Source organism: Pseudoduganella albidiflava (genome assembly GCF_004322755.1).
GTDB classification, from domain to species: Bacteria; Pseudomonadota; Gammaproteobacteria; order Burkholderiales; family Burkholderiaceae_D; genus Rugamonas; species Rugamonas albidiflava.
In genome coordinates this window covers 3,553,950-4,015,322 of the sequence record NZ_CP036401.1, presented here as the reverse complement: position 1 = coordinate 4,015,322, position 461,373 = coordinate 3,553,950, and the positions used below count along the sequence as shown (strand labels likewise).

The window sequence follows — 461,373 nt, the reverse complement described above, 5'->3', positions numbered from 1 at the left end:
CGCAGCCGATCGGGCGCATGGCGAAGCCGGACGAGGTGGCGGCCCTGGCGCTGTACCTGTGCAGCGACGAAGCATCGTTCATCACGGGCACCGATTATCCGATCGATGGCGGGTTCATCACGCTCAATACCTGAGGCTGGCGATCGATCGGGAGGTCGCCGATCCGCGCTACCTCGGGAGGGCATAGGCGACGATTTTCGTGCTGAGCCTCGCGCTCATGCCCGGCCTGCCGCCGGCGGCGACCACGACGAACTGCCGGCCGCTGCGCGGCGACGCATAGGACATCGGCGTTGCCATGCCCGACCCGGGCAGATCCGCCTGCCAGAGCTGTTCCCCGGTTGCGGTATCGAAAGCACGGAACATGCTGTCGACGGCGAAGCCGGTGAAGACAAGCCCGCCCCGCGTCGTCACCGAACCGCCACTGCCGGGTACGCCCATCGTCACCGACAGACGGGAGCGTATCCCGAATGGGCCACTGTCCCGGCCGGTTCCCAATGGCCTGCTCCAGATGGCCTGGCCCGTTTTCAGGTCCACGGCAGTGATGAGTCCCCATGGTGGATTGACGCACGGGATGCCCAGCGGCGACACGAATGGCTTGACCGTCGCCGCATACGGCGTGTTTTCCATTGGCGCCTGTGGGCTACCCTGTCCGGTACTGCCATCGAAACGGCGGAAGCCCCTCGCGGTTGCCTCGGCGCGCGGCATCAGTTCGATACGGGTCGGCATCCGCATCCAGTTGACGATCATGACGTTCTGGTCGATATCGACCGATATGCTGCCCCAGTTGATGCCCCCGCCGTAGCCCGGATCCAGGATGATGGAGCGCCCCGGCGTCGGCGGCGTGAGCGTTCCCTCATAGCGCGCCCGCTTGAACATGATGCGGCACATCATCTGGTCTACAGGGGTCAGCCCCCACATGTTCGACTCGCGCAGCATGGCGCCACGGAACGACGGCATCGCGGTCGAGAAGGGCTGGGTGGGCGACAATCGTTCGCCCGGGGCGATTCCCCCCTGTGGTACCGGAAGCTCGCTGACGGTCTTTAACGGCGCGCCTGTCAGACGGTCCAGGACGAAAATTTCGCCCCGCTTCGTTGGCTGGATCAGTGCGCGCCGCACGCCGCCGGGCGTGGGCAGGTTGACCAACGTTGGCTGGGATGGGACGTCGTAGTCCCAGATGTCGTGGTGCACGGTCTGGAAACGCCAGCGCAGCGCGCCCGTCTCCGCGTCGAGTGCGATCACCGAGCTGGCGAGGTCATCGTCGAACGGCCGTCGTTGGGCGCCATAGAAATCGGGTGTGGCATTACCGGTCGGAAGATATACCAGCCCAAGCTCCTCGTCTGCACTGATGGGCGCCCAGCTGTTCGGCGTCGAGCGCGTGTAGGTTTCGCCAGGAGGCGGGGCGCCGCGGCGGTCCGGCCGTCCCGCATCGAACGCCCACGCCAGGCGGCCAGTGACCAGGTCATAGGCGCGAATGACGCCAGAGGGCTCGCCCCAGTATTGCCCGTCCATGATTGCGCCGCCGAAGACAGCATTTCCACGGACGATCTGCGGCGCAGAGCTGACGTAATGGTACCCGGTCGGAACGTCGCCCATGCCCTCCAGCAGCGGTACGCGGCCGTTCTCGCCAAAGCCAGGACAGGGGCGGCCGGTCGACGCGTCAAGAGCGAACAGTTCGGGTGTCTGGTTTGTCGCGATAATACGCTCGGCACACATGCCGGTCGCATTCGTAACGCGAAAGTAGGAGACACCACGGCAAGGCTTGCCTGACGGCGCGACGCCCGTGTTCAGGTCGTAGCGCCAGCGTTCCTTGCCCGTCTCGGCATCGAGTGACAGGACCATGTTGTGGCCATTGCAGACGAAAAGCGCATCGCCGATATTGATGGGCGTAACCTGCAGGCTGGCGCGTGGGCCGGGCGACGGGGGGCCGACGTCGGCTTCCCACGCTACTTCCAGCTTGCGTACGTTGGCTGGCGTGATCTGGGCCAGCGGACTGAAACGCGAGCCCCCTGCGTCATTGCCATAATGTGGCCAGTCCTTGCGGTCCGCGCCGGCCGAAACACCGGAACGTGCCGCTACGGCCGGTGCCTTGCCGCGCGCCCATAACGGATCGATTGCTTGCGCCGGCCCCAAGGCACGGGTCCCCGCACCGCAGAGTATTGCCGCTGCAAGGGCGAACGCGACGTGTCGAAGGCGGAGGCGTCTTGGCGCCGCCGTACGCAGCGCGCGCTTTGGTCCGCGCTGGAGAAGGAATGGCGCCCCAATGACCGACAATGCGCCGAGCCGGGCGATCAAACCCCATGCTTCGAATCCGACCTCGTAGATCGACCAGGCGAGGGTGGCCAACAGGAACACACCGTAAACCCTGGCGGATCGTGGATCGTGGCGCCATGCGAGCAGGCCGCTGAGTGACATTGCCGCGCCGGCGGCCAGGTAGTACAAGGAGCCCCCCTCGCCAGCCAGCATGGTGCCGCCGGCCAGGAGGACAAGGCCAATGGCTGTCAGCACAGCGGCATGGGCACGTCCAAGCCAGGTATTCATCATCCATTCCTTGTGTGTTGGCGAATTGCCCGATCAACCTGGCCACAGTACTGCTTCAGATACCTGCGTCCGCCGCAACTGCCAAAATACGCACCCACATCATTCGTCATCGCCCACCACGCGCAGTGAACGAACGTCGCGCATGGGCGACTGGCCAAAGAACCGGCTGTACTCGCGGTTGAACTGGCTGGCGCTTTCGTAGCCGACCTCGAAGGCCGCATGCGCGGCGTCGAGGCCGTCCACGAGCATGCGCCGCCGCGCTTCCTGCAGGCGTAACTGTTTCTGGTATTGAAGCGGGCTCATGGACGTCAGCGCACGAAAATGGTGGTGAAGTGTCGACACGCCCATGCAGGCGACCTTGGCGAGCATGTCCACGCGCAGTGGTTTGGTGTAGTTGTCCCTGATCCACTCGACTGCCTTGGCCGTTCGCTGGCTGTTCTCCCCGATCGTCGCGATCGAGCGTAGACGTTGCCCTGCTGCGCCTTGCAGGATCCGATAGATGATTTCACGCTTGATCAGCCCGCCCATGTAATCGATGTCCTGCGGAGCATGGTGGAGATCCAGCAGCCGGCCGAACGCATCGAGGAATTCGGCAGTCGTCTCCGCGGTGGTCATCGCGGGTTTGCCCGAGCGGGCCAGCCCCGCCTTGTCCGGCTCGCGGCCGAGCAGTTCGCGAACCATTGCAATGTCCAGTTTCAGCCGCATGCACAGGTAAGGAACCTCCCGGCTGGCCTCGACGACCTGGCTTGTCACGGGCAGATCCAGTGAGGTCAGCAGAAACCGCGAAGGGTCGTAGTCGAAACTCGTCCGACCCAGGGTAACGCGCTTTCTTCCCTGTACGACCAGGGCCACGCTGGGTTCATAGGTCGCTGACTCGGGAAGCGTCGGCGCGCAATAGCGATACAGCGTCACGCCGGGAATCGACGTCTGCAGGCTCGCCTCGGTGCCGATCAAGGCGCCCACGCTGCTGACCAGCTGCGTTCGCAAGTCTTCGCGGCGATCCGGCACGGACAGGGAAAACGGCAAAGCGGTAGGGGAAGTTTGATGCACGGTAGGGGTCTCCATTTCCGGCCCAAGGATAAGGCGAGACGGGACGGATGCCAACGGATTTGCGGCTTGCTCAGAGAATCAGGCAATGAGCCGACAGAATGAGGATACCGCTTCAATCGTGCTGGCCGCAAGCTTGTCGAATCCGCTGAAGCGCAACGCAATCTTGTCAAAGGAAAGCACATGAACATCGCACCCGACATGCGAAGCTGGCTCGTGGCAGCCATGATCGCCATGTTCGCCACGGCAGTTGTCCACGCACAGGAGGCGCCCGCAGCCAGGCCGCGGGCGTTCTACATCTCGGAATTCGTGGTGACCGACCGCGAGGGCATGAAGCCCTACAGCGCGCAGGTCGAGTCGACCTTCCTGCCGTTTGGCGGACGATACATCGTGCGCGGAGGAAGCATCGACACGCTCGAGGGCGATGGCCCGAAAGGCGGCATGGTCGTCATCGAATTCGATAGCAGGGAGCGCGCCCAGGCATGGTATGACTCCGCCGCTTACCGGAAGATCATGCCCTTCCGTCATCGGTCGGCCACCTCGCGTGTGTACATCGTCGAGGGGGCAGTGATTCCGCCCAACCACTAGGCAACGCAGCCTGGCGCAGGCATCGGCGCCTCTTTGCCGAAGGATACGAAGCGCCGAGAGCCTGCGCGCACGGCTCACCTGAGCAATTGCAATTGATTGGAGATTTACGCATGAATAGTCCAGATAGTCTTGAATTGTCGCGACGGGAATTCCTGCTGGCCGGTTCGGCCGCCGCGGCAGCCAGTGTCATGCCGCTCGGCGCCGCCGCACCGAATGCTGCTGCCGGGCAGGGCGCCGTGGCAAAGCTCACGCTCGAGGTGAATGGCCGTACCCATGAGCTCCAGGCGGACACGCGCACGACCCTGCTCGACGCCCTGCGCGAACACCTGCGCTTGACGGGCACGAAAAAAGGATGCGACCAGGGCCAGTGCGGTGCGTGCACTGTTCTCGTGAATGGACGCCGCATCAATGCCTGCCTGACGCTGGCCATCATGCACGAGGGCGACAGCATTACCACCATTGAAGGCCTGGGCACGCCCGAACGCATGCATGCCATGCAGGCGGCCTTCGTCAAGCACGACGGCTACCAGTGCGGCTATTGCACACCAGGACAAATCTGCTCGGCGGTGGCGGTACTCGGCGAGATCAAGGCCGGCATCCCAAGCCACGTCAGCGAGAATCTTGCGGCCCAGCCGATGCCGAGTGCCAGCGAGCTCCGCGAACGCATGAGCGGGAACATCTGCCGTTGCGGTGCCTATTCGAACATCATCGATGCGATCACGGAAGTAGCCGGTGCGAGCGGCATGAGAGGCATGCCATGAAAGCCTTTACCTATGAACGCGCGCAGTCCCCGGCGCAGGCCGCAGCGGCCATCGAGCGCAACCCCGACGCGAAATTCATTGCAGGCGGCACGAACCTGCTCGACCTGATGAAACTCGAGATCGAGACGCCAGCCCATCTGGTGGACGTGAATGTTCTGGGCCTGGACAAGATCGAGCAGACTCCGGAGGGCGGCTTACGGATCGGCGCACTGGTGCGCAATACCGATCTCGCCGCGGACCAGCAGGTGCGCCGCGATTACAGCCTGCTGTCGCGCGCCTTGCTTGCCGGCGCGTCCGGTCAACTGCGCAACAAGGCGACGACGGCCGGCAACCTGCTGCAGCGTACACGCTGCCCCTACTTCTACGACACGAACCAGCCGTGCAACAAGCGCCGGCCTGGCAGTGGTTGCGGCGCCATAGGCGGTTTCAGTCGCCTGCATGCGGTCATCGGCACCAGCGACGCGTGCATTGCGACGCATCCCGGCGACATGTCCGTGGCGATGCGGGCCCTGGACGCCACCGTCGAGACGGTAACGGCCGATGGCGCGACACGCAGGATTCCGATTGCAGACTTCTACCGCCTGCCGGGCGATACACCGCAGCGGGAAACCACGCTCCAGCGTGGCGAGCTGGTTACCGCAGTCACCTTGCCCCCTCCGATCGGCGGCACGCACATTTATCACAAGGTGCGCGACCGCGCTTCGTACGCCTTCGCACTGATCTCGGTCGGCGTCATCGTGCAGTCCGACGGCAGTGGACGCGTGGCCCTGGGAGGCGTGGCCCACACGCCGTGGCGGGTCGAGGAAGCCGAACGCGAGATGGCGCGAGGCGCCAAAGCCGTGACGGCGCGCCTGCTCAGGGGCGCCAGGACGACGCACGAGAACGCATTCAAGCTGACGCTGGTCGAGCGCACGCTCGGTTCGGTGCTCGCGCAAGCACGGAGCATGAAGTCATGAGATTCGACACCCCTGCCACCACCAACCCGATCGACCAGCTCAAGGTCGTCGGCCGACCGACCGACCGCGTCGAGGGGCCGCTCAAGACCACCGGTACCGCTGCCTACGCCTACGAGCAGAACGCCGCGGCGCCGGGCGCGGCGTACGGATACATCGTCGGTGCCGCCATCGCCAAGGGGCGTATCGAGGCGATCGATACAAGGCCTGCCAGCCGGGCTCCGGGCGTGCTTGCCGTAGTCACCGCCGGGAATGCGGGCAAGCTCGACAAGGGCGAGTTCTATGCGGCGCGCGCGCTCGCCGGACCGGAGGTCGATCATTACCACCAGGCGGTGGCGATCGTCGTGGCGCAGACCTTCGAGCAGGCCCGCGCCGCCGCGCAGCTGGTGCGCGTGCGCTATGCCCGGACCAAGGGCGCGTTCGATCTGGCTGCAGCGAAGGAGGGCGCTCCGCTGTCGAAGGTGGCGCCGTTCGCGCCGCCGCCTGAAACCAGGGCCGGCGATTTCGAAGGCGCCTACGCCAGGGCAGCCGTGCAACTCGATGCGAGTTTCACGACGCCGGACCAATCGCACGCGATGATGGAGCCGCACGCGACCATCGCGGCATGGGACGGTGGCAAGCTCACGCTCTGGACGGCCATCCAGCAGGTCAACTGGGGCGTTCGCGACATTGCAAGGACACTCGGCATCGCCAGGGAGGATGTCCGGATTGTCTCGCCGTATATCGGCGGCGGATTCGGCGGCAAGGGAACGATCCTGTCGGATGCGGTACTGGCGGCCGTGGCGGCCCGCAAGGTGGGACGGCCCGTCAAGGTGGCCCTGCAGCGCGCGCTCATGTTCAACAACGTGACGCACCGCCCGGCCACGATCCAGCGGCTTCGTATCGGGGCCGACAGCAATGGCCGGATCACGGCAATCGGGCACGAGAGCTGGTCGGGTAATCTTGCCGGCGGCAGGCCGGAGGCAGCCACCGCAGCGACCCGCCTGCTGTATGCCGGTCCGAACCGGATGACGCGGCTGCGGCTGGCGCACCTCGACCTACCGGAAGGCAGCGCAATGCGCGCACCCGGGGAAGCGCCAGGCATGATGGCGCTCGAGATTGCCATGGACGAAATGGCCGAGAAGCTCGGCATGGATCCGGTCGCGTTTCGCGTGCTCAACGATACCCAGGTGGATCCCGAGGATCCCAGGCGCCCGTTTTCGAAGCGCCAGGTGGTCGAATGCCTGCAGACTGGGGCAAGGCGTTTCGGCTGGAGCGAACGCCCGGCACGTCCCGGCAGCCGGCGCGATGGCCGCTGGCTGGTCGGCATGGGCGTGGCCGCAGCGATCCGCGGCGCACCCGTGATGAAGTCTGCTGCCCGCGTTCGTCTCGACAATCGCGGCATCGTGACCGTCGAGACCGACATGACCGATATCGGCACGGGTACCTACACCATCATCGCCCAGACCGCCGCGGAAATGCTGGGTATCGGCGTGGACAGGGTGACCGTAAAGCTGGGTGACTCACGCTTCCCCGAGTCCGCCGGCTCGGGCGGGCAATGGGGGGCAGCTTCCTCGACGGCCGGCGTCTATGCCGCCTGCGTGAAGCTGCGCGAGGCCGTGGCGCGGCAACTCGACATGGATCCGGCAAGTGCCGAATTCGCCGATGGCATGGTGCGCGCAGGGAGCCGCACAGTGCCGCTGACACATGCTTCGCGATGGCGCGATCTGGAGGCCGAGGATGTCATGGAATTCGGCGATCTCACCAGGCGTTATGCGGTACAGACCTTCGGCGCCCATTTCGTTGAAGTCGGGGTCCATGCGGCCACTGGAGAGATCCGCGTGCGGCGCATGCTCGCCGTTTGTGCGGCGGGCCGCATCCTGAACCCCAAGGCGGCACGCAGCCAGGTCATCGGCGGCATGACCATGGGCGTGGGTGCGGCATTGATGGAGGAGCTCGTCGTCGACAAGCGCGCCGGCTTCTTCGTCAATCACGATCTCGCCGGCTATGAAGTCCCGGTCCACGCCGATATCCCGCACCAGGAGGTCATTTTCCTCGATGAGGTCGATCCGGCCGGGTCACCGCTGAAAGCCAAGGGAGTAGGGGAACTCGGCATCAGCGGCGTCGCTGCCGCGGTCGCGAACGCGGTCTATAACGCGACGGGGGTACGTGTGCACGATTACCCCATCACTTTGGACAAGTTCCTCGACCGCTTGCCAGACGTCGTTTGAGAAAGCAGTCGATTCGGAACGTCATTAACGTATCGGCTCGGCACGCGTTGCCGGGCCAGAGGCTTGAAAGGATAGGCATGAAGATGATTGCCGCTGCAGTAATGTCACTCACGCTGGGTGCGTCGGCGCTTGCTCAAACCGGTGCTGCGGGAACGGCATCCGCCGGCACTGCGCCTGGCAATGCGAACGGCAACCCGGCCCAGATGGTCATCGCCCGCGCGGGTAGCCAGGCGTCGACCAAAGGACCCGCGCAGAACTTCACGGGCAGCGTGCGCGTCGATCCACTGTTCGGCGTGCGCGCCCCGTCCACCGTGTCGGGCGGTGCGGTAACCTTCGAACCGGCTGCACGTTCGGCCTGGCATACGCACCCGATGGGACAGGTACTGATCGTGACTGCGGGCGCGGGTCGCATACAGCAGTGGGGCGGTGTCGTAGAGCAGATTCGTCCGGGAGACGTCATCTGGACGCCGCCGGGCGTCAAGCACTGGCATGGCGCCGCGCCAGCGACCGCACTGACACACATTGCCATCCAGGAGAGCGCCAATGGCAAGAATGTCGAATGGATGGAGAAAGTCAGCGATGAACAATATGGGAAATAAGCGCGCGCGTTCGACGTGGGCAAGGGCCGCTGGCGTCGCGCTATGCGGCTTGTCGATATTTGCGTTCCTGGGCGATGCCGCCGCACAGGCGTCCAGGCCGGCCAGCAGTTCCTCATTCTCATCAAAGGATATTCAAATGGTTGCTCCCCCACTCGACAACTACACCCAAGGCCTGCTGCTCGGCGAGGTCTGGGCGCGTCCTGACTTGTCACAACGAGACCGGAGCATTGTCACGCTCGCTGTGCTGATCGCCAGGAACCAGCCTTCGGAGTTGCCGTTTTACCTGAACCGGGCGCTCGACAACGGTGTCAAGCCTGAGGAGATCTCGGAAATCATCACGCACCTCGCATTCTATTCGGGCTGGCCGAACGCCATGGCGGCCGTCAGCGCTACCAGGCCTGTCTTTGAGGAACGCAAGATCACCGGCAAACAGTTACCCTCGGCGAAAGTGCAACTGCTGCCGCTTGATAAAGAGACGGACGACAAGCGTGCGAAGTCGGTCGATGAAAATTTCGGCAAGGTAGCGCCGGGCGTGGTCCAGTACACGACCGATGCCTTGTTCCGTGACCTCTGGCTGCGCCCCGGCCTGGCGCCACGCGACCGGAGCATGGTTACCGTGAGCGCGCTTGTCGCTTCTGGCCAGGTGGCGCAGATCACGTACCACCTGAACCGGGCAATGGATAGCAGTCTTACCGAAAGGCAGGCCTCCGAGATGCTTACCCAGCTGGCCTTCTACGCAGGCTGGCCGAATGTGTTTTCTGCCATGCCGGTCTTCAAGGACGTATTTGCGAAGCGCACCGTGGGCGCGGCGGATAAGTGAAGAGAGGCGACATGTCAACGAGCGCTGTACCTGTGCAGCGACGAAGCATCGTTCATCACGGGCACCGATTATCCGATCGATGGCGGGTTCATCACGCTCAATACCTGAGGCCCCGGGATTGACTGAAAAGCATCGCCAGCGGTAAGATCGCCGATCCAGCCAGCCTTCAGCAACAGCGCCAGCCGACAATCGCCTTCCTGGCCCCGTACCGCTGAAAGATCCGCATGCAGTCAATCCTCCCGCCGCGCCGGCGTTTCGCCGCGATGCTCGCGGCACTCGCCGCACAGGGCGCTTTCGCCCAGCAGGCACCGGAATCCGAACCTGAAACCGTCGTCGTCTCGGCCACGCGCTCGCACCTGACCGCCGACGATGCGCCGCAAACGGTGCTCGTCATCGGCAAGGAAGACATCGCGCGGCAGCTGGCGATTTCCGGCAATTCCTCCGACGTGCTGGCCAGCCTGCTGCCATCGTTCGCGCCCAGCCGCGGCAAGATGACGGGCAGCGCCGAAACGCTGCGCGGGCGCACGCCGCTGATCCTGGTCGACGGCGTACCCCAGTCGAACCCGCTGCGGCCGACCGGGCGCGAAGCGCACACCATCGACTACGCGCTGGTCGATCGCATCGAGGTGATCCAGGGCGCCAACGCCGTCAATGGCCTGGGCGCCACCGGCGGCACCATCAACATCGTCACGCGCCGGCCCGGCCGGGGCACGCTGAGCCAGTCCGTCGACGTGCAGGCCACCTTGCCGACGTCCGATATCGGCGCCGACACCGCGAACTACAAGGCGGCCTACCGGCTGGAAGGGCGCGGCGAAGCGTTCGACTACCTGTTCGCGCTCAGCTACGAAGACCAGGGCCTGCACCTGGACGGGCGGGGCCGGCCGCTCGGCACCGACAATACCCAGGGCGACCTGATGGATTCGCGTGCCTACGACGTGCTGGCCAAGCTGGGCTACGACATCGATGCGGACCAGCGCCTGCAGCTGTCCGTCAACCGCTACCGGCTGAAATCGAAGGCCGGCTACCTGGCGGTGGCGGGCGACCGTGCGCGCGGCATTCCAACGCTGTCGGTGGAGGGAGAGCCGCCGGGCACGCCGCCGTGGAACGATGTCTGGACCACGGCGCTGACCTACCGGCATAGCGACCTGGCGGGCATGGAGTTGTCGGCGATGGTGTTCAACCAGGAGTTCGAAGGCCTGTTCGGTGCCGATAACTCGGCAACCTTCCAGGATCCGCTGATCGCGCCGGCCGGCACGCTGTACGACCAGTCGCGCATCACGGCGTCGAAGTACGGCAGCAAGGTGGGGCTGACGAAGGCCGGCCTGCTCGATGGCCGGCTGAAGCTGACCGGCGGTGTCGACACGCTGTACGACGAGGGCGAGCAGGACCTGTACGGCACCGGGCGCACCTACGTGCCGCCGTCGACCTTCCGCAACGTCTCGCTGTTCCTGCAGGGCGAGGCGCAGGTCACGGATACGCTGGCACTGCACGCGGGCGTGCGCCGGGAACGCTCCGACGTGCGCATCGACAGCTATACGACGCTGGCCTCGTTCCGCCGCGTGGCCGTCGAGGGCGGCAAGCTCGATTTCAACGAAACGCTGAGGAACGCGGGCCTGGTGTTCAAGCCGCTGCGCCAGGTCAGCCTGTTCTCCAGTTATTCGGAAGGCTTCGGCATGCCCGACATCGGCCGCGTGCTCCGCTCGATCAATACGCCGGGCGTCGGCGTGGCGCGCATGCGCGACCTGCAGCCGATCCTGACCCGCAGCGCGGAAGCCGGGGTGCGGGTACGCGAAGGCGCGTGGGACCTGGACGCCAGCTGGTTCCGTTCCCGTTCGGACCTGGGCGCCCGGGTCGCCACCGTCAACGGCGCGTTCGTGATGGCGCGCGAAAAAACCCGCATCGACGGCTTCGACGCCGCCGCGGCCTACCGTTTCGGCAAGGCGCACCGGGCGCGGATCGCCTATGCGCGCACCAACGGCCGCTACGACAGCAACGCCGACGGCACGCTCGACGCCAGGCTCGATGGTCTGAACGTGGCGCCGGACCGGGTGATCGCCAGCTGGACGGCGGACTGGAACGGCCGGCTGTCGTCGTTCGTGCAGGCGCAGCACGCGTTCAGCGCGACCTTCGACGATCCGGCCATGAAATTCAACGGCTACACGCTGCTCGACGCCAGCGCGAACTGGAAGCTCCCGAAGGGCGAGTTGCGCTTCGCCGTGGCCAACGTGTTCGACCGGATGTACATCACCTACTTCTCGCAAAGCGCGCTGGTCGAGCCGAAGCGCTACTTCGCCGGGCGGGGCCGCACGGTGAGCCTCGGGTATGCGCTCCGTTTCTGACGGCCCGCTTGCCGTGGCGCGCATTGCGCTGCGGGCCGTCGCCATCGTCGGCGGCGGCTACGCCTGTACCGCCGTGGCCGTGACGCTGGGCGCGGCGCTGCTGGCCAGGGCCGGCATGGTGCGGTCCGAGGCGGTGGTGCTGATGGCGATGCTGGGCTTTCCGCTCTACCTCGGCCTGCTGCTCTGGGGCTTTTCGTTGCGGCGGGTGAGCACCTGGTGGCTGGTGCCCGGTGCCGCTGCCGCGACGTTCGCACTGTTGCGCATCACCCTCGGCTGACCATGGAGACGACGTTCCGCAAGTCGATGGCGCCACTGCATACCTGGGCCGGCGTGCTGCTCGGCGCGGTGCTGTTCGCCGTGCTCTGGACCGGCACGCTGATCCTGTTCCGCGGCGAGATCGACCAGTGGATGATGCCGCAAACGCGCCTTGCCGCCGCGCCGGCACCCTTGTCGCTGGACCGCGCGGCCCGGCTGGTACTGCCCCTGGTGCCGGCCGGCGCCACGCAATGGCGCATCGACCTGCCGACCGCCCGTACGCCGGTGGCGGTGTTCAGCTACCGGCTGCCCGATGGCGAGGAATATACCCGGCTGTTCGACCCGGTGCGCTACCGGCTGTTGCCGCAGCCGGGTACGGACGGCGCCTCCGGCTTCCTGGTGCCGCTGCATTACAGCCTGCACCTGGCATGGGCCGACACCGGCAAGTGGCTGGTAGGCCTGGCCGGCATGGCGATGCTGGTGCTGCTGGTCTCGGGTGTCGTGATCCACGCCAGGCTGGTTGCGCAGCTGTTCACGTTCCGCCCGCGCAAGGGGCTGCCGCGCAGCGCGCTGGACCTGCACAACCTCTCGGGCGTGCTGCTGCTGCCGTTCCATTTCATGCTGGCCCTGTCCGGGCTGGCGATCTTCATCACGGTGTTCTTCCCGCAGGCGCACGTGGCCACCTACGGCGCCAAGCCGAAGGCCAAGGCCGCGTTCATGGCCGAGGCCTACGGGCGGCATGCCGGCAGGAAGACCGGCGAGCCGGGCACGCTGGCTTCGCTGGACGCGATGCGGCGCGAGGCCGAACGGCTGTGGGGTGGCGAACAGCCATACTTCGTGCGCGCCTGGCAGCCGGGCGATGCGGCCGGGGTCATCGAGTTCCGCCGCTCGTATGCGCGCGAGGTGACGATGAACCTGGACCAGCTGTACTTCGACGCCGCCACCGGCCGCGTGGTGCGCCGTTTCGAAGCCGGCCCGGTAATGACGGCGCAGCGCGTGCTGTCCGGCGTGCATTTCGCCCGCTTCGAGCATGGCACGCTGCGCGCCCTTTACTTCGCCGGCGGCCTGGGAGGATGCGTGCTGGTCGCCACCGGCTTCCTGTTCTGGCTGGAGTCGCGCCGCAAGGGGCACGCGCGCCATGGCCTGGGCGGCGTGCGGCTGGTGGAGATGCTGGCGGTCGGCGGGATGACGGGGCTCGTGCTCTCCACGCTGGCTTACCTGGTCGCGAACCGGCTGCTGCCGGCGGATGCCGGTTTGCCGGAGTGGGACCGTGCCGCGCTGGAGCGTGCCACGTTCTACGCTACCTGGTCGATCGCCTTCCTGCATGCCTGGCTGCGGCGCACCGCCGCCTGGCGCGAACAGTTGCTGGGCATCGCGGCACTGGCGCTGGTGGCCATGCTGCTGAACTGGCTGACGACGGGCGAGCACCTGTTGCAGACGCTGGCGAACGGCCGGCACGCGGTCGCCGGTGTCGACCTTGCGCTGCTGGCGTTTGGCGGCGCCGCATGGCATGCGGCGCGCCGCATCGGTGCTGGCCGAGGCAGTGGCACCGATGGCAGCAAGAGTACTGGCGGCAGCGACGGTACGGCGGGCACGAACGGTGCCCGTGATACCAGCCGTGCGCGGGCCGGGGAGGGGACCGGTGCCTGAACTGCTGGCGACTCTCGCAGCCTTCGCCATGTGCGCGCTGGGCTGCGCCGTGCTGGCCCTGTCGCAGCGCGAGCACTGGCACGCGACGGGCAAGCTGCCGCCGTATCCCGGCCCGCGCGCGTTGCGCAGGCTGCGCACGGCCGCCTCGCTCCTCCTGGCCGGCGCGCTGGCTCCTTGTGTTGCCGCACATGGCGCCGGCTTCGGCACGCTGCTGTGGGCGCTCCTGGTGTCCGCTGGCGGGATATCCGTGGCGTTCGTGCTGGCGTGGCGGCCGCGCTGGCTGGCGCCGCTGGCGATTTTGGCGGCGACCCTGTTTGCCTAGACAGGCTGCCGCCTGGCGCGCTGCTTGTGCTGTGCAGTGGATGCCGCAACCGGCCCGGTTGCCGGTCCGTTAAGGGTCCTTTAAAGCCTTGCTCCCATAATGCCTATTGTTGTAATGAGAATTATTCGCATTTAATATGGTATTTGGCGTTCGAGCCAGGCTTCAGAAAAGGATCACAGATGCATGCAACCGCCGACAACTTCGACCAGCTGCTACAGGAACATGCCGCATTGTTGCGGACCCATGGCGAGGTACAGGCGCGCTGCTCGGAATTGATCCGGGCGCAGGCGCTGGAAATCGCCCGGCTCGATGCGCAGGCGATGCGGCTCCGCGCCGAACTGGTCAAGCGGGACACCGCGCTGGCATGGGCGAAGGATGACCAGGCCGCGCTGGAACACGCCATCCCCGGCTTGCCGAAGCGCGCGGCGCTGGCCCGGCACGTCGAAGCGCTGCAGGCGCGCGTGCGCGAGCTGTCGGACGAACTGCAGCAGCGCGACGTACGGCAGGCATTCGCGCCCGTACTGGCCTCGCACGCCGACGACCTGGCCGGCCTCGAAGAAGACCTGGCCGCCGCCGACCTGGTGATTTGCCAGACCGGGTGCATGAGCCACGGCGCCTACTGGCGCGTGCAGGACCATTGCAAGCGCACCGGCAAGGCCTGCGTGCTGGTGGAGAATGCCGATGCGCTGCACATCGTGCGCATCCAGCGCAGCGGCGAGGGGGAGGGCGCCGCGCTGGTGGCGTCGCAGCAGGGTTGATGGCGGTGGATCAGCGCCGCTGCCGGCGGAGGGAAGCGCCGAGCAGCGCCAGACCGCCCAGCATCATCGCCCAAGTGTGCGGTTCCGGTACCACCGCCACCGGATAGCTTTCCAGCAGGGTGGCATCGTTGAACCGCATTCGCAGCGTCTGCGACGAATCGACGACGCCGCCGCAGCACACGTTCGCGTCGAGCATGGAACCCACATAGAAGGTCTGGCCGGGATCGAGCACGGTCGAGATCGAAATCGTCAGCGTGCCGGTGTCATACAGGAACTGCTGGTCGCGGGCGAAGATATCGGGCAGCGTCGCGCACCCCCATCTGGGTACCGTGGCAATCATCGGGCACTGGCTGTTGCTTGCCGCGTTCTGGTCGTAGTCGAACACGTAGCCGCCTGTGTCGAACAGGCTGACCGCCACCATCGAATGGTTTTGCGTGCCGCCGCCGGCATCTTCCGAAAACTGCGAATCGAGCGTGACCGTCAGCGTCAGCGCAAACGGCGTGGAACCCGTGTACCGATAGCCTTGCACCGCCCAGATGGTCGCGTCGACCATCGACGAGCCACCATGCGGGCCGCCGGACTGGTAGGCGGGAGCGCTCGATGCATACGCCTTCAGCACCGGCAAATAGGAGCCCGCGTCGGCTTCCGCCAGCGTCCATGACGATCCGCGCGCATCGGCGATGCTGGAACCGGCACCCGTCGGGGAGTAGGTATTGGTGCCGGTATGCCAGTTGTCGTAGGAGGCGCATTCCGTTTGCGCGGCATCGTACGCACAATCCGCTGTGAAAGTGAAGGTGTCTGCGGCGAAGCTGGACTGGGTGGGCACGGCACTGGCGGTGCTGGCAGCCATCCAGGTCAACATGGTCGTGGCAAGAAGTGGAATCCGCATGATTGGTTTCCCATGAATGTTGAGGTGTGGTTACAGCAGAGGCCGATTCTAGCAGCGCCGCCGTCACTCCTTATATGCACGCGAATATGCACATGACAAAAAAACATGGGCGCCGCAACGCTATCACCGTGCAAGCAACCCATGGTCCTGATCCCACGCAAGGTCGTGCCAGGGAAAAAGTATCTGTAGTAAGCTCCCCGCTTCACACAACGGATACGACATGCAGGACCAGACCCCCACATTCGAAGAGGTTGCAGCGGCCGCGGGCGCCCTGCACAACGATGGCAATCCAGTGACGGTCGAGGCGGTTCGCGACGCCCTCGGCAGCGGTTCGCCATCGGTCATCCACAAGCATCTTGCCGCCTGGCGTGCCGACAACGTGCCGCCACCGGAGCCGCCCAAGGCGGAGATTCCCGAACCCCTGGCCGCCGCGCTGGCCGATTGGGCCCGGCAGTTCGCCGAGCAGTCCGGTGCCGGCAACCGCGACCGGCTGGCGCAGGCCGAGAGCGACCTGGAAGCGCTGGCCCGCTCGGGCGAAATGCTCGAGGCCGAGCGCGACGATCTGCTGTCGCAGCTGTCCACGGCGAATGCGCTGGCGGCCGAGCGTGCCGAGCAGATCGAGCGGCTGACGATCGAATTGCGCGATGCCCGCGAAGTGGCCACCAATGCGCTGGTCGGCAAGGCCAAGGACCAGCTGGCGATCGATGGCAAGGACCGCCAGCTGGCGGACCTGCGTGCGCAACTGGAGCGCAGCGTCGCGTCCGCCGCGTCGGATTCGGACGCCCGGCTGACCGCGGAGATGGAACTCGTCGGTGCCGTGACGGCGCGCGACAATTACGCCTCCGAGCTGAAGGCGTTGCGCGCGCAGCTGGAATCGCTGAACGCGGACCGCACGGCCCTGCGGGCCGAGGTGGATGGCTTGCGGACCCGCCGGGCGTAAATTGCCGGCAGGGGCTTGCGGAGGGGCAGGCGGTTTGCTATAGTTCTGTCCCTCGCAGCAACGTGCCTACACGAAAGTGACAATGGCAAATTGATGTGGGATAAAAAGAGAGGTTGACGAGCTGCACGAAACACCGCATAATCTCATCTCTCTGCTGCTGACAAACACAACGATTTGTCGCCGGGTCGAACGAAAGTTCAACGAGATCCGCAGCGTGCCTTCAAGGGCAGAATTCTTTAACAATCAACAGTCGATAAGTGTGGGCGTTTGATGTGATGTGCCCAGGACTTCGGTCCTGAAGCTCAAAATATATAGCATCAAACGCTTACACAAGAAATAAACGTGATCATCTTCGGATGATTCGTCAGTATTCTTGAGTAAGTGACCCCGACAGAAATGTCGGACAACAGAGATTAAACTGAAGAGTTTGATCCTGGCTCAGATTGAACGCTGGCGGCATGCTTTACACATGCAAGTCGAACGGCAGCGCGGGCTTCGGCCTGGCGGCGAGTGGCGAACGGGTGAGTAATATATCGGAACGTGCCCAAGAGTGGGGGATAACGTAGCGAAAGTTACGCTAATACCGCATACGATCCAAGGATGAAAGCAGGGGACCGCAAGGCCTTGTGCTCCTGGAGCGGCCGATATCTGATTAGCTAGTTGGTGAGGTAAAGGCTCACCAAGGCGACGATCAGTAGCTGGTCTGAGAGGACGACCAGCCACACTGGAACTGAGACACGGTCCAGACTCCTACGGGAGGCAGCAGTGGGGAATTTTGGACAATGGGGGCAACCCTGATCCAGCAATGCCGCGTGAGTGAAGAAGGCCTTCGGGTTGTAAAGCTCTTTTGTCAGGGAAGAAAAGGGTACGGCTAATATCCGTGCCTCATGACGGTACCTGAAGAATAAGCACCGGCTAACTACGTGCCAGCAGCCGCGGTAATACGTAGGGTGCAAGCGTTAATCGGAATTACTGGGCGTAAAGCGTGCGCAGGCGGTTTTGTAAGTCTGTCGTGAAATCCCCGGGCTTAACCTGGGAATGGCGATGGAGACTGCAAGGCTAGAGTTTGGCAGAGGGGGGTAGAATTCCACGTGTAGCAGTGAAATGCGTAGAGATGTGGAGGAACACCGATGGCGAAGGCAGCCCCCTGGGTCAAGACTGACGCTCATGCACGAAAGCGTGGGGAGCAAACAGGATTAGATACCCTGGTAGTCCACGCCCTAAACGATGTCTACTAGTTGTTGGGTCTTAATTGACTTAGTAACGCAGCTAACGCGTGAAGTAGACCGCCTGGGGAGTACGGTCGCAAGATTAAAACTCAAAGGAATTGACGGGGACCCGCACAAGCGGTGGATGATGTGGATTAATTCGATGCAACGCGAAAAACCTTACCTACCCTTGACATGTCAGGAATCCTGGAGAGATCTGGGAGTGCCCGAAAGGGAACCTGAACACAGGTGCTGCATGGCTGTCGTCAGCTCGTGTCGTGAGATGTTGGGTTAAGTCCCGCAACGAGCGCAACCCTTGTCATTAGTTGCTACGAAAGGGCACTCTAATGAGACTGCCGGTGACAAACCGGAGGAAGGTGGGGATGACGTCAAGTCCTCATGGCCCTTATGGGTAGGGCTTCACACGTCATACAATGGTACATACAGAGGGCCGCCAACCCGCGAGGGGGAGCTAATCCCAGAAAGTGTATCGTAGTCCGGATTGTAGTCTGCAACTCGACTGCATGAAGTTGGAATCGCTAGTAATCGCGGATCAGCATGTCGCGGTGAATACGTTCCCGGGTCTTGTACACACCGCCCGTCACACCATGGGAGCGGGTTTTACCAGAAGTAGGTAGCTTAACCGCAAGGAGGGCGCTTACCACGGTAGGATTCGTGACTGGGGTGAAGTCGTAACAAGGTAGCCGTATCGGAAGGTGCGGCTGGATCACCTCCTTTCTAGAGTCGGCACTGATCGCAAGATCGTGCATCAAACGCTCACACTTATCGGCTGTTGTTAGAGAAACAGTAGAAGCGCGCGGGTCTGTAGCTCAGCTGGTTAGAGCACCGTGTTGATAACGCGGGGGTCGTTGGTTCGAGCCCAACCAGACCCACCACGAACACGGGGGATTAGCTCAGCTGGGAGAGCACCTGCTTTGCAAGCAGGGGGTCGTCGGTTCGATCCCGTCATCCTCCACCATCGCTTCTGTTAAGAAATCAAATCTAAGCCCTGCGGTTTAAATTTGATCTTTTAGAGATCACTGCTGTTTCGCTCTTTAACAATCTGGAAGAAGTAAAGTTTTATTAAGCGTATTCAGCAATGAATACACTTAGGGTAGTGTTCCGAAAGGAACGCATACAAAAACTCATCAAACACAGTAGTAAATGCTTGCGCTATAGCCGTCAAGGTTATAGGGACAAGTGAATAAGTGCACATGGTGGATGCCTTGGCGATTACAGGCGATGAAGGACGTAGAAGTCTGCGATAAGCTTCGGGGAGCTGACAAACGAGCATTGATCCGAAGATTTCCGAATGGGGAAACCCGGCCTTATAGGTCATCACTCACTGAATACATAGGTGTGTGAAGCGAACGCGGCGAACTGAAACATCTAAGTAGCTGCAGGAAAAGAAATCAACCGAGATTCCCAAAGTAGTGGCGAGCGAAATGGGAAGAGCCTGCATATGATAGTCGGACTGGTAGTGGAAGCCTCTGGAAATAGGCGCCATAGTGGGTGATAGCCCCGTACGCGAAATCAGACCGGTGGTACTAAGTATGCGACAAGTAGGGCGGGACACGAGAAATCCTGTCTGAATATGGGGGGACCATCCTCCAAGGCTAAATACTCGTAATCGACCGATAGTGAACCAGTACCGTGAGGGAAAGGCGAAAAGAACCCCGGGAGGGGAGTGAAATAGATCCTGAAACCGTGTGCATACAAACAGTCGGAGCGGACTTGTTCCGTGACGGCGTACCTTTTGTATAATGGGTCAGCGACTTACATTCAGTAGCGAGGTTAACCGAATAGGGGAGCCGCAGAGAAATCGAGTCCGAACAGGGCGTTAGTTGCTGGGTGTAGACCCGAAACCAAGTGATCTATCCATGGCCAGGTTGAAGGTGCGGTAACACGCACTGGAGGACCGAACCCACTAATGTTGAAAAATTAGGGGATGAGCTGTGGATAGGGGTGAAAGGCTAAACAAACTTGGAAATAGCTGGTTCTCTCCGAAAACTATTTAGGTAGTGCCTCAAGTATCACCATCGGGGGTAGAGCACTGTTATGGCTAGGGGGTCATCGCGACTTACCAAACCATTGCAAACTCCGAATACCGATGAGTGCGAGCTTGGGAGACAGACATCGGGTGCTAACGTCCGGTGTCAAGAGGGAAACAACCCAGACCGCCAGCTAAGGTCCCAAAGATTGGCTAAGTGGAAAACGAAGTGGGAAGGCTAAAACAGTCAGGATGTTGGCTTAGAAGCAGCCATCATTTAAAGAAAGCGTAATAGCTCACTGATCGAGTCGTCCTGCGCGGAAGATGTAACGGGGCTAAGCCAGTCACCGAAGCTGCGGATATGTACTTGTACATATGGTAGGAGAGCGTTCTGTAAGCCTGCGAAGGTGTCTTGTAAAGGATGCTGGAGGTATCAGAAGTGCGAATGCTGACATGAGTAGCGATAATGCGGGTGAAAAGCCCGCACGCCGTAAGCCCAAGGTTTCCTGTTCAACGTTCATCGGAGCAGGGTGAGTCGGCCCCTAAGGCGAGGCAGAGATGCGTAGCTGATGGGAAGCAGGTTAATATTCCTGCACCGTCGTATGATGCGATGGGGGGACGGATCGCGGAAGGTTGTCTGACTGTTGGAATAGTCAGTTTCTGGTTCATAGAAGGTGCTTAGGCAAATCCGGGCACATAATTCAAGGGACTGGGACGAGCGCCCATGTGGCGCGAAGCAATCGGAAGTGGTTCCAAGAAAAGCCTCTAAGCTTCAGTCATACGAGACCGTACCGCAAACCGACACAGGTGGGCGAGATGAGTATTCTAAGGCGCTTGAGAGAACTCGGGAGAAGGAACTCGGCAAATTGGTACCGTAACTTCGGGAAAAGGTACGCCCCAGTAGCTTGACTGCTTTACTGCAGAAGGGTGACAGGGTTGCAATAAAATGGTGGCTGCGACTGTTTAATAAAAACACAGCACTCTGCAAACACGAAAGTGGACGTATAGGGTGTGACGCCTGCCCGGTGCTGGAAGATTAAATGATGGGGTGCAAGCTCTTGATTGAAGTCCCAGTAAACGGCGGCCGTAACTATAACGGTCCTAAGGTAGCGAAATTCCTTGTCGGGTAAGTTCCGACCTGCACGAATGGCGTAACGATGGCCACACTGTCTCCTCCCGAGACTCAGCGAAGTTGAAGTGTTTGTGATGATGCAATCTACCCGCGGCTAGACGGAAAGACCCCATGAACCTTTACTGTAGCTTTGCATTGGACTTTGAACCAATCTGTGTAGGATAGGTGGGAGGCTTTGAAGCGGGGACGCCAGTTCTCGTGGAGCCAACCTTGAAATACCACCCTGGTTTGTTTGAGGTTCTAACCTTGGTCCGTTATCCGGATCGGGGACAGTGCATGGTAGGCAGTTTGACTGGGGCGGTCTCCTCCTAAAGTGTAACGGAGGAGTTCGAAGGTACGCTAGGTACGGTCGGACATCGTGCTAATAGTGCAATGGCATAAGCGTGCTTAACTGCGAGACCGACAAGTCGAGCAGGTACGAAAGTAGGACATAGTGATCCGGTGGTTCTGTATGGAAGGGCCATCGCTCAACGGATAAAAGGTACTCTGGGGATAACAGGCTGATTCCTCCCAAGAGTTCATATCGACGGGGGAGTTTGGCACCTCGATGTCGGCTCATCACATCCTGGGGCTGTAGCCGGTCCCAAGGGTATGGCTGTTCGCCATTTAAAGTGGTACGTGAGCTGGGTTTAAAACGTCGTGAGACAGTTTGGTCCCTATCTGCCGTGGGCGTTGGAAATTTGAAGGGGGCTGCTCCTAGTACGAGAGGACCGGAGTGGACGAACCTCTGGTGTACCGGTTGTCACGCCAGTGGCATTGCCGGGTAGCTAAGTTCGGAAGAGATAACCGCTGAAAGCATCTAAGCGGGAAACTTGCCTTGAGATGAGATTTCCCGGAGCCTTGAGCTCCTTGAAGGGTCGTTCGAGACCAGGACGTTGATAGGTCAGGTGTGGAAGTGCAGTAATGCATTAAGCTAACTGATACTAATTGCCCGTACGGCTTGTCCCTATAACCTTGACGGTTATGAATCAATCATGATTCCTCGCATTTACTCTTTGATGAGAGTTACCCTCGCTTTACTTCTTCCGGATTGAGCAGTGACGTTGCCCCACAGGGGACGGCACTGCGTACAAGTCATGCCTGATGACCATAGCAAGTCGGTCCCACCCCTTCCCATCCCGAACAGGACCGTGAAACGACTTTGCGCCGATGATAGTGCTGCAACCAGTGTGAAAGTAGGTTATCGTCAGGCTGTTATACCGAGAAAAGCCCACCAGTGATCTGGTGGGCTTTTTTCATTTGTGCTTATGGATTGCAGCATGCTGTCGGGCTCCGCTTCAAGCTGTCGAATGCGCCGATTGCTCCGCCGGGCACTGCCCGACGTCGCTACTGCAACCAGTGTGAAAGTAGGTTACCGTCAGGCTGTTACATAGAAAAACCCCGCTAGCGTGTGCTGGCGGGGTTTTTTGCTTTTGACCATTCAAATTGTTACCGAAAAAACCGGGGACAGGCTCCGATTTCGTCGAAAAAACCGGGGACAGGCTCCGATTTCGCCGCGAAACCTGTAACGAAACCGGTGACAGGCTCCGATTTCGCCGCGAAACCTTTATCGAAGCCGGGGACAGGCTCCGGTTTCGAGAACCTTTCGAACATAATTGGAGCCTGTCATAATCGGAGCCTGTCACCGGTTTTCAGGAAGCTTCCGAAAGGAATCGGAGCCTGTCACCGGTTTAATGTTCTTCGGGGACAGGCTCCGATTCCGTCGCGAAACCTGTAGCGAAACCGGGCACTGCCCGACCTCGCCTCACGACCACGATGCCTGCTTCAATGCCGCCACCATCGCCAGTCGGTCACGTAGTTGGTCTACGGCCCGCGCCCGCCGCGGCGCGAGTTCGCGTCCGTGCGGAACACGATCGGCTGGACCTGCTGCTGCCGCGTCGCTTCCTGTTCCCGTTGGGCCTGCATGACGATGGCATGCACGTCGGCGTGTCGCGGCGACCGAGAGCATACCGGGTCGGCATTTGCGGCGTCCCCGGTCAGTGCGTAGGCCTGGCAGTGGCAGCCACCGAAATCCTTGTCTTTCTCGGGGCAAGCGCGGCAGGGTGACTTCATCCAGGCATCGCCGCGGTAGCGATTGAAGGCGCCGCTGGCGTACCAGATGTCCTTCAGGCTGTATTCACGAACGTTGGGAAAAGCGATGCCCGGCAGCGAGCGGGCGGCGTGGCAGGGCAGGGCGGTGCCGTCCGGGGCAATGCCGAGGAAGACGGAACCCCAGCCGTTCATGCATGCCTTGGGGCGCTCCTCGAAATAGTCGGGCACCACGAACAGGATCCGCACCTTGTTGCCGATCCGGGAGCGATAGTCGTTGACCACGACCTCGGCACGCCGCAGTTGCTCGCGCGTGGGCATCAACTGTGCCCGGTTGACCAGGCCCCAGCCGTAATACTGCGTGTTTGCCAGTTCCAGGTAGTCGACGCCCATCTCCAGGGCCATGTCGATGATGCGGTCGACATGGTCGAGGTTGAAGCGGTGCAGCACGACATTGAGCACCATCGGATAGTCATACTGCTTGATCAGCCTGGCTACCCGTGCTTTCAGGTCGAAGGTCCGGGTGCTGGACAGGAAATCGTTGATTTCCCGGGTCGAGTCCTGGAACGACAGCTGGATATGGTCCAGCCCGAGTTCCTTCATGCGGGCCAGGCGCGTTTCGGTCAGGCCGATGCCGGAGGTGATCAGGTTGGTGTAGAACCCGAGCCGGCGGCCTTCGCCGACCAGTTGTTCGAGGTCGTCGCGCACCAGTGGCTCGCCGCCCGAAAACCCTAGCTGCGCGGCACCGAGCTGGCGTGCCTGGCGCATCACGTCGAACCATTGCTCGGTGGAGAGTTCCGCGCGGTCCCTGGCGTAATCGACAGGGTTGTAACAGAAGGCGCAGTGGAGGGGGCAGCGATAGGTCAGCTCCGCCAGCAGCCAGAGTGGCGCCGCGATGGCCTGGCGGGGTTCGGGGGCGTTCATGGCCGCGGGCTCAGGCCAGCCAGCCACGTGCGCAGGCGGTGCGCAGGAATTCATCGACATCGGCCCCCAGGCCGCTGGCCTTGAACGCCTGTTCCAGCTCGTCGACGATGGCCGGTACGCTGCGCTGGCCGTCGCAGCGTTTCAGGATCTCGGCCGCGCTCTGGTTGAGCTTCACCATGCCTTCCGGGTACAGCAGGACATACTGGCCTTGCGCTTCCTCCCACTGCATGCGGAACAGGCGGGAAAGAAGCGGCTTGTCGGGAATCGTCGTCATCGTGGCACCTGAGGTCAAGGGTAGGCTTTTTCGATCGCATCGAGCATGGACCACAGGATGTCGAGCTTGAACTGCAGGATCTCGAGCGCACGCTCCTGCTGGGCGCGCGTCGTGAAATGATCGAGCGTGACCTGCAGGCCGTGCTCGACGTCGCGTTCGGCCAGCGAAATACGGCCGCGGAAATACTGCAGGCCCGCCTGGTCGATCCAGCCATAGTGGGCAGGCCAGTTGGCCAGGCGGTCCTTGTGGATCTGCGGTGCGAACATTTCCGTCAGTGACGAGCAGACCGCCTCCTGCCAGGGCGCCTGGCGCGCGAAATTGACATAGGCATCGACAGCGAAACGGACACCGGGCACCACGTGGCGTTGCGACCATAACACCCCGTCTTCGAGGCCGACCGCTGCCCCGAGCCGCAGCCAGGCCTCGATGCCCCCATCGTTGCCGTCCCAGCCGTCATGGTCGAGGATGCGGCGCACCCATTTGCGGCGAGTTTCCCGATCGGGGCAGTTGGCGATGATCGCGGCGTCCTTTTGCGGGATGTTGACCTGGTAATAAAATCGGTTGGCAACCCAGCCGCGGATCTGGTCCTCGCGCAGCAGGCCGCTGTTCATCCTGACGTTGAACGGATGATTGATGTGGTAGCCGGCGCCGCGCGCGCGCAATTGCGCTTCGAACTCGGTGCGGCTCCAGGCCGGTGCGCTCGTCACAGGACGATCTCCATGCCGTCGAAGGCGACTTCGATACCGTGGCGCGCCAGCAGCGCACGCTGCGCCGAGCCGTCGTCCAGGATCGGGTTGGTGTTATTGATATGAATGAGGATCTTGCGCCGTTCCGTCTGGCGCCGTGCATCCCCGTGCGCATCCAGGCTATCCAGGCTATCCAGCACCGCGATCATCCCGGCCTCGCCCGACTGCGGCAAATGGCCCATGTCGGCCGCGCTTTTGCTGGAAAAGCCCAGTTCGATCATCTCGTCGGCGCGCCAGAACGTGCCATCGACCAGCACGCAGTCGGCCTGGCGCATGGCGGCATCGACCTGCGGTTCGATCATGCCCAGCCCCGGCGCGTAGAACAGCGACCTGCCGCTGTCGGTATCCTCGATCAGCAGGCCGATATTGTCGCCGATGCCCGGCTGCGCGCGGTGCGGCGAATACGGCGGCGCCTTGCTGGACAGGGCCAGCGGCGTGAAACGGAGGCCGTCGATGCCCGGCACCTGGACCGCCTGCATTCCGGGGCCGTCGCCGATGGTGTGCAACGGGTGCCAGTGCACGCCGCAGTAGTGCGACAGCACCGGCGCCAGGGGCAGGCTGGTGTTGAGATCGTTCCATACCGATGCGGTGCAGTAGAGTGGCAGCGGCCTTCCCTCGCGCAGCATCAACAGACCGGTGACATGGTCGATCTGCGCATCCATCAGCATCACGGCGGCGATGCCGGAATCGCGCTTTGCCCGCGACGGCTGCAGCGCCGGCTCGCGCGGATCTGCGCCAGGATGTCGGGAGACGCGTTGATCAGCACCCAGTCCTTGCCATCGCCCGAGACCGCGATCGACGATTGGGTACGGGCCGTGGCGGCAAGCGTGCCGCTGCGCACGCCCGCGCAATTGCGGCAGTTGCAGTTCCACTGCGGGAAGCCGCCCCCAGCTGCCGAACCCAATACGATGATTTTCATGGTGTCGTTCAGTGGACGGAAACCTGTGCCCGGCTGACCCTGCGGCACGGTTTCCTGGGCAAGGCCCTAGCGGTTTGCGATATACATCGTGATTTCAAATCCGAAACGCAGGTCGGTAAATTCCGGTTTGCTCCAGGTCATGATAGGTCTCCTCCAGATTGGTGTGATGAGCAGGCCGGTTACGCGGACGGACGGCTCAAGGGCTTACCGCACGGTTCGTGCAGTCACAGGCATAAAGCGATAATCGTGCCAAAGAGCGCGATGCGGGGCGATGCGGGGCGAGGCGGGACCTGGCGCCCAGCGGGCACAGGCGGGAAGCCGATTGCGCCACCGGATGCGGAAGGGCTTTGACGCAGGTGGGCGCAACAGTGTGTCAAAACCGAACAGTGTATTTGCCCCGATGACGCACTGTGCCAGTCGATGGCCGGAAGGTCTGCACTACTGATGTATCGTCGGCCGGTTTGCAGGTGGGGGAGCCCTTCCTGCCGGCTTGTCACAGCAAGGGCAGCTTGACGATCACCTCCAGGCCGTGCGGCTCGACATCTTCCAGCGCCACGCTGCCGCCATGCTGCATGACGATCTCCTGCACGATCGCCAGGCCCAGCCCGCAGCCCAGGCCCTGGTCGGTGGCACGTACGAACCGGTCGAACACGCGCGCATGGTCGGCGCGGGCGATGCCGGGGCCGTTGTCGCTGACGCTGATGCGGGCATGGCCGCCATCGCGCCGCAGGGCCACGGTGATCTCGCTGCCCGAGCCGGCATATTCGATGGCGTTGTCGAGGATGTTGACGAGCGCCTCGGTCAGCAGCATCGGATTGGCCAGCACCTGAAGACCAGCCGGATCGTCCGCCGCGCCCTGGTCGGCGATGCCGAGATCGGCGCCGGCACGCAGCGCCTTCGGCACCATGTCCGCGACCACCTGCTCGACCAGCGCGCTCAGTTCGACGGGCGAGCGCTCCCGCACCATGGCCGCCTCGGGCTCGGCGCGCGCCAGCATCAGCATGCGGGAAATGAGGTGGGCGCTGCGCGTGGCGCTCTGGTGCAGCATGGTCAGGCGCGCCACCAGGGCCTTGTCGTTGGTCGCGCCCAGTGCCAGTTCGGCGTGGCTGATCAGGCCCGCCAGCGGCGTGCGCAACTGGTGGGCGGCATCGGCGATGAAGCGCTTCTGGGCATCGACATTCTGGCGCACCGCGGCCAGCAGGGCGTTCAGCGCGCGCACCAGCGAGCGCAGTTCGCGCGGGGCCGCTTCGGCGCGCAGCGGGGTGAGGTCGTTCGGCGAGCGGCCTTCCACTTCGCGGCGCAGGCGCAGCAGCGGCGCGAGTCCGGCGCCGGTGCCGGCCCAGACGATCACCGTCATCAGCATGATCAATGCCGACAGCGGCAGCAGGGTGTCGAGCAGGATCCGCTTCCAGATGGACTCGCGCGCCGCCACCCCGCGCGCCACCTGTACCAGCATCCATTGCTGGCGGCCATTCACTTCGCCATTCTTCAGGTACAGCGCCGCCACCCGCACCTTGGCCGGGCCCGGCGTGGATCCCGACTCGTCCGGCACCATTTCACCGTCGTAGAAATAGGGATCGTTCGGGCGCGGCCGCATGTGGGCGGGCGGCAGCGGAATGGCATTGTTACCGAGGATGAACCGGCCGGGCGGCGTGCTGACGGTGTACAGGAAGCGGTCGTTCGGGTCGGCTTCCAGGATATTCTGCGCGGCGCGCGGCAGGTCGATCAACAGCCCGTTGCCGATCGGCTTGACCTGGCGTGCCAGCGTGCGCGCGGCCTGCGACAGGGTGGCGTCGGCCGCTTCGTTGACGTAGTTCACCGCCAGGCGATAGGTGGCGGCACCGCCGGCGACCCACAGCACCAGTTGCGGCAGCAGCACCCAGGCCACCAGCTGCGAACGCAGCGACCAGTCGACCGCAGGCCTCGGGCGCCTTGGCCAGGGCATCAGCCGCGCGTGCCTGCCGGGTCGGCTTCCAGCAGGTAGCCCAGGCCGCGGATGGTGCGGATCGCCACGCCGGAACTATCGAGCTTGCGGCGCAGCCGGTAGATGTGGACTTCCGCCGAATTGCCGCTGCCGTCGTCGTTCCACAAGGCGGCGATCTGGTCCTTGCGGACCACCTTGCCCGTGTTGGCGAGCAGCAGGTCGAGCAGGATCGCTTCGCGCGGGCTCAGGTCGACCAGGTCGGAATTGACCATGGCGCGGCGCGTCTCGCGGTCGAAGCGCAGCGCGCCCGCGGTCAGCTCGGCGAAGGGAGCGGCGCCGCTGCCGGCATGGCGCGAGCGGCGCAATACCGCGCGCAGCCGCGCTTCCAGTTCGGAAAAGATGAATGGCTTGGTGATGAAATCGTCCGCGCCGCCGTTCAGGCTGGCCAGCCGCGCATCGAGCTTGTCCAGCGCCGTCAGGATCACCACCGGCAACTCCGGGCGCACCGCGCGCACCTTCTTCAAGACACTCAAGCCGTCGACCATCGGCAGGCCCAGGTCGATGATCGCGATATCGTAGGGCTGGCTGGTCAGCAGGTATTCGGCGACCGGGCCATTCGGCGCATGCTGCACCGCGAATCCGGCCTGTGCCAGCTGGGCGCCCAGGCCGGCTGCGAGAATCTGGTCGTCTTCGGCGAGTAATAGTTGCATGGCGCGATATTAACGGGTTATGGCAGGCGCTTCAACGCCGGCGCATCCCCGCCGCGGCTTTCCCCCGGAGCCCTTTGCGTGATAATGTCCGGCTCTTCCGTTACGAAGGAACCGATCTTGACGCCACCCCGGAATCCGCTTCGTTCATGCACCCGCGCGGCGATCCTGCTCGCCACGCTGGCGTGCGGTGGCGTCCGGACGGCGATGGCCGCCGAGCTCGAGGTCCTGCACTACTGGACCGGTGGCGAATATGCCGGGGCGCTGACGCTGCTGCATGGCCGCATGGCGGAACAGGGCCACGACTGGCGCGATGCCGGTGGCGGCGACGCCCAGGCCGATGCCATCACGCTGCTGCGCAAGCGGATCGCGGCCGGAAATCCGCCGGCCGCCGCGCAAATGATGCCGGTGGATGCCATCGGCCAGTGGGGGCGCCAGGGCGCGCTGGGCGGCATCGACCGGCTGGCCAGGGACGAAGGATGGGACAAGCTGCTGCCGGCAGCGGTCGCCGCCACGCTCAAGTACCGCGGCAGCTATGTCGCGGTGCCGGTCCACGTGCACCGCAATAACTGGCTGTGGATGAATGCCGCCGTGCTGGCGCGTGCGGGGGTGCGCGCGCCCGGCACGTGGCAGGAATTCTTCGCGGCCGCCGAGGCGATCCGGCGCATAGGCGTCGTGCCGCTGGCGCACGGCGGGCAGCCGTGGCAGAACCTGCACCTGCTGGAAACCGTGGTGCTGGGCAGCGCCGGGCCGGCGTTCTATCGCCGGGCGCTGGTGGAGCTCGATCCGGCCGCGCTGGCCAGTCCCGACATGGAGCGCGCCCTGCAGACCTTCCGGCGGCTGAAGCGGTACACCGACATCCGCCGGCCAGAGCGCGACTGGACCACCGCGTCGCAGGAGGTGATCCGCGGCGTGGCAGGGATGCAGCTGATGGGCGAATGGGCCGGTCCAGTGTTCGCGGACGCGCAGGCGGCGGGCCGGCTGGACTATGCCTGCGCCGCCGCGCCGGCCAGTGCGCCAAGCTATATCTTCGCCCTGGACTCTGTCGTGACGTTCAAAGTCGCGGCGGCCAAGGCCCCGGCACAGCGCGATTTTGCCTCGGCCCTGATGTCGCCACCGGTGCAACGGCAGCTGAACCTGGCCAAGGGCGCGTTGCCGGTGCGCCTGGACGCCGACCTGGCGCCGTTCGGGCGCTGTGCGCAGGCATCGGGGGCGGCTTATCGCCTGGCTGCCCGCGGCGGCACGCTGGTGCCCAGCATGGGCGTGGCGGTGGCGCCGGCCGTGGTGGAAGCGCTGCAAGCAATCGTCACCGACTACTGGCGCGACGACCGGATGGCGCCGCGCACGGTCGTGGCGCGCATGATCGCCGCCACCGGACGCAGGCCATGACAGTGCGCGCACGCATGCTGCTGGTGCCGGCCCTGGCGCTGGCCCTGGCCGGCGGGGCCGTCCCTGGCAGCGCGGCGGTGCTGGAAGTGCTCAACCATCTTGAAACAGGCCCCGACCAGCAGGCCGCCCAGGTACTGCAGGCGGCGCTGCAAGCGCGCGGGCACGAGTGGGTCGATTTCGCGGTGGCCAACGGCGCCGAGGGGCTGGCCGCGGCACTGCTGGATTCGCGCGTGCGGCTGCGCAACCCGCCGGCGGTGGCGCAGATCAAGGGCCCCGTCATCGCCGCGATGGCCCGGCGCGGTCTCCTGTTGCCGCTCGACGACGTGGCGCGCGCCGAACGCTGGGACGAGGCGCTGCCCGGCGTGGTGGCCGGCGCCATGAAGCACCAGGGCCGCTATGTCGGCGTGCCGCTCAATATCCACCGCATCAACTGGCTGTGGATCAACCAGCGCATCCTGAAGCAATCGGGCGCGCGGGTGCCGGCCAGCTGGGACGAATTCTTCGCCACGGCCGAGGCCATGAAGCGTGCCGGCCATACCGCGCTGGCCTACGGCGGCCATGCGTGGGAAGAGCAGCTGCTGTTCGAAAGCGTGGCGCTGGGCGTGGGCGGGCCGGTGTTCTACCGGCAGGCGCTGGTGGCGCACGATCCGGCCCAGCTGGCCGGGCCCACCATGGCGCGGGTGCTGCGTACCTTCCGCCGCATCCGTGCCTACACCAGCGCCGGGCAGCCGGCATCGCCGCAGCGGGAGGCCGCCGTGGCGCTGGCCAGTGGCGGCGCCGGCATGCTGCTGATGGGCGACTGGGCCAACCCGCAGCTGTATCCGGAAGCGCGGCGGCTGGGCGACAGCTTCGCCTGCGTGCCGTCGCCGGGATCGGCCGGCAGTTTTTCCTTCGTGGTCGATTCGTTCGCCATGTTCAAGGGGCCCGCCGCGCAGCGCCGCGGCCAGCTCGATCTCGCGGCGCTGGTCATGTCGCCCGCCATCCAGCACGACTTCAACCTGCGCAAGGGATCGATCCCGGCCCGCGCGGGCGTGGCCCTGGATGGCTACGGCCCGTGCGCGCGCCAGGCCGCCGGCGCATTCCAGGCGGCTGCGCGAGACGGCACGCTGGTGCCGGCACTGGCCATGGCGCTGCCACCGGAACTCGAACAGGCCTTCCGCAATGTGCTCAGCGAATTCTGGAACGACGAGCGCATCGCGCCGGAAACCACCATGCGCCGCCTTGTCGCGCTGACGCGCAAGGCGCCGGTGCCGGCAGCCGCATCGCGCCCGGCCAGTGTTCCCTGAACGCGCATCCGGCCCGGTCGGCGGCCGCGGTCACCGGCTTCAGCAAGCGGGCCAGGTCAGCGTCTTCAGCCAGCGCGCTCGTTCAGCGGGCTCACTCATGGGCTCAATCACGGGCTCATTCACGAGCTCAATCAGCGCACGTTCAGCGCGTTCATGCGAAATTCATCTAGCTGAACAGGTAAGCCGCCGCCGCATGGCTGGCGGTCCACTTGTTCCAGCATTTTTCCTCCCGCCACAGCCCAGCGTTGCTATCCAGGCACGCTTGTTTAGTAAGCGCCGCGAAATAAAGCCCCATCCGCCGGGCGCCCTTGACGCTGCAGAGGCCATGATTCATCGTTCCGTTTGAAATCTTTCGTATATCTGCCGTTCAGGTTGATGTCGAAAACAGGAACGGCATGCACGGGCACGCCGTAAAAAAAAACAGACCAGGCGCACCGTCGCTCGGCGCCTGGCCCATCAGGAGGGGACAACATGAATCGAACCAGCAGGACCGCCATTGCCCTGGCGGTAGCCCAGCTCGCGTGGACGGCCGGCGCCGCGCATGCGCAGCAATCCGACGCCAGTGCAGTGGTGGTGGTCACCGGCCAGCGCGCCGCGCTCAATTCGGCGCAAAAGATCAAGCAGGATTCCGACGAGATCGTCGATTCGGTGGTTGCCGACGACATCGGCAAGCTGCCCGACCGCTCGGTCACCGAGGTGCTGCAGCGCGTGGTCGGCGTGAGCATCAACCGCCAGGCTGGCGACAATGAACGCTTCTCGGTGGAAGGCGCCGGCGTGAACATCCGCGGCCTGAACTACGTGCGCTCCGAACTCAATGGCCGCGAGGCCTTCGCCGCCAACGGCGGGCGTTCGCTCAGCTGGGGCGACATTCCGCCCGAACTGATGTCCGGCGTGGACGTCTACAAGAATCCTTCGGCCGAGCAGACCGAAGGCGGCATTTCCGGCCTGGTCAACCTGCGCACCGCGCTGCCGTTCGACTTCAAGGCGCAGCGTGTCGGCGGTTCGCTGGAAGTCACCCATTCGACACTGCGCAAGGGCAAGCCGGACCTGTCGGGCTCCCTGCTGTACTCGAACCGCTGGAAAAGCAGCCTGGGCGAGTGGGGAGTGCTGTTCGACGTGGCCTCGTCGGACAGCTCGACCCGCACCGACACCTTCCAGTTCGAACCATTCTACCCGCGCACCGGTATCGAGCCGGGGCGCACCGTATGGATCCCGAAGGGCGCGCAGTGGCGCACCTACGAGTACGACCGCAAGCGCCAGGGCGCCTACGGTGCCCTGCAATGGCGCATGAAGGACGTGCGCAGCCACCTGACCCTGTTCCAGTCGCGCTACAAGGACAATGCGCTGGAACAGTCGATCTTCTCCTCGGCCGCCCCGTACGACCTGCAGGTGTCCGACGCCACGTACGATGACCGGGGCGCGCTGCTGACCGGCACCATCAGCGACCGGACCAATGGCGGCATCCCGTTCAGCAACGCGGGCGGCTTCAACAAGGGCAACTCGAAAACCACCGACATCGGCTGGAACCTGCAGTGGAAAGTGTCGGAAGACTGGACGCTGTCCAGCGACCTGCAGCGCACCACCTCGAAGGCGGATGCCTTTTCGTCGGCGGTGGGGCTGGGCATGCTGATGCCGAGCCAGCGCCTCGATTACCGCGGCAAGCTGCCGAGCATCATGTTTACCGACGACCAGCGCGCTTTCCTTGCCAACCCCGCGAATTACTACTGGGGCAGTACGATGGAGCACATGCACCGCAATACCGGCGAGCTGAAGGCGTGGAAGGGCGATGCCCGCTATACCTTCGACCATCCGGTGCTGCGCGACCTGCGCTTCGGCGTGCGCCTGACCGACCGCGAGGCGCTGACGGTCAACTCCGATCCCAGCTACAACTGGAAGGGCGTGACGCAGCCGTGGATGGTGGACTGGGACATCGGCAAGCTGGCGTACCTCAGCGATCCGCGCTTCAACGCGCCGACGGTGACGAACAGCTTCCCGAACTTCTTCGGCGGTGACATCAGCGTGCCGGCGGTGGTGTTCCCGGCGCCCAGCGTGGCCGCCGGCTATCCCGACTCGTACCAGCTGCTGCACTCCTATCACATGCTGCTTTGCCAGGAGCAGAGGGTGGTCCTCGGCGGCGGCACCTGCGAGGCGTGGACGCCCGCGCGCTTCGGCGGCGACAACCCGGCCGGCACCAACGACCAGCGCGAGAAGACGCGCGCCTTCTACACCCAGCTGCGCTTCGGCTTCGACAACCTGGCTTACCCGGTCGACGGCAACCTCGGCGTGCGCTATGTGCAGACCCGTTCGCGCTCGCGCGGCTACACCTCGTTCCGGCCCGGCGCGGCGCCACCCCAGGGTGCCCAGGTCACCGGCCTGCCGGTGCCGATCATCCCCGCGTTCGAAGAGCGGCGCGACGTGAAGAACGACTACAACAACGTGCTGCCCACCTTGAACCTGCGCCTGAAGGCCAGCGACAAGCTGCAGTTCCGCGCCGCGTTCGGCACCTCGATGTCGCGCCCGGACTTCGACGACCTGCAGGCCTACACCAGGATGTCGCAGGACGTCGACTCCGTGCTCAACGAAGCTACCGGCGTCACCACTGTGACCGCGGTGCGCCGCACCGGCACCGCGGAAGGCAATCCTTCCCTGAAGCCGATCACCTCGCGCCAGCTGGACCTCACAGCCGAATGGTACTTCGCCAATTCCGGCTCGCTGACGCTGGCCGTGTTCGGCAAGCGCCTGAAGGATGTGATCATCGACCAGACGGTGTCGATCGGCCTGCCGGACGTGCAGGGCAACCTGCAGCAGTTCCTGGTAACGTCACCGGTCAACGGCGCGCGCGGCACCGTGCGCGGCGCCGAGATCGCCTACCAGCAGTACTTCGACGGCCTGCCCGACTGGCTGAAGGGGCTCGGCCTGCAGGCCAACTACACCTATGTCGACAGCCATCGCAAGCTGTACAACCCGGTGCGCAGCGAGTTCTGCTCGGGCAGCGAAGGCGGGGCCGCCAACATCAACCTGAACATGAACGGCTGCGACATCGACGGCCGCACCTTCGGCGACCTGCCACTGGCGCAGATGTCGAAGAACGCCTATAACGTGGCGATCCTGTTCGACCGGGGACCGTGGTCGGCACGCCTGGCCTACAACTGGCGCTCGCGCTACTTCCTCAGCACGAACACCAACGGCACGCGCGGTTCGGACGGCACCGACACCAACCCGGCCAGCCCGGACTTCGGCGAACGCAACGTGGCCTGGGGCCTGCCGCTGTGGGCCGACGACTACGGCCAGCTCGATGGCGGCGTGTCGTACAAGTTCAGCGAGAACTTCAAGATCGACTTCCAGGCGCAGAACCTGAGCGACGCGCGCTATGGACAGACCATGCACCAGGGGATCGGCGACAAGCGCCGCGCCCACTTCGTCTCGGGGCCGCGCTACAGCCTGCGCGCCGGATATTCGTTCTGAACCACCTTACCAACCAGAAGAGCCATGATGAAAGCACTACTGCCACAGCTGATGCTCGGCGCACTGTTCGCCGCCACGTCCTCCCTTGCACCGGAAGCCCATGCCCAGGCCAGCGTCAAGCCCGCAGCGGCCGCGCCGGCCAAGTTCACCGAACTGGCCAAGACCCCGCAGATGGGCTGGAACACCTGGAATACCTTCGCCTGCGACATCGACGAACAGCTGATCCGCGAATCGGCCGACGCGCTGGTCTCGTCCGGCATGCGCGAGGCCGGCTATGTATACGTCAACATCGACGACTGCTGGCACGGCAAGCGCGACGAGAATGGCTTCATCCAGCCCGATCCGCAGCGCTTCCCGTCCGGCATGAAGGCGCTGGCCGACTATGTGCACGCCCGCGGGCTCAAGCTGGGCATCTACTCGGATGCCGGCGCGCACACCTGCGCCGGCAAGCCGGGCAGCCGCGGCCACGAATACCAGGATGCGCTGACCTACGCGCGCTGGGGCATCGACTACCTCAAGTACGACTGGTGCGACACCGAGGGATTGAACTCGAAGGGCGCCTACACCACCATGCGCGACGCCCTGCGCGCCGCGGGCCGGCCAGTCCTGTTCGCCATCTGCGAGTGGGGCGACACCAAGCCGTGGGACTGGGCGGCGGACGTGGGGCACTCGTGGCGCACGACGGGCGATATCTATCCGTGCTGGGACTGCGACTTCAACCGCGGCACCTGGTCGTCGTGGGGCGTGCTGCCGATCCTCGACAAGCAGGCCGGCCTGCGCAAGTTCTCCGGGCCGGGGCGCTGGAACGACATGGACATGATGGAAGTCGGCAAGGGCATGACGGAGGACGAGGACAAGGCGCACTTCTCGATCTGGGCCATGATGAATTCGCCGCTGATCGCCGGGAACGACATCCGCAAGATGTCGGCGGCCACCCGCAAGATCCTCACCAACCGCCGCGTCATCGCCCTCAACCAGGACGAGCGGGGCATCCAGGCGTGGCGCTTCATGAACGACGGCCAGCTGGACATGTATGCCAAGCCGCTGGCCAACGGCGAGTGGGCGCTGATGTTCCTGAACCGCGCCGACAAGGCGCGCAGCTACCGGTTCGACTGGAACGAGCATGAACTGAAGGACGAATTCACCCACAACCAGGTCCACTTCGGCAAGGTGCGGCACAGCTTCACCGAACTGTGGAGCGGCGACACCGGCGATACCGGCAAGCCGTATGCCATGAATGTGCCGGCGCACGGCGTGGTGGTGCTGCACCTGCGGCCGCAAAGCCCCCGTTAAGACCTGGCTCGTACCGTGTCTCCTCTTCGGCGCCCCTCGGGGCGCTATTTTTGAGAAGGCCCGGCCTACTCACCGATCCACTCATCCACGGAGACCGCATGTGGCATTCGTTCAAACGCGCCTTGCTGGCGCTGTCGCTGCTTGCCTGGCTGCTGCCGGCCGGCGCCCAGGCGCCGCGCGAGCGCATCAATCTCGACCGGGACTGGCGCTTCGCCCACGGCCACGCCCATGACGCCCGCCAGGACTTCGGCCATGGCCTGCGGGCGTTCTTCTTCGCCAAGGCGGGCTATGGCGACGGCCCGGCGGCACCCGGCTTCAAGGATGCCGGCTGGCGCAGGGTCGACCTGCCGCACGACTGGGCGGTGGAACTGCCGTTCGATGCGCGCGGCGATACCAACCACGGCTCGAAGGCGATCGGCCGCGCCTTCCCGGAAAACAGCGTGGGCTGGTACCGCAAGACCATCGAGATCCCGGCCAGCGACCGGGGGCGGCGCATCGCGCTGGAGTTCGACGGGGCCTACCGCGACAGCGTGGTATGGGTCAACGGCCACTATCTCGGCAGGGAACCCAGCGGCTACTCGGGCTTCCGCCACGACATCACCGATTACCTCGACTACGGCGGCACCAACACGATCGTGGTGCGGGTCGACGCCACGATGGAGGAGGGCTGGTTCTACGAAGGCGCCGGCATCTACCGGCACGTGTGGCTGACCAAGACCGCGCCGCTGCACGTGCCGCAATGGGGCACGTTCGTGAAGACCACCGTGGCTGGCGGGCGCGCCGCGATCGAGGTGGACCTGAGTGTACGCAACGATGCCCGGCAGGCCGCACGGTTCACGGTCGAACACCGCATCCTCGACCCGGACGGGCGCACGCTGGCGCACACCCGTGCCGCCGGCCTGGCCGCGGGCGGCGCCGCCACGGCCGATTCCCGCCAGCGCCTGATATTGGCCAAGCCGCGCCTGTGGTCACTCGACGATCCGCACCTGTACCTCCTGCGCACCACGCTGTCGCAAAATGGGCGGGTAGTCGACACCTACGACACCCGCTTCGGCGTCCGCACCGTGGCGTTCGACCCTGACCGGGGCTTCATCCTGAACGGCAAGCGCATCAAGCTGCAGGGCACCAATAACCACCAGGACCATGCCGGCGTGGGCGTGGCGCTGCCGGATGGCTTGCAGGATTGGCGCCTGAAACAGCTCAAGTCGTTCGGCGTCAACGCCTACCGCACGGCGCACCATCCGCCCACCCCGGAGCTGCTGGACGCCGCCGACCGTCTCGGCATGCTGGTCATCGACGAGCACCGCATGATGGGGACCTCGCCGGAGATCGTCTCGCAGCTCGAGCGGCTGGTGCGGCGCGACCGCAACCATCCGAGCGTGATCCTGTGGTCGGTCGGGAACGAGGAATGGGCCCTGGAGGGCAAGCCGCTCGGCACCCACCTGGCGCGGGAAATGCACGCCATCGTCAAGCGGCTGGACCCGACCCGGCGCACCTCGGTGGCCACCAGTTCGTCCGGCCGGGGCACCTCGCTGGGCGCCGACGTGATCGGCTTCAACTACGGCGCCCAGCACGATGTCGACGCCTTCCACCGCGCCCATCCCGACAAGCCGGCCACCATGAGCGAAGAGGGCTCCACGCTGACCACGCGCGGCATCTATCTCGACGACCGCGCCAGGGTGCACCTGAATGCGTACGACCGGCAGGGGCGCCCGGGCAACAGCCTCAGCATCGAGGAAGGCTGGCGGCGCGTGCAGGAGCGCGACTGGATGTCCGGCATGTTCATCTGGACCGGCTTCGACTACCGCGGCGAAACCACCCCGTTCGGCTGGCCGGCCATCTCGTCGCAGTTCGGCATGACCGACACCACCGGCGTACTGAAGGACACCGCCTACTACCTGAAGGCGTGGTGGCGGCCGGAGCCGATGGTCCACATCCTGCCGCACTGGAACTGGCCGGGCCGGGAAGGGCAGCCCGTCGACGTGCGCGTGTACAGCAACGGCGACGAGGTCGAACTGCTGCAGGATGGACGCTCGCTGGGCCGCCAGCCGATGCCGCGCGATTCGCACCTGCGCTGGAGCGTGCCGTATGCGCCCGGCCGGCTGGAAGCCGTGGCGTACCGGCGCGGCGTGCGCATTGCCGATACCGTGGTGGCGACCACCGGCACGCCGGCGACCGTGCATCTTTCCGCGGACACGGAGCGGCTTGCGGCGGACGGCCGCGCCATCGCCGTCGTGTGGGTCAATGTCCGGGATCGCGAAGGACGGCTGGTGCCGGCCGCGTCAAACCGCGTGGACTTCGCCGTGAGCGGGCCGCTGCGCATCATCGGCGTCGGCAACGGCGATCCGGGTTCCCATGAGGCCGACCGGCCGGCCGAACGCCACGCATTCATCCCGCTGTCGGGCTGGCGCACGCTGGCGCTGGACGGGGCGGATGCGGCTTCGGCGCCGGCCGCGCCGGATGTCGTTTCCGCGCTGGCGCCCGATGCCGACCTCGCGCGGTGGCGCGATCCGGCGCAATGGCTGCCACCCGAGCGGCAGCCGGCACGTACGCCGTACCTGGTGCTGCGCGGGCAGTTCGACCGTCCCCGCCTGGCCGCCGGCCAGCGCGCCATGTTGTTCGTCGACCAGCTCGAACCGGGCCAGCAGGTGCATGTCAACGGCGTGCCGGTGAAGCCCGGGATCGTCGACGGCAGCCCGGCGGTCTTGCTGGACCCGGCACTGCTGCGCGACCGGAACAGCGTGGCCTACGTGCTGCCCACGCCGCCCGATGGCGTGGCGGGGATGTTCGACCGCTCGGCCGGCACCAGCCGCTGGGGCAGCGTGCGCGTGACCACGCCCGCCGCGCCGTGGCGGCGCAGCCTGTTCAATGGCTGGGCCCAGGTGATCGTGCAGTCGACCGGGGAACCGGGCACCGGGACGCTGACGGCGGCCGCTCCGGGCCTGCCGCCGGCAACGCTGCAGCTGGACGTGCGCTGACTCGGGCGGGGCCGGAATGCAGTGCGAGCCGCGTCATCTCACTCCGGCTTCGCCTGCCCCGGCAACGTCAGCACCATCGAGAAAAACATCTCGTTGGTATCGTTCCACAGCTTGAGGAAAATCCGGTTGCGGCCCTTTTTGAAACGCACCAGCATCCGCCGCTCGGTGCGATTGAATTTGGCATCGTATCCCTGCCGGTTTCGATACACGGAATCGAAGAACCAGCCCTTGTTGCTGTCGTCGCTCTTCCACATGATCCTGTCGTTCAGGTACACCGTGGCGTCGTCGTCCACGCCCAGCCAGACCATCAGCTCGCGTTCCTCGTCCATCAGCACTTCGGTGTAGCCGTAATAGACGGCGTCCTCGACCGGCTCCCGCGGGATCAGCGGATAGGCCATGCCAGGCACGTATTCCCATCGGAGCAGCTGCTGGTCCTTGCCGCGATACACCGCATCGAGCAGCACGGCCTGCTCCGGCGGGTAGACCGGCGTCCCGGCAGTACCGCGATCCCGGCGGCCCGGGAAAGGCCCGATCAGGTACCAGCTGTTGAGGTGGATGCGGTCGGCGTACTGGCCGCCGGCGCCCAGCATGCGGCCTTCGCCCTTGGTGACAGGGCCGGTACCCACCCTGGGAATCTGGCCGCTGCCGTATCTGATCAGGCGGCCGACCGTGCTGCGGTGACGCGGGGCGCGCGTGGCATCCACGCCCTGGCCCAGGAAATCATCGATCCTGTCGGCCGCATGGGTCCCGGCACCCGCCCGATCCGGGCCTGCATGCCCGGACTGGCGATCGTGTCCATTTGCGCCGCTTCGCTCATCGGCTCCGTCCAGTCCCGTTGCAGGGCCGGTGGCGGCGCGTGCTTCGGCATTGCCGGATCCACCTTCGGCGCCAACGGGCAACGGGGCGGTGGGCGCTTCGCCGTGCGGGCCGCTGGCGCTGACCGCCACGCCTTCCTGCTTGCGCCGCAGGTCGTCGGCGCGCCGGGCCAGCAGCTCGCGCGCATGTTCTTCGAGTCCAGCGATTTCATCGGCCGGGTTGCCGGCCTCCGGTGGCGCAGGCGTTGTCGATGGCATTTCCGTATCGACCTCGGCGCGCGCCGCTTCCTTGCTCATCCCGGTCAGGCGCGCCAGTTCCTCGGCCTTGATATCGCGATGGATATCGTCGATGGCTTTCGACAGCACCCGGGCCCGGGCGAGCTGCTCGCGCGGATCGTCCGATACGGGCGGGAGAGCGGTCAAGGCTGCATCGGGTCCAGGCTCGGACCTGGTGGACTGCGCCATGAGCTCCTTGATCTTCTGCAGGTCGTCGACCCGGCGCACGGTGCGCGCGCGGTAGGTGGCCTGTGCGCTGTCGGCGACCTGCGTATCCTGGCGGCGCTGCTCCACCTGATACGCGCCGAACCAGTACAGGGTCCCGCCCAAGGCCGCATGCAGGGCCAGCGATACGGCCACGTAAGTGCGGAACGGCGCCCTGCGAAGCGCGAGCGGGGTATCGCCGAAGTTCATTGGCGGGTACGCATGGAGATCCGGGTGAAACCCTCGAACTGGCACAGGTCGAGCACGTGCACGATGTCCTGGTAGCGCGCGTCCTCGTCGCCGTCGATACGGATCGGGCGCTGCGCGTTCTTCGCCGCTTCGGCCTTCAGCCGGTCGTGCAGCTCCTGTACCCCGACCTTGCTGCCGTCGAGGTAATACTTGCCGCGCTTGTCGACGCCGATCGCCAGCGGGCTCGGGGCCGCGGCCGCGCGCGTCAGGCTCATCTGCGCGGCGGGCAGCACCACCGGCAGCTCCTTCTGCGGTTTCTCCTCCTTCTCCGGGGTCTTGAAGCTGGAGGCGACCATGAAGAACATCAGCAGGAAAAAGATACAGTCGATCAGCGCGACCAGGCCAATTTCCGGCGCTTCGTCCTCGCCCAGGTCAATGCGCATTCAGCACCTGGAGATGTGGCTGGACGGGCACCGGCACGAACCATTCGTTGAGCAGGGCATTGACCTGCTTTTCCAGTGCGAGGCTGAAGAACATCATGCGGTTCTTGAAGAAGTGGTGCATGCCCAGGGCCGGCAGCGCCACCGCCAGGCCGGCGGCCGTATTGACCAGGGCTTTCGAGATGCCGCTGGCCAGCAAGGCCGGATTGCCCATGCCCTCGGAATACGCGATCACGTGAAACGCCTCGATCATGCCGACGACGGTGCCCAGCAAGCCGACGATGGGCGCGACGGTGGCGATGATCGCCAGCGCGTAGAACTTCTGCTGGTGGTGGCGCAGCTCCATCGACGCGATGTCGCCGGCGCCGCCGCTGACGAAGGCGTGCGGCTGGTCGCGGTAGCGCGACATGAAGGCGATAATGCGCGCCAGCGTGCTGTCTTCCTGCTCGAGCAGGTTCGCCAGCGCAGCGTGATTGCGCGCCGCCCACAGGGGCCGGGCCTGCGCCACCAGCCCCGCGGGCAGGATCGCCCTGGCGCGGAAATGCACCAGCCGCTCGGCGGTGACGGCCACGAACAGGATCGACAGGGCGAGCGTCACCAGGATCGCCGCGCCGCCTTCCCGCAGTTGTTCCACCAGGTTGATTTCAGCGGCGCGAGTGCCGGTCGCACAGCACAACAGCGCCAGAAGCAGGACTGACCGATTGAATGTAAGCATTGGATGGGAGATTTCCAGGGATAGCGGTATGCAGCGATTGGCTAGCCACAGGATAGCAGCTTGCCAAGCGGGAAAATCCTCGGATTGTCACAACTGGCCTCGCGTGACGACACCCGCCGCGCCGTGGCCTGCCATCGGCAACGCTGCAGTTGGAAGTGCGCTGACCACGCGGGCGGTGCACGCAGTTTCCAGCCCTCCAGCGTGCACCGCATCTTTGCCAGCTCCTTATAGTGATGCCCTTCTTTTGATGTCATCACAGGAGAAGATCATGTCACAACCATCGCAACAGCAATCGCAACAGCAATCGCAGCAAAAGGCACAGCAGGAGGGGAAACAGGAGGCGCAGCAAGAAGCGCAGCAACAGCGGCCCCCCGGCACCGAGGACCAGATGCGTCCGGCCGCCGACCATGGCGAGGCCACCTATCGCGGCATGGGCAAGCTGCTGGACAAGGCCACCGTGATCACCGGCGGCGACAGCGGCATCGGCCGCGCGGTGGCGATCGCCTTCGCCCGCGAAGGCGCGGACGTGCTGATCTCCTACCTGAACGAAGACGAGGACGCCCGCGAAACGGCCAGGTGGGTCGAGGAGGCGGGCCGCAAGGCCGTGCTGGTGCGCGGCGACCTGGCCGACCCGGCGCACTGCCGCGCCGTCATCGCCAGGGCGGTGGAGGCGTTCGGCCGCATCGACGTGCTGGTCAACAATGCCGCCTTCCAGATGACCCGCGATTCGCTGGACGAGATTCCGGACGAGGAGTGGGACTATACGTTCCAGACCAACATCACCGCCATGTTCCACCTGTGCAAAGCCGCCGTGCCGCACATGCGGCCCGGGTCGTCGATCATCAACACCGCCTCGGTCAATTCGGATACGCCCAAGCCCAAGCTGCTCGCCTATTCCGCCACCAAGGGCGCCATCGTGAACTTCAGCGGCGGGCTGGCGCAACTGCTGGCGGAGAAGGGCATCCGCGTGAATTCCGTCGCCCCCGGCCCGATCTGGACCCCGCTGATCCCGTCCACCATGCCACCGGAACAGGTGGAGAGCTTCGGCCAGCAAGTGCCGCTGAAGCGCCCCGGCCAGCCTGCCGAGCTGGCGCCGACTTATGTGCTGCTGGCATCGAATGACGGCAGCTACATTTCCGGCGCGCGGATTGCCGTTACCGGCGGCGTGCCGGTGATCTGATCCAGCATGCCGAACGCTGGGGGATGCGTGATGCTGCCGGACCGCGCCATGGAACAAAGGTGCGTGGCGGTTTACTACGCGGTTCCTGGCTGCCGACGGGCGTTTCAGGACGGCGCCCGTCCATGCCTGCATGGTGTTTCCGGATTAGCCGTTGTTTCTTTGCACCAAGAGCGGGACTGGCCGCGGACCATTCAAAAGACTTTAGTCCCAGGTGCGCCGGCGTCGATGAAGAACTCCACCCTCACCGTGACTCAAGCGGTGCGGCGCATACCTCGACCGACCACGAGAAGTCGTATATATCTTGCTCGACTATCGCCACATAGCCGTTCTCTGCGCAAAAACGCGCATACCCTTGAGCTTCCATCTCGGAAAGACAGAACTCTATATGCCCGATCGTGGGCGCCTGTTGGCTCGGCCGAGACAGCAATACTGTACCGGCAACGGTCACGGATGGCGACTTTTCACTGCGTCCCCGAAAAATGGTACGGAAACCCTTTAGCAGTCCTGCCAGAAAAAGCATAGCCCGGCGCTGCAGTACGGCAGTCGTTGCAGGGGGAAGTTCAACCGGATTGCTTTGCATAAGTTTCTCCTGAGCAGGATGCATGTAGGAATAGTACTACAAGAAAATTGCATTATGCAAATAATAATTTTGAAGTGGAACAAAATATTTCCAAAATGGGCTGCTGTGTTGTTTATTATGTGTCGACGAAAAGCAAAGCTTGACACAATTTCTCAGTGGAAATATCAAGCGAAGCCAGTAACGGCAAGACAATTAATATGCCGGCATAATCCCGCGCGGATGATTTCTATTCATGCAGTTACTCATCCGTTTTTCGTGAAATGAATACCCTTTAAAGTGTGTCGGGGTGACGCGCTGCCTGGCCTGGCAAGAAGGTCCGATCCCGTGGCGTTTAACCGCGATATAGCGTGGCGAGCCCCGCCCCTTACAATCAGCTGACAGGCGGTGCCCGGGGCGGTGAAAGATTTTCACTTCAGGCGTCAATTCATTTCAACGCCCGGCGGCGGTTTTCACGCCGGGGCCGGCCGTACACTTTCCTCCGACATAACATAAAACCAATCGTCTGGAGGAGCACACCATGCAGGTCTGGAACCAAGTCTATGCACCGCTCGGCAGCCTGGGGCTGTCCGCCCTGGCGGCCGCCGTTCCCATCATCTTCTTCTTCCTGGCCCTGGCGGTCATGCGGATGAAGGGCCACGTAGCGGGCGCCGTCACGCTGGGCCTCGCGCTGCTCGTGGCGGTGTTCGCCTACGGCATGCCGGTGCCGCAGGCGCTGGCGTCGGCCGGCTACGGTTTCGCCTACGGCCTGTGGCCGATCGCGTGGATCATCATCACCGCCGTATTCCTGTACAAGGTGGTCGAGCGCACCGGACAACTGGCGGTCATCCGCGCATCGATCCTGTCGATCACCGACGACCAGCGCCTGCAGATGCTGCTGATCGGCTTTTCGTTCGGCGCGTTCCTGGAAGGGGCTGCCGGTTTCGGCGCGCCGGTGGCGATCACCGCGGCGCTGCTGGTGGGGCTGGGCTTCAACCCGCTGTACGCGGCCGGCATGTGCCTGATCGCCAACACGGCGCCGGTGGCCTTCGGCGCGATGGGCATCCCCATCATCGTGGCGGGGCAGGTGACGGGCATCGACCCGATGCACATCGGCGCCATGGCGGGCCGCCAGCTGCCGCTGCTGTCGCTGTTCGTGCCGTTCTGGCTGGTCTTCATGATGGACGGGCTGCGCGGCGTGAAGGAAGTGTGGCCGGGCGCACTGGTGGCAGGCGGCAGCTTCGCCGTCACGCAATACCTCACCTCCAACTTCATCGGCCCGGAACTGCCGGACATTACGTCGGCACTGGTCAGCCTCGTGTCGCTGACCCTGCTGTTGAAGGTCTGGCAACCGGCCACCGCCAAGAATGCCGCCCGCGGCGTGGTGGCGGCGGGTGGCGCGGCCGCGCTGTCCGGCATCGGTGGTTTCGGCGGCAACGCAGGCGGCGCGCCGCTGGCCGGCCGTACCCGCTCGCCGTACACGCTGGCGCAGACGGTGCGCGCCTGGGCGCCGTTCGGCATCCTGACCGCCATCGTCACGGTGTGGAGCCTGCCGTTCTTCAAGGCGCTGTTCGCCAAGGGTCCGCTGGCCTGGACGGTGATCAAGGTGCACGTGCCGTACCTCGACGGGATGGTCATCAAGACCGCGCCGATCGTCACCGTGCCCAAGGCCTATGAAGCCGTGTACAAGCTCGATATCCTGTCCGCGGTGGGCACGCCGATCCTGATCACCGGCATCATCTCGATGATCCTGCTGGGCATGAAGCCGGCCGACGGCCTGCGCGCCTTCCGGGATACGCTGGTGGAACTGCGCCGGCCCGTGCTGTCGATCGGGCTGGTGCTGGCCTTCGCCTTCGTCGCCAATTATTCCGGCATGTCGTCCACGCTGGCCCTGGTACTGGCCGGCACCGGCGTGGCGTTCCCGTTCTTCTCGCCGTTCCTCGGCTGGCTGGGCGTGTTCCTCACCGGGTCGGACACGTCGTCGAACGCGCTGTTCTGCTCCCTGCAGAGCACCACCGCGCACCAGATCGGCGTGTCCGACACGCTGATGGTGGCCGCCAACACCACCGGCGGCGTGACGGGCAAGATGATCTCGCCGCAGTCTATCGCCGTGGCCTGCGCAGCCACCGGCCTGGTGGGCCGCGAATCGGAACTGTTCCGTTTCACGCTCAAGCACAGCCTGTTCTTCGCCGTCATCGTCGGCATCATGACGGTGCTGCAGGCCTACGTGTTCACGGGGATGATTCCCCATTAGAATGGCTGGTCGGACGCCCAACGCCCGTGCCGGCAAGGACGGGCGTTGCGGCGTTCCTGAAGAACGCACCTATCCCGGACCGCCATGCAAAAACGTTTCCCTCCTGTCCACGCGCTGGTCGCCTTCGAAGCCGCGGCGCGCTCCAGCTCATTTGCGGTGGCCGCCAACCAGCTGTGCATCACCCCTTCCGCGCTGTCGCACCGCATCCGCCTGCTCGAAGAGTTCGTCGGCGACCGCCTGTTCATCCGCGACGGCCGGGCGCCTGCGCTGACACCGTTCGGCCGCAGCTACCTGGAGGTGGTCTGCACCGCGCTGCAGACGCTGACCGATTTCCCCATGCCGGGCCGTGCCTCGCCGGTGCAGCCGCGCATCAAGATCACCGTCCCGCCCACTTTTGCCCGCTACCTGCTGCTGCCGCGCCTGGCCAGCTTCACCAGCGCGCATCCGGAGATCGCGGTCGACGTGTTCCTGTCCGTGCCGCTGTACGACCTGGCCCTGTCGGAATCGGACCTGGAAGTGCGCTTCGGCGCCGGCAAGTATCCCGACCTGGAAACCCTCAAGCTGCTGGAAGAGCCGGCTTTCCCGGTGGCCAGCCCGGCCTACCTGGAGCGGATCGGCGGCATCGCCAGCCCGGCCGAGCTGGCGAAGGCCACTCTGCTGCGCTCCGCGCTGGAACCGTGGAAGTGCTGGTTCGAGGTGGCCGGGCTGGACTGGCCGGAACCCGCCACCGGCGTGCGCATCGACGATCTCGGCCTGCTGCTGGAAGCGGTGCGGCTGGGGCAGGGTGTCGGCCTCACGCGGCAGCACTTCTCCCAGGAGATGATCGCCAGGGGCGAAGTGGTCGAGCTGTTCGACATCCGGCTGGCCTCGCCGCCGCATGCGTATTACGTGGTGTACGAACAGGGCACCAAGCTGCGGCCCGAGGTGCAGCTGTTCGTCGACTGGCTGCTGGCGTCCTACGCCGGCGCTTGAATAATATCGGATGCAGCGGTGAATACTTTTCACCGCGTGCACCGGCGCTCTGCCGCTACACTGGTTCCAGTGAATAAAAGCCAGCAGGAGACGCCACATGAACGCCCCTCATCACGCCAGTGAAATCAACGCCGTGAGCGCGAATGACACCATCGGCACCATCGGCAGCATCGGCAACATCGGCACCATCGGAACCTTCGACGCCAACGGCCAGCTCGCCGCGGAGCGCCAGCGCGGCAGGGTTGCCGCGCTGCGCGCCGCCTTGCACGCCGTACTCCCCCCGCACTGCCTGCTGTTCGACGAGGAAGATACCCGGCCATACGAGTGCGACGGCCTGACCGCCTACCGCCAGTTGCCGCTGGCGGTGGCCCTGCCGGAAAACGAGGCGCAGGTGATCGCCGTGCTGCGCGCCTGCCGCGCATTGGGCGTGCCGATCGTGCCGCGCGGCGCGGGCACCGGCCTGTCCGGCGGCGCGATGCCGGTCGCCGAGGGCATTGTGCTGTCCACCGCAAAGATGAGCCACATCGTCGCCATCGATGCGCAGGCTCGTACGGCCACCGTGCAGCCCGGCGTGCGCAACCTGGCGATTTCCGAAGCGGCCGCCGCCCACGCGCTGTACTACGCGCCCGATCCGTCGTCGCAGATCGCCTGCACCATCGGCGGCAATATCGCCGAGAATTCCGGCGGCGTGCATTGCCTGAAGTACGGCCTCACCCTGCACAACGTGCTGCGCGTGCGCATGGTGACCGCCGATGGCGAGATCGTCGAGCTGGGCGGCTGCGCGCCCGACGCGCCCGGGCTCGACCTGCTGGCCGTGTTCATCGGTTCCGAGGGCATGCTGGGCGTGGTGACGGAAGCCACCGTGAAGCTGGTGCCGAAGCCGCCGCTGGCGCGCGTCATCATGGCCTCGTTCGACAGCGTGGTGCAGGGCGCCGACGCGGTGGCCGAGGTGATCTCGGCCGGCATCATCCCGGCCGGGCTGGAAATGATGGACCGCACCAGCGCGCGCATGGTCGAGCCGTTCGTGCGCGCCGGCTACGACACCGACGCGGCCGCGATCCTGCTGTGCGAATCGGATGGCCTGCCGGAAGAGGTGGAAGAAGAGATCGGCCGCATGAGCGCCGTGCTGGCGCATTCCGGCGCCACCGCCATCGCCGTCTCGCGCGACGAAGCCGAGCGGCTGCGCTTCTGGTCGGGCCGCAAGAACGCGTTTCCCGCCGCCGGCCGCATCTCGCCCGACTACTATTGCATGGATGGCACCATCCCGCGCCGCAAGCTGGCCGAAGTGCTGACGGGGATTGATGCGCTGGCCGCCGAGTACGGGCTGCGCTGCGCCAACGTGTTCCACGCCGGCGACGGCAACCTGCATCCGCTGATCCTGTTCGACGCCAACGCGCCCGGCGAATTCGCCCGCGCTGAAGCCTTCGGCGCAGCGATCCTGGTGCTGTGCGTGGCGGCCGGCGGCACCATCACCGGCGAACATGGGGTAGGCATCGAGAAGCTCGATTCGATGTGCGAGCAATTCACCGTGGCGGAGATCGCCGCGTTCATCGCTGTCAAGGGCGCCTTCGATCCGGCGCGTCAACTCAATCCGGACAAGGCGATCCCCACGCTGGACCGCTGCGCGCAATACGGCCGGCGCAAGGTGGAAGCGGGCCTGTTCCGGTTCGCGCAAGCGCCGCTGGTCCGCCACGCCAAAGGAGAACAGGATGAATGACATGCTCGAGACCTTCCGCGCACGGGTGCTGGACGCCACGCGGGACAGGCTGCCGCTGCGTATCCGCGGCGGCGGCAGCAAGGACTGGTATGGCAGGCCGCCGGAAGGGGCGCTGCTGGAAACGGCGCTGCACCGCGGCATCACCAGCTACGAGCCCACTGAACTGGTCATCACGGCGCGCTGCGGCACCCCGCTGCGCGAGATCGAGGCGGCGCTGGCGGCGCAGGGGCAGATGCTGGCGTTCGAGCCGCCGCACTTCGGCGATGCCGCCACCATCGGCGGGGTCGTGGCGAGCGGGCTGGCCGGGCCGCGCCGCCAGGCCGCCGGCGCGGTGCGCGACTTCGTGCTGGGCGCCACCTTGCTGAACGGGCAGGGCGACGTGCTGCGCTTCGGCGGCCAGGTCATGAAGAACGTGGCGGGCTATGACGTGTCGCGCCTGCTGGCCGGGTCGCTCGGCATGCTGGGCCTGATCCTGGATGTCTCGCTGAAGGTGCTGCCCCGGCCGGCCATGGAAGCAAGCTTGCGCCTCGCGTGCGACGAGGAAGCCGCGCTGCGCCATGTGAATGCCTGGGCCGGCCAGCCCTTGCCCGTGTCGGCGACCGCCTGGCACGCCGGCGAACTGACAGTGCGACTATCCGGCGCGGCCGCCGCGGTCGATGCCGCCGCACGCCGCATCGGTGGCGACGCATTGCCCGCAGCGGCCGCGGAGTCGTTCTGGCACGACGTGCGCGAGCAGCGCCACGGCTTCTTCACCGGCGAACCCGCCACGCCGCTGTGGCGGTTGTCGGTGCCCACCGTGGCGCCCCCGCTGGCGTCCGGCACGGAACAACTGATCGAATGGGGCGGCGGCCAGCGCTGGCTGCGCACGAACGATGCGCCGGATAGCGTCCGCGCGCTGGCGGCGCGGCTCGGCGGCCACGCCACGCTGTACCGCGGCGCGGCCCGGCACGACGTGTTCCATCCGCTGGCGCCCGCCGTCCACGCCATCCACCGCAACCTGAAGAACGCTTTCGACCCGGCCGGCATCTTCAACCCGGGCCGCATGTACGGAGACCTGTGACCATGCAAACCAATCTCGCTCCCCAATACCAGGGCACGCCGGAAGGCCAGGAAGCCGAAGCCATCCTGCGCAGCTGCGTCCATTGCGGCTTCTGCACGGCCACCTGTCCCACCTACCAGTTGCTGGGCGATGAACTCGACGGCCCGCGCGGGCGCATCTACCTGATCAAGCAGGTACTGGAAGGCACGCCCGCCGGGCCGGGCACGCAGCTGCACCTGGACCGCTGCCTCACGTGCCGCAACTGCGAAACCACCTGTCCCTCCGGCGTGGAGTACGGCCGGCTGCTCGATATCGGGCGCGGCATCGTCGAGCAGCAGGTGCCGCGGCCAGCCATGCAGCGCGCCGCCCGCACGCTGCTGCGCGAAGTGCTGCCGCGCGGGTGGATCTTCAAGCCGGCGATGAAGGCCGGGCAGTGGCTGCGGCCGGCGTTGCCCGCCGCGCTGCGTGCCAAGGTGGCGCGGCCGGTATCGCCGGGCCAGTGGCCGAAGTCGCGGCATGCCCGCACGATGCTGCTGCTCGACGGCTGCGTGCAGCCGGCCATGGCGCCGAACATCAATGCCGCCACCGCACGGGTGCTCGATGCCCTCGGCATCGAACTCGCCATCGCGCCGAGAGCCGGCTGCTGCGGCGCGATCCGCTACCACCTGAACGACCAGGCCGGCGGCCTGGACGACATGCGCCGCAATATCGACGCGTGGTGGCCGCTGGTGGAGGCCGGCGCCCAGGCGATCGTGATGACATCGTCCGGCTGCGGCGTCACCGTCAAGGAATACGGTCATTTGCTGCGCCACGATGCCGCGTATGCGGCCAAGGCGGCCCGCATCTCGGCGCTGACCAGGGATGTCAGCGAAGTCCTGTGCGACCTGCAGGCCGAGCTGGTCGACAAGGTCGGCGAGCGCAACGCTGACGGGCCGGGGCAAAAGGTCGCGTTCCATCCGCCCTGCACCCTGCAGCACGGCCAGCAGATCCGCGGCAAGGTGGAAGGCTTGCTGCGCGCCGTGGGTGTCGACGTGCGGCTGTGCGCCGACAGCCACCTGTGCTGCGGCTCGTCCGGCACCTACTCGCTGCTGCAGCCGGAACTGTCCACCCAGCTGCGTGACCGCAAGCTGGCGGCGCTGCACGCCACGGGGGCCGGCGAGATCGTCTCCGCCAACATCGGCTGCCAGAGCCACCTGCAGGGCGGTACCGCCACGCCGGTCGGGCACTGGATCGAGTTGCTGGACCGCTTGCTGCGGCAGCCGCGGCAGGCGCGGCAGGAGCGGAAGCCGGCGGCGCAAGCCGCGGCCTGACATCGCCACGCGAATGACGGAGACCACCATGCAACCCCGCCCGTATCCCGCGACGCCGCCATCCCACGTCTACCTGTTCGGCACCTGCGTCATCGACCTGTTCATGCCTCAGGCCGGCCTCGATGCCGTGCGGCTGCTCGAACGCGAAGGCGTCACGGTGCATTTCCCCCGTGGCCAGAGCTGCTGCGGCCAGCCCGCCTGGAGCAGCGGCAACCCGCAACAGGCGCGCGACGTGGCGCTGGCGCAGATGGCGCTGTTCCCGCATGACTGGCCGATCGTGGTGCCGTCCGGCTCCTGCGCCGGCATGATGCGCCACCACTGGCCCGAACTGTTCGCCGGCGATGCGGACCTTGCCGCGCAGGCGCAGCAGCTGTCGGGACGCATTTATGAACTGAGTGAATTCCTGCTGAACGTGCTGCACGTGCGCTACCCGGCCGCGCGGCTGAACGACGAGGCGGTGGTGCTGCACACCTCGTGCGGCGCACGGCGCGAGATGGGAACGCGGGGGCATGGCGTGGCGCTGGTCGACGGCCTGCCGGGCGTGCGCCGGCTGGAACATGCGCGCGAATCCGAGTGCTGCGGCTTCGGGGGCACGTTCTGCCTGAAGCATCCCGATATTTCCGGCGCGATGGTGGCGGACAAGATCGCCGCGGCCTGCGCCACGGGCGCGCGGCGCGTGGTCTCCGCCGATTGTGGCTGCCTGCTCAACATCGGCCACGCGGCCACGGCGAGGAACGCACCGCTGGAGGTGGAGCACATGGCCAGCTTCCTGTGGCGGCGCGCCAATGGCATCGCGCCCGGCGGGGAGGGCGCATGATGAATCGACACGAATCCCGTCGAAGCCAACCCCATGCACGCGAACCCCATGCACTTGAACCGGATGCCCGCGAGCGCATGCTGGGCCGCCTGCGCGCCGCTGCGCCGGTGCCTTCCGAACACGATGCCTTCGCGCTGGATGAACGCATAGCCGCGCACTATGCGGCTGTTGAGTCGGACCCGGCGCCGGATCAGCTGCCCGATGCGCTGGTGGAGGCGATGGAAGCCGCCATGCGCGCTTCGCGTGCCGACGTGTGGCGTGCCACGGCCGATGAATGGCCGGCGCAGCTCGCCGGAAGGCTGGCGCGGCATCGCGTCAGCCGGCTGCTGCTGGACCCCGCCAGCGCCGAGGGCGCGGCGCTGGCCGCCGCGCTGCCGGCGGACATCGAAGCGCTGCCGTTCCGGGCGCCGCTGGAAGAGTGGAAGGACGAGCTGTTCGCCACGGTCGATGCCGGCTTCACGGTGGCCCGCTCCGGTATCGCCGCCACCGGCACGCTGGTCCTGGCGCCGGATGCGGGCACGCCGCGCACCGTGTCGCTGGTGCCGCCGCTCCATGTCGCGCTGGTATATGCCGATACGCTGCATGCCACGCTGTTCGACGCCGCCCGCGCCGAACGCTGGCGCGACGGCATGCCGGCCAACCTGGTGCTGGCCTCCGGACCGTCGAAAACCTCGGATATCCAGCAGACCCTGGCCTTCGGCGCGCACGGGCCGCGCTGGATGTGGGTGGTGATCGTCACGCCAGGGAGGCAGCCATGAGCACGCAGGCCATGCATTTCGTGGCGCCGCAAGATTTCCATGCGCGCTCCCGCACCGCGCTGGACGATCCCAAGCTGCGCGCCAGCTTCCGCGGCGCGATGGACTTTCTTCAAGCCAGACGCGGCGCCCAGTTCCCCGATGCGCTGGAACTGGAACGCCTGCGCGACCTGGGCGAGGCGATCCGCCGGCATGCGCTGGCCAACCTGCCGGAACTGCTGGTGCGGCTGGAAGAGAAACTGACCGCCGCCGGCGTGCACGTGCACTGGGCGGAAACGGGCGACGAAGCCAATGCGATCATCGCCTGCATCGCCGGGCGGCGCGGCGCGCGCAAGGTCATCAAGGGCAAGTCGATGGCCAGCGAGGAAATCGAACTGAATCATTACCTGGCCGAGCGGGGCGTCGAGTGCATCGAATCGGACATGGGCGAATACATCGTGCAGATGGCCGGCGAGAAGCCGTCGCATATCGTCATGCCGGCGATCCACAAGACGCGCGAGGATATCGGCGCCCTGTTCGAACGGCACATTCCCGGCACGCCGTACAGCACGGACGTCGACACGCTGATCCAGACCGGCCGGCGCGCCTTGCGCACCGCGTTCGCCGAGGCGGACATCGGCCTGTCCGGCGTGAACTTCGCCGCCGCCGATACCGGCACGCTGTGGCTGGTGGAGAACGAGGGCAACGGCCGGCTGTCGACCACGGTGCCGGACGTGCACATCGCCATCATGGGCATGGAAAAGGTGGTGGCGAAGCTGGAGCACATCGTGCCGCTGGCCAGCCTGCTGACGCGCTCCGCCACCGGCCAGCCGATCACCACCTATTTCAACCTGATTTCCGGCCCGCGCCGCGCCGGCGAACGCGATGGCCCCCGTGAAATGCACCTGGTCCTGCTGGACAATGGCCGCACGCAGGCCTACGCGGACGAGCAGCTGCGCGCCACGCTGCAGTGCATCCGCTGCGGCGCATGCATGAACCACTGCCCGGTGTACGGGCGCATCGGCGGCCATGCCTACGGCACCACGTATCCGGGGCCGATCGGCAAGATCATCTCGCCGCACCTGCTGGGGCTGGAGGCGACGGCCGACCTGGCCACCGCGTCCAGCCTGTGCGGCGCCTGCGGGGAAGTCTGCCCCGTGCGCATTCCCATCCCGGCCCTGCTGGTGCGCCTGCGCACCGAAGCGAACCGCGATCCGCGCGAGCGTGTGGCGCATCCGCTGAAGGGGCAGGGCGCGAAGTTCAGCCGTGGCGACAAGCTGGTGTGGCGCTTCTGGAGCGGCGCGTTCTCGCACCCGTCGGTCTATGGACTGTTCCGGAAGGCGGCAACCCGCCTGCGCGCGCTGACGCCCTCCGCGCAGCTGGGCTGGACGCAGCACCGCGCACCGCTGGAGCCGGCGCCGCGCAGCCTGGCCGACATGATGCGGGAACGGAACCAGCCTGAGTGACGCCTGCCGGCGCGGCCTGCAACAGCCGCGCTCGTTCCACCGAAAATCCGTCCTGTCAAAAACACTGGCGGCAAGTTTGATCGCGCCGTCATCGGCCGCCGATACCGCTCCTGCGCAGCTTGCATACGGCATCCCACTGACGATCATGGAGGGCACCGCTTGCCCGCGGCACCAGTCCGCCGTGGCCGTTTATCCACGTCACGGTCCATGAACATTGCGGTCCATGAACATTACGGTCCATGAACATTACGGCCGATGAACGTCATGGTCCATGAACGTCAACCACACCATTCGATGGGGGCGCCATGTCGAGTTTGTCACGCCGGGAATTCCTGGCCGCCGGCGGGGTAGCCGCCGGCCTCGTATTGTTGCAGCCGGGGAGCGTCGCGCAAGGCTGCGGCGCCACGCGGTACAGCCTGGTCACCGAGCAGGGCAGGAAGATGCTCCAGATCTATGCCGACAGCGTGCGCAGGATGGCCGTTCCGCTGCGGTACCCCGAGTCCAGCCCGCTGTCGTGGACGTTCCAGTGGTACACCCACATGGTGCGCGGCGACCGGACCAAGGCAGGCGAACTGGCCCGCATCTTTCCCCTCTTCGGCGGAGCGCTGGCAAACGAGATGTGGAACACCTGCCAGTCGCACCTCGGGCAGCCCGAGCAATACTTCCTGCCCTGGCACCGCATGGTCCTGAACCATTTCGAGCAGATCATCCGCGCGGTATCCGGGGAAGCCTGCTTCACCTTGCCCTACTGGGACTATACGGACCCGGCCCAGCAGGCGCTGCCCGTCGAGTTCCGTCAGAAAAAGCATGGCCGCTGGGGCGCGCTGTATCGCGACGAGCGCTACCCGGAAATCAATGCCGGCACGCCGCTGCCGCTGGGCCGGACCGGGCTGCGGCTCGATCTCGACTGCATGAAGTCGGCGACCTATAACCCCTTGAATGGCGACGCCGGCTTTTGCGCGAACATCGATGCGCTGGTGCATGGCGCCGTCCATCTCGATATCGGCACCCGGCTCGGCATGGCGACCGTGCCGTGGGCCGCCGACGATCCGCTGTTCTGGATCCATCACTGCAGTATCGACAGGATCTGGGCCAGCTGGAACCGCGCCGGCGGCAGGAATCCTGACGACGCGGCGTTCCTGGACAAGACGTTCGTGTTTGCCAACGGAAGCGGGGCGCGGGTCCAGCCCAGGATACGCGACGTGGTATCGCTGCCGGCGCTGGCGTATGACACGTATCTGTCCCGCCCGGCCGGCAGCCTGCCGTTCGCGCCGGCCAGGGGCGATGGCGCGGCACGGGAATGGGAACCGGCCGCACTGGAATCGAACGACAGCGGCGTGGACGGCGCCATTCGCCTCGGCAGCGAGCCCGCGACGATCCCGCTGGCCGCGGTTCCCGGCGGCGATTCCCTGGCCGGGGCACCGCCCTGGATGGGCCCCGGCGCGCAAGCGATCCTGTCCATCGAAGGGCGCACGGCGCGCACCTTCACCCCGACGGGTTTCGACGTCTACGTGCATGGCGGGCGCAATGGCGGCTTACGGCCCGGCAGCCCGGCGCACGTCGGGCAGGTGCACTTCTTCGGCCTGGAAGCCGGATATGGGCACGACGAGGGACATGGAGAGGGTCACGACGGGGGACATGAAGATCGGCACGAAGACCGGCATGGTGAGGAAACGGGGCACGCGCACCCGCCGTCCGGGCCGGAGGGCAGGGATGTCAGTTTCGTCCTGGGTGGTGCTGCCCGCAAGCACCTCGCGGCACTCGATCCGGGCAGCGTGGCGGTCACGTTCGTGCCGGTCGGCGTGCCGGACGGGATACCGGATGCCGCGCTGCGGCGCGTGGCGCTGGTGATCCGGTGAGCGATGCGGAGGGTGCCCGCGTGCCCGAATAGGTGGCTCGATTCCCGGCAACCTTGATCCAGCGTGCTTGGTGATCGTCACCTGCACACCGGTCGGACCGATCTAAGCACGTCGTGATGAAATTCCGAAGAATGTCGCGGTATGGCAATTCTGCAGTGAACGCAAATGAGTTCTAGTCGATCGTGTCCGGGACGGGGTTATGAAAAATGAGCAAGCCGATCTCGTCATCGACTTCAGCAATCTCGGACAGATCGCCAGGAAACAGTGCAATGACGGAAGGATCCATTGGTTCGATGACGCCGCGGCGCACCCACGCGCTGGATTTCATTCTTAGTGCCTGCGTATACGCCCATCGGGCGATAGGTGTGGCCAGCTCGTCGTCGGTCAGGAAGCCGGCGGTTTGCGCTTCTTCGCGCAGGCCTGCGCCGAAACGCTCATTGCGCTCCAGCCAGCGTTCGAGGTGCGCAGGGGCAGCCAGCAAATCCCGCTTGTCGTTGTTGCAGCTCGCATGCGCCAGCACAAAGTTCAGCGCATTGTCGCGGGGATAGCGGGACCAGGGAATGAAATGATCAACGGCGCTGTCGGCGCCGCAGCGCCCGCTGCAGAAGAAGCATTTCCCGTCCTGGATCGTGGAAAGCGGGAGAACAAGGGAGCCGAGGGCGGCACGCCGCGTGCCGAACATGAAGACCTCGAGGTCGGTCGCACGGCCGAGTGCGGGGGCATTGCGTCCATTGCCGCGCACGTGATTGAGCCAGCCGGCACGTACCAGTTGCTGGACGAAGCCCTGGTAGCTGCGCAGATTGCAGGCCACGCCGGAATGCAGGCGAACCGAACCCCCGCCTTTGAATGGCTCGAAAAGGAATGGATTCACGGTTTTATCGACGTTCTGCAGGTATTTCACCGGCATGTCGCGAACGGTCCGGGCAATGAGTGTGATGGTCCGCTGCCACTGCGGGTGCTGCCGCGCGAGCGACCAAGTAGGCGCCACCACGCGAAGCTCGACTAGGTGGCCGACAATCGCCGCCTGCTTGCCCAAGTTCTGCGACAGGATCACGGTTTCGCCGGGTATACCGGTTGCGGTAAAGGGTGCCGACTGGGGCCAGTAATACAGAGCGAACTTCTCGGCGATCTTGCGCAATGGGACGTCAAGCGGTGCGCCCGAGTCGTCACCCAGCTCGACCGAAAGTTCTGCCAATGCCATCAGCAGCGCATACTTATAGGTCGAAGTGAAGTCGCCGTCGTTCAGCAGACGTTGCAGCGAGCGCAGGAACGCGATCTGCTCCTCCGGCGATGGCGGCCGCCCAACACTCATCGGACGCTCCAATAATCGGCCTTGTCGGGAATGATCCAGCGCACACCTCCGCGCGGATCAGTCAGGTCGCCGCGGTAGCGCGGTATTAGGTGAATATGCAGGTGGGGTACTGTCTGGCCCGCTGCAGCGCCATCATTCACGCCGATATTGTAGGCATCGGGATGAAGTTCCTTGTCCAGCTGGCGTTTCTGTTCGTCGAGCAGGACGAATAGTGCGGCACGCTCGTCTGGCTCGAGTTCGAAGAACGAGCCGATGTGGCGGCGGGGGATCACCAGCGTATGGCCGGGCGAAATGGCAAAACCGTCGCGGATCACAAGCCCGTGCCGGCACGACGCGACGATACGTTCAGAAGGCAAGGTGCAGAACGGGCAGGATGATGTCATGGAATTCGCGATTTATGAAGGGAATGGCTGCGTAGCAAGCGGTTCATCCTGGCTTGCCTTCAGCGCAGGTGCGCCTCGATCCACTCGCGCGCCGCCTTGATCACCGGGAAGTCGTTGTGGTGCGTCGCCACGCGGTCCAGCTGCGCGATGGGGACGAGGTGCACGGCCTGGGTTTCCCAGCCCATGGCGGCAGGGGTGCCACCGATACGGCGGGCGATGTAGTAGCGCGTATAGGTCAGCGTGCGGCGGCAGTCGGCAAGGAAGGCGACCAGCTGGACCTGCAGGCCCGCTTCCTCGAAGGTTTCGCGGATCGCCGTGCAATGGAGGGTGGCGCCGGAATCGGTGCGTCCTTTCGGGAAGGTGGCGCTGTAGCCGCCGAAGCGGTTCGACGGGGCGACCAGCCATACGCGCCCGTCGTCCTCCACGATCACCGCGCCGGCCGCGGCAGACATGCCGGCCGGGAGCACGAACGGTGGCTCCTCCAGCAGCGCCCGGTCGGCCAGCGCCGCCCATCCCGCCGGGCTGTCCGGTACCGTGCTCCACGGCGCAAGGGGAATGCCGTTGATGGCATCCGGCAGGGCGCCGCCGGGGATCACCGTGGCGAGGCGGGCGCTTTCCTGCCATGCGGCGAGCGCGGTCGGCGTGGAAGGCATGCGGATGACGACGGGATTGCCGTCGTCATCGGGGCAGGGGTGCAGTTGTGGCATCGGATCGCGCGCTCGGGTAAAAGGTTTGTCCAAGCGTCAGATAGTAGCAAAAACGATTAACTAGCGGAAAATTATGCTGCCGTAAGCGAAAGTTGCCCGGAAAATGGGGACGGACACCAAGGCCGCTCGGATAAGCGTACCCCGAGTGCAAGTTCCGGGGTCAGACCCGGCGGGTCTGACCCCAGCCGTTCGCTGTTGGGGTAAATGCATGCGCTATCCGGTCTCTTGGTGTCGGACACCGTTTTCGCGCGCAGATAGTGTCGGATAGTTAGTGAAACCAGTGTCCGACACCCCGAGGGTGTCCGACACCAGCGTCATCCGCCTTCCCGGCATATATCCGCTTACCGGCCCGCCGCCTGCCCCTTGCCCGTGACCGCCCAGTAGATCCCGCCCATCAGGTGCCCCAGGTATTGCGGATCCCGGTACATCTCGCCGTTGTGCCCCAGTGTGGTGACGAACACGCGGCCCTTTTCCACCTGGTGGTGCCACGCGATGGGATGGTCCTTGCCCATGCCCTGGACGGACTGGCCGGGCCAGATCTTGGTCGGGTCGTAGCTGCTTTCGTCCACGCCCAGCACCGTGTTGATCTTCACGTTGTAGGGATTGGTGGTCACGTAGAACTCGTCGCTCCAGATCCACCGGTCGGGCAGCCCGAAGGTGGCCGGGAAAGCCTTGTCGACGACGGTGACGACACCGGTCTGCAGCATCGGATGGGGCCCCACGCTGCGGCCTACCAGCTTTTCGTACCACACCCACCCGTTCGGCGGCGTGATCGCCGCGCGGTGCACCACGACCGCGTTGCCGCCGCCGCGCATGTAGGCCTCGAAGTTGGCGCGCTGCGCCGGGTTCAGTTCCTCGCCCGGGGTGTTCAGGAACATCACCGCGCCATACAGTTTCAGGTCGCCGTCGAACACGGCGGGCTTGTTGGTGTACGTGAACTCGAACGAATGCAGCTTCGCCAGCCGTTCGAGGCTGTCGCGGGCGATCGGGATGTACTCGTAGTGGTACTTGCCGGGCATCGCCAGCACCAGCAGCTTGAACTGGCTGTCGGCGTGGCTGGCGCCGGCGGCGAGCAGCGTGCAGGCGGCGGCAATGGTCGTCAATACGGATTTCATGAAAAAACCTTCAAGGGTGGATTCGGTATGTAACTCACGGCGCCGGCACGCCTTCCGGCGCCCGGCCGCCACGTGGGACCAGCCAGCCGCCATCGGCCAGCCAGTCGGACAGCCGGTCGGGCCAGTGCTGCAGCGAGATGCGCTCGCCGCGCTGGCCGACGTTGAAGGCGTGGTCGGTATCGGCATACAGGTGCAGCTCGGCGGAGACGCCGGCCGCCACCAGTTGCTGGTACAGCGCGATGGTCGGCGGCATGCAGCAGGTGTCGCGCGAGCCGGCCACCAGGAAGGCCGGCGGGGCGCCCTTGACGGCCTTCGCCGGCACGCCCAGCGGGCCAGGGTAGACCAGCACCTGGAAATCCGGCCGGGCGCTGGCACGGTCGACGGCGTCGCGCGCCACGAAGCCGGGCGGTTCCGGATTGTCGGCCACCAGCGAAACCAGTTCGCCGCCCGCCGAAAAACCCATCACGCCGACGCGGGCCGGATCGACGCCGTACTCGGCCGCATGCGTGCGCACCCAGCGCACGGCGCGCCGCAGGTCGGCCGCGCCGTCGCCTTCGATCGTGTAGCCGGAATCGCCGTCGCGCGCCAGCCGGTACTTCAGCACGAACGCGGTGACGCCGGCGCGGTTCAGGTTCTTCGCTGCGGCCACGCCTTCGTTCTGGAACACCAGCATGCGATGCCCGCCGCCGGGCACCACGATGACGGCCGCGCCGTTGGCATGGCGCGGATCGGCGCGCAGCACCGTCAGCGACGGGTTGTGCACGTTGCTGAAGTAGACGCCATCCTTCACGGTTTCCGGTTCGCCGCGGCGTTGTTCGGCGCCCGGTGCGCCGTTCGGCCACAAGGGGAAAGAGCCCTGCTGGGCCAGCGCGCCGGTGCACGCGAAGGCCAGCAGGAGGGCAGGGAAGCGCTTCAGTCGCATGGCTCAGATCCGCGTCGAGTACAGGCTGTGGTGCGTGAGGATGTACAGCGTGCGTTTGTCCGGGCCGCCGAAGATCAGCTGCAGCGGGCGTTCCGGCACGTCGATGCGGCCGGTCTGTTTGCCATCCTTCCCGTAGATGAAGACCTGGCCGTTCGCCACATACACGTTGCCGGCCGTATCCACCGCCGCGCTCTCGCCGCCGCGGTCGGCCACCTGCTTCAGGTCCGTCAGCGCGCCGCCGGCGCCCACCACGCCGCTGAACGTGCGGTTCTCGGAGCCGTTCGTGAACACTACCCGTTCACCGATCCGCCCGCTGACGAAGCCATGCGTGTTCAGCGCATCCGACCAGCGCCAGCCCAGGTGGTCCGGCGGACCCTGGCGCAGCACGCGATAGGCCGGCAGGGCCAGCGAACCGTCCGGCGACACGTACTCCTGCGCCTTCGGGATGGCCACGTCGCGCGCGAACATCTCGGCCAGCGTGGTGAACTCGTACGTCTCTGGATTCAGCTGGTCGCGGAATTCGCCGTTCTGCCAGAAATTGACGGGCACCGCCACGCGGGCCTTCGACCCTGCATCGGCGCCAACCTTCACCGGCGTCGGCTTGAGCATCGTGACCTCGGTACCCGGCGTTCCCGGCTTGAACGCATAGACGGATGCCTGCGGGCCGAACGACGATTGCACGATCACGTTGCCGCTGGCGTCGATCGCCAGGTTGACCGGATCGAGCGGGGCGTCGCGCACCACTTCCAGGCCCCGTTCCGGGCTGTAGGCGTGGATGCGGCGCCAGTGGCGGTCGACGAAATACAGCTTGCCCGCCGCATCGACGGCCGCGCCGGCGATCGACCAGAAGCCCGTTTCCAGCTTCTCGACCTTGCCCTGCGCCGGCGGCGCATCCTTTTGGCGGCCCGTGTAGTTGAACACGGCGAATTCGCGCTCGCGCACCTCGAGCCGGTTCGTCACGTCGCGGATGGCGTTCTCGTACGGGTATTTGGAAGCGCGCAGGTACGTCGTGCAGCCGTTGTCGTCGCAGGTGGAAAACCCGCTCTCGCCATTCACGTGCACGTTGCGGAAGCGGATGTCGGACGAATTGGCGATCGTCACCGCGGCCGGCATGGGCTTCAGCGACCGCGTCACGCGGTAGCCGTGGTAGTTGGCGAACAGGATATTCTTCGAATTGCGGATTTCCAGCGACACGGCATCCATGCCGTCGCGTACTTCCTCCTCGGTCTGCGGCGCGAGGAATTCCCAGTTTTCCACGCCATCGAGCACGATCTCGGCGCGCACATGGTGCTCGGCCGACAGTTCGTACACATGGCCCGGCGTCTTCGTGTTGGACACATGGAAGCCGGACTGCGCGTAGCCGCTGGGGGACCAGATGCCGGAGAACGTGCCGCCGCCACCGTCGGTCACCCACACGCTGGGATACTGGCGATCCCAGTGGGCCGTGGTGTCGAACCTGGCATCCTTCTTGTATGGATCGGCGCGGCTGCCGTCGTACAGGCGGGTGCCGTGGCCACCCTGGATGCGCACGTCGTCGACCAGCGACTGTTCGCCGGCGCGCCACAGCAGCGCCACGGCGCGCGGGTTCACTTCGCCCGTCGCCAGGCCGATGCCGGACACGATGGCGTCGCCGCCGCGCGCGCTTTCCAGCAGCGCCCTGGGCGCATCGACGCCCTGGTACTTCGGCGAGCCGTTCGGGATCAGCAGCTGCGTCAGGCCCGGGTGCAGGCCCACCAGCACGGTGTCCGGCTTCAGGCGGATCGTGTCGTTGACAACGTAGAAGCCCAGCGGCAGGTACACCACGCGGTGCGTGTCGATGGCTTTCTGGAGCGCCGCGGTATCGTCGGTGGTGCCGTTGCCGGCGGCGCCCAGGGTCTTCACGTTGACCCATTCCTTCGACGGTGGCAGCAGGCGCAGTGCCCGGTTGCGCGCCGGGGCGGCGGCGGGCAGCGTCGACGTCTTGTAGTTGGTCGCGAACTTGCCCGGTTCGCCCAGCTTGTCCAGCGTCAGCCCGTAGTTGAATTCGTCGACCCGGTAGTCGCGGCCCTTGCCGTCCAGCGCCTTGCCGCTGTCGCGGAAGCGGGCGAACACGGGCACGTTGCGGGCAATGGCGTTTTCAAAGCCCACCTGCGTGTAGACGTTGTTTTCGTTGCTGACGATGAGCGCGGCCTTCGACACGTTCTCGAAGCGCACGTCCTTGCCCCACAGCCAGTCGCCATAGCCGCGGTCGATCTCGACGCCGACCGGCGTGTTGCGGATGTCGACGTTGACCATCGTCAGGCCGGCCTCGTGCTCGCGGATCGCCGCGTCGCGCTGGCCTTCGAAGGTGGAATCGAGCAGCGTGAACTGCCATGCCGGCGAGGTCTTCTCGGCCAGGATGCCGTAGCGGCCGCCGTAGAAGCGCAGGTTGTAGGCGACGTTGCCGACGTGGTAGACGCCGGCCAGGCCGGAACCGATGTGGAAGTCGATGTGCGACAGGTTCGAGTGCTGCGCCGTGTGCATGCGCACCGCCGCGGCGGCCGGGTTGCCGTCGCCGATCTCGAAGTCCACGTTCGACAGCGCCGAATAGAAGGTCGACGAGTTGGCGTCGCGCACCGGCTTGTTCTTCGGATCGAACGGCACCGCGCTCGGCACCGGCATCGGCACCTTGCCGACCCGGTACTGGTCGCCACCCGTGAAGATCACCATGTTCGCCACGCCCTTCTGGAAGCCGGGCGTCTTCGGTGCCAGCACGAAGACCGGGCGGGTGGGACCCACGCCATACAAGCGCACCGCCAGCGGGATCGTCAGCGTGCGCGTCAGCCGGTAGCGCCCGGACGGCAGGAAGACCACGCCGCCCTGCTCATCGTTGGACGCCTTGTCGAGCGCCGCCTGGATCGCCGCGGTGTCATCCGTGGTGCCGTCGCCCTTGGCCTTGGCGATGACGGCACGCCCATCCTCGGGCATGGTCTGGTAAGCGGAAGTGGAAGCCGCCTGCGCCGCCGATACCGCCAGGGTGGCGGCCAGGGTGGCGGCCTGTAAGAGCTGGGTGTTCAATGCCTGTCTCCTGTTGTTGTGTATTCAGTCAAAACCTGGCCAGTGGGCCTAACCGCGTGCTTTCCCCCCAGAGCAAACCCAGGGGTCTGACCCGGCGGGTCAGACCCCAGCCTCTGCCGTTGGGTTAATCATGCGATCCCGCTTAGCCAATGGCCGCCGACAGCAGCAGCACGAACAGCAGCCCGAAGGTGCCGACCAGCGTTTCCATCAGCGTCCACGAGCGGAAGGTATCGCGCAGCGACAGCCCGAAATATTCCTTGAACATCCAGAAGCCGGAATCGTTCACGTGGCTGCACATCAGGCTGCCGGCGCCGACGGCAAGGACCATCAGGTTCGGGTCCACGCCGGTGCTCTGCACCAGCGGTTCGACGATGCCGGCCGCCGTCACGCCCGCCACCGTGGCGGAGCCGAGGCAGATGCGGATCAGCGTGGCCACCAGCCAGCCCAGCACCAGCGGCGGCACCGGCGTATCGGCCAGCAGGGCGCCCAGCTGCGCGCCCACGCCGGTCTCCACCAGCACCTGCTTGAGCGCACCGGCACCGGCGATGATCAGCAGGATCGGGGCAATCTCCCGCATCGCCTCGGCCGGCCCCTGCATCACGCGCGCCAGGTTCCAGCCGCGCGCCAGTCCCAGCGTGACGATGGCGACGGCATACGACAGCAGCATCACGATCAGCGGGTTCGACAGCACCGCCAGTGCCGGCGCCAGCGCCGGCTGCGCCATCGTCAGCAGCGTCGTCGCGCCCAGCAGCACCACCGGCAGCAGCGCCGTGGCGAAGCTGTTGAAGACGCCCGGCAGCTCGCTGTCCGGCACCTCGGCGCTGCGAAAGATCTGCGCCGGTTCGCCGCGGATGTGCTTCAGCGTGGTGGCGAACACGGGGCCGGACAGGATCAGCGTGGGAATCGCCACGATCAATCCATACAGCAGCGTGGTGCCCATGTCCGCGTGCACCGCCGCCACCAGCGCCACCGGCGAAGGATGCGGCGGCAGGAAACCATGCGCGATCGACAGGCCCGCCAGCACCGGGATCGCCAGCGCCACCGCCGGCCGGCCCGACTGGTAGACCAGCGAGAAGATCAGCGGCACCAGCAGCACGAAACCGACGTTGTAGTACAGCGGGATGCCGACCACGAAACCGGTGATCGTCAGCGCCACCGGCAGCCGGCGCGGCCCCAGCGACCCGATCAGGCAGGTGGCGATGCGCCGCGCGGCGCCGCTGTCGGCAATCAGCTTGCCGAACACGGCGCCCAGGCAGATGATCACCACCAGGGAGCCGAGCAGGTCGCCGATGCCCTTTTCGATCATCGCCGGGATGCGCGCCGGCGGCACGCCCAGCAGCAGGGCGGCGGTGAGGGCCGCCACAACGAAGGCCAGCAGCGGCTGCACCTTGCCCCAGGCGATCAGCACCGTCAGCAGGCCGACCGCGAACAGCACGGAGAGCAGGTTCAACACTGTGACGGTACCCGTCAGTACGTGCCGCGCAGGCCGATGCGGTAGGTGCGGCCGACCACGTCATACAGCGTGGGGTTGATCGCGAAGCTGGCGTTGGCCTGCGGCGCCGGTTCCGGATCGCGGTCGGCCAGGTTGTCGATCTTGAAGTACGCCTGCAGCTGCTTGGTGAAGTTGTAGCTGCCGCCGAAGTCGACGTAGGTCGCTCCCTTCATCTTGTTGTCGAAGATGGTCGGATGGATGATCGTCGAGGTCGGGCAGTTGGTCTGGCATTCGATGAACTCGTTGTTGTACACGCCATCGGAGAACCAGCGCTCGCTGAGCGTGAAGCTCATCTTGTCGTTTTCCCAGGTCTGCTGCGCCAGCAGCTTCCACTTCGGCGTGCCGCCCAGGTTGACGCCCGCGCCCTCGGCCGGGATGGTGCCGACCACGCCGGTGTTGGTGATGAAGTTCAGCGTGCGCGTGGCCAGGGCCCGCACCGTGAAGCGGCCCGGCAGGTTCAGCTTCGCGAGGCTGGTGCGGTAGGCCGCTTCCACGTCCACGCCCTTGGTTTCCAGCGACGCCAGGTTGAAGTTCTGCAGCGTGACCGAGTTGTTGCCCGGGCTGTTCAGCACCAGCGCGCCGCAGATTTCCTGGTTGCCGGCCACGCACAGGTCCACTTCCTGCTGCGCGGTCAGTGCCGAGATCACGTCCGTCACCTTGATGTCGAAGTAGTCCACCGACGCCGAGAAGCCGGGCGCCCACGACGGTTGCGACAGGATGATGCCGAACGAGCTGTTGCGCGCCACTTCCGGCCGCAGGTTGGTGTTGCCCACGGTGCGCTGCTGTACGGAGATCGTGTCGCCCTGGTACTGCACCACGTTGTTGATGACCACCGGCGCCGCGAACAGCTCCGAGAGGTTGGGCGCGCGCACGTCCTTCGACGTGACGGCGCGCAGCCTCAGGCCATCGACCGGGGTCTGCCAGGTGGCGCCGGCCTTCCAGGTATTCACGCTGCCCGCCGTGCTGTACTTCATCGGGCGGTCGGCCAGGTTCAGGTTGATCTCGCCCCAGCGGTCCGATTTCAGCAGTGGCATGTTCAGTTCCAGGTACGCTTCGCGCACGCTGTAGCTGCCGTCGCCGTTGTGGTAATTGCCCGCATACCAGTTGTTGCCGACGGTACTGTTCAGGATCGGGTCGGCCGGGTACCGCGCGCTGCTCGGCGACAGGTCGTCGACACCGGCGCCATACGGATCGCCGCGCACCTGGTACTTCTCGCGGCGGTACTCGGCGCCGAACGCCATCAGCACCGGCCCGGCCCAGCCCTCGAAGGCCTCGCCGTTCATGTTCAGGCTGGCCACGTCCTGGCTTTGCGTGGTGTGCTGGCGCGGGCCGTTCAGCGGCGCGATGTAGGCCCATGCGCCCGGCGAGATCGGGTTGTTGCCGATGATGTTGACCGGCACGCAGCCGGATGCCGCGGCCACCGGGTTGCGGCAGGCGATGCTGCCGTTCGGCAGGCGCACGGCGTCGATCGCCGCGTTGTAGCGCGCGTTCAGCGTGATGTCGTGGACGTTGATGGTGGTGGTGTTTTCGCCGCGCGTCACGTAGGCGTCGTACGACCATTCCTTGCCGAACAGCGGCACCTTGCCGTCCGCGCCGACCACGAAGCGGCGCTGGGTACGGGTCGGGTGCACGTTGATGTTGGCCGGGAAGTTGGCGTTCGCCGTGCCGTACTGGAAACTGGTGATGTTGTTCGCGGCGCAGGCGGCCTGGATCGATGCGGGCACGAACGGGTTGTCGCACTGGATCGTCAGGTTGGCGTTCTTGGCCGCGCCGGGATTGGGCGAGAAGTGTGACTTGACCTGCGCCCAGTTGGCCGTGAAGTAGATCTCGTTGTCCGCATCGAGGTCCCAGGAAACGCGCGTGTACGCCACCTTGCGCTTCAGGTCCATCGCCAGGTTGGTACCGGCGCCCACGCTGCCGGACAGGTCGCCGCCGATGCAGAACGGGTTGACGCAATTGGTCACGGCGCCGGTACCGGTCGGCACGCCGCCCGAACCGTACTGGAAGCGGTAGGGCGCGCCGCCTTCGCCGAACGCGGTGCCCTGCAGCGGGCCGTTGGTGATCAGGCCGTACTTCGCGTACTGGTACTGCTGCGCGTGGTGGATCACCGTGTACTGCGGGCGGCCATCGGTGGTCTGGGCCAGCGGGCGGATCTGGTAGGCCGAGTTCTGGAACCACGTGCGCCCGTTCGGCCCGACTTCGCCGAAGCCCGGCGAATCGATGCCGTTTTCCTTCATGAATTCGCCGGACAGCGTGACGTGCAGGCGGTCGTCGATGAAGCTCTTGCCCCACGCGGCCTGCAGCGTGCCGTGTTCATCGTCGTGGTATTTCGTCTGGCCGCCCTCGACGTTGAACTTGAAGCCCTTGAACTTCTTGTCGGTGATGAAGTTGACGGCACCGCCGATCGCGTCCGAACCGTACGACGCGGAGGCACCGCCCGTCACCACGTCCACGCGCTTGACCAGCAGCTGCGGGAACTGCGAGACATCGGTCACGCCGGTGACGTTGGCGCCGACCACGCGCTGGCCGTCGAGCAGGGTCAGCGTCCGGATCGTGCCCAGGCCGCGCAGGCTCAGGGACGACAGGCCCTGGATGCCGCTGCTGGTGCTGTTGGTGCTGGTGGTGCGGCCAGTGCTGCCCTGCAGGGCGGGCAGTTCGGCCAGCGTGTTGAACAGGTTGGGCTTGGCCGCCCGCTCCAGGTCCGCCGTGGACAGGCTGGTGGTCGGCGTGGGCTGCGAGAAGCCGCGCGCGGCGATACGGGTGCCGGACACCTGCACCACCTGGGTCGGCGTGCCGGCCGGGGGGCCTCCTTGCTCGGCACCTGGCGCCGTGCTCTGGCCGGAGGTTTGTGCCGCGGTGGCCGGCGCGGCGTCCTGCTGCGCGGCAGCGGTGCCTTCCTGTGCCGGCTCGGGCGTGGCCGCAGCCGCCTCGCCTGCAGGGGATGCGGGAGTGGCGGGGCTGGCGGGGTTGGCCGCTGTATCGGCGGCGCCGGTGGCCTGCCGCGCATGGCCCGGTGCCGCCAGCAGTGCGCAGGCGCCGATGACGGCCAGGTTGATCAGGGTCCTTTGGGTAGGTGTACGCATGTCTGTCTCCATTCTTTTGATGATCGGTGCGCTGCCCCGGACGGAGGGCGCGACACGCTCGCTTGCGACGACTGTGATGTGAAACCTGTTCCGTCCGTTCAGCCTTGGTCGATGATGCGTTCCACCAGCAGGGAAGGCGCCAGCGCGATGTCGAGGCGCAGGCCTCCCTCATCGTCCTGCAGCGGTTCCAGGTCGCGCAGCTGGCTGTCCAGCAGCGCCGGTGGCATGTAGTGGTCGGCGCGCCTGCCGAGGCGATCGGCGACCAGTTCGCGCGGCCCGTGCAGGTGGGCGAAGCGCAGCCCGGGGTCGGCCTGCCGCAGCAGGTCGCGGTAGCGCCGTTTCAGCGCCGAGCAGGACACCACCAGCCCCGCGTCGTGCTCGCGCGCCTTGCGGATCTCGTCGGCCAGCGCCTGCAGCCAGCCGGCGCGGTCGGCATCGTCAAGCGGAATGCCGGCCGACATCTTGGCCACGTTCTCGGCCGGATGGAAGCGGTCGCCTTCGATGAACGGCGTACCCAGCCGGTGGGCCAGGGCCGCGCCGACGGTGCTCTTGCCACAGCCGCAGACCCCCATCACGACCCAGCGGGCAGTGCGGGCAGGCAGGGGTTGTGGCGAGGTACTTGCTGGGGTCATCGATGTCTCCGTATTGGTTAAATGACTAGTTAGCGCTATCATCGCGCTGCTTTCGGCGCACGTAAAGCGCTTATTTGTGCTGCGGTGCAGCATGGAATCGTGATGCTCTGCGATCGCTGGCGGTTTTCGCTCCGGGATTTCCCTCTATCGGACGCCAGGAAAGCTGATAGCGCTATCAGTTTGTGCGGAGCGGAAATTGCGGGTTTGCTGTGGGGTTTTTTACAACAGGTCGGAGAGCGGCAATGCTCAGGATGTCGTTCACTGGGGGCTTTGCCGGCAAAATGCCAGCGCATGCCTGTACCCCAATGGCGAACTGCCGGGGTCAGACCCGCCGGGTCTGACCCCAGAATTTGCACCTGGGGTGGGCTTATCCCAGCGGCACCAGGGCCTCACCCTGGAATTTGCACCTGAATGGGTTCAGCTTGGGGACATTGTGGACGTCCCCGATCTCCTTAATGGATCGTCAGCACGGCCGGGCAATGATCCGGAAACTTGTGCCGGACCGCGGTATCGCCATCGAACGTGATGCGCGCATACGAGAGGTGGCCCAGCGCGGCCAGCGAGCGGCTGGCGAGGATGTTGTCGATCGCGGCGGGCGGGTGGCGGTCGAGCGGGGAGCAGCGCACGTGCGCCTGGCCGGCGGTGGCGCGCGCCAGCATGGCGCCTTTCGGCTGGTCGTCGCTGAGGGCCTGGAACATGGCGTCGGGCTTTGCTTCATCCGGGCCCGCGGGAAGGCCGGCATCGAGTTCGAGCCGCCGGTTGAAGTCGCCCAGCACGGCGAAGCGCGCGTTCTCGGCGGCGCGGGCATCGATCCACCGTTCCAGCACGGGAATCTGCTTGCGCAGCGCGCCGCAGGGCGCGCCTGGCGCGGCATCGGCCAGGGAGCCGGTGAAGCAGCCGCTCTTCAGGTGGATCGACAGCAGCCGCACCGCGCGCGGCGTGCCCGGGTGGAGCGTGATGTCGGCGCCGGAGCGCGTGGCGCCATCGATGTCGAGCGCCTTCACTTCTTCGTTGCAGGCGAACGGGATGCCGGCGCGCACGGCGAATCCCACCTTCTGCGGATGGGCGCGCGAGGTGAAGCAGGCCAGCTGCCAGCCGTCGCGGAACACCGTGGCCGCCGCTTCCGGGCCGTCCACCTCCTGCAGCGCCACCACGTCCGCGGGAATGCGGCGCGCCACCTCGGCCAGCGCATCGAAGTCGGCGGCCACGCGGCGGGGCAGGGGCGGGCGGTCCTTGTTGCACGGGATCGCCCGCGCATGCGAGGGCGGCGAGCCGGCCGTGCATGTCGCCTTCAGCGCGTCGTAGGTTGCCGTGGTCATCAGCCACTCCATGTTCCAGGTGGCCAGTGCGATGCGTTCCGCGGCCGGCAGCGCGGCGGTGTCCAGCGCCGCGTACTGGCCATCCAGCGTGCCCAGGCGTTCCATCCACGAGCCGTACATGGGATTCGGGATGACAAACCAGCGCCGGCCGATTTCCGCTTCGGCCAGCCTGGTCAGCTCGCGGTCGCGCGCATGCAGCGCGTGCGCCTGGGCCGGGGACACGAAGTCGCGCATGTCGTCGCCGACCAGCATCACGATGCGGTGCGTGGCCGCCACGTGCCGGCGGCGGCTGGTCTTGTCCGTGCGCCAGTCCGGCCGTTCGCCCTTGAGCAGGAAGGCTTCCGGGTCGTCCGCGCGGGGGAAACCCAGCTTCGCCATGTTCGCCATCGTGTCGGCTTTGGCCTTGCACGGGTTCTCTCCGGCGAAGCATTCGCGGTTCGTCACGTAGAACATGCGTGCGCCCGCCTTGTCGGCGGCCTTCGCGAACTCCAGCGCGCCGGGGACCGGGACGGCGCTGCGCATGCCGATCCAGCGCGCCCACGCCGCCTCGTCGAACGCCGCGCCGCTACGCACCATGTAGGCTTCGAAGGGGCTGTTGTCGAGCATCGTTTCATCGACGTCGACGATGACGGCGGTCGGCACGGTGGCGGCGGCTTGCTGGCCGCGCTGTTCGATGGCCGCGCTGTCCGGCGCGGCGATCGCCTTCTTCAGCATGCCGGTGGCGTTGCGGTAGATGGACAGCGTGGCCAGCCGCGCTTCGGGCGCCTGCTGCAGCCACAGCACGCCGCCCAGCAGTTCGCGCTGCTCGACCGGCGGCGGCTCGGCGCTGGCGGCCAGTGGCAACAAGGCCGCCAGCAAGAGGTTGAAAGGCATGAAGGGTCGCATCGGTTCTCCCGTTGTTCTTGAACAGGGAGGATGCTGGGGGCAGCGTGCGGAAATGTCCAGTATGCATGTGGCAGGCGTGGAACGTGCGGCCCCTGCCGGATGACTGGACATTCCCGCAATGCTACCCGCGGTGCTACCCGCGGTGCTACCATGATGGTTCGACACCACCGCCCGGGAGGCCACCATGCACAGCGCAACCGACAGCCAGGCAATCAAGCCATTTACCAGCCGCAATGTCCTGCGCGTGCTGTTCGTCACCGGCGCGCTCCTGCTGGTGCCCGCCGCCTCGATGCTGCTGGGCGGCGGATTCGACTGGGGCCCCGGCGATTTCGTCGCCGCCGCCATCCTGCTGGCCGCGACCGGGCTGGCGCTGGAACTGGCGCGGGCGACACTGCGCAGCCGCACGTCGCGCCTGGCCGCGGGCGGCGCCATCGTGCTGGCCCTGCTGACACTGTGGGCGGAACTGGCGGTCGGCATTTTCCACTAAACCAGCGCAGCAAATTTACACCAGAACACGGGGCCCGGCTTGTCATCCGCAAGCCGGGCCCCGCGCTTCCTGTGCGCGCAGGAAGGCAGGGAATCGTTAGCATGGCGGCTTGCCAACCCGACAATAGCCGCCCATGTCTTTCCTGATCGTCCTCGCCGCACTGGCATTCCTGATGTTCGCCGCCTACCGCGGCTACAGTGTCATCCTGTTCGCTCCCGTTGCCGCGCTGGGCGCCGTGCTGCTCACGGAACCCGGCGCCGTCGCCCCCGTCTTTTCCGGCATCTTCATGGAAAAGATGGTGGGCTTCGTCAAGCTGTACTTCCCCGTGTTCCTGCTCGGCGCCGTGTTCGGCAAGCTGGTCGAGATGGCCGGCTTCTCGCAGTCGATCGTGCACGCTGCGATCCGCTACATCGGCAGCACCCGGGCCAACGCCGTGATCGTGGCCGTGTGTGCGCTGCTGACGTATGGCGGCGTGTCGCTGTTCGTGGTGGTGTTCGCCGTGTATCCGTTCGCGGCGGAGCTGTACCGCCAGAGCGGCATCCCGAAGCGGCTGATGCCCGGCGCGATCGCGCTGGGCGCGTTCTCGTTCACGATGGACACGCTGCCCGGCACGCCGCAAATCCAGAACATCATCCCGACCACCTTTTTCCAGACCACCGGCTGGGCCGCGCCATCGCTCAGCATCGCCGGTGCGATCGCCACCGTGATCGCCGGCCTGGCCTACCTCGAATGGCGCCGCCGCACCGTGATGGCGACCGGGGAGGGCTACGGTGCCGACGACGGAAAGGATGCGGGCAAGGCCGGCGGGCCGGCCGCCGCCGACCTGCCGCATCCGCTGCTGTCGGTGGCGCCGCTGGTGCTGGTGGGCGTAGCCAACTTCGTGCTCACGGCCGCCATCGCCAACTGGTACGGCACCAGCTACACGCTGACGTCCGACCTGCTGCCGGGACTGAAGGCGCCGGTCGAAACACCGATCAAGACCGTGGTCGGCATCTGGGCCGTGGAGGGCGCGCTGCTGCTGGGCATCCTGCTGGTGTGCCTGACCGCGTTCCGGCGCATCAAGGCTTCGTTCGCCGAAGGCACCAAGGCCGCCGTCGGCGGCGCGCTGCTGGCGGCGATGAATACCGCCTCCGAATACGGCTTCGGCGGCGTGATCGCCGCGCTGCCCGGCTTCATCGCCGTCAGCGAGGCGCTGCGCAAGATCCCCGACCCGCTGGTGAACGCGGCCATCTCGGTGACCACGCTGTCGGGCATCACCGGTTCCGCATCCGGCGGCATGAGCATCGCGCTGGCGGCCATGGCGGACAGCTTCATCGCCGGCTGCAACGCCGCCGGCATCCCGCTCGAAGTGCTGCACCGCGTGGTGGCGATGGCCAGCGGCGGCATGGACACGCTGCCGCACAACGGCGCCGTAATCACGCTGCTGGCGGTCACCGGGCTGACGCACAAGCAGTCGTACAAGGACATCTTCGGCATCACCATCATCAAGACGGCGGCGGTGTTCTTCGTGATTGCCCTGTACTACCTGACTGGCCTGGTATAGGGCGCCCCGCGCGCGGCGCAAAGCGCAAAGTGCATGAGCATATGCGAATCCGTACGTGGCGGCGCGCGCGTGCCTGCGGCATAATCGAACGCCCATTTTCAGGCCCGACCCCGCATGGATAGCGCAGCCGACACAGACCGCCTCGTACACTGGCTGATCGACAGCATCGAGCTGGAAGCCGCCGCCTTCCACGTGGGCCAGTACTGCGGCCGGTGGCGCGCCTCGACGGCGGGCCGCGGCCTGGGCAGCTATCACCTCGTGCTGCATGGCACCTGCTGGCTGCATGTGGCGGGCCGCGCACCGCTGCGCCTCGGCCCGCGGGACGGTGTGTTCCTGCTGCGCGATATCGACCATTTCATCAGCTCCGATCCGGATCCGGCGGCGCCGCTGCCGTCCGGCGGGATGCAGCCGCTGCACGCCGCTGTGCCGGAAAGCACCGGGCTGGCCTGCGGCTTCTTCCAGTTCCATGGCGCCCTCAGCACGCTGGTGGTCGATTCGTTTCCCGATGTCGTCGAGCTGCGCGCCGACGATGCCTCGATCCGCGCCGCCGGCACCGTGTTCGACCTGATGCTGGCGGAAGCCCAGGCCGAAGGACAGAAAGGGGCGGATCCAGACCTGCCGCCGCCACTGGTCTCGCGGCTGGCAGGGCTGCTGTTCTTCTACGTGACGCGGCACGTGGCGCGGCGGCACGACGTACTGTCAGGCTTGCTGGCGCTGGCGCGCCGCCCGGACTTCGCCATGCTGCTGGAGCGCATGATGGCCGACCCCGGCCACGACTGGTCGACGGACGCGATGGCACGCGCGGTGCACATGTCGCGCTCCAGCTTCTACAAGCATTTCGTCGACGCCAGCGGCCAGCCTCCGGCTCAGTTCCTGCTGCTGTTGCGGATGAAGATCGCGGCCCAGCGGCTGCATGGGGGCGAGACGATCGAGCGCGCCGCCGAACACGTGGGGTACCGTTCACATGCGGCGTTCTCGCGGGCCTTCCACAGGGTGATCGGCGAGCCGCCGGGGGCCTTCCGGCGCCAGCGGCGCGCCCGCGACACGGCACCGCAGCTAAACTGACGCGCGGCGGCGGGGGCGCCGGAAACGGCTGCGCGATCTGGACGATGGAGCAGGAAATCGCGACGCGCGCGTCTTTTCGTCCACCGCACACGCCCCATATAATGCCAGGTCAAACTTCTTACCGAGAGTCCATCATGTCCCGTCTCACGCTGCATACCGTCGATACCGCACCTGAAGCGAGCCGTCCGTTCGTTGAAAAGGCCCTGGCCAACAATGGCTTCCTGCCGAACCTGATCGGCGTGCTGGCCAATTCGCCGCAGGCGCTGGAAATGTACATGACGGTGTCCGGCATCAATGCCAAGACCAGCCTGACGCTGGCCGAGCGCGAAGTGGTGCAGATCACCGCCGCGCGCATCCACGGCTGCGATTTCTGCGTGGCCGGCCACACGGCCGTGGCGCTGAAGAAGGCGCAACTGCCGGTCGAGACCGTGCGCGCGCTCCAGCAGGGCAACGCCACCGGCGATGCGAAACTGGATGCGGTGGCCGCCTTCGCGAAAACCGTGATCGCCACCCGCGGCGCGGTGGACGACGCGGCGCTGCAAGCCTTCCTGGCCGCCGGCTACAACGAACAGCAATCGCTGGAAGTGGTGCTGGGCGTGGCGCTGGCCACGCTGTGCAACTTCGCCAATACGCTGTCCGGCAGCGCGATCAATCCCGAACTGCAACCCTACGCGCCCGGAGCCATCTGATGGCCGTCGCGCCTTCCACGGCGGCACGTTCCATCGAGCTGCCGGCCGCGCTGGCGGACTGGCTGGCCACCCACGCCGATGCACTCGACACGTCGCCGGCACTGGCATCGGAAGTGGTGCCGCGGCTGGCCGGGGCGGGGCTGTTCGGCGCGGGCGTGCCGGAAGCGCTGGGCGGCAGCGGGGGCGACGTGCGCGATGCCATCGAAGCCATCGCCGCCGTGGCCGAACGGTCGCTGACGGCGGCCTTCGTGTTCTGGGGGCACCGCACCTTCATCGAATACGTGCTGCAAAGCCCGAACCAGGCCTTGCGCGAACGGTGGCTGGCGCCGCTGCTGCAAGGTGAGATCGGCGGCGCCACGGGGCTGTCGAACGCGATGAAGTTCCTGTCCGGGATCGAGTCGCTGCAGATCACGGCCACGCCGCTGGCGTCCGAGCAGGGCGGCTGGCGGCTGGACGGTGGCCTGGCATGGATCACCAACCTGCGCAAGGAAGGCTTCATCGCGGCGGCTGCGGTCACGTCGTCCGAGGGCGCGCCCCCCGCGGTGATCGCCTTCCGCAGCGATGCCGGAGGCACCGAGCGCAGCGCCGACCTGGACTTGATGGCGCTGCGCGGCAGCAATACCGCTGCCGTCAAGCTGGACGGCGTGCACATCGGCGAGGCCGACGTGATCACCCATGACGCGCGGGCCTGGCTGCCGGCCGTGCGCCCGGCGTTCCTGGGCATGCAGTGCGGCATGTCGATCGGCCTGGCGCGGGCCAGCCTGGGCGCGGCGCACCGGCTGTGCACCGTGACGCGCAGCGGCCTGCTGGGCCGGGTGGAATCGCTGCAGGCGGAACTGGCCCGTGCCGTCGGGCAGATGCACGAAGGCGTGGCGGATGGCCGCTTCAAGAGCGCCGCCGCTCCGCTGTTCCGGCTGCGCATTTCGCTGGCCGACATCGTGCAGCAGGCCGTGATGCTGGAGCTGCAGGGCAGCGGCGGCCGCGCCTACCTGATGAACCACGACCGCAACTTCGCGCGCCGCTGGCGCGAAGCGGCGTTCATTCCGATCGTGACGCCGAGCCTGACGCAGCTGCAGATGGAATTGCAGAAGCAGGCCGCTGCCGCGGGCGCGGCATGACGGTGGCCGATCCGATCACGGCGGCCGCGGAGCCGCGCGCCACGCCCGACCCCGCCCTCGACGCACGCGGCCTGCGCTTCGGCTACCAGGGCAGGGCGGTGGTCGACGGCGTGTCGCTGGCCATCGGCAAGCGCGAGATCGTCTGCCTGCTGGGCGGCAGCGGCAGCGGCAAGTCGACGCTGTTGCGCGGCCTGGCCGGGCTGGCGGCGCCGGACGGTGGCGCGGTGCATTTCCTCGGCCAGCCGCTGCTGGCGCCCCATCCGCGTGCGGCGCTGGTGTTCCAGCAACCGAGCCTGCTGCCCTGGCTCGACGTGAGCGCCAACGTGGGCTTCGGCCTCGACTTCGCGCGGCAGCCAGCCATCGACCGGCAGGCGCGGGCGCGGCGCATCCACGACGCCATCGAAGCCGTCGGCCTGGCATCGCACGCCCATGCGTATCCGGCCCAGCTGTCCGGCGGGCAGGCGCAGCGCGTGGCGCTGGCCCGGGCCCTGGCGCGCGAACCCGAACTGCTTTTCGCCGACGAGCCGTTCTCCGCGCTCGATGCGATCACCCGCGCGGAAATGCAGTCGCTGCTGGTGGACCTGGTGCACCGCTGGCACACCGCCGCGCTGCTGGTCACGCACGACATCGACGAAGCGATCCTGGTGGCCGACCGCATCCTGCTGCTGGCGGGCCGGCCGGGCCGCATCGCGCGCGAATGGCGCGTGGACATACCACGGCCGCGCGAAGAGCATGGCGACGAGATCGTGCGCCTGCGCCTGGACATCGTGGCCGAACTGCGCGCCGCGACCGCGCGCACCTGACAACCTTCCGGAAAATAACAACATGACGAATCAGAACAACCAGAACATCCACATCTGCGCTTCTTCCGACTGCGACTGCGGCATGTCGCGCCGTGATTTCCTGCGCATGTCCGCGCTGGCCACGGCCGGTGCCGCGGCACCGCTGCTGTTCGCCGGCGACGCCCGCGCGCAAGCCTTCAAGGGCGACGACCAGCCCGTCAAGATCGGCTACCTGCCGATCACCGACGCGGCACCGCTGCTGGTGGCGCATGGCCGCAAGCTGTTCGATGCGCAGGGCCTGAAGACCGAGGCGCCGCGGCTGTTCCGCAGCTGGGCGCAGATCGTCGAGGCCTTCGTGTCCGGCCAGGTGAACGTGATCCACCTGCTGTCGCCGGCCACGCTGTGGGTGCGCTACGGCTCGAAATTCCCGGCCAAGGTGGTGGCCTGGAACCACGTCAACGGCTCCGGGCTGACGGTGCTGAACGAGATCAACTCGGTGGCCGACCTGGGCGGCAAGACGGTGGCGATCCCGTTCTGGTATTCGATCCACAATATCCTGCTGCAAAAGCTGCTGGCGGCGCACAAGCTCACGGTGGTCACGCGCGGCCGCGGCGCGGACCTGAAGAAGAACGAAGTGAGCCTGGTGGTAATGGCGCCTTCGGAGATGGTGTCGGCGCTGGCGTCGAAATCGATCGCCGGGTACATCGTCGCGGAGCCGTTCAACGCGCTGGCGGAAACGGCCGGCGTCGGCAAGATCCTGCGCTTCTCGGGCGACGTGTGGAAGAACCACGCCTGCTGCGTGACCTTCCTGGCTGAGCGCGACCTGGCCGAGCGGCCGGAATGGTCGCAGCGCGTCACCAACGCGATCGTCAACGCGCAGCTGTGGTCGCGCTCGAACCAGGTGGAGACGGCCAAGCTGCTGTCCTCGTCCGGACCGAACCGCTACACGCCGCACCAGCTGCAGCCGCTGACGAAGGTGCTGGCCGTGACGGATTACTCGGACTATCAGAAGCGCGGCGTCATCGCGCATCCGCAGTGGCAGCAGCGCCGCATCGACTTCCAGCCGTATCCGTTCGCGTCGTACACCGAGGAGATGGTGCGCGCGCTGGTGCAGACCAAGGTCGAAGGCGACAACAAGTTCCTGGCCGGCCTCGATCCGAAATTCGTCGCGCGCGACCTGGTCGACGACCGCTTCGTGCGCAAGTCGATCGCCGCCGCCGGTGGCCCGGCCGCGTTCGGGCTGCCCGCGAACCTGCTGCGCACCGAGACGGTGGCCGTTTGACGATGCTGGCCAGGTTCCTCCTGCCCGTGGCGGGCATTGCGCTGGCGATCGTGCTGTGGGCGTTCGGTGTCGCCGCCCTCGAGGCACGCACGCCGATCGCCGCCGCGTTCGCGCCGCTGGCCACTGCGCAGGCCTTCATCGACATGGTGAAGGGGCCGGATATCTGGATCCACGTGGCGGTGAGCCTGAAGCGGGTGGGCATCGGCCTGCTGTGCGCGACCGTGGTCGGCGTGCCGCTGGGGATCCTGGTGGCGCTGTCGCGGGGCTTCGCCCTGGCCAGCACGCCGCTGTTCCAGCTGCTGCGCATGGTGTCGCCGCTGTCGTGGATGCCGCTGGCGGTGATGGCGCTGGGCGTCGGCGACGCGCCGGTGTACTTCCTGCTGGCCTTCGCCGCCACCTGGCCGCTGATGCTGAACACGGTGGCCGGCGTGGCGCAGCTCGACCCGAACTGGATGCTGCTGGCGCGCAGCCTTTCCGCCACCCGCTCCGAAGTCGTGTGGCGCGTGGTCCTGCCGGGCATCACCGCCCATATCCTCACGGGCGTGCGCCTGGCGATCGGCATCATCTGGATCGTGCTGGTGCCGGCCGAGATGCTCGGCGTGTCGGCCGGCCTGGGGTACTTCATCCTCGATACGCGCGACCGGCTGGCCTATTCGGAGCTGATGGCGGCGATCATCCTGATCGGCCTGCTGGGCTACGCGCTGGACTACGCGGCGCGCGCCGCCCATGCGCGGTGGCTGCACGCCAAGCCGGAGGCGCAGGGCGGGGCGGAATAAGTTGCCTGGAAAATGGGGTCCGTCCCCATTTTCTTGGAAACATTTCAAGTGAAACACCGCCGGCGTTGAGATAGAATTCCCGGCAGCCTGAAATCGTTGTCATAACAACTGGAGAGGAGCTGGGCATGACTGTGGATCTGGATCGACGTGGTTTCGTTCTTGCCGCTGGCGGCGCCATCGCGGCGTCGGCAATGGGGTCGTCCGCGCTGGCGCAAACGCCCGCGCGCAAGCTGGGGTATGCGATCGTGGGCCTGGGCGGTTACGGGCTGGGGCAGATCATCCCCCAATTCAAGAACTGCGAACACAGCCGGCTGGTGGCGCTGGTGTCCGGCGATCCGGCCAAGGCCAGGCGGGTGGCGGCGCAGTACGGGGTGCCGGAAAAGAATATCTACAGCTACGAGAACTACGACAGCATCCGCGACAATCCGGACATCGACATCGTCTACGTCTGCCTGCCCGTGTCGATGCATGCCGAGTACACGATCCGCGCGGCCAAGGCGGGCAAGCACGTGATGTGCGAGAAGCCGATGGCGCTGTCCTCGAAGGAATGCGAGGCGATGATCGCCGCCTGCCGGCAAGCCGGCAAGAAGCTGATGATCGGCTACCGCTGCCATTTCGAGCCGTACAACCTGGAGGCGATCCGCCGCGCGCGGGCCGGCGAGATCGGCAAGCTGCGCTACTTCCGCTCCGAACACGGCTACACGGCCGGCGATCCGACCGCATGGCGGCTGAAGAAGGCCATGTCCGGCGGCGGTTCGATCATGGACATCGGCATCTACGCGCTGCAGGCGGCGCGCTACATGACCGGCGAGGAGCCGGTGGCCGTGTACGCGAAAGAGACCACCGACCGCAACGATCCGCGCTTCCGCGAAGTGGAGGACATGATCGAGTTCCAGCTCGAATTCCCGTCCGGCGTGATCGGCTCGTGCATGTCGATGTACAGCGCCAACCGCAACCAGATCCTGCTGATGGGCGACAAGGGCCGCATCGAGCTGGAGCCGGCCACCAACTATACCGGCCAGCGGATGTGGGTCGGCAAGGGCCGGGAGAACGAGATCACGCCGCCGCCGGGACCGGGCAAGAACCAGTTCGCTGGCCAGCTCGATCACCTGTCGCAGTGCATCCGCGAGAACCGCGAGCCGATCGTGGCGGGCGAGGAGGGCTTGCGCGACATCCGCATCATCGAAGCCGTCTACCAGTCGGCACGGGAAAAGCGGCGCATCGTGCTGAAGGCCTGACGAACGTCGGCGGGAAGCGATGCGCCTAACCGAAACCGGAGCGAAACCGGTGACAGGCTCCGATTATGCAAACGAAACCGGTGACAGGCTCCGGTTTTGAACGAAACCCGTGACAGGCACCGACCGTGAAATCGAAAGCCGTGGCAGCTTCGATCAGGGAATCGAAAGCCGTGGCGAAGCCGATGTCTTGAAGGGCATCGTCCGTTCGCCTGGCGGAGCTTGCCTGCAGACGATCACTCCCCGCAGGCCCGATCTCGACAACGAGAACCGGTGACAGGCTCCGGTCAGGTACCTCCCCGGGGCTGTCATCGGGTTCTGGATACATCTCCTGAAAATGGTGCCTGTCACCGTTTTTCGAGAAACATTTCTTTGTAATCGGAGCCTGTCACCGGTTTTCGCGAAACATTTCCGCGTAATTGGAGCCTGTCACCGGTTTTTTTGCAAAGTTTCCGTTAAGCTAACGTCTCCGACAACGATAACAGTGGGAGACCATGCTGAAACGTACGACCCTGTCCGCTGCCATTGCGGTAGCGCTAGCATTTTCGTCCGCCGCGGCGGAGAAAACCAGAGCCGAGTGGGAGCAGCCGGAAGTGGTGGCCGTGAACCGCGAGCCGATGAAGGCCACGTTCTTCAACTTCGAATCGCCGGAGAAGGCGCTGGCGGGAGAGAAGGCGGATTCGGCCCGTTTCCGCTCGCTGGACGGCACCTGGTGGTTCGCCTACTCGCCGAATCCGGCGGCGCGGCCGAAGAACTTCTACAAGCCTTCGTTCGACATCGGCAAGTGGGCCACCGTGCAGGTGCCCGGCATGATGCAGGCGCAGGGCTACGGCAAGCCGATCTTCACCAACATCAAGTACCCGTTCCCGGCCAACGAGCCGCTGATACCGCACGAGCTCAACGAAGTGGGATCGTACCGGCGCGATATCGACGTGCCGGCCGACTGGAGTGGCCAGGACGTGTTCCTGCACATCGGCGCGGCCGGCGCGGCCTACTATGTGTGGGTCAACGGCGAGCGGGTCGGCTATTCGGAGGATTCCAAGCTGCCGTCCGAATTCGACGTGACGCGCTTCGTGCGCCCGGGCCGCAACACGGTGGCGATCGAGGTCTATCGCTGGGCCGACGCGTCGTACCTGGAAGACCAGGATTTCTGGCGCGTATCCGGCATCGAGCGCAGCGTTTATCTTTACGCGGAACCGAAGACGCGCCTGCGCGACTTCAAGGTCACGGCCCTGCTGGACAAGTCCAACTACCGCGACGGCGTCTTCGAGCTGGCGGCCGAAGTGGCCGGCCAGCCGGGCGCGGTCGAGGTGCGCGCCCAGGTGCTCGACGGCACGCAGCCGGTACTGGGCCTGAAAGGCACGCCGGGCGCCGACCGCAAGGCGGTGCTGTCCGGCGCCATCCCCAACGTGAAGCCGTGGTCGGCCGAGACGCCGAACCTGTACACGCTGCTGGTCGAACTGTATGACGGGCAGGGCAAGCTGCTGTCGGCCACCTCGCGCCGCATCGGCTTCCGCACCGTGGAAATCGCCGATGGCGAAGTGCGCGTGAACGGCAAGCGCGTGATGATCCGCGGCGTCAACCGGCACGAGCACGATCCGGTCACCTACCGCGTGATGTCGATGGAATCGATGCGCCGCGACGTGGAGCTGATGAAGCAGGCCAACGTCAACGCCGTGCGCACTTCGCACTACCCGAACGATCCGCGCTGGTACGACCTGGCCGACGAGTACGGCCTGTACGTGATGGACGAGGCGAACATCGAATCGCACGAGTACATGGAGAAGGGCGACCAGGCCGGCAGCCCGGAAGCGCGGGAGAAGATCCAGCTGGGCTACAAGCCGCACTGGCGCGCCGCCCACCTCGACCGCGTCAGCCGCATGGTGGAGCGCGACAAGAACCACCCGTCGATCATCTTCTGGTCGCTGGGGAACGAGGCCGGCACGGGCCCGAACTTCGAGGCCGCCGCGGCATGGATCCGCCAGGCCGACCCGAACCGGCTGATCAGCTACCTGGGCCATGGCACCCTGATCGAGCGGCACGCGCCGAACGACTACGTGGACATCTACGCGCCGATGTACGACGACATCACCAAGATGATCGACTACGCGCAGGATCCCGCGTTCAAGCAGCCGATGATCCAGTGCGAATACGCGCACGCGATGGGCAATTCGCTCGGCAACCTGGAAGATTACTGGGAAACCATCCGCGCCCACCGCAAGCTGCAGGGCGGCTTCATCTGGGACTGGGTCGACCAGAGCGTGTACGCACGGGATGCGCAGGGCCGGCAATACTGGGCTTCCGGCTTCGACCTGAACCCGGCGCGCGGCGACAACAGCGTGATCGGCGACGGCGTGGTGCGCGGCGACCGCACGCCCGACCCGGAATACTACGAGCTGCAGAAGGTTTATTCGCCGGTGGTCTTCGAAGGCAATCCGGAAAAGGGCCGCGTCACGGTCGTCAACCGTTACGACATGCGCGACCTGGACCACCTGGACTTCGAGTGGGAACTGCTGCATGACGGCATCGCCGTGGCGCAGGGCCGGCTCGACGGCGTGAAGGCGGCCGCCGGCGCCAGGAAGGATGTCAGGCTGGCGCTGCCGGCACGCACGCACGGCGAAGGCGAATACGTGCTGACGGTCCAGGCCCGGCAGCGAGCCGCCGAGCCGGGCGTGGCGGCCGGCTCGGTGGTCGGCTGGTCGCAGTTTATCGTGCCGCCGGCGGGCAGGGCGGCCACCGCGCGGGGCGCCGCCGTCAAGCCGCAGCGCGACGGCGACGCGATCGTGCTGGCCTCCCCGGCCGCGCGGCTGGAGCTCGATGCGCGCACCGGCACCGTCAGCTACAGTGTCGATGGCCAGCCACTGCTGACCGGCGGCACGCCGAACTTCTGGCGCGGCCTGACGGACAACGACGAAGGCACCGGCACCATGAAGAGCCACCAGGTCTGGGGCGACTTCACGCGCGAGCGCAAGGTGCGCGACGTGTCGATCGACGGCAACGCGGTAAAGGTGCTGTACTCGTTCGGGGCGGGTGCCGTGCACTGGGAGAACGTGTACCGGATGCGGGCCGACGGCAGCGTCGACGTGCAGGCCACGTTCACGCCATTGCGCGACGACCTGCCCGATCCGCTGCGCCTGGGCCTGCGCTTCGACAGTGCGCCGCGGCTGGACACGGTGAGCTGGTACGGCCGCGGGCCACACGAATCGTATGTCGACCGCAAGACCGGCGCGGCGCTGGGGGCCTGGACCGGCAAGGTCGCCGACCAGTACCACGGCTACATGCGGCCGCAGGAGAGCGGCAACAAGACCGACGTGCGCCGCTTCGAACTGCGCGGCGACGGCGTGCCCGGCGTGGTCGTGCGGGGCAGCAAGCCGCTGGCGTTCACCGCGCTGGCCTTCCCGTACGAAGACCTGTACCTGCGCCCGCGCGGCACCTGGAAGAGTTCCGAGATCCGGCCCCATGGCAATGGCAGCGTGCTGGTCGACCTGGCCCAGGCCGGGGTGGGCGGCGACGACGGCTGGAGCAGCAACGGCCGGCCACTGGTCAAGTACCGCATCCCGCTGGCGCCGGCCAGCTACGGCTTCACGCTGTCGCCGAAGCCGCCGGCGCCGTTGCCAACGCAGGCGCAGGCTCCTGCGCAGCAGTAGGAGCGGACGGCACCACGTTTCCGCTTCGGCGGGCGCGTGGTGCCAGGCCAGTCAGGCAAGCGACAGCAGCGCCTGGCCGGTGCTCCGGAAGGTGCCGCCGGCATCCAGTTTTACCTGCGCCAGCTTGCCCTGGTAGCGCAGCGCCACCGCATCGCCCGGCTTGCCGCCGATGCGCAGCGCCGTCAGCCGGCCCCGTTCCCACGTCATGTCGACCGTCAGCCCGCCCCGGGCGCGGATGCCCGCGACACGGCCCGTCGGCCAGGCGGCGGGCAGCGCCGGCAACAGCAGCACCTCGCCACCCCACGATTGCAGCAGCATTTCCATGATCCCCGCCGCGCCGCCGAAATTGCCGTCGATCTGGAACGGCGGATGGGCATCGAACATGTTCGGGTAAGTGCGCCGCGGTCCGGTCAACCCCTTCAGCACCGAATACGCATGTTCGGCGTCGCCCATCCGCGCCCACAGGCACAGGCGCCACGCGGTGCCCCAGCCGGTGGCCAGGTCGCCCCGGTCGACCAGGGTCTGGCGCACCGCCCGCGCCAGGTCGGGCGTGTCGCGCACGTTGATCTGCGCGCTCGGGTACAGGGCATACAGGTGCGACACGTGGCGGTGCTGGCGGTCCGGCGCGCGCGCATCCCAGTCTTCCAGCCATTCCTGCAACTGGCCCTGCTGGCCGATGCGGTCCGGCGCCAGCCGGCCGCGCGCTTCGGCGATGCGTTCCAGCAGCGCGGCATCCTGCCCGAGCAGGCGGCCCGCTTCCAGCGTGTGGCCGAACAGGTCGCGCACGATCTGGCGGTCCATCGCCGGGCCGGCGGCAAGCGACGATCCGTACGGGTGGCTGTTCTCGGGCGACATCGACGGCGACGTGACCAGCCCGCGGCCCTGCGGGTCCTCGACCAGCGTGTCGAGGAAGAACTCGGAGGCGCCGCGCAGCAGCGGATACAGCCGCCGCAGGACCTGGGCATCGCGGCTGTAGTCATAGTGGTCCCACAGTGAATTGCACAGCCAGGCGCCGCCGCATGGCCACATGCCGTACCTGGCCGCGTCGATCGGCGCGGCGGCGCGCCACAGGTCGGTGTTGTGGTGTGTCACCCAGCCGCGCGCGCCATACATCGTCTTCGCGGTTTTCGCGCCGCTCTGCGCCAGGTCTTCCACCATGCGCAGCAACGGTTCCACGCAGGCACCCAGGCCGGCCGGATCGGCTGGCCAGTAATTCATCTGCGTGTTGATGTTGATGGTGTACTTGCCGCCCCATGGCGGGTTGGTGCCCTCGTTCCAGATGCCCTGCAGGTTGGCCGGCTGCGTGCCGGGCCGCGACGAGGCGAGCAGCAGGTAGCGCGCATATTGCAGGTACAGCGCGTCGAGCGCGGGATCGTCCTGCTGGCCGGCGGCGGCGATGCGCTCGTCGGTGGGGCGGGCGGCCGCCGGGCTGGTGCCCAGGTCGATCGACATCGTGCCGAACAGCCGGCCGTGCTCCTCGACATGGCGGCGCTTCAGCGTGGCGTAGGGCGTGCCCGCCGCGGCTGCCGTCTGGCGGCGCACGATGGCCACCGGATCGCCGCTCACGTCCCGGTAGTTGACATAACTGGTGGCGGCGGCCACCAGTACCGTCGCGGCCGAAGCACCGGTCAGCGTCAACTGCCCGTCGGCGTAGCGCAGCTTGCCGTCGCCGAGCACCTGGATGCGCAGCGCATAGCGCAGGCCGGCCGGAATGCCGTGCATCGCCTCGTTGCGGCCCGTGATGAGGATCGCATCCGGACCATCCGCGGCGATGGCGGCATCGGGCGGCAGCGGGCCCGCTTCCTCGACCTGCAGCCAGTCGGTGGGCGGGGCGTTCGCCAGGTCGGTGGCCAGCCCGGGGTAGTTCGACGCAATGGATTTCACCTTGCGCGGCCCGCGCCAGCCCAGCGTGAAACCCAGTGTGCCGCGCGGTGCCTGCAGGCGCAGGGCAATCACCTGGTCCGGCGCCGACACGAAGCTTTCCCGCGTGTGCTGGCCGAGCGGGGTGCGGTAGCGTGTGGTGGTCACGGCGCTGGCCAGGTCGAGCGAGCGCTCGTAGTCGGCGGGCGCCTGGGCATCCCCCATCGTCAGCAGCACGTCGCCCAGGGTGCCGTACGACATCTGGCGGATCGGCTTGCCCATCATGGCGGCGCCCACTTCTTCCGTCGCTTCCGCGTACTTCCCCTGCGCGAGCAATTGCCGCACTTTCGGCAGCGCCGCCAGCGCGGCGGGGTTGTCCGGCGTGTACGGCGCGCCGGCCCACAACGTGTCTTCGTTCAGCTGCAGGCGCTCCTGCGCCACGCGGCCGAACACCATCGCCCCCAGCCGGCCATTCCCCAGCGGCAGCGCCTCTTCCCAGCGCGCGGCGCTATGGCGGTACCACAGCGTGTTCGCGCGGTCGCCCGCGCGGGAAGCGGGGGCGCGTGCCGGCGCTGCCAGCGCCACGCCCGGCGCCGCCGCCAGCGCACCGATACCCATGACGAGGCCGCGCCGAATGCGGTTGGGGTCGAATTGTCGTTTCATCGTTGTCTCCACTGTCTGGTTGGACCGGCAGGCCGGCGCCAGGCGAATTGTATTGGTATATATAAAAAACATCAATGCCGTCGAGACCGGGAACGCACGCCGCACTCTAGCGTTACACGGCAGGGCAACCGCGCAATCTGCTGAGCGTTTGGATGTTGATGCAATTTCACAACGTTGATGCATGTTACCCGTGACTTCCGCCGCGCTGTGAGTGCATACTCGGAACAACTGGTCCGGCCAATCCTGGGACTGGTCTACCAGTACGAGCAAGTGATCTAGCCAATTTAAAATAAGACCGGCGGAGGAGACACATGAAGTACGCACCACACCTGGCCAAGCGCCAACCCGCGCTGCGGCGCGCAACGATGGCGCTGGCCGTCGCTGTCGCCGTCTGCGAGATGAGCGGCCTGGCCCATGCCCAGAGCAGTACCCAGGACGCGCCGCAAGCGGAAGCGGTGCAATCGGTCGTGGTGACCGGTTCGCTGATCCGGCGCGTGGCCACCGAGGGGGCCACGCCGGTGACCACCATCAAGGCCACCGAACTGGAATCGCGCGGCCACACCGAACTGAAGGACCTGGTGCTGGAACAGCCGCAATCGCTGTCGCTGGGCACCAACTCGGGCGCCGCCGGCCCGATGACGAACCTGCGCGGCCTCGGCCCGATGCGCACGCTGACGCTGCTGAACGGCCGCCGCCTGGCCAACGAACCGCTGCAGGACCAGTACGTATCCGTCAACGTGATCCCGCGCATGGCGCTGGACCGTGTCGAGACGCTCTCCGGCGGCGCCGCCTCCACCTATGGCGCGGATGCGATCGGCGGCGTGCAGAACTACTGGACCAAGCGCGGCTACGAAGGCGTGACGCTGAAGGGCGAATACGCGCGGCCGGAAGAAAGCGGCGGCGGCAAGACCACCAGCTTCGGCGCCATCGCCGGTATCGGCAACCTGGCCCGCGATGGCTGGAATGCCTACATCGCCGTCGACCACCAGAAGAAAACCCCGCTGTTCCAGGGCGAACGCGCCGAACAGCACGATCCCGACGTGCTGCGCTCGCTGGGCCTGGGCCTGCTGCCGGACGCCCGCAATCCCAGCCCGACGGCCAACTTCGGCTTTGCCCGCAACGCCAACTCGAACTACAACCCCACGTACGCGAACGGCTGCGTGGACCCGTATTCCCGCCCGACGCTGGGCAACCAGAGCGCCAACACGCCGGCCGTGTACGCGCCGGGCTGCTACCGCAACCCGCTGTTCTACAACGCCGTCACCGACGGAAGCGAGATCCAGACGATCGCGGCGCGCTCCAGCTTCAACATCCCGGGCGGCCACAAGATCGACATCGACGTGCTGCACTCGAAGTTCACCGTGCAGAAATTCCGCGGCATGCAGGTCCCCGGCGGCACCAACCCGTTCACCACCTACTCGCTGCCATCGTCGAGCCGCTTCTACCCGGGCAACGGCATCACCCCGGCGGTGCAGGTGGTCGGCAACAACGACGGCACCAATGCGCCGGCGATGTACATCGACCCCACGCGCACGCCCGGCACGGTCAGCAACCTGAACATGAATGGCCGCACGCTGTACTTCCAGTGGGGCCCGGCCGAACTGGGCTCGGCTTACCGCAACGACGAGCAGACCAACGACCGCGTGGTGCTGACAGCCGAAGGCGAAGTGCTGGGCTGGGACTACCGCGCCGGCGTGAACTGGGGCATGAGCAAGCGCGACACGAAGGTGGGCGGCGGCTACATCCTGTATTCGAAGGCGCAGGAAGGCTTCAACAACGGCACGTTGAACCCGTTCGGCCTGCAGGACGAGGCGGGCGCGGAATACCTGCGCAGCATCGAGGCGAACAACTACACGTACCGCCTGAACAAGGCCTACAACAAGAGCGTCGACGTGACGCTGTCGAAAGCCCTGATGTCCCTGAAGGGCGGCGACCTGACGCTGGCGCTGGCCGCCGAGCTGCGCCGCGACGCCGCGCGCACCTACGATGCGCCGCTCGATTTCGTCTACAAGAAGGCCGATGGCAGCTACAACCTGGATGCCGCCGGCAACGTGCTGCAGCACGACCTGGTCGGCGAAACGCCGCAGGGCGTGGGCAAACGCCTGTCGCGCGACATCTCGTCGCTGCTGGCCGAGGTGGAAGCGCCGATCACCGAGACCATCTCGATCAACGGCGCCGTGCGGGCCGACCATTACGACGACCTGAAACAGACCACCGTCAATCCACGCCTGGCGGGCAGCTGGCGCCCGATGGAAAGCCTGCTGCTGCGCAGTTCCCTGTCGACCGGCTTCCGCGCGCCGTCGATCATGGACATCCAGAACCCCACGGCCGAAGTGCGCACGATCGACATGGATGATCCGGTGCTGTGCCCGAGCGCGCAGCCGACGGTGGCCGGCAGCGGCACGCCGGTGGCGGGCTACACGGCCGACCAGGTCTGCAACGTGAGCACCGAGTACTGGACCAAGTCGCCCAACAACAGCTTCCTGAAACCGGAAAAGTCGCGCGGCTTCTCGTTCGGCTTCGCCTACGAGCCGATCAGGAACCTGTCCGTCACGGTCGACTACTGGGGCCTGAAGATCAAGGACGTGCTGGGCGCGGTGACGATCGCCGAAGTGCAGCAGGACCCGGCCAAGTACGAGGAATTCATCCTGCGCCGCGCCGATGGCACGATCGACCATATCGTGGCCAGCCAGGCCAACCGGGGCATGAGCCGCATCCGCGGCGCCGACGTCTCGGCCAGCTACCGGTTCCCTGTCACCAGCTACGGCACCTTCGACGCGAAACTGGATGGCACCTGGTACCACAAGTACGAGTTCCAGTCCGAGAAGGATGGCCCGTGGCACACCAACATCGGCATCATCACCAACGATGGCCGCTTCGGCGGCGCGGGCCCGAACGCCGGCCTGGCGGGCATGCCGCAGATCAATCCGCGCTGGAAGCACACTGCGTCGTTCAGCTGGGGCCAGGGCCCGTGGCGCGCCACGCTGTCGCAGCGCTACCAGCGCGGCGTGACGGACCTGACGCCGCGCGTGGGGTCGACGCTGACCAAGGTGGACGACTACAGCCAGTTCAATGTGAACCTGCGCTATACGGGCATCAAGAACACCACCGTCAGCCTGGGCGTGAACAACATCACGGAGGAGTGGCCACCGCTCACCGCCAACAGCGTCTACAGCGGCGGCTACGTGACGAGCATGGCCGACATGCTGGGCCGCGTGTTCCGACTCTCGGTGGAGTACAAGTTCTGATGCACCTGGTGTGAGGTAGTTTCATCCGCGACGAAGCCGGCCATGGGCCGGCTTCGTCGCGTTGTTCGACATGCGGAGCGATCTGCGACAACCATGGAATCGCCATGACAGACAAGACCTTCCTGCAGCGCCGCCAGTGGATCAAGGGGACCGCCGCGCTGGGCACCGTGTCCTTCCTGGGCCTGCCCGCACCGGGCCGCGCCCAGGCCGCGGACCCGTGGGCGCGCGCCCGGCAGATCGCCGGCGTGTTCGCCAGGCCGCTGCCGTTTCCGAAACGCGACTTCGTGGTTACGGCCTACGGCGGCAAGCCGTGCAAGGTGCACAAGGTGGCGGGCTATCCGACCATCCGCGCCCGGGGGCAGGTGACGACGCCCGTGCCGGGTTCGCACGACAGCCATCCCGCGCTGCGCGCCGCGATCGCCGCCGCGCACAAGGCCGGCGGCGGTCGCGTGCTGGTGCCGGCCGGCGACTGGTACCTGAAGGGACCGATCGTGCTGCTGTCCAATGTGCACGTGCACCTGGCGAAAGGCGTGCACGTGTACTTCAGCGCCAACCCGGCCGACTACGCGCGCGATTATCCGGAAGCGCAGACGGTCGACTGCGGCGCCAACGGCAAGCTGGTGCTGTCGCGCTGGCAGGGCAACGACTGCTTCAACTTCGCGCCGCTGGTGTATGCGCGCGGCCAGAAGAACATCGCCATCACGGGCGAGGACTGGACCAGCATCCTGGATGGCCAGGCCGGCGTGCCGTACGAGGATGGCAGCGGGCCGGGCTGGTGGAGCATGAACCAGAAGGGCGCCGAGAAGGGCGCGCTGCACCAGGGCGTGGACAACCCCGCCAATCCGCCGCTGGCGACGATGGCGCCGCACCTGGACGCGGCCACGCTGGCGCGCATCGCCGGCGACCGGCCGCACGGGCGCTCCGATGAAAAATACCTGCCGGCGCTGTCCGAGGCCGGCGTGCCGGTCGACAGGCGCATCTTCGGGCTGGGCCACTACCTGCGGCCTTGCCTCGTCGAGTTCATGGATTGCGAGGACGTGCTGATGCAGGGCTACCAGGCGGTCAACGCGCCGTTCTGGATCCACCATCCGGTCAAGTGCCGCAATGTGCATTTTTCAAAGGTGAAGATGGAATCGATCGGGCCGAATTCGGACGGCTTCGATCCGGAATCGTGCGACACCGTGCTGGTCGACGGCTGCTGGTTCAACACGGGTGACGACTGCATCGCCATCAAGGCAGGCAAGAATGCCGACGTGGGCTACGGCCCCACGCGCAACGTGGTGATCCAGAACTCGGTGATGAACAGCGGCCATGGCGGCATCACGCTGGGCAGCGAGATGTCGGCCGGGATCGAGCACGTGTATGCGCAGAACATCGACGTGCGCAATATCCACTACGCCACCGATCCGATCAACACCGTGGTGCGGCTGAAAACCAATATGAACCGGGGCGGCTACCTGCGCCATTTCTACGTGCGCGACCTGACGCTGCCGAACGGCGTGCGGCTCAAGCCCGGCTTCTACACGCCGATCCCGGGCGGGCCGGTGCCGGCGAAAACCGTGCCCACCGGCGGCGGCGCGGTGATCACCTTCGATTGCGACTACACGCCATCGTTCGACCTGGTGCGCAGCCGGCCGCCGGAGGTGTCGGACGTGCATATTTCCGGCATCAGGGTGAGCAACGTGGACACGCCGGAAGGGCGCTTCGGCTGCTACCAGGCGTTCGTCGTGCTCGGCCCGGTGGCGCACAGCTACAACGGCGCGCCGGACAGGCCGGTGCTCCCGGTGCTGCCGGTACAAAGGGTGACGATCAGCGACTGCGACTTCGGCAACGCGGTGCGCGCCGATGCGCCGTGGTTCCTGCACAATGCGCGCGATGTCACCCTGCGCAACGTGACGATCGGCGGCAAGCGGTACGACGAAAAACTGGCGGGATAAGCCGCCACGCAACACCCATGGAGGAGACATGCAGATGAAGAGAACCGCGCTCGCGCTGGCGCTGGCACTGGCGGCGGGCTGGGGCCTGCCCGCTGCGCAGGCAACGGTGATCGGCACGATGACGCGTGCGCAGCCGGTCACGGAAGCGCGCATCGCCACGCTGGGCGAGACGGAGCGGGCGGCATGGCGCGCCTACCTGGAACGCTCGCGCGCGCTGATGGAGCGCGACAAGGCCACGCTGGCGGCGGAACGGGCCAGCGGGACGGCCCCGCCGGAAGCACAGGCGCGGCTGCACGGCGATTCCGGCATGCCGCTGAAGCAGCCGGCGGCGTGGTACGCGTCGGCCGAGGCGCGGCACGTGGCCGACAATATCGTCAGCTTCCAGACCCCGGCGGGCGGCTGGGGCAAGAACGTCAACCGCACCGGCCACCTGCGGCAGAAGGGCGAGCACTATGCGCCGATCGACGACGACCCGTCCGGCGGCGTGATCGTCGCGACCAAGGGCTGGAACTACGTGGGCACGATCGACAACGATGCCACCACCACCGAGCTGGCGTTCCTGGCCCGCGTGCAGGCGGCGCTGCCCGGCGCGCCCGGCGCCGCGTATCGGCAGGCCTTCGAGCGGGGCGTGAGTTACCTGCTCGACGCCCAATACCCGAACGGCGGCTTCCCGCAGGTGTATCCGCTGCAGGGCGGCTACCACGATGCCATTACGTTCAACGACAATGCGTTCGCCCAGGTGGCCGACCTGCTGGCCATGGTGGCCGCGCGGGGCGGCGACTATGCCTTCGTGCCGCCCGAGCTGGCGGCCCGGGCCGGGGCCGCGCATGGCCGGGCGATCAAGGTGCTGGTGGCCAGCCAGATCCGCGTCGATGGCCAGCTGACGGGCTGGTGCCAGCAGCACGATGCGCTGACCCTGGCGCCGGTGGGGGCACGCAATTTCGAGCCGGTGGCGCTGTCCAGCTCGGAAACGTCGCGGCTGCTCAGGCTGCTGATGGAGCAACCGCGGCCGACGCCGGAAGTCGTGGCGGCCATCGATGCGGCCGCCGCGTGGCTGAAGCGGGTCGCCGTGCGCGACGTGGGCTGGACCACGAAGGCCGAGAATGGCCGCTTCCTCGAAGCCCGGCCCGGCGCCGGCCCGATGTGGGCGCGCATGTACGACATCGCCACGATGAAGCCGATCTTCGGCGACCGCGACGGCACCATCCACACCGACGTCAACGAGCTCAGCAAGGAGCGCCGCGACGGCTACGGCTGGTATGGCAACGGGCCCGCCTCGGCGCTCGCCGCCTACGACAAGTGGTCGAAGAAGCGCTGACCAGCCCAGCCCCGCACTAAACAGTTGCCGCAAAAACGGTGACAGGCTCCAATTCTTTTGCAACAGGTGTTGCCCGAAAAATGGAGCCTGTCACTAATGCCGTTAAGCTAGCGCAATTCGACATAGTTCGCGGCGATGGCGTATTGGTGGCTTGGCAGGGGTTTCGCGAAGCGTGCTTCGCGCCTGCCAGGCGGCGATGGCATGCATGCCATCGCTCGTCCCGGACACCGGCTTTTCGGTGTCGGACACCGGTCTTCACATGAGCTTGCCGATTTCCTGAGCAAAAACCAGTGTCCGACACATTTTCCGGATGAAGCGCTCGGAAAAAATGTCCGACACCAAGCCCCCAAACGCCAACTCAAATAGTCATGTCGCCTTAACTTAAGGCATTAGAGCCTGTTACCGGTTTTTGTTTTTGGCTCTCCAGTTCACAACCGGTGACAGGCTTCGATTCTTTTGCAACACGTGTTGCCTGGAAAATGGAGCCTGTCACCGGTTTTTTGCCGAAGGTGTTCAGCTGGTGACGGGTGGCAGGTGCTTGCGGGCCTCGCGCACGGTCAGCGGCGAGAAGCGGGCGCCATGCGTGGCGAGGAAGGCGGTCACCGCGGGCGGATTCCAGCGCCCGTAGTCGCGCAGCGCCCAGCCGATGGCCTTGCGGATAAAGAAGTCGGGCTCGCCGGCCAGCGCCAGCGCATGGCGGAACAGCCGCGCCTCGTCCGTGTCCAGCCGCCAGCCGCGCTGGTGGATCATGGCGATACGCCGCACCCACAGTGATGGATGCGCCGATGCCGCATCCATCGCTTCGCACACGCCTGACTCCACGCCGCGCCGGCGGCGCACCACCGTGCCGATGACGGTGGCGAGCGGGTCGACCGTGTCCCACCAGGGTTCGCGCTGCGCCAGGTCGAGCAGCGGGTCCAGCGCCGTGCCATCGAGGCGGCCGGCCGCCTGGAGCAGCACATCGGCCGCCGTGTATTTGTACTCGCGCCCGGGCAAGTCCCACAAGCGGGCCGCCACCTGCAGGGCTTCCTCCCCGTTCAGGCCACTGCCGGGCTTGCCCACCGCCGCGCGCCGCGGCACTGCGGGAATGCCGAGGAAGGCGAATTGCCCGCGCTGGTAGGCACTCATCTCGCTAGCTAAGCCGTCGTCGGCCAGCGGCGCCAGCCCGTCGATGACATCCCTGACCGTTGCCCAAACCTTTGCCGTCATGACCGTTTCCCAGTGTGGTTGGCCATGCGCGCGGCGCAGGGCGGGAACGATTCTGCCATCAGCCAGCCTGGCTGGACAAGCACCGTCGCGCTGCTTGGCGTCGTTATATGTTTCGTATATAGTTCGTTTACGTTGCGTATATCAAGGAGTGAGCATGGAAATGGCAAGACTGTCGAAAAAGGATGGGCGACCCTGCCTGCGCGGAAGCCAGGGACCCGCCGGGAGCGCCGCATGACAAAGACACCCCACGAAGTGGCGCTGCTCGCCAAATCGGGCCGCCTGCTGGCGTCCGTGTTCGGCCTGCTGGACCGCACGCCGCTGGCCGGCAAGTCGACCCTGGAGATCGATGCCATGGTCGAGCGCTTTATCGTCGACGAACTGGCAGCGCGTCCCGCCAGCAAGGGGCAGTACGGCTTTGCCTTCGTGCTGAATTCATCCGTCAACCACGTCGTGTGCCATGGCGTGCCGTCGGCGGCGGACGTGCTGAAGGACGGCGATATCGTCAACTTCGACATCACGCTGGAAAAGAACGGCTACATCGCCGATTCCAGCAAGACCTACCTGGTCGGGGAAGTCGCTCCCGCTGCCAGGCGCCTGGTGCAGGCCACGTACGAAGCGATGTGGAAGGGCATCCGCGCGGTGCGGCCCGGCGCCCGGCTCGGCGATATCGGCTGGGCCATCGAACGCCACGCGAAGCGCAACGGCTGTTCGGTGGTGCGCGAATATTGCGGGCACGGCATCGGCCAGCAGATGCACGAGGCGCCGCAGGTGCGCCACTTCGGCGAGCGCGGCACGGGCATGGAGCTGCGTGAAGGCATGGTGTTCACCATCGAACCGATGTTCAACCGGGGCGGGCGCAGCGTGACGACGCTGAGCGATGGCTGGACGGTGGTGACGCGTGACGGCTCGCTGTCCGCGCAGTTCGAGCACACGGTGGCGGTAACGGCCACCGGCGTGGCGGTGCTGACCCTGCGGCCGGAAGAACACGGCATGGTCGCAATCCCGGCAGCGGCGGCTGCTGCCGGGCCGGCCATCATGGCAGCTTCTGGAACCCCTCGGCCTTGACGACCCACTTGCCATTGTCCGGGAACCCCGGCGCGGGCCGCTCCGGGCCGCCATCCCAGCCGCCCGCCATCATGCCGACGGCGGCCAGCAGGGCGCCGTTGCCGGGCAGGTAGACGGGCAGGCCCGTGTTGGGGTTATGGCCGGCCGCCGTGTAAGCATTGTTCGGGCCATCCGTTTTCAGCAGCACGTCCACCGCCAGCTCGGGCGCTTCCAGGCGGGCCGCGGTCATCGCCACCATCGGGTAATCCCAGCCCCAGATCTTGGTGGCCCAGTCCCAGCTGGCCAGCGTGGCATCGAGCGTGCGGCGCATCACGGCGCGGTCGACGCCATCGCCCGGCAACTGGCCCAGCGCCATCAGGAACGAAGGATGGTCATGGCGGCTGGCGATGTTGTCCCAGGTGTCCGGCGTGCTTTCGATGGCGACGTACTTGCCATCCTTCTGCGGCAGCGCCGACAGGTGGGTGCGGCGGTGTTCCCAGTCCTCGTCGCGCGGCAGGCCGAGGCGCTCGCGCCATTGCTGGGCGATCTCCAGGCCGCGGGCCCAGTAGCTCAGTTCATAAGTGGGGTTCATGCTGGTGGCCTGGTCGTAGATCTCCTGCGCGATCCACATCGGCGGCCCCAGTACATAGCGCTGGCGCGCCGCTTCCCAGTGCAGCATCGAGGCCATGCCGGCCGCGGTTTCCATCACCAGTTCGCGATAGCGTTCCAGCGTGGCCTTCGACGGATCGGCGCGGTACATCAGTTCCGCCAGGTGGATCGGGTGCGGCTGGTTCCATACGATCAGCGGATTGCCGCCCGGGCTTTCGCGGCCCTCGGGACCGGTCATCTTCATCCAGCGGGCGCCTTTCAAGCCCCGTTCGCCCGCCACGGCGCGTGCCGCGGGAAGGGTGCGCTGGAACCAGGTGAGTGTGCGGGCGGTATATTCCGGCCGGCCCCACAGCGCGAAGTGCGCCGTGTGCCACCACACCATTTCCGTGTGGTGCTTGCCGTACCAGGTGGAGGTCGTCAGGCCGCTTTCCTGCGCAGGCAGCGTGTCGCCCAGCTGGATGCCGGCCAGGTACTGCGACAGCACCACGCGCCGTTCCAGTTCGGCGGCGCGCGGGTCGGAGCTGCCGGCGAAATCGATCGCCGCGCCGCTTTCCCAGTAGCGCTTCCAGTGCGCCGCGCTGGCCGTGAACACGTCGGCACTGCGCGGCGCCGGGGCGCGGCCCTGCTGCGCGAACGACACCGTGATGTCCAGCGTATCGCCCCGTGCCGGCGCGATCATGAAGGCGTGCGCGTCGGCCCGGGTGATCGTCAGCGGCGCCGCGCTGGCCACCGTCATCGCATAGCGCGATGAATTGTCCAATCCTTCGCGCAGGTGCTCCACGGCCAGCAGCGTGGGTTTCTGTTCGAGCACGCTGGTGCGATGCGCCGCCGGCTGCGTCCAGTCCAGCGGCGGGTTGTGCTTGACCTTCAGGTCGTAGCCCAGCGGCAGCGCGATGCGTACCGCCAGCGCGCCGCGCGCCAGCAGCGGGGAGCGGATGCGCAGTGCCACCGTATCGGTCTTCGGATCGGCCGCGCTGGTGACCGACACGGGCTGGCCCACCAGTTTCAGGCGGCTGGCCAGCTCGCCCTTCCACAGGTCGAGCCGCTGGTCGACGTCCGTCGCATCGGCGGGAACCAGCGGCCGCGCGCCGGCACCGGCCAGCACGAAAGCGATGCGCGGCAGCGGCTGCGTATGGGGATTTTCACGCAGCCACTGGCCGGCCGGCGATCCCTGGTTGGTCGGGTAGCCCAGCGTGCGGCCGTGCGCCGTGAACGGACGGTTGGCGTCGGCCAGCTTGTAGTTGCGCGGGTTGGCATTGGTGTGCCAGCTCCAGCGCGCCTGCGTCTCGGTGGCTGTGCCGTGCCGCCAGTAATGGTCGGCGAAGGTCTGCAGGCCCGTCACATCGGCCGTGAAGGCAAAGCGGCCATTGCCGACCGACAGGGGCGACCAGGCGTCGACCTGTGTCAGGTGCGGGTTGTGGCGCGCGACGACGGCCTGGCGGTCGATCGGCGCGGCATGCGCGGGACTGGCTGCTGCGACCGTGGCCAGTACGACAGCGGCCACCACGAGATGAGCCGGAACGAAATCGGCCAGCCCGGAATCGGCCAGCACGGCGGGGCAGAAGGAAAGGGCGGTGCGGTTTGGCGGCATGGGTGTCCCCGGTATTGGTATCGGGCCATGGTAAGTCGCAAAAGGAAACGCTGCCATCGCCGCCCGCCATTTGCTCAACAGGATGAGCGGTGCTGGCCAGCGGCGCGGCGTTCGGCGTACACTGGCAGCCCGCCGTCATCGTCATCGTTATCGCCATGAAAAAATACCTGCTGCTCGCCTGTGCGCTGCCATTGCCCGCGCTGGCCGCTTCCTGCCTGCCCGCCGAGGCGCTGGTCGAGCGCGACCGACAGTACGAGGCGGCCCTCGCCACCGGCAACGCGGCGTTCCTGCGCGAGGCGCTAGCCGACGATTACGTATGGGTGCACACGCTGGGTTCGGAGATCGAGACCAAGCCGGTGCTGCTGGCGCGCATGGACAAGCCGGCGCGGTTCAAGTCGCGCACCACCACCGGCGTGCAGGCGCGGGCATTGGGCGATACGGCGGTACTGCATGGCGTGTCGATCGTCGAGCAGTGGAACGCCGATGGCCAGGGATTCAAGACCAACCGCTACCAGTTCATGCGTACTTATGTGAACGTGGATGGCCAGTGCAAGCTGCTGGCGGTACAGACCATGAACCTGTCGTCGAAGTAGGGAGGAGATGGCGATGCTGAAAGGAAGCTGCCTGTGTGGCGGCGTGGCGTACCGGGCCGACGGGCCGATCCACCATGCCAGCCATTGTTACTGCACGATGTGCCAGAAGCAGCATGGCGCGGCGGCGGGATCGTATGCGAACGTGCGCGCGGACGGCTTCGTGGTCGAGCGCGGGCAGGAACTGGTGGTGGAATATGCGTCGTCCGAGCACGGCCGGCGCGGCTTCTGCCGCGTCTGCGGTTCGACGCTGACCTGGCGCAGCACGCAATCGCCGGACACGATCGCGGTCACGCTGGGCACGCTGGAGCCGCCGTACGACGGCCCTGTCGAGCGTGAGTTATATAGTGAAACAAAACCGGCGTGGCTGCCGGTGAGGGAAACGTAGGAAGCACGGCTGCCGGTGAATTGCCGGCAGCGGCAAGCCATTAGCAGCAAGCCATCAGCAGCAAGCCATCAGCGATAGAACGCTTCGACCTTGCCCTTCAGCTTGATCAGCATCGGCTGGCCCTTGCGGTCCAGCGACTTGCCGGCCGGGACCTTGATCCAGCCTTCGCTGATGCAGTATTCGGAGACGTCGAAACGTTCCTTGTCGTTGAAACGGATGCCGATGTCGTGTTCGAACACGGCAGGCACGTGGAAGGAGCTGCGCGGGTCCGTGGACAGGTGGTCCGGCAGTTCTGGGCGTTGAGTGGTATCGTTCATGGGCGCCAATTATCCTTCAGATGGCGGCGCACGACAACACCATACCGCTGGAGAACCACCCCTTGGCTCATCAGGCTATCCTGGAATTTACCCTGTCCGGCCGCGGCACGCGCGACATTACCGACGCCGTCGGCAAGGTCGTGCGCGAGTCCGGCATCGCGTGCGGCGTGGCCCATGTGTTCGTCCAGCACACCAGCTGCTCGCTGACCATTACCGAGAACGCCGACCCGGACGTGCGGCGCGACCTGGAAACCATCGTGGCGCGCCTGGCGCCGGACGGTGACCCCGCATATCGCCACGACACCGAAGGGCCGGACGACATGGCGGCGCATGCCCGCGCGATGCTGACCGATACGGCGGTGACGGTGCCGGTGGGCGGCGGGCGGCTGCTGCTCGGCACGTGGCAGGGCATCTACCTGTGGGAGCACCGCGCGGCGCCGCACCGGCGCAGCGTGGTCGTCACGGTGCTGGGCTGACGCTCGCGCCTCTCCCGAATGGGCCGCTGACCCGGCGCGGACGCGGGGGTATGCTGGCGCTTCGTTGAACGGAGAATGCGATGAGCGACCAGTGCGAACATTTCAGCCAGATCCATACCCACGCGCCGCGCACGGACGGCTGCGAGGAATGCCTGAAGACGGGCGACACGTGGGTGCACCTGCGCACCTGCCTGGTGTGCGGCCATGTAGGCTGCTGCGACCAGTCGAAGAACCGGCACGCGACCAGGCATTTCCACGCGACGCGGCACGCCATGATGCGCTCGCAGCAGCCGGGCGAGACGTGGGGCTGGTGCTACGTGGACCAGCGGATGTTCGACCCGATCTGACGGCCGCGCTCAGGCCGTCCAGCGGCTGAACTGTTCGGCATCGACGCCGTTCGGCACGTACCACTTCTTGCGCGTGGGATCCCAGCGCGCGCCCAGGCGCTTGGCTTCATCCTTTTCCGCGAACGGCACGTTCAGGAAGACCTGCGCCTTGGCCGACGCGCCGCCACCACCGCCACCGCCATTACCGCCGCGTGGTGCGTTGTCCACGCGCGTGCCGGGCGGCGGCAACGTGGTGGCCGGCGGCGTGGTGTCGACCTGGCTGCCGTCGGCCAGCACTTCGACCCAGCGTTTGCCTTGCGGCGTGTCGAGGGCGAGCTTGTACGGTGGATCGAAGGGCAGGTCGGTGGTCATGGCGGCAGGTGCGTTGTCGAGGGCACGCATTATAGCAACGGCGCCACGCCATCCGGTCGGATTGGTGTTGTCAAAAAAACATTTCATACTTAGAATGCGCGTACCTCAACTCACCCCGGGTCCATCATGCGCGTTCGACCATTGTTTGCCCTGCTCTGCGGTGCCGCCGTTTCGCAAGCCGCTTTCGCCCAACTGAATGTCCGCGAAGTGAAGGGCGGGCAGGATCATCCGTTGCTGTCCCGCTTCGAGGGGGCGAGGATGGTCGGGTACAACGTGCTCCAGTATGAAGAAGCCGCGCTGCCAGCCAGCAAGCCCTACTTCAAGGATAACGAACTGGTGGTGGACAACCTGCTCAAGCCGGAAGGCAAGTACACCCGTATCGCCTACGTGTTTCCGAAGGACCGCTCCGGCCTCGAGGTATTCCGCAATTACCAGGCGGCGATCGCCAAGGCGGGACTGCAGGTCGTCTACACGTGCGACAAGGAGGCCTGCGGCAAGTTGCCCTCCTATTTCAATTCCAGCTACCTGATGCGCGATGGATTCCTCGACAGCAATCGCAACGTGTTCAATGCCGGCCTGCGCGAGCCGCGCTACCTGGTGGCCAAGGGCACGCGGCCGGACGGCACCGTGTTGCATGTCGCCCTGCTGGTGGCGCCGCCGCTGCGCGACGAACTGGGCGGCGTTTCCCTGCAGATCGTCGAAGGCAAGCCGATGGAAACCGGCAAGGTGACCACGGCGCTGAGCGCCGGCGACATGGCGAAGAGCCTGGCCGCGGAAGGCAAGGTGGCCGTGTATGGCGTGTACTTCGATACCGACAAGACCGCCGTCAAGCCCGAATCGAAGGAAGCGCTGGCCGAGATGGCCAAGCTGCTGCAGGCGGACCGCGACCTGAAGGTGCACATCGTCGGCCATACCGACAACCAGGGTTCGCCCGCGCACAACATGGACCTGTCGCAAAAGCGCGCCGAATCCGTGGTGAAGACGCTGGCCACGGATTACCGGATCGACGCGAAACGGCTGAGCGCGAAGGGCGTCGGCGCGTATGCGCCGGTGGCGTCGAACGATGCCGAGCCGGGCCGCGAAAAGAACCGGCGCGTGGAGCTGGTGAAGCAGTAAGTGGTTGTTGAGCTCGTGTCAGCGGGTCAGGCACCATGACACGAGCTCGGCGGCAGTAGCGGGGGCGGTTCAAACGCCGCGCCTGCCGGGAATCGCCGATAATCGGCCATCGGCCATCGGCCATCGGCGACCCAGGCATTCCATGGAACTGCAATTTCTCGGCACCTCATCGGGCACTCCCACCAGGACGCGCAACGTGGCCGGCGTGGCGCTGCGCACGGCGGGCGGCTGGGTGCTGGTCGATTGCGGGGAAGGCACGCAGCACCGCATCCTGCGCACGCCGCTGTCGCCGCACGACTTGCGAGCGATCTTCATCACGCACCTGCACGGCGACCATTGCTATGGCTTGCCGGGGCTGCTGGCCAGCGCCGGCCTGCTGAACCGCACGGCGCCGCTGGCGATCGTGGGCCCGGCGCCGCTGGAGCGCTACGTGCGCGGCGTGATGGAGACCACCGCCCTGCAGCTGCCGTATCCGGTCGAGTTCATCGACGTGGCCGGCGCGGCCGGCGGCCTGCTGGATGCCGGCCTGCTGTCCGACCTGGCCGTCGATACCGCCGCGCTGTCGCACCGTATCCCGTCGTATGCCTATGGTTTCACAGAAAAAACCGTCGAACGCCGGCTCGATGCCGCAAGGCTGGCGGCGGCCGGCGTGCCGCGTGGGCCGCTGTGGGGCGTGCTGCAGGCCGGGGACGACGTGACGCTGCCGGATGGCCGGCGGGTGCGCTCGGCGGATGTGCTGCAGCCGCCGCGCCGCCCGCGCCGCATCGTGATCGCCGGCGACAACGACACGCCCGGCCTGCTGGCCGATGCCGTGCGCGATGCCGATGTGCTGGTGCATGAAGCCACGTACACCCAGGCCATCCTGGATAAGGTGGGGCCCGGCCCGCAGCACAGTTCGGCGCGGATGGTGGCGCGGTTTGCCCGCGAGGCGGCCATTCCGAACCTGGTGCTGACCCATTTCAGCCCCCGCTACCAGGACCCGGAAAGCGTGCGCCCCGGTGCGCTGGCGCTGGCCGACGTGGAGGCCGAGGCCCGCGCCGAGTATGCGGGACACCTGTTCATGGCGCGCGACCTGGCCCGCCTCGCGCTGGACAAGCAAGGAATGTTGTCGGAAGTGCCTGGCGCTGGTGCATAATGCCGGCTCAACCGCCCACGCCACCATGCCGCCCAACCTCCAGACCCGCTACAGCGTCATCGCTTCCTACCTGCTCATCGCCCTGTTGCTGCTGCTCGTGCTGAAGAACGGCTTGCTGGGCGCACTATTCGCCGGCTTGCTGATGTTCTCGCTGATCCATGCGATCGCGCCCGCGCTGGGCCGGCGCATCAGCGACGTCCGGGCGCGGATGGTGGCCGCGGCCGTCATCGGCGCGCTGATCGTCGGCCTGCTCGGGCTGGCCACCTGGGGCCTGGTGGTGCTGCTGCGCCTCGATTCGCACAGCATCACGCACCTTTTCGTGCGCCTGGCCGACATCATCGATGCGTCGCGCGACCAGATCCCGCCGTGGATCAGCGAACACCTGCCGGTCGATGCCTATTCCTGGCGCGAGGCGGTCACCGCCTGGCTGCGCGAGCATGCCGGCGCGGCGCAGGCGGCCGGCGCGGAAGTGGGCAAGACGCTGACGCGCATCCTGCTCGGCATGGTGATCGGCCTGATGGCATCGCTGCACGATGCGAACGAGGATGGCGCGCCGCACCGGCCGTTCGCCGAAGCGCTGCTGCAGCGTGCCCGTTTCCTGTCGCATGCGTTCCGCAACATCGTCTTCGCACAGGTATGGATCTCCGGGATCAACACCATCATCACGGCGATCTTCGTGTTCATCGTGCTGCCGATGGCCGGCGTGCACCTGCCGCTGTCGAAGACGGTGGTGGCGATCACGTTCCTGGCCGGCCTGCTGCCCGTGATCGGCAACCTGATCTCGAACACGGTGCTGGTCGTGGTCAGCCTGTCGCATTCGCTGCACGTGGCCATTGCCGGGCTGGCGTTCATGGTGGTGGTGCACAAGCTGGAATATTTCCTGAACGCGCGCATCATCGGTTCGCACATCAACGCGCGGGCCTGGGAGTTGCTGGCCGCGATGCTGTTCGCCGAAGCCGTGTTCGGCGTGCCGGGCGTGATCGCCGCGCCAGTGTTCTATGCGTACGTCAAGGATGAGCTGCGGGCACGCGAGCTGATCTGAACGCTACAATAGCGGGATGACCAAGTTCATCCCCATCGTTCCCCAGGTGAGCAGGCCGGACGACAACAAGCCCGGCAATATCGAGCCACACCAGGACAAGCCATACAGGATTGCGCAAAGGATCGCGCAAAGGATCACGCAACAGCGCATCGAGCCATACAACAAGCCGGCAGGCGGCTTCGGCTCGCTGCACGGCACGGCCAAGGCGCTGATCGGCAATCCCGGCGCCCAGGCGCTGGCCACGCTGCCCCGGCTGAACCAGCCGCGCGGCGTCGACTGTCCCGGCTGCGCCTATCCCGACTCGCCGGACAGCAAGTCGGTCGACTTCTGCGAGCAGGGCGCCTGGGCGATTGCCCATGAATCCGGCAAGGCGCGGGCCACCCCCTCCTTCTTCGCGGCTAACACGGTCACCGCGCTGCGCACGCTGGAGCACGTCGAACTGGAAGCGGCGGGACGCCTGACCGCGCCGCTGCTGTACGACGCCGCCAGCGACACCTACCGCGAGATCGGCTGGGATGCCGCGTTCGCGCTGGCCGGCGCGGAACTGCGCGTGCTGGGCGATCCGGACCGGGCCGCGTTCTATACGTCCGGCCGCAGCAGCAACGAGGCGGCCTTCGCATACCAGCTGTTCGCGCGCGCCTTCGGCACCAACAACCTGCCGGATTCGTCGAACCTGTGCCACGAATCGTCCGGCCAGGCGCTGACCGCATCGATCGGCGTCGGCAAGTCCACCGTCACGCGCGCCGATTTCGCCCACGCGCAGCTGATCATGAGCTTCGGCCACAACCCCGGCTCGAACCACCCGCGCATGCTGGCCGACCTGCGCGAGGCGAAGAAACGCGGTTGCCGCATCATCGTCTTCAACCCGCTGCGCGAGCGCGGGCTGGAAGCGTTCGCCGACCCGCAATCGCCCGGCGAACTGCTGGGCGGCACGGGCACGCAACTGGCCGACGCCTATTACCGCGTGCGTATCGGCGGCGACCTGGCCGCCATTACCGGCATCGCCAAGGCGGTGGTGGAACGCGGCGGCGTCGACCGGGAATTCATCGACGCGCACACCGACGGCTTCGCCGCGTTCCGCGACCTGGTCAGCGGCCAACCCTGGCCGGACATCGAGGATGCCAGCGGGCTGACCCGCGCGCAGATGGAAGAGGCGGCCGGATTCTATATCGCCTCGCCGGCCACCATCGCCGCCTGGTGCATGGGGCTGACGCAGAACGAATTCGCCATCGAAACGATCCAGACCCTGGTCAACCTGATGCTGTTGCGCGGCAATGTCGGCAAGCCGGGCGCCGGCCTGATGCCGGTGCGGGGCCATTCCAACGTGCAGGGCGACCGCACGGTGGGGATCACCAGCCGACCCAAGCCGGCCTGGCTGGCCGGGCTGCAGCGGGTGTTCGGCTTCACGCCGCCGGCGGCGCCCGGGCGCGATGCGATCGGCACGATCGACGGCCTGCTGGACGGCAGCGTGCAAGCCTTCGTGGCGCTGGGCGGCAATTTCGCCGTCGCCGCGCCGGACACGCCGCGCGTGCTGGACGCGCTGTCGCGCACCCGGCTCACGGTCCACATCGCCACCAAGCTGAACCGCACGCACCTGTATCCGGGCCGCACCGGGCTGCTGTTGCCGTGCCTGGGCCGTACCGAGCTCGACGTTCAACCGTCCGGCCCGCAGTTCGTCAGCGTCGAGGATACCGCGTCGATGGTGCACGCTTCGATGGGCACCAACCGCCCGGCCGGCGAACTGCTGCGCTCCGAGCCCTACATCGTCAGCCAGCTGGCACGGCATGCGTTGACGGACTCGCCGATCGACTGGGACACCATCGGCACCGATTACGATGCCACGCGCACGCTGATCGAGCGCGTGGCCGACGGCGCCGTCGACGGCTTCGCCGGCTATAACGAGCGTATCCGCCACGACAAGGGCTTCCACCTGCCCAACAGCGCGGGGCGGCGCGAATGGCACACGGCCGTGCACAAGGCCCGCTTCGTCGCGCATGCGCTGCCGCGCGACACGGCCATGGCGCGCGCCCGGGCGCAATACGGCGACCGGGTGCTGTGCCTGGCCACGATCCGCGCGCACCGGCAGTACAACACGACCGTCTACCGCGACCCGAAAGGGGAGGTGGACCGCTATCGAGGCGTGCACGGTACGCGGCACCTTCTGTTCGTCGGGAACGGCACGCTGGCCAGGCTGGGCTTCGCCGATGGCGACATGGTGCGGGTCCGCGCCGCGTCGCCGGACGGTATCGAGCGCCACGTGGATGGCATCCGGCTGGTGGCCGCCGGCCAGGCGGGCGACGATGTGTTCGGCTATTTCCCGGAATTGACGCCGCTGCTGTCGCCGGCGCTGGTTGCGCGCGGCGCCAACACGCCTGCGTTCAAGCAGATTCCCGTGCTGCTGGAGCGGGCCGGCGTGGCGGTCCAGGCAAGCCAGGGTTAGCCACGAAAGACGGGTAAAGACGGGGCAGGACAGGACAGGACAGGACAGGAAAAGAAAAGACGAGGCAGGGCAGGGCAGGGCGGGCCTGACCAGGCGGCAGAAGGCCAGGTCAGCTCAGGCGGCGCAGCCGCCGTGCCTCGAAGGCCTTGTCGAAGAACGTGGCCAGCATCTGCTCCAGGCGCTCGGCGGTCAGCTGGGCGCAGGGAATCGTGCCGCCTTCCTTGCCGGAGCCATCGCGGGCGTGCCGGTCGAAGGCACTTTCCCATTCCAGCAGGCAGGTGCTTTCCAGCGCGGTGAAGGTCAGCGTGCAGGCATCGCGCCCCGCGTGCGCGGCCAGGCGGTTCTTGTCGGGCACGAAGGTGAGGCGCACGAAATCGTTCCAGCCGTCGTTACCTTCCTCGATCTTGCCATCGTAGTCGTGCTCGTACATCTGCTTGCGCATCGCGGCAAGCTGAGGGCGGATCACGTTCTCGAGCGTGTTGCGATATTGTTCGCGAAAGTCGAGCCGGGCCTGGCGCGCAGCCTGTTCCTGCTCGGCCTGCTGGGCGGCGGCCACGTCCGCCTCGTGCTTGATCGCGGCTTTGGAAAAGATGGACATCGGTGACATGGTCTGAAAAACATCAGTGTACACGGGCTGCCACGCATGCGATGCACGACCGCGCCCATGCTGGGAAATCACCCGCTTGTGTGCTATGATGTTGACGTGCGGCATCATTTTTACAACTGCCGCAACCCCCGTCAAAACTTCGTCAAAACTTCGTCAACAGTTCGTCACCAGCTCGTCGACACTTCGTCAACCCGCTCGTTCTTGAGACTCCCTCTTGAGACTGCTTCTTGCGACTTCCCCGGTCGCTTATCCTTCCCTGGCTCCCACACCATGAAATTCGCTGACCTGAAAATAGGCGTTCGCCTGGCCCTGCTTGCCGTCTTCTTCCTGCTGACCCTGCTTGCGGTCGGGCTCACCGGCTGGCGCGCCCTGGGCGACATGAACACCCGGAATGCCGCCGGTTTCGCCGAGGCCGGCGGCCTGATGCGTGCGGTCGATGGCGCCCGCTCGGCGCAGGTCGACTTCAAGATCCAGGTGCAGGAATGGAAGAACATCCTGTTGCGCGGCCGCGATCCGGCCCAGCGGGACAAGTACACGCGCGCCTTCACCGCCAGTGGCGCCGCCACCGCGGCCAAGTTGACAGAACTGAAAGGCACGCTCGGCACGCTGGGGATGGAGACCACGGCGGTCGATGAAGCCCTGCGGCTGCATGGCGAACTGGGCAAGCGATACCTCGATGCGCTGGGCCGCTTCGACGGTGCCGATCCGGCCGGCGCGCAACAGGTCGATGCGCTGGTACGCGGCATGGACCGCGGTGCCACCGAACATATCGATGCCATCGTCGACACGATCCGCAAGGACGCGGCAAGCCGCGTGGCGGCCGTGGCGGCGCGCAATGACGAGGTGTACCGCAATTCCGTGACGACGCTGCTGGTGCTGCTGGTGGCCACCGTGGCGATCGGCGCGCTGATTGTGCTGATGCTGGTGCGCGGCATTACCAGGCCGCTGTCGCACGCCCTCGGCATCGCCAGGGACGTGGCCGCCGGCGACTTGCGCACCGACGTGCAGAGTACCCGCGGCGACGAAATCGGCGACCTGTTGCGTGCGCTGGGCACGATGAGCGGAAACCTGTCGCGCATCGTGGCCCAGGTGCGCAGCGGCACCCAGTCCATCGCCGTGGCATCGGCCGAGATCGCCGCCGGCAATGCCGACCTGTCCGCCCGCACCGAGGCGCAGGCCGGCGCGCTGGAGGAAACCGCCGCGTCGATGAGCGAACTGACCGGCACCGTGCGGCAAAATCGCGACAATGCCGATGCGGCCGCCGGCCTGGCCGGCAAGGCCACCGACGTGTCCGCCCGCAGCAGCGCCACGGTGGCCGAAGTGGTGCGCACGATGGGCAGGATCGATGGCACGTCGGCGCAGATCGCCGACATCATCGGCGTCATCGACAGCATTGCCTTCCAGACCAATATCCTGGCGCTCAATGCCGCGGTGGAGGCGGCACGTGCGGGCGAGCAGGGCCGCGGCTTCGCGGTCGTCGCCAGCGAAGTGCGCAGTCTGGCACAGCGCTCGTCGGTGGCCGCCAAGGAGATCCGCGAGCTCATCACCGCCTCCGTGTCGGAAGTGGCGGCGGGCCGGGCGCTGGTCGACCGCGCCGGTTCCACCATGCGCGAAGTGCTGGACAGCGTGCAGCAGGTAGCGGCCGTGGTGCAGCAGATATCGCTGGCAAGCGGCGAGCAGCAGCAGGGCATCGAGCAGGTGGACGAGGCGATCGCCCACATCGACAGCACCACCCAGCAAAACGCGGCACTGGTCGAACAGGCCGCCGCCGCCGCCGAGTCGCTGCGCCACCAGGCGCGCCAGCTCGACGAATCGGTGGCCGTGTTCAAGTTGCGCGGCGCGTAGCGCCTCCCTGTTCCCTGGCCGGGGGGCCGTGCAACCCCGGCCTCCCCCTCTACGCTTCCCACCCCTCCCGGGTCCCCGACTGGCTCTTCCGGTCTTCCAGCATCCGTCAGGCTCCCACGCGGCGGCATCCGACGTGCATGGGAACTTTCATGTTGCGCTGCAGCGCGCCGCTGCTGCGACATTTTCCGCATTTGCTTTCATTATTCCGATTAGCTAAAGTATCGGAGTTGACCCATCGATAATAAATCAAAGCCTGCCAGCGTCACCGCGGCGGCACTGCGCTGCGGCGTACTGGAAAACTACACATGAAAGTATCGGGACAAGACGCCGCGGTGACCGGCGCCGCCGGCGCACCTGGCCTGGCCTCGGGCAAGGTGCCGCGCTGATGCCCTCGCTCGCGATGATCGTGGCCACCGCCGGCCTTGCCGTGCCCGCGCTGGCCGGCGGGCTGGCGCTGTTCACGCGGCAGGTCGAGCGCAAGGTCGAGGCGGCGCTCCCGCCGGAGGGCATCTTCATCGACGTGGCCGGCGCCCGGCTGCACGTGCGCGAACAGGGCGAGGGGCCGGCACTGCTGATGATCCACGGGCTGGGCGGGCACATGGCGCACTTCACCTACGAAGTGGCCCGGCAGCTGTCGCACCATCACCGCGTGATCACGGTCGACCGGCCCGGTTCCGGCTATTCGAGGAGAAGGCCCGGCACCGCGGCCGGCCTGCGCGAACAGGCCGCCGCGCTCGCCGAGCTGATCGACCGGATGGAACTGGAGTATCCGCTCGTCGTCGGGCACTCGTTTGGCGGTGCCGTGGCGCTGGCGCTGGCGCTGGATTACCCGGAACGGGTGGCCGGCCTGTCGCTGCTGGCGCCGCTCACGCACCTGCCCGACGACACGCCGCCGGCGTTTCGCGTGCTGGCCATGCGTTCGCCGCTGCTGCGCCGGCTGGCCGCGTGGACGGTGGCCACGCCGGGCGCCATCGCGCGGGGCGGCGCGGTGCTGGAACAGTTGTTCGGTCCGGATCCGGTGCCGCATGATTTCTCGACACGGGGCGGCGGCCTGCTGGGCCTGCGGCCGGGCCAGTTCCTGGCGGCGGCGGAGGACATGCAGGCGCTGGCCGGGCAATTGCCCGCCTACAGCAGCCGCTACGGCGAATTGCGCATGCCGGTGGCGGTGCTGTTCGGGCGCGATGACCGCATCCTGCCGTGGCGTGAACATGGCGAGGCGCTGGCCTGCAAGGTGCCGCATGCGGTGCTGGAAGTGGTCGAGGGCGGACACATGCTGCCCATTGCCCAGCCGGACTTGACGGTGCAGTTCATCCGGGCTGCCGCGGCGCGATAGGAAAGCAAGCCGGTCGGAAGCGCCAGGCGCCTTCATAAAGGCGCTGTTCGCGTTGAATAGCCTTGCCGGTGGTCACGGAACTTTTTTGCATGCCGAGCGCGACAATGAGCCGACGACCCTAAGCTGGTGCCACGGCAATGCGCAACCATTGCCGCGGTGTCGTCAGCTCGGCGGCATCGAGCACACGCAGCCAGCCGGTGTAATTGGCCAGGTAGCGGCTCGCCACGCCGTTGAACCGCCGCAGCCAGGTCTTGAAGCGGCTATGCCATCCGTTGACACCCTGGATATGCAGTGCGCCGCGCGCACGAATGCCGGCACGCACATTGATCGCTTCGTGCGTGATGCCGGCCTGCTTCGCGAAAGCACAGTAGGCCTTGGCGGCATCGGTCACGAGCAGCACATCTGGCGCCAGCACAGGCTTCAAGTGCTTCATCAACTGGCCGGCGCTGACCGGGCCGCGGCCCGTGACGAAGTCACACGTTTGCCGGTTGCGGTCACGCGCCACGAGGATGCAGTCCAGCTCGCTGCTGATGCCGCGCCGGCTGGCCTTGCCGCCGCGTTTGCGGGGCGGACGGTCCAGGTGGCGCGAGCCCTTTTGTGATTCCAACAAATAAGTTTCATCGGCCTCGACGATGCCTGATAGCTGCGGACGGGGCGCCCGGAGCAAGGCGGCGATGAAACGGTGGCGCCATCGAAAGCTGGTCGACTTGGCCACCGCGACGCGGCTAGCCGCCGAGCGTACGGGGATCGACTCGATCAGGCACTGAAGATAATGCAGCCATTTGTCGCGCAGGCGCAGACGGGCAAGGGGTGTGCCGGTCAAGGCGTTGAAGCTGCGCCGGCACAGCACGCAGCGATATCGCTGCAAGCCACTGGCCTGTCCGCAACGGTGGGAACGCTGGCATCCGCAATAGGGACATGGCGGCCTCCCGGCGGCTTCCTCGATCAGTCGATGGCACTGGCCTGGCTGCTCGACGCTGGCCAGAAAACCCTGCAGCAACGTGACCTGATCTTCTGAAAGCTGTTGCTGCATCAACGCTTCGATCAGTACTCCAACCTCCGCCGTGCCCATGTCGCCTCCTGATATACATGAAGTAACTCAACAGAAGGTCAGACAGTGATTCCGGCGGGAAGTTGCCCCAATTAGCGCGCACAGCGCCTTCATAAAAAAAGCCGGGCAAAGCCCGGCTCAGTGTAAAGATTTCCGACAGCGCGGCCGGAACAGCCGCCGGCAGGCGCCGGCGGCCGGTCCATCAACGCTGCTTGCGGCGGCGCAGTGCCGCCAGCGTCAGCATGCCGGCGCCCATCATCAGGTACGTGCTTGGTTCCGGAACCGGCGAGGTCAGGCCGTAGAAGTTGCCAGTGCCGACGACGTGGTTCATGTCGCCAGGATACGGCTGCGTGAAGCTGGTCGAGAACGACATGTCGGCGCCGTCGATCTGCGCGTTGGTGTCGAAGTATTGCGCAGCGACGCCGCCCACCACGTCCAGCTGGCCCAGGCCGCTCAGGTTCGGCGGCATTTGCGAATTCAGCGTGCCTTGCAGCGTGGCGCCGTTGTACTCGTGGCCTTCCAGGGACAGCCACAGGGTGCCCAGGCCGACGTTGCCGTCGTTCATGGTCAGCGGATCGTACGGGTTGATCGTCGACGGGCCGTCGTTCATGAAGATGTTGACGAAGCCACCGGTGTACTTGGTGATCGCGCCATCCATCGACACGGGCGTATAGCCGCCGAAGACGATCGTCAGTTCGCAGTTGGGGCAGAACTGGGCCTGGCCGGTGCCGTTCATCGTCGAGATGATGCCATAGCCGCGGGCCGTGCCATCTTCCTCGAAGATCTGGTGCATCTGCACCGACGACGACGAGAAGTCGATGCCGTAGTCGGGATCCCAGGTTACGCCACCGACGGTTTGCGGTGCGGCGGATGCGGCACCGATCGACGAAATTGCTACTGCCAATCCCAGCAGTGTAGTTTTCATTTTGCTCACGTATGGCTCCAAGTTGATTAGTTTAACTACGAACATTTTTTTATTTTTTGTATAAGCTTATGCAAAGTTCATGCCTTCGCTCAGCCGCAGCAAACTAAACCTTTGATTTTACGTAAGACGATTTCTTATAAATTCATTAAGGAAATTGAAGGATTGGCTGCACTGTAAAGTTTGTCGACAGCTGTTCAGCCCAGCCCTGCGACCGGTCCGACGGCCGGTAGCGCGATCCCTGCTCATCAATAAAATGGATGGGCTGAAATCGCTGTAAAATTTTTCGACACAGGTCAGCGCCCGCAGGCGTTGGCGGCCAGGTCCGCCAGCGTCACCTGGCCGAAACGTTCCAGCAGCAGCGCTTCGGCGGCGCGCATCGCGTCGCCCAGGGTGGCGTTGACGGCACGCTCGATGAGGCAATCGGCATGTTCGTCCGTGGTGCCCAGGGCGAACACCGGCGGGTCGCCCAATGCATGGTGGATGTCGCGCAACGTGATGGCGTGCAGCGGCCGGGCCAGCACCCATCCGCCGCCATGGCCCTTGCCCGACTGCACATAGCCTTGCTCTCGCAAGCCGGCCATCGTGCGGCGCACCACGACGGGATTGGTGTTCAGCATGGCGGCGATCGTGTCGGAGGTGGCGGGGGCGTCCAGGCTATCCATATGGATCAGCACATGGAGCATGCGGGAAAGGCGGCTGTCGTGTCTCATGCCGCGATGATACCAGCGGTGCAGGGTAGCAAAGGCTTGCCGGTCCACTGGCTTGCCAGCGTTCGGGCTTGCCGGCGTAGAGGCTCGTCCGTGTACAGCCTTGCCGGCTTCCCGCTAGTTGGGCAGCGCCGGCCAGCAAGCCTGCGCACGGGGGCCGGCGTGGCGCCCCGCATTGAGCGACAGGTCGTGGGCCGCGCGCTGCCGCGGAGCTGGAATGGCGGCGCTTGCCGGCGACGGTGGCAAATCCGGGGCCTTCGGCGGGGCCGTCGATGGTGCCGATGGTGCCGATGATGCCGATCGTGCCGGTGCCGTGACAAGCGCTGTTCCGGCCCTCGAGGCTGCCGCCGTTTCATGCGCTGCCGTATATTCCGCCGCCCCGGCTGGTTCATCCATCGCAAGCCGCCCGGCTGCCGGGCCGTCGTCGTCGAGCATGCCGCTGGCTGTCCAGCGAGCCGCCTGGCCGGTTCGGAACAGGCGCCCGCCCGGTACCAGCGGGTGCGTGGCGAAGCGTGCGGCCGTCAGGTCGGGGCGGTGCAGGTAGCCTCGTGCCAGCCCGGCGCCGCCCGCGTGCAATTCCCCCATGACGCCGAGCGGTGCGGGCTCGCCGTGAGCATCGAGCACGTAGGCGGCCATGTCCGGCAGCGGCTGCCCGATCGTGCCCGCCGCCTGCGCCGCGCCAGCCGGACCGGATGCGCGGCATGTCAGGTACACGCCGGTTTCGGCGCTGCCGCGCATCGCCAGCAGCCGCGGCCCGCCGCCCGGCGCCGCGTGCGGGGCGCTGGAAGGCCCGGCCGCCGCTTCGCCACGCACGATCACGTAGCGCAGCCATGGCGAATCGATGCCGTCGAACGCATGGCCTTCCCGGGTCAGGATGGTCACCCGTTCGTCGCGCACCAGGCGGGCGATTGCGGCCGGCGTGCGTTCCCGCGCGGCCACGATGACGGCGCGGGCCCCCGACACCAGCGCACCCCACAGCTCCCACAGGAACAGGTCGGCGGCCGGCGACGCGCACACTGCCCAGGCATCGGCCGGGCTGGCATCGATCCAGCGCGCCGCGGCATCGAACAGCCGGGTGAGGTTACGGTGCTCCAATGCCACGCTGGCGCCGCCGTCGCCACGGACGATCCAGGCCAGGTGCGCCGGCCCCACCGCCGACGCCGGGTTGGCGCGCGGCATCGATTGCCACGGACCCGGCCCGTCCAGCCGCAGCACGGTGGCGATGCTGGCCGGGGCGGGCACCTCCCGCACCGTCAGCAGGATGGTGGCGCGGGTATCGGCCAGCACCGCGCCGGTGTGCGCGGCACCGGCCGCGGCATCGATCGGCACGCAGGCGCCGCCGGCTTTCAGCACGCCCAGCGCAGCCACCACCAGGGCGGTGCCCGCCGGCATGCACAGCGCCACGGGCACGTCCGGCCCCACGCCCAGCGCCTGCAGGTGGTGGGCCAGCCGGTTGGCTTCGTCGTTCAGCGCGGCATACGTGACGGCGGCACCGTCGCCGGACAGCGCGACGGCGCCCGGCGCCCGCGCGGCTGCCGCCTCGACCTGGCGATGCAGGCAGCCGCGGTCCGGGAAGTCGACCGTCCCGGCCCAGCGCAGCAGTTGCGCGCGTTCCGCCGGCGGCAGCACGTCGAGTGCCGTCACCGGGGTGGCGGGTGCGTGCTCCAGCGCGTCGGCCAGGGCCGCCAGCGCGCACAGCATGAAGTCGCAGATGCGCGCCGGGCCGGCGCTTGCGGCGCATCGCGCGGTCAGCCGGAAGCCGTCGCCCAGGTCGTCCACCGCCAGCGCCAGCGGGTAGCCGGGTTGCGGCGGCGCCTCGGCACCGGCATGCCGGTAATGGAGCAGGGCCGCCGCGCCGGTCGCAGCGGCGTGGGGCGCATGGCGGTGGTCGACCAGCGTGGCGACAAGCTGGTGCATGCGGTGCAGCGCATCGGCCGCGCCGGTGTCATCCAGCATGACCCGCAGCGGCAGCATGCACTCGCCGATGCCGGTGGCGGTGTGGCAGGCCGGCAGCGCGGTCGTGAACACGACATCGCGCTGGCCGGTGCCGCGCGCCAGCACGCATGCCCACGCCAGGTGGAACAGGCTGGCCGGCATCAGCCCGCGCTGCCGCGCCGCGGCGCGCAGGCGCAGCGCCAGCGCCGGATCGACGTGGCGCCGCGACAGTTCCGGCACGGCGGCGCCATCGAGGCCGAACGGGGCGGGCGGCACGGTCCAGCCGTCGAGCATGGTGCGGAAGAAGTCGTGGCCGGTGGCGGCGGCATGCGGGCCGGGGGATGGCGAGGAAGCGGCAGGCAACGCGGCCAGGGTAGCCAGCGTCGGCCGGTGGCAGAAGGTGCGCATGTCGATGGCATGGCCCCGGTCGCGCAGCAGTTCCACCAGCCCGAGCGCGGTAGGCGCGTCGCCCCCCAGTGCGAAGAAATCCTCGTGCCGGCCCACGCGGGGCAATTTCAGCAGCGCGCACCACAGCGCCGCCAGTTCCCGCTCGGCCTCGCCCTGCGGCGCGTCGTAGTCCTGTGCCGGGAAGGCCGCGGCATCGGGCGCCGGCAGCGCATTCCGGTCGAGCTTGCCGTTCGCCGTGAGTGGCAGGGTTGCCAGCCGCACGTAGGCCGCCGGCACCATGTACGGCGGCAGCGCGGCGCGCGCCAGCGACTGCAGCTCGGCGGGATCCGGCGCGGTCGCGCCATCGGCCGGCGTGACGTAGGCCAGCAGCTGGCCCAGCGCTTCATCCGCCACCACCAGCGCGGCGCCCACGCCGGGGTGGCGCACCAGGCAGGCTTCCACGTCGCCCGGTTCGACCCGCTGGCCGTGCACCTTCAGCTGGCCGTCGATGCGGCCGAGGAAATCCAGGCTGCCATCCGGCAGTTGCGCGGCCAGGTCCCCGGTGCGGTACAGGCGCTCGCCATCCACATGCACGAAGCGTTCGGCGGTCAGGTCAGGCCGGTTCAGGTAGCCGCGCGCCAGGCGCGCGCCGCCGATATGCAGTTCGCCCGGTTCGCCCGGCGCCACCGGCTTGCCGGCGGCATCGAGCAGGCGCACGGTGGTACCGGCCAGGGGCCGCCCGATCGGCACGCGCGCGGCGCCGGGCGGCAGCATCGGCAACTGTTCCGCCGTGGCCGTGACGGTCGCTTCGACGGGCCCGTAGGCGTTCGCGATGGCCACCCGCATGCCGAAGCGGGCCTGCCATGCCCGCACGCTGCCTGGCTGCACGACTTCGCTGCCGACCACCAGCTGGCGCAGCGCCGGCAGCCGCACGTCGCCGCCGGCGGCCAGCACGTGGTCGCACCACGGGTGCCAGAACGAGGCCGGCAGGTTCAGCACCGTGATGCGGCGCGCCTCGACCTGCCGCGTGAAGGCGGCCAGCGCGTCGGCCGGGCCGGGGTCGCGCAGCACCAGCGTGGCGCCATGGAGAAGCGTGGGCCAGACTTCCTCGGCCAGCACGTCGAACGCAGGCGCGGCGAACTGCAGCACCCGGTCGCGCGGCGACAGGCCGGCCAGCGCGGCGAACGCGTCGACATGGCTGGCCAGCTGGCGATGTTCGACCAGCACCCCCTTCGGCTGCCCGGTGGAGCCGGACGTATAAATCACGTAGGCCAGGCTGCCTGCGTCGACGTCGCGCGGCAGGTTCGCGTCGTCTTCCGCTGCCCAGGGCGCGCTGTCGAGCCACAGCGCGGCAACCCGCGGGCACAGCATGCCGGCGCAATCCTGGCGTGTCACGGTGACCGCCGGATCGGCGTCGGCCAGCATGAAGGCGATACGCGCTGCCGGGTAAGCCGGGTCGACGGGCAGGTAGGCGGCGCCGGTCTTCAGCACCGCCAGCATCGCCGTCACCAGGGCCGCGCCGCGCTCCAGGCACAGTGCCACCAGCGCGCCGGGACGCGCGCCGCGCCGCTGCAGGTGCCGCGCCAGCCGGTTCGCGGCCGCGTTCAGGTCCGCGTACGTGACGCTGCCGTCGGGTCCCTGCAGTGCGATGGCATGCGGCGCCAGCGCGGCCTGGCGCTCGAAACGGCGATGGATGCACGGCGAAAGGGATGAGGTCATCGTCCTGGCTTGTCGAGTACTTATATGCAAGGGGCGTATATTGCCTTCCATTTAAGTCGAAGATGTGAAGAAATTGTAAGAAAGTGTCATCCGGAAATTGAACAATGGCAACTGACCGGAGGTAGGGGCGGGCTCTTCCGTGCCGAGCGGTCGCCACGCCTTGCTGGCGATCCACTAGAATGGCTAATCGTTCACTCATGAAGCAAATCAGATGAAACCGGAAATCCTCGTGATGGCGGCCAGTCCGTCGATGTCCGTCATGGCGCAGCTGGAACAGCATTTCGTTTGCCACCACGTGTGGCAGGTGGCACCGGACGGGCGCGCCGCCTTCATCGCCGGCGTGGCGCCAAACGTGCGGGGCGTGGCCACCACCGGCATGGCCGGCATCGGCGCGGCGCTGGCGGCGCAGCTGCCGCGCCTCGAGATCGTGGCCGTCAACGGCATCGGTGTCGATGCGGTGGATTTCGCCGCGCTGCGCCCGCGTGGTATCCGCGTGACGAACACGCCCGGCGTGCTGACGGACGACGTGGCGGACCTGGCGGTGGCGCTGTTGCTGGCAGCGGCGCGCCGCATCCCTTCGCTGGACCGCTACGTTCGCGCCGGCCAGTGGCAGGCCGGCATGCCGGTCAAGCCGGCGCGCGCGCTGCGCGGCAAGGTCGCCGGCATCTATGGTTTCGGGCGCATCGGCCAGGCGGTCGCCGCGCGGCTGGCGGCATTCGGCCTGCAGCTGCGCTACTGGCAGCCGAACGTGAAGGAGGGCGTGACGGTGCCGCGCGCCGCGTCGCTGCTCGACCTGGCGCGCGACAGCGATTACCTGGTGGTCTGTGCCCCGGGCGGCGCGGCCACGCGGGCCACCGTGGATGCGGCGGTGCTGGACGCGCTGGGGCCGGAGGGCACCCTGGTCAACATCGCGCGCGGCTCGCTGGTCGACGAACCGGCGCTGGCCGACGCGCTGGCCGACGGCCGGCTGGGCGCCGCCGCGCTGGACGTGTTTGCCGACGAGCCGTCGGTCCCCGCCGCGCTGACCGCGCTGCCGAACGTGGTGCTGACGCCGCACGTGGGCAGTCTTACCGTGGAAACGCGGCATGCGATGGGACAGCTCGTCGTCGACAACCTGCTCGCGCATTTCGGCGGGATGCCGCTGCTGACGCCTGTTGCCTGAGCTACTGCAAAGCTGGGGTATGCCGTAATACTGGTTTTCGCATGATGTTGCCGATTTCCTGAGCAAAAAGCCGGTCGGTCCGCCGCAGCGGTCCGACACATTTTCCGGATGAAGCGCCCGGAAAAAATGTCCGACACCAGGCACCCTGACGCCAACTCAAATAGTCACGTCGCCTTAACTTAAGGGCATCAGGGTATTTCCCCAATTTTTACGGGCGGACTTACTGCTTGCCCGGATCCTTCATATTCGGGAACTTGTCGAACTCGATGTTGTAAACCTCGTTCCCCACCTTCTTCACTTCGCGCACGTACACGGTCTGCACGATGTCGCGCGTGGCGGGATCGATGGCGATCGGGCCGCGCGGGCTGTTCAACTTGATGGTCTTCAGCACGGCCATCGCCTTGTCGCCGTCGATCGTGCCATTCAGCTTGCGCGACACTTCATAGATCGCCGCCATGCCGTCGTACGCGGCGACGGCCATGAAGTTCGGCCGGCCGCCCTGCGGGTTGGTGGCGGCGAAGCTCTTCAGGAACGCCTTGTTCTCGGGGGAGTCGTGCGCGGCCGAGTAGTGGAAAGTGGTGATGACGCCCAGCGTGGCATCGCCCATCGCCGGCAGCACGTGGTCGTCGGTCAGGTCGCCGGTGGCGATCACCTTGATGCCGGCGGCGGCCAGCCCCCGTTCGCGGTAGCCCTTCATGAAAGCGATGCTTTGCTCTCCGGCCGGCACGAACACGAAGATCGCATCCGGCCTGGCATCCTTGATGCGCTGGATGAACGGCGCGAACTCCGGATTGCGCAGCGGCACCCGGATCGATTCGGTCACCTTGCCGCCGGCGCCTTCCAGCGTCTTCTTGAACGCCGCCTCGGCATCGAGGCCGGGGCCGTAGTCCGCCACCAGCGTCACCACCTTGTTCAACTTGTTCTTCGCCGCCCAGGTGCCCATCGGCGCCGAGATCTGCGGCAGGGTCATCGAGAAGCGCGCGATGTAGTTCGACTTGGTCGTGATGGCCGAGGTGGCCGCGTTCATGATGATCATCGGCTTTTTCGCCTGCTGCGCGATGGGAGCCACGGCCAGCGCTTCCGGTGTCAGGCCGAAGCCCGCCAGGAAGTCCACCTTGTCGCGCACCACCAGTTCCTGGGCCAGGCGCTTGGCGATCTCCGGCGACGGGCCGGTGGTGTCCTTGAGGATCAGCTGGATCTTCTTGCCGGCCACCGTGTCGCCGTGCTGCGCCATGTAGGCCTTGATGCCGCCTTCCATCTGCTTGCCGTAGTCGGCGAACGGGCCGGAAAACGCGGCGATCACGCCGACCTTGATGGTGTCCTGCGCGTGGGCCGCTGGCAGGGCGAACAGGTGTGCGCCGGCCAGCACGGCGGCGATCGTGAATTTCATGCTTGTCTCCTTTTTTGTCGTGGGTACCGCGCCAATCATCAGGTTCCTTGAGATTCTTGACAAGGGCCGGTAACGGTCATAGTATCGGTTCAGCGTTCGATAGGCAATCGATTGTTCGCTGATCGAACGAGCAGTACGAACAAACATAACACTACACAGGAGACAGCATGAACCGAAACACTGGCGAACGGTCGCGCGCCCCCGGCATGGGCAAGGGCGGGCGCGGCGCAATGGCAACGGCGATGGCGGGCGCGCTGGCGCTGCTGGCCGCGGGCGCGGCGCACGCGCAAAGCAACGTCACGATCTACGGCATCATCGATACGGCGGTGGCGCATGTCGACAACACGAACGCCGCCGGCGATTCGGTGACGAAGGTGGCATCGCTGACGGGCTCCTTCCCGTCGCGCATCGGCTTCCGCGGCACCGAAGACCTGGGCGGCGGCCTGTCCGCCATCTTCACGCTGGAAAGCGGCTTCGGTCCCGATACCGGCACGATGGGGCAGGGCAACCGCCTGTTCGGCCGCGCCGCCAACGTGGGCCTGAAGGGCAAGTGGGGCACGCTGACCCTGGGCCGCCAGGTCAACATGACCTATATCGCCGGCCTGAAGGCGGACGTGCTGGGCCCGAACCTGTTCGCCATCGGCAGCATCGACCCCTACCTGCCGAACGCGCGCAGCGACAACGCCATCGGCTACCTGGGCAACTTCGACGGCATCGTGGCCGGCGCCACGTACAGCTTCGGGCGCGACACGTCGTCGTCCGGCGGCCCCGCCGCCACCGGCTGCGCGGGCGAATCGCCGGCCGACTCGAAAGCCTGCCGCCAGGTCACCGCGCTGCTGGGCTACGAAGTCAAGGCGTATGGCATCAATGCCTCGTTCGACAAGCTGTACGGGAACACCGGCGCGGCCGGCGGGCTGACCAGCAGCAGCAACTTCGACCGGCGCGTCACCGTCAACGGCTACTGGATGTTCGGCGGCACCAAGCTGGGCGCCGGCCTCATCGACCGCAAGACCAACGCCGTCACCGGCGTCACCGAATCCACGCTGGCCTACCTGGGCGTGAGCCACCCCATCACGCCACTGCTGACGGTCGATGCGCAGGTGGCGCGCAAGAACGTCAAGCACAGCGGCGACGATACCGACATGGCAGTGGCGCGGCTGACGTATTTCCTGTCCACGCGCACCGCTGTGTATGGGGCGCTGGGGCTGATGAACAACGACGGCGCCGCCGCCATCGCGCTCGATGCGGGCGGCAGCGTCGGCGTCGGCAAGCCTCAGCGTGGGCTCATGGCCGGCTTGCGGCACCACTTCTGAACTAGCCAGCAATGGCCGAGCACGTGTCAGGGTGGCATTGCAGGGGGCGACGCAGGGAATTCGTGAAGCACAGCTTCGCGCCTGCCGAGCGGCGCCGCCATGCAGGGCGGCGCCTTCAAGGAGCCCCGCTCCTTGCCTGCAATGCGGTGATGCCTTGCAAGGCATCACTCCCTCCAGGCACCGTGACACGAACTCAGCTGGATGGCGTCAGGGCAGCAGCACCGCCAGGTCCCGCGCGCCCTGCTGCAGCACGGGCAGGAACTGCTCTTCCATCTGCCGTGCGCTGACGCGGCCGGCCTGGGCGCCGACGTTCAGGGCGGCATGCACGATGCCTGAGGCGCCGCGCACGGGGACCGCGATGGAGCGCAGGCCCACTTCGAGTTCCTCGTTGTTGATGGCGAAGCCCTGCTCGCGCACCTGGGCCAGCACCGCGCGCAACTGTTTCTGGGTGGTGACCGTGTGTTCGGTGAGGGGCTTCAGGCGCACCTTGTCGAGGTAGGCCTGCAGCTCGGCTTCCGGCAACTGGGCCAGCATCACGCGGCCCAGCGACGTGCAGTACGCGGGCAGGCGGCTGCCGGTGTTGAGCGCCACGGACATCACGCGGGACGTCGCCGAACGGGCCACGTACAGCACCTCGTTATCGTCCAGCACCGCCAGCGAGCACGATTCGTTCAGCGTGCGGCTGATCTGGTTGAGGTAGGGCTGGGCGGACACGGTCAGCGGCGTCGACGACAGATAGGAATAGCCGAGCGTCAGCACCTTCGGCCGCAGCGAGTAATTGTTGACGTCCGAATCGGCATAGCCGAGCTGCTTCAGCGTGTACAGGCAGCGGCTGACGGCGGCGCGGGGGATGCCGGTCTTCTGGCTGATCTGCGCGATCGTCAGGCTGCGGCGCGAATCGGAAAACGCCTGCAGCACGGCGAGCCCGCGCGCCAGCGACGTCATGAAGCTGGGATCGGCCAGCGCATCGATCTGTTCGGCGATCGTCGGTTCGCGCTCGGCCGGGGCGTTGTTGGTGGTGGTTGTCGTCATCGGTCTCTTTCGAAGTGGACGGATTTTACTGGAACAGCCCGCGCCGCCGACGGTTTTTCTTGACCTTCGCCGGCGCCGGTGCGACACTGAGGCTGTTCGATTAACAGATTATAGTTCGATTATCGAACATTCGGAATCTAATTGAAGGCAGGAGGAAACACCCGTGATCGACAAGACTATCGAGACGATGGCGCAGGCCGTCGCCAGCATCCATGACGGCGCGACCGTCATGATCGGCGGCTTCGGCAATGCCGGCATGCCCGCCGCGCTGATCGACGCGCTGATCGAGCAAGGCGCGCGCGATCTCACCATCGTCAACAACAATGCCGGCAACGGCGAGACCGGCCTGGCCGCGCTGCTGAAGGCGAAGCGGGTCAGGAAGATCATCTGCTCGTTCCCGCGCCAGGCGGACTCGCAGGTGTTCGACGCGCTGTACCGCGCCGGCGAGATCGAGCTGGAACTGACCCCGCAGGGCAACCTGGCCGAGCGTATCCGCGCCGCCGGCGCCGGCATCGGCGGCTTCTTCTCGCCCACCGGCTACGGCACGCTGCTGGCCGAAGGCAAGGAAACGCGCACCATCAACGGCAAGCACTACGTACTGGAATCGCCGATCCACGCCGACTTCGCGCTGATCAAGGCGCTGCACGGCGACCGCTGGGGCAACCTGGTGTACCGGAAGACGGCGCGCAACTTCGGCCCGATCATGGCCACCGCCGCCAAGGTCACCATCGCACAGGTCACGCGCATCGTCGAACTGGGCGAGCTGGACCCCGAACACATCGTCACCCCGGGCATCTTCGTGCAACGCGTGGTGCAGGAAGAAGCACAGGGAGGCAAGCAATGACCATCCAGAAAATGAGCCGGGACGCTATGGCGAAACGTGTCGCGCAGGACATCCATGAAGGCGCCTACGTCAACCTGGGCATCGGCCTGCCGACGATGGTGGCGAACTACCTGCCGGCCGACCGCGAGATCTTCCTGCACAGCGAAAACGGCCTGCTGGGCATGGGCCCGGCGCCCGCGCCCGGCGAAGAAGACGAAGACCTGATCAACGCCGGCAAGCAGCCGGTCACGCTGCTGACGGGCGGCGCCTACTTCCACCATGGCGATTCGTTCGCGATGATGCGCGGCGGCCACCTCGATATCTGCGTGCTGGGCGCGTTCCAGGTGTCCGCCACCGGCGACCTGGCCAACTGGCATACCGGTGCGCCGGATGCGATCCCCGCCGTGGGCGGAGCGATGGATCTCGCCATCGGCGCGCGCCAGGTGTTCGTGATGACGGACCACCAGACCAAGTCCGGCGAAAGCAAGATCGTCGAGCAGTGCACCTATCCGCTGACCGGCATCGGCTGCGTCAACCGGATCTACACGGACCTGGCCGTGATCGACGTGACGTCCGACGGCCTCGTCGTGCGTGAAATGGTCGACGGCCTGACCTTCGAGGAACTGCAACAGCGCACCGCCGCGCCGCTCATCGCCGGCCTCGCCGGCACAGCAACGGAGAACACGAAATGACCGAAGCCTTCATCTGCGACGCGATCCGCACCCCGATCGGCCGCTACGGCGGTGCCCTGAAGGACCTGCGCGCCGACGACCTGGGCGCGCTGCCGCTGGCCGAGCTGGTGCGCCGCAATCCCACCGTCGACTGGGAAGCCATCGACGACGTGATCTACGGCTGCGCCAACCAGGCCGGCGAAGACAACCGCAACGTGGCGCGCATGTCGGCACTGCTGGCGGGCCTGCCGCAGGGCGTGCCCGGCACCACCGTCAACCGCCTGTGCGGCTCCGGCATGGATGCCGTGGGCCTCGCCGCGCGCTCGATCCGTTCCGGCGACACGGCGCTGATGCTGGCCGGCGGCGTGGAATCGATGACGCGCGCGCCGTTCGTGATGGGCAAGGCCGACAGCGCCTTCTCGCGCAACGCGGCCATCTACGACACCACGATCGGCTGGCGCTTCCCGAACCCGCTGATGAAGAAGCTGTATGGCACCGACTCGATGCCGGAGACGGCGGAAAACGTCGCCACGGACTTCGGCATCAGCCGCGAGGACCAGGACCGCTTCGCGCTCGCAAGCCAGCAGCGCGTGGTGGCGGCGCAGGAAGCGGGCTGTTTCGATGCCGAGATCATGGCGGTGACCATCCCCGCCAAGAAGGGCGAGCCGGTCGTGTTCTCCCGCGACGAGCATCCGCGTGCCACCACGCTGGAAGCGCTGGCGAAACTGAAAGGGGTGGTGCGCCCGGACGGTACCGTCACCGCGGGCAACGCGTCCGGCGTCAACGACGGCGCCTGCGCGCTGCTGCTGGCCAACGAGAAATCCGCCGCCGCGCATGGCCTGGTGCCGAAGGCGCGCATCGTCGGCATGGCCACGGCCGGCGTGGCGCCCCGCGTGATGGGCATCGGCCCCGCGCCGGCCACGAAGAAGCTGCTGGCCAACCTGGGCATGACGCTGGACCAGTTCGACATCATCGAACTGAACGAAGCGTTCGCGTCGCAGGGCATTGCCGTGCTGCGCGAACTGGGCCTGTCGCAGGACGACCCGCGCGTCAACCCGTGGGGCGGCGCGATCGCGCTGGGCCACCCGCTGGGCATGAGCGGTGCGCGCCTGGTGACAACGGCGATGAACCAGCTGCACCGTGGCGGCGGGCGCTTTGCATTGTGTACCATGTGTATCGGCGTGGGGCAGGGCATCGCCATCGTCATCGAGCGGGTTTGACGGCATGCATTTGAATGCGTGCTTTGACGAAGGTGTAAAGCGCATGTAAGCAAGCAGCGGTATCAGTAGCGTGGCCAGCCGACAGAGAGCGGCGGCCATGCGAGCGATCTTGGAGAATCGAGGAGACAACTATGCATATCCTTTACGGAGGCCGGCGATGATCGGCGTCCTGTTCGACGGCGTGGCGTACGGCAGCCTGCTGTTCATGATCAGTGTCGGCCTGTCGGTCACGATGGGCATGATGAATTTCATTAACCTGGCCCACGGCGCGTTCGCGATGCTGGGCGGCTATGTCTGCGTGATGCTGCTCGATCGCGCCGGCGTGCCATTCCTGGCCACCTTGCCGCTGGCGTTCCTGTCCGCGGCATTCGTCGGCTTCCTTCTCGAGCGCACGCTGTACCGCCGGCTGTACAAGGCCAGCCACCTGGACCAGGTGCTGTTCTCGATCGGCCTGACCTTCATGGCGGTGGCCGGGGCCACGTACTTCTTCGGCCCCACGCAGCAACCCGTCACGCTGCCGGAGTGGCTGCGCGGGCAGGTCTCGCTGTTCGGCCTGGACGTGGGCAGCTACCGGCTGTTCCTGATCGGCGTCGTCATCGTCGTCACCGCCCTGCTCGGGCTCCTGATCGAGCGCACCCGCTTCGGCGCGCAGATCCGCGCATCGGTCGACAACCACACCGCTTCCGAGGGCCTGGGCATCAATGTCAGCCGCGTGTTCAGCCTGACGTTCGCGCTGGGTTCCGGCCTGGCCGGCCTGGGCGGCGGCCTGGGCATCGACGTGCTGGGGCTGGACCCCAGCTTCCCCGTCAAGTACATGGTGTACTTCCTGCTAGTCGTCGCCGTGGGCGGCGCGGGTACCATCACCGGCCCGCTGCTGGCCGCCATCGTGCTGGGCGTGTTCGACGTGGCCGGCAAGTACTACGTGCCGGAAATCGGCGCGTTCGTCATCTATGCGCTGATGGTGGTGCTGCTGCTGGCCTTCCCGGCTGGCCTGATCAGGAGGAAAGCATGAGTGTTCTTTCAAAAGCGGCTCTCTCGAAGGTGGAAGTCGCCGGGGATGCGGCGCCACGCGCCGCGGCGGTTGTTCGTCCCCCGCGCCTGCCCGATGGCCGCTGGCATCCGCTGGAAATCGTCTTCTGGCTGCTGCCCGTGGCCAGCTGGTTCCTGTTCCCGCAATACCTGGTGCTGACCAGCCAGATCATGATCGTCGGCCTGTTCGCGCTGTCCTTGGACCTGATCCTCGGCTACGCGGGCATCGTGTCGCTGGGTCACGCGGCGTTCTTCGGCCTGGGCGCCTACACGGCCGGGCTGCTGGCGGTGCATGGCTGGGGCGAGCCGGTCACCGGCCTGCTGGCCGGCGCCGTTGTCGCCGGGCTGTTCGGCTGGATCGTCAGCTTCCTCGTGGTACGCGGCCAGGACCTGACGCGGCTGATGGTCACGCTGGGCATCGGCCTGATGCTGTTCGAAGCCGCCAACAAGGCGTCGTGGCTGACCGGCGGCGTCGATGGACTGTCCGGCATGATGGTAAGTAACCTGCTGGGCACGTTCGAATTCGACCTGGAAGGGAAGACCGGCTTCGTGTACAGCTACGTGGTGCTGTTCCTCGTGTTCCTGGTACTGCGCCGGCTGGTGAACTCGCCGTTCGGCCTGGGCCTGCGGGGCATCCGCGAAGGCGGGCGCCGCATGCCGGCCATCGGCGCGGACGTCAACTCGCGGCTGCGTGCGATCTTCACGGTGGGCGCCGTGGTGGCCGGCATCGCCGGTGCGCTGCTGGCGCAGACCACGCAATTCGTCGGCCTCGACATGCTGGGCTTCCCCCGCTCGGCGGAGCTGCTGATCATGCTGGTACTGGGCGGCACGGGGCGCCTGTACGGCGCGCTGATCGGCGCGGCCGTGTTCATGATCGCGCAGGACAAGATCGCCGGCATCAATCCCACCTACTGGCAATTCTGGATCGGCCTGCTGCTGGTGTGCATCGTGATGTTCGCCAAGGGCGGCATCGTCGGCGGCTTCGCCAATATGCTGGAACGCATGCGCGAACGGAAGGAGAACAAATGAGCGATACCACCGCATTCGATACCACCGCAGTTGATACTACATTGCGCACCGAAGGCCTGTCGAAGAGCTGGGGTGCCTTCAAGGCCAACAGCGACGTGTCGCTGACCTTCACGCCCGGCGCCCGCCATGCTTTGATCGGCCCGAACGGCGCCGGCAAGACCACTTTCATCAACCTGCTGACGGGCGGCTTCGCGCCGACTAGCGGCCGCGTGTTCCTGGGCGGCGAGGACATCACCGGGCTGGCCCAGCACCAGCGCGTGAAACGCGGCATGACCCGCACCTTCCAGATCAACACGCTGTTCGCCGGATTGACCGTGCTGGAATCGGTGGTGCTAGCCATCGGCGAGCGGCGCGGCTTGCAGAACGTATGGTGGAAAACCGTGGCGCGGCACCACGACATGGTCGACGAAGCGATGGCGCTGCTGCACTCGCTGCGCCTGGCCGACCAGGCCAACAGCATCACGCGCAGCATGGCCTACGGCAAGCAGCGGCTGGTGGAAATCGCGCTGGCGCTGGCCACGCAGCCGAAGATCCTGCTGCTCGACGAACCGGCGGCCGGCATCCCGCAGGCGGAAAGCCGCGAGCTGTTCGAAGTGATCGCCGGCCTGCCGCGCGACGTGACGATCCTGTTCATCGAGCACGACATGGGGCTGGTCTTCAAGTTCGCCGAGCGCATCACGGTGCTGGTGGGCGGCAAGGTGTTGACGGAAGGGACGCCGGCCGAAATCGCCGCCGACCCGCGCGTGAAGGAAGTGTACCTGGGGGAGGGTGGCCATGACTGAACTGCTGGCGGTGGACCGCGTGACCGCCGGCTACGGCGAATCCATCGTGCTGGAAGACGTGTCGTTCGCGCTGAACGAGGGCGACAGCCTGGCCCTGCTGGGCCGCAACGGCGTCGGCAAGACCAGCCTGCTCACCACGCTGATGGGCCTGACGCGCCTGCACAAGGGCGCGATCCGGTGGGCCGGCAAGGACATCGCCCGCGTGGCGCCCTACAAGCGGGCGCGCGCCGGTCTCGGGTGGGTGCCGCAGGAACGGCATATGTACCCGTCGCTGACGGTCGAGGAACACCTGACGGTGGTGGCGCGGCCGGGGCGGTGGGATGTGAAGAAGATCTACGAGGTCTTCCCGCGCCTGCAGGAGCGGCGCACCAATATGGGCAACCAGCTGTCCGGCGGCGAACAGCAGATGGTCGCGATCGCCCGCGCCCTGATGACCAACCCGCGCATGCTGCTGCTCGATGAGCCCATGGAGGGCCTGGCGCCGATCATCGTGCAGGAACTGCTGGCCGTCATCCGCAAGCTGGTGCGCGACGAGGGCCTGTCGGTGATCGTCGTCGAACAGCACGCCCGGCTGGCCCTGTCGCTGACGCAGCGCGCCATCGTGCTGGACCGGGGCTGCATCGTGCACGACTCGGACAGCCGCGAACTGCTGGACGATGGTGCGAAACTGGACCGGCTGGTGGCGGTGGCCTAGCACTTTTTAGCGGGCCATGGCGGCCGAGAACAACCCCACTGCAAACCTGGGGTCGGACCCGGCGGGGTGGAGCAGGGGTTTCGCGAAGCATGCGTCGCGCCTGCGGAACGGTACTGGCATGCAGGCCAGCACTCCTTTCTGACCCCGGCTTTGCTGTCGGGGTTGGACCTGCAGAACAGCGCGCCAGCCTAAAATTCAAACCGCCTCAGGCGGCGTCGGGCCGGGCCAGCGGGGCGCGGCTTTGCGCGTTGTTCTCGATGACGAGCTTGTCCAGCAGGCGCATGAACTGCGTCTGCTCGCGCTCGGTGAGCGGGGCGAGCAGGCGTTCGCGCAAGCGGTGCACGGCCGGGTCGAGCCGTTTCAGCAGGGCGGTGCCGCCGGCCGTGATCGTCAGCGCACGCTGGCGGCGGTTGTGCGGCAGGACCTTGCGCTGCAGGAGTCCCTTTTCCTCCAGCCGCGCGCACACGCTGGCGCCGGTCGACGTGTCGATCGCCACCAGTCCGGCCAGCGTCACCTGGTCGATACCCGGGCTGGCCGCGAGGGTGCGCAGCAGCGCATACTGCACGGGCGTCAGCTCGCCCTGGATTTCATCGTGGAAGATCGATACCGAGATCTGCTGCGCGCGGCGCAGCAGGTGGCCCGGATGTTCATGCAGGTCGAGCAGGTCGTGGTTGTCGTTGTCCATGGAGATCGATAAATATTTGTCGTGCCTAGTTTACTTCGGACGCCGCGTGCGCGAATATTCAGTGTACTGAATATCGAAGTTCAGCACCACAAAAAGGAGACAGCATGAACGCCCCCGTACCTTCCACCATCTACCCGAAGAACGCCTGGTATGTCGCCGCGACGCCGGAAGAGATCGCCGACAAGCCCTTGGGCCGCCAGATCTGCAGCGAGAAGATCGTGTTCTACCGCGCCGCGCAGGGCGTCGCCGCCGTCGAGGATTTCTGCCCGCACCGCGGCGCGCCCCTGTCGCTGGGTTTCGTGCGCGACGGCACGCTGGTGTGCGGCTATCACGGCCTGCAGATGGGTTGCGACGGCAAGCCGGTCGCCATGCCGGGCCAGCGCGTGCGCGGCTTCCCGTGCATCCGCAGCTATCCGGTTGCCGAACGCTACGGCTTCATCTGGGTCTGGCCCGGCGATCCGGCGCTGGCCGACCCGGCCACCATTCCGCACCTGCACTGGGCGGTGGACGAGGGCTGGGCCTACGGCGGCGGCCTGTATCACATCGGCTGCGAATACCGGCTGATGATCGACAACCTGATGGACCTGACCCACGAGACCTACGTGCACGCGTCGTCGATCGGCCAGAAGGAAATCGACGAGGCGCCCGTCACCACGAAGACCGTGGGCGACGAAGTGATCACCAGCCGCTTCATGGAAAACGTGATGCCGCCGCCGTTCTGGCAGGCGGCCCTGCGCGGCAACGGCCTGCCCGACGATGTGCCGGTCGACCGCTGGCAGATCTGCCACTTCACGCCGCCCAGCCACGTGCTGATCGAGGTCGGCGTGGCCCTGGCGGGCAAGGGCGGCTACGATGCACCGGCCGAGTTCAAGGCGTCGTCGATCGTGGTCGACTTCATCACGCCGGAAACCGATACCACGCACTGGTACTTCTGGGGCATGGCGCGCAACTTCAAGGCCGATGACCAGGCCCTCACCGACACGATCCGCACCGGCCAGGGCAAGATCTTCAGCGAGGACCGCGCGATGCTGGAGCAGCAGCAGGCCAACATCCTGCGCCATCCGGACCGGCGCCTGCTGATGCTCAACATCGATGCCGGCGGCGTGCAGTCGCGCAAGGTGATCGACCGCTGGCTGGCCCGCGAAGCGCCGGCTGGCCCGGCAGAGCCGGCGGCACCGGCCTCGGCGCAGGTGGCGGCATGAGCACGCTGCGCTTGAAGGTCGCGCGCCGCGTGGCCGAGGCGGACGGGATCTGCAGCTACGAGCTGGTGTCCGCCGATGGCGCGGCGCTGCCGCCCTTCACGGCGGGCGCGCACGTGGATGTGCATGTGGGCGAAGGCATCGTGCGCCAGTACTCGCTGTGCAACGCGCCGCATGAAACGCACCGCTACCTGATCGGCGTGCTGCGCGAACCGGCGTCGCGCGGCGGCTCCAGCGCGATGCACGAGCGGATCGCCGAGGGCGCGGAACTGGACGTCAGCGTGCCCCGCAACCATTTCGGCCTGGCCGACGGGCCGCACCACAGCGTGCTGTTCGCCGGCGGCATCGGCATCACGCCGCTGCTGGCGATGGCCGAACACCTGCACGCGAAAGGGCTGCCGTTCACGCTGCACTACAGCGTGCGCAGCGCGGCACGCGCCGCTTTCCGCGGCCGGCTGGAGCAGGCGCCGTTCGCATCCCGCGTGCGCCTGCACATCGACGAGGAAGGCACGGGGCTCGACGTGGCGGCCGCGCTGTCGGACTGTCCAGCGGGCACGCACGTGTACGTATGCGGGCCGGCCGGCTACATCGATCACGTGCTGGCCACGGCGCGCTCGCTGGGCTGGAGCGATGACCGCCTGCACCGCGAATACTTCGGTGCGGCACCCGCCGTGGCGGAAGAGGGCGGGGCGTTCGACGTGCGCATCGCCAGCAGCGGCACGACGTACACGATACCGGCTGGGCGCACGGTGGTGCAGGTGCTGGCCGATCACGGTATCGACGTGCCGGTGTCGTGCGAGCAGGGCGTGTGCGGCACCTGCCTGACGCGTGTGCTCGAAGGCATTCCCGAGCACCGCGACCTGTACCAGACGGAGGAGGAGCAGGCTGCCAACGACCACTTCACCCCATGCTGCTCGCGCGCGAAAAGCGCGCTGCTGGTGCTTGATCTATGACCCGATCCATGACCCGATCTGTAACCCTACCTGTAGTCCCGTAGTTCCGTAGTTCACGATAACAAGGAGGAGACATGACACACCAACCGAAACGCCGTACCCTGCTGGCCGGTGCGGCCGCCGCCGCAGCGACGGCCTCGCTGCCATCGTTCGCATTCGCCGCCGAGCCGCTGAAGGTGGGGCTGATCGTGCCGATGTCCGGCCCGTTCGCCTCGACCGGCCGGCAGATCGAGGCGGCCGTCAAGCTGTACCAGCAGAAGCATGGCGACAGCGCGGCCGGCCGCAAGATCGAGATCGTGCTGAAGGATGACGGCGGCGTGTCGCCGGACGTGACAAAGCGCATCGCGCAAGAGCTGGTGGCGCGCGACAAGGTGCGCGTGCTGGCCGGTTTCGGGCTGACGCCGCTGGCGCTGGCCGCGGCGCCGATCGCGACGCAGGCCAGGGTGCCGATGATCGTGATGGCCGCCGCCACGTCGATCATCCCGCAGCGTTCGCCGTTCATCGTGCGCACGGGCTTCACGCTGGCGCAGGTGACGGCGCCGCTGGCCGACTGGGCGGCGAAAAACAGGATCGGCCGCGTGATGACCTTCGTGGCCGACTACGGGCCGGGGCTCGATGCCGAGAAGGTATTCGTGAAACGCTTCGGCGCCGGTGGCGGCAAGGTGATCGATTCGCTGCGCGTGCCGCTGCGTAATCCCGACTACGCGCCTTTCCTCGCACGGGTGAAGGATGCGAAGCCGGATGCGCTGTTCGTGTTCGTGCCGTCCGGCGAAGGCGCGGCCGTGCTGAAGCAGTTCAACGACCGGGGCCTGGCCGCCGCCGGCATCCGCCTGATCTGCACCGGCGACGTGCTGGACGACGACCTGATGACCGGCATCGGCAGTGCCGCCAATGGCGTCGTCAGCAGCCACCATTACTCGGCCGCGCATCCCTCGGCGGACAACCAGGCCTACGTGCGCGCCTTCATGGCGGCCAACAAGGGCATGCGGCCGAACTTCCATTCCGTGGGCGCCTACGACGGCATGCACCTGCTGTACCAGGCGCTGGCGAAGACCGGTGGCGACGCCGATGGCGCGAAGCTGCTGGCGGCGATGAAGGGACTGGCATGGAACAGCGTGCGGGGGCCGGTCAGGATCGATGCCGCCACCCGTGACATCGTGCAGACCGTGTACATCCGCAAGGCGCAGCAGGCCGACGGCGGCATGTTCAACGTGGAGTTCGACCAGGTCGCCAACTTCGCCGACCCGGGGGTGTAATCAAGGGGCCGTCGGCTCCATTTACCCCAACAGCAGATGCCGGGGTCAGACCCGGCGGGTCTGACCCCAGAATTTGCCCTTGGGTGGCCTTAACTTAAAAGCACCGGAGCCTGTCACCGGTTTTCGAGGAACTCCTGCACGGCCCGGGCAAACGCGGCGGGCTGCTCGATGGCGGCGATGTGCGAGGCGTCCGCCAGCACGACCAGTTCCGCGCCGGGGATGGCGCCGGCGATGGTTTGCGACATCGCCACCGGGGCGCCCTGGTCGAGTTCACCGGCGATGACCAGCGTGGGTACCGCGATCGACGACAGGCGCGCGGTCGTGTCGACGTTGCCGACCGCATGGCAGCAGCCGGCATAGCCCACCGGATCGGTGCTGGTCAGCCGCCGCCGCCAGCGGGCCACGGTGCCGCCGTGCGTGGCGCGGAACGCGTCGTGGAAGTAGCGCCCCATCACGGTATCGGCGATCGCCTCGATGCCCTGTTCGCGCACGGTGGCGATGCGCTGCTTCCAGGCCTCGCGCGCCGCTTCCGGGTAGCCGGACGACGAGTTGGCGATGACCAGCGCCTGCACCAGAGCCGGGTGGCGAAGCGCCAGTTCCTGGCCCACCATGCCGCCCATCGACAGGCCGATCCACGTGACCGGGCCGGTGCCCAGTTCCAGCAGCAGCCGTGCCGCATCGTCGGCCAGCGCTGCCATGTCGTATGCGCCTTCCGGCGCCTCGGAACCGCCGTGGCCGCGGTGGTCGTAGGCGATCACGCGGCTGTCCTCGGCCAGCAGCGTGGCCAGGCCATCCCACATCGACAGGTCCATGCCCAGCGCATGGCTGAGTACCACGGTGCGGCGCGGTGCCTGGCCGTTGCGCGGCTCGCGGACCGTGTAGTGCAGGGCAGGGCGGCTGGCGGTACGGCGCTCATGGCCGACGCCCGGATGCGGCACGGCTCCCGGCTGGGCAAGCGGCAGTGGATGGTCCATCTCGCGCAGGATCGCCTGCGTGTGCGCGAACGCCGTGTTCGCGGCCGGCACGCCGGCGTAGATGGCCGACTGCATCAGCACTTCCTTCAGTTCATCCGGCGTCATGCCGCCGTCGGCACCGGGGCGCAGCGCGGCGCGCACGTGCAGCTCGAATTCTTCCCAGCGGCCCAGCGCGATCGTGATCGACAGCACGATGGCGCGGCGCGTCTTGTACTCGAGGCCGGGGCGGCCCCAGATCTCGTTCCACGCGAAGCGGGTGATCAGGTTCTGGAAGTCGGCATTGAAGGCGTTGGCGTTGTTCAGCGAACGGTCCACCCATTCGTCGCCGAGGATGGTGCGGCGGTTCTGCAGGCCGCGTTCGAAAGCGTGGTCGAAAGGATCGTAGGTCATGCGTTGGTATCCATGTTCAGTGGTCCTTGGAGAATGAGGCGGCCTGCTCGCGGAGCTGGGGCAGCCGGCGCGTGGCCAGTCGGCGGGCGGCACCGGCGGCGGCGACGGGATCGAACAGCGCCTGCAGGGATGCCAGGGCGGAGGCGTCGCAGTGTTCCCGCAGCGTGTCGTGTTCGCGCACGGCCTCGGGCAGCAGGTCGGCCAGGTGCCGGCCTTCCGCCACCGCGCGGCGCGTCAGGCCTTCGACGAATTCGTGGGCGGCCGGGCGACCGATGAATCCGGCCAGCCGGATCGACAGCGCCTCGGCAAAGATCAGCCCTTGCAGCGCATCGATGTTGCGGCCCATGCGCCCGCTATCGACAGCCAGTCCGCCGAACGCGTCGTTCAGCGCCTGCAGCGCGCCGTGCGCGCTGATGAACAGCTGCGGCCACTCGGCCAGTTCGGCCTGCCAGTTGCCCAGGCCCCGTTCGTGCTGCTGGCCCATCGTGTTCAGCAGCGACGCGGCATGCTGCGGCGTGCGCGCGGCGGCGGCCAGCGCGATCATCGCCGAGACGGGATTGCGCTTGTGCGGCATGGCCGACGAGCCGCCGCGGCCATTGCCGGACGGTTCGGCCAGCTCGCCGATCTCGCCCTGCGCCATCAGGGACAGGTCGGTGGCGATCTTGCCCAGGCTGCCCGTGAGCACGGCGACCTCGAGGCCCAGCCGCACCCACTCGTCGCGCTGGGTATGCCACGGCGCATCCGCCACCTTCAGGCCCAGCTCGTTCGCCAGGCGGTGTGCCACGGCGTCGGCCTCGTCGCCCATCACGGCCAGCGTGCCGACCGCGCCGCCCAGCTGCAACTGCAATGCGCGGCCGGCGGCCCCGCGCAGCCGCTCGCGGGCGCGCAGCAGCGGGGCGGTCCAGCCCAGTACCTTCCAGCCGAAACTGGTCACTTGGGCCGGCTGCATCAGCGTGCGCGCCAGCACGGGCGTATCGACGTGTGTTTCGGCCAGCGCCAGCAGCGTGTCCGCCAGCCGTGCCAGCCCGGCGTCGACCAGTTGCAAGGCCTCGCGCGTGGCCAGCACCAGCGCCGTGTCGACCACATCCTGGCTGGTACTGCCCCAGTGGACGAAGGCGGCGCTGTCCTTGTCGTACAGCGCGACGGTCCTGGTGAGTTCCTTGACCAGGGGGATGGCCAGGCTGCCGGCGCGGCGGCTGGCCGCGATCAGCGCCGGGATGTCATACAGCTGCGCGTTGCAGACGCCGGCGATGGCGCGCGCCGCCGCCGCCGGGATCAGGCCTTCCTCCGCCTGCGCGGCAGCCAGCGCCTGCTCGAAGCGGAACATGCCCTGGACGATCGCGGCATCGTCGAAGACCGCGATCATGTCGGTCGTCGTGAGGAAGCTGTCGAAGATCGATACGCTCATCCGTTTCTTCTCCCGTTTTTCCCGTTTATCACGTGTAGTCGAAGAAGACGGTCTCGCCATCGCCCTGCATGCGGATATCCCAGCGGTAGCTGCCGTCCGGCTGGCGGCGTGCCAGCAGCGTGCCGCGGCGTTCTTCCGGCACCTGTGCCAGCAGCGGCGACGGTGGCGCATCGTCCAGGAACACGGCGGTGAACTGGTGCTTCACCAGGCCGCGCGCAAAAATGGTGACGAAGGCGGCGGGCGCATCGGCCGGCGCATCGGCGGGGCGGGACAGGCGGAACTGGAATTCGCCCGCCTCGCCGCTGGGAATGCGGCGGAAGCCGGGAATGGCCTGCTGCGCCTCGGCCTGGGCCGCGTGCGGGGTCCACGCTTCCAGCTGGGCGTCGTTGATCGGTGTGCCGTCGCCGTCATAGATCACGCCGCGCACGGTCACGGTGGGCGCCGTCGTCTCGACGTCGGCGGTGGCATCGACGCTCCATTGCCACGCTTCATGGGAAAACGGGCCGATGGTCTGCGAGGTGGTGATTTTGCTTGATTCGTTGCTCGATTCGTTGCTTGATTCGTTGCTCGAATTGGTCGTCATGGTGCTCTCCTTACAGGCCCATCGGGGTGGCGTCGCGTCCGCGCAGGACGATGTCGAATTCATAGCCCAGCAGGTGTTCGTGCATGGTTTCCTCGATGCTGAAACGGGACACCAGGCGCTGGCGCGCGGCCGCGTCGGGCACGCTGTTGAAGATCGGATCGTAGTCGAACAGCGGGTCGTTCGGGAAATACATCTGCGTGACGAGGCGCTGCGCATATACGTTGCCGAACAGCGAGAAGTGGATGTGCGCGGGGCGGAAGGCCTTGTGGTGGTTGCCCCACGGATAAGGGCCCGGGCGGACCGTCACGAAGCGGTAGCGGCCTTCGCCGTCCGTCAGCATCTTGCCCCAGCCGTTGAAGTTCGGATCGAGCGGGGCGTTGTGCTGGTCCTTCTTGTGGCGGTAGCGGCCCGCCGCGTTGCACTGCCATACCTCGATGAGCGAGTTGCGCACGGGCTTGCCGTCCTCATCCGTCACGCGGCCGGTGACGACGATGCGTTCACCGATGGCTTCGCCGGCGCAGCCGTCCGGCCTGGTCAGGTCGATCTCGCCCGGCAATACCAGGCCCGACGGGGTGGCGATGTTGTCGCTGACGGGCAGCGCCGCGTCGAGGCGCAGCAGCGGCTGCAGCGGGCCGCGCTTGACGGTGGATTTGTATTCGGGATAGACGAGTTCCGGATACACGCCGGATGGGACGGAATCGAATTTCACTGGAGTCTCCTGGTGCGCCGGGCGCAATGTTGTCGGATGCTGGCCATGTTAGGCGCCCGGGCTGCTCCCCTCAACGGGGCAATGTCGAGCTGCATCCGCAATGCGCACGCTTTGTGCGATACTCGCACAAACAAGGAGATTTCGCATGGAACAGGGAATACCGCCGGACGCGCCGCATCCGCGCGACCTGGTCGCCGGGCTGGAAAAAGGCTTGCAGGTGATCGAGGCGTTCGACCAGGAGCGCTCGCGCCTGACGATCGCGGAGGTGGCCGTGCGCACCGGCCTGACCCGCGCGGCGGCGCGGCGCTACCTGATCACGCTGACGCACCTGGGCTACATGCGCCATGAGAACAAGCTGTTCTCGCTGACGCCCGCCGTGCTGCGGCTGGGCCAGTCCTACCTGCACTCGGCGCGCCTGCCGCGCATCGCCCAGCCGCTGCTGTACCGGCTGGCCTATTCGCTGGGCGAGGCGGCATCGTGCGGCGTGCTGGACGACCGGGAGCTGGTCTGCGTGGCCGCCGTCAGTGCCGGGCGGCTGGTGTCGACCACGCTGCAGCCGGGCACGCGGGTGCCAGCCTACTGCACCGCGAACGGCCGCGTGCTGCTGGCGCACCTGCCCACGGACGAAGTGGAAAAGTACCTGGCCAGCGTTGAGCCGGAACGCATCACCGCGCACACGATCGTGCATCGCGAACGGCTGGCGCTGGAAATCGCCCGCACGCGCGAGCAGGGCTACGCGCTGGTCGACCAGGAGCTGGAGCTGGGCTTGCGCGCCATCGCCGTGCCGCTGCGTAATTTCCGGGGCGAGATCGTGGCCGCGCTGAACGTCAGCGTGCACGAGGGACGCATGCCGCTCGAGGCGATGGTGGAGCGCTGCCTGCCGGCGATGGTGAAGATCCAGGCGGAATTGTCGGCGTTGCTGTGACCGGATCATGCCCTGGACAATGGGCGCGGCATATTAAAAAAATTGCGAATAATTATTTATATCGCGGCGTCATCGCCGATAGGCTTCCTGTTTTTGAATAGCGGCAGATAATCGTCACGCGCTGACATCTTATTACCCGCGTAGTGTCCGAATATTGTAGAACCTTGACCCGGCAATGGACAGCTGGCCGCATATTCCAGGACAAAGTCGCGACATCTTTCGACATCTTTCCTCCCTTGCCGCCGCGCCGGCGTGGCCGGCCGCGCTGCGCGGGAAAACCGCCCGGCAGACCGGTCGATACCGCCGATTCAAAAGCCGCTTGTATTCGCGCAGGCCTTGTCTATGTTGAATTGCCATGACAGCGCCGACCGCCCTTGTTCTCCATCGATATAGCCAGATCGATATTCAGCCGGTTTCTGCAGTCATGTCGCCAGTCCCGGCCGGATAATCGGCCGGGTAATCAGGGTATGTCCAAGGAGTTAATCGATGACCACCAATCTCATTCACCGCCCCGGCATGGCCGGGGCCGGCCAGGAGGGCGACACGATGCCCGCTTCCCCGGCCAGGTCCGGCCCGTATGCCGAGGCGATCCAGGAAGCGGACGGGCGCTCGGTCCGGCAGCTGTTCGGTGCTGCCGTGGAAGGCGGCGGGCCGCGCGCGGACGGCGGTTCCGGCAGCGGCCGCGGCGCCGCGTTTTCCATCAGCGAGCAGGATGTCGACAGGGACGCGGTGCGCCAGGTGATGGCATCCGGGGCGCCGGAGCCCGAACTGAGCGGCACCGGCTTTACCTACCGCCACGACTGGGGGCCCCGCCGCGGCCAGTGGACGCTGCGGCTCAACTGGCCGGCTGTCGGCCCGCAGTCCCACGTGTTCGTGTCGATCGGGGAGGGCGCGGCCGGCGGGCCGGATGCCGGCAAGTTCCTCGGCGCGGCGCGCTACACGCTGCACAACGTGGCGCCCCGTCCCGGCGGCGTCGACATCTGGGTCAACGTCGAGTGGGGGGCCGACATTCCGCTGTATGTCGACTACCTGGTGGTCAATCCACCCACGCTGGGCACCAGGACGGTGAGCGTGACGGTGCACCGCCACAGCGCCGTCGCGCTGACCGATGCCGAGGCGGACCGTATCCTGCGCGACATGGGCACCGTGCTGCAGGGCGCCGACACGGGGGCCGATATCGCGACGCGGGTGCAGTTCGTCCGTAACGGACCGGTGCGGCTGCTGCCGGCCACCGTGCCGGCCACCATCCAGACGCAGGCCGAATGGAACACGCTGATGGGGGCCGGCACCGGCATCAAGGTGGTGCAGGCGATCCGCTGGTGCGGCGGGCCGGGCGGCTCGATCATCGGCTGCGCGCCGGTCGGCAGCGCGGTCACGAACCTGGCCGTGGTGCGCTTTACCGCCAACCAGGAAGGCATCCTGTGGGTGCACGAATACGGCCACAACGCGGGCAATGGCCACCGCTCGGATGATACGAGGGCTGTCATGTTCCCCAGCATCGGTGCCGATCACAATGTCGTCGATGCCACCGAGTCCGGCCGCTACCTGGCCGGTCCCCTGGCCGGCACCGGCGCGGTCATGGCCGCCGGCGGCTGTTCCTGCCAGGGGCCCGCGGCCAGGCCGCCGGCCGACGTGCGCGCCTTCGTCTCGCAGCACTGGATCGAAGGCATTCCGTATGGCGCCGCGTCGCAATACCAGGCGGACGATGCGCGCAAGCTGCTGGAATGGCTGGTCGACGAACCCGAGCAGCACGAGGAATTCCTGCCCGAGATCGTCACCACGCTGTGCTTCATCGGCAGCGAGATCGCCGTGCGGCCGCTGATCGACTTCGTCGAGAGCCGGCGCGCCGGCCAGGCCGTGTTCAACGCCAAGAACGCCGCGCTGATCCACCTCGGCGACCTGGTCAACGCCTCCGGCAGCAGGGCGGCGCTCGACTTCCTGATGGGCGTGGCGAGCGACATGGAAAAGGCGAAATCCCTGGCATCGCCACAGGCGGCGATGGCGGCCGTCGATGCCACCATTGCCGGCGCTGCCGTGCCCACCGTCGAAGCGCTGGGCGCCGAACTGGCCGTGTCGGCCACGTTCGGGCTGTCGCTGGCGGGCCAGCCGGAGGCGGAGCAGGCGCTCGGCCGCCTCAGGAGCCATCCGGATGCCTATGCTTCCGTCAGCCTCGCCGCGGTCGAGGCGGCCGAGCTGGCCAGGACGGTGCGCGCCCGCGGCCAGAAGGAGTACTACCGGATGAAGGCCGAACACGGTAGCGCGCGCTAGCCCCTGGCGGTTAACTGCCCGGCATGCCGGCGGCGCCCGCCGCCGGCAGCGTCGCCAGGTCGGGATGCTGCCGGGTGCTGTTGCGGGTCTGCTCGCGGTACTGCTTCGGTGTCAGCCCCAGGCGCTTGCGGAACAGCCGGCTGAAGTAAGCCGGGTCCTGGAAGCCCAGTTCGTAGCCGATCGTGGCGACCGAGGTAGGCACGTAGGTGAGCTTGCGGCAAGCTTCCAGCATCAGGCGGTCCTGCGCCATTTCAAAGGCCGATTTCCCGGCCAGCTTCACGCACAGCCGGTTCAGCCGCGCCGCCGTCACGCGCAGCGCGTCCGCATAGCGGCCCACCAGCCACTGTTCGCGGAAGTGCTCTTCGACCAGCGCGCGGAAGCGGCTGAACAGTTCGAATTCCACATGGCCCGACTGGTCGGCCATGCGCCGCTCCGTTTCCAGCCGCACCAGCAACAGCAGCACGCTGCGCGCCAGCCATTCGACCATCAGCGCCTGGCCATAGCGGGGCCCGGCCGCTTCCTGCATCAGCTGGTGCAGCAGCGCGGCCAGGCGGTCCTGCACCATGGCGTTCTCGTGCAGCCGCATGGCCTGCGGGCGCAGGAACAGCGGCGCGAACAGGTCGACCGACAGCACCACGTTCTGGTCCATCGTCAGCACATAGCCCTGCGCCTCCGTGGAAAAGTCGAACGCGTGCACCACGCTCGGGTGGATCGTGATGACGGTCGGGCCATCGCATTCCCACAGCATGTTTTCCACCTGCGCGCTGACGTGTCCGCCCATCAGGAACAGTACCTGGAACAGGCCGCGGTGCGTGTGCGGGCCGATGTGCCAGTCGTGCAGGCGGCTGCGCGTCTCGATCAGTTCGATATGCACGAACTCGGCATTGTCGATCGGCGTATTCTCGCCGTACAGCGCGAACTGGGGAATCTCGTTGGGAAGGATGTTCATGGCGAATCGACCTGTTCAGGACAAGGCATTTGCAAAATAGTACAAGTTTTTTCGTGCTTCATCCATTTTTTTATCGCAAGCGCGGCATTACGATCCGTTCATCGTTCAAATTAATACCAGACGGAGACTTATCATGCGTACCCAGGCAGCCATCATCGGCGCCGGCCCCGCGGGCCTGCTGCTATCCCACCTGCTGCACCTGCAGGGCATCGAATCGGTCGTGCTCGAGAGCCGCAGCCGCGAAGACATCGAATCGACGATCCGCGCCGGCGTGCTCGAACAGGGCACGATGGATATCCTGAACGAGGCCGGCGTCGGCGAACGGATGCGCCAGCTCGGCGCAGTCCACCACGGCATCGAACTGGCGTTCGGCGGGCGCCGCCACCGCATCGACCTGGCCGACCTGACGGGCAAGGCAATCACCGTCTACCCGCAGCACGAGGTCATCAAGGACCTGGTCGCGGCGCGCCTGGCCGCGCAGGGGCAGATCCTGTTCGAGGTGTCGGACGTACGGCTGGACGGCATCGACAGCGCTTCGCCTTCGGTATCGTTCACGCACCGCGGCGAGCAAGGCCGCATCGACGCCGACTTCGTGATCGGCTGCGACGGCTTCCATGGCGTGTCGAGGAAGGCACTGCCGGAAGCGTCGCGCAGCGAATTCCAGCGTACCTACCCGTTCGGCTGGTTCGGCATCCTGGTTGAATCGGCGCCGTCGTCGGAAGAACTGATCTATGCCCGGCACGAACGGGGCTTCGCGCTGATCTCGACGCGCACGCCGGAAGTGCAGCGCCTGTATTTCCAGTGCGATCCGGCGGACCATGTGGACAACTGGTCGGACGACCGTATCTGGGCCGAGCTGCACGCCCGCGTGGAAACCAGCGATGGCTGGAAAATCAACGAGGGCCGCATCTTCCAGAAGGGCATCATCGGCATGCGCAGCTTCGTCTGCACGACGATGCGGCACCACCGGCTGTTCCTGGCCGGCGACGCGGCCCACATCGTGCCGCCCACCGGCGCGAAAGGCATGAACCTGGCCATCTCGGACGTGAAGTTCCTGGCCGAGGGACTCGATGCGTTCTACAGGAAGGGCAGCGGCGAGCTGCTGGACGGCTATGCGGAGCGTGCGCTGAAACGCATCTGGCGCGCCGAGTACTTCTCGTGGTGGATGACGCGCATGCTGCACACCTTCGCCGAAGCGACGCCGTTCGAGCGGGAAATGCAGCGGGCCGAACTGGAGAACGTGGTCGGCTCGCGCGCCCTGGCGCAGGCGCTGGCGGAAAACTACGTCGGCGCGTTCTGAGGCAAGGCCCGGTCGCCGCGCCGAAGGCGTGACGGGAAGCGTCCGGCAACCGGCCAGACAGATCAGAACTTGTGCACCACGCCCGCCTGCAGGCCGGTAAGCCGGCGGCCGTTGACGTCGTCGCCCGCCAGGTTGGCCGACGGTGCGCCCGAGCCGCCGAAGCGGAAGCCGGCGTTCGGCGCGTTCTTCATGCGGGCGGCGATGCCGTACAGCAGGGTACGCCGCGACAGGTCGTAGAAGCCGCCGATGCTGGCGCCGCGGGCCCCGGCATCGCCGCCCGACGTGTCGCGGATCACGCCATACAGCGCTCCCACGCGCAGGTTGGCGGCAATGCGGTAGTCGGCCGACAGCTGCCACATGTTGTAGTAGCGGCCGGCGTTGCGGTCCGTGCCGGCGAAATGGTTGTCGGGGCTGGCCACGTTGCTGAGGATGGACCCGGCGGTGTTGCCGTTGGCGTTCGCCGTCGCATTGTTGGTCCGCACGAACACCGCGTAGAGCGTCCCCTTGCCGTACCGGTAGTTGGCGTACACGTTGTGATAGCGGATCTTCTCGCGCACGGTGGCGGTCACGTCGTTGGGGCTGGCCTGCAGGCCAGCGTAGCCGAAGCGCCATTGTTCGCGCGTGTAGTCCACCGCGAATTGCACGAGCGCGCGGTTGCCGCGCGGTGTCTGGTTCGCGGCACCGTTTTCCGGCAGCGCATAGTGCAGCACCACCGACGCGCCACCGATGCGCGGGCTGCGGTACGAGATGTCGTTGTCGAAGCGCGATGGCACGCCGAAATTGTTGATCACGGAGCCGAAGGTGGTGCGGTCCGTGTAGTCGATGGCGTTGCCGATCAAGAAGATCTCGGTGTTCTGGCGGCCCGCGCGCCATTCGCCGGCTTTCGTGGCGATGCCGATCCAGGCCTGCCGGTCGAACAGCCGCTTGCCGTCGGCGGCGCTGCCACTGTCGGCATTGAGCCCCGCTTCCAGGTTGAACTTCAGTTCCATGCCGTCGCCCAGCGCTTCGGTGCCGCGCACGCCGAGCCGGCTGCGCAGCAGCGCGCCGTCGTTCAGCCCCGTGATGTGGGCACCATTGCTGCTGCGGATATGGCCGATGTATTGGTCGAAATTGCCGTACAGCGTCACCCCTTGCGCCCAGGCGAGGGCGGGGCACGCGAAGATGGGGCACGCAATGGCCCAGGCAGAAAGCCGCTTCCCTTTCATCGTATCTCCATCGAATCGTTATTCGTCGTTGGCGGCGGCTGGCCGCGCAACCTGGCAGGGCTGGCCTGCTGCAGCCAGTCGTGGCCGGGTAACGAGTATAGGAATTCGGCGTGAGCAAAAAAACACCATTGCGCGCCTGTTAATGCGACAATCGCGCATCCTGCGCGATTATCGCGCAAAAATGGAAATATTTTGCAATGAAGGACCTACCGCAGACCATTGCTGTCGCCAAGCGCGACATCATCGAGGGCCTCGTCACCGGCATCGCCGTGATCGGCGCGTTCGACGACGACACGGCGCGCCTGACGCCCAGCCTGCTTTCCGAGCGCATCGGCATCAGCCGCAGCGCGGCACGCCGCTACCTGCTCACGCTCGTCCATACCGGCATGGCGGCCACGGACGGGCGGCAGTTCTGGCTGACACCGAAGGTACTGACGCTGGGCCATGCGTACCTGGATTCGGCGCGCATGCCGCGCGCGATCGTGCCGTACCTGCAGCACCTGACGGCACAGCTGCAGGAATCCACCAATTACTCGGTGCTCGACGGCGACGATGTGGTGTATGTCAGCCGGGTCAACGCGCCGCGCCACCTGATACCGGGGCGCGAGCCGGGCACCCGCCAGCCCGCCTATGCGTCGACGGCGGGCAGGGTGCTGCTGGCCTGCCTGCCCGAGGCGGCGCTGGACGATTACCTGGCGCGCGTGGAACTGGTGCCCTACACGCACCTGACAGTGCAGGACAAGGGCGCCCTGCGGCGCGAGCTGGAGACGATTCGCGAACAGGGTTTCGGCATGACGGAAGACCAGTACGAGATCGGCCTGCGCGGCATCTCCGTTCCGCTGAAGAACCGGCACGGCATGGCGACCGGGGCGTTGTCCGTGCTGATGAGGACGTCGGGCAGTCCGGCGCCCGACGCCGCTGCGCGCTGCGTGCCGGCCCTGCAGGCTTGCGCCAACACGCTGATGCTGTGGGTGTGACGGCGCGCCACGCCGGCCGGCGCCGCGCTAGACTGGCCGCAACGGGGGTTTCATGGCGACGATCGATGGTCACGATTCATGGTGACGATGGATGATCACGATTCACGGCGACGATTCATGGTGACCATTCACGGCGACGATTCACGGCGAATCCCCTGCCGCCGGCCTCTTGACGATACTGACATGGATTGAACGATGCGACAGCTGCTGATCATTCTAGGAGCCCTCCTGCTGCTGGCCGGCCTGGCCTGGCCCTGGCTGAGCAAACTGCCGCTGGGCCGGCTGCCTGGCGACGTGCATGTCGTGCGCGAAGGGTTCAGTTTCCATTTCCCGGTCGTGACCTGCATTGTCGTGTCCATCGTGGTATCGCTGCTGATCTGGTGGTTCCGGCGCTGAAGGGAACGGGCGGCTTCGCCGCTGAACGCTGGAAATATTTTCAATTTGCTTGGGGCAGTTCCGACTGCCGCACGGCGTGTACTCCTACGTGCCATGCCTGTCGACGGTGCCAGAATGGCAATTCACCGAATGCACCCACAAGCAAAAGGAGATATGACATGAAGAGCAAACTCGCGGTCATCCTTGCAGCATTGTTCGTCAGCGCGGGCGTCGCGGCCCAGTCCACCAGTTCATCGACCAGCACGGGCGCGGACCAGCAGAAATCCAGCGACACCAAGAAACACAAGTCCACCAAGTCCAAGCAGCACAGCACCGGCAGCCAGGACACCACCACCTCCGGCGCCAGCGGCACGGCCGGCTCCAGCTCGACCGAAATGCGTTCCAGCAGCGGCACGAGCGGCACCAGTGGCAGCACCAGCGGCACGAGCACCAGCACCGGCACCGATACGTGGCGCGGCCCGAGCGGCACCGCCGGCATGAACAGCACAACGCCGAGCACAACGCCGAGCACGACGCCAGGCGCGACCAGCGGTTCGTCCACCTCGGGCACCAGCGGCTCAAGCTCGGGCTCGTCGATGGACAGCAGCGGTTCGTCGACGTCGGGCACGTCAGGCAGCAGCGCCACCGGCACCTCGTCCGGTACCTCGTCCGGTACCTCGTCCAATACCTCGGGCACGGGCATGACGCGCTCCGGCGCTGGCGCGACCGGCACCGGTACCACCGGCACCACCGGTTCCGGCACCACCGGCACGACCACGCCGCCGCTGCCGACCCGCTGATCCGTATCACGCCAGCCGCCCGCGGGCGGCTTTTTTACGCTCGTTCCCTCCGGCCCGGCCCGGGTATCCCGTCCGCGGCCGATGGGGGGCGAAGCGATTTCGACCTGGAACATGCCGGCGCCCTGTCGCGGGGCGCCACGGCCCAACAACAACAGGAGTCACCATGCTGGCAATGAACTACCGTGGACCGTTCCGCGTCCGCGCCGACCACAAACCCGATCCCGTCATCGAGCACCCTGGCGACGCCATCGTGCGCGTCACCCGTTCCTGCATCTGCGGTTCCGACCTGCACCTGTACCACGGCCTGGTACCCGATACGCGCGTGGGCACCACCTTCGGCCACGAATTCGTCGGCATCGTCGAGGAAGTGGGCTCGCAGGTCACCAAACTGAAGGTCGGCGACCATGTGCTGGTGCCGTTCAACGTGTTTTGCGGCTCCTGCTTCTTTTGCCAGAAGGAACTGTACGGCAATTGCCACAACACGAACCCGCAGGCATCCGCCGTGGGCGGTATCTACGGCTACTCGCACACGGCCGGCGGCTTCGACGGCGGCCAGGCCGAGTTCGTGCGCGTGCCGATGGCCGACGTGGGCCCGACCGTGATCCCGGCCGACATGGACCAGGACGACGCGGTGCTGCTGACCGACGCGCTGCCCACCGGCTACCAGGCCGCCGAAATGGGCGATATCTCGGAAGGCGACACGGTGGTCGTGTTCGGCGCCGGCCCGGTGGGCATCTTCGCCGCCAAGTCCGCGTGGCTGTTCGGTGCCGGCCGCGTGATCGTGGTCGACCACGTCGACTACCGGCTCGACTTCGTGCGCCGCTATGCCCAATGCGAGGTGGTCAACTTTCGCGAAGTGGACGATATGGCGCTGCATATCAAGAAGATGACCGACTGGCTCGGCGCCGACGTGTGCATCGACGCGGTGGGCTGCGAAGCGGCCGGCAGCGCGGCGCAGACCATTACCGGCGTCTACACGATGATGCAGGCCGGTTCGGCCACCGCGCTGCACTGGTGCATCAACTCCGTGCGCAAGGGCGGCAATGTGTCGATCGTGGGCGTGTACGGCCCCACCTTCAACGCGATCCCGATCGGCAATGCGCTGAACAAGGGCCTGACCATGCGCATGAACCAGGCCAGCGTGAAGCGCCACCTGCCGCGGCTGATCGAGCATATCCAGGCCGGCCGCATCGATCCCAAGCAGATCATCACGCACCGCGTGCCGCTCGAGGAAGTGTCGGATGCGTACCACCTGTTCTCGTCGAAGCTGGACAACTGCATCAAGACGGTGCTGATCCCCCCATCGGCGAACCAGGTACGCGCCGTTGCGTCCACCGCGAACCATTGAGGAGAACAGCATGGCACACGACAACGAACATACCGGACATACGCACCAGCACGACGCCCACGGCAACCACACCGGCGACCTCGCGGTGTTCCAGCATGGCCGCCCCCCGGTGGACCGCTCGGCGATCCAGGGCTGGGGCGCGGACCTCGACCGCAAGAACCGCCCCGGCGTGCCGATGGAGCGCACGCCGCCGCGCATCGATGCCCCGCTGACCCAGCCGGAGCAGCAGCGGCAGGACGTGGAAGTGCTGGTCTCGCTGGAGCGCCCGCACATGACACCACTGTTCGGCAGCCCGAATCCGCCGCGCGGCGTGTCGGGCATGGTGCGGCGCGCCGCCTTCAAGGAAACCGAAAACGATATCCGGCACTGGCTGCTGCTGATGCTGGCCGACCGGATCGACGTGGTCGAAGGCCTGGTCGAGGACCTGGCGCGCGGCCACGTGCCGAACATCCTCGGCGAGATGGGCATCAAGGCCGAATGGCAGCATAACAAGAAGGGGCTGGCGCAGAAGGTGGTGATCGGCGCGGCGGTGGCCGGCATCGCCTGCTACCTGCTGAAGCGCCGCGACCACCGGTACTGACGGGACCTTGCCATGCGGACCAATGCCGCCACCGTTTCACTGTGGACGGACACCGCCCAGGTGCCGTCGTTCGCGCCGCTGGCCGGCGACACGACGGCCGATGTGTGCGTAGTCGGTGGCGGCATTGCCGGCCTTACCTCGGCCTACCTGCTGCTGAAGGAGGGCAGGTCGGTGGTGCTGGTCGACGCGCTGCAGCCGGGCGCCGGCGAAACCGGCCGCACCACGGCGCATTTCTTCCCGCCCGACGAGCGCTATGCCGGGATCGCGAAACGCTTCGGCGACGCCCGCGCCCACCTGCTGCACGACAGCTACGAGCGGGCCACCAGCCTGGTCGAATCGATCGTGCACGACGAGCGGATCGCCTGCGATTTCCGCCGGCTGGACGGTTACCTGGTGCCGGCCGCCACGGGTGGCGGCGCGGAGGGCGTTGCAGTCATCGAGCGCGAGCATGAATGCACGCAGCGCCTCGGCATCGCGACTACCCGGCTGCCGCGCGTGCCGGGCCTGGCCTGGGATACCGGGCCGGCGCTGTGCTTCCACAACCAGGCGCAGTTCCATCCTGTGAAGTACCTGGCCGGGCTGGTGCGCGCCATCGAGCGGCTCGGCGGCCGCATTTACGGCGACACGCGGGCGCGCGATGTCGGCGGCACCAGCGTCGTCACCGAAAAAGGCACGGTACATGCCGCCGCGGTGGTGGTGGCCACCAACACGCCGTTCAACAACCGCTTCGTGCTGCACACCAAGGTGGCGCCGTACCACAGCTACGTCGTCGGCTTGACAGTGCCGCGCGGCGCCATCGAACCGTTCCTGCTGTGGGATACCGGCGACCCGTACTACTACGTGCGCCTCGACGACGCCCGGGTGGCGCGGCCCTACGACATCCTCGTGGTGGGCGGGCAGGACCACAAGACGGGCCAGGAGGGCATGCCCCAGCACCGCTGGGACGAGATCGAGGCCTGGACGCGCGCGCGCTTCCCGCAGGCCGGCGAAGCGATGTACCGCTGGTCCGGCGAAGTGATGGAACCGGCCGATGGCGTGGCCTACCTGGGGCGCAATCCGGCCGACCGGGGCAATGTGTTCGTCATCACCGGCGATTCCGGCAACGGCATGACGCACTGCACGGCGGGCGCCATCCTCGTCACCGACCTGATCGCCGGCCGCGCCAATCCATGGGAGGCGCTGTACGATCCGGGCCGGATGCCGCTGCACGGCCTGGGCGAGTTCGCCAGGGAACAGGCCAACGTGGCGGCGCAGTACACCGACTGGCTGCAGGGCGGCGAGGTGGCCTCGCCGGACCGCATACCGCCCGGCGAGGGAGCGCTGATCCGCGAGGGCCTGAAGCTGATGGCGGTGCACCGCGCCGGGGACGGCAAGCTGACCTTCCTGTCCGCGGCATGCCCCCACATGGGCTGCGCGGTGCACTGGAACTCGGCCGAGAAGTCATGGGACTGCCCCTGCCACGGCTCGCGTTTCGACATCGCCGGCCAGGTGCTGCACGGGCCGTCGAACGCGCCGCTGCCGCCGGCCGATCCGGGCGGGAAGGGAAGCCGCTAGGAGGCCGACGTTGCCGACCAGCGCCCCGCGCCTACCAGTCCAGCGCCAGCAGGCGCTGGGCCATCCTGGGCCAGCACAGCGTGCGCACCTCGTCGCGCGTGGCCCAGCGGAACCCGTCCGCCTCCGGGGTGGGCGCGCCGGTCACGTGGTGCGGGAAAAAGCTCGTGCAGGCCAGGTGGTCGAGCGTGCACAGCTCGTCGCCCGCCGCCACGCGGAACAGGTGCAGCCGCTTGTCGCGGCGATAGTCGAACACGCCAAGGTCGGTGAACCGGCCGGCATCGATGCGCAGGCCGGCTTCCTCGAACAGCTCGCGCCGCGCCGCCTCGAGCGGCGACTCGCCAGCGTCCTGCACACCCTTCGGGATATCCCAATGCTTCGTTCCGGTCACGTGGCACAGCAGCAGGCGGCCTGCCGCGTCGACGATCAGGGTGCCACAAGATGTATCCATTCGGTTCCTATCGCCTTCATCTCTATCGACATGTCCGATGCAACGGCGTGGCCAGCTTGCCCGGCGGCCCGCCATCGCGATGGCATGCGCCTTTCACAGCAGCGGGCCGCCGGGGCCGACCTGCTGCGGCGCGCCGCCGGCCACGCAGTCGGCCACGTACTGGGTGCGGCCCTGGCCATCGACGACGCGGCCGGTGACCACGGCCACGCCCTGCGCCGCCATCTCCGCCTGCAGCTCGCCATCGCAGAAGCGCCGCTGCCAGGCCGCCTGGCGCGCGGCATTGGCCGCGTCGTCGGCGGCCCTGGCCGGCTGCTGATCGGTGGTGCTGAACGTGACCTGGTAACCCTGGCCCGGCCGCGCCAGCGACGGCTCGGTGCCCACGTAGCGCATGCCGTGCGCGTCGCCGGCCAGGGCGCGGCCATGCCCGGCGATGCGCTCGGCGGCTGGTGCCACCGTGGCATCACTGGCGGCCGGGCGCGGCGCATCGGCGCTGAACGGCGGACCGAACAGCGCCCATCCGGCCAGCGCCGCCAGCACCACGGCCGCGGCGGCCATGGCGCCCGCGACATACGGTTTCATCGAGCCTCCCTCCGGTTCATGCGTCCTCCTCGTTCATGCGTCCTCCTCGTTCATCCGTGCCCCTTTCATGCGTGCTGCCACTCGGCTGCATTGTAGCCGCCGGCACGCGCACGATACGAATGGGTGATACGATAAATATTGCATCTTGTTAAAATATCCGGACCGTCCGAGCGGTCGTACTACTATAAGAAAGATAGCGAAAGATGAACTTTCAGCGAAACTTCGCGGAGGCACCTTCCATGCCGCACAGTGTGTCGAAACGGATCGCGGCGGCACGGCCGCTGGCCACCACCGCGATGCACGAGCGCGTCGACCTGCTAAAGCAGCGCGGCGAGGCGGTGATCGACTTTTCGATCGCGATCTCGCATTTCCCGGCGCCGGCTCCGGTGCGCGCCGCCGTGCGCGCCGCGCTCGACGAGCCGCTGCTGCCCTATACCGCCGTCGGCGGCCTGCCGGCACTGCGCGACGGGCTGGCTCGCAAGCTGCGCGCCGAGAACGGCATCGATGCGCAGGCCCAGCACGTGATCGTCACCAACGGCGCCAAGCAGGCGCTATACCAGACACTGTACGTGATGACGGATCCGGGCGACGCGGTGATCGTGATGCGGCCGCACTGGCCGGCCTACGTGGCCACGGCGCAGTTGCTGGGGCTGCGTGTCGAGCTGGTGGACCAGCCTGACGTGATCGATGCGGCGTTCCTGGACGGCCTGCCCCGGGCGAAAGTCCTGGTGGTCAACAATCCGCACAACCCCACGGGACGGGTGTACACGCCGGCGGAACTCGATGCCATCCGTGCCTGGCTGCGCGCGCGCGGCACCGCCTGCATCGTCGACGAGAGCTATGAAAAGCTGGTGTTCGATGGCGCGCACCACAGCCTGGCGGCCTGCCCGGACTGGCAGGCGCTGGGCATCGCCACGATCTTCTCGGCCTCGCAGAGCTACGCGATGATGGGCTGGCGCGCCGGCTTCGCGTGCGCGCCCGCGGCCTGGATCAGGGCCATGGAAGCGCTGCAGGGGCCGATCACGGCGGCCGTGCCGGCGCTGACGCAGGCCGCCGCCGCGGCGGCATTCGCGATCGGTGCCGTGCCCGACCTGCTGGCCGACTACCGCGCGCGGCGCGACCTGGTGGTGGACCTGTTCGCGCCGGTGCCGTGGATCGCGGTGGCATCGCCGGCCTCCGGTCCCTACCTGTGGGGCGACATTTCCGCGCTGACGCTCGACACCACGGCCTTCGCCGAAAGGCTCATCGAGGAATACCGCGTGGCGATCATGCCGGGCGAGGCGCTCGGCTGTCCCGGCTTCATCCGGCTTGGCTACATCGCCGACGACGAGGCCACGCTGCGGCGCGGCGTGGCGGCCATCATCGCGCTGGGCGACCGGATGGCGGCCGCCGGCGCCGCGGGCCGGGAGGCCGACCCGTGCCGCGCCTGAGCAGCCTGCGGGCCCGCCTGATCCTGCTGGTCGGACTGGCGATCACGCCGATGGCGGCGATGACGGTGCTGACCGGCGTGCGCGAGCGCGAGCATGCGATCGACGTGGCGCGCGAGAACCTGCAGCGCGTCGCCAACCTGGCCGCGGCCAACGAAGCCCAGTCGCTGGAAGGCGCGCGGCAGATCCTGCGCGACCTGTCCAGCATTCCCGACCTGCTGGACAACCAGGACGATTGCAGCGTGCTGCTGTCGGACATCCTGTCGAAGAATACCGATTACGTCAATTTCGGGCTGATCCAGATGAACGGCGACGTGACCTGCAGCGCCGTGGCGTCGGTGGGCCTGGTCAACCTGGGCGACCGGCCGCATTTCCGCCGCGCCATCGCGGAACGCCGCTTCATCGCCGGCAACTACGTATTCGGCCGCGTGATCGGCAAGCACACCGTCAACCTGACCTTCCCCGTCATCAAGAACGGCGATGTCAGGGCGGTGCTGTTCGCCGCGCTGGACTTGACCGAGCTGGACAAGTTCGTGCTCGACGTGAAGCTGTCGCCCGGCTCGCTGATGTGGACCATCGATGGCCAGGGCACGACGATCTCGCGCCGGCCCGACCCGGCCAGCTGGTTCGGCAAGCCGATCCCGCAGCACTTGCGGCAAGCGCTGGCGACGCGGCCGGCGGTGCCGGTGCTGCTCACCGATGGCGACGGGGTCGAACGCCTGTACGCGTTCGCGCGCGTCGGCAAGGCCGATGTCTCCGACTACACGGTGATCATCGGCATGCCCTACGACGAGATCGTGGCGGCCGCCACGCGCGACCAGCTGATCGCCGTTGCCGGGCTGGCGATGACGATCACGCTGGCACTGCTGGCGGCCTGGTTCGGCGGCGATATCCTGATCGTGCGCCGCGTGCAGGCGCTGGTGCGCACCGCCAACCGCATCGCCACCGGCTCGCTCGACACGCGCACCGGCCTGCGCTACGAGGACGAGGAAATCGGCGCTCTGGCGCGCTCGCTGGACGAGATGGCGCACGCGCTGCAGAAGAAGGAACTGGAGCGCGACGCGGCGGCCGCCTCGCTGCAGGCGGCCGACCGGCGCAAGGATGAATTCCTGGCGATGCTGGCGCACGAGCTGCGCAATCCGCTGGCGCCGATCAGCTCCGGCGCCCAGGTGCTGAAGATGGCGCACGCCGACAACCCGGCGGTGGCGCGCACGGCCGAGATCATCGCGCGCCAGGTCGAGCACATGACACGGCTGATCGACGACCTGCTCGACGTCTCGCGCGTCACGCGCGGGCTCGTCAAGCTGAACCGGCAGCCGCTGGACTTGCGCACCGTGGTGGAAGACGCGGTGGAGCAGGCCTATCCGCTGTTCAAGTCGAAGCGCCAGCAGCTCGAGCTGGACATTCCGCACGCGCCGATGGGCATCAACGCCGACCACAAGCGGATGGTGCAGGTGATCGTCAACCTGCTCAACAACGCGGCCAAGTACACCCAGGAATACGGCCATATCCGCGTGCGGATCGAGCGCGACGGCGCGCTGGTGCGCGTGGAGGTGGCGGACGACGGCATCGGCATGGCGCCGGAACTGGTGGCGCGCGTGTTCGAACTGTTCACGCAGGCCGAGCGCACGTCCGACCGCTCGCAGGGCGGGCTGGGCCTGGGGCTGGCGCTGGCGCGCACGCTGGTCACGCTGCACGGCGGTACGGTGCGCGCCGCCAGCGCCGGCGCGAACCAGGGCAGCACCTTCACGGTGGAGCTGCCGTATGCGGAACCGCCGCCGCAGGCACAGCCGGGCAGCGCGCCGGCGCCCGGCGCCCATGCCGCCCGGGCAGGCGGGCTGCGCTGCCTCGTCGTCGACGACAACGTCGATGCGGCGCAGACGCTGGCGCTGTTCCTCGAAGCGGCCGGCCATGTGGTGCACGTGGCGCACCGCGCCACCGAGGCGCTGGAACTGGCGCGCCGCCATGCGCCCCAGCTGTGCTTCCTCGACATCGGCCTGCCCGATATCGATGGCAACCAGCTGGCCCGGCAACTGCGCGCGCTGCCGCAGACGGCCGCCGCGCAACTGGTGGCGGTGACCGGCTACGGCCGCAAGGAAGACCAGGAAAAATCGATCGCCGCCGGCTTCGACCACTATTTCGTCAAGCCGATGGATACCGCCAAGCTGGTGCAGCTGCTGGCCATGGTGCGGCCCGAGGCGGTGAAGTAGGCGACCCGGAAAAGGGAGGAGCAGGACAGCACAGCGCCTGGCGGCGGCGCGCAGCCGTGCGCACCGCCGTGACGCCGCGCGCTAGACTGGCGCCATGAAACGCTATCGCAATCTCGAAGGCCATTCCGGCGTGGTTGCCTACGATATCCTGCCGGAAGCGATCGCCGTGAAATTCAGCGGCGGCGACGTGTACGACTACACGTACCGCGCCACCGGGCGCGCCCGCGTGGAAACCATGAAGGCGCTGGCCGAGGCGGGCAGGGGGCTGTCGACATTCATCTCGCGCTACGTGCGCGACGACTACGAGCGCAAGCACGAGGGCAGGCACTAGCTTTCCCCGGCCGCCGCGGCACGGCAGGCGCGCCACCGCTATAATGGCGGTGCCGTTCGCCCCCATGCCATGAGACTGACCACTTTCACCGACTACACGCTGCGTTCCCTGATGTACCTGGGCATGCACCGCGACCGCCTGTCCACCATCCAGGACATCGCGGACCTGCACGGCATCTCGAAGAACCACCTGACCAAGGTGATCCACCAGCTGGGCATGTCCGGCCTGGTCGAGACGGTGCGCGGCCGCAACGGCGGCCTGCGACTGAAGGGGGAACCGGCCGACGTCAATATCGGCGCCGTGGTGCGCGCCAGCGAATCGGACTTCCACATGGCCGAATGCTTCGATCCGGCCGGCGGCGGCTGCGCCTTCGCCGGCGCCTGCGGCCTGCAGGGCAAGCTGCGCGAAGCCACCGAGGCCTTCCTGGCGGTGCTCGACGGCGTCACGCTGGCCGACCTGCTGCCCGGCGCGCGCCGCCAGGAACACGCGATCCTGATGCACCTGCCGGAACGCCGGCCCGCGCCCTGACCGGCTCACTGGCCGGCTCTTTCACCGGCTCTTTCACCGGCTCTTTCACCGGCTCCCGTTGCCTGCCTGACACCTGGGACATTTTGTCCAATTCTTCCGGCGGCCTTAAAGATGCAAAATAAATGCATCTTTTAAACGAACACCGAAACCCAAGGGAGAACTCCATGCTGTCCGCCGAACACCGTGCCATCGTTACCGCCACCGTCCCCATCCTGGAAGTGGGCGGCGAGGCGCTGACCCGCCATTTCTACCCGATCCTGTTCCGCGACTACCCGCAGGTGAAGCCGTACTTCAACCAGGCGCACCAGGCCGACGGCGCGCAGCCGCGCGCACTGGCCAACGCCGTGCTGATGTATGCGAAAAACATCGACCGGCTCGAAGCGCTGGGGCCGCTGGTGGGCCAGATCGTCGCCAAGCACGTGGCGCTGAACATCCTGCCGGAACACTATCCGATGGTGGGCGCCAGCCTGCTGCAGGCGATCCGCGAAGTGCTGGGCGCGGAAGTGGCGACCGACGCCGTGATCGACGCCTGGGCCGCCGCCTACGGCCAGCTGGCCGACCTGCTGATCGGCGCCGAGGGGCAGACCTATGCGGCGATGAAGGCGGCACCGGGCGGCTGGAACGGCCTGCGCCGCTTCGTGGTGGCCGGCAAGCGCCGCGAGAGCGACGAGATCACGACGTTCGTGTTCCGTCCCGAGGATGGCGGCGCGGTGCTCGATTTCCAGCCGGGCCAGTACATCGGCCTGCGCGCCGTGGTGGACGGGGTCGACCAGCGCCGCAACTACTCGCTGTCGGCCGCGCCGAACGGCAAGACCTACCAGATCAGCGTGAAGCGCGAGCGGGGCGGGGCGATGTCGAACCACCTGCACGATGCGGTGGGCGAGGGCGACGTGGTGGAACTGCTGCCGCCGTCCGGCGTGTTCACGCTGGCACCGGCCGGCAGCCGGCCGATCGTCTTCATCAGCGGCGGCGTCGGCATCACGCCCACGCTGGCCATGCTGCCGGCGGCGCTGGCGAGCGGGCGCGAGGTGCACTTCATCCATGCCGCGCGCCACGGCGGCGTGCATGCGTTCCGCGCGCATGTCGATGAACTGGCCAGCCGCTACCCGCAACTGCGCCGGCGCTACGTGTATGCGGAACACGCCGGCCAGCAGCCCGGCCATCCCGCGCCGGATGCCGTGGGCCTGCTCGACAGCGAGCGCCTGGCGGCCTGGCTGCCGGCAACGCGCGACGTGGATGCGTATTTCCTCGGCCCGCAGCCGTTCATGAAAGTGGTGAAGCGTTCGCTGCGCGAACTGGGCGTGCCGGAAAGCCAGATGTACTACGAGTTCTTCGGCCCGGCCGCGGCGCTGGAGTAAGCGCCCGCGGGCGCCGGCGCGGTCAGACGAGCAGCGCCGCCGTCATGGCCGTGGCGTCGCGCTCGGCCTCGTCGAGCATGCCGGCGGCCATTTCCTCGTCGATGAACAGGTCGACCACGGACTCGGATTGCGGCAGTTCTTCGCGCGGCTGCGCCAGCGGCGAATCGACCGGGGCGAAGTGGTTCGCCAGCAGCAGCGTGTCGAGCAGGCTTTCCGGCGGCACGCCGAGGAAGCCGTCGCGCAGGCCTTCGATGGCGGCGGCCACTTCTTCCGGGATGGCCAGCTTGTTCATCACCTCGCGCGTGATGATCTCCTCGCTGGCGGGTTGCCAGTTGTCCGGGTCGGGATCGAGCAGGCCGGGGAATTCGTCGGCGCGCGACAACAGGTAGAAGCCGCCCACCTCGTGCACGATGCCGGCGAACAGCGCGGTGTCTCCGTTCACCTCGGTCACGTCGCGCGCGATGATGCGTGCCAGGCACGCCACATAGACGCAGTGCTGCCACAGCTGTTCAGCCTTGGCGCGCACGGCGGGATCGACGATCTTGGCGCCGAACTGGCGCACCACCATGGCGGCGGCCAGCGCATACAGATTATGGTAGCCCACGCGCGTGATCGCGGCGCGCACATTGGCGACGGTGCTGCCCGAGCGGTTGAACATGGCCGAATTGGCGAGCGCGACGGTGCGAGCCGCCAGCTGCGGCTCGGCCAGCACGAGGCGGATCGCCTCGTCGATGGGGGTTTCCGGGTTTTCGAGTGCCAGCTGCACCCGCAACGCTGCGTTGACGCTCGTGGGGAACACCAGGTCTCCCCTGATCGCCAGCGCGGCGATATGCCCGAAGGCTTCCAGTTTATTCATGGCGGAATTATACGCACGCGCTACATCCCGCACAATCGAGCCCGGGAGTGTCGCGCGCCGGCATCCCGCCGCGCGGGAGGGGCGTGGCGTGCCGGCGATCGCCCGGCTGGCGTGTCAGGCGCCGGCCAGCTGCGGCTGGCGCATGCCGCCGGCGCGCTGGTAGCGCTCCACCGACAGGTCGTCGGCGCGGATCGCCGGGCGCCGGGCGGACATGATGTCGGCCAGCAGTTGCGCCGAACCGCACGACATGGTCCAGCCCAGCGTGCCATGGCCGGTGTTGACGAACAGGTTGGCCAGGGGCGTGCGGCCGACCACCGGCGTGCCGTCCGGCGTCATCGGGCGCAGGCCGGTCCAGAACGACGCCTTCGCGGTGTCGCCGGCGCCGGGGAACAGGTCGTTGACCACCATCTCCAGCGTGGCGCGGCGGCGCGGGTTCAGGCGCTTGTCGTAGCCCGCGATCTCGGCCATGCCGCCGACGCGGATCCGGTCGTCGAAGCGCGTCACGGCGATCTTGTAGGTCTCGTCCAGGATCGTCGAGGCCGGTGCCCGCTGCGCGTTCACGATCGGTACCGTGATCGAGTAGCCCTTCAGCGGATAGACGGGCAGGTCGACGATGCCGCGCAGCAGCGGCGTCGAGTAGGCGCCCAGGGCCACCACGAACGAATCGGCGGTGACCAGTTCGCCGGCGCATTGCACGCCGCGTACTTCGCCGCCGGCCACGTCGAGGCCTTCGATATCGACGTTGTAGCGGAATTGCACGCCCAGTTCCTGCGCCATGGCGGTCAGGCGGGTAGTGAACAGCTGGCAGTCGCCCGTCTCGTCGTTCGGCAGGCGCAGCCCGCCCACCAGGCGCTCGCTGGCGATGCCCGGCTCGGCCGACAGCAGCTCGCGCGCGCCCAGCAGTTCGTAGGGCACCCCGGTTTCTTCCAGCACCGCGATATCCTTGGCCGCGTCATCCATCTGCTTCTGCGTGCGGAACAGCTGGGTGGTGCCCTGCTGGCGGCCTTCGTAGGCGATGCCGGTGGCGGCGCGCAGCGCCTTGAAGCAGTCGCGGCTGTACTCGGCCAGCCGCACCATGCGTTCCTTGTTGACGGCATAACTGTCGGCGTTGCAGTTGCGCAGCATCTGCCACATCCATTGCAGCTGGAACAGCGTGCCGTCGGGCGAGATCCACAGCGGCGCGTGGCGCTGCATCATCCACTTCACGGCTTTCAGCGGGATGCCCGGCGCGGCCCACGGCGACGCGTAGCCGGGCGAGATCTGGCCCGCGTTGGCGAAGCTGGTTTCCAGGGCAGGCCCCGGCTGGCGGTCCAGCACGGTCACGGAATGGCCGGCGCGGGCCAGGTAATACGCCGTTGTGACGCCGATAACGCCGCTGCCCAGGATGACTACGCGCATGGATGCCTCGAATATAAGAATTGGTATGGAAAATTGCGTGGGTCTTTCGCCTATGGTAAGTTTTGTTCGGTAGTGGTTGTTACTATATATCGCATCAAAAACAGGAAAAAGTCATGCGTACCCAAATACAGTCCGTGCGTACCCTGGACAAGCTCGACCGCAAGATCCTGCGCATCCTGCAAGACGACGGCCGCATCTCGATGAAGGACCTGTCGGAACAGGTGGGCCTGTCGGTCACGCCGGCGATCGAACGTGTCAAGCGCATGGAGCGCGATGGCGTGATCACCGGCTACCATGCGCGCCTGAATCCGGCCGCCATCGGCGCCACGCTGCTGGTGTTCGTGGAAATCACGCTGAACCAGAAATCGGCCAGCCACTTCGAGCAGTTCCGCCGCGAGGTGCTGCGCATCCCCGAGGTGCAGGAATGCCACCTGGTCTCGGGCGATTTCGATTACCTGATCAAGGCGCGCATCCACGAAATGGCCGAGTACCGCAAGCTGCTGGGCGACATGCTGTTGAACCTGCCGGGCGCCGCCCAGTCGAAAAGCTATGTGGTGATGGAGGAGATCAAGGAAACGCTGGTGCTGGCCACGGAAGCTTCCTGAGCGTCCCCGGCGCTCAGTAAAGCGTGTCCGGCCACAGTGTGACTTTCACATGGTGGTGGTGGTTCACCTGCGGGAAGTAGCTGAGATTGCTCCAGGTGCCGGTGCCCAGGTCGAACGGCATCCCGTCGACCGTCACGCGGCCCGTGGTCAGCAGCCGGGCGCCCCAGTCGGCACCGGCGATGCCCGCCGAGTCCGGCCCACCCAGGATATAGCCGACCGCGGCGACGTCCGCCTGCGACAGCCGGTCGATGCCGGCGCGGCTGGCCACGATCCACGCCTTCACTTCCGCCGCCGCGGCCTTGCCAAGGGCGACTTCGGCGGCATTCGCGCTGCGCTGCAGGCGCAGCTCGCGCAGGCGAGCGACCAGCTGGCGGTAGTTCGACGCGCCGCTTTCGGCATCCGCGCCGGCGAACTGGTGGAAATGGTACATGTGGAATTCCATGCCGTCGGCGTGGCCGGCGTGGCCCAGGTCCAGCCCGTGTTCGCCGGAGAAGTCGTCGACCCGGGTCAGCAGGCCCTCGTTCTGCTCCAGCCAGCGCAGCGTGCGGTCGGCAGCCCAGTCGTCGCCGCCCGGTTCGCGCATGCCGTAGCGTGGCAGGTGCGCGGGGGCGCGCCACAGGGGCCACCTGGCCGTTTCGATCCGCTCGGCGGTCAGCGCGGTGCCATCTTCGGCCGTGGCGGCCACGGTGACCCGGTACTGCGTCGGCCGCGGGTTACGGAATGCGTGCAGGTCCTGGTCCGGTTCGGCACGGTAGGTCAGGACGCTGTCGATCAGGGCGCCATGGGTCAGGGTGCCATGCATCAGGGCACCATCCACGGGCACGCCGGCGCCCGGCGCCTGGTCCAGCACCGTGACGGGATCCCAGCCGTCACCCCAGTCGAGCTGGACCTTCACATTGCCGAGCACCGCACCGGCCGGCTTGCCGGTGACGATGCGCATGGGCCGCTGGAACAGGTTGGCCGTGCCGGCGGCCGGCAGGCTGACCTGCCGGTTCGCGGCCGGGCCGGAGGCGGAGACGTCGGCCAGCGTCAGCGCCTCGATCGTCAGCGCCGTGCCGCTGCGCAGCGATGCCGCGATGCGCATGGGCTGGTACCAGGCATTGTCTTGCACGCCATAGGCCTGCAGCGTCAGTTCGATGTCGCCGTCGCGCGTCAGGTCGGCCACGTCGAGCTGACGCTCGATCCAGCCGGTCGTGGTGCTGGAATTGGTGCTGATGAATTCGTGCCACTGCGCGCCGACCTGGCGGTGCAGGTCGAACAGCGGCGTGCCCGCGGGGCCGGCCAGCACGCGCACGCCCCATCCGTTGGCGGCCAGGCCGCCGAACTCCCTGACCATCGGCATGTAGCCCAGCGTTACCCTGGCGGTTCCCTGCCGGACCAGCAGCGCCGCGGTCTGCGACGCGCCATCGCCGTCGGCGGCTTCGACGTCGAGTGCCACCGCGGATGCGGCCGGGTCCGCGGCCACATGTTCCGGCGCCTGGCCCAGGTCGAACGCGCTGGTCAGCTTCAGGGTCACGGGCTGGGACTCCGATTCGGGGGCGGCGGCGGCGGCCAGGTAGTGCCGGCCATTGCGCTGCGCTTCGGCCGAGACTTCGAACTGGCCGAAGGAAGCGGCCGGGAAGGTGAAGCTGCCGTCGGCATTCGTCACCGTGGTGAGGATCGCGCTGTAGGTGCCGAGCAGGGACAGGCGGCCGACGACGGTGATGCCGCCCAGGTCGAGTCCCGGATCGGACGGGGGCGGGACCAGCTTGCCCGTCCTGGCGGCCAGCGCGGTGCGCAAGGCAAGCCGCGCCCGGTAGGCGTTGCCGGCCGCGTCGAAGGCGGTCACCACCAGGTTCGTGGACGACCTCCCGATGGCGAAGCCAAGCGTGCGCAGGTTGGTGCAGCGGATCGTGCCATCCGGATTGAGCGCGAAGTGTTCGGTGAGCCGGAAGGCGCGGCCGCCGCCCGGCACGTGCACGGCATCGACGCTTGCCAGTTGCGTGAGGCGGACCGTGCTGCCGTCCTGGGCAATGAAGCGGCCGGTGAGCTTTGCAGCGCCGGCCGGGATGATCGATTGCACCGTCTCGTCGAAGCGGAAGGCTGCCTCTTCGTAGACTTCGCCTTCCTCGGCCAGGATCACGTCGGCGCTGTTGGCGCTACCAGCGATCAGGCCGAGATGGGCGATGCCGGTGCTGGTCGGCGCCTGGCGCGCGGCGACCGCCTGCTGGCCCAGCGGCACCAGCACGGTTGCCTGGCTGTCCGCGTCCGTCACGGCGCGCACCACGCCATCGACCACGATGGCCACGCCCGCACCGGCAGCGACGCCGCGCGGATTGGCCGTGTCGCCGGAAAAGCGCCAGGCGGTGACCGTCAGGGGCACACTGTTTTCCGGCGTCAGCAGCGTGCCCGAGGCCGTTACCTGATAGGTGAAGGGCAGGCGGCGCGGGTTGACGAAACGGACGGGCACGGCAATGGCGGCACCGGGCGCCAGGATGCCTTGCGGCAGTGCCACGTCGATGTCGACTTCCAGCGTGCGGTGCACCCTCGCCGGATGGGTGACGGCGACACCGGGGGCGGACAGCTTGCCGACCGTGAGCGTGAACGGGGCGGCGATCGGATGGGGCGAGGCATTGGTGATCGTGACAAGGCTGTCCGACACGGTGGCGGTGGCGTTCAGCACCGGGACGCTGGCGTCGATGGCGACATGCGGGGCCAGGTCGTGCGCCTGGGCCGCGCCCAGCAGGCCGGCCAGGGCGAAGGCGCCCAGCAGGCGGGCAGCCGAACGGCGGGCGCCGGCGAATAGTTCGAGCATGTGGTTCTCCGGAAGGGATTGGCGAGAGGTTCATCATATTGCCGTACAGCATCAGTGCTTTAAGGAAACTCAACAGCGGGCCGGACGCAGCGCAAGCGTGCCGGGCGTGGATGGCTTCCGCTAGAATGTTCAAAAGGCATCGCAGACCACCAGGGGACCGCCGTGAACCACACCGCAACGTCGCAAGTCACGCCCGCCGCGCCGGAATACACGCTGAAATTGCGCACCCTCGACGAGCACTTGTGCACCGACCAGAGCTTTGCCTCGGCGCTGGCGCGCCTGCTCGGCGCGCTGGCGGTGGGCGAGGACGGCGCGATGACGCTGGCGCAGTTCGCCGCGGTGACCGACCTGTCCGCCGAAGGCAAGGCATCGGCCGTGTTCACCGCACTGGTGCTGAACGCGATCGAGTCGGGCGTGACGGTCGACTGGGCCGCCAATGCGCTGTCGCGCAGCAGTGGTTCGGTGGAACCGTCGGCGCGGGAAGCGGCGTTCGCGATGATGAAACCGCTGCTGGCGCTGCAGGGCAGGCGTGCCCGCCCGCTGGCCGTGAAGGCGGCGCGCGCGCTCGGCATCCGCCTGGTGCCGGACCATTACTACGGCTTGCCGCCGGAAGAAGAGCGCCGGCTGCTGAACAATCTGGGCACGCAGGCGCGCAAGCTGGTCAGGGGCAGGGGACTGGTCGACGCGGTGGCCGATTTCGGCCGCAGCACGGGCCAGGTCGAGCTGCTCGACCATGCGCGCGGCTTCAACGGCGGCATGATGACCCAGGAACAGTTGCGCGACGTGGTGCAGGGCGCCGTCGACACGATCGCGCAGGGCATCGCCACCTACCAGGAAAAGGCGGCGCTGCCGCTGCAGGGCGATGCGGAAGCCAGCGCCCTGTCGGCCACCGCGGACCAGCTGCGCCAGCAGGTGCTGCAGCGGCTGGCGCTGGTGGATGCGCGCATCGCCTACGAACGCCGCATGCTGTGGCAGGACATCGACGACGCCGTGCACGATGCCGGCAACGCGATCGAAGTGGCGATCGCCGAGCGGCTCGACAGCGAGCCATGGAAGGATGAACAGGTGTGGTCCGGCATTGCGCGCGACCAGTTCGCCCGCGAGATGGAACACCGGCTCGACCGCGTGGCGCGCCGCAAGCAGGAAGCGCTGGACCTGCTGCATCACGATTTGAAACTGTTCCAGGCCGACATGCGGATCACCCAGGCCGATGCGTTCAAGCGCCAGCACCATGCCGCGCTGGCCCGGCTCATGCCGCGGCTGCGCATCGGCACGCGCCTCGTCAACAGTGTCGATACGGCGGCCAACCTCACGCTGATGGGCAGCGCGGTGGCGGCCGCCGGCACCAGCACCGCCGCCTATCTGTTCGGCGTGGCCGTCGTGGTGCCGGTGGTGGCGCCGGTGGTGCCGTTCGTCGGCGGCGCCGTGCTGCTGGCGTCCGCGTTCAAGTGGGCCACCGATACGAACAAGCGCAAGCGCGAGGAAATCCGCGACAAGCGCCGCGTGTTCGAGGAAGAATTGCGGCGCCGCCTGAAGGAAGCAGAACAGGGCTTCGTGGCGCAGCTGGACCGCATCGGCGGCGCCTTCTACGAATCGGCCAGCGCCCTGCTGACGCCGCTGATGCTGGAAGCCGAGGCGGCCGCCCGCATCGCCGGCGTGCGCAAGCGCATCGCCGACAAGGTGATCGCGCAGGCGCAGGGCGCCATCGGGCAGTTGCAGGCCGCGCTGGCGGCCGCAGCGCCGCTGGGATAACGCCATCCCTCGTCTTGTGGCGGGCAGCCCGCGCTCTCCAACGGTTAAGTTCGCCTGCGCACCTACGCGCGCTCGGCATCCCGCATACAATGGCAAGCGATGTCTTCCATTTACATTGCGAGGAGAGCCGTTTGCAGAGCAAATACGTGATCGTGGGAGGCGGAGCGGGCGGCCTGGAACTGGCCTGCAAGCTGGGCCGCAAGCTGGGGCCGGGCAAGGTGACGCTGGTGGACAGCCGGCTGTACCACATCTGGAAACCGTCGCTGCACGAGGTGGCGGCCGGCACGCTGGACATCCACGCCGAAGGCCTGTCGTACCAGATGCTGGCGCATGACAACGGCTTTACCTACGTGTACGGCGCGCTGGAAGCACTCGATGCCCAGGCGCGCACCATCACGGTGTCGCCGATCGAGACGCCGGCCGGGGAAACCGTGCTGCCGGCACGCACCATCGGGTATGCCTCGCTGGTGCTCGCGGTGGGCAGCACGTCGAACTACTTCGGCGTGCCGGGCGCCGCCGAACATACCATTTCATTGAACGGCACCGAGGATGCGGAACGCTTCCGCCTCACGCTGCTGAAACTGCTGGCCAAGGCGGCCACGGAAAAGGCCGGGCAGGGCGTCGACATCGTCATCATCGGCGGCGGCGCCACCGGCGTGGAGCTGGCGGCCGAACTGCGCGAGGCCAGCGGCGTGTATGCCGCGTACGGCTTCGGCGACCTGAAGCCGCTGCGCGACGTGCGCATCACCATCATCGAAGGCGCGCCGCGCATCCTCGCGCCGCTGCCGGAGCGCGTGTCCGCCGCCGCCGCGGGCTTGCTGGCCGAGCGGGGCGTGCGCGTGCTGACCGATACGCGCGTGACGCTGATCGACGCGGACCAGGTCACCGTGCAGAAGGGCGACGTCTACCCGTCCGACATCGTGGTCTGGGCGGCGGGCATCAAGGCGCCGGACCTGCTGAAGAACCTGGGCTTGCCGACCGTGAAGGGCGGCCAGCTCGATGTGACCGGCGAACTGGTGGTGAAGGGTTTTCCCGACATCTACGCTCTGGGCGATTGCGCGCTGTGCATCGGTGCCGATGGCAAGCCCGTGCCGCCGCGCGCCCAGGCCGCGCACCAGCAGGCCGATTACCTGCTCGATGCGCTGCTGCGGCGCGAGCGCGGCCAGCCGCCGCTGGGCAAGCCCTACGCGTACCGCGATTACGGCTCGCTGGTGTCGTTCGGCCAGCAGACCTCGGTCGGCAGCCTGATGGGTTCGCTGCAGGGCAGGAACTGGTTCGTCGAGGGCTTTTTCGCGCGGATGATGTATGCCAGCCTGCACCTGATGCACCACCAGGCGATCATGGGCACGCTGCGCACCGGCGTGCTGGCGCTGGCGCGCTTCCTGATCAAGCGCAGCACGCCGATGGTCAAGCTGCATTGAGGCCGGGGCATGGCGCGGCGCTGCCCGCCGTGCCCGTGCCCATGCTCTACAATCGGCCCGTCAGCCATTACGCCACGAGTTTCCCTTGATCGAGCCGGTCGCCGCATCAGACACCGCACCAGACGCCGCAAACAGTGCCGCAACCTCCGCCGCACACCCCGCACCGCCGTCCAGGCGCAAGACGCCCCAGCCCGGAGACCTGCTGGCCGCGGCCTGCCGCATCGTCGACGCCGGCGGACTGGCCGGGCTGACGCTGCGCCCCCTGGCGAAAACGCTGGGGGTGTCGGTCACGGTGCTGACCAATCACTACGGCGGGCGCGCCGACATCCTGGCGGCCATCTGCCGGGCGGCGGCCGAACGCGATGCGGCGCTGCTCGACGGCTGGCGCTCCATGCTGGCCGCGCTGGGCGCCTTGCCGCCGGGCGTCGCCGCCAGCCTGGCCGAGGCGATCCTGGACGACCTGTCGACCAGCGGGCGCGGATTGTCGGTGCTGTACCTGGAATGCCTGCATGCGTGCACCTGGGACGCTGCGCTGCGCCCGGGGTTCGCCGGGTGGGCCGGCCTGCGGCGCGCGTTCTGGGATGATTTCGCCGGCCGGGCGGGGTTGCCGGCGCCGCTGCTGGCATGCGGCTGGTGGCATGGCTATGCGATCGCGGAGCTGGCCTACGGCATGGCGCTCGATGGCGACGCATCGTACCGGTTGTTGCGCCGGCTGGGCGTGCAGCGCCTGTTTGCCGGCGCGGTGGCGGGGCCGGATGCCGCCGATGGCATCCTGTTCGGCATGCTGCGCGAACGGCTGTGCCGCGACGACATCGGCCATGACCTCGGCGGCGATGCGGGCAAGCTGGGCGAGGCAGGCGGGCCCGCCTGGGCGGCCCAGGCCGCGCGCGCCTGCGGCATGCAGCTGGCGGAGCGGGGCGTCGATGGCTTGACGCACCGGGCCGTCGCCGCCGCGATCGGCATCGCTCATACCACCCTCAGCTACCGGTTTCCCACCCAGCGCGACCTGGTCATCGCGGGGCTGGCGTACATCGCCCGCCATATCCGCGCCGCGGTGGAGGCCGACAGCCTGGCGGAATTGCAGCGGCGGCGCACCGTGGCGGACGGTCCCCGGCTCGACCTGGCGCGCGCCAGCTTCGCCGTGGCCCTTGCCGCCGCCCGCCTGCCGGAGCTGGCGCGCCATACCGGCACCATGCGCGGCCGGCGCGGCGCCAACCTGGCGACCGTGTTCGCCAGGTACCTGCCGGAGGCGCGCGGCATCGATCCGCTATGCGCCCAGGTGATTTCGCTGGGCCTGACAGGGCTGACGAACACCCTGCCGCCCGGCACCGGGGCCGACGAAGCCGTTGCCGCGGCCTACCGCGCCGCCGGCGAGTGGCTGCGCGGCAGGGGCTGACACTAATGCCGCTAAGTTAGGCGTCCTCCGGCACATTGAAAGCGCACGTATTCACCCCGACTGCGAAGAGCTGGGGTCAGACCCGGCGGGTCTGACCCCGGAATTTGCCCTTGGGGTGGGTCTAATTGAATGGCATTTGGCGCTCACACCGGCTTGGCGGCGGGAAACCTATTCCCGGAACGCCCACAGATCGACCGGCGCCGACTTGCCGGGCGCCACCAGGCGGAAGGCGGCCGGCGCATGGTCCGTGTCGGCCACCAGGTAACCGTCCGACTGCGCCGGCAAGTCGCCGCAACCCGCCGTGGCGAGCGTCAGCTTCAACGCGTTCGGCAGCACCGAAGGCGCGACCTTGCCGGTCAGCTTGCAGGCGGTGCCGCCCGCCACGAGATCGCCGCCAGCGGTCACGCTGAACAGCGCCACCGTCCGGTCGGCGAGGCGCACGGCATAGCTGCCGGCAAAAGGCGCGACGGCCAGCGCGGCCGCCGGGATGGCGTTGCTGTTCAGCAGCTCCACCGTGGTGCCCGCGGCGCTGCCCGGCGCGCCCTGCCAGCCGCCGTTGCCGTCGCGCCGGTACATGGCGCTGGCCTGGCCGGCGCTGTCGTCGAGCACGAGCAGGCGGCTGCCGTCCGCGCCGCCATAGTACGTGCCGCTGGAGGGATTGGCCGCGTCGCCGGTGGCCACCGCATAGGCGCCCGGCGCCAGTTCGGTCACCGTGAGCGCGGGCGGGGCGGGTTCTTCGGGCTGGTCATCGCTGCTGCCGCATGCGCTGAGCAACAGTAGCGGCAGCAGTGGCAGCAGCAGTGTCGAGCGCGCGGCGGGCAGCAGGCGGGAGGCGCCGGTCCGGTCGATGGAGGCGTGGGTGATGGCATGGATCATGGCGCGGCTCACTGGGCAAACAGGTCGCGAAGGCGCAGGCGCAGCCACTGCTGGGCGGCGGGACGCTGCTCGTAGCCCACCTGCATCGCGGTGACGGCAACCTTGCTCTTGTACACCAGCGCTTCATCCTCGGCCTGGTCGGCGGTCGGCGCACCGGGCGCGGCGCCGGACAGGCCCCACGGTGCCCCCGTATTGAATTTCAGGCGGTAGGTATCGTAGCTGCCCAGCCGCGCAAATGCCCAGCCCGTGCCGGCGGATGGCGCGTCCGGGAAATTGACATTCAGCGCGATGCCGGCGGGTAGCAGCGGTGCGCTGCCGGCCTTGGCCTGCAACGCGGCGATCAGCTTGCCGGTCAGCTGGGCGACGGTGCGCGACACCGGGTTGGCCAGGCCGGCGTTATCGGCGGTATTGGCGCCCGCGCTGAGGGCGATCGCCGGGATGCCCCGGCCGGCGGCGAACTGCGCATTGCCGATCGTGCCGGAATTGATCACCAGCTTGCCGACGTTCTGGCCCTCGTTCGGGCCGGACAGCACCAGGTCCGGCGCCTTGCCCCAGCGTGCCGGCGCCAGCACGTCGAGGCCGTACATCAGCGCCATGACGGGCGTGCCGTGCACGTAGTGGTAGTCGCCGCCCGTAAAGCCGGCCTTGGTGAACGGGCCCACCGCCGGCGCCCCCAGCGGTGCGGCGCCGTTGTGGCAGCCGCCTTCCGCGTCGACCTGCGTCCTGTCGTTGTCGGCCACGATGGTGGTCGTGCTGTACATGACGATGGCGGAACTGCGGCCGCTCTGGCCGGTGCACGGCACCGCGACGATGACGGAGTGCCCGGCCGCGCGGAGCTCTTCATACAGCGCCTTCACGTTGCTGGTCAGTCCATCGTCGTTGGCGAGCACTATATTGATGGCCAGGGCGGGGCTGGCGCACAGGGCCAGGGCGGCGCCGATTGTCACACGGTTCATAACTTCCTTTCCAGGATTGGCTGATGTCGAGAGCCGCGATGTTAGCCAGCGTTTATGACCCAGTAATTACACATGTACGAATCATGGGTGTAAAGTAGAGCCGAATGAATGAGTTTATATCGGTAGTGGTTCAGAATAAAGACAGTCGTACGAACCGGCATCAAAGATCGGGGGACGCGGCGAGAGATCGCGTGGCCAGCGACGGGCGCGCGCCGGCCGCCGGGCCGGCAGCCAGGTCAGGGGATGTCGTACAGGGGAGGTCGTGCAGGGAAGGGCGCGCCGCGAACGCGGCGCGGATAAGTCAGGCCGCCGGTGGTTTCGGCAGCACGACGGACAGCACCGCGCCGCCGTCGGGGTGGGTCGACAGGGTCAGCACGCCGCCCAGCAGGCGGGCCCGTTCGCGCAGCAGGCGCAGGCCGTACTGGCCGGTGCCGGCCGGCGTGTCGGGCGCCAGGCCGCGGCCGCCGCCCTTGCCATTGTCCCGTACCGTCAACATGATCTCGTCCTCGTTGTCGTCGACCACCACGTCGACCTCGGTGGCGCCGGAATGCGCGGTCACGTTCGACAAGCCCTGTTCCAGCACGCGCAGCAGCACCACGCCGTATTCGCGCGGGCACACCGGCTCTTCCTCGGGCAGGCTGCAGCGGGCCGTCAGCGCGTATTGCTGGGCGAACTGGCTGACCAGTTCCGAGAACGCGACCTTCATGCCGAGGAATTCAAGCTTGTCGTTCCACAGCTTGTGCTGCATCTGCCGGTTGTTCTCGATGATCGTGTGCAGCAGGTTTTTCATCTGCGCCGCGCGGTCGCGCAGCGGCTGGTCCGGCGGCAGCTTGGCCGTCAGCAGGCCCAGGTGCATCGTCAGCGCCGTCAGCGAGGACCCCAGGCTGTCGTGCAGCTGCCGCGCCAGCGCGCGGCGGTCGTTGTCCCAGCTGTTGACCACGTGGCCCAGCAGGTCGGAGAGTTCGGTGGCGCGCTCGCCGGCGTCGTTCAGTTCATCAGGCATGATTGATCTTGGTATGGGGGCCGATATGACAGGGCGGATGATACCTGAGGTTTTTCTAATGTGTCGCACCGGCATTATCGTGTGTTGTCGCACAGTCAGCGCCGGCGGGCGGGCGCACACTGCCTGCACGTTGTCAAACCATTACAAGGAGCAGCCATGAGTGCCACAGCCAAGCCGCGTGATGCCGTCGCCCTGTTGAAACAGGATCATGACGAAGTGAAAGCGATGTTCAAGCAGTATGAAGAGCTGGGCGACCGCGCGTTCGCCAGCAAGCAGAAGCTGGCCGAGAAAATCTGCCTCGAACTGACGAAGCACGCGATCGCCGAGGAAGAGATCTTCTACCCGGCCATGCGCGCCGGGGCCGAGGATGCCGACGACATGATCGACGAGGCAACCGTGGAGCACGCTTCGGCGAAGGACCTGATCGCGCAGATCCACGCGATGGACCCGCACGACGACCTGTACGACGCCAAGGTGAAGGTGCTGGGCGAGTACATCGAGCACCACGTCAAGGAAGAGGAGCAGGAAATGTTCAAGGCCGCCAAGGAAGCGGCCAATGGCAAGCAGCTGGACCTCGTGGCGCTGGGCGAACAGATCCAGGCGCGCAAGGACGAGATCGAGGAAATTCCCGCCATGCCCGTGCCGGGCAAGGTGGTGTATTCCAACCAGCCGGTGGCCTGACCCCGCGGCCCCGGGCCCGGCCCGGGGCGCCGGCCGCGACGACCGCTACGACCGCAGCGCGGCCGGGGCGGCCGGCGCAGCCTGCGCGGTCGCGGCGGCCTCGCCGCTGGTCAGGCTGGCAATGGCCTTCATCAGGCTGTCGATGTCGACCGGTTTCACGAGGTGCATGTCGAAGCCGGCGTCCAGCACGCGGCGCTGGTCTTCCGCCAGCCCGTAGCCGGTCAGCGCGATGAGCCGGATGTGCCGCATGTCCGGATCGGCGCGCAGGCGGCGTGCCACCTCGTAGCCGTCGATGCCCGGCAAGCCGATATCGACCAGCGCCACGCCGGGGCGGTAGTCGCGCGCCACGTCGAGACCCTGCAAGCCATCGGCCGCATGGCGCACCTCGTAGCCATAGCAGGAAAGCATCATCGCCATCATCTCGCGGCCGTCGTCGTTATCTTCGATCAACAGCACGGTGGGCTTGGCCTGTTCGTTTGTTTCCATGATTTGCAAGGTTGGTTCAGTGATTCGTTCGGTGCGCGGGAGGCGGATCAGGAAGGTGCTGCCCTCTCCAGGGCCGGCGCTGTCGGCTTCCACGCCGCCGCCATGCAGTTCGACCAGGCGGCGCACCAGTGCCAGGCCGATGCCGAGCCCGCCCTGGGCCCGGTCCAGCGTGCTCGTGCCCTGCACGAACACGTCGAACACGTGCGGCAGCAGCTCGGCATTGATGCCCACCCCGGTGTCGTGCACCGTGAGCACGACGTCTTCCTCATCCACTTCCAGCAGCACGTCGATGGCGCCGCCGGGCGGGGTGTACTTCAATGCGTTGTCGAGCAAATTCGAGAAGATCTGTTCCAGCCGCGTCACGTCGCCGTCGACCCAGCCGCTCTCCAGTTCCACGTGCACCTCGTAGTCGGCCGTGCGGCCCGTTGTGCGGTAGGTTTCCAGGCAGTTGCGGACCAGCGCGGCCACGTCGACCGGCGCCCGGTTCAGCAGGATCTTGCCGGACATCGCGCGCGACAGGTCGAGCAGGTCATCGACGATGCGGCCCAGGTGCTGGCTCTGGCGCTGGATGATCTTCTTGGCGCGGACCGCCGCGTCGCCCGTCACCGCCGGCAGCCCGAGCAGCGAGGCGGCGCTGCTGATCGCCGACAGGGGATTGCGCAGCTCGTGGCCCAGCATGGCCAGGAACTCGTCCTTGGCGTGGTTCTGCCGCTCGGCCACCTTGCGTTCCTCGATTTCCTGCAAGAGCCGCCGGTTGCTGCTGATGAGATCGGTGGTGCGCTGGTTCAGCTGGCGCGCCTGCCGCTTCAATTCCTCGTTCTTCATGGCCAGCGCCACGAAGACGGAAATCTTGGCGTGCAGGATCTGCGGGATCACGGGGGTGAACAGGAAGTCGGCCGCGCCTTTCTGGTAGGCCTTCAGGCGATCGAGTTCATCGGCCACGAAGGCGGTGATGAAGATGATCGGGATATTGGCCGAGCGGGCGCGCTGGTGGATCGCCTCGGCCGTCTCGAAACCATCCATGCCGGGCATGTTCACGTCGAGCAGGATGACGGCGAAATCATGCATCAGCACTTGCCGCAACGCTTCCTCGCCACTGCGCGCGGCAATGACTTCATAGGATTCCTGGTCGGCCCATTGTGCCAGCAAGCTTGTCAGTGCGAACAGGCTGTTGGCGTCGTCATTCACGACGAGGATTTTTGGTTTGTCTACTTTGGCCACGGCACGGTTCGGTGAAATGCACTCGGTGAAATGCACTGGTTGGATGCACTGATGAAATTGATTCTGTTAGACAAACATCTGGTCGATCATAACAACAGCCCCTCGCGCTGTCAAAAGTCCTGCGGGCAACAGGACGGACGCCGAATTGTTCGATTGCGCACATACATGGCCAGGATGGCATGCAATAGTGAAAGCACTGAATGAGCAATCAAAAAACGAAAGGATACGATCATGAATATCGATACCGTCGTCGGTAAAGATTATCTGGGCAAATGCTTCCGCGAACTGGCCGATGCGCCGATCAGCGCGCTGAACGGTGTCGGTGACGAGGGCGCCCAGGCCCTGCAGCAAGCCTTCGGTGTGACCACCGTGCGCGAGCTGGCCAACCTGAATTTCATCAAGTGGGCCTCCGCCATCGCCACCCTGGCGGCCGAGGAGCAGATGCTGCCGCAGGAAAAAGCCAAGGAAGAACTGCTCGACGACGCTGTCGAAATGACGTTCCCCGCCAGCGATCCGATCTCGGTCGATGCCGGCATCACCCGCATCGAGGTCTCGCCGGACAAGGTGGATGCGCATTCCGATCACCAGCACGCCAACAAGGTCGAGGAATGCACGGCCACCGGCCGCGAGAAGGAAACCGCCCAGTAAATTCCGCCCCGCCCGCCAATGGCGGGCCGCTACCCCGGCTGGTTTCGCCATGCCTGGACGACAGCCGCCTGTTTCCGTTCTCGGAAGCAGGCGGCTATTTGCGCTTGGCTATTTTCGTTTGTAGGGCTTGCGGCCGGGTCGGAATACTGCCGAGGACTGCCGAAACGGCTAGATGCCAGAGGCGTATGCCGTCGATCAGCCGCACCGTCCGGGGCGGCTTATACCGTCGTCGCCACGATCTTGTGCTGGTGCGGCGGCGCGGCGGCGGCGGCCAGCGCCGTGCTGCCCGGCGCCGAGCATACGCGGTTCTTGCCGGAGCGCTTGGCATCGTACAGGGCGTTGTCGGCCGCATGGATCAGGTCGCCCACCGATTCCGCATCGTCCGGGAACAGCGCGATGCCGATCGACGTGGACAGGCGCAGCGTGACGCCGTTGACCTGGTAGGGTTCGGACACGACGTCGATCAGTTTCGATGCCGGTTCGCGCGCGTCGTTCAGGCCGCTCACGTCGCCCAGCACGATGACGAATTCGTCGCCGCCCACCCGCGCCACGGTGTCTTCCTTGCGCGAGGAGCCGACCAGCCGCTGGGCGACCAGTTTCAGGATCTCGTCGCCGTACGCGTGGCCGTGGGTATCGTTGATGGGCTTGAAACCGTCGAGGTCGAGATACATCACGGCCGCCTTGCGCTGGTGGCGCAGGGCGTGCTGGACGGTGGTCTCGATGCGGTCTTCCAGCAGGCGGCGGTTCGGCAGGCCCGTCAGCGGATCGTGCAGTGCCAGTTCCTGCTGGCGCTTGCTGTACTGCGCCAGTTCCTTGTAGAGCAGGCGCACTTCCAGCATGTTATGGATGCGCTTGTGCACTTCGAGCAGGTCGAACGGCTTGCTGATGAAGTCGCGCGCACCCGCTTCCAGCGCGGCGATCTTGAAGCTCGGCTGGGCCGTCAGCGCCAGCACGGGCAGGTAGCCTTCCTGTTCGATTTCCTTCAGGCCCTTCATGACCTGGAAGCCGTTCAGCCCCGGCATCTGCAGGTCCAGCAGGATCAGATCGTAGTTGTGTTGCCGGTGCAGGGCGCACACCTGGTCGGGCAACATGGTGGCCGTGACGTTGGCGTAGCCGGCTTCGCGGAGGATCTCGAGCATGAGATCGACGTTATCCGCGCAGTCATCTACGACCAGTATCTTGGCATTCAGGATCTCATCCGGGCTGGGCATAATTGTCTCGCAATACTGGGCTCCGGCAATTTTTCGGCCGGGCAGAAAACTCAGTGTAGCGCCGAAGAATTTGCTGCGGCGCACGTAAAGGAAAATTCTTATCCTGAGGAAGAATTTTCACCCTTCGCAGTGTAGCAAACCCCCGACATGTTTCTTGTAGGAATTTGCCGCGTCATGCGGTAGGACACATTTTCTGGATTATAAATTACTTAATACATATCGAGTATTTTCTTGAGCAAACGTGTGGCATGCGCACACTTCAGTTGTACATATGCGAAAAATGCATATGGATCAGGAGGACAGGCCGCGGCGCCGGGCAGCCGCCAGCGCCACCGCCGCTACCAGCTCCGGCGGCTCCACCGGCTTGGCGATGTGGTCGGTGAAACCGGCCGCGAGCGTGCGCAGCCGGTCTTCGGAACGGGCGAACGCGGTGAGGGCGATGGCGGGGACGTTGCCGCCCGCATCCGGGCCCAGTGCGCGCACCCGGGCCAGCAGTTCGAAGCCATCCATTTCCGGCATGCCGATATCGGACAGCAGCAGGTCGGGAATCCAGCGCGGCAGCAGCGACAGGGCCGCCGACGCGCTGTCGGCGGTGACGACATCGGCATTGCAGTCCGACAGCACGCGCTTGATCAGCTCGCGCGTGTCCGGTTCATCGTCGACGATCAGGACGCGCAGGCCGCCCAGGTCGCGCAAGTCATCGGCGACCGGGTCGCGCGGTTCGCCATCGGGCAGGCCGCTGGGCGGCGCGGGGCGGGCAGGGCGTTCGGCGCCGGGCACGCGCGCCGCCAGCGGCAGCCGCACGGTGAAGGTGGCGCCGCGGCCTTCGCCGGCGCTGTCCGCCGCCACGGTGCCGCCATGCTGCTCGACCAGGTGCTTGACGATCGACAGGCCCAGCCCGAGCCCGCCGTGGCGCCGCGTGGACGAGGCATCGGCCTGGCGGAAATGCTCGAACACGTGGGCCAGGAAGCCGGCGCCGATGCCGATGCCGGTGTCGGCCACCACCAGTTCGGCCTGCCCATCCACTTCGCGCACGCCGATCCGCACCGTGCCATCCTGCGGCGTGAACTTGATCGCGTTCGACAGCAGGTTCCAGATCACCTGCTGCAGGCGGCCGGCGTCCGCCGCCACCAGCCCGCAAGGCTGGAAGTCCCGCTCGATACGCACCTTCCTGGCCGCCGCCGCCGGCCGCACGGTTTCGATCGCCGCTTCGGCGACGGCGGCGGGAGGGATCGCCTCGATGTCCAGCAGCACCTTGCCCGACATGATGCGGCTCATGTCCAGCAAGTCCTCGATCAGCTGGGCCTGGGCGCGGGCATTGCGCTCGATGGTCTGCAAGCCTTTCTGCAGGTCCGCCTCGCCGCGCCCGCCGCGCCGCAAGACCTGCGACCAGCCGAGGATCGCCGTCAGCGGCGTGCGCAGTTCGTGCGACAGCGTGGCGAGGAATTCATCCTTCATCTGGCTGGTGCGCTCGGCCTCGGCGCGGGCGCTGCGTTCGCTGTCGAGCAAGGCGATGCGTTCCTCGGCGGCCCGGCGCGCCGCTTCGTTCAGGCGTGCATTGTCGATCGCCACGCCGGCCTGGGCGGCGATGCCGCCGATGATCCGTTCGGTGCGCTCGCTGAACATGGCCGGTTCCGGGTGGCCGAACAGCAGCGTGCCGATGACGCTGCCGTCGCGCGACATCACAGGCGCCGCCAGGTAGCTGCGCAACAGCGCCGCCAGTTCGGCCGGCAGCGCCGGTGCGCATTCCGGGTGGCGCAGCAGGTCGCCGCAGCGGGTGATCGCCGTGCCGCGCAGCGTGTCGCCGAACAGCGCGGCCGCATGGCTCCGCGTCAGGTTGTCGAACAGCGGCGGCACCCGGCCGGACAGGGTGAATGGCGTGAGCGCATCGCTGCCGTGGCCTTCGTCCTCCGTTTCCCCGGCCGCGGCATCGCGCGCGCCCTTGTAGATGAAGGCGCCGAAGCGCGCGCCGCTGATCCGCGTGGCGGCATCGGTGACTTCCTGCAGCAGCGGCTGCAGGTCGCGGTGCCGGGCCAGCGCGTTGCCGGTACTGTTCAGCAGTTCCAGCACGGCCGTTTCATCGCGCAGCGCTTCCTGCGCGCGCTTGACCTGGTCGACGTCGGTGCTGGTGCCGAACCAGCGCAGCGTGCGGCCGTCCGCGCCGCGCACCGGGTTGGCGCGGGTCAGGAACCAGCGGTATTCGCCGTCCACGCCGCGGATCGGGAATTCCATTTCAAACGGCCGGCCCGATTCGATGGCCCGCTTCCAGTGCTGCGTCATCGCCGGGATGCACTCGGGGTCGTAGACCTGGCTCCAGGCGTCGCCGCGCAGGGCGTCGCTCGTCAGGCCCGTGTATTCGAACCAGCGGCGGTTATACCAGGTCATGCGGCCATCGTGGTGGGCGATCCAGGCCAGTTGCGGGATCGAATCGGCCAGCGCGCGCAACTGCTCTTCGCTGTCCTTCAGGGCCTCTTCGGCGGCGCGGCGTGCCGTGATGTCCTGCACCATGCCGGTCATGCCGAGCAGGCGGTCGCCCTCGCCGTAATTGCCGTGGCCGACCACGGACAGCCAGCGCGGCGTGCCGCCCGTGCCGTTACCGGCCTCGACGCGGCATTCGATATCGAAGTCGCGCTGGGCCAGGTAGGCATCGACAAATACCTGCCGTGCGGCGGCGCGGTCTTCCGGCACGATGCGTTCCTGCAGGGCCTGCCAGCTGATCGGCGTGCCCTCGGGCAGTTCGAAAATCTCGGCGGCGCGGCGGCCCAGCGTGACGATGTCGGTGGCGGCATCCCAGGTCCAGTCGCCCAGCCGGCCGGCGGCCATGGCCACCTGCAGGCGGTTGCTGCTTTCGCGCAGTGCCCGTTCATCGCGCTTGCGCCCGTCGATATCGAGCAGCGTGCACGTCAGTCCCTGCGGCGACGGCGATACCCGCACCTCCAGCCAGCGGCGGCAGGGCGCGTGGAACAGCTCGCAGGCGGCGGCAGTGCGGTCGGCCATGGCCTGGCGCAGCCAGGTCTCCAGCGCGGTGCCGGGCAAGCCGGGGAAGGCCTGCCACAGGTCGCGGCCGGCAAGGTTGGCGGTGCGCTCAGTGGTACCTTCAGTGGTACCTTCATTGTTATCTTCAGTGGTACCCTCGGCGGTACCCAGCAATCCTGCGGCGCGGGCGTTGATGTAGGTGATCGTCCAGTCCCGGTCGACGATGGCCAGTCCGTCGGCAATGCTGTCCAGCACGTCGCTTGTCCAGGCGCGGGTGCGGCGCAACTCTTCCTGCGCATCCAGCATGGCGCGCAGGAGGTCGGCTTCGGAAGGGGCAGCGCCGTTGGCGAGGATCATCGTGGATGGTTCAGGAGGATTGGTTTTGCCGGCCGCCCGTGCGGGCGCCGCTGCGGATTGTAGCGCTGTGCTCCGCCTTGTGCCCGCACCGTTGGCCCATCGGCGCGGTGCCGGTCAGGTCCGTGGAATACGTTCAAGGATGGCTTGCAGCTGTTCGATATCGTACGGTTTCTGGATCGCGTCGGCGGGGAACTCGAGTTGCTGCGTCAGCGTGCCGCTGTAGCCGGAAGCAAAGATCACATGCAGGCCCGGCCGCAGCGCCACGGCGCGGCGGGCAGCCTCGACCCCGGAGATGCCGGGCAGGCTGACATCGGTAAACAGCACGTCGTACTCATGCTCGTCGATGTATTGCAGCGCGCGCTCGCCATCGGCCACCGCGTCGACTTCGTGGCCGATGGCGCGCAGCATTTCGCAGACCAGGTATTGCGCATCGAGATTGTCTTCCACGACCAGCATCTTCAGTGCGCGCGATGCAGCCGGCGCGGCCGCCGCGCTGGGCGGTGCCAGCGTGCACAGCACGCCGAGCACGGCGCCGTCGCCATCGCGCAGCGGCGTGTAGTACAGGTCGAAGCGCTGCTCGCTGACGCCATCGGCGCGCCACATCTGGAGCGCCTGGCCGGGGAAGGCCAGCGACTCGCCCTGCCAGGCCTGTTCCAGCGCACCCGGGTTCCAGCTCCAGGCGGATGGCTGCATCGCCGGGATGCGGCCACCGGGCGGTTGCGTGGGCAGGCCGGACAATGCCGTATAGGCGCCATTGAGCAGCATCACCTGCTGCCGTCCCCACATCACCAGCGTGGGCAGCGGCGAGTTCAGCATGAGGTCGGCCGCCACGCGCAGTGTCACCGGCCAGCCGTCCGGATGGCCCACGTCGGTACGGGACCAGTCGACTTCCAGCGAGGACAGGTTGTTCGTGGCGCAGGCAATCATGCAGGGGTCTCCATGGTTGTGTGGTGAAGTGGAGGCATGCTACACCAAACCGCCGCCGGGGGCGGCCCTGCCTGGCGCTGGACAAATGGAAAACTTCTCCCTATAATCCTGCCTCCTTCGCAACGAACGCTGCGAAGGGCGGCGGAAGACCAGGCCATTGCGGCACGTGGAAAGCGAGCGTCGTACGAGAGCATTGTACGAAAATGCACTGTACGAAAAATCAAGCTTTCCCAACCGTAATGAGTTGTGTAAAATGCCGGTGCAGTAAATTGCGGCTGTAGCTCAGCTGGATAGAGTACTTGGCTACGAACCAAGGGGTCGTGGGTTCGATTCCTGCCAGCCGCACCAGATTTTTGTACCGTCGGCCGGAAGGCCGGCGGGAGAAGTAAAAGAAGATCACAGCAGGCGTGCGCTTGGCGTTGCGCCGGTTGTTATAATGCAGTAAGAATATGCATTGTAGAAGTTGAAGCGTTTTTTGCGGCTGTAGCTCAGCTGGATAGAGTACTTGGCTACGAACCAAGGGGTCGTGGGTTCGATTCCTGCCAGCCGCACCAGTTTTACCGATGGATGGAAGTCCGTCGTTTCGCAGGGGTCTCCTTGCGGAAGTAGTTTAGTGAGAAGTTTTGCGGCTGTAGCTCAGCTGGATAGAGTACTTGGCTACGAACCAAGGGGTCGTGGGTTCGATTCCTGCCAGCCGCACCAGTTTTGCCGATGGATGAAAGTCCGTCACGCCGCAAGGGTCGCCTGGCGGGAAGTAAGAAGTTTTAGTTGGAAGTTTTTGCGGCTGTAGCTCAGCTGGATAGAGTACTTGGCTACGAACCAAGGGGTCGTGGGTTCGATTCCTGCCAGCCGCACCAGATGTGAAGAAGGGACCGGAGCAATCCGGTCCTTTTTTTTCGTCGGTAGCCCTGGTTCCCGGATTCCGTGCATTGCCATCCCGGTCGATGCCGCTCTCTCGCGCGGTGGCTGCGGCAGCGTGCGTACGCTCAGCCGCGCACCTGGATGGCCACTTCGAACGACCATCGGCGCTGGTCCGGCTCGGCTTCGGTATCGGTCAGGAAGGTTTCGTACCTCGCCTGGAACACCTCGCCGTTCTCCGATACGTGGGCGATGGGCTGCTCTCCCTGCGCGGCGATCCAGTCGAGCAGCTGCGTGTTGGCCTCCACGCCGTTCTCCACCCCTGTGTACACCGCCGTGGCGTAACGACCAGCCGGCAGCACCTGGCTTTCCACCTCGCCCGCGGCGTTCTGCGCATGCTCCGTCGGAATGCCGAGCTCCACGTCCATGCGTTCCGGCATGTCGATGACGTGGAAGCGCAGGAAGGGCCGGCTCGCCGGGCGCACATGGTGGGAGTCCAGCCATTTGGACACGGTGGCCAGCATCGCGGGGATTTCCCGGTCGAAGTCGCGCATGGCCATGACCTGTCGGGTTCCCACATAGTGCCGCTCGGGCCGCAGCTCGATTTTTGGTTGGTTGTCCATGCCTGTTCTCCTTTCAACCGCCGGCGTGGCGGCACGCATGTCGAAGCTGTTCGTGAAGATCGGGATGTCCGCCCCGCGTCAGGTCGAAGCGGTCACAGGACGCGTCGAGTGTGCCATTTGCGCGAGTGGCCACGGCATCGGTCAGCGGGTCGTTGGCCGCACCCACGGCAGATCGCATCGGGCCAGTTCGCTTATATCAGTTCACTATAGGGGGACTATTTGCTGTGGCAAGGCAAACTCGCTCGAGGGGCGAGATGTCGGGGAACGCGTTCTCAGGTTGGCCGTGCTCAACCTGATCGATTCACCGACTGATGGGATGCGCAATTGCGCTCGACTGTTTCAAGCAAGCAAGCGGCAATCCGATTCAGGCCTGCAGCGATCGCCACCTTGAAGCATGAGTACCACCACTGATGTAGCGTTGTATGCTCGAGCGATATCGCACGCCGTGTCACCCTGGTGTGTCTTCGCGCCGGTATCCGCGCCGTGGGTCAGCAGCCATTGAATAGCCGCCGTTGCCTCATCCCCGGGCGATCCGCCACGCTGTATCGTGTTATCAATGGAAGCATCGACAGCGATGTGTAGAGCAGTAAATCCATGGTGATAAGCCCGATTGACGTCGGCCCCATGTGCGACCAGCAGTTCGAGGGCACACACGTCGTCGAGCGCAGCAGCAATCATCAGCGGCGACTCGCCAAGCCTGTTGGGTTCATTCGCGTCGGCCCCAAGGCCCAACAGTGCTTCAGCCTGCTGGATATTGCCATCGCCGATCGCTCGCGTAAGTGCAGTTTCAGCTTCCATACAGATGTCCGCAAGACCCGTCGCTGCTTGCCGATGGCAGCGGTCGCAATGACCCAGTATAGCATTTTGTTGCATTCAGGACATATCAGGACCGTTCCACCGGGTTCCCTCAGGCCCCCAGCCCCAGCGCGCCCCGCGCCGCGGCAACCACAATATCGTCGCGGTTATCGCCATCCTTCTCCGCCAGGTGCGTGAAGATCACGACCACCAGCGGTGCGCGGCCGGGCGGGTAGACGATGCCGATATCGTTCGTCACGCCATACGCGCCCGTGCCGGTCTTGTCGCCCACCTGCCAGCCGGCCGGCACCGCGGCGCGGATGCGCTTGCCGCCGGTGGTATTGCCCAGCAGCCAGTCCTTCAGCTGCTGCCGCTGCGGCGCCGGCAGGGCATCGCCGATCACCAGTTTTTCCAGCGTGCGCGCCATCGCCCACGGCGTCGTCGTGTCCCGGTCATCGCCCGGGATGGCGGTATTGAGTTCGGTTTCCCACCGGTCCAGGCGGAACTGCGTGTCGCCGAGGCCGCGCATGAACGCCGTCAGGCCGGCCGGGCCGCCCAGTTCCTTCATCAGCGCGTTGGCGGCGGTGTTGTCGCTGTATTGCACGGTGGCCGCGCACAGGTCCGCCACCGTCATGCCGGTGTCGACATGCTTGCCGGTGATGGGCGAATGGGACACCAGGTCGGCCTTTGCATAACGCAGGCGGCGAGCGAGGAAGCCCGGTTCGCGGGCCTCGCGCGCCAGCGCCTGGGCAGCCAGGACGGCCTTGAACGTGCTGCACATGGGGAAGCGTTCACCCAGGCGGTGGCCGGTGGTCTTGCCGGTGGCGGTGTCGATGACGGCCACGCCGAGGCGGCCACGCAAGTCGCGCTCGACGTCGGAAAAACCGGTGGGGGCGGACAGCGCGAGCGAAGGCGCGAACGGTGCGGCGGCGGCCGCGAGCAGCAGGGTACGGCGGGTGATGGTCATGAGGCTCCCGAGGATGATTGGTTCGGGAACGATTGTAGGCGCGGCACCCGGGCCGCACCATGGCCGGCGAACCCGCCGGCCGGGCATTTCATCCCATCATCGGCACCGCGGGCCGGCGCCGGCATGGGCGCGCTGGCGCGCACGGTGCCGTCAAGCCACCCGGTTAACCGGTTCGCCCCGCGCGAACGCTTCGATATTGCCGGTCAGCTGGTCCGCCAGGCCCTGCATCGCCTCGTGGCTGGCCCAGGCGTTGTGTGGCGTGAGGATGAAATTCGGCAGCCGGAGGCGCAGCAACGGGTTGCCGGGCACGGGCGGTTCCTGCGTCAGCACGTCGAAGCCGGCACCGGCGATCACGCCGCGCGCCAGCGCATCGGCCAGCGCCGCTTCGTCGACCAGGCCGCCGCGGGCGGTATTGATCAGCAGCGACGTCGGCTTCATGCGCGCCAGTTCCGCGGCGCCGATCATGTTGCGGGTGGCATCGGTGAGCGGCGCATGCAGTGACAGCACGTCCGACGTCGCCAGCAGTTCGTCGAAGTCCACGTTGACCACGTTCGCATCCTGCACCGGCGTGCGCGTGTGCACGGCGATTTCCATGCCGAACGCGCGGCCGATCTGCGCGACCTGCCTGCCCAGGGCGCCGTAGCCGAACAGGCCAAGGCGGCTGCCATGCAGGTCGCGGATCGGGTGGTCGAACAGGCAGAAGCGCGGCGCCGCCTCCCATTTGCCCGCTTCGACGTCGGCGCGATAGGCGACCAGGTTGCGGCGCAGCGCCAGGATCAGCGCGAAGGTGTGTTCCGGCACCGCCGCGAAGGCGTAGCCGCGGATGTTCGACACCACGATGCCCCGTTCGCGCGCGGCGGCCAGGTCGACGATGTCGGTGCCCGTGGCGGCCACCGCGATCATTCGCAGCTTCGGCAGCCGCGCCAGCGTGTCCGCGCGCAAAGGCACCTTGTTCGTGATGGCGATCGTCGCATCGGCCAGCCTTTCGGCCGCCTCGGCCCCGGTGCTGGCGGGGTATTCGGCCCAGGCGTGGTCGAAGGCGGGGCGGCGCACGTCGGCGATCACGCTGTCGCGGTCGAGGAAAACGATGGAATGGGATGCAACGGAATTCAAGCGGCCTCCTGTAATGGATGGGCGGGACTGCGCACGCGCATGCCCGGGTGGTTGGCAAACAGTTCGGCGACCCACTCGACGAACACGCGCACCTTGGCGGACAGGTGGCGGTTCTGCGGATACACGATGTGGACCGGCAGCGGATCGGTCGTCCAGTCGGACAGCAGTTGCACCATGCGCCCGGTGCGCACGTGCTCCAGCAGCAGGTAATCGGTCATCTGGATGACGCCCAGGCCGGCCAGGCCCGCCTGGATGTACGCGTTCGAGTCGTTCAGCGCGATCACGCCGGGCATCGGGATCTGGATGCGTTCGCCGTCCTTGGTGAAGTCCCAGTCATAGATCTTGCCCGTCTTGGCCGAAAAATAGTTCACGCAGCGATGCCGTTCCAGCTCGCGCGGGTGCTGCGGCGCGCCGTACTTCGCCAGGTACGCCGGCGCAGCGCAGGTGACGAAATGGATGATGCCGATGCGCCGTGCGATCAGCGTGGAGTCGCCCAGCGCGCCGCCGCGCACCGCGCAGTCGACGCCTTCCTCGATCAGGTCCACCGGGCGGTCCGAGCTGCCCAGTTCCAGCTGGATGTCCGGGTAGCGCTCGAAGAACGCGGGCAGGGCGGGCACCAGGATCTCGCTGGCCAGCCCGGTCGGCGACTCCACCCGCAGCCGGCCGCTGGGCGACAGGCGGGTGCGCGACAGCGATTCTTCCGCATCCTTCACGTCGGACAGGATGCGCAGGCAGCGTTCGTAGTAGGCGGCGCCGTCGGCCGTCACGCTCACCTGGCGCGTGGTCCGGTGCAGCAACTTGACTGAAAGTGATGTTTCCAGCTGCTGGATCAGGGTAGAGACAGTGGCTTTGGGCAACTGCATGAGGTCGGCCGCGCGCGAAAACCCGCCCGCATCCACGACCTGCACGAACACTTCCATCGCCTGTAATTTATTCACGATTCGCCTCCAAGACGCCAATTCCATTGCAAGGCAAGTATCGGGGTGCGCACCCGTCACGAAACTGTCATTGTTCGGATCCATGAACAATCAATTCGTCAATCCCGTATTTATCAGATTGTAGTTCAAGCCTATCATTACTGCACTGCATCAAAGAAACATCCGCCGCGCATCCGCGGCGGCAAGGTCAACGAAAGGCTCATCATGGAACTCCGGAACATCCTCGTCATCGTGGCAATCGCCCTGTATGCGCTGGCCATGGCCGGCATCGTCAGCACCGACGCCTACTCGCAGGCGGCGAGCGCCGAGGCGCGCGGCCTGCATGCGCTGATGGCCGAGGTCCGTTCCGGCGCCGGCACCGGCGCCATGCTGGCCGATGCGCCGCAGGCGGTGGCGCGATGAGCAACATGCAGGGCATCGTGCCGGTGGCCGCCGATCTGGTGCGGCGCGACATGGAGGTGTCCGGCGCCGAAGGCCCGCTGCCGGCGCGCCTCTACCTGGCCGGGGTGCCGGCCACGAAGCGCGATACGCTGGTGGTGTTCTTCCATGGCGGCGGCTTCGTGGGCGGCTCGATCGACGAGGCGGACGATTTCCTGGCGCACCTGGTCAGCGCGGACCGCGCCCAGGTGGCGCTGTCGGCCGGCTACACGCTGGCGTCCGTGAAGCCTTTCCCTGCCGCCGTGGAAGATGCCCATGCCCTGCTGCTGTGGGCCAAGAAGAACAAGTCGAAACTGTCGTGGAACGGCAAGCGCCTGGTGGTGGCCGGCATCGAGGCGGGTGCCAACCTGGCCGCCGTGGTCTCGCTGATGTCGCGCGACCGGGGCGGCCCGCCGCTGGCCGGGCAGGTGCTGATCATGCCGATGCTCGACCCGGCGCTGTCCACCTGCTCGATGCGTGAAATGCCGGTCTGCCGCGACAAGGCGGCCATCGCCGACAAGGTGGCCGACACCTGCGCCGCCGGCTACCGCGGCTATCTGCCGAACGCCGCGGACCGCAGCCACCCGTATGCGTCGCCACTGCAGTCGTCGCGGCTGAAGAACTTGCCGCCGGCCTTGATCCTGTCGGCCGAGGACGACCCATTGCGCGACGAGGCTGAACAATACGGGGCAAAACTGATCAAGTGCGGCATCACCACTACGGTCAAACGGCTGCCGCCGCCACCGCTCGAACAGCCGGGCGGGCGAAACGACTGCGCCTGTGTCTTTGCGTTGACTGAAATTGCCGCGTTCATCCGCGGTGTCGATGGGACGGAGACCCCACCAGCCTGAAGGATATATAAATAAAAACGTTTACTTATCGTCGGGCTGGCGATATAGTGAAATGATCAATTTCCAGTAACTAACAGTAAAAATCAGTAAAAATTCAGTAAAAACGCGCTGAAGAGCGTGGTGGGCCCGCTTTTGCTCCAACTTTGGCGAGTGAACGGCGGTGACGCTAGGTTATTACTATTTTTCATACAAAAAGGGGTTAACAATGAAAAACACGAAACCATTGTCCGCATTTGCGCGACCGATCGTGCTGGCGCTGGCAGCTGCCGGCCTGGCGATCACGCTGGCCGGCTGCGAAGATGCCACCGGCAAGACGGCCGAGGCACCCGCGGCCGCCGGCGGCCCGCCCATCTCCGCAGCGCTGGTGATTGAAAAGCCGGTGGCGGAAACCCAGGAGTTCTCCGGCCGCCTGGAAGCCATCGACCGGGTGGAAATCCGCTCGCGCGTTTCCGGCTTCATCACCGCCGTGAACTTCAAGCCGGGCAGCGAAGTGAAGAAGGGCGACGTGCTGTTCGTGATCGATCCCCGCCCGTACCAGGCGGAAGCCGATCGTGCCGCGGCCGCCGCCGCATCGGCCCGCGCCCGTGCCGAGCTGGCCCGCCTGGAACTGACCCGCGCCGAGCGCCTGCTGGCCGACAAGGCCATCGCGCAGCGCGAATTCGACGAGCGCGCATCAAGCCAGAAGGAACTGGAAGCCAGCGCCCGCGCCGCGCAGGCCCAGTCCGAAGCGGCCAAGCTGAACCTGTCGTACACCCGCGTGACGTCGCCGATCGATGGCCGCGTGTCGAAGGCCGAGATCACGCTGGGCAACCTGGTCGATGCCTCCGCCGTGCTGACGTCCGTCGTGTCGATGGACAAGATCTACGCCAGCTTCGATGGCGACGAGGACACCTACCTGCGCGTGGGCGCGCAAAACCACAAGGGCGAGCCGGTGCTCGTGAAAGTGGGCCTGGCCAACGAGGAAGGCTTCCCGCACGAAGGCAAGCTGGAATTCGTCGACAACCAGCTCGACACCCAGACCGGCTCCGTGCGCATGCGCGCCACGTTCGACAACAAGGACCGCGCCCTGGTGCCGGGCCTGTTCGCCCGCGTGCAGCTGGGCGGCGGCAGCGCCATCCGCAATGCGGTGCTGATCAACGACCGCGCCGTGGGCACCGACCAGAACCGCAAGTTCGTGTTCGTGGTGGGCGCCGACAACAAGGCCGAATACCGCGCCGTGAAACTGGGCCCCACCGTCGACGGCTTGCGCGTCGTGAAGGAAGGCCTGAAGGTCAACGAGAAGATCGTCGTCAACGGCCTGCAGCGCGTGCGCCCCGGCGCGCCCGTCACCCCGCAACTCGTGCCGATGGATGCGGAAGTGGCCAAGGCGCAGGACAACAAGAAGGATGCCAAGGTGGCCGCGCTGTAAGGCGCCGCCTGGCTAAAACCAAGGAATAACCATGAACTTTTCACGATTCTTTGTCGACAAACCGATCTTCGCGGCCGTGCTGTCGATCCTCGTGTTCGTCGCGGGCCTGATCTCGATCTTCAAGCTGCCCATTTCCGAGTACCCGGACGTGGTGCCGCCATCGGTGGTGGTGCGTGCCCAGTACCCGGGCGCCGATCCGAAGATCATCGCCGAAACCGTCGCCGCGCCGCTCGAGGAGCAGATCAACGGCGTCGAGAACATGCTGTACATGTCGTCGCAGAACACTTCCGACGGCGCGCTGCAGCTGACCGTCACGTTCGCGATCGGCACCAACGTCGAGCAGGCCGAGACGGCCGTGCAGAACCGCGTGCAGCGCGCGTTGCCTCGCCTGCCGGAAGAAGTGCGCCAGATCGGCGTGACCACCGTGAAGTCGTCGCCGAACCTGACGATGGTGGTCCACCTGAATTCGCCGGACGGCCGCTACGACGACCTGTACCTGCGCAATTACGCGGTGCTCAACATCAAGGACCAGCTGGCCCGCATCCATGGCATGGGCGAAGTGCAGCTGTTCGGCTCCGGCGACTACGCGATGCGCGTCTGGCTCGATCCACAGAAGGTGGCGGCCCGCGGCCTGACCTCGGGTGAAGTGGTCGATGCGATCCGCGAGCAGAACGTGCAGGTCGCGGCCGGCGTGATCGGCCAGGGGCCGTCGAAGGATGCCGACTTCCAGCTCACCGTGAAGACGCAGGGCCGCCTGTCGACCATCGAGGAATTCGGCGACATCGTCGTCAAGGCCGGCGCCGATGGCGCGGTCACGCGCCTGAAAGACCTGGCACGCCTGGAAATGGGCTCCAATTCGTACGCGCTGCGCTCGCTGCTGAACAACAAGTCGGCGGTGGCGATCCCCATCTTCGAGGCGCCGAACGCCAACGCGCTGCAGCTGTCGACCGATGTGCGGGCGACGATGGAGCGGCTGTCGAAGGATTTCCCGCAAGGCGTGGAATACAGCATCGTCTACGACCCCACCCAGTTCGTGCGTGAATCGATCGATTCCGTGATCCATACGCTGGTCGAGGCGGTGATCCTGGTCGCCCTGGTGGTGATCATTTTCCTGCAGACCTGGCGCGCTTCCATCATTCCGCTGCTGGCCGTGCCGGTCTCGGTGGTGGGTACCTTCGCCGTGATGATGATGTTCGGCTTCTCGATCAACACGCTGTCGCTGTTCGGCCTCGTGCTGGCGATCGGTATCGTGGTCGACGATGCGATCGTGGTGGTGGAAAACGTCGAGCGCAATATCGAGAACGGCCTGACCCCGCGCGATGCGACGATCCAGGCCATGAAGGAAGTGTCCGGCCCGATCATCGCCATCGCGCTGGTGCTGTGCGCCGTGTTCGTGCCGATCGCCTTCGTGTCGGGCCTGACCGGCCAGTTCTACCGCCAGTTCGCGCTGACCATCGCCATCTCCACCGTGATCTCGGCCTTCTCGTCGCTGACGCTGGCGCCGGCGCTGTCCGCTGCGCTGCTGAAGGGCCACCATGAACCGAAGGATGCGCTGACGCGCGGCATGGACAAGGTGTTCGGCGGTTTCTTCCGCATGTTCAACAAGTTCTTCAACCGTTCGGCCCACAAGTACGAAAACGGCGTGAAGGGCGTGCTGGCCCACAAGGGCGCGTCGCTGGTGATCTATGCGCTGCTGGGTGCCGCCGGCCTGTTCATGTTCAAGGCCGTGCCGCCGGGCTTCGTGCCGGCGCAGGACAAGCAGTACCTGATCGGCTTCGCGCAGCTGCCGGACGCCGCCTCGCTGGACCGTACCGATGAAGTGATCCGCAAGATGTCGACGATCGCCGAAAGCATTCCGGGCGTCGAGAACTCGATCTCGTTCCCGGGCCTGTCGATCAACGGCTTCACCAACGCGCCGAACGCCGGCATCGTGTTCCTGGGCCTGGCGCCGTTCGACCAGCGCAAGGACAAGAGCAAGTCGGCCGAGGCGATCGCCGCCGAGATGAACAAGCGCATGGGCGCCGTGCAGGATGCGTTCGTGATGGTGCTGCCGCCGCCGCCGGTGAACGGCCTGGGTACCACGGGCGGCTTCAAGCTGATGATCGAAGACCGGGGCAACCTGGGCTACGACGAACTGTTCAAGGCGGTGCAGGCGGTGCAGGCCAAGGCCTGGCAGGAGCCGCGGCTGCAGGGCGTGTTCTCCGGCTACCAGATCAACGTGCCGCAACTGTTCGCCGATGTCGATCGCGTGAAGGCGAAACAGCTGGGCGTGCCGCTGCAGACCATCTACCAGACCTTGCAGATCAACCTGGGTTCGCTGTACGTGAACGACTTCAACCAGTTCGGCCGCACCTACCAGGTGCGCGTGCAGGCCGATGCGCAGTTCCGCTCGCAGCCCGAGCAGATCGCGCAGCTGAAGGTGAAGAACGACAAGGGCGAGATGATTCCGCTGTCGTCGCTGATGCGCGTGAAGGATACGTATGGCCCGGACCGCGTGCAGCGCTACAACAACTACGTGGCGGCGGACCTGAACGGCGGCCCGGCACCCGGCATTTCGTCCGGCCAGGCGCAGGCGATCATGGACCAGATCCTGCGCGACACGCTGCCGAAAGGGATCACGTATGAGTGGACCGACCTGACCTACCAGGACATCCTGGCCGGCAACACGATGATCTTCGTGTTCCCGCTGTGCGTGCTGCTGGTGTTCCTGGTGCTGGCCGCGCAGTACGAAAGCTGGACCCTGCCGCTGGCGGTGATCCTGATCGTGCCGATGTCGATCCTGTGCGCGCTGATCGGCGTGAAGCTGACCGGTGGCGACAACAATATCTTTACCCAGATCGCACTGTTCGTGCTGGTCGGGCTGGCGTCGAAGAACGCGATCCTGATCGTCGAATTTGCCCGCGAACTGGAAGATCACGGGCGCAGCGTCGTCGACGCCGCACTGGAGGCTTGCCGCCTGCGTCTGCGCCCCATTTTGATGACGTCGATCGCATTCATCATGGGCGTGCTGCCGCTGGTGTTCTCCAGTGGCGCGGGTGCCGAGATGCGCCATGCGATGGGTGTCGCCGTGTTTGCCGGCATGCTGGGCGTGACGTTCTTCGGCCTGTTCCTGACGCCGGTGTTCTACGTCCTGCTGCGCACGCTGGCCAAGCGCATGGAACAGAAAAAGCAGCCGGTGCACGAAGAAGTGTCGCTGGTGAAAATGGAAGGAACCCACGGATGAACAAGCTGATTGCAAGGGGTGTAGCACCCCTGGTTGCCGCGCTGGTATTGACCGCCTGTGCCGCGCCCGAATTCAAACAACCCGCGGTCGAGGTGCCGGCGGCCTTCAAGGAAAACCAGTCGGCCGCGCAGTCTGCCGATCCGGTGAAGGTTGCCGCCGACGGCACGCGCTGGAAGGAAGCGCAGCCCGCCGAGCAGCAGCCGCGCGGCGAATGGTGGCTGGCCTTCAACGACCCGGCCCTGAACGAGCTGATGGCCGAGGCGATCCGCAACAACGCCAACCTCACCGTCGCCGCCGCGCGGGTGAAGCAGGCACGCGCCATCGCCGGCATCGCCGAGGCGGACCGCATTCCGCAGATCGGCGTGGGCGTCGGCGCCAACCGCTCGCAGCAGGCCCCGCAGGAAGCGGGTCTGCCGCAAGGCACGCGCATGTCGCCGGTCACCAGCTACAACGCCCGGCTGACGGCCAGCTATGAAGTGGACCTGTTCGGCCGCGTGTCGTCGAACGTGGCGGCCGCCCGCAACGACGCGGCGACGGTGGAAGCGAATTACCGCTCCGTGCTGCTGTCGCTGCAGGCCGACGTGGCCCAGACCTGGTTCCGCCTGCGGGCCACGGACGCCGAACTGGCGACCGTGGCGCAGACGGTCCGGCTGCGCGAGGAAAACGTCAAGGTCAACCAGCGCCGCTTCGACCTGGGCGATATCGGCGAATTCGACCTGTCCCGTGCCAAGACTGAACTGGCGACGTCGCGTGCCGAGGCCATCGGCCTGCAACGGCAGCGCACGACCGCCGAGCATTCGCTGGCGGTGCTGCTGGGGAAACCGGCGGCTTCCTTTAACGCGAGCGAGAATCCGCTGGCCGAAGGCGGCGTGCTGCCGGCGATCCCGGGCGGCCTGCCATCGTCGCTGCTGGAACGCCGGCCCGACATCGCCGCCGCCCAGCGCGCGATGGAAGCCTCCAATGCCCGCATTGGCGTGGCCCGTTCGGCGATGTTCCCGGCGCTGACCATCAGCGCCGACGGCGGCGGCGTCGGCCCGGCGTTCTCCGACGTGTTCCGCTGGAGCAGCCGCTCCTGGCTGCTGGGCGCGCTGCTGTCGATGCCTGTCATCGACGGCGGTCGCAACCGGGCCAACATCACCCGTAGCGAAGCGGTGCTGGAGGAGTCCGTGGGCCAGTACCGGCAAACGGTGTTGACCGCGTTCGCCGAGGTCGAGGACAACCTGGCCGGACTGCGCATCCTGTCCGGCCAGACGGCGCAAATCGACGACGCGGTGGTCTCCGCCCGGCGTTCCGCCGACCTGGCGCAGAAGCTGTACGACGCCGGCCGGTCCAGCTACCTCGAACTGCTGGACGCGCAGCGCAACCTTGCCGCCGTCGAACGCACGGCCGTGCAACTGCGCGGCGACCGGGCCATCACCACCGTCGCGCTGATCCGCTCGCTCGGCGGCGGCTGGGACGCCCCTGTCAGCACCGCCCAGGCCAGCAACTGAACGTGCCATCGAGAAGCAACTGAGTAACCCCGCGTAGTCCCTTGCGGCGGCTCCCCCCGGAGCCGCCGTTTTTTTTTGCCGAGAATGTTTCCTGAAACCGGGGTCTGACCCCGGTTTTTGGAAATATTTCTCAAAAACGGGGACAGTTCCGAATTCCGGAAATATTTCTTCGCTATCATGCGGCCGTCGATATCCAGGGGAAGTTCGTGATTACCAGTGAATTGCTCAGCAGTATTCCAAATGTCGTCCATGGCTTCGGGACGGAGGCCCAGCTGGTGCCGCACGTGCTGCAGCCCGTGTGGGAAGCGCGGCCGCAGAAGACGCAGGTCCATGGCACGCGGGCCGTGCGGATCGAGGTGGAACGCCAGCGGGCAGGGGAGGCCGATGCTTTCCACACCCAGAAGCAGGGCATCCCGGTCTCCATCATCACCGCGGACTGTGTGCCACTGCTGCTGGCGCGGAGGGATGGCGGACACGTGGCGGCGGTGCACGCGGGGTGGCGCGGGCTGGTTGACGGCATCATCCCCGGCGTGCTGGCCGATCTGGGAGGCGGGACCGACTGGGTCGCGGCGATCGGGCCGACGATCTGCGCGGCGTGCTATGAAGTCAGCGAAGAGCTGGCGCAGCAGTTCGCGCGGCGCTTCGACGGCATTCCCGCGGCCGAGCTGTTGCCGCGCCCGCGCCACCTGAACCTGCGCGCCGTCGCGCACGAGCAGCTGCGCCAGGCAGGTGTGGCGGCGATCGACCATGTCGGCGGCTGCACGTGCTGTGCGCGCGATGCGGCGGGCAACAGGCTGTTTCGCAGCTACCGGCGCGGCGACCGGAATTCGCAGCAGCATGCCGGCTTGTACATCGCAAGTTGAATGACGCCGGCGGCGCCCGCGTTCGGCTCTCCCGGTCGTGCATGGCCCGGTCCGTGCTGGTGCGTTGTGTGGATGTTTCAGCGGCCGCCACGCTCTTGAAAAAAATCCATCGCCCATGCGAAGATCGACGCACGTGCACCGGCACAGGCATCGGTCACCGACGTGCCGGTCCGCACGGAAGCGAGGGATGCCCGTCAGGCGAACCAGCGTCTGCCCGGCATCCCGTCCCCTGTCGCCAACCTCGCACCGGCGGCATTCACCAGTTTGCCGGCGCGCCATCGCAAGGAGAACACATGACTCAGCATATGACTTTCGCCGCTCCCGGCAAACGAGCCTGGTGGATCATCGCCGGCGTGATGGGCGGGCTCGCCGGACTGGCCCTCGACTTGTCCGCCGCGGGCGGGCTGTCCGGTGAAGCCGCCAAATGGGGCGGCATCGGCGCGCTGTTTGGCGTGACCGTCGGCGTCACGTCGCTGCTGCGCAACGCGTTGCACGGCCAGTAGTCACCACGCCGCGGCACGGCGGCATTCCCCATCCTCCATGCGGTGGGATGAACGGTCCCTTCGACGGGGCCACCGCCGTGGCCATCGGCCCATTTGGTCCCTAGAATGGCGTGGTCCATCCAACCCGACCGGAAAACATGAAAAACACACTGATCGCCATCGCCTGCCTCGGCATGACAACCCTTGCCCATGGCGGCGACTGGGACGAGCCGCAAGCCCCGTTCACCCTTTACGGCAATACCCACTACGTCGGCCCGAAAGGCGTCGGCGCCGTGCTGGTGACGTCGCCCGCCGGCCATATCCTGATCGATGCGGGCACGACGAAGTCCCCGGACGCCATCGCCGCCAGCATTCGCCAGCTGGGTTTCAAGATCGAAGACGTCAAGTACATCCTGACGTCGCACGAGCACGGCGACCACGTGGGCGGCGCAGCCCGCTTGCAGGAAATGACGGGGGCCACCGTCATCGGCAGCGCCGCCAGCACGGCCGTGATGAAGACGGGCAAGCCCAATCGGGCCGACCCGCAGTTCGGCAGCCTGTCCGACATGACGCCCGTCGCGAACACCCGTGCGGTGCGGAATGGCGATACCGTCACCGTCGGTCCGCTGGCGATCACGGCACACTACACGCCGGGCCACACGCCGGGCGGCATGTCGTGGACGTGGCAATCGACGGAGAACGGCCGCACCGCGAACATGGTCTACGCGGACAGCCTGAACGCCTTCGGGCTGAACGGCTTCCGCTACGGCGGCGACGCGCACTGGCCGGACGCGCGCCGGCAGCTGGAAGGGTCGATCGCGAAGATCGCGGGCTTGAAGTGCGACGTGCTGGTCTCCGCCCACCCGGAATTCGCCGGACTATGGGAGCGCAAGGCGCAGGTGGCGCAGCGCGGCAACGCGGCGTTCATCGATACCGGCGCCTGCTGGCAGTATGCGGAACGGGCCCGCCAGCGCCTGGACAAGCAACTCGCGGAAGAACAGAAACGGTAACGGACTGCTGCGCAGGCTGTCCGTCTTTCCGGAAACGTTGCAGAAAAATCGGACGCTGTCACCGGTTGATGAATCGGAGCCTGTTATAAATTGGAGCCTGTCACCGGTTTTTCCGATGCCGCGCCAGCGAGCAGGGAAGGCGGACATCGCAGGCGGCCCGCGAGCGGAACGCACAACGAAAAAAGCCCGTGCGCGAGGCACGGGCAAGGGAGCCGTTGTAGTTTGTGTGGTCCGCTCGTGTTGCCGTTATATGCTCTGAGAGTAGCTACGGTTTACTGTTATTTGGTCTGCGGCGCGTGCGTCAGGTTGGCGTGCGCATCTTCCTTGGCTTCGGCCTTCTGCTTGGCGGTCTTTTCCTGTGCATTGGCCTTCTTCACCTTGGCATCGGCCTTGGCTTCAGCGACATCCTTGTTCGCCTCGGCCTTTTCCTTCGCGACCTTGGCATCGGCCTTGGCGACTTCCTTGGACTCCTTGGCCTCGGCCTTGGCGACATCCTTCTGCTCTTTCGCCACTTCCTTCGCATGCGCCGCTTCGGCGTGCGCGGCGGCGGCAGGCGCCGTGGCCGGCGCGGTGGACTGGGCGAATGCGGCGCCGGCGAACAGGGTAGCGATCAGGGTGGCGGCTGCTTTGGATACGAATGCATTTTTCACGATTGCGTTTTTCATGGCGAAGTCCTTGTCTGCTGGGTTGTCTTGCTCATCGGTGCAACACGCTTTGTCGGTGTCACTGGGCAGAAAACGCCACCCGCTTGCACGACGTTGACGGGCTTTACATCTGTTACAAATCCGGCCACTCCACGCAGTTTCCGCGCTGCTTCTGCGCGTCTTCTGTTATTTGACGTACCGATTGGCCGGCGGGCGCGGGCCTACAGTATCGCCATGACCGACGCCCTCAAACTCTACAAGGCCAAGCGCAACTTCTCGATCACGCCGGAACCCGCGGAAGGCGGCGAGGAAGGACAGGAAGCGCTGACGTTCGTGATCCAGAAGCACTGGGCCACGCGGCTGCACTACGATTTCCGCCTCGAACTCGACGGCACGATGAAGAGCTGGGCTGTGCCGAAAGGCCCCAGCTACGACAGCCACGACAAGCGCATGGCCGTGCACGTGGAAGACCATCCGATCTCGTACAACGATTTCGAAGGGGTGATCCCGGAGAAGCAGTACGGCGCGGGCAAGGTGATCATCTGGGACAAGGGCACCTGGCATCCCATCGGCGATCCCCGCAAGGGCTACCGCGACGGCAACCTGAAGTTCGAACTGCGCGGCCACAAGATGCATGGCCGCTGGGCGCTGGTGCGCATGCGGCGCTCCGGCGAAAAGCAGGAACCGTGGCTGCTCATCAAGGAAAACGACGAACACGTGCGGCCGGCCGGCGAATTCTCCGTCATCGATGAAATGCCCGACAGCGTGAAGGCGCTCGGCATGCCCACGGCGGAGCGCCTGACGCCGGAAGCGGAAGAAGCCGAGAGTACCGCCGAGGAGCACCAGGGCAAGCCTGCGCGCAAGCGCGCGGCCGGGGAGAAGGGAAAAGCGACGAAGACCGCAGCGACGAAGGCCGCAGCGAAAAAGGCGCCGGCCAAGACCAAGGCAAAGGCTGCCGCGAAGGCCGCCGATCCGCTGGCGACGGTGCAACTGCCGGCCACCCTGTCGCCCGAGCTGGCCACGCTGGTCGACGCCCCGCCCGCCGACCCGGAAAACTGGATCTTCGAACTGAAGTTCGACGGCTATCGGCTGCTGGCCCGCGTCGAGGGCAAGTCGATCGAACTGTGGACCCGCAACGGCAACAACTGGACGCACAAGCTGGAACCGCTGCGCGCCACGCTGGAAAAAATGCGGCTGCCCGATGGCTGGTACGACGGCGAGATCGTGGTGCACGATACCAATGGCCGGCCGAATTTCGGCCTGCTGCAGCAGGCCTTCGATGGCGAGAAGACCAGGAACATCGTGTACTTCATCTTCGATGCGCCCTACCTGGATGGCCACGACCTGCGCGACGTGCCGCTGGCCCAGCGCCGCGAGCTGCTGCAGACGGTGCTCGGCGATGCCCAGGGCCAGGTGCGCTTCTCCGCCGAACTGGCCGCGCCGCCCGAGGAAATCGTCGCCGCGGCATGCCGGATGGGCCTGGAGGGCATCATCGGCAAGCGGCGCGACGCGCTGTACACGTCGCGCCGCTCGGGCGACTGGATCAAGCTGAAGTGCGCGCAGCGGCAGGAATTCGTGATCGGCGGCTATACCGATCCGAAAGGCTCGCGGGTGGGCATCGGCTCGCTGCTGCTGGGCTACTACGACGACGCCGGCAAGCTGCACTATGCCGGCAATGTCGGCGCCGGCTTCAACGACACCTCGCTGCGCGACATCATCGCCAAACTGAAGAAGGTGGCCAGCGATACCAATCCCTTCGCGCCCACCAAGGCGATCGAAAAGCGGGCGCACTGGGTGAAGCCCACCCTGGTGGCCGAAGTGACGTTCGGCGAATGGACCGGCAGCGGCTCGATTCGCCATTCCGTATTCCATGGCCTGCGCACGGACAAGAAGGCGGCGAGCATTCGTCGCGAGCAGGCCGTCCACGTGGAGGATGTGATGCAAACCCAAGCAGAGAGCAAGAGCGCCGGAAGGAAAACCAGTGCAAAGTCCGGTGCCAGGACCAAGGCCGATCCGGTAAGCGAATCGGACGTGGACAGCAAGCTGCCCGCCACGTTGAAGGTGACCAACGCCGACCGGCTGATCGACCCGGTCAGCGGCATGACCAAGATCGGCCTGGTGCGCTACTACGCGCTGGTCTCGGAACTGATGCTGGAACACCTGAAGGGCCGCCCGCTGGCGCTGGTGCGCGCCCCGGCCGGCGTCGGCGGCGAGCTGTTCTTCCAGAAGCATTCCGAGGTCGGCAAGCTGCCCGGCGTGAAGCAGTTGCCGCAGGAGCTGGACCCGGATCATCCGACGATGCTCGAAGTGCCCAACGTGCAGGGCCTGCTGTCGTGCGCGCAGTGGAACGTGGTCGAGTTCCACACCCAGAACGCGTTCGCGAAAACCTATGAAAAACCGAACCGCATGGTGTTCGACCTCGACCCCGGCCAGGGCGTGTCGTGGCAGCAGATCCAGGAAGCGGCGCAGCTGATGCGCGCCTTCCTCGAGCAGCTGGGCTTGCCGGCCTTCCTGAAGACCAGCGGCGGCAAGGGCCTGCACGTGGTCGTGCCGCTGAAGCCCCAGCACGGCTGGGATGCGGTGAAGGGCTTTTCCAGCTTCATCGTCGAGCACATGTCGCGCACGCTGCCGGACCGTTTCGCCTTCAAGAGCGGGCCGAAGAACCGGGTCGGCAAGATCTTCATCGATTACCTGCGCAACGGCCGCGGCGCCACCACGGCCGCCGCATGGTCGGCCCGCGCGCGGCCCGGCATGGGCATCTCGGTGCCCGTCGCCTGGAGCGAGCTGGATCACCTGAAAAGTGGCGACCAGTGGACCGTGGCCACCGTCCACACCCGCCTCGACCACGGCAACGAGCCGTGGGCCGACTACGCGAAGAGTGCCGTCACGCTGACCAAGGCCATGAAGCAGATGGGCTACAAGCCCGCCTGATCCGGTGCCGGCAGCAGGGCGTTGACGGTGCCGTAGGCCTCCGCTTCGTCCACCAGTGCCTGCGAGCCGCCGTGCGTGCCGAACTCCCGCGCCAGGCGCGCGGCGTGCGCCCACATCGCCTGCGGCAGCCACGAGCCGGTGCTGACGCGCCGCACGCCCAGCGCCGCCAGTTGCGCCACCGGCGGCAGGCCGGGCCAGGCGATCACGTTCAGCAGCAGATCGGTGCCCGCGGCCAGCGCGGCGATCTCCGCCGGGTCGGTCACGGCCAGCGGGAACAGCCCGTCCGCGCCGGCTTCGCGGTACAGGCGGGCCCGCTGCAGCGTCTCGCCGACCCGCGCGCCGGCAGGGGCCAGCTGCCGCGCGAACACGTCGCAGCGGATGTTGATGTACAGGTCCACGCCGGCGCCCAGCGCGGCGGCGCGCGCCGCGGCGATTTTCCGGCACAGCAGCGCCGGCGGCGCCGAACCATCCTGCAGGTTGATGCCCACCGCGCCCGCATCGACGAAGCGCGCCACCGCGGCGCCCACCGCCGCCGGGTCATCCGAATAGCCGCTCTCGATGTCGACGCTGAGGGGCACATCGATCACGCGGCGGATGCGGCGTACGCAGGCCACGTGCTCGTCGAGCGGCAGCAGGTCGCCATCCCGGTAGCCCAGCGACCACGCCACGCCGGCGCTGGTGGTCGCGATGGCCGCCGCGCCCTGGCTGGCGACCAGCCGCGCACTGCCCGCATCCCACGCGTTGGTGAGAACCAGCGGCCGGGGCTGGCGGTGCAGCGCCCGGAAGCGGGCATCCATCGGCAGCGCGGCGATCTCCGGATCTCCCATCGGCGGCGCATCCATCTTCAGCGTATCCATCGACTCTCCTTGGCAAAAAGCCTATTTTATGGATGGCGCCGCGCAGCGATAATAGCGGGGAATCACATAAATTCATTCCTGGGGAGACGTAATGCAACGGGTGCCCTTCAACCTGGTGGAAGCCTTCGGCGCGGTGGTGGAGCAGGGCGGCTTCGCGCGCGCGGCCACGGTACTGAACATGACGCCATCGTCCGTCAGCCGGCTGGTCAAGGCGCTGGAAGGGCAGCTTGGGGTGCGCCTGCTGAACCGCACCACGCGCGCCATGTCGCTGACCGAGGCGGGGCAGCGCTTCCATGCCGACAGCGCCGCCGCCCTGGCGCAGCTGCACGGGGCCTGCGAGCGCGCGGCGCAGCAGGCGGCCGAGCCGCAAGGCACGCTGCGCGTGAGCGCTCCGGTGGCCTTCGGGCGCAGCCACGTGGTGCCGCACCTGGCGGCGTTCATGGGCCGCTTCCCGCAGGTGCGCCTGGACTTGCTGATCACCGACCGGCTGGTCGATATCGTGGCCGAGCGCGTCCACGTGGCGATCCGCATCGGCCGGCTGGACGATTCCACGCTGGTGGCCCGCAAGCTGCTGCCGAACCGGCGCATCCTGGCCGCGTCGCCGGACTACCTGGCGCGGCACGGCATGCCGGCCGGCGTGGCGGAACTGGAAGCGCACGAATGCCTCGTGTCGACCGTCAATCACGACGGCGAAGTGTGGAAGCTGCACGGCGCCGGCGGCGAACGGGCAGTACGTCCGCGCGGGCGCGTGCGCTCGGACAACGGCGATGCGGTGCACCGGCTGGCCGTCGATGGCATGGGCATCTGCTTCCGCTCCGCCGTCAGCCTGGAAGAAGACCTTCGCGCCGGCCGCCTCGTGCAGGTGCTGCCCGGATGGACCGGCAAGGAAAGCGGCGTGTACGCGATGGCGCCGTCGCGGCCGATGAGCCCCGCCGCGCGGGCGCTGACGGATTTCCTGGTCGAGCGATGGGTGGCACGCGGGGGCGCGGGCTAGATGAGGCCCAGCGCCAGCGCTTTCAGCATCGCGGCCGGGCGCGTTGCACAGCCCAGCGTGCCGTAGATAGTGTCGAGATGCGTGCGCACGGCGCCGGTGCTGATGCGCAGCGCGCGCGCGACGTTCGCGAGGCTGTCACCGGTGCCGATCCGCCGCAGCACATCCGCTTCCCGTTCGGACAGGGGGCCGGCGCGCCCCGTGGCGGGCAGCCTGGCCGCGGCGGCGATCACCGCTTCGACCGCGCGCCTGTCGAAGCGTCCGGCCTGTGCCGCCAGCAGCGCGGTGGCGGCGGCCGGTTCGTACGGCGCGCGCCAGGGCCGCGGCGAGCGCAAGGCTGTCCACGCGGCCGCGGCGGCCAGCAGCCGGTGCGCGGGCGTGAGCGCCTGCGCCGTCAGGCCGCGGAAATAGCCGCTGCCATCGAGGCGCTCATAGGCATGGGCGGCCAGGTGCGCTTCATCGGCAAGCGCCGGAACCCGGTCGGCCAAGCGCACGGTCCAGTAGGGCACGTGGCGCACCTGTTCCCGTTCGGCCTTGCGCAGCAGGCCGGGGCGGTTCCACACCATGCAGGGAACCGCCGCGCGGCCGGCGCCATGGAGCAGCGCGGCGCGTTCCAGGCAGCGCTGCACCGCCGCGGGCAGGCCGGATAGCGCCGCTGCGTCGCGCGCGACGGCGGCCACGCGGCGAGCATGGCCCGCCAGCCACGGCAGCTTCAGTTCCAGCACGTCCGCCACCAGCGCCAATGGCACGTCGCCGCCCGGCACCGCCAGTAGCGCCGCGTCATCGACCGTGTCGAGCCAGTCGCGCGCATGCGGCACCATGTTCTTTACCAGATGCGCCGGATACTTGCGTCCGGCCAGGCGGCCGATCACCCGCAGGGCCGCGGGGAGTCCATGCGCGCGTGTCAGTACATCGAGATCGCCGGCCAGCGCCGCGTGGAACACGGCCGCCGGGACCGCGTCGCCGTGCAGCCGTGCCGGCAGGCCGTTGCCGTTGGCGTGTTCGAACAGGTGCCGCAGCGCTTCCTCGACGGCGAAGGGCAAGCCCAGCCTGCGGGCGATGTCGCCGGCCACCTCGCAGTGCACGCGTGCCAGCGGCAGCGCATTGGCGAACGTCAGCCGGTGGCCGGCCGGCAGCATGCGGGCCAGCATCGCGCCGCGGCCGGCCACGTCATCGCCCAGCAGCGCGGCGAAGCCGGGGGCGGTGGCGGTGCTGCCGGACCAGCGCAGCAGCGCCACCAGCCGTGCCGTCACGATGGCGTCCGGCGCCGCGCCGTCCGCTTCGGCTACGTGTCCGGCCAGCTGCGCCACGCGCACCGAATGACCGGGCGGCTGGCCCATCGCCAGGTCGCCGATCGTGGCCAGCGCCGCCACCGCATCGGCCGCGGTCACCATGTCATGTTGCGTCATGGCCGGTACTGTAGCGGCGCCGGGCAAGGCCGGCAAGGGCGGCTGGAACGGCCGCCTTGCTTACATGCCCGGCGGCGGGTTGACCGGGATCGGGCTGCGCAGCGACAGGTTGATCACGTTCCAGCCGCGGATCACGGCGACCGCGTAACCCAGTTCGGCGACCTGCGTTTCATTGAAATGCTCGCGCAGCTCTCCGTAGGCGGCATCGGTGTCATCGCGGTGGGGCAGGGCGTTCAGCGCGTCCGCCCAGCGCAGCGCCGCCCGTTCGCGGGCATCGAAGAACGGCGATTCGCGCCACGCCGCCACCGTGTTCAGGTGGCGCGGATCGGCGCCCTGGCGCACCAGGTCGCGCCAGTGCATGTCGACGCAGACGCCGCAGCCGTTGACCTGCGAGACGCGCAGGTTGACCAGTTCGACGATGCGCTCGCCCAGCGAGCTGCCCTTGGCGGCCTGGGACAGCGCGATCATCGCCTGCAAGCCTTGCGGGGCGAGGGAGTAGAGGGGGATTCGTGCCTTGGACATGATGGTTTCCTTGGTGGTGGCGGCGCACCGTGCGCCGCGTTCCCTCCTTAGACGGGACGCCGCGCGCAGTTGTGACAGCGTGCCCGGGAATTCCCTGCTGCCCGAGTTGTTAACAAAAACTGTGGATAAGCTTGTTAATCACAGCCGGGATCGCTTCATAAGTGGCTGATTATATTGATCATTTGCCCGCCGCCTGCTTATCGTGCACTGTGGAAGCGTGGTGCCATTGCCACAGGGAAAGTGATTTCCTTGCCCGTCGCTGGTAATATTGCCGGCTAGCACTTTCACGGTGCAATCCTTCGGTCCCCACCCCCGCCCGAATCGCGCGACCCTGCCGTCGCAACTTTTCCCGACCGACCATGCCTGAAACGACCCCGACGCGATTCGCGCGGCCATGTGCCGCCTTGACCCTTGCCTTGTTGCCGCTGGCTGCGCAGGCCGACCGGCCGCTGGTCACCGACGACGCCGTGGTACTGTCGCCCGGCACCTGCCAGGTCGAGGCCTCGGCCAGCCGCGGCCCGGGCCAGCGCTGGCTGGCGCCGGGCTGCAGCGTGGCCGAGCACTGGGAAGCGGGGATCGGCGTGGGCAATGTGCGCAGCGGCGGCAAGTACCACCGCGCGATCGTGATCGGTGCCAAGGCCGTGTTACGCCCGTTGTCGGAGGAGGGCATCGGCGTCGGCGCCGCGGTGTCGGAACAGCGCATCGCCGGGCCGGAAGCGTCGCGGGACCAGGCGGTCAGCCTGATCGTCAGCGTGCCGCTGGCACAGTGGGCGCGCGCGCACGTGAACACCGGCGCGGTGCGGCATGGCATCTCGCACCAGCGCGCGGCCACGTGGGCGGCGGCGCTGGAAGCCACGCGCGGGCGCGGCGCGCTGACACTCGAGACGTTCGGGGAACGGGGCGCGAGCCGCGGCTGGCAGGCGGGCGGGCGCTGGACGCTCGTGAAGGATGTGCTGGATGCCGACGCTGGTTACGGCGAGCTGCACGATCTGGACGGCCGCCGCCGCTTCGCGACGGTCGGCCTGACGTACACGTTCCAGCGCTGAGCCGGCAAGCGGCCGTCACGCGGTGCGGGTCATGCCGCTTTCCGGCGCGGCGCCGCGCCGGACTTCGCCGCCGTTTTCTTCGGTGCCGCCGGCTTCGACGCGGCAGCCTTGGCGGCGCCGGACTTCACCGTCGCCGGTTTCGCGGCCGCGGACTTCGATGCCGTGCCCGAACGGGCGCCGGACGCGCGTGGTGCCGCCTTCTTGGCCGGCCTGGCGGGTGCCGCTTCCTCGTCGTCCTGCTCCTCGACAGTGTCGTCCTCGTGGTCGTCGGCCGCCGCGGCCTTGCCCTTGCCGGGCCGGTTGCCCAGCGATTGCTTGAGCAGCGCCACCAGGTCGATGACGTTGGTGGACGGTTTCACTTCGGTTTCCTTCGACGGCATGGTGATCGACTTGGTCTGGCCGGCCTTGACCTTCTTCTCGACCAGCGCCAGCACGTCTTCCTTGTACGTGTCGTGGTACTGGCTGGGGTCCCATTCCTCGCTCATGCCTTCCACCAGCGACAGGGCCATCTTGAGTTCCTTGTCCGAGATGCCCACCCCTTTCAGGCCCTTGGCGGGCAGGTCGAGGCCCTCGGTATCGCGGATCTCGTCGGCATAGCGCAGCGTGTTCATGATGATGCCGTCCTCGCTGGCGACCAATGCGCACAGGTGCTGCTTGGTGCGGATCACCACCGTGGCGATGCCGATGCGGCCGGCGCGGCGCAGGGTTTCGCGCAGCAGCGCATACACCTTGGCGCCGCCGCGGCCCGGCGCCAGGTAGTAGGGCGTTTCGTAGTACGTCAGCGGCACGTCCTCGGCGTTGACGAAGGCGAGGATGTCGATCGTCTGCGTGGCCTTCACGTTGGCGCGCTTCAGGTCTTCGTCGGACAGCACCACGTATTCGCCGGAGGTGTATTCATAGCCCTTGATGATGTTGTCCCACGCGACTTCCTTGTTGTTGCCCTTGTTGTAGCGCTTGAAGCCGATGGGCGAGAAGTCGCGCTTGTCGAGCATGGTCAGGTCCAGCTCGTTCTGCTTCACGGCCGAATACAAGTCGACCGGGATGTGGACCAGGCCGAAGCTGATGGCGCCTTTCCAGAGCGAGCGGGCCATGGCTGTGCTCCTAGCCGACGCTGCCGGTGACCGGCAGCACGATACCGCTGATGTAGCTGGCGGTTGCCGGCGACGCCAGGAACACATAGGCCGGCGACAGTTCCTCCGGCTGGGCGGGGCGTTTCATGTCCGTGCTGGCGCCGAATTCCTTGATCTTGTCCGGCGTCTGGTCGGCCGGGTTCAGCGGCGTCCACACGGGACCCGGCGCCACCGCGTTGACGCGGATGCCTTTCTCGATCAGGTTCGACGCCAGCGACATCGTGAACGCATGGATCGCGCCCTTGGTCGACGAATAGTCGAGCAGCTTGGAAGACCCGCGCAGGCCGACCACGGAACCGGTATTGATGATCGACGCGCCTTGCTTCAGGTGCGGCAGCGCCGCCTTGGCCATGTGGAAGTAGCCGTAGATGTTGGTCTTCATCGTCAGGTCGAAGCGCTCTTCGGTGATGTCCTCGAGCGAGTCGGCATGTTCCTGGAAGGCGGCGTTGTTGACGAGGATGTCGAGCTTGCCGAATGTCTTCACGGTTTCCTCCACCGCGCGGCGGCAGAAATCGAATTCGCGTACGTCGCCCGGGATCAGCAGCGCGCGCTTGCCTTCGGCCTCGATGTGGCGCTGCGTTTCCTCGGCATCCTGCTGCTCGTCGGGCAGGTAGACCAGCGCCACGTCCGCCCCTTCGCGTGCATACAGCACGGCCACCGCGCGGCCGATGCCCGAATCGCCGCCCGTCACGATCGCGCTCATGCCTTCCAGCTTGCCGCTGCCCTTGTAGCCGGGGGCCAGGAATTGCGGCTTCAGTTCCATCTCGGCTTCGATGCCCGGCTTGTCGAGGTGCTGGTCGGGCAGCGGGGTTTCCGGGAACTCGTGGGTACCCGCCTGCACCGCCTGTTCTTCCTTCTGTTCGCTGCCGCCCTGCGACTTCGCCGCATCCTTGCTGTCCTGCTGCTGCTGGATCTCGCGCTGCAGGTTGCCGACGTCCTGCGCCTTGTTTTCCGAATTGCTCATTTGACTGTTCTCCCAAGGTTCGAGCGAACAGTATTGGCGCCTCCGGTGCCGCCCTCAGTGCGGTTGCGCACAGATGCGGGCACCGGCATCCTAAGGCACGCCGATCGGTCTCCGTGTGCAAAACCGGTGACAGGCTCCGATTCGTAAGCATTACGCGACATATTGAAAGCGCATGCACTCACCCCAACAGCGAACGGCTGGGGTCAGGGAGGAGTGCTGGCATGCATGCCAGCACCGTTGCGCAGGCGCGAAGCATGTTTCGCGAAACCCCTGCTTCACCCCGGCGGGTCTGACCCCGGAATTTGCACTTGGGGTGGACTCAAAAACGGTGACAGTCACCATTTCTTTTGCAATGTTTCCCGGAAAATGGTGCCTGTCACCGGTTTCCTGCAACATTTCTGGAGCGGAACGGCCTGCTGCGGCGGCCCGTCGCGATGTTCAGGCAACCGGCACCTTGCGCGGCAGCAGCAATCCCGGCTGGCCGCCGGCGATGGCGCCAGCCGTTTGCGCGATCGTGTCGTAGGGAGCGCCGAGCTGGATGGCGCTGGCGGCGTCGAGGCGGGCCAGCTGGTCCGGCGACAGCGTCACGTCCAGCGCGCCCAGCGTGCCGTCGAGCTGCGCCGGCGTGCGCGGGCCGAGGATCGGGACCAGCGCCGTCGATGACGCGGCGTCCCGGTGCAGCAGCCAGGCGATGGCCACCTGGGCAGGCGGTGCATCGACTTCGGCGGCGACGGCCAGCACCGCGTCGAGCGTGGCGGTCGCGCGTTCCGAATCCTCGCGGTGGACCAGCCGCCCGCCGAAGCCTTGCAGCCTGCCTTCCTCGTTGTTGCGGTACTTGCCGGTCAACAGTCCGCCGCCGAGCGGCGACCACAGCGCGCCGCCCAGGCCCAGGCCCTCGATCATCGGCAGAAGTTCGCGGTCCGCGCCCCGTTCGGCGAGGCTGTATTCCATCTGGACGCCGACCAGCGGCGCCCAGCCGCGCAGTTCGGCGATGGCGTCCGCGCGGGCAATGCGCCAGGCGGGGAAGTTCGACAGCCCCGCGTACAGGATCTTGCCGGAACGGACCAGGTCGTCGAACGCGCGCAGCAGCTCGTCCATCGGCGTGTGGTCGTCGGCGAAGTGCGCCCAGTACAGGTCGATGCGGTCCGTCTTCAACCGTTTCAGGCTGGCCTCGACCGATTGCACCATCGCCTTGCGGCTGTTGCCGGTGCCGCTGATACCGCCCGGGCCCGACAGCGTGAACTTGGTGGCCAGTACGAAATGGTCGCGGTCGGCGGCGATGAAGTCGCCCGTCAGCACTTCCGACTGGCCGCCCTGGTAGCCGTCCGCCGTATCGATGAAGTTTCCGCCCGCTTCCACGTAGCGGTCGAACACGGCCCTGGCCTCTTCGCGCTCGCTGCCATACCCCCAGCCGGTACCGAAATTGCCGGTGCCCAGCGCCAGTGCGGAAACACGCAGGCCGCTGCGGCGGCCAAAGCTCTTGTAATGCATGGTGACTCTCCGGTTGGTTAAATGACGATCGTCATGTATGGGTTATATATTACGATCATCATGTATAATGTCAAGCAGATTGTTTGGGAGGCGGACATGAAAGTATCGAGGGAGCAGGCGGCGCAGAACCGGGAGCGCATCGTGGAGACGGCGGCCCGGGTGTTCCGCGAAAAAGGGTTCGACGGCATCGGCGTGGCGGACCTGATGAAGACCGCCGGCCTGACGCACGGCGGCTTCTACGGCCATTTCGCCTCGAAGGAGGCATTGCTCGGCGAAGCGGTGGGGCGGGCGCTGGGCGGGGCCGGCGACGGCTGGCAGGCGCGGATGGCGGCGCACCCGGACGATCCGCTGGGCGCGGTGGTGCGCTCTTATCTGTCGCCCGCGCACCGCGACAACCCCGGCGCCGGTTGCGCCATTTCAGCGCTGGGCGCCGACATCTCCCGGGCCGGGCCGGCCGTGCGCGATGCCGTGACCGAGCGCGCCCGCGCCCAGTTCGAACTGCTGGCGCGCGCCGCGCCGGGCGACACGGACGAGCAGCGCCGCCAGCATGCGATCGCCACCTATGCCGCGATGATCGGCGGCCTGGTGCTGGCACGGGCGGTGTCGGACGCCGCGTTGTCCGAGGAAATCCTGGCGGCGGTGGCCGGCACGCTGGCAGCGCCGCCGGCCTGAAGGTGGGCGGCGTGCCGGATTCGCCCCCGGTCCCATGGTGGACACCAGCTCTGCCATGATAGGCTTGCGCCTTTACACGATAAGACAGGTTTCCTCGCCATGCTGGACTGGCTCAGACATTACCGCCGCGCGGCGCTGCCCGGGGATATCGGCGCGGGGATCGTCGTGGCCATGATGCTGGTGCCGCAGGGGATGGCGTATGCGCTGGTGGCCGGCCTGCCGCCGGTGGCGGGGCTGTATGCGAGCATCCTGCCGCCGGTGGTCTATGCGCTGTTCGGCAGCAGCATGACGCAATCGGTGGGGCCGATGGCGATCGTGTCGCTGATGACGGGCGCCGCGATCGCACCGCTGGCGGGCGGGGCGCCCGGCCTGCATGCGGTGCTGGCGGCGCAGCTGGCGCTGGTGGCCGGCGCGGTCCTGCTGCTGTGCGGCCTGCTGCGGCTGGGCTTCCTCGCCAATTTCTTTTCGCGGCCGGTGATGAGCGGCTTCACGGTCGGCTCGTCGCTGGTGATCGCGTGGGGCCAGGTCAAGCCGCTGCTGGGCGGCCCGATGCAGCACCCGCACGTGCCGAGCACCATCCTCGGCGTGGCATCGCTGGTCCTCCTGCTGCTCGCGCGCAGCCACCTGGCCAGGATGCTCAAGCGCATCGGCGTTCCGTCCGGCGCGGCGGACGTGCTGTCGAAACTGGCGCCGATGGTGGTGGTGCTGGCTGCCACCGCCGCCGTGGCGGGCTACGGCGCCCATGGCATCCGCCTGACCGGGCCGGTGCCATCGGGCCTGCCGCAGCTCAACCTGGCCGTGTCGCCATCGCACTGGCGCGAGTTGCTGCAGCCGGGACTGCTGATCGGCTTCGTGGTTTTCCTGATGAGCATGAGCGCGGCGCAGACGCTGGCGTTGAAGCGCGGCGAGAAGCTCGTGTCGAACCGCGAGCTGGTGGGCCTCGGCGCTGCCAACGTGGCCGGCATGGTGTCCGGCGCGTTTCCCGTCACGGGCAGCCTGTCGCGCTCCGCCGTCAATTTCGCCGCCGGCGCCAACACGCCGCTGGCCAGCGTCATCTCGGCGGTCCTGCTGGCCACCGCGCTGATGCTGCCCACCGGCTGGCTGGCGCTGCTGCCGTTGCCCACCCTGGCGGCCACCATCATCGTGGCCGTGCTCGGCCTGCTCGAACTCGATACCCTGAAGACCGCCTGGCACTACGACCGCGGCGATGCGCTGGCCTGGCTGGTCACCTGCGTGGGCGTGCTGGCGCTGGGCGTGGAGGCGGGCGTCATCGTCGGCGTGGTCCTGTCGATGGGTACGCTGATCTGGCGCGCCAGCCGGCCCCACATCGCCGTGCTGGGGCGCATTCCCGGCACCGAGCATTTCCGCAATGTCGACCGCTACGCCGCGACCCGTTCCGAATCGGTGCTGATCCTGCGCATCGATGCCAACCTGTTTTTCGGCAACGTGGAAGCCGTCAACGAACGGATCGAGGACGAATTGCGCGCCCATCCCGCTACCCGCCACCTGGTGCTGACGATGCTGGCGGTCAGCTCGATCGATACCACGGCACTGTTCGCGCTGGCCGAACTCAATGCCAGCCTGAAGGCGCGCGGCATCGGCCTGCACCTGGCCGAAGTGAAGGGCCCCGTGATGGACCGCCTGCGCGCCAGCACGCTGCTCGACGACCTGAACGGCAAGCTGTTCCTCAGCACGGCCATGGCCAGCGACCACCTGAATGCAACCGACAAGGACCACCCATGATGAAGCCCGGCGCGGCGCTTGCCGCCTGCCTGTTTGCCACGCCCGTGACTTTCGCACAAGCGATCGCCGCGCCAGCGACTGCCGCACGATCGACCGCCCCCGCAACGGCCGATGCCGATGCCCGCCTGCGCGCCATCTATACCGATGAATGGCAATGGCGCCTGCAGCAGCGGCTGGAAAACGAGGAAGACGACACGAGCGGGATCCGTGCCGACCTGCCGAAGGTGGACGCGGCCACGCAGCGGATGCGCCGGTCGCACTGGGAGGGCGTACTGAAACGGCTCGATGGCGTGGCCGAAGCCAGCCTGTCCGAGGCCGAGCGCGTCAACCATGCCGTGTACCGCGCGCAGGTCGCGGCGCTGGTGGCGAACGTGCGTTTCCGCGAATATGAAAAACCGCTGAACGCGGATTCCTCGTTCTGGTTCAACATGACGTACGAGGCGCGCAAGCCCTTCCGCACGAAGCAGGACTACGTCAACTACGTGGCCCAGCTGAACGACGTGCCGCGCTACTTCCGCGAACAGGTCGCCAACATGCGTGCCGGCCTGGCGCGCGGCTTCACGCCGCCGAAGGTCACGCTGGCCGGGCGCGACGCCACCATCGCGGCCATCGTTCAGGCGCAGCCGGCCGACACGCCGTTCTACCTGCCGTTCAAGGACATGCCGGCCACGATCCCGGCGGCCGAGCAGGCCAGCCTGCGTGCCGCGGCCGTGGAAGCCATCACGGAGCGGGTCATCCCGGCCCATGTCGAGCTGCTGGCCTTCATGCGCGCCGAGTACCTGCCGCGCGCCACGGAAACGCTGGCCGCCGAGCGCCTGCCGGACGGCAAGGCGTATTACCAGTCGAAGATCGTCGAATACACCACCACGCAGCTGTCCGCCGACGAGATCCACCGCATCGGCCTGGCCGAGATGGCGAAGATCCGCGCCGAGATGGCCGAGGTGATGAAACAGGTGAATTTCACCGGCGACCTGCCGGCCTTCCTGCAATTCCTGCGCACCGATCCGCGCTTCTATGCGAAGACGCCGGAAGAACTGCTGATGCGCGCCGCCTGGATCGCCAAGAAATTCGACGGCAAGGCCGAGCGCTACTTCGGCCGCCTGCCGCGCAGCCGCTTCGCCATCATCCCCGTGCCGCCGGACCAGGCACCGTATTACACCTCCGGCCGCGGCGGTCCGGGCGTGTACCTCGTCAACACCTACGACCTGCCGTCGCGCGCGCTGTACAGCCTGCCGGCGCTGACCCTGCACGAATCGGCGCCCGGCCACGCGTTCCAGATGCCGGTGGCGATGGAGCAGGCGGGCCGGCCGCCGTTCCGCAACGCGTATATCTCGGCCTACGGCGAGGGCTGGGCGCTGTACTCGGAGCGGCTCGGCACCGAAATGGGCATCTATGAAACGCCGTACGAAGTGTTCGGCATGCTGAGCTACCAGGCCTGGCGCGCGTCGCGGCTGGTCGTCGATACCGGCATCCATGCGAAAGGCTGGAGCCGCGACCAGGCGCTGCGCTACCTGATGGACAATACCGCGCTGTCCCGGCACGAGGTCGCCACCGAAGTGGACCGCTATATTTCCTGGCCGGGCCAGGCGCTGTCGTATTACCTGGGGCAGATGGCGATCATCGAGGCGCGGCGCAAGGCCGAGGCGGCGCTGGGCGAACGGTTCGACATTCGCGCCTTCCACGACACCGTGCTGGAACTGGGCTCGGTGCCGCTGCCCGTGCTGAAGGACAGGATCGACCGGTTCATCCGGGAGGGCGGCAAGGGGCCGTACGGGTGAGGGCGGCGCGGCGGGCGGCGGGTATGGTCAGCACATACCCGGGGCGCCTTGCCAGAAAGCGCCGGGCCATGGAAAGTGAACGGCTGCACCAACACGTTGCATGAATGCTTCGTTAATGAATCTTCGTGCGCAACATTGCCGGATTATCGTCATAATGGTGCAGAATTCTCAACAGCATCTTTCTCAACTTCACTGGAATCCCCGCCATGCCGCTCTACCAGATCTGGTACAACGACGCCGACCAACCGCTGGTCGTGAACACGCCTTACCGCCTGCGCGATATTGAAATCGCCGGTGAAATCATCCGCAACGAACACCGGCAGAACCGCCAGAGCGCCGACCCGGCCGGCCTGACCGTGCGCGAACTGCTGCGCGTGAACGGCTTGCGCAACGTGCGCTACACGCTGGATGAAAGCGAACCGGTCGAGCTGCGGTGACAATTGCCGTGTAAATCGCACCACGGCGGTGCGCTTGCTCTGCCGTGGTGCATCGCGGGGCTGCCAGGCCCTGGAAATGCTGGCACGCAACTTGCTGTTAGTGCAGGGTCATCGTTGAACAACGCCTCATGCCCGACTGTACGGAACGCCTGCCTCTCCCGCCTCACCACGCCCACCCTGCGGCGTGGCAGGCCCGGCTCACGCTGGGCTTTACCCGAGATAGCGATACCACCCGCCTGACCCGCCGCGAGCACAGCGGCCCTCTGCGCGTGCAGAAGCCCCTGTACCCAGAACATCCGTCGGTCTGCCATGCCATCGTCGTGCACCCACCCGGCGGCGTGGTCGGCGGCGACGAGCTGTCGGTCACCGCCCACCTGAAGCAGGACACGCACGCCTTGCTGACATCGCCCGGTGCCGCCAAGTGGTACCGCGCCAATGGCCGCGTCTCGCGCCAGCGCATCGACCTGGCGGTGGATGGCGGCGCTTCGCTGGAATGGCTGCCGCAGGAAACCATCTTCTTCAACGATGCCCATGTCGAGCTCGACCACCACGTGGCGCTGGCCGCGGACGCCAGCTATATCGGCTGCGAGATCCTGTGCCTGGGCCGCCGCGCATCCGGCGAATCGTTCGGCCAGGGGCGCGTGGCCCAGCGGACGTCGGTGCGCCGCGGCGGACGGCTGCTGTGGTGGGAACAAGGCGCGCTGACGCCCGGCACGCTGGCCAGCCCGCTGGGCCTGCAGGGCCACACGGTATCGGCCATGCTGCTGGCGGTGGGCAAGCCGGTCACGGCCGATACCGTGGCCGCGCTGCGCGCGCTGGCCGATCACCCGTGCTGGGGCGTCACCCAGATGAAACATGTGCTGTGCGTGCGCTGGCTGGGCCACGACAGCGAAGCCGCGCGGGAACTGATGCTGGCCGCCTGGCGCATCGTGCGCCCCGCGGTCCTCGGCCGCGCCGCCATCGACCTGCGCAGCTGGCGCACCTGACCGGCGCACTGACAAGGATACCCATGGACCTGACACCCCGCGAAAAAGACAAGCTGCTCATTTTTACCGCCGGCCTGCTGGCCGAACGCCGCCTGGCACGCGGCCTGAAACTCAATTACCCCGAAGCGGTGGCGCTGATCACGGCAGCCATCATGGAAGGCGCGCGCGACGGCAAAACCGTCGCGCAGCTGATGTCCGAGGGCACACAGATACTGACCCGCGACCAGGTGATGGAGGGCATCCCCGAGATGATCCCCGACATCCAGGTCGAAGCGACTTTCCCGGACGGCAGCAAGCTGGTGACCGTCCACAACCCGATACCGTGAGGTGAAACATGATCCCGGGCGAATACCAATTGCAGGACGGCGAGCTGCCGATCAACGATGGCCGCGAGACGGTGACCATCGTCGTGTCCAACGTGGGCGACCGCCCGATCCAGGTCGGTTCCCATTTCCACTTCTTCGAAGCGAACAATGCGCTGTCGTTCGAGCGCTGGAAGGCGTATGGCAAGCGGCTCAATATCGCCGCGGGCACGGCGGTGCGCTTCGAGCCGGGCCAGCAGCGCACCGTGGAACTGGTGGCGGTGGAGGGCAACCGCGAGATCTACGGCTTCGCCGGCCAGGTGATGGGCAAGCTGAAGGACAAGCCGGACGGCGAGCCTGACCCGACATAACAATTAAAGGAGATCCGATGGCGACTCGCACTGCAACCATTTCCCGCCGCGCCTACGCGGAGATGTACGGGCCCACCACGGGCGACCGCATCCGCCTCGCGGACACGGAACTGTTCATCGAGATCGAGAAGGATTACGCCATCTATGGCGAAGAAGTGAAGTTCGGCGGCGGCAAGGTGATCCGCGACGGCATGGGCCAGTCGCAGCGCGTGCATGCCGACGTGATGGATACCGTGATCACGAACGCCGTGATCGTCGACCACTGGGGCATCGTGAAAGCCGATATCGGCCTGAAGGATGGCCGCATCGCCGGCATCGGCAAGGCCGGCAACCCGGATATCCAGCCGGGCGTGACGATCGCCATCGGCGGCGCCACCGAGATCATCGCCGGCGAAGGCATGATCGTCACGGCCGGCGGCATCGACAGCCATATCCACTTCATCTGCCCGCAGCAGATCGAGGAAGCGCTGATGAGCGGCGTGACGACCATGCTGGGCGGCGGCACCGGCCCGGCCGTCGGCACCGCGGCCACCACGTGCACGCCGGGTCCCTGGCACATCCACTCGATGCTGCAGGCGGCCGATGCATTCCCGATGAACCTGGGCTTCCTGGGCAAGGGCAACGTGTCGCTGCCGCGGCCCCTGGAAGAGCAGGTGGAAGCGGGCGCCATCGGCATGAAGCTGCACGAGGACTGGGGCAGCACGCCGGCGGCGATCGACAATTGCCTGTCGGTGGCGGAGCGCATGGACGTGCAGGTGGCGCTGCACAGCGACACGCTGAACGAGGGCGGCTTCCTGGAACACACGCTGGCCGCGTTCAAGGACCGCACCATCCACACCTTCCACACGGAAGGCGCGGGCGGCGGCCATGCGCCGGACATCATCGCCGCCGTCGGCGAATCGAACGTGCTGCCGTCGTCGACCAATCCGACCCGGCCGTTCACCGTCAACACGCTGGACGAACACCTGGACATGCTGATGGTATGCCACCACCTCGACCCGGCCATCGCCGAAGACGTGGCGTTCGCCGAGTCGCGCATTCGCCGCGAGACCATCGCCGCCGAGGATATCCTGCACGACATCGGCGCGATCTCGATGATGTCGTCCGATTCGCAGGCCATGGGGCGGGTCGGCGAAGTGGTGCTGCGCACCTGGCAGACCGCGCACAAGATGAAGGTGCAGCGCGGTTCGCTGCCGGAGGATTCGTCCCGCAACGACAACTTCCGGGTCAAGCGCTACATCGCCAAGTACACGATCAACCCGGCCATCACGCATGGCGTGTCGCACGTGGTGGGTTCGCTGGAAGTGGGCAAGATCGCCGACATCGTGCTGTGGAAGCCGGCGTTCTTCGGCGTGAAACCGTCGATGATCCTGAAGGGCGGCATGATCGCGGCGGCCCAGATGGGCGATCCGAACGCCTCGATCCCCACGCCGCAGCCGGTGCACTACCGGATGATGTTCGGCGCCTTCGGCGGCGGCCTGAAGAAGTCGTTCACCTTTGTCTCGCAGGCGGCCTACGATGCCGGCATCGGCGCGCGGCTGCAGTTGAACAAGCCGCTCATCGCCGTGAAGAACACGCGGAACATCCGCAAGCGCGACATGATCCACAACGGCGCCACGCCGGTGATGGAAGTCGATCCCGAAACCTATGAAGTGCGCGCCGACGGGCGGCTGCTGGTATGCGAACCGGCGGACATCCTGCCGATGGCGCAGCGCTATTTCCTTTTTTAATCGAAGCCGATCCCATGCTGACACTGCATACGAAACTGAGCCACGCCGGGCGCATCGACGCAACGCTCGTGCTGCCATACGAACTGCGTGAAAAATGCCGGCTGCGCGCCGCGCTGGACAGCGGCGAGGAAGTCGCCATCTTCACCGTGCGCGGCACCGTGCTGCGCGACGGCGACCTGCTGACGGGCGAGGACGGCCGCGTGGTGCGCGTGGTCGCGGCACCGGAAGCGACCTACCGCGTCACGGCGCCCGACGCGCTGGCGCTGCTGCGCTGCGCTTTCCACCTGGGCAACCGCCATACGCAGGCGCAGGTCGCCGACGGGTTCCTGCGCATCCGCGCGGATGCGGTGCTGAAGGACATGCTGCATGGCCTGGGCGCGACGGTGATCGAAGAGCAGGCGCCGTTCGAGCCGGAGTCGGGAGCCTACGGTGGGGGCCATCACCACCACGACCACGGCCAGGGCCCGCTGGCGCCGATTCCGCTGCGCCAGAAGATCCATCGGCCGGGCGACCCGAAGGAGGCCGCGTCATGATCGCCGCCGCCCAGCTGCTGCACCTGCTGCAGTTCGCCAGCCCGCAATTGCCGATCGGCGCCTACAGCTATTCGCAAGGCCTGGAAGCGGCGCTGGAGCAGGGCCTCGTCAAGGATGCCGCCAGCGCGCACGGCTGGATCGCGCGCCAGCTGCACGAAGTGGTGGCGCGCTGGGAAGCGCCGATGTGCTGGCGCCTCATGCAGGCGTTCACCCAGCGCGATGCGCAGCGCGTGGCCGAGCTGACGGAACGGGCCATCGCCTCGCGCGACACGGCGGAGTTCCGTGCCGAGACCGTGCAGATGGGGTACTCGCTGGCGCGGCTGATCGAGGAGCTGGGCATCGCCGACGAAGGCGCGCTGGCCATGCTGAAGGAGGGCGGCGAAGTGCCGCTGGTGTCGGCCTACGCCTGCGCCGTGGCGGCGCTGGGCATTCCCCATGAAGAGGCGCTGCTGGCGCTGCTGTTCTCGTGGGTCGAGAACCAGGTGCTGGTGTGCGTGAAATCGGTGCCGCTGGGGCAGGTGGCGGGGCAGCGGCTGCTGCTGTCGCTGCGCCCGGAAATCGAGGCGGCGGCGCTGTGCGCGCAATCGCTGGCCGAGCATGAATTGTGTAACTGGACACCGGGGCTGTCGCTGCTGTCGATGCGGCACGAGGTGCAGTACAGCCGGGTTTATCGTTCCTGATAGCCGGTCATGAATACATTAGGAGAAGAAATGGTGGTTCAATCCAACCCGCTGCGCGTGGGCATCGGCGGGCCGGTCGGCTCGGGCAAGACCGCGCTGTGCGAAATGCTGTGCAAGGGCATGCGCGACTCGGTCGACATGGCCGTCATCACGAACGATATCTACACCCGTGAAGACATGGAAATCCTGCTGCGCGCCGAGGCATTGCCGGCGGAGCGGCTGATGGGCGTGGAAACGGGCGGCTGTCCGCATACCGCGATCCGCGAGGATGCGTCGATCAACCTGGAAGCGATCGCGCGGATGCAGGCCGACTTCCCGGACCTCGAACTGATCCTCGTCGAATCGGGCGGCGACAACCTGGCCGCCACGTTCAGCCCGGAGCTGTCCGACCTGACGATCTACGTGATCGACGTGGCCGGCGGTGAAAAGATCCCGCGCAAGGGCGGCCCGGGCATCACGCGCTCGGACCTGCTGATCATCAACAAGACCGACCTGGCGCCGCACGTGGGCGCCAACCTGGATGTGATGGCGGCCGACGCGAAACGCATGCGCGGCAACCGCCCGTTCGTGTTCACCAACCTGCGCAGCGGGGACGGGGTGGAAAAAGTCATCGCATTCATCCGCGAGCAGGGCCTGCTGGGACAGGCACCGGCGCCAGCCCGCTAACCAACAGGAGACCTCATGAAAAAATTGTTCAGCGCCGCCATCCTTCTGGCCGCCAGCGTGCCCGCGCTGGCCCACCCGGGCCATGCCGAGATGGGGATCGTCGACGGCTTGCTGCACCCGCTGACCGGCATCGACCACCTGCTGGCATTGTTGGCCGCCGGCATCTGGAGCGTGCGCCAGGGGCGCAGGGAAGGACTGAACCTGCGCTCCGGCGGCACGCATCCGCTGGTATTGCCGGCCGTGTTCGTGGCGGCGATGGGCGCCGGCGCGGCCGCCGGCATGGCCGGGCTGCACATCCCGGGACTGGAAAGCGGCATCGCGCTGACGGTCATGCTGACCGGCGTGCTGGTCGCCGCCGCCGTCCGGCTGCCGGCCTGGGCCGGTGCCATGCTGCTGGGCAGCTTCGCCATCCTGCATGGCAATGCGCACGGCCTGGAGTTGCCGCACGCGGCCAGCGCCGCCGGCTACCTCGGCATGAGTGCGCTGCTGCTGGGCGCCGGACGCCTGGCGGGCAGGCTGCCGCTGGCCCGCATCGCCGGCGGCGCCATCGCCGCCGCCGGCCTGGGCATGCTGGCACTCAACTAGTTGCCAAGAAAATGGGGACGGACCCTGATTTTCAGGAAATATCGTAGCAGCCGACGTTTACGTCAACCGGCCCGGATCCCGCCAGTGTGCGGAATTGCGCTGAAAACAGGGCCCGTCCCTGATTTCAGAAGTTGCCCACAAAATAGGGTCCGTCCCTGTTTTCATGGTTCCTGGCGGGGTTCCCTGCGCCGTTCGCCGAGTTCGATCGGCGCGGCGTTTTCCGGGTGCTTGCCCATGCGGCCGGCGTAGGCGGCGCGGATCGCAGCCAGGTCCTGCTCCCGGTCGCCCGTCAGCCACAGGTGCTGCGTGAAGTCGAGCACCTTGTTCGGGTAATCGAGGCTGACCAGCACGAGCGGCACCCTGGCTTCCAGCGCCAGGTGGTAGAACCCGCTCTTCCAGTTCGGGCGATAGCCCCGCGTGCCCTCGGGCGTGATGACCAGCCAGTACCAGCTGGCCGCGTGCATCCGTTCGGCCTGCGCGCGGATCATGCCCTGCGGCGCGCTGCGGTCCACCGGCTGGCCGCCAAGCCAGCGGAACCAGCTTCCCAGCACCGGCATCCGGAACATCGAATCCTTGGCCAGCCAGCGGTAGGGCAGGTTCATGGCCCACTTGGCCACCAGGCCGATCACGAAATCCCAGTTCGATGTGTGCGGATACACGACGACGATGCCGCGCGGCCCGGGCAATGGCCGGAAGTGCATCTGCCAGCCGAAGAAATGCAGAACTCGCAAGGCCAGGCGCTGTCCAACCGTTGGCAGCCGGGCGGGGTCGAGCCGGTAGTCGGGTGTCGCGCTGGTGTTGGTGGTGTTGGCGTTGTTCGTGGTATCCGTGCTGTTCGTGGCGGAGGTAGCGGTGCTTGAGGACGAACGACCGCTGTCCGCGTTACTACGCTTCGTATCGCCATGGCTCGCTTCCCCAAGATTCGTATCGCCGCGGTTGGTGTCGTTTCGATTCGTGTCACCACGGTTCGCGTCGCTACGGTTCGTATCGCCACGGTTCGTGTCCCTGCTGTTCGTGTCCATGCAATGAATACCTTGTCCTGACATTGGCGGTGGCCCGACATCTGCCGGAGCTGGCGATTTTTCACTTCATGAAACCGCGGACGGCATTCTATCCGCGCCCACCCGGCGCGGCAAGGCGGCCGTGGGGCGGTAGCCACGCCAGCCGAAACGCAGCACGCATGCGCCTCGCGCCGCTGGGGTGGCTTGTCCTCATGAAAATGACGTTATAAAAATGCTACCAAAACAACTACTGTGCGTTCCCGCGCCCGACCCGGTCACGGCGGCCATCCTGGTTGCCGCCGCCCCCGGATTCGCGATTCGCCATGCACACGACGCGGCCGGGGCACATGCGCTGCTGCGTGCGCACCCGCTGCCGGTCGGGCTTGCCATGCTCGCCATGCCATCCGCCGCCGGGCCGCTGGATCAACTGCTGCGCGAACATTGCCGCACGCGGTGGGTCGCGCTGTGCACGGGCGCCGCGCTGGACGATGCCGCGTGCCGCAGGCTGGTCGCCGGCCACTGCCTCGATTTTCACACGCTCCCGGTGGACGTGGCGCGGCTGAGGCAAACCCTCGGCCACGCCTTCGGCATGGCGAAACTGGATGTGGCGCCGGGCCAGGCGCCGCACGCCGCGGAATCGCCCGCTTCGCGCCTGACCGGCAGCAGCGAGGCGATCGCACGCCTGCGCCGGCAACTGCGCAAGGTGGCGGCGGCCGATGCGCCGGTCCTGATCTGGGGCGAGAGCGGCACCGGCAAGGAACTGGCGGCGCGCGCCGTCCATGAAGGATCGGCGCGCGCCGCCGGGCCGTTCGTGCCGATCAATTGCGGCGCGATTCCGGCCAGCCTGGTGCAGTCCGAGCTGTTCGGCCACGAGCGGGGCGCCTTCACCGGCGCGGGCCGGGCGCGTGCCGGCCTGATCGAATCGGCCGCCGGCGGCTCCGTGTTCCTGGACGAGATCGGCGACCTGCCGCTCGACATGCAGGTCAACCTGCTGCGCTTCCTCCAGGAAAAAACCATCTACCGCCTGGGCGCCACGCGGTCGCAGCCGGTGGACGTGCGCGTGATCGCGGCGTCCCACGTCCGGCTGGACGACGCGGTGGCGCGCGGAACGTTTCGCGAAGACCTGTACTACCGCCTCAACGTGCTGACGCTGGACATGCCGCCCCTGCGCGAACGCCGCGAGGATGTGCCCGCGCTGGCGGAAACCTTTTTCCGCGACCATGCGCGTGAACGCCCGGCGCACGTGCGAGGTTTTTCCCATGGTGCGCTGGAGGCGATGCACGCGCACCACTGGCCTGGCAACGTGCGCGAACTGCATAACCGCGTGCGCCGCGCGGCCGTGATGGCGGAAGGCCGGCTCATCATGCCGCATGACCTGGGCCTCGATACCGCCGGGATGCCCGCGCTGGCGCTGCACGGCGCCCGCGTGCAGGCCGAGCGGCGCGCCATCGAGGCCGGCCTGGGTGCCGGCAAGAGCATCACGCTCGTGGCGCGGGAACTGGGCGTATCGCGCATGACGGTCTACCGGCTGATGGCCAAGCACAGTATCGCGCCGCCGGCACGCAAGCGCGAACCGTGAGATGGGGCGGGCTGCGCCGGCGCCCGGGCAGCCCCGCGGCTTGCAGGCTTGTAGCCGCGTTCGCCGCACCGCCCGCTGTCACACACATGTGACAGCGCCCGCGTCGCGGTACTGCAGGGTGACCCCAGCAGGGATGGCCGCCGGAGAGCCCGGTCCGCTTGTTGCACCCGAGTGACACCGGTCGCCCCGGACCGCCTTGCCCCGGTGTGTAATTCCAGCGATTTCAATCACTTGGCGTCTTTGCGACGGCATGGCACCAAGCTTGCGACAAGTCGTTGGCGCGGGAGCCGTCCATGCGGCCGGCGCCTGCCCGGCGAGCGCCATAAGCAAAAGCCGGAGCAAAAGCCGGAGCAAAAGCCGGAGCAAAAGCCGGCTTGAAACCCGGCGCAACTCCGGGGCAACCCCTAGCGCACTACCCAGCGAACTTTATCGCGGCCAACCACCCAGTGAGGAAATCAAATGAAGAGAACATTGCTTGCCACGGCAATCGCACTAGCCTGCAGCGGGGCATACGCCCAGACCACCGAGCCACCGGCGGTCACGCAAAGCGGTGCGGGTGCCCATTCCAACGGCGGTTCCACGGCAACGGTCGACCACAGCGTCAGCGATGCCAGCAATAACAGCGACAACAGCGACAGCAGCGACAACCGCCAGGCGAACAACAACAACAACAGCACGGGCTACGCCGATGCGGCGGCGGTCGGCGCGGCCGCCGCCAACAACGGTGCCACGGCAACGTCGAACCTCGACAATGCATTCAATACCTCGACCGCCACCGCGACCAGCGCGCTGACGGGCACCGTCACCGGCAACTCCGTGAATCACATCGGCAATGTCGCCACCAGTGGCGGCGGGGCCAACGGCGGGACGGGCACCGGCGGCGTGGGCGGCGCCGCCACGGGTGGTGGCTCGGCAGCCACGGCGGGCACCGGCGGCAGTGGCACCGGCGCGGCGGGTGCGGCCGGTGGTATCGGCGGTGTCGCCACCGTCGGCAATGCGAGCGGGGGCGCGGGAGCCGGGGGAACGGGAACCGGTGGGGCGGCTAGCAACGGTCCGGTTACGGGCGGCGCCGGTGGCTCTGGCGGTTACGCGTCCGGAGCAACGACGGGTGCCGGCGGTGCCGGCGGCAGCGGGGGCAATGGCGGCGCGGGTGGCGGCAGCTCGGATGGCTATGGCGGCGCCGGCGGCAGCGGCGCGGCGGCCGGCGCCGGCACGGGCGGTGCGGGCGGCCTTGCCGGCCCGGCCACCGGCGGTGCGGGCGGTACCAGCGGCAACACCGGTGGTGCGGCCGGCGGCGGTGGTGGCACGACGGGCGCGGCAACGGGCGGTGCCGGCGGTAGCGGCGCGCTGGGTGGCCTGGGCGGCGCCGGTGGCGCTGGCGGCGGCGGTGCGGCCGGCGGCTATGCCAATTCCGGCGGGGCGGACGTAGGCACCACGGCCACTTCCGGTGCCGGCACCGGTGGCGCGGGCGCGGGCGGCGATGGTACGGCCAGCGCGGGTGCCGGCGGCGCGGGCACCACGGGGGGCGCCACGGCCAGCACCACGAGTGGCACGCCATCCGGCGATCCGCCGCCCAGCACCGGTGACCAGACGGCCAGCGCCACGAGCGGCGGAGCGGGTGGCGGCGCCGGCGGCGGCGCGGGCGGCACGGGCGGTGCCGGCACGGGCGCCACCGGCAGCGGCGGTGCGGCAACCACCGGCAACAGCAGCGCCAGCGCGGGCACGCAGACCGGCGGCGCGGGCGGCGCCGGTGCCGCGGGTGGCGCAGGTGCCGCTGGCGGCGCTGGCGGTGCCGGCGGTGCGGGTGCGGCGGGCACCAACACGGCGGGCGCCGGCGCGGCTGGCGGGACCAGCACCTCCGGCGGTGGCGGTGCGGGTGCCACGGCCAGCGCGGCCGGCGGCGCCGGCGCGGCAGGCACCGGTGGCGCGGGTGGTGCCGGTGCGTCCGGTGGCAACGGCAGCAGCAATGCCGGCGCCGGGGCAGCCGGTGCGGCTGGCGGCGCCGGTGCGGCCAGCGGAGGCGCATCGAACACGGCGGGTGCAGGCGCGGCCGGCGGTTCGGGGACGGGCGGCACGGCGACGGCGGGCGCCGGCACCGGTGGCGCGGGCACTGGCGGCAGTGCGACCAATGGCAACGCTTCGGCCGGTAGCGGCGGCGCGGGCGGTGCCGGCGGTGCGGGCACGGGCGGCGAGGGCGGTGCCACCGGCGCCACCACGGCGGGGGCCGCCACGGGCGGGGCCGGCGCGGGCGGCACGGGTGGCGCCGGCGGGACCAACTCGGTCAATGCCGGCACCTTCAACATGTCCAACACGATGAGCGGCGTGGCGCAATCGGCGGCGGGCATTTCCGTGATCAGCCAGAACAGCGGCATCAGCTCGCTCGTGCAACAGAGCGTCAACGTGCAGGCCAACCTGAGCCTGGGCAGGTAAGCCATGCGTGCGCGGGCGGCCGGCATGCGCTGGCCGCCCGCGTTTTGATGCGGAACTGTGGAGGCAACATGCACGATCGAATCACCCGGACGAAGAAAGGGAAGGTGCGCTGGCGTTGCTGCGCACCGGTGGTGGCAGCAACGTTGTTCATGGCCGACGTGCCGGCGGCCGCGCCACCGGGCGCGGCAGCGCTCGCATTGCCGGCATTCGCCGTGGCGGCGGCGCCGCTGCCGCTGCCCGCCGCCGTGCGCGGCTTGCCGGCCGATTGGCCGTCGGCCCCGCAAGACACGGCGCGACCGGCCTCGCCATCGGGCAGCGCGGCAGGTGCGCTCGGCGATGCCAGCCTGGCGGAGCTGCGTGGCGGCACCGGGACACCGTGGAGCGACATGCGCCTGGACGGCACCGTCGGCGGCAACAGCGCCAGCCATGTCGTGACCGGGGCGAACCACATCACCGATGGTGCGTTCAGCAATGCATCGGGTTTGCCGATGGTGATCCAGAATTCGGGCGCCAACGTGCTGATCCAGAACGCCACCATCGTCAACGTGCAATTCCGATGAGCCCGGCGAATCGGAGGCCGGCCTGGCTTGGGCTCGCCGCACGGGCGCGGGATTGGCCACCCATGTCCATGCCGGAGCGCCGTGCCGTGCCGGCATTGCTGCTGGCCTTGCTGTCGTGCCTGGCTTTCGCCGCGCCGGCATCGGCCGTCGACCTGCCATTCGCCGGCGGCGGCCCCGTTTCCGTGCAGGTCACGAGCCTGAAGGAAGCGCGCTACCGGTCCACCGTGCGCCAGCAATTCGATTTCAGTTGCGGCTCGGCGGCGCTGGCCACGCTGCTGACGCACCACTACGGCTATCCCGTCAGCGAACAGCAGGCGTTTGCGGACATGTTCAGCGGCGGCGACCAGCGGCGCATCCGCCGGGAAGGGTTTTCGCTGCTGGACATGAAGCGCTTCCTCGCGGCGCACGGCTTCACGGCGGACGGCTTCCAGCAACCGCTGGACAGCCTCGCCAGGGCGGGCTTTCCCGCCATCGTGCTGGTGGCCGAGCATGGCTACCGGCATTTCGTCGTCGTCAAGGGCGTGCGCGACGGGCGGGTGCTGTTCGGCGATCCGTCCGGCGGCACGCGCGCGATGTCGCGCGCCGCATTCGAGGCGATCTGGCTGAACCAGCTCTTGTTCGTGATCCATGACCGGGCCGCCAAACCGCGCTTCAATGAAAGATCCGATTGGGCCGTGGTGCCGCGCATGTCCCCCGGCGATGCGCTGGGCCGCGACGGCCTGGGCCGTGTGACGCTGCCGAAGCTCGACGCCGGCGATTTCTGACAGGAGGGTCACGATGAAAACGCCATGCTTGCCACTGCGCCGTGGGGGCATCATGAAAAGCCCACGCCTGCCACTGCGCGGTGGAATAAAAATGAAAAGCCGTGCACTGCTCGCTACCGTGTGCCTCGCTGCGCTGGTCTTGGCTGGCGGGACCGCAGGCACCGCGGCCGCAGGCACAGGCGCCGTGGATGCGACCAGCGGCTGGGTGCCGGTTCCCAGCCACGTGCTGGCCGATGCCCGCGGCGGCTTCGAGACCGGCGGCGGCTTGCTGGTGTCGCTGTCCGTCGACCGGGTGCTGAGCCTGAACGGCAACGTCATCGCCAGCGGCCAGTTGTCGCTCGATGCGCCCGCGCTGGCTGCGGGCATCTCGCCGCTGTCGACGTTCCAGATCGCCCGCGTCGGCGAGGGCAGCGCGCTGGTGGGCGCCGCGCAACCGCTGGCCGGGCTGGTGCTGCAAAACAGCGCCAACGACCAGCTGATCCGCAGCCAGACCACGATCGACGCCACCGTCAACAGCCTGTCGATGCTGAAGCAGGCGCACTTCGGCGACAGCCTCCGCGAGTCGCTATCTACCGCCATCCTGCCGCGCTGAGCGGCATTCCCGTCCGTTCACGGACTTCCACTCGACCAAGGAGTCACGCATGCGGTTCGCCCAGACCCTGCGCGCCGGTTCGGCCGGCCTGTCCCTGTTCATGCTGAGCGCGCTGGCGCAGGGTGAACCGCCACCTGCGGTGCCCGCCGCTGGGCCGACGAACGCCGAGCTTTCCGCCGAGCTGCAGCGCTTGCGCCAGGAAGTGGCCGCGCAGCGCGCGCTGCTGCAGGAATTGCGCGAGGCGTTGGCGGTGCGGCACGGCCCTGCCGCCGGCACGGCGCCGCCGGATCCCGACATCGACGGATGGGAGCAGGCATCGGCGGCAGCGGGCGCCATGCCGGCACCGCATCCGCTGAATCCCGCCGTGCTGGCCGCGATGCGCGGGGCAGGGCCGGCTGCGCAGCCGCAGCCGCAGCCGGCCCTGCCGGCACCGGGCGCAACCGGAGCGGCAGCGCCCCGGCCCGACATGTCGATGTCGCCGGCACCGGCACAGGCGGCCAGCACCCCACCAGGACCGGCGGGGGCGCCGGCACGCACGGTGGGCCAGGCGCCCGCACGGGATACCCGCCCGCCCGAGGTGGCACCGCTGTTCGAGGCGCCCGGCGTGCTGACGGCGCGCGGCCGCACCGTGCTGGAGCCGTCGTTCCAGTTCGGCTATTCGTCCAGCAACCGCGTGGCGCTGGTCGGCTACACGATCATTCCGGCGCTGCTGATCGGCCTGATCGATGTGCGCGAAGTGAAGCGCAACACGTTCACGGCGGCGCTGGCGGCGCGGCGCGGCTTGACCAATCGCACCGAGCTCGAAGTGCGTGTGCCGTACGTGTACCGCTCGGATTCCACCGTCAGCCGCGAGCTGTTTACCGGCAGCGCCGTCGAACGCGTGTTCGAGACGAGCGGCCGCGCCATCGGCGACATCGAAGTGTCGATGCGCCACCAGTTGAACGACGGCGGCATCGACCGGCCGTACTATGTCGCCGGCCTGCGGGTCAAGACGCGTACCGGCCGCGACCCGTTCGAGGTCGTCACCGATTGCACCAGGCGCTGCCTGGGCGAGAATGCCACCGGCACCGGGCTGCCGCTGGACTTGCCCACGGGGTCCGGCTTCTACGGCGTCCAGCCGAGCATCACGTGGCTGTTCCCCAGCGATCCGGCGATTTTCTTCGGCAACATCAGCTACCTGCACACGCTCAAGCGCGGCAATGTATCGCGCCGCGTGCTCAACGGCGAAACCGAAATGCTGGGTGAAGTGGCGCCCGGCGCGGTGATCGGCTTCAACTTCGGCATCGGCCTGGCGCTGAACGACAAGGCGTCGCTCAGCCTGGGCTACGACCACAGCTCGATGGGGCGCACGAAGCAGAACGGGCAAAACGTGCCGGGATCGGTGCGCACGCAGCTGGGGACGCTGCTGACGGGTTTTTCCTACCGCCTGAACAGCCGGCGTACCGTGAACGTGACGGTGGGTGCCGGGCTGACGCGGGATACGCCGGATGTGTCGCTGTCGGTGCGCGTGCCGTTCAATTTGTGACGCGGCCAGCGGCGGTTCCCGGCAGACTGGTCGTGTTTCGGTTAATCTGGCAATCCCGCAACATTCGACAAGATAGCCATGACTATTTTCACCCGCACCCTGGCCGCCACGGCGCTGCTTGGCATTGCCAGTTCCGCCTTCGCCGCCGCACCGATGGCCAAGAGCCAGGCGCCCGGTTTCTACCGCATGACCGTCGGCGACTTCGAAGTGACCGCGCTGTCCGACGGTACCGCCGACCTGCCGATGGACAAGCTGCTGCATGAAAAGCCGGCCAAGCTGCAGGGCGCGCTGTCGAAGCACTTCCTGAAGGCGCCGGTGGAGACGTCGTTCAATGCGTTCCTGGTCAATACCGGCAGCAAGCTGGTACTGGTGGACACGGGCGCCGGCAGCCTGTTCGGCCCGACGCTGGGCCGGCTGGTGGCGAGCCTGCAGGCCGCCGGCTACCAGCCCGAGCAGGTCGATGAAATCTACATCACGCACCTGCATCCGGATCACGTGGGCGGCCTGGGCAGCGCCGAGAAAGCCGCATTCCCGCAAGCCGTGGTGCGCGCGGACAAGCACGATGCGGACTTCTGGCTGAGCAAGGAAAAACAGGCCGCGGCGCCGGAACAGGCCAAGGGCTTCTTCGACGGCGCGCGCGCGTCGCTGGCGCCGTATTCAGGCACCAACCGCTTCAAGCCCTTCGATGGCGATACGGAACTGGTGCCGGGCATTCGCGCCACGTCCAGCTATGGCCATACGCCGGGCCACACCAGCTATGTCATCGAAAGCCGCGGCGAGAAGCTGGTGCTGATCGGCGACCTGATGCACGCGCACTTCATCCAGTTCGACGACCCGTCGGTCACGATCGATTTCGACAGCGACAAGAAAGCGGCGCTGGCGGCGCGCAAGGCGGCGTTCGCGAATGCCGCGAAAGGCGGCTACCTGATCGGTGCCGCCCACCTTCCGTTCCCGGGCGTGGGGCACCTGCGCAGCAATGGCAAGGGTTACCAGTTCGTGCCGGTCACCTATAGCGTGCCGCGGTAAGGGAGGGAAGGGGGGGCCGGCGCCGGCCTCGAGGGGCGGTGGCGCCGGGCACGAAGTTTCAGTGCCGATATGGCGGCGTCCGACTAGGGCTGCGGCGCTTGGGAGGACCGGAGTCCGACAGTATTGCCACCATGTGAACCCCACCCCAAGGGCAAGTTCCGGGGTCAGACCCGGCGGGTCTGACCCCAGCCTTTCGCTGTTGGGGTGAAGGCCGTCCAAGCCAGGCTGCAGTGGATGCAGGCCCCGCCGCCATCACCTGGCAGCGGTATCAGGCACCGCTGCCAGGCCAGTCTCAGGCCATGGCCGGGTAATCGATATAACCCTCGGCGCCCGGCGCGTAGAACAGCTCCGGCCGTTGCGGGTTCAGCGGTGCGCCGGCGCGCAGGCGGTCGGGCAAGTCGGGGTTGGCGATGAAGTCCTTGCCCCAGGCGATCGCGTCGGCCGTGCCATTGTTCAGCGCTTCCTGCGCCAACTCCAGGCTGAATTGCTCGTTGGCGATGTACACGCCGCCGAATTCCTTCTTCAGCAGCGGGCCCAGGCTGTCTTCGCCGACGGCTTCGCGGGCGCAGATGAAGGCGATCTTGCGCTTGCCCAGTTCGCGTGCCACGTAGCCGAAGGTGCCGGCCGGGTCGGAGTCGCCCATGTCGTGCGAATCGCGGCGCGGCGCCAGGTGCATGCCCACGCGATCGGCGCCCCATACCTCGATGGCCGCATCGGTCACTTCCAGCAGCAGGCGGGCGCGGTTTTCGATCGGACCGCCGTAGGCATCGGTGCGCTGGTTGGTGCTGTCCTGCAGGAACTGGTCGAGCAGGTAGCCGTTGGCGCCGTGGATTTCCACGCCGTCGAAACCGGCCCGTTTGGCGTTCTCGGCACCCAGGCGATAGGCCGCGATCACACCCGGGATTTCCCCGGTGTCCAGGGCGCGCGGCACGGCATACGGGCGCATCGGGCGCAGCAGGCTCACGTGGCCCTTCGCGGCGATCGGGCTCGGTGCCACCGGCGCCGCGCCGTCCAGCAGGCTCGGGTCCGAAATGCGGCCCACGTGCCACAGCTGCAGGAAGATCTTGCCGCCTTTCGCATGCACCGCTTCGGTGACCAGTTTCCAGCCTTCCACCTGCTCGTCCGACCAGATGCCCGGCGTGTTTTCGTAACCGACACCCTGCGGGGTGACCGAGGTCGCTTCCGACAGGATCAGGCCGGCACCGGCGCGCTGCGCATAGTACTCGGCCATCAGCGCGTTCGGGACGCGGCCAGGGCCGACGGCACGGGCGCGGGTGAGGGGAGCCATGACGACGCGGTTTTTCAGCGTCAGGTTGCCGATGGTGATGGGATCGAAAAGAGTAGTCATCTTGTTTCCTGTAGAGAGTGCGGCCTGCCGGGTGAATGCGTTTACAGGCCGGCGTTGATGTGATCGAGGAAAGCCGCGACGACCTCTTCATTCCGCTTGAACATATTCCACTGTCCAAGGCGCGTCACCGTGACGAGGCCCGCTTTCTGCAGGATCGCCAGGTGGCCCGAGACAGTCGACTGCGACAGGCCGCAGCGCTCGTCGATCTTGCCCGCGCACACGCCCAGGCTGAGCGGGTGCAGCTGATCGGCGAAATAGGCTTCCGGTTCCTTCAGCCAGGCGAGGATGTCGCGCCGGACCGGGTTGGCCAGTGCCTTGTGGATGGCGTCGATGTCGAGTTCGGTCATGAATGAATAGTCATGAATGATTAGGTCAAATCAGGTTTCTTCGATCGCGTTTGTGTCACGTATATCGCTTGAATCCGATACGTATATCGGGATCATACGATATAAGTTCAACCCCTGCAGGAAGCGCGCCGTTCAGGGTGCTCTACAAATGAAATATTGCAATGATATACTGCGGCCTGCCTGAGGGGACGACCCCTTTCCGCCCGGCGCATCGGCGGCGGCAGGTTTCATTACTGGCGGGGACGACCTTGCCAAGTTCCGGAGAAATTCCATGTCGTGGATCGTCCTGTTCGTGGCCGGCCTGCTCGAAGTGGGCTGGGCCGTCGGCCTCAAATACACCGCCGGCTTCACCCGGCTGGTGCCCAGCGTCCTGACGCTGACGGCGATGGCCGGCAGCGTCGGCCTGCTCGGGCTGGCACTGCGCGACTTGCCGCTCGGTACCGCCTACGCGGTCTGGACCGGCATCGGCACCGTCGGCACCGCCATCTACGGGATCGTCGTGCTGGGCGAGCCGTCCGAAGCGGCGCGCCTGGTCTGTATCGCGCTGATCGTGGCCGGCATCCTGGGGCTCAAGATCCTGTCGCCCCAGTAAGAGAGGGGGCGCCGGCCGGTCCGGCGGAACAGCGCCATCAGAAATCGCTGTTTTCCCGCGCCAGGTAATACCATTCGCTGCCGGCCCCGGCGGCGCTGTCCGGGAACAGCATCACCGCATCGGCTGCGGCCAGCACCGGCGTCCCATCGGCCCGGCGGCCAATTTCCTCGCCCTGGCGCACGCGGTCGAAACTGGTCCATGGCCGGCTGAACGTATCGCCGTCGTCGCGCTTGTCGTGCACCTCGCTCATCGACAGCAATTCCATTTGCTCGCGCGGAATCGGTTCGGGCCGCGGCGCATCGACCAGGCCCAGGTGCGCCAGCGTGTTCAGGATGGCGCGGTATGCCACGTCCGGCGCCTGCGGGTCGTCGTGCTGGCCGCATTCGAGCGTCAGCGCATAGCCGCCCGTGGTGCGCATGAACTCGGTCGTGCCGACGCCGTAGCGCAGCACCGTCTCCAGCTGGCTATCGTCGCGCAGGCGCCGCTGCACGCCCGCGCCATAGGTGCGCAGCCAGCCATCGACGAAGCGCCGCACGCCCAGCACCCGCGCCAGCGCCCGTTCTTCCTGTTCGCGGCGGAACGGTTCCAGCGGGCCATCGTTGTCGCGCGGGCCCACCATCACGAACGGTTCGCCCGGCGACAGGAAGGAATGCAGGTCCAGCAGCACGTCGTGCGCCGCCAGCAGCGGGCACAGCCAGTTGGCCACGCGGTCCTCGAAATCCCGGGGGGCGGCCTTGGGGAACAGGTTGCGGTTCAGGTTGCGATCGCCGGCCCGCTGGCCCCGCGCATAGGCGAGGGGATTGACGACCGGCACGAAGGTGACGCTGCCGTTGACGATGGCCAGCTCGCCACTGTCGAGCTGCGCCAGCACCCGCTCGATGCCGCGCGTGCCGGCCGTTTCATTGCCGTGCACGGCGCCGGTGACGACCAGCCGGGGGCCGGGGCCCTGGCCCGCGTAGTGAAGCGATCGGAAATGCAGTGTGCGGTCCATGCCGGTCCCTGGGAAATGTTGGTGGCCGCCATTTTAGCGCTGGCACGGGCACGGCAGTACAATGCCGGCCATGCAATCCTCCACCCGCCAGCCCGGCCTGGACACGCTGCGCGCCCTCGCGATCGTGCTCGTGTTCGCCAATCACTACATGAGCTTCGTGACGGACGAGCCCACGTTCGGCGTCGCCAGCAAGATCGGCTGGACGGGCGTGGACCTGTTCTTCGCACTGTCCGGCTACCTGATCGGCAACCAGATCCTGGCCGGACTGCGCGCCGGCCACTTCTCGATGGCCCATTTCGCCGCGCGCCGCCTGCTGCGCACGCTGCCGAACTACTACGTGGTGCTGGCGCTGTATGCGTTCTGGCCACCCTTCATCGATGGCACCCGCCACGCGCCGTGGTGGGAATACCTGACGTTCACGCTCAATCTCGGCCTGGTGCCGGGTACACGGTTCTCGCATTCCTGGTCGCTGTGCGTGGAAGAGCAGTTTTATTTCGTGCTGCCGGTGGTGGCGCTGCTGATTGCCCGCTGCCGGGGCGCGGTGGCGCTGGGCTGGTTCGCGCTGGCGTGCGGCGTAGTGGCGGGCATGCTGTTCCGCGAGATGGGCTGGCAGGCGGCGCGGCCGCCGCAGTGGGGCAACAGCGCGTTCTATACAGAGGTGTACTACGCCACGCTGTGCCGCTTCGACGAGTTGCTGGCCGGCGTGGCGCTGGCGATGATCCGGCAATGCCATGCGCCACTGTGGGCACGCATCACGTCATTCGGAAACTGGACGCTGGCGGCCGGCATCCTGGTCACGGCGCTGGCCATGAAACTGTTCCTGGACGATCACTTCGGCCATGCGGTCACCGTGTTCAGCTATCCGCTGCTGGCGCTGGGCTTTGCCTTGCTGGTGCTGGCGGCGCTGAGCCCCGCCTCGCTGCTGGCGCGGGTATCCGTGCCGGGCGCCGGCAGCGTGGCCGTGTGGTCGTATGCGATCTACCTGACGCACAAGCAGTTGTGCGTGGTGCTGGCCAAGGCCTTGCGCCCGGCGGGCATCGACCCGGGCGGACCGGCCGGCATCGCGATCCTGGCGGTGGCCAGCCTGGCCGCCGGCTGGCTGCTGTACAAGTTGGTGGAAACACCATTCATGCTGCTGCGTGAAAAGTACGTGCCGGCGGCGGCCCGGAAATCGCTGCCGGCCGGCGCATCGGCATGAAGACTGCGCGATCCTCAGTGCATGTCGATCACGTCGAACGGCGCATCGCGCTGCGCCATGAATTCCAGCACGGCGCGGATGCGCGCCGGTGCCTCATCGTGCACCGTGGCGGCGATCGCGGCCTTCAGGCCCGGCATCGCTTCCACGATATGAGGGCTGCGGTAGGCCTGGATCAGCAGGGCGGCAAGTTGCGCCGCCTCGCGTTCGTGGCGCAGCCGCAGCCGCTGTTCCAGTACGCCAAACAGCGCGCGCTGCATGCGCGGCGTGGGATTGGTGATGTGGGCGAACACCAGCGGCGTATTGGCGATGGCCTCGCAGATGCGGCGCTCGATGTCGTCGGGCTTGACGTCGGAAGCAATGTCGAAATAGGCCGCGTTCCAGCGCGTGCGCGCGTGGACGTGGCCGGGCGGGAAGGAATCGGCCGTGTCGAGCCCGAGGGCCCGGCTCAGCCGTTTGAACAGGTCGATCAGCGTGGTCATGCCGGCATTCTAGCGCGACGGCGGTGCCATGGGGCAGCGGCCGGCGGCTCGGTGGCTCGATGAGCCGCCGAGCCGCCGAGCGGTCGAGCCAGTAGTGCGCCGAGCCGCCGGGTTGCCGAGCCGCTGAGCCGTCGCGCTGATGAATCGATGGTTCAGCGGGCGCCGTGCGCTTCCTCGCCCAGCAGGCCGGCGCGAAAGTCCTGCACCGCCTGGTGGATCTCCTGCTGCGTGTTCATCACGAACGGTCCGTACTGGGCGATGGGCTCGTTCAACGGCCGGCCGGCGATCAGGATGAAGCGTGCCTTGCCTTCCGCCGAGATCGCCACACCGTCCGCCTCCGCATCGTTCGCCAGGATCGCCATGCTGCGTTCCGCCACCGCCTTGCCGGCCACCGTCACGCTGCCGCGGTACGGGTACAGGAAGGCATTGTGGCCTGCCGGCAGCCGCTGGCTGAACGTGGTGCCCGCCGGCAGTTCGACATCCAGGTACAGCGGTTCCGTCACGTCGCGCGTCACGGCACCGGTCACGCCGTGGCTGCTGCCGGCGATCACGCGCACCGTGGCGCCTTCCGGCGTCGTGAACGCGGGGATCTCGGCCGCCTTGAAGTCCCGGTACCAGGGCTGCATCAGCTTGTCCTTCGCGGGCAGGTTCAGCCACAGCTGAAAGCCTTCCATCAAGCCTTCTTCCTGCTCCGGCATCTCGGAGTGGATCACGCCGCGGCCCGCCGTCATCCACTGCACGCCGCCATTCTCCAGCAAGCCTTCGTTGCCGGCGCTGTCGCGGTGGCGCATGCGGCCTTCCAGCATGTACGTCACCGTCTCGAAGCCGCGGTGCGGGTGGTCGGGGAAGCCTGCGAGGTAGTCGCTGGCTTCTTCCGAGCCGAAATTGTCCAGCATCAGGAACGGGTCCAGGCGGCGCTGCAGCGGCTGCGTCAGCACGCGGTTGATCTTCACGCCGGCGCCATCCATGACAGCCTGGCCCTGGATCACGCGCTCTACGCTGCGTGGACGGCTGACGGTGTCTGCGATCCTGCTCATGGTGTTCTCCTTGTTCTCTTGCCTGTTCTCGCCCATCTCAGGCAAGCACGGCGTTGATCTGGTCTTCCGCGTCGGCGCGGGCCCGCGCCACGGCGTCGGCACCGAGGCCGTGGCCTTCCGAAAACACGAACTGTACATCGGTCAATCCCACGAACGCCAGGAAGGTCTTCAGGTGCGGCAGCTGGGTATCCGACGGCGCATCCTTGTGCAGGCCGCCGCGCGTCACCGCCACGTACACCTTCTTGCCCGTCAACAGGCCGACCGGGCCAGTGGGGCCATACTTGAACGTCACGCCGGCGCGGGCGATGGCGTCGAACCAGCTTTTCAGTTGCACGGTGATGCCGAAGTTGTACATCGGCGCGCCGATCACGATCACGTCGGCCGCCTGTGCCTGGGCGATCAGCGCGTCGTCCAGCGCCACGCGGGCCGCTTGTGCCGGCGTACGCTGGTCGGCCGGCGTAAACAGCGCCTGCAGCGCGGCTTCATCCAGCACCGGGTGCGGGTCGGCGGCCAGGTCGCGGCGCACGATGTCGGCGTTGCCTTCGGCCGCCAGCCGGGCGACGATCGCGTCGGCCAGGCGGGTGGATTCGGAACCGTTGCTGCGGGCGCTGGAATTGATTTGCAGGATGTTCATCGTGTGCTCCTTTTATTGGGTTGATTGCTGCGATGGGTGAACTTTACGCGTTCCATTCGTGGCGATAAAGCCGGTAAAATGGATAACATTCATCCACCAGTGGAACAATCATGATCGACAACCATGGACATTGATCCGGGCGACCTGCTGCTGTTCGCGCGCATCGTCGAAACGGGCAGCTTCAGCCAGGCGGCCGAGCGGACCGGCTTGCCGAAATCGACCGTGTCGCGGCGGCTGTCACTGCTGGAAGCGCGCCTGGGCGAACGCCTGCTCCAGCGCACCACGCGCCGGCTCGTGCTGACCGAATTCGGCACGAGCCTGCTCGAGCATGCGCGCAAGGTTGCGGAAGAAACGGCTGCGGCGGGCGCGCTGGCGCAGCACCGGCAGGGCGCGCCGAACGGCTTGCTGAAAGTGTCGATGCCGGCCGACTTCGCCAATGAAGCGATGGGCAGCCTGCTGCCGGCGTTCATGGCGAAGTACCCGGCGATTTCGCTGCAGTTCGACCTGTCGCCCCGGCGCGTCGACCTGGTGGCCGAAGGCTTCGATCTCGCCGTGCGCATGGGCGCGCTGCCGGACGATGCCACGCTGGCCGCCCGGCCCGTGGTGCTCAGCACCTGGTCGCTGTACGCGTCGCCGTCGTACACGGTGCTGCGCGGCTTGCCCTCGCATCCGGACGAATTGTTCCGGCACGACTTGCTGGGGCTGTCGCGCACCGCTTCCGGCATGGCGCTGTGGCGGCTGTTGCGAGGCAAGGCGCAGTGGGAGCGGGAAGTGCCGGTGCGCATGACCGGCAACTCGCCGGAATTGCTGGCCCGGCTGGCCGCGGCCGGCGCCGGCATCGCCAGCTGTACCGACCGCTATGCCGCGCCACTGGTGGCCGCCGGCGCGCTGGTGAAGGTATTGCCCGAGTGGGCTTTCCCGGCCGTGACCGGCTACGCCGTGTTTCCCGGCCGCCGGCTGATGCCCGCCAAGACCCGTGCCTTCCTGGACATGCTGGAAGCGCACTACGAAAACCGGTGACAGGCACCATTTTCCAGGAAACGTTTCACGACTGGACGGCCTGCCGATGCTGCCGCCTGTCACCGCTCTCCGAAAAAACCGGAGCCTGTCAATAATGCTGTTACGTTAAGCCGACCCCAATGGCAAATTCCGGGGTCAGACCCGGCGTGTCTGACCCCGGCCCTTCGCCGTTGGGGTGAATGCATGCGCTTTCAATGTGTCAGGTAACGCTTGCCTTCACGGCATTGAAGCCTGTCACCGTTTTTGCAGAAACATTTCCAAGAAAATGGAGCCTGCCACCGTTTTCGGGAAATGTTCCAGGGAGGGTGGGCCGCCGGGAAGCGGCCGCAAAGGTCAGGTGGGCAGGGTGGCCATCGGTTCGCCCAGCCGCACGGCGCCGGCCGGTTGCCAGGCGGGGTTGAAGGCCAGGGTGTCCTTGGGGAACAGCATGACGACAGTGGAGCCGAGCAGGAAGCGGCCCAGTTCCGCGCCTTTCCTCAGCAGGATGTGCTGGTCCAGGTAGGTCCATTCGCGGATCTCCGCCTGGCGCGGCGGATTGACGACGCCATGCCACACGGTGGCCATGCTGCCGACGATCGTCGCGCCCACCAGTGTCATCACGAACGGGCCGTGCGCCGTGTCGAACACGCAGACCACGCGCTCGTTGCGGGCGAACAGGCCGGGGATGCCGCGCGCGGTGGTGGGGTTCACGGAGAACAGGCTGCCCGGGATGTAGATCATGCGCGTCAGCTTGCCGTCGCACGGCATGTGGATGCGGTGGTAATCGCGCGGCGACAGGTACAGGTTGGCGAAGCTGCCGTGCTGGAACAGGTCGGCCAGCGCGCGGTCGCCGCCCACCAGCGCCGTGGTGGTGAAACTGTGGCCCTTGGCCTGGAAGATCTGGTCGTCCTCGATCGCGCCGAACTGGCTGATGCGGCCGTCGACGGGGCACACGAATGGCGCGTCCGCGATCGGCCGCACACCCGGCTTCAAAGCGCGCGTAAAGAATTCATTGAAGCTGTGATAGCTGGCGATATCGGAGTTTTCCGCTTCGGCCATATTCACATCGTATTTACCGACGAACCACCGAATCAGCCGCGTCGTCATCGCGCCGCCTTTCGCACCGGCCACGCGGCCGGCGAAATTGGTCAATGCCCCTTTCGGGAGCAGGTATTGCGGGAGAACGGCGAGGCGGTCGGACACGATATCGATTTCCTGGAATGCGGATGGGATCAGCGCGCATTATAGCCGCGCATGCCCGGGCAATGGCGCGGGAATGGTTCGGAAATATTTCTTCCAGGGTAACCCGTACGATGGAAACTCCGGCAAAATAGCGCTACCAAAGCGCGCTTATGATCCTTTCTCGTTCATTCATCCGTTCATTTACCTCTACTAAAACGTTTTCCCATGCGTTCGTCCCGTTCTCTTCTCCCATTCAGGCTCGCTGCGCTGACGGCGGCCATCCTGGCTTCATTTCCCGCTTTCGCCGATCGTCTCCAGACCTTGCCGGAGGCCGCCGAACAGCGCACGCAAGGCGAAGCGGCCAAGCCGGAAGAACCCATGCAGAAAGTGGAAATCAAGGGATCCGCGGCGGCTTACGATCCGCGCCGCGACGATACCGCGAGCAAGGTCGTGGTATCCGATGAAGAGATCAAGCGCTATGGCGATACGGCCATTACCGATGTCTTCAAGCGCATTCCCGGCGTGACGGTCGGCGGTTCCGGCCGGGGCGGCGGCGATATCCGCATGCGCGGCCTGGGCAGCGGCTATACGCAGATCCTGCTCAATGGCGAACGGGCGCCGGCCGGGTTTTCGATCGACACGCTGTCGCCGGACGTGATCGAGCGGATCGAGATCGTGCGCGCCGCCAGCGCCGAGTTTTCCACCCAGTCGATCGCCGGCACCATCAATATCGTGCTGAAGCGGGCGGTCAAGACGGCCCAGCGCGAGCTCAAGCTCAGCGCGGCGAAAAGCGCGGACCAGAACAGCCCGAGCGGCAGCCTGCAAGTGTCCGACAGGGATGGCGCGCTGTCCTATTCGCTGAGCGGCAACTTCTGGCGCGGCACCTATGATCGCTTGTCGCCGGTGGAGGAGACCCAGGTCGATCCGGCCGGCCAGTTGCGCATGGTGCGCCATACCCGCCAGCAGGATGGCGGCCGCTGGGAAGGCCTGAACCTGGCCCCGCGGCTCAACTGGGCGCTGGGCGGCGGCGACACACTGACCTCGCAGACCTTCGTCAACTTCAACCGCAACCGCTACCACGGCTACCAGGAAATTGAGACCGAGCTGGGCACGCCACCCCGTTTCGACGTGCGCGACATGTACAACTTCAACCGCAGCCTGTTTGCCCGAACCGACCTGAACTGGGTGAAGCGGCTGGGCGAGGGCGGCAAGCTCGATGCCAAGGCCGGCATCAGCGGCATGCGCTCGGAAGGGGAGTGGCACGAGCTCGACTATCGCGCCGCCGCACTGGGGCGCGATGCGACCGTGCTCAGCGAGACGACCGAACGGGGCTTTTCCACGCAGGGCAAGTATTCGGCGCCATGGCTGGAAGATCACGCGCTGTCGATGGGCTGGGATGCCGGCGTGACGCTGCGCGACGATACCCGCAACGAGGACGAAGCCGACCTGCCGGGCTATGTCCCGGTCGATTCGGACGAGGGCTATGAGGCGAAAGTGACGCGGCTGGCGCTGTACGCGCAGGATGAATGGAACCTCACGCCGCGCTGGTCGGTCTATGCCGGCCTGCGCTGGGAAGGCATCGAGACCACCAGCGAAGGCGACAGTTTCGACACGGTCAGCCAGACCAACAGCGTGTGGAGTCCGCTTGCGCAAACCCTGTACAAGCTGCCGGACAGCCGCGACCAGGTGCGCCTGGCGCTGACCCGCACCTACAAGGCGCCGAGCCCGAACAACCTGGTGCCACGCCGGTTCACGTCCACCAACAATAGCCAGACCGAACCGGACCGCCGGGGCAATCCGGACTTGCAGCCGGAGCTGGCATCCGGCATCGATGCGTCGTACGAGCACTACTGGGGCGACAACGCGCTGCTGTCGGCGGCCGCATCGATGCGGCGCATCAGCGGCTACACGCGGCAGGGCCTGTTCCTGGAAAACGGCCGGTGGATCGCCACGCCCGTCAACGACGGCAACGCCGTCACGCGCAGCATCGAGCTGGAGGCCAAGTTCCCGCTGGCCGCCGTGCTCGACGACGCGCCCGGCGTCGACCTGCGTGCCAGCGTGGCGCGCAACTGGTCGCGGGTGGACGTCGTGCCGGGGCCGGACAACCGCCTCGACCAGCAGACGCCGCTGTCGGCCACGTTCGGCGCCGACTACCGCTCGCGCGACGGCAAGCTGACCACGGGCGCCAGCTTCGCCTTCCGCGATGGCGGGCCGGTGCGCATCGACGTCAACCAGACCGGCTACCAGAGCGTGCGGCGCGACCTCGACGTCTATGCACTGTGGAAGTTCAACCCGCAATACCAGCTGCGCGTGGCCGTTTCAAACGTGCTCGGCCAGGATTCGGTGGGCGATTCGGCTTACCTCGACGACAACGGCACGCTGCGCCGCACCAGTATCTATCCCGGCTATGCGCAGGGCCGGGCAACGCTGGAAATGCGCTTCTGAATCCCGCGGCGGAGCCCGTGGACCGGGCTCCGCTCACGATCGCCGTTTCAATACGGCGAACCATCCTTGTGCGTGAAGCGCCAGTTGCCATGCTCGAATACGGCAGCCAGGTCGTCGCGCGGATAAATCGCCGTATCGCCCGCTGAACGGTCGCCGATCTCCAGGAATACCGCCTCGGCCGTTGAACGGTTTTCCAGCCGGTGCGCGCGGCCGCCCGCCTTGAAACCGGCGCACATGCCCGGCGTCAGTACCATTTCCCCTTCATCGGTAACCAGTACCGCTTCGCCGGCGAGCAGATAAATGAATTCATCCTGCGTGGTATGCCGGTGCAGCAGTGCGGAGATACTCCCCGGCGCCAGCGTACAGCGGTTCACGCCGAAATTCCCGAGTCCGAATATATCGCCGAGCGGCTGCTTGACCCGGCCGGCAGTCATTTCAGCGAATGGCGAAGGCAGCAATGATGGCTTGGTGCGCGGCGCCGCATCCGGCGCATTGATAGCCAGTGGAATGGTATTCATGGCAGTGAGTTAAAGTATGTGGTTGTATGTGGTTTTTATTCTCGCGTAAGTTTACACGACATTTAGTGTACATCAGTGTGAATATATGTGGAAAGCGGCTGCGGTCTTATGGTAAATTGACGGAACATTGAATTCTCACAGATTGTCACGCGCAATTTTGCACGTACTTATGTGCGATCTTATGTGCAGTCTTCGTGTGCACTTGCGTGCGTACTTTGCGTGCGTACTTGTGTGCGCCCTTATGAACGTGCTTATCTGCGTCCATATGTGCGTTCATAGGTACGGACTTATGTGCGCAGGTTTCACAGGCAATCTCCATGGTGCAATCCCGTGGGCACTCTTGATGGGCACTCTTGATGGGCACCCTTGATGTGCACTCTGGATGTGTACTCTGGATGTGTACTCTTACATGCGCGCTCATTCACGCGCATTTTCACTTACAAAGGATTTGAGATGACGACTTACCAGGAATACCAGGCCAAGATCGCTGAATTGCAGAAGCAGGCTGAATTGGCCCGTCGGAACGAGATCTCCGAAGCGAAGGAGCGCATTGCCACGATCATGCGTGAACATAACCTGACGCTGGCCGACCTGGGCCCTGCCGTCAAGACGGCAAAGCCCGTCAAGCCGCGCGCACCGGTGCCGATGAAATACCGTGACGATGCAACCGGCCAGACCTGGACCGGCCGCGGCCGTGCACCGAAATGGCTGGATGGCCGCAAGAAGGAAGATTTCCTGATCAAGCAGTAATACCGATGGCGGGGCCGGTAATTCGGTAGTGCCTGCGCGGCTGATGCCGCGGACCGGTGCGCTGATATTCTGCGAGCCAGTAAGCCAGCCCATAAGCGAGCCCGGCGGTAATCGGTGCCCCCGCGGCGCTGTTGCAATGCCCGGTGCCGCGCCGGTCCGGGCGGATCGGCTGGCGGGAACCGTTCGGGAATTCGTTGAAGCGCTGATTCGACACTGGTTCAAGAACTGGTTCGGCAACTTGTCGAGTTTGTCGAGGGCAGTCGAACAACCGGTTGCTGAATCGGGCTGGCGAAACGGCCTGGTGAATCGGCCGGGCGAATCAGATTGTCGAATCAGCCTGGCGAACCAGCCCGGCAATGTTTCGTCCACATGCTGATGGCGAGCCCGCAGTTGCCGCGTGCGATGCCGCGCGGCGATAGCCGGAAATAATCCAGCCGACCTGGCGTATTGTCCTGTCCGCGCCCGTGCGGTACGTTGGCTGGTCTGTACAGGCTGACACGCGCATTCGCCCGCCCGTATCGGCAGCGTTTTCCCCGCCTTTTTCGGCGCATTTCGACAAGCTTTTAGTGGCGCAATGCCGACGTAATGCCGACGCAATGCCAACACAATCGCTGCGCAATGCCGGCGCAACCCCTTCATTATTCGAAGCAATGCCTGTTATTGGGCGAGCGCCGCGCGCTCATCATGCGCGCATTGTGTGGGCGGACGCCGCCGATCATCGCACGCCGCCAAGGCGCACAAGCGGACCAGGCGCTAAAGCAGGCGGGCGCCGAGATAAAGTGTGGTGAAGCGCGGTAAAGCGCGTGGCGGCATGTCGCCCTGATTCAGGTGCCGGCGATACTCAGGATATTACCGTCGGGGTCTTTCAACCACGCGACCTTCATCTGTTCGCCGACATGGATATCCCCCTCCAGTCGCAAGCCGGGCATCTCGTAATGCACGAATGCCACGCCTTTCGCCTTCAGCGCCGCGACGATTTCCTCGATCTCGTCCCCAACTGTCCAGGTCGCCGCAGTGGCCTGGTTGGTGCCGGCAAATTCCGAGCGGTACACCATGAGCCGCGAACTGCCGCTCAGATAAGACAGCACTTCGCCATCCGCCGCGTCGCCGACAGGGTTTTCCTGCAATCCCAGCACGTCGCCGTAGAATGCGCGCGCCGCCGCGAGATCGCGCACCGCGATCGTGGCCATCACTTCGGTATTTGCCAGCATGGTGCCTCCTTGGTCGATCCGGCAGGGTAGCGCGCCCGCGGCCGTGGCAGCGCGCCGTTGACCGGGCGTCGGCGCCGCTGCTTGCACGGGTAAGGTTGCGCGCGTAATCCTGCGCGTAATCCTGCATGTAACAGGCGTTGGCCCCTGGATGCCAGGTGAGCGCCGTACCGGTCCGATGTGTGCAAAGATGCCGCATGATTCCATTATTTCCCCTTAACACGGTATTGTTTCCGGATGGCCGCCTTGCCCTGCAGGTGTTCGAGGTGCGCTATCTCGACATGATCAAGCGCTGTATCGCCGGATCGGAGGAATTCGGCGTGGTGGCGCTGGCCGAAGGGGAAGAGGTGCGCAAGCCGGGCCAGCATGAGACGCTGGCGCCGATCGGCACGCTGGCGCGCATCGTCGACTGGACGGCGCCATTGCCCGCGCTGATGCACATCACCTGCCTCGGCACGCAGCGCTTCCGCGTGCTGGCCACCGAACAGCTGAAGCATGGCTTGTGGATGGCCGACATCGAACGCTTGCCGGACGACATGGCCGTGCCCGTGCCGGCCGAGCAGCAGGATGTGGCCAACGCGCTGGGGTCGCTGATCCGTTCGCTGCAGCAGCGCGGCGTGACGCCGGCGCAGATGCCGATGGGGCCACCGTACCGGCTCGACGAGAGCGGCTGGGTGGCCAACCGGTGGTGCGAATTGCTCGATCTCGAGCTCCCGCAAAAACAGTTGCTGCTGGCCCAGGACAATCCCGTGCTGCGGATCGAACTGGTACAGGATGCGCTGGCCGACAGCGGCTACATGGACTGACCGCTCCGCTCCGGTCCACACCTGGCGCCGGTTCGCCGCCAGGCAACGCGGTGGCCCCACCGTGGTGGCGCCGCGTGGCCCTGTGAGGGAGCCAGGCGCGCCGCTACACTGGCGGGACACCTCAAGGAGTCCGCCATCGTGTACAACCCCGCCTCGTTTGCCGAAGAACGCCTCGCCGTCCAGCATGCGCTGATCCGCGCCCATCCGCTGGCCACGCTGGTCGTGGCCGGCAGCATGGAGCTGACCGCCGACTTCGTGCCGTTCATCCTGTATCCCGACGAAGGCGCCCGCGGCGTGCTCCGCGCCCACGTGGCGCGCGCCAATCCGCTGTGGCGCGAACTGGAGCAGGGCGCCGAATGCCTGCTGCTGTTCCAGGGCCCGCAGGCGTACGTGAGCCCGGGCTGGTATGCCAGCAAGGCCGAGACGCACAAGGTGGTACCCACCTGGAACTACACGATGGTGCAGGTACGCGGCACCGCGCGCGTGACGGATGACGGGGCGTGGCTGCAGCGCCAGATGCGCGACCTGACCGCCGGGCAGGAAGGCGCGATGGCGCGGCCATGGAGCCTCGACGATGCGCCGGCCGATTTCGTGGCCGCGCTGACGCGCGCCGTGGTCGGCATCGAGATCCCGATCGCGCACATCGCGGCGAAGTGGAAGATCAGCCAGAACCGCAGCGCCGCCGACCGGGCCGGCGTGGCGGACGGACTGGCCGAACGCGCCCCCGCCATGGCGGACCTGGTGCGCGGCCTCGGCGGGCAGTAGCTACGGCGGCGTGACGGCTTCCTCGGCCGCGTGCAGGCGCACCGACCACATCACGCCGACCGCCAGCAGCACGATCGCGGCCACCTCCAGTGGCCGCGGCCAGGCCTGCCGATAGAGGAATCCATACAGCAGCGCGAACAGCGTCTCGAACAGGATCAGCTGGCCGGACAGCGTGACCGGCACGCGCCGGCTGGCGATGTTCCACAGCTGGTTGCCGATCACCGAGGCGCCCAGCGCCAGCAAGGCATTACAGGTCCAGAACAATCCCCAATCGCGTCCGCTGGCGGCGCCGGCCGCGCCGGTCACGTCGCCCTCATGCAGCAGGAACGCCGGGAGGGCGATGGCAAGCGCGATGATGCCGGTCGACAGGCCGTACAGCGCCGACCATTCGGCACTGCTGAAATGCGCGTTGGCCTTCAGGTAGCGTGCATTGTCGACGGTATACCAGCTCCAGCACAGCAGGGCGCCGGCCGCGCAGGCCAGTCCGGCAGCCGTCTGCCACGGCGGGCGCCCGGCAGCGTGCGCATGGGTGAAGACATCGACATTGATGCAGGCGATGCCGGCCGCCACGACGGCCAGCGGCAGGGCCAGCCGGGCCAGCGGCACGGCGCCGTGATCGTGCCGCCCCAGCAGCGTGACGGTGATCGGCAGCAGGCCGATGATCAGCGAAGTGGGCGCCACGCCGGCCAGCTTCACGCCGGTGGCCAGCAGCATGTAGTAGACGATGTTCCCGGCCAGCGCATGCCGCAGCAGCGCCGCGCAATCGTTGCGGTCGAGCCGGTGCGCGAGCCCGGAAAGCTTGGGCAGCAGCAGCGCGAACGCCATCGCGCCATATGCCATGTAGCGGCCCAGGGCCAGTTCCAGCGGCGAGAACGCCGCCAGCAGCGCCGGCGCGATGAACACCATGCCCCACATCGCGCCCGCCAGCAGGGCGCACAGCACACCGATCCACATCCATTGTTTCCTGTTTTTTACGCTGCGACAGTGTCGCACAGAGTGCGATAAGGTGGCCAGGTCAGCTTCCAGTACCGCAGGAGACCATCATGACCGACAAGAAAATCATCCAAGCCTTGCAAGGCGAAGCGCGGCCCCTCTCGGCCGCGGAGGATTTCGACTACCTGCTCGAATCGATCGGCGACGCATCGATCGTGCTGCTCGGCGAGGCCACCCATGGCACGCGCGAGTTCTACCGCCTGCGCGCGGAAATCAGCAAGCGGCTGATCGTAGAAAAGGGCTTCGACGCCATCGCCGTCGAGGCGGACTGGCCGGACGCGCTGCGCGTGTCGCGCTATGTGCAGCACGGCGGCGACGACATGACCGCCGAGGGTGCGCTGGCCGGCTTCCAGCGCTTTCCCCAATGGATGTGGCGCAACCATGAAATCGTCGACCTGGTGAACTGGCTGCGCCTGCATAACGCGCACGTGGCCAGCAGCGTGCGGCGCGTCGGTTTCTACGGGCTCGATCTGTACAGCCTGCGCCAGTCGATGGACGCCGTGATCGCCTACCTGGACGAGGAAGACCCGGAAGCGGCCGAGCGCGCCCGCCAGCGCTATGGCTGCATCGACCACATGGCCGAAGACCCGCAGCAGTACGGCTATGCCACCACGTTCGGCATGAAGCCGCACTGCGAGCAGGAAGTGATGCGCCAGCTGGTCGAACTGACGCGCCAGGCCAGCCTGCACGTGCGGGAGACGGGCGGGCAGGTGCCGGACGAACTGTTCTACGCGCAGCAGAACGCGCGCGTGGCGCGCAACGCTGAAACCTATTACCGCTCGATGTTCCAGAGCCGCGACGAGTCGTGGAATGTGCGCGATTCGCACATGGCCGAAACGCTGGAAGCGCTGCGCGAGCATATCAGCCAGCGCACCGGGCGGCCGGGCAAGATCGTCGTGTGGGCACACAACTCGCACCTGGGCGATGCCCGCGCCACCGAGATGGGCGAGCACGGCCAGCTGAACCTGGGCCAGCTGGTGCGCGAACGCTACCGCCCCGACGACATCTTCCTGCTCGGCTTCACGACCCACACCGGCACGGTGACGGCGGCCACCGACTGGGATGGCCCGGCCGAACTGAAGCCCGTGGTCGCATCGCGCCCGGACAGCGTGGAGCGCCTGATGCATGAAACGTCGATCGCCACCGGCCTGCCGCAATTCCTGCTGCCGATCCGCGGCCATGACAGCATGCTGGCGCGCCTGCCGTCGCGCTACCTGGAACGGGCGATCGGCGTGATCTATCGCCCCGATACGGAGCGCTACAGCCATTACTTCCATGCCGACGCGGCCAAACAGTTCGACGCGCTGGTGCACGTCGACCGCAGCACCGCGCTGCGGCCGCTGGAGCGGTCGGCATTGTGGAAACAGGACGAGGTGCCGGAGACGTATCCGAGCGGGTTGTAGGTCAAGTGGGTGAAGATGCATCGGCGGAAACCCGTCCAATACATCAAGGCCAACCCAGATGCAAATTCCGGGGTCAGGGAGGAATGCTGGCAGGCATGCCAGCATCGTTCCGCAGGCGCGAAGCAGGCTTCGCGAAACCCCTGCTACACCCCGCTGGGTCTGACCCCAGCCCTTCGCTGTTGGGGTGAATGAATGCGCATCCAATGTGTCGGATAACGCTTGCCGAAGCGGCATGAAGGTCAGATATCGGTTTTTCAACCGAAACGCCGCCTGGAAGAAGGAATGTTCTAACTCCCCGCCGCGCCGCTGTTCAGCAGCGAAAGCGCCACGACAATAGCGACGTTGAGCACAACGGTCCACCAGTGCTTCGCCAGGAACGCCGCCTTCGACGACTTGTGCCGCACCAGCCGCTGCGCCAGCAGGGCGCCGGGCCAGCCGCCGGCCAGCCCGAGCAGCAGCAGCGTGCGCTCGGGCGTGCGGCGCCGGCCCAGGCGGGCGGCGCGCTTGTCGATGGCGTAGGCGATGAAGGTGGCCAGGCTGGCCAGCGCATACCAGCCGGCCAGCGCGATGGCCAGGGCCGCGTTCAGGAGCGCGCGATCAGAAGTAGTTCAGGCCCAGCGCGGCCTTCACTTCGTCGGCGGTCTTCGCCGCCACCTCGCGGGCGCGCGCGGTGCCTTCCTTGAGCATCTGCATGACCTGGCCCTTGTCTTTCGCGAACTCTTCGCGGCGGGCGCGGATCGGCGCCAGCATTTCCTGCAGCACGGCTTCCAGGCGTTTCTTGACGATCGAATCGCCCAGGCCGCCGCGCACATAGTGCGCCTTCATTTCTTCCAGCGCCGCCTTGTCGGTGTCGAACGCGTCCAGGTAGATGAAGGCCACGTTGCCTTCCAGGTGGCCCGGGTCCTGCACGCGCAGGTGCAGCGGATCGGTGTAGACCTTCTTGACGGCGGCGGTGATCTCGTCGGCCGAGGCGCCCAGGTTGATCGTGTTGCCCAGCGACTTGCTCATCTTCGCCTTGCCGTCGATGCCCGGCAGGCGGCCGATTTCCGGCACCAGCGCCTTGCACTCGACGAGGATGTCGCGGTTGGCGATCCGGTTAAAGCGGCGCACGATCTCGTTGGTCTGCTCGATCATCGGGATCTGGTCTTCGCCGACCGGCACGATCGATGCCTTGAACGCGGAAATGTCTGCGGCCTGCGAGGCGGGGTAGGTGAGGAAACCCGCGGGGATGTCGCGCTCGAAGCCGCGCAGCACGATTTCCGCCTTCACCGTGGGGTTGCGCTCCAGGCGCGCCACGGTGACCATGTTCAGGTAGTAGAACGTCAGCTCGGCCAGTTCCGGGATCTGCGACTGGATCAGGATGGTCGACTTGGCGGGATCGATGCCCACGGCCAGATAATCCAGCGCCACTTCGACGACGTTGCGGCGCACCTTGTCGATGTCGTCCATATTGTCCGTCAGCGCCTGCGAGTCGGCCAGCATGATGAACTGCTGGTAGTCGTGCTGGTAGCCGACGCGGCTGCGCAGGCTGCCCACGTAGTGGCCCAGGTGCAGCGGGCCGGTCGGGCGGTCGCCGGTGAGGATCACGGCAGGCGTGGCCGAAGCGGGAGACGGCGTGGTCGAAGTCTCGGCGGAAGATGCGGTGGACGTTGCAGAGGTTTCAGGCTGGCTCATTGGCTTCTTTCGGGTTGGCCCCTGCCACGATGCGCCATGAAAAACGCCACCCTGGCAGAGGCGGCGTCATATTGAAATCACATCACTTCAAACGGGGGCCGCACGGCATCGAGCGGCGCCACCAGCAAGTATCGGACAGATGCGATTGGAAAAAAATCATCCCGCTATGGTTGCAGGTTCAACCCGGCCTGTCAAGACAGGCCGGGCGGCCCCGCCTCAGTAGCGGCGCGGATTGTCGGGCCGGTCGTCGTGGCGGTTCGGCACGCCGTCGTTGTCGCGGTCGCGGTCGCGGTCGCGGCGGTTGGCGACGCCATCGTTGTCGCGGTCACGGTCGTACCGGTTCGGCAAGCCATCGCGATCGTTGTCCCGGCCGCGGTCGCCGCGCTGCCACTCGCCGCGCGCGAACTGCCAGCGGCCATCGCGTTCCTGCCAGCTCGGTGCCGACCAGTGGTAGCCGGCGCGCGCCTTCACGTACTTGCCGCGCACCCACGCGTAGCGGTGGCCGGTCCAGTTCCAGTAACCAGGCGTCCACACATGGCCGTGCCGGGCCGCGGGCATCGCTTCATGGCGGGGCGGCGGTGGCGCCTTGCGCACGACGATGATTTCCGTGGCGGCCATGGCGGGTGCGGCGACCGAACCCAGCGAGGCGGCGAACATGGCGGCAATCAGCAGTTTCTTCATGATGTACTCCTTGTGGTGAACGTATGGCTTCATTCTGGCGGCAAGGTGTTACAGCAGTGTGCCCGCTGCCAATTTCTCTGTAAGCAATTGTTTCGTTGCCTGCAAGGAAATCACACGCTACCATCGGGGTCCTGTCTTCCTGGAGAACCCGATGCAGCGCCGCCTTGTCCCTGGCTTGTTCCCGCTTTTGTCCCTGATCACGTCCGGCGCGCTGGCGCAGACACCGCCGATGACGCCCGACATCGGCAAGGCCTTCATGGCGACCGTGCCGGAGGCCGACTACACGAAGCGCACGGTGATGATCCCGATGCGCGACGGCGTCAAGCTGTACACCGTGATCGTCGTGCCGAAAGGGGCCCGCCAGGCGCCGGTGCTGCTGACCCGCACGCCGTACAACGCGTTCGGCCGCGCGCAGCGCAACAAGAGCCCGCGCATGCTGGCCACGCTGCCGCACGGCGATGACACGCTGGTCCATGCGGGCTACATCCGCGTGTTCCAGGACGTGCGCGGCAAGCATGGCTCGGAAGGCGACTACGTGATGACACGCCCGCTGCGCGGCCCGCTGAACGGCACGAAGACCGATCACGCCACCGACGCGTGGGACACCATCGACTGGCTGGTGAAGAACCTGCCGGAATCGAATGGCAAGGTGGGCATGCTGGGGTCGTCGTACGAAGGCTTCACGGTGCTGATGGCGCTGGCCGATCCGCACCCGGCGCTGAAGGCGGCCGTGCCGATGAGCCCCATGGTCGACGGCTGGCGCGGCGACGACTGGTTCCACAATGGCGCCTTCCGCATGCCGTCGCTGGCCTTCATCAACGCGCAGACCACCGTGCGCGGCCGCGCCGAAGCGTTGGCGACCGGCATCCACGACGACTACGAAGGCCACCTGCGCGCCGGCTCGGCCGCCGGCTACGCCCGCCAGTTCGGCCTCGACAAGCTGCCGTACACGAAAAAACTGTTCGAGCATCCGGCCTACGACAGCTACTGGCAGCACCAGGCGGTGGACCGGCTGCTCGGCGCGCGGCCGCTGAAGGTGCCGACCATGACGGTCACGGGCCAGTGGGACCAGGAAGACAGCTACGGCGCCTTTGCCGTCTACGCCGCGCTGGAGCCGAAGGACAAGGCCAATGACCTGAATTACCTGGTGGTCGGGCCGTGGCGGCACAGCGGCGTCAATTACGACGGCTCGTCGCTGGGCGCGCTGGCATTCACCGGCGACACCGCGCTGGAATTCCGGCGCGACGTGATGCAGCCGTTCCTGGACCAGCACCTGAAGGACGGCGCGCCGAAGGCGGACACGCCGCCGGTGCTGTCGTACCAGACGGGCACCAACCGCTGGCAGCGGTTGCAGGGCTGGCCGCTGGCCTGCGCCACCGGTTGTCCCGCCGCCGCGCAGGCGGTGTACCTGCAGGATGGCTTCCGGCTGTCGTTTACAGCGCCGGCGAGTGGCGCTCCCGATGCGGCCGGCTTCGACGAATACGTGGCCGATCCCGCGAAACCCGTACCGTTCGTGCCGCGGCCGGTGCGCATGGGCGATCCGGAAGTGTGGCGGCCCTGGCTGGTCAGCGACCAGCGCTTCGTGGCCGACCGGCCGGACGTGCTGGCCTATGTCTCCGAACCGCTGGCGGCGCCGCTGCAACTGTCCGGCGCACCCGTGGTAAACCTATTCGCCTCCACATCCGGCTCGGATGCCGACTGGGTCGTCAAGGTGATCGACGTCTATCCGGACGAAGTGCCGTCGCAGCCCGGCCTGGGCGGCTATCAGCTGCCGGTGGCGATGGAGATCTTCCGCGGCCGCTACCGCGACAGCCTGGAACACCCCGCCGCCATCGTGCCCGGCAAGCCGGAACGCTACCGCTTCGCGCTGCCGAACGTGAACCACGTGATCCGGCCCGGCCACCGGCTGATGGTGCAGATCCAGTCCAGCTGGTTCCCGCTGTACGACCGCAATCCGCAGCGCTTCGTGCCGAACATCTTCCATGCGCGGCCGGGCGACTACATGAAGGCCACGCAGCGCATCTGGCACACGCCGGCGCTGCCCAGCGCCATCGAGCTGCCGGTGGTGCCCGCGGGAGCCGCTACGGCGCGCTGACGTAGGGGGAAGGGCGGCTGCCCGGCGCCTGCGCCAGCAGGCTGCGCATTTCGCGCGCTTCCTCGACCGGCGTGCGGCCGAAGAAGCGCTTGAACTCGCGCGAGAATTGCGACGTGCTTTCATAGCCGACCCGCCCGCAGGCTGTGGCCGCGGTCACACCGTCCTGCACCATCAGCAGGCGCGCCTTGTGCAGCCGCGTGGTCTTCAGGTACTGGATCGGCGACGTCATCGTCACCGCCTTGAAGCCGGCGTGGAATGCGGCCTGGCTCATGCCCGCCTCGCGCGCCAGCGTCGCCACGTCGATCTGCCGGTGGTAGTCGGCGTGGATCCGCCGCAGCGCCTTGCCGATCTTGGCGAACTGCGTCTGGTGGGCCAGGCCGGCGCGCAGCGCGCCACCCTGTTCGCCGGTCAGCACGCGGAACAGGATCTCGCGCAGGATGCCGGGACCGAGGAGGCGCGTTTCCACCGGTGACACCAGCGCGTGCAGCAGGCGCAGCACGGCGTCGCCCAGCGCGTCGTCCAGTTTCGAGGCCATCATGCCGCGCGGGGCGGCGGGCGGGGCGACGCCCGTTTGCGCGTCGTCGACGGCCAGCGCCAGTTCGGCCGCCAGCTGCAGGTCGATCGGAATCGAGATCGCCAGCAGCGGTTCGGCGACGGTGGCATGCACCGTTTCTCCCTCGAACGGCAGCGGCACCGACAGCACCAGGAACTGCTGGGCGTGGTAGTCGAACGCTTCGCCGCCCAGGTAGCCGCGCTTGTGACCCTGGCAGACGATGACGATGCAGGGTTCGTACAGCGCCTTGCCGCGCGGGCGCACCGAGTTCGCGCGCATGAATTTCACGCCCGGCAGGCCGCACAGCGTGTAGCCCTCGTCCGGCGCGAGCACGCCCATCAGTTCCACCATCCGCGCCTGCCGTTCCGACACCATCATCGCCACCTCCGCTTGTTTTCGGCATCCATAGTTTTCGGCATCCACATAGTATCCAGCATGCATTATGCCTTTGGCGCGTGCGAAAAACAGCCCGGCTGGAGGATCAGGCAATGATTTGAAACCTTCGCGCAACCCGGCGCGGGCCCGCGCCCGTAGACTTCACACTGTCCAGGGCACTGTCCCTGGATACCATCGCAATCGACCATTGAAGGAGCGCAGCATGGCCGAACACCATTTCATCCCTGTCACCACTGACCGCACCGGGGCGCCCACGCCGGACGCGGAGGCCGCGCGGCAGGTCGTGCTGGTCACCGGCGCCACCGGCCGCATCGGCGCCGCCACCGCGCGCGAGCTGGCCGCGCAGGGCCACCACGTGGTGCTGGGCGCGCGGCGCATCGAGCGGCTGGTGCTGCTGGCCGCGGAGATCCGCGCCGCCGGCGGCAGCGTCGAGTGCCATGTGCTCGACGTTACCGATGCCGACGATGCGCAGACCTTCGCGCTGGCGGCATTCCACCGCCACGGCCGTGTCGACGCGCTGGTCAACGCCGCCGGCGTGGCGGCACCGTCGCGGCTGGACGCGCTGAAACTGCTGGAGTGGGACCGCATGCTCGACGTGAACGTGCGCGGCGCGCTGTACGCGATCGCGGCGGTGCTGCCGCTGATGCAGCGGGCCGGCGTCGGCCATGTCGTCAACCTGGCATCCGGCACCGGCATCGGCCCGGCGCACGCCGTGCAGGGCGCGTCGGCGCGGGCGCTGCTGGCGATCGCCGAGGCGCTGCGGCAGGAAGAACGCGATATCGAGGTGTCCGTCATCGCGCCGGACATGCCGGGCGGCGCGCAGGCCGTGGCCGAAGCCATCGGCGCCGTGCTGGCGCGCGAGGCGCACGCCTGCGCCTAGGGAAAAACCAGCGCTTCAATAGCGCAGGGAAGCGGCCGGCTACAAAGTCTTGTGGTGGTCGCGGAACCAGCGCCACGCCACCACGATCGCCGCCAGCTGCATCGCCGCGCTGACGAAGAACGTCACGCCGATACGCCAGTCGGAAGGCGGCAGGTGGCTCACCTTGGCCAGCAGGAAGCCGCCGATCAGCGGCATGATGACGATACCGACGCTGTTGATCGCGTGCAGTGATCCCATCAGTTCTCCCTGTTCCGTGGCGGGCGTGGCCTTCGAAATGATGCCCTGCAGCGCCGGCCCGGCGGCGAATGCCAGCAGGTTGCACAGGATCAGCACATACATCATCCAGCCCTGCGTGGCCAGGCCGTACAGCAGGTATGTCACGGCGCCGGAACCAAGCCCCAGCAGCGACAGCCGCACCTCGCCGAAGCGCTTCATGAACACGCCCAGCAGGCCGGCCTGCACGATCACGGACGCCACGCCCACGCAGAACAGCGCAATGCCGTTCTGCGTGGTCGACCAGCCATAGCGGAACGTGGTGTACAGCACCCACGTCGTGTGCAGCATGGTTTGCGCCAGCGCCACCAGCGCGAACACGGTTACCAGCCCCCGCGTGGCGGGGCGTTGCCACAGCCTGGCCAGGCCACCCAGCGGGTTGAGCTTGTGCAGGGGGAACGGGCCGCGCCGTTCGGGCGGCAGCGATTCGGGCAGGAAGAACCAGCCATAGACGAAGTTCGCCGCCGACATGCCGGCCGCCACGTAGAACGGCAGGTGCAGGTCGATGCCGCCCAGGATGCCGCCCAGCATCGGGCCGGCAATGAAGCCCATGCCGAACGCGGCGCCGATCTTGCCGAAGCTCCTGGCCCGGTTGTCCGGCGTCGACACGTCCGACGCGTAGGCCGAGGCGACCGACATGCTGGCGGCGGACATGCCGCCGATCACGCGCCCGGCCAGCAGCCAGCCCAGGCTGGGCGCCAGCGCCGTGACCAGGAAATTGAGCGACATGCCCACCATCGAATACAGCAGCACGGGGCGGCGGCCCACCTTGTCGCTGAACGCGCCCAGCATCGGCATGAACAGGAACTGCATCAGGCCGAACGTGGCACCCATCACGCCGTACCACAGCGACTGCTGCTCGCGCGCGCCGACGAACTCGCCCACCAGCACGGGCAGCACGGGAATGATCAGGCCCACGCCCAGCATGTCGATGAAGACGCACAGCAGCGCGAAGTTGAGGTTCACCGGCTTGCCCGGCGCCGCGCCGGCCGCCGCGGAATCGGCCGCGGACCCCGCGGCTGGCGTGGTGTCGTCCTTCATGGCGCCACCGTGGCGGCGGCCACGTCGGTATCGTTCAGCACGAACACGAGCCGGCCGTGCATGGCCCGGCTGATGCGGTTCATGGCCGGGCGCAGCGCCTGGTACTCCTGCGGCGTACACCAGCCGCGCTGGTTGCCGGCCACCACGCGGCGCGCCAGGTGGTAGCGCATGCCGTCGCGCGAATAGGTGGCCTGGTAATCCAGGCCGTCCTGGCGGATCGACAGGTTCTTCGGCACGTACAGCACCTGCATGGCGGCCGGCAGTTCGATGGTCATGCTGTCCTCCACGGCGAACGGTTCGCAGCGGGCGTCGTACCGGCGTTCTCGGTCCGTGAAGCGCCCGGCGAAACCTGCCAGCGGCACCGGGCCGTTCATCCCCGGCAGGAACGACAGCACGCCCGCTTCCGGCTGGCTGACGTAGTTGCGGATCCGTTCCGTATAGCGCACGCCCAGCATGTCCGGGCGCGCCTGCGCCAGCGTTTCCACGCTGCCGTCGCCTTCGTAGCCGTTCGATGCCATCGTGCGCCGCACCCAGTCGGCCGTGCCGGCGGCGGTTACGCCGTCGATGAACTCGCGCACCGCCACCGCGCTGCGGCCATGCCCGACGATCTCGGTGACGCGCTCGGCCGAACCGTCCAGCGCCACCTTCAGCGCGACCTTGCGCTCGACCCGGAAGGTGTGCGGGTCCGGCAGCGGCGTGCGGCGCAACGCCGGCGCCAGCCGCGTGGCCAGTACCGGCTTGCCCGCGTCGTTGTCGGGCAGCAGGCCGAACGGCATGGCGTCGTCGGTGGCATCCATGAACAGGTCCAGCGCGGGCAGGTAGCTGATGGCGTGGTCGAACCACATCACGGGAATCTCCGGCAGCGTGAAGTTCTCGCCGTCGGCGCGCAGCAGAACGGGCGACGCGGCGATGCCCCGCGCCGCCAGCAGCGCCTCGAGCAGGGCCACATGGTCCTTGCAGTCGCCGTAGCGGCGCTGCAGCACGGTGCCGGCGTCGTTGGGCACCCAGCCGCCGTCGCCGACATAGCTGGCCACGTAGCGCACGTTGGCGCGCACCCAGTCGTACAGCAGGCGCGCCGCGTCGCGCTGGTTGGCGGCGCGGCCGGCCACGTCCTCGGCCAGCGCGCGGATCGCCGGCGTCACGGCCGATTTCGGCGCGGCGCCCCGTTCATAGGCGGCGGCGATGGCCTGCCAGTCGGCGAAGGTGGACAGCATCAGGTGCGGCGTGCGGCGCCAGCCGTTGGCGGCATTCGGCTCCGGCGTGCCGGTGTCCTTGCTGCGGTAATGCCAGCGCAGCACACTGTCGGCGCTGGCCTCGGCGGCCGGCTGCGGCGCCAGGCCGACCTGGGCAACCTTCAGCGGCAGGGCGCGCGGATAGCGCACGGTGATCTCGCTGTCGTCCCGGATCACGTCGTCCTGCAGGAACATCACGTGCGACATGCCGCCCGGCAGTTCGGGCACCTTCTGTACCAGCCGGTAGCGCAGGCGGATGGCGTCGCCGGCGGCCAGCCGGGGAAACGTCACCTGCAGCAGGCGCTTGTCGGGGAACGATACGCCGCCCAGGATGCCGTCCTGCACCTGGATCGCCGACGGATCGACCGGGATCGGTGCGCCGCTGGCGGGGATCGTCTCGGCGGCCAGCAGTTCCAGCGTCTGGCGGCGCGCATCCCAGTTCACGTATTGCTGGCCCAGCGAACCGGCGCCGGTGGCATCGACGGCACGCCACGTATAGTCGACCGTCTGTTCCATCGTGTGGTCGGCCCGGATCACGATGTCGGTGCGTTCGCGCAGCGCCCGCACGTGGCCTTCGCCATCGGCGTGCGCCGCCTGCGCGGCCAGGCAGAGCAGGGCGGCCAGGCCGGCCGCGGGGCGGAGGAGGGAAAAGATCATCGGATCAGGCCGGCGCCGACCATTCGGCGACGAAGTCGTCGCGAAACGCCGTCAGCGCGCGCAGCCGTTCCTCGCCGAGGCGGCGGCCGGCGGCCGTCTGCATCGTGCCGGGCAGCGTGGCCAGCTTGACGGCGATGTGGTCGAGCGAATAGGCCTTGTCGTCGAGCGCGCGGTGACCGGCGCCCGGGTCGGTGGGGTGCGCCAGCGCGGAGCCCATGCGGCCGGCCGTGTAGAACATGCGCGCCAGCCCGACGGCGCCCAGCGCGTCGAGCCGGTCGGCATCCTGCACGATCTTGGCTTCGATCGTGGTGGGCACCAGGCCGGCGGAAAAACTGTGGGTTTCGACCGCGTGCGCCACGCCCGGCAGCAGCCCGGCCGGAAAGTCCGCCGCGGCCAGCAGGCGCACCGCTTCCCTTGCCGCCTGGCGCGACGCCAGGTGCCGCTCCGGGTGGTTCTTCGGCAGGTTGACGATATCGTGCAGGTAGCACGCCGCCATCACCACCAGCGCATCGGCTTCGGGGTAATCGGGCAGCAGCAGGGTGGCGTTGCGCCAGACGCGGTGCAGGTGGCTGGTGTCGTGGGCGCCATCGTCTCCGGGGATGGCGGCCGCGAGCGCGGCCAGTTTCGGGTGCCAGCTGGCCAGCGGCGAAATCGTTGTTGTCATGTTCAGGTCAATGCGGCGGTCGCGACATTGTGCCACGAATGAAACGCTTTTACTGCAATTTGAACAATTTTCCGGGCCGTTCTGCGTTGCCGTACGGAATTTTTAATGCGTCGAATCTTGGTGTGCGGTAACATTTCGCATCGTTAGCCGTCGCCAATCAACAGGAAAAAACAGGAAAAACAATGACCGATACCGCCACCGCCACCAATCCTGCCGAATACCTCGCCTTCACCCTGGGCAGGGAAGAATACGGCATCGACATCCAGAAAGTCAGCGAAATCCGCAACTATGAAAACCCGACGCGGCTCGCCAGCGCACCGGACTTCGTCAAGGGCGTGATCAACCTTCGCGGCACCATTGTGCCGATCGTGGACATGCGCATCCGCTTCGCCCTGGGCACGCCGGAGTACGGCCCGTTCACCGTCGTCATCATCCTGAACATCGGCAACCGCACGGTCGGCATGGTGGTCGACGCGGTGTCCGACGTGACGACGCTGGCACCGGAGCAGATCAAGCCGGCGCCGGACCTGGGCTCCACGCTGAATACCGAGCATATCGTCGGCCTGGGCACCGTGGATGAACGGATGCTGATCCTCGTCGACATCGACCGCATGATGTCGAGCGAGGAAATGGGCCTGGTCGAACGCATGGCCGCCTGAGCGGAGAGACCATGAATATCCTGCGCAACCTTCCCATCGGTAAACGCCTTGGACTGGGCTTTGCCGTCACGATCGCCCTGGCGATCGTCATCGCCGCCATCGCGCTGTGGCGGCTCAACGACGTGGCCCGCGCCACGCACGAAATGATGGCTTCGCCGCTGGCGAAGGAGCGCATGATCAGCGACTGGTACAGCAATATCGACAGTGCCATCCGCCGCACGTCGGCGATCGCCAAGTCCACCGACACGTCGCTGGCCGCCTACTTTGCCGACGAGAGCAAGCGTTCGTCGGCATCGTCGTCGGAGCTGCAGAAGAATATCGAGGTGCTGCTCGTCACGGACGAGGAAAAGGCGCTGTTCGCAAAGATCATGGCGCAGCGCAAGATCTACCTCAGCTCGCGCGACGAGGTCGCCAAACTGAAGGCGGCCGGGCAGGTGGACGAGGCGGCGCGCGTGTTCGATTCGGTGTTCGTGCCGGGCGCCGCCACCTACCAGCAACTGGTGAAGGACCTGCTCAAGCTCGAGCGCATCCGCATCGACCAGACGGCGGCCGATATCGCCGGCATCAATGAACGCAGCCGCACGCTGGTGATTGCCCTGGCGCTGGCCGCGCTGGCATTCGGTTCCGCCAGCGCCTGGTGGCTCACGGTAGGCATCACGCGCCCGCTGCGCCAGGCCGTCGACGCGGCGACACGGGTCGCTTCCGGCGACCTGACGGGCCGCATCGACGCCACCGGTAGCGACGAAACGGGCACGCTGCTGCGCGCGCTGGCCGACATGAACCAGTCGCTGTTCAACATCGTCACCGAGGTACGCGGCGGCACCGAGAACATCAAGGTCGCTTCCGCCGAGATCGCCACCGGCAACCACGACCTGTCGGCCCGCACCGAGCAGCAGGCGGGCGCGCTGGAAGAAACCGCGTCGACCATGGAGCAGCTGACGTCCACGGTGCGCACCAATGCCGACAACGCGCGCCAGGCCAACAGCATGGCCGCTGCCGCGGCAAGCGCCGCGGCGAAGGGCGGCGATGTGGTGCAGCAGGTGGTGGGGCGGATGAATTCGATCGATGCGTCGTCGAAGAAGATCGTCGACATCATCGGCACGATCGACGGGATCGCCTTCCAGACCAATATCCTGGCGCTGAACGCGGCGGTGGAAGCGGCGCGCGCGGGCGAACAGGGGCGCGGCTTCGCGGTGGTGGCCGGCGAGGTGCGCAACCTGGCGCAGCGCAGCGCCACGGCGGCGCGCGAGATCAAGGAACTGATCGGCGCCTCGGTTGCCGAAGTGGCGGAAGGCAGCCGCCTCGTCGCGCAGGCCGGCACCACGATGGACGAGATCACGGCCAGCGTGCGGCGCGTCTCCGACGTGATCGGCGAGATCGCCGCCGCCGGCGTCGAGCAGAGCACCGGCATCGAGGAAGTCAACGGGGCGATCGTGCAGATGGATGCGGTAACGCAGCAGAACGCCGCGCTGGTCGAGGAATCGGCCGCCGCCGCGGAATCGATGCAGCGGCAGGCCAGCGCGCTTGCCGAGGTGGTCGGCGTGTTCCGGACCGGCCAGGGGCCAGCCGTGGCGGCGCAGCCGAAGGCGCTTGCCAGGCCGGCACTGGCCGCGCGCAAGCCGGCCCCGGCGAAGACCTCCGGCGGCGACTGGGAAGAGTTCTAAGCCGTCATCCGCCCGCCGCCGCGCGCTGCGACAGCGCGTCGGCGGCGCCATTGCGGTGGCGCGGCACCCAGCGCAGCGCCATCCCCTCCAGCCTTGCCATCAGCGCGACGGCGCGGGCGCGGTGTTCTTCCAGGCCCTTGGCGCCCGGCACCCCGCTCATCAGCACATCCTGCACCACCACCTGGCTGTCGCCATACACGGCCAGCTCGCATGCTCCCGCCGCCACGGCCGCTTCCAGCAGCGCGATCAGCGCCAGGTATTCGGCATCGCCGCTGGTGCCGGTGCCGGCCGGCCGGCTGATCTCGATCCGTTCGCCGGCTGGCCCCAGCAACAGCGCGCCGATGCCGATCCGGCCGGGGTTGGGCGTGGCCGAGCCGTCGAACCAGCCGCGCCATGCGGACGGGGAGGACGGCACCGGGCGGCGCGCCAGCCTTTCGGCGGCGGCGCGGGCCTGGGCCAGGGCGCGGGGAGTGGACGGCGTGGCGGTCATCGGGTTGCGGGAAAAAGCGGCGATTCTACCGTGGCGGGAGCGCCGGATAAAAGAATGCCATCCGGAGGGTAATGCTGTTAAGTTAAGACCACCCAGAGGCAGATTCGGGGGCAGACCCGGCGGGTCTGACCCCGGCCCTTCGCTTTTGGAGTGAATGCATGCGCTTTCATTGTGCTGGATGACGATTCACCAGACAGCATTACACTCCGGTGCGGTGGCACATTCTATTGTGCTGATCAACGGCGGTAGGGATTTTCCGGCCGGTGATCGTAGCGGTTCGGCACGCCGTCGCCATCGCGGTCGCGGTCGTGGCGGTTCGGGATGCCATCGCGGTCCTGGTCGCGGCGCGGCGCGTGGCCGTAATAGGTGTGGCCGTGGCGATGGTCGCGGTCATAGCCGCGGTGGTAGTCCCGGTCGTAGCCGCGGTCCCGGTAGCCACGGTTGTAGTGATTCGGGTCGCGGTCAGCCCAGTTCGGCTTGCCGTCGCCGTCGCGGTCGCGGTCGAAGCGGTTCGCCACGCCGTCGCGATCGAGGTCGCCGCGCGGGCCATGGCGGTTCCAGCGCGCCTGCTCGTAGCGCCAGCCGCCGCCGTATTCCACCCAGCGCGGCGCCGCATAGGCGTAGCCGGGGCGTTCCGCCAGCCATTGGCCGCTGACCCACACATGGCGATGGCCATTCCAGTCCCAGTAGCCGGGCGCCCAGACATGACCGTGGCGCGGCGGCGGCTGCGCTTCCCAGCGCAGCGGCGGAGGCGCCGAGCCGATGACGATGCTGACCCCTTGCGCCATTGCCTGGGTCGGCGCGAACGCGGCGGCGCCGATGGCGATGGCGGCTGCAGCGATGAATGAAGTCTTGATCATGGTGTTTCTCCGCATGGTATTGGTGGTCTTTCCGGCGGAAGCGCCTGGCGCCCCGTTGAAAACACTATAGCGCGCACGCTTTCCGCCACGAAAAGCGATTTCAGTTTCTTACAAATGGCGCAGGGTTTGCTACCGCATGTTTCACCCTTGTATCAGCGATGTAACGGTGCGTGTTAAAGGGGTGTTTCCGCCTCCCTCGGCTAGCGGCAGGCATGGCCCAACTGTTAACCGAATTCGTCGAACGACGCCACCGCGCCTGGCGGCGCGGCAGGAACCTGGCCGGGCCGCGCACGGTGCCGTGGGTGCCGCTCGCCGCGGCGGCCTGCGTGCTGCTGGGGGGAACGCTGCTGGGCGTGAATGCGCTGCGCCTTCGAGACGCCGCGCCGGCTGCCGCGGCCGATACCGATGCGCTGCGTGCGGACCGGCTGCAGCCGGTCGTGCCGGGCGCCCGGTTCACCGTGGACGAAACGCCGGGCGTGGCGATGCTGCCGCAGCCCGGCGGCGCCATCGTCGTGGCCAGCCGGATGCGGTCATCGACGCCGCAACGGATCGACCTATGCCGCCAGATGGCCGACCCGTCCGGTCGGCTGCTGCCGCTGCGGCTGGGCCAGCGCTTCGCCGATGTCGAAGCGGCGGTGCGGGGTGCCGGGGGCACGGCCGGGATGCGCGGCGCGCTGCTGGTGGCGGACGCGTCGCACGCGACGGCCGCGATGCCGCGGCTGCGCCTCGCCGGCCAGGCCGGCCTGCCGCTGCAGCTGACATGGCGCGGCGCGGCGGCGCGCTGGCTGGGCAACGGCGGCGAAGGCATCGTGCGCGGCGCGGCCGGCCGGGTAACATTGCGCGACGAAGGGTGGCTGGCATGGGAAGGCGGCGCGTTGCACCTGGTGCGCCGCCCGGCCGCCGCCTGCCCGAGGGCAGGTGAACTGGTGGCGCGCCTGTACCAGCCCGATGCCGCGCAGCGTGGCAGGGCCCAGGTCACCGCGTTCGCGGCGGGCGGCGCCAGTGCGACGGCATGGCTGGCGCCGGGCGAGCATGTGCTGGCCGCGGCCGCGGCGCCGGCGCTGGAAGACGAAACCCTGTTCGCGGCCTTGCAGGAGCGCGGCCTGGTGCGGCTGGCGGACGATGGCGCCATCGTGCTGGCACCGCGGGATCTGGCGGCATGGCGCGCCGCGCCGGCCCACCAGCGCGCGGCCGACCTGGGCGCCTGGCGCCACGTCCACGTCGACGACGCTGCCGCCGCACTGCTGCGCCGCCTGTACCGCCAGGCCGACGGCAGCTACGTGCGCCAGCAGGTGGCGCTGTACAACAGCGAGCGCGCGCTGCTGGCATGGCGCGTGCGGACTGGCGATGCCTCGCGCTGGCAAGCCGACGGCCCGGTGACGGCGGCCATGGCGCCCCAGGCGGCGCGCCTGTTCGCCGCGCTGCCGCAGGGCTGGCAACCCTGGACGCGACTCGCGTCGCTCGCATCGACTGCCCCGGTTGCCCGCCTGTCGCTCGATCTTCCACGTCCCGCCACGGGCGGCGAAGCGCTGGCGCTGCTGCTGGCCGGGCGCGTGCTGCGGGTCGACGGCGCGACAATGGCCTCGCGCGCCGCGTGCGACGGGCGCGCCTGCACCGCGCCGGACGATGTCAGCCGGCTGGACCTGCGCGCGTTGCCCGGCGCGCGCCGCATCGTGCTGACGGTGGCGCCGCTCGATGCCCGTGCGCTGGAGCGGCCGGGCGAGCGCCAGTACCGGCACCTGCGCGTGGTGGCGAACCGGATCGTCTGGCAGCCCCTCGCCACGCCGGCGCCGCAGGTGCGTTCCGGCCAGGGCGGCGGCCATGGCGCCGGCCCGGTACTGCTGGCGGACCGCAACGGCACGCCGCTGTGGGCTGATGGCGCGACCACTGGCGCCGCCGACCGGGCCGGGCTGGCACCGCTGCTGGGCCTCGCGCCGGAACACGACGCCGGCATCGCAGGCATGCTGGCGCGGACCGGTGCGGGCGGCGCCCGTGCGCGCCTGTCGATCGACCTGCCGCTGCAGGCGCTGGCGCAGCGCGTGCTCGACTGCGTGGCGCTGCGGCGCGGCCGCTGGACGGGCGAGCGCTGCACCGGTGCCACCGCGCCGCCGCCGCAACGCCGGGCCGGTTTCGTCGTGCTCGATGCCGAGAATGGCGACATCCTGGCCGCGGCCGGTGCCGGCCAGCCTTCCGTGGATGCCGGCAACTGGCTCGAAGCGCGCGCGCTGGACCGCGCCAATCCGGCCGGCAGCCCGCTGCGCCTGCCGGCGCTGCAGCACGATGGCGGTGCCCACCACAGTCCCGGCTCCACCTTCAAGGTCATCAGCGCGCTGGGCCTGGAACTGGCCGCGCGCGGCGAAGGCGGGCAGGCGCGCCAGCTGGACGCGTTGCTGGGCGGCCCGCCGCTGCCGGCCATCAACGCCCTGGCGCGCGAACGGGGCTTCGACTTCGCCACGGGTGCGCCCACCTATCCGGCCAGTGCGCGCGGCGCTCACGTGACCAACTACCGCGAGCAGGGCATCGACGGCCGCGCGCGCGAAGGGCGGCTCGGCCTGGCGCAGGCATTGACGTACAGCCTGAATACCTGGTTCGCCTGGGCCGGCGAGTTGTCGGACCGCACGCTGGGTGGCCGCGCCGAGGGCGGCATGCCGGATGCGCAGCCGCTCGAAGCGGGAGCGCTCGATGGCGCCCGCCCGATCCTGGCCGCGGCGCGCCGGCTCGGCTTCGACCGCCCGCTGCGGCTCGACGGCGGGCTGCTGCCGCCCGCGTTCCGGTGGAACGACTACGATGCGCTGCAAGCCACGCCCGCGCGCATCGATCCCGTGCACACCCGCCACGAGCTGCGCCAGATGAGCATCGGCCTGCGCATGCAGGCCACGCCGCTGCAGATGGCGCTGGCCGCCGCGGCGATCGGGCAGGGCGCCACCGTTACGCCGCGCCTGCTGCTGGAACTCGATGGCCGTCCGGCCGCCAACCCCGCGCCGGAAAAACTGGACGTGCGCCTCGACCGCATCCGCGCCGGCATGAAGGGCGTGATCGATGCCGGCACGGCGGCGGGCGCGTTCCACGCCCTGCCGCGCGGCGTGCGGGCCGGCCTGCATGGCAAGACCGGCACCGCGCCGACCAGCGATAGCGGCGCCACCGTCTGGTTTACCGCCTGGCTGGAGCCGGGCAGCCTGCCGGGCCAGCGCCACCGGCTGGCGTTCGCCGTCCACGCCAGCCATTCGGATGGCACCGGCGGCGACCATGCGGCACCCGCCGTGGCGGCGGTGCTGGCCGCGCTGGCCGGCCAGGGGCGCGGCAATAACACTGAACAACAGGGTAAATGACGCGTTCCACGCGCGAATGGGCGGCACCCGGCCATGGCATGATGCAGGCTGTCGTTTCCATTTCCTTTCCTATTTCTAATCTCATGAGGCTGCCAGGAACGCGCTACCAGGAACCCGGCTGGGAAGCGGTGAGGAAGCTGCTCGGCCAGGTATCGCTCGCCGCCTTCCGGCACTGCGACCTGGCGCAACTGGCCGATCCGGCGCGGCAGGCGGCCATGCTGGACTGGTACACGGACGCCGTGGCGGCCGGCCTGCGCAGCGCCAGCCGGTCGCCGCGCGGCACCGCACCCGGCAACAGCTATGGCGACAGCGCCGGCGACCTGGCGCTGGCCCTGCTGTTCGAACTGCAGGCGCAGCCCGCGTACTTCGCCGCCTTCGCCACCGCGCTCGGCGCCGCGATTCCTGCAACAACGCCGGCCGGGCAGGCCGATGACGGGCCGGCGTGGCAGCACGCGGCCGGCGAAGCGCTGTTGCGCAAGAAGGTCAACGACATGTTCGCCACGCTGCGCGACAAGGTCGACGCCGACCATTACCAGGCCGCCACCGGCCAGCCCTGTACGCCGAACCGCATCTACACGTACCGCATGCTGGACATGGCGTATGCGGCGATCGCCCAGGTGTTCGCCGGCTGGCCCGGCACCGCGCAGCAGGTGGCGGCGATCCTCGGCCGGGAGGCGGAAGGCATGCCGATCGAGGTGCGCCGGATGAAGTCGATCGCGCAGTGCCAGGCGGCGTGGGTCATCAACTGGAGCGCGACGCTGGAACGCTTCACCGGCTCGCCCGGCCCCCTGCACACGAAGTCGAAGCGTTTCGCCAGCCTGCGCAACAGCGCGGACAAGATCGGCGCCATGCTGGCCGAGATCGGCGACTACGAGGAGCTGTCCGCCAACCGCGACGACGATGGCTGGCGCCGCGACGGCGACGACGCCGCCGCCTGGCTGGACGAGCTCGATCGTGTCGCCGCCGCGGCCTGCCCGCACGGCGAGGCCGATCGCATCCTGGCGCCGATGGACGCGGACGACGAGTCCGGGGACGAACAGCCAGCCGTTTCCACTGCCCCCGGCTATGATGGCATGCCTGGCCACGCGGCCGCGCTGGCGGCATTGAACGACGAAGCCCTGCCGGTGCGGCTGGCGGTCTACCTGAAACTGCTGGGTCCCGCGGACGACAGCTATCCCGACGACTGGCGCGATGCCGGAACGGGCGAACTGCCCACGCTGCAGCGGCTGGCGGAGCGGGGCGGCATGTCCGTGCCCACGCTGCGCAAGCGGCGCAACGCGGTCCTCGAACGCCTCACCGGCCTGACTGGAGAACACCATGAACCTTGATGCCCGGCTGCGCGAGCGGCTGCTGCTGGCCCGCGCGGTCCCCGGCGACCGGCTCCTGCTGGCCGACGCCACGCTGCTGGCGGCGCTGGACGGCACGCGGCCCCTCAGCCCCGGCGAACTGGCCGCGCTGAAGGATTCGCCGGCCACCTTGCGCCGCTTCCGCCACCTGGCCCTGGCACGGCGGCGCGGCGCCTGGCAATCGTCCACCGGCATGCTGCGCGCGGCCGACAGTGGCGGCCTGCCGGCGCTGGCGACCGACGACGGCCTGTGGACGCTGCATTTCCTCGACGGGGAGAGTGGCTGGCGGGTGGTGCTGGCGCTCGATGCGGCGGCGCCGGTGGCCGCCGGCCTGCTGCGCGAGCGCACCTTGCTGCGCGTGACCGACGGCGCCGGCGCGACCCTGCTGCAGGGCCGCCTCGACGCCGATGGCGAATGCGAACAGGCCTGGCCCTTCGCCGCGCCGCCGGGCGAGCACCTGCAGCGCCATGGCGCCACGTTCGCCGTGACGGCACTGGCCGCGCCATGAACGAACGCCGCGAACCGTCGCTGGATGGGTACCCTGGCGACGATCGGGGCGAGGATCACGGCGCCGGCACGCCGGTCGCGGCGCGTTGCGACACCTTGCCGGCGCCGCCTGGCACTACCGTTGTCCTGTTCGGCGCGGATGGCCAGGCGCGCCGGCCGGCCCCCTCCGCGGGCAAGGCCCCGTTTGCCGGCAAGGGCGAAACGGCATGGTGGTTCGCGCCCGGCCCGCACACCGTCGCGCTGGTGCCGTTCGCCGGCGCGCCCGAACTGGGCCTGCGGCTGGCCTTCGTCATCGACACCGCCGATCCCCGGCTGGCGCGCCAGCGCTTCGACCTCTTCCTGTTCAGCGAGGTGGCGGGGCAGGCCGGCAGCCTGTCGCTGGCCGATCTCGCCGGGCGCCTGGAAGCGGCGCTGCGTGCCGCGCTGGCGGGCGGTACGCTCGACCTGCCTCCCTGCACGTCGCTGGAGGAATGGCAGGCATTTCGCGCCGGCCTGGACGAGCTGCTGTACATGCGCTTCGGGCTCACCGTCGACGATTGCGTGCCCGTCGAGCTGGACGACGTGGATTTCGCCGGGGTGCTGCGCCGCCGTGCCGCCGCGCTGGCGCTGGGGGCGGATGAACCGGTGCCGCGATCCGAGCCGGTCGCCGCGCCTGCAGCCAAACCAGGAGCGCCGGTGGCCGGTCCGGACGATGCCGCCGCGCTGCGCCGCCTGTTCCTGGAGCTGCCCGAAGCGTCGCGCGTGCTGCGGCTGCTGCCGGCACCGGCGTTCGCGGCGCGGCAGGCGCAGCTCCAGCGGCTCGCGCTGGCCGCGCTGGACGTGAACACGATGCCGGCGCTGGCGTGGGCGGCACCGGGCCGGCGCCGCGCCTTCGATGAGCAGCGCAAGCTGGCCGACGCGAGTGCGCAGGCCGTGCGCGCGCTCGATGAGCTGTGGAGTGCCTTGGCGCAGATGAAGGTGGCGGCAGGCGGCGATGATGAGCTGGACCGCATCGTCGCGAACTGCGAATGCCACCTTGCCGCGCGCCGCGGCAACGCCGGCGGCGCATCCAGTCGATCCGACGCCGAGAGTCGCCATCCATGAACCTGCAAGCATCGAACTCCCCCGCCATCTGCCGCACCATGCTGCGCGACGGCCGCGTGCTGTCGGTGGCGGCCACGGTGCGGCCTCGTGCCAACCGGGCCGATGTCAAGTGCGTGGTGCCGGGCGCGCCCGCGCTGGCCGAGCGGATCGTCGAAGTGGTGCGGCTGGCACGGCTTACCGAAGCGCGCCTGGACAGCCGCGTGCAGCTGGTGCTCGGCTTCGACGCCGCCCCGCAGGACGGCGAGCGCAACTGGGAACTGGCGGCCGTGCTGGCGGACCGGATGGCGCGCGGCGCGTGGCAGCCGCCGCACGGCACGGCGGACCTGATCGCGCTCGGCTGGTCGGATGCCTGGCAGCTGGGCCGCGTCGATGGCTACGACGCGCCGCCCGCGCTGCCGGAGGCGCTGTCGCCCGGCACCGAACTGCTGCTCGGCGGTGCCGGCCTGCCGCACCTGGGCGCCTTGACCGGGCACGCCGATCCGGGCGCATCGGTGTCGTCAGTCCGCACCTGGTTCCCGCTGCACAGCGGCGGCATCAACGACACGCTGGCGTGGGTGGAAGTCAGCGTCAGCCCGCTGGCCGCTGCGGGCGTCGATGCCGCTGGCGAGGAAGAGGACACGATCGCCGTGCCGGGTGTCGATGCCGCCGCGCAGCTGGCGGTGCGCCAGGCGCTCGCGGGAGCCCGGCATGGCGACGCCCGCGGCCTGGGGCGCTGGCGCACGGTCGTGCGGTTCAGCGAACCGCGCTTTACCGGCGCCTCGTACCAGTTCGCGCTGGTGATGGCCGACCGGCTGGCGCGGGGCCGCGAGTTCGTGCCGCGCGGCCGGCTGATCGCCACCGGGACCTCGGCGGCCTGGCATGCCGGCCTGGTCGACACGGTGGCTGGTGCCGAAGCGAAACTGGCGCTGATCCTTGCCGAGGCGGCGGCTGGCGACCGGGTGCTGCTGCCGGGGGCCTGGCGCGATGCCTTGCCGCCGGGCTGGCGCGAGGCGCTGCGGGCGAAGGGCGCCTCGTGCGCCTGCGTCGACCGTATCGGGTTGATCTGATGGATTCGATTGGATCGACAAGGGCCATGAGAATCGACAATGGTGGCGTGCCTGTTAAAATCGGCGGGGGCGCATGGTGAAACTGGGAGGGACTGACATGTTCAAGATGTTCGGTATCGGCGGTGTCAAATGCCCGCGCTGTGGACAACGCAACGGGGCGGCCGGCTACTGCGAGGCATGCGGCCTGTCGCAGGGTGCGCCGCGCAGCGAGCCGGTGCTGCTGGATAACCGCTGGGTACCCGCCGCCGACGAGCTGGCGGTCTATTTCGGCGTGCGCGAACTGTCCGGCATCTTCACGAAGACGCTGCGCGTGCCGCCCACCACCCGCGCCTACATCCTGCAAGGCACGACCGCCACCGAAGTGCCGCAGGGCGAGTACGAGCTGGAAGGTTTTTTCCAGCGCCTCAACAACCTGCTGCGCGACCAGCACGCCGAAATCCTCATCACCCGCACGCTGCCGCTGCCGGTGACATTCGACCTGGCCGACCTGGAAACCGCCGAGCACCTGAAGGTCAGCGCCAGTTTCACGGTGGGGATCAAGGTGGAACACGTGGCCGCGTTCGCCCAGCATTTCATGACGGCGCCGGGCACCGTCACCACGAAACACCTGCGCGAGCTGCTGCAGCAATCCGTGTGGCAGATCGCCGCGGAATTCATCGGCGCGCGGTCCATCCGCGAAATGCACGCCAACCCCGACCTGCGCCAGCAGCTCGACGAGCGGCTGCAATCGGCACTGAAGCTGCGCCTCGCGGAGTTCGGACTCGCCGCCGTTCAGGTGGAAACGCTGCAGCTGCGCCACGACAAATACGATGCCAACCGCGAACGCGTGGGCAGCCTGTGGCTGGTGGCCGACGAGCGCCACGTGCAGCTGGAACACGCCCGGCACCTCGACGAACTGTATGGCGAGGAAGAATGGCTGGCGCTGGCGCGCGTGGAACAGCAGGCCCGCAACGATTACCGCCGCGCCGAGCTGCAGCAGGATGCGGCGGTCGACAAGGCCGAGCTGTCGCTGCGCGAGAACGAGCGGATGCAGGCGATCCGGGCGCGCGAGATCGACCTGTATGCGCGCATCGTCGAATCGCGCACGCGCAAGGCGGCGGTCGAGCGGGGCGCCGGTGCCGCGGCGGCCGAGCTGGAACATGAGCTAGCGAAGCTGGCAAGCCAGCAGGCGGGTGCAGCGGCGGACTGGGAACATGTGCGCCAGCTGGCGCAGTTCCGCATGCGCACCGAACTCGAGGTGGCCCAGCAGGAAGCGGTGGAGCAGCGCGCGCTGGCCCGGCAGCGCTTCGCGCACCAGCTGCACGTGCAGCAGATCCGCAACCGCATGGACCAGGCGCTGGCGATCGAGGACGAAGCGGCGCGCCGCGCCGAGTCGCAGCGGCTGCAGCAGGCGCACCTGGCGGCCCAGCGCCGCGAAGCCGAGATCGAGGCGGAACACCACCGGGGCCGGTTGCAGGCGGCGGAGCTGGCCAACCTGGCGCGCCGGCGCGAGGCCGAGCGCATCCGAGATTGGGAAGAAGAGCTGCACGTGGCGAAGCGCCGCGACCTGTCGCGCGGCGAAGCCGTGAAGGACGCATCGTCGCAGGTGGACGTGGCGGGCATCACGGCGCGGCTCGACGAGCTGCGGCGCAGCGGCGCCAGCGCCGAGTCGCTGGCCCAGCATGAAAAGCTGCTGCGCACCATCGAGGCGGACGGCATCGCCCAGCGCCAGGCCAGTGCCATCGCGCACGAAGCGGAAGAAAACCGCCTGGCCCTGAAGCTGCGCGAGCATGAGGCGCAGTGGCAGCAGGAGCTGCGCCGCATGGAACTGGAGCGCGAGGAACGCTATGCGCGGGCCCGCAGCGCCTATGAAACGCTGGTGGCGCAGCAAAACCATGCCGCCGAGCTGGCGCGCATCGAGATCGAGCGCATCGGCACGATCGGCAACCTGTCCGACACGGGCAAGGTGGCGCTGGCGCCGACCGCCAACGCGCAGGCGCTGGCCCAGCTGCTGAAAGTGCGCACCCAGTCGGAAATGGGTGCCGACCAGCTGCAGGCGCTGGCGCTGGTGGTGGGCGCGGAAAACAGCGTCACCCCGCTGGAGGCGATGCGCATGGCCCAGCAGGCCCTGGCCGATGAACGGATCCAGGCCGATGCCCGGCAGGACAAGGACCGCCAGCACCAGCTCGAGCTGCTGAAATTGCAGAACGCCACGCACGCCAATGCGCTGGCATCGCAGATGCAGCTCGGCGTCGGCGTGGCGCAGGCCGGCGCGCCGGTGCACCACCATCACGCGCCGGCACAGCAGGGCGCCGCCGCGTGCGTCAATGGCCACCCGATTCCGGCCGAGCGGGCCGATGCGAAATTCTGTGCGGAATGCGGCGTGCCGCTGCGGCGCTGAGGGAACGGCAGCATATCGATGCAGACGGCAAGGGACAAGATCCGTGAATTGCGCGCCCTCCACGACGACGGGCTGCTGTCGGCGGACGAATTCGAGCGGCGCAAGAACGCGATCCTGGACGCCGAGTACACGCCCGGCGGCACGGCGCCGCCGCCGGCCCGGCAGGGCACCGAACTGGGGCTGATGGCCGGCCAGGAAATCGGTCCGCAGCACCGCCGCTACCGGCTGGAACGCCTGATCGGCATGGGCGGCATGGGCCAGGTGTGGCAAGCCACCGACCTGGCCACCCACGCCGAACTGGGGCACAGCGAGCAGGTGGCCGTCAAGATCCTGCCGCCGCAGCTGACGCAAAGCCCGGTACATGCGCGCCTGCTGGTCGAGGAAGCGACCCAGGCGCGCCGGCTTGCCCACGACAATATCGTGCGCGTCTACGAATGGGCGCAGGATCCGGCCACGGCGAGCTACTTCATCATCATGGAATGCCTCGACGGGCAAGACCTCGATGCGTGGCTGGCCAGCCACGGCCCGGTGCCGTTCGGCGAGGTGGAGCGCATCCTGCGGCCGGTGGCCAGCGCGCTGCAATACGCGTGGGAGCGGCACCGCCTGGTGCACCGCGACCTCAAGCCGGGCAATGTGTTCCTCACCGCGCAGGGCGACATCAAGCTGCTCGACTTCGGCATCGCCGCTCGCTCGCGCGACGCCACGGCCGGCCTGCCGCAAGTGCCCAACGCCGGCACGGCCGGGTATCGCGCGCCGGAGATCGGTACCGAACAGGGCCGGCCCGCGCCGGGGCTCGATGTCTACGCGGTGGCCGTGATGATCTACCAGATGCTGGCCGGCGCCATGCCGTTCGACGAAAGCCGCTCCGCCCAGGTGCAGGTGGCGCCGCCGCCGGGCCTCAATGACGCGCAATGGAACGTGCTGCGGAAGGGTTTCGCGTTCGACCACGAGGAACGCTTCGACAGCGTGACCGCGCTGCTCGACGCGCTGCGGCGTGCCGCCGGGCCGTCGCCGGAAGAGCTGGCGGCCCAGGCGGCAGCGGCGCAACTGGCCGCGGAACGGCGCGAGCACGAACGCCAGCGCGCACAGTTGAAGGAAGCCCAGGAGCGCCTGCATGCCGAACAGCGCGCGATGGAACAGGCGCGCGCCGCCGAGGCGGAAGCGCAGCGCCGGCAGGAGCAGCAGCGCGATGTCGAGCTGGCGGCGCGGCGCCGCGCCGAGGCGCAGGCGGCCGCGGTGAAGAAGCTGCGCGAGGAACAGGCCCGCCGCGAGCTGGAAAAGCAGCGCCGCCTGGAAGCGGAAGCGGCGGCGCAGGCGCGCAAGGAACAGCTGCGCCAGCAATTGCTGGCACGGCGCGAAGCCGATGCGGCCAAGGCGCGCGCCATCGAGGAAGAGAAGCAGCGCAAGGCGGCGCTGCTGAAGGCGCAGGCGGCGTACAGGGCCGAACAGGAACGTGCACGGCGCGACCAGGCGGCCCGCCACGCGGCCGAGCTGGCGGCGCTGATGCCCACCGCGGCCAGCCCGGTGGCCGATGCCAGCGGCGTGCTGCGCGACCGCTTCCTGGACGGTACCGCCGTCGGCCCGGACCTGGTGCTGATCCCCACCGGCCGCTTCCAGATGGGCGGCACCGAACATGAGCACGCGCTGGCGCGCAAGGCCGGCTCCCAGCCTTCCTGGCTGGCGCGCGAGCTGCCCGCGCACTGGGTCGCCATCGAACGCTCGTTCGCCCTGGGGCGCTATCCGGTCACGGTGGGCGAGTGGCGCCGCTTCGTGCGCGCCACGGCGTGGGAATCCCGGCTGGACGTCGACTGGAGCCGGCCCGGTTTCGAGCAGGATGACTGGCACCCGGTCGTCAATGTCAGCTGGCACGATGCCCAGCAGTACGTGCGCTGGCTGTCGGTGATGACCGGCGCCCTGTACCGCCTGCCCAGCGAGGCCGAGTGGGAATACGCGTGCCGCGCCGGCACCCGCACGGCGTTCGCGTTCGGCGACGAGATCGGCACCGACTACGCGAACTACGACGGCCATTTCACCTACGGCGACGGGGTGCGCGGCGAGTTCCGCGGCGGCACCACCAAGGTCGGCAGTTTCCAGCCGAACGGCTGGGGCCTGTACGACATGCACGGCAATGTCTGGGAATGGACGCAGGACGAGGCGCACGACAACTACGAGGGCGCCCCGCTCGACGGCGGCGCCTGGGAAGATGGTAGTGCCTCCGGCGGCGACCCGGACCGGCGGATGGTGCGCGGCGGCGCCTGGCTGTATCCGCCCCGCTATGTGCGTTCGGCCGCGCGCAACGGGTTTTCCGCGCTGCTGTCCAACGACGTGGTGGGCTTCCGGGTGGCGCGCCGGCTGGGGTGAGGGCACGGGATGATCGGAACAGCCGCATTTCTCCAGCGAGATCGCACTGCTGGACAACTTCGCGGCGGCCTGGCTGGAATCGGCGAAGACTCTCCATTCCGGGAGTAGGCACGCCCGGCGGACTTCTGTAAATTCCGTTAAGCTTGTGCCACCATGGCTTGACCACTTTGCAAGGAAACCCGATGCCCGTTACCGTCCGCCGCGATTCGACCCAGCCGATGCGCCATATCGTCCATGTGCGCAACCACCTGATCCCGGCGGACGTGTCGCCGGAAGAAGGCGGCGCCGATGCCGGCCCGTCGCCGCACGACCTGTACGACGCGGCGCTGTCGTCCTGCAAGGCCCTCACGGTGCTGTGGTACGCCAAGCGCAAGAACATCCCGGTCGACGACATCCAGGTCACCACCACGCGCGACGACAGTGAAGAGCGAAAAGGCGTGTACCGCCTGGCCGTCACGCTGCACCTGGCCGGCGACCTGTCCGAGGCGCAGCGCGCCGAGCTGCTGTCCGTCGCGGAAAAGTGCCCGGTACACAAGCTGATGACGGCCGTGGCCACCGAAGTCACCACCACGCTGGAGCCGGCATGAATATCGCGCACCTGATCAAGGGCCACGACAAGGACCTGGGCGGCGGCTTCATCGTGCGCCGCTACCTGCCATCGGTGATCAAGCAGGCCGTCGGCCCGTTCATCTTCTTCGATCACTTCGGCCCGCTGGACGTGCCGCTCGACGCCAACCACGACGTGCGGCCGCACCCGCATATCGGGCTGGCCACCGTCACGTACCTGTTCGAGGGCGCGATGGACCACCGTGACAGCATCGGCACGTACCAGCGCATCGAGCCCGGCGCGATCAACTGGATGACGGCCGGCCGCGGCATCGTGCATTCCGAGCGGGCGCCCGTCGACCTGAAAGGCCACCCGCACCGCATGCACGGCCTGCAGCTGTGGGCCGCGCTGCCGAAGGCGAACGAGGAAGACGAGCCGAATTTCTCGCACACGCCGGCGTCCGACATTCCCGAGCTCACCATCGATGGCGCCGCGGTGCGTGTGCTGATCGGCTCCGCCTTCGGCTGCACGTCGCCGGTACCGACCTACATGGAAACGCTGTACCTGGACGTGGTGCTGGAGCAGGGCGGCGAGCTGGTGCTGCATGCCTTGCCGGCCGAGGCGGCGATCTATCCGGTGCAGGGCAGCGTGGAAGTGGATGGCATCGCGGTGGCCGCGAACGCGATGGCGCTGCTCGACACGTCGACCGCGCCACGCGTCACGGCCACGGCCGATGCCCGCTTCGTCGTCATCGGCGGCGCGCCGCTGGACGGGCACCGCTTCATGTTCTGGAATTTCGTGTCGTCGTCGAAGGAGCGGCTGTCGCAGGCGGCGGAAGACTGGGAAGCGGACCGGTTCCCGCAGGTGCCCGGCGAAAGCGAACGGATACCGCTGCCGAACCGGCCGAAGCCGCAGGGCACCTACCTGTAACGCATAGGCCGGCAGCGCATCGCCATCGACGATTCCTCATCGACGATTCTTTACTACGGGAGGCTCCAATGATCATCGCCATGACCGCATTCAAGCTGCCGCAACCGATCACCACGAAAGAGGCGCGCCGCGTCTTCCTGGGCACGGCGCCCACCTACCAGGGCGTGCCCGGGCTGTTCAAGAAGCACTACGTCTTGTCGGAGGATGGCGGCACCGCCGGCGGCGTGTACCTGTGGAACTCGCGCGAGGAAGCCGAGGCGCTGTACACGAACGCATGGCGCGCCTTCGTCGCCGAAAAATACGGTACCGAGCCCACGGTGACATTCTTCGACAGTCCGGTGACCGTCGATAATCTCGCGCAGCAGGTGCTGGCCGACGAGGCGTGACCAGGCGCTGTGCAACGCCCGAGGTGCGTGTAGACAAACAATACAGTTTGCCACAAGTTTCCCTGTGAGGCAGACCGTTTTCGGCAGGTTCTTCGCGCAATAATGTTCGCCACAAATGCTCGGAGAACCCTTCCATATCTGTGGCTGCAACAATAAAGGGATGCCACAGCCTGCTAGGCATATGCGTTGCGCGACAGTCTGTTTCGGCCCTAAAGCGGACTTTTGACTCTATCATTATGTATGAGTGAACAGCGACGCCCTGCGAATTCAAGATTGCACGGTGGTCGTGCCGGCAATCGCCAGTGCGAGCTGAGGCATAGCAGCTGATCGTCAGAAGGAGGCTCGTTTCATGCCCAAGGGTTTTCTCGATCGCGTCAATGTAAGCACCGTGGCGATCAATGGGATAAGCGGGCTAGGCCTCGCGCTTCTGGCGCTCTACGCACCGCTTGAAAAGCTCAAGCTGCCGCAGCCCTACACAAGCTACGTTCTTGGGGCCATCGCTGTTGTCTTCGTCTTCATCGTCCTTCGTGCGGCGATCATTGCAGTTCCCGTGCGCTCGGTTCTTCGCGATCCAGACGCGTTCGTCCTGCGTAGGGAATCGCCGGAGCACCTAGTTGGCCGAACGGAGGACATCAAGCACCTGGAAGACAAGCTCAATGAGGTCTCGCTGCTTTTTGTTGTGGGTGAGTCCGGAGTCGGCAAGTCGGCACTCCTCCGCGCGGGACTGGCGCCGAAACTCAAGGCCGGGCATCGCTACCTGCCCGTTTACATCGAATCGGTCGCGGGGAGCGATTGGGCAGAGGGTCCTTGGCGCGCTGTCCTCCCGGCCTTTCGCGCTGCGCTCAGTGATAAAGCGGCTCCTCCCAGCCGCAAGCCGTTTGCAGAAGCGTTCGGCGAACTGCTTGAAGCAGCACGTAAGGCTGGACGTGTGCCAGTTCTCATTCTCGATCAGTTCGATGATTATCAGTTGCGTCATCGCGCACTGTTCATCCGCGCTGGCACATGGCTAAGGCCAGCCGAACTTGTGGCTGAAAATCCCTTCTGGGCCGTACTTCGTGCTGCTCTGGAAGGGAGCCAATTGCAGTTGGTGATCGCAACGCGGGACAACATGGCCTTGGGGTTGGAAGCCGTGCGCTTCATCGACCCTCTCCCATACCCCGTCGACAAAGTCGCGCCGCAATACCTCAGAGACCTGATCGAGCGCCTGTCCGGAACTTCCAGTGGAGCCAGCGGTGCGATCGACGCGCCGCTGGCGACTTGGCCGGATCTCCGCACGCGACTGATCGATGATCTGGTGAGCGGCGGCGCCATCCTGCCACAGCAACTAAAGGTCGCTCTGCTCGGCCTTCAAGGGTTGCCGCGTCAGCAGTTGACAACCGCGGCTTTCGTGGCTGTAGGAGGGGTACGCGGACTTGAAGCAAACTGGATTGAAATGCAGATCGGTCGGACCGTGCGCAGGAGTAAGCTTTCGAGCTCGGACATTCTCCACCTTCTTGTCGCGCTCTGCGAGCCGGATGCGGTGGCCAAGACGAGGGACCTTTCACTCCGCGCATTGTGCGAACTGGCGGGTTTGACTGATCAAGCTGCAGTCGAGACTGCGCTAACGGCGCTTGAGGAGGGCGAAGTCGTCCGCCGGCTCGCCCGTGTGGACTTGAACGAATCATTGTGGCGGCTCGATCACGACTATATCGCCGGCGTCGTCGACCTTGCCAACCGACGTGCTAACCGCTGGGAGTTGACTTTGGCCGAAGGGCGCAAGACGCTCGCAGCTGCTTCGGGCGTGGTGCAAAAATGGGAAGCGCTGCTTCCATTGAAGACGCAGATTCAATTTTTCCTGGACCGCGCCAAGAGCCGCTTCCACTATAGCAGTAGCCGTGCTTATGCGCTTATCAGTCTCGCGCGATTCGCACCCGTCATGCTCGCAGTTCTGCTGGTCGCGCTTGGCTACCACTCGATCCAAACGAACACTAGGAATCGTGAACTGGCCGCGCGCGTTTCAGCAGGCTTTGATACCGAAGAAAGATTGTCCGAGAAGGAAATCAAGAATCTTTCTGATCTCTCCCTCTCTAATATGTCGGTCGCCCGCGGCGTGATCAAGCTGATGCTCGACGATTCCAATCTGGCTGACAATTTTGTTACGCACCGGCGGGCAGTAATGGCGGCGCTGGATCTCGCGGCTGAAGGCGATTGGGCCGCCCTGTCAGAGACTGCCGAGCGTTTCGCTGAGAAAGCAAGGGGATCCGAAGAGATTCCCAAAATCTACGTCGCTGCCATGCTGCTCGATCGGGCGGATCGTACTTCCAAGGCCACCACCCTCCTTATTAATGCGATGGTAACGCACAAGAACGACACCGATGCGCTTGCCAGGCTTGCCGACGGCCTTGGTAGCATCGGGTCGCGGGTACCGCAAGAGAAAGCCGGCCTGGCAGCCAACCACGTCGTCGCGGCAATGGAGGCGAACAAGGATAACGTCGAAGTGCTTTTCTCGCTTATTGGTGGCCTTGCTGCCATTGCCGATCGGGTGCCGCAGAAGACAGTCGGCTTGGCGGCAACCTTCCTTGTTGCGTCGGCATTAAAGCCGGAAGAGTATGAAGCCTATTCGCTCTTTCGGATGGCCGATGCTGTGGATGCCATCGCGGATCGGATACCGCAGGAGACAGCTGGCCATTTGGCCGCCCGCCTTGTCGCGGCGATGGAGGCGAACAAGGATGGCTTGCGTTCGGATTCCGGGCATTCCGCTGCTTTGGGTGTCATTGCGGATCGGATATCGCAGGAGTCAGCCGGCCATTTGGCCACCCGACTTGTTACGGCGATGGTGGCGAACAAGGGTGATGAGGATGTGTTTTCCCAGTTTGCCGATGGTCTGCGTGTCATCGTTGATAGGGTGCCGCAGGAAACAGCCCACCAGTTGGCCGACCGCATCGTCGCGGCGATGAAGACGAACAAGGATGACGACCGTGCACTTCCCCTGCTTGCCAGTGGTCTGGGTCACATCGGGGACCGCGTGCCGCAGAAGACAGCTGGCTTGGCGGTCTCCCTCGTTGTCGCCGCAATGGAGGCGAACAAGGGTAGTCCCTTTAAGCTTTCCCGGCTTGCCGGGGGTCTGGGTGCCATCGGGAAGCATGTGCCGGAGGGGAAAGCCGGCCAAGCGGCCACTTTCCTCATCGCGGCGATGAAGGCAAATATGCATAAACCCCGCGAACTTTTTTTAGTTCCCGGTGGTCTGCATTCCATCGGGAATCGGATGCCACAGGAGACAGCCGACCTGGCCGCCACCGCCGTTGTTGCTGCTATGCAGGCTTATAACGGGCATGTTGATGCGCTCTGCTACCTTTACGACGGTTTGGGTGCCATTTGGAATCGGGTGCCGCAGGAGACAGCCGACTTGGCAGTCACCCTCCTTGTTGCGGCGATGCAGGCGAACAAGAGTGACGTACAGTCGCTTTCCGCGCTTGCATATGCTTTGGGTGCCGGCGCGGATCGAGTGCCGCGGGAGAAAGCTGGCTTGGTGGCCACCCTCCTTGTCGCGGGGATCGAGACGAATAAGAGTAGAGCAGTAGGCTTAGCCAATGGTTTGCGTGCCATTGCGCATCGGGTGCCGGAGAAGACAGCCGGCCAGTTGGCCACCCGCCTCATTACGGGGATGGAGGCGAGGAAGGATGACGCCGATGCGCTTTCCGAGCTTGCCGCTGGTCTGGCCGCCATCGAGGATCAGGTGCCGAAAGTCGACGCTCAGCGTCTTTCCAGTCGATTGGACACGCTTCTTCCGCAGTGCGAAACGGTAAGCAAGTGCCACGTGACGAGAATTGGCCTCCACGGCATCCTTTCCAGGGAACGCGCAATCCAATTGGCCTTTCTCGCGGCGCGAGACCCACTCGTCGACGACTGGTCATCGACGATTATTCAAAGGATCGGCCACCTAACCGGGTCCGAGTTCAAGGAAACAGAGGATTGGGACGCAGCCGAGGCGTGGCTTCGAAAACATCGTGCTGCGGCCGGGGTTGATGATGCGAGTATCCGCAAGGAACTTCGTGACCTGATGCGAAAGCGTCAGGCGATTTCTAACGCGAAAGCAACAAGTGAGGCTACCCGCCTTTGAAGCGAACCCCTAGAGCGCAGCGTGAGCGTACGCCTCAAGGTCGACCTTGGTTGTTGTGGCAGACTTTTTTGTTTGTGGCGAACTTTATTGGCGGGCCACAGTGCGGCGCGGCTGTCTTCTTCCGATTTGACTTCGTCAGGCGGTATGCATGGCCCCGGCCACCGTGTCGCGCACGGCGCAGCCGGTGCGGATGATATAGCTCTCGGGATAGGGATCGGCGGCGAAGCGCGTATGCCCCGGCACCCGGCTCAGTTTGTCGAGCTGGGCCTGCGGCCCCAGCGCGGTTTCCTTGCCGGTCAGGGCATCGAGGTGCCAGAAGCCGCCGTCGTGGTGGAACAGCAGCGGCAGCGCGGCGGCGACCGGCGCGGCCTGCATGCGGCGCAGCGGGTAGCCCGGATGCGTGTCCGGCGCCAGCACGATGAAGCATTCGGCGCGCGCGCCTTCGTCGATGCGGTGCAGGATCACGCCGTGCGGCATCAGCGCCGTCACTTCCAGCACGACGATGCCCTTGATGCTGGCGGACAGTTCGATCCGCATGCCGAGGCGGAGCGGCACGGGCTTGTGCTTGCCGGGCCAGACGCCGTCGAGCAGCAGGCCGTAGCGCGATACATCCTCGATTTCAAAGCCCAGCGTGCCGCGGCGGATCACGGCGTGGCGGCCGGACAGCCGGCGCGTCAGGCCGGCGGTATCGATGCCGTCCGGGCCGAAGTGGTTCAGCAGCACGTCCGCCTCGGGGGCGACGATCTCCATCCGGCCGAACACGCATTCGCTCAGCGCGAACAGGCGCACGTGGCGCTGCGCGCCCGCTTCCGGCGCCGCGTTGACGAAGGTGGCGGCCCGGCTCGGGTGCGGGTGCGCCGGGCCCGCGTGGGGCATGTCGATCTCGATCAGGTCCTCGTCCCACGCGATGGTGGTGAAGCCCAGGTCCACCTTGCCGGAATTGCCATGCAGCGCGCCCAGGTCGAGGTGGGCGATGCCGGCATTGCGCGCGGTCACGTCGATATCCATGCTGGCGCCGCCCTGGGCGCTGACACGGGCGATCGACGCGTCGTCCGCCATCACCCGCACGTTCTTGTGGGTGGACAGGAAGATGCGGTGGATCTCGGTCAGCGTCGCGTCGGGGCGCGGCACCAGGATGACGAACGTGCATTCCCACTTGCGCACCGGGCCGCCCGGGTGCCGGCTCAGCACTTCGGCATGGATCTGGTACTGGCCATGCTCGCGGTCGCGCGACGAGAATTCGGCGAACACGGGGCGCCAGTCGCCATCGATGGAGCGCACGAACTGCCGCTCCGGGGCGCCGTCCTGCATCAGGTCCGACGACAGGCGCACCGCCAGTTGCGGCGCGCAGTCGGCGGGCATGCCGCGCAATTCCATCTTCAGGGTCTGGCGGCCGCCGGCCGCGCGGGGATCGAAGCCGCTGATGTGCAGCTGCGGGCGCACGCGGATCGGCGTAGCGTAGTTGCCAACTGCGCCGTTGCCAATAGTGCCGTTGCTAACTGTGCTATTGCCGACAGCGCCGAGCGCCGCTTCCGGCGTGGCTTGCGGCGCCCGCGCATTGCGCATCGCGGCCAGCAGCTGGTAGCTCGACGCGCCATCCGGCGCGGTGCGGCTCTCCGCACTGGCTTCCGAACTGTCGTCCATGACCACCGTCGGCATGGCAACCATGCCGCCCGCCACCGCGGCTGGCTGGCCGTGGCCGCCCTCGCAGGTGTGCTGCCCCGGCGCGACCCAGAAGGTGCAATGCGGGTGATCGGGGTTACGGCAAGTATTCATGAAGGGCCACGGACGAGATAAGCATGACTGTACGCGCTTTCACCCGGGGTTGGCAACCCGGCGTAGCCCCGAACAGGGATGCTTTTCGGCCCGTATTCCCGCGCTCCGTCCCCGCGCCGGGCCCGGCCCGTAGCGATCGCTCAACCTTGTCCGGTCGCCATCGCGCCCGCTTCAGGGCTCGGCGGCGCGGCGCAGCCACAGGCTGCTGGCCCAGCCCACCGCGCCGGCGGCCCTGTCGCCATAGCGGATCTGCCACCAGTCGCCCTCGTGGCGGCCGGTGGGCGTGACGACCGATCCGGCCGGCGCCACGGCCAGGCGCGCCGATCCGACCCCGGCGGCGTCCCGCACATTCAGGTCGCGGTGCACCCGGTAGCGCTGCCCCGGCACCGGCAACATCGCCGCGCCATGTTGCGCGGGCACGTCAGCTTGCAGGCTTCCGGCGGCAGCTGGCGGCGGCGCGGCGGCAACCGCGTGCAGCAGCACGGCGCCGGCTGCCCAGGTACCGCCGCCCAGGATCGCCAGGCCGCGCGCGGTGGGCCGGCGCCACCAGTGCGCCGGCGTCAGGAACGCGGCCAGCACCAGCGTGACGACGAGGCCGAGCGCGTACGCGAGGGCGCCGTGATGGTCGGCCAGATAATGAAATGACATGATCGGCTCCGCTCAGGCATCGAAGCGCAGCACATAATGGCCGGCCACCACGTGGTGCCCCGGCGGCAGCACGAACGGCTCCGCCCCGTCGATCGCCCCCACGAAACCCAGTTCGGCGTCGAGGTGGTACAGCGCCTGGGTGGCCGACTGCCGCGTGATCGACAGCCCGGCCGGGCTGGCATCGAAGGCGAACGCGCTGCGCGACAGGCCGATCCGGTCCGGGCTGGCCGGCGCCGCGGCATCGTCGCGCGCCAGCAGCCGGGGCGTGTCGAGCACGCGCAGCGTGGCCAGCGCCGGGCCGCCGCGGCCGAAGCTGCCCTGCGTGACGGGCGCCGCCACGGGCACCGGCAGGGGAACCAGTGCGCAATACCGCTCCGCCATCTGCGACGGCGCGGCCAGCAGGCGGATGCTGCGCTCGCCGGACGGCGCGAAGGTGGCCGGCGCGCTGACCGGCTGCTGGCCGGCCGGCGTCACGGCATGCAGCGTATCGTTCGCATCGACGACGAAGGTCAGCGCGCTGTCGCCGGCGGGGGCGATGGCGAGCGTCCGGTCGAACGGCACCGACAGCGACGCGGCGCCGGTATTGCGGTAGCGGCTCAGGCGGGGCAGGGCCAGCGCGGCCAAGGTCAGGCGCTGTCGCGCGCCGGGTGCGAACGTGGCGTCCGTGGCGCCGGGTCGCGCTTCGGCGGCCCGGGCCGGTGGCTGCGGCAGCGCCGTGCCGTCGTCGATAACGGGACGGGACGGCGCGCGGGGCTGCCACACGGCGGGCGGTTGCACCGCGGGGCGCATTACGGGCTCGACGAACGGCTGCAATGCCGGCCTGCCGACGGCGCGCGCGATCTTCAGCAACAGGCGCCTGCCTTGCGTCTCGCCCGGCCGGGTCACGACGTAGCAGCCCTGCCGTTCGTCCAGCCGGCAATCCAGCGCGCCTTTCGGCCGCACCTGCAGCACCGGTTGCGCATCGGGGCCATCGTTGATCAGCAACAGCGTGCCGGCCGCGCCGAACGGCCAGCCGGGAGCGCTGGCCTCGTCGATCACGGCCAGGCGCTGGTCCGGGTAGACCGGGCAGACGGGTTTCCACGCGGCCGCGTCGGTCGAGGCGCTGACCTGGAACAGCACTTTCTCGTCGGGCCCGGGCAGGTAGACGGCGTGGCCGAACCGCACCTCGATCTCGCCCGGCTGCAGGTCGTCGCCGCCGCTGACGTGGTAGCGCACCTGGTCGGTGCCGAGCAGGTCGCCGAAATCCTTCTGGTGCAGCGCGGCCAGCGTCTGCGCCAGGTCGCGGGCGCGGTTGCCGCGCGTGAGGTGGTAATCGTCGTCGACATCTTCCTGCGGCAGGCGCAGCGTCACATGCGTGAAGCAGCGGGTGGCGGCGTGGCCGCGCTGTTCCCGGGGGCAGCGTTCCAGCAGGTCGCGCAGCAGCGGGCGGCGGGCGAACAGCGCCAGCCCCGGCGCCTGCCAGATCGCCTCGGCATTGAACACGTCGGGCAGGCGGCCCAGGACTTCGTGTTGGACATAGATCGGCATGACTTACTCCTGTGATGAACCGGCATGGATCCCTAGCAGGGGGAGCAGGAAAAACAGCAGGTGGCTGCCGCCGGCGGACAGGAAACTCATCGGCTGTCCCATCACCGGCAGGATCGCCAGGTTGGTGCCCCACGACAGCAGCAGGTGGCCGGCCACGAAGGCCGCGCCGCCGCACAGCGCGAAGGCTTGCAGGCGGGCCAGCCACGCCTGCCGGAATCCGCCTGCCGCGGCGGCGGTACGGCAGTGGCGGGCGGCGGCATGCGCCAGGCCGGCGACCACAGCGGCCTGCGCGCACCACAGCAGCAGTGCCGCCAGCAACCCGTGCCGGTGCAGCAGGAACGACGGCGCGAAGTCGTCCTGCACGGCCGGCAGCGCCATCACGGCGCCGCCCGGGTTGCCGAGCGAGGCCAGGCCAAGCCATCCATCGGCGCCCAGCCAGCCGCCGGCCGCGATGGCGGCGGCGCCGTCCCGCACCTGCTGCCCAGTATGTGGATGCCGTTCGGGTTCCAGCCAGACCTGGAAGCGGTCGCCATAGAACGTGGCCGGGAGGTGCGCCGGATCGCCGCTGCGCAAGGCCGTCACGCCGGCGATGCCGGCCAGCGCCACGCAGCCCAGCAGGCCCGCCGCCAGCCAGCGCCGTGCGGCCAGCGCATAGGCGAAGGCCATCGCGCCGGCCCACAGCAGCAGCAGGATCAGCGGCGAATAATCGTCCACCTGCACCAGCGCGCAGCCCAGCAGCGCCAGGAACAGCAGGGCCGGCGCGATCAGCCTGAGCCAGCGCGCGCCATGGCCCGGCAGCGCGCGGTGGCCGGCGCGCCAGCCCATGCGCAGGGCCAGGCAGTGCGCCGTCAGCAAGGTGAGCACGAGCTTGGCCGCTTCCACCGGCTGCATGTCGAACACGCCCGTTTCATCGCCCCACAGTACCTGGGCGGCCAGGAGCAGCAGCGCGGCGCCTGCCGCGCCGGCCAGCAGCCATTCGATGCGCCGCTGCGACATGGCCACCGGATACAGCCGCCACAGCGCGACCGCGCCGCTGCCGATGGCCAGCAGCGCGGCGGTCTTGCCGTGGTAGCGCAGCCAACCCGTGTCCATGCCCGCCAGGCCCAGGTTCAGCTGGCACAGCAGGCCGGCGCCGACCAGCAGCAGCGCGGCGCCGGCGGCGGCGGGCAGGCGCCCCGGCGGCACGAACCACATGCCCAGCGCGGCGGCGGACAGCAGCAGCGAGCAGGCCGCGGAGGGCGGCTCACCACCGCGTTGCAGCACCAGGGCGGCACAGCCGGCAGCCAGCACCAGCATGGCGGCCGGGCCGCGCAGCCGGCGCGCGAGTCCGGGGAGCCGGCCGCGCCGGCGCCGCGCATCGGCGAGCGGTCCGAGGATATTGCCGCGCCGCGGGACGGCTTCCCGGCCTTGCACGGCGCCGAACACGGCCAGCGCCGCGGCGCCGGCCAGCAGCCACATTGCCGCGCCGCCTCGCCACAGGCTGCGCTGCCGCCATTCCCAAGCTACCCCGGGCGGCAGCGTGGTCTCGGGCACGGCGTGCAGCGCCACCCGCCGCGCCGGCGCCAGCGTCAGCGTGCCGCGCGCCACCGCGAGCTCGTAGCGGCTGCGGCCCACGGCCAGCGACTGCGCGCCGTCGAGGGAGCGCTGGTCGTCGCGCAGGCCGGCGTCATCGCCTTGCACCGGGACCGCACCGGCGCTGGCCGACAGCACCAGCCCCTGGTCCTGGCGCGCAAGGCGGGCCGCGCCGCCGTCGACGCCATCGATGCCGATGCGGTTCCCGCAATGCAGGTTGCCGCCGAAGAGCAGCGGCCGCGCGATCGCGAGCGCGCGTGGCGCCACGCGGTTCCACAGCGCCACGCCACGCTCCGGCCATGGCGCCCCGGGACAGTGCGCCTGCGCGGTGCCGTCGCGGAACACCGTGGCGCCATCGAAGTGCCAGCGCGCCGCGCCATCGGTGAAGAACAGGGTGCCCCGGACGCCCGGCGTTACCGTGTATCGCCGGGGACCGATGGCGAAGCTGCGCAGCGTCGACGGATCGACGGTGCCGAGGCGTTCCTCGGTGCCGCCGCGCCGCAGCACGGGCAGGGCCGGGCCATCGGCGCGCAGGCGCCATGCGCCGTCCGCGCCCCGGCTGAAGACCAGTCGCGTCCCGGCCGCCCCCACGGCGCCAAGCTGCGCCGCCGTGAGCGTCACGCTGCCCGGCCCGTCGAGGGTGATCGCGATGGCGGCGGGCTGCCACGCCGCGGGCGCCCGCAGCAGCGCGAACACCTGCAGCGCGAACAGCATGGCCAGCAGCGCGAGGAAGGCGCGCCGGCCGGTCCCCATGCCGGTCACCAGGCGTGAACTTGCATTCATGCGCGCCCCTCCAGCGCGGCCGCGCGGCTGCGCACCAGGGCCACGCGGCCGCCCATGGCGGTGCGGACCGCGTCCAGCATCCGGCTGATGTGCAGCGCGTTGCGGGGCCGTTCGCCCGGTTCGCGGGCCAGCAGCATCGACAGCAGGTGCAGCGCCGGCATGCGGGCCAGTGGCGGCACCGCGCCCGCAAAGGCCGCTGCTTCATCGTCGGCCAGCACGGGCGGCAACGGGCCGGCATCGAGCATGGCCCGGGCGCCGCCGGACTGGTGCTCGCGGTAGGCGTCGCCGCACGCCGCGCACCAGCGCAGCGGCGTCCCCATCACCAGGAAGTAAAACAGCGCGCCGAGCGCGAAGTAGTCGCTGTGGCGGCCCGTGGCATAGCCGCCGCCCGGCGCGGGGAAGAACTGTTCCGGGGCCTGCCAGTTGGCCGTGCCGCAGTAGCTGTGGGCCTGCGCCGCCGCCAGCAGCCGGTTGGTGCCGAAATCGGCCAGCTTCACGGTGCCGGCCGCGGCATCCACCAGCACGTTGGCGGGCTTCAGGTCCAGGTAGCGCCAGCCATGCTGGTGCACCTTGGCGAGCGCCCCGTTCAGCTGGCCGATCCAGTCCAGCACCTGGGCCAGCGAAGGCGGGTCGCCTTCGGCCCGGCGGCGCGCGACGTGGCGCCCCAGGTCGCCGCTCATCAGCTCCAGCGCCAGCACGGGCAGGCCATCGTGCCAGCCGGTGTCGACCAGCCGCACGATGTGGCGGCCATCCCATGGCTGCAGCGCTTCGAGGAAGGCGATCTCGTTGCAGGCGCTGTCGATCCACCGTTCGCGCTGGGCCGGCTGTGCGCATTCCATGCGCTGGGCGTTGACGAACTTGAGTGCCACGTCCGGCAGGCCGGCCGGCGCGGTGGCGCGCCAGATCGTGCCGTACACGGAAGCGCCGACGTGTTCACGCAGGCGGTAGTGGCCCTTTCCGAGGGCGATGGTGGTGTCGCGAGCTGGCATGGTGTCGGTGGTGAGGTTTCACTGCCGGCTAGCGGGGGGAGGGGCAAAGGCGCATGCCGAATGGCGCCCGAAAAAGCAAAAAAGCAAAAAGCAAAAAGCAAAAAACAAAAAGCCCGGCATTGCCGGGCTTTGTCATGCGATCCGAAGATCAGTCGTGATGGTGGTGGTGCTTGCGATGGTGCTTGTAGTGGCCCTTGCCGTGGCCGCGGCCACGATGGCTGTCGCGATATTCATGGATCACGCGGCGCTCGACATAGACCGGCTGCTGGCGCACATAGCGGGCACGCGGCGCTTCGTAGTACACCGACTGCGGCTGCGCATACACATGGTGCGGACGGTAGTCGCGGTGATCGCGGTCGCGGGAGCTGATCGCATTGCCGACCAGGCCACCCACCACGCCACCGACCACGGTACCGGTGGTGCCGTTGCCGGTCTGGCTGCCGATGGCGGCACCGACCACCGCGCCGGCGGCGGTATTGAAGGCACGGTCGCCGGCGGCAAAGGCGGCGGAAGACGTCGTCACGGCGGCACCCAGCAGCACGACTCCGATGATGTTTTTGACCAGCATGATGTTTCCCCCTTATTTTTGCGCGGCGCCACCGGAATGATGGTTGCCGTTTGATTGAGGTCTACTTTAGCGGGACGGCTGGGAATTGCCAGCCAATACACAGATTATTACAAACGGACTCGAGCAGGTAACAGATCTGTTACAACCCGGCAGGACCTGGCTCGCCCCGCAGGACTTCCCATTCGTGCCGCAGCAGGCTCATGACCGCCACATCCTGGTACCGGCCATTGATGAAGAATGCTTCGCGCAGCATGCCTTCGGCCGTGAAGCCGCATTTCTGCGCCACGCGCACGGAGGCGATGTTGCGCGGTGCAACCAGCACTTCCAGCCGGTGCCAGGTATGCACGCGGAACAGGTGGTCGGCCAGCATCCGCAGCGCTTCGGTGGTGTAGCCCTGGCCGGCGAGGGCGGTGTCGAACAGCCGGTAGCCGATCTCGCGGCTGGTCGGCGTGCGGCTCTTGAAGTGGGTGATGACGCCGACGATGTGCCGGTACTGGTCTTCCACCACGAACAGTTCGCTGTCCTCGGTCACGAAGCCATGCTGCAGGAATTCCCGGCGCATCGTCTCGGGCGACTTGAACTGGGTGGAAAAATAATCCCCGCGCGACGGCAGGTCGTTGACCAGCGCGATGAACGTGTTCAGGTCCGTGTTCAGCAGGTGCCGCACGGTGCAGAGTGGTCCCTTCAGCATGCGCCCATGCTATGCGATGGCCGCGGCGCGGTCAAACCCGCGCCGGTCCGGTCATGGTTCGCGTCGTACGCTTATATGTTGCCTTGCAATATTGCCAAATGATATCTTCCTGCTTTCATCGAACTTTATCCAGGGAAGACCGCATGAACCTTCGCAAGCCAGTCCTGTCCGCCATTGCCGCCGGCCTGTTCGCCGCCGGCCTGGCCCACGCCGCGGGCACCGCCAGCAGCGCCAACGATGCCGCCACGCTGGCGCAGATCCGCGATGCCGCGATTGCCAGCGACTGGGCCTACCAGCGCCTGGAAGACATGACGGACCTGGCCGGCCCGCGCCTGTCCGGTTCGCCCGGCGCCGCCGCGGCCGTGCAGCAGGTCGCCGAGGCGATGCGCAAGCTGGGTGCCAAGGTCACGCTGCAGCCGGTCAAGGTGCCGCACTGGGTGCGCGGCGAGGAAAAGGGCCAGCTGGTCGAGTACACGGGCCGGCCGCAGGGCGTGGTGCAGAATGTCGTGCTGACGGCGCTGGGCGGTTCCGGCGCCACGCCGCCGGAAGGCTTGACGGCGCCCGTCATCATCGTGCGCGATTTCGATGAACTGCGCCGGCGCGCCAGTGAAGTGAAGGGCAAGATCGTGCTGTTCGAGGTTGCCTTCGACCAGGGCATGGCCGATGCGGGCCTGGGCGGCCCGGCCTATCGCCATGGCTCGGCGTTCCGTACGCGCGGCCCGGCGCTGGCCGCCGACCTGGGCGCGGCCGCCGCGCTGGTGCGCGCCGTGGGCGGGGCCGACTACCGGCTTACGCATACCGGCACTACGCGGCTGGCGGACGGCAAGCGCATTCCGGCGGCCTCGGTGACGGCGGAAGATGCGATGCTGATCGCGCGCCTGAGCAAGCGCGGCCCGGTGACGATGAAACTGGTACTGACGCCGCAGACCCTGCCCGATGCCGACAGCTTCAACGTAATCGCCGACCTGCCGGGCACCGACAAGGCCGATGAAGTCGTCATCGTTTCCGGCCACCTCGATTCGTGGGACCTGGCCACCGGCGCGCACGACGACGCGACCGGCGTCACCGCCTCGATGGGCGTGCTGGAAACGCTGAAGAAGCTGAACCTGAAGCCGCGCCGCACGATCCGCATGATCGCCTGGATGAACGAGGAAAACGGCGGCCGGGGCGGCGATGCCTACCACCAGGCGCACAAGGCGGCGCTGGACAAGCAGTTCGCCGCGATCGAGAGCGATGGCGGCGTGGCCGGCCGCACCTTCGGCGTGCAGGCCGGTATCCGCCCGCAATATGAAAAGCTGTTCGCGCCGCTGCAGGCCGCGCTGGTGCCGATCGGCGCCGGCGTGCTGCAGCGCCGCGACGTGATCGGCGCCGGCGACCTGCATGCGATGGAGGCCGACGGCGTGCCGTCGTTCACGCCGCTGGTCGATTCGAGCGCGTACTTCAATTACCACCACACCCCCGCCGACACGTTCGACAAGGTCAATCCCGATTACCTGAAGCGGCACGTGGCCGTGATGTCGGCGCTGACGTGGTACCTTGCCAACATGGACCAGCCGATCGGCCGGGCCCCGGAACAGTTCAATTGATGGCTGCTTACCCACCCCTCGAAGGAGTCGTGATGGAAAACGTGAAACCGGCCGGCGGCCTGTCCGCCCTGGCCCGGGGGTTGCCCCTGGGCCTGGCCCTGAGCCTGTCTTTGCTCTTGGCTGGCTGCGGCAAGGTCGACCCGCAGCTGACGGCGCAGCAGATGACGATGACGGACGCCACCTGCGCGCCCGCCGAAGTGAGCAAGATCGCCGATACGGACGTGCGCAAGGCCTTCCAGGAACGCTGCGACCGCCGCGAGCAGTTCAAGCCGGCCGCGCCGCCGGCCAGCTGATCAGGTTGAAGTGAAGCGGCTGCCCATCGCCGCGCCCACCGAGGCGGCGATCAGGTTGATGTGAAGCGACTGCTCATCGCCGCGCCTACGGAGGCGGCGATGATGGCTCCAATCGCCGCCCACTGATTTATCGCCAGCCGTTCGCCCAGCAGCGCGAGGCCCATCAGGGCACCGATGGCCGGCTCCGCGCTGAGCAGGATGCTGAAGGTATTGGCGGGCAGCCGGCGCAGCGCGATCATCTCCAGCGAATAGGGAATCGCGCTCGACACGATGGCCACGCCCAGGCCCAGCGCCAGCACATGGGGCTGCAGGATGGCCGCGCCGGCCTGGTAGAAGCCGAACGGCGCCGCCACCAGCACGCCGATCCACATGCCGCATGCCGACGCGGCCGGCCCGTGCCGCATGCCGGCCCGCTTGCCGGCCAGGATGTACACCGCCCAGCAGGCACCCGCGCACAGCGCCAGTGCGATACCGCGCCAGTCGAGCGCCGCCGCCGAACGGTCCCACGGCAGCAGCAATGCCAGTCCGCCGACGGCGAGCAGGATCCACAGGAAATCCATGCGCCGGCGCGACGTGAACACGGCCACCGCCAGCGGGCCGGTGAACTCGACCGCGATCGCCACGCCGAGCGGCACGTAGGCCAGCGACGAATAGAATGTCAGGTTCATCACGCCCAGCGAGACCCCATACAGCGCCAGCGGGCGCCATTCGCCCTCCAGCCGGATGCGCCACGGCTTGAATACGGCGGACAGGATCAGCGCCGCGAACGAGAGCCGCAGCGCCGTGGCGCCGGCCGGCCCGATCAACGGAAACAGCTGCTTGGCGAGCGAGGCGCCGGCCGTCAGGGAGACCAGCGCCAGCAGCAGGGCGGCGAAGGGTAGGGCGTTGGAAACCGGGGCGTGGCTGGAAGCTGTCTGCATGAACGTGAGGTTGGGCGCGGGCCGGCGTGCGCTGTTCGGGAAGTGCGACAGTATAGCCGCCAGCCATGAAAATCGCGGCCGTCCGTGCTACCATGGCGCCCCATGAAAGGCTTGCTCCGTACATTGCTGCTGTGGTTCCTGCTGGCCGGCGTGCCCTTGCAGGGCTTCGCCTCGGCCACGATGCTGCTGTGCGGCGCGCAGCCCGCCGCCGCGCACCAGGCGATGCCTGCCCACGGCGATCACGACCATGCGGCCATGCTCGCCGCGCATGGCGACGGCGCGGCCCACCATGCGGGCGCGCACCACGATGCCGATGCTGCCAGTGGCGAGCATGCCGGCCACGCGCAATGCGCCAGCGCCGGCGCCTGCTGCACCGGGGCACCGCTCGCACCGGCATTGCCTGCCGCGCCGCGATCGCAGGATGGCCGCTGCGCCACCGTTCCCTTCGTTCCCGCGGCCCCCGCCGCCGTCGACCTGGCCGGCCTCGAGCGGCCGCCGAAGTCCGCCTGATCCAACGTATTCCGTAGAGCCGGCCCAAACCGGTCCCGACCCGCGACGCGCGGGTCGCTCACGCACGATCATGCAAGAGGTAACAATGACATCGACACCGATGGCGACGGCCCTGGCCGTCCCGATCCTGGCGCTGGCCCTGTCCGGCTGCGCCAGTTTTTCCCCCGACGGCGGCATGGATGCCGTCAACCGGGCCACGCAGGCGAGGACTGGCGCGGCCACGACCCTGCTGCGCACTGAACACGACCGCAATGCGCTGGCGGAACAGCTGAAACCGATGCTGGCGCAGCCGCTCGGCGCGGACGACGCGGTGCGCATCGCGCTGCTGAACAACCGCGCGCTGCAAGCCACCTACTGGGAGCTGGGCATCGCGGAAGCCGACCTGGTACAGGCCGGCCGGCTGCAGAATCCCGCCTTCGGCTACCAGCACAAGCGCGGCGGCGGCAGCACGTCGATCGAGCGCTCGCTGGCGGTGAACCTGGCCAACTTGCTGACTGCGCCGCTGGCGGTGCGCATGGAACGGGGCAGGTTCGAACAGGCGCAGTTGCGCGTGACGTCCGAAGCCCTGAAGACGGCGGCCGAGACGCGGCGCGCGTATTACGAAGCCGTGGGCGCGGCCCAGGCCGTCGAGTATGCGAAACAGGTGGCCGGCGCCGCCGATGCCAGCGCCGAGCTGGCGCAGCGCATGCGCAAGGCCGGCAACTGGAGCGCCTTCGATCAGGCGCGCGAGGCGGCCTTTTACGCGGAGGCGATGGCCGATGTCGCGCGGGCGTCGAGCGCGGCCAGCGCGGCGCGCGAACGGCTGACCCGGCTGCTGGGGCTGGCCGGCACGGAAGGCGGCTACCGGCTGCCCGAGCGCCTGCCGGAGCTGCCGGCGGCGGCGCCGGAACTGGCCGATGTCGAGCAGGCGGCGCTGCGCGAGCGCCTCGACGTGCGGGCGGCGGCGAAGGAGGCGGAGCATACCGCCGCATCGCTGGGCCTGACCCGCGCGACCCGCTTCATCAACGTGCTGGAACTGGGCGCGTTGCGCGAGCGGGAGGGCGGCGAACCGGTGCAGCGCGGCTACGAGGTGACACTGGAAATCCCCCTGTTCGACTGGGGCACCGCGCGCACGCGGCGGGCCGAGGCGGTCTACATGCAGGCCGTGAACCGGGTGGCGGAAACCGCCGTGAATGCCCGCAGCGAAGCGCGCGAAGCCTATTTCGCCTGGCGCACCGCGTACGACCTGGCCAGGCACTACCGGGACGTGGTGATCCCGCTCAGGAAGCAGCTGTCCGACGAGACACTGCTGCGCTACAACGGCATGCTGCTCAGCACCTTCGAGTTGCTGGCCGATGCGCGCGAGCAGCGCGTGGCGGTGGCTGCCGCCATCGACGCACTGAAAGAGTACTGGATCGCCGACGCCGGCCTGGAAGCCGCGCTGGGTGGCCGCCCGCACGGCGCCGCGGCTGCGGGAGACAAGCCGAACGAGGCAAACAAGCCGAACGAGGCAAACAAGCCGAACGAGGCAAGCCAGCCAAACAAGCCAAACAAGCCTGACCAGACCACCGGGTCGACACAGCACAACGCACACGGAGCACACCCATGACCGCATCGTCCAACTCGCGCCGCACCTTCCTGGCCGGCGCCACCACGCTGCTGAGCGCCGGCATGGTGAGCCGCGCCGGTGCCGCATCGCTGCCGGAAGCGCCGGTGCACGCGTCGGCCGCCACCGCCGCGCCACTGGTACCGCCGAACGGCCGGCCGTACAACCCCGTCGTCACGCTCAATGGCTGGAGCCTGCCCTGGCGCATGAAGGACGGCGTCAAGGAATTCCACCTCGTCGCCGAACCCGTGGTGCGCGAGGTGGCGCCCGGCATGACGGCCAACCTGTGGGGCTACAACGGGCAAAGCCCGGGGCCGACGATCGAAGTGGTGGAGGGCGACCGCGTGCGCATCTTCGTCACCAACAAGCTGCCCGAGCACACCAGCATCCACTGGCACGGCCAGATCCTGCCGAACGGCATGGATGGCGTGAGCGGCGTGACGCAGCCGTCGATCCAGCCCGGCAAGACCTTCGTGTACGAATTCGTGGCTAAGCATGCCGGCACCTTCATGTACCACCCGCACGCCGATGAGATGGTGCAGATGGCGATGGGCATGATGGGCTTCTGGGTCACGCATCCGAAGGATATCCGCCAGCACGCGGTCGACCGCGACTTCGTGTTCCTGCTGGGCGCCTACGACATCGAACCGGGCAGCTACACCCCGCAGGTCAACACGATGCTGGACTTCAACCTGTGGACCTTCAACAGCCGCGTGTTCCCGGCGATCGATCCGATGGTGGTGCGCCAGGGCGACCGCGTGCGCATCCGCGCCGGCAACCTGACGATGACGAACCACCCGATCCACCTGCACGGCCACACGTTCCAGGTGACCGGCACCGACGGCGGCTGGGTCAGGCCGTCGGCCCGCTGGCCGGAAGTCACCACCGACATCGCCGTCGGCCAGATGCGGGCGATCGAGTTCGTCGCCGACAACCCGGGCGACTGGGCGTTCCACTGCCACAAGTCGCACCACACGATGAACGCGATGGGCCACGACGTGCCCACGCTGATCGGCGTCGACCACCGCGGCGTGGCAGAGAAGATCAACAACCTCGTGCCCGGCTACATGGTGATGGGCGACAAGGGCGGCTCGATGGGCAGCATGCGCATGGCGCTGCCGGAAAACACGCTGCCGATGATGACCGGCACCGGCCAGTTCGGCGAGATCGAGATGGGCGGCATGTTCACCCTCGTCAAGGTGCGCGAGGGCCAGGCGCGCGGCGACTATCGCGATCCCGGGCATTACCGGCATCCGAAAGGCAGCGTGGCCTACGAGTGGACCGGCGAGCTGCCGCCCGCGCCGCAGGCCCCCGGCATGGCGCCGCTCGCGCCGGCGCAGGGCAAGCCGGTGGATGTCAAGCGCGGGGGAGGGCATGAGCATCATTGATTACTGACCGTTTTTCGGCGCTGGCTGTCGCAGCTGGCGGGCAAACGCGCAGGCAATCACTTGCCGGGGATAGACCCGAATGCCGTTAAGTTAAGCGTTACCCGACGCAAATGAAAGAGCATGCATTCACCCCAACAGCGAAGGGCCGGGGTCAGACCCGCCGGGTCTGACCCCAGCAGTTCGCACTTGGGGTGATCCAGGCGGTAGCTGTCGGCTGCCGAATACCGGTTCTCCACGGCCAGCTATGCTGCATGCTATATTCCCCCCCGATGAAAGCCCACCTCGACTCCTTCGTCCTCGCCCTCCGCTACCTCCTCAAATGGTCCCTGGTTTCACTGCTGATCGCCGTCCTGGCGGGCAGCGCCTCGGCCCTGTTCCTGTTCTCCCTCGACGCCGCGACCGCGTATCGCGAGCGGCAGCCGTGGATCATCTGGCTGCTGCCGCTGGCCGGCTTCGCGGTCGGCTGGGTGTACCTGCGCTGGGGCCGCGAGGTGGAAGCGGGCAACAACCTGCTGATCGACGAGATCCACGATCCGAAGCAGGTGGTGCCGCTGCGCATGGCGCCGCTGGTGCTGGGCGGCACCGTCATCTCGCACCTGTTCGGCGCATCGGTCGGGCGCGAAGGCACCGCGGTGCAGCTGGGCGGCTCGCTGGCCGACCAGCTGACGAACGTGGCGAAGCTGGGTCCCGGCGAGCGCCGCATCCTGCTGATGGCCGGCATCAGCGCCGGTTTCGCTTCCGTGTTCGGCACGCCGCTGGCCGGCGCCATCTTCGGGCTGGAGGTGCTCGTGATCGGCCGCATGCGCTATGACGCGATCTTCCCCTGCATGGCGGCGGCGATCCTGGCCGACCAGGTCGGCCTGGCCTGGGGCGTGCATCACACGCATTACGCGGTGGCCGCCGTGCCGCCAATCACGGCATGGTCCATCGCCGCGATCGTCGCCGCCGGTGTCGCCTTCGGCCTGGCCGGCATGGTGTTCGCCCGTGCCACCCATGCGCTGTCGGGCTTCATGAAACGCCACGTGGCGTATGCGCCATTGCGGCCGCTGATCGGCGGCGCGGTGGTCGCCGTCGCGGTGTGGGCGGTGGGCACGCAGCGCTACGTGGGCCTCGGCATCCCGGTGATCGTCGAAGCGTTCGCGCATCCGCTGCCGATCTGGGATGCGCTGGGCAAGCTGGCGTTCACCGTGGCGTCGCTGGGCACCGGCTTCAAGGGCGGCGAAGTCACGCCGCTGTTCTATATCGGCGCCACGCTGGGCAATGCGCTGGCGCCGCTGCTGGAACTTCCGTTCCCGCTGCTGGCCGGGGTGGGCTTCGTCGCCGTGTTCGCCGGGGCGGCCAACACCCCATTGGCATCCACGGTGATGGCCCTGGAACTGTTCGGGCCCGCCATCGGTCCCTATGCGGCGCTGGGTTGCGTGGTGGCCTACCTGTGCTCCGGGCACGCCGGTATCTACAAGGCGCAGCGCGGCGCCAAGCCGCCGTTCAGCGCAGGCCGCGATCCACGTCGGGACGCGGATCGATGAGTGCCGGCAGCGCCGCATCGGCGTCCAGCCGCGCCAGCAGGCGGCGCGCATCGAACGGCGCGTGCACCTTGATGTCGTTGTCGAAGTAGCAGTAGATATCGCGGCTCGCGCGCTTCGGCGGTGCCGCCGCCGTGATCAGCCGCGCGTCGCCGGGCTGCCCGCCGGTACTCCACGCCCGGATTTTCCGCGCCCAGCCATTCAGCGCTTCGTCGGTGTAGCCGCCCGCGTACAGTTCCTTTTCGCCATGCAGGCGCAGGTACATGAAGTCCGCCGTCACATCCTCGTAGCCGGGCCACTTGCCCGCCGTGTCGGCCACCACCAGGGCCACCTTGTACTTGCGCAGCAGCTTCACGAACGCCGCATCGGCGAAGCTTTCATGGCGGATCTCCAGCGCGTGGCGCAGCTTGCGCTTGCGGTCGATCTCGAGGAACGCGCGGCCTTCCATGCGCGGCTCGTGCTGCCGCGCCATCTCCAGCGCGGCGGCGGTATCGTGGGGCAGGGCGGCCAGGAAAGCTTCGATCACGCCGGCATCGAACTGGAAGTTCGGCGGCAATTGCCATAGGAAGGGCCCCAGCTTGTCGCGCAATGCCAGCACGCCGGAAGCGAACACATTGCTCAGCGAAGGGGCGGGATCGCGCAGCCGGCGCATGTGCGTGATGAAGCGGTTGCCCTTGTGGGCGAACACGAAGCCTTCCGGGGTGGCGTCGTACCACTCCTGGTAGCTTTTCGGCCGCTGCAGCGAATAGAACGAACCGTTGATCTCGATGGTGGGCAGCATGCGCGAGGCGAAATCGAGTTCGCGCGCCTGCGCCAGGTCGGCCGGGTAAAAGACCTTGCGCCATGGTTCGTAGCGCCAGCCGGAAATGCCGATGCGCAGTTGTGCCCGCGATTTCGCCCCGACCCCCGCCCCTGCTTCCTTCACTCGCTCACTCATGCGCCCACGAACAGTTCGCGCACGTCGCCGCCCCCGGCCGCGTGCCGGGCGCGCTGGCCCCAGGCGCGCAGCAGCTGTTCCACGCCCTGCGGCGGCAGCGCGGAACAGAAGTACCAGCCCTGCACGCAGTAGGCATGCTGGTGGCGCAGCCAGTCCAGGTCCACCTGGCGTTCCAGGCCTTCGCACAGCAGTTCCGCATCCGAGACCTCGGCCACGCCCTGGATCAACCGGAACAGGCTGGCCGTCACGGCGCTGTCGGCCACGCCATGCACGAAGCGGCGGTCCACTTTCAGCCGGTCGAACGGCAGCGTGCCGATCGCATCCAGGTTGGAGTAGCCGATGCCGAAGTCGTCGATGGCGATGCGCAGGCCGAGGCGGCGCAGCGCGGCCACCCGGTCGCCCAGCGCTTCCGGCGCTTCCAGCAGCTGGCTTTCCGTGACTTCCACTTCCAGCAGCGCGCCGGGCAGGCCGTGCTCGTCCAGCAGCGCCTTGACGGCATCCGGCAGCCCCGGATGCAGCAGCGTGGAGCGGGAGAAATTGAGCGACACGGGTACTTGCGGCAAGCCGGCATCCATCCAGCCGCGCATGTCGCGGCAGACCTGGCCCATCACCAGCATGTCCAGCGCATGGCTGTTGCCGGAACTTTCCGCCAGCGGCACGAAAGTCGACGGCGGCACCGCGCCGCGCTGCGGATGTTCCCAGCGCACCAGCGCTTCCAGGCCGATCAGCTTCTGCTTGGCGAAGTTGACCTGCGGCTGGTAGTGCATCGACAGCCGGCCGGTGCCGGGCTGGCCTTCCAGCACGCCCAGCAGGTCGTGCAGGAACCACGAGCGTTCGCGCAGTTCGCTGCCATATTCGCGCACCACGGAAAAGCCGGCCACGTCGCCGATGCTGGCCGCCGCCGTCTCGGCCATGTCGAGCAGCGCGGCGGCCGCCACCGGCGTCGGCAGGGTTTCGCGCACGATGCCGATGCGCGCATGCAGCGCCTGCGTGCGGTCCGACGGCAAGGTGACGGGCACGTCGATCGCGTGGCACAGCGCCTGCAGCCGGTCCATGCCCGTGTGGTCGAGCAGCGCGAAGGCGAAGCGGTCGCCGCCCAGGTGGCCGAGCAGGCTGTCCGGGCCGGCCCAGCCGATGATGCGCGCGGCGATCTCGGCCAGCGTGGCATCGCCGGCGCCGCGGCCATGGACTTCGTTGATCTGGTGGAAGCCTGTCAGGTCGACATAGCCGACCGCCAGTTCGCGGCGCCCGGCCTCGCCCTTGGCGTGCTGCAGGTGCTGCACGAACGCGCCGCGGTTGTACATGCCCGTGACGGCGTCGCAGTAGCGCAGCTCCAGTGTGTCCGCGACCAGCCGCGCCAGCCCCTGCAGCATGGTGCGCTGCGCGGCTTCGAGCCGGCCGGGCGCTCGCCACATCACCCACAATGTGCCGAGCTGGTAGCCGCGGTTGCCGTACAGCGCCACGCCGGCATAGTGGCGGCAGTGCGGCGGCTCACGCACGACCGGCTTGGCCGCCGACCAGTCGTGGGCCAGCGCATCCTCCACCTCGAAAAAGTCGCTTTCCGACGCCACCAGTTCGCTGCAGAACGATGCGCCCCGCTCGATCTCGCGCAGCGAGATCCCCACAGTCACCGGCAGCCAGATGTGCGAGCGGTAGACCAGGCTGATGCCGCCGATGTCGGCGCCCATGGTCTGCACGGCCAGCTCCACGATGAAGCGCAATTGCGGATCGGGCTTGTCCAGCGCGAGCGCGTAGCGCGACAGCTCGCGTACCCTGCGGTGCTCCGACTCGTCCCGTTCGATCCACACGTCCATGACAAAAGGCTCCTTCCCGGTCAGTCCCAAGCTTACGGAGGTTTTGCCAGTGATGCAACCGCCGTCCCGCAGAGTGTAGCGGCTCTGCCTTCAGGGCGATGCGATGCACCGGCGTGGCGCACTAAGATGGCGGGTCAAGCACACGGAGGAAGCATGCAAGAAGGCAGCAAACAGGAAGGCGGCAAACACGAAGGCGGCGAACACGAAGCCAGCAAACAGCAGTCCGCGAAAGGCGGCGCCGCGGAAGCGGGGACCCGCAGGGAAATGGGCAAGTCGAGGATGGAAGCGTTCAGCGACGGCGTGATCGCCATCATCATCACCATCATGGTGCTCGAGCTGAAAGTGCCGCACGAAGCCACGCTGGAAGCGCTGTTGCCGCTGTGGCCCCTGTTCTTCGCCTATGTGCTGAGCTTTGTCTACGTGGGCATCTACTGGAACAACCACCACCACCTGCTGCAGCTGGCGCAGAAGGTCGACGGCCGCGCGCTGTGGGCCAACCTGCACCTGCTGTTCTGGCTGTCGCTGGTGCCGTTCATGACGAACTGGCTGGGCGAGCAGCACATGGCGGCCTTGCCGATGGCGCTGTACGGCGTGGTGCTGCTGATGAGTGCCATCGCCTACGACCTGCTGGTGCGCAGCCTGGTGCGGCTGCATGGCCCGCAATCGGCACTGGCCCGTGCGATCGGCCGCGATACCAAGGGGTGGGTGTCGATCGTGCTCTACGCGGTGGGCGTGCCGCTGTCGCTGTGGCAGCCGCTGGTGGGCGCGGCATTCTACGTGGGGCTGGCGCTGGTGTGGATCCGGCCGGATCCGCGGGTGGAAAGAATGTAGGGCGGGCGTTGAAGCGGCCGCCGATGGGATACCCGTTATCCCGCGTGCAGTCGTCGCGCGTATATCCGGTGGAGAAAACCGGTGCCGCACACTTTTTCCGGAAGAATCATCCGAAAAAAATGTGCGGCACCGATGCCTCGACCGCCGCGGAAGCTACACGTGTACCGGCCTGGCCACCTGCCACGGGAACAGCAGCAGCACCGCGACGGCGGCGATCGGCGCCAGCAGGCACCAGAAGCCGAAGTGCACGTAGCCGGCGCCGCCGGCGATGCAGCCGAGCGCGAAGGCCAGCACGGGCCACACGAAGCGCACGAACTTTTCCTTCGCGGCCGGGGTGGCGTGGCCGGTGGCCAGGTCGGTCATGTCGATCAGCAGTTCCGTCACGTTGCCGGTCATGACCGTGGTCGGGGCGATGCGCGCGAACTGCAGCTTGCCGGCGGCATTGTGCACGCCCATCGCGGCGGCGCCGAGCATGCCGGTGAGCAGCACCAGCGGGGCATCCGGGCTGGTGATCGGCACGGCCAGCAGCGCCGTCGCCATGAAGGCGACCAGCAACACCAGTTGCATCGACAGCATCGAGCGGATCGGCACCACGCCGCGCCGCTCGCACCGGTTGCCGAGCAGGCGCGTGGCCACCACGCCCAGCGCGAAGGCCGGGAAGGCCAGGCACTTGAGCAGCAGCGTGGTGTGCTCGGGATGCGTCAGCGTGGCGCCGATCAGCACGAAGTTCCCCGTCACGTGCGCCGTGAACAGGCCATACAGGGCCACGAAGCCGGCCGTGTCGACATAGCCGGCCAGCCCGCCGAGGCAGATGCCGAGGAACAGGTCGCTGGGGGGAACCCGCATCAGGACTTCAGGAAGGCCAGCAGGTCCGCGTTCAGGCGGTCCTTGTGGGTGGTCGGCAGGCCGTGCGGCGCGCCTTCGTACACTTCCAGGCGGCCCTGCGGCAGGATCTCGACGGCGCGGCGCGCGGTGGCGGCGAGCGGCACGATCTGGTCGTCGCCGCCGTGGATCACCAGTGTCGGGATGGTCATCTTCTTCAGGTCTTCCGTGAAGTCCGTTTCCGAGAACTGCTTGATGCACGCGTACGCGGCGCGGATGCTGCACTGCATGCCCTGCAGCCAGAAGGTGTCGCGCACGCCCTGGGAATCCTTGGCGCCGTCGCGGTTGTAGCCGTAGAACGGCGTGGTCAGGTCCTTGAAGAATTGCGCGCGGTCAGCTTTCACGCCGGCGCGGATACCGTCGAACACCTCCATCGGCACGCCGTTCGGATTGTCCGGGCCGACCAGCATGCGCGGCGTGACGGCGCCCACCAGCACGGCGCGCTTGACGCGGCCGGTGCCGTGGCGGCCGATGTAGCGGGCGACTTCGCCGCCGCCGGTGGAGTGGCCGACCAGGGTGGCGCCCTGCAGGTCCAGCGCGTCGATCACGGCGGCCAGGTCGTCGGCGTAGTGATCCATGTCGTTGCCGTGCCAGGGCTTGCTGGACAGGCCATGGCCGCGGCGGTCGTGGGCGATCACGCGGTAGCCGTGTTCGGCCAGGAACAGCATCTGGTCTTCCCATGCGTCGCCCTGCAGCGGCCAGCCGTGGCTGAACACGACGGCCGGGCCGTCGCCCCAGTCGGTGTAGCGGATGATGGTGCCGTCGCGGGTGGTCACGGTATTGATGGTGCGTTGCGTTGTCATGGTGTTCCTTTCTGAACGTTGTTGCGGTGCAGGCATTGTCCCTGCTGGGCGCCGCGCGGACCACTGCACTAAGGGAGAGGGGAGGCCGCCACGGCCGGGGGTTATGGTGCGGCCGGGCGACGGCGCACACTGCGCCTCCCACCATCGCCGAGGAGCCGCCATGCCCATCCTTTCCCGAGCCCTTGTCCTGTGTGCCCTGAGCGGCCTGCTGGGCGCCGCCACCGTCGTCCAGGTGCATGCCGCCGCCCCGTTCGCGGTGGCCCAGGCGCCGGGCTGGTACCGCATCGCGCTGGGCCGGTACGAGGTCACGGCACTGCTCGACGGTACCCATCCCTTCCCGGCCCACGAAGTGCTCACGCGCGGCACGGCAAGCCTGGACAGCGCCGACCCGGGCCTGGCCGACCGCCTGCTGGCCGCCGCGTACCTGAAGGCGCCTGTCGAAGGCTCGATCAATGCCTTTCTCGTCAATACGGGGACGAAGCTGATCCTCGTCGACAGCGGCGCCGGCGCCCTCTACGGTGCCGATGGCGGCCACCTGCCGGGCAATCTCCGGGCTGCCGGCTATGCGCCGGAACAGGTCGATGAAGTGCTGCTGACGCACCTGCACGCGGATCACGTGGGTGGCGTGGCGCTGGGCACGGCGGCCGCGTTCCCGAACGCCGTGGTGCGCGTAAACCGCCGCGATGCCGCGTACTGGCTCAGCACCGCCGAGCAGGGCAAGGCCCCGGCCTTTCTGCGCGGCATGTTCGACGGCGCGATGACTTCGCTGAAACCGTACATCGCCGCGGGCCGCTTCAAGCCCTTCGATGGCGCGGGGCCGCTGGAGGAGGGCATCACGGCACTGGCGTCGCCCGGCCACACGCCCGGTCACACGGCCTACCTCGTGGAAAGCGAGGGCGAGCGGCTGCTGGCCTGGGGCGACACGGTGCACGTGGCGCCCGTGCAGTTCCCCGATCCGGGCGTGACCGTGAAATACGACAGCGACGCGACGCAGGCGGCGGCGCACCGGCGCCAGTGGTTCGCCGAGGCGGTGCGGCGGGGCGATTGCGTGGCGGCCGCGCATATCTCGTTTCCCGGCCTTGGCCACGTGGTGAACGGTGTCGACGGCTACCGCTGGCTGCCGCTGAATCACGTGGCCCGCGACCCCGTGCCCGGCGGTGCGCCGCTGCCCCGGCCCTGCGCGCCCCGGCCTGCAAGTTGGCAAGGGGCAGGCCTGGCGACCAGCGGATGACGTACCCGGTCACCGCATCGCGGCGCGCAATGCCGATGCTTCGAAATAGACGTGGCGGATGACCGGGTGCTCGACGGCGATGGCCGCTTCCAGCCGGGCGATGGCCTGTTCCACCTCGTCGATCGGCATGCCGCGGCGGAACTGGACGGAGGCGGCCAGCAGCACGTCCTCGGGCCCCATCTGCATCGTGCGCAGGCTGGCCACGCTGTCCAGCGCCTGCTCGCGCCGGAACAGCGCGTACAGGGCGGCCAGCTGGTCGCGGTCGATGCTCTCGCCCACCAGCAGGCCGCCCGATTCGCGGGCCAGCATGAAGGCCGCCCCGACCAGCAGCACGCCGATCAGGATCGACGCGGCGGGATCGAAGTACGGATTGCCGAAGTACTGGCCCAGCGCGATGCCGGCCGCCGCGATGGCGATGCCCAGCAGCGCGGCCGTGTCCTCGATGAAGACCGTGAAGACCGACGCATCCTTGCTGGCGCGAACCGCCTGCCACAGCGTGGTGCCCGGCTTGCGCACGGCGTTCAGGGCCTTGCGCGAGACGTTCCAGCTGTAGCCTTCGAACACGGCGGCCACGCCCAGCACGACGTAGTTCCACAGCGGGTCTTCCAGCGGCGGCGGGGCCTGCAGGGCCGCCACGCCGTGGTAGATCGACAGTCCGCCGCCCAGCGAAAACACCGACAGGGCGACGATCAGCGCCCAGAAGTACAGCGATTTGCCATAGCCGAAGGGATGCTTGCGGTCGGCGGGACGGGTGCTGCGGCGCTCGCCCAGCAGCAACAGCAGCTCGTTGCCCGTGTCCACCGCCGAGTGGATGCCTTCGGCCACCATCGCGGCGCTGCCCGTGATGCCGGCCACGATGAACTTGGCGGTGGCGATGCCGAGGTTGGCGACGATGGCGGCGTAGATGACTTTCTGCGAACCCGTGCGCGAGGCCTGAGGGGTCTGTCCTGCCTGTCCTGCCTGGGCTGATGCTGCGGGCGCGCCCGTTCCGGCGGCTGTGTCGTTGCGGTGCGTGGTGTCTGTCATGGGCGTTCTCCGGTCAAGCCATGCAGGATGGCAAGGCGGCGCCGCCGCGTCTGTTCGGCTGCGCACGCGTGCCCGGAGCGCGTGCGCGGTGGCGCGTGGGTCGCGAACCGACTTGCACACGCGGCCTTCTCCTACAGGCTATTGCTGAGCAGGATGGCAGAATGGAAGTGTCATTTCGGCATCTTGCCGGAGCATTGCAGGGCTAGTCGCCCGAGGAGACCATCATGCACATCCACCTGATCGCGGCAGTCGCCGCCCTGGCATTCACCAGCGCCGCTTCGGCGCAAAGCCATTCCGTCAGCAACATGGCCAACCCGCCGCAGACACAGTCGGACAACAAGGCCGCGACCGAAGCCACCCCGGGCAAGACGGCGACGGCGCAGCGCAACTCCAGCAAGCAGGCGGACAAGAACGCCGGCCAGGCACGCAATGCGCCCACCGCGCGGCAGGCGGGCAAGGTCGACACGAGCGGCGGCTCGATGACCGGCGAGCGCGTCGGCGCGGGTTCCAGCGCCACGGCCACCACGGGGATCGGTGCGGGCAACGGCGACCTTGGTGCTGAAGGCGCGATGGAGATTAAGCCGTCGGAAGCCTACGTGAACCCGGTCGAGCGCCGCGCGCTGGACGAGGCGCCGAAGAGCGGCAAGAAGTAAGCCGTGGCTGCGCCGCGGTAGCGCGTCACGCTGGCGCGCGCAGGTGCCGCCGCGCCGCGTCCCGGACCGCTTCGCTCAGCGTCGCCAGCGGGGTTGACGCGATCTGCCAGCGATGCCAGTAGAGCCCGACGTCGATGTGCCGGTCGGCCACGATCTCCACGAGCGCGCCGGAACGTACATTGGCCTGGGCCAGGTGTTCCGGGATCATGCCCCAGCCGAGGCCCTGTTCCGCCAGCTCCACGAAGGCCCGCGTCGACGGCACGAAATGCGCGGGCGGTTCGTCTGGGCTGCCGCCATGCGCCGCCATGAAGTCCCACTGCATGCGATCCTTGGCGTTGTAGACCAGCACGGGCGCCTCCGCCAGCGTCGCGGCATCCACGCCTGCCGCGAAATAACGGTTGCAAAATGCCGGCGCCGCCAGTGCCAGGTAGCGCATGCTGCCGAGGTACTCGACCGAGCATCCCTGCGTCGCGGCGGGAGACGCGCTGATCGCGGCCATCACTTCGCCATCGCGCAGCAGCGCGGCGGAATGTCCCTGGTCTTCCACACGCAAATCCAGTGCGATGCCGCCGTGCGCGCAGCACGCCGAAGCCGCCTCCACGAACCAGCCGTCCAGTGAATCGGCATTGACGGCAACGGGCAGCCGGACGGGCCGCGCCGGTTCTGCGCCGTGCATGCCGAGCCGCAAGCGCAGTTCTTCTTCCAGCGTCGACACCTGCAGCGCATGGCGCAGCAGCAGCTGGCCGGCGGCCGTGGCACGGCACGGCGTGCCACGCACGACGAGCACCTGCCCGAGTGTGTCCTCCAGCGCTTTCAGCCGCTGGCTGATGGCCGAGGCGGTCACGTGCAGCGCACGGCCGGCCGCTTCGAAGCTGCCGCCTGCCACGATGGCGGCGAATGCGGCAAGCTGGGCGGAGTTCAGGTGGGGCATTAGCAAAACTTGTCGATCCCAAGAATAACAAGTTTGGCTAAGCCGCGTAAGTGCGTCAAGCTCCGTCGGCGTGCAAGCGCTTCCATGACCAATCCGGATCCACCATGACCATCGCACTGACCGTATTCCAGGGCCGCGCCGGCGACCACAACGATCTCGCCATTCCCGGCGCCATGGCCATCGCCAACTGCCTGGGCGACATGCTCGGGATCGCCCCCTGCACGGTCGGCCAGCCGGCAAGGGCGCTGTCGGCCGGCTGGCGCACTGAACTCGACTCCGCCCTGCCGGCGCTGCGCGAACTGCAGCGGCGCTTCGAGTCGATCTTTTCCGCCGGCGAACGTCCGCTGTCGGCCACCAGCCGTTGCGCCGTGTCGCTGGCCACGCTGCCGATCGTCGGCAGGTACCGTCCGGACGCCTGCGTGGTGTGGTTCGATGCCCATGCGGACCTGAACACGCCGGTATCGACAGGCTCGGGGTATCTTGGCGGGCTTGCCCTGTCGGGACCGGCGGGCTTGTGGCAGTCCGGACTTGGCGCCGGCATTGCGCTGTCGTCCATCGTGCTGGTGGGCCAGCGCGACCTCGATGCGTTCGAAGTGGAGCTGATCGCATCGGGGGCCGTACGCCACGTGCCGCCGGGACCCGGGCTGGCGGCGCGGCTGGCCGACGCCATTGCGGGCCGGCCGGTCTACGTGCACCTCGACTGCGACGTGCTGGAACCGGGCATCGTGCCGACCGATTACGTGCATGCGAACGGGCTCGGCCTCGACGACCTGCGCGATGCCTGCGTGGCGATTGCGCGGGGCGAAGTCATCGGTGTCGAGATCGCCGAATTCCAGGATGCCTGGCATGCCGGCGGGCCGCCGGTCTCGCCGGCGCCCTTGCTGCGGGCAGTCGCGCCGCTGGTCGAGCGGATGCAAAGGCCCGGCCATCCAGGTCCGGCCAGCGCGGCCGGGGACAGCTTCCTCGGGATAGCCGGCCCGGGATAGTCGGGCAGCGCAGCGGAGTAGTGCAGCGGAGTAGCGCGGTGGATCAGCGGGCGATGGCGGCGTGCGGCCGCGGCGCGCCATGGCTCGCTTGCGGGCCCACCTTGTCCAGCGTGTCGGCCATCTGCACCAGCCGCACGAACTCGGCACGGTAGCCGTCCGGATCGGCACCCCGCGCGGCATTGGCCAGCGCGGCGATGTCCGGATACGCCATGCCGGCCAGTTGCGGTTCGCCGCGCAGCTTTTGCCCGAACGCCGCCACGGCGATGGCGAAGCGCTGGTCGTCCGGCGCGGCGTCGAGCGTGGCACGCGCCGTGGCCCGCACCGGGTGATCGATCTGCCGGCTGGCCGATTCGCCCGGCAGCTTGTAGCGCAGCTTCACGAAGCACAGTTCATCGCTGCCGGCCTTCCGCTCCGGCGCGGCGGCCTTGCGCGTCCCGTTGCCGGCATAGCGCGGCGGATCGACCAGCTTGCCCGCGGCGGCCGCCGGCGTGATCTCGTAGATCGCCGTCACCGTATGGCCGGCACCGATGTCGCCCGCATCCACCTTGTCATCCTTGAAGTCCTGCCGGTCCAGCATGCGCGTTTCATACCCGACCAGGCGATACGCGGCCACGTGCGCGGGATTGAACTCGATCTGCAGCTTGACGTCGTTGGCGATCGGGAACATGGTCGAGCCCAGTTCCTGGCCCAGCGCCTTGCGCGCCTCCAGCAGCGAATCGATGTAGGCCGCGTTGCCATTGCCGGCTTGGGCCAGGCGCTGCATCAGCGCGTCGTTCAGGTTGCCTTCGCCGACGCCGAGAATCGACAGGTAGACGCCGCTCTTGCGCTGGCCGGCGATGAATTGCTCCAGTTGCCGCGGGTCGCTCATGCCGAGGTTGAAGTCGCCGTCGGTGGCCAGGATCACGCGGTTCACGGCCTTCGGATCGAAATGGCGCTTGGCCAGGTCATAGGCGCGCTGCAGTCCCGCGCCGCCGGCCGTGCCGCCGCCGCCCTGCAAGGCGGCGATGGCGTCGGCGATCTTGCCCTTGTCCTTGCCGGTGGTCGGTTCCAGCGCCACGCCCGTGCCGTTGGCGTAGGTGACGATGGCCACGGTGTCGTTGTCGCGCAGCTGCTGGGCGAACAGGCGGAACGCCTGCTTCAGCAGCGGCAGCCGGTCGGCCGGCTCCATCGAGCCCGACACGTCGACCAGCAGCACCACGTTGGCGCGCGGCCGGGCTGCGGCGGCGATGTCGTAGCCGCGCACGGCGATGTGCACCAGCTGGTTGCCGGCCTGCCACGGGCTCGGCACGACGCCGGTGCCGATCGCGAATGGCCGGGCCGGGTCGCGCGGCGCGGCATACCGGTAGGGGAAGTAATTGACCATCTCTTCGACCCGCACCGCGTCGGCCGGCGGCAGGCTCCCGGCGGCCAGCAGGCGCCGCACGAACGCATACGAGGCCGTGTCCACGTCGGCGCTGAAGGTCGATACCGGCTGTTCGCTGACCAGCACGGCCTTGTTGGCATCCTTGCCGGGGAACTTGTTGGCGCCTTGTTGCACGACCATGGGCGGCAGGTAGTAGGCGCCGGGCATCTGCATGGGGCGCCGCAGGGCCGTGATGTTGGCCCTGCTGCCGGCCACCGTGACCGACGGTGACGGCGCGGCCGGCGGTGCCGGCGGCACTGGCGCGGCCGGCACCTGCGGTGAAGCCTGATCCTGTGCGGCCTGCTCCTGCGCCGGCTGCTGTTGAACCGAACCGCTGCTGCAGGCCGCCAGCAGGGCGGCGATGGCCAGCGGCGGGACCAGGTGGAAGGGCGCTTTCATGGGATGCCTCGCAAGGTGTGGAATCCCGCTAACATGCCGAAATGGCATCGCCTCGTCAACTGCCGTTACATATAGCAACTGAGATGGCAACCGGGATGGCAACCGGGATGGCTACCGGGATGAAAGCGCGCCGCGGCCGGGGCGGTCGCAGGAAGATGGCGGAAGGCAGAAAGAGTCGAACTTACAGAGGAACGGCTGACGCCCCTCACCGGGTTTGAAGCCCGGCCCCATCACCGGATGAGAATGCCTTCCTCGTGTCGCAGATTGTCGCCAGGCCCGCGCCGTGCGGGCATCATGCAGGGTCGGGCCAGCTCGCGTTGGGCCGCACCAGGTGGCTGTTGCGAACGCGGCGAGTATAGCCGACGCGGTCGAAAAACTCCAACACCTGGATGGCCCGCTTGCGGCCCAGGCCCGTTGCGTCGCGGAACGTGGCCGCCTGCGTGTCCGGTAGCGTGGCGACGATGTTCGCCAGCGCCGCCAGCGCGCGCGGATGGTAGAACAGGTCCGGTACCACCTGGGACAATTGCCCGGCCCGGGCCAGCTTGCGCAGCAGGCGCCGCACCTCGTCCTCGGGCACCCGGAATTCCTTCCCCAGGTCGCGCACCCAGGGCGGATCGAAGCGGCCCCGTTCCAGCGCGGCCAGCAGCGGTGCCGCCAGGGCTTCTTCTTCGGGCGTCAGCGCCACGCTGTGCTCCGGCAGGTGCAGGCTGTGGCCGCGCTGCGCGACGGTGCCGGCGGCCAGCATGCGCGCCACCAGCGCCTGCCACAGCGCATCCTCGGCGTCCGGCTGCGCCATCCGTTTCAGGCGCCACAGTTCGGGGCCGGCATCGTCCGGCTGCCGGGCGTGGAAGGCGGCCAGCGCGTCGCGCACGGAGCCTTCCAGCCGCTCCAGCGCGGTCCGGGCGATCCACAGCTCGTCGCCGCCACCCAGCGGCAGGCGCAGGCAGTCTTCCGGCGGCGCGAGCGCATCGGCGGGCAGCTGGGTCAGGCGCACCAGCGCGGCGGTGCGCACGCCCAGCGGGCTGTGCGCCAGCAGGTCTGCCACGTCGCCGCTGTCCACGTAGGCCTGCAGCGCATCGAGCCATGCCAGCCGCGCCGGACTGCGGCGCTTGCGGGCCGCGCCGAACGGATCGAGCACGGTGCCGCCGCCGATGGTCTGCGTGGCCTGCGCGTTGCGCACCACGAAGCGGTCTCCCGGCACCGCGTGCACCGGCACGTCGAACACCAGTTGCACGCGCGCCGGCTGGCCCGGCTGGACGATGTCCTCGTCGAGCGGCACCACGTGCGCGGTGTGGTGCGCGGCGCCCAGGTGCACGTGCACGGGCGACCACGCCTTCAGCACGGCGCTTTTCGCACCGCCCGCCAGGAGCAGGCGCGCGTCGATGCGTTCCGAGCACGCCTGCAGCGCGGGGGCGACGGCCCACGTGCCACGCTCGATGGCGTCCCTGGCCACGCCGGCCAGGTTCAGCGCCAGCCGCTGCCCGCCATGCCCCTCCGCCGCGCTGCGGCTTTGCGCATGGATGCCGCGTACGCGCGCTGTCTGGCCACCGGGCGCGAGCACCAGCGTGTCGCCGACCGCCACGCGGCCGGCCAGCGCGGTACCCGTGATCACGGTGCCCTGGCCGGCCAGCGTGAAGACGCGGTCGATACCCAGGCGGAACAGCCGGCGGTCGTCGCGCGCGGGCAGCGTGCGCGCCGCGTCGGCCAGGTGGGCGAGCAGGGCGGCCACGCCGGGATCGCCCGGCTGCGTGGCGGCGGTACGGAACACGGGGGCGCCGGCCAGCGGCGTATCGGCCAGCAGCGCGGCGATGTCCGCCTCGACGGCGGCGATGCGACGCTCGTCGGCGCGGTCCGTCTTCGTCAGCGCCACGGAACCGCGCTGCACGCCCAGCAGCCGCAGGATGGCCAGGTGCTCGACGGTCTGCGGCATCACGCCATCGTCCGCCGCCACCACCAGCAGCGCGTGGTCGATGCCCGTCACGCCGGAGGCCATGGTGCGGATGAATTTCTCGTGACCCGGGACGTCGATCACGCCGAGGATGTCGCCACCCGGCAGCGGCAGGTAGGCGTAGCCCAGCTCGATCGAGATGCCGCGCGCCTTTTCCTCCTTCAGGCGGTCGGTGTCGACGCCCGTCAGCGCGCGCGTCAGCGTGGTCTTGCCATGGTCGATATGGCCCGCGGTGCCGACGATCATGCGCCCGGCCCCCGAGCCGGCGCCAGGTGCGCCAGCTGCCGTTCGAATTCCTCGGCCTGCGGCGCTTCCAGGCAGCGCAGGTCGAGCCACAGCGTGTCGCCGGCGATGCGGCCAACCACCGGCACGGGCAAGGCGCGCAGCCTGCGCTCCAGCACGCCGAGCGGATCGCCGCGCCGGGGCTGGCCCGCGATGGCGGCGGCGCGCAGCGCCAGGCCAAAGCTGGGCAGCACGTCGACGGGCAGGGCGCCGCTGCCGATCTGGCTCGTCATCGGCTCGGGCGATACGGCATACGCATCGCCCAGCGCCTGCTGCATGGGGCCGCACAGGCGTTCGGCCAGCGCCCGCATCGCGCTGGCGGAGCGGGTCAGCAGCCGCAGCGTGGTCAGGCGCTCCGGCAGCAGGTCCGGCGCGTGGTACAGCGCCAGCACGGGTTCCAGCGCCGCCAGCGTGAGCTTGCCGACGCGCAGCGCGCGCTTCAGCGGGTTGGCCTTGATGGCCTCGACCAGGTCGCGGCGCCCGGCGATGATGCCGCACTGGGGCCCGCCCAGCAGCTTGTCGCCACTGAAGGTAACGAGGTCGGCGCCGCCGTCAATGGTTTCGCGCACCGTGGTTTCATGGGGCAGGCCATACTTTTCCAGGTCGACCAGCGTGCCGCTGCCAAGGTCCACGACCACCGGGATGTTGCGCTCGCGAGCCAGCGGCGCCAGCTCCGGCAGTTTGACTTCGCTGGTGAAACCGGTGATCGCGTAATTGCTGGCGTGGACCTTCATCAGCAGCGCCGTGGCGGCATTGATGCCGTCCGCGTAATCGCGCAGGTGCGTGCGGTTGGTGGCGCCCACTTCGCGCAGCGTGGCGCCGGCGCGCGTCATCACGTCGGGGATGCGGAAGGCGCCGCCGATTTCCACCAGTTCGCCGCGCGACACGATCACTTCGCGGCCGCTGGCCAGCGTGTTCAGCATCAGCAGCACGGCGGCGGCATTGTTGTTGACGATGGTGACGGCTTCGGCGCCCGTCAGTTTCAGCAGGTGCTGCTCGACCAGCGTATCGCGGTCGCCCCGCTTGCCCGTTTCCAGGTCCCATTCCAGGTTCATCGGCCAGCGCAGCGCATCGGCCACGGCCTGCACGGCCACGTCCGGTAACAGCGCGCGGCCCAGGTTGGTGTGCAGCACCGTGCCGGTGAGATTGAACAGGCGGCGCAGGGCCGGCTGGTTGGCCGCCGCGAGCCGCGCGGCCAGCGCGGCCAGCACGGCATCGTCCGATGTGTCGGCCGCGCTACCGGCCAGCAGCGCGGTGCGCAGCCCGGCCAGCACTTCACGCAGGGCGGCCACGGTCTGTTCCCGGCCATACCGCGCCACCAGCGGCTGGCAGGCGGGGGCGGCCAGCAGCAGGTGCACGGCCGGCAGGCGTACCGCCGGCTTCGGTTCCGCCGCCGGCTGTGCCGGATCGCGCTCCCCGACGGTTTCCGTCATTCCGGAGAGCCCAGCCGCAGCAGGGGATTGCCGCTGGCGCGCGCATAGCCCAGCTCGGAAACCAGCACGTCCAGCACCAGGCTGGCGAGATCGTCGGCCAGCGGGTCCACGTTGTAGTCGTGTTCCTGGTTGAAGATCTTGCGGTAGCCATGGCACTCGTCGCACGTTTCGGCGCGCGCCACGCGGGTGGGATCGTTGGCCTTGTTCAGCGTCTTGCCTTCCCGCGCGGCCGCCACGTTCTCGGCGACCGGATCGGCGTTCGCGTCGGTCAACCCCTGGTACGCCACCTTTGCATTGGCTTCGCAGCACGAGCACTTGACACGCACCATATGCCATTCGCTGGCGCAGATCGCGCAATGCAGGTAGCGATAGCCCTGCGACTGGCCGCCGATGCGGATCACGCTGGCCACCGGGTGCGAGCCGCACACGGGGCACAGCATGCCGGTGACCAGCGGCTGGGCCCAGCGCTCGTCGAGCTGCGCGGCCATCACGCTCCAGGTCACCTGCAGCGCGGCCGCCACGAACGGCGCCTGGGCGGCATCGATGCCTTCGGCGAATTCGCCCAGCACGGCATCGGCCGCGCCTTCCAGCCGCGCTTCATCCAGCGCGCGCAGGCCGGCCAGGGCGGCCGCCAGCTGCGGTTGCCCGGCGGCCTTCGCGTCCAGCCTGTCGAGCAGGGCGTTGAAGACCGTGCGCCACTGTTCCGGGCGCTGGCCCGTCACGGGCAGCGGCGGCATGTTGTGTTCATGCGCCGTGCGCATCCCGTCCTGCGATGGCAGCGGCATGCCGGCCGGGAGCAGGGTCTTCACGACCTCCGCCTGCGCCTGCACGAGCTCGGCCATCACGTTGACATAGCTGGCCAGCGCCTCGTCGACGGGGATGCCCTTGATGTTGTTTTGCGCCAGCTGGCGCAGCCGTTCCGCGCGCGCCGCGTACAGTTCGCCCGGCCGCGGCAGCAGCAGGCGGGGGATGGCGGTATGGTCGAGCGATTCGATCTCGCCCGGTTCTAGCAGTCGCTGTACCAAGATAACTCCAATATTTCGGGTTTGGTATTGCAAAGGGCCACTGTGCAAAGAGCAACCCCCAACGCAAACCCTGGGGTCAGACCCGGCGGGTCTGACCCCGGCCCTTGCCGTTGGGTGAAAGACATCCGACGGTGTTCTGACAAGTAATAAAAAAGCCGGGCCACGCGGGCCCGGCCAATTTTAGACGAATACGAACAAGCGTGCAGTTCGCCGTCAGTGCTTGCGCTTGCGCATCTCGTCCTCGAACCAGCGCGGGTGGTGCTTGCGCGCCCAGCCGTAGGTGACGGTGCCGCGGATCATGGCGCCCATCGAGCCCTTGATCCAGATGCCGGCATACACGTGCACGATGATCGAGAGGATGATCACGAACGCGAAGAACGCATGCAGCAGCGAGGCCACGCGGATCACGTCGATCGCGAACAGGTGCGAGAACCAGGCGCGCCACATCACGATGCCGGTCAGCAGCAGGCCCACCATCGACACGATCAGCACCCAGAACAGCAGCTTCTGGCCGGCGTTGTACTTGCCGATGCGGGGCAGTTTCTCCTCGCGGTTGGCCAGCACGTCGTCCATCTGCTTGAGCCACTGGCGGTCCGTGGCGTCCAGGAAGTTGTGGTGCCAGAAGCGCAGCACCAGCACCAGGAAAGACACGAACATCACGATGCCGATGAACGGATGCAGGATCCGCGTCCACTGGCCGCCGCCGAGGAACACCGCCATCCACGACATCGCCGGGTGGAACAGGGCGAGGCCGGAGACCGCCAGCAGCACGAACGAAATCGCCGTGATCCAGTGGTTGGTCCGTTCGTTCGGCTTGTACCGCTCGATCAGCGGGTAGCCTTCCTTGTCCCGCAGTTTTTCATCGTGCTTCAGGCTCTCATCATGATTCATGACGTTCCTCCGCTATGCGTTTCGCATCGTGCAGGGCTTCCTCTTCTTCCTTGCGGCTGACCTCGTTCGGCCCGACGCGGGTGTAGTGGAAGAAGCCGGCCAGCGCGGCCGCGGCCATGCCGGCCAGGGCCAGCGGCTTGGTCAGGCCCTTCCACGCACCCACGACGGGGCTGATGGAAGGATTGTTGCGCAAGCCGCTGTACAGCGCCGGGCGGTCGGCGTGGTGCAGCACGTACATCACGTGCGTGCCGCCCACGCCGGCCGGGTCGTACAGGCCGGCGTTCTGGTAGCCGCGCGACTTCAGGTCCTCGATCCGCTCGGCCGCGTGCGTCTTCATGTCTTCCTTCGTGCCGAAGACGATCGCGCCGGTCGGGCAGGTTTTCACGCAGGCCGGTTCCTGGCCCACGCCCACGCGGTCCGAGCACAGCGTGCACTTGTACGCGCGGTTGTCCTTCTTCGAGATGCGCGGCACGTCGAACGGGCAACCGGTCACGCAATAGCCGCAGCCGATGCAGTTTTCCTGGTGGAAGTCCACGATGCCGTTGGTGTACTGCACGATCGCGCCAGGTGCCGGGCAGGCTTTCAGGCAGCCCGGTTCCTCGCAGTGCATGCAGCCGTCCTTGCGGATCAGCCACTCCAGGTTGCCGTCGTTGTTCTCGTGTTCCGCGAACTTCATCACGGTCCACGATTGCGGCGTCAGGTCGATCGGGTTGTCGTACACGCCGGTGGTTTCACCCACTTCATCCCGCAGGTCGTTCCATTCCGAGCACGCCGTCTGGCAGGCCTTGCAGCCGATGCATTTCGATACGTCGATCAGCTTGGCGACCGTGCCGGTGACCGGCTCGCGGGCAACCGGCGGCTGCACCGTGGTGGCCGAGATGCGTTTGATGTCCAAAGATTGTAATGCCATGATCTTTCCTTATCCCCGCTTAAGCTTTCTCGACCTTCACCAGGAACGACTTGAATTCCGGTGTCTGCGAATTGCCATCGCCCACGACGGGAGTCAGCGTGTTGGTGAGATAGCCCGGCTTCGTCAATCCCTTGAAGCCGAAGTGCAGCGGGATGCCGACCGTGTGCGTGACCTTGCCGTCGATGGTCAGTGCCTTGATCCGCTTGGTGACGACGGCTTTCGCCGTGATCACGCCGCGTTTCGACGACACCTTCACCTTCTGGCCCGCCACCACGCCGATTTCCTTCGCCAGCGCTTCGCCGATTTCCACGAACTGTTCCGGCTGCGCGATCGCGTTCAAGCGGGCGTGCTTGGTCCAGAAGTGGAAGTGCTCGGTCAGGCGGTAGGTCGTCGCCACGTGCGGGAACTCCTTGTGCGTGCCCATTTGCGCGCGATCACCCGGGAATACGCGCGCGCCGGGATTCGACGTCGCCTTCGGGTTCTTCGGGTGCATCGGGTTGTAGCCCAGCGGGTTCTCGAACGGCTCGTAGTGCTCGGGGAACGGACCTTCGTTCATCTGGCCGCGGGCGAAGAAACGCGCCACGCCTTCGGCATTCATGATGAACGGGTTCATGCCGTTGGCCGGGTCTTCGTCCAGCTTGAAGTCCGGTACGTCGGCACCGCTCCACGTGGCGCCGTTCCAGCCCACCAGTTTTCGGGTCGGATCGAACGGCTTGCCCTGGGTGTCGCACGAGGCGCGGTTGTACAGCACGCGGCGGTTGGCCGGCCATGCCCACGCCCAGCCCAGCGTATTGCCGATGCCGGTCGGGTCGGAGTTGTCGCGGCGGCCCATCTGGTTGCCCGCGGCCGTCCAGCTGCCGGCGAAGATCCAGCAGCCCGAAGCCGTGGAACCGTCGTCCTTCAGCTGCGAGAAGGACGCCAGCTGCTCGCCTTTCTTCAGCAGCACCTTGGTCGGGTCCTTCGGATCGGTGATTTCCTTGAGCGCCTTGCCGTTGAATTCCATCGCCAGTTCTTCCGGCGTCGGATGGGCGGGCTGCGCGTACGGCCACGTAAGGTTCAGGATCGGGTCGGGGAACTTGCCGCCCTCGGTCTGGTACATCTTGCGCAGGCGCAGGAACAGGCCGGACATGATCTCGATGTCGCCCTTGGCCTGGCCCGGCGGCTCGGCGCCTTGCCAGTGCCACTGCAGCACCCGCGAGGAACTGACCAGCGAACCGCGTTCCTCGGCGAAGATCGCCGTCGGCAGGCGGAACACTTCCGTCTGGATCTTGGTCGGGTCGACGTCATGGAATTCGCCGTGCGATTTCCAGAACTCACCCGTCTCGATGGCCAGCGGATCCATGATGACGAGGTACTTCAGCTTGGCCAGCGCCTCGGTGACCTTCTGCTTGTTCGGCGCGGACGCCAGCACGTTGAAGCCCTGGCAGAAGTAGCCGGTCATCTTGCCCTGGTGCATCAGCTCGATCGTCTGCAGCAGGTCGTACGGCTTGTCCAGCTTCGGCAGGTAGTCGAAGGCCCAGTTGTTTTCCTCGGTGGCGGCATCGCCCCACCAGGTCTTCATGAAGCTGACGTGGAACTTCTTGTAATTGCTCCAGTAGCTCAGCTGGTTCGGCCGCAGCGGCTTCGGTGCACGCGCATCGATGTAGGCGTTGAAATCCTGTTCCTTGTCGAACGGCAGCGTCATGTAGCCCGGCAGCAGGTTCGACATCAGGCCCAGGTCGGTCAGGCCCTGGATGTTCGAGTGGCCGCGCAGCGCGTTCATGCCGCCGCCGGCGATACCGATGTTACCCAGCAACAGCTGGACCATCGCGCCCATGCGGATGGTCTGCGCGCCGGTGGAGTGGTGCGTCCAGCCCAGCGCGTACAGGATCGTGCCGGCGCGGCCGGGCACGGCCGTGGACGCCAGCGTCTCGGCAACCTTGTAGAACTGTTCGGGCGACACGCCGCACACCTTCTGCACCATCTCGGGCGTATAGCGGGCGTAGTGCTTCTTCATCAGCTGGTACACGCAGCGCGGGTGCTGCATGGTCGGGTCGACCTTGGCGTAGCCGTCCTCGCCGATCTCGTAGTTCCAGCTCGACTTGTCCGAATACTTGCCGGCGGTGGCGTCGTAACCGGAATAGATGCCATCTTCGAACGCGAAGTCTTCGCGCACGATGAAGGACATGTCCGTGTAGTTGCGGACATATTCGTGCTGGATCTTGTCGTTCGTGATCAGGTAATTGGCGATCGCGCCCAGGAACACGATGTCCGTGCCGGTACGCGTGGCAACATAGTAGTCCGCCACGGACGCAGTACGGGTAAACCGCGGGTCCACCACCACCAGCTTGGCCTTGTTATGTGCCTTGGCTTCGGTAACCCATTTAAAACCACAGGGATGCGCTTCGGCGGCATTACCGCCCATCACCAGAATCACGTCGGCATTTTTAATGTCGACCCAGTGATTCGTCATCGCACCACGGCCAAACGTCGGGGCAAGACCTGCCACCGTCGGACCGTGTCAAACACGCGCCTGGTTATCGAATGCGAGCATCCCGAGACTGCGCACAGTCTTGTGGGTGAGGTAGCCGACTTCGTTGCTGGCGGCCGAGGCGGCCAGGAAACCGGTGGTCAGCCAGCGGTTGACGGTCACGCCATCCGCGTTCTTCTCGATGAAGTTGGCGTCGCGGTCTTCCTTCATCAGCTTGGCGATGCGGTCGAGCGCGTCGTTCCACGAGATCTTCTGCCATTCGGTGCCGCCCGGTGCCCGGTATTCCGGCTCCTTCAGGCGGTTCGGCGAGTGGATGAAGTCGATCAGGCTGGCGCCTTTCGGGCACAGGGTGCCGCGGTTGACCGGGTGGTCGGCGTCGCCTTCGATGTGGATGATGCTGGCGGCGGCGTTCTTCGAGCCATCGCCCAGGCCGTACATCAGCAGGCCGCAGCCCACGGAACAATACGGACAGGTATTGCGGGTTTCGGTCGTGCGCGCCAGCTTGTACTGCCGGACTTCGGCCATGGCCGTAGCCGGCATGAAGCCGAGCGCCGCGATACTCGAACCCGCGATGGTTGCGCCAGTAACCTTCAGGAACTGGCGCCTTGACATCTGGTTCATGGAATCCTCTGTAAGGAGTTTATTTGCTTCGCCAGGTGATGTTATCACTGCGAAGCAGGTATTTTCGCAGTGAAACTCAACGGGACAAGCCATGAAACGACGAACTACGTGTTATTACTTATCAAGGCCAAGCCGAATACTTGACGAATAAGCTTTAAATTAGTCAAAAAACAAAGAGATTTAAATAAAATGAGAAGCATTCTCATTCAAGGATTGGTGCAAGCCGCTTACCTTCATTCGCGTGCCATTCCTGTTTGATTTACTTCTGGTTCATTTCCAGCTGCGCATATTCCCTGAAACCGGGGTCTGACCCTAATGCCGCTTGGTTAAGCGTTATTCAACCCATTGAAAGCGCATGCATTCACCCCCACGGCGAAGGGCTGGGGTCAGGAGGGAGTCCTGGCATGCATGCCAGGACCGTTGCGCAGGCGCGAAGCATGCTTCGCGAAACCCCTGCTTCACCCCGCCGGGTCTGACCCCGGCATTTGTACTTGGGGTGGACTTATCCAAGCGGCATTAGGGTCTGACCCCGGTGCCGGGAAATGTTTCTGCCGGTGATGCACGGCCGGCCACCGCTCTCCGCCGGCGCCGCGGGCTTGTGGCATCATGTGCCCCTTGTTCCACGCCAGCGCCACAACCATGGTCGACCATTCCGCCCCCACTTGTCCCACCGCCTTCGGGCAGGAACCGCCTCCCGCGACGGAGCGGCGCGGCGTGCTGCGCGTGCGCGACGGCACGGCGGAGGAGACCGAGGACATGCTGGCGGACGAAGTGCCCGTGGCGCTCGTCTACAACGGCATCTCCCATGCGGTAATGATGGCCACCCCGGCCGACCTGGAGGATTTCGCGCTCGGCTTTTCGCTGACGGAGGCGCTGATCGACCACCCCGGCGAGTGCTACGGCATCGATATCGAAGCGGGCCCGGCCGGCGTGGCCGTGCAGCTGGACATCGCCAGCCGGGCTTTCGTCGCGCTCAAGGAGCGGCGCCGTTCGCTGGCCGGCCGCACCGGCTGCGGCCTGTGCGGCGTGGACAGCCTGGACCAGGTGTACCGCACCTTGCCGCAACCGGCGGGCGCGGCGATGCTGGCCGGCGGGGCGGTGCGTGCCGCGCTGGCGGCCTTGCCGGAGCGGCAGGCCCTGAACCGACTGACTGGTGCGACGCATGCAGCGGCCTGGTCCGATCCGGAAGGCCGGCTCGCGGTGGTCCGCGAAGACGTGGGCCGCCACAACGCGCTCGACAAGGTAGTGGGCGCGCTGGCCCGCGATCCCGCATTGCGCACGGAGGGCGGCTTCGTCGTCGTCACCAGCCGGGTCAGCGTGGAGATGGTGCAGAAGGCGGCGATGGCCGGTGCGGCCGGCATCGTCGGCGTCTCCGCCCCGACGGCCGCGGCGGTACGCATGGCCGCCGGAGCAGGGCTGGTGCTGCTGGCATTCGCCCGCGGCGACCGCTTCACGTGCTATGCCGGGCGGGAGCGGCTGGCGCCCTGACCAACTGGTCCAGCCCGCCTGCATGATCAACCCGGCAAGCGGCCACATCGGAGCCTCCGATTCGTCACGGCGCGCCGGATGCCTGCCGCCGGCTTCCTGCCGTGCCCGCATGCAAGGGGCGCAGGCTGACACGCTTGTGGGATGTACGCTGACGCGGCGGCGCAGCGACTCTTGGTTAAATGGTGGCGAGGAATCCCATCATGGAAAAACACCACACCAGCGGCCCTGCGCCGCACTACACGCTAGGCCTCGAGAAAGTCGAGATCGATGACGTGCTCGATGCCTGCGGGGTGGTCGGCGCGGTATTGAAAGCCGTCGCACCGGACTTGAACACGCGTTCCGCGGCACGCTTGCTGGCCGAAGCCACGCGTCTCGAATACCACAACGAACCGCTGACACGCTCCATCCTCGTCGAGGTGGCGCGCGCGCTGCAGCGCCGCGAAACCCAGTAGGCGGCCGGGGGACGGTCGCTGGCGGCCGATGGCAGGTGATCGACCGTGAGTATGCGGCGCCGAGATCCAATTGCCACTTCGTTAAGCGACACATTGAGAGCGCATGCATTCACCCCAACAGCGAAGGGCTGGGGTCAGACCCGCCGGGTCTGACCCCGGAATTTGCATCTGGGGTGGGCTTTTCTAAGCGGTATCCGGCATCGATATGCGGCAAGGCATCCCGAGGTCCCGGTCCCGGTTCACTGTCCGTCAGCCACTGTCCACCATTCACCGTGTGCCCTGTCCGGAACCGGACAGCAGGGTGACCGCTTCCGGCCGCCGGGCGCGCTCCGGCACGCGGATGCACGCCCTGCTGCCCATGGCACGCAAGTTGCACAAGGCTCATCATTTCATTGGTACAGTGAAGGGATGGAGACAATGATGGCAACCTGCATGCGGTGCGGCCGATGAGCGCGCGCCTGGCTGGACAATTTTTCCGCACGGGCTGGCGCACGCTGGCCGCCAACCCGTGGCAAAGCCTGGTCGCGGTGGGTGGGCTCGCGCTCGGCCTCGCCGTGTTCGCACTGCTGAGCGGCTTCGTGCGCCACGCCTGGAGCGTCAACGCCCATTTGCCCGATGGCTTGTACATCGTCAAGCAGCGCGACAATACCGCGCCGCAGGCACCGTGGTTCGACCAGGCGCCGATGGCGCTGGCGCGCACCGCGGCGGCGCTGCCCGGTGTGGCGGGCGCCGCGGTGCTGGTGCCGCTGCGTCCCGAGATGAAAGGGCTGGCCGCGCGCGCCGGCGACCGGCTGGTACCCCTGCAGGGCCTGACAGTCCTGCCGGGCTTTGCCGGCATGCTGGGCTTGCGCGCCGTGAACGGCGACGTGGAAGCGGCGCTGGCGCGGCCGGACGGCATCGTGCTGACCCGCGCCGCCGCCCTGCGCCTGTTCGATACGGCCGATGCCGTCGGCCGGATGCTCCGTGCGGAAGGGCAGGTGCTGCGGGTGGCGGCCGTGCTGGAACCCCAGGAAGGCCCGACCACGCTGCCGTTCGATGCGCTGACCGGTGTCGCCAGCGCCATCGTCGAGCCGGCGATCCGCGAGGAGATGCTGACGGGGCGGCAGGGCTGGCCCGGCAAGGTGCTGCTGCGGCTCCGTCCTGGCACGTCGCCGGAGTCCGTTGCCGCCGCGTTGCAGGCCGCCGTGGACCACCTGCCCGGCATGCAGCGGCACGCGCCGGACGTGCTGGCCCGGCTGGCCGGCCGCAAGCCGCTGGAACTGGCGCTGGCCTCCCTGCGCGATGCGTATTTCGACCATGAACTGGGCAGCAACTTCCTGTGGAGCGCGGGCCAGCGTGCCAACCCGGCGCTGGTGGCCGGCCTGGGCGCCGTGGCCCTGCTGATCCTGGCGCTGGCCGGTGCCAACTACGTCAACCTCGCCGCCGTGCGGGTACTGCGCCGGCAGCGCGAACTGGCCGTGCGCAAGGTGCTGGGCGCCCGGGCCCGCGACATCGCGGCGCAATGCGCGGCCGAAGCCGTGACGGTGACGCTGGCCGCCACGGTGCTCGGACTGCTGCTCGAGTGGCTGGCGCAGCCCGCTTTCGCGGCGCTGGCCGCGCGCGAACTGCCCGGCATGCTGTCCGCGGGCCACGTGGCGGCCATGCTGGCCACCGGCATCGTGCTCGGTTGCGCGGCCGCCGTCTATCCCGCCTGGCTGGCCGTGCGCGTGCGGCCCGACCGCGTGCTGTCGGGCAAGCCGGATACCGAATCGTCCGGCGCGGCGCGCACGCGGCGCGTGCTCACCGTGCTGCAACTGGCGGTGGCGATGGGCGTGGCCGGCGTGGCGCTGGCGATCGCGTGGCAGACGCGCTATGCGGCGCAGGCTGCGCCCGGTTTCGATCCCGGCCCGCTGACGCTGGTCGACGTGCCGGAGCAGGTGCGCTTCTCGGAGAAGGCGCGCGGCCTGATGGCGGCGCTGGCTGCGCAGCCCGGCATCGATGGGGTGGCCGTGTCGCTCGACGCGGTGGGCCGCAGCGAGGACACCATCGGCCGCACGTTCCAGCGGCCGGGCGGGCAGGGCGCCGCGCTCGACGTGCGCTGGGTCGGTAACAACTTCTTCACGCTGTACGGCATCCGCGCGGCGGCCGGCCGGCTGTTCGATCCGCGCCTGGACCGCGACGACGATCCGGCGCCACTGGTGCTCAATGCCGAAGCGGCACGCCTGCTGGGCTTCCGCGAACCAGCCCAGGCGCTGGGCCAGACGGTGCTGTTCCGCGACTGGGACGGCAAGACGGCGCCGCGCCGCGTGATCGGCATCGCGCCGCCATTGCGCTTCCAGTCATTGCGCGAACAGCCGCGGCCCATCGCCTTCGAACTGTCCACCGCCGGCGCCACGCTGACCGTGCGTTCGTCGCTGCCGCCGGCGGAGGTGGATGCGATGGCGCGCCGCCTGTGGCCCCGCGCCTTCCCGGACGCGCTGCCGCGCATCCACCGCGCCGGCGATATCCTCGCCCTCAACTATGCGGACGACGCGCGCCTGGCGCGGCTGCTGGCCATCGCCGCCGGCGTGGCGCTGGCGCTGGCCGCCGCCGGGTGCTATACGCTGTCGGCCCACACGGTGCAGCGCCGGGCCAAGGAAATCGTGCTGCGCAAGCTGCATGGCGCCACCGGGGGCGCGGTCGGGCTGCTGGTGCTGCGCGAAACGGGTACGCTGGCCCTGCTGGGCGCCTTCGCCGGGCTGCCGGTGGCGGCGCTGGTCATCGAGCGCTACCTGGCCGGCTATGTCGAGCGGGCGCCGGCCGGGCAGTGGGCCTTGCCGTGCGCGCTGGCGGCCACCGCGCTGGTGGCGCTGGCCGCCGCGGCGCGGCATGCATGGCTGGCGATGCGGGTGGCGCCCGCGCAGGCGCTGCGGGGGTAATCGAGCGCCGCAGCCGCCCGATCCATCCGCCAGGAAGCCATCACCTAGCGCAACGGCAGGCCAGTATTGCTGTCGATGCGCGTCGGTCCAAGATGGACGGAAACTGCGGTTGGCCCGACATCCTTGCCGATGTCCAGCTGCGCCATTCGGCCCAGGACTGCGACCACATCCTGGCTCGTCGCACCGCCGTCGAACTGCATTTCAAGATCGACAGTGACACCCCCGGCGCTGTCACTCGTCACGGATACCATGTTGACGGCCCGGGGAAGCGTGACCAGCGTGCGTTCGAGCGGACTTGTCAGCGTTTCCTCGACGTGTCCAGGAGAACTGCCGCTCACCACATACTGGACCAGGACCACGAGTGCCGGCGGCTGCCCGGCGACGGCCATCTCCGTGGTCGCAAGCATTGCCATGGCCAGGGGTATATTTCGTGTTGACAGCAAGAGGATCTCCTTTTTGTTCCGTAGCGTCGTCACACACGGGTGTCGACAGAGAAAACCGGACCGTGCCAATCGTCGTTGGCAAGCACGGCCTTATTGTGCTGATCCGGCCATTGCTTATCCAGTAGCTTTGCCCAAAAGCACAGGGCAGCGCCATTCTGTTCGAGAACCCGAATTTCCCAGCGAGCGGGAGTCTGGTCCATGATGGCCTGCGCGGCGAGCCCGCCTATCCCTCGCCCTCGATATTTTCTGACGATAAAGAACTCGACGATGGCACGCGTGTTTCCCTGTACATATACCTCATCATTGGTCAGCGCAAAGCCTGCCCACTTGCCGTCGACAGCAATGACATATGCCGACCAGTCCGGCCTGATCCAGAAGCAGTCGAGATCGTGGTAACCATATTCGCCGTGTTCATCCAGATCGGTCCCGTCGATCTCGGAGAAGTCGTGCTGATAGAGCTCCATTAGATTTCTGACGATCAGGCGTTCTTCCAGGCGTGCAGGTCGGGTTTCAATCATCGGGGATATATCAGGAGAGTAATGGAAAGAAGCATGTGATGTCCGGCGCAGCGTCCGGGCCGTCGTCATCTTCGTCGACTGCGTCGTGCTGGCGGCGACAGGAGGCGCGGCTCAGCACTTCGCCAGCGCCCGCTCCCCGGTTTCCACCGATGCCTGATCCATCAACGCCAGCGAGTAAAAGCGATCTCCGCCACTCCCCGGCAGCGGGTCGGCCCCGCGCTTCCACCCGAACGACTCATACAGATGAATCGCGGCATCCATCCCGCCGCAAGTCTCCAGTTGCAGTTCGGTGAAACTCCGCTTGGCTGCCGCGGCTATGGCCTCGGAGAGCAGGGCGCGACCGATGCCGCGCCCCTGCATGGCCGCATCGACGTGGAAGCCGAACAGCTTGGCGCAAGCTGCGCTGCGGCGCTGGATCACCAGGCAGCCCACTACCTTGCCCGCAATGTCCGCCACCAGTTCGATCTCGTTCGGCGAGCCGGGCTGGCCGATGGCGCCGATGGCGGCGTCCAGCGTGTCGAAATCCGCCACGAGGCCGAATGACGCCAGGGATTTGCGCACGACCGCTCTGGCATCGAAGTTATCGGTGGGACGTGCTTTGCGGATATGCATGACGAGATTGGCGTTTGCTAAAACGACAATTCTATGCGGAAATGCCGCTGCCGTCGACCATGCACCGGCCGACAAGGGGCGAGCTACGCACCCAGCACTGCCAACCCATGTTCCCCGTTGCTAGGCTGTATGAAACGATGTTGTGCCTCTCGGGACAGGCGACCGGTCAGCCGCTAAGCCTTCTCCCGCTGCCCCAGCAATTCGGCGGCGGCATGCACCAGCGTGGCCGGCCCCACGGGTTTCGGCAGATGGTCGGTATAGCCGGCCCGCAGCGCCCGTTCCCGCTCGCGGGGGCCGGCCATCGCGGTCAGCGCCAGGGCCGGCAGCGCGCGGCAGTTGGGTAGCGCGCGCACCTTGCGCAGCAGTTCGAAGCCATCCATGCCGGGCATGCTGATATCGCTGATCAGCAGGGCGGGGCGCACGCTGGCCACTAGGTTCAGCGCGCCGATGCCGCTGCCGGCCGTGTAGACGCGCGCGTTGGCGGCGACCAGGGCACGCTTCAGCACATCCAGCGAATCGGGCTGGTCGTCCACGGCGACGATCACCGCGCCGCCCAGGTCCACCGCCTGCGCCGGCGCCGTATCGTGCCCGGCCGTGCGCGGTGCCGCGAAGGTGGACAGCGGCAGCGCCACCGTGAATGCCGCGCCGCGCCCGGTGCCGGCGCTGTCGGCGCGGATCGTGCCCCCCTGCAGTTCCACCAGCTGGCGCGCGATCGACAGGCCCAGCCCGAGGCCGCCATGCAGGCGCGTGGTCGACGCGTCGGCCTGGCGGAAGCGGTCGAACACGTGTGGCAGGAACACCGGATCGATGCCGGCGCCCGTATCGGCCACCCGGATCATCGCGTGGCCGGGTTGGTCGGCGGCGCCGGCCAGCGTGACGGTGATGCGGCCGCCCGGCTCGGTGAACTTGACGGCGTTCGACAGCAGGTTGCCCATCACCTGCTGCATGCGCGCCGCGTCGGCCAGCACGGGGCCGGCCTGGCGGTCGATGTCGGTGGTCACCACGATGCGGCGTGCCAGCGCCATCGGCCGGATCGCATCCACCGAGGCGGCTACGAATTCGGCCGGCCAGATGGGCGCCGGTTCCATCTGCACCTTGCCGGAGACGATGCCGCTCATGTCGAGCAGGTCGTCGATCATCTGCACCTGGGCGCGGGCGTTGCGTTCGATGGCCGCCAGGCCGCGCTGCAGCGTGGCTTCGTCCTTGCCGCCCTGCTGGAGCAGCTGGGCCCAGCCCAGCACCGCGTTCAGGGGCGTGCGCAGTTCGTGCGACAGCGTGGCCAGGAATTCATCCTTCAGGTGCGACAGCCGCTCCACCTGCAAGCGCGCCTCGTGTTCATCCAGAAATTGCGAGCGGCGTTCCTCGGCGGTGGCCAGCGATGCCGCGAGCACGTGGGTGCGCGCCTCCAGGCGGGCATCGTAGACGGCGACGATCAGCGCGATGGTGAGGATGCCGGCCGTGCCGATGGCGACCAGCACCGCCAGGTTCACGCCATCGACACCTTCGCTGGCGGCCAGGCACACGCTGCCGGCCGGGAAACTGGCGGCCGCCATGCCCGTGTAGTGCATGCCGGCGATGGCCAGCCCCATCACGATGGCGGCGGCGGCCTGGATCAGGCTGGCCCGCGGCGTGCGCTGGCGCAGCCGGTAGGCGATCCACAGGGAGCCGGCGGCGGCGCCGATGGCCAGCGCCACGGACGCCGCGAACGCCAGCGGATCCCAGACGATCCCGGGCGCCATGCGCATGGCGGCCATGCCGGTGTAGTGCATGCCGTTGATGCCCAGGCCCATCAGCAGCGCGGCCACGCCGAGGCGGCGCGCCGAGACGACGCGGTGGCGCAGCTGCCATAGGGCCAGCCCGGTCACCACGACCGGGAGCAGCAGCGACAGGCCGGTGATGCCCAGGTCGTAGCCGAGCGGGATCGGCAGCCGGAAGGCCAGCATGCCGATGAAATGCATGGCCCAGATGCCGGTGCCGAGCGCGAGCGCGCCGCCGGCCGTCCATCCGGCCGCGACGATGCCTTGCGAACTGCGCACGCGGTCGGCCAGGCTCAACCCCGTGTAAGCCGCGAAGATCGCCACCGCGATCGAGACGGTGACAAGGATGGGATGGTAGTAACCGCTGAGCATGATTCCGTTGTGCCGATGGGCTGTCGTCACTATACCGGAGTCGGCGAAACAATGAGGACACGAAAGGCATGACCGGGTGGCACGCGAGCCACGGTCGCGGCGGGGCTTCCCGCCGCGCCGCGCCGCGTCGGTAGATCAGGCAGGGGAAGGCAGTGCCTTCGCATCGGCGCAGTATGCCCGGCCGCGGTACGCGAACCAGTCGAAATCGGCGTGCAGGCGCGCGCCGGACATGTCCTGGCAAGCCATGCCGACGAAGGCGCCGGTGAAGTTCGGCTGGCCCGGGGCGTTGGCTTCGTCGGACAGGATGCTGGCATCGAACTGCTGCGGCAGCCATTGCCAGGCGGCGTCCGGCCCGTCGTCCGCCGGGCGCCAGCCGAACAGCAGCCGTTCCTCGTCCACTTCCACGCGCAGCTCCACCGGCCCGCTTGCCGGCAGCGGCACGGGCAGGGTGAAGGTATCGGTCTGCACATGGTTGGGCAGGCTGCTCATCACGCGCAGGTGCCGGCCGACCGTGTCGTCGTGGGTGATGTACAGGTAGTGGAACTTGGCGGCGTTGTAGTAGCACACCAGGCCGGCCTGCTGCTGGTAGTGCTCCGGCGCGAAGTCGATCACCGTCGCCGCGCTGAAGCAGTGCGACTGCTGGCGCCGCGCCACCAGCGCCTGGCGGAACGTGCTGCCCAGGCTTTCGCGCCCATGCAGGCGCAGGTGGCCCGGCCGGGCCTCCAGGGAAAACAGCTCGTCGGGCCACGGCGAACGCAGCCACTGGAAATCGATTGGCAGGGCGGCGCCATCGAAATCTTCGCGCACCGGCGCTGGCGCGAAACGGTGCTCCGGCAGCGCCGGCACGGGGGCCTGCAGTGCCGGCATCCCGCTGCCGTCGACCGTGCGCAGCCAGCCGTCGTCGCCCCACGCCATCGGCTGGATGGCGGTCTCGCGGCCCAGCGTGCACGTGCCGCGGTTGCGCAGCGGGCGGCCGCACAGGTACACCATGTAGGTCTGGCCGTCCCGGGTCTCGACCAGGTCCGCGTGGCCGGCACGCTGCAGCGCAGCATCCGGCCGCTGGCGCGAGGTGAGGATGGTCACGTCCGGATGCAGTTCGTAGGGTCCCAGCAGGTCGCGCGAGCGCGCCATCGTCACCCCGTGGTGCCAGCCGGTGCCACCCTCGGCGGTGAGCAGGTAGTAATAGCCGTCGCGCTGGTACAGGTGCGGCGCCTCGGTCAGGCCATGGGCGGTGCCCGGGAAGATATTGGTGCGGCGGCCGACCAGGCGGCCTTCGGCCACCGAATATTCCTGCGCCACGATGCCGTTGAAGCGGTTGCCGCCCGGGCGGTGGTCCCACAACTGGTTCAGCAGGTACTTGCGGCCGTCCGTATCGTGGAACAGGGAAGGGTCGAAGCCGCTGCTGTTCAGGTACACGGGATCGGACCACGGGCCGTCGATGGCCGGGCTGGTGACCAGGTAATTGTGGAAGTCGCGCAGCGAGGCGCTGCCCGTGGCGCCGCCGGTGGAGGTGCGGCCGTAGCGCTTGACGTCCGTGTAGATGAGCCAGAACAGGCCATCGGCGTACGTCAGGCATGGCGCCCACACGCCGCAGGAATCGGGCGCCCCCAGCATGTTCAGCTGGCTGGCGCGCGTCAGCGGCCGGGTCAGCAGGCGCCAGTTGACCAGGTCGCGCGAATGGTGGATCTGCACGCCCGGGTACCATTCGAAGGTGGAGGTGGCGATATAGTAATCGTCGCCCACCCGCACGATCGACGGGTCGGGGTTGAAGCCGGGGAGTATCGGGTTCTGGATCATGCTTTGAGGGGATTCATGGGTTGCGGCGCGGGTTCGCGCACGAGGATCCACAGCAGGGCGGCGGCGACCAGGTCGAGCACGGCCAGGCTGACGAAGAACGGCGTATAGCCGACGCTGGCCATCAGGCCGCCGATCAGCAGGGAAAAGATCAGCAGGCCCAGGTTGCCGAAGGTGCCGCACATGCCGGCCACGGTGGCCACCTCGTTGCGCTTGAACAGGTCCGACGACATCGTGATGACGGTGACGGAGAGGGTCTGGTGCGCGAAGCCGGCAAGGCTCAGCAGGGCGATCGCCGCATACGGGCTTTCCACGTAGCCCACGAAGGCCACGCCCATCATCATGCAGGCGCCCACCGTGAAGGCGCCGCGGCGCGCGTTGATCAGGCGTACGCCGCGCTTTTGCAGCCACAGCACGACGATCGGCCCGAACATGCAGCCCAGGTCCGCGGCCAGGAACGGCAGCCAGGCGAACATGGCGATCTGCGCCAGGTCGAAGCCGCGCACCGTGGTCAGGTACAGCGGCACCCAGAACGCCAGCGTGCCCCAGGCCGGGTCGGCCAGGAAGCGGGGCAGCGCGATGCCCCAGAAATTGCGCCGCTTGAGGATGCTGCCGACCGACGGCCGCTTGCCGTCGCCCTGCAGGTGCTGTTCCTGGCCGGCGGCGATGTGTTCCGCCTCGGCGGCCGACATGCGGCGGTGGCGCGCCGGCGCGTCGTACAGCAGAAGCCAGGCCGCCACCCACACGAGGCCCAGCGCGCCGGTGATCACGAACGCGGATTGCCAGTTGTAGTGCAGGATCGCCCACACCACCAGCGGCGGCGCCAGCATCGAGCCGAACGAGGCGCCGATGTTGTAGATGCCGCCCGCCAGGCCCCGTTCCTTGGCCGGGAACCATTCCGACACGGCCTTCATGCCGGCCGGGTTGGCCGATCCTTCGGCCAGGCCCAGCAGGCCGCGCAGGAAGGCCAGCGCCTGCCAGTTGGTGGCCATGCCGTGCGCCATGCAGATCAGCGACCAGGCCGTGGCGAACATCGCATAGCCGTACTTCAGGCCGATCACGTCCAGCACATAGCCGCACAGCGGCTGCAGCATGATGGCACCCTGGAACGCCGCCGTGATGTACGAATACTCCTGGGTGGTGATGTTCAGCTCGGTGAGCAGCGTGGGCGCGGCCACGGCCAGCGTGCTGCGCGTCAGGTAGTTGATGATGGCGCCGAGCATGACCAGTCCGATCATCCACCAGCGCAGTCCCCTAATTTTTTTAGTGTGCATGTTTGCGCAATCATGTCGAAGGAGTGCCACAATAACATGGCTCGGCGTCATTTTGGGCACCCATCTGGTTGCGCTATCGATGATGCATGGCACCATTTTCCATGAGTCCTGCTACCATGCGCGCGGCGCGGTGCGAGGGTACGGATCCGCGAAGAAAGGGGAAAGGACGAGCGGCATGTGCGTGAATTATGTGACGGTGAAACGGGACAGCCTGGCGCGCTTCGCCGCCCTGGACCAGAGAGTGCCGTTCGACCCGCGCGGCGAGTGGGAGCACGAAGTGTGGCAGGACTACGCGGCGCCCATCATCGTCGCCGCGCCGGAGGGCCGCCGCTGCCTGGTCGCCAGTTACGGCATGGTGCCGCAGCACCGCCTGGCGCCGGGCAGCCGCGCCTATTCGACGATGAATGCCCGCAGCGAAACCGTGGCCGAACTGGCCAGCTACCGCGACGCCTGGGCGCGCAGCCGCTTTTGCCTGGTGCCGATGGAGCGCTGGTTCGAGCCGAACTACGAAAGCGGCCGCCACCAGCGCTGGTCGATCGGCCGCGCCGACGGCGGGCCGCTGGCGGTCGCCGGCCTGTGGCGCGCCTGGGAAGAACCGGACGGGCGGCGCGTCTGCTCGTTCACGCAGCTGACCGTCAATGCCGATGCGCACCCGCTGCTGTCGCGCTTCCACCGGCCGGGCGATGAAAAGCGCGCGCTGGTGCCGCTGGACCCCGCGCTGTGGGATACCTGGCTGCGCTGCCGCGACCCCGAGGCCGCGCGCCGCATGCTGGTGCTGCCGGCGGATGGCTTGCTGGCGGCCGGGCCGGAGCCTGCGGCCGGCACCACTGATCCGCAGCCGGAATTGTTTTGAGTGTTTCGAAGGTTTGCCGGGACTTCGGCTCGTTACTCCAACGGCGGGAAGCTGGGGCCGGCCCCGGGCTGCTTGAATAAGCCAAACCCAAGTGCAGAATCAGGGGTCAGACCCGGCGGGTCTGAGGTGTACCGGGTTTCGTGGACATCCTAAACAAGAGACAATACGTCTCAGAGGAATCCATGACAACCAAGCCAGAAAAATCCCCATCTGAAGATGCTGCCGCCGAACGGCAGCATCGTTCTGTTTACACCAAACAATTCAAGCTTGCCGCTGTTGCTCGTCTTAACGATGGCAAACAGACGGCGGAAGCGCTGGCACTGGAGCTGGGCGTCAGGCGCAATCAGCTCTATAAATGGGCCAAGGCCCTAGAGCAAAAGGGGCCGGAGGCCAGCTTCAGTTCGCGAGGGCGTAAGCCGGCGAGCGAAGAAAGTGAGATCGTGCAATTAAAGCGTCAGTTGGCTCGCGCCCAGGAGGAGCTGGCCATCCTAAAAAAGTTCGACGCGTACTTGAAGCGACAGAAGCAGTGAAGTACGCCGCCATTGAAGAACTCCGCAATCACTTCCCTGTGAAAGCGCTGTGCCGCGTGCTGGAGATTAGTCGCAGCGGCTTTTATGCCTGGCGCTGCCGGCCACCTAGCCGACGTAGCCAGGAGGATCTCTCACTACGTGAGAAAATTCGGTGCCTGCACGAATCGAGTCACCAGGCTTTGGGAGCGGTGAAGACGTGGCACCAACTGAACAGCGATGGCGTAGAGTGTGGCAAGCATCGCGTTGCGCGATTACGCAAACTTGAGGGCATTGAGGCACTGCGCAAGGCAAAGTTTCGCGTCATGCGTGCCCATCAGCACACAGAGCCACCGGCACCGAACTTGCTCGACCGAGTTTTCACCGTGCCCTTACCGAACAAGGCATGGGTCAGTGACATCACTACCATCCACACCCGCGAAGGCTGGCTACATTTGGCCATTGTTCTTGACCTGTTTGCTCGCCGGATCGTTGGCTGGGCCATGAGCCCTCGTCAAGATGCAACGCTGCCGATTGCCGCGCTCCAGATGGCGATCGTGCAGCGCCGGCCGGCACCAGGACTAATATGCCATACCGATCAAGGCTCAGTTTATGGCTCAAAGGAGTATCGGAACGTGCTCGAGACGAACGACTTAATCCCAAGTATGAGCCGACGTGGAAACTGTCATGACAACGCTGTGGCGGAGAGCTTTTTCTCCACAGTGAAGAACGAAAAAACCCGCCACATCATCTTTACGACACGGGCCGAAGCGATCACTCAAATATCCGACTACATCGAGCTGTACTACAATCTGCGGCGGCCCCATCAAACGCTGGGGTACCGCAGCCCGATCGAAATCGAAAAACAGCATCAGATGCTTAATTGAAGCGTCTACGTAACCCGGGACATCTCAGTCTGACCCCAGCATTTCGCCCTTGGGGTAGCTGCCAGCGCTATTGGCACGCCAACTGCGCCTCACGCCACCGTCCGTTCCCGCAACTCTCCGGCGAAGATCGCCAGGCACTGGTCGGCCGGCAGCGGCTCGCCGTACAGGTAGCCCTGGATCTCGTCGCAGCCGTTGGCGCGCAGCGATGCCAGCTGGGCGGCGTCCTCGACGCCCTCGGCGATCACCCGCAGGCCCAGGCTGTGCGCCAGCGCGATCACGGCGCGCGTGATGGCCAGGTCTTCGCTGTCGGCGGGCAGGTCGCGCACGAAGGCGCGGTCGATCTTCAGCGCGTCGAGGGGGAAGCGCTTCAGGTACGACAGGCTGGAATAGCCGGTGCCGAAATCGTCGATCGACAGGCCGATGCCGGCCGCCTTCAGCCGCCGCAGCACGCCTTCCGAGGCGGCCGGGTCGCTCATCAGCATGGATTCGGTGAGCTCGAACTCGAGGGCGGAAGGGGAAATGCCGGCGTTCCGCGCGGCCGCCAGGATCACATCCACCAGGTCGTCCTGCTGGAACTGGCGGGCCGACAGGTTGACCGCCACCGGCACCGCCGGCATGCCGGCATCGCGCCAGGCGCGCACCTGCGCGCAGACCGACTGGATCACCCAGGTGCCGACCGGCAGGATCAGCCCGGTGTCTTCCAGCACCGGCACGAATTCGGCGGGCTGCACCGGGCCGGCCGCGTCGTTCCAGCGCAGCAGCGCCTCGAAGCCCGTGAGCCGGCCCGACGCGACATCCTGCTTGGGCTGGTAGGCAAGCCTGAATTCGCTGGCGTCGAGCGCGCTCCGCAGGCCCGTTTCCAGCGCCAGGCGCCGCGCCACGCGGGCATTCATCTCGCTGCGGAAGCGGCAGCCGCGCGCGCGGCCGTGCTGCTTGGCGGCGTACATCGCGGTATCGGCATTGCGCACCAGCTCGTCGGCGGCGCGGCCGTCGCGCGGCGCGCAGGCCACGCCGATGCTGGCGCCGATGAATACCTGCTGGCCATCCAGCGTGAACGGGCGGTGCAGGCTGTCCACCAGTGCTTCGGCACACGCGTCGGCCGCGTCGTCCGGGAAGCCGGGCGGGCAGATGACGGCGAATTCGTCGCCGCCCAGGCGCGCCACGAACGCGCGCGGCGGCAGCGCCGCCTGCAGCCGGTGCGACGCTTCCACCAGGAGCGCGTCGCCGGCGGCGTGGCCCAGCGTGTCGTTGACGTTCTTGAAGTGGTCCAGGTCGATCACCAGCAATTGCACCGCGCCGGCTTCGGCGATGGTCGCTTCCAGCCGCTCGCCGAAGGCGGCGCGGTTGGGCAGCGATGTCAGCGGGTCGTGCGTGGCCAGGTAGTGCAGCCGCATGCTGCTGTCGTGGCGTTCGACGGCGTTGGCGAACGTGCCGGCGAGGTTGTCGAGGAAATAGCGGTCATGGTCGGTGAAGCCTTCCTCGGCGGGGCCCTGCACGGCCAGCACGCCGCGCGCATCGCCCCAGCGCAGCGCCACCTCGGCGCGGTTGCCGGCATTGCCTTCGGCGCAGTCGGCACCCTGGCCCGTGCCGTTACCGCTCGCCGCGCGCGCCGGGTGCAGCGGCGGCCAGACCGCCACGCAGCGCGAACCCGTGTCGGCATGCTGCACCAGCGCCGCGCATTCGGCCTGCAGGCCCACGGCGGCGGCGCGCACCAGCAGGCGGCACAGCGTGTCGTAGTCCGATTCCACCAGCGCGCAGCGGGCGAACGCGGCAGCCTGCTCGTGCTTGCAGGCGTGGGCCAGCGCCAGCTGTTCGCTGCGCCGGCGATCGGTGATGTCGATCTCGATGCAGATGTACTTCTCGACGTTGCGCGCGGCGTCGAAGATCGGTACCACCGTGCGCCGGTGCCAGCGCGGCCGCCGGGCGCGGTCCAGCAGGCGCACTTCACAGGTGAGGGTGGATGCGCCATGGCGGCCCTGGCGCCGCGGTTCCAGCAGTTCGCCGATCTGGTCGATCGGCATCATCAGCAATTCGTCGCGGCGGTAGCCGGAAGCGGTCACGTAGCGGTCGTTCGCGGCGACGATGCGGCCGGATGGATCGAGCTCGCACACGCTGCACGCTTCGTCGAGCGCGCTCTTGTGCTGGATCAGCGAGTCGATCAGCGTATCGATGCGCTGGTCGAAGCGGCTGCGGATGCTGTGCGTGATGCGGTCCACCGCGCGCATCGCCTGCTCGATTTCCAGCGGCGCGTCGCCGCTCCGGGCGGCCGCTTCGGCGACGCCGGCCGACAGGTCTTCCTCGTAGCGCTGCAGCCGCGTCAGCTGGCGCAGCCAGCGCCGCAGCAGGCGGTGCATGGCGAACAGCGACAGCAGTACGCAGCAGGCCGCCAGCAGGGCGGCGTCGCGGATCATGTGCCATAGCCGTTCGGCGATGGCGGCCTCGTCGAAGGTCAGCCGCATCACGCCATAGTCGCGCCCGCCCACGCTGATCGGCCGGTTGACGTCGTACAGCTGGCGGGCCACCATGCCGACGATAAAGGCGGGCGGCGCGCCTTCCTCGCGCGGCGGGGCGGCGATGCGCAGCGTGTGGCCGCCCACGTCGATGAACGCGGCGGCGCGGAACGGCGAATAGTGCAGCGTCTTGGCCAGGGTGCGCTGGACGGTGTCGTAGTCGCCGATGACGACACCATCCTCGACGGCCTGCGACGCCACCTCGGCCAGCATGCCGGCGGTGTCCTGCACGTCTTCGATCTCGCGCACGAACTGCAGCCGGTAGTAGGTGCCCAGCCCCAGCACGATGAAGCACAGCAGCGTGGCGCTGTACAGCGCGAGCATGCGGCCCCACAGGGTGCGCGGGGTCAGGTGGCGCAGGGGAGCCATCGTCAGCGCAGGCCGGCCGGCAGGCGGCCATGGTAATCGCGGTAACTGTCGTAGTCCGCGTCGGTGGCCGGCACGAAGGCGAACGGTGCCGTCCTGACCAGCGCGGCGGCGTCGGCCAGCACGCGGCGCCCGCGCGGATCGTCCGCCATGCCGATGAAGGCGCGCGCCACCGCGTCCGCCGTGGCGGCCGGCACGCGGGGCGACACCATCAGTGCCAGGTCGTGGAACGGCGCCGATTGCCACAGCACGCGCAGCGGCTTGCCGGACCGGGCGACGAACGACTCGGCCAGCTGCGAGTTGGCGCCCACGGCGCGCGCCTTGCCGCTGACCAGCTGGGCAAACGCGCCATCCATATTGCCGCCGAAAACCACATTGACGGGGATATCGCGCCGTACCAGCTCGGCGTAGCTGAACTGGTAGGACACTGCCGCCTCCGGGCCCGGGAAGGCGATGTCGGAACCGGCCAGCTCCTTCAGGTCGCGCACCGGCGATGTGGCCAGCGTGACGATCTGCGAGCGCACCGCCGTGCCGGTGCGGCGGGCCAGCACGCGCCAGCCCATGCTTGCGCGCTCCGGTGCGAACAGGTGGTTGGTGAAGGCGAAGTCGACTTCCTGGGCCAGCACGAAGCTGGTGGTATCGGCGGACGTGCGGCCGAGCTTCAGGCGCAGCGTCACGCCGCTGGTCCGCGAGATGTATTCCATGATGGGGTTCCAGTAGCCGGCCGTGATCTGCACGTTGTGCTGGTTCACGGGCGAGAACTGGTAGACCGCCTCGCTTCCAGCGGCGGTGGCTTGGGCGGCATGCGCAATGCTCGTGGCAGCTGCGCAGGCGGCCAACAGGCCGGCGGTTCGGATCAGGGTCATCCAGGCTCCATGGGGGAGGCGTCGACAGACGCCGAGGGAACCGCCAATTGGCCGGTCAGCCGGCGGCGGACGGCATTTTAGCGCAAAAAGATAGCGTCTGAGCAATGACCGACAATTAATAAGTTAAATGCCCGGCAATCTTTCCGGCCTGGCAGGTGGCGCCCTGTTGGTTTTTTTGAATGTGTAAACCTTTTATATCGTTACTGCATTACCCCTGTTTTTTCGTCATCGGCCTGTTGATTTGCGTTGCTTCGCCTGCATATCGAACGGGTAGCGATTGACAAGGAGAAAATGATGGAACCCCTACTCAACAATAGTGGCGCCGATCACGACATCGGTCCATACAACCCCGGCCGCCTGCTCGACACCTTGGCCGAGCGGCTCAACGCCAAGAACGACGCGGCACTGTCGCGCGCGCTGGAAGTGGCGCCGCCGGTGCTCAGCAAGATCCGCCACGGCCGGCTGCCGGTCGGCGCGACGATCCTGCTGCGCATGCACGAAGCCAGCGGCATTCCGATCCGTGAATTGCGCGACCTGATGGGCGACCGCCGCGGCCGCATGCGCATGAGCCCCCAGGAATTCCGGCCAAAGACGGCGCAGCAGCCGGGCGACGAACATCAGCTGGGCAGCTGAGCCGGCACCTGGCAGGCCCGCAACGGCAGGTGAAATAACGACGCAAATGGCGCCACAGGTGGCGCCGCGTGCCGTGCGGCAGGGCATGGGCCTCGTCGCGCTGCAGGGTTGAACGGCAGGGTGTCGAACGGCGAGTTCCGCCGGCAGCCATGCCGGAAGAGGGAGCTTGTCCCCGCCGATCGGGAGCGGCGGCACCGGGCGCATTGCCCGGCGGGTGCGTGCGCGTCTACAATCGGCCGATGAGGAATCGGGCGATCAAAACGGGCGAGCTGCGGCAATTCCATTACTTCCTGACACTGGCGCAGGAACTGCACTTCGGCCGTGCGGCCGAGCTGTGCTTCATCACCCAGCCGGCGCTGAGCCAGCAGATCGCCCGGCTCGAGGAATCGGTGGGGGTGCGGCTGTTCGAGCGCGGCCAGCGCGCCATCGCGCTGACGCCGGCCGGCGAGATCTTCCGCGATGGCGTGCAGGGCGTCTTCCGGCTGATCGAGGAAAGCACGCGCGCCGCCCGGGCGGCCGGCGGCCTGCACGACATGCGCCTGTCGATCGGCCTGGTCGAGTATGCGAGCGTGCCGATGCTGCCCGCCGCGCTGAAGCGGCTGCGCGCCCTGTACCCGGACATCAGGACAGCGCGCCACGAGATGGACGCGGCCGCGCAGGTCGAGGCCTTGCAGCGCGGCCGCATCGACCTGGGCATCGCCGTCATCCTGGACGACCCCGCCCAGTGGCTGCCCGCGGACGGAGCCGTGAGCGCCGAGCCGCTGCTGCTGGCGGGCTGGAAACTGCTGGTGCGGGACGATCACCCGCTGGCCGCGGCCGGGGGCGGGCAGGTCAGCCTGGAGCAGCTGGCCCGGGAGCGCGTGGTGATGTTCGCCCGGGCCGTCAACCCGTCCGTCTACGACCGCGTGCTGGCCACCTGCCGCGATGCGGGCGCCGCGCCGGACATCGTGTATGAAACCAGCCAGGTGCAGACCGGCGTGCAGCTGGCGCGCGAGGGACTGGGCGGCATGCTGGCCACCGCGTTCGCCTTGCCCGAGCCGCTGCCCGGCATGGTGGCGCTGGCGGTGCCGGAACTCGCGCCACTGGCCATGCACGCGTTCTGGCGCAGCGGCGAAACGCAGCCGGTGGTGCTGGACTTCCTGGCGATCACGGTCGAGGAAGCGCGGCGGTGCGCGGTGGCGGGGCAGCGCTGAAGTGCTCGGCGCCGGCGAAAGTCAGCGCCGCCTTGCGCTGGCCGCCTCCAGCAGCAGCGCGGCACCGAACGCCAGCGCGGAGGCGACGAAGACCACATGGTGCCGGCCGCCGCTGTGTGCGAACAGGAACGAGAACGCATAGCCGGCCAGTGCCTGGAACAGCGCGAACATCGTGGTCGAATGGCCCCAGGCCGCATGCTGGGCGTGGCTGTCGCCCGGCAGCAGTTCATGGATGCGGCCGATCATCAGCGTGACGACGCCCGGCGTGAACGCGCCCAGCAGGGCGCTGGCCACGGCCAGCGCGGCCGGGTGGTCCATATAGGCCAGCGCCAGCGCGGCCGCGCCGGACAGTGCCAGGCCGCCCCGCAAGGCCCTGCCGAAACCGATGCGGTCCGCCACCAGTCCATACAGCACGGGGCCGGACAGCGCGCCGGCGCCGTACACGATCCAGTACAGCGCGCCCGCCCCGGTGCCCCGGGCCAGGCCGCGCGCCACGTAATCGACGAGGAACACGGCGGCGCCCAGCAGGCCGACCGCCACCGCGGCATAGGCGGCGTACAGCAGCCGCACGGCCGCCGGCATGGGCACCTTCGCGCCGCGGGTGGCGGCCACCGGCGCATGCGCCGGCCAGGCACGCCAGGTCAAGCCGGTCAGCAGGGCCGACAGCGCGGCCAGGCCGAGCCAGGTGGCGCCCAAGCCAGCCTTCATCATCAGCGGCACCAGCGTGCCGGATGCCACGATCCCGGCGCCGATGCCCATGAAGATGGCGCCGCTGGCCAGGCCGCGCCGGGCCGGTGCCACCATCGGCAGGATCGTTTGCGCCACCAGCACCATCACCACCGCGCCGGCGAAGCCCGACGCCAGCCGCCACGTGAAATACCACGCCAGCGAGACGGGCCATGCGCACGCCGCGAACGACAGCGCGGCCAGCGCCATCATCCACCGCAGCATGGCGCGGTGGGAAAAGCGTGCACCGAGGCGCCGGCCGGACAGCGCGCCGGCGAAATAGCCGGCGAAATTCGCCGCGCCCAGGTAGACGACGTCGCTGGCGCCGAACCAGTGCGCCTCGATCAGCGGCGGGATCAGCGGCGTGTAGGCGAAGCGGGCCAGGCCGATCGCCACCAGGCTGGCGGACAGCCCGGCGAAGATCGCGACCGGGGCCGGCAGCGCGTCCGGTACGGCCAGGGTGGTGGCATCGGCGGCTTCGGCGGGTTCCGTGGCCGAGGCTGATGTGGTCGATGTGGTTGATAAGGTTGATGTGGTTGATAAGGTTGATGAGGCTGGCGAGGCTGGCGAGGCTGACGAGGCTGGTGATCGGGTGGTCATGGCGACTCCTTTCGTTGCCACCATCGTAGGAGCCATCCGCCGGGAAGGCCAATCGGATCGGCTGCGGCAACCGATAAGCCCGGGCTTATCGGTGCTGCGAGGCCCGCTTCCCGGTACAATCCGGGCGGGGCACATTACGATGACGACATGAGCGAACACACCTTACCTGGCACTTTCCGGCTCGACCGGTCCCGCAGCGCGGCGCTGCAGGTGTATGAACACCTGCGCGAACTGATCGTTACCCTGGCGCTGCCGCCCGGCGCCGTGCTGTCCCGCAACGAGCTGGCCGGGTATTTCGACGTGTCGGTCACCCCCGTGCGCGATGCGCTGGCGCGGCTGGACGACGAAAAGCTGGTCGAAGTCTTTCCCCAGCACGCCACGCGGGTGCGCGCGGTCGACCTGTCGTCGGCCCGCGAAGCGCATTTCCTGCGGCTGTCGGTGGAGCTGGAACTGGTGCATGGCCTGGCCCAGCGGCGCGATCCGCAACTGGCGGCCCGGCTGCTCGAACTGGTTGAGCGGCAGCGCGCCTGCCTGGAGCGGGGCGACCTGGCCAGCTTCACGGCGGTGGACATGGAATTCCACCGCACGCTGTACGACGCCGCGCTGCTGACCGGCTTGTGGGAACGGCTGCGCGACGGCAGCGGTAACCTGGACCGGCTGCGCCGGCTGCACCTGCCGCTGAACAACAAGGCCCAGTCGATCCTGGAACAGCACGCCGAGATCGCCCGCGCCATCGGCGACGGCGATGCCGCGCGCGCCCAGTCGTGGGTGCGCAAGCATCTGTCCGGCACGCTGTCGGAACTGGACGCGCTGCGCGAGCGGTATCCGGACTTCGTGCTGCCGGTGCATTGACACGCGGCGGCAATACCGCTGGTGTCGGACATTTTTCCTGGACTTTTTATCCAGGAAAAGTGTCGGACACCGGTGCTTGCCGGCGTTCCGGTGTGCTGGCGGACACCGGTGCCGGACACATTTTCCGGAAAGATCGCCCGGAAAAAATGTACGACACCAAACCTCTCCTGCCGTGCATGAAAGTCAGCTTCGCCGATACCTGCGCAGCATGTCCACCAGTTCCCCCTCGTCGATCGGCTTGGCGATGAACGCATCCATGCCCGCCGCGTTGCAGGCATCGCGTTCTTCCTGCGTGACGCCGGCGGTCATCGCCACCACCGGCACCGCCAGCCGCAGCCTGTCGCGGATCTCGCGCGTGGCGGCCAGCCCGTCCAGTACGGGCATCTGCACGTCCATCAGCACGATGTCGAAGCCGGCCGGGTCCTGTTCCAGCCGGGCCAGCGCCGCGGCGCCATCGCCGGCCACGGTGACGGCCGCGCCGGCGTAGTCGAGCAGGGCCACGGCCACCGTCTGGTTGATGGGATTGTCCTCGGCCAGCAGCACGCGCATGCCGGCCAGCGGCGCGACGCCATCGTCGGCCACCGGAGGTGGTGCCGGTTCGGGCCGCGAGCGCGCTTCCAGTAGCGCGGCATGCAGCGCGGCGCGGGTGGCCGGCGCATGCACGACCGCGACGGGGAAGGGCACCGCCGTATCGCCGGCTGGCAGGTCGAAGCCGGCCAGGATGCGGATCAGCGCGAAGCCGGGCGGAAGCTGCGCACGCCGCGCGGCCAGCGCGGCGATCACCTGGGCGCCATCGATGCCGGGGCCGACGATGGCCAGGTCCCAGGGCAATGCGCCCGGCACCGCCAGCAGCAGGCCCACGCGCGCCGGATCGTGGGCGATGTGCAGGTGCCAGCCCCAGCGCGCCGTGGCATTGGCCAGCGCCGACACCGTCCGCGTTTCCGGTTCGCACAGCAGCACGGACAGCGACTGGTGCTCGGGCGCCAGGGCGTAGCGGTCCGGCGCGGCGGCCTCCTGCAGCGGCACTGTCAGGGTAAACGTGCTGCCGGCGCCGGGCATGCTGGCCACCTCCAGCGTGCCGCCCATCAGGCTGGCCAGGCTGCGCGCGATCGTCAGGCCGAGGCCGGTGCCGCCGAAGCGCCGCGTGGTCGACGCATCGGCCTGGGCAAACGCGGAAAACAGCCGCTTCTGCTGCTCCGGGTCGATGCCGATGCCGGTGTCGGCGACATCCACCCTCAGCGCCGGCGCGCCCTCCAGCGCGGCGCGCACGAAGCGGCATTCGACGGCGCCGTGCGTGGTGAATTTCAGGGCGTTGCCGATCAGGTTCGTCAGGATCTGCTCCAGCCGCAGCGCATCGGCCACGATCGTGGGCGGCAGCGCCGGCGCCACGTCGACCAGCACGCGCAGCCGGCCGCCGCCGTTGACGGCCATCAGGCGGGCGCACGCCAGGGCCACGTCGTCCAGGGCCACCGCTTCCGGGTGCAGGTCGACCTTGCCGGCCTCGATCTTGGAAAAGTCGAGAATATCGTTCAGCACCGCCAGCAGCGTTTCGCCGGAGCTGCGGATCATCCGCAGCAGGTCGCGCTGTTCCTTGTCCAGCGCGCCGCGTTCCAGCAGGGCGGCGATGCCCAGCACGCCATTCATCGGCGTGCGCAGTTCATGGCTCATGTTGGCCACGAAGGCGCTCTTGGCCCGGCTGGCGCTCTGCGCGATCGCCACCGCCTGCCGCAATTGTTCCTCGGCCTCGCGTGCGGCCGTCACGTCGCGCACGATGCAGGCGAAGCCGGTCGGCACGCCGTCGCGCCGCACGGCCGTCAGTTGCAGTTCCCCGGTGAAGCGGGTGCCATCCTTGCGCACCAGTTCCGTGACGGCGGTGGCGCTGTCGCCGGCCGCCGCCTCGGCCAGCAGCGCGCGGCCCCGTTCCGGGTCGGCCCACAGGTCGAGTGCGCGGCCGATCGCCTCGCCGTCCGCGTGGCCGAACAGGTTGGCGGCGCCGTCGTTCCACGCCTCCACGCGGCCGGCGGCATCGAGGAAGATGATGGCGTGGCTGCGCACGCTGGCCGTGAACAGGCGGAAGCGTTCCTCGCTCTGGCGCACCGCGCGCTGCTGCAGTTGCAGCTCGCGGGTGATCTGCTGGGCCATCTGCAGCGCCCGCGCGCGCGTCGAGGCGAGGCCGCGCACGATACTGAACAGCAGGAAGCTGATCAGCGCGCCCAGGCCCAGCGTCAGCAGCGGGCCCTGCCGGTCGATGCCGGATTCGAAGCGGGCACTGGCGGTGAATTCCAGCTGCCAGCGGTGCCCGGCCTCGTCGATCGCCAGCGTCCGCACGGCCGCCAGCGGTTTCACGTAGCGCGATTCCTGCGCGCCGGCGTCGCTGCCGCCGTTGCCGGTGTCGTTGCCAGGACTGGCGCTGCGATAGATTTCCCGTCCCCGCGATGCCGGATGCAGGTCGGTGATGCGCAGCGCGAACGCGTCGTGCCTGCCGAGCAGGCTGTCGACCATGTCGCGCACCCGGAACGGGCTGTAGATGAAGCCGCGCAGCGCCGCCTCGCGGTCCGCGGCCGATCCGGTCGGCGCGCCGCGGTGGTACAGCGGCATGAACATCAGGAAGCCATGCCGTCCGCCCTTGCCGATGTCATGCACCAGGCCGATGGTGCCCGTGCTGCCGATCCCGGCGCTCGCGACGGCCCCCTCCAGCGCGTGCTGGCGGTTGATCTCGGACATCATGTCGTAGCCGATGGGGCGCTCGTTCGGCACGTTGGGCGGCGCCAGGTACGTGACGGCGGCCACCGGCCAGCGCACCGGTTCCGGCCAGATGCGGTAGGCCGCGCGGCGCGAGCGCTGTTGCTCCAGGTGCGCGGCGGCCTCGCCGGGGGAGCGCAGCCAGGCGGCGAAACCCAGGCCCAGCGTGCCGGGAAATGCCCGTTCCACGTCGAAATTGGCCACGTAGGCATTCCACTCCGCTTCGGAAACGTCGTCCGACCCTTCGAAGAAGGCTTTGCCGGCCATCAGCATGCGGCGGTAGTTGGCCATCCGGTAGTCCATCTGCTGCCATGTGAGGTCGATGATCGCGTCGAAGCGCTCGCGGGTGCGGAACTCGGCCTGCCGGCCGACCGCATGCCAGGCGGCCGCCGTGATGCCCAGGCACAGCGCCAGGGTGCCGACCGGCCAGCGCCCCGGCCGCGTATCCGTCGCCGGGCGGTGGTGGCCGGCCGCGGTATTGGTCACGAGCATGGTCGCCATGCCCAGCAATGCCAGGTAGATGTCCAGGCCGAGCAGCGAATGGAACTGGTCGCGGGTGGCGAACGGCCCGGCACCACCCAGCGTGGCGGCGATCGCGCCGGCCGCGGCGATCGCGGCGGCGGCGGAACCACCGGGTGCACCGAACAGGTAGGCGGCACCGATCGCCGGCGCCAGCAGCAGCCATGGCGCCAGTGCCTGCCATGGCTGCGGCGCCACCCGGTACAGGACCAGGGTGGCCAGCGCCATCGTTCCCAGCAGCAGGGCCAGCCAGCACGCCGCGCGGGGCGGTCGCAGCGTGCGCAAGGCGTGGCGCGAGCTCCAGGCCGACAGCAGCGGCGTCACCAGCAGGATCGCCATGACATTGCCCAGCCACCACAGCGTGATGACCGGGACCACCCCGCTCCACGCGATCCGCCCGGCGAGGGCGTGCACGCAACCGCCGGGCGCCGCGCCGATCATCGCCGCCACCGCCGCGACCAGCACGTAGCCGTAGATCACCAGGGGGCTGTCGCGGCGCAGGGCGCGGGAGCCGCGCCGGATCAGCCAGGCACCCGCCGCCGCGGCCAGCGTATTGCCGGCGGCGATGCCGAGCGCCGCGGCGACATGCAGCGCGCCCGGCCCCGAGCCATTGGCCATCAGGTACAGGTTGACCAGGAAGGCGCCGGCCGCCACGCCGGGCAGTATCGGCCACCCGAAGCGCAGCACCGCGGCCAGTGCGATGCCGGTCGGCAGCCACACCGGGCTGTTGTTCCCCGTGGGGACGGAGACGAGAATGCAGATGGCTGCCCCAGCCAGGTACGCGAGCGTGCACAGCACGATCCTGCCGGCGTGGGCCATGAGCGGTCCGGAACGCGTCTCCATGCGGTGTCTGTCTCCTCCCGGTGTTGCCTGCATGATGCCTGAGTTGGTTCAACGCTGCATTTCATGGTTGTGCGGCATATCCATGAGCTGCCTTGACCGTTATATTCGTTGTAACTCGGCAACATCACGATTTCGTTCGAGCATCCGGGGCCGTGCCAACGCTATAATTACCCAGTTGCAATTCCGCGCCCATGCCACGCGCGGCTTGCCGTCCTGGCCCAATTCCCCGCCGGATCACCGATCGTCGCGTCTTCGTGCGCCAGGGAGTTGCCGTGTTATCGGCCGCCTCACATTTCACCAGCTTCAGGTTCAAGGTCTCCGCCCTGGTGGCCTCGATGGTGCTCATCGCCGCCATCGGCGTGTGCGGCATCTCGCTGCTGATCGCGGAATCGCAGATCCAGCGCATGATCGCGCGCCAGGAAATCTCGGCGCTGTCCGGCGCCGCCGCCTACCTGGACAACGACCTGCGTACCAAGCAGAACGTGCTGCGCAGCATTGCCGAGGAAGCGCTGTCGCGCAATCTGGGTGCGCGCGACGTGCAGGCCCTGCTGGAATCGCATCCGGGCCTGCGGGATGAATTCGTCAACATCGTCGCCTTCGATGCGCGCGGCGACCTGGTGTCCAGCCTGAAGAACCGGCGCGACAAGGTGATCAACGTCAGTACGCGGCCTTACTTCCAGGAGGCGCTGCGCACCCGCGACAGCGTGATCTCGGCGCCGTTCCGCAGTGTGCTGTCGGGTCGCCCGGTGGTCTCGGTGGCACAGCCGCTGTCCGATGCGCGCGGCAACGTCTTCGCGGTGCTGGTCGGCGGCCTGGACCTGCTGCGCCCGGCCTTTGCCGCCCAGGTCGAGGCGCTGCGCACCCGCGAGCAGGGTTACCTGTTCATCATCGCCAACGACGGCACCGTGATCCACCACCCCCGCAAGGAACTGATCCTGACGCAGCCTTCGGCCGACGAGATGCCGGCCGTCGCCGCCCCGCTGGCCGGCCCGGAAGGCTGGCGCGCCGATATCCTCGACGGCAAGGAGCCATCGCTGGTGGCGTGGAAGCGCCTGCGCCATGCCGACTGGACAGTGGCCGTGTCGTATCCGCTGCGCGATGCGTTCGCGCCGATGGCGTCGGTGTGGTTCAACGCGCTGGGCGCGGCCGGCCTGTTCACGGCCATGGCGGGCATCTTCGGCTGGGGCCTCGTCAAGGTGCTGATGGAACCGCTGGAAGCGCTGCAGGGCGTGGTCGAATCGATCGATGCGGGCGCCACCGACATCAGCGCGTTCAATGTCGACCACGCCGATGAATTCGGCGTGCTGAGCCGGGCGCTGTACCGGCTGTCGCACAGCCGCAAGCAGGCCGCGGACGACCTGCACCGGCTGGCCACGACCGATGTGCTGACGGGCACCCACAACCGCCGCATGTTCGACCAGTTCCTGCCGGCGGCGCTGGCGCGCGCGCGCCGCTCCGGCGAGTCGGTGGCGGTGGCCTTCCTCGATATCGACCGCTTCAAGAGCATCAACGACGGCCATGGCCATGCCGCCGGCGACGCGGTGCTGGTGGAGTTCGCGCGCCGGCTGCAGGGAGCGGTACGCTGCACCGATACCGTGGCACGCCTGGCTGGCGACGAATTCGTGGTGGTCTACGAACAGGTGCGCGGCGCCGGCGAGGCGCACCAGCTGGGCGGCAGGATCCTGGCGGCGATGGAAGCGCCGTTCCAGGTCGGCGACACGGCGCTCCACGTGACGGCCAGCGTGGGCATCGCCATCACGAGCATGCCGACGAACGCCGACGCGATCATGCAGTCGGCCGACTATGCGCTGTACGGCGTAAAGGCGTCCGGCCGCAACGGCTATGCGGTCAACGTGTTCGGCGCGGAAAAGCTCGCCAGTGTACGGGGGCATGAGGAATTCGTTTCACGCGGAGTCGTGCAGGAGCGTGCAAAAGCATAGCAGGGCGCAGTAAACGTGTAAAAACGTGCAGGACCGTGATAAAACGTGTAATATCGTGCTTCCCTGATTCGATGGAGAGTACGACATGAAACCGATGACGATCCTGATTGCCGGCCCGTACCGCAGCGGTACCGAGGGCGACCTGCAGCGCATTGCGCGCAACCTCCACGCGCTCGAGCAGGCTGCGTGGCAAGTCTATGAAAAGGGCCACGTGCCGCTGATCGGCGAATGGCTGGCGCTGCCGCTGGCCCAGCATGCCGGGCATGGACGGGTCGCGGAGTACGTGCCGTCGGACTTCCTGTACGGCGTGGCGCGGCGGGTGATCGCGCAGTGCGATGCCGTCTACCGGATTCCCGGTGCCTCGCGCGGCGCCGATGGCGATGTGCGGCAGGCGCGCGAACTGGGATTGCCCGTGTACTTCAGCGCGGACGAGGTACCGGCGGCCGAGGGCGCAGCGGTGACGGAGGCGTAAAAACGTCGGGCCGTTGGCGATTTTCACATTGCGGCGGCACCTGATGGCCTGCAGAATTGCGGCAACCCGGCAATTCAACGACAGACCGTACAGGAGACCCATGCACCTCGCCGCCAGTTCCTTCACCAGCACCGTTCGCGTACTTCGCGCCATGCCGTTCGCCGTGGCGCTGGCCTGCGCGCCGGGCCTTGCCGCGGCCGGGGCCGCGCCCGCGTATCGCGATGCCACGCTGGCGCCCGAAGCGCGCGCCAGGGACCTGGTCGCGCGCATGACGCTGCGGGAAAAGGCCGAACAGATGCAGAGCGCCGCGCCGGCCATCGAACGCTTCGGCCTGAAGCGCTACGACTGGTGGAACGAAGTGCTGCACGGCGTGGCCCGGGCCGGCCATGCCACCGTGTTCCCGCAGGCGATCGGCCTGGCGGCGACCTGGGATACCGCCCTGGCCGAGCGCCTGGCCGATGCGATCGCGCTGGAAGGGCGCGCCAACTTCAACGCCGCGCTGCGGCGCGATGCGGGCGGCACGGCGCGCTACTTCGGCGTCAATTACTGGACCCCCAACATCAATATCTATCGCGACCCGCGCTGGGGCCGCGGCCAGGAAACCTACGGCGAAGACCCGCACCTGGCCGGCCAGCTGGGCATGGCGTTCATCCGCGGCATCCAGGGCAATGACCCGAAGCTGTACAAGGGCGTGGCCACGCCGAAGCATTTCGTGGTGCACTCCGGGCCCGAGCCCGAGCGCCACAGCTTCAATGTCGACGTGTCGCCGTTCGACCTGGAAGACACCTACCTGCCGGCGTTCCGCAATGCGATCGTCGATGCGAAGGCGTATTCGCTGATGTGCGCGTATAACGCGGTGGACGGCATCCCGATGTGCGCCCACCCGCTGCAGAACGGCCTGGTGCGCAAGGACTGGGGCTTCCAGGGCTTCATCGTGTCGGACTGCGATTCGGTGAGCGACCTGGTGACCGGCCACAAGACGTCGCCCGACATTCCTCACGCGGCAGCCACCGCGGTCAAGGCGGGGACGGACCTGGTCTGCGGCCGGAGCTACCTGGGCCTGCCGGAAGCGGTCACCCGCGGGCTGATCACCGAAGCGGAAATCGACACCTCGCTGGTGCGCCTGCTGGCCGCGCGCATCCGCATGGGCCTCCTCGACGGCAGCGCCTGGGACAAGGTGCCGTACAGCGCGATCAACTCGCCCCCCCACCGCGCGCTGGCGCAGCAGGCCGCCGAGGAAGCGATCGTGCTGCTGAAGAACGGCGGCAACGTGCTGCCGCTGGCCGCCGGGGCCCGCATCGCCGTGATCGGGCCGAACGCGGCGCTGCTGCAAAGCCTGGAAGGCAACTACAACGGCACCATCGTGCATCCCACGCTGCCGGTCGACGCGCTGCGCAAGGCGTTCGGCGCCGCGCGCGTGACGTATGCCGCCGGCGCGCCGCTGATCGATGGCAAGCGCATGCCGATCCCGGAAACGTTCCTGAAAGTGGCGGCGGACAGCGGTCAGCACGGCCTGCGGGGCGAGTACTTCGACAACCTGGAATTTGCCGGCAAGCCGAAGATGACGCGCATCGACCCTGTCATCAACTTCAATTTCGAGCACAGCGCCCCGCAGGGCTTCGAACCGAAACGGTTCTCGGTGCGCTGGACCGGCGTGCTGGTGCCACCCAAGCCGGGCCAGTACGAGCTGGGCTTTCGCATGATCGTGCCGCGCGACCGGCCGCTGCCGAACATCAAGGTATGGATCGACGACGAACTGGTGGTCTCGCCGGAAAAGGCCGGCATCGGCGGCGGCAACACGGCCGAGTGCGTGGCCGGCAACTGCCAGCAGCGCATGGAAAAAATCCACTTCACGTTCGACGACACCCGGCCGCGCCGCGTGCGCATCGATTACGCGCGCACCGAGAACGACCGCCACAGCGCGCTCGAGTGGGTGGCGCCGCGCGATGCACTGGTGGACGGCGCGGTGGCCGCGGCCCGGGCGAGCGACGTCGCGGTGGCGCTGGTAGGCCTGTCGCCCGACCTGGAAGGCGAGGAAATGAAGGTGGACTTCCCCGGCTTCCGGGGCGGCGACCGCCTCACGCTGGCGCTGCCGGACGCGCAGCGCCGCATGCTGGAAGCCGTGAAGGCCACCGGCAAGCCGCTGGTGGTGGTCTACCTGACGGGCGGCCCGATCTCCGACCCCTGGGTGGAGGCGAACGCCGACGCCATCGTGCACGCCTGGTATCCGGGCGAGGGCGGCGGCGCGGCCATCGCCCGCGTGCTGGCCGGCCAGGTCAGCCCCGCCGGGCGCCTGCCGTACACGATCGTGCGCTCCGAAGCGGACCTGCCGCCGTTCGCCGATTACTCGATGCGGAACCGCACGTACCGCTACTTCAACGGGCCGGTGCTGCACCCGTTCGGCCATGGCCTCAGCTACACCAGCTTCCGCTATGCCGCGCTGAAGCTGTCGGCCACGCGCGTCAAGGCGGGGCAGGCGGTCCAGGCCACCGTCACGGTGCGCAACACGGGCAAGCGCGACAGCGACGAGGTGGTGCAGCTCTACCTGGCCAAGCCGGGCGACCGCGCCAATCCGGTGCTGGCCGGCTTCCGCCGCGTCCACGTGAAAGCCGGCGGCAGCCGGACGGTGACGATGGAGCTCGATGCCCGGGCGCAGTCCCAGGTCGATGCGAAGGGAGCCCGCTTTGTCCGCGCCGGCGACTACACCGTGTACGCCGGCGGCGGCCAGCCGAAGTTCGCCGAGGTGACGCAGGCGACACTGCGCGTCGATGGGGAGCTCGCGTTGCCGAAGTAAGGGGAGCGGCATCCGGGCGGTAAAGTCCGGGCTGGGCGCCACCGCGGACTTTACCGCCCGGATGCCGCTCCCGGGTGAGTCTCGCGCTTGTCACCGGTGCCCGGCCGGCCTGGCCGCCGGTCGTCCATCCCCGCTTCGTCGACATCGGTGGAGGTCGAGCGCGAGCGCTGGTATTGCAGCTCGCCGTCCTCGTCCGGCAGCGCCGGGCCGGTATAGGACACCGCCACGTCGGCCAGCGCGCTGGCGCGGTCGGCCCCGAAGCCGGCCAGCGCGGTCAGCTTCAGCCAGCGCGCGGTGACGTTGTCGAAGCGGATCGACTGCGGCTCGAAGGTGGAGCCCAGCGTGGCACGGCGGACGTCGCGCCACTGGCGGCCGTCGTCGCTGACCTGCACCAGCCATTCGCGCACATCGCCCTCGTGGTCGCGGTGGTTCTGGCGCGGCATCAGCACCAGGCCGTCGAACGGCACGGCGGCCGGGAAGGCGATCGTCAGTGCCGGCTGCGGACGGGCGCCGCCGCTCGCTGCGTCGCCTTTGCCCTTGCCTTTGTCCTCGCTCTTCCCCGACTCCAGCGCATAGGTGTTCGGATCGCCGTCGATCGTCTTGTCCGCGTCGTTCCAGCCGCTGGCGGTGGCGCCCAGCTTCTTCATCACGCGGGTGTCGAACAGCGAAGCGCGCAGCGCGTCGGGGCTGACGTCGGTGGCCGGCGCGAACGCGTCGCTGGCCATGTAGTCGAGCACGGACTTGCGCAACTGCCGCGCCACCACGCGCGCGGTCGGCCCGTCGCCGATGTCGCTGTCCAGGTCCGCGGTGGAAACCATCAGCCGGCCCGTGCCCACGCGCGCCTCGAACAGCAGCCCCAGCTTGTAGTTGCGGTTCCAGTCGTCGATCGGCTGCACGATCGGCTGCAGGCCGGACGGCAGGCGCGCCAGGTTCATGGCGCGCGCCGGCGCCGCCACCTCGGCCCATTGCCAGTCGTAGTGGTCGTCGGTCGGGAAGCCCGCCAGGGCAGGGTGGGCCTTGTCGATCCACAGCCCGAGCATGCGGCTCCAGCCGGGATTCATCAGGCGGTTCCAGAATACCGGCACGTCCGCCAGCGGCGGCGAAGTCCAGTCGAGGTCCGCCTTGCGCGGCAGGTACAGTACCTTGCCGCCGGCCGCCAGCCGCGCTTCGGCTTCCGGCCAAGCGCGGGTGATCAGCACGTCGGCCGGCGCATCGGTCGCGACCTCGCGCGGATAGACCCAGAAGTTCCAGTCGTTCTCGATGTGCGTACCTGCGAGGCCGACCACCAGGCGGTACCTGGCCGGTGCCGGCAGGCCCGCCAGCGGCAGGGCGATGCGGCCCAGCCGGGCATTGCGGCCGATGGCCAGGTCGGTCGTCGCGAAACTGCCGCCGGCCACGGTCTTGCCGGCGCCGTCGACCACCTTCCACCAGGGGCGCGCGCCACGCAGCGCCGCCTTGCCGTAGTGGGCGATGTCGACCGGCACGTCCAGGGTATCGGCGCTGGTCAGTGTCAGGCGCGTCACGCGGGCCAGCGGCACCGTTTCGCCGTTGAAGCGGCGGAACGCTTCCGCGGAGGCGTAGCCCTTCGATTCCCAGAACGTGTCCAGCAGGCCGACCAGCGCCGTGCCCTGGCCCAGGTAATCGTGCAGGTCGAGCAGCTGGTAGCCGCTCATGCCGGGGGTGCGCAGGATGGCTTCGATCTCTTCCTTGTAGCAGGCCAGCTGCCAGCGCCCCGAAGCCAGCGCGAACTCGCGGTTCTTTTCCAGCACGCCGCGCGCCCTGGCCGATTCGCGGAAGATCTCGTAATTGCCGGGCCGCAGGTAGCCGGTGAACTTGTCGATCACCGAATAGTCGGGATAGGCCACCCACTGGCCATTCTCGTGCGACAGCACCGGCACGCCGATGCCTTCCAGCGAACCCGAATAGTCGCGGCCGAACCAGCCGGTCTTGTTGCGCAGCGGTTTCGGGCCGATGCGCTGGATCGCCAGGTAGTCGGTCCCCTTGTCGACGTCCGGCACCGCGGGTTCCGTGTGGCCCGTGCCGTTGGTGTAGAGCCGGCGCGGGTCGGCCTGCCGGTAGTGGGCGATCCACTTGTCGAAGGCCGCCTTCCAGTTGCCTTTCGGCTCGTTGCTGGGGCTGAACAGCAGGAACGACGGGTGGTTGCCGTAGGCGCGGATCATCCGCTCGGTTTCCTCGTACAGCATGGCTTCCATCGGCGTGCCGGGCGAGACGGTATTCCACATCCCCGGCTCCGGCTGCAGGTAGATGCCCACCTCGTCGGCGGCCTGGAACGCCGCCTCGGGCGGGTTGAACGAGTGGAAGCGCACGTGGTTGATGCCCCACTGCTTGTTGATGGTGAAGATCTTCTTCCAGTAGGCGACATCGGTCGGCGGATAACCGGTCAGCGGGAAGTCGCCGCCGTGGTGGGTGCCGCGCATGAACGTGGGCCGGCCGTTTACGAGCATCCGGTTGCCTTCCGCGCGGATCTGCACGAAACCGAATTTCACGTCGCGCGCGTCGCTGGCCTGCGGGCCGTCCAGCTTCAGTTTCAAGGTGTGCAATACCGGGTTCCATTCGTCCCAGGTCGCGGCATCGCGCGGGTAGCGCACCGTGAATTCGGCGCTGCCGCCATCGGCGGTCCAGGTGACGGGAATGCGCCGGCCATTGGCCCGCACCGTGCCGCTGCCGGCTTGCCCGCCGCGGTTGCCGATCTTGAGCCGCACGCGCGCGGTGCGTGCCGCCACGTCCGGGAAGACCTGCGCATCGTCGATCCACACGGGCGACGTGGCGCGCAGTTCCACCTTGCCGACGATGCCGTTCCAGCTCATGCCCAGCGAATCGGACACGCTGTGCGAATCGGGCCGGTAGTTCATCAGCATCCGGCTGTCCACCCGCACGGTGATCCGGTGCGGCCCCGGCGCCAGCAGGCCCAGGTCGTATTCATGTCCTGCGACCAGGCTGCGGTTGCTGCCGATCTCGCGCTCGTCCAGCCATAGCGTGGAGCCCCAGCGCGGGCGTTCCAGGTGCAGCACCACGCGCTTGCCGCGCCAGGCGGCCGGCACGTCGATATCGCGCTGGTACCAGGCCGCGCCTAGGTAGTGGCGCGGCGGCTGGGACAGGAACGGCACCTTCACGTTGCCGGGCGCGGTATGGGCCTTGTACTCCTCGCGCAGGTGCCAGTCCTTGTCGTACAGCGACAGCACCCACGGCGTGCTGGTGGAAATCTCGTCGCCGTAGCCCTGCGCATTCAGGATGCCCGGCAGCGTGATCCGGTCCGCGAACCGGTCCGCGAACTGGTCCAGTTTCGCGCTGCCATACCAGCGCGCGGCAACGCCTTCGTCGCGGCGGTCCAGGGCGAAGCGCCAGGAGCCGGCAAGGTCGCGGGTTTCGGCCGTGCCGCTGGCGGACGCGGGGCCGAGCGCGAGCAGCATGGCAGCAAAAAAGGGGAGGGCGTGTCGTGGGAGCTTGAGCGGCGAGTGTGTCATGGCAAATGTGTCATCGGCGGCGGGGCGGTCAGCATCACCGCGCATTATCGCGTGGCGTCCGCCGCGGGCCGCATCGCACTGTCAAGCAGTCAAGAAGATGAGCAGGAGGACAATAAAATCGCAATGAATCGCAATCAATCGCAAGTAACCGGCTGGCTTGCTGTTGTGTATCCGCACAAATCGTTATATTGCGCACAAGAAACGCCACTTTGTTAAATGGACGGCGGTAAGATGTTGCCTTATATAAAGACTTAAATACCTCCAGAACTTCATCCTCATTTCACGGCACGCCGTCCCGGCGAGACCAACACAAAAAATGCCCCGTCCATTCCTGCGCCAACCACTTGTCCTCGTCCTTGCCCTGCAAGCCGCGTTCGCCCACGCGGGCGGGCTGGACGAACCGTCCGGCGACCTGGCCGCCATGTCGCTGGAAAGCCTGATGGGCGTCACCGTCGTCACGTCCGCGTCGCGTTTCGCGCAGCGGGTCAGCGATGCGCCGTCCGCCGTTTCCGTGCTGACCTCGCAGGACGTGCGCGAACATGGCTGGCGCACGCTGGCCGAGGCGCTGGCGAGCCTGCCCGGCCTGTACATCTCGGATGATCGCAATTACACGTACATCGGCGCGCGCGGCTTCCAGCGGCCGGGCGACTACAACAGCCGCTTCCTGCTGATGATCGACGGCGTGCGCGTCAACGACAGCCTGTACGACCAGGCGGCGATCGGTACCGACGGGCTGGTGGACATGGACCTGGTGGAACGCATCGAGTACGTGCCGGGCCCCGGCGCGGCGGTGTACGGCTCGAACACGGTCTTCGGCGTGATCAACGTGGTCACCAAGTCCGGCAGCGCGCTGGCCGGCCCGCAGGTCGCGCTGGCGGCCGGCAGCCTGGGCGAGCGCCGCGGCCGCGCCAGCTGGGGCTACCACGCGCAGGACGGCACCGACATCCTGCTTTCCGTCAGCGGTTTCAGGCGCGACGGCGGCAAGCTGTATGCCGCCGAATTCGATACGCCCGAGCAGAACGACGGCATCGCCGTCGGCCTCGACCACGACCGCTCGCGCAGCGCCTTCGTCAAGGTCGCGCGCGGCCCGCTGTCGTTCAACGCCGGCCACGTGACGCGCACCAAGGGCATCCCCACCGCATCGTTCGGCGCGGTGTACAACACGCCGAACTACACTCGCGACGTGCTCAGTTCCGCCGGCATCGGCTATACCGCGCCGCTGTCCGACGACCTGTCGCTGTCGGTCCGGCTGGACTGGGGCCGCGTGGAATACGTCGGCGCCGGCCTCTACCCGGACGAGGAAGGTACCCCGCGCATCAATGTCGACGGTGCGAAGGGCACCTGGTACGGTGTCAACGCGACCGGCACCTATACCGGCCTGGCAAACCACAAGCTGCTGGTCGGCATCGACCTGCAGCGCAACAGCCGCCGCGACCAGTACAACTACAACCTCGACCCCGTCGAGCTGATGATGGACGACCGCCGCGCCGACAGCCGCGTCGGCATCTTCGTCGAGGACGAGGTGCACCTGTCGCGGGACCTGATCGTCAATGCCGGCGTGCGCTACGACCGCGATACCACCACCGGCAGCCGCGTCAACCCGCGCGCGGCATTGATCTGGCACGCCGGTGCGAAGGACACGCTGAAGCTGATCTACGGCACGGCCTACCGCTCGCCGAATGCCTACGAGCTGTACTACGACGTCGATGCCTACGCCGAGGCCAATCCCGCATTGCGCGCCGAGGAAATCGCCACGAGCGAACTGGTATGGGAACGCCAGCCGGACGCGTACAGCAAGCTGACGCTGGCGGCCTTCCATTACCGGATCACCGACCTGATCACGGAAACGCTGCGCCCGGACGGCATCCTGATGTTCGACAATACCGAGCGTGCCACGGCCGACGGTGTCGAACTGTCCGGCGAGCGCCTGTTCGCCGGCGGCACGCGCCTGCGCGGCAGCTATACCTATCAACACGCCGCGGACGAGAAGGGCGACTGGATCGTCAATTCGCCGCGCCACCTGCTCAAGCTGAACGCCACCTGGGCGCTGCCGGGCGACAGGCTGCGCCTGGGCACGGAAGGCCAGTGCACCTCGCGCCGCCTCACCGAGAACGCCAGCACGGGCGGCTTCTGCACATGGAACTTCACGCTCGGCCCGGCCACCCGCACCGGCAAGTTCGACTGGTCGGTCAGCCTGTACAACGCGGCGGGGCGCCGCGGCGCGGATCCGGCCGGCCCCGCCTTCGTGCAGGAAGCCATCCCCCGCGAGGGCCGCACGGTGCTCGTCAAGACGGGTTATGCGTTCTGAATGGATCGCCGCCGCCATCGTGCTTGCGCTGCTCGTCGCCGCGCCGCGCGGTCACGCCCAGACGGATGACGCCGTGCTGAAGGCCGCCTATATCTACAACATCGCGCAGTTCACCACCTGGCCGGCGACCGCGGGCGCGCGGGCGTTGAACGTGTGCGTGAACAATGGCCACCCGCTGTGGGAAAGCCTGCGCGCCCTGCACGGCAAGCCGGTAGGCGAGCGCAAGGTGGCGGTGGTGGAACCGGCGGCGGGTATCGCGTGCGACGTGGCCGTGCTGCGTGCCGGCGCCGCGCGCCCGGCCGCGGAGGGCACGGGCACGCTGGCGATCGTCGACGAACCGGTGAACGGCTACGCCGGCGCCGTGGCGCTGGTCGAGGAAGACCAGCACCTGCGCTTCGACATCGATACGAAGGAAGCCGCGCGCGCCGGGCTGCGCTTCAGTTCGCGCTTGTTGCGCCTGGCCAGGAACGTCCGATGAAATTGCTTCCCTTCCGCAGCGCGCCCACCGGGCGCATGCCGATCGCCGCCACGCTGCGCAGCGGCCAGCTGGTGGCGGCCGTGGCGGCGCTGGTGATCGCCGGCGCCGTGCTGATCGCCTACCAGCTGCTCGAGATCCGCCAGGCGATGATGGATGGTGCGCGCGTGCAGGTCGCCATCGTGGCCGACAGCGTCACCGCGCCGCTGATGTTCGGCGACCGCGAGGTGGCGCAGGAAACGCTGCGCGCCTTCCGCTATGCGCAGGGCCTGAAGGCGGTCGGCATCTACGACGGGCAGGGCCGCCATTTCGCTGAATTCTCCTATCCGGACAGCCGCCTGCCGCCGGGGCTGGCCGCGGCCCGCGTGGCGCGCGACGATGGCATCGTGGTCACCGAGACAGTGCGCTACCGGGGCCAGGTGGTCGGCCACACGGTGCTGCATGTGGGCACGGAACGGCTGCGCGGCGCGATGCTGCGCTACGTGGGATTGCTGGCGGTAGCGTCGCTGGGCGCCATGCTGGTGGTGGCCACGCTGGGCCGCGCCACGCGGGCCCGGGTGGCCGCCGCCGAGCGCGAGCTCGACTACATGGCGCACACCGACCATGTGACGCAGCTGCCGAACCGCCACGCCACCTACGCGCACCTGGAAAAGGCGCTCGGCGAAGCCGGCGCGGACGGCACGCAGCTGGCGCTGCTGCTGGTGGACCTGGACAATTTCAAGACCGTCAACGATACCGCCGGCCATGCCGCTGGCGATGAACTGCTCAAGAAGGTGGCCGAGGCGCTCACCGGCGCGGTCCGCACGACCGACCTGGTGGGCCGCATCGGCGGCGACGAATTCGCCATCATCGTGGCCCCGGTGCCGGGCCGCGCCACCGCGCTGGGCATCGCCGACAAGGTGACGCAGGCATTGCGCCATCCGATTTCCGTGGCGGGCGGCGAGTTCTTCGCCACCGCCAGCGTCGGCGTCTGCATGTATCCGGACGATGCCTCGGCGTTGAGCGAGCTGGTGAGCAGCGCCGATACGGCGCTGTACCATGCCAAGCAGTCCGGCCGCAACCGGCTGGCCGAATTCGTGCCGGCGATGACGGCGGCCACCCAGCGCCGCGCCGTGCTCGAACGCGAGCTGCGCCGCGCCATCGACGCCGGCCAGCTGGCCGTGCATTACCAGCCGCAGTTCGCCTGCGCCAGCGGGGAACTGGTCGGCGTGGAAGCGCTGCTGCGCTGGCGGCACCCGGAGCATGGCCAGATCTCGCCGGCCGAATTCATCCCGATCGCCGAGGAAAGCGGCTTGATCGTGCAGCTGGGCAGCTGGGTGCTGCAGCGTGCCTGCGCCGAGGTGGCCGGCTGGCAGCGCGCCGGCGGGCCGGCGCTGACCCTGGCCGTCAACATGTCGGCGCGGCAGCTGCGCGAACCGGGCTTCATCGAGGACGTGACGCGCGCGCTGTCCGACAGCGGCCTGGCGCCGGGCCGGCTGGAACTGGAACTGACCGAGAGCGTGCTGATGGAAGACGTGTCGGGCGCCATCTCGTTCATGCAGGCCGTGCGCGCGCTCGGCGTGCGGCTGGCGATCGACGACTTCGGCACCGGCTATTCGTCGCTGGCCTACCTGCAGACATTCCCGATCAACCAGCTGAAGGTGGACCGCAGCTTCGTGCAGCTGCTGCCGCAGCGTGGCGAGACCATCATCCTCGCCGTGCTGGCGCTGGCGCGCGGCTTCGGGCTGACCGTGGTGGCCGAGGGCGTGGAAGAGCAGCGCCAGCTCGACTGGCTGCGCCATGCCGGCTGCGACGTGGTGCAGGGCTACCTGCTGGGCGCGCCGATGGCGGCCGACGTCCTCGCGGCCCGCTACCTGAAGCTCGACGTGGCGTGCATCGCCGGGTGACGATTAGGACTCCTTGACAATTGCCTCCGGCCTGGCTATTCTGCGGGCATGGATATTTCGCCTGAAACCCCGTGGGATGCGACGCCTGACCTGTCGGCGCGCATCGTGACCGCGATCGCCCGGCTCGCCAGCGTGCTGCGCGCCGGCATGTGGGCCGCGTCCACCGCGGAACAGCTCAATCCCGCGCAGGCCGACATCGTGCAGCTGCTGCACCGCCGCGCCCGCGGCATGCGCCTTTCCTGGCTGGCCCAGCAACTGTCCATTTCCACCCCCAGCGCCAGCGATTCGGTGGCCGCCCTGGTGGCGAAAGGCTATGTGCGCAAGACCCGCGCCGCGGACGATGGCCGCGCCACGGCGCTCCTGCTGACGCCGGAAGGCGAACGGCTTGCCGAGCGGCTGGAAGGCGCGCTGGGCTTCGCCGACGACGCCGTCTCGGCGCTGCCGCACGCGCTGCAGGTCGCCTTGCTGACGGGCCTGTTCAAGACCATCGCCGAACTGCAGAAGACCGAACGCTTCCCCGAACTGCGCGCCTGCCTGTCGTGCCGGCATTTCGAACCGAACAAGTTCCCCGGCGCCGCCGCCCCCCATCACTGCGCCCTGGTCGGCGCCCCGCTGCCGATCGCCTTCCTGCGCATCGACTGCGCCGAACACGAACCCGCCGACGCCACCGCCGCCCAGCGGAACTGGCAGACGTTCGCGTAGGGGCTCCCGCACCCGGCATAATGGAAGCGTTTGTATTCACCTCAACAGCGAAGGGCTGGGGTCAGACCCGCCGGGTCTGACCCCGGAATTTGCACTTGGGGTAGGGCCTATACAAACTCCGCCACCAGCTCCCCCCACTAACCCGCCAGCAACCGCTGCCCGTCCCGCCGGCCACCGGCCACCCCGTGCGCTCCATCATCCGCCACCCTGAACACCGCCACGGCCTGCGCCAGCCGCGCCGCCTCGTCCTTCATCGACTCCGACGCGGCGGCGGCCTGTTCGACCAGCGCGGCATTCTGCTGGGTCACGGCATCCATCTCCACCACGGCGCGGTTGATCTGCTCGATGCCGGCCGACTGCTCGCTGCTGGCCGATGAGATCTCGGCCATGATGTCGGTGACCCGCTGCACGCTGTCGACGATTTCCTGCATCGTCGCGCCGGCTTCGCCGACCAGCTGCGTGCCGGCCGCGACCTTGTCGGTCGATGCGCCGATCAGCTCCTTGATTTCCCTGGCCGCGGCGGCCGAGCGCTGCGCCAGCGTCCGCACTTCGGAGGCGACCACGGCGAAGCCGCGCCCCTGTTCGCCGGCGCGGGCCGCTTCCACCGCGGCGTTGAGGGCCAGGATATTGGTCTGGAAGGCGATGCCGTCGATGACGCTGGTGATGTCGCCGATCTGGCTGGCCGAGGCGCGGATGTCGTCCATCGTGCCGACCACGCGGGCAATCACGTCGCCGCCGCGCGCCGCCACGGCCGACGCGGCGGCGGCCAGCGTGTTGGCCTGCCGCGCGTTGTCGGCGTTCTGCTTCACCGTCGACGCCAGCTGCTCCATCGACGACGCGGTTTCTTCCAGCGAGCTGGCCTGCTGTTCGGTGCGCGCCGACAGGTCCTGGCTGCCCGTCGCCACTTCCGCCGCCGCGGTGGCGATGATGTCGGTGCCGCGCCGCACCGTCGTCACGGTGGCGGCCAGGCTTTCGTTCATGCGGCGCAGCGCGCGCAGCAGCTCGCCCATTTCATCCTGGGTCGCAGCGTCGATGCGGCTGGTGAGGTCGCCGGCCGCCACGGTATTGGCCACGTCGAGCGCTTGCGCGACCGGGCGGGTGATCGAGCGCGTGATCCACCAGGCGACGAGGGCGGCCAGCATGACGGCGCCGATGCCCAGGCCCCACATCAGGTTGCGGGTGCTGGCATAGGTTTCCGCAGCTTCCCTGGCGGCCGTCTCGCTGAGCTGCTTCTGCAGCGCGGCCTGTTCGCTGACGACGGCCTTCAAGTCCACCAGCAGCGGGCGCATCCGGGTCCCGAGCATCTCCCGCGCCACGTCTTCGGCGCCGCTCCCGATATGGCCGAGCAGCGTGTCCTGGGCGGCCACGTAGCGCTCGGTCCCGGCGCGCATCTGCTGCAGCAGTTCGCGCCCCCTCGGATTCTGCAGTGTGGCGTCGAGTTCGCGCAGGATCGCGTCGATGGCCTGCCGCGACGCCATCACTTCCTCCCGCTGGCGCTGCCGGTCCGCCGGGTCCGCGATCAGGATCATGTTGCGCAAGGCAATCGCAATATCGTTGATCTCGGCCTGCATGCGCCCCGTGGCGTCGATCCTCGGCATGCGGTTGTTGACGATCTCGTGGGTGCCGTTGTTGACCCGGGCCAGCATGGCGTTCGACAGCTGGACCATCGCGAGCAGCATGATGCAGACGATGCCGAAACCGGCGGCGAGCCGCTTGCCGATCCCCAGATTCGCTAGATTCATCGTTCGTCTCCCTGGCAATGAAAGCGCGGCCGCGTCCATTGCGCGGCCCAGCGCCAACATTTATACCCGACCGTGCAAGCCACCGGCGCACGGCCGGGCTGCCGCGCCGCAGCAAAAAGCTATGCACGGATGCGGGAAGGTGATAGCTTTACCGGCAATTTTTATCTCGTGCCAAGCCACGCCAACCCCACGCCAACCCACGCCAACCGATGACGACGCCGACCCCCGCAAGCCGCCTTGCCGCCCCCCTTCCAGACTCCGATTCCGCACGCGCCTTCGATCTCGTCGGCCTGGGCGAGTGCATGGTCGAGTTCAACGCCACCGAACCGCTGGCCAGCGCCGAGCGCTTCAGCAAGGCATATGGCGGCGATGTCCTTAACGCGCTGGTGGCCGCTTCCCGGCAGGGCGCGCGCACGGCGTTCGTCAGCCGCGTCGGCGACGATCCGTTCGGTAGCGGCCTGCGCGCGGCCTGGCAAGGGGAGGGCATCGACATCGGCCATGCGCCGCTGGTGCCTGGCGAGAACGGCGTGTATTTCATCTCGCTCGATGCGCGCGGCGAACGGTCGTTCACGTACCGCCGCGCGGGCAGCGCCGCCGCGCAGCTGTCGGCGGCCGATATCGATGCGGCATTCATCGCGTCCGCCCGCTGCATCCTGCTGTCCGGGATCACCCAGGCCATCTCCCCGGGCGCGCGCGCCGCCACGCTGGCCGCGGCCCGCTGCGCGCGCGAGCACGGCGTGCTGGTCGCTTACGACCCGAATTACCGCCCGCGCTTGTGGGGTGACGAGGCGGCCGCCCGCGCCGCCTGCGCGGAGCTGCTGCCCTTCGTCGATATCCTGCTCCCGAGCCTGCCGGCCGATGCCGCCATCCTGCCCGGCGCGCCCCACGAACTGGTGGAACATGCGGTGGTCAAGCACGGCGAAGAGGGCTGTGAGGTGTGGCTGCGCGGGCAGCGCACCGTGGTGCCGGCGGTTCGCGCCAGCGTAGTGGACACCACCGGCGCCGGCGACGCGTGGAACGGCGCCTATCTCGCCGCCGTGCTGCGCGGCGAAGCGCCCGCCGCCGCGGCCGCCCTCGCCAACCGTGTCGCCGCCGCCAAGCTCGCGCACCGCGGCGCCATCCCGCCGCGCGAGGTGGGCGCTGGCAGGTGAGGCTGCCTTGGAAGCGATGCCGGATGTCGAGCGAAATCAGATGTCGAAAGAACGCCAGCGTCGCAGGGGGCAGCAGCAGGGGGCAGTCTCCGAGGAGCGAAATAAATCCACCCCAAGTGCAAACTCCGGGGTCAGACCCGCGGGGTCTGACCCCAGCCCTTCGCCGTTGGGGTGAATGTATGCGCCTTCAATGTCTCGGGAAAAGCTTGGTTTAGCGGCAATTGAGCCAGTCCCTGGTGCCCCTCACGCAATCGACCACGCCCGATCACTGGTCACCGACACCCCCCGCACGCAATTCCGTCCGCCCCGCTTGGCGGCATACAGCTGTTCATCGGCGGCCTCCAGCAGCACCGATGGCGTGTCCGGCGCGTCGGGGTCGAGCGCCGGCACGGAGGCGATGCCGAAGCTGGCGGTGGCGGTGACGAAGCGGCCCAGTTCCACGGCGCTGCCGGTGCTGCCGAAGGCATGGCGGATCCGTTCGGCCAGCGTGCGGGCGCCTTCGAGGTCCGTTTCGGGCAGCACCATCAGGAATTCCTCGCCGCCGTAGCGCACCACGCTGTCGACGGTTTCCCGCGTCATCGCCAGCAGCAGGCCGCCGAATTCATGCAGTACATGGTCGCCGGCCGCGTGGCCGTGCGTGTCGTTGATCTGCTTGAAGTGGTCGATGTCGCACAGGATCACGGAGAGCGCGTTGCCGTAGCGGCGCGCGCGCGCCAGTTCCGCGTCCAGCAAGCCTTTCTGCAGCACGCGGCGGTTGTAGCAGCCCGTCAGCGGGTCGCGGTCGGCCAGCTGCTGCAGCAGGATGGCGGAGCGGAATTCCTCGCGCTGGGCCAGGTGGAAGCGGCGCGCGCCGATGAAACCGAGCGCATTGCCCAGGATGAGCAGCAGCACCAGCGCCACCATGTCGTCCATCTTCAGGAAACCCTGCGTCATCAGCATCGCGCAGAACACCACGCTGGACCCGGCGGCGATCCACGCGGCGTAGACAAAGCGGTTCGGGATGTTGATGTAGATGGCCATCAGGATCAGCGCCTGCGACATCACGTTCCAGGCGGTGGCGGCGGGCTGGTACCAGCACAGCACCATGAACACCGCCATGCCGACCACTTCGACCGCGCTGGCGGCCAGCACGGCCACCCGGACCGATTCGGGCCGGCGCAGGATCGCCACGCAGCCGCCGGCGGCCACCAGCGCCACCAGCACGCGCAGCGCGATCATCGCCCAGGCGGTCGGGCCGGGGCCCAGCGTGGCCACGTCGGTGGCGCCGAACGCCACGTAGAAGGCGGCGCAGAACAGCAGGCTGACCTTCAGCTGGGCGGAACGCTCGGGCAGGTGGTGGCGGTTGAAGCGGTCTTCCACGGCCGCGTCGGCAAACTCCGCGCGCTGGCGGTCGATCTCGAGTCGGGGGTGGGACAGGTCGTGATGCGGCACGGGGTCTTTCTGGCGTTGACGAATTCGCACGGAACATGCGCTACGCCGCAAGATTGTACATTAAATTTCTGATAAGTATTACTTTAATAGCGGCTTGGCCCTTGCGGCGATGAACACTTTTGCCTGGCGAGCTCGCGGCAAGGGGCTTCGGGAGCAAGCGGGGCCGGCGATTCCGTGAGTATTGGAGAGATTTCCTGCGGGAATCATCTTGTAGAATCCGGGCCAGTGTTGCTTCCGAATTCATGCCTTCGATGACATTTGCCTTGCCCGGCCCGGTTTTCGCTCCAGTCAGGATAGCCCGATGACGCCCGCTCGTTCGCGTTTCGCCGGCTGGCTTCGTCGCACATGGCATGGCGACCCGGACAGCGATTCCGAAGAGGGATTCAGGCATCAAAAAGCCTGTCTGGTTTCCTTTGCCGCCGTGATGGTTGGCGTGCCGGTCGGTTTGCTCGGGGCAGGCCGGACGTACGAGGTTGTCAGCAAGCTGATCTATGGGGCGGATGTGTCAGGAGCCTTGCTCGGCCTGGCGATACGGCCGGTTGCCCTCGCCGACTGGCTGATCGTCGTGACCATGCAAACCGCCTTCCTGGCATGGCAGATCGCAGCCTATCGGCTTCGCGCCTTGCTGCTGCTGTTACCCGGCGCGCTCGCGGCACTCCTGATTCCGGCGTATGTGCTGCTCAATTCTTATATGAGCTCTGTCGTGCACTGCCCTTGCATGCCCTTCGCGTGGTCCGGCTGGTTCGACTTTGCCATTGCCGCGGGCATCCTGGTCCTGGCCAGCTGGCTGTTCGGCAGGCTCGGCGCCTTCCTGGTCCGTCCGCCGCCCTTGCCGTTGACGACTGCCCGGCTGGCGGCATTTGCATGGACCAATGGCGGGCTGATTCTTCTGTGTTCTCAGCTGGCGTTCCTGTATGGCCGTTTCGGGAGCGGCGTCTTCAGGTAACCCCTGTCTCGCGAACCGGGCAGGACACGTAGCAACGGGTGGCACTCCAGTCATTGGCCAGGACCTTGATTCACACCAGGTGAGTGGCACGGATCGGCCTGATGCGCGGCGACGGTGCGTTCGGCTAGCAATCGGCGGGCTTGCCCTAGTTAACGCGAACAGCGCCCAAAAAAAAGGCCGCCCGAGGGCAGCCTTGTCCGGTAACGCGGGACGCCGGTTCCGGCGCCCCGCGATCGCGGTGGATCAGAACTTGTAGCGTGCGCCCAGCATGTAGCGCGGACCGCCCTGCGTGACCGTCAGCACCATGTCCTTGGTACGGCCGTGCACGCGCTGCGTTTCGTCGTTCAGGTTGATGCCTTCGAACTGCAGGGTCAGGTTCTTGGTCAGGTTGTAGCCGATCGACAGGTCGACCTGGCCATACGGTTCCACGTACTGCGGATTCGAACCTGCCTGGTCGGTGACCGCGGACAGGAACTCGTCGCGCCAGTTGTACGCGGCACGGATCGACCACTTGTCGTTCTCGAAGATACCGATCACGTTGGCCGAGTCGGACAGGCCGACCAGCGCGAACTGGTTGCCCGCGCCCGCGTTGTTGAACGCCAGGTTCGATTTCACGTACGTGTAGTTGGCCTGGACGCCGAAGCCGCTGGTGCCGAACATGTGCTGCCAGTTGACTTCCGCGCCCTTCACGTTGGCCGACTTCTCGTTGACGAAGGAGGTGATCTGGTACTGCACCGCCGGATTGCCAGGGATCCCCGAGATCGTGCCCGTTTCGTTGCCCAGCGCGTTCGGCGCGCCGCGCACCACGCCCGCCTGGCCATTGAAGTTGCGGAAGATGTAGTTGCGGATGCAAGTGGTGTCGGTGTTGATGCAGCCCGACGCCAGCGCCGCGTTCCAGTAGGCGCCGCCCACCGGCGTCGTCACGTTCGGCGACGTTTCCATGTTCACGCTCTGGCCCGCGTAGTTCGACAGCGACTTGTGGAACAGGCCCAGCGAGACGGTGCTCTGCGGCGAGTAGTACCACTCGGCCGACAGGTCCAGGTTCTTCGACTTGACCGGTTCCAGCGCAGGGTTGCCGCGCGTGCCGGTGCCGTAGTTGATGTTGCCGGTCGGGCTGATGTTCGTGCCGCCCTGGATCTGGTCGTAGCGCGGCCGGCCGATCGTCCAGCCATAGCTGGCCCGGACCTTGAAGTCGTCACGCACGTTCATGTCCCAGTCCAGGCTCGGCAGGAAGTGGTGGTACTTGCCCGTCAGGCTGGTGAAGTCCTTGCCGGAGAAGACGAACGGCAGTTCGTTCTGCGCCACCCAGTTCACGCCGGACACGGTCTGCGACAGTGCGGTCGACAGCACGTCGGTCTTTTCGTAGCGCACGCCGATGCCGGTGTGCATCGGCATCGCCGTATCCCACTCGGTGTTCAGCTGGAAGTACAGCGCGCGGCTCTTTTCCGTGGTGCGGCGGTCGTAGTCGGGATTGGCCAGGCTTGGCAGGTACAGGGCCGGCTTGCCGGTTGCATCCGATACGCGCTGGCGCATCGCGGCGAAGTCGAACAGGTGGATCTGCTGGAACAGGGCCGGGTTGTCGTGGCCGCCCAGCTTGTCGAAGTACTGGCTCAGCGAATCAGGCCGGAACATCGATTGCGGGTAGTCGGCCGGCGAGGTGGCGCCGCCCCACGAATCGCTCTGCACCTGCTGGAACGCCGAGCGGTTCTTCACGTTGGTCAGCTGCAGGCCGAAGTTCAGTTCCGAGGTGTCCCACAGTTTCAGGCGGCCGCCGGCCTGGGCCTGGTCGATCTCCATGCGCTGGTAGCCTTCCTGGAACCATGAACCGGACACCTGCATCGGCGCGCGGTTGAAGTCGGCGCCTTCGATCGACAGCACCGGCATTTCGTTCTCGAAGTTCACGCGCGTATTGCCGCGGCTGAAGCTGACGGTGGCCAGGTCGTTGTTCGAGCCGAACGGGCTGTCCTTCTGCGAGACCGCGGTGGAGTGGTGCGCATCGAACGTCAGGCGCAGGTCCGGCGTGGCGCGCCATTGCGTATTGAAGCCGATCGACTTGTTCTCGGACTTGGTGGCGAAGTCGCCGCCATTCATGCTGATGTCCTGGTTGGTCACGTTCTCCTGGTAGAAGATCGGCGACGCCACGGGGCCATCGGTCCAGCTGGACACGGAAGGACCGTGGTTGAACCAGGCCGACAGCTCGTGGTACTTGGTCTGCACCTTGTTCAGCGAGTAGGTGTAGTCCAGCGTGGTGGTCAGGTCCTTGTTCGGGCGGAACTGGAACGTCAGCTGGCCGTTGGTACGCTGGCGCTGCGAGCCGCGCATGAAGTACGAGATATTCTGCGGCACGGAATACACGTCGCTGCCGTCCGGGCGGTTCGTGATGTTTTCCGAGCCGGGCGCGCCTGGCAGCGGGATCACGCCCGTCACGCCGGTCTGCGTGGCGGTGTACGGACCCTTCCAGCCGTTGGTGATCTGCGCCTGGTTCACGCCCAGGTTGCGTTCCTGGTAGCTGGCGCTGATCGACACGCCGAACTTGCCGTCGCCCCAGGTGGTGCTGTAGATGCCCGACACTTCAGGCGTGTACGAACGCTTCGCCGCGTCTTCCTGCGGCAGGTTGTCGTTCGACGTGTCGTAGACCACCTTGCCGCCGATGCTGGCCATGTTGCCCAGGTCGAGCGGGCGCGCCGTCATGATGTTCAGCGTGGCGCCGATGCCGCCCGGCGGCGTGTCGGCGCGCGAGCTCTTGTACACCTGGATCTGCGACACGGCTTCCGAAGCGAGGTTCGAGAAGTCGAAGGCGCGGCCGGCCAGGTCGCCCAGGTTGGAGGTCGGCATCTGGCGGCCGTTCAGCAGGACCATGTTCAGGTCCGGGCCGACACCGCGCACGGTAACTTGCGAGCCTTCACCGCGGTTGCGGTCGATCGACACGCCGGAAATGCGCTGCAGCGATTCGGCCAGGTTGGTATCGGGGAACTTGCCGATGTCATCGGCGACGATGCCGTCGACGATACCGTCGGAATTGCGCTTCAGGTTCAGCGTCGACTGCATCGAGGCGCGGATGCCCTTGACGACGACGGTGGCTGGTGCGGTCGGATCGGCGACGCTGCCGGCGGCTTCCTGGGCCGACGGTCCTGCGGCGGCCTGGGCTAATGCCGGGGCCGCCTGGGTGGCATCCTGCGCGAACGCCGGTGCCATCAGCGTGGCGCAAGCCCCGGCGACGGCGATGGCGATCAGGCGGTGGTGGGTATTGGGTGTTGCGTTGAGTTCCATGGAACTCTTCTTCTTGCTGTACAGCACGGTGTCTCCTCTCTGATGTGGAACGCCACGCCCGTGGGCAGGGGGAGGCGGCGTCATTGGTTTTGCCAAACTCACACGTCCCGTCGTTCCGATTACCGCGGGACTTTCGCCACACCGCATGCTGTCTGCGCAACATTGCTGGTACGACGTAATTTATGCAAGAGTAAGAAAATCACGGCAATTGGTCAATCGCGCGAACAAATAAAAATTGGTCCGGAATCTGTAAAAAACCCTGTAACAGCAAGGATTTACGTTCCGCGCGGCGATTACATACCTTACGTAATAGTACGGAAAACGGTTTCCAAGAAATCGTTTTCATAGCAAAATCAACGACTTCTGGAAACGTGTCCAGATCGTTGTCGAGTTTGCTGCCGAGCATCGTCGTCCGCCGAATTGCTTGCATTTGTGCTTTCGCCTTGTTGCAAAATGCTCACAAGCACCGGGGAAAATCCCGCGCGGCCTGGAAACGTGTCCACCGTGCGCCGCGAACCGTCCGGAATGCGCAGCGGATTGAGCGGCCTTTTTTTGGCAGGAGCGTTCCCGCTGTTGCATAATCCGCCCACCGCAATCGACCCAGACCCGCCGCCATGCCCGTTACCGGTGACCAGCAACTCCTGAAACAACTGAACCGGATGGCGCTGGTGCGCCAGGTGAGCGCACAACCCGGCCTGTCGCGCGCGGCGTTGTCCGATGAGTTGCGCTTGACGAAATCCACCGTCAGCCAGCTGGTGCGCGAGCTGATGGATGAAGGCTGGCTCACCGAGAGCGCGCTGCTGGTGACGGGCGAAGTAGGGCGCCGCGCCACGCCGCTGCACCTGGATCCCGGCCGGCTGGCGCTGATCGGCGCCGAGGTGGGCGTCGACGAGGCGCGGGTGCTGGCCACCAACCTGCTGGGCGATGTGCTCGATGCGCGGGTGATCGACTACGACGATGCGCACGACCCGGCTTCCTGCATCCGCCTGGCGGCCCAGGCGATGGTGCGGCAGGCGCGCCGGCTGGCGCGGCCGTCCACCGCGGGCGGCGCGCGGCAGGTGCTGGGCGTGGGCATCGGGCTGCATGGCGCCGTCGATGAAAACACGGGCGTGCTGCGGCACGCGCCTCACCTGGGGTGGCGCAATGTCGACGTGCGCAGCCAGGTCGAGGCGCACTTCGCCGGCACCGTGCTGCAGGGCCGGCCCCTGTACATGCAGAACGAGGCCAACGTGGCGGCGCTGGCCGAATTCGAGTTTTCCCGCGAGACGGCCGGCGATCCGCTGATCTACCTGTCGATCAGCTATGGCGTCGGCGCCGGCATCATCGTCAGCGACCGGCTGCTGACGGGGATGAACGGTTTCGGCGGCGAGGTGGGCCATGCGATCCTGCAGGCCGACGGCCCGCGCTGCAGTTGCGGGCGCCGCGGCTGCGCCGACGCGCTGATCGGCCTGGCCGCGCTGCTGGGCGACGAACGGCCCAGCTACGCGGCACTGGACCGGCTGTACAAGCGGGTCGCCGATGGCGTGCCGTCGACCTGCGCCACGGTCGACGCGGCCGGGCGCCAGCTGGGCATCCTGCTGAACAACCTGTGGGCCGGGTTCGATCCGATGGCGATCGTGATCGGCGGCCCGGCGCTGCGCCTGGGCGACGCGCTGACCGGGCCGGCCCGGCAGGTGCTGGCCGGCTATGCGGAGGCGGCCATGCTGGCGCCGCCGGAGATCCGCACCTCGCACTTCGGCACCGATGCCGTGGCCGTCGGCGCCGCGGCGCTGGCGCGCTACCGGCTCACCCGGCCGCTCGACCTGCAGACCCTGGAGCGGCGCTCGGAACGGGCGGCGTAGGAAAAAATCCGGCGCCGCGCTTATGCCGTTAAGTCAAGCATCGGCCGGCACATTGAAAGCGCATGCATTCACCCCAACAGCGAAGGGCTGGGGTCAGGAAGGAGTGCTGGCCTGCATGCCAGCACCGTTCCGCAGGCGCGAAGCAGGCTTCGCGAAACCTCTGCTTCACCCCGCCGGGGCGTAGTCGGGGTTTCGAGGAGCATCGCTCCTTGCCGACGTAGCGGTACTGGCCTACGAGCCAGTATTCCTCCCTGACCCCGGAATCTGCACTTGGGTGGGTTTAACGTAACGGCATTCGGGGCGCTGTGCGCGTTTTTCGCAACCATGCCAAACTAGCTGTCCGAGGCCGCGCGCACCTGTCACCGGCGCGGCCATGACCCGTAGAGGAGCGAAAAACGCATGAGTGAAACCCCGAAATACGTGCCCCCGGCCGTGTGGACGCCGCCCGCGGCGTCCGGCGGCACCTTTGCCAGCATCAACCGCCCGGTGGCCGGCGCCACCCACGACCGCGAACTGCCGGTCGGCAGCCATCCGCTGCAACTGTACTCGCTGGGCACGCCGAACGGCCAGAAGGTCACCATCCTGCTGGAAGAACTGCTGGCGCTGGGCCACGAGGGCGCCGAATACGACGCCTGGCTGGTGCGTATCGGCGATGGCGAACAGTTCGGCAGCGGCTTCGTGGACATCAACCCGAACTCCAAGATCCCGGCGCTGGTGGACCGTGGCGGCGATGCGCCGCTGCGCGTCTTCGAATCCGGTTCGATCCTGGTCTACCTGGCCGACAAGTTCGGCGCCTTCCTGCCGCGCGACACTCGGGCCCGCACGGAAACACTGAACTGGCTGTTCTGGCAAATGGGCTCGGCGCCGTTCGTCGGCGGCGGCTTCGGCCACTTCTTCGCGTATGCGCCGGAAAAGCTGCAGTACCCGATCGACCGCTACGCGATGGAAACCAAGCGCCAGCTCGACGTGCTGGACCGCCAGCTGGCCGCGCACCGCTACGTCGCCGGCGACGACTACACGATCGCCGACATGGCGATCTGGCCGTGGTGCGGCTTGCTCGTGCTGGGCGAGCTGTATGGCGCCGGCGAGTTCCTGTCGGTGCACGAGTACACCAACGTGCGGCGCTGGGCGGAGGAGGTGGCGGCCCGCCCGGCGGTGGCGCGCGGCCGGCGTGTCAACCGGCTGCAGGGCGAGCGGCATGTGCCGGAGCGGCACGCGGCTGCGGATCTCGACTGAGGCCTGGCCAGTAACGAAAAACGGGCGCCGCGGCGCCCGTTTTTTCATGTCCCGCGGCGGGGAGGCAGCGCTCGGCGCTTAACGCTTGGCGCGGCGGCGCGAGGTCAGGCCGATCAGTGCCAGGCCCAGGCCCATCATGGCTACCGTGGTGGGTTCCGGCACGGCCGAGACGGTGGCCGACACGAAGTCCTGGTGGGCGCCGCGGTAGACCGTGTAGTCGTACTTGGTGATGTAGTCCTTGCCCGAGGCGACGTCGGCGAGCATGGCGTTGGCACGGGCCACGACCGTGCCGGCACCGGCATACAGTCCGGTCGTGTCGGCGTTGCTGCCGCCTTCCAGGACCGCCAGCTTGCCATTCTGGGTGACGCTCAGGGTGCCGTCGTCGTTGTACAGCTCCCACAGGGCCAGCTGGAAGCTCAGGCTTTCCTTGCCGCCGCCGGCGGCGCTGGCCGAACCGTAGAACAGGCCGTACAGGCGGTCGATGCTGGCACCGTTCCTGTCGAAGCTGAAGTCGCCGAACTCGGTGTAGCTCTGCTTGTTGGTCTTCATGTCGACGCCCGGCTCGATGCACAGCGCGAGGAAATGTTCGCCTTCCTTGGTGGAGACATCCCACGTCTGCAGGTTGACGCGGCCTGCCGTGCCGTTCCAGTTCTGCGTGTAGTAGGTCGTCTGCTTGGCGTTGCTCTTGATGATGGCTTCGACCGGCGTGCCGATCACGGAGGCGGTAGCAGGCGACAGCATGGCGGCGCCCAGGGCCAGGGCGGACAGTTTCAGAGCGATGTTCTTCATATTGTTTTCCAGTTTATTGTTGTGTTTATCGTTGTGTCAGCGCCGGCACCGCCGGCGCAAGGTTTCATGTTTCGGTATCGGGCCGGTATCAGGCGAAGGCGATGGGCTGCCCGACCAGTTCGGCCATGTTCGCCGCGTCGATGCCGGCAGCTGCCGCATCGGCTGCCGCGACGTTGAAGTACACGTCCGTCATCGACACTTCCTGGCCGTTGACGACCGCGCTGCTGCGCTCCAGGTGCAGGTTGCCATTGGCATCCAGGAACGGCAGTTCTTCGAAGGCCACGGCCAGCGAGGTCACGCCGGCCTGCGCCAGCGAAATCAGCTCGCCGCCGTCGGTGATGCCGTTGCTGTTGGCGTCCTGCCACAGCGTCAGCGCCGCGAACTGCGCGTCGCCCGCCGTCACGAAGCCGTCGCCGTTGCTGTCGAACGACGCCAGCTTGGCGAAGCCGCTGCCCTTGCTGGCGCCGCCGAACAGCTCGGCGATGCCGTCGATGCTGCCGTTGCCGTTCGCGTCGATCGCCAGGAAGGCGTCGCCGGCGGACAGCCAGCCCGACTGGATCGCGGTGCCGGTGCCCAGCAGGTCGAAGCTGCCGGTGAAGTCGGCGCGGGCGATCGTGTGGATGCCATTGCCGTCCAGGTCGATGGCGATCGGCGTGATCGCCGCATCCCAGCTCATGTCGTTCTCGCCGGAGTACAGGAACGTGGCATCGGTCTGCGTCAGGCCGACCTTGCTGATGGCGTCGCCCTTGACGTCGCTGTCGACGTGGTCGTTGGAACCGGTATTCTTCACGCCCCACTTCCAGTCGTTCATCGCGTAGGTCAGGCCCTTCGCGTCGGTGAACTTGACGTCGGTCTTGTCGAACTTCAGGTAGTAGCTGCCCGGATCGAGGTTGCTGAACAGGTAGCTGCCCTTGCTGTCGGTGGTGGTGGTCGACAGCAGCTTGTTGCTGGAGGCGTCATACAGCATGACCTTGATCTTGCCGATGCCTTCCTCGCCGCGGTCCTGCACGCCGTTGTGGTTCGCATCGCGCCACACCTTGTCGCCGATGCTGGCCTTGCGGTACAGGCCCGCGTCCACGTCGGTCTTCTGCTGGCCGGCGGCCAGCTTGAACACGCCGCTCGACGCGATGGTCGACGAACCGGCGAGGTTGGCGAAGTCGGAGTCGGTGGCGTCCGAACCCACGTTGGCCTTGGTGGAGTGGTAACCGCCCGGGCGCGTCACTTCCACGCTGTAGGAGCCCGCCGCCAGCTTGTCGAACGCGTAGGTGCCGTCGGCCGCGGTGACCGTGGTCGCCTTCAGCTTGTGGTTCGCGTCGTACAGCTTGACGGTCACGCCGCCGATGCCGCATTCGTTCTTGTCCTGCACGCCATCGAAATCGCTGTCTTCCCACACGGTGCTGCGGATGCTGGTCTGCGTCAGGCCGGCATCGAGCGATTTCACCGCCTGGCCCGCGCTGACCGTGACGCTGCCCAGGTACCCTTTGGCATCGGCGTTGCTGTCGTAGCCGGCGTCGGTGGCGTACTGCTTCGTGATGCCGTAGCCATCCGGCGTCTTCATGCTGACGCTGTAGGTACCGGCGGCCACGTTGAAGTTGTAGTAGCCGTTCGAATCGGTCGTGGTGGTGGCCACCACGTCGCCCTTGGCGTTCTTCAGCGTCATCAGCACGTTGCCCACGCCGCATTCGCCACTGTCCTGGATGCCGTCGGCATCGGTGTCCAGCCAGACGCGGTTGCCGATCGAGGCCATCTGCGCCACGCCGGCATCGATGCTCGTGTTGTTCTCGCCGGAAGCCAGCGTCACCTGCTGCGACAGGCCCTTGGCATCGACGTCGGAGTCGAGCGCATCGTTGCCGCCGGCATTCTGTTTGGTGACCGTGTAGCCGGCCGGCAGGGCCGACGTGTCGAACTGCACGCTGTAGGTGCCCGGCTTCAGGCCGGTGAAGGCGTAGCTGCCGCTGGCGTTCGTGACGGTGCTGGACAGGGCCTTGCCGGCCGCGTCGAGCAGCGTGACCCTGGCGCCCTGGATGCCGCTTTCGCCGGCGTCCTGGATGCCGTCGCCATCGCAGTCGTACCAGACCTTGTTGCCCAGCGATGCGCCGCGGTACAGGCCCGCATCGGCCGGATCGACCGTGGCGTTGGCCTTGACGGCGAACGTGGCGGAAGCGCCGGCGGCGTTGACGTCGCTGTCGATCGCATCGTTGGTACCGACATTCTGGCCCGTGAACGCGTAGCCGGCCGGCTTGGCTACCTGCACCGAATAGTTGCCGGCCGCGGTCGTGAACGCGTAGTTGCCTTGCTCATCGGTCGTGGTGGTGGCCACGGTGTTGCCCCTGGCGTCGACCAGCGACACGCTGGCGCCGGCGATGCCGGTCTCGCCGCTGTCGCGCACGCCGTTGGCGTTGGCATCTTCCCACACGGTGCTGGCGATGCTGCCCAGTTGCAGGTTGGCCGGTGCCTCGAACACGGCGTCCTGGCCGGACGACAGCGTCACTTGCGCGGTACTGCCGTTGCCGGAGGCGAACGTCACGCCTTCCGGCAGGGTGCTGGCATCGAACTGCAGGCTGTAGGTGCCCGGTTTCAGGTCGCCGAACTTGTAATGGCCGCCCGCGTCGGTGGAGGCGGTGGCGACCACGTTGCCGTCGGCGTCGAGCAGGGACACGGCCACGTTGGCGATGCCGCTTTCGTCCGCGTCGAGCTTGCCGTCGCCATCGGTGTCGTTCCACACGGTGCTGGACACGCTGGCGTAGCGGTACAGGCCCGCATCGGCGCTGTCGTAGACATCGCCCTTGGCCACGGCGATGGCGTCGGTCAGGCCGCTGGCATCGATGTCGCTGTCGACCGCGCCATCGCTGCCCACGCCCTTGTCGGTGGCCACATAGCCCTTCGGCGCGGTGACGGCCACGATGTAGCTGCCGGTGCCGATCTCGAACTTGTACTGGCCGTCGGCGTCGGTGGTGGTGGTCTGGATCACGTTGCCGTCGGCATCGCGCAGCGCCACGGTCGCGTTGGCGATGCCCGCTTCGCCGGCGTCCTGCAGGCCGTTGCCGTTATTGTCTTCCCAGACCGTGTCGCCGATCGTTGCCAGGGTGGGTGCGCCCGTTCCCGGACCGGCCGGCATCGGCACCTTGAACGACAGGTAATTGGTGGCGACGCTGGTGTCCTGCGCGCCGGTGCCCGTGGTGCCGCCGTTGTCGCGCACGTGGAAACCCATCTCGACGATGCCGCCGGTGGTGTCGCTCGGTACGAAGGTCAGCTTGCCGGCCGCGATATCGGCGGCGGAAATTTCGCTGCCCGCCGCGACGGCATCGCCATTCAGCAGGATCGTGCCGGCTGCCGGCAGCGATTCGATGATCACCGACTGGAAGCCATGGCCTTCGACGGCATCGGCGAAGCCGAAATCGGCGGCGGCCAGCACGACCGGGGTGCGGTCGAGCAGGTCGAAGTCGCGGTCGGCGCCGGTCGGCGCATCGTTGACGGGATCGATCACCACGCGCAGTTCGACCGACACGTAGTTGCCGTACTCGCCGTCTTCCACCAGGAACTGGTAGGTGGCGAACTGGCCGTTGTAGTCCTTTTGCCAGGCGCCCGGGCGGATGTACAGGTGTTCGCCATCGGCCAGGCCCAGCAGGGGCGTATCGCCCTGGATGTACTCGCCGTTCGGCAGCTGCGTTTCAAAACCTTCGACAGTCAGTGCCGCGTCGGTCACGTACCCGGCTTGCGCCATGATGTCGCGCAGCGACAGGGTGGCGGACGTGTCTTCATCGACGTGGACGGTGGTGGTCAGTGCTAAATCGCTCATGCAGTGTGTAAGTTCCAATGTCCGGCCCCGCGCAGGTGGAGGCGGTAGCGGACGGGGTTGCCCTGGGACGCGGTACAGGTATTGGGTACAGCCTCTGCCGGGAGGTATAGCACGATCGGCCGTTTTGATGCCTATCAGCTATTTATGTTGTTCATTGTATAGCAATTTGCGCTATTCGGTAACCATAGTAAATAAATGTTTAGTATCTGTAATGGAAGTTTCATTCGTTATATTAAAAACTGTTGTAATTCGGGCGTCCTGGACAAGAACCGCCCACGATCCGGTGCTGTCTTGACGGAAAGTCATCGGCCAGTCATCATGCGAGCCCTGTCCACTCGTCCTGGTTGAACCACCACATGGCACTGCTTACCGTTACCGAAGCCGCCCGCCTGGCGCGCCGCAGCCGCGCTTCCATTTACCGCGACATCGAGAAGGGCCGGCTGGACAAGGTATTCACGGCCGACGGCGCGCTGAAGATCGATTCGGCCGCGCTGGCGCGTGCCTACGGGGAGATCGGCCGCCGCGAGGAACCGGGGGCACCGGGCGCATCGCCGGCGGCCACCGACAAGGCGATCCAGGCCGTGCTGCGCCAGGTCGACGGCGCGAAAGTGGCGGAGCAGGGTGAAGGCGGGGCGGCGCTGGAAGTGGCCGTGCTGCGCGAGCGGCTGGCCGCCTGCGAGCACCGCATCGCGCTGCTGGAACGGATCGCCCAGCTGGAAAAGGCCGCGCGCCAGGCGGCCGACGTGACGTGGCGGCAGCGGGTGCAGGGCAAGGATGAAGTGATCAATGCGTTGACGCTGGCGCTGGCCCGGCCGGAGCCGCAACCGTTGCCGCAGGCGCCGGCCCGTCCGCGCGACGACGCATGGCCGACCTGGCGGCATGCGCCGGGTGGCGAGAAGCGGGCGATCAATTGAGCAGATAAAGGTCTGCCGTGGCATGCCATTAGCGCATGCACCACACCCGGCAGCGAACTGCTGGGGTCAGACCCGTTGGGTCTGACCCCGGGTCTTGCACTTGGGGTGGTATAAGCGCCAACAGGACCCGACCTGGTTTTCGCAGGACTTTCGACAACACGCGCAATAAAGCCGTACTGGCAGCTTCACGGTCGCCATTCGTTGCGGTTGTGCGGGCCAACGAGACAAGCCCGCGACAACTCCCGTCAATAAATCTCCGGTACCACGATCTCCTCCGGCACCGGCCGCCGCACGTAGTCCTCGTGGTACTCGCGCTCCGGCAGCGCGATGGCCGGGCGTTCCACTTCCACGTACGGAATCTGCGCCAGCAGGTGGGCGATGCAGTTCAGCCGCGCCTTTTTCTTGTCGACGCCCTGCACGACCCACCACGGCGCCTCGGGGATGTGGGTCCGCTCCAGCATGATTTCCTTGGCCTTCGTGTATTCCTCCCAGCGGCGGCGCGATTCCAGGTCCATCGGTGACAGCTTCCACTGTTTCAGCGGATCGTGGATGCGGCTGAGGAAGCGGGCATTCTGTTCCTCGTCCGAGATCGAGAACCAGTACTTGATCAGCTGGATGCCGGAACGGGCCAGCATGCGCTCGAACTCGGGCACGGTCTGGAAGAATTCCTCGTACTCCGCATCGGTGCAGAAACCCATCACCCGTTCGACACCGGCGCGGTTGTACCAGCTGCGGTCGAACAGCACGATCTCGCCGGCGGCGGGCAGGTGGCAGACATAGCGCTGGAAATACCACTGCGTGCGTTCGCGGTCGTTCGGCGCGGGCAGGGCGACTATGCGGCAGACCCGGGGGTTCAGCCGCTGGGCGATGCGCTTGATCACGCCACCCTTGCCGGCGGCGTCGCGGCCCTCGAACAGGATCACCACGCGGTGACCCGTGTGCACCACCCAGTCCTGCAGCTTCACCAGCTCGGCCTGCAGCCGGAACAGCTCGCGGAAATACGCGCGGCGCGCATCCTTCTCCTCGTCGCTGCGACCTCCCTGCGGCAGCAGCGTGTCGGGATCGAGATCGCGGTCGTCCAGTTCCAGTTCCAGCTCCTCGTCGTAGCTGTCGTCGATGTCGCGCTGCATCCGGTGGATGACGTCCTGCGGGTTGTTCTGCAACATGTGGTGCTCCGGCTACATGGGAAGATGGTGCCGCAGTCTACGGATCAAACGTGACAGGCCGATGACTCGCGGCGTTCGGCGACGATGTCGGCGGCGAAGATGCGCGCCGGGTCGAGCGTCGTCCTGTGCCCCAGGTCGCGACCGTGCTCGCGCAGCCATTGTTCGGCGGCGGCCACGCCAAGTCCATGCAGCTTTTCCAGGAAGCCCAGCTCGGAATTGAATTTGCTCGAGAATCCATAATCCATCAGCGTATCCAGCCCGCTGATCAGGTGCAAACGCGTGGGCTCGGCGGCCATGCGCGCGGCCCGTTCCTCGTCGGCCAGGTGCTGTGTGTGATACAGCGAGCTGATTTCCCGCATGAAGGCGATATTGAACGCGATTTCATTCGACCGGTTGGCGATGTCGGCCTGGCTGCGCGGCAGTTCGCCGCGGGCGATCGGGTTGATCTGCACGACGATCACGTCGCGCGCCGGCCGTTCGAGCAGCGGGAACAGTGGCGGGTTGGCGACATAACTGCCGTCCCAGTAGAGTTCCCCGTCGATTTCCACGCCGGCGAACACGGTCGGCAGGCAGGCCGAGGCGATGAGCCGCTGCACGTCGAGCTCCCTGCGCGTGAAGATCTTGCCGGTACCGGTGCGCACGTTGGTGGCGCCGATGAACAGTTCGAGCTCCGCGCAGCCGCGCACCCGCTCGAAGTTGATCATCGTCGCGAGAAACTGCTTCAGCGGATTGATGGTGAGCGGCAGGTTCGTCACCGGGCCGATGATCGCCCCCATCATCTCCATCAGGTGATAGGCGGGCGTGTGCGCCATGTCCCAGCGGCCGGTGAGGCGGTCGACGGGCGAACGCTGCAATGGGCTCATCAGCGATACCTGGCCCAGGGTGGTCCAGAAGCGCCGCAGCGCGGCCTGCGCGCCGCGCCGGCCGCCGCCGAAGGCATGGCCATCGGCCGTGACCACGGCATTGATGGCGCCGGCGCTGCTGCCGGTCAGTGAATCGATGACCAGGTGCTCTTCGTCGAGCAGCCGGTCCAGCACGCCCCAGGTAAAGGCGCCGTAGGTGCCGCCGCCCTGCAGGGCGAGGCTGACTGTTTTTTTGGTGGCGATCAGCAATTGCATTCCCCTTGATGTGGCTGGGCCAAGGACGGCCCTTGCCGCTACTGTAGGGGGTTTCGCGAACCTTCGGCGCTACGGATCAGCCGGCGGTGCGCGCATGGCGCGCCGCCGGCACAGGAACCGTCAGGCTGGCTTCGGCGTATTGCGCTTGCCGGCGTGGACCAGCAGGATGGCCAGCCCGGCGATGGCTGCCGGAATGCCCAGGATCGCGATCACGGCCGAGAAGCCCCAGCCCATCGACAGCAGCACGCCGCCCAGGAACGAGCCGAGGATACTGCCGAAGCGGCCGATGCCCAGCATCCAGGACACCCCGGTGGCGCGCACCGCTGTCGGGTAGCAGGCCGGCGCGAAGGCCGTCATGCCGGTTTGCGCGCCATTCATGCAGAAGCCCGCCAGCATCACGAATGCGGTGAACATTGCCGAGTGGATGTCGCTGGCGGCCAGCGCCAGGATGAAGACCGCGCCGCCGCCATAGGCCAGCCCGATCACGCGGTTGGCGCGCCAGCGGTCCATGTAGAAGCCCACCACCAGCGCGCCGAGCGTGCCGCCCAGCTGGAACAGCGCGGTCAGGCTGGCGGCCCGCTCGATCGGCAGGCCGGCATCGCGGATCAGCGTGGGCAGCCAGCCGCCCAGCAGGTAGATCACCAGCAGGCCCATGAAGTAGGTGGTCCACAGCGACAGCGTCATCGATTTGTAGGTGGGCGAGACCAGGGTGGCGACCGGGTGGCCGGTGGCGACGGGCGGTTCGCTGACATGGAAACGTGTCGCATCGGTGAATTCGCCGCCACAGACGCGGCGCAGCGTCTGCGCGATCTTCGCGGAACCCATCTTGCGCACCACCATGAAGCGCGCCGATTCCGGCAGCAGCCACACGTAGATGGGCAGGCACAGCAGGGGAATCGCGCCGCCCATCAGCAGTAGCGCGCGCCAGCCGTAGGAGGGCAGCAGTGCCGCCGCGGCAAAGCCGATCAGCGCCGAGCCCAGGTTGAAGCCGGTGAACATCACGGCCAGCAGCGTGCTGCGCGAGCGCTCCGGCACGTATTCGGACAGCAGGGTGGTGCAGCACGGCATGGCGGCGCCCAGGCCCAGGCCCGTCAGGAAGCGCAGCAGGCCGAGCACGACGATATTGTCGGCGGCCGCGCTGAGCAGGTTGAAGATGCCGAACAGCGCGACGGCGCCGAGCAGCATCCGCTTGCGCCCCCAGCGGTCCGACATCGGACCGACGAACAGCGCGCCAATGGCCAGGCCGACCGGCGTGGCACTCATCGCCACGCCGAACGCGGTGCGGGAAATGCCCCATTCGGCAATGATGTCGGGGGCCAGGAAGCCCATGATCGCCACGTCCATGCCGTCGGTGGCGACGATGAGGAAGCAGAGGCCGAGCAGCAGCCACTGGTACCGGGACATGCTCCTGCCATTGATGTGGGCCCGGACGTCGAGCGCTTGATGTTCCATGTTGTCTCCATGCTTGCTTGTTGCCGATGACATCCCGGCCGGCGCGCGCTGCTTTCTTGGTTCCGATGCCTGGTTCATGCGGGCACGCAAGGGCGTCTCGTCCGGGAAGTCGATGAAATGCGCCGGCGGCCGCGAGGCGGCCGCCGGGTCACGCGGCAACTATACTGAACGCGCGTTCGATAGACAACCGTTTGTTCGATGACCGAACGCTATTTGGGGCCTGCCGGCATGATTGACATTTCGCTACCGACAGGCCCGGCGAGCCTTCAGCGGGCCGCGGGCGGCCGCTGGCGATTGGCCGCGGCAGGGGCAGGGAGAGACGCAGGGGGAGAAACAGGGAGAGAAGCAGGGACAGCGGCAGCGGCCAGACGCGCCATCGCTTCCCGCGCCGTCATGCGGTCCTGGTTCCAGAATTGCTGGACCACGTCCCACATGGGCGCCACCGTGTGCGATGGCTGGGCCATGCCGTGCGCGAGGCTGGGCAGCAGCGTGCCCCGTTTTGCGCTGTGCTGGAAGTCTTGCCGGGCGCGGCGGGCGCAGGCGTCGAAGCGCTCCAGCGGCACGTCGAGCCGGGCCGGGATCGACCCCTTGGCGAGGTTGAAGGCCTGCTGGAAGTCGCGGCCCATCACGGCGCGCGCCAGGTCGCGCTGGGCGGCCTTTTTCTCCGCGCTGACATCGAACAGCACGATCGAATCGATGTCGAAGCTGAACGCCTCGCGCGAGCCCGGCGTGGCCGTGCACAGGATGTCGATGCCCGGGCGCTTGCCGGCCGCCAGGATCTCCGCCTTGGCCCAGTCGCCCATGATCAGCATGCCGGCGGCGCCGCGGTTCAGCATGGCCGTCGCCGCCACCCAGTCGCGCCCCATGTTGCGCTGGTCCGTGTACGACTTCAGGCGCTTGAAGGTTTCCAGCGTCTTTTCCATCGCCGGGCTGGTCAGCGCTGCGCGGTCCAGTTCGAGGAAAGCCTTCTTGTAGAAGTCCACGCCGCCGACGCCGATCGCCACGCTCTCGAAGGTGCCCAGGTCCAGCCAGGACTGGCCGCCGTAGGCCACCGGCGTGACGCCGATCCGGCGAATCGCCTCGGCGGCGGCGAAGAACTCGTCCCACGTGGCCGGCACTTTCGCGCCGGCCTTGCGCAGCACGTCGGCGTTGATCCACAGCCAGTTCACGCGGTGCACGTTGAGCGGCGCCGCCACGTAGTGGCCGCGGTACTTCATCGTGTCGCTGATGACCTGCGGCAGCAGCGCATTCCAGCGCTCGGCGCCGGCCACGTCGTCCAGGCCGGACAGCTTGCCCTTGCGCGCCCATTCCTGGATCGCCACGCCCTTGATCTGGGCGGCGGTGGGCGGATTCCCGGAACGCACGCGCGAATCGAGCATCAGCACGGCCAGCCCGCCGCCGCCATCGGCGATGGCGAAATCCTTCCATGTGTGGCCGTTCGCGCGCAGCGTCGCCTTCAGCTGCGCGACGGCCTGCGCCTCGCCGCCGCTGGCCCAGAAATGCAGCACTTCCACTTCGCCGGCCCGGGCGGGGCAGGCAAGGGCGGCGTGCAGCAGGGCGAGCGCGACGGCTGCGAGGCGCGCCGGTGCGGCGAGACGGCCAGGGCGCTGCCGGAAAAATGGGGACGGCGAAAATGGGGATGTACCCCATTTTTCGGGCAACATTGCCGTGACGGATGGCCTGCGCGGCAGTGGGGAGCTCATGTCTGCAGGGCGCTCATGGCTGCGGCTCGCGCGGCAACCGGATCGTCACGCGCAGGCCATGCGGTTCGGCGTCGCCCAGCGTCACGCTGCCCTGGTGCCGTTCGATGATCTCGCGCACGATCGCCAGGCCCAGGCCGCAGCCGTCGCCGCCTTCGGTGGCGCGCACGAAGCGCTCGAACACGCGTTCGCGGTCGGCGGCGGGGATGCCGGGGCCATTGTCGTCGACGACGATGACCGCGCCGGCGCCGTCTTCCTTCACGCGCAGGGTGACTTCGGCGCCGCGCCCGGCGTAGCGGATGGCGTTGTCGACCAGGTTGGAAAGCGCTTCGCGCAGCAGCGCGGCGTTGGCGAGGATGGGGATCTCGCCGGCGGGAGCGTCCACGCCCAGGTCCACGCCGGAACGCAGCGCGCGCGGCACCAGGTGCGCCGCCACCTCGCGCACGAAGCGGTGCAGGTCGAAGCGGCTCCGTTCCAGGGCCGCCGCCGCGCCCGGCTCGGCGCGGGCCAGCGTCAGCAGCTGGGCCACCAGGTGCGCGCTGCGCGTGGCACTCTGGTGCACCATGTCCAGCCGGGTGCGCTGGGCCTCGTCGCTGGCCGCTTCCAGCGCCAGTTTCGTCTGGCTTTTCAGGCCGGCCAGCGGCGTGCGCAACTGGTGCGCCGCATCGGCGATGAAGCGCTGCTGCGCCCCCACGTGGTGGCGCACCGATGCCAGCAGATCGTTCAGCGCGCCGGCCAGCGAGCGCAATTCGCTGGGCGCCAGGTCCAGCTTGAGCGGTGTCAGGTCGCCCGGCGCCCGGCTTTCCACCTCGCGGCGCAGGCGTGCCAGCGGCGCCAGCCCGGCGCGGATGCCGGCCCACACGATCACGCTCATCAACAGCACCAGGCCGGACAGCGGCAGCAGCGTGTCGGCCAGGATCGCGCGCGCCAGCTCTTCACGGTTGGCGCTGCTGCGCGCCACCTGCACCAGCATGGTCTGCTGGGGGGCGCTGATGTCGCCGAACGCCACATACAGTGCGGCGATGCGCATCTGCTTCGGCGTGCCGCTGGGATCGGGCTGCGGCACCACTTCGCCATCGTAGAAATAGGGGGTGTCGAGCTTGCGCTCGATGCGGGCCGGCGGCGCCGGCAGGTTTTCGTTGCCCAGGATGAAGTGGCCGGGCGGCGTGCTCACCGTGTACATCAGCGGATCGTTCGGATCGGCTTCCAGCACGTCCTGCGCGGCGCGCGGGAAGTCGATCAGCAAGCCCTGTTCGATGGGCTTCACCTGCCGCAGCAGCGCGCGCGACGCCTGGGCCAGGCCGGCATCGATCGCCCGGTTCGCATACGTGGCGGCCAGCCGGTAAGTCAGGAAGCCGCCCGCCACCCACAGCACCAGCTGCGGCAGCAGCAGCCAGAGCAGGAGTTTGCGGTGCAGCGAGACCATCTCAGGCGCGCGCCGCGCGGCTGTCCGCCTCGAGGAGGTAGCCCAGTCCGCGCACCGTGCGGATATCCAGGCCGGAACCTTCCAGCCGTCGCCGCAGGCGGTGGATGTACACCTCGATGGCGTTGCCGGCGCCGGTGCCGGCGCTGTCGCTGGCCCAGCTTTCGTTGATCTGTTCCTTGGTCACCACGTTGTCGCGGTTGACCAGCAGCAGTTCCAGCAGCGACCACTCGCGCGGACTGAGCTCGATCGGCTCGCCAGCGATCGTGGCGCGCCGGGTGCGCAGGTCGAAATGGAGCTTGCCGAAACCCAGTTCCGAGTTGCCGCTGCTCGCGCTTACCCGCCGCAGCAGCGCCCGCACGCGGGCATCGAGTTCGGGAAAGTCGAACGGCTTGGTCATGTAGTCGTCGGCCCCGGCGTCGAGCCCGGCCACGCGGCTTTCCAGCGCATCCTGCGCCGTCAGTACGATCACGGGCATCAGCTGGTTGGTGGCGCGCACGTGGCGCAGCACGGTGAGTCCGTCGACCATCGGCAGCCCGAGGTCGAGGATGGACAGGTCGAACGACTGCCGCTGCAGCAGGTATTCGGCCACCGGGCCGTTCGGCGCATGTTCGACCGTGTAGCCCATGCCGCGCAGGTGCGCGCACAGGGCGTCGGCAAGGATCGGATCGTCTTCGGCAAGCAGGATATGCATGCAAAGAGTTTAACAATAAATGAATGAAACAGCCACCTGCGATGAAATGATCAGTTTTCTGTAATGTTTCATTAAGAGGTTTACGCTTCATTAATGCTTGCGTATATTTGCTTACAGAACGTTAAGGTTGGCCGGCAAAGGGGGCAGCAACCATGCGATCCCGCTCTGGCGGGCTGCCGCCGATGCCTGCATAACGTCGAGGCTCAGGTTTTACCAACGACATTCGCACATAACAGGCCGCCCGACGGCCGACCAAGGAGACTGCGATGGACCCGCGCTACCGCCACAAGCACCTGCTGCGCCTGCTCGCCGAGCATGGCGCCGCGCCCATCTCCCGGCTGGCCGGCTGGCTGGGAGTCTCGGCCGCCACCGTGCGCCGAGATATCCGCCTGCTCGATACCGCCGGCCAGCTGCGCCGCACCCATGGCGGCGCGCGCCGCGTCGATGCCGGCACGCCCCTGCCTGCATTGACACCGGGCGCGCCGGCCAGCAGCTTCACGGACACGGCGCGCGCCAACGCGGGCAGCAAGCGGGCCATCGCGCGCCGGGCCGCCGCGCTGTGCGCCGATGGCGACACACTGCTGATCGGCGGCGGCACCACCACGTTCCAGCTGGCCGCTTTCCTGGCCGGGCGGCCGATGCGCGTACTCACCAATTCCTTCGCCATCGCCCGCGAGCTGCTGGCCAGCGGCAGCGACGACGTGATCATCACCGGCGGCAAGGTGTATCCCGCGCAGGGCATCATCCTCAGCCCGTTCGATACGGAGGCCGTGCAGTACTGCTACGCGGACCGGCTGTTCATGGGCGCGCACTGCCTGTCCGCGCTGGGCGTGATGGAAGCCGACGCGCTGCTGATCCAGGCCGGCCGGCGGCTGATCCACCAGGCGCGCGACGTGGTGGTGCTGGCCGATGCGTCGAAGTTCGACCGGCGCGGCGGCATGTTCCTGTGCGCGCTCGACCGCATCGCCCGGGTCATCACCGATACCGCCGCGCCGGACGCCGGCGTGCAGATGCTGGAGCGCGCCGGCGTGCAGGTCGACATCGTCGCGCCCGAGATGCCGGCCGGTCCGTGCGATGCCGCCTGCGCGCAAGCGTCGGCGCGCAGCTGGACCAGCGCCAGTCCGCCGCACTGAATCAACCTTGTCAGCAAGCCCGATGCGCACGGCCCGCGCCGCCGCGCAGGGGGACTGCTGCGCAATGCAATCCGCCATCGTATGCAACAAACAACAACGCAACAAACAACAACGCAACAAACAACCAGACCAATCCAAGGAGACAGGCAATGCAAGCACACCCCATTCACCGCGTTCCCGGCATGCGCATGACGAGGATCGCGCTGGCGATCTGCGGCCTCGCGGGCGTCATCGGCGGCGCGGCGGCCCAGCAGGCCGTGCAGCCCGAGAACGTGGTGACCGTGACCGGCACCAGCATCCGCGGCGTGGCCGCGGTGGGCTCGGACGTGACCACGATCCGCCGCGAAGACATCGCCGCCACCGGCGCGACCACCTCCACCGAGCTGCTGCGCTCCGTGCCGGAGATGAACAACTTCAGCGCGTCGGGCATCAACAACGGCCAGAACCAGGCCAACTTCGTCGACCAGCCGGCCATCCACGGCATCGGCGTGGGCAACGGCGGCGGCGGGCTGACGCTGGTGCTGCTCGATGGCCACCGCCTGCCGGGTGCCGGCATCAACCAGACCGCGCCCGACGCCGGCGCGATCCCCACCTCAATCCTGGAACGGGTCGAGGTCATGGCGGACGGCGGCTCGGCCATCTACGGGTCCGATGCGGTGGCCGGTGTCATCAACTTCGTGCCGCGCAAGAGCTTCGACGGTGCCGAGACAAAGGTCCGCTTCGGCAGCGCCGACGGCTACCGCACGAAGAACTTCAGCCACCTGGTCGGACACAAATGGGATGGCGGACATGCGCTGGCCGCCATCGAACGCTCGGAAAATACCGCGCTCGACGGCTTCGCCCGCCCGTTCGCGGTGGCCGACCAGCGGCGCTGGGGCGGCGCCGACGCGCGCTCGACCAGCTGCACGCCGGGCACGGCCACCGTGGGCGGCGTGAACTATCCCATCGTGGCCGGCGGCCCGCTGGGTCCGGGCGCGGCCACGCGTTGCGAAACCAACCGGGGCAACGACCTGTATCCCGCGCAGCACCGTGACCAGGCTTACTTCAGCGTGCGCCAGGACGTCGGCGAGTCGACCGAGCTGTATGCGAGCTTCCTGTACTCGGGGCGCCGCCTCGATTCGCGGGTTTCCGGCAGCGGTGTCACCAGTGGCGGGCTGTCGCTCACCGTGCCGGCCAGCAGCCCCTTCTATCTGCCGCTGGCCGGTGCCGAGGCGGGTGCGCCGCAGTCGGTGACGTACAACCCGGCCGCGGACTTCGGCGCGGCGTTCACGAACCGCATCACCACCAGCACGCGCAGCCTGGTGGCGGGCGCCAACGTGCAACTGCCGAACGACTGGAGCGCCAAGGTCGAGTTCAACTACGGGATCGAAAAGGATGACGTCAACAACCATGGCATCAACCAGGCCCTGGCGATCAGCGCCGCCGCCAACGGCACGTTCAATCCGACCGGCATCGGCGCGCAGACCAGCGCCGGCGTACTCTCGCAGATCGGCAATTTCGTCACCCGCTACAACGCGCGGCATACCCTGAAGGAAGCCCAGGTCAAGCTCGATGGCCCGCTGTTCCAGATGGGCGGCGGCAAGGCCCGCGCGGCGCTGGGTGCGGGCACGCGCCGCGAGGAAATGGAAGGCCTGACGTCGGCCGGTCCGGTCGGCGGCGACTTCACGGCCGCGCCGTACACGTCGATCGGGACCCGCGATGACGATTTCATCTTCGGCGAACTGTATTTCCCCGTGCTGGGCGAGGCGAACGGCATCCCAGGCGTCAGGAAGCTTGACCTGTCGGTCGCCGCGCGCCATGACCGCTACAGCGACGTGGGCAATACCACCAATCCCAAGGTGGGCGCCACCTGGACGGTTGCCGACGGCGCCAAGGTGCGATTCTCCGCCGGCCGCTCCTTCCACGCACCCAGCCTGGCCGATGCGCCAAGCGCGATCGACAGCCGCGCCATCCGTGCGGACTGCCTGCCCGGCCAGCACCTCGGCTGCAGCACCGCGGGGCCGTCCGACTACGCGGTGTGGCTGGCCGGCGGCAACAACCTGAAACCGGAGAAAGCCAACACCTACAGCATGGGCCTCGATCTCGGCCCCGAGCTGCTGGGCGGCTTCAAGGTGGGCCTGACCTATTTCCGGATCGACTACAAGGATGTGATCACCTTCCCCACCTTCGGGCCGCTGTTCAATCCGATCGGCGCCTATGACCGGTACCGCACGCTGCGTCCCGCCGGCGCCACCGACGCGCAATGGCGTTCAACCGTCGAGCCGCTGCTGGCCGGCCTGCGCCACGATGGCCTGATCTATCCGGACGTTGGCCTGCCGCTGGCGATCTACGACCTGCGCCGGCAGAACTTCGCCGACGAGACGATCCAGGGTATCGACTACAACGTCGAATACCGCCTTCGCAACAGTGCCGGCCAGTGGAACTTCGGGATCGCCGGTACGCGCATGCTCAAGTTCGACCAGAACGTGCCGGGCGTGGCGGAAACCATCGAGCTGCTGAACACGAACTACTCGGTGCGCGACAAGGTGCGGCTGCAGGCTGGCCTGGTACGCGGCGCCTTCAGTGCCGCCCTGTTCGCCAACCACGTCGGCAGCTACCGCAACACGGGCGTCACGCCGGTCCAGCGGGTGTCCAGCTTCAACACCGTGGATGGCCATTTCGCCTGGAACTTCAAGGATGGCGCCGTGCTGGGCAACACCACGCTGGCGATCGACGTGACCAACCTGTTCGACCGCAATCCGCCGGTGTTCTATACCGGCGGCTCGATCCTCGGCTTCGACGCCGCCGCCGCGAACCCGCTGGGCCGCGTGATCTCGGCCAGCCTGACCAAGCGCTGGTAAGCGCCCCTGCAATCAACAAGGAGAGCAATGAAACCAAGTCCGGAACAGATCGCCCAGGCCAACGCGGCCGAGGAAGCGCGGCGGATCAACCTGCCGGCCGGCGCCCCCGTCGAAGCATACCTGCGCACGGCGCAGGCCTTGATCCCCGCCCTGAACGAGCGCGCCATCCCGCCGGTGGCGCTGGTCGAGGCGGAGCCGCGGCCGGACCTGGCCTTGCGCCACGCCATGCGCCGGCTGGCCGATGGCGGTGAGCTGGCGCGGCGCGGCTGGGCCGAGGGAAGTGCGTTCATCGCCGATTTCGGCGAACACCTGACCGGCTACCTGTCGTTTCGCGCCGTGCCCGTGGGCAGCGTGGCCGACAGCCCGATCCGCCTGCGGCTGACGTTCGGCGAGGTGCCGACCGACGTGGCCGAGCCCCTGTATCCGTACTCGGGCTGGATCAGCGCGGCCTGGCTGCCGGAAGAAATCGTCACCGTCGACGACTTGCCGGCGCTGTTCCGGGTGCCGCGCCGGCACGCCTTCCGCTATGTCAAGGTCGAGGTGCTGGCCGCGTCGCGCCGCTTCGGCGTGCGCTTCGAGGCGATGACGGCGCATGCCGTCACGTCGGCCCGCACGGAGCCGTCGCCGCTGCCCGAGGCGTATCCGGACTGGATCCGCCAGGTCGACCTGGTTGCCCAGCGCACGCTGCGCGATTGCCTGCAGACGGCGTTCGAGGATGGCCCGCGCCGCGACCGGCGCCTGTGGGTCGGCGACCTGCGGCTGCAGGCGCTGGCCAGCTACGCGACCTTGCGCGCCGACGATGTCGTCAAGCGCTGCCTGTACCTGTTCGCCGGGCTGCCCCGTTCCGACGGCCTGGTGAACGGCTGCGTGTACGAGCGCCCCGAGCCCACCTACGGCGACACCACCACGCTCGACTACGCGGCGCTGTTCTGCGTGACCTTGCAGGAATACGTGGACGCCACCGGCGACCTGGCTTGCGGCCGCGAACTGTGGCCGGTGGCGCGGCGCCAGGTCGACTGCCTGCTGGCCCGGCTCGACGACACGCTGCTGTTCCACGACACGGGCGAAACCTGGTGCTTCATCGACTGGGCCTTCGGCCTGGACAAGAGTGCCGCGACCCATGGCGTGATCGTCTTCGCGTTGCGCCGCATGCTGGCCCTGGCGGAGCGGCTCGAGTGCGCGCAGGAGGTAGCCCACTACGGCCCGCTGGTCGACGGCATGGCCGCCGCCGCGCGGGCGCAGCTGTTCGACGCGGGCCGCGGCGTCTATACGAGCGGGCCGGAACAGCAGGTATCGTGCGCGGCCCAGGCCTGGCTGGTGCTGGCCGGCATACCCGAGTCGCGCGAGGAGGCGCAGGCGGCATTGCGCAACGCGCTGGCCGATCCGCATGCCGTGCGGCCGATCACACCGTACGCGTATCACTACATCGCCGAGGCGATGCTGGCGTGCGGCATGGAGGACGAGGCCCTCGGCCTCGTGCGCTCGTACTGGGGCGCGATGCTCGACGCCGGCGCCGACACCTTCTGGGAAGCGTTCGACCCGGCCGATCCGCTGGCGTCACCGTATGGCGACATCCATGCCAACAGCTACTGCCACGCGTGGAGCTGCTCGCCCGCCTGGCTGTTCCGGGCCCGCGGCCTGGGCCGGCCGGATGGCGTGGCGGATGCGGCATCGACGGGGGAGGGCGCATGAAAGTCGAAACCATTCCCGTGCCGCGCCTGCGCGACCTGCCCCGTCCGGCATGGCGCGTGGCGATCCTGGCCGGCATGGCGTCCTACCTGGATGCCGCCGCGATCATCACGAGCGGCGGCGCGCTGGTGCTGTACAAGGATCACTTCAGCCTGTCGCTGGGGCACATCGGCCAGCTGTCCGCCTTGCTGACGGCGCTGTTCGCCATCGGCGCACTGGTCGGCGGCCGGCTGGGCGACCGCTTCGGCCGGCGCCGCGTGTTCACCACCACGATGGTCGGGCTGGCGCTCGGCACGGGCATGCTGGCGCTGGCGCCGTCGCTGCCGGTGCTGGTCGCGGGCACGGTCATCGTCGGCTTCTGCATCGGCGCCGACCTGCCGGTCTCGATGGCGATGATCGCCGAGGAAGCGCCGCCCGGCTTCAAGGGCCGGCTGATCGCCTTCTCGCACGTGCTGTGGATGGCGGCGATCGGCACAACCTACGTGCTGCAGATCTTCGTCGGCGGGTTCGGCGAGCTGGGTGGCCGCATCATGTGGGCGCACGTACTGCTGGTGGCGCTGCTGGTGCTGGCACTGCGGGCCACCTTGCCTGAATCGGGCGAATGGACGCGGGCCCGCGCCGATGCGGATGCCGGAGCGGGCGGCGCGGCGCTCGATGCCGGGAGCATCCGCCAGCTGTTCGGCCGCCGCTACATCGGACCGTTCGTGGCGCTGGGGCTGTTCTACGGCGTGTTCAACCTGGCCGCCAACACGGGCGGGCAGTTCGGCACGCTGCTGTACACGGAGGTGGCCGGTACCTCCGTCTCCACGGCGGGCCTGGTGAATACGGCTCAGCTGGTGGTGTCGTTCGCCAGCGCGATCCTCTTCATGCGCACCGTCGACCTGCCGTCGCGGATGACCTGGTTCGTGCTGGGCGGCGTGCTGGCGGTGGCCGGGCAATTGATGCCGATCCTGTTCGGCGTGAACGTGTACTCGCTGGCGGCCTGGCAGATCCTGCAAGGCATCGGCGGCGCGTTCGCCGGCGAATCGATGTGGAAGGTATGGAGCCAGGAGCTGTTCCCGACCTTGCTGCGTTCGACGGCGCAGGGCGCCACCACCTTCTTCACCCGCATGCTGGCCGCCGTGGCGGCGCTGGGTACGCCGCTGCTGATCGAGAGCGGCCCCGCCACGCTGTTCCTCACGCTGACCGTGGCGGTCGGCTTCACCACCGCGCTGGGCTGGCTGTATATTCGCAGGCTGCCGAGCGCGGCCCTGCAGTGATTTTCATGACAACACAACGAGACGAGACGATGAGTAAAAAACTGTTGCGCCGTGGCGTAGCCCTCCACGTGGGCCTGGCATTCGCGGGGAGTGTGGCAATCGCGGCGCTGGCGCAGGCGGCCGGGCCGGCCGCACAACCGTGGCGGGATGCCACGCAGGCGCCGGAAGTACGCGCCGCCCAGTTGCTGAAGGCGATGAGCTTCGAACAGAAGGTGGCGCTGGTGAGCGGCGTCGACCCCGCCGAGTACGCGCCGCTGGCGCCGCTGGGCGTGCAGCCGCTGACCCGGGTCGACGCCTCGGCCGGCCTGCGCGGCGACAAGGGCGTGACGGCGTTCCCGGTGCCGCTGGCGCTGGGCGCCACGTTCGACGCGGCGCTGGCGCGCGAGTACGGCAAGGCGATCGCCGTGGAGGCGCGCGGCAAGGGCTGGAACGTGATCCTCGGCCCGACGGTCGACGTGGCGCGCGACGGCCTGTCCGGCCGCTTGACCGAATCGTTCGGCGAAGACCCGCTCGTCAATGCCGTGCTGGGCTCGGAAGTGGCGTCCGGCATGCAGGGCGAAGGCACCATCGCGATGGCCAAGCACTACACGGTGTACCACACGGAACGCGAGCGGCTGACGATGAACGTGGAGGTGGGGCAGCGCGCGCTGCGCGAGGTGTACGACCTGCCGTTCCACTACCTGGTGGAGAAGACCAGGATCGGTGCCCTGATGGGCTCCTACCCGAAAGTCAACGGCACCTATATGCTGGAAAACGCCGCGCTGCTGGGGGAAATCAAGCGGCACGGCTTCCAGGGCTACATGGCCACCGACTTCATGGGCGGCGCCGACGGCATCGCGCAATTCAACGCCGGCATCGATTCCTGGTCGCTGCAGCCGTTCCTGCGCAAGGCCGAAGGGTTCAGGGATGGCCGCATCCCGGCCAGCCGGCTCGACGACGCGGCGCGCCGCATGCTGTGGGCGCTGTTCTCGACGGGCACGTTCGACCGCCCCGTGACCGATACGCCGGCCGCCGTGGTGACGACGCCGGCGCACCAGGCGCTGGCGGTCAGAGTGGCCGAAAGCGGCACCGTGCTGCTGAAGAACGAGGGCGGCGTGCTGCCGCTGCGCCGTGGCGGCCGGATCGCCGTCATCGGCCCGGCCGGCAGGGAAGCGGTGACGGGCGTGATGTGGTCGACCTACGTCGATCCGGGCCAGTTCACGACGCCGCTCGAAGCGATCGCGGCGAAGGCGGGCAGCGGCGCGAAAGTGGCCCATGCCCAGGGTTCGCTGGGCGACGTGGTGCTGCCGTCGATGTCCGCCGATGGCGGCATCTTCGCGCCGCCCGTGGCATTGGTGGCGCCTAACGGCAAGCCGGGCTGGCAGGTGCGGTACTTCGGCAGCGAGGACTTCGGCGGCGGCGCCCTGGGCGAGGATACCGTCAAGGAAATCGACATCAAGGGCAAGCCGTCGATGGCGATGCCGGCGAAATGGTCGGCGAAATGGGTCACGGAATACACGCCCGACAAGGATGGGCCGGTGCGGCTGGCCGCGTCCGTCAGCGGCGCGGTGAAGGTGACGATCGACGGCAAGGCCGTCATCGACGGCGCCCGCTCCACGGCCGACGGCTTCCCCGGTTCCGGTCCGTACACCTATCCGCTGTATGGCGTGGTACGGATGGAGAAGGGCCGCAAGGTACGCATCGAGGTGGAGTACTCGTCGCGCGGCGCCTTCACGGGGCCGCGCATCCAGCTGGGATGGCAGGGATCTTCGATGATCCCGGACGCCGTGGCGCTGGCGAAGAAGTCCGAGGTCGCCGTGGTGTTCGTCAACCAGGTCACGGGCGAGGAAATGGACCGCGGCAACTACGCGCTGCCGGCCGACCAGGATGCGCTGGTGGAAGCGGTGGCCGCCGCCAACCCGAATACGATCGTGGTGCTGAACACGGGCGGCGCGGTGAAGATGCCGTGGCTGCCGCGGGTCAAAGGGGTGGTCCAGATGTGGTATCCGGGTGCCGCCACCGGTACGGCGATCGCCAACGTGCTGTTCGGCGACGCGGAACCGGGCGGCCGGCTGCCGGTGTCGTTCCTGGCCGATGAACGCCAGGGCCCGCGGCCGTATGCCGGCGGCGGCACGGTGCGCTACGACGAAGGCGTGTTCGTCGGCTACCGCTACCTGCACAGGCATGGCCAGAAGCCGCTGTTCCCGTTCGGCTACGGCCTGTCGTATTCGACTTTCAGTCTCGATGGCCTCGGTGTCCGGGCAGTGCGTGGCGGGCAGGGCGGGCAAAGCGGACCGGCGGACGTGGCGGCCACGGTGTCGGTGCGCGTGAAGAATACCGGTGCGCGCGCCGGATCGACCGTGGTGCAGGTGTACAGCGGCGCCTTGCCGGGGCCGGTGGAGACGCCGGCCGTGAAGCTGGTGGGCTTTGCCCGGGTCCAGTTGCCGGCCGGCGGCGAGCAGGTGGTGACGATTCCCGTCGAGCGGCGCCTGCTGTCGTACTGGGATGACAAGGCGAACAAGTGGATCGCACCGGCGGGCAAGGTGGCGCTGGGCGTCGGCTTCAACTCGGCCGAGATCGTGCAGCGGCAGGAGGTCGAGTTGTTCAGGTAAGAGGGACGCGGGGGCACCGGTTTCGTGCTCCTGTCAGAATCCCGTGAAGGTGTCGGTCTCCCAGGCCGTTTCCCCATTCGGATACACGGCCACGCCGGCGCCGCCCAGCGCGCTTGCCGCGCCGGTCGCGGAAATCTCGCCCTTGACGAAGGCGTCGATCAGCCGCACCGTTTCCAGCGGCCGCGCGACCGGGAAGCCATGGTCGAAGCCCTGGTCCGGATTGATCATCACGGCCGTCACGTTGGCGCCCGCCCGTTTCAGGTCGTACTTCGAGGTGGCCGTGTAGTTGTCGTAGATGACCTGGTCGCCGCGCCAGGTGGCGAAGCTGGTCGTGGCTTTCACCAGCATCGCACGCTTGCCGTTGAACAGCGCGGCCAGGCGGCCGTCGCCCGGGATGGTGACCACGCTGCCGTCGGCATTCGGTGCGGGCTTGACCACGGCGACGGGCGAGACATTGAACTTGTGCGAGTAGTACAGCGACTCCGGCATGTACTGGATGGTGAAGCCGTCCAGCAGCGATTTGCCGTAGTTCGGCGATGCGCGGAACGCAGGATCAGTGACCGCCGCCGGCGTAAACGCCTTGCTGATGTCGTATTTCAGGACATCGTTGTAGACCACCGCGTCCCAGGTGGCCTGCACGTTGGCATAGGTGCGCTGGTCGCCCTGCCACGAACGCTGCTGGAACTCCGTGCCGGCCAGGCCGGCTGCATCGTTCGCGACGGTGACCCAGTCGCCGTTCGCCCAGGCATGGCCGGCCGCATCGGTGCCGGCCTGGCCCGCGTTGAAGCCGACACGGACGCCGCGTGTGCCGATCCCCGCCAGGCTGACCACATTCGCGTACCGCCCGGGATTGGCAATCACCATTTCCAGCGCGGTGCCGAAACCCATCGAGTAGCCGACCAGCGTGACGCCGGACGTGGGGAAGTTGGCGATCTTGTTCATCACCTTGTCGAAATCGGCGGCGAAATCCTTCAGCGACGTGATCTTCCTGTTGTAGCTCGACTTGCCGCTGCCGCGGTAGTCGAAGGTGTAGACGGTATAGGCGTCATTGAGCGCATCGATGGAACGGAAGAAGCCCATCATGCCGTCGAACGTGGCGCCCGACGTGTTATTGCCGGGTACGAGGACGATGACCTTCGGGCCATGGCCGGCCTTGCGGACATAGATGCTTTCTTTCGGATCGCCGGCGGCCGCGCCGTCGATGATGATGGCGCCCTCGCCGATGGTGGCGATGGCGTCGGCATTGGCGCCCGGGGTGCCGGGCGCGCCAGGTTCCCCCTTGGCGCCCTGGTCGCCGTCGCCGCCACAGCCTGCGAGAACGGTCGTGAGGGCCAGCAAAAGCAGTGGGTTGACGCGCCTGGTCTGCAGCATGGTGTCCCTCGTTGGTTGAGTGGCTATCTGGATGCCGCTCCCGTCGCAGGATGGCGTCGAATTACGATAGCACGACGGGGAGAAAAAAAACGTGGCGAAATTGCACGACGCGCGGAAGCGCACCGGACTTGCCTGACCAGGTGCCGGGATCGTCCGCGGATGCGGCGGCCGGCCGTGCCAGGGATATTTCCGGCTCGCCGCGCATTGAACCGGCGAATTCGCATGGCATATACTGGACGGCAGCGGATACAACTACCTCGAGAAAACAAGATGCCATCCATTGAAATCCGGTACACCGATAAATTCCCGGAGCCGCATTTCTCATCGCTCCAGAAAGTCATTTTTGCCGATATCGAGCAGGTTTCAGCCGAATTGGGTTCTGTACTGGCTTCCGAGCGCACCGACGTGGATTTCCCGGCACGGGGCACTGTTTCCATCTGCAGGCTCGGCGCTTATGACGGCCAGGAACTGGTCGGGTGGACCTATGGCTGGATGGACCAGGACAACGCCTTTTATATGGCGAATAGCGGCGTCATGCCAGCCCATCGAAGGAGAGGCGTTTATACATTGCTGCTGCAAGCCGTCGAGCGCCATGCATCGGCGCAGGGCGCGTGGTGCATCCGCTCTCGCCATTCGGTGGTCAACAATCCGGTAATCATCGCGAAGCTGCGGGCGGGTTTTCGTATTTCCGGCCTGCTTCAGTCCGCGCAAATGGGAACACTGGTCGAACTGACGCAGCATTTGTCCGGACAACGCGAAGCGATGTTCCGGAAGCGGGTTTTGCCTTATGTCGTTCCCGATCGCTGATTCCTCCTGCTTCATAATGGACCGGAAGCGGCTATTCAACTTGGAAAGGGCAAGATGAAAAGCGTACAGGATTGGCTATTCAAGGGAAGGCATTTCAAGCTGCAGGCGTTGTCGTTTGCCATCGTAGCCTGTTGCCTGACCGTGTTTTTCTATGGACTGATAACGTATCCAGACGCGCCGTACAAACCTTGCGTCGATGGTCCGTACTGCGGTAAGACAGGCAAGCATCATTCGTACGAATCGTATCGGGACTGGAACCGTTGGGAAGGAGTGCTCATCGCGTGCTGGCCAATTGGCCTGTTGGCGGCGTTTGGGCTGAGCCGGTTGCGAAAACAGCCGCGTAGGATCCTGGAGCGATCGGCCGGAAGCGTGTACGATCCTGGATGAGTCTGCTTGCTATTGAAAGCCCTTATGTATCACTGCCATGTTTGCGGCGCACCTGTGGAAGAAGCACCATGGGGCGAGGATGGACGTACTCCACTGTTCGACCTTTGTCCTTGCTGTGGATGCGAGTTCGGCTACGAAGACTCGACGCAGGCCGGTGTCGAACGTTATCGGACCGCATGGCTGCAGGGCGGCGGAGTGTGGAAGAACTCGAAGGACAAGCCGGCCGGCCTTCACTTGGAGCAACAGCTGAAATGGGTTCCCGCGAAGCTGCCAATCGGTATCGCCAGGCGGATTGCCTAGCGTATGGGTTTGTCACGGGAAGCGCTCGATATACGATGACGATCCATGTGGCCGATAGCGACCGGGCAGTGATGAACGCCCGAAGCATTAATAAGGCGCCGCTCGGCTGAACCGCGAGCCTGGCTCATTCGCCCTTCGATTGATCACCGGTACAAGGATGTATGTTCGCTGACTGGAACGAGATTCGCGAGCTGTTGGCTCGGTCGCCCCATCCACTTGGGGAAATGCCGCTGCGGGGTATCGACACCACCGAAGCGGAAGCACTGCGGGTTATGCTCGGGCGGGAAATACCATCGGACCTGTCGCAGTGGCTTCATATCGCCAATGGGCTGTGCGCGGGGCCGGGCGGACTGTTCGGGTTCGGTATCAGCGAGGAGCATCTGGACATCGAATTCCTTTGGTCGCTATTCCCGGACTGGCGCGCACGGGGATGGATTCCGGTGGCAGGCGATGGGTGCGGAAACTATTATGTACTGGCGATCCAGGGCGAATGCGCCGAAAGCAGTCCTGTAATCTTCGTGGAAACGCCTGGCGCTGCGGATACCGGTGTCGATACCGGCGCCTATGTCGTCGCCTCCAGCCTGGCGCACTTCCTGCGCTTTTATCTGGAAGACGATATCGTGCGAACCGGCTGGCCGTTCGACGAGAAGTACGTACGTGACCGGGACCCCGCCATTGTAAACTTCAGCAGCCTGACGCTGCCCTGGGATGCCCCGGCGTAGCTGCCATGATCGTTGCGGCGAGCGCATCTGGTTTCAACTGGACGATCAGGGTCGGCGGGCGCAGGCTGCCGATTGTCTCGCAAGAGGAAGCTTGCCGGAGCGCGGGCTTTCAGTCCTGACTTCGTAATGCAATATTTGAGGAGTGGACCATGACCAAGTTCCTGATTTCCTTCCCCGCGAATGCAATGCAGGTTCCAGCCGAGGAGATGCCCGCCGTGAGCGAGGCGTCGCGTACGGTAATCCGGGAAGCGAAGGCGGCGGGAGTCTATGTTTTTGGCGGCGGAATCAATAGCGGGGTTGCATCCCTGATGGTGTCGGCCGATGGGAGCTGCGAAACCCGGACCTATCCGCAGACCAGCGAGTTCGATGGCGGATTCTGCGTACTCGAACTGCCCTCCAGGGATGAAGCGATTTCATGGGCGGCCCGGCTCGCCGCGGCCTGCCGTTGTGCGCAGGAGCTTCGCGAGTTCCATTACGACTCCGAGAGCTGATTGCAGCCGTTGCGAAATAAACCTTCGGCGGTACCGCCGGATCGTTTTCTGGAAAGCCCACAGCGAGGAGCGACGCTTCGTTTTTTCAAGCTGGATTTCTCTCTTGATGGCAATCGGTTGTCAAATAATAGTCAGCCACTGGAAACTGTACCGTCCATTCCTTATTGATAGTTATTCCGGGGCTTGGCTGTCGTACTGCCACCGTCCAGAATGCCGGCACCATCGATTAATAGTTAAAAATAAGTTAATCTGTCCATCCGTCCATTCTGATGAGGCAGCGATGAAAACTTTCAAGTCGGTAGTTTGGTCAGGAAGCCTGGCATTATTGTTCACGAGCCCTTTGCCTGCATTTTCCCAGGATATCTGCGCCGAAGAATGCCTGCCGAAGCGCTGGGTTTACTGGCATGGCTCGTTGCTGAAAAAGAACGACGCGAATGTGGTGGAGCCTATCGACATGGTCGCGTTCGAGAAGCTGCTGAAGCGGGCGAAAGATGCGGGCTATAACGGCGTGGCCATGGCGGGTGGCAGCTATGGGTCCTATGTGCAGTTACTGGATGGGTACTATCAAGGCAAGCTTACCGACGTGCTGGAGCAGGCGATGGAAATCAGCACCCGCGTCGGCATCGAACTGATCCCGGTCGGCGCCAACCCGGAACTGGTGTCCTTCAAGCGGCCGGACTTGCGCGAGGCGTTTCCGACGACGACCACCTATACGGTCCCACCCGGCGCCGACAAAGCCGTGGTGAGGACGGGCAGGGGCAACTTGATCCAGAACCCGGGTTTTGATATCGCGGGTAACACGGATTGGAAGTTTGACGGGCCGGCCGAGGGGCAGCATGGCGGTGGAGCACTTGAAACGATTTCCGGCGAACCGGTATTCAAGCTGACGGCCAAGCTGAATCCGCCGCCGGTTCCCGGACCCGGAAAACACAATATGACCCGGCTTTTCCAGCGCGTTGCACTGGACCCGAATACAGCGTACCGGCTGACGTTCAATGTGAGGTCGGACGTCTTCGATGATCCGGGCTTGTTGAAGCTGCAGATCCTGACGGAAAGCCAGGACACCTTGCCAGTCTATGCACGCGGCGGACTGGGCCATGGAACAAATGACCAGGGAGAGTTCCTGCAGTACAGTAACACCGAGCTGTTCAAACCTGATGCCGCATGGCGGACCTTCAATATCCAGTTCAACTCCGGCAACGCCGTAAAAGATGGCAAGGTACCCGTCAATATCTACTTCGGTACGTGGGATCTGGCGAAATCGGAAAGTTCGGTTTATATCGACAACGTATCCCTGCGTGAAATCGGCGTGTCGCATGACGTGGTACGGGGCGACAAGAACGACCTGGTGGTGACCAACGAAGCTGGAACGGTGACATTCACAACGGACGATTACAAGCTCGGCGACCATGCCGGCGGGGATTATGCAGGAAAAGCGCTGGAATTGAAGTCGGCGGGGATCAAGTCGCAGAAGACGCTCAAGGTCAAATGGCGGCAGTCAGGCGAACATATTTTCGGTGGCGGGGTGCCGGGAATCGCCTGTCCGAACGGCGATTTTTTCGATATCCAGAACGCACAGTGGCGAAAAATCGATGAGCTGTTCAGTCTTCAATCGAACAAGTATTACAAGCCGAGATACTTCCTCTATTATGACGAAATCCGCATCATGAACTGGGAGCGCCAGATTGCCGCCTGTCCGACTGTTTCGGCGGCGGATTACCTGCACCACATGGTGCGCGGCGTACAGAACGAGGTTGCGACCGGCGAGTACGTGGAAACCCTGGTGTGGAACGACATGTTCGATCCCTACATGAACGCCATTCCGGCGTACTACAAGGTCAACGGTGCACTGTTCGATGTCGCTTGCACCAGCTCGAGCACGGACCAGCGTTGCAAGCGTTACAACGCGCAGCGCCCATACCCGCTTTACCCCTCCACCATCATCGTCAACTGGACGGCGAAGAACGCGACGACGGATACAACCGAGGTGATCGTCACCCAGAAGCGCCGCGATTCGCTTGCCTATTTCCGGGACTTCCGCCAGGTGATCGCGCTCTACTACAATGACGACGCCAACCTGACGTCATGGCTCGAGGCCTTGAATACCAGCACCGTGCCGTTGGCGATCGAAGGGGTGATGTACACGACCTTCAAGCAGGACCATGGAGCCATCGAAGAAGTGGCGCAACGCATCAAGTGCAGTCCCGCACTGGGCAAACGCTGGCCGACAGCCTCCCGGGGCATTTGCAAGTCTGTGAACTAGCAGGGAGGCCGCCGTGCCGGATACGGCGCAACGGAGGCGCACCAGGTCCCGGCCCAACGGGGCCTGGTAATGACTATTCAAGAAGAGGGCGGACATGGCACAAGCCAGCCCGGACTGGGTCCGGTGCACCCAGCCGGTCGACGGCGTCGAGCGGCTCGAAGCATGGTTCGGCGGCAAGGCTTACGCGATGCACCGCCACGATACCTATGCGATTGGCGCTACGCTCGCCGGCGTGCAAAACTTCCGTTACCGGCGCAGCCTGCGCAACGGGCTGCCCGGCAACGTGATGGTCCTGCATCCGGACGAGCCGCACGATGGGCAGGCCGGCACCGAACAGGGATTCGGCTACCGCATGGTGTATGTCGAACCAGCGCTCGTGCAGCAGGCGCTGGGCGGGCGCCCGCTGCCGTTCCTGGAAAGCGGGATTTCCGCCGATCCGCGGCTCGTCGCCGCAACGCAGGCGCTGTTGCGGCAGGCCGGCCATGCCATCGATCCGCTGGAACAGCACGGCGCGATCGCGGAAGTGGCACGGGCGCTGGCGGCGGTGGCCGGCATGCCGATGCGGGCCAGGAAGGGCGATTTCGCCGCGGCGTGCCGGGCCCGCGACTACCTGCGTGCCAGCATTGACCGGCACGTGGGGCTGGCCGATCTGGAAGCGGCGGCCGGCCGCGATCGCTGGAGCCTGTCGCACGATTTCCGCATGTTTTTCGGTACCAGTCCCTATCGCTACCTGACGATGCGGCGGCTCGACGCGGCCCGCGGCATGCTCCTCGGCGGCTTTCCGCTGGCCCATGCGGCGATCGCCACCGGTTTCGCCGACCAGAGCCACCTGACGCGCCACTTCCTGAAGGCCTATGGCCAGACGCCCGGGCGCTGGCTGCGCTACATGCGCGAGGCGGGCATGCACGGCCTGCACACGAACGTTCAATACGGGCCAGGTTGGCAGGCGTAATCTTCTTCCGTTCACTACTCAGGGAGATAACGATGTCCATTGAAGCACACGGCAGGGAAGCGGCGGCGGTTCGCGGCCAGGGGAAGACCATCGACCTGGCCGCCAAGATCGCGCTCATCGACGGCTACTGGCAACCGCGCGTGGTCGCCGAGATGAACGACTACCAGTTCAAGGTCGTCAGGCTGGCGGGCGATTTCGACTGGCATCGCCACGCCGGCACCGATGAAACCTTCATCGTGCTGGACGGCGAGCTGAGGATCGAGCTGCGCGGGGCGGATGCGCCGCCCGGGCCGATCGTTCTGCGCGCCGGCCAGATGGCGGTGGTGCCGAAAGGCGTCGAACACAAGCCCTGCGCCATCGGCGAGGTGCAACTGCTGCTGATCGAGCCGCGCGGTGTCGTGAATACCGGCGATGGCGGGGAGAGTGCTCGGACCGTCGCCAACGACCAGTGGATCTGACCGGCGACGCAAAGCGAAAAACGGTGACAGGCACCATTTTCCGGGAAACGTTGCAGCAAAAACGGTGACAGGCACCATTTTTCCGGAAACATTTCAGAATAAATGGTGACTGTCACCGTTTTTCCGGTGGTGCCCGGCGGTCACCCTAGCGCTTCGACAGGATGAGCAGGGCGCGCTCAGCGCCAACCCCGGCCGATAGGCCAACCGCCGACGCCCTGTTGGCGCCGTAAATTTGCAACTAACCGAAGGGGACGAGCGCCGACGCGACCTCAGCTGATGCGGTGGCTCAGCCGCCCGGCCATCAGTCCGAAGCCACCGGCAACCGGCGAAGCACGCCAACCCGTTCAGGCATCGGGACGGGCACAAGGCCGCAACGGTGGTCAGAGATCGATTTCCAGCACCAGCGTCCTGGCCCGCGACACGCAAGGCAGGAAGCACCCGGCCCGCTCGGCCGTGGTGAGGTAGCTGTCGCGATGGTCGGCTTCGCCGCCGCGCACCCGGGTCAGGCAGGTGCCGCACACGCCCACTTCGCACGACGATTCGATGTCCACGCCCGCGTCCTGCAGGCAGGCGAGGGCGCTGCGGTCGGCTGGCACGGCGACCTCGCGGCCGCTTTGCAGCAGGCGCAGGACGAACGGCCGGTCGCCTGCCGCAGGCGCCGGAGCGCCGAACGATTCGGTGTGCACCGCATCCGCCCCGAACCGCGCCACGGCCCGCGTGGTGACGGCATCCATGAACGCGGCCGGTCCGCAGGCATAGACGTGCGTGCCATCCGGTGCGGCGGCCAGCAGCGCGTCGATGCGCTCGCCGGTTTCCTCGGGCCCCAGCGCACAATGCACGCTGCTGAACGGCCGAAGCTCCGGGCCTTCCAGCTCATCCGCGAACGGCACCAGTCCGGCCGCGCGGGCGAAGACAGCGAGCCGGAAGGGAACCGCACGCCGTGCCAGTGCATGCGCCATCGACAGCACCGGCGTGATGCCGATGCCGCCGGCGAACAGCAGGTGCGACGGCGCCTCGTCGACCAGCGCGAACGCATTGCGCGGCGTGCCAATCTCGATTTGCGCGCCCTCGGCCGCCACGTCGTGCAGCCATGACGAACCGCCGCGCGATTCCGGCTCGCGCTTGACGGCGATCCGGTAGCGCTCCGGCGAGGGCACGGCGCAGCACAGAGAGTATTGCCGCGTGATCCCGCCTGGCAGCGTCACGTCCAGGTGCGCGCCCGGTTCGTAGGATGGCAGGGCGCCGCCATCCGCCGCGGCCAGTTCGAGAATCCTCACCTCTGGTGTGGCATGCACGATGCTGCGGATGACGGCCTTCATCGGGTGGCGCCCTCGTTCAGCAGGGCGATCACGCGGCGCGCGCGGTTGGCGCCCGCATCCACGTGGATATCGACCATCGGCGGCTGCGCGAAGCGCTGCATGTTGCGCCACTGCGCCTCGATGATCTCGCGGTCTTCCTCGAACGTGTCGGCGGTCTGCTGGTGCACGGTGTCCAGGTTGTCCGGCTGGTCCGGGTGGCTGGACGCGGCCATCGTCCAGAAGTAATGCGAGGTCGTCGCCGTTTCCGGCGTGATGCCGTGGAAGCCGCGCATGTGGAAGCCGCCGCGCTCCGGATTGTCGATCGGTTCGGCGCCGGCATCGACCGCGCCGGTGAAGATCTGCAGGTGGCTGACATGGAAATCGATCTCCTGCCAGCGGTCGATCAGCCCCTTGAATGGCCAGGCCGCCGTGTAGGTGGCGGGCGGCTGGGAAGCCTTCATGTGGCGCACCACGCGCACATGCTCGCCGTCGGCGCCCACGTTGGTCGGCGCTTCCATGTGTACCCGCGCGTTGCCGCCGATGGTTTTCGTGTGCACGTAGCCCACGTGGCTCAGGTCCAGCAGGTTGTCGTGGATCAGCTGGTACGGTGCCCGGTAGTGGAACGCGCCGCCCTTGAAGCGGTAGCGGGGATCGGCATGCGCGGGCACGCGGGGCGGTTCGCAGTCCGGCTGGCCTCCTGGCTGGCTGGCCATCCAGATCCACACCACCTGGTCGACCACCGCGACCGGATACGGCGCCACGCGCGCCTTCGCCGGGATCTTGCCCTGGCCGGGCACGTCGATGCATTGGCCGTCCGCGGCGAACAGCAGGCCATGGTAGCCACAGCGCAGCGCGCCATCCTCGACGCGTCCGCAGGACAGTGGCAGCGCGCGGTGGCAGCAGCGGTCTTCCAGCGCGGCCACCTTCCCGGCGGCGTCGCGGAACAGCACGACCGGGCGGTCGAGGAAGGTGCGACCCAGCGGGGCGTCGCCGACTTCCCAGTCGAAGCCGGCAACATACCAGCGGTCCAGTGGAAAATTGTGAGAATGCGTCATGGTGGTCTCCTTTAGTTCTTGACGGGGTCCTTGACCGCGTCGTAGCGGTCGATTTCGCTGGCGACGAAGGCGTCGCCCCGGCGCTCGATGCGGCGGATGTAGATCGTCTGCACGATGTCGTTGGTGGCGGCGTCGATGGTCACCGTGCCGCGCGGGCTGGGCGCGCTGTAGCCTTTCAGCGCTTTCATGAAGCCCGGCCCGTCCGTCTTGCCGCCGGTTTTGGCCAGCGTGGCGGCGATCAGCGCCATGCCGTCATAGGCCGAAGCGGCCAGGAAATTCGGCTCGAACTTGCCGTTCACGGTCTTCGCGAACGCGGCGCGGAAGCGTTCGTTATCCGCACCCGGGCGCGAATAGGCGTAGAAGCCCGCCGTGTAGATGCCCTGCAGGCCATCGCCGGCCTGGGTCAGCACGTCCTGGTCGGCCCAGCCTTCTCCGCCGAGGAAGCGGATGTTCGCCTTGTGGAGCCCCTTGTCGTGCCATGCCTTCATGAACGACACCATCGGCTGGCCGTTCGGCAGGAACACGTGCACGGCATCCGGCTTTGCGTCCTTGATGCGCTGCACGTAGGCGCTGTAGTCGACGGTGGCCAGCGGTGCGCGCACCGCGCCGACGATCGTGCCGCCGGCCGCCTTGAATGTCCTGTCGAACCACTCCTCGCCATCGAGCCCCGGCGCGTAGTCGGCGACGATCGAGTACACCTTGCGCGAACCGGTCTTGTGCGCCCACTGTGCCAGCGGCACGACCGACTGGGCGATGGTATAGGAGGTGCGGGTGACATACGGCGACCGTTTGGTGATGCCGGAAGCGGCGGCGTTCATCACCACCAGCGGGCGCTTCGCCCGGTCGGCCACGCTGGCCGCGGCCATGGCGTTCGGCGTGAAGATGAAGCCGGCCAGGATATCGGCCTTGTCGCGGCTGACCAGCTCCGTCGCCAGGCGCTTGGCCACGTCGGCCTGTGGCCCGGTGTCGTCGCGGTACAGGACTTCGATCTTGCGCCCGCCGGCGGTGGCGCCATTCAGGCGCAGCCACGTGTCGATGCCCGCTTTCATCTGCGCGCCGCTGTGCGCGGCGGGACCGGAGAGGGAAGTGATGACGCCGATCCGCACCGGCTCAGCCGCATGCAGAGCGGAGGAAAAGGCAAAAGATGAGGACAGGGCCAGCAGCGCGCTGCCGGCAATCAGGTTGCGCAAGATCGTCTCCTTGTGTGGTCGCGGGCCTGGACCGGCCCGTCATGAAACGATCATCACGCAATTTGGACTATCTGAAAATGGAATTTATTGCATAATCTGAATTCGAAAAAGTAATAGAGGCCTGAATAGAGGCGCGTAACAGAGGGATGTAACCGAGGTGGAGAGATGGCCGTGAAACCGTTCGACATGAACCTGCTGCCGATCGCGCTGGCGATATTCGAGGAAAAGAGCGTGAGCGGCGCGGCGCGGCGCCTGGGCATGAGCCAGCCGGCGGTCAGCGTGGCGCTGAACAAGCTGCGCACGGCGCTGGGCGACCCGCTGTTCGTGCGCGCCACGCAGGGCATGCAGGCGACGCCGCGCGCGCTGGACCTGATCGCGCCCACCCGCGACATCCTGCAGCGCCTGGAAACGGACGTGCTGGCGCGCCGCGATTTCCAGCCCGCCACCACGCGCAAGCGCTTCACGCTGGCGCTGTCGGACATCGGCGAAATGACCTTCCTGCCCAAGCTGCTGGACCGCCTGCAGCGCGAGGCGCCGGATGCCACCATCAGTTCCGTCAGCATGCCGCCCGAAGACCTGGCGCGTGCGCTCGAGAGCGGCGACGTGGACCTGGCGGTCGGCTACTTCCCCGACCTGCACCAGCGCAACCTGTTCCAGCAGCGGCTGTTCTCGCACGACTTCATCTGCCTGCTGCGGCAGGGCCACCCCTACCGCGCGCGCCAGCTCACGCTCGATGCGTTTCTAGGAATGGGGCATGCCGTGATCAAGGCGGAAGGGCGCAGCCAGGAAGTGTTCGAACAATTCCTGGCGCGGCAAAAGATCGAGAGGAGGGTGGTGCTGTCGACGCCGCACTTCATGTCGATCCCGTTCCTGATCGCGTCGAGCGACCTGGTGGTGACGGTGCCGCGCGCGGTAGGCGAGTCGTTCGCGAAGCTGGCGGACATCCGGCTGCTGGAGCCGCCGCTGGAGATACCGCCATTCGACCTGAAGCAGCACTGGCACCGCAAATACCACAAGGACGGTGCCAGCATGTGGCTGCGCGCGCTGCTGGCCGAGCTGTTCGGCGCCTGAGGCGTGCCAGCCGCGCAATGGGTGACGCTTGCTGCAGGGTGACGCTTACTGCAGGGTGACGCTTACTGCAGCGTGAGGATGACCTTGACGGTATCGTCCACGGCCGACTTGTCGATGTAGCCGATGGCTTTCGGATCGTCCGCCACGGCTTTCTTCACCTCGGCGTTCGACTTGAATTCCTTCGGCGCCTGGGCCTTGCCGGTGAAGACCAGCTTCGACCAGATGGCCTTTACCTGGGCGGCATCCTTGTCCGTCACCTTCTTGTAGAACTCGTTGCGGATGGCCGAGCCGTCGGCCTGGTCGACCGGCGTGAACATCGTCGATTTACCGAGGAAGAACTGGGCCGCCTGCTCGGAGAACATGCGCGTGGCCGGGTTCTTGGCGCTGACGATCACCACGGTTTCCGCACGGACCGGGAGCACCGCGCCGGCGGCGAACATCGCGGCAACCAGGATATAAACAGTCTTTTTCATCATGGTTCCTTAGAAAACGAAGTCGACACCGGCGGCGAGCACGGTGACTTTCTTGCCCACGCCTGCCGGGGTCACGTCCGACAGCAGGGCGTTCTTCACGCCCGGCTTGATGCGGTCGACCTGCACCTTCAACGCGGCCGACTTGGCGAAGTCCCAGCGCACGCCGAGCGTGTCCGATTTCTGGCCGGTCGGCGCCAGGATGGAAGACATCGCGCCATACAGCGGCGGAATGCCTGCCAGGCCGGCGGGAATGCTGACCGAGGGCTTCGACTTGAAGCTGCCGTGCGAGTAGTACGGCAGCACCGTGCCGAAGCGGTAGCCGGCCATCAGGTACCAGGCGTCCGCATCGGCCAGGAACATCTTGTCCACGCCGCGGCGAATGCCGTATTCCGATTGCACCACGATGTTGTTCCAGTCGGCCATCAGGCCGACGGACGTGAACGAGATCACTTTCTCCTCGCGCATGCTGAAGTCGTTTGCGAACTGCTCGAAGCCGGCGTGGGCCACGGCGTCCGACAGCTTGTTCAAGTCCTTGGCGTCGATCGTCAGCTTGCCGCGCACGTGGGCGACGCGCAGCTGCACCGGGCCGCGTTCAGCGGTGAACGCGATCGCCGCGTGCGGCGACTGGAAGCGTTCCACCGACTTGTCCTGGGCCGTGTAGGCCTTGCCCCGCACCACGCCGCCCACCGCCTGCACGGTGAAGGTGGTCTCGCCGACGCTGTGCTGCCAGCTGATGTCGGCACCGTCGATGTTTTCCAGGAAGTTCGAGCCATACAGCTCGGTCGGCGGGCGCATCATCGTGTTCGCATAACCCACGTTCTGGTAGTCCGAGATCAGGAACGTCGGCATCACCACGCGGCCGACGCGCACGGCGATATCGTCGTTGACCTGGTACTTGACGAAGGCCCATGCCAGCTCGGTCGTGAAGCTGTCGCCGGTCGACTTGCGCGACAGGATCTGCGTGGTGGCCGACAGCTTGTCGGAGAACTTGTACGTGGCTTGCAGGCCGAGGTTGGAGTCGAGGCCGATGGTGGTGGTGCCGGCGGTGCCTTCGCGCTGGTTCGAGCGCGTGTAGCGGGCATCTTCCGTATTGCTCCTCGCGGCGGCCAGCGTGCCGAAGCCCGTGATGCTGAGGTTTTCGCTTCCGAGGTCGGCCGATTGCGCAACGCCGAGGGTGCCGAGCAGCGCGGCGGCTAACAGTGTGAGTTTCATTCGTTGATCCAGTGTTGTTCGTCTTGCCGCGAAGTCGGTGGCGGCGGCCGTGTCGGATGGAACAATAGTGGAATTGCCGTGTGGCATCAAATTGTTTTCGCGATCGGGTAGCCATTTAACAAGTTACTGTCGCCTTTTTCGCACAGCAGGGCTCGCTTCAGGTCTGGATCGCGCCAGGGATCGATCCAGGTATCGATCCGGCGGATGGCTGGCATGGAAATAATCCATTTTTCGGCACCGCGCCGTTTCCTTATATTGCTGACAGCCGTCCTGTCCGCGCCGCCACCGGCCGCGCCGACGAGGGCGCGCCGCCACCATCATCAATACAAGGAATCAGCATGTTCAAGTACTTCCCGACCAACTATGTGTGGAACCTGTCGGTCGACCTGGCCATCGAAATGGGCGCCAGGATCGGCGAGATCGAGGAAATGTGCGCACCGCTTCAGGAAGCGGCGCGCCAGCCCGATGCCGACGGCACGCGCGCCTTCCGCGCCACCTGGTCGACCATGGCCGACAAGCTGTGCGGCCTGGCCGAGGAAGACGAGCGGCGCGGCCGCCTGATCTCGGCCGGCGACAAATACGGCCGCGCCGCCACCTACTACCTGACGGCGGAACGCCTGCAGGCGCACGGTGCGCCGGGCCGCGCCGAGTTGTACGGCCGCTTCCTCGACGTGTTCGCCCGCGGCATCCGCCTGGCCGGCGAGAACTGCGAGCGGGTGGAAATCCCCTACGGCGACGGCCACATCGCCGGCTTGTACGTGCGCGCCGAAAACACGCAAGGGCCCGCGCCGATCCTGGTGCAGGTCAACGGCCTCGATTCCACCAAGGAGATGAAGTACCGCGTCGGCCTGCCGCGCTGGCTGGCGCAGCGCGGCGTGTCGTCGCTGGTGATCGACCAGCCGGGCACCGGCGAAGCGCTGCGGCTGCACGGCATGACGGCGGTCTTCGACAGCGAACGCTGGGCCTCGAAAGTGGTCGACTGGCTGGAGACACGCGACGACGTCGATCCGAAGCGCATCGGCCTGGAAGGCGTCTCGCTGGGCGGCTACTACTGTCCGCGCGCGGTAGCCTTCGAGCCGCGCTTCGCCTGCGGCGTGGTGTGGGGCGCCAACCACGACTGGCGCGACGTGCAGAAGCGCCGCCTGGCGAAAGAGGGCAGCTTCCCGGTGCCGCACTACTGGGAACACGTGCGCTGGGTATGGGGCGCCAGGGACATGGACGACTTCATGCGCATCGCCGAAAACGTGCACCTCGACGGCGTGCTGGACCGGATCACCGTGCCCTTCCTCGTCACGCATGGCGAAAAGGATTCGCAGATCCCGCTGCACTGGGCCCAGCGTACTTACGACCAGCTGATCAACAGCCCGGGGCGCGAACTGAAGATCTTCACGGACCGCGAAGGCGGCGTGCAGCACTCCAGCTTCGACAACTCCGCCAATGCCGGCGCGTACATCGCGGACTGGGTGGCCGAGACGCTGGGCGGGCGGACCACCGTTTAAGCGAACCACGGCAGTTTGCGTCACTGGTGTCGGACACCGCAGGTGTCGGACACCGGTTTTCGCCGAGCCAGCAACCGGTGTCCGACACCAGACGGAAAAACCGGTGTCCGACACCAGGCAACGCCGGCGTTTGCGCCACAGGTGTCCGACACCAGGCACCAGCATTACCAGACATCACACACCAGACTCTCCAGGAGACATCATGAACATCATCGGACCCGACGCGCTGGTCTTCGGCGTGGACGACCTCGCCGCCTGCGCGCAATACCTGACCGACTACGGCCTGGCCCCGGCTGGCAACGGCCGCTTCGAGGCGCTCGACGGCACCGCCATCGTGCTGGCGCACAAGGACGACGCCGGCCTGCCGGCGCCGATGGGCACGGCCAGCATGCTGCGCAAGACCATCTACGGCGTGGCCGACCAGGCGGCGCTGGGCGCCATCGCCGAGGAACTGGGCCGCGACCGCGAAGTGAAGCGCCTGCCCGACGGCAGCATCGAGGCGCTGGACGACATGGGCTTCGTGCTCGGCTTCCAGGTGACCGTGCGCCGCGCGCTGGACATGCCGGCCGAAACCATCAACGCGCCCGGCGCGGCGCCGCAGCGCAAGCCGAACGTCGTCGCCGTCGATGAGAACGCGCCGGCGCTGCCGCGCACGCTGTCGCACGTGGTGTATTTCGTGCCGGACGTGCCGCGCGCGGAAAAATTCTATGTCGAGCGGCTCGGCTTCGCATGTACCGACCGCCTGGTGGGCGCCGGGCCGTTCCTGCGCCCGGCCGGCACGCTCGACCACCACACGCTGTTCCTGATCCAGACGCCGCCGTTCATGAAGGGCATCGAGCACTTCACCTTCCACATGGGCGGCCCCACCGAAGTGATGCAGGCCGGATCGCGCTTCGTCAACAAGGGATACCAGTCATTCTGGGGCCCGGGCCGCCACAAGATGGGCTCGAACTGGTTCTGGTACTTCAATTCCCCGCTGGGCTGCCATGTCGAGTACGACGCCGACATGGACCTCCACGATGAACAGTGGACCGCGCGCGAAGCACCGGCCGGTGCCGACGCATCGCAGCTGTTCCTGTTCGAGAAGCGCGACAACTGGGCACCGGGCGGTCCGCCGCCTGGCGCGGCGGGGGCCGCGGAACGGCACTGATGGACAGCGTGTACCTGTGCCGCCTGGACGACATCCCGGACGGCACGTCGCGCGGTTTCGATCCGTGGCGCGAGGGGCGCGACACGGTCTTCGTGGTGCGGCAGGGCGCCGTGCTCCACGCCTGGCGCAACGCCTGCCCGCACTACGGAACCCGGGATCGCGAAGTCCCGCTGGCCTGGCGCAAGGATGCCTACCTGGATGCCGACCGCTCCAGCATCGTCTGCGCCGCGCATGGCGCCCGGTTCGACATCGCCACCGGCATCTGCACGCTGGGACCCTGCCTGGGGCAGGGCCTGCAGCGCGTCGAAGTCGAACTGGCGCCCGATAACAATATTTACATACCGCCGCAGGGCGGAAGGAGACCAATATGACGCACCCTGTCCAACGCGTGCTGATCGTCGGCGGCGGCTTTTCCGGCATGTCCGCCGCCATCGAACTGAGAAAGCGCGGCATCGCCGTCGACCTGGTCGAGATCGATGCCGGCTGGCGCTCGTACGGCGCCGGCATCAGCCTGGGCGGCGCCACGCTGCGCGCATTCCGCACGCTGGGCGTACTGGACGAATTCGTGCGCCGCGGTTCCGCGCACGACAACGTCGACCTGCACACCTCCGGCGGCCACCACATCGCCACGCTGCCCACGCCCCGGCTGGCCGGGCCGGACGTACCGGGCGGCGGCGCCATCATGCGCCCCGTGCTGGCGGAAATCCTGGCCGAGGCCACCCGCGCATCCGGCACCAACGTACGTCTCGGCTGCACGTTCGCGTCATTCACGCAGGATGCCGGCGGCGTCGACGTGACCTTCACCGATGGGGCCTCCGGCCGGTACGACCTGGTGATCGGCGCGGACGGGCTGTATTCGGCGATGCGCGACGCGCTGTTCCCCGGCGCCGCCGGCCCGAAGTACACCGGGCAGGGCGTCTGGCGCGCGGTGCTGCCGCGGCCGGCGTACATCGACCACGCGATGATGTGGCTGGGCCCGAAGATCAAGGCCGGCGTCGCGCCCGTATCCGACACGGAGATGTACCTGTACGTGACGGAAGACCGCGCCGAGCGCACCTATGTCGATCCGGCGCAGTTCCTGCCGCTGCTGCGCGACCTGCTGGCGCCGTTCGACGTGCCGGCGCTGCAGGCCATCCGCGCCCGCCTGGCCGAGGATTCGCAGGTGATCTACCGGCCGCTGGAAGGCCTGCTGCTGCCGCGCCCATGGCACCGCGGCCGCGTCGTCCTGATCGGCGATACGGTGCACGCCACCACGCCGCACATGGCATCCGGCGCCTGCATCGGCATCGAGGATGCGATCGTGCTGGCCGAGGAACTGGAACGCCACGCCGACATCGATACGGCGCTGGGTGCCTTCGAGGAACGGCGCTGGGAACGCTGCCGCATGGTGGTCGAGAATTCCGGGCGGCTCGGCGAGATCGAGATCACCGGCGGCGACAAGGCCGAACACGGCCGCATCATGCGCGAGACGCTGGTCGCGCTGGCCCAGGCGATCTGAGAGGGCGCATGGAAACCCTGAAACCCGTTCGCCGCATCGTCACCGGCCACGACGCCGCCGGCAAGGCCATCGTGGCCGAGGCCGGACCGCTGCCGACCGTGGTGCCGATCGAGAAGATCCCGGGCACCGTGTTCCATGAAATCTGGTCCACGGCCGCCACGCCGGCCCCGGTCGGGAACGGCGCCGATCCGACCCTCGGCCCGCTCGTTTTGCCGCCGCCGCGCCACGGCTCGCGCATCCGCATCGTCGACATTCCGCCCGATACCGACGAGTTTCTAACGCAGGGCGCGGCCCGGATGAAGGCTGCGTTCACCCAGATCGGCGATGCCGCCGCCTCGACGGTCAGGGCGGAATCGCCGCACCCGCTGATGCACCGCACCGAGTCGGTCGACTACGGCATCGTGCTCGAGGGCGCGATGACGCTCGTGCTGGACGACAGCGAAGTGCCGCTCGCGCGAGGCGACATCGTCATCCAGCGCGGCACCAACCACGCCTGGGCCAACCGCTCGGGCGCCATGTGCCGGATGCTGTTCGTGCTGCTCGACGGCGAATACGAACCCGGCCTGCGTACCGCGCTGGCCAACCGCAAGGAGAATGCATGAAATTCGCAACGTTGAAATCGGACCGGCCGGATGGCCGCCTGGTGGTGGTCTCGCGCGACCTGTCGCGCGCCGTGGATGCCGGCCACCTTGCCGCAACACTGCTCGACGCGGTCGAGCGCTGGGATGACGTACAGGCTGGCCTGCTTGCACTCTACGACGGCCTGAATGCCGGCGCGGCAGAGAACAGTTTCGCTTTCGATCCGGCGGCCTGCGCGGCGCCGCTGCCGCGTACCTGGCAGTGGGCAGACGCCTCGGCGTTCCTGAACCATGGCCGGCTGATGGAACGGGCCTTCAACACGGAGCCCATTCCCGATTTCGAGACGATCCCGGTGATGTACCAGGGCGCTTCCGACGATTTCCTCGGCCCACGCGACGATGTGCCGTTGCCCGACGAAAGCCTGGGCATCGATTTCGAAGGCGAATTCGGCGTCATCACGGGCACCGTGCCGATGGGCGCGACCGCTGCCGCGGCCCAGGAACGGGTGCGGCTGCTGGTGCAGGTCAACGACTGGAGCCTGCGCAAGCTGGGACCGCGCGAGATGAAGACGGGCTTTGGCTTCTTCCAGTGCAAGCCGTCGACCAGCTTCGCGCCGGTCACCATCACGCCGGACGAGTTGGGCGAGGCGTGGCATGACGGCCGCGTGAAGCTGGACCTGCACGTGCAGTGGAATGGCGCGTGGTTCGGCAATCCGAACGGCGGCGAGATGAACTACAGCTTCGGCCAGCTGATCGCCCATGCGGCGCGCACGCGGCGGCTGTCGGCCGGCACCGTGATCGGTTCCGGCACCGTGTCGAACGAGAACCGCGCCGCCGGTTCGGCCTGCATCGCCGAGCGCCGCGTGATCGAGATCATCGACCATGGCGAGCCGCGCACGGAGTTCATGCGCTTCGGCGACCGGGTGTCGATGACCGCGCGCGATGCGCACGGCGATGCGCCGTTCGGCACCATCGACCAGCAGGTGGTGCGAGCCCCGGCGCCGGATTGAGGGCCGCGCCATGCACATCGTGATCACGGGCGCCGGCGGCTTCGTCGGCGCGGCGCTGGCACATCACCTGGCCCGGCACGGGATACCGGGCCGGCCGGCGGTCAGCCGCCTCACCCTGGTGGACCGCCGGTTCGCCGACGCGCCGGACGATGCCCGCGTACGTCTCATCCACGGCGACTTCGGCATCGACCAGGTACTGGACGCGGTGTTCGACGTGCCGGTCGACGTGCTGTTCCACCTGGCCAGCGTGCCCGGCGCCGAGGCCGAGCGGGATTCCGCGCTGGGCTACCGCGTCAACCTGGTCGCGCCGCTGGCGCTGTTCGAACGGGCCGCGTCGCAGGAGCGCGCGCCGCGGCTCGTCAATGCCAGCAGCATCGCCGTGTATGGCAGCGAGCTCCCGGCCACCATCGACGACGACACGCCGCCGCGGCCAGCCATCAGCTACGGCGCCCACAAGCTGGCGTGCGAGATCGTGCTGGCGGACCTGGGCCGGCGCGGCCTGGTGGACGGCATCTCGCTCCGGCTGCCCGGCATCGTGGCGCGGCCAGGGCTGTCGGCGGGGCATGGCTCGGCGTTCATGAGCGCGATCCTGCGTGCCGCCCAGCTCGGCGAACCGTACACCTGCCCGGTATCGCCGGCGGCCGCGTGCTGGTGGATGTCGCTACGGGCCTGCGTGGACAACCTGGTACATGCGGCGACACTGGACGCGTCGTCGATGCCGGAAAGCCGCGCCATCACGCTACCCGTGCTGAGATTGACCGTGGAAGACGTCGTCGCCGCGCTGGCCCGGCGCTTCGGCGCGGGCTCCGTCGCCGGCATCCGCTGGCAGCCGGTCGCCGGCATCGAAGAGCTGTTCGGGCGCATGCCACGGCAAGCCCCCGGCATCGCCGCACGGCTGGGCTTTATCGACGACGGCGACTGCGACGCCCTGGTCGGGCGGGCGCTGTAGCGTGCATCGCGGCGGCGCCCGTCACCTGCGGCGCCCGTCACCTGCGGCGCCATCGCATTTGCCGATACGTCGCATCGCGATAAACCATTTTTCGGCACCTCCCAGGCTCGGTATTCTTGACCAACAAGAAAACGGAGACCCCTCCCGCCTCGCTGTCGCAGGCATGCAAGGCACCGCTTCACTCGCAGCACAACAATAAAACGCGCACGACACGCGCGGCGGGTCCGTTCGTCCCGCATAAAACCAAGGAGACACCATGAAACACACCAGAGCAGGCATGACGGCAGCCGTGGCCGCGGCGATCGCCGCCATGGCCGGCGCCCAGGCGGCGGAGATCGCCACGACCATTCCCGACCTGACGGTCCGCTGGGACAACACGGTCAAGTACAGTACGGCGTACCGGCTCAAGCGGCCCTCGGCCGTGCAGGTCACGCCGGGGGAAAACACGGTCAACACGGATGACGGCGACCGCAATTTCGGCAAGGGCTTCGTGTCGAACCGCGCCGACCTGCTGTCGGAACTGGACGTTTCCTATCGAAACTTCGGCGTGCGCGCCAGCGGGGCCGCCTGGTACGACGGTGCCTACAACCGTTCCACCGACAATGCGTTCCGGCCGACCTGGAACGCGGCCTCGGTACCGCCCACCGAATTTACGGACGCGACCCGCAGGCTGCACGGCAGGAAGGCCGAGCTGCTCGATGCCTTCGTGTTCGCCAAGGGTACGTTGGGCGAGATGCCGTTCACCGTGCGGGCCGGCCGCCACGCGCTGGTGTATGGCGAAACGCTGTTCTTCGGCATGAACGGCATCGCCGGCGCCCAGCAGCCGATCGACGTCGTGAAAGGCCTGTCGGTGCCCGGCACCCAGTTCAAGGAACTGCTGCGCCCCGTGGGCCAGGTGTCCGGCCAGCTCCAGGCGGGTGCCAATGTCAGCCTGGGCGCCTATTACCAGTATCGCTGGGAGAAGAGCCGGCTGCCGGCCGCCGGCAGCTATTTCTCCACCGTCGACTTCCTGGACGACGGCGGCGAGCAGCTCTACACCGGCGTGGATGCGACCGGCCGGCCGGTGGCGCTGGCACGCGCGCACGACCGCCTGGCCAGGGATTCGGGGCAGGGCGGTGTGCAGCTGAAATGGAGCCCCGAAGGCCTCGGCATCGACTTCGGCCTGTACGCCGCGCGCTACCACGACAAGGCCCCACAGGTGGTGCTGGCGCCGGGCCTGCACACCTATTCGCTGTACTACCACGAAGGCATCCGCACCTATGGCACCAGTGCCACCACGACGCTGGGCGAGTTCAACTTTTCCGCCGAAGCTTCCGTGCGCCACAACACGCCGCTGTCGCATGCGGGCACGGCCGACCTGTTCGGCCTCGTGCCGGCGGCCTTCGGCGGCCCGGCCAGCGCCTCGGACAACCGTGGCAATCCGGTCTATCCGGTGGGCCGTACCGCCCACGTGAACGTGTCGATGCTGGCATCGCTCGGCCCCAGCTTCATCGCCCGCGAAGCTTCGCTGGTGGGCGAGATCGCCTGGAACCGGGTGACCAGCATCACGAAAAACGCCACGATGATCGACCCGAACGCGCGGCGCGAAGGCACGGCGGTGCGGGTGCTGTATGAACCGAGCTACCGCCAGGTGGCCGGCGGGCTCGATGTGTCGGTACCCATCGGGCTGGGCTACGCGCCGGCCGGCCGTTCGCTGGCCCTCGGCAACAGCTTCGGCGTGCAGCGCGGCGGCGACATCAGCGCCGGCCTGAACGCCGTCTACGAGAGCGCCTGGTATGTGTCGCTCAACTACACCCATTACTTCGGCCGCGAGGATACGCCGACGGTCGTCACGCACGCCCCGCGAACACTGCCGCAATCGGCCTACACCTACGGCCAGGCGATGAAGGACCGCGATTTCCTGTCGCTGTCCATCCGCCGCACATTCTGATGACAATGGAGACAACCATGACACGCATGAAGCACCTGCCGGCCGCGCTGGCGGCCATCCTGTTCGCCGGCGGCGTTTGCGCCGCCACCGCCGAGGAGGCGGCGCAACTGGGCAAGAGCCTGACGCCGCTGGGCGCCGAGAAGGCCGGCAACAAGGATGGCACGATCCCGGCCTGGGACGGCGGCCTGGCCAAGCCCGCCGCCGGTTTCACGAATGGCGCAAAACGCGACCAGGATCCGTTCGCCGGCGACAAGCCGGTCGTCTCGATCACCGCGAATAACATGGAGCAGCATGCCGACAAGCTGTCCGACGGCAGCAAGGCCATGCTGAAGAAATACCCGTCGTACCGCATCGACGTGTATCCGACGCGCCGCACGGCTGCTGCGCCGGACTGGGTGTATGCGAACACGGCAAAGAACGCCACCCGCGCGAAACTGAACGACAAGCTGGTGCCGGAAGGCGCCTATGCCGGCATTCCATTCCCGATCCCGAAGACCGGCGCAGAAGTGATGTGGAACCACCTGCTGCGCTGGCGCGGCACCGACTGGCAAAAGCCGTTCCGCTCCTACCTGACGACGGCGGCCGGCAAGCCGGTGATGACGGTCGACGGTACGGCCGACGGCAGCATGCCGTACTACTATAAAGACGCCGCGGACAAGTTCAACGGCACTTACTGGACTATCCGGCTGGTCAACTCCGGCCCACCGATCCGCGCCGGCGAAGCGATCAACGGCAAGCTCAATCTCGATCCGGAGAAGGATTCCAGCTATGTCTACCTGCCGGGCCAGCGCCGCACACGCAAGCTGCCGAACGCCTGCTGCGATACGCCGACGCCAGCCACCGCGGGCGTGATGAGCTTCGATGAGGTGGATATCTTCGGCGGCCGCCTGGACCGCTTCGACTGGAAGATCCTGGGCAAGAAGGAAATGTACATCCCGTATAACAGCAACCGCTCGCTGAAGGGCAAGGATGCCGACCTGCTGGGGCCGAACCACCTGAATCCGGACGGCGTGCGCTGGGAGCTGCACCGCGTGTGGGTGGTGGAGGCGAAGCTGAAGGCGGGCCAGCGCCACCTGGCGCCGCGCAGCGTGTACTACATCGACGAGGATTCGTGGACCGGCGCGCTGGCGGACCGCTGGGATGCCAATGGCCAGCTGTGGAAGACGCTGTGGTCGCTGCCGGTAACGATGCCGGACCTGCCGGCCACCACCAGCATCACGTTCGGCTTCTACGACCTGGTGTCCGGCACCTGGTTCGTCAGCGACCTGGTGACGGAAAAGGCCGTGCAGTACAAGCAGGTGCCGCGCTGGCCGGAAGCCACGTGGAGCCAGGAAGCCCTGTCCGGCGCGGGGTTGCGCTGATGGGCCGTCTGTTCAATACGCTGCTGGCCGCCTGCCTGGCGCCAGCCGCCGCTGCTGCTGCCGCACCGGCTGCGGTACCGGCGCAGGGCGCGCAGCAGGGAATGCAGCAAGGCGTCCATGCGGTACTGGACCGGCCGGCGGCGAGCGACCGCCAGGCCCCGCGCCGCGTGATGCTGGGCCTCGACCGGATGGAGGGACGTGCGATTGCCGTGGGCGAGCGTGGCCTGGTGCTGCTGTCGGACGATGGCGGCAAGGCTTGGCGGCAGGCACAGGTACCGGTCAGTGTCACGCTGACGGCGGTGCGCTTTGTGACCCCACGGCTGGCCTGGGCGATCGGCCACGGCGGCGTGGTGCTGCACAGCGCGGACGGCGGCGCCACCTGGCGCCGGCAACTGGACGGGCGCGGCATCATCCGCCTGCTCGACACCGCGGCGCGCGGCAACGAAGCGCTGGCCGCCACGGCACGCCAGTTCGCCGCGGACGGTCCGGACAAGCCCTTGCTCGACCTGCATTTCTTCGACGAGCGGCGCGGCATCGTGGCCGGTGCCTACGGCCTGGCGCTGCGCACGGAAGACGGCGGCGCCACGTGGACGGTCCTGAATGACGCGATCGACAACCCGGACGGCTTGCATGTCTACGCGATCGCCGTGCGCGGCGAGGAAACCTGGCTGGCCGGCGAGCAGGGCTACCTGGCCCGCTCGCTCGACGGCGGGCGCAGCTTCACGCGCGTGCAGGCGCCGTACCGGGGCACGTGGTTCACCGCCAGGGCATTGCCCGATGGCGGCTTGCTGTTCGGCGGCCTGCGCGGCAATGCATTCCGCTGGAACGGGCAGGGCTTCGAGCAACTGGCCGGCTACGCGCCGGTGTCGCTGAGCGCATCGGCGGCCGGGAAGGACGGCGTGCTGTTGGCCGACCAGGCCGGCCACCTGTACCGCGCCGGCAGTGCCGGCCAGCCGGCCCGGATGGTGAAGCTGGCCACGCCGCCCGCGCCGATCGCGGCGCTGGCGACGACGGCCGGCGGCGATGTGCTGGTGGCTGGCGTGCGGGGTGTCTCCCGCATCGACGCGGCCATGCTGGAAGGAGGTGCGCCATGAGTTTCGGCGGCTCCGCGGGCGAACAGGCGGTGATCCGCGACCTGTCCCACTTCGATACCCGCTCCGGCAGCGCGCTGGAACGGCTGCTGTTCAACCACCGGCTGCTGGTGGCGCTGGCGTGCCTGCTGGCCACGCTGGTGCTGGGCTGGCAGGCCACGCGCCTGAAGCTCAACGCCAGCTTCGAGGACATGATCCCGGCCAGCCATCCGTACATCGCCAATTACCTGGAGCACCGCGACCAGTTGAGCGGACTCGGCAACGCGGTGCGCATCGCCGTCGCGGCCAAGGGCGGCACGGTGTACGACGCGCAGTACCTCGCCACGCTGCAGAAGATCAGCGATGAGCTGTTCCTGATTCCCGGCGTCGACCGCACCTACATGAAGTCGCTGTGGACGCCGTCCACGCGCTGGGTCGGCGTGACGGAAGAGGGCATGGAAGGCGGGCCGGTGATCCCCAACGACTACGACGGCTCGCCGCGCAGCGTGGCCCAGGTGCGCGAGAACGTGGCCCGTTCCGGGGAGATCGGCCAGCTGGTCGCGGTCGATGGCCGTTCCAGCATCCTGTACGTGCCGCTGCTGGAACGCGGCGCGGATGGCCAGCCGCTGGACTACGCGGCGCTGGGTGAACGCCTGGAGCAGCTGCGCGCGAAGTACGCCGGCGGGCAGGTGGACCTGCACATCGTGGGGTTCGCGAAAGTGGCGGGCGACCTGATCGAGGGGCTGAAGCAGGTGCTGCTGTTCTTTGCCGCCTCCACGCTGATCGCGGCGGCGATGCTGTACTGGTACACCCGCTGCGCGCGCAGCACGCTGCTGGTGGTGGCCTGTTCGCTGGTGGCCGTGGTGTGGCAACTGGGCCTGCTGCCGCTGCTGGGCTACGGGCTCGATCCGTACTCGATGCTGGTGCCGTTCCTGGTGTTCGCCATCGGCATGAGCCACGGCGCGCAGAAGATGAACGGCATCATGCAGGATATCGGCCGCGGCACGCACAAGCTGGTGGCGGCACGCTATACGTTCCGCCGGCTGTTCCTGGCCGGCCTGGCGGCGCTGCTGTGCGACGCGGTCGGTTTCGCCGTGCTGGCGATCATCGACATCAAGGTGATCAAGGATCTCGCGGCGGTGGCCAGCATCGGCGTCGCCGCGCTGATCCTGACGAACCTGATCCTGCTGCCGATCCTGCTGTCCTGGCTGGGCGTGGATGCCGGCGCGGCGCAGCGCAGCCTGCGCGCCGAGGCGGCCGAAGGTAATGGCAATGGAAGCAGCGGCGGCAAGGCCGGTGGCAGTGGCAGCTGGTCCGTGCTGGAACGGTTCACCGAACGGCGCACCGCGGCGGCAACCATCGCGGTAGCGGCGCTGCTGGGAGCGGGCGGCTACTACGCCAGCCTGCACGTGAAGATCGGCGACCTCGATCCGGGCGCACCCGAATTGCGGCCGGATTCGCGCTACAACCGCGACAACGCCTATGTGGTGAGCCACTACGCGGCCAGCAGCGACGTGTTCGCCGTGATGGTGAAGACGCTGGACAATGCCTGCGCCAGCTACGACACGCTGATGCGCGTGGATGCGCTGGAATACCGGCTGTCGCAGCTGCCCGCGGTCGAGACGACCAATTCGCTGGCGCTGCTGAACCGCCGCGTGCTGACCGGCATGAACGAGGGCAGCCTGAAATGGTATGAGCTGGTGCAGAACCAGGGTGCGCTGAACATGGTCACGGCCGGCGCGCCGCGCGGCCTGTACAACGACACCTGCAACCTGCTCACGCTGTACGCCTACCTGACCGACCACAAGGCCGACACGCTGGCCGGCGTGGTGAAGGTGGTGGAGGACTTCGCCCGCGAGAACGACACGCGCGACGTGAAGTTCCTGCTGGCGGCCGGCAACGCGGGCATCGAGGCGGCCACCAACATCGTCGTCCACGATGCCAGCCGGGCCATGCTGTACTGGGTGTACGCGGCGGTGATCGTGCTGTGCCTCGTTACGTTCCGCTCCTGGCGCGCCGTGGTGTGCGCGGTGGTCCCGCTGGTGCTGACGTCCGTGCTGTGCGAGGCGCTGATGGTATGGCTCGGCATCGGCATCAAGGTGGCCACGCTGCCGGTGATCGCGCTGGGCGTCGGCATCGGCATCGACTATGCGCTGTATGTGATGAGCATCCTGCTGGCGCGCCAGAAGGCCGGCGACTCGCTGCGCGAAGCGTACAGCCATGCGCTGCGCTTCACCGGCAAGGTGGTACTGCTGACCGGCGTGACGCTGGCGATCGCGGTCGCCACCTGGGCCCTGTCGCCGATCAAGTTCCAGGCCGATATGGGCATCCTGCTGGCATTCATGTTCCTGTGGAATATGGTCGGGGCCCTGGTTCTGCTGCCGGCGCTGGCCTGTTTCGTGATGCCGTCGGCCCGGCGGCAGGTGCAGGACGCGCCTGCGGGCGTGCCGGCGCAGGCGGCGCTGGCCGACTGACCGGCCAGGTGGATCAGGAGTACGCGGCCAAGGGTGCCGCGTACTCCCGAGGTGCCTCGCCGAACGGGTCGGCCCGCGCGATATCGGCCAGCACGGAACGCAGCCAGATGTGCGAAGGATCGCGGTCCAGGAAGTGGTTCCACTGCATGCACATCTCCAGCGCGGGGATTTCCAGCGGCGGCGGCAGCAGGCGGATCGGGTAATAGCGGGCCAGCGTGCGGGCCAGGCGCGTGTGCATCGTGGCGATGCGGTTGGTGCCGATCACGAAGTGGGGAATGCTGGTGAAGTTGGTCGTCGTCACTTCGATGCGGCGGTCGTAGCCGCTCACCTTCAGGAACCACTCCTCGAAACTGGTCACCGCGTTGCCGAAGCGGGAAGACACGTGGCCCAGGCCCATGTACTGGTCCAGCGTCAGCGTGTCGCCGACCGCCGTGTTGCCGGTCCAGGCGATGCAGGTATAGGTTTCCTCGAACAGCACGTGCACCGGATGCGTTTCGGCGATGAACTTGCGGGGCAGGACGATCAGGTCCACCTCGGCGCGTTCCAGCAGGTCGATCGGGTTCGGTGTCGTCGGCAGCACGTCGAGCGTGATGTTCGGCGCGGCGCTGGCGATGCGCTGGCCCAGGTCGCCCAGCAGCACCGTCGAGATGTAGTCGCTGGCGAGAATGCGGAAGGCGCGGCTGGCCGTCTGCGGATCGAACTCGGGGCGGATGTCGATGGTCGCCTGGATCTGCAGCAGCACCTTGCGCACCGGGTCGCACAGGCTGGACGCCAGCGGCGTGAGGATCAGCGTGCGGCCGACGGGGACCAGCAGTTCGTCCTTGAAGTAGTCGCGCAGCCGGGCCAGCACGCCGCTGGTGGCCGACTGGCTCAGGTTCAGGCGGCCAGCCGCGCGGGTGATGCTTTTTTCGCTCAGCAGTGCGTCGAGCGCGACCAGCAGGTTCAGGTCGAGGCGGTTGAAACGCATGGTGTCTCCTTCGGTTTTTCTTGAAAATTATGCGGAGGATGATGCCACATCCCGCCAGCCGCCAAGGCGGCGCGGGCATCGGTTTTGTGGATACCTGTGATCGATACAATCCATTTTGCGGTGGCGCCGGCGGGCAGTACGCTTCACGCGACAATAACCTGACACCAAGCCGGAGACCGCAATGACCCGCCGCTTCATCGACCTTTCCATCTTCCTCGAGAACGAAGTACTGTCCGACCCGCCGCCGCTGGCGCCGAAGATCACGTACCAGAAACACACGGACACACTGCCCGAGTTCATGGCGATGATCCCCGGCACCACCGCCGCCGACTACCCGGACGGCGAAGCCGCCGCCGCCGAATGGGTGACGATGACCACCCACAGCGGCACCCACCTCGACGCGCCATACCACTTCCATTCCACGATGGATGCCGCCACCGGCGAAAAGAAGGCCTCGATCACGATCGACGAAGTACCGCTGGAGTGGTGCTTCCAGCCAGGCGTGAAGCTGGACTTCCGCCATTTCCCCGACGGCTACGTGGCCACCGCCGCCGACGTGGCCGCGGAACTGGACCGCATCGGCCACGAACTGCGCCCGCTGGACATCGTCGTCGTGAACACCGGCGCGGGCAGCCGCTATGGCCATAACGACTATGTTTCCGCCGGCTGCGGCATGGGCTACGAAGCCACCATGTACCTGCTGGAGCGGGGCGTGCGGTTGACCGGCACGGACGCATGGAGCTGGGACGCGCCGTTCTCGTACACGGCCAAGAAGATCGCGGAAACAGGCAACAAGGCGCTGATCTGGGAAGGCCACAAGGCCGGGCGCGACATCGGCTACTGCCACCTGGAGAAGCTGCACGCACTGGAGAAGCTGCCGGCGCATGGTTTCTATATCAGCTGCTTCCCGCACAAGGTGCGGCGCGGGTCGGCGGGGTGGACGCGGGCGGTGGCGATTTTCGACGATGGGTTGATGGCGCTGCCGCGCTGAGTTCGGCACCCCGGGCTTCGGTTTGTGGGCGCAACGGGACCGTGCAGGCGCCGCCGCCGCGCAGCCGACTAGCCTTTTTCTCTGCCATTAACTTTTTCGTCGATGTCTCTAACGGCAGTGGCGTGGTATAGCAGTAGAAACGCTACCGCAATGAACAATAGGTTTGCTACCGGTGATGCTGCAGTGCCGGCACAACGAAGGAACAAAGCTAGTTCTGCATCGGTCTCCATGCGCCGTGTTTGCGATGCATGGAATAAATCGGTTCACTTCCCGTAATCCAATGTTCCGCTGCTCATCGACGGTCCGCTGACATACGCTCGCTGAGATCCGTCGAAGGCTCGATAGAGAACGTGGAGTCCCCTCTTACTTTTAACGAATTCCCGCTGTCAGGATTGCGCCGGGGCCAATATCCCGTGCCACAGTGACTAAAAGGTGCTGTTCGAACGCTTATCGCGGTAGACGGAGCGTCATCCAAGCGGCCCCGTGGCACGCGAACAGTCAGCGTATTGGCCCTTCGAGCGTGACAATTGGCGAGAATTTAGCTGCGGAAATGGTGTATATTGACGCAACTTTACTTGCAATTTGCTAATCTGGTTGCATCACCTCCCTGCACGTCTGCACGTCACAATTAACCTGACAGCACCATTAGCGCGGTAAACGTTATCTTAAAGTACGTCCCGCGCTTGCCGTGCCACTGGACATTCACGGCCGGACTTTTCGCCACGCCCAGTGCGTACCGACGTCAGGTAATCGCATTCTGTCAGTAGCATAAATCGATCCTTAATATCTTCTCATCTATAAACACGCTTGATGGCCAACACAATTACCGGCACCGCAGCCGAAGACAATTTACTCGGTACATTTGACAACGACGTTCTCATCGGCGGTGCAGGAAGCGACACCATTGACGGAGGCGGCGGCGATGACCTGATAGAAGGTGGTGATGAATCCGGTGGATATTATGCTGATTACGGAGATAGCCTAAATGGCGGCGCGGGGAACGATACGATCCTCGGAGGCCAAGGAAATGACAGCATAGATGGCGCGGCTGGCGACGATGTGATCGACGCTGGCGCAGGAAATGACTACCTCGAGGTTAACGTCGGAAATGGGCAGGATACGCTTGCCGGTGGCGCTGGCAATGACCGCTTCAGCCTCTGGAGCTACGGTTCGGACACGTTCCAGAGTATCCAGGCCAATGGAGGCGATGGCGACGATCTTTTTTCTTTGTATATCAGCTCATATTCCTGGGCTGCCGATCCAGCGGTCGTTCTGACAGGTGGAGCCGGTACGGATACGTTCAGGTTCATCAGCGGTAATGCTACAGGTCCCTTTACGGTAACCGATTTCGCTGCCGGAGCAGGGGGCGACCGCATTGATATCACGGAATTGCTGGAGCAAAGCGCCAGCAACGGCGACTACAGCGGCGGTAACCCGTTCGCGGCCGACCAAGGTTTCCTGCGTTTGGTGCAGGACGGTGCTGACACACTGCTCCAATACGATTTCGACGGTGTCGCCGGCAAGAGTCAGGCCTTTCAGACCGCCATGACGCTGCAAAATACCAATGCGACTGAGTTTTCAGCGGAAAATGTTGTCGGTGGTATCAGCCCCGATGGAACCGCGGTGCCAGGGTTGGTGCTAGCTGGAACTGGCGACAATGATTTGCTCAATGGCAGTAGCTCCGACGATACGATCACCGGCGGTGCGGGAAGTGACACTATCAATGGAAGCGGCGGCGATGATCTTATCGCTGGAGGCGACGAATCCGGCGAAATCTATTACGACTACGGGGACAGCCTAAATGGCGGCGCGGGGAACGATACGATCCTCGGAGGCCAAGGAAATGACAGCATAGATGGCGCGGCTGGCAACGATGTGATCGACGCTGGCGCCGGAAATGATTACCTCGAGGTTAACGTCGGAAATGGGCAGGATACGCTTGTCGGTGGCGCTGGCAATGACCGCTTCAGCCTCTGGAGCTACGGTTCGGACACGTTCCAGAGTATCGAGGCCAATGGAGGCGATGGCGACGATCTTTTTTCTTTGTATATCAGCTCATATTCCTGGGCTGCCGATCCAGCGGTCGTGCTGACAGGTGGAGCCGGCACGGATACGTTCAGGTTCATCAGCGGTAATGCTACAGGTCCCTTTACGGTAACCGATTTCGCTGCCGGAGCAGGGGGCGACCGCATTGATATCACGGAATTGCTGGAGCAAAGCGCCAGCAACGGCGACTACAGCGGCGGTAACCCGTTCGCGGCCGACCAAGGTTTCCTGCGTTTGGTGCAGGACGGTGCTGACACACTGCTCCAATACGATTTCGACGGTGTCGCCGGCAAGAGTCAGGCCTTTCAGACCGTCATGACGCTGCAAAATACCAATGCGACTGAGTTTTCAGCGGAAAATGTTGTCGGTGGTATCAGCCCCGATGGAACCGCGGTGCCAGGGTTGGTGCTAGCTGGAACTGGCGACAATGATTTGCTCAATGGCAGTAGCTCCGACGATACGATCACCGGCGGTGCGGGAAGTGACACTATCAATGGAAGCGGCGGCGATGATCTTATCGCTGGAGGCGACGAATCCGGCGAAATCTATTACGACTACGGGGACAGCCTAAATGGCGGCGCGGGGAACGATACGATCCTCGGAGGCCAAGGAAATGACAGCATAGATGGCGCGGCTGGCAACGATGTGATCGACGCTGGCGCCGGAAATGATTACCTCGAGGTTAACGTCGGAAATGGGCAGGATACGCTTGCCGGTGGCGCTGGCAATGACCGCTTCAGCCTCTGGAGCTACGGTTCGGACACGTTCCAGAGTATCCAGGCCGATGGAGGCGATGGCGACGATCTTTTTTCTTTGTATATCAGCTCATATTCCTGGGCTGCCGATCCAGCGGTCGTTCTGACAGGTGGAGCCGGCACGGATACGTTCAGGTTCATCAGCGGTAATGCTACAGGTCCCTTTACGGTAACCGATTTCGCTGCCGGAGCAGGGGGCGACCGCATTGATATCACGGAACTGCTGGAGCAAAGCGCCAGCAACGGCGATTACAGCGGCGGTAACCCGTTCGCGGCCGACCAGGGTTTTCTGCGTTTGGTGCAGGACGGTGCTGACACACTGCTCCAATTCGATTCCGACGGTGCTTCCGGGCTGAATGCAACGTATCACACTGTGTTGACTCTCCTGAACGTCAAAGCTGCAGAGATGGTCAGCAATGTTGCCGAGGCATTGGCCATCAGTGGTACCCCAACTGACGACATGCTATCTGGCGGACCAGGGTTCGACACCATTTCCGGCCTGGCAGGCAACGATACCCTGGATGGCGGAAGCGGCGGCGACAGCATGTCTGGCGGTTCAGGTGACGACGTCTATTACGCAGACGATGTTGCAGACGTAGTCGTCGAGATCACCGGCGAAGGCCGCGATAAAGTCATCGCGACAGTGAACTTCACACTTGCGAACAACGTGGAAGACTTGCAGCTGCAGGGCAGCGCCCACGATGGGACGGGCAATGCCGGAGCCAACGTCATCACCGGAAACGATGGTGCAAACGTACTGAAGGGAGAGGCAGGAAATGACACGCTGTCCGGAGAAGCAGGGGACGACACGCTCGACGCGGGCAGCGGGCAAGACTTTGTGGATGGAGGAATCGGCGTCGATACGCTGAAGGTGGCCGGAAAGTTCGAATCTTATGCGCGTATCGCGTTGTCGGCTGACGAGACTGGGCTCGTCAACTTCAAGACTGGTGAAAGTATTTCGCTTCGCAATATCGAGATGGTGGGCTTCGCCGACGGAACCAAGACGATAGCCGCGGTTCGCCAGAACGATGGCCCCGAAGATCACTCCACGTCGACCGGAACCGATGGCAGCGATACGCTGGTCGGCGGTTCGACAAATGATGTACTGCTTGGACAAGGCGGCAACGACACGCTCGACGGGGGCATTGGCAATGACACCTTGGTCGGCGGAACAGGAGACGATACCTATGTCCTTGACACGATCGGGGATGTAATTACTGAACTGGCTGGCGGCGGTAACGATACAGCCTTGCTGGGCTTCAAGACCGCGGCAACGTACCAGCTTGCCGCCAATGTCGAGAACGCAGTCGTCACCGCGACGGCATTGGTCAAAGTCCATATCACCGGCAATACCCTCGACAACCGCCTGTCCGGCAACGCCGCCGCCAACACCCTGGCCGGCGGTGCCGGCAACGACACCCTTGATGGCGGCGCCGGCAGGGACACGCTGGCCGGCGGCGCGGGCGATGATCTGTATATCGTCGAGGCTGCCACGGATACGGTCACCGAAGCCGTGGGCGCCGGCTACGACACTGTGGAAACGGTGGCGACGAAATATACGCTCGGCGCGAATGTGGAGATGCTGCGCTACAACGGCAGCGCAGCCTTCAATGGCACCGGCAATGCGCTGGCCAATGGCATCACGGGCCGCGGCGGCAACGACAAGCTGTCCGGCGCCGGCGGGGACGACATCCTCGATGGCGCGGCCGGTAACGACTCGCTGTCCGGTGGCGACGGCAGCGACCTGCTGGTCGCCGGCACCGGCACCGACACTGTTGACGGTGGCACAGGCACCGATACCGCGTTCGTGCTGGGCGCATTCAGCGATTACGTCCGCCAGCGCACCACCACCGTCGACACCCGCCTGGTCAATGCCATGACCGGCGAGGACGTCACGCTGCGCAACGTCGAGCAGGTAATCTTCACCGATGGCGCCAGGACGCTGGCCGAAGTCACCGTCAACCTCGTCGGCGCCGGCAACGACCTGCTGGTCGGCACGGCGGACGACGACACGCTCGACGGCGCGCTGGGCAACGACACCCTGTCCGGCGGCGACGGTGACGATCTGTACGTCGTCAGCGCCGCCGGCGACGTGATCGTCGAAGCGGCCGGCGAAGGCAATGACTCGGTGCAGGTGGCGTTTGCCGTGGCCGGCAAGTTCGTGCTGGCCGCGAACGTCGAGAACGCGACAGTCGCGGCCAGCTCGAAAGCCGTGACCGTGACGGGCAACGGGCTCGATAACCTGCTGACCGGGAATGCCGGCGCGAATACCCTGGTCGGCGCCGAGGGCGACGACACGCTGGCCGGTGGCGCCGGCGCGGATTCGCTGGCCGGCGGCGCGGGCGACGATGTGTACGTGGTCGACGTGGCGGCCGATGCCGTCACCGAGGCGGCGAATGGCGGCATCGACCGCGTCGATGTATCGGCGGCCGCGTATACGCTGGGCGCCAACGTGGAGAACCTGCGCTACACGGGTGCCGGCACATTCAACGGCACCGGTAACGCGCTGGCCAACGAAATTTCCGGAGGCGCCGGCAACGACCGGCTGAACGGCGGTGCGGGCGACGACGTGCTGCTGCCCGGCACGGGCATCGACGTCGTCGACGGCGGCACCGGCACGGACACCGCGCAACTGGCCGGCGGGTTCGCCGACTATGTGCGCAGCCGGCCGACCGCGACGGATACGCTGCTGGTCAACGCGGCGACGGGCGAATCGGTCACCCTGCGCAACGTGGAACGCCTGCAGTTCGCGGACGGCGTGCGCGACGTGGCCGACGTGCACGCCAACGTTGCCAGCGTCGCCAACGATGTCATCACCGGCACCGGCGGCAACGACACGCTCGATGGGCTGGCCGGGAACGACACCATGACCGGCGGCCTTGGCGACGATACCTACGTGATCAGCGCCGCCGGCGACGTCGTGCTCGAAGATGCCGGCGCGGGGATCGACCAGGTGCGGGTCGCATTCACCGGCGGCGGTACCTATGCGCTCGCCGCCAACGTGGAACATGCCGCCATCGCCGTGACGGCGAACAGGGCCATCAACCTGGCGGGCAACGCACTCGCCAACACGTTGACCGGCAACGCGGCGGCCAACGCCATCGAAGGCGGTGCCGGCGACGACTCGCTCGCCGGCGGGGCCGGTAACGATACGCTGGGAGGGGGAACCGGCCGCGATGTGCTGTCCGGCGGCGCGGGGGCGGATGCCTTTGTCTTCAACGATGGCGGCAGCCTGGATACGGTCACCGATTTCGTGACCCGGTCCGACAAGCTGCGTATCGCACAGGGCGGCATCCGGATCGGCGACGGCGACCGCTCCGTCGAAGGCGCGGTGGTCTCGGCAGCGCCCGGCGGCTTCAAGGCTTCCGCCGAACTGGTCATCCTGACGGCCGACATCGACGGAGAAATCACTGCCGGGAAAGCGGCAGCCCAGATCGGCGCCGCGGCGAGCGCGTACCGTGAGGGAGCCACGGCCCTGTTTGTCGTGGACAACGGTATCGACAGCGCGGTCTTCCTGTTCCGGTCCACGGGCGGCGATGCCGAAGTTTCCGCTCCGGAGCTCACCGGGATCGCCGCGCTGGTCGGCACACCGGGCCTGGCTGCCAGCGATTGCGTCTTCGTTGCCTAGCATTGTCTGGATACTTCTAAAACAACCAGATGGCGGAAGATCCGTGTAAATGACAGTTTCTTGTCAGCGTTTATAGGATTCTTCCGCGCCGCAGCACGAGGTTTTGTCCGACAAACCTGTTCTCTCTCCACCCACGCCAGCCTGTACCGTGCAGTTCTAAGCTAGGGGCGGATCAACACTGGAGAGAAAACATGAGCCATGACACGAACAGTCCTGCATCCCCCGCCACCGGTTCCACGGCGCTCGAGCTGTGGGGCGGCCTCGAATGCACGATCAACCGCGTGTCGGACCAGTACTTCAGCCAGATGGAACGCAACGGCCACATCGACCGCCTCGATGACATCGACCGTTTCGCCTCGCTCGGTATCCGCGCGGTGCGCTATCCCGTGCTGTGGGAACGCACCGCGCCGGACGGCGTGGACAAGGCGGACTGGTCGTGGTCGGATGCGCGGCTGCCGCGCCTGCGCGACCTGGGCGTGGAACCGATTGCCGGCCTGGTGCACCACGGCAGCGGGCCGATGCACACCAGCCTGGTGTCGCCGTGCTTTGCCGAGAAGCTGGCCGAGTTCGCCGGCGCCGTCGCGCAACGCTATCCGTGGCTGACGTACTACACGCCGGTCAACGAGCCGTTGACGACTGCCCGGTTCTCCGCGCTGTCCGGGGTGTGGTACCCCCACGCGCGGTCGGAACAGTCGTTCGTGCGGGCGCTGCTGAACCAGTGCCGCGCCACCATCCTGGCGATGCGGGCGATCCGCGCCGTCAATCCCGATGCCAAGCTGGTACAGACGGACGACCTGTCGCGCACCTATGGCACGCCCGAGATGGCCGAACTGGTCGACTTCTTCAACGAACGCCGCTGGCTGTCGTGGGACCTGCTGTGCGGCATGGTCGGTCCGGAACATGCGCTGTACGACTTCATGCTGAAGTCCGGCGCCGATCCGGCTGAGCTGCAGTGGTTCCGCGACAACCCGTGCCCGCCGGACATCATCGGCGTCAATTACTACATCACCAGTGAACGCTGGCTCGACCACCGGGTCGAACGCTTCCCGGACAGCCACGTGCACGAGTACAAGGGTGTGCGCCATGCGGACATGGAAACCGCGCGCGTACTGGCCAACCCCACGCGCGGCATCGGCCCGCTGCTCGGGGAAGTCTGGGAGCGCTACAAACTGCCGGTGGCGATCACCGAGGCGCACATCGACGCCCACCGCGAAGACCAGCTGCGCTGGCTGCGGGAAATCTGGCAGGCCGCGCAGGCACAGCGCGATGACGGCGCCGACATCCGCGCCGTCACCGTGTGGGCGCTGCTGGGCTCTTATGACTGGAACTGCCTGGTGACGGCTTGCCATGGCTACTACGAACCCGGCCCGTTCGACGTGCGCGGCGCCGAACCGCGGCCGACCGCCGTGGCCGACCTGATGCGCCGGCTGTCGAGCGGGCGCCGGCTGGATCACCCGGTCCTGCATGGCAGCGGCTGGTGGCACCGGCCGGGGCGCTTCCTGTGCCAGCCCGTGGCGGCGCCCGCCGTGACGGCATCGCTGACCGAGCGCCAGCAGGCCAGGGCGGTGATGCCGCCGATCCTGGTAGCCGGGGCCAGCGGGGCCCTGGCGCGGGCTTTCGCCGCCCGCTGCAAGGCGCGCAACCTGCCGTGCGTGCTGGCCGGCCGCGACATGATGGATGCCACCGATCCCGCGGCGGTCGAGCGCATGATCCGCCAGCACCGGCCGTGGGCCATCGTCAACGCGGCGGGGTGCCGCCCGCCGGCGCCGGGCATGGCCGACGTGGGCCAGACGGATGAGCAGTACCGTGCCCATGTCGCCGGTGCCGTCGTGCTGGCCCTGGCGGCCGCGCGGCACGGGTTGCCGTACCAGATGTTCTCCAGCACGGCGGTGCTGGCCGGGGTCGAGGGCCGGCGCGACGAGGCGGCCGTTCCGGTGCCGCTCGATGCCTTCGGCGCATGCCAGGCCGAAGCCGAGCGCCGCGTGCAGGGTGCCAATCCCCGTTCGCTGATCGTGCGCAGCGGGCAGTTCTTCAGTGCGGACGGCGACGTCGGCCTGCTGGGCCAGGCGCTGGCATCGCTGCGCGACGGGCAGCCGGTGGCCATCCCGCCCGACCTGGCACTGGCGCCGAGCTACCTGCCGGACCTGGTGGACGCTTGCCTGGACCTCGCCGTCGATGGCGAACAGGGTATCTGGCACTTGAGCAACCACGGCGGCGTGGCGGCCGTGGACCTGGTGGCCCGTGCCGCGCAGCTGCTGGGACTGGGTACGATGCTGGTGCAGGATGCCGCCAACGACGCGCAACCGGTGCCGATGCTGGAGACGCGGCGCGGAGCGTTGCTGCCCTCGCTGGACTACGCGCTGGCCCGCTTCGCCGCCGCCAGCCAGGCCCAGGCCGTGGAGCGGCGCAGCGTGCCCCGAGCAGGGCGTGGGTGAGGAAGGGGTTTCGCGGAGCACCGCTCCGCCCCTTCCGAACGGCGCAGCCTTGCAAGGCTGCGACTGGGCAAGGAGGGAATGCCGTTTTGCAAAGCCCACCCAAGTGCAAGTTCCGGGGTCAGACCCGGCGGGTCTGACCCCAGCCGTTCGCTTTTGGGGTGAATGCATGCGCTTTCACGGAGTTGGCTAACACATAACGTCACGGCATCAGGCCAAGAAGGACAGCCGTTCAATAGTCCACCGCGGCCAGCAGGTCGATCATGACACCCGTCTGGTCGCGGCCTCGCGTGCGCAGGCGTGTTTTCAGTTGCGGCGCGGCGGCCACGGCGGCGGCGATGTTGGCGGCCAGCGCCGGCCGCAGCGGGTTGCTGCGGTTGGTCAGCCACACGCGCCAGCCGCGCCGGCGCGCGCCGTCGGCGATCCACACCAGCGTTTCCGACGCCGGATTGTCGTGCCGGCCATCGGCCGAGATCACGTAGTGGCGCGCTTGGACGCGGTGGAAGAATTCCGGCGCCAGGTTGCGGTCGCTGCCGTGGTGCGGCACCTTCAGCAGGTCGAAGAACACCTGGCCGTTTTCATCCAGGAAACCGGCTTCCTCCAGGCCCGCCAGTATGTGGTCGCCGCGCGCATCGCCCGTGAGCAGCATGCGCGCGCGCCTGCCGCGCGGTCCGCGCGCGGTGACGACCAGTACCAGGCTGGACAGGTTGAACACCGACCTGTCCACATAGGCGGCCGTGGCGGCGGCATCCTGCACGGTCTTGCGTTCCCACTCGATGGCCAGCTTGCGCAGGTGCGCCAGGTTCGGGCAGACCAGCTGCACGTCCAGCACGCCGAGGTCGAGCGGCAGCATCGTCGCGCCGCCCTCGGCGACCAGCGATGTGACGCCGCCGTTGATGGCCGCCTGCAGGCGCGCGATCTGTTCCAGCAATCCCTGGCCCTGGCGCACGCTGGCCTCCAGCGCCTGCAGGCTGGCGGGGCGCGCATGGCCATCGAGCGACGCCAGGGCGGCCTGCGCCGGTGCCGGCAGGTGGTCCAGCAGCGAGGCATCGAAGGTGTTGAGCCAGAACCGGTCGCACTGGGCCGGACAGTCTTCCGCGCCGAGGCTTTCGGCCAGCGCCAGCACGCCGCCGATATGGTCGCCGTCCAGGTGCGTGACGAGGATATGGCGCAGTTCCAGCGGCAGCTCGCCCAGCCGCTCGCCGATCTGCGCCAGGCGCGGGCGCAGCGTGCGTTGCCAGGTGGCGCGCGGGCCGCCGTCGATCAGCAGGTGGCGCGGCGCCGCGCTGTCGCCATAGTGCAGGATCAGTGCATCGCCCTCGGCGGCATCCAGCGCTTCCAGGGAAAACAGGGCGGCCATGTCATACCGCCTGCAGCGCGCGCAAGGCATCGACCAGGCCGCGGCCCTGGAACGATGGCTCGCGGCCCAGGTCCGTGGCCGAATCGCGCAGGATCGCCTTGACGCGGTCCGGATGGCCCATCAGCTCGGGATGGCGGGCCAGCAGCAGCGCCGCCACGCCGGACACGTGGGGCGCGGCCATGCTGGTGCCATCCATCGTGGCCGTCTTCCCGTGCGGCACCGTGGACGTGATCTTCTCGCCGGGGGCGACCAGGTCCGGCTTGGCGCGGCCGTCGCCGGTGGGGCCGCGGCTGGAAAAGTACGACACGCCAAACTGGTGCGGATCGCTCCGGTGCGTGGCGCCGACGGTGATCACGGCCTGCGCATTGCCGGGGTCCGTGAGGCTCTGGCCGCGGTACGCGCCGCCCAGGCTGGTGCGCGCGTAGGCTTCGTCGAAACCGAAGTTGCCCGCGGCCGCCACCACCACCACGCCGCTGCCGACCAGCCGGTTGCACTCCAGGCAGACCGGCGTGCTGCCGCAGCCGTAGCTGCGCACCGAATGGTGCAGCGACAGGCTGATGTTCAGGCCATGCACATATTGCCGGTCGCGGCTGCCGTTCAGGTAGCGCACGTATTGCAGCGCCGCGAGGATGGTGAATTCGTCGGCGTTGCCGTCGCTGTCGAACACGCGCAGGTCGAGTAGTTCGATCGCCGGGCACATGCCCAGCAGGTCGGTGCTGTCCGCCAGCTCGGCGGGCAGGGGCAGGCCCCGCTCCAGGTAGGCGCGGCCATGCCAGCCGGCGCCGAGGATGCCGGCGACATGGGTGCCGTGGCTGTCGGCCGGCGCTTCATAGTCGCCGGGCGCGTGCGGCACGTCGAGCAGCGGTTCGAGCAGCGACCAGTCCAGCATGCGGCCATCGGCCAGGTAGCGGGCGATGCGGCCGGCCCGTTCCAGCAGCGCCGCGCCGCCGGGATGGCGGGCAAGGCGCGCCATGACCGCTTTCGGGAGCGTGCCGGCGGTGAGGTCGGCGAGGCGCGTGAAGTCGAGGGTGCGCACGATGCGCGAGCGCCGCGGGTCGCGATCGTCGCTGGCCAGGTCGTCATTGGCCGGATCGTCTTTGGCCGGATCGTCTTTGGCGGGATTGTCACCGCCCGGATTGTCACCGCCCGGATTCTTACTGGCGGGATCACCGGTAGCGGGATCGCCGCCGGCCGGCCGCCCGCCCGGCCGGCGCGCACCATCGGGCGGCGTGGTGCGGACGAATGCGGGGTGGCCGGCATCGATGCCGGAATCGACGATGGCCCAGCGCACGCCGCGCCCGCCCGTATCGAACACGCGGCTGGCGGCATCGGCCTTCACCGTCATGCGGCTCCTGGTGACCGCGTGGCGGGCAGGGCGGTTGCGGGCGATGTGCCACAGCGGCGGCACGGCATCCGGCAGCGCATCGGACACCGCGCTGGTGCCCGCGATCTTCTTTGCACCGGGCGGTGCCGCGCGGGCATCTTCGCAGCAACTTGCCAGCACGCGCAGCACGGCGCGGCTTGCGGCCAGGATGTTCGCCTGCAGAGCGGTGTCGCCGATGCTGTCGCGCGTGACGCCGAGCAGGCCCAGGCCCACGTACAGCGCCGCCACGTTGACCAGGCGGACCAGCGCGCCGCGCCCGGCATCGGCCGGCCGTTCGCCGCCCGGGCCGGCGACCTCGTCGATCACCAGCCGGCCCACGTCCTTGAAGCGGCCGATGGTCTCCACCGATTGCAGGTGGTCCAGCACGTGCCGGCCCAGCGCCTGCGCCGTGCCGTCGCCGCGCAGCACCGCAGTTTCCAGGCGTTCCGCCGGGGCGATGCCGCGCCGCCACCATGCCGTCAGCGGCAGCAGGCGCAGCAGCGCGAAGAAGTCGAGCCGAGCCAGCAGGTGGGATTCGTTCGAGGCGATGATGGGTGGCGCGCCGTCCGCCGAGGCACCGGCATGGCAGGCGGCGATCGCCTGGCGCAGCGCGGCGGGGTCGATGTCGCTATGCGGGGTCAGCAGCAGCGACGCGGTGCCCGCGAAGCGCAGCTCGGCCGCGTAGTGCAGCCATACATCCGCGCCGATCGGCAGGTCGCTGGTGAAGCGGCCCGGTTCGGGCGCGCAGCCGGCGTAGACCAGCATGTACGCGAGATCGCGTGCCAGCGGCGTCAGCGGCGTGAACGGTTCGGCGGACATGGGCACCTCCACGGGACAGACGCGGGAAGGGAAGTACCAACATTGTAGTCACGGCTCGCTACCGGCGGTGAATTAAGTGGGGCCGGCTCCGCGATATTTAACTGCCGAGCTCGTGTCAGCGTGCCTGGAAGGAGTGATCCCTTGCAAGGGATCACCGCATTGCAGGCGCGGTGCGATGCACCACGAAACCCCTGCAATGGAAGGAGTGATCCCTTGCAAGGGATCACCGCATTGCAGGCGCGGTGCGATGCACCACGAAACCCCTGCAATGCCCCCCTGACACGGGCTCGGCTGTCAAGGCCGGCGAGGGAGGCGTCAGCCGAAGGCGCGGTACCGGAAGTTGCGGAAGCGGGCCTCGCCGGTGCCGGCCGCGTACAGCGCCGGTTTCAGCGACATGAAGCCGCCCCGCACGTTGTGGTGGTAGCCGGAGACTTCATACCCGCGCGGTCCCCGCGTCCACGTCTTGCCGTCGCCCGACAGGTGGATGCTGACCACGTGCCGGCGGTTGCGGATGCGCAGGAACACGCGCTTGCCGAACGGATTGGCGGGCTGGCCGTGCTCGGTGCCGTAGCGGTGCAGCACCAGGTTCTTTTCCTCGAAGCCCATGCCGCAATACAGCTTGTGGTCATAGAACAGCAGCAGGCCGGCGCGGGTGCCGGGATCCACCTCGATCTCGCACTCCACTTCGTAGTCCTGGTCGGGCACCACGAACACCAGCGGCGACGAGTCCGACGGCATCTTGCCGGCCGCCTTCAGGTGCAGCGTGCCGTTGCGGCGCATCAGCCGCTTCGACTCGTCCGGCGCGGGGTTGAAGAAGTTCCACTGGATGCCGTACTTGTCGGTGGAAAAATCGTCCGACAGCGGCATGCCGTGCGATTGCGCGCCACCGCCGGTGCCCTTGGCCGGCTTGGCGATCGGCTGCGCCAGGTCGCCGCCGCCGAAGTCCGGCCAGCCGTCGGCCGACCACGTGACGGGCGCCAGCAGGCATTGCCGGCCCAGCGTCCAGAAGCCGTTCTCGTAGCCGTGGTAAACGCTCCACCAGTCGCCGGCCGGGCCCTGCACCAGCGTGGCATGGCCGCGCGACCACCATTTCTCGGCCACGTCCGTGGTGCGCACCAGCGGGTTGCGCGGGTGGTGTTCCCACGGCCCGTCGATCGACTTCGAGCGCGCGGCGATGACCATGTGGCCGGTGGGCGGGCCCGAGGTGCCGCCCACCGCCAGGATCAGGTAGTAGTAGCCGTTATGGCGCAGCACCTTCGGCCCTTCCGGCGAGAAGGCTTCCACTTCCCAGTCGTCCGGATAGCGCCACGGCTCGTACACCTTTTCCGGCTTGCCGATCGTCGACAGGCCATCGTCGGCCAGCCGCACGCGGTCCACGCCGGACAGGAACAGCCAGCGCGAGCCGTCTTCGCCCACGGCGTGGCCGGGGTCGATGTGGCGCGGCAGGTCCAGGTCGATCGGGTCGGACCACGGCCCTTCGATCCGGTCCGCCCAGATCACCCACGACGTGGTTTTCGAGCCCGGCACCGCGGTCTTCTTGGTCGGGATGTAGAGGAAGTAGCGGCCCTTGTGCTTGCACAGTTCCGGCGCCCACACCGAACCGATGTTCCGGTGCAGCGTGGCCGTCACGGGCCGCCAGTTGACCAGGTCCTTCGAATGCCAGATCACCAGGCCGGGATAGGCGTCGAAGGTGGAAAACGTCATGTAGTAATCGTCGCCGTCCTTCAGGATCGACGGATCGGGGCGGTCGCCCGCCACGATCGGATTGAGGAAGGTGCCGTTGCCCAGGTCCGGTTTGCGCTGGCCTTCGAAGCCGGTGCCCCAGGCGGGGATGGCGGGCGCGCAGGCAGCGGCCGCCGCCGCCGGGGCCGGCGCGCCGGCTCCCAGCAGCAGCGAGCCGAGGCCCGCCGTTTTCATTGCGTCGCGTCGGGAAACCATCGGCGGCCCGGTCAGAACTTGTAGCGCACGCCGAGCAGGTACTCGCGGCCCGTCACGTTCAGCACGTTCACGTTGTTGCGCACGCTGCCCACGTACTGGTCGCTCGACTCGTTGGTGAGGTTGACGCCTTCGAACGTGAACTCCACCTTGTCATTGAGCTTGTACGACAGCGACAGGTCGACGTTGGTGGTCTCGTTCTTGCCGGCGACGTCGTTGTTGTTCTGCGCCGGCACGGTCTGCAGGTACGCGGAACGGTAGGCGCCGGTCAGGCGGGCGCTGAACTTGCCGTCGTCATAGTACAGCGTGGTGTTCCACGACTTGGGCGACAGGTTCACCAGCTCGTTGCGCACGGTGCCGCTGTTGGCGGTGGTGGCCGAGATGATGTAGTCGATCTTCGACGATACCTTGGTGTAGTTGGCGATCAGGCCGAAGTTGCGGCCCCACGCCGGCAGGAACGTGAACGGCTGCTGGTAGTTCAGCTCCACGCCGCGCAGCTTGCCGCCCGGGGTGTTGCGGAAGCTCGTCACGTCGAACATCTCGGTGCCGGTGAAGTTCGACGGCAGCAGCGACAGCGGCAGGCCGGTCTGGTTGTACGGCATCGATTCGCGCACGCCCTGCACGTAGCTGGCGATGTTCTTCTGGAACAGGCCCACGCCGACGAAGGCCTTGTTCGGGAAGTAGTACTCGAACGAGGCGTCGAAGGTCTTGGCGCGGAACGGTTCCAGCAGCGGGTTGCCCGACGAGATGCCCAGCGCGCCCACGGTGCTGACCGTGCCGCCCGGGTTCAGGTTGCCCAGTGGAGGACGCGACATCACCTTGGCCGCGGCCAGGCGCACCAGGAAGTCCGGCGTCACGTTGGCGGTGACGTTGAAGGCCGGCAGGAAGTCGTTGTACTCGTTCTCCACCGTGACCGGGGTGCCGCCGCCGGTGGCGACGTAGCCGGTGGCGGTCAGCTTGGTCTTCACGTAGCGGCCGCCGACATTGCCGCGTACCGGCAGGCCCCACAGTTCGGCATCGAAGTCGCCCTGCAGGTACACGCCGTTATCGCGCTCGGTGATGGCGCGGTTGTTGCCGCGAGCGCTCGTGTTGGAGAGCGACGTCAGCGTGAAGTCGCCCGGGCCGCCGGCCGGTCCCGTCTTCAGGCAGTTGCAGTAGGCATCGTACAGCGAGGTGATGGCCTTGATGTTCGGCATGACCCAGCTGGTGGCATTCCCCGCCGGCAGATCCTGGCCGGGGCCGAACCCGCTCAGCACAGAAGCCAGGCCGTTCACGTCGGTGCCGGCCGGCAGGCCGTAGATCGTTTCGGCCGTGTTGGCGCGGCGCGATTCCCACGTGTTGAACTTGTAGCGTTTCAGGTTGACGCCGCCCTTGAAGGTCCACGTGTCGGTGGCGCGCCACGCCAGGTCGGTGCTGAACACGTCGTTGGTGTTGTCGGTGCCGGCCGGGCGGATGCGGATCTCGCTCGGCAGCGCGTTGGCGGCCGACGTGGCGCCGGCCGGCACGCCGTAGATGCCCAGCACGCCAGCCTTGGTGACGTCGAACGGATAGGTGATCACCGGCAGGCGGCCGTTCTCGCGGAAGTCGACCGTGTAGCCGTTGACGTTCGGCGCATCCAGCGTGACGGTGGTCTGGATCGGGTTCTCGAACTTCGACTTGGCGTGGCCCAGCGCGGCGGTCAGGCGCCAGTCCTCGTTGATCTGGTGCGACAGGTTCAGCGTGGGCTGGAAGAACTTGGTCTGCATTTCGTCGTAGCGCGACTCGGAGCGGATATCCACGCCGTTGAACACGCCGTACGTCATGCGGCCCAGCGCATCGTACTGCACGTCGACCACGGAGGTCTGCGGCTTGCCGCCCGAGCTCAGGTTGCGCGAGAACGAGAAGCCCTCGATGTAGTTTTCCTCGCGGGTGGCGTCGAGGTCGGCGTACAGCATGTCCAGCGACAGGCGCGTGCCGCGCTGCGGTTTCCATTCGAACGAACCGGTGATGCCCAGGCGTTCCTGTTCGTGGACCATGCGGCCATAACGGGGGAAGCGCGGGTGGTAATTGTTCGGATCGCTGGCGGCATTGTAGGCCGCGATGTTTTCCGGCGTGCCGGGAAGGCGCTGCGAGGCCGGGAAGCCGGGCGTGGTGGGGCCGCAGGTGGTCGAGGTCGACGTGCCCACGCCCATCGGCGCGCACCAGCCGCCCACCGAAGGGCCGTTGTCCCAGCGGCCCGTGGAGAAGCCGTCCTCGTACAGGTTGCGCTTGCCCCAGGCCACGGAGACCAGGTAGCCCATGGTGTTGTTGTTGAAGGTGTCCGAGATCATGAACGCGCCGCGCGGGTCGGACTTCTCGGACAGGTCGTTGTAGCGGCCCTTCAGCATCGCGGTGGCGTTGAAGCCCCGCTTGGACAGGTCGAACGGACGCATGGTCTGCAGGTCGACGGTGGCGCCCAGCGAACCTTCTTCCACTTCGGCGGCGGAACTCTTGCGCACCGTCAGCGACGAGAACAGTTCCGAAGCAAACACGTTGAAGTCGAAGCCACGGCCGCGGTTGGTGCCGCCGCTGTTGTCGCTGCCGCCGGTGGTGGCCAGCGCCTCGATGCCGTTGATGCGCACGCGGGTGAAGTCTTGCCCCAGGCCCCGCACGGTAATGCTGCGGCCTTCGCCGGCGTCGCGGTCGATCGCCACGCCGGGCACGCGCTGCAGCGATTCGGCCAGGTTAGTGTCCGGGAACTTGCCGATGTCCTCGGCCTTCACCACGTCGACGATGCTGTTTTCCGTGCGCTTGGCATTGAGCGCGCTTTCCAGCGATGCGCGCAGGCCGGTCACGACCACGGTTTGTGTTTCAGCTACCGGTTCCTGCGCCTGTGCATTGGCCGTGGCATGGCTCATCGCCAGTACGGCCGCGGCGATCGCTGTCAGTTTCAATGCGGTTTTGTTGCTGTGCATCCAAGTCTCCTGTTCTGATTTTGTTCCGGATCTCTACGCTTGCTGGTACGTCAGCTGCGTGCACCGTGCGAGGTGCGTGCGGGATACATCATTGCGGAGCGCGGTTGCTTCGACAAATAACAAAAACGTATAGGTAGACAGGAAAACGATAACCTAATGATTTTTATGCGTCAACTTCGCTCAACATGCGCGCATTTCGCTCAGTTCGCGAATGGCGAGCGGCGCCGCGTCCAGCGAATTTGGTCGGGCCGCATGAGATTCTGTCAGACCAGTGAGGCATTTTCGCAACGACTGGTCAGGCCAGCTTGATGATTCTTGGGCGTTATTCGACCGTCGGGGCGGTGCCGAGCGCGGCTTGGCGCCGCTGCGGCGCGGAGGAGGCGGAGCGTCGTCCGAGCTCGCGTTCGACGTCGCGTGCCACGCCATCGAACAGCGCGGCCTGACGGGCCAGGCAGCCGGCGCGCTCGGCGGCGATGCGGTCGCGGTTCGCGTCCAGCGTGCCGCGGTCGAGCCGGAAGCCGAATTCCGCCGGCGCGCGCCGGTCCACCCGGCCCAGCACGCGCGCCACCATCACGTCGCCGAGGGCCGGCTTGAAGTGGCCCGCTTCCCAATACCAGCGCGTGCGCGCCGTGCTGCCCGGTGCCGGGACGGGCTCGCACTGGATCGCGCCGTAGCCGGAGAAGTCATGCACCGCGATGCGGGCGGCCGGATGGCGCCGCCGGCCGGCCTCGGCTTCTTCGACGAGGATCGCCTTCCATGCCTCGAAGCGGGGCCACAGCTTGGCCTGCTCGAACAGTGCCATCAGCTGCGCATGGTAAGGATAGATGACGAGATCGATGGCGACCTCGGGGTCGGCGCCCGCCGCGGTGTCGATCAGCGCGGCGGCCTGGGCGCGCACGGCCGGGACATGCAGGCCGCCGGCGGCCGCGGCGGCCAGCTTGCGCGTGTTCTCGGCGGCCCGCTGGCTGAACAGCGCGGCATAGCCTTCCGTGGCGGCCGCCTGGTGATACTGCAGCAGCGGATTGTGGCCGCGCAGCGTGGCCATTGCGGCCTGGGGCTGGCGCTGGATCGCCACGGTGACCAGGGCATCCTTCAGCGACGCGAACGAATACAGCGTATCGGCGCGCCATGCGTGCGCGCGCCAGCCGGACGGTGGCTCCGGCTGCACCGGCGCCACCGTCCCGGGCGGCAGGGGCTGGTTGGTCAGCGCATCGACGAACTCCATGCCGGCGATCACGTGGCGCGGCGGATGGCCGCCCCGGGCCAGGTAGCGAACCTGGTCGACGGCCAGCGCCGTGCTGGTGCCGGCCAGGGCCAGGTTGAACGCGTTCCGGTCGGCCAGGTGCGGGCCGTCCGGGTCGACGCCCACTTCCATGCGCGAGTTGCCGGCGATGACGATCTCGGGCCGGAAGCGCTCGGCGCGCGCCAGGCGGATCTCGTTGCGGTAGCGTTCCACCGGCGGCTTCACGCGGTTGAAGCCCGGGATGTCGGCCAGCGCATACAGGCCGTAGGGATCGACCAGCAGCACGAAGCCGGCCACCGCGGCGCTGGCGCCGGCGACCGTGCCCAGAATCCAGCGGAGGTAGTGGCGATAAGGGTTCGGGTCGGCGCTCATGTGGCAACTCGGGTCAGAACTGGAAATACAGGAAATCGGTGGGGCGGTTCAGCGACAGCAGGCCCAGCACGGCCAACGTGCCGACCAGCACCGCATGGCGGCGTGCCGGGCGCCAGGCCAGCCGCGTGGCGGTCGCCATGCCGCCGGCCGCGTCGAGCGCGGGAGCGAAGCGGTGCATGATCTGCTGCGTGTTCGGCAGCGCGAACGCGATGGCGCTTGCGGCCGCGACCCAGCCCCAGGTTTCAATGAAGCGCGACGTACCGCCCTGGTACCAGCCGATGCCGGCGGCGTCGAGCGCGGACTTCAGGCCGCCAAGATGGGCGCCGAGGGTGGCCGGCAGCTGCACGCCGTGCGCGCCAAACATGCCGGACAGGATCGCCAGCGCCGTGTCCAGGTCCGGTGCGCGGAAGAACACCCAGGCCACGCACACCGCGGCGAAGGTCAGCGCCCAGCCGGCCAGGGCGCCGGCCGTGCCGCCGCGCCAGCCCATGCGCTGGGCCAGGGCGCGCCAGGCCTGGCCAATCACCAGGTACAGGCCGTGCAGCCCGCCCCAGATGACGAAGTTCCAGCCGGCGCCGTGCCACAGACCGCCCAGCAGCATGGTCGCCATCAGGTTGGCCGAGCGGCGCGCCGGCCCCCGGCGGTTGCCGCCCAGCGGGATGTACAGGTAGTCGCGCAGGAAGCGCGACAGCGTCATGTGCCAGCGCCGCCAGAATTCCATGATCGAGGTGGCCTTGTACGGCGAGGCGAAGTTCAGCGGCAGCTGCACGCCGAACAGCCGGGAAAGGCCGATTGCCATGTCGGAATAGCCGGAGAAATCGAAGTACAGCTGGAAGGCATAGGCCAGCACGCCGCCCCAGGCCACCAGCAGCGACACGTCGTGCGGTTCGGCGAACAGCACGTTCGCATATGGCGCCAGGCTGTCGGCGATAAGGACTTTCTTGCCCAGGCCGATGAAGAAGATCGTCGCTCCCACGGCGAAATTGGCGGCGCGCGGCCAGCGGTTCCTGTCGTCGGCGAACTGCGGCATCATCTCGCCATGGTGCAGCACCGGGCCGGCGATCAGGTGCGGGAAGTAGGTGACGAACAGCAGGTAGTGCAGGAAGCGGCTTTCGCTGACGTGGCCGCGCGCGGTATCGACCAGGAAGGCGATCTGCGTGAACGTGAAGAACGAGATCCCGATGGGCAGCACGATCTTCAGTGCCGGCATGTCCCAGCCGGTTGCCTGCGCCACGCTGCCGGCCAGGAAGCCGGCGTACTTGTACCAGCCCAGCAGCGCGAGGTTGCCGGCCAGCGCCGCCACCAGCCAGCGCTGCCGCGCCGCGCCATGCGCCGCGCGGATCTGCAGCGAACAGGCGTAGTTGCCCACGATCGAGGCCAGCAACAGGGGCAGGTAGCGCAGGTCCCACCACGCGTAGAAGAACAGCGACGCCAGCGCCAGCACCAGGTTGCCGTACTCGCGGCCACGCCGCGCCGCGGCGAAATAGGCCAGCAGGACCACGGGCAGGAAACCGAACAGGAATGCATGGGAATTGAACAGCATCGATCGCTACCTCGGATGGGCGGAAACGCTCCGGAATTATAGCTTCGACAACTTATTAATTGCGGATAACTATTCATATTTTGCAAGACCGTCGCCTGCGCGAGACGAACGAAAGAGCGTGATAGCGCACGGGACGAACGACAGGGGCGTAATGGCGCGGGATTCGGCGCGCGATACGGCCGGCGATTCGGCCCGCGACGGCTCGGGTCCGTGCGCGCTGGGACCGGCTGCGGTCCGCGCCCGTGGCCGGAGCTGCGCTACACTCGCCGGGTCCTCTTGTCCGCGAGCCGCCATGGAAGAAATCACCGTCGCCACCTGGAATGAATTCGTCGCGCTCGGCGCGCAGCTCGATGGCTGGGCCTTCCGCGGCCAGCAGGATGCGCGCTGGCCCCTGCTGACTTCGCTGTCGCGCTATCTCGAGGCCTACGTGCCCGACCAGTCCAGCTGGCGGCTGCGGGAGGAGCGGGCGATCCGCATCTTCCGCCGCAAGGCCCACAACTACCTCGACAATCCGGCCGTGCTGGACAACACGCTGCGCTGCCTGGCGCTGATGCAGCACCACGGCGCGCCCACGCGGCTGCTCGATTTCACCAAGTCGCCATTCGTGGCCGCGTTCTTCGCGCTCGAGCGCGCCACCAGCAACGCCGCGGTGTATGCGCTGGATACGCCACGCCTGTGGAGCGCCGCCCCACGCGGCCAGCCGGCGATGGACCGCAATGCCATCGACCCGCGGCTGTCTGGCAATTTCGCCAGGCTGTTCCTGCCGAACACCAACGCCATCATCTGGACCGGCGAGCCGACCGAGATGGACCGCCGCCTGGTGGCGCAATCGGGCACGCTGGTGGTGCCGGGCATGCTGGACAAGCCGCTCGACGAAATCCTGCGCCACTATGCCGACAGCGGCACGCTGCTGAAGAAGATCGCGCTGCCGATCGGCATGCGCGAAGAAGCGATGAAGGCGCTGTACCGGATGAACATCACCAGCGCCACGCTGTTCCCCGACCTGGACGGACTGGCGAAGTCGATCGGCATGGAGCTGGAGATGGAGTGGCCGGGGATGAAGGGGAGCGGCACGTACGGCGATCCTTGATGAAGGAGGGACCGATGGAGCGACTATCTTCATCGGACAGGGAGGCTGGGGCCTTCGTATCGGGGCAACGCCTCCTTGCCAACGGTTGCTCGCACGCGTGGTACTTAAGCCACTAGTCAAAAGAAAGTAATGCGATTGCGTGGCGCAAGCGTAGACTCGTTCTGACTTCCTGCTACTTACAAGGCCGCGCGCATGCTCATGCTCATGCGCAGCGCCGCCACACCCGGCAAAGCCGGGCGATGCCTGTCACTCCTCACGCCGCCAGGCGCGGCACATTCCGCGTATTTCACGCCCGGGCCTGCGTCGCTCCCGGGGGACGTGCGCCGGCGAGGCCGGGATGCACGCCTGTACGGACGCGTCCAATAGCAGGGGTAGTCATGTCAGAGAAATACGATACCGTTCCAACCCGACATGAGTCGTCGGACGAAAAAGTTGCCGCCGAAGGAGGGAAGCCGCATTACTGCGCGATGCGGCCGCGGCCGCGCCGGGTGTTCTCGCCCGCCGTGACTGCGCAGCGGGAAGGCCTGATCAATACTTTCAGCAGCAAATGGGTCAGCGGCACCACGCTGCACTACTACTTCTTCGACCGCCCGACAGATGGGGAAAAAGTGCTGTTTTCCGATGGCACCACGCAGTTGCGCAGCTGGGTGGGCGAAGAAGAGCAGCGCGCCGTCGTGCGCGATGCCTTCGAGGTCTGGAGCAGCGTGGACATCGGACTGAAATTCGAAGAGGTGGCCACCCGCGAAGAAGCGGAAATCCGCATCGGCTTCATGCGCGGCGACGGCGCATGGTCGTACCTGGGCCGCGATATTCTTGAGCACGGGCCGAATGAACGGACGATGAATTTCGGCTGGGACCTGACCCGGTCCGGCGAGATCGACACCGCGGTGCACGAGATCGGCCACTCGCTGGGTTTCCCGCACGAACACCAGAATCCGAAAGCAGGCATCGTCTGGGACGAGGAAGCCGTGTACGCCGCGCTCGCCGAGCCGCCCAACAGTTGGCCCCGCGAAACGACCTTCTGGAACATCATCCGCAAGCTCGATCCGAACGAGGTCGAAGGCTCCACGTGGGATCCGGACTCGGTCATGCATTACCCCTTCGCGAAAGGGATGATCAAGGAACCGGTGCGCTATTTCGACGAGGGGCTGCAGCCGGCAGGGGGACTGTCGGCACGGGATATCAGTTGGGTGAAGGCGCTGTATCCGCCGCAGGTCGACAACACCGTGCAGCTCAAGCCAGCCCAATCCGTGCTGCTGGAGCTGACGCCCGGCGAGCAGCGCAGCTTCCGTGTGCGCCCCGAAGAAACGCGCCGGTATGAATTCCGGACCTTCGGCACATCCGATTCCGTGATGGTGCTGTTCGAGAACGACAACGGCGAATTCCGCTACCTGACCGGGGACGACGACAGCGGTGAGGACACCAACGCCGCGTTCCGGCTCAAGCTGGTGAAGGGACGCGAATACGCGCTGCGTGTGCGGCTGTATCACAGCGAACGGCAGGGGCAGACCGCCGTGATGATGTGGTGATTGCGGGGCGGAGCGTCGGCGGCAGCGCGGTACGGGCCGCCGCAGCGGTTCGGCACCAGGCATCTCACGCCGACGCACCCGCGAAGTTTCAAGCCATGGCCTAGAACTTGTAGTTCGCCCCCAGCACGAACGAACGCCCGGAATGCACGTACAGCAGCGTATCGTTGCGCACCGAATCGCGGCCGTAGCGCAGCGCTTCGTCCGTCAGGTTCTGGCCTTCGATGGACAGGCGCAGGTTCGGCGTTACGTTGTACGACAGGCTGAAGTCGATGTTCGTCATGCCGTTGACGCGCGTGTAGTCGTGGCCGTTGATGTCGCCCAGCACCGCCTGGATGTAGCTGGAGCGGTGCGCCGCCGACACGCGGGCGCTGAACTTCGGATCGTCGTAGTACAGCGTGATGTTGTGCGCGCGCGGCGACAGGCCGGTGAAGTCGGCGGTATCGCCGATGAATTCGCTGGCCGCCGTCGCCGGGTTATCCGGCCGCACGATGTAGTTGATCTTCGACTTCACGCGCGTGTAGTTGGCCAGCAGGCCGAAGTTCTTGCCGATGCCGGGCAGGAAGTTGAACGGCGCCTGCAGGTTGAACTCCAGGCCGTTGAGCGGGCCGCCCGGCGTGTTGAACTTGCGGTTCACCACCACGGTGCTGTCGGGCTGGACGACGCAGGCCGGCAGGCCGCCGGTGATCGAGCAGCCGCCTTCGGTCAGCAATTCATTCGGCAGGCCCAGCGCCGAATACACTTCGCGCTGCTGCACGTTCTGGATGAACGACTTGATCTCCTTGCGGAAGAAACCCAGGGAGATCATCGCGTTCCTGTCGTAGTACCACTCGGCCTGCAGGTCGTACGTGCGGGCGCGGATCGGGTCCAGCTGCGCATTGCCCACGCTGACAGTCTGGAACTGGTGGTTCACGCTGGCCGTCGGGCGCAGGTCGCCGTATTCCGGGCGGGCCAGGGTCTTGCCGGCCGAGAAGCGCAGGAACACGTCCTTCGGCAATTGCGCCGTCAGGTTCAGCGCCGGCAGCCAGTCGCGGTACTTCTTCACCACCGTGATGGGCTGCAGCTTGCCGCCGATCGTCTGCAAGGTCATCGAGGTGGACTTGGTGTCCACGCCGCGCACGCCGGCATTGCCGCGCCAGCCGATGCCCCACAGGTCGTAGTTGAAGTCCACCATGCCGTAGGCCGCGTCGATGTCCTCGGTGATGCGCGTCACGCCCGGCGTGGCCGTATTGAACAGCGAGCCCGGTACCTCGGCGCAGTGGCACTCGATATTGTGCACGGCCAGCAGCTTGTCCAGGTCCACCGCCGCCCACGACGACGGCACGCCGGTGCCGCCAAGGCCGCGGCCGAAGCCGGCGATCTGGCGCGAGATGTCGTTCATGCCCACGCCGGCCGGCAGGGCCAGGCCGCCGTCCGAGCCGTTGCCGACTTCGTACAGGCCATACGCGTTCTTGCGGGCGGACAGGCCGGTGCGCAGCGTCAGCCGCTCGCTGGCGTCCCATGCCAGGTTCACGGCGGTGGTCTTCAGCTTGTTGTCGGACTGCAGGTAGCGGCCGAAGAACTGGCCGTGCCACGTGCCGTTCGGCTCCGTGCGGGCGAAGGTGAAGCTGTTCGGATCGGCCACGTCGATGCCGTAGTTCAGCGTCGGCACGTTACGGTTCTGGCGGAAGTCGAACGAGAAGCCGTTTACGTTGGGCGCGTCGAACATGACGGTGGCGCGCATCGGGTTGTCCAGGTTCGTGTTCGACATGCCGTGCAGGACGTCGACCTTCAGCGTATCGCTGATGCGGTGGCTGGCCGACAGCACGTTCTGGCGGAACTTCGTCTCGTACACATCCATCAAGCCCTCGGTGCGCACGTCCACGCCGTTGAAGCGGCCGTAGGTCCAGCTGCCCTTGTCGTCGAATTCCGCTTCCAGGATCGAGGTCTGCGGCTTGCCGTTGGCCGCGGCCAGGCTGCGGCCGAACGAGATCGCGCCGATGTAGTTGTCGTAGCGGGTGTTGCTGAACTTCCCGTACATCAGGTCCAGGTTGATGTCGGTGCCCGGCGCCGGCCGCCACTGGAAGGAGCTGGTGATGCCGGTGCGCTCGTAGTCGGTCTGCGAGCGGCGGTAGCGGGGGATGCGCGGCGCGAAGGCGCCCGAGCCGGCCAGCGGGGCGGCGACCGTGCCGCCGAAGTTGTCGGTACGGCCCATCACCTCGGCATACTCGGCCGGGTTGCTGGTACGGGGCACGCCGAAGCCGCAATTGGCGGCATCCACGCCCTTGACGGCGTCGTTGCCGGGCACCTGCGGCGCCGTGCCGGCCGGCGAGCAGAAGCCGCCGTCGTAGCTGGCCGGGTACAGGTCCACCGCCTCGTAGCCTTCCTCGACGGCGCGGCGCTTCGAGTGGGCCGCCGAGACCAGCGCGCCGAACTTGCCGAAGCGGGTATCCCAGCGGTCCGACAGCAGGCCGGTGAAGCGCGGCTGGGTCTTGCGCGACACGGAGTTCCAGCTTTCCTGCACGCCGAAGCTGATGGTGCGGCCCTTGAAATCGAACGGGCGGCCGGTGCGCAGGTCGACGGTGGCGCCCAGCGAACCTTCCTCGATGGCCGCTTCGGATGTCTTGCGCACTTCCAGGCTGTTGAACAGCTCGGAGGCGAACACGGAGAAGTCGAAGCCGCGGCCCCGGTTGGAATTGCCGTTGATGTCCGAGGCGCCCGTCATCGACATGCCTTCGATGCCGTTGATGCGCACCCTTGTAAAACCGGCGTTCAGGCCGCGCACGGTGATCTGCCGGCCTTCGCCGCCTTCGCCGCGCGCCAGCGACACGCCGGGGACACGCTGCAGCGATTCGGCCAGGTTGGCATCGGGGAACTTGGCGATGTCCTCGGCCTTGATCACGTCCAGGATACCGTCGGAATTCTTCTTGGCGTTCAGCGCGCTGTCCAGGCTGGCCCGGAAGCCCGTGACGGTGACCACGTTGGCCGGTTCGGTGGCACCGGTCGCCCCGCTGGCATTGGCCGTGCTGGCGGTATTGGCGGTGCCGGCGGCGGGCGCCTGCTGGGCCGCGGCGGAAGATGCCAGCGCGGCGGCGGCCAGTGCCAGCGCGGTCAGCCGGGTGCCGCTGTTCTTGCGATGAAGTTGCATGTCTCTCCTTGTGCTTTCGATGTCGCGTTCTTGTCGTCGCCATGTTGCGAACAGGCGCATCTTATGAAAGGAAGGGGCGGCACAAATTAGCAAACAGGCAAATAATCATGGAGTTGATGATTGGGCGCGGCGGCAAGAGTGAAAAAAGCCACGGTATGCCAAACAGGTATTCCTCCGGCAAAAAATGGAATACCTGGATGGCCGCGCCAGGTGCTAGGGAGGCGTTTTTTGTGCCAGCCCTCAGCGGCACTCGGGCAGCGTCACGCTGACGGCGACAGTGTCCGCCACTACCCTGACGCCCGCATCGCCAGCGATTGCACCGCACCGGACCAGGAATGCCTGCCGCGCCGCCAGGCCGGGGAAGCTGCCTTGCCATGGCCCGATCGTCAGCCGCCCGCCGGCCTGCCGCCACGTGAAGCGGCGGGTGGCCGATTCGCCGCGCAGGTAACCGTGGCCGTCCCCGGCGTCGTCGTAAAGTTCATAGCTGCCGTCCGCGCCGGGATAGACGCGCACTTCGATCGGCTCGGAGCTCTTCTGGCCGGCATGCTGCACGACAGGGCCGAGCGGCAGGATGCTGCCGCCGCGCACGAACAGCGGAAGCGTGGCGATATCGGCCCTTGCCGCGATCACCTTGCCCGCCTCGTGGCGCTGGCCGCTCCAGAAGTCGAACCACGCGCCGCTGCCCGGCAGGTATACGGTGCGCACGTCCGCCCTGGCTTGCGTGACCGGCGCCACCATGATGGCCTTGCCGAACATGTACTGGTCCGGCACCGTCAGCGCCTGCCGGTCCGCGCGAAAATCCATCATCAGGGCACGCATCATCGTGCCGTGCCGGTTCGTCACGTCGGCCGACGCGGAATAGATGTAGGGCAGCAGGCGGTAGCGCAGCTCCGTGTACCTGCGCAGGATTTTCTGGGTGGCCTCGTCGAACTGCCAGATCTCCTTGCCGGCCCCGGTGCCATGCACGCGGAACATGGGGTTGAACGCGCCGAACTGGTACCACCGCGTGTACAGCTCCGCGTATTCGGGATCGGTGGGTTTGCCGCCGAAGAAGCCGCCGATGTCGGCCGACCAGTAGGGTATGCCGCTGAGCGTGAAGTTCAGCGCCGCCGGGATGTGGGCACGGAAGACGTCCCAGGTGGCGGCGGTGTCGCCGGACCATGTGATGGCGGCGTTGCGCTGCTGGCCGCTATAGGCCGAGCGCGTGAGGATGAACGGGCGCTTTCCCGGGGCATCCTTGCGCGATCCCTCGTAGACCCCGGTCGTGTGGAGCAGCGGATACGCATTGAGCACTTCGGCGCCGGGCCCGGCCGCCGTGCGCACCTCGCGCAGCTCGCCCCAGTTCCCGCCCAGTTCGGCCTCGCTGCCATCCAGCCACCAGCCGTCCCAGCCATGCCGGCCCAGCGTGCGGCCGATCTGGTCCCAGTAGGTCTTGCGGCCGGCCGGCGCGTAGGCGTCGTACCAGCGGCCCTGCCCGGCGGGGTAGACGTTGTCGTAGGTTTTCGGGAACAGCGCGCCGGCCCGTTCCAGCTCCGCCGCATTGCCCGTGCCCGGATCGAAGCGGGGCCATACCGATACGATGGCATGCACGTTCTGGGCGTGCAGCGTGTCCAGCATGCGCTTGGGATCGGGGAAGCGTGCGGCGTCCACCTCGTGCGAGCCCCATTGGCCCGGCAGCCAGTATTGCCAGTCCTGCACCACCGCGTCGAGCGGCACGTTCATCGACCGGTAGCGCGCCGCGATGCCGAGCAGCTCGGCCTGGTCCTTGTAGCGCTCCTTCGACTGCCACAGCCCCAGGTCCAGCGCGCCATCATCGGCGCGCGGCCGGTCAGCTCCCGGTAGCCGGCCACGATGTCGTCGATCTCGGGGCCGTGGATGAAATGGTAGTCGACCCCGCCGCCCGCCCCGGAGCGAAATTCCAGCGGGTGGTGCGGCGTTGCCGGCAGGCCGGCGTCCACGTCCGTGATCGAGGCGTTGTTCCACAACAGCCCGTAGCCCTTCGGCGATACCAGCATCGGCACCGCGACATCGCGGTTGGCCTGCTGCAGGTGGACGGTGTTGCCGGTGTAATCGAACAGGCCGTTCAGGTGCTGGCCCAGTCCGAATACGGGGCCCTGCAGGGCAAATCCCTGGCCAACCTGCGCGCCCGGCGCGATCCGGCGGCTACCGGGCAGTTCATGCAGGATCGGTTCACCCTTCGGATCGTGGAAACTCACGGCACCGGTGGCCTTGTCCACGCGGACCTGGAGTGCCGGGGTAGACAGTGCATGGAACTCGGCCGACTCGGCGATCTTCCAGTCGACGCGCTGCGGCCGGGCGATCACGGCGGGATTGTAGTTGCCTTGCCACGCGGGGTCGGCACCAGCACGGATGTGGATGATGCGCGCGCTGCAGGGCTCGATGCGCAGCGTTGCCCCGGCGAGCGTGACCAGCAGGCCATGCGGCGTCTGCCGGGCCGATTCCACGGCCTTGCCTGGCGCCGCCGCCGCGAGTGCCGCCGGTGCCGGCAGCGTAACAGCGATGGCCAGCGCGAGCGCCAGCCTGGCCATCGGCCGAACTCGATCATGCATTCTCGTCTCCTGTGTTGTTATCGCAATCATTGAACAGTATCCGCAGTGAGCCGGGAGCAGGGCAATGGGCCGCCGGCCGAATAATCACGAACTTGACGAGAACAGGGAGCGCCTGCGCCGGCAACGCAACGCTATGCCAACTCGATATTCTTCCCTTGCAAAACGGAATACCTGGGCATGTTGGCGCTCTGCTACGATTGCCGGATTTTTATCGCCGAATTTTTATCGGATTACGAGGACCCGCCCGCATGCATCCACTCCTGAAGACGCCGCGCCTGCCACTGGCCATTGCCGTGTCGTTTCCCCTCTTGCTGGCGCTGCTGTCCGGCCACGCCGCCGCCGAACGGCGCAGCCTTGCGCAGGACTGGCTGTTCCAGAAGGGCGAAGCGCGGGGGGCGGAGCAGCCGGCGTTCGACGATGCCGGCTGGCGCAAGGTCGCGGTGCCGCATGATTTCGCCATCATGGACAAGCCCGATGGCACGCCGCCGTTCGATCCGAAGGCGGTCGGCGGGCAGGATTCCGGCTACCTGCCGGGTGGGCAGGGCTGGTACCGCCGGCACCTGGCGCTGGACGCCGGCGATGCCGCGCGCGTGCTGCGCCTGAACTTCGAAGCGGTCTACATGGATGCCGACATCTGGTTCAACGGCGAGCACGTGGGCCGGCACCGCTATGGCTACACGGCGTTCACGCTGGACCTGACGGGCAAGGCGAAGGCGGGCGACAACGTCATCACGGTACGCGTCAACCACGCCGATCCCTCGTCGCGCTGGTATGCGGGCTCGGGGCTGATCCGGCCCGTGACGCTGGACTTGCTGGACCCCGTACACGTGGCGCCGGACAGCGTGTTCGCCAGCACCCGCAGCGCCTCGAGCGACCAGGGCGAGGTCGACGTGCGGGCTTCCGTCAGCAACCGTTCGGCTGCCGCCGCGAAGGTCGAGGTGCTGTCGACCGTGGTGGCGGGCGACGGCAGCACCGTGGCCCGGGAGCGCCGGGCGATGACGGTACCCGCGCGCGGCAAGGCCGACCTGGCGCACCGCTTCGCCATCGCCAATCCCAAACTGTGGTCGCCCGACGCGCCGAACCTGTACACGCTGGTGCAGGAAGTGCGGGTCGGCGGCGTGCTGCGCGACACCCGGCGCACGCGCTTCGGCATCCGCACGGTGACGGTGGATGCGCGGCACGGCCTGCGCATCAACGGGAAGCAGTACCTGCTGAAGGGCGGGAACATCCACCACGACAACTACATGCTGGGCGCCGCCGGCGCACCGGACGCGGACCGGCGCAAGGTGGCGCTGATGAAGGATGCCGGCTACAACGCGATCCGCAGCGCGCACAATCCGGCCAGCCAGGCCACGCTGGAAGCGGCCGACGAACTGGGCATGCTGGTCATCGACGAAGCCTTCGACATGTGGCGCAAGCCGAAGCGCGATGCCGATTACTCGCGCTTCTTCGAGGAGAACTGGCGGCGCGACATCGACAGCATGGTGGTCAGCGGCCGCAACCACCCCAGCGTGATCTTCTGGAGCGTGGGGAACGAGATTCCCGAGCAGGCCACGCCGGAAGGCGCGAAGACGGCGCGGGAGCTGGCGGCGCGCATCCGCACGCTCGATGCCACGCGCCCCGTCACGCAGGGCGTGAACGTGGACAGCCCGGGCAACGCGGTGCAGTTCGCGGAACTTGACGTGGCCGGCTACAACTACCGGGTCCACCTGTTCGGCAGCGACCACGCCACGCATCCGGAACGGGTCATGTACACCTCCGAATCGACGTCGAAGGATGCGTTCCGCTACTGGGACCCGGTGGGCCGGATGCCGTGGGTGATCGGCGACTTCGTCTGGACGTCCGTCGACTACCTCGGCGAGACCGGCATCGGCTGGATGGGCTATTCGAAGGACTGGAAGGAGCTCGGCAAGTACCCGTGGCACCTGGCGTACTGCGGCGAGATCGACGCGACGGGCCGCAAGCGCCCGGCGGCCTACTATCGCCAGGTGCTGTGGCAATCCGGCATCGATCCGGTGGTGGCGTTCGTCGAACAGCCGGCCGGCACGGAAGACCTGCCGGACCGCCAGTACTTCAAGGAGCACCCCGAGCTGGACTGGTCGCTGCACGACCTGCACCCGAGCTGGACCTGGACAGGCCAGGAAGGCAGGCCGCTCAAGGTGGTGGTGTATGCCGAGCATCCGGAAGTGGAGCTGTTCCTGAATGGCCGCAGCCTGGGGCGCAAGGCGGCGGGGCGCCAGACCGAATACCAGGTGTCCTACTCGGTGCCGTACCAGGCGGGGCGCCTGGTCGCCGTCGGCTACCGCGACGGCAAGGCGGCGGACCAGTGGGAACTGCGCACGGCCGGCGCACCGGCCGCGGTGAAACTGACCGTGGATCGCCGGCAGGTACGGGCGAACGGCGAAGACCTGGCTTACGTGAGCGCCGAGCTGGTCGACGCGAACGGCGTGCCGGTCTATGCGCGCGACGGCGACCGCCAGTTCAGGGTCACCGTCAAGGGCGCCGGCACGCTGGCCGGCGCCGGCAATGGCAACCCGATGGATGCATCGAGCCTGCAGTCCGGCGAACGGGCCACGTTCCATGGCCGGCTCGTGGCGGTGGTGCGCGCCGGCATGGACGCGGGGCCGATCGAAGTGGAATTCGCCGGCGAAGGCTTGCCGGTGCAGCGCGTGCGGATCGACGCGGCCAGCCTGTAGGGGTAGGAGAGGCGGGCGGGGAGCGCCCCATGTTGGCGCAATGCCTGCGCTACAATGCGGCTTGTTTTATTTGCCACATATCCCTACATGAAAAACCTGGAAAACATCCTCTACGACTACCTGGCCGCCATCGAAGCGGCCGGTTCCCTGATTCCCAAGGCACTGGGCCCGGCGCCCGATGCCGGCTGGATCGATGCGATGAACGCGCTGGAACAGATCACCGTTCCGGACGACCTGAAAACCTATTTCACGAAAATCAACGGCTGGGATGCCGATTCCGACCTCGACCTGTTCGAGCCGGAACTGGCCTGGGGCATGTTCCCACTGTCCACCGATCGGAGCATCGAGGACTACGTGGAAATCGCCGATATCGTCGGCGATGAGAATCCCGACTACTGGCCTCTGGGTTTCGTGCCGATCCTGGCCGACGGCGCCGGGTCCTGGGTACTGGTCAATTGCATCGCCGCGTCGCCCACCTATGGCGCCGTGTACGAAATGACCCACTGCGTGGGCATCAACCGTATCGCCGGCTCGCTGGCCGATTATTTCGCAGGCTTGACACAGGTGGTGAAGGCCGGCTGGAAAGTTTTCGACGGGGACAGCTCGGACATCACGGTCGACGGCGACGAATACGCCGATCTGCAGGCCGGGGTGTTTGGCCACACGCCATACTTCACGACGCGGGGAAGCGACCAGGTGGTGGACTGGCGGTGACGCCTCGGCGATGGAGTGCATGGCCATGGGAATGGCGAATAAACAACATTCGGGGGTGAGCCGACATCATGCGGCACCAAAAAATTGATTAAAAAAATGCCAACGAATAAGCTTGAGGCTCGTCAATTTTTAAGGTCGATATGAAACTTCATCAGTTTGCCCTGGCTGCCGCGCTCGCGGTGGCCACACTCGGCTCCGCCCAGGCCGGCATCTACACGTACACCGGCAATCTCGCCACCCACGATTACATCGGCGACGCGCCGTCCCGGATCGTCGCGCATTTCGAATTCGACTTCGAGAACTCGCCGGGTGCCGAATATCACATGTACGAATTCAAGAGCTGGGATGTCAGCTACGGGTCCATCCATCTCAGCTCCGCCGCGGGAAATGGCTTGATGAACAGCTTCACCTTCGATGCCGCGATGAATATCACGGGCTGGTTCTTCAATGCCAGCGACACGGCCGAACCGTGGCTTTACAACGAGAACCTGCAGTCGCTGTCGGAAAATTTCCTCGGCCACGCGCCGAATGAAGCGAGTGACATCGCGCTGCTGCAAAATCCGCTGCGATCGGCGGCTGTGTATGGCAACCAGGGCACCTGGACGCTCGCACCGGCCGTGCCGGAGCCGGCCACGTACCTGATGCTGGGCGCCGGGCTCGCTGCCGTCGGGTTCGCCAGCCGCAAGCGCCGGGCTCAGGCGGCCTGAAGCGCCGTAACGCTGGCCGGTCAGCGCCCTGCGCCTGGCCTGGTTTCGATGTCGTCAATGGCCAGATGCTGCCGGGGCGTATCGCGCCGCCGGTGCCGGAACCTGCACCGGTCTGCATGCTGGTCTCTGGCCCGGGCTCATTTCCGTAGCCGCCCGCCGCCGCCGGAAGGAAGGTCGCGTACGCACGCCGCGCGAGAATCGCGGCGTGCTCCGATGCGCTACCGGGAGAGCACCGTGGAGGTTCAGTCTCCGAACGCGCTGCCCCGGACCTTGGCATACACGGCATCGAAGACCTGCAGTTGCTGGAGCGCCGGCACCGGGCCGGTGCCGATCGGGACGCCCAGCCGCTGAACCTGGCCGGCCACGCCGCGAAATGCCGGCCAGTGCGGCAATCCCTGGCCATTGGGGTCGCCCGTGGCGGCGAAACGTACCCAGTAGCCCGACATCGCCGCGGCCAGCTCGTGGTCGGCGTCGCGCCACTTCCAGGGGGCCTGTCCCAGGTGGTCGAACATGAACCACAATTCGGCAAAGTGGCTGGCGCCCCAGCCGGCATGTACCGAATCAGCGGGGAAGGGCGGCCGCTGTTCGAAGCTGTAGTAATAAACTGGACTACGGCCCGATTGCGCCAGCCGTGCCCATGCCCACATGTCCCAGCCGAACCGCAAGTCGCGTTCGAAGCCGAGACGCGCATCGCGTGCCTGCGCGTCGGTGTCATGCGGGTAGGCCGCCAGCAGCGCCGCGGGCAGGGTGCCGAAGCTGGCCGCGATGTCGGCCTCGAACCGGTCGGCGCGCACGGCGCTCACATCGACCAGCGCGCGCGCCTCCTCGCTGTTCGAACCGATCAGCAAGGGCACGTCATGATTACGCCCCTGCACGTAGCCGTCATAAGGCGACAGGGGCAGCACATCCGCGTCGATCACCGGGTGGCTGACGGCATTGGTGTCGGTCAGGCGCGCAGCCGGCAGCTTGCGCATCGCGTCCAGCGTGGTGGCGCCAAGCGCGTGCATATAGCTGGCACCATCGCGTTCGGCATTGGCCAGGATGTAGCCGGGAGCCAGTTGCAACGGTTCGAAGATCCCGCCGCTCTGCGCGATGGCGCGCTGGAACAGTCCCTTCGCGCGCGGCGACACCAGCAGCGCGCTGACCGCCATCGCGCCGGCCGACTGTCCGGCGATGGTCACGCGCTGCGGGTCGCCGCCGAAAGCCGCGATATTGCGCTGCACCCATTCCAGCGCCGCAATCTGGTCCATCAGGCCGTAATTGCCCGACGACCGATGCGGCGATTCGGCGCTCAGCGCCGGATGCGCCAGGAAGCCCAGCGCGCCGAGACGATAGGCGATGGTTACCACCAGCACGCCCTTGCTCGCCAGGCGGTCGCCGTGATAGAGCGGCATCGACGCTGAACCGTTGGTATAGCCGCCCCCGTGGATCCACACGATCACCGGCAGGCGCCGGCCGGCACGGCGCGGCGGCGCCCATATATTCAGGTACAGGCAGTCCTCGCTGACGGACGGAGCGGCCTCGCCCGGCATCGATACGCCTTGCTGCATGCACGCCGGCGCGAACTTGCTGGCCTCGCGCACGCCCCGCCATGCCGGCGCCGGTTGCGGCGGCCGCCAGCGCAGCGCGCCCAGTGGCGGCAGGGCGAACGGAATGCCCCGATACACGTCGACGCCGGCCTGCCGCTGCCCAGCCACCGCGCCCTGCGCCGTCATCGCCGGCGCCGCCAGCGCCCAGCCCGCACCCGACAACAGCAACGCCAGGCTTCCTTTGCAAATCGCCCTCCACATACCCGCTCCTTAACGATCGATCAGCGGCCAGTGTGGCCCGGCCGCGGCGGCAAGGCCAGACCGGCTGGTCACTGTCGGCACCGGCTCATCCCATTGTGGCCAGGCGCACGATCGCTGCTAGAATCAGCGCATGACGACCTCCGCCAATCCCGCTCCCATGGCGCACTGGCCCGCCCGGGTGCGGGTACACGCCTGGGTCATGCTGTACTGGCTGGCCTTCCTGCTGGTGCTCGAACCGGGCAACATCCTGCGAGCCAGCCAGGCCGGCCAGGCGTTGAGCTGGTCCCACGAGGCGATCCGCATCCTGGTCGCCGCCCTGCTGGGCACTACTGTCACCACGGCGGTGCAGACGCTGGTCGAACGTTTTCCACTGCGTGGTCCGCGGCGCCGCCGCCATCTGCTGATCCATGCGGCCGGCGCCGCCGGGTTGGCGCTGGCACTGGTGCTGGTCTCGTGCCTGCTCGCAGCCTGGGTGTTCGCCGGCCGGTTGCTGCCGTTGTGGGACGAAATCCGGGACCAGCTGGTGGGCAATTTCACGCTGCTGATGTTCGCGCTGGCCGCGCTCGCTGCGCTGGCCCAGGTGACGATGCAGCGAACGGCCTTGCCGGCATCGACGGGGACGCCTGCGCCGACGGGGACGCCGGCGCCGACGCTGGCATTGACGCATGTTGAAATAAAACGGCGCGGCCAGCTGCTATCGCTGCCGTTGTGCGAGGTGGACTGGATCGAAGCGCAAGGCAACTATGTCGCGCTGCACGTCGGCGCCGAGCAACATCTGCTGCGCGACACCATTTCCGGCTTCTGCGCGCGGCTCGATGGCACCCGGTTCCTGCGCGTCCACCGCAGCATGATCGTCGCGACGGACCGCATCCGGAAGATCGAAGCCTTGCCCAACAGCGATATGCTGCTGCATCTGCAGCATGGGGTAACGCTGCGCGCCAGCCGCAACTACGCCACCGCCGTCCGCGCAGTGGCGCGGCGTCTGGCGGCCCGCGACGATCCGGGCGCCCGCGACGCTGTCCCACGCTGAAGTCGCGGCGATGTCCGATCCGCGCAAGCGGCCGTGCACACAGGCGGCACGCTCCGCCAGCGTGAAGACCCGCCAATCAATGCCATGAGCATTTACGCCACCCGATGGACACCGGCTGAGCGGAACCTTACCATCTCCGAACACTAATATATTAGCGTGGCGATCCGGATGGCGATAAGCACCGACAGCCGCGCATGCCGGAGAGCTATGTCCACTTGTCCCACCACGCGCAGGCGCTTCCTGCAATCGGCCGCGGCCGCCTCCTTGCTGTCCACGCTGCCCGGCCTGTCCGGCGCCGTCACCGCGAACACCGGAGCGAAAGCAAAACCTGTATCGGGTACCGCGCTGCGCTGGCTCGACGGCAAGCCGCCGGCGCGCTTCCACGGCGCGACATTGGGCGTGCCCTGGCCGCGCGGCACCTTGCGGCTGCCGGCCGGCCGGCGGCTCGATTTCACGCTCGGTGCGAACGCCCCGGCGATGCAGTCCTGGCCGCTGGCGTACTGGCCGGACGGTTCGCTGAAGTGGACGGCCCATGCGATCGCCGGCGGTGCGCCGGCCGCCGGGTGGAACGTCGAGCCGGGCGCTTCCCGTGGCGGCACGGTCAACGTGCGGCAGGCGGCGGGGCAGGTGGTGGTGGCGGCCGGCGATGTCGAGTGGACCGTGCCGGCCACGGGCGAGCACCTGGTCGCCAGCGCCGTGCGTGCTGGGCGGGTCACCTTGCAGGACTTGAAGCTGGTGGCGCTTCGGCAGGACGGGCCGGAGCCCGAGGTGGAGGGCAGCGTGGCGCGGCAGGCGTTCGCCAGCAAGGTCACGAAGGTGACGGTCGAGCAGGCCGGCCCGGTGCGCGCCGTGCTGAAACTGGATGGCGTGCATAGCGGCGGCGGGCGCGACTGGCTGCCGTTCTCGGTGCGCCTGTACTTCTACGCCGGTTCGGACAGCGTGCGCATCGTGCATTCGTTCATCTACGATGGCGTGCCGGAACGCGATTTCATCCGCGGCCTGGGCGTTACCGCGCAGGTGCCGATGACCGATCCGGCCCACGACCGGCATGTGCGGTTCTCCGGAGAAGGCGCTGGCGTGTGGGGCGAGGCCGTGCGCCCGGTGACCGGCCTTCGGCGCGATCCCGGCCAGGCCTTCCGGGACGCGCAAGTGGCCGGCCGGGCGCTGCCGCCGCTGGACGGCATGGCGAAACCGGTGCGGGATGGCTTGCAGTGGATTCCCGAGTGGGGCGATTACTCGCTGGCGCAACTGGCGCCGGACGGATTCACGCTGAAGAAGCGCACGAAGAGCGGGCGCGCCTGGATCGATGCGAATGCCGGCACGCGCTCGAAAGGGCTGGTGTACGCCGGCGGCGCTTCCGGCGGCGTGGTGCTGGGGCTGAAGGACTTCTGGCAGCGTGCGCCCGTGCAGCTGGACGTGCGCCATGCCGCCGGCGCGATGGCCGAGGTGACGGCCTGGCTGTGGGCGCCGTCCGCGCCGGCGATGGACATGCGGTCCTATCGCGGCGAGGATGGCATGGACACGCACGACAAGCAGATCGCCGGCCTGAACATCACCTACGAGGACTACGAGGCGGGCTGGGATGCCGCCACCGGCGTGGCCCGTACGTCGGAACTGCAGTTGTGGGTGACGGGCGGGACGCCGTCGCACGACACCTTGTCGGCGATGGCGGAGCAGGTGGCCAATCCGGCGCGGCTGGTGCTGTCGCCGGAACGCATCCACCAGTGCGGCGTGTTCGGCGACTGGGACCCGGTCGATACGGGCACGCCGGCGCGCAAGCTGATCGAAGACCGGCTCGCGCTGCAGCTGGACCAGTACCTGCGCGAGACGGAACAGCACCGCTGGTACGGCTTCTGGTCGTACGGCGACGTGATGCACACGTATGATCCCGACCGCCACATGTGGCGCTACGACATCGGCGGCTATGCATGGGACAACTCGGAGCTGTCGACCGACCTGTGGCTGTGGTACAGCTACCTGCGCACCGGCCGGGCCGACATCTTCCGCTACGCCGAGGCGATGACGCGCCACACGGGCGAGGTCGACGTCTACCACCTGGGCCGCTTCAAGGGCTTCGGCACGCGGCATGGCGTGCAGCACTGGTCCGACTCGTCGAAGCAGCCGCGCGTGTCGAATGCGGCCTACCGGCGCATCTATTATTTCCTGACCGCCGACGAACGGGTGGGCGACCTGATGCGCGAACTTCTCGATTCCGATGCCGACCTGGCCACGGTGGACATCTCGCGCAAGCTGCCGAAGAAGGAGGGCGCGCCGCAGGGCGGATTCGTCAACGCGTCGTTCGGCACCGTGTGGGGCTCGCTGATCGCGGCGTGGCTGGCCGAGTGGGAGCGCACCGGCGACGTGAAATGGCGCGACAAGATCGTCAGCGGCATGCGCAGCATCGCCGCGTTGAAGCGGCAGTGGTTCGCCGCCGGTGCGCCGTACGATCACCGCACCGGCAAGTTCCACGGGCCGGGCGATACCGCCAGCTTCTCGAACCTGAACGGCGTGTTCGGCGTGGTGGAGATGAATTCCGAGCTGCTGACCCTGGTCGACGAACCGGCCTACAGGAAGGCCTGGCTGCAATACTGCCGCACCTACAATGCGCCGAAGGAGGAAATCGTGGCGCTGCTGGGCCGCGACCCGGGCGGCCGCGGCATGGGCGACACGAATTCGAGAATGACCGCCTACGCGGCCTACCATGAGCGCGACCGGACACTGGCGCTGCGCGCCTGGCGCGAGTTCTTCCAGTCGGACTGGCTGAAGCCGGAGGGGAGCCGCACGCGCCGCGTGGGCGGTACCGCCGTGCTGCGGCCGGTCGTGGAACTGGCCAATACGAGCACCAACGGCTCGGCGCAGTGGGGCCTGGCGGCCATCCAGCACATGGCGCTGGGTGGCGCCACGCTGGACGAAGCCGCCCGCGCCGCCGGGCTGATTCCCTAACTTTCCCGAGATCGACAGACGATGAAGACATTCGTGATTGCCTTGCTGGCCGTGCTCGCCTGGCCCCTGTCTGGCGTTGCCGGCGCAGCACCCGCAACGGCAGCGGCAGCGGCAGCGCAGCCCGCCGCGCAAACCGCCGCTGACTTTCGGCCCGCCGATTCCCGGTCGACTGACCTGCGCCCCCCCGACCTGCGGCCCCAGTTCCTGCTGACGGGCGCACCCTCGCGCGACAGCCAGGACCTGTCCGGCCAGTGGACATACTCGAAGGACCTGTACCGCACCGGCCTCACCGACATCAACGGCTGGGTGGCCAAGTCGCGCATGCAGCGCTACCGCGACGTGGACGTGGCGGCCGAGGAAGCACGCGCCACCACCGATTTCTACGAGTTCGACATGGACCGCGCGCCGCAGGTGTCGATTCCCGGCGCGTGGAACGCGGCCACGCCGGCCATGCGCCACTACGATGGCCTGGTCTGGTTCCAGCGCAAGTTCAAGTCGCCGGCGCCGGATGGCGGGCGGGCCTTCCTGCGCTTCGAGGCCGTCAACTACAGGGCCTACGTGTACCTGAACGGCAAGGAGATCGGCCGGCACGAAGGCGGCTTCACGCCGTTCGTGCTGGAAGTGACCGGCGCGCTGCGCGGCGGCGAGAACCGCCTGACGGTCGGCGTCGATTCCACCCACGACGCGCAATCGATCCCCACCTTCATCACCGACTGGGACCTGTATGGCGGCATCACACGGCCGGTGCGGCTGATCCGCACGCCGGCCACCTTCATCGACGACGCCACCCTGGCCCTGAAGGCCGATGGCCGGATCGCCGGCGAAGTGCGGCTGCAGGGAGAGAAGGCGGCCGGGCAGCGCGTCACCGTTGCCATCGGCACGCTGGCCAGCGCCACCGCCACCACCGACGCGAACGGCCGCGCCGTCTTCGATATCAAGGCGCCCGCGAAGCTGGAGCGCTGGTCGCCGGACACCCCCGTGCTGTACGACGTGCGCTTCGCCGCGGCGGGCGACACGGTGAGCGACCGCATGGGCTTTCGCACCATCGCCGTCCAGGGCAGCCAGATCCTGTTGAACGGCAAGCCGCTGTTCCTGCGCGGGATTTCGCTGCACGAGGAGGAGTTCGGGCCGAACCCGGCGCGCAACATGACGGAGCAGGCGTCGCGCGCGCTGCTCACCGAGATCAGGCAGGGACTCGGCGCCAACTACGTGCGGCTGTCGCACTATCCCCATTCGGAAACCACCTTGCGGCTGGCCGATGAAATGGGCTTGCTGGTGTGGAGCGAGATCCCGGTCTACTGGACGGTGGACTGGGAAAACCCGGCCGTGCTGCGCAAGGCGCTGGCGATGCAGGCCGAAACCATCTACCGCGACCGCAACCGCGCCGCCGTGGTCATGTGGAGCGTGGGGAATGAAACCCCGGTGTCGCCGGCCCGCACGGCGTTCCATGGCGCCATGGCCGACAACGTGCGCGCGCTGGACCCGACCCGGCTGGTCAGCGCCGCGCTGCTGGTCGAACGCGGCAAGGAAAACGGCGAGGACGTCACCGTCATCAAGGACCCGCTGGTCGACAAGCTCGACGTGCTGGCCGTGAACACCTATGCCGGCTGGTACGGCAACGACACGCTCGATGCGCTGCCGGGACTGAAGTGGCAAGTGCCGGCCGACCGGCCGCTGATCCTCTCCGAGTTCGGCGCCGACGCGCTGGCCGGTTATCGCAACGATGGCATGAAGAAATTCACCGAGGAGTACCAGGCCGAGTACTACCGCAAGACGCTGGCCATGGCCGACCGGATTCCCACCCTGCGCGGCATGTCGCCCTGGATCCTGAAGGATTTCCAGTCGCCGCGCCGCGAACATCCGGTGTTCCAGAACGGCTGGAACCGCAAGGGCCTGGTGTCCGAGACCGGTGTGCGCAAGCAGGCGTTCGGCGTGCTGGCCGAGTATTACCGCGGCAAGGCCGCCGCGGCGGGAAAGTAAGCGCGAGGGGAAGGGGGCTGTTCCCGGCCGGGCCGGGCGGCCCTGCTGCGCTGGCAGCGGGATGTTGCTGCGCGGGACTTTTTGGCGGCGTGCTACGATGCTTCCTCGTCATTCTTTGAAGGAAAGCGGGTGGAGTCGCTGCTGCTACTGGTCGGGCTGATCGTGTTGAACGGGGTCTTTGCGATGTCGGAAATCGCGCTGGTCACGGCGCGCAAGGGAAAGCTGATGAAGCTGGCGAGCGAGGGCGACCACGCCGCCGCCGCCGCGCTGGAGCTGGGCGAGGATCCGACCCGGTTCCTGTCCACCATCCAGATCGGCATCACCTCGATCGGCATCCTGAACGGGATCGTCGGCGAGTCGGTGCTGGCCAGGCCGCTGTCGCTCTGGCTGGCGTCGCTCGGCGTGGGCCAGGAAGCGGCCGGCATCATGGCCACGGCCGGCGTCGTCATCGTCGTCACCTACGTGTCGATCGTGATCGGCGAACTGGTGCCCAAGCGGCTCGGCCAGATCGCGCCGGAAGTGGTGGCCCGGCTGGTGGCGCGGCCGATGCAGAGCCTGGCCACGGTGACGCGGCCGTTCGTGATGCTGCTGACCGGTTCCACCCACGCGATCCTGCGCCTGATGGGCGTGCGTCAGACGTCGCAGAGCAGCGTCAACAAGGAAGAAATCCACGCCATGCTGGAGGAAGGCTCGGAGAGCGGCGCGATCGAACAGCAGCAGCACGACATGGTGCGCAACGTGTTCCGGCTCGACGACCGCAAGCTGGGCTCGCTGATGATTCCCCGCTCCGACATCGTCTTCCTCGACATGCGCCTGCCCGTCGAGGATAACGTGGCGCGGCTGATCGAGTCGGAGCATTCGCGCTTTCCCGTCTGCGATGGCGGCCTGGCCAACGTGCTGGGCGTGGTCACCGCCAAGCAGGCGCTGGCCGTGATGGCCAAGGGGCAGGTGCCCGACTTCGCCGCGATCGCCCAGCCCGCAACCTATGTGCCGGAAACGCTGACCGGCATGGGCCTGCTGGAACAGTTCCGCGCCAGCGGCATGCAGATGGTGTTCGTGATCGACGAGTACGGCGACATCGAAGGCATCGTCACCGTGCAGGACATGCTGGAAGCGCTGACCGGCGAATTCACGCCCCGCAACGAGGAAGAAGCGTGGGCGGTGCAGCATCCGGACGGCTCCTGGCTGCTGGCCGGCACGATCCCGGTGCATGAACTGAAGGACCGCCTGGGCCTGCGCTACGTGCCGGAGGAAGAGAAGGGCCACTACCACACGATCAGCGGCATGATCATGCTGCTGCTGGGCCGCCTGCCGATGGCCGGTGACCTGGTCGAGTGGGAAAACTGGCGCTTCGTCATCGCCGGCATGGACGACAAGCGCATCGACAAGGTCCACGCTTCCTTTATCGGCGCGATCGAACCGACGCCTGCCGATAGCTGAACCGCCAAGGGCCGGCAGCCGCCTTGACATGACGCCGCCTGACCCTGATGCCGCCAGGATAATTCCACCCCAAGTGCAAATTCCGGGGTCAGACCCGACGGGTCTGACCCCAGCCCTTCGCTGTTGGGGTGAATGCATGCGTTTCCAATTGTTGGCAAACACCTAACTTGCAGCACCCACGCGGCAGCGCTAAACACCAGCAGCCCCACGCGCGCCGCCGGCGCGCGTAGCATATTTCCCACAGCCACTCAATTGCAAGATTGTAATTGAATTGTCACTAGGATATACTCGCGGTCACCTGATAGTTACCTTTACTCAATAAACCTGTCTATATGTCCACTCTGGTTGCCAGTGCCGTCGTTGCCACCGCCATGCTGTCGAACTGTTCCTGGAACCATCCGGGCAGGAATCCGTACCGCGGTACCGTCAGCGAAGCGGTGTCGCGCTATATCGACATCCCCGCGCCGGTGCGCACCCGCCTGATCGCCAAGATCGAGAGTGGACAGGCCGACGATACGGCGGCCATCATGCGCGACACCATCGCCGGCAAGTACGACTACAGTCCGCAGATCACCGACATGCATTTCGGCCAGCGCACCGTGTGCGGCGCCGTCACGCGCGACGAGTGGGCGGCCACGCGGCGGGAAATGGGCAAGGTCTATTGCGTCGACAACCATTGCCTGATCGTGCCGAAAATCTGCGGCAACATCAGCCGCGTGCACCGGGTGGCCGGCGAGGGCGGTGGCGGCGGGATCGGCGGTGGGGCGGCGCCCGCCACGGTGGCCGTGCCGCGCGCGGCCGCGCCGGGCTGGGTGCGCGCCGCTTCGCCGGACGAGGTGGCAGCGGCCGACTCGATGGCGGAAATGGCCACCACGCCGATGACCCAGCTGTCCGGGTTCGCTTCGCCGTTCGGCACCGCCAGCTACGCGCCGGACCTCACGAGCCGCAATCCGTCGACCGACACCGGGCTGGCGCAGCCGGGCCCGGCGCCTTCGCCGGTACCGGAGCCGGCCACGTTCGGCATGCTGGGTGCCGGCCTGGCCGTGGTCTACGGCGTGATTCGCCGCCGTGCCCGTCGTGAAGCTGCTCAAGGCGCATAATCTCCCGCTGTCTCACCGATCACCAAGGTGATTGCTTCGCCGCCGCGGCGGCGAATGGTTGCGCATAACATCCGATTGTTGGCAAAATGGGGCGCTAACACGGCGCCCGTGCCGGGCCGGATGATGGACAACCAGACGAGACGACATTGCAACCGACGATCCTCGCCAGCGCGCTGCTGGCCGCCAGCTTCTTCCTTCCCGCGGCCCATGCCGCGACGCCCGCCAAATCCGTACCGATGCCGCCCGGCGTCTGGAGCCCCGACCAGGGCGACGGCACCTACGTCAACCCGATCCTGGCCGGCGATTATTCCGATCCCGACGTGGTGCGGGTCGGCGACGATTTCTATCTGACCGCGTCGAGCTTCACCAACGTGCCGGGCTTGCCGGTGCTGCACTCGAAGGACCTGGTGAACTGGACGTTGATTGGCTACGCGCTGGCACGCAATGTCCCCGACGCGCACCACGCGGTGCCCCGCCATGGCGGCGGCGTGTGGGCACCGGCGATCCGCCACCACGGCGGGCGCTTCCTCATTTACTACCCGGACCCGGACTTCGGCATCTTCATGGTCAGCGCCACCGATCCGAAGGGGCCGTGGACGGCGCCGGTACTGGTCGACGACACGAAGGGCGCGATCGATCCCGCGCCGTTCTGGGACGACGACGGCCAGGCATGGCTGGTGCACGGCTTCGCCGGCTCGCGGGCCGGCTTCAAGAACGTCATCACGCTGAAGAAGATGAGTGCCGACGGCAAGCGCACGCTGGGCGGCGAAAAACGCATCATCGAAGGCGACAAGCTGCCGAAGGTGGCCACGTCGGAGGGCCCGATGCCGTGGTTCACCACCGAGGGGCCGAAGCTGTACAAGCGCAAGGGCTGGTACTACGTGTTCGTGCCATCCGGCTCCGTGAAGGGTGGCTGGCAGGGGGTGTTCCGCGCCCGGGACATCGAGGGGCCGTACGAGGGGCGCAACGTGATGGACCAGGGCGATACGCCGGTCAACGGCCCGCACCAGGGGGCGTGGGTCGACACGCCGGCCGGCGAAGACTGGTTCGTGCATTTCTCGGATGCCGATTCCTACGGCCGGCGCGTGTACCTGCAGCCGATGCGCTGGGGCGCGGATGGCTGGCCGGTGATCGGCGCGCAGCAGGGCAACAAGCCGTACGGCGCGCCGGTCGCGCGCCACCGCAAGCCGAAGGTGGCCGCGCAACCCGTCGCCATCCCCGTCACGAACGATGAATTCGACGACGGCCATCACCTGGGCTGGCAGTGGATGGCCAACCCGGCGGCGGACTGGCTCGATCCGGCGGTGAAGGGCAAGCTGCGCCTGAAAGCCGCGTCGTCGCCGGCCAACCTGTGGGAAGCGGGCCACCTGCTGACGCAGAAGCTGCCGGGCATGGCGTTCTCCGTCACCACCTCGGTGGAACTGAAGCCCGGCGGGCAGCCGGGCGAACGCGCCGGCCTGCTGGCATACGGCTATGACTACGCATGGATCGGCCTGGAAAACACGGCGGCCGGCCAGCGCCTGGTGCAGGTCACCCGCCTGGATGCCGACCTGGCCGTCAACAAGGGCAAGGTGCGGCAGAGTTCCGAGACGGTGCTGGTCGCCCCGGTCGAAGTGAAGGGAACGGTGCACGTGCGCATGGCGTTCAGCCCGGTAGTGGTGCCCGAGCCGGCGCCGGACATGAGCGCGACGCCGGCGCCGCCACCGTACTGGCATTCGATGCTGCGCTCCACGCACGCGAAAGTCACCTTCAGCTACAGCCTCGACGGCGTGAACTTCCAGCCGCTCGGGACGGCCTTCACCACGCAGCCGGGCCGCTGGGTCGGCACCCAGGTGGGGCTGTTCGCGCAGGCGCCCGGCGGCACGCCGTCGAACACGGCCACGCGCGCCGGCTATGCCGAGTTCGATTATTTCCGGTTCAGCCGTTGACGCACCCGCCATGCCACGCGAGGCGTGACATGGCGGACGGCCCGGTGCTTGTCGTGCTTCGCTGCCCTTACTTGACCAGCTTCAGGCGCGCGATGTCGTCCAGCGCCGTGCGCAGATGGTGGCTTTCCGCCTCGGACGTGGCGATCACGTAGCCGCGCGCATAGCGGATCTCGTCGGCCGGGCCGCGCGCCGCCAGCTCGGCCAGCAGCGTGTCCGCCACGGCCAGGTCGTTCAGCAGGCCCAGCTTGTCCTGCAGCGCGGACAGGGCGCCGATGTAGCGCTTCGACGCCTTCGCCGGCAACAGGTCATGGAAGAATTCGGCGGCATAGCGCGCTTTCTTGGCCGCGATGCGCACCCGGTGGCGGGCCGCCGCGTCGTTCTCGTCCAGCGCGGCGATGCGCTTCTTCAGGCGCTGCTGCGCCTTGTGCAGCAGCGGCGCCATCGCCTCGTGCGCGCGCTGGCGCAGCGGCGAATCCTTCGGCATGCCGTCCACGCGCCACTGGCGCCCGTGGAACCAGCCATTCAGTTGCAGGATCAGCTGCGTGTAGCGGGGCTGGCGCAGCGTGGGCAGCAGCGCGCGGTGCAGTTCCCTGGCGCGCAGTTCCGCGCTGGCGACCAGCGAACCCAGTTCGGCGCCCTTGACCCTGGCAAGCGTGGAGCCGGCCAGCACGTCCCAGTCGCGTGCCGCGCCGAGTTCGCCGGACAGCCATTCCAGGCTGTCGCGCACCGGTTCCGGCAGCGGCGCCACTTCCTCGAACATGTCGAGCAGGGCGCGCAGCCGGCGCAGGCCCACGCGCATCTGGTGCAGGCTTTCCACGCTACCTTCGAGCACGCCGGGCACGTTGGCTTCCAGCTGCTGCAGGCAGTTCAGGCCCATGCATTGCAGCGCTTCCTCGAGCCGCATCTTCTTCGCCAGGTGCACGGGCAGCGCCTTCACCGGCGCGGGCAGCCCGCTGTCGAGCAGCGCATAGCCGCGCGCGGCCTTGCTGTCGTTGGCGATCTGCAGCGGGATATCCTGGTGCAGCGACAGGGCCAGCGCGAACAGCGGCGTGGGGTCGCCCCGCTTCAGTTCCAGTTCCAGTTCGCCGATCGGCGCGTTGCGCCCGCCCACGTGGATATCGCCGGCATCGAGCGAGCACTCGACCTGCTGGCCATCGGGCAGCACCAGGTTCCATTGCGTGCGCCGCGTGGTGTTGTTGAACACGGGGCGCAGCGCATTGACGATGTTCGGCGCGCGCAGCAGTTCGGCGATGCGCTTCGGCTTGACCTGGCGCGCCAGGGTCACCGGATCCGGCTCGGGGCCGGCCAGCAGGCACTCCCACTCGCCGCGCTCGTGCAGGCCGGCCGAGCCGCCCTGGGCGGTCTTGACGGTCTGGATCCAGCGGTCGCCGTCGCCGCGCACGCGCAGCGTCAGGCCGTTGCGCCACAGGTCGAGCTGGGGCGTGTCGAAGTAGGTGTCGTTCAGCTGGTGTTCTTCCGGCGTGGCGCCGGCCAGGCCGGCGAGCAGCGCATGGTCGCGCACCCGGTCCAGGTCGCCCTGGGCCACTTTCAGTTTCAGTTCCGTTTCCATTATCTTTTCTCCGCGTAGAGGTGCCGGCGCGGGCCGCCGCTGCCGGCAAGGTCAGAAGGTATCGGTACCGGGGACGAACTTCCGGTACCTGGTGATTTGTACTATACAATTTATACGGTTTACGTGGCGTACTGCTGGGGCAGGCGGGCCGTCATGGGCTTGCGGGGCGGCCGCGTCATGGTGCGGTCACAGTAAAGATTTACCATGCGCAATCTATGCTCTCCCCCCGCTCCCTTGCGCGTCGCGTTTCAGGCTCCCGGCTGTCAAGCTTCGGGCTGTCAAGCTTCCGGCCGTCGCGCTCGTGGCTGCCGGCCGCCTGGCCGTTGCTGGCCGTGCTGGCCTGCGCCGCCTACTGGCTGGTCATGGATGCCCAGCTGCGGCACGACCGCATGCTTGCCGAACGCGACGCCATGCGCGAGGTGCGCTCCTATGCGGAAGCCTACGAGCAGTACCTGACGCGCTCGCTGAGCCAGATGGAACAGGTCGCCGTCCAGCTCAGGCATGCGTGGGAGCAGCCCGGCCAGCTGGACCTGGCGGCGCTGCGCCGCGACGGCATGTTCATCGATGCCGCCTTTGTCGAAGTGGCCATCGTCGATGCCGCGGGCAGGGTGGTGTCGTCGATTCCGCGCCGCGGCCGCGCCGTGCTGGAGGGCGACGACCCGGCCTTGCGCCATCACCGGCAGAACAATTCCAGCGCGCTGCTGATCGGCGCGGTGCCGGGCAAGGTGGACAATCCGGGCGAGAGCGCACAGCGGCAGCGGCAGGTTCGCATGACGCTGCGCCTGGAATCGCCGGACAACGAATTCGCCGGCATGGTATCGCTCGTGATCGGTGCCGACTACCTGACCGCGTTCTACAACGAGCGGGTCCTGGGCCGGCACGGCCTGGTGGCGCTGGTGGCCGACCATGGCGGCGTGCGCCTCGAAGGGCAGGGCGGCGCCGGGCGCGGCTCGCTGTTCAGCATGCCGCCGCCGCTGGCGGGCGGCGACGGCGGCGCGCTGCTGGCCGGTGCGCAATTCACCGATGACGCACCGCGCCTGCTGGCGTGGCACCGTTCCGCGGTCTATCCGGTCGTCGCGGTGGCGGGCAAGACCACGGTCGAGGCGCTGGCTTCCGCCGCGGAAGGCGCCGCCGCGGTGCGCCGGGTCTGGGCCGTGATCTCGGCCGGCATGCTGTTCGCATCGCTGGCGCTGGCGTTCGCCACGAAGCGCCACATGGCACGCCGCGACGCCGAAGAGGAAGTGCGCCTCGCCTACCGCACCGCCACCGAAAACGCCAAGGATGGCTTCTACATGGCGCAGGCCGTGCGCGACACGATCGGCGCGGTGGTCGATTTCGTGGTGGTCGACTGCAACGAGCGGGGCGCCTCGTTCTACGGCGTGGGCCGCGACGATCTGGTGGGCCGGCGTATCTCGCTGATCGAGCGCGAACACGGCGGGCCGATGCTGGACGCCTACCACGCCGCCATGCACGCCGGGATCTACGAGGACGAGCGGCAGATGCCGGCCGGCCGGCGCATGCAGATCACGTGGGGGCGCCGCCGCATCGTACGGGTCGGCAATGGCCTGGCCATCACGCTGCAGGACATCAGCGAGCGCAAGGCCTACGAGAGCGAGCTGCTGTACCTGGCCAACTACGATTCGCTGACCGGCCTGCCCAGCCGGCCATGGGTCAGCCGCTTCGTGCCGCAGGCGATCGGCGAGGCGGCG

356 protein-coding genes, 7 tRNA genes, 3 rRNA genes and 1 pseudogene (2 of these 367 running past the window's edge) are annotated in these 461,373 nt (G+C 67.4%); 215 read left to right on the top strand and 152 right to left on the bottom strand.

Annotated elements, in window-relative coordinates; all coding sequences use genetic code 11:
* Nucleotides 1–134, top strand: the end of a protein-coding gene (locus tag EYF70_RS16550; RefSeq protein ID WP_131146386.1) for an SDR family NAD(P)-dependent oxidoreductase. Its footprint begins 631 nt before the window's first position; only the last 134 of its 765 coding nucleotides appear in the window; the start codon falls outside the window, past its left edge; it ends in the stop codon at nt 132–134.
* A 34-nt stretch (nt 135–168) separates the two neighbouring features.
* Here the strand turns inward: EYF70_RS16550 and EYF70_RS16545 are convergent, their stop codons facing one another.
* Complete coding sequence (locus EYF70_RS16545) at nt 169–2,541, bottom strand: membrane-bound PQQ-dependent dehydrogenase, glucose/quinate/shikimate family (RefSeq protein WP_218943684.1); 2,373 nt, start codon at nt 2,539–2,541, stop codon at nt 169–171.
* Nucleotides 2,542–2,637: 96 nt separating this feature from the next.
* Nucleotides 2,638–3,588, bottom strand: a complete 951-nt coding sequence (locus EYF70_RS16540; RefSeq protein WP_218943683.1) for an AraC family transcriptional regulator — start codon at nt 3,586–3,588, stop codon at nt 2,638–2,640.
* A gap of 180 nt (nt 3,589–3,768) precedes the next feature.
* On the opposite strand from EYF70_RS16540, the gene EYF70_RS16535 reads away from it, so the two are divergent.
* The 11 genes from EYF70_RS16535 to EYF70_RS16480 all read left to right on the top strand — a co-directional run bounded on the left by EYF70_RS16535 (nt 3,769) and on the right by EYF70_RS16480 (nt 14,840).
* Nucleotides 3,769–4,173: a DUF1330 domain-containing protein gene (locus tag EYF70_RS16535; RefSeq protein ID WP_218943682.1), complete on the top strand. Its 405-nt coding sequence runs from the start codon at nt 3,769–3,771 to the stop codon at nt 4,171–4,173.
* 110 nt (nt 4,174–4,283) lie between these two features.
* Entirely contained in the window at nt 4,284–4,934 is a 651-nt protein-coding gene (paoA, locus tag EYF70_RS16530) for an aldehyde dehydrogenase iron-sulfur subunit PaoA (RefSeq protein WP_131146384.1), read from the top strand.
* Nucleotides 4,931–5,890 (top strand): FAD binding domain-containing protein, encoded by a 960-nt coding sequence (locus EYF70_RS16525; protein ID WP_131146383.1) that lies wholly within the window; start codon nt 4,931–4,933, stop codon nt 5,888–5,890. Before paoA ends, EYF70_RS16525 begins: the two co-directional genes overlap by 4 nt.
* A complete protein-coding gene (paoC, locus tag EYF70_RS16520) occupies nt 5,887–8,097 on the top strand; it encodes an aldehyde oxidoreductase molybdenum-binding subunit PaoC (RefSeq protein WP_131146382.1) in 2,211 nt (736 codons plus the stop codon). Before EYF70_RS16525 ends, paoC begins: the two co-directional genes overlap by 4 nt.
* A 77-nt stretch (nt 8,098–8,174) precedes the next feature.
* Nucleotides 8,175–8,696, top strand: a complete 522-nt coding sequence (locus EYF70_RS16515) for a (R)-mandelonitrile lyase (protein ID WP_131146381.1) — start codon at nt 8,175–8,177, stop codon at nt 8,694–8,696.
* The gene (locus EYF70_RS16510; protein ID WP_371861631.1) at nt 8,677–9,516 is read left to right on the top strand and encodes a carboxymuconolactone decarboxylase family protein; all 840 of its coding nucleotides are present in this window, start codon (nt 8,677–8,679) and stop codon (nt 9,514–9,516) included. Before EYF70_RS16515 ends, EYF70_RS16510 begins: the two co-directional genes overlap by 20 nt.
* Before the next feature lie 224 nt (nt 9,517–9,740).
* Entirely contained in the window at nt 9,741–11,855 is a 2,115-nt protein-coding gene (locus EYF70_RS16500; protein ID WP_174800411.1) for a TonB-dependent receptor, read from the top strand.
* Entirely contained in the window at nt 11,839–12,132 is a 294-nt protein-coding gene (locus EYF70_RS16495) for a hypothetical protein (RefSeq protein WP_131146380.1), read from the top strand. Before EYF70_RS16500 ends, EYF70_RS16495 begins: the two co-directional genes overlap by 17 nt.
* 2 nt (nt 12,133–12,134) lie before the next feature.
* Nucleotides 12,135–13,760: a PepSY-associated TM helix domain-containing protein gene (locus EYF70_RS16490; protein ID WP_131146379.1), complete on the top strand. Its 1,626-nt coding sequence runs from the start codon at nt 12,135–12,137 to the stop codon at nt 13,758–13,760.
* Nucleotides 13,753–14,082, top strand: a complete 330-nt coding sequence (locus EYF70_RS16485) for a DUF3325 domain-containing protein (RefSeq protein ID WP_165497697.1) — start codon at nt 13,753–13,755, stop codon at nt 14,080–14,082. Before EYF70_RS16490 ends, EYF70_RS16485 begins: the two co-directional genes overlap by 8 nt.
* A gap of 179 nt (nt 14,083–14,261) precedes the next feature.
* On the top strand, nt 14,262–14,840 hold the full coding sequence (locus tag EYF70_RS16480) for a DUF2325 domain-containing protein (protein ID WP_131146377.1): 579 nt from the start codon (nt 14,262–14,264) through the stop codon (nt 14,838–14,840).
* A 10-nt stretch (nt 14,841–14,850) separates the two neighbouring features.
* Here the strand turns inward: EYF70_RS16480 and EYF70_RS31385 are convergent, their stop codons facing one another.
* Nucleotides 14,851–15,729, bottom strand: a complete 879-nt coding sequence (locus EYF70_RS31385) for a PEPxxWA-CTERM sorting domain-containing protein (protein WP_218943681.1) — start codon at nt 15,727–15,729, stop codon at nt 14,851–14,853.
* A gap of 220 nt (nt 15,730–15,949) precedes the next feature.
* On the opposite strand from EYF70_RS31385, the gene EYF70_RS16470 reads away from it, so the two are divergent.
* From EYF70_RS16470 to rrf, 6 genes are all read left to right on the top strand, one after another.
* Entirely contained in the window at nt 15,950–16,669 is a 720-nt protein-coding gene (locus EYF70_RS16470; protein ID WP_131146376.1) for a DNA-binding protein, read from the top strand.
* A 415-nt stretch (nt 16,670–17,084) separates the two neighbouring features.
* Nucleotides 17,085–18,615: ribosomal RNA gene (locus tag EYF70_RS16465) — 16S ribosomal RNA — on the top strand.
* 81 nt (nt 18,616–18,696) lie between these two features.
* Nucleotides 18,697–18,773, top strand: a tRNA-Ile gene (locus tag EYF70_RS16460).
* 7 nt (nt 18,774–18,780) lie between these two features.
* Nucleotides 18,781–18,856: transfer RNA gene (locus tag EYF70_RS16455), tRNA-Ala, on the top strand.
* 215 nt (nt 18,857–19,071) lie between these two features.
* Nucleotides 19,072–21,947, top strand: a 23S ribosomal RNA gene (locus EYF70_RS16450).
* 131 nt (nt 21,948–22,078) lie between these two features.
* Nucleotides 22,079–22,191: ribosomal RNA gene (rrf, locus tag EYF70_RS16445) — 5S ribosomal RNA — on the top strand.
* Together the 16S, 23S and 5S rRNA genes with 2 tRNA genes alongside form the textbook arrangement of a ribosomal RNA operon.
* Nucleotides 22,192–22,802: 611 nt before the next feature.
* Here rrf and pqqE read toward each other — a convergent pair.
* From pqqE to EYF70_RS16410, 7 genes and pseudogenes are all read right to left on the bottom strand, one after another.
* Entirely contained in the window at nt 22,803–23,951 is a 1,149-nt protein-coding gene (gene pqqE / locus EYF70_RS16440; RefSeq protein WP_131146375.1) for a pyrroloquinoline quinone biosynthesis protein PqqE, read from the bottom strand.
* Between the two features lie 10 nt (nt 23,952–23,961).
* Complete coding sequence (pqqD, locus tag EYF70_RS16435) at nt 23,962–24,225, bottom strand: pyrroloquinoline quinone biosynthesis peptide chaperone PqqD (protein WP_131146374.1); 264 nt, start codon at nt 24,223–24,225, stop codon at nt 23,962–23,964.
* Between the two features lie 14 nt (nt 24,226–24,239).
* Nucleotides 24,240–24,932, bottom strand: coding sequence for a pyrroloquinoline-quinone synthase PqqC (gene pqqC, locus EYF70_RS16430; RefSeq protein ID WP_131146373.1), 693 nt, complete (start codon nt 24,930–24,932; stop codon nt 24,240–24,242).
* Nucleotides 24,929–25,890 (bottom strand): annotated as a pseudogene (gene pqqB / locus EYF70_RS16425) (pyrroloquinoline quinone biosynthesis protein PqqB). The gene pqqC and the pseudogene pqqB overlap by 4 nt, the downstream one beginning before the upstream one ends.
* Nucleotides 25,891–25,956: 66 nt before the next feature.
* Nucleotides 25,957–26,031: a pyrroloquinoline quinone precursor peptide PqqA gene (pqqA, locus tag EYF70_RS16420; protein ID WP_131149146.1), complete on the bottom strand. Its 75-nt coding sequence runs from the start codon at nt 26,029–26,031 to the stop codon at nt 25,957–25,959.
* A 352-nt stretch (nt 26,032–26,383) separates the two neighbouring features.
* Nucleotides 26,384–27,835 (bottom strand): sensor histidine kinase, encoded by a 1,452-nt coding sequence (locus EYF70_RS16415; RefSeq protein ID WP_131146372.1) that lies wholly within the window; start codon nt 27,833–27,835, stop codon nt 26,384–26,386.
* The gene (locus EYF70_RS16410) at nt 27,835–28,524 is read right to left on the bottom strand and encodes a response regulator (protein WP_131146371.1); all 690 of its coding nucleotides are present in this window, start codon (nt 28,522–28,524) and stop codon (nt 27,835–27,837) included. The genes EYF70_RS16415 and EYF70_RS16410 overlap by 1 nt, the downstream gene beginning before the upstream one ends.
* A gap of 117 nt (nt 28,525–28,641) precedes the next feature.
* Here EYF70_RS16410 and EYF70_RS16405 point away from each other — a divergent pair, with 117 nt between their 5' ends.
* The 5 genes from EYF70_RS16405 to galA all read left to right on the top strand — a co-directional run bounded on the left by EYF70_RS16405 (nt 28,642) and on the right by galA (nt 38,932).
* Nucleotides 28,642–29,910, top strand: a complete 1,269-nt coding sequence (locus EYF70_RS16405; RefSeq protein ID WP_165497696.1) for an ABC transporter substrate-binding protein — start codon at nt 28,642–28,644, stop codon at nt 29,908–29,910.
* Entirely contained in the window at nt 29,907–31,196 is a 1,290-nt protein-coding gene (locus tag EYF70_RS16400; RefSeq protein ID WP_131146369.1) for an ABC transporter substrate-binding protein, read from the top strand. Before EYF70_RS16405 ends, EYF70_RS16400 begins: the two co-directional genes overlap by 4 nt.
* Before the next feature lie 471 nt (nt 31,197–31,667).
* Nucleotides 31,668–34,661, top strand: a complete 2,994-nt coding sequence (locus EYF70_RS16395) for a TonB-dependent receptor (protein WP_131146368.1) — start codon at nt 31,668–31,670, stop codon at nt 34,659–34,661.
* Nucleotides 34,662–34,685: 24 nt separating this feature from the next.
* The gene (locus tag EYF70_RS16390; RefSeq protein ID WP_131146367.1) at nt 34,686–35,954 is read left to right on the top strand and encodes a glycoside hydrolase family 27 protein; all 1,269 of its coding nucleotides are present in this window, start codon (nt 34,686–34,688) and stop codon (nt 35,952–35,954) included.
* A gap of 98 nt (nt 35,955–36,052) precedes the next feature.
* Nucleotides 36,053–38,932: a beta-galactosidase GalA gene (gene galA, locus EYF70_RS16385; protein WP_131146366.1), complete on the top strand. Its 2,880-nt coding sequence runs from the start codon at nt 36,053–36,055 to the stop codon at nt 38,930–38,932.
* A gap of 38 nt (nt 38,933–38,970) precedes the next feature.
* On the opposite strand, the gene EYF70_RS16380 is transcribed toward galA, so the two are convergent.
* From EYF70_RS16380 to EYF70_RS16370, 3 genes are read right to left on the bottom strand one after another with little or no spacing between them, the layout of a single operon-like run.
* Complete coding sequence (locus tag EYF70_RS16380) at nt 38,971–40,437, bottom strand: hypothetical protein (protein ID WP_131146365.1); 1,467 nt, start codon at nt 40,435–40,437, stop codon at nt 38,971–38,973.
* Nucleotides 40,434–40,859, bottom strand: coding sequence for an ExbD/TolR family protein (locus tag EYF70_RS16375; RefSeq protein ID WP_131146364.1), 426 nt, complete (start codon nt 40,857–40,859; stop codon nt 40,434–40,436). The genes EYF70_RS16380 and EYF70_RS16375 overlap by 4 nt, the downstream gene beginning before the upstream one ends.
* Nucleotides 40,849–41,490 (bottom strand): MotA/TolQ/ExbB proton channel family protein, encoded by a 642-nt coding sequence (locus EYF70_RS16370; RefSeq protein ID WP_165497695.1) that lies wholly within the window; start codon nt 41,488–41,490, stop codon nt 40,849–40,851. The genes EYF70_RS16375 and EYF70_RS16370 overlap by 11 nt, the downstream gene beginning before the upstream one ends.
* Nucleotides 41,491–41,959: 469 nt before the next feature.
* Here EYF70_RS16370 and EYF70_RS16365 point away from each other — a divergent pair, with 469 nt between their 5' ends.
* On the top strand, nt 41,960–42,751 hold the full coding sequence (locus tag EYF70_RS16365) for an SDR family oxidoreductase (protein ID WP_131149145.1): 792 nt from the start codon (nt 41,960–41,962) through the stop codon (nt 42,749–42,751).
* A 241-nt stretch (nt 42,752–42,992) separates the two neighbouring features.
* Here EYF70_RS16365 and EYF70_RS16360 read toward each other — a convergent pair whose 3' ends face one another.
* Entirely contained in the window at nt 42,993–43,331 is a 339-nt protein-coding gene (locus tag EYF70_RS16360; protein ID WP_131146362.1) for a hypothetical protein, read from the bottom strand.
* Between the two features lie 517 nt (nt 43,332–43,848).
* On the opposite strand from EYF70_RS16360, the gene EYF70_RS16355 reads away from it, so the two are divergent.
* The 9 genes from EYF70_RS16355 to EYF70_RS16315 all read left to right on the top strand — a co-directional run bounded on the left by EYF70_RS16355 (nt 43,849) and on the right by EYF70_RS16315 (nt 55,475).
* The gene (locus EYF70_RS16355) at nt 43,849–45,561 is read left to right on the top strand and encodes a lactate permease LctP family transporter (RefSeq protein WP_131146361.1); all 1,713 of its coding nucleotides are present in this window, start codon (nt 43,849–43,851) and stop codon (nt 45,559–45,561) included.
* Between the two features lie 84 nt (nt 45,562–45,645).
* Complete coding sequence (locus EYF70_RS16350; protein WP_131146360.1) at nt 45,646–46,533, top strand: LysR substrate-binding domain-containing protein; 888 nt, start codon at nt 45,646–45,648, stop codon at nt 46,531–46,533.
* Between the two features lie 97 nt (nt 46,534–46,630).
* The gene (locus EYF70_RS16345) at nt 46,631–48,250 is read left to right on the top strand and encodes an FAD-linked oxidase C-terminal domain-containing protein (protein ID WP_131146359.1); all 1,620 of its coding nucleotides are present in this window, start codon (nt 46,631–46,633) and stop codon (nt 48,248–48,250) included.
* A complete protein-coding gene (gene glcE, locus EYF70_RS16340; protein ID WP_131146358.1) occupies nt 48,243–49,310 on the top strand; it encodes a glycolate oxidase subunit GlcE in 1,068 nt (355 codons plus the stop codon). Before EYF70_RS16345 ends, glcE begins: the two co-directional genes overlap by 8 nt.
* Before the next feature lie 2 nt (nt 49,311–49,312).
* Entirely contained in the window at nt 49,313–50,599 is a 1,287-nt protein-coding gene (gene glcF, locus EYF70_RS16335; RefSeq protein WP_131146357.1) for a glycolate oxidase subunit GlcF, read from the top strand.
* Nucleotides 50,600–50,627: 28 nt separating this feature from the next.
* The gene (locus EYF70_RS16330; protein ID WP_131146356.1) at nt 50,628–51,416 is read left to right on the top strand and encodes a (Fe-S)-binding protein; all 789 of its coding nucleotides are present in this window, start codon (nt 50,628–50,630) and stop codon (nt 51,414–51,416) included.
* A gap of 77 nt (nt 51,417–51,493) precedes the next feature.
* The gene (locus EYF70_RS16325; protein ID WP_229420920.1) at nt 51,494–52,174 is read left to right on the top strand and encodes a LutC/YkgG family protein; all 681 of its coding nucleotides are present in this window, start codon (nt 51,494–51,496) and stop codon (nt 52,172–52,174) included.
* The gene (locus EYF70_RS16320) at nt 52,171–53,616 is read left to right on the top strand and encodes a LutB/LldF family L-lactate oxidation iron-sulfur protein (protein WP_131146355.1); all 1,446 of its coding nucleotides are present in this window, start codon (nt 52,171–52,173) and stop codon (nt 53,614–53,616) included. The genes EYF70_RS16325 and EYF70_RS16320 overlap by 4 nt, the downstream gene beginning before the upstream one ends.
* Before the next feature lie 305 nt (nt 53,617–53,921).
* On the top strand, nt 53,922–55,475 hold the full coding sequence (locus EYF70_RS16315; RefSeq protein WP_131146354.1) for a tyrosinase family protein: 1,554 nt from the start codon (nt 53,922–53,924) through the stop codon (nt 55,473–55,475).
* Between the two features lie 172 nt (nt 55,476–55,647).
* Here EYF70_RS16315 and EYF70_RS16310 read toward each other — a convergent pair whose 3' ends face one another.
* The 10 genes from EYF70_RS16310 to EYF70_RS16265 form a co-directional block, all read right to left on the bottom strand.
* A complete protein-coding gene (locus EYF70_RS16310) occupies nt 55,648–56,787 on the bottom strand; it encodes an HNH endonuclease (RefSeq protein ID WP_131146353.1) in 1,140 nt (379 codons plus the stop codon).
* Nucleotides 56,784–57,170 carry an HIT family protein gene (locus tag EYF70_RS16305; RefSeq protein WP_131146352.1) on the bottom strand — a complete coding sequence of 129 codons (387 nt, stop codon included), beginning with the start codon at nt 57,168–57,170 and terminating at the stop codon, nt 56,784–56,786. The genes EYF70_RS16310 and EYF70_RS16305 overlap by 4 nt, the downstream gene beginning before the upstream one ends.
* Nucleotides 57,171–57,229: 59 nt before the next feature.
* Entirely contained in the window at nt 57,230–57,877 is a 648-nt protein-coding gene (locus EYF70_RS16300; protein WP_131146351.1) for an NUDIX domain-containing protein, read from the bottom strand.
* 341 nt (nt 57,878–58,218) lie between these two features.
* Entirely contained in the window at nt 58,219–58,992 is a 774-nt protein-coding gene (locus EYF70_RS16295) for a ThuA domain-containing protein (protein WP_131146350.1), read from the bottom strand.
* A 34-nt stretch (nt 58,993–59,026) separates the two neighbouring features.
* A complete protein-coding gene (locus tag EYF70_RS16290; protein ID WP_131146349.1) occupies nt 59,027–59,914 on the bottom strand; it encodes an alpha/beta hydrolase in 888 nt (295 codons plus the stop codon).
* Between the two features lie 3 nt (nt 59,915–59,917).
* Nucleotides 59,918–62,950: a glycosyl hydrolase family 28-related protein gene (locus EYF70_RS16285; RefSeq protein ID WP_131146348.1), complete on the bottom strand. Its 3,033-nt coding sequence runs from the start codon at nt 62,948–62,950 to the stop codon at nt 59,918–59,920.
* 142 nt (nt 62,951–63,092) lie between these two features.
* The gene (locus EYF70_RS16280; RefSeq protein WP_229420414.1) at nt 63,093–64,403 is read right to left on the bottom strand and encodes a gluconate:H+ symporter; all 1,311 of its coding nucleotides are present in this window, start codon (nt 64,401–64,403) and stop codon (nt 63,093–63,095) included.
* A 14-nt stretch (nt 64,404–64,417) separates the two neighbouring features.
* A complete protein-coding gene (locus tag EYF70_RS16275) occupies nt 64,418–67,525 on the bottom strand; it encodes a TonB-dependent receptor plug domain-containing protein (protein WP_131146347.1) in 3,108 nt (1,035 codons plus the stop codon).
* Between the two features lie 98 nt (nt 67,526–67,623).
* Nucleotides 67,624–68,157 carry a gluconokinase gene (locus EYF70_RS16270; RefSeq protein WP_229420413.1) on the bottom strand — a complete coding sequence of 178 codons (534 nt, stop codon included), beginning with the start codon at nt 68,155–68,157 and terminating at the stop codon, nt 67,624–67,626.
* A 452-nt stretch (nt 68,158–68,609) separates the two neighbouring features.
* Nucleotides 68,610–70,349 (bottom strand): HAD family acid phosphatase, encoded by a 1,740-nt coding sequence (locus EYF70_RS16265; RefSeq protein ID WP_165497693.1) that lies wholly within the window; start codon nt 70,347–70,349, stop codon nt 68,610–68,612.
* A gap of 196 nt (nt 70,350–70,545) precedes the next feature.
* Between EYF70_RS16265 and EYF70_RS31105 the strand changes: the two genes are divergently transcribed.
* The 11 genes from EYF70_RS31105 to EYF70_RS16220 all read left to right on the top strand — a co-directional run bounded on the left by EYF70_RS31105 (nt 70,546) and on the right by EYF70_RS16220 (nt 82,985).
* Complete coding sequence (locus EYF70_RS31105; RefSeq protein ID WP_165497692.1) at nt 70,546–70,848, top strand: hypothetical protein; 303 nt, start codon at nt 70,546–70,548, stop codon at nt 70,846–70,848.
* Between the two features lie 133 nt (nt 70,849–70,981).
* Nucleotides 70,982–72,391: a GntP family permease gene (locus EYF70_RS16260; protein ID WP_131146345.1), complete on the top strand. Its 1,410-nt coding sequence runs from the start codon at nt 70,982–70,984 to the stop codon at nt 72,389–72,391.
* Between the two features lie 114 nt (nt 72,392–72,505).
* Nucleotides 72,506–73,456, top strand: a complete 951-nt coding sequence (locus EYF70_RS16255) for an AraC family transcriptional regulator (protein WP_131146344.1) — start codon at nt 72,506–72,508, stop codon at nt 73,454–73,456.
* A gap of 134 nt (nt 73,457–73,590) precedes the next feature.
* The gene (locus EYF70_RS16250; RefSeq protein WP_131146343.1) at nt 73,591–74,145 is read left to right on the top strand and encodes a carboxymuconolactone decarboxylase family protein; all 555 of its coding nucleotides are present in this window, start codon (nt 73,591–73,593) and stop codon (nt 74,143–74,145) included.
* The gene (locus EYF70_RS16245) at nt 74,145–75,263 is read left to right on the top strand and encodes an acyl-CoA dehydrogenase family protein (RefSeq protein WP_131146342.1); all 1,119 of its coding nucleotides are present in this window, start codon (nt 74,145–74,147) and stop codon (nt 75,261–75,263) included. Before EYF70_RS16250 ends, EYF70_RS16245 begins: the two co-directional genes overlap by 1 nt.
* Entirely contained in the window at nt 75,260–76,066 is an 807-nt protein-coding gene (locus EYF70_RS16240) for an ABC transporter ATP-binding protein (RefSeq protein ID WP_131146341.1), read from the top strand. The genes EYF70_RS16245 and EYF70_RS16240 overlap by 4 nt, the downstream gene beginning before the upstream one ends.
* A 22-nt stretch (nt 76,067–76,088) precedes the next feature.
* On the top strand, nt 76,089–77,327 hold the full coding sequence (locus EYF70_RS16235; RefSeq protein ID WP_131146340.1) for an ABC transporter substrate-binding protein: 1,239 nt from the start codon (nt 76,089–76,091) through the stop codon (nt 77,325–77,327).
* A gap of 2 nt (nt 77,328–77,329) precedes the next feature.
* Nucleotides 77,330–78,103 (top strand): ABC transporter permease, encoded by a 774-nt coding sequence (locus tag EYF70_RS16230; protein WP_174800409.1) that lies wholly within the window; start codon nt 77,330–77,332, stop codon nt 78,101–78,103.
* A 125-nt stretch (nt 78,104–78,228) separates the two neighbouring features.
* Nucleotides 78,229–79,341 carry a Gfo/Idh/MocA family protein gene (locus EYF70_RS16225; RefSeq protein WP_131146339.1) on the top strand — a complete coding sequence of 371 codons (1,113 nt, stop codon included), beginning with the start codon at nt 78,229–78,231 and terminating at the stop codon, nt 79,339–79,341.
* Nucleotides 79,342–79,450: 109 nt separating this feature from the next.
* The gene (locus tag EYF70_RS31100; RefSeq protein ID WP_165497691.1) at nt 79,451–79,615 is read left to right on the top strand and encodes a hypothetical protein; all 165 of its coding nucleotides are present in this window, start codon (nt 79,451–79,453) and stop codon (nt 79,613–79,615) included.
* Nucleotides 79,616–79,832: 217 nt separating this feature from the next.
* Nucleotides 79,833–82,985: a glycoside hydrolase family 2 TIM barrel-domain containing protein gene (locus EYF70_RS16220; RefSeq protein WP_131146338.1), complete on the top strand. Its 3,153-nt coding sequence runs from the start codon at nt 79,833–79,835 to the stop codon at nt 82,983–82,985.
* 51 nt (nt 82,986–83,036) lie between these two features.
* Here EYF70_RS16220 and EYF70_RS16215 read toward each other — a convergent pair whose 3' ends face one another.
* On the bottom strand, nt 83,037–85,508 hold the full coding sequence (locus tag EYF70_RS16215; protein ID WP_218943680.1) for a glycoside hydrolase family 95 protein: 2,472 nt from the start codon (nt 85,506–85,508) through the stop codon (nt 83,037–83,039).
* Between the two features lie 311 nt (nt 85,509–85,819).
* On the opposite strand from EYF70_RS16215, the gene EYF70_RS16210 reads away from it, so the two are divergent.
* From EYF70_RS16210 to pelA, 3 genes are all read left to right on the top strand, one after another.
* Nucleotides 85,820–88,756 (top strand): TonB-dependent receptor domain-containing protein, encoded by a 2,937-nt coding sequence (locus tag EYF70_RS16210; protein WP_131146337.1) that lies wholly within the window; start codon nt 85,820–85,822, stop codon nt 88,754–88,756.
* A 104-nt stretch (nt 88,757–88,860) separates the two neighbouring features.
* Nucleotides 88,861–90,693: a glycoside hydrolase family 28 protein gene (locus tag EYF70_RS16205; protein ID WP_131146336.1), complete on the top strand. Its 1,833-nt coding sequence runs from the start codon at nt 88,861–88,863 to the stop codon at nt 90,691–90,693.
* Nucleotides 90,694–90,727: 34 nt separating this feature from the next.
* Nucleotides 90,728–92,011, top strand: coding sequence for a pectate lyase (gene pelA, locus EYF70_RS16200; protein ID WP_131146335.1), 1,284 nt, complete (start codon nt 90,728–90,730; stop codon nt 92,009–92,011).
* A 513-nt stretch (nt 92,012–92,524) separates the two neighbouring features.
* Here the strand turns inward: pelA and EYF70_RS16195 are convergent.
* The gene (locus EYF70_RS16195) at nt 92,525–93,220 is read right to left on the bottom strand and encodes a DNA alkylation repair protein (protein WP_131146334.1); all 696 of its coding nucleotides are present in this window, start codon (nt 93,218–93,220) and stop codon (nt 92,525–92,527) included.
* Nucleotides 93,221–93,451: 231 nt separating this feature from the next.
* Here EYF70_RS16195 and map point away from each other — a divergent pair, with 231 nt between their 5' ends.
* Nucleotides 93,452–94,285, top strand: coding sequence for a type I methionyl aminopeptidase (map, locus tag EYF70_RS16190; protein WP_131146333.1), 834 nt, complete (start codon nt 93,452–93,454; stop codon nt 94,283–94,285).
* Here the strand turns inward: map and EYF70_RS16185 are convergent.
* On the bottom strand, nt 94,254–96,464 hold the full coding sequence (locus EYF70_RS16185) for a glycoside hydrolase family 65 protein (protein ID WP_229420412.1): 2,211 nt from the start codon (nt 96,462–96,464) through the stop codon (nt 94,254–94,256). The genes map and EYF70_RS16185 overlap by 32 nt on opposite strands.
* A gap of 89 nt (nt 96,465–96,553) precedes the next feature.
* On the opposite strand from EYF70_RS16185, the gene EYF70_RS16180 reads away from it, so the two are divergent.
* Complete coding sequence (locus EYF70_RS16180) at nt 96,554–97,057, top strand: nuclear transport factor 2 family protein (RefSeq protein WP_131146332.1); 504 nt, start codon at nt 96,554–96,556, stop codon at nt 97,055–97,057.
* A gap of 13 nt (nt 97,058–97,070) precedes the next feature.
* Nucleotides 97,071–97,442: a GFA family protein gene (locus EYF70_RS16175; RefSeq protein ID WP_165497690.1), complete on the top strand. Its 372-nt coding sequence runs from the start codon at nt 97,071–97,073 to the stop codon at nt 97,440–97,442.
* Nucleotides 97,443–97,510: 68 nt separating this feature from the next.
* On the opposite strand, the gene EYF70_RS16170 is transcribed toward EYF70_RS16175, so the two are convergent.
* Nucleotides 97,511–97,759, bottom strand: coding sequence for a DUF3297 family protein (locus EYF70_RS16170; protein WP_131146330.1), 249 nt, complete (start codon nt 97,757–97,759; stop codon nt 97,511–97,513).
* A gap of 62 nt (nt 97,760–97,821) precedes the next feature.
* Here EYF70_RS16170 and EYF70_RS16165 point away from each other — a divergent pair, with 62 nt between their 5' ends.
* Nucleotides 97,822–98,235: a secondary thiamine-phosphate synthase enzyme YjbQ gene (locus tag EYF70_RS16165; RefSeq protein ID WP_229420411.1), complete on the top strand. Its 414-nt coding sequence runs from the start codon at nt 97,822–97,824 to the stop codon at nt 98,233–98,235.
* A gap of 80 nt (nt 98,236–98,315) precedes the next feature.
* The gene (locus EYF70_RS16160) at nt 98,316–98,582 is read left to right on the top strand and encodes a UBP-type zinc finger domain-containing protein (RefSeq protein ID WP_131146328.1); all 267 of its coding nucleotides are present in this window, start codon (nt 98,316–98,318) and stop codon (nt 98,580–98,582) included.
* Between the two features lie 9 nt (nt 98,583–98,591).
* Here the strand turns inward: EYF70_RS16160 and EYF70_RS31380 are convergent, their stop codons facing one another.
* Complete coding sequence (locus EYF70_RS31380) at nt 98,592–98,963, bottom strand: DUF5710 domain-containing protein (RefSeq protein ID WP_218943849.1); 372 nt, start codon at nt 98,961–98,963, stop codon at nt 98,592–98,594.
* Between the two features lie 96 nt (nt 98,964–99,059).
* Here EYF70_RS31380 and EYF70_RS16150 point away from each other — a divergent pair, with 96 nt between their 5' ends.
* The 4 genes from EYF70_RS16150 to EYF70_RS16135 all read left to right on the top strand — a co-directional run bounded on the left by EYF70_RS16150 (nt 99,060) and on the right by EYF70_RS16135 (nt 104,666).
* Nucleotides 99,060–100,049 (top strand): OmpA family protein, encoded by a 990-nt coding sequence (locus tag EYF70_RS16150; RefSeq protein WP_131146327.1) that lies wholly within the window; start codon nt 99,060–99,062, stop codon nt 100,047–100,049.
* Nucleotides 100,050–100,191: 142 nt separating this feature from the next.
* Nucleotides 100,192–101,184 carry a ribonuclease Z gene (locus EYF70_RS16145; RefSeq protein ID WP_131146326.1) on the top strand — a complete coding sequence of 331 codons (993 nt, stop codon included), beginning with the start codon at nt 100,192–100,194 and terminating at the stop codon, nt 101,182–101,184.
* 25 nt (nt 101,185–101,209) lie between these two features.
* The gene (locus EYF70_RS16140; protein WP_131146325.1) at nt 101,210–102,226 is read left to right on the top strand and encodes an AI-2E family transporter; all 1,017 of its coding nucleotides are present in this window, start codon (nt 101,210–101,212) and stop codon (nt 102,224–102,226) included.
* A gap of 133 nt (nt 102,227–102,359) precedes the next feature.
* Complete coding sequence (locus EYF70_RS16135; RefSeq protein WP_131149138.1) at nt 102,360–104,666, top strand: FdhF/YdeP family oxidoreductase; 2,307 nt, start codon at nt 102,360–102,362, stop codon at nt 104,664–104,666.
* Between the two features lie 109 nt (nt 104,667–104,775).
* On the opposite strand, the gene EYF70_RS16130 is transcribed toward EYF70_RS16135, so the two are convergent.
* Nucleotides 104,776–105,264 carry a hypothetical protein gene (locus EYF70_RS16130; protein WP_131146324.1) on the bottom strand — a complete coding sequence of 163 codons (489 nt, stop codon included), beginning with the start codon at nt 105,262–105,264 and terminating at the stop codon, nt 104,776–104,778.
* A gap of 279 nt (nt 105,265–105,543) precedes the next feature.
* Between EYF70_RS16130 and EYF70_RS16125 the strand changes: the two genes are divergently transcribed.
* Nucleotides 105,544–107,118: a methyl-accepting chemotaxis protein gene (locus tag EYF70_RS16125; RefSeq protein ID WP_131146323.1), complete on the top strand. Its 1,575-nt coding sequence runs from the start codon at nt 105,544–105,546 to the stop codon at nt 107,116–107,118.
* A 385-nt stretch (nt 107,119–107,503) separates the two neighbouring features.
* Nucleotides 107,504–108,451: an alpha/beta fold hydrolase gene (locus EYF70_RS16120; protein WP_131146322.1), complete on the top strand. Its 948-nt coding sequence runs from the start codon at nt 107,504–107,506 to the stop codon at nt 108,449–108,451.
* Between the two features lie 118 nt (nt 108,452–108,569).
* On the opposite strand, the gene EYF70_RS16115 is transcribed toward EYF70_RS16120, so the two are convergent.
* From EYF70_RS16115 to EYF70_RS16100, 4 genes are all read right to left on the bottom strand, one after another.
* A complete protein-coding gene (locus EYF70_RS16115) occupies nt 108,570–109,523 on the bottom strand; it encodes an IS1595 family transposase (RefSeq protein WP_307722055.1) in 954 nt (317 codons plus the stop codon).
* A 181-nt stretch (nt 109,524–109,704) separates the two neighbouring features.
* Nucleotides 109,705–110,427, bottom strand: a complete 723-nt coding sequence (locus EYF70_RS16110; protein WP_165497689.1) for a PEP-CTERM sorting domain-containing protein — start codon at nt 110,425–110,427, stop codon at nt 109,705–109,707.
* Between the two features lie 293 nt (nt 110,428–110,720).
* Nucleotides 110,721–111,137 carry an Rrf2 family transcriptional regulator gene (locus tag EYF70_RS16105; protein WP_131146320.1) on the bottom strand — a complete coding sequence of 139 codons (417 nt, stop codon included), beginning with the start codon at nt 111,135–111,137 and terminating at the stop codon, nt 110,721–110,723.
* 114 nt (nt 111,138–111,251) lie between these two features.
* Nucleotides 111,252–115,175: a non-ribosomal peptide synthetase gene (locus EYF70_RS16100; protein ID WP_165497688.1), complete on the bottom strand. Its 3,924-nt coding sequence runs from the start codon at nt 115,173–115,175 to the stop codon at nt 111,252–111,254.
* A gap of 211 nt (nt 115,176–115,386) precedes the next feature.
* On the opposite strand from EYF70_RS16100, the gene EYF70_RS16095 reads away from it, so the two are divergent.
* Nucleotides 115,387–116,337: a 2-hydroxyacid dehydrogenase gene (locus tag EYF70_RS16095; RefSeq protein WP_131146318.1), complete on the top strand. Its 951-nt coding sequence runs from the start codon at nt 115,387–115,389 to the stop codon at nt 116,335–116,337.
* A gap of 220 nt (nt 116,338–116,557) precedes the next feature.
* Here EYF70_RS16095 and EYF70_RS16090 read toward each other — a convergent pair whose 3' ends face one another.
* Nucleotides 116,558–117,727: an ABC transporter substrate-binding protein gene (locus EYF70_RS16090; protein ID WP_131146317.1), complete on the bottom strand. Its 1,170-nt coding sequence runs from the start codon at nt 117,725–117,727 to the stop codon at nt 116,558–116,560.
* Nucleotides 117,728–117,957: 230 nt separating this feature from the next.
* Between EYF70_RS16090 and EYF70_RS16085 the strand changes: the two genes are divergently transcribed.
* Complete coding sequence (locus EYF70_RS16085; protein WP_131149136.1) at nt 117,958–119,040, top strand: porin; 1,083 nt, start codon at nt 117,958–117,960, stop codon at nt 119,038–119,040.
* A 207-nt stretch (nt 119,041–119,247) separates the two neighbouring features.
* Here EYF70_RS16085 and EYF70_RS16080 read toward each other — a convergent pair whose 3' ends face one another.
* On the bottom strand, nt 119,248–120,072 hold the full coding sequence (locus EYF70_RS16080; RefSeq protein ID WP_131146316.1) for an IclR family transcriptional regulator domain-containing protein: 825 nt from the start codon (nt 120,070–120,072) through the stop codon (nt 119,248–119,250).
* A gap of 187 nt (nt 120,073–120,259) precedes the next feature.
* Between EYF70_RS16080 and EYF70_RS16075 the strand changes: the two genes are divergently transcribed.
* The 7 genes from EYF70_RS16075 to EYF70_RS16045 all read left to right on the top strand — a co-directional run bounded on the left by EYF70_RS16075 (nt 120,260) and on the right by EYF70_RS16045 (nt 126,320).
* Complete coding sequence (locus EYF70_RS16075) at nt 120,260–120,916, top strand: 3-oxoacid CoA-transferase subunit A (RefSeq protein WP_174800452.1); 657 nt, start codon at nt 120,260–120,262, stop codon at nt 120,914–120,916.
* Nucleotides 120,913–121,587: a CoA transferase subunit B gene (locus EYF70_RS16070; RefSeq protein WP_165497687.1), complete on the top strand. Its 675-nt coding sequence runs from the start codon at nt 120,913–120,915 to the stop codon at nt 121,585–121,587. The genes EYF70_RS16075 and EYF70_RS16070 overlap by 4 nt, the downstream gene beginning before the upstream one ends.
* Nucleotides 121,584–122,786: a 3-oxoadipyl-CoA thiolase gene (gene pcaF, locus EYF70_RS16065; RefSeq protein ID WP_131146314.1), complete on the top strand. Its 1,203-nt coding sequence runs from the start codon at nt 121,584–121,586 to the stop codon at nt 122,784–122,786. Before EYF70_RS16070 ends, pcaF begins: the two co-directional genes overlap by 4 nt.
* Before the next feature lie 157 nt (nt 122,787–122,943).
* On the top strand, nt 122,944–123,798 hold the full coding sequence (locus EYF70_RS16060; RefSeq protein ID WP_131146313.1) for a branched-chain amino acid ABC transporter permease: 855 nt from the start codon (nt 122,944–122,946) through the stop codon (nt 123,796–123,798).
* Nucleotides 123,795–124,844: a branched-chain amino acid ABC transporter permease gene (locus tag EYF70_RS16055; protein WP_131146312.1), complete on the top strand. Its 1,050-nt coding sequence runs from the start codon at nt 123,795–123,797 to the stop codon at nt 124,842–124,844. Before EYF70_RS16060 ends, EYF70_RS16055 begins: the two co-directional genes overlap by 4 nt.
* On the top strand, nt 124,841–125,626 hold the full coding sequence (locus tag EYF70_RS16050) for an ABC transporter ATP-binding protein (RefSeq protein ID WP_131146311.1): 786 nt from the start codon (nt 124,841–124,843) through the stop codon (nt 125,624–125,626). The genes EYF70_RS16055 and EYF70_RS16050 overlap by 4 nt, the downstream gene beginning before the upstream one ends.
* On the top strand, nt 125,619–126,320 hold the full coding sequence (locus EYF70_RS16045) for an ABC transporter ATP-binding protein (protein ID WP_131146310.1): 702 nt from the start codon (nt 125,619–125,621) through the stop codon (nt 126,318–126,320). Before EYF70_RS16050 ends, EYF70_RS16045 begins: the two co-directional genes overlap by 8 nt.
* Before the next feature lie 205 nt (nt 126,321–126,525).
* Here the strand turns inward: EYF70_RS16045 and EYF70_RS16040 are convergent, their stop codons facing one another.
* Entirely contained in the window at nt 126,526–127,005 is a 480-nt protein-coding gene (locus EYF70_RS16040; protein WP_131146309.1) for a MarR family winged helix-turn-helix transcriptional regulator, read from the bottom strand.
* A 128-nt stretch (nt 127,006–127,133) separates the two neighbouring features.
* Here EYF70_RS16040 and EYF70_RS16035 point away from each other — a divergent pair, with 128 nt between their 5' ends.
* The 3 genes from EYF70_RS16035 (at nt 127,134) to EYF70_RS16025 (ending at nt 130,413) form a co-directional block, all read left to right on the top strand.
* Complete coding sequence (locus tag EYF70_RS16035; RefSeq protein WP_131149134.1) at nt 127,134–128,207, top strand: Rieske 2Fe-2S domain-containing protein; 1,074 nt, start codon at nt 127,134–127,136, stop codon at nt 128,205–128,207.
* Nucleotides 128,204–129,157, top strand: a complete 954-nt coding sequence (locus EYF70_RS16030; RefSeq protein WP_131146308.1) for a PDR/VanB family oxidoreductase — start codon at nt 128,204–128,206, stop codon at nt 129,155–129,157. Before EYF70_RS16035 ends, EYF70_RS16030 begins: the two co-directional genes overlap by 4 nt.
* Before the next feature lie 74 nt (nt 129,158–129,231).
* Nucleotides 129,232–130,413 carry an ABC transporter substrate-binding protein gene (locus EYF70_RS16025; RefSeq protein ID WP_131146307.1) on the top strand — a complete coding sequence of 394 codons (1,182 nt, stop codon included), beginning with the start codon at nt 129,232–129,234 and terminating at the stop codon, nt 130,411–130,413.
* Nucleotides 130,414–130,526: 113 nt separating this feature from the next.
* On the opposite strand, the gene pcaCD is transcribed toward EYF70_RS16025, so the two are convergent.
* Genes pcaCD through pcaH form a run of 4 tightly spaced genes read right to left on the bottom strand, consistent with a single transcriptional unit; the run spans nt 130,527 to nt 134,477 of the window.
* Nucleotides 130,527–131,777 (bottom strand): bifunctional 4-carboxymuconolactone decarboxylase/3-oxoadipate enol-lactonase PcaCD, encoded by a 1,251-nt coding sequence (gene pcaCD / locus EYF70_RS16020; RefSeq protein ID WP_131146306.1) that lies wholly within the window; start codon nt 131,775–131,777, stop codon nt 130,527–130,529.
* A gap of 16 nt (nt 131,778–131,793) precedes the next feature.
* Nucleotides 131,794–133,185: a 3-carboxy-cis,cis-muconate cycloisomerase gene (pcaB, locus tag EYF70_RS16015; protein WP_131146305.1), complete on the bottom strand. Its 1,392-nt coding sequence runs from the start codon at nt 133,183–133,185 to the stop codon at nt 131,794–131,796.
* A gap of 28 nt (nt 133,186–133,213) precedes the next feature.
* Nucleotides 133,214–133,768: a peptidase associated/transthyretin-like domain-containing protein gene (locus EYF70_RS16010; RefSeq protein ID WP_131146304.1), complete on the bottom strand. Its 555-nt coding sequence runs from the start codon at nt 133,766–133,768 to the stop codon at nt 133,214–133,216.
* Between the two features lie 10 nt (nt 133,769–133,778).
* Entirely contained in the window at nt 133,779–134,477 is a 699-nt protein-coding gene (gene pcaH / locus EYF70_RS16005) for a protocatechuate 3,4-dioxygenase subunit beta (protein ID WP_131146303.1), read from the bottom strand.
* Nucleotides 134,478–134,622: 145 nt separating this feature from the next.
* Between pcaH and EYF70_RS16000 the strand changes: the two genes are divergently transcribed.
* Together EYF70_RS16000 and EYF70_RS15995 are read left to right on the top strand one after the other, a co-directional pair.
* A complete protein-coding gene (locus EYF70_RS16000) occupies nt 134,623–135,402 on the top strand; it encodes an IclR family transcriptional regulator domain-containing protein (RefSeq protein WP_131146302.1) in 780 nt (259 codons plus the stop codon).
* A 486-nt stretch (nt 135,403–135,888) separates the two neighbouring features.
* Complete coding sequence (locus EYF70_RS15995) at nt 135,889–137,670, top strand: hypothetical protein (protein ID WP_131146301.1); 1,782 nt, start codon at nt 135,889–135,891, stop codon at nt 137,668–137,670.
* Nucleotides 137,671–137,680: 10 nt separating this feature from the next.
* On the opposite strand, the gene EYF70_RS15990 is transcribed toward EYF70_RS15995, so the two are convergent.
* Nucleotides 137,681–138,619, bottom strand: coding sequence for a helix-turn-helix domain-containing protein (locus EYF70_RS15990; protein WP_131146300.1), 939 nt, complete (start codon nt 138,617–138,619; stop codon nt 137,681–137,683).
* A gap of 133 nt (nt 138,620–138,752) precedes the next feature.
* Here EYF70_RS15990 and EYF70_RS15985 point away from each other — a divergent pair, with 133 nt between their 5' ends.
* The gene (locus EYF70_RS15985) at nt 138,753–139,919 is read left to right on the top strand and encodes a 4-hydroxybenzoate 3-monooxygenase (protein WP_131146299.1); all 1,167 of its coding nucleotides are present in this window, start codon (nt 138,753–138,755) and stop codon (nt 139,917–139,919) included.
* A gap of 62 nt (nt 139,920–139,981) precedes the next feature.
* On the opposite strand, the gene EYF70_RS15980 is transcribed toward EYF70_RS15985, so the two are convergent.
* Nucleotides 139,982–141,124: a porin gene (locus tag EYF70_RS15980; protein ID WP_131146298.1), complete on the bottom strand. Its 1,143-nt coding sequence runs from the start codon at nt 141,122–141,124 to the stop codon at nt 139,982–139,984.
* Between the two features lie 197 nt (nt 141,125–141,321).
* Between EYF70_RS15980 and EYF70_RS15975 the strand changes: the two genes are divergently transcribed.
* Nucleotides 141,322–142,101 carry an IclR family transcriptional regulator domain-containing protein gene (locus EYF70_RS15975; RefSeq protein ID WP_131146297.1) on the top strand — a complete coding sequence of 260 codons (780 nt, stop codon included), beginning with the start codon at nt 141,322–141,324 and terminating at the stop codon, nt 142,099–142,101.
* Between the two features lie 195 nt (nt 142,102–142,296).
* Complete coding sequence (locus EYF70_RS15970) at nt 142,297–142,497, top strand: DUF2905 domain-containing protein (protein ID WP_131146296.1); 201 nt, start codon at nt 142,297–142,299, stop codon at nt 142,495–142,497.
* 40 nt (nt 142,498–142,537) lie between these two features.
* Here EYF70_RS15970 and EYF70_RS15965 read toward each other — a convergent pair whose 3' ends face one another.
* Nucleotides 142,538–143,389 (bottom strand): hypothetical protein, encoded by an 852-nt coding sequence (locus tag EYF70_RS15965; RefSeq protein ID WP_131146295.1) that lies wholly within the window; start codon nt 143,387–143,389, stop codon nt 142,538–142,540.
* A 50-nt stretch (nt 143,390–143,439) separates the two neighbouring features.
* Between EYF70_RS15965 and EYF70_RS15960 the strand changes: the two genes are divergently transcribed.
* Genes EYF70_RS15960 through EYF70_RS15950 form a run of 3 tightly spaced genes read left to right on the top strand, consistent with a single transcriptional unit; the run spans nt 143,440 to nt 146,758 of the window.
* Nucleotides 143,440–144,624: a zinc-dependent alcohol dehydrogenase gene (locus EYF70_RS15960; protein ID WP_131146294.1), complete on the top strand. Its 1,185-nt coding sequence runs from the start codon at nt 143,440–143,442 to the stop codon at nt 144,622–144,624.
* Between the two features lie 10 nt (nt 144,625–144,634).
* The gene (locus EYF70_RS15955; protein WP_131146293.1) at nt 144,635–145,204 is read left to right on the top strand and encodes a hypothetical protein; all 570 of its coding nucleotides are present in this window, start codon (nt 144,635–144,637) and stop codon (nt 145,202–145,204) included.
* 12 nt (nt 145,205–145,216) lie between these two features.
* Entirely contained in the window at nt 145,217–146,758 is a 1,542-nt protein-coding gene (locus EYF70_RS15950; RefSeq protein ID WP_131146292.1) for an FAD-dependent oxidoreductase, read from the top strand.
* Nucleotides 146,759–146,789: 31 nt separating this feature from the next.
* On the opposite strand, the gene EYF70_RS15945 is transcribed toward EYF70_RS15950, so the two are convergent.
* Complete coding sequence (locus tag EYF70_RS15945) at nt 146,790–147,206, bottom strand: NUDIX domain-containing protein (RefSeq protein ID WP_131146291.1); 417 nt, start codon at nt 147,204–147,206, stop codon at nt 146,790–146,792.
* Between the two features lie 93 nt (nt 147,207–147,299).
* Nucleotides 147,300–147,785 carry a hypothetical protein gene (locus tag EYF70_RS15940; protein WP_131146290.1) on the bottom strand — a complete coding sequence of 162 codons (486 nt, stop codon included), beginning with the start codon at nt 147,783–147,785 and terminating at the stop codon, nt 147,300–147,302.
* Between the two features lie 239 nt (nt 147,786–148,024).
* Between EYF70_RS15940 and EYF70_RS15935 the strand changes: the two genes are divergently transcribed.
* From EYF70_RS15935 to hmpA, 5 genes are all read left to right on the top strand, one after another.
* Nucleotides 148,025–149,215, top strand: coding sequence for a pyridoxal phosphate-dependent aminotransferase (locus tag EYF70_RS15935; RefSeq protein WP_229420410.1), 1,191 nt, complete (start codon nt 148,025–148,027; stop codon nt 149,213–149,215).
* Nucleotides 149,203–151,422, top strand: coding sequence for a hybrid sensor histidine kinase/response regulator (locus EYF70_RS15930; protein WP_229420409.1), 2,220 nt, complete (start codon nt 149,203–149,205; stop codon nt 151,420–151,422). Before EYF70_RS15935 ends, EYF70_RS15930 begins: the two co-directional genes overlap by 13 nt.
* Before the next feature lie 94 nt (nt 151,423–151,516).
* Nucleotides 151,517–151,753, top strand: a complete 237-nt coding sequence (locus EYF70_RS15925; RefSeq protein WP_131146289.1) for a hypothetical protein — start codon at nt 151,517–151,519, stop codon at nt 151,751–151,753.
* Nucleotides 151,754–151,822: 69 nt separating this feature from the next.
* Nucleotides 151,823–152,281, top strand: coding sequence for an RrF2 family transcriptional regulator (locus tag EYF70_RS15920; protein ID WP_131146288.1), 459 nt, complete (start codon nt 151,823–151,825; stop codon nt 152,279–152,281).
* A gap of 164 nt (nt 152,282–152,445) precedes the next feature.
* Entirely contained in the window at nt 152,446–153,639 is a 1,194-nt protein-coding gene (gene hmpA, locus EYF70_RS15915) for an NO-inducible flavohemoprotein (RefSeq protein WP_131146287.1), read from the top strand.
* A 22-nt stretch (nt 153,640–153,661) separates the two neighbouring features.
* Here the strand turns inward: hmpA and EYF70_RS15910 are convergent, their stop codons facing one another.
* Nucleotides 153,662–154,495: an HDOD domain-containing protein gene (locus EYF70_RS15910; protein WP_131146286.1), complete on the bottom strand. Its 834-nt coding sequence runs from the start codon at nt 154,493–154,495 to the stop codon at nt 153,662–153,664.
* Nucleotides 154,496–154,609: 114 nt separating this feature from the next.
* Nucleotides 154,610–155,893 (bottom strand): D-amino acid dehydrogenase, encoded by a 1,284-nt coding sequence (locus EYF70_RS15905; RefSeq protein ID WP_131146285.1) that lies wholly within the window; start codon nt 155,891–155,893, stop codon nt 154,610–154,612.
* Nucleotides 155,894–156,006: 113 nt separating this feature from the next.
* Here EYF70_RS15905 and EYF70_RS15900 point away from each other — a divergent pair, with 113 nt between their 5' ends.
* Nucleotides 156,007–156,498 carry an Lrp/AsnC ligand binding domain-containing protein gene (locus EYF70_RS15900; RefSeq protein ID WP_131146284.1) on the top strand — a complete coding sequence of 164 codons (492 nt, stop codon included), beginning with the start codon at nt 156,007–156,009 and terminating at the stop codon, nt 156,496–156,498.
* 13 nt (nt 156,499–156,511) lie between these two features.
* Here EYF70_RS15900 and EYF70_RS15895 read toward each other — a convergent pair whose 3' ends face one another.
* The gene (locus tag EYF70_RS15895) at nt 156,512–159,292 is read right to left on the bottom strand and encodes a hypothetical protein (RefSeq protein WP_131146283.1); all 2,781 of its coding nucleotides are present in this window, start codon (nt 159,290–159,292) and stop codon (nt 156,512–156,514) included.
* A 162-nt stretch (nt 159,293–159,454) separates the two neighbouring features.
* On the opposite strand from EYF70_RS15895, the gene EYF70_RS15890 reads away from it, so the two are divergent.
* The 3 genes from EYF70_RS15890 (at nt 159,455) to EYF70_RS15880 (ending at nt 163,861) form a co-directional block, all read left to right on the top strand.
* Complete coding sequence (locus tag EYF70_RS15890; protein ID WP_131146282.1) at nt 159,455–161,044, top strand: hypothetical protein; 1,590 nt, start codon at nt 159,455–159,457, stop codon at nt 161,042–161,044.
* 131 nt (nt 161,045–161,175) lie between these two features.
* Nucleotides 161,176–162,465, top strand: coding sequence for an NAD(P)/FAD-dependent oxidoreductase (locus EYF70_RS15885; protein WP_131146281.1), 1,290 nt, complete (start codon nt 161,176–161,178; stop codon nt 162,463–162,465).
* An 85-nt stretch (nt 162,466–162,550) separates the two neighbouring features.
* On the top strand, nt 162,551–163,861 hold the full coding sequence (locus EYF70_RS15880) for a TetR/AcrR family transcriptional regulator (protein WP_131146280.1): 1,311 nt from the start codon (nt 162,551–162,553) through the stop codon (nt 163,859–163,861).
* A 168-nt stretch (nt 163,862–164,029) separates the two neighbouring features.
* Here the strand turns inward: EYF70_RS15880 and EYF70_RS15875 are convergent, their stop codons facing one another.
* The 3 genes from EYF70_RS15875 to EYF70_RS15865 all read right to left on the bottom strand — a co-directional run bounded on the left by EYF70_RS15875 (nt 164,030) and on the right by EYF70_RS15865 (nt 166,696).
* Nucleotides 164,030–164,737 carry a hypothetical protein gene (locus EYF70_RS15875; protein WP_131146279.1) on the bottom strand — a complete coding sequence of 236 codons (708 nt, stop codon included), beginning with the start codon at nt 164,735–164,737 and terminating at the stop codon, nt 164,030–164,032.
* Nucleotides 164,738–164,745: 8 nt separating this feature from the next.
* On the bottom strand, nt 164,746–165,693 hold the full coding sequence (locus EYF70_RS15870) for a 5'/3'-nucleotidase SurE (protein WP_131146278.1): 948 nt from the start codon (nt 165,691–165,693) through the stop codon (nt 164,746–164,748).
* 301 nt (nt 165,694–165,994) lie between these two features.
* A complete protein-coding gene (locus tag EYF70_RS15865) occupies nt 165,995–166,696 on the bottom strand; it encodes a sensor histidine kinase (RefSeq protein WP_131146277.1) in 702 nt (233 codons plus the stop codon).
* 156 nt (nt 166,697–166,852) lie between these two features.
* Here EYF70_RS15865 and EYF70_RS15860 point away from each other — a divergent pair, with 156 nt between their 5' ends.
* Nucleotides 166,853–167,377 (top strand): hemerythrin domain-containing protein, encoded by a 525-nt coding sequence (locus tag EYF70_RS15860; RefSeq protein ID WP_131146276.1) that lies wholly within the window; start codon nt 166,853–166,855, stop codon nt 167,375–167,377.
* A 45-nt stretch (nt 167,378–167,422) separates the two neighbouring features.
* Here the strand turns inward: EYF70_RS15860 and EYF70_RS15855 are convergent, their stop codons facing one another.
* Nucleotides 167,423–169,084, bottom strand: a complete 1,662-nt coding sequence (locus tag EYF70_RS15855) for a response regulator (protein ID WP_131146275.1) — start codon at nt 169,082–169,084, stop codon at nt 167,423–167,425.
* Nucleotides 169,085–169,315: 231 nt separating this feature from the next.
* Here EYF70_RS15855 and EYF70_RS15850 point away from each other — a divergent pair, with 231 nt between their 5' ends.
* Complete coding sequence (locus tag EYF70_RS15850; protein ID WP_131146274.1) at nt 169,316–169,732, top strand: hypothetical protein; 417 nt, start codon at nt 169,316–169,318, stop codon at nt 169,730–169,732.
* 218 nt (nt 169,733–169,950) lie between these two features.
* Here EYF70_RS15850 and EYF70_RS15845 read toward each other — a convergent pair whose 3' ends face one another.
* The 3 genes from EYF70_RS15845 to EYF70_RS15835 form a co-directional block, all read right to left on the bottom strand.
* Entirely contained in the window at nt 169,951–170,943 is a 993-nt protein-coding gene (locus EYF70_RS15845) for a diguanylate cyclase domain-containing protein (protein ID WP_131146273.1), read from the bottom strand.
* Nucleotides 170,944–171,234: 291 nt separating this feature from the next.
* Nucleotides 171,235–174,276 (bottom strand): hybrid sensor histidine kinase/response regulator, encoded by a 3,042-nt coding sequence (locus EYF70_RS15840; protein WP_229420408.1) that lies wholly within the window; start codon nt 174,274–174,276, stop codon nt 171,235–171,237.
* A gap of 114 nt (nt 174,277–174,390) precedes the next feature.
* On the bottom strand, nt 174,391–175,203 hold the full coding sequence (locus tag EYF70_RS15835; RefSeq protein WP_131146272.1) for a response regulator: 813 nt from the start codon (nt 175,201–175,203) through the stop codon (nt 174,391–174,393).
* Nucleotides 175,204–175,474: 271 nt separating this feature from the next.
* On the opposite strand from EYF70_RS15835, the gene EYF70_RS15830 reads away from it, so the two are divergent.
* From EYF70_RS15830 to EYF70_RS15815, 4 genes are all read left to right on the top strand, one after another.
* Nucleotides 175,475–175,551, top strand: a tRNA-Arg gene (locus EYF70_RS15830).
* A gap of 129 nt (nt 175,552–175,680) precedes the next feature.
* A tRNA-Arg gene (locus EYF70_RS15825) sits at nt 175,681–175,757 on the top strand.
* Between the two features lie 71 nt (nt 175,758–175,828).
* Nucleotides 175,829–175,905 (top strand) — tRNA-Arg (locus EYF70_RS15820).
* Nucleotides 175,906–175,983: 78 nt separating this feature from the next.
* Nucleotides 175,984–176,060, top strand: a tRNA-Arg gene (locus EYF70_RS15815).
* A gap of 129 nt (nt 176,061–176,189) precedes the next feature.
* On the opposite strand, the gene EYF70_RS15810 is transcribed toward EYF70_RS15815, so the two are convergent.
* From EYF70_RS15810 to EYF70_RS15790, 5 genes are all read right to left on the bottom strand, one after another.
* Complete coding sequence (locus tag EYF70_RS15810; protein WP_165497685.1) at nt 176,190–176,684, bottom strand: GyrI-like domain-containing protein; 495 nt, start codon at nt 176,682–176,684, stop codon at nt 176,190–176,192.
* Between the two features lie 339 nt (nt 176,685–177,023).
* On the bottom strand, nt 177,024–177,482 hold the full coding sequence (locus EYF70_RS15805) for an ankyrin repeat domain-containing protein (RefSeq protein ID WP_131146270.1): 459 nt from the start codon (nt 177,480–177,482) through the stop codon (nt 177,024–177,026).
* 109 nt (nt 177,483–177,591) lie between these two features.
* Entirely contained in the window at nt 177,592–178,446 is an 855-nt protein-coding gene (gene bla, locus EYF70_RS15800; RefSeq protein WP_131146269.1) for a class A beta-lactamase, read from the bottom strand.
* Between the two features lie 150 nt (nt 178,447–178,596).
* Nucleotides 178,597–179,559, bottom strand: a complete 963-nt coding sequence (locus EYF70_RS15795; RefSeq protein WP_131146268.1) for a D-2-hydroxyacid dehydrogenase — start codon at nt 179,557–179,559, stop codon at nt 178,597–178,599.
* Nucleotides 179,556–180,497, bottom strand: a complete 942-nt coding sequence (locus tag EYF70_RS15790; RefSeq protein WP_218943679.1) for a LysR family transcriptional regulator — start codon at nt 180,495–180,497, stop codon at nt 179,556–179,558. The genes EYF70_RS15795 and EYF70_RS15790 overlap by 4 nt, the downstream gene beginning before the upstream one ends.
* Nucleotides 180,498–180,701: 204 nt before the next feature.
* On the opposite strand from EYF70_RS15790, the gene EYF70_RS15785 reads away from it, so the two are divergent.
* From EYF70_RS15785 to bla (EYF70_RS15750), 8 genes are all read left to right on the top strand, one after another.
* On the top strand, nt 180,702–180,899 hold the full coding sequence (locus EYF70_RS15785; protein WP_131146267.1) for a hypothetical protein: 198 nt from the start codon (nt 180,702–180,704) through the stop codon (nt 180,897–180,899).
* Nucleotides 180,900–180,904: 5 nt separating this feature from the next.
* Entirely contained in the window at nt 180,905–181,765 is an 861-nt protein-coding gene (locus tag EYF70_RS15780; RefSeq protein WP_131149129.1) for an alpha/beta hydrolase, read from the top strand.
* Nucleotides 181,766–181,970: 205 nt separating this feature from the next.
* A complete protein-coding gene (locus tag EYF70_RS15775; RefSeq protein WP_131146266.1) occupies nt 181,971–183,173 on the top strand; it encodes an efflux RND transporter periplasmic adaptor subunit in 1,203 nt (400 codons plus the stop codon).
* 31 nt (nt 183,174–183,204) lie between these two features.
* Entirely contained in the window at nt 183,205–186,396 is a 3,192-nt protein-coding gene (locus EYF70_RS15770) for an efflux RND transporter permease subunit (protein WP_131146265.1), read from the top strand.
* The gene (locus EYF70_RS15765) at nt 186,393–187,886 is read left to right on the top strand and encodes an efflux transporter outer membrane subunit (RefSeq protein WP_131146264.1); all 1,494 of its coding nucleotides are present in this window, start codon (nt 186,393–186,395) and stop codon (nt 187,884–187,886) included. The genes EYF70_RS15770 and EYF70_RS15765 overlap by 4 nt, the downstream gene beginning before the upstream one ends.
* 206 nt (nt 187,887–188,092) lie before the next feature.
* A complete protein-coding gene (locus EYF70_RS15760; RefSeq protein WP_165497684.1) occupies nt 188,093–188,749 on the top strand; it encodes a purine nucleoside phosphorylase YfiH/LACC1 family protein in 657 nt (218 codons plus the stop codon).
* A 293-nt stretch (nt 188,750–189,042) separates the two neighbouring features.
* Nucleotides 189,043–189,252, top strand: a complete 210-nt coding sequence (locus tag EYF70_RS15755; protein ID WP_131146262.1) for a hypothetical protein — start codon at nt 189,043–189,045, stop codon at nt 189,250–189,252.
* Between the two features lie 137 nt (nt 189,253–189,389).
* Nucleotides 189,390–190,241: a subclass B3 metallo-beta-lactamase gene (gene bla, locus EYF70_RS15750; RefSeq protein WP_131146261.1), complete on the top strand. Its 852-nt coding sequence runs from the start codon at nt 189,390–189,392 to the stop codon at nt 190,239–190,241.
* A 278-nt stretch (nt 190,242–190,519) separates the two neighbouring features.
* Here bla (EYF70_RS15750) and EYF70_RS15745 read toward each other — a convergent pair whose 3' ends face one another.
* Nucleotides 190,520–190,906 carry a hypothetical protein gene (locus tag EYF70_RS15745; RefSeq protein ID WP_131146260.1) on the bottom strand — a complete coding sequence of 129 codons (387 nt, stop codon included), beginning with the start codon at nt 190,904–190,906 and terminating at the stop codon, nt 190,520–190,522.
* Nucleotides 190,907–191,119: 213 nt separating this feature from the next.
* Between EYF70_RS15745 and ligD the strand changes: the two genes are divergently transcribed.
* The gene (gene ligD / locus EYF70_RS15740; protein WP_174800407.1) at nt 191,120–193,816 is read left to right on the top strand and encodes a DNA ligase D; all 2,697 of its coding nucleotides are present in this window, start codon (nt 191,120–191,122) and stop codon (nt 193,814–193,816) included.
* Here the strand turns inward: ligD and EYF70_RS15735 are convergent.
* Entirely contained in the window at nt 193,801–194,673 is an 873-nt protein-coding gene (locus EYF70_RS15735; RefSeq protein ID WP_229420406.1) for an isocitrate lyase/PEP mutase family protein, read from the bottom strand. The genes ligD and EYF70_RS15735 overlap by 16 nt on opposite strands.
* Nucleotides 194,674–194,764: 91 nt before the next feature.
* On the opposite strand from EYF70_RS15735, the gene EYF70_RS15730 reads away from it, so the two are divergent.
* Complete coding sequence (locus tag EYF70_RS15730) at nt 194,765–195,667, top strand: LysR family transcriptional regulator (protein ID WP_131146259.1); 903 nt, start codon at nt 194,765–194,767, stop codon at nt 195,665–195,667.
* Here EYF70_RS15730 and EYF70_RS15725 read toward each other — a convergent pair.
* A complete protein-coding gene (locus EYF70_RS15725; protein ID WP_131146258.1) occupies nt 195,664–197,073 on the bottom strand; it encodes an HD domain-containing phosphohydrolase in 1,410 nt (469 codons plus the stop codon). The genes EYF70_RS15730 and EYF70_RS15725 overlap by 4 nt on opposite strands.
* A gap of 60 nt (nt 197,074–197,133) precedes the next feature.
* Nucleotides 197,134–197,595, bottom strand: a complete 462-nt coding sequence (locus tag EYF70_RS15720; RefSeq protein ID WP_131146257.1) for a carboxymuconolactone decarboxylase family protein — start codon at nt 197,593–197,595, stop codon at nt 197,134–197,136.
* Between the two features lie 404 nt (nt 197,596–197,999).
* Here EYF70_RS15720 and EYF70_RS15715 point away from each other — a divergent pair, with 404 nt between their 5' ends.
* Nucleotides 198,000–198,641 (top strand): PA4824 family protein, encoded by a 642-nt coding sequence (locus tag EYF70_RS15715; RefSeq protein ID WP_131146256.1) that lies wholly within the window; start codon nt 198,000–198,002, stop codon nt 198,639–198,641.
* A 29-nt stretch (nt 198,642–198,670) separates the two neighbouring features.
* On the opposite strand, the gene ku is transcribed toward EYF70_RS15715, so the two are convergent.
* From ku to EYF70_RS15700, 3 genes are all read right to left on the bottom strand, one after another.
* On the bottom strand, nt 198,671–199,732 hold the full coding sequence (gene ku, locus EYF70_RS15710; protein ID WP_131146255.1) for a non-homologous end joining protein Ku: 1,062 nt from the start codon (nt 199,730–199,732) through the stop codon (nt 198,671–198,673).
* Nucleotides 199,733–199,742: 10 nt separating this feature from the next.
* Nucleotides 199,743–200,735 carry an SDR family oxidoreductase gene (locus tag EYF70_RS15705; RefSeq protein WP_131146254.1) on the bottom strand — a complete coding sequence of 331 codons (993 nt, stop codon included), beginning with the start codon at nt 200,733–200,735 and terminating at the stop codon, nt 199,743–199,745.
* A gap of 438 nt (nt 200,736–201,173) precedes the next feature.
* Nucleotides 201,174–202,226: an aldo/keto reductase gene (locus EYF70_RS15700; RefSeq protein ID WP_131146253.1), complete on the bottom strand. Its 1,053-nt coding sequence runs from the start codon at nt 202,224–202,226 to the stop codon at nt 201,174–201,176.
* A gap of 96 nt (nt 202,227–202,322) precedes the next feature.
* On the opposite strand from EYF70_RS15700, the gene EYF70_RS15695 reads away from it, so the two are divergent.
* From EYF70_RS15695 to EYF70_RS15640, 12 genes are all read left to right on the top strand, one after another.
* A complete protein-coding gene (locus EYF70_RS15695; protein WP_131146252.1) occupies nt 202,323–202,898 on the top strand; it encodes a TetR/AcrR family transcriptional regulator in 576 nt (191 codons plus the stop codon).
* Nucleotides 202,899–202,997: 99 nt separating this feature from the next.
* Nucleotides 202,998–204,641: a SulP family inorganic anion transporter gene (locus EYF70_RS15690; protein ID WP_131146251.1), complete on the top strand. Its 1,644-nt coding sequence runs from the start codon at nt 202,998–203,000 to the stop codon at nt 204,639–204,641.
* Nucleotides 204,638–206,419, top strand: coding sequence for a DUF885 domain-containing protein (locus EYF70_RS15685; protein ID WP_229420405.1), 1,782 nt, complete (start codon nt 204,638–204,640; stop codon nt 206,417–206,419). The genes EYF70_RS15690 and EYF70_RS15685 overlap by 4 nt, the downstream gene beginning before the upstream one ends.
* Before the next feature lie 206 nt (nt 206,420–206,625).
* On the top strand, nt 206,626–206,856 hold the full coding sequence (locus EYF70_RS15680) for a hypothetical protein (protein WP_131146250.1): 231 nt from the start codon (nt 206,626–206,628) through the stop codon (nt 206,854–206,856).
* Between the two features lie 128 nt (nt 206,857–206,984).
* On the top strand, nt 206,985–207,842 hold the full coding sequence (locus EYF70_RS15675) for an urease accessory protein UreD (RefSeq protein ID WP_131146249.1): 858 nt from the start codon (nt 206,985–206,987) through the stop codon (nt 207,840–207,842).
* A gap of 23 nt (nt 207,843–207,865) precedes the next feature.
* Nucleotides 207,866–208,168: an urease subunit gamma gene (locus EYF70_RS15670; RefSeq protein ID WP_130190058.1), complete on the top strand. Its 303-nt coding sequence runs from the start codon at nt 207,866–207,868 to the stop codon at nt 208,166–208,168.
* A gap of 8 nt (nt 208,169–208,176) precedes the next feature.
* Nucleotides 208,177–208,515, top strand: a complete 339-nt coding sequence (locus EYF70_RS15665; RefSeq protein WP_131146248.1) for an urease subunit beta — start codon at nt 208,177–208,179, stop codon at nt 208,513–208,515.
* Between the two features lie 17 nt (nt 208,516–208,532).
* Nucleotides 208,533–210,245, top strand: coding sequence for an urease subunit alpha (gene ureC / locus EYF70_RS15660; RefSeq protein ID WP_131146247.1), 1,713 nt, complete (start codon nt 208,533–208,535; stop codon nt 210,243–210,245).
* Nucleotides 210,246–210,259: 14 nt separating this feature from the next.
* A complete protein-coding gene (gene ureE, locus EYF70_RS15655; protein WP_131146246.1) occupies nt 210,260–210,778 on the top strand; it encodes an urease accessory protein UreE in 519 nt (172 codons plus the stop codon).
* Complete coding sequence (locus EYF70_RS15650; RefSeq protein ID WP_131149125.1) at nt 210,778–211,458, top strand: urease accessory protein UreF; 681 nt, start codon at nt 210,778–210,780, stop codon at nt 211,456–211,458. Before ureE ends, EYF70_RS15650 begins: the two co-directional genes overlap by 1 nt.
* A 30-nt stretch (nt 211,459–211,488) precedes the next feature.
* On the top strand, nt 211,489–212,124 hold the full coding sequence (gene ureG / locus EYF70_RS15645; RefSeq protein ID WP_131146245.1) for an urease accessory protein UreG: 636 nt from the start codon (nt 211,489–211,491) through the stop codon (nt 212,122–212,124).
* 15 nt (nt 212,125–212,139) lie between these two features.
* Entirely contained in the window at nt 212,140–212,709 is a 570-nt protein-coding gene (locus EYF70_RS15640) for a HupE/UreJ family protein (protein WP_131146244.1), read from the top strand.
* Nucleotides 212,710–212,870: 161 nt separating this feature from the next.
* On the opposite strand, the gene EYF70_RS31640 is transcribed toward EYF70_RS15640, so the two are convergent.
* Nucleotides 212,871–213,731 carry a 1-acyl-sn-glycerol-3-phosphate acyltransferase gene (locus tag EYF70_RS31640; RefSeq protein WP_229420404.1) on the bottom strand — a complete coding sequence of 287 codons (861 nt, stop codon included), beginning with the start codon at nt 213,729–213,731 and terminating at the stop codon, nt 212,871–212,873.
* A gap of 211 nt (nt 213,732–213,942) precedes the next feature.
* Between EYF70_RS31640 and EYF70_RS15630 the strand changes: the two genes are divergently transcribed.
* From EYF70_RS15630 to EYF70_RS15595, 7 genes are all read left to right on the top strand, one after another.
* Nucleotides 213,943–215,289 (top strand): sigma-54 dependent transcriptional regulator, encoded by a 1,347-nt coding sequence (locus EYF70_RS15630; RefSeq protein WP_131146243.1) that lies wholly within the window; start codon nt 213,943–213,945, stop codon nt 215,287–215,289.
* Between the two features lie 459 nt (nt 215,290–215,748).
* On the top strand, nt 215,749–217,719 hold the full coding sequence (locus tag EYF70_RS31850; RefSeq protein WP_165497683.1) for a hypothetical protein: 1,971 nt from the start codon (nt 215,749–215,751) through the stop codon (nt 217,717–217,719).
* A 68-nt stretch (nt 217,720–217,787) separates the two neighbouring features.
* Nucleotides 217,788–218,279, top strand: coding sequence for a hypothetical protein (locus EYF70_RS15615; protein WP_229420402.1), 492 nt, complete (start codon nt 217,788–217,790; stop codon nt 218,277–218,279).
* A 62-nt stretch (nt 218,280–218,341) separates the two neighbouring features.
* Nucleotides 218,342–219,043: a C39 family peptidase gene (locus tag EYF70_RS15610; RefSeq protein WP_229420401.1), complete on the top strand. Its 702-nt coding sequence runs from the start codon at nt 218,342–218,344 to the stop codon at nt 219,041–219,043.
* Nucleotides 219,044–219,134: 91 nt separating this feature from the next.
* Complete coding sequence (locus EYF70_RS15605; RefSeq protein ID WP_131146241.1) at nt 219,135–219,635, top strand: hypothetical protein; 501 nt, start codon at nt 219,135–219,137, stop codon at nt 219,633–219,635.
* 49 nt (nt 219,636–219,684) lie between these two features.
* Nucleotides 219,685–221,160 (top strand): acetate kinase, encoded by a 1,476-nt coding sequence (locus EYF70_RS15600; protein WP_131146240.1) that lies wholly within the window; start codon nt 219,685–219,687, stop codon nt 221,158–221,160.
* 78 nt (nt 221,161–221,238) lie between these two features.
* A complete protein-coding gene (locus tag EYF70_RS15595) occupies nt 221,239–222,186 on the top strand; it encodes an MBL fold metallo-hydrolase (RefSeq protein ID WP_131146239.1) in 948 nt (315 codons plus the stop codon).
* 292 nt (nt 222,187–222,478) lie between these two features.
* On the opposite strand, the gene EYF70_RS15590 is transcribed toward EYF70_RS15595, so the two are convergent.
* The gene (locus tag EYF70_RS15590) at nt 222,479–223,534 is read right to left on the bottom strand and encodes an alkene reductase (protein ID WP_131146238.1); all 1,056 of its coding nucleotides are present in this window, start codon (nt 223,532–223,534) and stop codon (nt 222,479–222,481) included.
* Between the two features lie 41 nt (nt 223,535–223,575).
* Complete coding sequence (locus EYF70_RS15585) at nt 223,576–223,881, bottom strand: ArsR/SmtB family transcription factor (RefSeq protein WP_131146237.1); 306 nt, start codon at nt 223,879–223,881, stop codon at nt 223,576–223,578.
* A gap of 271 nt (nt 223,882–224,152) precedes the next feature.
* On the opposite strand from EYF70_RS15585, the gene sugE reads away from it, so the two are divergent.
* Nucleotides 224,153–224,473, top strand: a complete 321-nt coding sequence (gene sugE, locus EYF70_RS15580) for a quaternary ammonium compound efflux SMR transporter SugE (protein WP_131146236.1) — start codon at nt 224,153–224,155, stop codon at nt 224,471–224,473.
* 37 nt (nt 224,474–224,510) lie between these two features.
* On the opposite strand, the gene EYF70_RS15575 is transcribed toward sugE, so the two are convergent.
* Entirely contained in the window at nt 224,511–225,464 is a 954-nt protein-coding gene (locus EYF70_RS15575; RefSeq protein WP_131146235.1) for a M14 family metallopeptidase, read from the bottom strand.
* Between the two features lie 70 nt (nt 225,465–225,534).
* Here EYF70_RS15575 and EYF70_RS15570 point away from each other — a divergent pair, with 70 nt between their 5' ends.
* The gene (locus tag EYF70_RS15570; protein ID WP_131146234.1) at nt 225,535–226,662 is read left to right on the top strand and encodes an acyltransferase family protein; all 1,128 of its coding nucleotides are present in this window, start codon (nt 225,535–225,537) and stop codon (nt 226,660–226,662) included.
* Between the two features lie 14 nt (nt 226,663–226,676).
* Here the strand turns inward: EYF70_RS15570 and EYF70_RS15565 are convergent, their stop codons facing one another.
* The 3 genes from EYF70_RS15565 to EYF70_RS15555 all read right to left on the bottom strand — a co-directional run bounded on the left by EYF70_RS15565 (nt 226,677) and on the right by EYF70_RS15555 (nt 228,812).
* Nucleotides 226,677–227,141: a hypothetical protein gene (locus EYF70_RS15565; RefSeq protein ID WP_131146233.1), complete on the bottom strand. Its 465-nt coding sequence runs from the start codon at nt 227,139–227,141 to the stop codon at nt 226,677–226,679.
* 152 nt (nt 227,142–227,293) lie between these two features.
* Complete coding sequence (locus EYF70_RS15560; RefSeq protein ID WP_131146232.1) at nt 227,294–228,178, bottom strand: pirin family protein; 885 nt, start codon at nt 228,176–228,178, stop codon at nt 227,294–227,296.
* A 37-nt stretch (nt 228,179–228,215) separates the two neighbouring features.
* The gene (locus EYF70_RS15555; RefSeq protein WP_131146231.1) at nt 228,216–228,812 is read right to left on the bottom strand and encodes an FMN-dependent NADH-azoreductase; all 597 of its coding nucleotides are present in this window, start codon (nt 228,810–228,812) and stop codon (nt 228,216–228,218) included.
* A 123-nt stretch (nt 228,813–228,935) separates the two neighbouring features.
* Here EYF70_RS15555 and EYF70_RS15550 point away from each other — a divergent pair, with 123 nt between their 5' ends.
* Nucleotides 228,936–229,832: a LysR family transcriptional regulator gene (locus tag EYF70_RS15550; protein ID WP_131146230.1), complete on the top strand. Its 897-nt coding sequence runs from the start codon at nt 228,936–228,938 to the stop codon at nt 229,830–229,832.
* Nucleotides 229,833–230,165: 333 nt separating this feature from the next.
* On the opposite strand, the gene asd is transcribed toward EYF70_RS15550, so the two are convergent.
* Nucleotides 230,166–231,014 (bottom strand): archaetidylserine decarboxylase, encoded by an 849-nt coding sequence (gene asd, locus EYF70_RS15545; RefSeq protein WP_131146229.1) that lies wholly within the window; start codon nt 231,012–231,014, stop codon nt 230,166–230,168.
* A 204-nt stretch (nt 231,015–231,218) separates the two neighbouring features.
* Between asd and EYF70_RS15540 the strand changes: the two genes are divergently transcribed.
* On the top strand, nt 231,219–233,438 hold the full coding sequence (locus EYF70_RS15540; RefSeq protein ID WP_131146228.1) for a TonB-dependent receptor plug domain-containing protein: 2,220 nt from the start codon (nt 231,219–231,221) through the stop codon (nt 233,436–233,438).
* A gap of 47 nt (nt 233,439–233,485) precedes the next feature.
* On the opposite strand, the gene EYF70_RS15535 is transcribed toward EYF70_RS15540, so the two are convergent.
* Nucleotides 233,486–233,812 carry a cupin domain-containing protein gene (locus EYF70_RS15535; RefSeq protein WP_307722054.1) on the bottom strand — a complete coding sequence of 109 codons (327 nt, stop codon included), beginning with the start codon at nt 233,810–233,812 and terminating at the stop codon, nt 233,486–233,488.
* A gap of 597 nt (nt 233,813–234,409) precedes the next feature.
* On the opposite strand from EYF70_RS15535, the gene EYF70_RS15530 reads away from it, so the two are divergent.
* On the top strand, nt 234,410–234,706 hold the full coding sequence (locus EYF70_RS15530) for an H-NS histone family protein (protein ID WP_131146226.1): 297 nt from the start codon (nt 234,410–234,412) through the stop codon (nt 234,704–234,706).
* Nucleotides 234,707–235,530: 824 nt separating this feature from the next.
* Here the strand turns inward: EYF70_RS15530 and EYF70_RS15525 are convergent.
* On the bottom strand, nt 235,531–235,917 hold the full coding sequence (locus tag EYF70_RS15525) for a VOC family protein (protein WP_131146225.1): 387 nt from the start codon (nt 235,915–235,917) through the stop codon (nt 235,531–235,533).
* 194 nt (nt 235,918–236,111) lie between these two features.
* Between EYF70_RS15525 and EYF70_RS15520 the strand changes: the two genes are divergently transcribed.
* Nucleotides 236,112–236,720: an LON peptidase substrate-binding domain-containing protein gene (locus EYF70_RS15520; RefSeq protein WP_131146224.1), complete on the top strand. Its 609-nt coding sequence runs from the start codon at nt 236,112–236,114 to the stop codon at nt 236,718–236,720.
* 138 nt (nt 236,721–236,858) lie between these two features.
* On the top strand, nt 236,859–237,485 hold the full coding sequence (locus tag EYF70_RS15515; RefSeq protein WP_131146223.1) for an FMN-binding negative transcriptional regulator: 627 nt from the start codon (nt 236,859–236,861) through the stop codon (nt 237,483–237,485).
* Here the strand turns inward: EYF70_RS15515 and EYF70_RS15510 are convergent, their stop codons facing one another.
* On the bottom strand, nt 237,486–238,439 hold the full coding sequence (locus tag EYF70_RS15510; RefSeq protein ID WP_131146222.1) for a DMT family transporter: 954 nt from the start codon (nt 238,437–238,439) through the stop codon (nt 237,486–237,488).
* An 89-nt stretch (nt 238,440–238,528) separates the two neighbouring features.
* Here EYF70_RS15510 and EYF70_RS15505 point away from each other — a divergent pair, with 89 nt between their 5' ends.
* A complete protein-coding gene (locus EYF70_RS15505; protein ID WP_131146221.1) occupies nt 238,529–239,881 on the top strand; it encodes an erythromycin esterase family protein in 1,353 nt (450 codons plus the stop codon).
* Between the two features lie 287 nt (nt 239,882–240,168).
* Here the strand turns inward: EYF70_RS15505 and EYF70_RS15500 are convergent, their stop codons facing one another.
* The 3 genes from EYF70_RS15500 to EYF70_RS15490 form a co-directional block, all read right to left on the bottom strand.
* Nucleotides 240,169–240,372, bottom strand: coding sequence for a DUF1294 domain-containing protein (locus EYF70_RS15500; RefSeq protein ID WP_229420918.1), 204 nt, complete (start codon nt 240,370–240,372; stop codon nt 240,169–240,171).
* 106 nt (nt 240,373–240,478) lie between these two features.
* On the bottom strand, nt 240,479–241,555 hold the full coding sequence (gene trpS / locus EYF70_RS15495; protein WP_131146220.1) for a tryptophan--tRNA ligase: 1,077 nt from the start codon (nt 241,553–241,555) through the stop codon (nt 240,479–240,481).
* A gap of 216 nt (nt 241,556–241,771) precedes the next feature.
* Nucleotides 241,772–242,236, bottom strand: a complete 465-nt coding sequence (locus tag EYF70_RS15490; RefSeq protein ID WP_131146219.1) for a YXWGXW repeat-containing protein — start codon at nt 242,234–242,236, stop codon at nt 241,772–241,774.
* Between the two features lie 151 nt (nt 242,237–242,387).
* Between EYF70_RS15490 and EYF70_RS15485 the strand changes: the two genes are divergently transcribed.
* Entirely contained in the window at nt 242,388–244,331 is a 1,944-nt protein-coding gene (locus EYF70_RS15485) for a CocE/NonD family hydrolase (RefSeq protein WP_131146218.1), read from the top strand.
* Here the strand turns inward: EYF70_RS15485 and EYF70_RS15480 are convergent.
* Entirely contained in the window at nt 244,318–245,262 is a 945-nt protein-coding gene (locus EYF70_RS15480) for an AraC family transcriptional regulator (protein ID WP_131146217.1), read from the bottom strand. The genes EYF70_RS15485 and EYF70_RS15480 overlap by 14 nt on opposite strands.
* A gap of 220 nt (nt 245,263–245,482) precedes the next feature.
* On the opposite strand from EYF70_RS15480, the gene EYF70_RS15475 reads away from it, so the two are divergent.
* Nucleotides 245,483–246,160 carry an SDR family oxidoreductase gene (locus tag EYF70_RS15475; protein WP_165497682.1) on the top strand — a complete coding sequence of 226 codons (678 nt, stop codon included), beginning with the start codon at nt 245,483–245,485 and terminating at the stop codon, nt 246,158–246,160.
* Between the two features lie 39 nt (nt 246,161–246,199).
* On the opposite strand, the gene EYF70_RS15470 is transcribed toward EYF70_RS15475, so the two are convergent.
* From EYF70_RS15470 to EYF70_RS15460, 3 genes are read right to left on the bottom strand one after another with little or no spacing between them, the layout of a single operon-like run.
* Nucleotides 246,200–247,474 (bottom strand): TCR/Tet family MFS transporter, encoded by a 1,275-nt coding sequence (locus EYF70_RS15470; RefSeq protein WP_131146215.1) that lies wholly within the window; start codon nt 247,472–247,474, stop codon nt 246,200–246,202.
* Entirely contained in the window at nt 247,471–249,363 is a 1,893-nt protein-coding gene (locus tag EYF70_RS15465) for a DUF3857 domain-containing transglutaminase family protein (protein ID WP_131146214.1), read from the bottom strand. Before EYF70_RS15465 ends, EYF70_RS15470 begins: the two co-directional genes overlap by 4 nt.
* 4 nt (nt 249,364–249,367) lie before the next feature.
* Nucleotides 249,368–250,027 (bottom strand): HD domain-containing protein, encoded by a 660-nt coding sequence (locus EYF70_RS15460; RefSeq protein WP_131146213.1) that lies wholly within the window; start codon nt 250,025–250,027, stop codon nt 249,368–249,370.
* Between the two features lie 182 nt (nt 250,028–250,209).
* Here EYF70_RS15460 and EYF70_RS15455 point away from each other — a divergent pair, with 182 nt between their 5' ends.
* Both EYF70_RS15455 and EYF70_RS15450 read left to right on the top strand, forming a co-directional pair.
* The gene (locus tag EYF70_RS15455) at nt 250,210–250,686 is read left to right on the top strand and encodes a chemotaxis protein CheW (RefSeq protein ID WP_131146212.1); all 477 of its coding nucleotides are present in this window, start codon (nt 250,210–250,212) and stop codon (nt 250,684–250,686) included.
* A gap of 11 nt (nt 250,687–250,697) precedes the next feature.
* A complete protein-coding gene (locus tag EYF70_RS15450; protein ID WP_131146211.1) occupies nt 250,698–252,350 on the top strand; it encodes a methyl-accepting chemotaxis protein in 1,653 nt (550 codons plus the stop codon).
* A 4-nt stretch (nt 252,351–252,354) separates the two neighbouring features.
* Here EYF70_RS15450 and EYF70_RS15445 read toward each other — a convergent pair whose 3' ends face one another.
* Both EYF70_RS15445 and EYF70_RS15440 read right to left on the bottom strand, forming a co-directional pair.
* Nucleotides 252,355–252,840 carry a ribonuclease HI family protein gene (locus EYF70_RS15445; RefSeq protein WP_131146210.1) on the bottom strand — a complete coding sequence of 162 codons (486 nt, stop codon included), beginning with the start codon at nt 252,838–252,840 and terminating at the stop codon, nt 252,355–252,357.
* A gap of 236 nt (nt 252,841–253,076) precedes the next feature.
* Nucleotides 253,077–253,700 (bottom strand): YXWGXW repeat-containing protein, encoded by a 624-nt coding sequence (locus tag EYF70_RS15440; RefSeq protein WP_229420400.1) that lies wholly within the window; start codon nt 253,698–253,700, stop codon nt 253,077–253,079.
* A 212-nt stretch (nt 253,701–253,912) separates the two neighbouring features.
* Here EYF70_RS15440 and EYF70_RS15435 point away from each other — a divergent pair, with 212 nt between their 5' ends.
* From EYF70_RS15435 to EYF70_RS15385, 11 genes are all read left to right on the top strand, one after another.
* A complete protein-coding gene (locus EYF70_RS15435; RefSeq protein ID WP_131146208.1) occupies nt 253,913–257,029 on the top strand; it encodes a penicillin-binding transpeptidase domain-containing protein in 3,117 nt (1,038 codons plus the stop codon).
* Between the two features lie 83 nt (nt 257,030–257,112).
* Nucleotides 257,113–258,357, top strand: a complete 1,245-nt coding sequence (locus EYF70_RS15430) for a hypothetical protein (protein WP_131146207.1) — start codon at nt 257,113–257,115, stop codon at nt 258,355–258,357.
* Nucleotides 258,347–258,883, top strand: a complete 537-nt coding sequence (locus tag EYF70_RS15425; protein ID WP_131146206.1) for a hypothetical protein — start codon at nt 258,347–258,349, stop codon at nt 258,881–258,883. The genes EYF70_RS15430 and EYF70_RS15425 overlap by 11 nt, the downstream gene beginning before the upstream one ends.
* On the top strand, nt 258,880–259,965 hold the full coding sequence (locus tag EYF70_RS15420) for a hypothetical protein (protein WP_131146205.1): 1,086 nt from the start codon (nt 258,880–258,882) through the stop codon (nt 259,963–259,965). The genes EYF70_RS15425 and EYF70_RS15420 overlap by 4 nt, the downstream gene beginning before the upstream one ends.
* Nucleotides 259,962–261,011 (top strand): hypothetical protein, encoded by a 1,050-nt coding sequence (locus EYF70_RS15415; protein ID WP_131146204.1) that lies wholly within the window; start codon nt 259,962–259,964, stop codon nt 261,009–261,011. The genes EYF70_RS15420 and EYF70_RS15415 overlap by 4 nt, the downstream gene beginning before the upstream one ends.
* A 97-nt stretch (nt 261,012–261,108) precedes the next feature.
* Nucleotides 261,109–263,391, top strand: a complete 2,283-nt coding sequence (locus tag EYF70_RS15410) for a coiled-coil domain-containing protein (protein ID WP_131146203.1) — start codon at nt 261,109–261,111, stop codon at nt 263,389–263,391.
* Nucleotides 263,392–263,409: 18 nt separating this feature from the next.
* Nucleotides 263,410–265,752 (top strand): SUMF1/EgtB/PvdO family nonheme iron enzyme, encoded by a 2,343-nt coding sequence (locus EYF70_RS15405; protein ID WP_131146202.1) that lies wholly within the window; start codon nt 263,410–263,412, stop codon nt 265,750–265,752.
* Nucleotides 265,753–265,934: 182 nt separating this feature from the next.
* Nucleotides 265,935–266,339 (top strand): OsmC family protein, encoded by a 405-nt coding sequence (locus tag EYF70_RS15400; protein WP_131146201.1) that lies wholly within the window; start codon nt 265,935–265,937, stop codon nt 266,337–266,339.
* Nucleotides 266,336–267,229 (top strand): pirin family protein, encoded by an 894-nt coding sequence (locus EYF70_RS15395; protein WP_131146200.1) that lies wholly within the window; start codon nt 266,336–266,338, stop codon nt 267,227–267,229. Before EYF70_RS15400 ends, EYF70_RS15395 begins: the two co-directional genes overlap by 4 nt.
* A 68-nt stretch (nt 267,230–267,297) precedes the next feature.
* A complete protein-coding gene (locus tag EYF70_RS15390; RefSeq protein WP_131146199.1) occupies nt 267,298–267,615 on the top strand; it encodes a YdhR family protein in 318 nt (105 codons plus the stop codon).
* 349 nt (nt 267,616–267,964) lie between these two features.
* Nucleotides 267,965–271,714, top strand: a complete 3,750-nt coding sequence (locus EYF70_RS15385) for an ATP-binding protein (RefSeq protein ID WP_131146198.1) — start codon at nt 267,965–267,967, stop codon at nt 271,712–271,714.
* A 135-nt stretch (nt 271,715–271,849) separates the two neighbouring features.
* On the opposite strand, the gene EYF70_RS15380 is transcribed toward EYF70_RS15385, so the two are convergent.
* The 7 genes from EYF70_RS15380 to EYF70_RS15350 all read right to left on the bottom strand — a co-directional run bounded on the left by EYF70_RS15380 (nt 271,850) and on the right by EYF70_RS15350 (nt 280,268).
* Nucleotides 271,850–273,490: an FHA domain-containing protein gene (locus tag EYF70_RS15380; protein ID WP_131146197.1), complete on the bottom strand. Its 1,641-nt coding sequence runs from the start codon at nt 273,488–273,490 to the stop codon at nt 271,850–271,852.
* Nucleotides 273,491–273,661: 171 nt separating this feature from the next.
* Nucleotides 273,662–274,138 (bottom strand): SH3 domain-containing protein, encoded by a 477-nt coding sequence (locus EYF70_RS15375; protein WP_131146196.1) that lies wholly within the window; start codon nt 274,136–274,138, stop codon nt 273,662–273,664.
* 12 nt (nt 274,139–274,150) lie between these two features.
* A complete protein-coding gene (locus EYF70_RS15370) occupies nt 274,151–275,665 on the bottom strand; it encodes a hypothetical protein (RefSeq protein WP_131146195.1) in 1,515 nt (504 codons plus the stop codon).
* Between the two features lie 3 nt (nt 275,666–275,668).
* Nucleotides 275,669–278,020 carry an FtsW/RodA/SpoVE family cell cycle protein gene (locus EYF70_RS15365; RefSeq protein ID WP_229420399.1) on the bottom strand — a complete coding sequence of 784 codons (2,352 nt, stop codon included), beginning with the start codon at nt 278,018–278,020 and terminating at the stop codon, nt 275,669–275,671.
* Complete coding sequence (locus EYF70_RS15360; protein ID WP_131146194.1) at nt 278,017–279,009, bottom strand: protein kinase domain-containing protein; 993 nt, start codon at nt 279,007–279,009, stop codon at nt 278,017–278,019. The genes EYF70_RS15365 and EYF70_RS15360 overlap by 4 nt, the downstream gene beginning before the upstream one ends.
* Nucleotides 279,010–279,157: 148 nt before the next feature.
* On the bottom strand, nt 279,158–279,577 hold the full coding sequence (locus EYF70_RS15355) for a glycine zipper 2TM domain-containing protein (protein WP_131146193.1): 420 nt from the start codon (nt 279,575–279,577) through the stop codon (nt 279,158–279,160).
* 139 nt (nt 279,578–279,716) lie between these two features.
* Nucleotides 279,717–280,268: a GNAT family N-acetyltransferase gene (locus tag EYF70_RS15350; protein WP_131146192.1), complete on the bottom strand. Its 552-nt coding sequence runs from the start codon at nt 280,266–280,268 to the stop codon at nt 279,717–279,719.
* A 143-nt stretch (nt 280,269–280,411) separates the two neighbouring features.
* On the opposite strand from EYF70_RS15350, the gene EYF70_RS15345 reads away from it, so the two are divergent.
* Together EYF70_RS15345 and trbK are read left to right on the top strand one after the other, a co-directional pair.
* Nucleotides 280,412–281,854, top strand: coding sequence for a M20/M25/M40 family metallo-hydrolase (locus EYF70_RS15345; protein WP_131146191.1), 1,443 nt, complete (start codon nt 280,412–280,414; stop codon nt 281,852–281,854).
* A 32-nt stretch (nt 281,855–281,886) separates the two neighbouring features.
* Nucleotides 281,887–282,147 carry an entry exclusion lipoprotein TrbK gene (gene trbK / locus EYF70_RS15340; protein ID WP_165497681.1) on the top strand — a complete coding sequence of 87 codons (261 nt, stop codon included), beginning with the start codon at nt 281,887–281,889 and terminating at the stop codon, nt 282,145–282,147.
* A 50-nt stretch (nt 282,148–282,197) separates the two neighbouring features.
* Here trbK and EYF70_RS15335 read toward each other — a convergent pair whose 3' ends face one another.
* Entirely contained in the window at nt 282,198–283,067 is an 870-nt protein-coding gene (locus EYF70_RS15335) for an EamA family transporter (protein ID WP_131146189.1), read from the bottom strand.
* Nucleotides 283,068–283,178: 111 nt separating this feature from the next.
* Between EYF70_RS15335 and EYF70_RS15330 the strand changes: the two genes are divergently transcribed.
* From EYF70_RS15330 to EYF70_RS15315, 4 genes are all read left to right on the top strand, one after another.
* Nucleotides 283,179–283,577, top strand: a complete 399-nt coding sequence (locus tag EYF70_RS15330; RefSeq protein WP_131146188.1) for a hypothetical protein — start codon at nt 283,179–283,181, stop codon at nt 283,575–283,577.
* 85 nt (nt 283,578–283,662) lie between these two features.
* The gene (locus EYF70_RS15325) at nt 283,663–285,165 is read left to right on the top strand and encodes a TolC family protein (protein ID WP_131146187.1); all 1,503 of its coding nucleotides are present in this window, start codon (nt 283,663–283,665) and stop codon (nt 285,163–285,165) included.
* A complete protein-coding gene (locus EYF70_RS15320; RefSeq protein ID WP_131146186.1) occupies nt 285,162–286,550 on the top strand; it encodes a multicopper oxidase family protein in 1,389 nt (462 codons plus the stop codon). Before EYF70_RS15325 ends, EYF70_RS15320 begins: the two co-directional genes overlap by 4 nt.
* 251 nt (nt 286,551–286,801) lie before the next feature.
* Nucleotides 286,802–288,076 (top strand): voltage-gated chloride channel family protein, encoded by a 1,275-nt coding sequence (locus EYF70_RS15315; RefSeq protein ID WP_229420398.1) that lies wholly within the window; start codon nt 286,802–286,804, stop codon nt 288,074–288,076.
* On the opposite strand, the gene EYF70_RS15310 is transcribed toward EYF70_RS15315, so the two are convergent.
* On the bottom strand, nt 288,036–289,010 hold the full coding sequence (locus EYF70_RS15310; RefSeq protein ID WP_131146185.1) for a DUF72 domain-containing protein: 975 nt from the start codon (nt 289,008–289,010) through the stop codon (nt 288,036–288,038). The two genes, EYF70_RS15315 and EYF70_RS15310, sit on opposite strands and share 41 nt — an antisense overlap.
* On the bottom strand, nt 289,007–290,824 hold the full coding sequence (locus EYF70_RS15305; protein ID WP_131146184.1) for a putative bifunctional diguanylate cyclase/phosphodiesterase: 1,818 nt from the start codon (nt 290,822–290,824) through the stop codon (nt 289,007–289,009). Before EYF70_RS15305 ends, EYF70_RS15310 begins: the two co-directional genes overlap by 4 nt.
* A 264-nt stretch (nt 290,825–291,088) precedes the next feature.
* On the opposite strand from EYF70_RS15305, the gene EYF70_RS15300 reads away from it, so the two are divergent.
* Nucleotides 291,089–291,655 (top strand): TMEM175 family protein, encoded by a 567-nt coding sequence (locus tag EYF70_RS15300; RefSeq protein ID WP_131149118.1) that lies wholly within the window; start codon nt 291,089–291,091, stop codon nt 291,653–291,655.
* A gap of 153 nt (nt 291,656–291,808) precedes the next feature.
* Here EYF70_RS15300 and EYF70_RS15295 read toward each other — a convergent pair whose 3' ends face one another.
* Nucleotides 291,809–292,501: a YoaK family protein gene (locus tag EYF70_RS15295; RefSeq protein WP_131146183.1), complete on the bottom strand. Its 693-nt coding sequence runs from the start codon at nt 292,499–292,501 to the stop codon at nt 291,809–291,811.
* Nucleotides 292,501–293,322 (bottom strand): alpha/beta fold hydrolase, encoded by an 822-nt coding sequence (locus tag EYF70_RS15290; RefSeq protein WP_307722150.1) that lies wholly within the window; start codon nt 293,320–293,322, stop codon nt 292,501–292,503. The genes EYF70_RS15295 and EYF70_RS15290 overlap by 1 nt, the downstream gene beginning before the upstream one ends.
* A 178-nt stretch (nt 293,323–293,500) precedes the next feature.
* On the opposite strand from EYF70_RS15290, the gene EYF70_RS15285 reads away from it, so the two are divergent.
* Entirely contained in the window at nt 293,501–294,571 is a 1,071-nt protein-coding gene (locus EYF70_RS15285) for an MBL fold metallo-hydrolase (protein WP_131146181.1), read from the top strand.
* A gap of 9 nt (nt 294,572–294,580) precedes the next feature.
* On the opposite strand, the gene EYF70_RS15280 is transcribed toward EYF70_RS15285, so the two are convergent.
* Complete coding sequence (locus EYF70_RS15280) at nt 294,581–295,597, bottom strand: cation diffusion facilitator family transporter (RefSeq protein ID WP_131146180.1); 1,017 nt, start codon at nt 295,595–295,597, stop codon at nt 294,581–294,583.
* A 224-nt stretch (nt 295,598–295,821) separates the two neighbouring features.
* Here EYF70_RS15280 and EYF70_RS15275 point away from each other — a divergent pair, with 224 nt between their 5' ends.
* On the top strand, nt 295,822–296,250 hold the full coding sequence (locus tag EYF70_RS15275; protein WP_131146179.1) for a hypothetical protein: 429 nt from the start codon (nt 295,822–295,824) through the stop codon (nt 296,248–296,250).
* Nucleotides 296,251–296,275: 25 nt separating this feature from the next.
* Here EYF70_RS15275 and EYF70_RS15270 read toward each other — a convergent pair whose 3' ends face one another.
* On the bottom strand, nt 296,276–297,181 hold the full coding sequence (locus EYF70_RS15270) for a LysR family transcriptional regulator ArgP (protein WP_131146178.1): 906 nt from the start codon (nt 297,179–297,181) through the stop codon (nt 296,276–296,278).
* Between the two features lie 104 nt (nt 297,182–297,285).
* On the opposite strand from EYF70_RS15270, the gene EYF70_RS15265 reads away from it, so the two are divergent.
* Nucleotides 297,286–298,167, top strand: a complete 882-nt coding sequence (locus EYF70_RS15265) for an arginase family protein (protein WP_131146177.1) — start codon at nt 297,286–297,288, stop codon at nt 298,165–298,167.
* Between the two features lie 43 nt (nt 298,168–298,210).
* Here EYF70_RS15265 and EYF70_RS15260 read toward each other — a convergent pair whose 3' ends face one another.
* From EYF70_RS15260 to fdnG, 8 genes are all read right to left on the bottom strand, one after another.
* Nucleotides 298,211–299,968 carry a vWA domain-containing protein gene (locus EYF70_RS15260; protein WP_131146176.1) on the bottom strand — a complete coding sequence of 586 codons (1,758 nt, stop codon included), beginning with the start codon at nt 299,966–299,968 and terminating at the stop codon, nt 298,211–298,213.
* Between the two features lie 156 nt (nt 299,969–300,124).
* A tRNA-Sec gene (locus EYF70_RS15255) sits at nt 300,125–300,220 on the bottom strand.
* Nucleotides 300,221–300,260: 40 nt separating this feature from the next.
* Nucleotides 300,261–302,162: a selenocysteine-specific translation elongation factor gene (gene selB / locus EYF70_RS15250; RefSeq protein WP_131146175.1), complete on the bottom strand. Its 1,902-nt coding sequence runs from the start codon at nt 302,160–302,162 to the stop codon at nt 300,261–300,263.
* On the bottom strand, nt 302,159–303,631 hold the full coding sequence (selA, locus tag EYF70_RS15245; protein ID WP_131146174.1) for an L-seryl-tRNA(Sec) selenium transferase: 1,473 nt from the start codon (nt 303,629–303,631) through the stop codon (nt 302,159–302,161). Before selA ends, selB begins: the two co-directional genes overlap by 4 nt.
* Entirely contained in the window at nt 303,628–304,656 is a 1,029-nt protein-coding gene (gene fdhE, locus EYF70_RS15240; RefSeq protein ID WP_131146173.1) for a formate dehydrogenase accessory protein FdhE, read from the bottom strand. Before fdhE ends, selA begins: the two co-directional genes overlap by 4 nt.
* 213 nt (nt 304,657–304,869) lie before the next feature.
* Nucleotides 304,870–305,547 (bottom strand): formate dehydrogenase subunit gamma, encoded by a 678-nt coding sequence (locus EYF70_RS15235; RefSeq protein ID WP_174800406.1) that lies wholly within the window; start codon nt 305,545–305,547, stop codon nt 304,870–304,872.
* Nucleotides 305,537–306,457: a formate dehydrogenase subunit beta gene (gene fdxH / locus EYF70_RS15230; RefSeq protein ID WP_131146172.1), complete on the bottom strand. Its 921-nt coding sequence runs from the start codon at nt 306,455–306,457 to the stop codon at nt 305,537–305,539. Before fdxH ends, EYF70_RS15235 begins: the two co-directional genes overlap by 11 nt.
* Before the next feature lie 19 nt (nt 306,458–306,476).
* Nucleotides 306,477–309,548, bottom strand: a complete 3,072-nt coding sequence (fdnG, locus tag EYF70_RS15225) for a formate dehydrogenase-N subunit alpha (protein WP_165497680.1) — start codon at nt 309,546–309,548, stop codon at nt 306,477–306,479.
* Nucleotides 309,549–310,187: 639 nt separating this feature from the next.
* Between fdnG and fdhD the strand changes: the two genes are divergently transcribed.
* The 3 genes from fdhD to EYF70_RS15205 all read left to right on the top strand — a co-directional run bounded on the left by fdhD (nt 310,188) and on the right by EYF70_RS15205 (nt 314,385).
* On the top strand, nt 310,188–311,036 hold the full coding sequence (fdhD, locus tag EYF70_RS15215) for a formate dehydrogenase accessory sulfurtransferase FdhD (RefSeq protein ID WP_131146169.1): 849 nt from the start codon (nt 310,188–310,190) through the stop codon (nt 311,034–311,036).
* Nucleotides 311,037–311,236: 200 nt separating this feature from the next.
* Nucleotides 311,237–311,488 (top strand): hypothetical protein, encoded by a 252-nt coding sequence (locus EYF70_RS15210; protein ID WP_131146168.1) that lies wholly within the window; start codon nt 311,237–311,239, stop codon nt 311,486–311,488.
* Nucleotides 311,489–311,934: 446 nt separating this feature from the next.
* On the top strand, nt 311,935–314,385 hold the full coding sequence (locus EYF70_RS15205) for an ABC transporter permease (RefSeq protein WP_229420876.1): 2,451 nt from the start codon (nt 311,935–311,937) through the stop codon (nt 314,383–314,385).
* Between the two features lie 44 nt (nt 314,386–314,429).
* Here the strand turns inward: EYF70_RS15205 and EYF70_RS15200 are convergent, their stop codons facing one another.
* From EYF70_RS15200 to EYF70_RS15175, 6 genes are all read right to left on the bottom strand, one after another.
* Complete coding sequence (locus tag EYF70_RS15200) at nt 314,430–314,828, bottom strand: hypothetical protein (RefSeq protein ID WP_131146167.1); 399 nt, start codon at nt 314,826–314,828, stop codon at nt 314,430–314,432.
* A gap of 29 nt (nt 314,829–314,857) precedes the next feature.
* Nucleotides 314,858–315,346, bottom strand: coding sequence for a GNAT family N-acetyltransferase (locus EYF70_RS15195; RefSeq protein WP_165497679.1), 489 nt, complete (start codon nt 315,344–315,346; stop codon nt 314,858–314,860).
* Nucleotides 315,347–315,457: 111 nt separating this feature from the next.
* Nucleotides 315,458–315,958, bottom strand: coding sequence for a GNAT family N-acetyltransferase (locus EYF70_RS15190; RefSeq protein WP_131146165.1), 501 nt, complete (start codon nt 315,956–315,958; stop codon nt 315,458–315,460).
* A 173-nt stretch (nt 315,959–316,131) separates the two neighbouring features.
* Nucleotides 316,132–318,087, bottom strand: a complete 1,956-nt coding sequence (locus EYF70_RS15185; protein ID WP_131146164.1) for an MHYT domain-containing protein — start codon at nt 318,085–318,087, stop codon at nt 316,132–316,134.
* Nucleotides 318,088–318,222: 135 nt separating this feature from the next.
* A complete protein-coding gene (locus tag EYF70_RS15180; RefSeq protein ID WP_131146163.1) occupies nt 318,223–319,884 on the bottom strand; it encodes a glycoside hydrolase family 43 protein in 1,662 nt (553 codons plus the stop codon).
* Nucleotides 319,881–321,119 carry an MFS transporter gene (locus EYF70_RS15175; protein ID WP_229420875.1) on the bottom strand — a complete coding sequence of 413 codons (1,239 nt, stop codon included), beginning with the start codon at nt 321,117–321,119 and terminating at the stop codon, nt 319,881–319,883. The genes EYF70_RS15180 and EYF70_RS15175 overlap by 4 nt, the downstream gene beginning before the upstream one ends.
* A 211-nt stretch (nt 321,120–321,330) precedes the next feature.
* Between EYF70_RS15175 and EYF70_RS15170 the strand changes: the two genes are divergently transcribed.
* From EYF70_RS15170 to EYF70_RS15160, 3 genes are all read left to right on the top strand, one after another.
* Entirely contained in the window at nt 321,331–322,008 is a 678-nt protein-coding gene (locus EYF70_RS15170) for an SOS response-associated peptidase (RefSeq protein WP_131146161.1), read from the top strand.
* A gap of 182 nt (nt 322,009–322,190) precedes the next feature.
* Entirely contained in the window at nt 322,191–322,538 is a 348-nt protein-coding gene (locus tag EYF70_RS15165; RefSeq protein ID WP_131143854.1) for a transposase, read from the top strand.
* The gene (locus EYF70_RS15160; RefSeq protein ID WP_165497552.1) at nt 322,535–323,401 is read left to right on the top strand and encodes an IS3 family transposase; all 867 of its coding nucleotides are present in this window, start codon (nt 322,535–322,537) and stop codon (nt 323,399–323,401) included. The genes EYF70_RS15165 and EYF70_RS15160 overlap by 4 nt, the downstream gene beginning before the upstream one ends.
* Before the next feature lie 89 nt (nt 323,402–323,490).
* Here the strand turns inward: EYF70_RS15160 and EYF70_RS15155 are convergent, their stop codons facing one another.
* Nucleotides 323,491–326,280 carry a putative bifunctional diguanylate cyclase/phosphodiesterase gene (locus tag EYF70_RS15155; protein WP_131146160.1) on the bottom strand — a complete coding sequence of 930 codons (2,790 nt, stop codon included), beginning with the start codon at nt 326,278–326,280 and terminating at the stop codon, nt 323,491–323,493.
* Between the two features lie 2 nt (nt 326,281–326,282).
* A complete protein-coding gene (locus EYF70_RS15150) occupies nt 326,283–327,143 on the bottom strand; it encodes a phosphate/phosphite/phosphonate ABC transporter substrate-binding protein (RefSeq protein WP_131146159.1) in 861 nt (286 codons plus the stop codon).
* Nucleotides 327,144–327,434: 291 nt separating this feature from the next.
* Here EYF70_RS15150 and EYF70_RS15145 point away from each other — a divergent pair, with 291 nt between their 5' ends.
* Complete coding sequence (locus tag EYF70_RS15145; RefSeq protein WP_131146158.1) at nt 327,435–327,776, top strand: hypothetical protein; 342 nt, start codon at nt 327,435–327,437, stop codon at nt 327,774–327,776.
* Between the two features lie 239 nt (nt 327,777–328,015).
* Complete coding sequence (locus tag EYF70_RS15140; RefSeq protein WP_165497678.1) at nt 328,016–328,969, top strand: LysR family transcriptional regulator; 954 nt, start codon at nt 328,016–328,018, stop codon at nt 328,967–328,969.
* Between the two features lie 21 nt (nt 328,970–328,990).
* On the opposite strand, the gene EYF70_RS15135 is transcribed toward EYF70_RS15140, so the two are convergent.
* A complete protein-coding gene (locus tag EYF70_RS15135) occupies nt 328,991–330,295 on the bottom strand; it encodes a YbfB/YjiJ family MFS transporter (RefSeq protein WP_131146156.1) in 1,305 nt (434 codons plus the stop codon).
* Between the two features lie 147 nt (nt 330,296–330,442).
* Here EYF70_RS15135 and EYF70_RS15130 point away from each other — a divergent pair, with 147 nt between their 5' ends.
* A complete protein-coding gene (locus EYF70_RS15130) occupies nt 330,443–331,147 on the top strand; it encodes a GntR family transcriptional regulator (RefSeq protein ID WP_131146155.1) in 705 nt (234 codons plus the stop codon).
* A 183-nt stretch (nt 331,148–331,330) separates the two neighbouring features.
* Here EYF70_RS15130 and EYF70_RS15125 read toward each other — a convergent pair whose 3' ends face one another.
* Complete coding sequence (locus EYF70_RS15125; RefSeq protein ID WP_165497677.1) at nt 331,331–335,251, bottom strand: CHASE domain-containing protein; 3,921 nt, start codon at nt 335,249–335,251, stop codon at nt 331,331–331,333.
* 272 nt (nt 335,252–335,523) lie between these two features.
* Here EYF70_RS15125 and EYF70_RS15120 point away from each other — a divergent pair, with 272 nt between their 5' ends.
* The 3 genes from EYF70_RS15120 to EYF70_RS15110 all read left to right on the top strand — a co-directional run bounded on the left by EYF70_RS15120 (nt 335,524) and on the right by EYF70_RS15110 (nt 340,457).
* Nucleotides 335,524–337,191, top strand: a complete 1,668-nt coding sequence (locus EYF70_RS15120) for a sensor domain-containing diguanylate cyclase (RefSeq protein WP_307722147.1) — start codon at nt 335,524–335,526, stop codon at nt 337,189–337,191.
* 85 nt (nt 337,192–337,276) lie between these two features.
* Nucleotides 337,277–337,663 (top strand): hypothetical protein, encoded by a 387-nt coding sequence (locus EYF70_RS15115; RefSeq protein ID WP_131146152.1) that lies wholly within the window; start codon nt 337,277–337,279, stop codon nt 337,661–337,663.
* A 100-nt stretch (nt 337,664–337,763) separates the two neighbouring features.
* Entirely contained in the window at nt 337,764–340,457 is a 2,694-nt protein-coding gene (locus tag EYF70_RS15110; RefSeq protein WP_218943791.1) for a glycoside hydrolase family 3 C-terminal domain-containing protein, read from the top strand.
* Between the two features lie 50 nt (nt 340,458–340,507).
* Here the strand turns inward: EYF70_RS15110 and EYF70_RS15105 are convergent, their stop codons facing one another.
* The gene (locus EYF70_RS15105) at nt 340,508–343,888 is read right to left on the bottom strand and encodes a DUF8487 domain-containing protein (RefSeq protein ID WP_165497676.1); all 3,381 of its coding nucleotides are present in this window, start codon (nt 343,886–343,888) and stop codon (nt 340,508–340,510) included.
* Nucleotides 343,889–344,258: 370 nt separating this feature from the next.
* On the opposite strand from EYF70_RS15105, the gene EYF70_RS15100 reads away from it, so the two are divergent.
* From EYF70_RS15100 to EYF70_RS15085, 4 genes are read left to right on the top strand one after another with little or no spacing between them, the layout of a single operon-like run.
* Nucleotides 344,259–346,250, top strand: a complete 1,992-nt coding sequence (locus tag EYF70_RS15100) for a TonB-dependent receptor plug domain-containing protein (protein ID WP_131146150.1) — start codon at nt 344,259–344,261, stop codon at nt 346,248–346,250.
* On the top strand, nt 346,240–346,728 hold the full coding sequence (locus EYF70_RS15095; RefSeq protein ID WP_131146149.1) for a YfiR family protein: 489 nt from the start codon (nt 346,240–346,242) through the stop codon (nt 346,726–346,728). Before EYF70_RS15100 ends, EYF70_RS15095 begins: the two co-directional genes overlap by 11 nt.
* On the top strand, nt 346,725–348,611 hold the full coding sequence (locus tag EYF70_RS15090; RefSeq protein ID WP_131146148.1) for a putative bifunctional diguanylate cyclase/phosphodiesterase: 1,887 nt from the start codon (nt 346,725–346,727) through the stop codon (nt 348,609–348,611). The genes EYF70_RS15095 and EYF70_RS15090 overlap by 4 nt, the downstream gene beginning before the upstream one ends.
* Nucleotides 348,612–348,659: 48 nt before the next feature.
* On the top strand, nt 348,660–349,313 hold the full coding sequence (locus tag EYF70_RS15085; RefSeq protein ID WP_131146147.1) for a MarR family winged helix-turn-helix transcriptional regulator: 654 nt from the start codon (nt 348,660–348,662) through the stop codon (nt 349,311–349,313).
* Nucleotides 349,314–349,450: 137 nt separating this feature from the next.
* On the opposite strand, the gene EYF70_RS15080 is transcribed toward EYF70_RS15085, so the two are convergent.
* Nucleotides 349,451–351,055: a methyl-accepting chemotaxis protein gene (locus EYF70_RS15080; protein ID WP_131146146.1), complete on the bottom strand. Its 1,605-nt coding sequence runs from the start codon at nt 351,053–351,055 to the stop codon at nt 349,451–349,453.
* Between the two features lie 209 nt (nt 351,056–351,264).
* Between EYF70_RS15080 and EYF70_RS15075 the strand changes: the two genes are divergently transcribed.
* Nucleotides 351,265–352,206, top strand: coding sequence for a sugar kinase (locus EYF70_RS15075; protein WP_131146145.1), 942 nt, complete (start codon nt 351,265–351,267; stop codon nt 352,204–352,206).
* Nucleotides 352,207–352,449: 243 nt separating this feature from the next.
* Here the strand turns inward: EYF70_RS15075 and EYF70_RS15070 are convergent, their stop codons facing one another.
* The gene (locus EYF70_RS15070; protein WP_131146144.1) at nt 352,450–353,637 is read right to left on the bottom strand and encodes a GGDEF domain-containing protein; all 1,188 of its coding nucleotides are present in this window, start codon (nt 353,635–353,637) and stop codon (nt 352,450–352,452) included.
* Nucleotides 353,638–353,938: 301 nt separating this feature from the next.
* Between EYF70_RS15070 and EYF70_RS15065 the strand changes: the two genes are divergently transcribed.
* Nucleotides 353,939–354,583, top strand: a complete 645-nt coding sequence (locus EYF70_RS15065) for a hypothetical protein (RefSeq protein WP_131146143.1) — start codon at nt 353,939–353,941, stop codon at nt 354,581–354,583.
* A gap of 243 nt (nt 354,584–354,826) precedes the next feature.
* Here the strand turns inward: EYF70_RS15065 and EYF70_RS15060 are convergent, their stop codons facing one another.
* Nucleotides 354,827–357,853, bottom strand: a complete 3,027-nt coding sequence (locus EYF70_RS15060; RefSeq protein WP_229420874.1) for a TonB-dependent receptor — start codon at nt 357,851–357,853, stop codon at nt 354,827–354,829.
* 199 nt (nt 357,854–358,052) lie between these two features.
* Complete coding sequence (locus EYF70_RS15055; protein WP_131146142.1) at nt 358,053–358,283, bottom strand: hypothetical protein; 231 nt, start codon at nt 358,281–358,283, stop codon at nt 358,053–358,055.
* 184 nt (nt 358,284–358,467) lie between these two features.
* On the opposite strand from EYF70_RS15055, the gene EYF70_RS15050 reads away from it, so the two are divergent.
* Together EYF70_RS15050 and yghU are read left to right on the top strand one after the other, a co-directional pair.
* A complete protein-coding gene (locus EYF70_RS15050; protein ID WP_131146141.1) occupies nt 358,468–359,694 on the top strand; it encodes an ROK family transcriptional regulator in 1,227 nt (408 codons plus the stop codon).
* 399 nt (nt 359,695–360,093) lie between these two features.
* A complete protein-coding gene (gene yghU, locus EYF70_RS15045; RefSeq protein ID WP_131146140.1) occupies nt 360,094–360,930 on the top strand; it encodes a glutathione-dependent disulfide-bond oxidoreductase in 837 nt (278 codons plus the stop codon).
* Nucleotides 360,931–361,008: 78 nt separating this feature from the next.
* Here the strand turns inward: yghU and EYF70_RS15040 are convergent, their stop codons facing one another.
* Complete coding sequence (locus tag EYF70_RS15040) at nt 361,009–361,719, bottom strand: PEP-CTERM sorting domain-containing protein (protein WP_131146139.1); 711 nt, start codon at nt 361,717–361,719, stop codon at nt 361,009–361,011.
* A gap of 88 nt (nt 361,720–361,807) precedes the next feature.
* The gene (locus EYF70_RS15035; protein WP_131146138.1) at nt 361,808–365,518 is read right to left on the bottom strand and encodes an SdrD B-like domain-containing protein; all 3,711 of its coding nucleotides are present in this window, start codon (nt 365,516–365,518) and stop codon (nt 361,808–361,810) included.
* A gap of 356 nt (nt 365,519–365,874) precedes the next feature.
* Here EYF70_RS15035 and EYF70_RS15030 point away from each other — a divergent pair, with 356 nt between their 5' ends.
* Nucleotides 365,875–366,432: a hypothetical protein gene (locus EYF70_RS15030; protein WP_131146137.1), complete on the top strand. Its 558-nt coding sequence runs from the start codon at nt 365,875–365,877 to the stop codon at nt 366,430–366,432.
* A 245-nt stretch (nt 366,433–366,677) separates the two neighbouring features.
* On the opposite strand, the gene ppk2 is transcribed toward EYF70_RS15030, so the two are convergent.
* The 6 genes from ppk2 to EYF70_RS15000 all read right to left on the bottom strand — a co-directional run bounded on the left by ppk2 (nt 366,678) and on the right by EYF70_RS15000 (nt 373,985).
* Entirely contained in the window at nt 366,678–367,598 is a 921-nt protein-coding gene (gene ppk2 / locus EYF70_RS15025; RefSeq protein ID WP_131146136.1) for a polyphosphate kinase 2, read from the bottom strand.
* Between the two features lie 44 nt (nt 367,599–367,642).
* Nucleotides 367,643–368,716, bottom strand: a complete 1,074-nt coding sequence (locus EYF70_RS15020) for a patatin-like phospholipase family protein (RefSeq protein ID WP_131146135.1) — start codon at nt 368,714–368,716, stop codon at nt 367,643–367,645.
* 120 nt (nt 368,717–368,836) lie between these two features.
* On the bottom strand, nt 368,837–370,168 hold the full coding sequence (locus EYF70_RS15015; RefSeq protein ID WP_131146134.1) for an MFS transporter: 1,332 nt from the start codon (nt 370,166–370,168) through the stop codon (nt 368,837–368,839).
* Between the two features lie 266 nt (nt 370,169–370,434).
* Nucleotides 370,435–371,871, bottom strand: a complete 1,437-nt coding sequence (locus EYF70_RS15010) for an ABC transporter substrate-binding protein (protein ID WP_229420873.1) — start codon at nt 371,869–371,871, stop codon at nt 370,435–370,437.
* Nucleotides 371,872–371,884: 13 nt separating this feature from the next.
* Nucleotides 371,885–373,294, bottom strand: a complete 1,410-nt coding sequence (locus EYF70_RS15005; protein WP_131146133.1) for a sensor histidine kinase — start codon at nt 373,292–373,294, stop codon at nt 371,885–371,887.
* A 1-nt stretch (nt 373,295) separates the two neighbouring features.
* Nucleotides 373,296–373,985 carry a response regulator transcription factor gene (locus EYF70_RS15000; RefSeq protein ID WP_131146132.1) on the bottom strand — a complete coding sequence of 230 codons (690 nt, stop codon included), beginning with the start codon at nt 373,983–373,985 and terminating at the stop codon, nt 373,296–373,298.
* A 266-nt stretch (nt 373,986–374,251) separates the two neighbouring features.
* Between EYF70_RS15000 and EYF70_RS14995 the strand changes: the two genes are divergently transcribed.
* From EYF70_RS14995 to EYF70_RS14975, 5 genes are all read left to right on the top strand, one after another.
* Nucleotides 374,252–375,118: a DeoR/GlpR family DNA-binding transcription regulator gene (locus tag EYF70_RS14995; protein WP_131146131.1), complete on the top strand. Its 867-nt coding sequence runs from the start codon at nt 374,252–374,254 to the stop codon at nt 375,116–375,118.
* A gap of 149 nt (nt 375,119–375,267) precedes the next feature.
* A complete protein-coding gene (locus EYF70_RS14990) occupies nt 375,268–377,958 on the top strand; it encodes a TonB-dependent receptor plug domain-containing protein (protein ID WP_131146130.1) in 2,691 nt (896 codons plus the stop codon).
* A gap of 27 nt (nt 377,959–377,985) precedes the next feature.
* Nucleotides 377,986–379,650, top strand: coding sequence for an alpha-L-rhamnosidase-related protein (locus EYF70_RS14985; protein WP_218943790.1), 1,665 nt, complete (start codon nt 377,986–377,988; stop codon nt 379,648–379,650).
* Nucleotides 379,647–380,906 carry an MFS transporter gene (locus tag EYF70_RS14980; RefSeq protein ID WP_131146129.1) on the top strand — a complete coding sequence of 420 codons (1,260 nt, stop codon included), beginning with the start codon at nt 379,647–379,649 and terminating at the stop codon, nt 380,904–380,906. The genes EYF70_RS14985 and EYF70_RS14980 overlap by 4 nt, the downstream gene beginning before the upstream one ends.
* A 5-nt stretch (nt 380,907–380,911) precedes the next feature.
* Nucleotides 380,912–383,497, top strand: coding sequence for a beta-glucosidase family protein (locus EYF70_RS14975; protein WP_165497675.1), 2,586 nt, complete (start codon nt 380,912–380,914; stop codon nt 383,495–383,497).
* Between the two features lie 33 nt (nt 383,498–383,530).
* Here EYF70_RS14975 and EYF70_RS14970 read toward each other — a convergent pair whose 3' ends face one another.
* A complete protein-coding gene (locus EYF70_RS14970) occupies nt 383,531–384,868 on the bottom strand; it encodes an alpha/beta hydrolase (RefSeq protein WP_131146127.1) in 1,338 nt (445 codons plus the stop codon).
* Nucleotides 384,869–385,138: 270 nt separating this feature from the next.
* Between EYF70_RS14970 and EYF70_RS14965 the strand changes: the two genes are divergently transcribed.
* The 6 genes from EYF70_RS14965 (at nt 385,139) to EYF70_RS14935 (ending at nt 391,248) form a co-directional block, all read left to right on the top strand.
* Nucleotides 385,139–385,675, top strand: coding sequence for a GNAT family N-acetyltransferase (locus tag EYF70_RS14965; RefSeq protein WP_165497674.1), 537 nt, complete (start codon nt 385,139–385,141; stop codon nt 385,673–385,675).
* A gap of 848 nt (nt 385,676–386,523) precedes the next feature.
* Nucleotides 386,524–387,084: an SMI1/KNR4 family protein gene (locus EYF70_RS14955; protein WP_131146125.1), complete on the top strand. Its 561-nt coding sequence runs from the start codon at nt 386,524–386,526 to the stop codon at nt 387,082–387,084.
* A 149-nt stretch (nt 387,085–387,233) separates the two neighbouring features.
* On the top strand, nt 387,234–387,575 hold the full coding sequence (locus EYF70_RS14950) for a YciI family protein (protein WP_165497673.1): 342 nt from the start codon (nt 387,234–387,236) through the stop codon (nt 387,573–387,575).
* Between the two features lie 280 nt (nt 387,576–387,855).
* Nucleotides 387,856–389,838, top strand: coding sequence for a hypothetical protein (locus tag EYF70_RS14945; RefSeq protein WP_131146124.1), 1,983 nt, complete (start codon nt 387,856–387,858; stop codon nt 389,836–389,838).
* 94 nt (nt 389,839–389,932) lie between these two features.
* Nucleotides 389,933–390,790 carry an AraC family transcriptional regulator gene (locus tag EYF70_RS14940; RefSeq protein WP_131146123.1) on the top strand — a complete coding sequence of 286 codons (858 nt, stop codon included), beginning with the start codon at nt 389,933–389,935 and terminating at the stop codon, nt 390,788–390,790.
* Between the two features lie 32 nt (nt 390,791–390,822).
* Nucleotides 390,823–391,248 (top strand): cupin domain-containing protein, encoded by a 426-nt coding sequence (locus tag EYF70_RS14935; RefSeq protein WP_131146122.1) that lies wholly within the window; start codon nt 390,823–390,825, stop codon nt 391,246–391,248.
* A gap of 380 nt (nt 391,249–391,628) precedes the next feature.
* On the opposite strand, the gene EYF70_RS14930 is transcribed toward EYF70_RS14935, so the two are convergent.
* Genes EYF70_RS14930 through EYF70_RS14920 form a run of 3 tightly spaced genes read right to left on the bottom strand, consistent with a single transcriptional unit; the run spans nt 391,629 to nt 394,791 of the window.
* Complete coding sequence (locus tag EYF70_RS14930; protein WP_131146121.1) at nt 391,629–392,567, bottom strand: PDR/VanB family oxidoreductase; 939 nt, start codon at nt 392,565–392,567, stop codon at nt 391,629–391,631.
* Complete coding sequence (locus EYF70_RS14925) at nt 392,564–393,601, bottom strand: Rieske 2Fe-2S domain-containing protein (protein WP_131146120.1); 1,038 nt, start codon at nt 393,599–393,601, stop codon at nt 392,564–392,566. Before EYF70_RS14925 ends, EYF70_RS14930 begins: the two co-directional genes overlap by 4 nt.
* An 11-nt stretch (nt 393,602–393,612) precedes the next feature.
* Nucleotides 393,613–394,791, bottom strand: coding sequence for an ABC transporter substrate-binding protein (locus EYF70_RS14920; protein WP_165497672.1), 1,179 nt, complete (start codon nt 394,789–394,791; stop codon nt 393,613–393,615).
* A 165-nt stretch (nt 394,792–394,956) separates the two neighbouring features.
* Here EYF70_RS14920 and EYF70_RS14915 point away from each other — a divergent pair, with 165 nt between their 5' ends.
* Nucleotides 394,957–395,862: a LysR family transcriptional regulator gene (locus EYF70_RS14915; RefSeq protein WP_229420872.1), complete on the top strand. Its 906-nt coding sequence runs from the start codon at nt 394,957–394,959 to the stop codon at nt 395,860–395,862.
* A 62-nt stretch (nt 395,863–395,924) separates the two neighbouring features.
* Here EYF70_RS14915 and EYF70_RS14910 read toward each other — a convergent pair whose 3' ends face one another.
* The 3 genes from EYF70_RS14910 to EYF70_RS31845 all read right to left on the bottom strand — a co-directional run bounded on the left by EYF70_RS14910 (nt 395,925) and on the right by EYF70_RS31845 (nt 397,762).
* Nucleotides 395,925–396,302 (bottom strand): type 2 periplasmic-binding domain-containing protein, encoded by a 378-nt coding sequence (locus tag EYF70_RS14910; protein ID WP_131149109.1) that lies wholly within the window; start codon nt 396,300–396,302, stop codon nt 395,925–395,927.
* 42 nt (nt 396,303–396,344) lie between these two features.
* Complete coding sequence (locus tag EYF70_RS14905; RefSeq protein ID WP_131146117.1) at nt 396,345–397,547, bottom strand: porin; 1,203 nt, start codon at nt 397,545–397,547, stop codon at nt 396,345–396,347.
* An 86-nt stretch (nt 397,548–397,633) separates the two neighbouring features.
* Nucleotides 397,634–397,762 (bottom strand): hypothetical protein, encoded by a 129-nt coding sequence (locus EYF70_RS31845; protein WP_259772428.1) that lies wholly within the window; start codon nt 397,760–397,762, stop codon nt 397,634–397,636.
* Between the two features lie 123 nt (nt 397,763–397,885).
* On the opposite strand from EYF70_RS31845, the gene EYF70_RS14900 reads away from it, so the two are divergent.
* The 11 genes from EYF70_RS14900 (at nt 397,886) to EYF70_RS14850 (ending at nt 411,066) form a co-directional block, all read left to right on the top strand.
* Nucleotides 397,886–399,046, top strand: a complete 1,161-nt coding sequence (locus EYF70_RS14900) for an alpha/beta hydrolase family protein (RefSeq protein ID WP_131146116.1) — start codon at nt 397,886–397,888, stop codon at nt 399,044–399,046.
* 202 nt (nt 399,047–399,248) lie between these two features.
* On the top strand, nt 399,249–400,196 hold the full coding sequence (locus EYF70_RS14895; RefSeq protein ID WP_131146115.1) for a VOC family protein: 948 nt from the start codon (nt 399,249–399,251) through the stop codon (nt 400,194–400,196).
* Nucleotides 400,196–400,567: a Rieske (2Fe-2S) protein gene (locus EYF70_RS14890; protein WP_131146114.1), complete on the top strand. Its 372-nt coding sequence runs from the start codon at nt 400,196–400,198 to the stop codon at nt 400,565–400,567. The genes EYF70_RS14895 and EYF70_RS14890 overlap by 1 nt, the downstream gene beginning before the upstream one ends.
* Nucleotides 400,564–401,694, top strand: a complete 1,131-nt coding sequence (locus EYF70_RS14885) for an FAD-dependent oxidoreductase (RefSeq protein WP_131146113.1) — start codon at nt 400,564–400,566, stop codon at nt 401,692–401,694. Before EYF70_RS14890 ends, EYF70_RS14885 begins: the two co-directional genes overlap by 4 nt.
* Before the next feature lie 8 nt (nt 401,695–401,702).
* Complete coding sequence (locus tag EYF70_RS14880; protein WP_131146112.1) at nt 401,703–402,296, top strand: cupin domain-containing protein; 594 nt, start codon at nt 401,703–401,705, stop codon at nt 402,294–402,296.
* Nucleotides 402,293–403,282, top strand: a complete 990-nt coding sequence (locus tag EYF70_RS14875; RefSeq protein ID WP_131146111.1) for a fumarylacetoacetate hydrolase family protein — start codon at nt 402,293–402,295, stop codon at nt 403,280–403,282. The genes EYF70_RS14880 and EYF70_RS14875 overlap by 4 nt, the downstream gene beginning before the upstream one ends.
* 10 nt (nt 403,283–403,292) lie before the next feature.
* Nucleotides 403,293–404,231 (top strand): NAD-dependent epimerase/dehydratase family protein, encoded by a 939-nt coding sequence (locus tag EYF70_RS14870; RefSeq protein ID WP_131146110.1) that lies wholly within the window; start codon nt 403,293–403,295, stop codon nt 404,229–404,231.
* Between the two features lie 256 nt (nt 404,232–404,487).
* Nucleotides 404,488–406,161 carry a DUF1302 domain-containing protein gene (locus EYF70_RS14865; protein ID WP_131146109.1) on the top strand — a complete coding sequence of 558 codons (1,674 nt, stop codon included), beginning with the start codon at nt 404,488–404,490 and terminating at the stop codon, nt 406,159–406,161.
* Between the two features lie 17 nt (nt 406,162–406,178).
* Entirely contained in the window at nt 406,179–407,522 is a 1,344-nt protein-coding gene (locus tag EYF70_RS14860; RefSeq protein WP_131146108.1) for a DUF1329 domain-containing protein, read from the top strand.
* Nucleotides 407,522–408,616: a WD40/YVTN/BNR-like repeat-containing protein gene (locus tag EYF70_RS14855; protein WP_131146107.1), complete on the top strand. Its 1,095-nt coding sequence runs from the start codon at nt 407,522–407,524 to the stop codon at nt 408,614–408,616. The genes EYF70_RS14860 and EYF70_RS14855 overlap by 1 nt, the downstream gene beginning before the upstream one ends.
* Nucleotides 408,613–411,066 (top strand): efflux RND transporter permease subunit, encoded by a 2,454-nt coding sequence (locus tag EYF70_RS14850; RefSeq protein WP_131146106.1) that lies wholly within the window; start codon nt 408,613–408,615, stop codon nt 411,064–411,066. The genes EYF70_RS14855 and EYF70_RS14850 overlap by 4 nt, the downstream gene beginning before the upstream one ends.
* A 13-nt stretch (nt 411,067–411,079) precedes the next feature.
* Here EYF70_RS14850 and EYF70_RS14845 read toward each other — a convergent pair whose 3' ends face one another.
* Nucleotides 411,080–412,033, bottom strand: coding sequence for a LysR family transcriptional regulator (locus EYF70_RS14845; RefSeq protein WP_131146105.1), 954 nt, complete (start codon nt 412,031–412,033; stop codon nt 411,080–411,082).
* 181 nt (nt 412,034–412,214) lie between these two features.
* Between EYF70_RS14845 and EYF70_RS14840 the strand changes: the two genes are divergently transcribed.
* The 3 genes from EYF70_RS14840 (at nt 412,215) to EYF70_RS14830 (ending at nt 421,888) form a co-directional block, all read left to right on the top strand.
* Nucleotides 412,215–413,024 (top strand): cyclase family protein, encoded by an 810-nt coding sequence (locus tag EYF70_RS14840; RefSeq protein WP_131146104.1) that lies wholly within the window; start codon nt 412,215–412,217, stop codon nt 413,022–413,024.
* 810 nt (nt 413,025–413,834) lie between these two features.
* Complete coding sequence (locus EYF70_RS14835) at nt 413,835–419,453, top strand: beta strand repeat-containing protein (protein WP_131146103.1); 5,619 nt, start codon at nt 413,835–413,837, stop codon at nt 419,451–419,453.
* A gap of 191 nt (nt 419,454–419,644) precedes the next feature.
* Entirely contained in the window at nt 419,645–421,888 is a 2,244-nt protein-coding gene (locus EYF70_RS14830; protein WP_229420871.1) for a family 1 glycosylhydrolase, read from the top strand.
* 229 nt (nt 421,889–422,117) lie between these two features.
* Here EYF70_RS14830 and EYF70_RS14825 read toward each other — a convergent pair whose 3' ends face one another.
* The 6 genes from EYF70_RS14825 to EYF70_RS14800 form a co-directional block, all read right to left on the bottom strand.
* Complete coding sequence (locus EYF70_RS14825) at nt 422,118–423,245, bottom strand: MBL fold metallo-hydrolase (protein WP_165497671.1); 1,128 nt, start codon at nt 423,243–423,245, stop codon at nt 422,118–422,120.
* A gap of 1 nt (nt 423,246) precedes the next feature.
* Entirely contained in the window at nt 423,247–425,427 is a 2,181-nt protein-coding gene (locus EYF70_RS31625; protein ID WP_131146101.1) for a S8 family serine peptidase, read from the bottom strand.
* Nucleotides 425,428–425,742: 315 nt separating this feature from the next.
* A complete protein-coding gene (locus tag EYF70_RS14815) occupies nt 425,743–427,344 on the bottom strand; it encodes a family 43 glycosylhydrolase (RefSeq protein WP_218943789.1) in 1,602 nt (533 codons plus the stop codon).
* A gap of 32 nt (nt 427,345–427,376) precedes the next feature.
* The gene (locus tag EYF70_RS14810) at nt 427,377–430,295 is read right to left on the bottom strand and encodes a TonB-dependent receptor (protein ID WP_131146099.1); all 2,919 of its coding nucleotides are present in this window, start codon (nt 430,293–430,295) and stop codon (nt 427,377–427,379) included.
* 322 nt (nt 430,296–430,617) lie between these two features.
* Nucleotides 430,618–431,910: a hypothetical protein gene (locus EYF70_RS14805; RefSeq protein ID WP_131146098.1), complete on the bottom strand. Its 1,293-nt coding sequence runs from the start codon at nt 431,908–431,910 to the stop codon at nt 430,618–430,620.
* Between the two features lie 13 nt (nt 431,911–431,923).
* Entirely contained in the window at nt 431,924–433,453 is a 1,530-nt protein-coding gene (locus EYF70_RS14800; RefSeq protein ID WP_131146097.1) for an MBOAT family O-acyltransferase, read from the bottom strand.
* A gap of 292 nt (nt 433,454–433,745) precedes the next feature.
* Between EYF70_RS14800 and EYF70_RS14795 the strand changes: the two genes are divergently transcribed.
* Together EYF70_RS14795 and EYF70_RS14790 are read left to right on the top strand one after the other, a co-directional pair.
* A complete protein-coding gene (locus EYF70_RS14795) occupies nt 433,746–434,543 on the top strand; it encodes an FRG domain-containing protein (RefSeq protein WP_131146096.1) in 798 nt (265 codons plus the stop codon).
* Between the two features lie 377 nt (nt 434,544–434,920).
* Nucleotides 434,921–436,072 (top strand): matrixin family metalloprotease, encoded by a 1,152-nt coding sequence (locus EYF70_RS14790; protein WP_131146095.1) that lies wholly within the window; start codon nt 434,921–434,923, stop codon nt 436,070–436,072.
* A 100-nt stretch (nt 436,073–436,172) separates the two neighbouring features.
* Here EYF70_RS14790 and EYF70_RS14785 read toward each other — a convergent pair whose 3' ends face one another.
* The 3 genes from EYF70_RS14785 to EYF70_RS31365 all read right to left on the bottom strand — a co-directional run bounded on the left by EYF70_RS14785 (nt 436,173) and on the right by EYF70_RS31365 (nt 441,766).
* Nucleotides 436,173–439,196: a TonB-dependent receptor gene (locus EYF70_RS14785; RefSeq protein ID WP_165497670.1), complete on the bottom strand. Its 3,024-nt coding sequence runs from the start codon at nt 439,194–439,196 to the stop codon at nt 436,173–436,175.
* A gap of 240 nt (nt 439,197–439,436) precedes the next feature.
* The gene (locus tag EYF70_RS31370) at nt 439,437–440,939 is read right to left on the bottom strand and encodes a glycoside hydrolase family 31 protein (RefSeq protein WP_229420916.1); all 1,503 of its coding nucleotides are present in this window, start codon (nt 440,937–440,939) and stop codon (nt 439,437–439,439) included.
* Entirely contained in the window at nt 440,915–441,766 is an 852-nt protein-coding gene (locus tag EYF70_RS31365) for an alpha-glucosidase domain-containing protein (RefSeq protein WP_218943788.1), read from the bottom strand. Before EYF70_RS31365 ends, EYF70_RS31370 begins: the two co-directional genes overlap by 25 nt.
* A 248-nt stretch (nt 441,767–442,014) precedes the next feature.
* On the opposite strand from EYF70_RS31365, the gene EYF70_RS14775 reads away from it, so the two are divergent.
* The 3 genes from EYF70_RS14775 to EYF70_RS14765 all read left to right on the top strand — a co-directional run bounded on the left by EYF70_RS14775 (nt 442,015) and on the right by EYF70_RS14765 (nt 445,883).
* The gene (locus tag EYF70_RS14775) at nt 442,015–444,462 is read left to right on the top strand and encodes a glycoside hydrolase family 2 TIM barrel-domain containing protein (protein ID WP_131146093.1); all 2,448 of its coding nucleotides are present in this window, start codon (nt 442,015–442,017) and stop codon (nt 444,460–444,462) included.
* Between the two features lie 87 nt (nt 444,463–444,549).
* A complete protein-coding gene (locus EYF70_RS14770; RefSeq protein WP_131146092.1) occupies nt 444,550–445,176 on the top strand; it encodes an SMI1/KNR4 family protein in 627 nt (208 codons plus the stop codon).
* A 140-nt stretch (nt 445,177–445,316) separates the two neighbouring features.
* On the top strand, nt 445,317–445,883 hold the full coding sequence (locus EYF70_RS14765) for a PEP-CTERM sorting domain-containing protein (RefSeq protein WP_131146091.1): 567 nt from the start codon (nt 445,317–445,319) through the stop codon (nt 445,881–445,883).
* Between the two features lie 242 nt (nt 445,884–446,125).
* Here the strand turns inward: EYF70_RS14765 and EYF70_RS14760 are convergent, their stop codons facing one another.
* On the bottom strand, nt 446,126–447,640 hold the full coding sequence (locus tag EYF70_RS14760; protein WP_229420870.1) for a carboxylesterase/lipase family protein: 1,515 nt from the start codon (nt 447,638–447,640) through the stop codon (nt 446,126–446,128).
* A 163-nt stretch (nt 447,641–447,803) separates the two neighbouring features.
* Between EYF70_RS14760 and EYF70_RS14755 the strand changes: the two genes are divergently transcribed.
* The 6 genes from EYF70_RS14755 to EYF70_RS14730 all read left to right on the top strand — a co-directional run bounded on the left by EYF70_RS14755 (nt 447,804) and on the right by EYF70_RS14730 (nt 458,094).
* On the top strand, nt 447,804–448,703 hold the full coding sequence (locus tag EYF70_RS14755; RefSeq protein WP_131146089.1) for a LytTR family DNA-binding domain-containing protein: 900 nt from the start codon (nt 447,804–447,806) through the stop codon (nt 448,701–448,703).
* Nucleotides 448,704–448,910: 207 nt separating this feature from the next.
* Nucleotides 448,911–451,646 carry an exo-rhamnogalacturonan lyase family protein gene (locus tag EYF70_RS14750; protein WP_131146088.1) on the top strand — a complete coding sequence of 912 codons (2,736 nt, stop codon included), beginning with the start codon at nt 448,911–448,913 and terminating at the stop codon, nt 451,644–451,646.
* 21 nt (nt 451,647–451,667) lie between these two features.
* Complete coding sequence (locus tag EYF70_RS14745; RefSeq protein WP_131146087.1) at nt 451,668–453,626, top strand: glycoside hydrolase family 2 protein; 1,959 nt, start codon at nt 451,668–451,670, stop codon at nt 453,624–453,626.
* Nucleotides 453,627–453,809: 183 nt separating this feature from the next.
* Entirely contained in the window at nt 453,810–455,066 is a 1,257-nt protein-coding gene (locus EYF70_RS14740; protein ID WP_131149107.1) for a hemolysin family protein, read from the top strand.
* Nucleotides 455,067–455,398: 332 nt separating this feature from the next.
* The gene (locus EYF70_RS14735) at nt 455,399–456,166 is read left to right on the top strand and encodes an MHFG family PEP-CTERM protein (RefSeq protein WP_131146086.1); all 768 of its coding nucleotides are present in this window, start codon (nt 455,399–455,401) and stop codon (nt 456,164–456,166) included.
* Nucleotides 456,167–456,312: 146 nt separating this feature from the next.
* Nucleotides 456,313–458,094, top strand: coding sequence for a glycoside hydrolase family 43 protein (locus EYF70_RS14730; protein WP_218943786.1), 1,782 nt, complete (start codon nt 456,313–456,315; stop codon nt 458,092–458,094).
* Nucleotides 458,095–458,161: 67 nt separating this feature from the next.
* Here the strand turns inward: EYF70_RS14730 and EYF70_RS14725 are convergent, their stop codons facing one another.
* The gene (locus tag EYF70_RS14725; RefSeq protein ID WP_131146085.1) at nt 458,162–459,664 is read right to left on the bottom strand and encodes a CYTH and CHAD domain-containing protein; all 1,503 of its coding nucleotides are present in this window, start codon (nt 459,662–459,664) and stop codon (nt 458,162–458,164) included.
* A 215-nt stretch (nt 459,665–459,879) separates the two neighbouring features.
* Between EYF70_RS14725 and EYF70_RS14720 the strand changes: the two genes are divergently transcribed.
* Nucleotides 459,880–461,373, top strand: the 5' portion of a protein-coding gene (locus EYF70_RS14720; protein WP_131146084.1) for a bifunctional diguanylate cyclase/phosphodiesterase. 1,263 nt of this gene lie beyond the right edge of the window; 1,494 of the gene's 2,757 nt are visible here — the first part of the coding sequence; it begins with the start codon at nt 459,880–459,882; the stop codon falls past the right edge of the window.

Excerpts from the sequence above, each read along its gene's own strand:
- EYF70_RS16230 (WP_174800409.1), top strand. The coding sequence starts at position 77,330 with ATGCTGGCCAGGTTCCTCCTGCCCGTGGCGGGCATTGCGCTGGCGATC.
- EYF70_RS16250 (WP_131146343.1), top strand. The coding sequence starts at position 73,591 with ATGTCCCGTCTCACGCTGCATACCGTCGATACCGCACCTGAAGCGAGC.
- EYF70_RS16410 (WP_131146371.1), bottom strand. The coding sequence starts at position 28,524 with ATGCAACTATTACTCGCCGAAGACGACCAGATTCTCGCAGCCGGCCTG.
- EYF70_RS15040 (WP_131146139.1), bottom strand. The coding sequence starts at position 361,719 with ATGAAGAACATCGCTCTGAAACTGTCCGCCCTGGCCCTGGGCGCCGCC.
- EYF70_RS15035 (WP_131146138.1), bottom strand. The coding sequence starts at position 365,518 with ATGAGCGATTTAGCACTGACCACCACCGTCCACGTCGATGAAGACACG.
- EYF70_RS14740 (WP_131149107.1), top strand. The coding sequence starts at position 453,810 with ATGTCGGAAATCGCGCTGGTCACGGCGCGCAAGGGAAAGCTGATGAAG.
- EYF70_RS16255 (WP_131146344.1), top strand. The coding sequence starts at position 72,506 with ATGGATAGCGCAGCCGACACAGACCGCCTCGTACACTGGCTGATCGAC.
- EYF70_RS15055 (WP_131146142.1), bottom strand. The coding sequence starts at position 358,283 with ATGCAAGCAATTCGGCGGACGACGATGCTCGGCAGCAAACTCGACAAC.
- EYF70_RS14790 (WP_131146095.1), top strand. The coding sequence starts at position 434,921 with ATGTCAGAGAAATACGATACCGTTCCAACCCGACATGAGTCGTCGGAC.
- EYF70_RS15780 (WP_131149129.1), top strand. The coding sequence starts at position 180,905 with ATGCAGGGCATCGTGCCGGTGGCCGCCGATCTGGTGCGGCGCGACATG.
- EYF70_RS15970 (WP_131146296.1), top strand. The coding sequence starts at position 142,297 with ATGCGACAGCTGCTGATCATTCTAGGAGCCCTCCTGCTGCTGGCCGGC.
- EYF70_RS15900 (WP_131146284.1), top strand. The coding sequence starts at position 156,007 with ATGCGTACCCAAATACAGTCCGTGCGTACCCTGGACAAGCTCGACCGC.
- EYF70_RS16240 (WP_131146341.1), top strand. The coding sequence starts at position 75,260 with ATGACGGTGGCCGATCCGATCACGGCGGCCGCGGAGCCGCGCGCCACG.
- EYF70_RS16345 (WP_131146359.1), top strand. The coding sequence starts at position 46,631 with ATGAACGCCCCTCATCACGCCAGTGAAATCAACGCCGTGAGCGCGAAT.
- EYF70_RS16160 (WP_131146328.1), top strand. The coding sequence starts at position 98,316 with ATGAGCGACCAGTGCGAACATTTCAGCCAGATCCATACCCACGCGCCG.
- EYF70_RS14990 (WP_131146130.1), top strand. The coding sequence starts at position 375,268 with ATGCAAGCACACCCCATTCACCGCGTTCCCGGCATGCGCATGACGAGG.
- EYF70_RS15460 (WP_131146213.1), bottom strand. The coding sequence starts at position 250,027 with ATGACAACAACGATTTCGCCGCTGGCCAGCTGGCACCCGAAACTGGCC.
- EYF70_RS16050 (WP_131146311.1), top strand. The coding sequence starts at position 124,841 with ATGAGCGATACCACCGCATTCGATACCACCGCAGTTGATACTACATTG.
- EYF70_RS16275 (WP_131146347.1), bottom strand. The coding sequence starts at position 67,525 with ATGCGTACACCTACCCAAAGGACCCTGATCAACCTGGCCGTCATCGGC.
- EYF70_RS16490 (WP_131146379.1), top strand. The coding sequence starts at position 12,135 with ATGGAGACGACGTTCCGCAAGTCGATGGCGCCACTGCATACCTGGGCC.
- EYF70_RS14745 (WP_131146087.1), top strand. The coding sequence starts at position 451,668 with ATGAAGACATTCGTGATTGCCTTGCTGGCCGTGCTCGCCTGGCCCCTG.
- pcaF (WP_131146314.1), top strand. The coding sequence starts at position 121,584 with ATGACCGAAGCCTTCATCTGCGACGCGATCCGCACCCCGATCGGCCGC.
- EYF70_RS16055 (WP_131146312.1), top strand. The coding sequence starts at position 123,795 with ATGAGTGTTCTTTCAAAAGCGGCTCTCTCGAAGGTGGAAGTCGCCGGG.
- EYF70_RS15300 (WP_131149118.1), top strand. The coding sequence starts at position 291,089 with ATGGGCAAGTCGAGGATGGAAGCGTTCAGCGACGGCGTGATCGCCATC.
- EYF70_RS14965 (WP_165497674.1), top strand. The coding sequence starts at position 385,139 with ATGCCATCCATTGAAATCCGGTACACCGATAAATTCCCGGAGCCGCAT.
- EYF70_RS15550 (WP_131146230.1), top strand. The coding sequence starts at position 228,936 with ATGGACATTGATCCGGGCGACCTGCTGCTGTTCGCGCGCATCGTCGAA.
- EYF70_RS15785 (WP_131146267.1), top strand. The coding sequence starts at position 180,702 with ATGGAACTCCGGAACATCCTCGTCATCGTGGCAATCGCCCTGTATGCG.
- EYF70_RS31380 (WP_218943849.1), bottom strand. The coding sequence starts at position 98,963 with ATGCGTGCCCTCGACAACGCACCTGCCGCCATGACCACCGACCTGCCC.
- EYF70_RS16470 (WP_131146376.1), top strand. The coding sequence starts at position 15,950 with ATGCAGGACCAGACCCCCACATTCGAAGAGGTTGCAGCGGCCGCGGGC.
- EYF70_RS14725 (WP_131146085.1), bottom strand. The coding sequence starts at position 459,664 with ATGGAAACGGAACTGAAACTGAAAGTGGCCCAGGGCGACCTGGACCGG.
- EYF70_RS16205 (WP_131146336.1), top strand. The coding sequence starts at position 88,861 with ATGACAGACAAGACCTTCCTGCAGCGCCGCCAGTGGATCAAGGGGACC.
- EYF70_RS14935 (WP_131146122.1), top strand. The coding sequence starts at position 390,823 with ATGTCCATTGAAGCACACGGCAGGGAAGCGGCGGCGGTTCGCGGCCAG.
- EYF70_RS15400 (WP_131146201.1), top strand. The coding sequence starts at position 265,935 with ATGCCCGTTACCGTCCGCCGCGATTCGACCCAGCCGATGCGCCATATC.
- EYF70_RS16000 (WP_131146302.1), top strand. The coding sequence starts at position 134,623 with ATGGAACAGGGAATACCGCCGGACGCGCCGCATCCGCGCGACCTGGTC.
- EYF70_RS15695 (WP_131146252.1), top strand. The coding sequence starts at position 202,323 with ATGAAAGTATCGAGGGAGCAGGCGGCGCAGAACCGGGAGCGCATCGTG.
- EYF70_RS15430 (WP_131146207.1), top strand. The coding sequence starts at position 257,113 with ATGAGGCTGCCAGGAACGCGCTACCAGGAACCCGGCTGGGAAGCGGTG.
- EYF70_RS15850 (WP_131146274.1), top strand. The coding sequence starts at position 169,316 with ATGAATATCGATACCGTCGTCGGTAAAGATTATCTGGGCAAATGCTTC.
- EYF70_RS15490 (WP_131146219.1), bottom strand. The coding sequence starts at position 242,236 with ATGAAGAAACTGCTGATTGCCGCCATGTTCGCCGCCTCGCTGGGTTCG.
- EYF70_RS14985 (WP_218943790.1), top strand. The coding sequence starts at position 377,986 with ATGAAACCAAGTCCGGAACAGATCGCCCAGGCCAACGCGGCCGAGGAA.
- EYF70_RS15405 (WP_131146202.1), top strand. The coding sequence starts at position 263,410 with ATGCAGACGGCAAGGGACAAGATCCGTGAATTGCGCGCCCTCCACGAC.
- EYF70_RS15685 (WP_229420405.1), top strand. The coding sequence starts at position 204,638 with ATGATGAAGCCCGGCGCGGCGCTTGCCGCCTGCCTGTTTGCCACGCCC.
- EYF70_RS16320 (WP_131146355.1), top strand. The coding sequence starts at position 52,171 with ATGAGCACGCAGGCCATGCATTTCGTGGCGCCGCAAGATTTCCATGCG.
- EYF70_RS16325 (WP_229420920.1), top strand. The coding sequence starts at position 51,494 with ATGCTGGGCCGCCTGCGCGCCGCTGCGCCGGTGCCTTCCGAACACGAT.
- EYF70_RS15275 (WP_131146179.1), top strand. The coding sequence starts at position 295,822 with ATGCACATCCACCTGATCGCGGCAGTCGCCGCCCTGGCATTCACCAGC.
- pcaCD (WP_131146306.1), bottom strand. The coding sequence starts at position 131,777 with ATGACCTACGATCCTTTCGACCACGCTTTCGAACGCGGCCTGCAGAAC.
- EYF70_RS15205 (WP_229420876.1), top strand. The coding sequence starts at position 311,935 with ATGAGCGCGCGCCTGGCTGGACAATTTTTCCGCACGGGCTGGCGCACG.
- EYF70_RS15295 (WP_131146183.1), bottom strand. The coding sequence starts at position 292,501 with ATGCGGGTTCCCCCCAGCGACCTGTTCCTCGGCATCTGCCTCGGCGGG.
- EYF70_RS14905 (WP_131146117.1), bottom strand. The coding sequence starts at position 397,547 with ATGAAACTCACACTGTTAGCCGCCGCGCTGCTCGGCACCCTCGGCGTT.
- EYF70_RS15105 (WP_165497676.1), bottom strand. The coding sequence starts at position 343,888 with ATGCTGCTCGCGCTCGGCCCCGCGTCCGCCAGCGGCACGGCCGAAACC.
- EYF70_RS15320 (WP_131146186.1), top strand. The coding sequence starts at position 285,162 with ATGACCGCATCGTCCAACTCGCGCCGCACCTTCCTGGCCGGCGCCACC.
- EYF70_RS14835 (WP_131146103.1), top strand. The coding sequence starts at position 413,835 with ATGGCCAACACAATTACCGGCACCGCAGCCGAAGACAATTTACTCGGT.
- EYF70_RS16195 (WP_131146334.1), bottom strand. The coding sequence starts at position 93,220 with ATGACGGCAAAGGTTTGGGCAACGGTCAGGGATGTCATCGACGGGCTG.
- EYF70_RS15735 (WP_229420406.1), bottom strand. The coding sequence starts at position 194,673 with ATGGATACGCTGAAGATGGATGCGCCGCCGATGGGAGATCCGGAGATC.
- ku (WP_131146255.1), bottom strand. The coding sequence starts at position 199,732 with ATGGCCCGCTCGCTCTGGAAAGGCGCCATCAGCTTCGGCCTGGTCCAC.
- EYF70_RS15195 (WP_165497679.1), bottom strand. The coding sequence starts at position 315,346 with ATGATTGAAACCCGACCTGCACGCCTGGAAGAACGCCTGATCGTCAGA.
- trbK (WP_165497681.1), top strand. The coding sequence starts at position 281,887 with ATGGAAAACGTGAAACCGGCCGGCGGCCTGTCCGCCCTGGCCCGGGGG.
- EYF70_RS15345 (WP_131146191.1), top strand. The coding sequence starts at position 280,412 with ATGAACCTTCGCAAGCCAGTCCTGTCCGCCATTGCCGCCGGCCTGTTC.
- paoA (WP_131146384.1), top strand. The coding sequence starts at position 4,284 with ATGAATAGTCCAGATAGTCTTGAATTGTCGCGACGGGAATTCCTGCTG.
- EYF70_RS15965 (WP_131146295.1), bottom strand. The coding sequence starts at position 143,389 with ATGTTCCAGGTCGAAATCGCTTCGCCCCCCATCGGCCGCGGACGGGAT.
- EYF70_RS14810 (WP_131146099.1), bottom strand. The coding sequence starts at position 430,295 with ATGCACAGCAACAAAACCGCATTGAAACTGACAGCGATCGCCGCGGCC.
- EYF70_RS15935 (WP_229420410.1), top strand. The coding sequence starts at position 148,025 with ATGCCGCACAGTGTGTCGAAACGGATCGCGGCGGCACGGCCGCTGGCC.
- EYF70_RS16140 (WP_131146325.1), top strand. The coding sequence starts at position 101,210 with ATGCCGCCCAACCTCCAGACCCGCTACAGCGTCATCGCTTCCTACCTG.
- EYF70_RS15950 (WP_131146292.1), top strand. The coding sequence starts at position 145,217 with ATGCGGACCAATGCCGCCACCGTTTCACTGTGGACGGACACCGCCCAG.
- EYF70_RS14775 (WP_131146093.1), top strand. The coding sequence starts at position 442,015 with ATGCATCCACTCCTGAAGACGCCGCGCCTGCCACTGGCCATTGCCGTG.
- EYF70_RS15720 (WP_131146257.1), bottom strand. The coding sequence starts at position 197,595 with ATGTCCAAGGCACGAATCCCCCTCTACTCCCTCGCCCCGCAAGGCTTG.
- paoC (WP_131146382.1), top strand. The coding sequence starts at position 5,887 with ATGAGATTCGACACCCCTGCCACCACCAACCCGATCGACCAGCTCAAG.
- EYF70_RS16120 (WP_131146322.1), top strand. The coding sequence starts at position 107,504 with ATGCCCTCGCTCGCGATGATCGTGGCCACCGCCGGCCTTGCCGTGCCC.
- EYF70_RS16185 (WP_229420412.1), bottom strand. The coding sequence starts at position 96,464 with ATGCCGCCAAACCGCACCGCCCTTTCCTTCTGCCCCGCCGTGCTGGCC.
- EYF70_RS15630 (WP_131146243.1), top strand. The coding sequence starts at position 213,943 with ATGCTACCAAAACAACTACTGTGCGTTCCCGCGCCCGACCCGGTCACG.
- EYF70_RS15145 (WP_131146158.1), top strand. The coding sequence starts at position 327,435 with ATGATGGAACCCCTACTCAACAATAGTGGCGCCGATCACGACATCGGT.
- EYF70_RS15440 (WP_229420400.1), bottom strand. The coding sequence starts at position 253,700 with ATGATCAAGACTTCATTCATCGCTGCAGCCGCCATCGCCATCGGCGCC.
- EYF70_RS15050 (WP_131146141.1), top strand. The coding sequence starts at position 358,468 with ATGCCCGTTACCGGTGACCAGCAACTCCTGAAACAACTGAACCGGATG.
- EYF70_RS16265 (WP_165497693.1), bottom strand. The coding sequence starts at position 70,349 with ATGCCTTTCAACCTCTTGCTGGCGGCCTTGTTGCCACTGGCCGCCAGC.
- EYF70_RS15235 (WP_174800406.1), bottom strand. The coding sequence starts at position 305,547 with ATGAATCATGATGAGAGCCTGAAGCACGATGAAAAACTGCGGGACAAG.
- EYF70_RS14785 (WP_165497670.1), bottom strand. The coding sequence starts at position 439,196 with ATGCAACTTCATCGCAAGAACAGCGGCACCCGGCTGACCGCGCTGGCA.
- EYF70_RS15370 (WP_131146195.1), bottom strand. The coding sequence starts at position 275,665 with ATGCCGATCTATGTCCAACACGAAGTCCTGGGCCGCCTGCCCGACGTG.
- EYF70_RS15100 (WP_131146150.1), top strand. The coding sequence starts at position 344,259 with ATGCCCCGTCCATTCCTGCGCCAACCACTTGTCCTCGTCCTTGCCCTG.
- EYF70_RS16245 (WP_131146342.1), top strand. The coding sequence starts at position 74,145 with ATGGCCGTCGCGCCTTCCACGGCGGCACGTTCCATCGAGCTGCCGGCC.
- EYF70_RS15190 (WP_131146165.1), bottom strand. The coding sequence starts at position 315,958 with ATGCATATCCGCAAAGCACGTCCCACCGATAACTTCGATGCCAGAGCG.
- EYF70_RS15315 (WP_229420398.1), top strand. The coding sequence starts at position 286,802 with ATGCTATATTCCCCCCCGATGAAAGCCCACCTCGACTCCTTCGTCCTC.
- EYF70_RS14970 (WP_131146127.1), bottom strand. The coding sequence starts at position 384,868 with ATGCTGCAGACCAGGCGCGTCAACCCACTGCTTTTGCTGGCCCTCACG.
- EYF70_RS15940 (WP_131146290.1), bottom strand. The coding sequence starts at position 147,785 with ATGAAACCGTATGTCGCGGGCGCCATGGCCGCCGCGGCCGTGGTGCTG.
- EYF70_RS14930 (WP_131146121.1), bottom strand. The coding sequence starts at position 392,567 with ATGAAGGCCGTCATCCGCAGCATCGTGCATGCCACACCAGAGGTGAGG.
- EYF70_RS14940 (WP_131146123.1), top strand. The coding sequence starts at position 389,933 with ATGGCACAAGCCAGCCCGGACTGGGTCCGGTGCACCCAGCCGGTCGAC.
- EYF70_RS16235 (WP_131146340.1), top strand. The coding sequence starts at position 76,089 with ATGACGAATCAGAACAACCAGAACATCCACATCTGCGCTTCTTCCGAC.
- EYF70_RS16030 (WP_131146308.1), top strand. The coding sequence starts at position 128,204 with ATGAGCACGCTGCGCTTGAAGGTCGCGCGCCGCGTGGCCGAGGCGGAC.
- trpS (WP_131146220.1), bottom strand. The coding sequence starts at position 241,555 with ATGAGCCAGCCTGAAACCTCTGCAACGTCCACCGCATCTTCCGCCGAG.
- pelA (WP_131146335.1), top strand. The coding sequence starts at position 90,728 with ATGAAGAGAACCGCGCTCGCGCTGGCGCTGGCACTGGCGGCGGGCTGG.
- EYF70_RS16080 (WP_131146316.1), bottom strand. The coding sequence starts at position 120,072 with ATGACGACAACCACCACCAACAACGCCCCGGCCGAGCGCGAACCGACG.
- EYF70_RS16400 (WP_131146369.1), top strand. The coding sequence starts at position 29,907 with ATGACAGTGCGCGCACGCATGCTGCTGGTGCCGGCCCTGGCGCTGGCC.
- EYF70_RS15420 (WP_131146205.1), top strand. The coding sequence starts at position 258,880 with ATGAACGAACGCCGCGAACCGTCGCTGGATGGGTACCCTGGCGACGAT.
- EYF70_RS15510 (WP_131146222.1), bottom strand. The coding sequence starts at position 238,439 with ATGTGGATCGGTGTGCTGTGCGCCCTGCTGGCGGGCGCGATGTGGGGC.
- EYF70_RS16310 (WP_131146353.1), bottom strand. The coding sequence starts at position 56,787 with ATGAGTGTTGGGCGGCCGCCATCGCCGGAGGAGCAGATCGCGTTCCTG.
- EYF70_RS15380 (WP_131146197.1), bottom strand. The coding sequence starts at position 273,490 with ATGAATACTTGCCGTAACCCCGATCACCCGCATTGCACCTTCTGGGTC.
- EYF70_RS15130 (WP_131146155.1), top strand. The coding sequence starts at position 330,443 with ATGAGCGAACACACCTTACCTGGCACTTTCCGGCTCGACCGGTCCCGC.
- EYF70_RS15415 (WP_131146204.1), top strand. The coding sequence starts at position 259,962 with ATGAACCTGCAAGCATCGAACTCCCCCGCCATCTGCCGCACCATGCTG.
- EYF70_RS14855 (WP_131146107.1), top strand. The coding sequence starts at position 407,522 with ATGGGCCGTCTGTTCAATACGCTGCTGGCCGCCTGCCTGGCGCCAGCC.
- EYF70_RS15615 (WP_229420402.1), top strand. The coding sequence starts at position 217,788 with ATGCACGATCGAATCACCCGGACGAAGAAAGGGAAGGTGCGCTGGCGT.
- EYF70_RS15350 (WP_131146192.1), bottom strand. The coding sequence starts at position 280,268 with ATGCTGAAGGGACCACTCTGCACCGTGCGGCACCTGCTGAACACGGAC.
- EYF70_RS15015 (WP_131146134.1), bottom strand. The coding sequence starts at position 370,168 with ATGGAACATCAAGCGCTCGACGTCCGGGCCCACATCAATGGCAGGAGC.
- EYF70_RS15920 (WP_131146288.1), top strand. The coding sequence starts at position 151,823 with ATGAGACTGACCACTTTCACCGACTACACGCTGCGTTCCCTGATGTAC.
- EYF70_RS15470 (WP_131146215.1), bottom strand. The coding sequence starts at position 247,474 with ATGAAGGACGACACCACGCCAGCCGCGGGGTCCGCGGCCGATTCCGCG.
- EYF70_RS31845 (WP_259772428.1), bottom strand. The coding sequence starts at position 397,762 with ATGCCAGCCATCCGCCGGATCGATACCTGGATCGATCCCTGGCGCGAT.
- EYF70_RS15925 (WP_131146289.1), top strand. The coding sequence starts at position 151,517 with ATGAAACGCTATCGCAATCTCGAAGGCCATTCCGGCGTGGTTGCCTAC.
- EYF70_RS15445 (WP_131146210.1), bottom strand. The coding sequence starts at position 252,840 with ATGACCGCCACGCCGTCCACTCCCCGCGCCCTGGCCCAGGCCCGCGCC.
- EYF70_RS16100 (WP_165497688.1), bottom strand. The coding sequence starts at position 115,175 with ATGACCTCATCCCTTTCGCCGTGCATCCATCGCCGTTTCGAGCGCCAG.
- EYF70_RS15010 (WP_229420873.1), bottom strand. The coding sequence starts at position 371,871 with ATGAGCTCCCCACTGCCGCGCAGGCCATCCGTCACGGCAATGTTGCCC.
- EYF70_RS15600 (WP_131146240.1), top strand. The coding sequence starts at position 219,685 with ATGCGGTTCGCCCAGACCCTGCGCGCCGGTTCGGCCGGCCTGTCCCTG.
- EYF70_RS14895 (WP_131146115.1), top strand. The coding sequence starts at position 399,249 with ATGAACATCATCGGACCCGACGCGCTGGTCTTCGGCGTGGACGACCTC.
- EYF70_RS15585 (WP_131146237.1), bottom strand. The coding sequence starts at position 223,881 with ATGACCGAACTCGACATCGACGCCATCCACAAGGCACTGGCCAACCCG.
- EYF70_RS15730 (WP_131146259.1), top strand. The coding sequence starts at position 194,765 with ATGCAACGGGTGCCCTTCAACCTGGTGGAAGCCTTCGGCGCGGTGGTG.
- EYF70_RS15355 (WP_131146193.1), bottom strand. The coding sequence starts at position 279,577 with ATGCTGGTCAAAAACATCATCGGAGTCGTGCTGCTGGGTGCCGCCGTG.
- EYF70_RS15175 (WP_229420875.1), bottom strand. The coding sequence starts at position 321,119 with ATGATCGGACTGGTCATGCTCGGCGCCATCATCAACTACCTGACGCGC.
- EYF70_RS15395 (WP_131146200.1), top strand. The coding sequence starts at position 266,336 with ATGAATATCGCGCACCTGATCAAGGGCCACGACAAGGACCTGGGCGGC.
- EYF70_RS15435 (WP_131146208.1), top strand. The coding sequence starts at position 253,913 with ATGGCCCAACTGTTAACCGAATTCGTCGAACGACGCCACCGCGCCTGG.
- EYF70_RS14900 (WP_131146116.1), top strand. The coding sequence starts at position 397,886 with ATGTTCAAGTACTTCCCGACCAACTATGTGTGGAACCTGTCGGTCGAC.
- EYF70_RS14980 (WP_131146129.1), top strand. The coding sequence starts at position 379,647 with ATGAAAGTCGAAACCATTCCCGTGCCGCGCCTGCGCGACCTGCCCCGT.
- EYF70_RS16125 (WP_131146323.1), top strand. The coding sequence starts at position 105,544 with ATGAAATTCGCTGACCTGAAAATAGGCGTTCGCCTGGCCCTGCTTGCC.
- EYF70_RS16150 (WP_131146327.1), top strand. The coding sequence starts at position 99,060 with ATGCGCGTTCGACCATTGTTTGCCCTGCTCTGCGGTGCCGCCGTTTCG.
- EYF70_RS15135 (WP_131146156.1), bottom strand. The coding sequence starts at position 330,295 with ATGACCACCCGATCACCAGCCTCGTCAGCCTCGCCAGCCTCGCCAGCC.
- EYF70_RS16535 (WP_218943682.1), top strand. The coding sequence starts at position 3,769 with ATGAACATCGCACCCGACATGCGAAGCTGGCTCGTGGCAGCCATGATC.
- EYF70_RS14915 (WP_229420872.1), top strand. The coding sequence starts at position 394,957 with ATGGCCGTGAAACCGTTCGACATGAACCTGCTGCCGATCGCGCTGGCG.
- EYF70_RS15860 (WP_131146276.1), top strand. The coding sequence starts at position 166,853 with ATGAGTGCCACAGCCAAGCCGCGTGATGCCGTCGCCCTGTTGAAACAG.
- EYF70_RS15590 (WP_131146238.1), bottom strand. The coding sequence starts at position 223,534 with ATGACTACTCTTTTCGATCCCATCACCATCGGCAACCTGACGCTGAAA.
- EYF70_RS15725 (WP_131146258.1), bottom strand. The coding sequence starts at position 197,073 with ATGACGCAACATGACATGGTGACCGCGGCCGATGCGGTGGCGGCGCTG.
- EYF70_RS15140 (WP_165497678.1), top strand. The coding sequence starts at position 328,016 with ATGAGGAATCGGGCGATCAAAACGGGCGAGCTGCGGCAATTCCATTAC.
- EYF70_RS14815 (WP_218943789.1), bottom strand. The coding sequence starts at position 427,344 with ATGAAAACGGCGGGCCTCGGCTCGCTGCTGCTGGGAGCCGGCGCGCCG.
- EYF70_RS14750 (WP_131146088.1), top strand. The coding sequence starts at position 448,911 with ATGTCCACTTGTCCCACCACGCGCAGGCGCTTCCTGCAATCGGCCGCG.
- EYF70_RS15485 (WP_131146218.1), top strand. The coding sequence starts at position 242,388 with ATGCAGCGCCGCCTTGTCCCTGGCTTGTTCCCGCTTTTGTCCCTGATC.
- EYF70_RS15280 (WP_131146180.1), bottom strand. The coding sequence starts at position 295,597 with ATGACAGACACCACGCACCGCAACGACACAGCCGCCGGAACGGGCGCG.
- EYF70_RS15210 (WP_131146168.1), top strand. The coding sequence starts at position 311,237 with ATGGAAAAACACCACACCAGCGGCCCTGCGCCGCACTACACGCTAGGC.
- EYF70_RS16290 (WP_131146349.1), bottom strand. The coding sequence starts at position 59,914 with ATGCGACTGAAGCGCTTCCCTGCCCTCCTGCTGGCCTTCGCGTGCACC.
- EYF70_RS15875 (WP_131146279.1), bottom strand. The coding sequence starts at position 164,737 with ATGATCCATGCCATCACCCACGCCTCCATCGACCGGACCGGCGCCTCC.
- EYF70_RS14755 (WP_131146089.1), top strand. The coding sequence starts at position 447,804 with ATGACGACCTCCGCCAATCCCGCTCCCATGGCGCACTGGCCCGCCCGG.
- EYF70_RS15360 (WP_131146194.1), bottom strand. The coding sequence starts at position 279,009 with ATGCCAGCTCGCGACACCACCATCGCCCTCGGAAAGGGCCACTACCGC.
- EYF70_RS16305 (WP_131146352.1), bottom strand. The coding sequence starts at position 57,170 with ATGACATCATCCTGCCCGTTCTGCACCTTGCCTTCTGAACGTATCGTC.
- EYF70_RS15755 (WP_131146262.1), top strand. The coding sequence starts at position 189,043 with ATGACTCAGCATATGACTTTCGCCGCTCCCGGCAAACGAGCCTGGTGG.
- EYF70_RS16175 (WP_165497690.1), top strand. The coding sequence starts at position 97,071 with ATGCTGAAAGGAAGCTGCCTGTGTGGCGGCGTGGCGTACCGGGCCGAC.
- EYF70_RS15640 (WP_131146244.1), top strand. The coding sequence starts at position 212,140 with ATGAAAAAATTGTTCAGCGCCGCCATCCTTCTGGCCGCCAGCGTGCCC.
- EYF70_RS15565 (WP_131146233.1), bottom strand. The coding sequence starts at position 227,141 with ATGACCACGCTGATCGACCTGTTCAAACGGCTGAGCCGGGCCCTCGGG.
- EYF70_RS15155 (WP_131146160.1), bottom strand. The coding sequence starts at position 326,280 with ATGGCTCCCCTGCGCCACCTGACCCCGCGCACCCTGTGGGGCCGCATG.
- EYF70_RS16495 (WP_131146380.1), top strand. The coding sequence starts at position 11,839 with ATGCGCTCCGTTTCTGACGGCCCGCTTGCCGTGGCGCGCATTGCGCTG.
- EYF70_RS15570 (WP_131146234.1), top strand. The coding sequence starts at position 225,535 with ATGCAATCCTCCACCCGCCAGCCCGGCCTGGACACGCTGCGCGCCCTC.
- EYF70_RS15310 (WP_131146185.1), bottom strand. The coding sequence starts at position 289,010 with ATGAGTGAGCGAGTGAAGGAAGCAGGGGCGGGGGTCGGGGCGAAATCG.
- EYF70_RS15810 (WP_165497685.1), bottom strand. The coding sequence starts at position 176,684 with ATGGACAACCAACCAAAAATCGAGCTGCGGCCCGAGCGGCACTATGTG.
- EYF70_RS14995 (WP_131146131.1), top strand. The coding sequence starts at position 374,252 with ATGGACCCGCGCTACCGCCACAAGCACCTGCTGCGCCTGCTCGCCGAG.
- EYF70_RS16390 (WP_131146367.1), top strand. The coding sequence starts at position 34,686 with ATGATGAAAGCACTACTGCCACAGCTGATGCTCGGCGCACTGTTCGCC.
- map (WP_131146333.1), top strand. The coding sequence starts at position 93,452 with ATGACAAAGACACCCCACGAAGTGGCGCTGCTCGCCAAATCGGGCCGC.
- EYF70_RS16545 (WP_218943684.1), bottom strand. The coding sequence starts at position 2,541 with ATGATGAATACCTGGCTTGGACGTGCCCATGCCGCTGTGCTGACAGCC.
- EYF70_RS31640 (WP_229420404.1), bottom strand. The coding sequence starts at position 213,731 with ATGGACACGAACAGCAGGGACACGAACCGTGGCGATACGAACCGTAGC.
- bla (WP_131146261.1), top strand. The coding sequence starts at position 189,390 with ATGAAAAACACACTGATCGCCATCGCCTGCCTCGGCATGACAACCCTT.
- EYF70_RS16115 (WP_307722055.1), bottom strand. The coding sequence starts at position 109,523 with ATGGGCACGGCGGAGGTTGGAGTACTGATCGAAGCGTTGATGCAGCAA.
- EYF70_RS16260 (WP_131146345.1), top strand. The coding sequence starts at position 70,982 with ATGTCTTTCCTGATCGTCCTCGCCGCACTGGCATTCCTGATGTTCGCC.
- hmpA (WP_131146287.1), top strand. The coding sequence starts at position 152,446 with ATGCTGTCCGCCGAACACCGTGCCATCGTTACCGCCACCGTCCCCATC.
- EYF70_RS16085 (WP_131149136.1), top strand. The coding sequence starts at position 117,958 with ATGGCAACGGCGATGGCGGGCGCGCTGGCGCTGCTGGCCGCGGGCGCG.
- EYF70_RS31105 (WP_165497692.1), top strand. The coding sequence starts at position 70,546 with ATGCACAGCGCAACCGACAGCCAGGCAATCAAGCCATTTACCAGCCGC.
- EYF70_RS15305 (WP_131146184.1), bottom strand. The coding sequence starts at position 290,824 with ATGGACGTGTGGATCGAACGGGACGAGTCGGAGCACCGCAGGGTACGC.
- EYF70_RS16300 (WP_131146351.1), bottom strand. The coding sequence starts at position 57,877 with ATGCCACAACTGCACCCCTGCCCCGATGACGACGGCAATCCCGTCGTC.
- EYF70_RS15905 (WP_131146285.1), bottom strand. The coding sequence starts at position 155,893 with ATGCGCGTAGTCATCCTGGGCAGCGGCGTTATCGGCGTCACAACGGCG.
- EYF70_RS15455 (WP_131146212.1), top strand. The coding sequence starts at position 250,210 with ATGACCGATACCGCCACCGCCACCAATCCTGCCGAATACCTCGCCTTC.
- EYF70_RS15000 (WP_131146132.1), bottom strand. The coding sequence starts at position 373,985 with ATGCATATCCTGCTTGCCGAAGACGATCCGATCCTTGCCGACGCCCTG.
- EYF70_RS15945 (WP_131146291.1), bottom strand. The coding sequence starts at position 147,206 with ATGGATACATCTTGTGGCACCCTGATCGTCGACGCGGCAGGCCGCCTG.
- EYF70_RS16075 (WP_174800452.1), top strand. The coding sequence starts at position 120,260 with ATGGCGCAGGCCGTCGCCAGCATCCATGACGGCGCGACCGTCATGATC.
- EYF70_RS14860 (WP_131146108.1), top strand. The coding sequence starts at position 406,179 with ATGACACGCATGAAGCACCTGCCGGCCGCGCTGGCGGCCATCCTGTTC.
- EYF70_RS16025 (WP_131146307.1), top strand. The coding sequence starts at position 129,232 with ATGACACACCAACCGAAACGCCGTACCCTGCTGGCCGGTGCGGCCGCC.
- EYF70_RS15065 (WP_131146143.1), top strand. The coding sequence starts at position 353,939 with ATGACGCCCGCTCGTTCGCGTTTCGCCGGCTGGCTTCGTCGCACATGG.
- EYF70_RS14875 (WP_131146111.1), top strand. The coding sequence starts at position 402,293 with ATGAAATTCGCAACGTTGAAATCGGACCGGCCGGATGGCCGCCTGGTG.
- EYF70_RS14975 (WP_165497675.1), top strand. The coding sequence starts at position 380,912 with ATGACAACACAACGAGACGAGACGATGAGTAAAAAACTGTTGCGCCGT.
- EYF70_RS31365 (WP_218943788.1), bottom strand. The coding sequence starts at position 441,766 with ATGCATGATCGAGTTCGGCCGATGGCCAGGCTGGCGCTCGCGCTGGCC.
- EYF70_RS15410 (WP_131146203.1), top strand. The coding sequence starts at position 261,109 with ATGTTCAAGATGTTCGGTATCGGCGGTGTCAAATGCCCGCGCTGTGGA.
- EYF70_RS15525 (WP_131146225.1), bottom strand. The coding sequence starts at position 235,917 with ATGCTGGCAAATACCGAAGTGATGGCCACGATCGCGGTGCGCGATCTC.
- EYF70_RS15185 (WP_131146164.1), bottom strand. The coding sequence starts at position 318,087 with ATGCTCAGCGGTTACTACCATCCCATCCTTGTCACCGTCTCGATCGCG.
- EYF70_RS16040 (WP_131146309.1), bottom strand. The coding sequence starts at position 127,005 with ATGGACAACGACAACCACGACCTGCTCGACCTGCATGAACATCCGGGC.
- EYF70_RS15480 (WP_131146217.1), bottom strand. The coding sequence starts at position 245,262 with ATGATGGTGTCGGAACGGCAGGCGCGGATGGTGGAACTGATGGGCGTG.
- EYF70_RS15080 (WP_131146146.1), bottom strand. The coding sequence starts at position 351,055 with ATGAATCTAGCGAATCTGGGGATCGGCAAGCGGCTCGCCGCCGGTTTC.
- EYF70_RS15520 (WP_131146224.1), top strand. The coding sequence starts at position 236,112 with ATGATTCCATTATTTCCCCTTAACACGGTATTGTTTCCGGATGGCCGC.
- EYF70_RS15835 (WP_131146272.1), bottom strand. The coding sequence starts at position 175,203 with ATGATTGCCTGCGCCACGAACAACCTGTCCTCGCTGGAAGTCGACTGG.
- EYF70_RS14825 (WP_165497671.1), bottom strand. The coding sequence starts at position 423,245 with ATGGCCGCCCTGTTTTCCCTGGAAGCGCTGGATGCCGCCGAGGGCGAT.
- EYF70_RS15475 (WP_165497682.1), top strand. The coding sequence starts at position 245,483 with ATGGCCGAACACCATTTCATCCCTGTCACCACTGACCGCACCGGGGCG.
- EYF70_RS16270 (WP_229420413.1), bottom strand. The coding sequence starts at position 68,157 with ATGACCCCAGCAAGTACCTCGCCACAACCCCTGCCTGCCCGCACTGCC.
- EYF70_RS15270 (WP_131146178.1), bottom strand. The coding sequence starts at position 297,181 with ATGCCCCACCTGAACTCCGCCCAGCTTGCCGCATTCGCCGCCATCGTG.
- EYF70_RS16360 (WP_131146362.1), bottom strand. The coding sequence starts at position 43,331 with ATGCAAAGCAATCCGGTTGAACTTCCCCCTGCAACGACTGCCGTACTG.
- EYF70_RS14870 (WP_131146110.1), top strand. The coding sequence starts at position 403,293 with ATGCACATCGTGATCACGGGCGCCGGCGGCTTCGTCGGCGCGGCGCTG.
- EYF70_RS15680 (WP_131146250.1), top strand. The coding sequence starts at position 206,626 with ATGCCGCTCTACCAGATCTGGTACAACGACGCCGACCAACCGCTGGTC.
- EYF70_RS15960 (WP_131146294.1), top strand. The coding sequence starts at position 143,440 with ATGCTGGCAATGAACTACCGTGGACCGTTCCGCGTCCGCGCCGACCAC.
- EYF70_RS15705 (WP_131146254.1), bottom strand. The coding sequence starts at position 200,735 with ATGAGCAATTCGGAAAACAAGGCGCAGGACGTCGGCAACCTGCAGCGC.
- EYF70_RS14910 (WP_131149109.1), bottom strand. The coding sequence starts at position 396,302 with ATGTTCGCCGCCGGCGCGGTGCTCCCGGTCCGTGCGGAAACCGTGGTG.
- EYF70_RS16415 (WP_131146372.1), bottom strand. The coding sequence starts at position 27,835 with ATGCCCTGGCCAAGGCGCCCGAGGCCTGCGGTCGACTGGTCGCTGCGT.
- EYF70_RS31385 (WP_218943681.1), bottom strand. The coding sequence starts at position 15,729 with ATGCGGATTCCACTTCTTGCCACGACCATGTTGACCTGGATGGCTGCC.
- EYF70_RS15375 (WP_131146196.1), bottom strand. The coding sequence starts at position 274,138 with ATGTCATTTCATTATCTGGCCGACCATCACGGCGCCCTCGCGTACGCG.
- EYF70_RS15450 (WP_131146211.1), top strand. The coding sequence starts at position 250,698 with ATGAATATCCTGCGCAACCTTCCCATCGGTAAACGCCTTGGACTGGGC.
- EYF70_RS15990 (WP_131146300.1), bottom strand. The coding sequence starts at position 138,619 with ATGAACATCCTTCCCAACGAGATTCCCCAGTTCGCGCTGTACGGCGAG.
- EYF70_RS15030 (WP_131146137.1), top strand. The coding sequence starts at position 365,875 with ATGGCACTGCTTACCGTTACCGAAGCCGCCCGCCTGGCGCGCCGCAGC.
- EYF70_RS15265 (WP_131146177.1), top strand. The coding sequence starts at position 297,286 with ATGACCATCGCACTGACCGTATTCCAGGGCCGCGCCGGCGACCACAAC.
- EYF70_RS16375 (WP_131146364.1), bottom strand. The coding sequence starts at position 40,859 with ATGCGCATTGACCTGGGCGAGGACGAAGCGCCGGAAATTGGCCTGGTC.
- EYF70_RS16510 (WP_371861631.1), top strand. The coding sequence starts at position 8,677 with ATGAACAATATGGGAAATAAGCGCGCGCGTTCGACGTGGGCAAGGGCC.
- EYF70_RS15995 (WP_131146301.1), top strand. The coding sequence starts at position 135,889 with ATGACCACCAATCTCATTCACCGCCCCGGCATGGCCGGGGCCGGCCAG.
- EYF70_RS15560 (WP_131146232.1), bottom strand. The coding sequence starts at position 228,178 with ATGAGCAGGATCGCAGACACCGTCAGCCGTCCACGCAGCGTAGAGCGC.
- EYF70_RS16105 (WP_131146320.1), bottom strand. The coding sequence starts at position 111,137 with ATGAGACACGACAGCCGCCTTTCCCGCATGCTCCATGTGCTGATCCAT.
- EYF70_RS15335 (WP_131146189.1), bottom strand. The coding sequence starts at position 283,067 with ATGCAGACAGCTTCCAGCCACGCCCCGGTTTCCAACGCCCTACCCTTC.
- EYF70_RS15090 (WP_131146148.1), top strand. The coding sequence starts at position 346,725 with ATGAAATTGCTTCCCTTCCGCAGCGCGCCCACCGGGCGCATGCCGATC.
- bla (WP_131146269.1), bottom strand. The coding sequence starts at position 178,446 with ATGACCATCACCCGCCGTACCCTGCTGCTCGCGGCCGCCGCCGCACCG.
- selB (WP_131146175.1), bottom strand. The coding sequence starts at position 302,162 with ATGATCGTCGGCACCGCGGGCCATATCGACCATGGCAAGACCACGCTG.
- EYF70_RS15325 (WP_131146187.1), top strand. The coding sequence starts at position 283,663 with ATGACATCGACACCGATGGCGACGGCCCTGGCCGTCCCGATCCTGGCG.
- EYF70_RS15575 (WP_131146235.1), bottom strand. The coding sequence starts at position 225,464 with ATGGACCGCACACTGCATTTCCGATCGCTTCACTACGCGGGCCAGGGC.
- EYF70_RS15895 (WP_131146283.1), bottom strand. The coding sequence starts at position 159,292 with ATGCTCGAACTATTCGCCGGCGCCCGCCGTTCGGCTGCCCGCCTGCTG.
- EYF70_RS14845 (WP_131146105.1), bottom strand. The coding sequence starts at position 412,033 with ATGCGTTTCAACCGCCTCGACCTGAACCTGCTGGTCGCGCTCGACGCA.
- EYF70_RS14765 (WP_131146091.1), top strand. The coding sequence starts at position 445,317 with ATGAAACTTCATCAGTTTGCCCTGGCTGCCGCGCTCGCGGTGGCCACA.
- EYF70_RS16350 (WP_131146360.1), top strand. The coding sequence starts at position 45,646 with ATGCAAAAACGTTTCCCTCCTGTCCACGCGCTGGTCGCCTTCGAAGCC.
- EYF70_RS16110 (WP_165497689.1), bottom strand. The coding sequence starts at position 110,427 with ATGAAAACTACACTGCTGGGATTGGCAGTAGCAATTTCGTCGATCGGT.
- EYF70_RS15005 (WP_131146133.1), bottom strand. The coding sequence starts at position 373,294 with ATGGTCTCGCTGCACCGCAAACTCCTGCTCTGGCTGCTGCTGCCGCAG.
- EYF70_RS14885 (WP_131146113.1), top strand. The coding sequence starts at position 400,564 with ATGACGCACCCTGTCCAACGCGTGCTGATCGTCGGCGGCGGCTTTTCC.
- EYF70_RS16525 (WP_131146383.1), top strand. The coding sequence starts at position 4,931 with ATGAAAGCCTTTACCTATGAACGCGCGCAGTCCCCGGCGCAGGCCGCA.
- EYF70_RS15980 (WP_131146298.1), bottom strand. The coding sequence starts at position 141,124 with ATGAAAGGGAAGCGGCTTTCTGCCTGGGCCATTGCGTGCCCCATCTTC.
- EYF70_RS15870 (WP_131146278.1), bottom strand. The coding sequence starts at position 165,693 with ATGAACCGTGTGACAATCGGCGCCGCCCTGGCCCTGTGCGCCAGCCCC.
- EYF70_RS15115 (WP_131146152.1), top strand. The coding sequence starts at position 337,277 with ATGAAACCGATGACGATCCTGATTGCCGGCCCGTACCGCAGCGGTACC.
- EYF70_RS16380 (WP_131146365.1), bottom strand. The coding sequence starts at position 40,437 with ATGAACTTCGGCGATACCCCGCTCGCGCTTCGCAGGGCGCCGTTCCGC.
- EYF70_RS16330 (WP_131146356.1), top strand. The coding sequence starts at position 50,628 with ATGCAACCCCGCCCGTATCCCGCGACGCCGCCATCCCACGTCTACCTG.
- EYF70_RS15700 (WP_131146253.1), bottom strand. The coding sequence starts at position 202,226 with ATGCATTACAAGAGCTTTGGCCGCCGCAGCGGCCTGCGTGTTTCCGCA.
- glcE (WP_131146358.1), top strand. The coding sequence starts at position 48,243 with ATGAATGACATGCTCGAGACCTTCCGCGCACGGGTGCTGGACGCCACG.
- EYF70_RS15775 (WP_131146266.1), top strand. The coding sequence starts at position 181,971 with ATGAAAAACACGAAACCATTGTCCGCATTTGCGCGACCGATCGTGCTG.
- EYF70_RS15675 (WP_131146249.1), top strand. The coding sequence starts at position 206,985 with ATGCCCGACTGTACGGAACGCCTGCCTCTCCCGCCTCACCACGCCCAC.
- EYF70_RS15260 (WP_131146176.1), bottom strand. The coding sequence starts at position 299,968 with ATGAAAGCGCCCTTCCACCTGGTCCCGCCGCTGGCCATCGCCGCCCTG.
- pqqD (WP_131146374.1), bottom strand. The coding sequence starts at position 24,225 with ATGACGACGATTCCCGACAAGCCGCTTCTTTCCCGCCTGTTCCGCATG.
- EYF70_RS16480 (WP_131146377.1), top strand. The coding sequence starts at position 14,262 with ATGCATGCAACCGCCGACAACTTCGACCAGCTGCTACAGGAACATGCC.
- EYF70_RS15425 (WP_131146206.1), top strand. The coding sequence starts at position 258,347 with ATGAACCTTGATGCCCGGCTGCGCGAGCGGCTGCTGCTGGCCCGCGCG.
- EYF70_RS14735 (WP_131146086.1), top strand. The coding sequence starts at position 455,399 with ATGTCCACTCTGGTTGCCAGTGCCGTCGTTGCCACCGCCATGCTGTCG.
- EYF70_RS15605 (WP_131146241.1), top strand. The coding sequence starts at position 219,135 with ATGAAAAGCCGTGCACTGCTCGCTACCGTGTGCCTCGCTGCGCTGGTC.
- ppk2 (WP_131146136.1), bottom strand. The coding sequence starts at position 367,598 with ATGTTGCAGAACAACCCGCAGGACGTCATCCACCGGATGCAGCGCGAC.
- EYF70_RS15540 (WP_131146228.1), top strand. The coding sequence starts at position 231,219 with ATGCGTTCGTCCCGTTCTCTTCTCCCATTCAGGCTCGCTGCGCTGACG.
- EYF70_RS15985 (WP_131146299.1), top strand. The coding sequence starts at position 138,753 with ATGCGTACCCAGGCAGCCATCATCGGCGCCGGCCCCGCGGGCCTGCTG.
- EYF70_RS15365 (WP_229420399.1), bottom strand. The coding sequence starts at position 278,020 with ATGAATGCAAGTTCACGCCTGGTGACCGGCATGGGGACCGGCCGGCGC.
- EYF70_RS16010 (WP_131146304.1), bottom strand. The coding sequence starts at position 133,768 with ATGACGACCAATTCGAGCAACGAATCAAGCAACGAATCGAGCAACGAA.
- EYF70_RS14830 (WP_229420871.1), top strand. The coding sequence starts at position 419,645 with ATGAGCCATGACACGAACAGTCCTGCATCCCCCGCCACCGGTTCCACG.
- EYF70_RS15665 (WP_131146248.1), top strand. The coding sequence starts at position 208,177 with ATGATCCCGGGCGAATACCAATTGCAGGACGGCGAGCTGCCGATCAAC.
- EYF70_RS16225 (WP_131146339.1), top strand. The coding sequence starts at position 78,229 with ATGACTGTGGATCTGGATCGACGTGGTTTCGTTCTTGCCGCTGGCGGC.
- fdxH (WP_131146172.1), bottom strand. The coding sequence starts at position 306,457 with ATGGCATTACAATCTTTGGACATCAAACGCATCTCGGCCACCACGGTG.
- EYF70_RS15530 (WP_131146226.1), top strand. The coding sequence starts at position 234,410 with ATGACGACTTACCAGGAATACCAGGCCAAGATCGCTGAATTGCAGAAG.
- EYF70_RS16090 (WP_131146317.1), bottom strand. The coding sequence starts at position 117,727 with ATGAAATTCACGATCGCCGCCGTGCTGGCCGGCGCACACCTGTTCGCC.
- EYF70_RS16365 (WP_131149145.1), top strand. The coding sequence starts at position 41,960 with ATGCGTCCGGCCGCCGACCATGGCGAGGCCACCTATCGCGGCATGGGC.
- EYF70_RS14925 (WP_131146120.1), bottom strand. The coding sequence starts at position 393,601 with ATGACGCATTCTCACAATTTTCCACTGGACCGCTGGTATGTTGCCGGC.
- EYF70_RS16295 (WP_131146350.1), bottom strand. The coding sequence starts at position 58,992 with ATGAAATCCGTATTGACGACCATTGCCGCCGCCTGCACGCTGCTCGCC.
- EYF70_RS14890 (WP_131146114.1), top strand. The coding sequence starts at position 400,196 with ATGGACAGCGTGTACCTGTGCCGCCTGGACGACATCCCGGACGGCACG.
- EYF70_RS16315 (WP_131146354.1), top strand. The coding sequence starts at position 53,922 with ATGTCGAGTTTGTCACGCCGGGAATTCCTGGCCGCCGGCGGGGTAGCC.
- yghU (WP_131146140.1), top strand. The coding sequence starts at position 360,094 with ATGAGTGAAACCCCGAAATACGTGCCCCCGGCCGTGTGGACGCCGCCC.
- EYF70_RS15125 (WP_165497677.1), bottom strand. The coding sequence starts at position 335,251 with ATGGAGACGCGTTCCGGACCGCTCATGGCCCACGCCGGCAGGATCGTG.
- EYF70_RS15865 (WP_131146277.1), bottom strand. The coding sequence starts at position 166,696 with ATGCCTGATGAACTGAACGACGCCGGCGAGCGCGCCACCGAACTCTCC.
- galA (WP_131146366.1), top strand. The coding sequence starts at position 36,053 with ATGTGGCATTCGTTCAAACGCGCCTTGCTGGCGCTGTCGCTGCTTGCC.
- EYF70_RS15060 (WP_229420874.1), bottom strand. The coding sequence starts at position 357,853 with ATGGAACTCAACGCAACACCCAATACCCACCACCGCCTGATCGCCATC.
- glcF (WP_131146357.1), top strand. The coding sequence starts at position 49,313 with ATGCAAACCAATCTCGCTCCCCAATACCAGGGCACGCCGGAAGGCCAG.
- EYF70_RS15170 (WP_131146161.1), top strand. The coding sequence starts at position 321,331 with ATGTGCGTGAATTATGTGACGGTGAAACGGGACAGCCTGGCGCGCTTC.
- EYF70_RS16170 (WP_131146330.1), bottom strand. The coding sequence starts at position 97,759 with ATGAACGATACCACTCAACGCCCAGAACTGCCGGACCACCTGTCCACG.
- EYF70_RS16070 (WP_165497687.1), top strand. The coding sequence starts at position 120,913 with ATGACCATCCAGAAAATGAGCCGGGACGCTATGGCGAAACGTGTCGCG.
- EYF70_RS16145 (WP_131146326.1), top strand. The coding sequence starts at position 100,192 with ATGGAACTGCAATTTCTCGGCACCTCATCGGGCACTCCCACCAGGACG.
- EYF70_RS31625 (WP_131146101.1), bottom strand. The coding sequence starts at position 425,427 with ATGTCCGCCGAACCGTTCACGCCGCTGACGCCGCTGGCACGCGATCTC.
- EYF70_RS16045 (WP_131146310.1), top strand. The coding sequence starts at position 125,619 with ATGACTGAACTGCTGGCGGTGGACCGCGTGACCGCCGGCTACGGCGAA.
- EYF70_RS15385 (WP_131146198.1), top strand. The coding sequence starts at position 267,965 with ATGCCCAAGGGTTTTCTCGATCGCGTCAATGTAAGCACCGTGGCGATC.
- pcaB (WP_131146305.1), bottom strand. The coding sequence starts at position 133,185 with ATGAGCGTATCGATCTTCGACAGCTTCCTCACGACGACCGACATGATC.
- EYF70_RS16220 (WP_131146338.1), top strand. The coding sequence starts at position 79,833 with ATGCTGAAACGTACGACCCTGTCCGCTGCCATTGCGGTAGCGCTAGCA.
- ureG (WP_131146245.1), top strand. The coding sequence starts at position 211,489 with ATGGTGGTTCAATCCAACCCGCTGCGCGTGGGCATCGGCGGGCCGGTC.
- EYF70_RS15805 (WP_131146270.1), bottom strand. The coding sequence starts at position 177,482 with ATGGAAGCTGAAACTGCACTTACGCGAGCGATCGGCGATGGCAATATC.
- EYF70_RS15595 (WP_131146239.1), top strand. The coding sequence starts at position 221,239 with ATGACTATTTTCACCCGCACCCTGGCCGCCACGGCGCTGCTTGGCATT.
- EYF70_RS16355 (WP_131146361.1), top strand. The coding sequence starts at position 43,849 with ATGCAGGTCTGGAACCAAGTCTATGCACCGCTCGGCAGCCTGGGGCTG.
- EYF70_RS16500 (WP_174800411.1), top strand. The coding sequence starts at position 9,741 with ATGCAGTCAATCCTCCCGCCGCGCCGGCGTTTCGCCGCGATGCTCGCG.
- EYF70_RS14955 (WP_131146125.1), top strand. The coding sequence starts at position 386,524 with ATGTTCGCTGACTGGAACGAGATTCGCGAGCTGTTGGCTCGGTCGCCC.
- EYF70_RS15690 (WP_131146251.1), top strand. The coding sequence starts at position 202,998 with ATGCTGGACTGGCTCAGACATTACCGCCGCGCGGCGCTGCCCGGGGAT.
- fdhD (WP_131146169.1), top strand. The coding sequence starts at position 310,188 with ATGGTCGACCATTCCGCCCCCACTTGTCCCACCGCCTTCGGGCAGGAA.
- EYF70_RS15765 (WP_131146264.1), top strand. The coding sequence starts at position 186,393 with ATGAACAAGCTGATTGCAAGGGGTGTAGCACCCCTGGTTGCCGCGCTG.
- EYF70_RS15505 (WP_131146221.1), top strand. The coding sequence starts at position 238,529 with ATGACCGACAAGAAAATCATCCAAGCCTTGCAAGGCGAAGCGCGGCCC.
- selA (WP_131146174.1), bottom strand. The coding sequence starts at position 303,631 with ATGACGGAAACCGTCGGGGAGCGCGATCCGGCACAGCCGGCGGCGGAA.
- EYF70_RS15745 (WP_131146260.1), bottom strand. The coding sequence starts at position 190,906 with ATGAAAAACGCAATCGTGAAAAATGCATTCGTATCCAAAGCAGCCGCC.
- EYF70_RS15840 (WP_229420408.1), bottom strand. The coding sequence starts at position 174,276 with ATGATCCTCGCCAACGGCGCTGCCCCTTCCGAAGCCGACCTCCTGCGC.
- EYF70_RS15845 (WP_131146273.1), bottom strand. The coding sequence starts at position 170,943 with ATGCCCAGCCCGGATGAGATCCTGAATGCCAAGATACTGGTCGTAGAT.
- EYF70_RS15610 (WP_229420401.1), top strand. The coding sequence starts at position 218,342 with ATGTCCATGCCGGAGCGCCGTGCCGTGCCGGCATTGCTGCTGGCCTTG.
- ligD (WP_174800407.1), top strand. The coding sequence starts at position 191,120 with ATGACCGACGCCCTCAAACTCTACAAGGCCAAGCGCAACTTCTCGATC.
- EYF70_RS16215 (WP_218943680.1), bottom strand. The coding sequence starts at position 85,508 with ATGAAACGACAATTCGACCCCAACCGCATTCGGCGCGGCCTCGTCATG.
- EYF70_RS15095 (WP_131146149.1), top strand. The coding sequence starts at position 346,240 with ATGCGTTCTGAATGGATCGCCGCCGCCATCGTGCTTGCGCTGCTCGTC.
- ureE (WP_131146246.1), top strand. The coding sequence starts at position 210,260 with ATGCTGACACTGCATACGAAACTGAGCCACGCCGGGCGCATCGACGCA.
- EYF70_RS15110 (WP_218943791.1), top strand. The coding sequence starts at position 337,764 with ATGCACCTCGCCGCCAGTTCCTTCACCAGCACCGTTCGCGTACTTCGC.
- EYF70_RS16095 (WP_131146318.1), top strand. The coding sequence starts at position 115,387 with ATGAAACCGGAAATCCTCGTGATGGCGGCCAGTCCGTCGATGTCCGTC.
- EYF70_RS15555 (WP_131146231.1), bottom strand. The coding sequence starts at position 228,812 with ATGAACATCCTGCAAATCAATTCCAGCGCCCGCAGCAACGGTTCCGAA.
- EYF70_RS15975 (WP_131146297.1), top strand. The coding sequence starts at position 141,322 with ATGAAGGACCTACCGCAGACCATTGCTGTCGCCAAGCGCGACATCATC.
- EYF70_RS15085 (WP_131146147.1), top strand. The coding sequence starts at position 348,660 with ATGGATATTTCGCCTGAAACCCCGTGGGATGCGACGCCTGACCTGTCG.
- EYF70_RS16060 (WP_131146313.1), top strand. The coding sequence starts at position 122,944 with ATGATCGGCGTCCTGTTCGACGGCGTGGCGTACGGCAGCCTGCTGTTC.
- ureC (WP_131146247.1), top strand. The coding sequence starts at position 208,533 with ATGGCGACTCGCACTGCAACCATTTCCCGCCGCGCCTACGCGGAGATG.
- EYF70_RS14795 (WP_131146096.1), top strand. The coding sequence starts at position 433,746 with ATGGAAGAAATCACCGTCGCCACCTGGAATGAATTCGTCGCGCTCGGC.
- EYF70_RS14800 (WP_131146097.1), bottom strand. The coding sequence starts at position 433,453 with ATGCTGTTCAATTCCCATGCATTCCTGTTCGGTTTCCTGCCCGTGGTC.
- EYF70_RS15285 (WP_131146181.1), top strand. The coding sequence starts at position 293,501 with ATGCCCATCCTTTCCCGAGCCCTTGTCCTGTGTGCCCTGAGCGGCCTG.
- EYF70_RS14865 (WP_131146109.1), top strand. The coding sequence starts at position 404,488 with ATGAAACACACCAGAGCAGGCATGACGGCAGCCGTGGCCGCGGCGATC.
- EYF70_RS15390 (WP_131146199.1), top strand. The coding sequence starts at position 267,298 with ATGATCATCGCCATGACCGCATTCAAGCTGCCGCAACCGATCACCACG.
- EYF70_RS15165 (WP_131143854.1), top strand. The coding sequence starts at position 322,191 with ATGACAACCAAGCCAGAAAAATCCCCATCTGAAGATGCTGCCGCCGAA.
- EYF70_RS14850 (WP_131146106.1), top strand. The coding sequence starts at position 408,613 with ATGAGTTTCGGCGGCTCCGCGGGCGAACAGGCGGTGATCCGCGACCTG.
- sugE (WP_131146236.1), top strand. The coding sequence starts at position 224,153 with ATGTCGTGGATCGTCCTGTTCGTGGCCGGCCTGCTCGAAGTGGGCTGG.
- EYF70_RS14880 (WP_131146112.1), top strand. The coding sequence starts at position 401,703 with ATGGAAACCCTGAAACCCGTTCGCCGCATCGTCACCGGCCACGACGCC.
- EYF70_RS15465 (WP_131146214.1), bottom strand. The coding sequence starts at position 249,363 with ATGATCTTTTCCCTCCTCCGCCCCGCGGCCGGCCTGGCCGCCCTGCTC.
- EYF70_RS14770 (WP_131146092.1), top strand. The coding sequence starts at position 444,550 with ATGAAAAACCTGGAAAACATCCTCTACGACTACCTGGCCGCCATCGAA.
- pqqE (WP_131146375.1), bottom strand. The coding sequence starts at position 23,951 with ATGAACGCCCCCGAACCCCGCCAGGCCATCGCGGCGCCACTCTGGCTG.
- EYF70_RS16395 (WP_131146368.1), top strand. The coding sequence starts at position 31,668 with ATGAATCGAACCAGCAGGACCGCCATTGCCCTGGCGGTAGCCCAGCTC.
- EYF70_RS15020 (WP_131146135.1), bottom strand. The coding sequence starts at position 368,716 with ATGCAATTGCTGATCGCCACCAAAAAAACAGTCAGCCTCGCCCTGCAG.
- EYF70_RS16210 (WP_131146337.1), top strand. The coding sequence starts at position 85,820 with ATGAAGTACGCACCACACCTGGCCAAGCGCCAACCCGCGCTGCGGCGC.
- EYF70_RS15150 (WP_131146159.1), bottom strand. The coding sequence starts at position 327,143 with ATGACCCTGATCCGAACCGCCGGCCTGTTGGCCGCCTGCGCAGCTGCC.
- EYF70_RS14945 (WP_131146124.1), top strand. The coding sequence starts at position 387,856 with ATGAAAACTTTCAAGTCGGTAGTTTGGTCAGGAAGCCTGGCATTATTG.
- EYF70_RS15955 (WP_131146293.1), top strand. The coding sequence starts at position 144,635 with ATGGCACACGACAACGAACATACCGGACATACGCACCAGCACGACGCC.
- EYF70_RS14950 (WP_165497673.1), top strand. The coding sequence starts at position 387,234 with ATGACCAAGTTCCTGATTTCCTTCCCCGCGAATGCAATGCAGGTTCCA.
- EYF70_RS15180 (WP_131146163.1), bottom strand. The coding sequence starts at position 319,884 with ATGATCCAGAACCCGATACTCCCCGGCTTCAACCCCGACCCGTCGATC.
- EYF70_RS15910 (WP_131146286.1), bottom strand. The coding sequence starts at position 154,495 with ATGAATAAACTGGAAGCCTTCGGGCATATCGCCGCGCTGGCGATCAGG.
- EYF70_RS15670 (WP_130190058.1), top strand. The coding sequence starts at position 207,866 with ATGGACCTGACACCCCGCGAAAAAGACAAGCTGCTCATTTTTACCGCC.
- EYF70_RS16130 (WP_131146324.1), bottom strand. The coding sequence starts at position 105,264 with ATGTCCATCTTTTCCAAAGCCGCGATCAAGCACGAGGCGGACGTGGCC.
- EYF70_RS14805 (WP_131146098.1), bottom strand. The coding sequence starts at position 431,910 with ATGAGCGCCGACCCGAACCCTTATCGCCACTACCTCCGCTGGATTCTG.
- EYF70_RS15075 (WP_131146145.1), top strand. The coding sequence starts at position 351,265 with ATGACGACGCCGACCCCCGCAAGCCGCCTTGCCGCCCCCCTTCCAGAC.
- EYF70_RS31850 (WP_165497683.1), top strand. The coding sequence starts at position 215,749 with ATGAAGAGAACATTGCTTGCCACGGCAATCGCACTAGCCTGCAGCGGG.
- EYF70_RS15770 (WP_131146265.1), top strand. The coding sequence starts at position 183,205 with ATGAACTTTTCACGATTCTTTGTCGACAAACCGATCTTCGCGGCCGTG.
- EYF70_RS14840 (WP_131146104.1), top strand. The coding sequence starts at position 412,215 with ATGACCCGCCGCTTCATCGACCTTTCCATCTTCCTCGAGAACGAAGTA.
- EYF70_RS16515 (WP_131146381.1), top strand. The coding sequence starts at position 8,175 with ATGAAGATGATTGCCGCTGCAGTAATGTCACTCACGCTGGGTGCGTCG.